The 461,373-nt window shown below is 64.7% G+C and carries 404 protein-coding genes, 3 tRNA genes and 4 pseudogenes (1 of these 411 only partly in view); 167 read left to right on the top strand and 244 right to left on the bottom strand.

From position 1 onward, the window contains the following. The 3 genes from HF684_RS02050 to HF684_RS02040 all read right to left on the bottom strand — a co-directional run. A protein-coding gene (locus tag HF684_RS02050) for a LacI family DNA-binding transcriptional regulator (RefSeq protein ID WP_211168048.1) crosses the window boundary here: on the bottom strand, positions 1-405 show its start. The gene continues 780 nt to the left of window position 1, outside the view; 405 of the gene's 1,185 nt are visible here — the first part of the coding sequence; it begins with the start codon at positions 403-405; the stop codon falls past the left edge of the window. Between the two features lie 118 nt (positions 406-523). Then, the gene (locus tag HF684_RS02045; protein ID WP_169251132.1) at positions 524-1,234 is read right to left on the bottom strand and encodes a sulfite exporter TauE/SafE family protein; all 711 of its coding nucleotides are present in this window, start codon (positions 1,232-1,234) and stop codon (positions 524-526) included. After that, the gene (locus HF684_RS02040; RefSeq protein ID WP_169251131.1) at positions 1,234-2,862 is read right to left on the bottom strand and encodes an amidohydrolase family protein; all 1,629 of its coding nucleotides are present in this window, start codon (positions 2,860-2,862) and stop codon (positions 1,234-1,236) included. The genes HF684_RS02045 and HF684_RS02040 overlap by 1 nt, the downstream gene beginning before the upstream one ends. 139 nt (positions 2,863-3,001) lie before the next feature. Here HF684_RS02040 and HF684_RS02035 point away from each other — a divergent pair, with 139 nt between their 5' ends. Both HF684_RS02035 and HF684_RS02030 read left to right on the top strand, forming a co-directional pair. Beyond that, on the top strand, positions 3,002-4,291 hold the full coding sequence (locus HF684_RS02035; protein ID WP_169251130.1) for a methyltransferase domain-containing protein: 1,290 nt from the start codon (positions 3,002-3,004) through the stop codon (positions 4,289-4,291). 407 nt (positions 4,292-4,698) lie between these two features. Further along, the gene (locus HF684_RS02030; protein WP_169251129.1) at positions 4,699-5,079 is read left to right on the top strand and encodes a VOC family protein; all 381 of its coding nucleotides are present in this window, start codon (positions 4,699-4,701) and stop codon (positions 5,077-5,079) included. Positions 5,080-5,185: 106 nt separating this feature from the next. Here the strand turns inward: HF684_RS02030 and HF684_RS02025 are convergent, their stop codons facing one another. From HF684_RS02025 to hutI, 5 genes are all read right to left on the bottom strand, one after another. Further along, complete coding sequence (locus HF684_RS02025) at positions 5,186-5,929, bottom strand: IclR family transcriptional regulator (protein ID WP_169251128.1); 744 nt, start codon at positions 5,927-5,929, stop codon at positions 5,186-5,188. A gap of 44 nt (positions 5,930-5,973) precedes the next feature. Continuing rightward, the gene (locus tag HF684_RS02020; protein ID WP_169251127.1) at positions 5,974-7,419 is read right to left on the bottom strand and encodes a formimidoylglutamate deiminase; all 1,446 of its coding nucleotides are present in this window, start codon (positions 7,417-7,419) and stop codon (positions 5,974-5,976) included. Then, on the bottom strand, positions 7,416-8,684 hold the full coding sequence (locus tag HF684_RS02015) for an allantoate amidohydrolase (protein ID WP_169251126.1): 1,269 nt from the start codon (positions 8,682-8,684) through the stop codon (positions 7,416-7,418). Before HF684_RS02015 ends, HF684_RS02020 begins: the two co-directional genes overlap by 4 nt. Before the next feature lie 153 nt (positions 8,685-8,837). After that, complete coding sequence (hutH, locus tag HF684_RS02010; protein WP_169251125.1) at positions 8,838-10,514, bottom strand: histidine ammonia-lyase; 1,677 nt, start codon at positions 10,512-10,514, stop codon at positions 8,838-8,840. Positions 10,515-10,566: 52 nt separating this feature from the next. Continuing rightward, the gene (gene hutI, locus HF684_RS02005) at positions 10,567-11,835 is read right to left on the bottom strand and encodes an imidazolonepropionase (RefSeq protein ID WP_169251124.1); all 1,269 of its coding nucleotides are present in this window, start codon (positions 11,833-11,835) and stop codon (positions 10,567-10,569) included. A 200-nt stretch (positions 11,836-12,035) separates the two neighbouring features. Between hutI and HF684_RS02000 the strand changes: the two genes are divergently transcribed. Beyond that, complete coding sequence (locus HF684_RS02000) at positions 12,036-12,926, top strand: NAD(P)-dependent oxidoreductase (RefSeq protein WP_169251123.1); 891 nt, start codon at positions 12,036-12,038, stop codon at positions 12,924-12,926. 148 nt (positions 12,927-13,074) lie between these two features. Here the strand turns inward: HF684_RS02000 and hutU are convergent, their stop codons facing one another. Next, entirely contained in the window at positions 13,075-14,796 is a 1,722-nt protein-coding gene (gene hutU / locus HF684_RS01995; protein ID WP_169251122.1) for a urocanate hydratase, read from the bottom strand. Positions 14,797-15,058: 262 nt separating this feature from the next. Between hutU and HF684_RS01990 the strand changes: the two genes are divergently transcribed. Further along, complete coding sequence (locus tag HF684_RS01990) at positions 15,059-15,508, top strand: prevent-host-death protein (RefSeq protein WP_169251121.1); 450 nt, start codon at positions 15,059-15,061, stop codon at positions 15,506-15,508. Positions 15,509-15,888: 380 nt separating this feature from the next. On the opposite strand, the gene HF684_RS01980 is transcribed toward HF684_RS01990, so the two are convergent. Continuing rightward, a complete protein-coding gene (locus HF684_RS01980; protein ID WP_169251120.1) occupies positions 15,889-17,055 on the bottom strand; it encodes a CoA transferase in 1,167 nt (388 codons plus the stop codon). Continuing rightward, complete coding sequence (locus HF684_RS01975) at positions 17,052-18,875, bottom strand: acyl-CoA dehydrogenase family protein (RefSeq protein ID WP_248279078.1); 1,824 nt, start codon at positions 18,873-18,875, stop codon at positions 17,052-17,054. The genes HF684_RS01980 and HF684_RS01975 overlap by 4 nt, the downstream gene beginning before the upstream one ends. 89 nt (positions 18,876-18,964) lie before the next feature. Between HF684_RS01975 and HF684_RS01970 the strand changes: the two genes are divergently transcribed. Continuing rightward, a complete protein-coding gene (locus tag HF684_RS01970) occupies positions 18,965-19,867 on the top strand; it encodes a LysR family transcriptional regulator (RefSeq protein WP_169251119.1) in 903 nt (300 codons plus the stop codon). A 316-nt stretch (positions 19,868-20,183) separates the two neighbouring features. Then, positions 20,184-21,701 (top strand): MFS transporter, encoded by a 1,518-nt coding sequence (locus HF684_RS01965; protein WP_169251118.1) that lies wholly within the window; start codon positions 20,184-20,186, stop codon positions 21,699-21,701. Between the two features lie 294 nt (positions 21,702-21,995). Here the strand turns inward: HF684_RS01965 and HF684_RS01960 are convergent, their stop codons facing one another. Together HF684_RS01960 and HF684_RS01955 are read right to left on the bottom strand one after the other, a co-directional pair. Next, on the bottom strand, positions 21,996-22,778 hold the full coding sequence (locus tag HF684_RS01960; protein WP_169251117.1) for a CoA-transferase: 783 nt from the start codon (positions 22,776-22,778) through the stop codon (positions 21,996-21,998). Then, positions 22,775-23,764, bottom strand: a complete 990-nt coding sequence (locus HF684_RS01955) for a CoA transferase subunit A (protein WP_169251116.1) — start codon at positions 23,762-23,764, stop codon at positions 22,775-22,777. The genes HF684_RS01960 and HF684_RS01955 overlap by 4 nt, the downstream gene beginning before the upstream one ends. A 110-nt stretch (positions 23,765-23,874) precedes the next feature. On the opposite strand from HF684_RS01955, the gene HF684_RS01950 reads away from it, so the two are divergent. Beyond that, entirely contained in the window at positions 23,875-24,768 is an 894-nt protein-coding gene (locus HF684_RS01950; RefSeq protein ID WP_169251115.1) for a LysR substrate-binding domain-containing protein, read from the top strand. Positions 24,769-25,033: 265 nt separating this feature from the next. After that, on the top strand, positions 25,034-26,257 hold the full coding sequence (locus tag HF684_RS01945) for an acetyl-CoA C-acetyltransferase (RefSeq protein WP_169251114.1): 1,224 nt from the start codon (positions 25,034-25,036) through the stop codon (positions 26,255-26,257). A 234-nt stretch (positions 26,258-26,491) separates the two neighbouring features. Here the strand turns inward: HF684_RS01945 and HF684_RS01940 are convergent, their stop codons facing one another. The 5 genes from HF684_RS01940 to HF684_RS01920 form a co-directional block, all read right to left on the bottom strand. Continuing rightward, a complete protein-coding gene (locus tag HF684_RS01940; RefSeq protein WP_169251113.1) occupies positions 26,492-26,869 on the bottom strand; it encodes a DUF2255 family protein in 378 nt (125 codons plus the stop codon). 11 nt (positions 26,870-26,880) lie between these two features. Continuing rightward, positions 26,881-27,222: a carboxymuconolactone decarboxylase family protein gene (locus HF684_RS01935; RefSeq protein ID WP_169251112.1), complete on the bottom strand. Its 342-nt coding sequence runs from the start codon at positions 27,220-27,222 to the stop codon at positions 26,881-26,883. A 53-nt stretch (positions 27,223-27,275) separates the two neighbouring features. Continuing rightward, entirely contained in the window at positions 27,276-28,133 is an 858-nt protein-coding gene (locus HF684_RS01930) for an aldo/keto reductase (RefSeq protein ID WP_169251111.1), read from the bottom strand. 8 nt (positions 28,134-28,141) lie between these two features. Next, positions 28,142-28,564: a cupin domain-containing protein gene (locus HF684_RS01925; RefSeq protein ID WP_169251110.1), complete on the bottom strand. Its 423-nt coding sequence runs from the start codon at positions 28,562-28,564 to the stop codon at positions 28,142-28,144. 78 nt (positions 28,565-28,642) lie between these two features. Next, positions 28,643-29,533 carry a helix-turn-helix transcriptional regulator gene (locus tag HF684_RS01920; RefSeq protein WP_169251109.1) on the bottom strand — a complete coding sequence of 297 codons (891 nt, stop codon included), beginning with the start codon at positions 29,531-29,533 and terminating at the stop codon, positions 28,643-28,645. Positions 29,534-29,668: 135 nt separating this feature from the next. Here HF684_RS01920 and HF684_RS01915 point away from each other — a divergent pair, with 135 nt between their 5' ends. From HF684_RS01915 to HF684_RS01895, 5 genes are all read left to right on the top strand, one after another. Then, complete coding sequence (locus tag HF684_RS01915; protein ID WP_211168047.1) at positions 29,669-30,811, top strand: CoA transferase; 1,143 nt, start codon at positions 29,669-29,671, stop codon at positions 30,809-30,811. Positions 30,812-30,994: 183 nt separating this feature from the next. After that, positions 30,995-32,134 (top strand): acyl-CoA dehydrogenase family protein, encoded by a 1,140-nt coding sequence (locus HF684_RS01910; RefSeq protein ID WP_169251107.1) that lies wholly within the window; start codon positions 30,995-30,997, stop codon positions 32,132-32,134. Positions 32,135-32,486: 352 nt separating this feature from the next. Next, positions 32,487-33,917, top strand: a complete 1,431-nt coding sequence (locus HF684_RS01905) for a cytosine permease (protein WP_169251106.1) — start codon at positions 32,487-32,489, stop codon at positions 33,915-33,917. Positions 33,918-34,234: 317 nt separating this feature from the next. Further along, on the top strand, positions 34,235-35,668 hold the full coding sequence (locus HF684_RS01900; RefSeq protein WP_169251105.1) for an Nramp family divalent metal transporter: 1,434 nt from the start codon (positions 34,235-34,237) through the stop codon (positions 35,666-35,668). Then, a complete protein-coding gene (locus HF684_RS01895; protein WP_169251104.1) occupies positions 35,668-36,612 on the top strand; it encodes a phosphoglycerate dehydrogenase in 945 nt (314 codons plus the stop codon). Before HF684_RS01900 ends, HF684_RS01895 begins: the two co-directional genes overlap by 1 nt. 70 nt (positions 36,613-36,682) lie before the next feature. On the opposite strand, the gene HF684_RS01890 is transcribed toward HF684_RS01895, so the two are convergent. The 3 genes from HF684_RS01890 to HF684_RS01880 all read right to left on the bottom strand — a co-directional run bounded on the left by HF684_RS01890 (position 36,683) and on the right by HF684_RS01880 (position 39,498). After that, positions 36,683-37,423: an ATP-binding protein gene (locus HF684_RS01890; protein ID WP_169251103.1), complete on the bottom strand. Its 741-nt coding sequence runs from the start codon at positions 37,421-37,423 to the stop codon at positions 36,683-36,685. Positions 37,424-37,580: 157 nt separating this feature from the next. Further along, positions 37,581-38,474 carry a dihydrodipicolinate synthase family protein gene (locus HF684_RS01885; protein ID WP_169251102.1) on the bottom strand — a complete coding sequence of 298 codons (894 nt, stop codon included), beginning with the start codon at positions 38,472-38,474 and terminating at the stop codon, positions 37,581-37,583. A 43-nt stretch (positions 38,475-38,517) separates the two neighbouring features. Continuing rightward, the gene (locus HF684_RS01880; RefSeq protein ID WP_248279077.1) at positions 38,518-39,498 is read right to left on the bottom strand and encodes an aldo/keto reductase; all 981 of its coding nucleotides are present in this window, start codon (positions 39,496-39,498) and stop codon (positions 38,518-38,520) included. A 139-nt stretch (positions 39,499-39,637) separates the two neighbouring features. On the opposite strand from HF684_RS01880, the gene pdxA reads away from it, so the two are divergent. Both pdxA and HF684_RS01870 read left to right on the top strand, forming a co-directional pair. Continuing rightward, positions 39,638-42,085, top strand: coding sequence for a 4-hydroxythreonine-4-phosphate dehydrogenase PdxA (pdxA, locus tag HF684_RS01875; RefSeq protein ID WP_169251101.1), 2,448 nt, complete (start codon positions 39,638-39,640; stop codon positions 42,083-42,085). Positions 42,086-42,211: 126 nt separating this feature from the next. Next, on the top strand, positions 42,212-42,997 hold the full coding sequence (locus HF684_RS01870) for a DeoR/GlpR family DNA-binding transcription regulator (protein WP_169251100.1): 786 nt from the start codon (positions 42,212-42,214) through the stop codon (positions 42,995-42,997). 13 nt (positions 42,998-43,010) lie between these two features. On the opposite strand, the gene HF684_RS01865 is transcribed toward HF684_RS01870, so the two are convergent. After that, on the bottom strand, positions 43,011-44,180 hold the full coding sequence (locus tag HF684_RS01865) for a sialidase family protein (RefSeq protein WP_169251099.1): 1,170 nt from the start codon (positions 44,178-44,180) through the stop codon (positions 43,011-43,013). A 166-nt stretch (positions 44,181-44,346) separates the two neighbouring features. Beyond that, positions 44,347-45,699 carry an Nramp family divalent metal transporter gene (locus HF684_RS01860; protein ID WP_169251098.1) on the bottom strand — a complete coding sequence of 451 codons (1,353 nt, stop codon included), beginning with the start codon at positions 45,697-45,699 and terminating at the stop codon, positions 44,347-44,349. Between the two features lie 259 nt (positions 45,700-45,958). Between HF684_RS01860 and HF684_RS01855 the strand changes: the two genes are divergently transcribed. Next, positions 45,959-46,687: a sulfite exporter TauE/SafE family protein gene (locus tag HF684_RS01855; protein ID WP_169251097.1), complete on the top strand. Its 729-nt coding sequence runs from the start codon at positions 45,959-45,961 to the stop codon at positions 46,685-46,687. A gap of 243 nt (positions 46,688-46,930) precedes the next feature. Further along, entirely contained in the window at positions 46,931-48,388 is a 1,458-nt protein-coding gene (locus HF684_RS01850; RefSeq protein ID WP_169251096.1) for a lipase family protein, read from the top strand. Positions 48,389-48,508: 120 nt separating this feature from the next. Here the strand turns inward: HF684_RS01850 and HF684_RS01845 are convergent, their stop codons facing one another. The 5 genes from HF684_RS01845 to HF684_RS01825 form a co-directional block, all read right to left on the bottom strand. Beyond that, the gene (locus HF684_RS01845) at positions 48,509-49,264 is read right to left on the bottom strand and encodes a DUF1345 domain-containing protein (RefSeq protein ID WP_248279076.1); all 756 of its coding nucleotides are present in this window, start codon (positions 49,262-49,264) and stop codon (positions 48,509-48,511) included. A 173-nt stretch (positions 49,265-49,437) separates the two neighbouring features. Further along, complete coding sequence (locus tag HF684_RS01840) at positions 49,438-51,045, bottom strand: amidase (RefSeq protein ID WP_169251095.1); 1,608 nt, start codon at positions 51,043-51,045, stop codon at positions 49,438-49,440. A 70-nt stretch (positions 51,046-51,115) separates the two neighbouring features. Further along, positions 51,116-52,423, bottom strand: coding sequence for a M20 family metallo-hydrolase (locus HF684_RS01835; protein WP_169251094.1), 1,308 nt, complete (start codon positions 52,421-52,423; stop codon positions 51,116-51,118). A 206-nt stretch (positions 52,424-52,629) separates the two neighbouring features. After that, the gene (locus HF684_RS01830; RefSeq protein ID WP_248279075.1) at positions 52,630-53,931 is read right to left on the bottom strand and encodes an MFS transporter; all 1,302 of its coding nucleotides are present in this window, start codon (positions 53,929-53,931) and stop codon (positions 52,630-52,632) included. A gap of 84 nt (positions 53,932-54,015) precedes the next feature. Then, entirely contained in the window at positions 54,016-54,948 is a 933-nt protein-coding gene (locus tag HF684_RS01825) for a LysR family transcriptional regulator (protein WP_169251093.1), read from the bottom strand. A gap of 33 nt (positions 54,949-54,981) precedes the next feature. Here HF684_RS01825 and HF684_RS01820 point away from each other — a divergent pair, with 33 nt between their 5' ends. The 3 genes from HF684_RS01820 to HF684_RS18980 all read left to right on the top strand — a co-directional run bounded on the left by HF684_RS01820 (position 54,982) and on the right by HF684_RS18980 (position 57,548). Continuing rightward, the gene (locus tag HF684_RS01820) at positions 54,982-55,179 is read left to right on the top strand and encodes a hypothetical protein (RefSeq protein ID WP_169251092.1); all 198 of its coding nucleotides are present in this window, start codon (positions 54,982-54,984) and stop codon (positions 55,177-55,179) included. Positions 55,180-55,583: 404 nt separating this feature from the next. Next, a complete protein-coding gene (locus HF684_RS01815; protein ID WP_169251091.1) occupies positions 55,584-57,209 on the top strand; it encodes a DUF222 domain-containing protein in 1,626 nt (541 codons plus the stop codon). Between the two features lie 69 nt (positions 57,210-57,278). Next, positions 57,279-57,548 carry an HNH endonuclease signature motif containing protein gene (locus HF684_RS18980; RefSeq protein ID WP_348981418.1) on the top strand — a complete coding sequence of 90 codons (270 nt, stop codon included), beginning with the start codon at positions 57,279-57,281 and terminating at the stop codon, positions 57,546-57,548. Positions 57,549-57,758: 210 nt separating this feature from the next. On the opposite strand, the gene HF684_RS01805 is transcribed toward HF684_RS18980, so the two are convergent. After that, a complete protein-coding gene (locus HF684_RS01805; protein ID WP_169251089.1) occupies positions 57,759-58,235 on the bottom strand; it encodes a MarR family transcriptional regulator in 477 nt (158 codons plus the stop codon). Between the two features lie 271 nt (positions 58,236-58,506). Between HF684_RS01805 and HF684_RS01800 the strand changes: the two genes are divergently transcribed. The 3 genes from HF684_RS01800 (at position 58,507) to lgt (ending at position 60,494) form a co-directional block, all read left to right on the top strand. Next, the gene (locus HF684_RS01800) at positions 58,507-59,172 is read left to right on the top strand and encodes a maleylpyruvate isomerase family mycothiol-dependent enzyme (RefSeq protein ID WP_169251088.1); all 666 of its coding nucleotides are present in this window, start codon (positions 58,507-58,509) and stop codon (positions 59,170-59,172) included. 5 nt (positions 59,173-59,177) lie between these two features. Then, positions 59,178-59,504 carry a hypothetical protein gene (locus tag HF684_RS01795; protein WP_169251087.1) on the top strand — a complete coding sequence of 109 codons (327 nt, stop codon included), beginning with the start codon at positions 59,178-59,180 and terminating at the stop codon, positions 59,502-59,504. A 63-nt stretch (positions 59,505-59,567) separates the two neighbouring features. Further along, entirely contained in the window at positions 59,568-60,494 is a 927-nt protein-coding gene (gene lgt, locus HF684_RS01790; protein WP_169251086.1) for a prolipoprotein diacylglyceryl transferase, read from the top strand. 103 nt (positions 60,495-60,597) lie between these two features. On the opposite strand, the gene HF684_RS01785 is transcribed toward lgt, so the two are convergent. Together HF684_RS01785 and HF684_RS01780 are read right to left on the bottom strand one after the other, a co-directional pair. Next, on the bottom strand, positions 60,598-61,413 hold the full coding sequence (locus HF684_RS01785) for a siderophore-interacting protein (RefSeq protein WP_248279073.1): 816 nt from the start codon (positions 61,411-61,413) through the stop codon (positions 60,598-60,600). Between the two features lie 74 nt (positions 61,414-61,487). Next, positions 61,488-62,417 carry an iron-siderophore ABC transporter substrate-binding protein gene (locus HF684_RS01780; protein WP_169251084.1) on the bottom strand — a complete coding sequence of 310 codons (930 nt, stop codon included), beginning with the start codon at positions 62,415-62,417 and terminating at the stop codon, positions 61,488-61,490. Positions 62,418-62,627: 210 nt separating this feature from the next. On the opposite strand from HF684_RS01780, the gene HF684_RS01775 reads away from it, so the two are divergent. Further along, the gene (locus HF684_RS01775; protein WP_169251083.1) at positions 62,628-63,170 is read left to right on the top strand and encodes an acyl-CoA thioesterase; all 543 of its coding nucleotides are present in this window, start codon (positions 62,628-62,630) and stop codon (positions 63,168-63,170) included. Positions 63,171-63,203: 33 nt separating this feature from the next. Here the strand turns inward: HF684_RS01775 and HF684_RS01770 are convergent, their stop codons facing one another. From HF684_RS01770 to HF684_RS01760, 3 genes are all read right to left on the bottom strand, one after another. Next, positions 63,204-64,397 carry an aminotransferase class I/II-fold pyridoxal phosphate-dependent enzyme gene (locus tag HF684_RS01770; RefSeq protein ID WP_169251082.1) on the bottom strand — a complete coding sequence of 398 codons (1,194 nt, stop codon included), beginning with the start codon at positions 64,395-64,397 and terminating at the stop codon, positions 63,204-63,206. 140 nt (positions 64,398-64,537) lie between these two features. After that, entirely contained in the window at positions 64,538-65,095 is a 558-nt protein-coding gene (locus tag HF684_RS01765; RefSeq protein WP_169251081.1) for a hypothetical protein, read from the bottom strand. 113 nt (positions 65,096-65,208) lie between these two features. Then, positions 65,209-65,631, bottom strand: a complete 423-nt coding sequence (locus HF684_RS01760) for a cupin domain-containing protein (protein ID WP_169251080.1) — start codon at positions 65,629-65,631, stop codon at positions 65,209-65,211. Between the two features lie 179 nt (positions 65,632-65,810). Between HF684_RS01760 and HF684_RS01755 the strand changes: the two genes are divergently transcribed. Then, the gene (locus HF684_RS01755; RefSeq protein ID WP_169251079.1) at positions 65,811-67,265 is read left to right on the top strand and encodes an FAD-binding oxidoreductase; all 1,455 of its coding nucleotides are present in this window, start codon (positions 65,811-65,813) and stop codon (positions 67,263-67,265) included. A 197-nt stretch (positions 67,266-67,462) separates the two neighbouring features. Beyond that, on the top strand, positions 67,463-68,644 hold the full coding sequence (locus HF684_RS01750; RefSeq protein ID WP_169251078.1) for a pyridoxal phosphate-dependent aminotransferase: 1,182 nt from the start codon (positions 67,463-67,465) through the stop codon (positions 68,642-68,644). A gap of 118 nt (positions 68,645-68,762) precedes the next feature. Here the strand turns inward: HF684_RS01750 and HF684_RS01745 are convergent, their stop codons facing one another. The 7 genes from HF684_RS01745 to HF684_RS01715 all read right to left on the bottom strand — a co-directional run bounded on the left by HF684_RS01745 (position 68,763) and on the right by HF684_RS01715 (position 74,653). Continuing rightward, complete coding sequence (locus HF684_RS01745; RefSeq protein WP_248279072.1) at positions 68,763-69,413, bottom strand: multidrug transporter; 651 nt, start codon at positions 69,411-69,413, stop codon at positions 68,763-68,765. 85 nt (positions 69,414-69,498) lie between these two features. Next, the gene (locus HF684_RS01740; protein ID WP_169251077.1) at positions 69,499-69,921 is read right to left on the bottom strand and encodes a hypothetical protein; all 423 of its coding nucleotides are present in this window, start codon (positions 69,919-69,921) and stop codon (positions 69,499-69,501) included. Positions 69,922-70,015: 94 nt separating this feature from the next. Next, positions 70,016-70,618 (bottom strand): small multidrug efflux protein, encoded by a 603-nt coding sequence (locus HF684_RS01735; RefSeq protein ID WP_169251076.1) that lies wholly within the window; start codon positions 70,616-70,618, stop codon positions 70,016-70,018. 125 nt (positions 70,619-70,743) lie between these two features. Then, the gene (locus HF684_RS01730; protein ID WP_169251075.1) at positions 70,744-71,532 is read right to left on the bottom strand and encodes a MerR family transcriptional regulator; all 789 of its coding nucleotides are present in this window, start codon (positions 71,530-71,532) and stop codon (positions 70,744-70,746) included. A gap of 142 nt (positions 71,533-71,674) precedes the next feature. Next, entirely contained in the window at positions 71,675-72,640 is a 966-nt protein-coding gene (locus HF684_RS01725; protein WP_169251074.1) for an ArsA family ATPase, read from the bottom strand. Beyond that, positions 72,631-72,921, bottom strand: coding sequence for a cory-CC-star protein (locus HF684_RS01720; protein ID WP_025777499.1), 291 nt, complete (start codon positions 72,919-72,921; stop codon positions 72,631-72,633). The genes HF684_RS01725 and HF684_RS01720 overlap by 10 nt, the downstream gene beginning before the upstream one ends. A gap of 4 nt (positions 72,922-72,925) precedes the next feature. Beyond that, a complete protein-coding gene (locus HF684_RS01715) occupies positions 72,926-74,653 on the bottom strand; it encodes a carbon starvation protein A (protein ID WP_169251073.1) in 1,728 nt (575 codons plus the stop codon). 254 nt (positions 74,654-74,907) lie between these two features. Here HF684_RS01715 and HF684_RS01710 point away from each other — a divergent pair, with 254 nt between their 5' ends. Then, a complete protein-coding gene (locus HF684_RS01710; RefSeq protein ID WP_101555809.1) occupies positions 74,908-75,372 on the top strand; it encodes an SRPBCC family protein in 465 nt (154 codons plus the stop codon). A gap of 67 nt (positions 75,373-75,439) precedes the next feature. On the opposite strand, the gene HF684_RS01705 is transcribed toward HF684_RS01710, so the two are convergent. The 5 genes and pseudogenes from HF684_RS01705 to HF684_RS01685 all read right to left on the bottom strand — a co-directional run bounded on the left by HF684_RS01705 (position 75,440) and on the right by HF684_RS01685 (position 78,490). Next, the gene (locus tag HF684_RS01705; RefSeq protein WP_169251072.1) at positions 75,440-75,739 is read right to left on the bottom strand and encodes a biopolymer transporter Tol; all 300 of its coding nucleotides are present in this window, start codon (positions 75,737-75,739) and stop codon (positions 75,440-75,442) included. Then, positions 75,736-75,885: pseudogene (locus HF684_RS01700) on the bottom strand (VOC family protein); the annotation flags it as partial. The gene HF684_RS01705 and the pseudogene HF684_RS01700, both read right to left, overlap by 4 nt. 29 nt (positions 75,886-75,914) lie before the next feature. Continuing rightward, the gene (locus tag HF684_RS01695; protein WP_211168046.1) at positions 75,915-76,283 is read right to left on the bottom strand and encodes a hypothetical protein; all 369 of its coding nucleotides are present in this window, start codon (positions 76,281-76,283) and stop codon (positions 75,915-75,917) included. Between the two features lie 124 nt (positions 76,284-76,407). After that, a complete protein-coding gene (locus tag HF684_RS01690) occupies positions 76,408-77,412 on the bottom strand; it encodes a helix-turn-helix domain-containing protein (protein ID WP_169251069.1) in 1,005 nt (334 codons plus the stop codon). A 106-nt stretch (positions 77,413-77,518) separates the two neighbouring features. Then, positions 77,519-78,490: an alpha/beta hydrolase gene (locus HF684_RS01685; protein ID WP_169251068.1), complete on the bottom strand. Its 972-nt coding sequence runs from the start codon at positions 78,488-78,490 to the stop codon at positions 77,519-77,521. A gap of 265 nt (positions 78,491-78,755) precedes the next feature. Between HF684_RS01685 and HF684_RS01680 the strand changes: the two genes are divergently transcribed. Then, a complete protein-coding gene (locus tag HF684_RS01680) occupies positions 78,756-79,421 on the top strand; it encodes a hypothetical protein (protein WP_211168045.1) in 666 nt (221 codons plus the stop codon). Positions 79,422-79,433: 12 nt separating this feature from the next. After that, the gene (locus HF684_RS01675) at positions 79,434-82,448 is read left to right on the top strand and encodes a DEAD/DEAH box helicase (protein ID WP_169251067.1); all 3,015 of its coding nucleotides are present in this window, start codon (positions 79,434-79,436) and stop codon (positions 82,446-82,448) included. 155 nt (positions 82,449-82,603) lie between these two features. Here the strand turns inward: HF684_RS01675 and HF684_RS01670 are convergent, their stop codons facing one another. Then, positions 82,604-82,861, bottom strand: coding sequence for a metal-sensitive transcriptional regulator (locus tag HF684_RS01670; RefSeq protein ID WP_169253720.1), 258 nt, complete (start codon positions 82,859-82,861; stop codon positions 82,604-82,606). 189 nt (positions 82,862-83,050) lie between these two features. Here HF684_RS01670 and HF684_RS01665 point away from each other — a divergent pair, with 189 nt between their 5' ends. Together HF684_RS01665 and HF684_RS01660 are read left to right on the top strand one after the other, a co-directional pair. Beyond that, positions 83,051-83,236, top strand: coding sequence for a hypothetical protein (locus HF684_RS01665; RefSeq protein ID WP_025777490.1), 186 nt, complete (start codon positions 83,051-83,053; stop codon positions 83,234-83,236). A 46-nt stretch (positions 83,237-83,282) separates the two neighbouring features. Further along, positions 83,283-84,677, top strand: coding sequence for an MBL fold metallo-hydrolase (locus HF684_RS01660; RefSeq protein ID WP_169251066.1), 1,395 nt, complete (start codon positions 83,283-83,285; stop codon positions 84,675-84,677). Between the two features lie 36 nt (positions 84,678-84,713). On the opposite strand, the gene HF684_RS01655 is transcribed toward HF684_RS01660, so the two are convergent. From HF684_RS01655 to HF684_RS01645, 3 genes are all read right to left on the bottom strand, one after another. Beyond that, positions 84,714-86,291, bottom strand: coding sequence for an aspartate ammonia-lyase (locus HF684_RS01655; RefSeq protein WP_169251065.1), 1,578 nt, complete (start codon positions 86,289-86,291; stop codon positions 84,714-84,716). Positions 86,292-86,336: 45 nt separating this feature from the next. Next, entirely contained in the window at positions 86,337-87,629 is a 1,293-nt protein-coding gene (locus HF684_RS01650; RefSeq protein WP_169251064.1) for an NAD(P)/FAD-dependent oxidoreductase, read from the bottom strand. Positions 87,630-87,867: 238 nt separating this feature from the next. Beyond that, the gene (locus HF684_RS01645) at positions 87,868-88,788 is read right to left on the bottom strand and encodes a LysR family transcriptional regulator (protein ID WP_169251063.1); all 921 of its coding nucleotides are present in this window, start codon (positions 88,786-88,788) and stop codon (positions 87,868-87,870) included. 131 nt (positions 88,789-88,919) lie between these two features. Here HF684_RS01645 and HF684_RS01640 point away from each other — a divergent pair, with 131 nt between their 5' ends. From HF684_RS01640 to HF684_RS01620, 5 genes are read left to right on the top strand one after another with little or no spacing between them, the layout of a single operon-like run. After that, the gene (locus HF684_RS01640; protein WP_169251062.1) at positions 88,920-89,372 is read left to right on the top strand and encodes a RidA family protein; all 453 of its coding nucleotides are present in this window, start codon (positions 88,920-88,922) and stop codon (positions 89,370-89,372) included. Continuing rightward, complete coding sequence (locus tag HF684_RS01635; protein ID WP_169251061.1) at positions 89,369-90,052, top strand: DUF1028 domain-containing protein; 684 nt, start codon at positions 89,369-89,371, stop codon at positions 90,050-90,052. The genes HF684_RS01640 and HF684_RS01635 overlap by 4 nt, the downstream gene beginning before the upstream one ends. Next, positions 90,049-91,188: a M20 family metallopeptidase gene (locus HF684_RS01630; RefSeq protein ID WP_169251060.1), complete on the top strand. Its 1,140-nt coding sequence runs from the start codon at positions 90,049-90,051 to the stop codon at positions 91,186-91,188. Before HF684_RS01635 ends, HF684_RS01630 begins: the two co-directional genes overlap by 4 nt. Before the next feature lie 59 nt (positions 91,189-91,247). Further along, positions 91,248-92,660, top strand: coding sequence for an MFS transporter (locus HF684_RS01625; protein WP_169251059.1), 1,413 nt, complete (start codon positions 91,248-91,250; stop codon positions 92,658-92,660). 50 nt (positions 92,661-92,710) lie between these two features. Further along, complete coding sequence (locus tag HF684_RS01620; protein WP_169251058.1) at positions 92,711-94,231, top strand: aldehyde dehydrogenase family protein; 1,521 nt, start codon at positions 92,711-92,713, stop codon at positions 94,229-94,231. A 90-nt stretch (positions 94,232-94,321) separates the two neighbouring features. Here the strand turns inward: HF684_RS01620 and HF684_RS01615 are convergent, their stop codons facing one another. Further along, positions 94,322-94,939 carry a TetR/AcrR family transcriptional regulator gene (locus HF684_RS01615; protein ID WP_169251057.1) on the bottom strand — a complete coding sequence of 206 codons (618 nt, stop codon included), beginning with the start codon at positions 94,937-94,939 and terminating at the stop codon, positions 94,322-94,324. A gap of 137 nt (positions 94,940-95,076) precedes the next feature. Here HF684_RS01615 and HF684_RS01610 point away from each other — a divergent pair, with 137 nt between their 5' ends. Genes HF684_RS01610 through HF684_RS01600 form a run of 3 tightly spaced genes read left to right on the top strand, consistent with a single transcriptional unit; the run spans position 95,077 to position 99,252 of the window. Continuing rightward, on the top strand, positions 95,077-96,633 hold the full coding sequence (locus HF684_RS01610; RefSeq protein ID WP_169251056.1) for an APC family permease: 1,557 nt from the start codon (positions 95,077-95,079) through the stop codon (positions 96,631-96,633). A 6-nt stretch (positions 96,634-96,639) separates the two neighbouring features. Further along, complete coding sequence (locus tag HF684_RS01605) at positions 96,640-98,592, top strand: primary-amine oxidase (RefSeq protein WP_169251055.1); 1,953 nt, start codon at positions 96,640-96,642, stop codon at positions 98,590-98,592. A gap of 12 nt (positions 98,593-98,604) precedes the next feature. Beyond that, a complete protein-coding gene (locus HF684_RS01600; protein WP_169251054.1) occupies positions 98,605-99,252 on the top strand; it encodes a hypothetical protein in 648 nt (215 codons plus the stop codon). A 25-nt stretch (positions 99,253-99,277) separates the two neighbouring features. On the opposite strand, the gene HF684_RS01595 is transcribed toward HF684_RS01600, so the two are convergent. From HF684_RS01595 to HF684_RS01585, 3 genes are all read right to left on the bottom strand, one after another. Next, positions 99,278-99,601, bottom strand: a complete 324-nt coding sequence (locus HF684_RS01595) for a CHY zinc finger protein (protein WP_169251053.1) — start codon at positions 99,599-99,601, stop codon at positions 99,278-99,280. A gap of 443 nt (positions 99,602-100,044) precedes the next feature. Further along, positions 100,045-101,592, bottom strand: a complete 1,548-nt coding sequence (gene hutH / locus HF684_RS01590; protein WP_169251052.1) for a histidine ammonia-lyase — start codon at positions 101,590-101,592, stop codon at positions 100,045-100,047. 52 nt (positions 101,593-101,644) lie between these two features. Further along, positions 101,645-103,228, bottom strand: a complete 1,584-nt coding sequence (locus tag HF684_RS01585; protein ID WP_169251051.1) for a BCCT family transporter — start codon at positions 103,226-103,228, stop codon at positions 101,645-101,647. A 509-nt stretch (positions 103,229-103,737) separates the two neighbouring features. Between HF684_RS01585 and HF684_RS01580 the strand changes: the two genes are divergently transcribed. The 5 genes and pseudogenes from HF684_RS01580 (at position 103,738) to HF684_RS18700 (ending at position 107,582) form a co-directional block, all read left to right on the top strand. Next, the gene (locus HF684_RS01580) at positions 103,738-104,805 is read left to right on the top strand and encodes a DUF2891 family protein (protein ID WP_169251049.1); all 1,068 of its coding nucleotides are present in this window, start codon (positions 103,738-103,740) and stop codon (positions 104,803-104,805) included. A 17-nt stretch (positions 104,806-104,822) separates the two neighbouring features. After that, a complete protein-coding gene (locus HF684_RS01575) occupies positions 104,823-105,284 on the top strand; it encodes a very short patch repair endonuclease (RefSeq protein ID WP_169251047.1) in 462 nt (153 codons plus the stop codon). Positions 105,285-105,676: 392 nt separating this feature from the next. Further along, positions 105,677-105,970: pseudogene (locus HF684_RS18705) on the top strand (transposase); the annotation flags it as partial. 223 nt (positions 105,971-106,193) lie between these two features. Continuing rightward, positions 106,194-106,967: an ATP-binding protein gene (locus tag HF684_RS01565; RefSeq protein WP_169251046.1), complete on the top strand. Its 774-nt coding sequence runs from the start codon at positions 106,194-106,196 to the stop codon at positions 106,965-106,967. A 225-nt stretch (positions 106,968-107,192) separates the two neighbouring features. Next, positions 107,193-107,582: a transposase gene (locus HF684_RS18700; RefSeq protein WP_248279071.1), complete on the top strand. Its 390-nt coding sequence runs from the start codon at positions 107,193-107,195 to the stop codon at positions 107,580-107,582. Between the two features lie 226 nt (positions 107,583-107,808). On the opposite strand, the gene dcm is transcribed toward HF684_RS18700, so the two are convergent. Together dcm and HF684_RS01550 are read right to left on the bottom strand one after the other, a co-directional pair. After that, positions 107,809-108,975 carry a DNA (cytosine-5-)-methyltransferase gene (gene dcm, locus HF684_RS01555; RefSeq protein ID WP_169251044.1) on the bottom strand — a complete coding sequence of 389 codons (1,167 nt, stop codon included), beginning with the start codon at positions 108,973-108,975 and terminating at the stop codon, positions 107,809-107,811. 62 nt (positions 108,976-109,037) lie between these two features. After that, complete coding sequence (locus HF684_RS01550; protein WP_169251042.1) at positions 109,038-110,174, bottom strand: HindVP family restriction endonuclease; 1,137 nt, start codon at positions 110,172-110,174, stop codon at positions 109,038-109,040. Between the two features lie 823 nt (positions 110,175-110,997). Between HF684_RS01550 and HF684_RS01545 the strand changes: the two genes are divergently transcribed. Beyond that, the gene (locus tag HF684_RS01545) at positions 110,998-111,456 is read left to right on the top strand and encodes a DUF4822 domain-containing protein (protein ID WP_211168043.1); all 459 of its coding nucleotides are present in this window, start codon (positions 110,998-111,000) and stop codon (positions 111,454-111,456) included. A 107-nt stretch (positions 111,457-111,563) separates the two neighbouring features. On the opposite strand, the gene HF684_RS01540 is transcribed toward HF684_RS01545, so the two are convergent. From HF684_RS01540 to HF684_RS01515, 6 genes are all read right to left on the bottom strand, one after another. After that, entirely contained in the window at positions 111,564-112,766 is a 1,203-nt protein-coding gene (locus tag HF684_RS01540; protein WP_169251041.1) for a CoA transferase, read from the bottom strand. Positions 112,767-112,777: 11 nt separating this feature from the next. Continuing rightward, on the bottom strand, positions 112,778-113,635 hold the full coding sequence (locus tag HF684_RS01535; protein WP_169251040.1) for a MaoC family dehydratase N-terminal domain-containing protein: 858 nt from the start codon (positions 113,633-113,635) through the stop codon (positions 112,778-112,780). Between the two features lie 113 nt (positions 113,636-113,748). Then, positions 113,749-114,924, bottom strand: a complete 1,176-nt coding sequence (locus tag HF684_RS01530) for an acyl-CoA dehydrogenase family protein (RefSeq protein ID WP_169251039.1) — start codon at positions 114,922-114,924, stop codon at positions 113,749-113,751. Positions 114,925-115,008: 84 nt separating this feature from the next. Further along, positions 115,009-116,157 (bottom strand): acyl-CoA dehydrogenase family protein, encoded by a 1,149-nt coding sequence (locus tag HF684_RS01525; RefSeq protein ID WP_169251038.1) that lies wholly within the window; start codon positions 116,155-116,157, stop codon positions 115,009-115,011. 36 nt (positions 116,158-116,193) lie between these two features. Next, positions 116,194-117,936 carry a FumA C-terminus/TtdB family hydratase beta subunit gene (locus HF684_RS01520; RefSeq protein WP_169251037.1) on the bottom strand — a complete coding sequence of 581 codons (1,743 nt, stop codon included), beginning with the start codon at positions 117,934-117,936 and terminating at the stop codon, positions 116,194-116,196. Positions 117,937-117,941: 5 nt separating this feature from the next. Then, positions 117,942-119,183, bottom strand: a complete 1,242-nt coding sequence (locus HF684_RS01515) for a CaiB/BaiF CoA-transferase family protein (RefSeq protein ID WP_169251036.1) — start codon at positions 119,181-119,183, stop codon at positions 117,942-117,944. Between the two features lie 163 nt (positions 119,184-119,346). Here HF684_RS01515 and HF684_RS01510 point away from each other — a divergent pair, with 163 nt between their 5' ends. From HF684_RS01510 to HF684_RS01485, 6 genes are all read left to right on the top strand, one after another. Continuing rightward, positions 119,347-120,027 (top strand): GntR family transcriptional regulator, encoded by a 681-nt coding sequence (locus HF684_RS01510; protein ID WP_169251034.1) that lies wholly within the window; start codon positions 119,347-119,349, stop codon positions 120,025-120,027. Positions 120,028-120,353: 326 nt separating this feature from the next. Further along, positions 120,354-121,388, top strand: coding sequence for a DctP family TRAP transporter solute-binding subunit (locus HF684_RS01505; RefSeq protein ID WP_169251033.1), 1,035 nt, complete (start codon positions 120,354-120,356; stop codon positions 121,386-121,388). 2 nt (positions 121,389-121,390) lie between these two features. Further along, positions 121,391-122,032, top strand: coding sequence for a TRAP transporter small permease (locus HF684_RS01500; protein WP_169251032.1), 642 nt, complete (start codon positions 121,391-121,393; stop codon positions 122,030-122,032). Further along, positions 122,032-123,318, top strand: a complete 1,287-nt coding sequence (locus HF684_RS01495; protein WP_169251031.1) for a TRAP transporter large permease — start codon at positions 122,032-122,034, stop codon at positions 123,316-123,318. The genes HF684_RS01500 and HF684_RS01495 overlap by 1 nt, the downstream gene beginning before the upstream one ends. A gap of 249 nt (positions 123,319-123,567) precedes the next feature. Further along, on the top strand, positions 123,568-124,596 hold the full coding sequence (locus tag HF684_RS01490; RefSeq protein ID WP_169251029.1) for an aldo/keto reductase: 1,029 nt from the start codon (positions 123,568-123,570) through the stop codon (positions 124,594-124,596). Between the two features lie 108 nt (positions 124,597-124,704). After that, positions 124,705-125,856, top strand: coding sequence for an acyl-CoA dehydrogenase family protein (locus HF684_RS01485; RefSeq protein ID WP_169251028.1), 1,152 nt, complete (start codon positions 124,705-124,707; stop codon positions 125,854-125,856). A gap of 4 nt (positions 125,857-125,860) precedes the next feature. Here HF684_RS01485 and HF684_RS01480 read toward each other — a convergent pair whose 3' ends face one another. Then, entirely contained in the window at positions 125,861-126,463 is a 603-nt protein-coding gene (locus tag HF684_RS01480; RefSeq protein ID WP_169251027.1) for a TetR/AcrR family transcriptional regulator, read from the bottom strand. Between the two features lie 284 nt (positions 126,464-126,747). On the opposite strand from HF684_RS01480, the gene fadD5 reads away from it, so the two are divergent. Then, positions 126,748-128,310, top strand: coding sequence for a fatty-acid--CoA ligase FadD5 (gene fadD5, locus HF684_RS01475; protein ID WP_169251026.1), 1,563 nt, complete (start codon positions 126,748-126,750; stop codon positions 128,308-128,310). 6 nt (positions 128,311-128,316) lie between these two features. Here the strand turns inward: fadD5 and HF684_RS01470 are convergent, their stop codons facing one another. After that, positions 128,317-129,624 (bottom strand): Nramp family divalent metal transporter, encoded by a 1,308-nt coding sequence (locus tag HF684_RS01470; RefSeq protein ID WP_169251025.1) that lies wholly within the window; start codon positions 129,622-129,624, stop codon positions 128,317-128,319. A 236-nt stretch (positions 129,625-129,860) separates the two neighbouring features. On the opposite strand from HF684_RS01470, the gene arr reads away from it, so the two are divergent. After that, entirely contained in the window at positions 129,861-130,274 is a 414-nt protein-coding gene (gene arr / locus HF684_RS01465; RefSeq protein WP_169251024.1) for an NAD(+)--rifampin ADP-ribosyltransferase, read from the top strand. Positions 130,275-130,344: 70 nt separating this feature from the next. On the opposite strand, the gene HF684_RS01460 is transcribed toward arr, so the two are convergent. The 8 genes from HF684_RS01460 to HF684_RS01425 form a co-directional block, all read right to left on the bottom strand. Next, positions 130,345-130,719 carry a GNAT family N-acetyltransferase gene (locus HF684_RS01460; protein WP_169251023.1) on the bottom strand — a complete coding sequence of 125 codons (375 nt, stop codon included), beginning with the start codon at positions 130,717-130,719 and terminating at the stop codon, positions 130,345-130,347. Between the two features lie 12 nt (positions 130,720-130,731). After that, on the bottom strand, positions 130,732-131,775 hold the full coding sequence (locus HF684_RS01455; protein ID WP_169251022.1) for a pirin family protein: 1,044 nt from the start codon (positions 131,773-131,775) through the stop codon (positions 130,732-130,734). Positions 131,776-131,824: 49 nt separating this feature from the next. Then, positions 131,825-132,259, bottom strand: coding sequence for a MarR family transcriptional regulator (locus HF684_RS01450; RefSeq protein ID WP_169251021.1), 435 nt, complete (start codon positions 132,257-132,259; stop codon positions 131,825-131,827). 343 nt (positions 132,260-132,602) lie between these two features. Beyond that, positions 132,603-134,564: a TRAP transporter permease gene (locus tag HF684_RS01445; protein ID WP_169251020.1), complete on the bottom strand. Its 1,962-nt coding sequence runs from the start codon at positions 134,562-134,564 to the stop codon at positions 132,603-132,605. 5 nt (positions 134,565-134,569) lie between these two features. Then, entirely contained in the window at positions 134,570-134,905 is a 336-nt protein-coding gene (locus HF684_RS01440) for a DUF1850 domain-containing protein (protein WP_169251019.1), read from the bottom strand. A gap of 147 nt (positions 134,906-135,052) precedes the next feature. Then, positions 135,053-136,042: a TAXI family TRAP transporter solute-binding subunit gene (locus HF684_RS01435; RefSeq protein WP_169251018.1), complete on the bottom strand. Its 990-nt coding sequence runs from the start codon at positions 136,040-136,042 to the stop codon at positions 135,053-135,055. Between the two features lie 156 nt (positions 136,043-136,198). After that, on the bottom strand, positions 136,199-138,511 hold the full coding sequence (locus tag HF684_RS01430; protein WP_169251017.1) for an MMPL family transporter: 2,313 nt from the start codon (positions 138,509-138,511) through the stop codon (positions 136,199-136,201). A gap of 9 nt (positions 138,512-138,520) precedes the next feature. Further along, positions 138,521-139,672: a PucR family transcriptional regulator gene (locus HF684_RS01425; protein ID WP_169251016.1), complete on the bottom strand. Its 1,152-nt coding sequence runs from the start codon at positions 139,670-139,672 to the stop codon at positions 138,521-138,523. Positions 139,673-139,848: 176 nt separating this feature from the next. Here HF684_RS01425 and HF684_RS01420 point away from each other — a divergent pair, with 176 nt between their 5' ends. The 3 genes from HF684_RS01420 (at position 139,849) to HF684_RS01410 (ending at position 144,969) form a co-directional block, all read left to right on the top strand. Further along, on the top strand, positions 139,849-141,933 hold the full coding sequence (locus tag HF684_RS01420) for a hydantoinase/oxoprolinase family protein (protein ID WP_211168042.1): 2,085 nt from the start codon (positions 139,849-139,851) through the stop codon (positions 141,931-141,933). 10 nt (positions 141,934-141,943) lie between these two features. After that, positions 141,944-143,917, top strand: a complete 1,974-nt coding sequence (locus HF684_RS01415) for a hydantoinase B/oxoprolinase family protein (protein ID WP_169251014.1) — start codon at positions 141,944-141,946, stop codon at positions 143,915-143,917. A gap of 131 nt (positions 143,918-144,048) precedes the next feature. Beyond that, positions 144,049-144,969 (top strand): carbon-nitrogen hydrolase family protein, encoded by a 921-nt coding sequence (locus tag HF684_RS01410; protein ID WP_169251013.1) that lies wholly within the window; start codon positions 144,049-144,051, stop codon positions 144,967-144,969. Positions 144,970-145,183: 214 nt separating this feature from the next. Here HF684_RS01410 and HF684_RS01405 read toward each other — a convergent pair whose 3' ends face one another. Together HF684_RS01405 and HF684_RS01400 are read right to left on the bottom strand one after the other, a co-directional pair. Continuing rightward, positions 145,184-146,734 (bottom strand): PepSY-associated TM helix domain-containing protein, encoded by a 1,551-nt coding sequence (locus tag HF684_RS01405; protein ID WP_169251012.1) that lies wholly within the window; start codon positions 146,732-146,734, stop codon positions 145,184-145,186. Between the two features lie 303 nt (positions 146,735-147,037). Continuing rightward, entirely contained in the window at positions 147,038-147,592 is a 555-nt protein-coding gene (locus tag HF684_RS01400) for a hypothetical protein (RefSeq protein ID WP_248279070.1), read from the bottom strand. Between the two features lie 157 nt (positions 147,593-147,749). Here HF684_RS01400 and HF684_RS01395 point away from each other — a divergent pair, with 157 nt between their 5' ends. Both HF684_RS01395 and HF684_RS01390 read left to right on the top strand, forming a co-directional pair. Beyond that, the gene (locus tag HF684_RS01395; protein ID WP_169251011.1) at positions 147,750-148,205 is read left to right on the top strand and encodes a hypothetical protein; all 456 of its coding nucleotides are present in this window, start codon (positions 147,750-147,752) and stop codon (positions 148,203-148,205) included. A 2-nt stretch (positions 148,206-148,207) separates the two neighbouring features. Next, positions 148,208-148,564, top strand: a complete 357-nt coding sequence (locus HF684_RS01390) for a PadR family transcriptional regulator (RefSeq protein ID WP_248279069.1) — start codon at positions 148,208-148,210, stop codon at positions 148,562-148,564. Here HF684_RS01390 and HF684_RS01385 read toward each other — a convergent pair. From HF684_RS01385 to HF684_RS01370, 4 genes are all read right to left on the bottom strand, one after another. Further along, positions 148,513-148,962, bottom strand: a complete 450-nt coding sequence (locus HF684_RS01385) for a GNAT family N-acetyltransferase (RefSeq protein WP_169251010.1) — start codon at positions 148,960-148,962, stop codon at positions 148,513-148,515. The two genes, HF684_RS01390 and HF684_RS01385, sit on opposite strands and share 52 nt — an antisense overlap. Positions 148,963-149,001: 39 nt before the next feature. Continuing rightward, positions 149,002-149,862: an aldo/keto reductase gene (locus HF684_RS01380; RefSeq protein ID WP_169251009.1), complete on the bottom strand. Its 861-nt coding sequence runs from the start codon at positions 149,860-149,862 to the stop codon at positions 149,002-149,004. A gap of 81 nt (positions 149,863-149,943) precedes the next feature. Continuing rightward, a complete protein-coding gene (locus HF684_RS01375) occupies positions 149,944-150,339 on the bottom strand; it encodes an MmcQ/YjbR family DNA-binding protein (RefSeq protein WP_169251008.1) in 396 nt (131 codons plus the stop codon). 50 nt (positions 150,340-150,389) lie between these two features. Continuing rightward, positions 150,390-151,922, bottom strand: coding sequence for a sodium:solute symporter family protein (locus HF684_RS01370; protein WP_169251007.1), 1,533 nt, complete (start codon positions 151,920-151,922; stop codon positions 150,390-150,392). Positions 151,923-152,159: 237 nt separating this feature from the next. Here HF684_RS01370 and HF684_RS18910 point away from each other — a divergent pair, with 237 nt between their 5' ends. Further along, a complete protein-coding gene (locus HF684_RS18910) occupies positions 152,160-153,281 on the top strand; it encodes a PDR/VanB family oxidoreductase (RefSeq protein WP_169251006.1) in 1,122 nt (373 codons plus the stop codon). 78 nt (positions 153,282-153,359) lie between these two features. Here HF684_RS18910 and HF684_RS01360 read toward each other — a convergent pair whose 3' ends face one another. The 6 genes from HF684_RS01360 to HF684_RS01335 form a co-directional block, all read right to left on the bottom strand. Then, entirely contained in the window at positions 153,360-155,051 is a 1,692-nt protein-coding gene (locus HF684_RS01360; protein ID WP_248279068.1) for an aromatic amino acid lyase, read from the bottom strand. Positions 155,052-155,156: 105 nt separating this feature from the next. Continuing rightward, positions 155,157-156,407, bottom strand: a complete 1,251-nt coding sequence (locus tag HF684_RS01355; protein WP_169251005.1) for a cytochrome P450 — start codon at positions 156,405-156,407, stop codon at positions 155,157-155,159. Between the two features lie 159 nt (positions 156,408-156,566). After that, positions 156,567-157,355: an IclR family transcriptional regulator gene (locus HF684_RS01350; RefSeq protein WP_169251004.1), complete on the bottom strand. Its 789-nt coding sequence runs from the start codon at positions 157,353-157,355 to the stop codon at positions 156,567-156,569. A gap of 75 nt (positions 157,356-157,430) precedes the next feature. Next, positions 157,431-158,309, bottom strand: a complete 879-nt coding sequence (locus HF684_RS01345) for an NAD(P)-dependent oxidoreductase (protein ID WP_248279241.1) — start codon at positions 158,307-158,309, stop codon at positions 157,431-157,433. Between the two features lie 85 nt (positions 158,310-158,394). Continuing rightward, a complete protein-coding gene (locus tag HF684_RS01340) occupies positions 158,395-159,840 on the bottom strand; it encodes an FAD-dependent oxidoreductase (RefSeq protein WP_169251003.1) in 1,446 nt (481 codons plus the stop codon). A gap of 218 nt (positions 159,841-160,058) precedes the next feature. Beyond that, positions 160,059-160,823 (bottom strand): GntR family transcriptional regulator, encoded by a 765-nt coding sequence (locus HF684_RS01335; RefSeq protein WP_062860559.1) that lies wholly within the window; start codon positions 160,821-160,823, stop codon positions 160,059-160,061. Positions 160,824-161,010: 187 nt separating this feature from the next. On the opposite strand from HF684_RS01335, the gene HF684_RS01330 reads away from it, so the two are divergent. The 9 genes from HF684_RS01330 (at position 161,011) to HF684_RS01290 (ending at position 172,230) form a co-directional block, all read left to right on the top strand. Beyond that, positions 161,011-162,126 carry a TIGR03364 family FAD-dependent oxidoreductase gene (locus HF684_RS01330; protein WP_169251002.1) on the top strand — a complete coding sequence of 372 codons (1,116 nt, stop codon included), beginning with the start codon at positions 161,011-161,013 and terminating at the stop codon, positions 162,124-162,126. A gap of 343 nt (positions 162,127-162,469) precedes the next feature. Continuing rightward, entirely contained in the window at positions 162,470-163,408 is a 939-nt protein-coding gene (locus tag HF684_RS01325; protein ID WP_169251001.1) for a phosphate/phosphite/phosphonate ABC transporter substrate-binding protein, read from the top strand. Between the two features lie 11 nt (positions 163,409-163,419). Continuing rightward, positions 163,420-164,325: a phosphonate ABC transporter ATP-binding protein gene (phnC, locus tag HF684_RS01320; RefSeq protein WP_211168041.1), complete on the top strand. Its 906-nt coding sequence runs from the start codon at positions 163,420-163,422 to the stop codon at positions 164,323-164,325. Then, positions 164,322-166,001 (top strand): phosphonate ABC transporter, permease protein PhnE, encoded by a 1,680-nt coding sequence (gene phnE, locus HF684_RS01315; protein WP_169250999.1) that lies wholly within the window; start codon positions 164,322-164,324, stop codon positions 165,999-166,001. The genes phnC and phnE overlap by 4 nt, the downstream gene beginning before the upstream one ends. Positions 166,002-166,112: 111 nt before the next feature. Next, positions 166,113-166,805 carry a phosphonatase-like hydrolase gene (locus tag HF684_RS01310; RefSeq protein WP_169250998.1) on the top strand — a complete coding sequence of 231 codons (693 nt, stop codon included), beginning with the start codon at positions 166,113-166,115 and terminating at the stop codon, positions 166,803-166,805. Next, on the top strand, positions 166,802-167,872 hold the full coding sequence (locus HF684_RS01305) for an alcohol dehydrogenase catalytic domain-containing protein (RefSeq protein ID WP_248279067.1): 1,071 nt from the start codon (positions 166,802-166,804) through the stop codon (positions 167,870-167,872). The genes HF684_RS01310 and HF684_RS01305 overlap by 4 nt, the downstream gene beginning before the upstream one ends. A 156-nt stretch (positions 167,873-168,028) precedes the next feature. Next, positions 168,029-168,907, top strand: coding sequence for a LysR family transcriptional regulator (locus HF684_RS01300; RefSeq protein ID WP_169250997.1), 879 nt, complete (start codon positions 168,029-168,031; stop codon positions 168,905-168,907). 106 nt (positions 168,908-169,013) lie between these two features. Beyond that, positions 169,014-169,961 carry a 5-dehydro-4-deoxyglucarate dehydratase gene (kdgD, locus tag HF684_RS01295; RefSeq protein WP_169250996.1) on the top strand — a complete coding sequence of 316 codons (948 nt, stop codon included), beginning with the start codon at positions 169,014-169,016 and terminating at the stop codon, positions 169,959-169,961. A gap of 109 nt (positions 169,962-170,070) precedes the next feature. Continuing rightward, the gene (locus tag HF684_RS01290; protein ID WP_169250995.1) at positions 170,071-172,230 is read left to right on the top strand and encodes an aldehyde dehydrogenase family protein; all 2,160 of its coding nucleotides are present in this window, start codon (positions 170,071-170,073) and stop codon (positions 172,228-172,230) included. A gap of 223 nt (positions 172,231-172,453) precedes the next feature. Here the strand turns inward: HF684_RS01290 and HF684_RS01285 are convergent, their stop codons facing one another. The 8 genes from HF684_RS01285 to HF684_RS01250 all read right to left on the bottom strand — a co-directional run bounded on the left by HF684_RS01285 (position 172,454) and on the right by HF684_RS01250 (position 181,101). Continuing rightward, on the bottom strand, positions 172,454-174,103 hold the full coding sequence (locus tag HF684_RS01285; protein ID WP_169250994.1) for a M24 family metallopeptidase: 1,650 nt from the start codon (positions 174,101-174,103) through the stop codon (positions 172,454-172,456). A gap of 119 nt (positions 174,104-174,222) precedes the next feature. Continuing rightward, positions 174,223-175,002, bottom strand: a complete 780-nt coding sequence (locus tag HF684_RS01280; protein ID WP_139467842.1) for an ABC transporter ATP-binding protein — start codon at positions 175,000-175,002, stop codon at positions 174,223-174,225. Positions 175,003-175,015: 13 nt separating this feature from the next. Further along, positions 175,016-176,044: an ABC transporter substrate-binding protein gene (locus HF684_RS01275; RefSeq protein ID WP_169250993.1), complete on the bottom strand. Its 1,029-nt coding sequence runs from the start codon at positions 176,042-176,044 to the stop codon at positions 175,016-175,018. 11 nt (positions 176,045-176,055) lie between these two features. After that, complete coding sequence (locus tag HF684_RS01270) at positions 176,056-176,904, bottom strand: ABC transporter permease (protein WP_169250992.1); 849 nt, start codon at positions 176,902-176,904, stop codon at positions 176,056-176,058. 340 nt (positions 176,905-177,244) lie between these two features. Beyond that, positions 177,245-178,003, bottom strand: a complete 759-nt coding sequence (locus HF684_RS01265; RefSeq protein WP_169250991.1) for an aldolase/citrate lyase family protein — start codon at positions 178,001-178,003, stop codon at positions 177,245-177,247. A 211-nt stretch (positions 178,004-178,214) separates the two neighbouring features. After that, positions 178,215-178,775 carry a dihydrofolate reductase family protein gene (locus tag HF684_RS01260; RefSeq protein ID WP_169250990.1) on the bottom strand — a complete coding sequence of 187 codons (561 nt, stop codon included), beginning with the start codon at positions 178,773-178,775 and terminating at the stop codon, positions 178,215-178,217. Between the two features lie 128 nt (positions 178,776-178,903). Then, on the bottom strand, positions 178,904-180,526 hold the full coding sequence (locus tag HF684_RS01255; protein WP_248279066.1) for a GMC family oxidoreductase: 1,623 nt from the start codon (positions 180,524-180,526) through the stop codon (positions 178,904-178,906). Beyond that, a complete protein-coding gene (locus HF684_RS01250; RefSeq protein WP_169250989.1) occupies positions 180,526-181,101 on the bottom strand; it encodes a hypothetical protein in 576 nt (191 codons plus the stop codon). Before HF684_RS01250 ends, HF684_RS01255 begins: the two co-directional genes overlap by 1 nt. Before the next feature lie 246 nt (positions 181,102-181,347). Between HF684_RS01250 and HF684_RS01245 the strand changes: the two genes are divergently transcribed. The 3 genes from HF684_RS01245 to HF684_RS01235 all read left to right on the top strand — a co-directional run bounded on the left by HF684_RS01245 (position 181,348) and on the right by HF684_RS01235 (position 183,425). After that, a complete protein-coding gene (locus tag HF684_RS01245; protein WP_169250988.1) occupies positions 181,348-182,130 on the top strand; it encodes an IclR family transcriptional regulator in 783 nt (260 codons plus the stop codon). 101 nt (positions 182,131-182,231) lie between these two features. After that, on the top strand, positions 182,232-183,017 hold the full coding sequence (locus tag HF684_RS01240; RefSeq protein ID WP_169250987.1) for an SDR family oxidoreductase: 786 nt from the start codon (positions 182,232-182,234) through the stop codon (positions 183,015-183,017). A 78-nt stretch (positions 183,018-183,095) separates the two neighbouring features. Beyond that, entirely contained in the window at positions 183,096-183,425 is a 330-nt protein-coding gene (locus HF684_RS01235) for a putative quinol monooxygenase (protein ID WP_169250986.1), read from the top strand. Between the two features lie 182 nt (positions 183,426-183,607). On the opposite strand, the gene HF684_RS01230 is transcribed toward HF684_RS01235, so the two are convergent. Further along, complete coding sequence (locus HF684_RS01230) at positions 183,608-184,108, bottom strand: NAD(P)H-dependent oxidoreductase (protein WP_169250985.1); 501 nt, start codon at positions 184,106-184,108, stop codon at positions 183,608-183,610. 253 nt (positions 184,109-184,361) lie between these two features. Between HF684_RS01230 and HF684_RS01225 the strand changes: the two genes are divergently transcribed. Next, a complete protein-coding gene (locus HF684_RS01225; RefSeq protein WP_169250984.1) occupies positions 184,362-185,036 on the top strand; it encodes an SRPBCC family protein in 675 nt (224 codons plus the stop codon). Between the two features lie 15 nt (positions 185,037-185,051). On the opposite strand, the gene HF684_RS01220 is transcribed toward HF684_RS01225, so the two are convergent. From HF684_RS01220 to HF684_RS01165, 12 genes are all read right to left on the bottom strand, one after another. Continuing rightward, a complete protein-coding gene (locus tag HF684_RS01220) occupies positions 185,052-185,750 on the bottom strand; it encodes a helix-turn-helix domain-containing protein (protein ID WP_248279065.1) in 699 nt (232 codons plus the stop codon). 9 nt (positions 185,751-185,759) lie between these two features. After that, a complete protein-coding gene (locus HF684_RS01215) occupies positions 185,760-187,274 on the bottom strand; it encodes a tripartite tricarboxylate transporter permease (protein ID WP_169250982.1) in 1,515 nt (504 codons plus the stop codon). 9 nt (positions 187,275-187,283) lie between these two features. Next, positions 187,284-187,916, bottom strand: coding sequence for a tripartite tricarboxylate transporter TctB family protein (locus HF684_RS01210; protein ID WP_169250981.1), 633 nt, complete (start codon positions 187,914-187,916; stop codon positions 187,284-187,286). Next, entirely contained in the window at positions 187,913-188,977 is a 1,065-nt protein-coding gene (locus HF684_RS01205) for a tripartite tricarboxylate transporter substrate-binding protein (protein ID WP_169250980.1), read from the bottom strand. Before HF684_RS01205 ends, HF684_RS01210 begins: the two co-directional genes overlap by 4 nt. A gap of 143 nt (positions 188,978-189,120) precedes the next feature. Continuing rightward, on the bottom strand, positions 189,121-190,347 hold the full coding sequence (locus HF684_RS01200) for a CaiB/BaiF CoA-transferase family protein (RefSeq protein WP_169250979.1): 1,227 nt from the start codon (positions 190,345-190,347) through the stop codon (positions 189,121-189,123). A 1-nt stretch (position 190,348) separates the two neighbouring features. Then, on the bottom strand, positions 190,349-191,296 hold the full coding sequence (locus tag HF684_RS01195; RefSeq protein WP_169250978.1) for a hydroxymethylglutaryl-CoA lyase: 948 nt from the start codon (positions 191,294-191,296) through the stop codon (positions 190,349-190,351). A gap of 156 nt (positions 191,297-191,452) precedes the next feature. Beyond that, positions 191,453-192,013 (bottom strand): dihydrofolate reductase family protein, encoded by a 561-nt coding sequence (locus tag HF684_RS01190; RefSeq protein WP_169250977.1) that lies wholly within the window; start codon positions 192,011-192,013, stop codon positions 191,453-191,455. Positions 192,014-192,400: 387 nt separating this feature from the next. Next, entirely contained in the window at positions 192,401-193,615 is a 1,215-nt protein-coding gene (lhgO, locus tag HF684_RS01185) for an L-2-hydroxyglutarate oxidase (RefSeq protein WP_169250976.1), read from the bottom strand. A gap of 85 nt (positions 193,616-193,700) precedes the next feature. Further along, entirely contained in the window at positions 193,701-194,471 is a 771-nt protein-coding gene (locus tag HF684_RS01180; protein WP_169250975.1) for an SDR family oxidoreductase, read from the bottom strand. A gap of 34 nt (positions 194,472-194,505) precedes the next feature. Then, positions 194,506-195,960 (bottom strand): aldehyde dehydrogenase family protein, encoded by a 1,455-nt coding sequence (locus tag HF684_RS01175; RefSeq protein WP_169250974.1) that lies wholly within the window; start codon positions 195,958-195,960, stop codon positions 194,506-194,508. Further along, positions 195,957-197,180 (bottom strand): iron-containing alcohol dehydrogenase, encoded by a 1,224-nt coding sequence (locus tag HF684_RS01170; RefSeq protein ID WP_169250973.1) that lies wholly within the window; start codon positions 197,178-197,180, stop codon positions 195,957-195,959. The genes HF684_RS01175 and HF684_RS01170 overlap by 4 nt, the downstream gene beginning before the upstream one ends. Before the next feature lie 27 nt (positions 197,181-197,207). After that, the gene (locus HF684_RS01165; protein WP_169250972.1) at positions 197,208-198,299 is read right to left on the bottom strand and encodes an alcohol dehydrogenase catalytic domain-containing protein; all 1,092 of its coding nucleotides are present in this window, start codon (positions 198,297-198,299) and stop codon (positions 197,208-197,210) included. Between the two features lie 941 nt (positions 198,300-199,240). Between HF684_RS01165 and HF684_RS01160 the strand changes: the two genes are divergently transcribed. Further along, a complete protein-coding gene (locus HF684_RS01160; RefSeq protein WP_248279064.1) occupies positions 199,241-200,569 on the top strand; it encodes an MFS transporter in 1,329 nt (442 codons plus the stop codon). Between the two features lie 3 nt (positions 200,570-200,572). Next, the gene (locus HF684_RS01155; RefSeq protein WP_169250970.1) at positions 200,573-201,541 is read left to right on the top strand and encodes a cyclase family protein; all 969 of its coding nucleotides are present in this window, start codon (positions 200,573-200,575) and stop codon (positions 201,539-201,541) included. A 374-nt stretch (positions 201,542-201,915) separates the two neighbouring features. Here the strand turns inward: HF684_RS01155 and HF684_RS01150 are convergent, their stop codons facing one another. The 3 genes from HF684_RS01150 to HF684_RS01140 all read right to left on the bottom strand — a co-directional run bounded on the left by HF684_RS01150 (position 201,916) and on the right by HF684_RS01140 (position 207,341). Next, positions 201,916-204,090 (bottom strand): arylsulfatase, encoded by a 2,175-nt coding sequence (locus HF684_RS01150; RefSeq protein WP_169250969.1) that lies wholly within the window; start codon positions 204,088-204,090, stop codon positions 201,916-201,918. Between the two features lie 531 nt (positions 204,091-204,621). After that, positions 204,622-205,647 (bottom strand): formylglycine-generating enzyme family protein, encoded by a 1,026-nt coding sequence (locus tag HF684_RS01145; RefSeq protein WP_169250968.1) that lies wholly within the window; start codon positions 205,645-205,647, stop codon positions 204,622-204,624. Positions 205,648-206,015: 368 nt separating this feature from the next. After that, on the bottom strand, positions 206,016-207,341 hold the full coding sequence (locus HF684_RS01140; protein ID WP_169250967.1) for an MFS transporter: 1,326 nt from the start codon (positions 207,339-207,341) through the stop codon (positions 206,016-206,018). Between the two features lie 360 nt (positions 207,342-207,701). On the opposite strand from HF684_RS01140, the gene HF684_RS01135 reads away from it, so the two are divergent. Continuing rightward, positions 207,702-208,490, top strand: a complete 789-nt coding sequence (locus tag HF684_RS01135; protein ID WP_169250966.1) for an IclR family transcriptional regulator — start codon at positions 207,702-207,704, stop codon at positions 208,488-208,490. Positions 208,491-208,585: 95 nt separating this feature from the next. Here the strand turns inward: HF684_RS01135 and HF684_RS01130 are convergent, their stop codons facing one another. The 12 genes from HF684_RS01130 to HF684_RS01080 form a co-directional block, all read right to left on the bottom strand. Then, positions 208,586-209,830 carry a CoA transferase gene (locus HF684_RS01130; protein ID WP_169250965.1) on the bottom strand — a complete coding sequence of 415 codons (1,245 nt, stop codon included), beginning with the start codon at positions 209,828-209,830 and terminating at the stop codon, positions 208,586-208,588. A gap of 320 nt (positions 209,831-210,150) precedes the next feature. Then, complete coding sequence (locus HF684_RS01125) at positions 210,151-210,660, bottom strand: hypothetical protein (protein ID WP_169250964.1); 510 nt, start codon at positions 210,658-210,660, stop codon at positions 210,151-210,153. A gap of 170 nt (positions 210,661-210,830) precedes the next feature. Beyond that, entirely contained in the window at positions 210,831-211,682 is an 852-nt protein-coding gene (locus tag HF684_RS01120; RefSeq protein WP_169250963.1) for a fumarylacetoacetate hydrolase family protein, read from the bottom strand. Between the two features lie 391 nt (positions 211,683-212,073). Continuing rightward, complete coding sequence (locus tag HF684_RS01115) at positions 212,074-213,003, bottom strand: 3-keto-5-aminohexanoate cleavage protein (RefSeq protein WP_025777450.1); 930 nt, start codon at positions 213,001-213,003, stop codon at positions 212,074-212,076. Positions 213,004-213,021: 18 nt separating this feature from the next. Next, on the bottom strand, positions 213,022-213,795 hold the full coding sequence (locus HF684_RS01110) for an SDR family oxidoreductase (protein WP_169250962.1): 774 nt from the start codon (positions 213,793-213,795) through the stop codon (positions 213,022-213,024). A 16-nt stretch (positions 213,796-213,811) separates the two neighbouring features. Further along, entirely contained in the window at positions 213,812-215,128 is a 1,317-nt protein-coding gene (locus tag HF684_RS01105; RefSeq protein WP_169250961.1) for an MFS transporter, read from the bottom strand. A gap of 54 nt (positions 215,129-215,182) precedes the next feature. Next, positions 215,183-216,259: a LacI family DNA-binding transcriptional regulator gene (locus HF684_RS01100; protein ID WP_169250960.1), complete on the bottom strand. Its 1,077-nt coding sequence runs from the start codon at positions 216,257-216,259 to the stop codon at positions 215,183-215,185. 169 nt (positions 216,260-216,428) lie between these two features. Then, the gene (locus tag HF684_RS18640) at positions 216,429-216,953 is read right to left on the bottom strand and encodes an MFS transporter (protein WP_211168039.1); all 525 of its coding nucleotides are present in this window, start codon (positions 216,951-216,953) and stop codon (positions 216,429-216,431) included. Continuing rightward, the gene (locus tag HF684_RS18635) at positions 216,954-217,733 is read right to left on the bottom strand and encodes an MFS transporter (RefSeq protein ID WP_211168038.1); all 780 of its coding nucleotides are present in this window, start codon (positions 217,731-217,733) and stop codon (positions 216,954-216,956) included. Between the two features lie 10 nt (positions 217,734-217,743). Beyond that, positions 217,744-218,628 (bottom strand): SMP-30/gluconolactonase/LRE family protein, encoded by an 885-nt coding sequence (locus HF684_RS01090; RefSeq protein ID WP_169250959.1) that lies wholly within the window; start codon positions 218,626-218,628, stop codon positions 217,744-217,746. 385 nt (positions 218,629-219,013) lie between these two features. Beyond that, positions 219,014-219,931: a universal stress protein gene (locus HF684_RS01085; protein WP_169250958.1), complete on the bottom strand. Its 918-nt coding sequence runs from the start codon at positions 219,929-219,931 to the stop codon at positions 219,014-219,016. After that, entirely contained in the window at positions 219,928-221,388 is a 1,461-nt protein-coding gene (locus HF684_RS01080; protein WP_169250957.1) for an amino acid permease, read from the bottom strand. Before HF684_RS01080 ends, HF684_RS01085 begins: the two co-directional genes overlap by 4 nt. Positions 221,389-221,749: 361 nt before the next feature. On the opposite strand from HF684_RS01080, the gene HF684_RS01075 reads away from it, so the two are divergent. Continuing rightward, entirely contained in the window at positions 221,750-222,169 is a 420-nt protein-coding gene (locus tag HF684_RS01075) for a metalloregulator ArsR/SmtB family transcription factor (protein ID WP_169250956.1), read from the top strand. A gap of 1 nt (position 222,170) precedes the next feature. After that, positions 222,171-222,662: an SRPBCC family protein gene (locus tag HF684_RS01070; RefSeq protein WP_169250955.1), complete on the top strand. Its 492-nt coding sequence runs from the start codon at positions 222,171-222,173 to the stop codon at positions 222,660-222,662. A 61-nt stretch (positions 222,663-222,723) separates the two neighbouring features. Here HF684_RS01070 and HF684_RS01065 read toward each other — a convergent pair whose 3' ends face one another. The 6 genes from HF684_RS01065 to HF684_RS01040 are packed head-to-tail and all read right to left on the bottom strand — an operon-like array spanning position 222,724 to position 230,369. Next, positions 222,724-223,425 (bottom strand): GntR family transcriptional regulator, encoded by a 702-nt coding sequence (locus HF684_RS01065; RefSeq protein ID WP_169250954.1) that lies wholly within the window; start codon positions 223,423-223,425, stop codon positions 222,724-222,726. Then, on the bottom strand, positions 223,418-225,037 hold the full coding sequence (locus HF684_RS01060) for an ABC transporter ATP-binding protein (protein ID WP_169250953.1): 1,620 nt from the start codon (positions 225,035-225,037) through the stop codon (positions 223,418-223,420). Before HF684_RS01060 ends, HF684_RS01065 begins: the two co-directional genes overlap by 8 nt. 5 nt (positions 225,038-225,042) lie before the next feature. Next, the gene (locus tag HF684_RS01055; protein WP_169250952.1) at positions 225,043-226,848 is read right to left on the bottom strand and encodes a gamma-glutamyltransferase; all 1,806 of its coding nucleotides are present in this window, start codon (positions 226,846-226,848) and stop codon (positions 225,043-225,045) included. 1 nt (position 226,849) lies between these two features. After that, the gene (locus tag HF684_RS01050) at positions 226,850-227,764 is read right to left on the bottom strand and encodes an ABC transporter permease (protein ID WP_169250951.1); all 915 of its coding nucleotides are present in this window, start codon (positions 227,762-227,764) and stop codon (positions 226,850-226,852) included. Continuing rightward, positions 227,761-228,717, bottom strand: coding sequence for an ABC transporter permease (locus HF684_RS01045; protein WP_169250950.1), 957 nt, complete (start codon positions 228,715-228,717; stop codon positions 227,761-227,763). Before HF684_RS01045 ends, HF684_RS01050 begins: the two co-directional genes overlap by 4 nt. Beyond that, positions 228,714-230,369 (bottom strand): ABC transporter substrate-binding protein, encoded by a 1,656-nt coding sequence (locus tag HF684_RS01040; protein WP_248279062.1) that lies wholly within the window; start codon positions 230,367-230,369, stop codon positions 228,714-228,716. The genes HF684_RS01045 and HF684_RS01040 overlap by 4 nt, the downstream gene beginning before the upstream one ends. 133 nt (positions 230,370-230,502) lie before the next feature. Here HF684_RS01040 and HF684_RS01035 point away from each other — a divergent pair, with 133 nt between their 5' ends. Beyond that, the gene (locus HF684_RS01035; RefSeq protein WP_169250949.1) at positions 230,503-231,204 is read left to right on the top strand and encodes a YoaK family protein; all 702 of its coding nucleotides are present in this window, start codon (positions 230,503-230,505) and stop codon (positions 231,202-231,204) included. Positions 231,205-231,283: 79 nt separating this feature from the next. Here the strand turns inward: HF684_RS01035 and HF684_RS01030 are convergent, their stop codons facing one another. Next, the gene (locus HF684_RS01030; RefSeq protein WP_169250948.1) at positions 231,284-232,579 is read right to left on the bottom strand and encodes an MFS transporter; all 1,296 of its coding nucleotides are present in this window, start codon (positions 232,577-232,579) and stop codon (positions 231,284-231,286) included. A 79-nt stretch (positions 232,580-232,658) separates the two neighbouring features. Next, positions 232,659-234,122, bottom strand: a complete 1,464-nt coding sequence (locus tag HF684_RS01025) for a M20/M25/M40 family metallo-hydrolase (protein WP_169250947.1) — start codon at positions 234,120-234,122, stop codon at positions 232,659-232,661. A gap of 139 nt (positions 234,123-234,261) precedes the next feature. On the opposite strand from HF684_RS01025, the gene HF684_RS01020 reads away from it, so the two are divergent. Next, a complete protein-coding gene (locus tag HF684_RS01020) occupies positions 234,262-235,161 on the top strand; it encodes a LysR family transcriptional regulator (RefSeq protein ID WP_169250946.1) in 900 nt (299 codons plus the stop codon). A gap of 82 nt (positions 235,162-235,243) precedes the next feature. Further along, a complete protein-coding gene (locus tag HF684_RS01015) occupies positions 235,244-236,200 on the top strand; it encodes a DUF296 domain-containing protein (RefSeq protein ID WP_169250945.1) in 957 nt (318 codons plus the stop codon). A 29-nt stretch (positions 236,201-236,229) separates the two neighbouring features. Here the strand turns inward: HF684_RS01015 and HF684_RS01010 are convergent, their stop codons facing one another. From HF684_RS01010 to HF684_RS00960, 11 genes are all read right to left on the bottom strand, one after another. Continuing rightward, positions 236,230-236,997 carry an SDR family NAD(P)-dependent oxidoreductase gene (locus tag HF684_RS01010; protein ID WP_169250944.1) on the bottom strand — a complete coding sequence of 256 codons (768 nt, stop codon included), beginning with the start codon at positions 236,995-236,997 and terminating at the stop codon, positions 236,230-236,232. A gap of 116 nt (positions 236,998-237,113) precedes the next feature. Next, positions 237,114-238,634, bottom strand: a complete 1,521-nt coding sequence (locus HF684_RS01005) for a TRAP transporter large permease (RefSeq protein WP_169250943.1) — start codon at positions 238,632-238,634, stop codon at positions 237,114-237,116. Continuing rightward, the gene (locus HF684_RS01000) at positions 238,631-239,185 is read right to left on the bottom strand and encodes a TRAP transporter small permease (protein ID WP_169250942.1); all 555 of its coding nucleotides are present in this window, start codon (positions 239,183-239,185) and stop codon (positions 238,631-238,633) included. The genes HF684_RS01005 and HF684_RS01000 overlap by 4 nt, the downstream gene beginning before the upstream one ends. 1 nt (position 239,186) lies before the next feature. Next, on the bottom strand, positions 239,187-240,227 hold the full coding sequence (locus tag HF684_RS00995; RefSeq protein ID WP_248279061.1) for a DctP family TRAP transporter solute-binding subunit: 1,041 nt from the start codon (positions 240,225-240,227) through the stop codon (positions 239,187-239,189). A gap of 118 nt (positions 240,228-240,345) precedes the next feature. Continuing rightward, positions 240,346-241,251, bottom strand: a complete 906-nt coding sequence (locus tag HF684_RS00990; protein WP_211168037.1) for an SDR family oxidoreductase — start codon at positions 241,249-241,251, stop codon at positions 240,346-240,348. After that, positions 241,248-242,948: an AMP-binding protein gene (locus HF684_RS00985; RefSeq protein ID WP_169250941.1), complete on the bottom strand. Its 1,701-nt coding sequence runs from the start codon at positions 242,946-242,948 to the stop codon at positions 241,248-241,250. The genes HF684_RS00990 and HF684_RS00985 overlap by 4 nt, the downstream gene beginning before the upstream one ends. Then, positions 242,948-244,111, bottom strand: coding sequence for a thiolase domain-containing protein (locus HF684_RS00980; protein ID WP_169250940.1), 1,164 nt, complete (start codon positions 244,109-244,111; stop codon positions 242,948-242,950). Before HF684_RS00980 ends, HF684_RS00985 begins: the two co-directional genes overlap by 1 nt. A 236-nt stretch (positions 244,112-244,347) precedes the next feature. Further along, positions 244,348-246,852, bottom strand: coding sequence for an FAD-dependent oxidoreductase (locus HF684_RS00975; RefSeq protein WP_169250939.1), 2,505 nt, complete (start codon positions 246,850-246,852; stop codon positions 244,348-244,350). A 62-nt stretch (positions 246,853-246,914) separates the two neighbouring features. Continuing rightward, positions 246,915-248,267 carry an MFS transporter gene (locus tag HF684_RS00970; RefSeq protein ID WP_169250938.1) on the bottom strand — a complete coding sequence of 451 codons (1,353 nt, stop codon included), beginning with the start codon at positions 248,265-248,267 and terminating at the stop codon, positions 246,915-246,917. A gap of 47 nt (positions 248,268-248,314) precedes the next feature. Continuing rightward, positions 248,315-249,829, bottom strand: a complete 1,515-nt coding sequence (locus HF684_RS00965; protein ID WP_169250937.1) for an iron-sulfur cluster-binding domain-containing protein — start codon at positions 249,827-249,829, stop codon at positions 248,315-248,317. Next, positions 249,826-251,046, bottom strand: a complete 1,221-nt coding sequence (locus HF684_RS00960) for an aromatic ring-hydroxylating dioxygenase subunit alpha (protein WP_248279238.1) — start codon at positions 251,044-251,046, stop codon at positions 249,826-249,828. The genes HF684_RS00965 and HF684_RS00960 overlap by 4 nt, the downstream gene beginning before the upstream one ends. 261 nt (positions 251,047-251,307) lie before the next feature. Here HF684_RS00960 and HF684_RS00955 point away from each other — a divergent pair, with 261 nt between their 5' ends. The 5 genes from HF684_RS00955 (at position 251,308) to HF684_RS00935 (ending at position 256,927) form a co-directional block, all read left to right on the top strand. Continuing rightward, positions 251,308-252,240, top strand: a complete 933-nt coding sequence (locus HF684_RS00955) for a LysR family transcriptional regulator (protein WP_169250935.1) — start codon at positions 251,308-251,310, stop codon at positions 252,238-252,240. A gap of 188 nt (positions 252,241-252,428) precedes the next feature. After that, positions 252,429-253,643, top strand: a complete 1,215-nt coding sequence (gene fdhA / locus HF684_RS00950) for a formaldehyde dehydrogenase, glutathione-independent (RefSeq protein WP_169250934.1) — start codon at positions 252,429-252,431, stop codon at positions 253,641-253,643. A 421-nt stretch (positions 253,644-254,064) separates the two neighbouring features. Beyond that, a complete protein-coding gene (locus HF684_RS00945; protein ID WP_169250933.1) occupies positions 254,065-254,745 on the top strand; it encodes a GntR family transcriptional regulator in 681 nt (226 codons plus the stop codon). A gap of 128 nt (positions 254,746-254,873) precedes the next feature. Next, positions 254,874-256,358 carry a cytosine permease gene (locus HF684_RS00940; RefSeq protein ID WP_169250932.1) on the top strand — a complete coding sequence of 495 codons (1,485 nt, stop codon included), beginning with the start codon at positions 254,874-254,876 and terminating at the stop codon, positions 256,356-256,358. Next, positions 256,355-256,927: a cysteine hydrolase gene (locus HF684_RS00935; RefSeq protein ID WP_282433913.1), complete on the top strand. Its 573-nt coding sequence runs from the start codon at positions 256,355-256,357 to the stop codon at positions 256,925-256,927. The genes HF684_RS00940 and HF684_RS00935 overlap by 4 nt, the downstream gene beginning before the upstream one ends. 377 nt (positions 256,928-257,304) lie before the next feature. On the opposite strand, the gene HF684_RS00930 is transcribed toward HF684_RS00935, so the two are convergent. From HF684_RS00930 to HF684_RS00905, 6 genes are all read right to left on the bottom strand, one after another. Continuing rightward, entirely contained in the window at positions 257,305-258,351 is a 1,047-nt protein-coding gene (locus HF684_RS00930; RefSeq protein ID WP_169250930.1) for an LLM class flavin-dependent oxidoreductase, read from the bottom strand. A 96-nt stretch (positions 258,352-258,447) separates the two neighbouring features. Beyond that, positions 258,448-258,669, bottom strand: a complete 222-nt coding sequence (locus HF684_RS00925; RefSeq protein ID WP_169250929.1) for a 2-hydroxymuconate tautomerase — start codon at positions 258,667-258,669, stop codon at positions 258,448-258,450. Between the two features lie 4 nt (positions 258,670-258,673). Continuing rightward, positions 258,674-260,155, bottom strand: coding sequence for an aldehyde dehydrogenase (locus HF684_RS00920; protein ID WP_169250928.1), 1,482 nt, complete (start codon positions 260,153-260,155; stop codon positions 258,674-258,676). Next, the gene (locus tag HF684_RS00915; RefSeq protein ID WP_169250927.1) at positions 260,155-260,898 is read right to left on the bottom strand and encodes an alpha/beta hydrolase; all 744 of its coding nucleotides are present in this window, start codon (positions 260,896-260,898) and stop codon (positions 260,155-260,157) included. The genes HF684_RS00920 and HF684_RS00915 overlap by 1 nt, the downstream gene beginning before the upstream one ends. A 15-nt stretch (positions 260,899-260,913) precedes the next feature. Next, positions 260,914-261,465 (bottom strand): amino acid synthesis family protein, encoded by a 552-nt coding sequence (locus HF684_RS00910; RefSeq protein ID WP_169250926.1) that lies wholly within the window; start codon positions 261,463-261,465, stop codon positions 260,914-260,916. Then, a complete protein-coding gene (locus HF684_RS00905) occupies positions 261,462-262,172 on the bottom strand; it encodes an amino acid synthesis family protein (protein WP_169250925.1) in 711 nt (236 codons plus the stop codon). Before HF684_RS00905 ends, HF684_RS00910 begins: the two co-directional genes overlap by 4 nt. A 142-nt stretch (positions 262,173-262,314) precedes the next feature. Between HF684_RS00905 and HF684_RS00900 the strand changes: the two genes are divergently transcribed. Together HF684_RS00900 and HF684_RS00895 are read left to right on the top strand one after the other, a co-directional pair. Then, a complete protein-coding gene (locus HF684_RS00900) occupies positions 262,315-263,274 on the top strand; it encodes a flavin reductase (protein ID WP_169250924.1) in 960 nt (319 codons plus the stop codon). A 162-nt stretch (positions 263,275-263,436) separates the two neighbouring features. After that, positions 263,437-265,041 carry a BCCT family transporter gene (locus tag HF684_RS00895; protein WP_248279060.1) on the top strand — a complete coding sequence of 535 codons (1,605 nt, stop codon included), beginning with the start codon at positions 263,437-263,439 and terminating at the stop codon, positions 265,039-265,041. Between the two features lie 129 nt (positions 265,042-265,170). On the opposite strand, the gene HF684_RS00890 is transcribed toward HF684_RS00895, so the two are convergent. Beyond that, positions 265,171-266,370: a M20 family metallopeptidase gene (locus tag HF684_RS00890; protein WP_169250923.1), complete on the bottom strand. Its 1,200-nt coding sequence runs from the start codon at positions 266,368-266,370 to the stop codon at positions 265,171-265,173. Positions 266,371-266,586: 216 nt separating this feature from the next. Here HF684_RS00890 and HF684_RS18680 point away from each other — a divergent pair. The 3 genes and pseudogenes from HF684_RS18680 to HF684_RS00880 form a co-directional block, all read left to right on the top strand. Beyond that, positions 266,587-266,676, top strand: a pseudogene (locus tag HF684_RS18680) (transcriptional regulator); the annotation flags it as partial. A gap of 130 nt (positions 266,677-266,806) precedes the next feature. Then, positions 266,807-266,867 (top strand): annotated as a pseudogene (locus HF684_RS18975) (hypothetical protein); the annotation flags it as partial. Next, complete coding sequence (locus HF684_RS00880; protein ID WP_169250922.1) at positions 266,864-267,217, top strand: cyclophilin-like fold protein; 354 nt, start codon at positions 266,864-266,866, stop codon at positions 267,215-267,217. The pseudogene HF684_RS18975 and the gene HF684_RS00880, both read left to right, overlap by 4 nt. 82 nt (positions 267,218-267,299) lie before the next feature. On the opposite strand, the gene HF684_RS00875 is transcribed toward HF684_RS00880, so the two are convergent. Continuing rightward, the gene (locus tag HF684_RS00875; RefSeq protein ID WP_169250921.1) at positions 267,300-268,541 is read right to left on the bottom strand and encodes an MFS transporter; all 1,242 of its coding nucleotides are present in this window, start codon (positions 268,539-268,541) and stop codon (positions 267,300-267,302) included. A 215-nt stretch (positions 268,542-268,756) separates the two neighbouring features. On the opposite strand from HF684_RS00875, the gene HF684_RS00870 reads away from it, so the two are divergent. The 4 genes from HF684_RS00870 to HF684_RS00855 all read left to right on the top strand — a co-directional run bounded on the left by HF684_RS00870 (position 268,757) and on the right by HF684_RS00855 (position 271,559). Then, positions 268,757-269,428 carry an SDR family NAD(P)-dependent oxidoreductase gene (locus HF684_RS00870; protein WP_169250920.1) on the top strand — a complete coding sequence of 224 codons (672 nt, stop codon included), beginning with the start codon at positions 268,757-268,759 and terminating at the stop codon, positions 269,426-269,428. Beyond that, complete coding sequence (locus HF684_RS00865; RefSeq protein ID WP_348981413.1) at positions 269,343-270,179, top strand: SDR family NAD(P)-dependent oxidoreductase; 837 nt, start codon at positions 269,343-269,345, stop codon at positions 270,177-270,179. The genes HF684_RS00870 and HF684_RS00865 overlap by 86 nt, the downstream gene beginning before the upstream one ends. Before the next feature lie 145 nt (positions 270,180-270,324). Next, entirely contained in the window at positions 270,325-270,873 is a 549-nt protein-coding gene (locus tag HF684_RS00860) for a cyclophilin-like fold protein (RefSeq protein ID WP_248279059.1), read from the top strand. A 128-nt stretch (positions 270,874-271,001) separates the two neighbouring features. After that, positions 271,002-271,559: a dihydrofolate reductase family protein gene (locus tag HF684_RS00855; RefSeq protein ID WP_169250919.1), complete on the top strand. Its 558-nt coding sequence runs from the start codon at positions 271,002-271,004 to the stop codon at positions 271,557-271,559. A 49-nt stretch (positions 271,560-271,608) separates the two neighbouring features. Here the strand turns inward: HF684_RS00855 and HF684_RS00850 are convergent, their stop codons facing one another. Then, a complete protein-coding gene (locus HF684_RS00850) occupies positions 271,609-271,944 on the bottom strand; it encodes a helix-turn-helix domain-containing protein (protein WP_211168034.1) in 336 nt (111 codons plus the stop codon). Positions 271,945-272,011: 67 nt separating this feature from the next. On the opposite strand from HF684_RS00850, the gene HF684_RS00845 reads away from it, so the two are divergent. Both HF684_RS00845 and HF684_RS00840 read left to right on the top strand, forming a co-directional pair. Then, on the top strand, positions 272,012-272,794 hold the full coding sequence (locus HF684_RS00845) for an NAD(P)H-dependent oxidoreductase (protein WP_169250918.1): 783 nt from the start codon (positions 272,012-272,014) through the stop codon (positions 272,792-272,794). 55 nt (positions 272,795-272,849) lie between these two features. Then, positions 272,850-274,061, top strand: coding sequence for an epoxide hydrolase (locus HF684_RS00840; RefSeq protein WP_169250917.1), 1,212 nt, complete (start codon positions 272,850-272,852; stop codon positions 274,059-274,061). Here the strand turns inward: HF684_RS00840 and HF684_RS00835 are convergent. Then, positions 274,042-274,398 carry a VOC family protein gene (locus HF684_RS00835; protein WP_169250916.1) on the bottom strand — a complete coding sequence of 119 codons (357 nt, stop codon included), beginning with the start codon at positions 274,396-274,398 and terminating at the stop codon, positions 274,042-274,044. The two genes, HF684_RS00840 and HF684_RS00835, sit on opposite strands and share 20 nt — an antisense overlap. A 172-nt stretch (positions 274,399-274,570) precedes the next feature. Between HF684_RS00835 and HF684_RS00830 the strand changes: the two genes are divergently transcribed. From HF684_RS00830 to HF684_RS00810, 5 genes are all read left to right on the top strand, one after another. Next, complete coding sequence (locus tag HF684_RS00830) at positions 274,571-275,362, top strand: SurA N-terminal domain-containing protein (RefSeq protein ID WP_248279058.1); 792 nt, start codon at positions 274,571-274,573, stop codon at positions 275,360-275,362. A 204-nt stretch (positions 275,363-275,566) separates the two neighbouring features. Then, the gene (locus HF684_RS00825) at positions 275,567-276,937 is read left to right on the top strand and encodes an OFA family MFS transporter (protein WP_169250915.1); all 1,371 of its coding nucleotides are present in this window, start codon (positions 275,567-275,569) and stop codon (positions 276,935-276,937) included. A gap of 16 nt (positions 276,938-276,953) precedes the next feature. Further along, positions 276,954-277,124, top strand: a complete 171-nt coding sequence (locus HF684_RS00820; RefSeq protein ID WP_155807369.1) for a hypothetical protein — start codon at positions 276,954-276,956, stop codon at positions 277,122-277,124. 163 nt (positions 277,125-277,287) lie between these two features. Beyond that, on the top strand, positions 277,288-278,688 hold the full coding sequence (locus HF684_RS00815) for a trypsin-like peptidase domain-containing protein (protein WP_169250914.1): 1,401 nt from the start codon (positions 277,288-277,290) through the stop codon (positions 278,686-278,688). A 45-nt stretch (positions 278,689-278,733) separates the two neighbouring features. Further along, positions 278,734-279,483: a TVP38/TMEM64 family protein gene (locus HF684_RS00810; RefSeq protein ID WP_169250913.1), complete on the top strand. Its 750-nt coding sequence runs from the start codon at positions 278,734-278,736 to the stop codon at positions 279,481-279,483. Here HF684_RS00810 and HF684_RS00805 read toward each other — a convergent pair. From HF684_RS00805 to paaA, 9 genes are all read right to left on the bottom strand, one after another. Next, positions 279,480-280,256 carry an enoyl-CoA hydratase/isomerase family protein gene (locus HF684_RS00805; protein ID WP_169250912.1) on the bottom strand — a complete coding sequence of 259 codons (777 nt, stop codon included), beginning with the start codon at positions 280,254-280,256 and terminating at the stop codon, positions 279,480-279,482. The genes HF684_RS00810 and HF684_RS00805 overlap by 4 nt on opposite strands. A gap of 34 nt (positions 280,257-280,290) precedes the next feature. Next, on the bottom strand, positions 280,291-281,160 hold the full coding sequence (locus HF684_RS00800) for a 3-hydroxyacyl-CoA dehydrogenase family protein (RefSeq protein ID WP_169250911.1): 870 nt from the start codon (positions 281,158-281,160) through the stop codon (positions 280,291-280,293). Continuing rightward, positions 281,157-281,906: an enoyl-CoA hydratase/isomerase family protein gene (locus HF684_RS00795; protein WP_169253707.1), complete on the bottom strand. Its 750-nt coding sequence runs from the start codon at positions 281,904-281,906 to the stop codon at positions 281,157-281,159. Before HF684_RS00795 ends, HF684_RS00800 begins: the two co-directional genes overlap by 4 nt. Positions 281,907-281,965: 59 nt before the next feature. Next, on the bottom strand, positions 281,966-283,129 hold the full coding sequence (locus tag HF684_RS00790; protein WP_169250910.1) for a thiolase family protein: 1,164 nt from the start codon (positions 283,127-283,129) through the stop codon (positions 281,966-281,968). A 91-nt stretch (positions 283,130-283,220) separates the two neighbouring features. Next, positions 283,221-284,339, bottom strand: a complete 1,119-nt coding sequence (paaE, locus tag HF684_RS00785) for a 1,2-phenylacetyl-CoA epoxidase subunit PaaE (RefSeq protein WP_169250909.1) — start codon at positions 284,337-284,339, stop codon at positions 283,221-283,223. Continuing rightward, positions 284,339-284,902 (bottom strand): 1,2-phenylacetyl-CoA epoxidase subunit PaaD, encoded by a 564-nt coding sequence (gene paaD / locus HF684_RS00780; RefSeq protein ID WP_248279057.1) that lies wholly within the window; start codon positions 284,900-284,902, stop codon positions 284,339-284,341. Before paaD ends, paaE begins: the two co-directional genes overlap by 1 nt. Continuing rightward, entirely contained in the window at positions 284,896-285,876 is a 981-nt protein-coding gene (gene paaC, locus HF684_RS00775) for a 1,2-phenylacetyl-CoA epoxidase subunit PaaC (protein WP_169250908.1), read from the bottom strand. Before paaC ends, paaD begins: the two co-directional genes overlap by 7 nt. A 13-nt stretch (positions 285,877-285,889) precedes the next feature. Beyond that, entirely contained in the window at positions 285,890-286,231 is a 342-nt protein-coding gene (gene paaB, locus HF684_RS00770; protein WP_169250907.1) for a 1,2-phenylacetyl-CoA epoxidase subunit PaaB, read from the bottom strand. After that, positions 286,228-287,247 (bottom strand): 1,2-phenylacetyl-CoA epoxidase subunit PaaA, encoded by a 1,020-nt coding sequence (gene paaA / locus HF684_RS00765; protein WP_101555887.1) that lies wholly within the window; start codon positions 287,245-287,247, stop codon positions 286,228-286,230. The genes paaB and paaA overlap by 4 nt, the downstream gene beginning before the upstream one ends. A gap of 548 nt (positions 287,248-287,795) precedes the next feature. Here paaA and paaI point away from each other — a divergent pair. From paaI to HF684_RS00745, 4 genes are all read left to right on the top strand, one after another. Further along, positions 287,796-288,299 carry a hydroxyphenylacetyl-CoA thioesterase PaaI gene (gene paaI / locus HF684_RS00760; RefSeq protein ID WP_169250906.1) on the top strand — a complete coding sequence of 168 codons (504 nt, stop codon included), beginning with the start codon at positions 287,796-287,798 and terminating at the stop codon, positions 288,297-288,299. A 159-nt stretch (positions 288,300-288,458) separates the two neighbouring features. Continuing rightward, a complete protein-coding gene (locus HF684_RS00755; protein ID WP_169250905.1) occupies positions 288,459-289,754 on the top strand; it encodes an AMP-binding protein in 1,296 nt (431 codons plus the stop codon). 86 nt (positions 289,755-289,840) lie between these two features. Beyond that, positions 289,841-290,497: a TetR/AcrR family transcriptional regulator gene (locus HF684_RS00750; RefSeq protein ID WP_169250904.1), complete on the top strand. Its 657-nt coding sequence runs from the start codon at positions 289,841-289,843 to the stop codon at positions 290,495-290,497. Between the two features lie 51 nt (positions 290,498-290,548). Next, positions 290,549-291,451, top strand: a complete 903-nt coding sequence (locus tag HF684_RS00745; RefSeq protein ID WP_169250903.1) for a diacylglycerol kinase family protein — start codon at positions 290,549-290,551, stop codon at positions 291,449-291,451. 144 nt (positions 291,452-291,595) lie between these two features. Here HF684_RS00745 and paaZ read toward each other — a convergent pair whose 3' ends face one another. Beyond that, entirely contained in the window at positions 291,596-293,632 is a 2,037-nt protein-coding gene (gene paaZ, locus HF684_RS00740) for a phenylacetic acid degradation bifunctional protein PaaZ (RefSeq protein WP_169250902.1), read from the bottom strand. A 236-nt stretch (positions 293,633-293,868) separates the two neighbouring features. Between paaZ and HF684_RS00735 the strand changes: the two genes are divergently transcribed. Then, positions 293,869-295,233 carry an MFS transporter gene (locus HF684_RS00735; protein WP_169250901.1) on the top strand — a complete coding sequence of 455 codons (1,365 nt, stop codon included), beginning with the start codon at positions 293,869-293,871 and terminating at the stop codon, positions 295,231-295,233. 36 nt (positions 295,234-295,269) lie between these two features. Here the strand turns inward: HF684_RS00735 and HF684_RS00730 are convergent, their stop codons facing one another. Together HF684_RS00730 and HF684_RS00725 are read right to left on the bottom strand one after the other, a co-directional pair. After that, on the bottom strand, positions 295,270-295,659 hold the full coding sequence (locus tag HF684_RS00730; RefSeq protein ID WP_169250900.1) for a type II toxin-antitoxin system VapC family toxin: 390 nt from the start codon (positions 295,657-295,659) through the stop codon (positions 295,270-295,272). Continuing rightward, positions 295,643-295,906 carry a type II toxin-antitoxin system prevent-host-death family antitoxin gene (locus HF684_RS00725; protein ID WP_248279056.1) on the bottom strand — a complete coding sequence of 88 codons (264 nt, stop codon included), beginning with the start codon at positions 295,904-295,906 and terminating at the stop codon, positions 295,643-295,645. Before HF684_RS00725 ends, HF684_RS00730 begins: the two co-directional genes overlap by 17 nt. Before the next feature lie 183 nt (positions 295,907-296,089). Here HF684_RS00725 and HF684_RS00720 point away from each other — a divergent pair, with 183 nt between their 5' ends. Beyond that, positions 296,090-297,055, top strand: coding sequence for a serine/threonine dehydratase (locus tag HF684_RS00720; RefSeq protein ID WP_169250899.1), 966 nt, complete (start codon positions 296,090-296,092; stop codon positions 297,053-297,055). A 30-nt stretch (positions 297,056-297,085) separates the two neighbouring features. On the opposite strand, the gene HF684_RS00715 is transcribed toward HF684_RS00720, so the two are convergent. Together HF684_RS00715 and HF684_RS00710 are read right to left on the bottom strand one after the other, a co-directional pair. Then, a complete protein-coding gene (locus HF684_RS00715) occupies positions 297,086-297,277 on the bottom strand; it encodes a hypothetical protein (protein ID WP_039211572.1) in 192 nt (63 codons plus the stop codon). A 63-nt stretch (positions 297,278-297,340) separates the two neighbouring features. Then, positions 297,341-298,153, bottom strand: coding sequence for an ATP-binding cassette domain-containing protein (locus tag HF684_RS00710; RefSeq protein WP_169250898.1), 813 nt, complete (start codon positions 298,151-298,153; stop codon positions 297,341-297,343). Positions 298,154-298,342: 189 nt separating this feature from the next. On the opposite strand from HF684_RS00710, the gene HF684_RS00705 reads away from it, so the two are divergent. Continuing rightward, complete coding sequence (locus HF684_RS00705) at positions 298,343-299,266, top strand: IclR family transcriptional regulator (RefSeq protein ID WP_169250897.1); 924 nt, start codon at positions 298,343-298,345, stop codon at positions 299,264-299,266. Between the two features lie 49 nt (positions 299,267-299,315). Then, complete coding sequence (locus HF684_RS00700; RefSeq protein WP_169250896.1) at positions 299,316-300,299, top strand: Ldh family oxidoreductase; 984 nt, start codon at positions 299,316-299,318, stop codon at positions 300,297-300,299. A gap of 134 nt (positions 300,300-300,433) precedes the next feature. Here the strand turns inward: HF684_RS00700 and dapA are convergent, their stop codons facing one another. The 5 genes from dapA to HF684_RS00675 all read right to left on the bottom strand — a co-directional run bounded on the left by dapA (position 300,434) and on the right by HF684_RS00675 (position 306,071). Continuing rightward, the gene (gene dapA / locus HF684_RS00695; RefSeq protein ID WP_169250895.1) at positions 300,434-301,318 is read right to left on the bottom strand and encodes a 4-hydroxy-tetrahydrodipicolinate synthase; all 885 of its coding nucleotides are present in this window, start codon (positions 301,316-301,318) and stop codon (positions 300,434-300,436) included. Further along, positions 301,315-302,784, bottom strand: coding sequence for an NAD(P)/FAD-dependent oxidoreductase (locus HF684_RS00690; protein WP_169250894.1), 1,470 nt, complete (start codon positions 302,782-302,784; stop codon positions 301,315-301,317). Before HF684_RS00690 ends, dapA begins: the two co-directional genes overlap by 4 nt. 143 nt (positions 302,785-302,927) lie before the next feature. Continuing rightward, positions 302,928-303,596, bottom strand: a complete 669-nt coding sequence (locus tag HF684_RS00685) for a GntR family transcriptional regulator (protein WP_169250893.1) — start codon at positions 303,594-303,596, stop codon at positions 302,928-302,930. Between the two features lie 46 nt (positions 303,597-303,642). Further along, entirely contained in the window at positions 303,643-304,539 is an 897-nt protein-coding gene (locus tag HF684_RS00680) for a universal stress protein (protein WP_169250892.1), read from the bottom strand. Continuing rightward, on the bottom strand, positions 304,536-306,071 hold the full coding sequence (locus HF684_RS00675) for an alanine/glycine:cation symporter family protein (protein WP_169250891.1): 1,536 nt from the start codon (positions 306,069-306,071) through the stop codon (positions 304,536-304,538). The genes HF684_RS00680 and HF684_RS00675 overlap by 4 nt, the downstream gene beginning before the upstream one ends. 182 nt (positions 306,072-306,253) lie before the next feature. Here HF684_RS00675 and HF684_RS00670 point away from each other — a divergent pair, with 182 nt between their 5' ends. Continuing rightward, positions 306,254-307,759 carry an aldehyde dehydrogenase family protein gene (locus HF684_RS00670; protein WP_211168033.1) on the top strand — a complete coding sequence of 502 codons (1,506 nt, stop codon included), beginning with the start codon at positions 306,254-306,256 and terminating at the stop codon, positions 307,757-307,759. A gap of 98 nt (positions 307,760-307,857) precedes the next feature. Here the strand turns inward: HF684_RS00670 and purU are convergent, their stop codons facing one another. From purU to glyA, 7 genes are all read right to left on the bottom strand, one after another. Next, positions 307,858-308,712, bottom strand: coding sequence for a formyltetrahydrofolate deformylase (gene purU / locus HF684_RS00665; RefSeq protein ID WP_169250890.1), 855 nt, complete (start codon positions 308,710-308,712; stop codon positions 307,858-307,860). A gap of 82 nt (positions 308,713-308,794) precedes the next feature. Beyond that, the gene (locus HF684_RS00660; RefSeq protein WP_169250889.1) at positions 308,795-310,255 is read right to left on the bottom strand and encodes an L-serine ammonia-lyase; all 1,461 of its coding nucleotides are present in this window, start codon (positions 310,253-310,255) and stop codon (positions 308,795-308,797) included. Then, a complete protein-coding gene (locus tag HF684_RS00655; protein WP_169250888.1) occupies positions 310,255-310,953 on the bottom strand; it encodes a sarcosine oxidase subunit gamma family protein in 699 nt (232 codons plus the stop codon). Before HF684_RS00655 ends, HF684_RS00660 begins: the two co-directional genes overlap by 1 nt. Beyond that, the gene (locus tag HF684_RS00650; protein WP_169250887.1) at positions 310,946-313,855 is read right to left on the bottom strand and encodes a 2Fe-2S iron-sulfur cluster-binding protein; all 2,910 of its coding nucleotides are present in this window, start codon (positions 313,853-313,855) and stop codon (positions 310,946-310,948) included. The genes HF684_RS00655 and HF684_RS00650 overlap by 8 nt, the downstream gene beginning before the upstream one ends. Then, on the bottom strand, positions 313,852-314,142 hold the full coding sequence (locus HF684_RS00645) for a sarcosine oxidase subunit delta (protein WP_025777259.1): 291 nt from the start codon (positions 314,140-314,142) through the stop codon (positions 313,852-313,854). Before HF684_RS00645 ends, HF684_RS00650 begins: the two co-directional genes overlap by 4 nt. A gap of 22 nt (positions 314,143-314,164) precedes the next feature. After that, the gene (locus HF684_RS00640; RefSeq protein WP_169250886.1) at positions 314,165-315,382 is read right to left on the bottom strand and encodes a sarcosine oxidase subunit beta family protein; all 1,218 of its coding nucleotides are present in this window, start codon (positions 315,380-315,382) and stop codon (positions 314,165-314,167) included. Next, positions 315,382-316,776: a serine hydroxymethyltransferase gene (glyA, locus tag HF684_RS00635; protein ID WP_169250885.1), complete on the bottom strand. Its 1,395-nt coding sequence runs from the start codon at positions 316,774-316,776 to the stop codon at positions 315,382-315,384. The genes HF684_RS00640 and glyA overlap by 1 nt, the downstream gene beginning before the upstream one ends. 136 nt (positions 316,777-316,912) lie before the next feature. Between glyA and HF684_RS00630 the strand changes: the two genes are divergently transcribed. From HF684_RS00630 to HF684_RS00615, 4 genes are all read left to right on the top strand, one after another. Continuing rightward, positions 316,913-317,575, top strand: a complete 663-nt coding sequence (locus HF684_RS00630) for a GntR family transcriptional regulator (protein WP_169250884.1) — start codon at positions 316,913-316,915, stop codon at positions 317,573-317,575. A 285-nt stretch (positions 317,576-317,860) separates the two neighbouring features. Next, entirely contained in the window at positions 317,861-319,108 is a 1,248-nt protein-coding gene (locus tag HF684_RS00625; RefSeq protein ID WP_169250883.1) for an ethanolamine utilization protein EutH, read from the top strand. Next, on the top strand, positions 319,105-319,872 hold the full coding sequence (locus tag HF684_RS00620) for an SDR family oxidoreductase (RefSeq protein ID WP_169250882.1): 768 nt from the start codon (positions 319,105-319,107) through the stop codon (positions 319,870-319,872). The genes HF684_RS00625 and HF684_RS00620 overlap by 4 nt, the downstream gene beginning before the upstream one ends. A gap of 45 nt (positions 319,873-319,917) precedes the next feature. Beyond that, positions 319,918-321,039, top strand: a complete 1,122-nt coding sequence (locus HF684_RS00615) for a hypothetical protein (protein WP_169250881.1) — start codon at positions 319,918-319,920, stop codon at positions 321,037-321,039. An 18-nt stretch (positions 321,040-321,057) separates the two neighbouring features. On the opposite strand, the gene HF684_RS00610 is transcribed toward HF684_RS00615, so the two are convergent. The 6 genes from HF684_RS00610 to HF684_RS00585 all read right to left on the bottom strand — a co-directional run bounded on the left by HF684_RS00610 (position 321,058) and on the right by HF684_RS00585 (position 328,906). Next, entirely contained in the window at positions 321,058-321,756 is a 699-nt protein-coding gene (locus HF684_RS00610) for an IclR family transcriptional regulator (RefSeq protein ID WP_169250880.1), read from the bottom strand. A 27-nt stretch (positions 321,757-321,783) separates the two neighbouring features. Then, complete coding sequence (locus HF684_RS00605; protein WP_169250879.1) at positions 321,784-323,037, bottom strand: aminopeptidase P family protein; 1,254 nt, start codon at positions 323,035-323,037, stop codon at positions 321,784-321,786. Between the two features lie 100 nt (positions 323,038-323,137). Continuing rightward, positions 323,138-324,487: an MFS transporter gene (locus tag HF684_RS00600; protein WP_169250878.1), complete on the bottom strand. Its 1,350-nt coding sequence runs from the start codon at positions 324,485-324,487 to the stop codon at positions 323,138-323,140. Between the two features lie 212 nt (positions 324,488-324,699). Beyond that, positions 324,700-327,138, bottom strand: coding sequence for a cytochrome b/b6 domain-containing protein (locus tag HF684_RS00595; protein WP_169250877.1), 2,439 nt, complete (start codon positions 327,136-327,138; stop codon positions 324,700-324,702). A gap of 1 nt (position 327,139) precedes the next feature. Next, entirely contained in the window at positions 327,140-328,117 is a 978-nt protein-coding gene (locus tag HF684_RS00590) for an electron transfer flavoprotein subunit alpha/FixB family protein (protein WP_169250876.1), read from the bottom strand. Positions 328,118-328,129: 12 nt separating this feature from the next. Beyond that, positions 328,130-328,906 (bottom strand): electron transfer flavoprotein subunit beta/FixA family protein, encoded by a 777-nt coding sequence (locus HF684_RS00585; protein WP_169250875.1) that lies wholly within the window; start codon positions 328,904-328,906, stop codon positions 328,130-328,132. 418 nt (positions 328,907-329,324) lie between these two features. On the opposite strand from HF684_RS00585, the gene HF684_RS00580 reads away from it, so the two are divergent. Continuing rightward, positions 329,325-329,780, top strand: coding sequence for an Lrp/AsnC family transcriptional regulator (locus tag HF684_RS00580; protein WP_082019056.1), 456 nt, complete (start codon positions 329,325-329,327; stop codon positions 329,778-329,780). Between the two features lie 292 nt (positions 329,781-330,072). Here HF684_RS00580 and HF684_RS00575 read toward each other — a convergent pair whose 3' ends face one another. Together HF684_RS00575 and HF684_RS00570 are read right to left on the bottom strand one after the other, a co-directional pair. After that, complete coding sequence (locus HF684_RS00575) at positions 330,073-332,022, bottom strand: hypothetical protein (protein WP_169250874.1); 1,950 nt, start codon at positions 332,020-332,022, stop codon at positions 330,073-330,075. A gap of 165 nt (positions 332,023-332,187) precedes the next feature. Further along, positions 332,188-332,802: a TetR/AcrR family transcriptional regulator gene (locus HF684_RS00570; RefSeq protein ID WP_248279055.1), complete on the bottom strand. Its 615-nt coding sequence runs from the start codon at positions 332,800-332,802 to the stop codon at positions 332,188-332,190. 106 nt (positions 332,803-332,908) lie between these two features. Here HF684_RS00570 and HF684_RS00565 point away from each other — a divergent pair, with 106 nt between their 5' ends. The 4 genes from HF684_RS00565 (at position 332,909) to HF684_RS00550 (ending at position 337,127) form a co-directional block, all read left to right on the top strand. Continuing rightward, entirely contained in the window at positions 332,909-333,427 is a 519-nt protein-coding gene (locus HF684_RS00565) for a hypothetical protein (RefSeq protein ID WP_248279054.1), read from the top strand. A gap of 132 nt (positions 333,428-333,559) precedes the next feature. Next, complete coding sequence (pdhA, locus tag HF684_RS00560) at positions 333,560-334,666, top strand: pyruvate dehydrogenase (acetyl-transferring) E1 component subunit alpha (protein ID WP_169250873.1); 1,107 nt, start codon at positions 333,560-333,562, stop codon at positions 334,664-334,666. Further along, the gene (locus tag HF684_RS00555; RefSeq protein ID WP_169250872.1) at positions 334,663-335,679 is read left to right on the top strand and encodes an alpha-ketoacid dehydrogenase subunit beta; all 1,017 of its coding nucleotides are present in this window, start codon (positions 334,663-334,665) and stop codon (positions 335,677-335,679) included. Before pdhA ends, HF684_RS00555 begins: the two co-directional genes overlap by 4 nt. After that, positions 335,679-337,127, top strand: coding sequence for a dihydrolipoamide acetyltransferase family protein (locus HF684_RS00550; protein WP_169250871.1), 1,449 nt, complete (start codon positions 335,679-335,681; stop codon positions 337,125-337,127). The genes HF684_RS00555 and HF684_RS00550 overlap by 1 nt, the downstream gene beginning before the upstream one ends. Here HF684_RS00550 and HF684_RS00545 read toward each other — a convergent pair. From HF684_RS00545 to HF684_RS00530, 4 genes are all read right to left on the bottom strand, one after another. After that, positions 337,052-337,840 carry an ATP-binding protein gene (locus HF684_RS00545; RefSeq protein ID WP_169250870.1) on the bottom strand — a complete coding sequence of 263 codons (789 nt, stop codon included), beginning with the start codon at positions 337,838-337,840 and terminating at the stop codon, positions 337,052-337,054. The genes HF684_RS00550 and HF684_RS00545 overlap by 76 nt on opposite strands. Positions 337,841-337,939: 99 nt before the next feature. Next, complete coding sequence (locus HF684_RS00540; RefSeq protein WP_169250869.1) at positions 337,940-339,100, bottom strand: acyl-CoA dehydrogenase family protein; 1,161 nt, start codon at positions 339,098-339,100, stop codon at positions 337,940-337,942. Next, positions 339,097-340,395 carry a beta-ketoacyl-[acyl-carrier-protein] synthase family protein gene (locus tag HF684_RS00535; RefSeq protein ID WP_169250868.1) on the bottom strand — a complete coding sequence of 433 codons (1,299 nt, stop codon included), beginning with the start codon at positions 340,393-340,395 and terminating at the stop codon, positions 339,097-339,099. Before HF684_RS00535 ends, HF684_RS00540 begins: the two co-directional genes overlap by 4 nt. A 35-nt stretch (positions 340,396-340,430) precedes the next feature. Continuing rightward, positions 340,431-342,005 carry a class I adenylate-forming enzyme family protein gene (locus HF684_RS00530; protein ID WP_169250867.1) on the bottom strand — a complete coding sequence of 525 codons (1,575 nt, stop codon included), beginning with the start codon at positions 342,003-342,005 and terminating at the stop codon, positions 340,431-340,433. A gap of 224 nt (positions 342,006-342,229) precedes the next feature. Here HF684_RS00530 and HF684_RS00525 point away from each other — a divergent pair, with 224 nt between their 5' ends. Together HF684_RS00525 and HF684_RS00520 are read left to right on the top strand one after the other, a co-directional pair. After that, on the top strand, positions 342,230-343,849 hold the full coding sequence (locus tag HF684_RS00525; protein ID WP_169250866.1) for an inorganic phosphate transporter: 1,620 nt from the start codon (positions 342,230-342,232) through the stop codon (positions 343,847-343,849). 59 nt (positions 343,850-343,908) lie between these two features. Further along, positions 343,909-344,601: a DUF402 domain-containing protein gene (locus tag HF684_RS00520; RefSeq protein WP_169250865.1), complete on the top strand. Its 693-nt coding sequence runs from the start codon at positions 343,909-343,911 to the stop codon at positions 344,599-344,601. A 112-nt stretch (positions 344,602-344,713) separates the two neighbouring features. Here the strand turns inward: HF684_RS00520 and HF684_RS00515 are convergent, their stop codons facing one another. The 3 genes from HF684_RS00515 to HF684_RS00505 all read right to left on the bottom strand — a co-directional run bounded on the left by HF684_RS00515 (position 344,714) and on the right by HF684_RS00505 (position 350,013). Next, positions 344,714-346,108, bottom strand: coding sequence for an NAD-dependent succinate-semialdehyde dehydrogenase (locus tag HF684_RS00515; RefSeq protein WP_169250864.1), 1,395 nt, complete (start codon positions 346,106-346,108; stop codon positions 344,714-344,716). A 353-nt stretch (positions 346,109-346,461) separates the two neighbouring features. Continuing rightward, positions 346,462-348,900, bottom strand: a complete 2,439-nt coding sequence (locus HF684_RS00510; protein ID WP_169250863.1) for a pyruvate dehydrogenase — start codon at positions 348,898-348,900, stop codon at positions 346,462-346,464. A gap of 96 nt (positions 348,901-348,996) precedes the next feature. Next, positions 348,997-350,013 (bottom strand): 1-aminocyclopropane-1-carboxylate deaminase, encoded by a 1,017-nt coding sequence (locus HF684_RS00505; RefSeq protein WP_169250862.1) that lies wholly within the window; start codon positions 350,011-350,013, stop codon positions 348,997-348,999. 330 nt (positions 350,014-350,343) lie between these two features. Here HF684_RS00505 and HF684_RS00500 point away from each other — a divergent pair, with 330 nt between their 5' ends. From HF684_RS00500 to HF684_RS00465, 8 genes are all read left to right on the top strand, one after another. Further along, a complete protein-coding gene (locus HF684_RS00500) occupies positions 350,344-351,003 on the top strand; it encodes a GntR family transcriptional regulator (RefSeq protein WP_169250861.1) in 660 nt (219 codons plus the stop codon). A gap of 117 nt (positions 351,004-351,120) precedes the next feature. After that, entirely contained in the window at positions 351,121-352,083 is a 963-nt protein-coding gene (locus HF684_RS00495) for a PHB depolymerase family esterase (protein WP_169250860.1), read from the top strand. Positions 352,084-352,195: 112 nt separating this feature from the next. Continuing rightward, entirely contained in the window at positions 352,196-352,909 is a 714-nt protein-coding gene (locus tag HF684_RS00490) for a GntR family transcriptional regulator (protein WP_025777234.1), read from the top strand. Continuing rightward, the gene (locus HF684_RS00485) at positions 352,906-353,727 is read left to right on the top strand and encodes a creatininase family protein (protein WP_169250859.1); all 822 of its coding nucleotides are present in this window, start codon (positions 352,906-352,908) and stop codon (positions 353,725-353,727) included. The genes HF684_RS00490 and HF684_RS00485 overlap by 4 nt, the downstream gene beginning before the upstream one ends. A gap of 127 nt (positions 353,728-353,854) precedes the next feature. After that, positions 353,855-355,399, top strand: coding sequence for an AbgT family transporter (locus HF684_RS00480; protein WP_169250858.1), 1,545 nt, complete (start codon positions 353,855-353,857; stop codon positions 355,397-355,399). 363 nt (positions 355,400-355,762) lie between these two features. Continuing rightward, entirely contained in the window at positions 355,763-356,377 is a 615-nt protein-coding gene (locus HF684_RS00475; protein ID WP_169250857.1) for a DUF6230 family protein, read from the top strand. Further along, positions 356,377-356,991: a DUF6114 domain-containing protein gene (locus HF684_RS00470; protein WP_169250856.1), complete on the top strand. Its 615-nt coding sequence runs from the start codon at positions 356,377-356,379 to the stop codon at positions 356,989-356,991. Before HF684_RS00475 ends, HF684_RS00470 begins: the two co-directional genes overlap by 1 nt. Next, complete coding sequence (locus HF684_RS00465; protein ID WP_169250855.1) at positions 356,988-357,827, top strand: hypothetical protein; 840 nt, start codon at positions 356,988-356,990, stop codon at positions 357,825-357,827. Before HF684_RS00470 ends, HF684_RS00465 begins: the two co-directional genes overlap by 4 nt. 75 nt (positions 357,828-357,902) lie before the next feature. Here the strand turns inward: HF684_RS00465 and HF684_RS00460 are convergent, their stop codons facing one another. From HF684_RS00460 to eat, 7 genes are all read right to left on the bottom strand, one after another. Further along, positions 357,903-359,573, bottom strand: coding sequence for an amino acid carrier protein (locus tag HF684_RS00460; protein WP_169250854.1), 1,671 nt, complete (start codon positions 359,571-359,573; stop codon positions 357,903-357,905). A 126-nt stretch (positions 359,574-359,699) separates the two neighbouring features. Next, positions 359,700-360,500, bottom strand: coding sequence for a type 1 glutamine amidotransferase (locus HF684_RS00455; RefSeq protein WP_169250853.1), 801 nt, complete (start codon positions 360,498-360,500; stop codon positions 359,700-359,702). Between the two features lie 65 nt (positions 360,501-360,565). Continuing rightward, positions 360,566-361,342 carry a 3-oxoacyl-ACP reductase gene (locus HF684_RS00450; protein WP_169250852.1) on the bottom strand — a complete coding sequence of 259 codons (777 nt, stop codon included), beginning with the start codon at positions 361,340-361,342 and terminating at the stop codon, positions 360,566-360,568. A 68-nt stretch (positions 361,343-361,410) separates the two neighbouring features. After that, positions 361,411-362,778, bottom strand: coding sequence for an aldehyde dehydrogenase family protein (locus tag HF684_RS00445; RefSeq protein ID WP_169250851.1), 1,368 nt, complete (start codon positions 362,776-362,778; stop codon positions 361,411-361,413). Next, on the bottom strand, positions 362,775-363,545 hold the full coding sequence (locus HF684_RS00440; RefSeq protein ID WP_248279053.1) for a gamma-glutamyl-gamma-aminobutyrate hydrolase family protein: 771 nt from the start codon (positions 363,543-363,545) through the stop codon (positions 362,775-362,777). The genes HF684_RS00445 and HF684_RS00440 overlap by 4 nt, the downstream gene beginning before the upstream one ends. Further along, on the bottom strand, positions 363,526-364,944 hold the full coding sequence (locus HF684_RS00435) for a glutamine synthetase family protein (RefSeq protein ID WP_169250849.1): 1,419 nt from the start codon (positions 364,942-364,944) through the stop codon (positions 363,526-363,528). Before HF684_RS00435 ends, HF684_RS00440 begins: the two co-directional genes overlap by 20 nt. Before the next feature lie 59 nt (positions 364,945-365,003). Further along, on the bottom strand, positions 365,004-366,440 hold the full coding sequence (gene eat / locus HF684_RS00430; protein ID WP_169250848.1) for an ethanolamine permease: 1,437 nt from the start codon (positions 366,438-366,440) through the stop codon (positions 365,004-365,006). 188 nt (positions 366,441-366,628) lie between these two features. Here eat and HF684_RS00425 point away from each other — a divergent pair, with 188 nt between their 5' ends. Together HF684_RS00425 and HF684_RS00420 are read left to right on the top strand one after the other, a co-directional pair. Continuing rightward, entirely contained in the window at positions 366,629-367,375 is a 747-nt protein-coding gene (locus tag HF684_RS00425) for an FCD domain-containing protein (RefSeq protein ID WP_248279052.1), read from the top strand. A gap of 75 nt (positions 367,376-367,450) precedes the next feature. Further along, entirely contained in the window at positions 367,451-368,101 is a 651-nt protein-coding gene (locus tag HF684_RS00420; protein WP_169250847.1) for a GyrI-like domain-containing protein, read from the top strand. A gap of 39 nt (positions 368,102-368,140) precedes the next feature. Here the strand turns inward: HF684_RS00420 and HF684_RS00415 are convergent, their stop codons facing one another. Beyond that, positions 368,141-368,608, bottom strand: a complete 468-nt coding sequence (locus tag HF684_RS00415; protein ID WP_169250846.1) for a DUF2871 domain-containing protein — start codon at positions 368,606-368,608, stop codon at positions 368,141-368,143. Between the two features lie 145 nt (positions 368,609-368,753). On the opposite strand from HF684_RS00415, the gene HF684_RS00410 reads away from it, so the two are divergent. Further along, positions 368,754-369,239: a hypothetical protein gene (locus HF684_RS00410; protein ID WP_169250845.1), complete on the top strand. Its 486-nt coding sequence runs from the start codon at positions 368,754-368,756 to the stop codon at positions 369,237-369,239. 46 nt (positions 369,240-369,285) lie between these two features. Here HF684_RS00410 and HF684_RS00405 read toward each other — a convergent pair whose 3' ends face one another. Next, entirely contained in the window at positions 369,286-370,779 is a 1,494-nt protein-coding gene (locus tag HF684_RS00405; RefSeq protein WP_169250844.1) for an 8-oxoguanine deaminase, read from the bottom strand. A 452-nt stretch (positions 370,780-371,231) separates the two neighbouring features. Here HF684_RS00405 and HF684_RS00400 point away from each other — a divergent pair, with 452 nt between their 5' ends. Then, positions 371,232-372,842, top strand: coding sequence for a nucleobase:cation symporter-2 family protein (locus HF684_RS00400; protein WP_169250843.1), 1,611 nt, complete (start codon positions 371,232-371,234; stop codon positions 372,840-372,842). A 64-nt stretch (positions 372,843-372,906) separates the two neighbouring features. On the opposite strand, the gene HF684_RS00395 is transcribed toward HF684_RS00400, so the two are convergent. From HF684_RS00395 to HF684_RS00350, 10 genes are all read right to left on the bottom strand, one after another. Continuing rightward, complete coding sequence (locus HF684_RS00395; RefSeq protein ID WP_169250842.1) at positions 372,907-375,198, bottom strand: HNH endonuclease signature motif containing protein; 2,292 nt, start codon at positions 375,196-375,198, stop codon at positions 372,907-372,909. 178 nt (positions 375,199-375,376) lie between these two features. Further along, entirely contained in the window at positions 375,377-376,054 is a 678-nt protein-coding gene (locus HF684_RS00390; RefSeq protein ID WP_169250841.1) for an HAD family phosphatase, read from the bottom strand. A gap of 33 nt (positions 376,055-376,087) precedes the next feature. Further along, positions 376,088-376,837 carry a M50 family metallopeptidase gene (locus HF684_RS00385; RefSeq protein ID WP_169250840.1) on the bottom strand — a complete coding sequence of 250 codons (750 nt, stop codon included), beginning with the start codon at positions 376,835-376,837 and terminating at the stop codon, positions 376,088-376,090. Between the two features lie 213 nt (positions 376,838-377,050). After that, positions 377,051-378,064, bottom strand: coding sequence for a sugar phosphate isomerase/epimerase (locus tag HF684_RS00380; RefSeq protein ID WP_169250839.1), 1,014 nt, complete (start codon positions 378,062-378,064; stop codon positions 377,051-377,053). After that, on the bottom strand, positions 378,061-379,020 hold the full coding sequence (locus tag HF684_RS00375; protein WP_169250838.1) for a sugar phosphate isomerase/epimerase family protein: 960 nt from the start codon (positions 379,018-379,020) through the stop codon (positions 378,061-378,063). The genes HF684_RS00380 and HF684_RS00375 overlap by 4 nt, the downstream gene beginning before the upstream one ends. 27 nt (positions 379,021-379,047) lie before the next feature. Next, a complete protein-coding gene (locus tag HF684_RS00370; RefSeq protein ID WP_211168032.1) occupies positions 379,048-380,265 on the bottom strand; it encodes a substrate-binding domain-containing protein in 1,218 nt (405 codons plus the stop codon). A gap of 16 nt (positions 380,266-380,281) precedes the next feature. Further along, on the bottom strand, positions 380,282-381,340 hold the full coding sequence (locus HF684_RS00365; RefSeq protein ID WP_248279236.1) for an ABC transporter permease: 1,059 nt from the start codon (positions 381,338-381,340) through the stop codon (positions 380,282-380,284). A gap of 86 nt (positions 381,341-381,426) precedes the next feature. Next, complete coding sequence (locus HF684_RS00360; RefSeq protein WP_169250837.1) at positions 381,427-382,512, bottom strand: ABC transporter permease; 1,086 nt, start codon at positions 382,510-382,512, stop codon at positions 381,427-381,429. Continuing rightward, positions 382,509-384,023: a sugar ABC transporter ATP-binding protein gene (locus tag HF684_RS00355; RefSeq protein ID WP_169250836.1), complete on the bottom strand. Its 1,515-nt coding sequence runs from the start codon at positions 384,021-384,023 to the stop codon at positions 382,509-382,511. Before HF684_RS00355 ends, HF684_RS00360 begins: the two co-directional genes overlap by 4 nt. 19 nt (positions 384,024-384,042) lie before the next feature. Further along, positions 384,043-385,143, bottom strand: coding sequence for a Gfo/Idh/MocA family oxidoreductase (locus HF684_RS00350; RefSeq protein WP_169250835.1), 1,101 nt, complete (start codon positions 385,141-385,143; stop codon positions 384,043-384,045). 95 nt (positions 385,144-385,238) lie between these two features. Between HF684_RS00350 and HF684_RS00345 the strand changes: the two genes are divergently transcribed. The 4 genes from HF684_RS00345 (at position 385,239) to HF684_RS00330 (ending at position 388,909) form a co-directional block, all read left to right on the top strand. After that, a complete protein-coding gene (locus HF684_RS00345; RefSeq protein WP_169250834.1) occupies positions 385,239-386,426 on the top strand; it encodes an ROK family protein in 1,188 nt (395 codons plus the stop codon). Positions 386,427-386,585: 159 nt separating this feature from the next. Beyond that, positions 386,586-387,464, top strand: coding sequence for a PhzF family phenazine biosynthesis protein (locus HF684_RS00340; protein ID WP_169250833.1), 879 nt, complete (start codon positions 386,586-386,588; stop codon positions 387,462-387,464). Then, positions 387,461-388,432, top strand: coding sequence for an isoprenylcysteine carboxylmethyltransferase family protein (locus tag HF684_RS00335; RefSeq protein ID WP_169250832.1), 972 nt, complete (start codon positions 387,461-387,463; stop codon positions 388,430-388,432). Before HF684_RS00340 ends, HF684_RS00335 begins: the two co-directional genes overlap by 4 nt. 45 nt (positions 388,433-388,477) lie before the next feature. Continuing rightward, a complete protein-coding gene (locus tag HF684_RS00330) occupies positions 388,478-388,909 on the top strand; it encodes a YdeI/OmpD-associated family protein (RefSeq protein ID WP_169250831.1) in 432 nt (143 codons plus the stop codon). Here HF684_RS00330 and HF684_RS00325 read toward each other — a convergent pair whose 3' ends face one another. Next, complete coding sequence (locus HF684_RS00325) at positions 388,910-389,308, bottom strand: VOC family protein (RefSeq protein ID WP_169250830.1); 399 nt, start codon at positions 389,306-389,308, stop codon at positions 388,910-388,912. Positions 389,309-389,409: 101 nt separating this feature from the next. On the opposite strand from HF684_RS00325, the gene HF684_RS00320 reads away from it, so the two are divergent. Next, entirely contained in the window at positions 389,410-389,892 is a 483-nt protein-coding gene (locus tag HF684_RS00320) for a MarR family transcriptional regulator (RefSeq protein WP_169250829.1), read from the top strand. A gap of 39 nt (positions 389,893-389,931) precedes the next feature. On the opposite strand, the gene HF684_RS00315 is transcribed toward HF684_RS00320, so the two are convergent. The 4 genes from HF684_RS00315 to HF684_RS00300 form a co-directional block, all read right to left on the bottom strand. Beyond that, positions 389,932-390,405: a VanZ family protein gene (locus HF684_RS00315; protein WP_169250828.1), complete on the bottom strand. Its 474-nt coding sequence runs from the start codon at positions 390,403-390,405 to the stop codon at positions 389,932-389,934. A gap of 80 nt (positions 390,406-390,485) precedes the next feature. After that, positions 390,486-390,953 (bottom strand): VanZ family protein, encoded by a 468-nt coding sequence (locus HF684_RS00310; protein ID WP_248279051.1) that lies wholly within the window; start codon positions 390,951-390,953, stop codon positions 390,486-390,488. Positions 390,954-391,098: 145 nt separating this feature from the next. Then, a complete protein-coding gene (locus HF684_RS00305; protein WP_169250827.1) occupies positions 391,099-392,178 on the bottom strand; it encodes an NAD(P)-dependent alcohol dehydrogenase in 1,080 nt (359 codons plus the stop codon). Positions 392,179-392,261: 83 nt separating this feature from the next. Further along, positions 392,262-394,082, bottom strand: coding sequence for a bifunctional 3'-5' exonuclease/DNA polymerase (locus HF684_RS00300; RefSeq protein ID WP_169250826.1), 1,821 nt, complete (start codon positions 394,080-394,082; stop codon positions 392,262-392,264). Positions 394,083-394,255: 173 nt separating this feature from the next. On the opposite strand from HF684_RS00300, the gene HF684_RS00295 reads away from it, so the two are divergent. After that, positions 394,256-395,629, top strand: coding sequence for an FAD-linked oxidase C-terminal domain-containing protein (locus HF684_RS00295; RefSeq protein WP_169250825.1), 1,374 nt, complete (start codon positions 394,256-394,258; stop codon positions 395,627-395,629). Here the strand turns inward: HF684_RS00295 and HF684_RS00290 are convergent. Continuing rightward, the gene (locus HF684_RS00290; RefSeq protein WP_169250824.1) at positions 395,611-396,900 is read right to left on the bottom strand and encodes an MFS transporter; all 1,290 of its coding nucleotides are present in this window, start codon (positions 396,898-396,900) and stop codon (positions 395,611-395,613) included. The genes HF684_RS00295 and HF684_RS00290 overlap by 19 nt on opposite strands. A gap of 191 nt (positions 396,901-397,091) precedes the next feature. Here HF684_RS00290 and HF684_RS00285 point away from each other — a divergent pair, with 191 nt between their 5' ends. The 9 genes from HF684_RS00285 (at position 397,092) to HF684_RS00245 (ending at position 406,151) form a co-directional block, all read left to right on the top strand. Beyond that, complete coding sequence (locus HF684_RS00285; protein ID WP_169250823.1) at positions 397,092-397,667, top strand: TetR family transcriptional regulator; 576 nt, start codon at positions 397,092-397,094, stop codon at positions 397,665-397,667. Between the two features lie 106 nt (positions 397,668-397,773). Then, on the top strand, positions 397,774-398,154 hold the full coding sequence (locus HF684_RS00280; RefSeq protein WP_169250822.1) for a YciI family protein: 381 nt from the start codon (positions 397,774-397,776) through the stop codon (positions 398,152-398,154). Positions 398,155-398,195: 41 nt separating this feature from the next. Next, a complete protein-coding gene (locus tag HF684_RS00275; RefSeq protein ID WP_169250821.1) occupies positions 398,196-399,443 on the top strand; it encodes a DUF6596 domain-containing protein in 1,248 nt (415 codons plus the stop codon). Between the two features lie 84 nt (positions 399,444-399,527). Continuing rightward, positions 399,528-400,490: a mevalonate kinase gene (gene mvk / locus HF684_RS00270; protein ID WP_169250820.1), complete on the top strand. Its 963-nt coding sequence runs from the start codon at positions 399,528-399,530 to the stop codon at positions 400,488-400,490. Next, positions 400,487-401,503 carry a diphosphomevalonate decarboxylase gene (gene mvaD, locus HF684_RS00265; protein WP_169250819.1) on the top strand — a complete coding sequence of 339 codons (1,017 nt, stop codon included), beginning with the start codon at positions 400,487-400,489 and terminating at the stop codon, positions 401,501-401,503. Before mvk ends, mvaD begins: the two co-directional genes overlap by 4 nt. Continuing rightward, positions 401,500-402,603, top strand: coding sequence for a phosphomevalonate kinase (locus HF684_RS00260; RefSeq protein ID WP_169250818.1), 1,104 nt, complete (start codon positions 401,500-401,502; stop codon positions 402,601-402,603). The genes mvaD and HF684_RS00260 overlap by 4 nt, the downstream gene beginning before the upstream one ends. Beyond that, positions 402,593-403,753 (top strand): type 2 isopentenyl-diphosphate Delta-isomerase, encoded by a 1,161-nt coding sequence (fni, locus tag HF684_RS00255; RefSeq protein ID WP_169250817.1) that lies wholly within the window; start codon positions 402,593-402,595, stop codon positions 403,751-403,753. Before HF684_RS00260 ends, fni begins: the two co-directional genes overlap by 11 nt. Beyond that, positions 403,750-404,853, top strand: coding sequence for a hydroxymethylglutaryl-CoA reductase (locus tag HF684_RS00250; protein WP_169250816.1), 1,104 nt, complete (start codon positions 403,750-403,752; stop codon positions 404,851-404,853). The genes fni and HF684_RS00250 overlap by 4 nt, the downstream gene beginning before the upstream one ends. After that, entirely contained in the window at positions 404,850-406,151 is a 1,302-nt protein-coding gene (locus HF684_RS00245; RefSeq protein WP_169250815.1) for a hydroxymethylglutaryl-CoA synthase, read from the top strand. The genes HF684_RS00250 and HF684_RS00245 overlap by 4 nt, the downstream gene beginning before the upstream one ends. A 274-nt stretch (positions 406,152-406,425) precedes the next feature. Here the strand turns inward: HF684_RS00245 and HF684_RS00240 are convergent. After that, positions 406,426-406,509, bottom strand: a tRNA-Leu gene (locus HF684_RS00240). Positions 406,510-406,963: 454 nt separating this feature from the next. On the opposite strand from HF684_RS00240, the gene HF684_RS00235 reads away from it, so the two are divergent. The 7 genes from HF684_RS00235 (at position 406,964) to pknB (ending at position 416,623) form a co-directional block, all read left to right on the top strand. Further along, positions 406,964-407,830, top strand: a complete 867-nt coding sequence (locus HF684_RS00235; protein ID WP_169250814.1) for a DUF3662 and FHA domain-containing protein — start codon at positions 406,964-406,966, stop codon at positions 407,828-407,830. Further along, positions 407,827-408,336 carry an FHA domain-containing protein gene (locus HF684_RS00230; protein ID WP_169250813.1) on the top strand — a complete coding sequence of 170 codons (510 nt, stop codon included), beginning with the start codon at positions 407,827-407,829 and terminating at the stop codon, positions 408,334-408,336. The genes HF684_RS00235 and HF684_RS00230 overlap by 4 nt, the downstream gene beginning before the upstream one ends. Positions 408,337-408,389: 53 nt before the next feature. Beyond that, the gene (locus tag HF684_RS00225; RefSeq protein ID WP_248279050.1) at positions 408,390-409,757 is read left to right on the top strand and encodes a protein phosphatase 2C domain-containing protein; all 1,368 of its coding nucleotides are present in this window, start codon (positions 408,390-408,392) and stop codon (positions 409,755-409,757) included. After that, positions 409,757-411,349 carry an FtsW/RodA/SpoVE family cell cycle protein gene (locus HF684_RS00220; RefSeq protein ID WP_169250811.1) on the top strand — a complete coding sequence of 531 codons (1,593 nt, stop codon included), beginning with the start codon at positions 409,757-409,759 and terminating at the stop codon, positions 411,347-411,349. Before HF684_RS00225 ends, HF684_RS00220 begins: the two co-directional genes overlap by 1 nt. After that, positions 411,346-412,815: a penicillin-binding transpeptidase domain-containing protein gene (locus HF684_RS00215; RefSeq protein ID WP_169250810.1), complete on the top strand. Its 1,470-nt coding sequence runs from the start codon at positions 411,346-411,348 to the stop codon at positions 412,813-412,815. The genes HF684_RS00220 and HF684_RS00215 overlap by 4 nt, the downstream gene beginning before the upstream one ends. Continuing rightward, positions 412,812-414,620, top strand: coding sequence for a protein kinase (locus HF684_RS00210; protein ID WP_169250809.1), 1,809 nt, complete (start codon positions 412,812-412,814; stop codon positions 414,618-414,620). The genes HF684_RS00215 and HF684_RS00210 overlap by 4 nt, the downstream gene beginning before the upstream one ends. A gap of 116 nt (positions 414,621-414,736) precedes the next feature. Further along, positions 414,737-416,623: a Stk1 family PASTA domain-containing Ser/Thr kinase gene (gene pknB / locus HF684_RS00205; protein ID WP_169250808.1), complete on the top strand. Its 1,887-nt coding sequence runs from the start codon at positions 414,737-414,739 to the stop codon at positions 416,621-416,623. Positions 416,624-416,717: 94 nt separating this feature from the next. Here pknB and HF684_RS00200 read toward each other — a convergent pair whose 3' ends face one another. The 4 genes from HF684_RS00200 to HF684_RS00185 all read right to left on the bottom strand — a co-directional run bounded on the left by HF684_RS00200 (position 416,718) and on the right by HF684_RS00185 (position 419,293). After that, on the bottom strand, positions 416,718-417,230 hold the full coding sequence (locus HF684_RS00200) for a GyrI-like domain-containing protein (protein WP_169250807.1): 513 nt from the start codon (positions 417,228-417,230) through the stop codon (positions 416,718-416,720). Between the two features lie 158 nt (positions 417,231-417,388). After that, positions 417,389-418,033 carry a gamma-glutamyl-gamma-aminobutyrate hydrolase family protein gene (locus tag HF684_RS00195; RefSeq protein ID WP_169250806.1) on the bottom strand — a complete coding sequence of 215 codons (645 nt, stop codon included), beginning with the start codon at positions 418,031-418,033 and terminating at the stop codon, positions 417,389-417,391. Continuing rightward, the gene (locus HF684_RS00190; RefSeq protein ID WP_025777182.1) at positions 418,030-418,200 is read right to left on the bottom strand and encodes a hypothetical protein; all 171 of its coding nucleotides are present in this window, start codon (positions 418,198-418,200) and stop codon (positions 418,030-418,032) included. The genes HF684_RS00195 and HF684_RS00190 overlap by 4 nt, the downstream gene beginning before the upstream one ends. 1 nt (position 418,201) lies before the next feature. Further along, positions 418,202-419,293 (bottom strand): class E sortase, encoded by a 1,092-nt coding sequence (locus tag HF684_RS00185; protein ID WP_169250805.1) that lies wholly within the window; start codon positions 419,291-419,293, stop codon positions 418,202-418,204. 308 nt (positions 419,294-419,601) lie between these two features. Between HF684_RS00185 and HF684_RS00180 the strand changes: the two genes are divergently transcribed. Continuing rightward, positions 419,602-420,327, top strand: coding sequence for a cell division protein CrgA (locus HF684_RS00180; RefSeq protein WP_169250804.1), 726 nt, complete (start codon positions 419,602-419,604; stop codon positions 420,325-420,327). Positions 420,328-420,721: 394 nt separating this feature from the next. Here the strand turns inward: HF684_RS00180 and HF684_RS00175 are convergent, their stop codons facing one another. Continuing rightward, a complete protein-coding gene (locus HF684_RS00175) occupies positions 420,722-421,417 on the bottom strand; it encodes a rhomboid family intramembrane serine protease (RefSeq protein ID WP_169250803.1) in 696 nt (231 codons plus the stop codon). Positions 421,418-421,455: 38 nt separating this feature from the next. Then, positions 421,456-421,998, bottom strand: coding sequence for a peptidylprolyl isomerase (locus HF684_RS00170; RefSeq protein ID WP_169250802.1), 543 nt, complete (start codon positions 421,996-421,998; stop codon positions 421,456-421,458). Positions 421,999-422,174: 176 nt separating this feature from the next. On the opposite strand from HF684_RS00170, the gene HF684_RS00165 reads away from it, so the two are divergent. Then, the gene (locus HF684_RS00165; protein ID WP_248279049.1) at positions 422,175-422,915 is read left to right on the top strand and encodes a hypothetical protein; all 741 of its coding nucleotides are present in this window, start codon (positions 422,175-422,177) and stop codon (positions 422,913-422,915) included. Positions 422,916-423,044: 129 nt separating this feature from the next. Here HF684_RS00165 and HF684_RS00160 read toward each other — a convergent pair whose 3' ends face one another. Both HF684_RS00160 and argS read right to left on the bottom strand, forming a co-directional pair. Next, entirely contained in the window at positions 423,045-424,331 is a 1,287-nt protein-coding gene (locus HF684_RS00160; RefSeq protein WP_348981411.1) for an MFS transporter, read from the bottom strand. Beyond that, a complete protein-coding gene (gene argS / locus HF684_RS00155) occupies positions 424,328-426,067 on the bottom strand; it encodes an arginine--tRNA ligase (RefSeq protein ID WP_169250801.1) in 1,740 nt (579 codons plus the stop codon). The genes HF684_RS00160 and argS overlap by 4 nt, the downstream gene beginning before the upstream one ends. 87 nt (positions 426,068-426,154) lie before the next feature. Between argS and HF684_RS00150 the strand changes: the two genes are divergently transcribed. Beyond that, positions 426,155-429,481 carry a S41 family peptidase gene (locus tag HF684_RS00150; protein ID WP_248279048.1) on the top strand — a complete coding sequence of 1,109 codons (3,327 nt, stop codon included), beginning with the start codon at positions 426,155-426,157 and terminating at the stop codon, positions 429,479-429,481. Between the two features lie 189 nt (positions 429,482-429,670). Here HF684_RS00150 and HF684_RS00145 read toward each other — a convergent pair whose 3' ends face one another. The 3 genes from HF684_RS00145 to HF684_RS00135 all read right to left on the bottom strand — a co-directional run bounded on the left by HF684_RS00145 (position 429,671) and on the right by HF684_RS00135 (position 432,752). Further along, entirely contained in the window at positions 429,671-430,276 is a 606-nt protein-coding gene (locus HF684_RS00145; protein ID WP_169250799.1) for a hypothetical protein, read from the bottom strand. A gap of 419 nt (positions 430,277-430,695) precedes the next feature. Next, complete coding sequence (locus HF684_RS00140) at positions 430,696-431,496, bottom strand: family 1 encapsulin nanocompartment shell protein (RefSeq protein WP_169250798.1); 801 nt, start codon at positions 431,494-431,496, stop codon at positions 430,696-430,698. Then, complete coding sequence (locus HF684_RS00135) at positions 431,493-432,752, bottom strand: Dyp-type peroxidase (protein ID WP_169250797.1); 1,260 nt, start codon at positions 432,750-432,752, stop codon at positions 431,493-431,495. Before HF684_RS00135 ends, HF684_RS00140 begins: the two co-directional genes overlap by 4 nt. Positions 432,753-432,953: 201 nt before the next feature. Between HF684_RS00135 and HF684_RS00130 the strand changes: the two genes are divergently transcribed. From HF684_RS00130 to HF684_RS00110, 5 genes are all read left to right on the top strand, one after another. Further along, positions 432,954-433,382, top strand: a complete 429-nt coding sequence (locus HF684_RS00130) for a DUF488 domain-containing protein (RefSeq protein WP_169250796.1) — start codon at positions 432,954-432,956, stop codon at positions 433,380-433,382. Continuing rightward, the gene (locus HF684_RS00125; protein WP_169250795.1) at positions 433,379-433,897 is read left to right on the top strand and encodes a DinB family protein; all 519 of its coding nucleotides are present in this window, start codon (positions 433,379-433,381) and stop codon (positions 433,895-433,897) included. The genes HF684_RS00130 and HF684_RS00125 overlap by 4 nt, the downstream gene beginning before the upstream one ends. A 35-nt stretch (positions 433,898-433,932) precedes the next feature. Beyond that, on the top strand, positions 433,933-434,280 hold the full coding sequence (locus HF684_RS00120; protein ID WP_169250794.1) for a VOC family protein: 348 nt from the start codon (positions 433,933-433,935) through the stop codon (positions 434,278-434,280). A 113-nt stretch (positions 434,281-434,393) separates the two neighbouring features. Next, complete coding sequence (locus tag HF684_RS00115) at positions 434,394-435,044, top strand: TetR/AcrR family transcriptional regulator (RefSeq protein WP_169250793.1); 651 nt, start codon at positions 434,394-434,396, stop codon at positions 435,042-435,044. Continuing rightward, positions 435,041-436,366, top strand: a complete 1,326-nt coding sequence (locus HF684_RS00110; protein ID WP_169250792.1) for an MFS transporter — start codon at positions 435,041-435,043, stop codon at positions 436,364-436,366. The genes HF684_RS00115 and HF684_RS00110 overlap by 4 nt, the downstream gene beginning before the upstream one ends. 49 nt (positions 436,367-436,415) lie before the next feature. Here HF684_RS00110 and HF684_RS00105 read toward each other — a convergent pair whose 3' ends face one another. Continuing rightward, a complete protein-coding gene (locus HF684_RS00105; protein WP_169250791.1) occupies positions 436,416-436,910 on the bottom strand; it encodes a helix-turn-helix domain-containing protein in 495 nt (164 codons plus the stop codon). Between the two features lie 76 nt (positions 436,911-436,986). Between HF684_RS00105 and HF684_RS00100 the strand changes: the two genes are divergently transcribed. Further along, positions 436,987-438,369, top strand: a complete 1,383-nt coding sequence (locus HF684_RS00100; protein WP_169250790.1) for an MFS transporter — start codon at positions 436,987-436,989, stop codon at positions 438,367-438,369. 18 nt (positions 438,370-438,387) lie between these two features. Here HF684_RS00100 and HF684_RS00095 read toward each other — a convergent pair whose 3' ends face one another. Next, positions 438,388-438,765 carry a VOC family protein gene (locus HF684_RS00095; RefSeq protein WP_169250789.1) on the bottom strand — a complete coding sequence of 126 codons (378 nt, stop codon included), beginning with the start codon at positions 438,763-438,765 and terminating at the stop codon, positions 438,388-438,390. A gap of 101 nt (positions 438,766-438,866) precedes the next feature. Between HF684_RS00095 and HF684_RS00090 the strand changes: the two genes are divergently transcribed. Beyond that, positions 438,867-440,240, top strand: a complete 1,374-nt coding sequence (locus HF684_RS00090; protein ID WP_169250788.1) for an NAD-dependent succinate-semialdehyde dehydrogenase — start codon at positions 438,867-438,869, stop codon at positions 440,238-440,240. A gap of 166 nt (positions 440,241-440,406) precedes the next feature. On the opposite strand, the gene HF684_RS00085 is transcribed toward HF684_RS00090, so the two are convergent. The 3 genes from HF684_RS00085 to HF684_RS00075 form a co-directional block, all read right to left on the bottom strand. Next, a complete protein-coding gene (locus HF684_RS00085; protein ID WP_169250787.1) occupies positions 440,407-441,081 on the bottom strand; it encodes a metal-dependent transcriptional regulator in 675 nt (224 codons plus the stop codon). Between the two features lie 10 nt (positions 441,082-441,091). Continuing rightward, positions 441,092-442,423: a sodium:proton exchanger gene (locus HF684_RS00080; RefSeq protein ID WP_169250786.1), complete on the bottom strand. Its 1,332-nt coding sequence runs from the start codon at positions 442,421-442,423 to the stop codon at positions 441,092-441,094. A 140-nt stretch (positions 442,424-442,563) separates the two neighbouring features. Beyond that, the gene (locus HF684_RS00075) at positions 442,564-442,977 is read right to left on the bottom strand and encodes a DUF6157 family protein (protein ID WP_169250785.1); all 414 of its coding nucleotides are present in this window, start codon (positions 442,975-442,977) and stop codon (positions 442,564-442,566) included. Positions 442,978-443,057: 80 nt separating this feature from the next. On the opposite strand from HF684_RS00075, the gene HF684_RS00070 reads away from it, so the two are divergent. Continuing rightward, positions 443,058-443,912, top strand: a complete 855-nt coding sequence (locus tag HF684_RS00070; RefSeq protein ID WP_169250784.1) for a helix-turn-helix domain-containing protein — start codon at positions 443,058-443,060, stop codon at positions 443,910-443,912. Positions 443,913-443,943: 31 nt separating this feature from the next. On the opposite strand, the gene HF684_RS00065 is transcribed toward HF684_RS00070, so the two are convergent. From HF684_RS00065 to HF684_RS00055, 3 genes are all read right to left on the bottom strand, one after another. Then, entirely contained in the window at positions 443,944-446,478 is a 2,535-nt protein-coding gene (locus HF684_RS00065; protein WP_248279047.1) for an excinuclease ABC subunit UvrA, read from the bottom strand. A gap of 8 nt (positions 446,479-446,486) precedes the next feature. Then, on the bottom strand, positions 446,487-447,935 hold the full coding sequence (locus tag HF684_RS00060; protein ID WP_169253696.1) for an MDR family MFS transporter: 1,449 nt from the start codon (positions 447,933-447,935) through the stop codon (positions 446,487-446,489). A 249-nt stretch (positions 447,936-448,184) separates the two neighbouring features. Next, positions 448,185-449,090 (bottom strand): endo alpha-1,4 polygalactosaminidase, encoded by a 906-nt coding sequence (locus tag HF684_RS00055; protein WP_248279046.1) that lies wholly within the window; start codon positions 449,088-449,090, stop codon positions 448,185-448,187. A gap of 188 nt (positions 449,091-449,278) precedes the next feature. Between HF684_RS00055 and HF684_RS00050 the strand changes: the two genes are divergently transcribed. Beyond that, positions 449,279-449,863, top strand: coding sequence for a CHAP domain-containing protein (locus HF684_RS00050; protein ID WP_169250782.1), 585 nt, complete (start codon positions 449,279-449,281; stop codon positions 449,861-449,863). A gap of 83 nt (positions 449,864-449,946) precedes the next feature. Here HF684_RS00050 and HF684_RS00045 read toward each other — a convergent pair. From HF684_RS00045 to dnaA, 9 genes are all read right to left on the bottom strand, one after another. Beyond that, positions 449,947-450,019 (bottom strand) — tRNA-Ala (locus HF684_RS00045). 171 nt (positions 450,020-450,190) lie between these two features. Beyond that, positions 450,191-450,264 (bottom strand) — tRNA-Ile (locus tag HF684_RS00040). 161 nt (positions 450,265-450,425) lie between these two features. Next, positions 450,426-451,286, bottom strand: coding sequence for a DUF3566 domain-containing protein (locus HF684_RS18675; RefSeq protein ID WP_248279045.1), 861 nt, complete (start codon positions 451,284-451,286; stop codon positions 450,426-450,428). After that, the gene (gyrA, locus tag HF684_RS00030; RefSeq protein ID WP_169250781.1) at positions 451,283-453,850 is read right to left on the bottom strand and encodes a DNA gyrase subunit A; all 2,568 of its coding nucleotides are present in this window, start codon (positions 453,848-453,850) and stop codon (positions 451,283-451,285) included. The genes HF684_RS18675 and gyrA overlap by 4 nt, the downstream gene beginning before the upstream one ends. A 140-nt stretch (positions 453,851-453,990) precedes the next feature. After that, complete coding sequence (gene gyrB, locus HF684_RS00025) at positions 453,991-455,988, bottom strand: DNA topoisomerase (ATP-hydrolyzing) subunit B (RefSeq protein ID WP_169250780.1); 1,998 nt, start codon at positions 455,986-455,988, stop codon at positions 453,991-453,993. Positions 455,989-456,229: 241 nt separating this feature from the next. Beyond that, the gene (locus HF684_RS00020; protein WP_169250779.1) at positions 456,230-456,742 is read right to left on the bottom strand and encodes a DciA family protein; all 513 of its coding nucleotides are present in this window, start codon (positions 456,740-456,742) and stop codon (positions 456,230-456,232) included. Beyond that, positions 456,739-457,875, bottom strand: coding sequence for a DNA replication/repair protein RecF (gene recF / locus HF684_RS00015; RefSeq protein ID WP_169250778.1), 1,137 nt, complete (start codon positions 457,873-457,875; stop codon positions 456,739-456,741). Before recF ends, HF684_RS00020 begins: the two co-directional genes overlap by 4 nt. Continuing rightward, positions 457,876-459,015 (bottom strand): DNA polymerase III subunit beta, encoded by a 1,140-nt coding sequence (dnaN, locus tag HF684_RS00010; RefSeq protein WP_172173149.1) that lies wholly within the window; start codon positions 459,013-459,015, stop codon positions 457,876-457,878. A gap of 557 nt (positions 459,016-459,572) precedes the next feature. Beyond that, the gene (gene dnaA / locus HF684_RS00005) at positions 459,573-461,273 is read right to left on the bottom strand and encodes a chromosomal replication initiator protein DnaA (RefSeq protein ID WP_169250777.1); all 1,701 of its coding nucleotides are present in this window, start codon (positions 461,271-461,273) and stop codon (positions 459,573-459,575) included. Positions 461,274-461,373: the final 100 nt, after the last annotated feature.

The following is a 461,373-nucleotide window of genomic DNA, read 5'->3' as shown; positions in this document are numbered from 1 at the left end:
GACGGTCGGCTCCAGGAGGATCGCCCCGTCGATGTCGAGCAGATCGACGGGGTTGGCCGCCTCGGTGGGTGGGGCGAGGACGAAGACGTAGCCTTCGAGCAGCGCCGTCCGCGCACATCCCATCGCCAGTTCGGTGAAGAACCCCAGCTGAGAGGGTCCGGCGGACACGGCCGCGGGCATCGAGGAGAGCAGGGCCAGTGTCTGCGACTTCCCCGAACGCAGGCTGCGGGCACGGGCGCTGGGCCGATAGTTCAGCCGCTCGGCGACTTCTTTGACCTTGGCCCGGGTGTCGGCATTGACCTTGCCCTGGCCGCTGAGCGCGTGCGAGACCGTCGTCCGCGACACCCCGGCCTCACGCGCCACGTCGGCGATCGTGACGCGGTGCGCGCGCGGGAAGTCAGACATGGAATCACCCTACTTCACACAGCGACGGGCGGCGGGTCCACGGAACCCAGGTCGCAATCGGACAATTCTGAGCCCTGAAAGCATCCGATGCTCACCTCTGTCTGCCGCGCCCCGCCCTTCAGGCCTGGACGATGACGATGATGCCGGAGACGATGGCGAAGCCGAGGACGATATAGCGCAGCACCGGCCCGTCGAGGCGGTGGTGGACATAGCGAGAGAGGAACGAGCCGACCACGAGAAACGGCAGCATCCACGCGGTCGCAATCATCGTGTCCGCCGAGACCTGCCCACTGAAGGCGAGCACGATGAGGGAGATGATCTCACCGACGAGGAAGCACACCGCCACCGTCGACCGCAGCTCCGGCCCGGGACTGTGCTGATAGGCCAGCGCATAGGGCGGCCCGCCGATGCCCGTCGAGGTCTCCGTGACTCCGGTGACGAGCCCGACCGTCGCGAGCACCGGCTTGTTCGGCGTGAATTTCGGCGCCAGCAGTGCGACGACCGCGGCGATGAGCGTCGACCAGCCGATGAGCAGCGCGAGCTGGTGGAGGTTGACGATGACGAGGATCCACAGACCCGCGAACGTGCCGGCGAACCGGCCGACGCTGATCCATTTCACGCCGGTCCAGTCGATATGCTCCCGCTCGCGCGCGGCGATGTAGAGGTTGAGCGGGATCATCAGCACGAGCAGCATCACCGGGATGAGGCTCGGATCGATGAACGTCACGACGGGCGCGAGGATCATCGCGAATCCCATCCCCGTCGACCCCTGCACGAATGCGGAGATGAGGACGACCGCGGCGATGATCGCAAAGGCGAGCATCGACATCAGAAGTCATCCCTCATCGAGGCGGCGCCCCAGATTCCGGATTCACGCACCGAGGCGGCGTTCCCTTTGACCGCCGAGGCTGTACTTGATTCCGGGTTCGCCGAGGCGGCCGCCCAGTTCGTGGTTGTGGCTGCCCTGTCCGTGGACGCGGCCGAGTGTTCTCCCATCCACCTCGCCCGATGCCCGGCCGCGCTCGGGTCGATGCGGGTGATCGGCGAGTTCTCCACGACCCGTCGGGAGACGTCTTTCGCACGCTCGAGGAATTCGCGGCCGTCCCAGTCGACGGGCCAGCCGTGTTCGAGGCGCAGCTTGCCGTCGACGATGACCGCGTCGATCTGGTCGCGGTTGGCCAGGCGGACGAGTTCCCACGGCACATCCCATGAGGGCACGAACTCCGGGGTGTCGATGTTGACGACGAGGAGGTCGGCACGGGCACCGGGTGAGATCTCGCCGATCTGCCCGGACAGCCCGACGGCGTCGGCGCCGCCGCGCAGACCCTGTTCGAGCCAGGTCCAACCACCTCCCGCAGAGGAGTCGATGACGTTCATTCCGCCGGTCAGTCGCTGAGCGGTCTCGGCGGCGTCGAGGAGGCGGAAGGCGTCCGAACGGGTGCCGTCGGTGCCGAGTCCGATGCGCATCCCGAGCTCGTGCATGAGCAGTGCGGGCGCCACGGCATTGCCCTTCCAGGAGCTGGCGACCGGGTTGTAGGCGATTGCGCCGCCGGATTCGCGGAGCAGTCGGATCTCCCGCGGGGTCAGGAGAGTGGCATGAGCGGCGAGCAGCTCGGGCCCTAGAGCGCCGAGGCGGGCGAGGCGTTCGAGCGGGCGTTCGCCACCGGCGATGAGGGAGCGTTCGACGGCGACGATGTGCTCATTGAGGTGAGTCTGGAAGGGGACCCCCGCGTTCCGGGCCATCTGTGTGATCTCCACGAGCGCCTCGTCGGAGGCGACCTCGGGAATGGACACGGCCAGGGACGGGTGGACGAGGGAGGCGTCGTTCCACCTGCCCAGGTGGGCATCGGCGGCGGCGACCACCTCGGCGACGGTCGAGGTGCGCACTCCCCCGCCGAGATCATTGCAGATGACGCCGAGCACGCAGCGCAGGCCGACGTCGGTGGTGACGTCGGAGATCGCGGAGACGTCGACGCTCGAACGGGTGCCGGCGTCGGTGACGGTGGTGAAGCCGCCGCGCAGGGATTCCCAGGCGGCCAGGCGGGTGGCGACGTCGATGGCTTCGGCGTCCATGTTCGACTCCATGGGCACCCAGACGCGTTGGAAGATCTCGGAGGGTTCGCCGAAGACGAGGGACTTGCCGAAGGTCTGGGTGAGATGGTGGTGGGCGTCGATGAAGCCGGGCATGAGCAGTCGTCCAGGCAGGTCGACGCGAACCGGCTCGGTGGCTGTTTCAGCGGTGCCAGCCGCGGAGTCGGCTGCTGGATTCGGGTCGGCGGCGTTCGCGTCGGTCCGCAGCGATTCGGCCTGGGCGGCCACCTCGGCGAGGGCACCGACGGCAATGATCCGACCTCCGTCGACGAGCACCGCATGGCCGGTCTGCGCGCCTTCGGGCAGGAGAACCTTCTCCGGGACGAGCAGTGTCGGGGCCTGGTGGAGGCTGCGCAGCTGAGTCATGGGGTCCTTCGCATCTCGAGGGTGTGGCCAAATCGATTTGGCTCCGTTTATTCTACGGGTGCCGACGATGCCCGGTCAACGCTTTCCGGGCCCTTTCCGCGGGCCGCAAGCCGTGCTGGGCGGCGACTAGAATAGGGGCATGACATCCCTGCCGCTCATCCCCGCCTCGGCGGTTTCCGGACGCCTGGAGTGCGGGTATTTCGAGCGTGGGGAATGCCGGTCCTGTGCGCTCATCAAGACCTCGTACGGGCAGCAGATCACGGACAAGGAGTCGTGGTGCCGGGAGATCCTCGCCGAGGCGGCTCCGCGAGTGTGGCTGCCGACCTTCGCCGGCGGGGTGCGAGATTTCAGGAATCGGGCGAAGCTCGCCGTCGGCGGGTCGGCCGGACACGTGACCTTGGGCATCCTCGATCAGGAGTTCGACGGCGTCGATCTGCGTGACTGCGGGATCCAGACTCCGGCGATCCGTGCGGTGATCCCGGTGCTCGCGGAATTTCTCGATGCCACCGGGCTCGAGCCCTATGACGTCTCTGCTCGCCGTGGGGAGTTGAAGTTCGTCCATGTCACGGCGGCGCCGTCGGGTGAGCTGATGATCCGGTTCGTCGTCCGCACTCAGCATGGGCTGGACGTGCTGCGGTCGCGGAAAGGTTCGCTTTTTGAGCGTCTTCCCGATGCCTCTGTGGTGTCGGTGAATCTGCTGCCCGAACATAAGGCCGTGCTCGAAGGCAGCCGCGAAGAGATGCTCCGCGGTGAGTCGCTGCGGATGAACCTCGGCCGGGTCGACCTGCATCTGCGGCCGCAGTCGTTTTTCCAGACGAATACCGCTGTCGCCATCGGGCTCTACAACCAAGTGGCCGAGTGGATGGACGCTGTTGAGGCTTCGAACCTGTGGGACCTCTACTGCGGTGTCGGCGGGTTCGCGCTCTGCTGCGCTTCTCCCGCGCGACGGGTCACCGGGGTCGAGGTGAGCGAGCAGGCGATCGAGTCGGCGAAGGTCAGCGCCGCAGAGCTCGGCATTGACGCGCGGTTCCTCGCCGGCGATGCCACGGAGTTCGCCGAGGCGAACCTGGCGGGAACGTCCGCGGCGACCGACTCAGTCGATGTGACTGGCTCAGTCGATGTGAGTGGCTCGGCCGCAGCGGCTGGGGCGGGCGACCCTGCCGGTGCAACGGAACCGGCCGACCCAGCCGGCGTCGAACGACCGGACTGCGTGATCGTCAATCCGCCTCGGCGAGGGATCGGCGCACGGCTGTCGGCAGCATTGGAGAACTCCGGTGTCGAGCACATCGTCTATTCGAGCTGCAATCCCGTGTCGCTGGCAAAGGATCTCGCGCGGATGCCCGCCTACGAGGTGGCCCAGGCGCGGATCTTCGACATGTTCCCGCACACGAAGCACCTCGAGGTCGCGGTCCTGCTCCAGCGGCGGTGAGCAACCCCCTGTCCGCGCCGACCGCTCGGGTTACCGCCGACCGCGCGCCGTGACTCAGCCTGCCCTCGCCCACCGCTCGACATACCGCCCAGCGCACGCCGCATAACTTGCTACAGCGACGGTAACTCGAGCGGTCGGCGAAGTCGGACGCTCGCGAAAACTGTTCCGCTTCGCTCCCTAGGGTTGTATGCTCGTTGGCGATGACCGGACAGGCTTACAGCCGCTCACGGATCGGTGACCCGGTCCGAACATGAGCCCCACGGACCCCGAGCTCCCAGCTCGCGGTCCACCTGACGAAGAACTCATTCTCACAAGCCTCGGTTCAGCCTGCCCGAATACATCCTGGGCGGCAAGTGTCCAGCGATCATCGCTTCGCAATCCCGCAACATGCGAAAAGGAGTTCTTCAATGTCAGCAACCTTCAACCACACCATCGTCGCCGCAGCCGATCCAGCCGCCTCGGCGCAGTTCTATGTCGATATCCTCGAGGCAGAACACACCCAGTCCTGGGGGCCGTTCGCCAACATCATGCTCTCCGACGGGGTCATGCTCCAGTTCGCCACTCCCCCGCCGGGATATGACATTGTTCCCGTGCACATGGCCTTCCTCTGCACGGACGACCACTTCGACCGAGCCGTTGACATGATCAAACAGCGCGGTCTCGATTTCTGGGCTGATCCGCAGCGCACTCGCCATCAGGAGACGAACACTGAGCACGGCGGCCGCGGAGTGTATTTCCTCGACCCGTCGGGAATGTATCTCGAGCTCATCACCCGCCCATACCTCTGATTGCTCCCGACGCTCACCGACCGCTCGAGTCAGCGTCCACCGCTCGCCGCATAACTCGGTACAGCGACGGCAACGTGAGCGGTCGGCGACAACGGGCAGAACACCCTCACCGCAGCTTGGCGGTCACCTCGGCGGCAGCAGCCTTGACCCGATCGACGATCGGATCGGTGTCCTCGGGCAGGGTCTCGGTGACGAATGAGAGGCCGATGGCCGCGATCGGACGACCCAGCACATCGAAGACCGGTGCCGCGAGCGTCGAGATTCCCGGCGTGACTTCGCCGTGTTCGATCGCGCTTCCGGTCCGTCGTTCCTGGGCGAGCACGGCATTGAGCGCCTTCACCGAGGTCGGTCCCTTGCCCGTGCGCGTGACGAACTCGGTCTCGGACTGCAGCATCGCCAGCACCTCGGATTTCGGCAACTGAGCGAGGATCGCCCGCCCGGTCGCCGTGAGATAGCTGGGCATGCGCACCCCGGTGGCAGTGATGACCGCGACGGATTTGAGTGACTGCTCCTTGAGCACGTACTCCGTCTCCCAGCCGCGGATGACGGCCAGCTGCGCGGTAGTGGCGGTATCCTCGGCGAGCTGACGGACGATCGGCTGCGCCAACCGCTGCAGGGGATTCGTCCGCAGGTAGGACGCCCCGAGCTCGTGTACACCGGCTCCGAGCACATATCCGGATTCGGTGCGCGCCACGAGGCCGAGCTCCTCGAGCACCGCGAGGATGTCATAGGCGCTCGACCGTGGAATCTCGAGCGACCTGACCAGGGCACCGGCCGTGATCGATCGGTTCGACGAGGCCATATGCCGCAGGATCGCGATCGCCCGCCGCAGCGCCGGAACTTCAGCCACGACTGCCTCCCTTCCCCGAACGCACGATGTCCTCAGCCACGGACTCAGCCCTCCATCTCCAAGACCGCGAATGCCTGCGCGTAGAGTTCGGCGATATCGCCGAGGTCGGTGTGCACTCCGTCGCGCACGCGCACACGGCCGCCGGTGACGGTCAGATGCACATCGCTCGCGCTGGCCGTGAGGATGATCTGTTCGTCCAGTGATCCCATGGTGCGCATGCTGTCGGTGCGCACGGCCACGAAGTCGCACGCCTTCCCGACCTCGAGCGCACCGACCGGAAGGTCGAGACTGCGTGCCCCGCCTTCGGTAAGTGCCGTGATGAGTTCGGTCGGAGAGAACCGTCCGCGTTGCCCTGACCGCAGCCGTTCCCCCGCTTCGAGCCCCTGGGTCTCCCGCAGGGCGTCGAGGACGACGTGCTGGTCGGAGCCGAGTGAGATCACGGCTCCGGCGTCGGCGAGTTCACGGGCCGGTCCGATGCCGTCGGCGAGGTCCGCCTCGGTGCACGGGCACATGACGATCGTCGAGCCCGATCCGCCGAGGATCGCGATGTCCTCCTCACTCAAGTGAGTGGCGTGGACGGCCGAGAGCCGGCCGTCGACGACGCCCGAGCGGGCGAGCACCTCGGTCGGGCTTGCCCCGTAGGCGGCCTGCGAGGCGTCGTTCTCAGCCGGCTGTTCGGACAGGTGCACGTGCACGGGGCCGGACAGTTCGGTGAAGCGAGGCAGATTCGCGGCTGGGACCGCGCGGATCGAATGGATCGCCGCACCCACGTGCACGAAGCTCTCACCTGGAGCGTTGACGGGGAATTCGTCGGCGAAGGTGTCGAGCAGGCCCGCGTGCCGGTCCATGTAGCCGTCGATCGTGCCGTCGCCGAAGCGGGCCTGTTCGGCCGAGAGTTCGGAGTCGATGGCACCGGTGAGGTAGCAGGTGTCGAGCAGTCGGATGCGGATCCCCGCCGAGGTGGCCGCCCGTGCCAGCGCCCGTTCCATCGCGTGGGCGCGCAGTTCGTCGTCGTTCGCGTCCCCGCGGGGACGTTCGGTGTGAACGTCCGCCTCGGCGACCGGATCCGCCGCGTCCCCGCGGGGACGGTTCGTGCCGTAGGGCGTTCCGTCCTGTGCGTGGTGGACGTAGTGGAACTCCCCCACCGAGGTGTACCCGCCGGCGAGCATCTCGGCGAACACGGCGCGGGCCACGGTCTCGTACGACTGGGGGTCGAGTTTCGCTGCGACGGAGTACATGACTTCGCGCCAGGTCCAGAAGGTGCCGCCGTCGCCGTGGGTGCGGCCGCGCAGCATCCGGTGGAAGGCGTGCGAGTGCGCGTTGACACCACCGGGCAGGACGAACCCGTGCACCGCCTCGGCGTCGGAGGGTGCGGTGTCGATCCCGGTTTCGACAGCGGTGAGCGTTCCGGTGTCGTCGGCGCTCAGCAGGACTCCGTGGGCGACGGCTCCGGCGACCCAGGCGGATTCGCACCAGTAGCGGGTGCTCATCGTGCACCTCCTGCCGTCGGACCGCCAGCATTGCTGTCGGCAAGGGCGTGTTCGATGCCGAGTTCGCGGGCGAGCACTTTGACGAGTGCGTCGACTCCGGCCCTCTGGTCGTCGACCTCGCAGGCCTCTTCGGGAGCGTGGGAGACTCCGGTCGGATTGCGGACGTAGAGCATCGCCGACGGCACATGGGGCGCGAGGATTCCGGCATCGTGTCCGGCACCCGAGGGCAGCAGCGGTGCGTCCGGCAGCACCGAGGTCAGGCGCGAGTTAAGGTCGGCGGTGAAGTGAGTCGTCGGCGAGTAGGACTCCTGCGAGATGGTCACCTCGACACCGGAATCGGCGCCGTGCTCCTGCGCGCGACGGCTGATCGCTTCGAGCACCTGCTTGACGACGGCATCGTCGGGGTGGCGGATGTCGAGCCAGAAGCTCATGGACGAGGCGATGACGTTCGTCCCGCCCGGGTGGATGAGGGTGCGGCCCACGGTCGCCACGGCGCTCGCGTCAGTGGCGGCCGCTAGGGTCGGGATATCCCCGATCACACGGGAAGCCGCGACCACCGGGTCGGCGCGATGGCTCATCGGAGTCGTACCGGCATGGTTGCCCTGACCGGAGAAGGCGAAGTGCCAGCGCCCGTGGCCGATGATCGAGGAGCCGATGGCGACGGCCTGATCGGTGTTGATCAGACCGATGCCCTGTTCGACATGGAGTTCGATGAAGGAACCGATTCCGGCCAGCCGAGACTGGTCACGCCCGACCCGTGCAGGGTCGAGGCCATAGCCACGGGCGACGTCGGCGAAGGTGTCACCGGCGGCGTCCTTGAGCCCGAGTGCCCGGTCTGCCTCGATGGCACCAGTAAGCAGCCGCGAGCCGAGACAGGCGACGCCGAAACGTGAACCCTCTTCCTCGGGGAACACGGCCAGGGCGAAAGGTCGGGTGGACTGGTCGAGCGCGCCAGAGGCCTTGAGCACATCGAAGGCCGCCAGCGCCGAGGCGACGCCGAGGGGGCCGTCGAACTCGCCGCCGCCGGGCACGGAGTCGAGATGGGAACCGGTGACGACGGCGTCCGCACCCTGCGGGGTGGCCCATGCCCACGTGATTCCGTTGGCGTCGATCTCCGTGTCGAGGCCGCGGCGGTCCGCCTCGGCGAGGAACCACTCGCGCAGCTCCCGTTCGGTGGCCGAGAATCCGGGCCGCTGGTAGCCGGGACCGCGGGTGTCGCGGCCGGTGTCCTCGATCTGGCTCAGCAGCGAGACGACATCGCTCATTAACAGTTCACTCCGTTCGAAATCGGTCGGGTCCGGTGATGTGTCGGTCCCATGGTCGGCCGGGGCCGGTGACGTGTCGGTCCCGTGGTCGGCCGGCTCTGGCATCAGAGGCCCGACGGTTGGGGCCGGTCGGCGACCGACCCCGCCCCTGTATCAGTCTTTGTGCGTCGTGGCTGCGTCCGTGCCCGAAGCCTCGGCGGCGGCTTCGAGGTTGCCCAGCGCCGTGAACTCGGGATCGTTGACGGCCGGTCCGCCGTCTGCCGGCTGCCATGTTCCGGCAGCGGCGGTGACGGTGTGGGTCAGCGGCGTGACCGACTCGGCGGCGGAGACGAGCGAGCCGTCCTTGACCTTCGCGATGGTCTCGGCGAGTTCGGGCGAGAGGAACCGGTCGGGGCCGGGTCCGGGGACGGTCTCGCGGATCGCCGCGATCACGGCTCCGGTCACCGGCGCCGGTGCGGCGTCACGCATATCGCAGGCGCGGGAGGCGGCGTAGAGTTCGATGCCGATGACGGAGGCGAGGTTGTCGACGACCTTGCGCAGCTTGCGTGCGGCCGACCAGCCCATGGACACATGGTCTTCCTGCATCGCCGAGGACGGGATCGAGTCGACCGAGGCCGGGGTCGCGCCTCGTTTGGCCTCGGAGACCATGGCCGCCTGCGTGTAGTGGGCGATCATCAGGCCGGAGTCGACGCCGGCGTCATCGGCGAGGAACGGGGTGAGGTTCTGGTTGCGGGCGACATCCATCATCCGGTCGGTGCGGCGTTCGGACATCGAGGCGACGTCGGCGGCGACGATGGCGAGGAAGTCCAAGGCATGGGCCAGCGGTGCGCCGTGGAAGTTGCCGTTTGACGACACCATCCCATTGGTGAGTACGACGGGGTTGTCGATGGCGGCGCGCAGTTCGCGTTCGGCGACCTGGGTGGCGAAGGCGACGGCGTCGCGGGCGGCGCCGTTGACCTGCGGGGCGCAGCGCATCGAGTACGCGTCCTGGACGAGGTGGGTGGAGTCGCGGTGGCTGGCCGTGATGCCGGAGTCGGCGAGCGCGGCGAGCATGTTCGCCGCCGAGGCGGCCTGACCGTCGTGCGGACGCAGCGCGTAATGGAGCTCGGGGGCGAAGACGGCGTCGGTGCCGAAGAGTCCTTCGATGCTCATGGCCGCGGACACATCGACGGCGGTGAGCAGGTTCTCCAGGTCGGTCAGCGCCATGATGAGCATGCCCAGCATGCCGTCGGTGCCGTTGACGAGGGCGAGGCCTTCCTTCTCGGCCAGGGTGACCGGGGTGATTCCGGCCTTCGCGAGGATCTCCTCGGCCGGTCCCGCCACACCGTCGGGTCCTTCGGCCACTCCTTCACCCATGACGACGAGGGCGCATGCCGACAGTGGTGCGAGGTCTCCGGAGCAGCCGAGTGATCCGTACTCGTGGACGACCGGGGTGATACCGGCGTTGAGCAGATCGACATAGGTCTGGAGGACTTCGGCGCGGACGCCGGCGCGCCCCGTGGCCAGGGTGCGGGCGCGCAGCAGCATGAGCGCCCGCACGACCTCGCGTTCGACGGGTTCGCCGACGCCGGCGGCGTGGGAGCGGATGAGGGATTTCTGCAGCTGGGTGCGCAGCTCGGCGGGGATGTGGCGCTGGGCGAGCGCCCCGAATCCGGTGGAGACTCCGTAGACGGGCTTCTCGGCCTGGGCGAGGGCGTCGATGGCTTCGCGGTACTTGTTCACCCGGGCCAGGGTGGCCTCGGACAGGGAGACCTTCACGTCGTGGCGGGCAACGTCGACCACCTCGGCGAAGGTGAGCGTGTCGGGGTCGAGATCGATGGATGTGGTCATGAAGAGCCTTTCTGTGAGTGCGTCAGTGTGAAGTCTGAGTCGTGGATGAAGTTCAGCCGCGGGGCCGGTTGTCGACGATGAGCTCACCGCCGGAATAGGCGCGTTCGACCAGCTGGACACCGGGCCGGTAGGCCAGGTGGCGATAGCTGGGGGCGTCGAGGATGGTCAGATCGGCGCGGGCTCCCACACCGAGGTGGCCGACGTCGGTGCGCTGCAGGGCGTTGGCTCCTCCGGCGGTCGCTGCCCACACCGCCTGTTCGACGGTGAAGTGCATGTCGCGGACGCCGATGGCGATGACGAAAGGCATGCTGTTGGAGAACCCGGAGCCAGGATTGCAGTCGGTGGCGATCGCCAGCGACACCCCGGCATCGACGTAGCGGCGAGCGTCGGGGTAGGGCTGGCGGGTGGAGAATTCGATGCTCGGCAGCAGGGTGACGACGGTGCCCGCCTCGGCGAGGACGGCGAGGTCCTCATCGGAGGCGAAGGTGGCGTGGTCGACGGACACGCAGCCGAGTTCCGCGCCGAGTTTGAGCGCCCCGCTCTCGGTGAGCTGGTTGGCGTGCAACCGTGGTTTCATGCCGGCGGACTTGCCGGCTTCGATGATCCGCCGCGTCTGATCCTCGGTGAAGGCACCGGTTTCGCAGAACACGTCGATCCACTTCGCCTTGCCGGTCGCCGCCGGGATGATCTCGTCGATGACGAGGTCGACGTAGCGTTCCGGCTCGTCCTTGAACTCCGGCGGGACGACGTGCGCGGCGATGAGGGTCGATTCCTCGGTGTGCCGGTTGATGATGTCGAGGGCCTGGATCTCGTCGGCCACGGTCAGTCCGTACCCGGATTTGATCTCGAACGTCGTCGTTCCCTGCCGCTTCGCCTGGTCGAGCAGGTGGACGAGGTTGGCTTCGAGTTCGGCTTCGCTGGCGGCGCGGGTGGCGGCCACGGTGGTGGCGATGCCCCCGGCCGAGTATTTCTGCCCGGCCATGCGAGCCGCGAATTCCTCTGACCGGTCACCGGCGAAGATGAGGTGGTTGTGGCTGTCGACGAAGCCGGGGATGACGGCTTTGCCGCCGAGGTCGATCGTCTCGAGTCCGCTGAGGTCATTCGCCGAGGTGACTTCCCCGTTGGCGATGTCATCGTCGTTGAGGCTGCGTCCCCCATCACCGAAGTGGCTCCCTGCTGCCGTGTCCGCCTCAGCGGACGATCCCGACCAGATGATCCGACCGTCATCGATGAGCAGCGCGGCATCGGTGATGACGCCCAGCTCGCCGAGCGTGGCGAGGTCGTTGACGACGAGTTCGCTGATGCCGGTGATGAGCTGCATGGCGAGTCGGGCCTTTCCGATCGAGAATGATTCCCTCTCAGTATGGACCGCACGATGGCGGGGCAGAACCTCTCCCGCAGATAATTGTCCGATATTTCGGACAGTCGGCAGAGACGGCAGTCTGGGCACGCGGGCGAGCGACGGGTAGCCTGGCGACCTATCCACCTCGATCATCGAACCACGGACAAAGGAGACGGACGATGAGCACTGCCAGCATCCTCGGCGAGGGAGAACCCGGACGTTCACTGGCCGGACGAACGATTCTCATGAGCGGCGGCAGCCGTGGAATCGGTCTGGCGATCGCGCTGCGTGCCGCCCGCGACGGGGCGAACGTCGCGCTGCTGGCGAAGACGGCGGAACCGCATCCGAAGCTCGAAGGCACGATCTATACGGCCGCCGAGCAGATCGAGGCGGCCGGCGGCAAGGCGCTGCCGATCATCGGTGATGTCCGCAGCGACGACTCCGTGGCGGACTCGGTCGCGAAGACCGTCGAGACATTCGGTGGGATCGACATCGTCGTCAACAACGCCAGCGCCATCGACCTGTCCCCGGTCGAGGACCTGCCGATGAAGAAGTTCGATCTCATGAACTCGATCAACTCACGCGGCTCCTATCTCTTGGCCACGACCGCATTGCCGCATCTGAAGGGCTCGGACACCGCGCACGTCCTCACGCTCTCGCCCCCGCTCAACCTCAACCCCGTGTGGGCGGGCAGGCACCTGGGCTACACGATGGCGAAGTACGGGATGTCGCTGGTCACGCTCGGACTGGCCGAAGAGCAGCGCGAAGCCGGAGTCGCGGCGAACAGCCTGTGGCCGAGGACGACGATCGCCACGGCCGCTGTGAACAACCTCCTCGGCGGCGAGCAGCTCATGGCACGCAGCCGCAAGCCCGAGATCATGGCCGAGGCGGCGTGGGCGATCCTCACCTCGGATCCGCGCAAGGTCACCGGCAATTTCTTCATCGACGACGAGGTGCTGCAAGCTCAGGGCGTCACGGACTTCTCCGTCTACGCGCATGATCCGTCGCGGCCGGGTTCGGTCGGCCACGGCCCCGACGACCTCGAACTCGACCTCTTCCTCGACGAATAGAGGCGCGGCTCTCAAGGCTCCAGCGGCGCAGCCGACTGCTCGCGTTCGGCGACTCCCCGCGATCGGTGAGTCGCCGCGGCACACAAAAAGTCGAGCAGCACAGTTTCAAAACTGTGCTGCTCGACTTTTTGTGTGCTATTCAGCGCCCTTACTGCGCGGCGGATTCCTCGTCGCGCTTGTCCAGTTCCGGAATCATCGGCACGCGCTGGCCGCGCTCTTCGGCCACTTCGGAGGCGCGGTCGTAGCCGGCGTCGACGTGGCGAATGACGCCCATGCCCGGGTCGTTCGTGAGCAAGCGTGCCAGTTTCTGAGCGGCCAGCTCGGTGCCGTCGGCCACGGAGACCTGTCCGGCGTGGATGGAGCGGCCGATGCCGACGCCGCCGCCATGGTGGATGGAGACCCAGGTGGCACCCGAGGAGGTGTTGACCAGGGCGTTGAGCAGCGGCCAGTCGGCCACGGCGTCCGTGCCATCACACATCGACTCGGTTTCGCGGTACGGGCTGGCGACGGAACCGGAATCGAGGTGGTCACGACCGATGACGATCGGAGCCGAGATCTTGCCTTCGGCGACGAGCTGGTTGAACAGCAGACCGGCCTGGTGGCGTTCCTTGTAGCCGAGCCAGCAGATGCGTGCCGGCAGGCCTTCGAACTCGACGTATTCGTTGGCCGCGTCGAGCCACGTGTGGAGGTGTTCGTTGTCGGGGAAGAGTTCCTTGAGCGCCTGGTCGGTGACTTCGATGTCCTTCGGGTCGCCGGACAGCGCGACCCAGCGGAAGGGTCCGAGGCCTTCGCAGAAGAGGGGACGGATGTAGGCGGGGACGAAGCCGGGGAATTCGAAGGCGCGGTCGTAGCCGGCCTTGCGGGCTTCGTCGCGGATCGAGTTGCCGTAGTCGAAGACCTCGGCGCCACGGTCCTGGAATTCGACCATGGCCTTCACGTGCTTGGCCATGGACTCCTCGGCGCGGATGGTGAACTTCTCCGCATCCTGCTCGGCCTCTTCGTGCCAGTCGTCGACGCTCACGCCCACCGGCAGGTAGGACAGCGGGTCGTGGGCCGAGGTCTGGTCGGTGACGATGTCGACCTCGGGAGCCTCGGGGCGGTCGAGGATGAGCGGGAGGATCTCCGCGGCGTTGCCGACGAGCCCGACCGACAGAGCCTGCTTGTTCTTCTTCGCTTCGATGACCTTGGCCAGTGCGGTGTCGAGGTCGGTTTCGACCTCGTCGAGGTAGCGCTTGCCCTTGCGGCGGTCGAGGCGGGTCTTGTCGACGTCGATGATGAGGCAGGCGCCGCCGTTGAGGGTCACGGACAGCGGCTGGGCTCCGCCCATGCCGCCGCAGCCGGCGGTGATGGTCAGGGTTCCGGCGAGGGTGCCGTCGAAGCGCTTGCGGGCGATGGCGCCGAAGGTCTCGTAGGTGCCCTGGAGGATGCCCTGGGTGGCGATGTAGATCCAGGAGCCGGCGGTCATCTGGCCGTACATCATCAGGCCTTCGGCCTCGAGTTCGCGGAAGTGCTCCCAGTTGGCCCAGTCGCCGACGAGGTTGGAGTTCGCGATGAGAACACGTGGGGCCCATTCGTGGGTGCGCATGACGCCGACGGGCTTGCCGGACTGGATGAGCAGGGTCTCGTCGTCCTCGAGGTCGTCGAGGGTGCGCACGATCGCATCGTAGGCTTCCCAGGAGCGGGCGGCGCGACCGGTGCCGCCGTAGACGACGAGGTCTTCGGGACGCTCGGCGACCTCGGGGTCGAGGTTGTTCATGAGCATGCGCTTGGGCGCTTCGGTCTGCCACGACTTCGCGGTGATCTCGGTTCCGCGGTCGGCGCGGATGACGCGGGACGGATCGTGCTGGGTGAACGACGGCTTGGTGGTCATGGGATTCTCCTTGTCGCTGTGTCCGACGAGGCGGATGCTTGGCTGCCGCTTCGCCGTCGCGCCGAGGTGTGGTCTCCCCTGCGCTGTCGGCTCTGACTACACCATCCATTCTGTCGGCTGAACCAGATTGCGGAAGTGGCCCGCATCAAGTTCCGTCCGACATTTCGGACGGAACCACGTGACGACACCCTCGTCATTACTCAAAGAGGGCGTTGCCGATCATCCATTGAATTCAGAATGTATTCTGAATTAGAATTGGACCATGACCACAGAGGCTCGCAATTCGTATAAGTCCTCGGAGCTCAGCCGCGGTTCCGCGGAAGTATTCGCGGCGGCGTCCGATCATCCAGTGGTTGTGACCCGTCGAGACGCGGAACCACTTGTGCTCATGTCTGAGCGAGAGAACCGCGCTCGAAATCAGCTGCTGGAAATCGCCGCTCAGCTCATCGGTGTGGCCACACGCAACGATGAAGTCCTCACTGACTTCATGACGGACCAATTCCCTTGGATGCTCGCATTATCAGAGGCAGACCGGCACGAATGCGCCAGTGAAGTTCTCGACGCCGCACGCGCCAGCTTTTCAGTCGGCCAAGCTCACCTTGCTGCCTCCACTCTCACTTCGTGGCGAGAAACAGCGGAAGCGCTTGCCGCAGGTCTCGGCTCGGAACCGGTCGACTGGCTCGACAACGGCGCAGCCGTTCCCCGCCCCTGAGTCGACATGGCGAAAGAGTCGAAGGTTGAACGCCCAACGAAGAAGAGTGAGTACGAACTGGGGTTCGCCACTCGCCAAGCCGGCAGAGCATGGCGCGATCTCTGTGCCACGATGCGTGGACCGATGGCCGATGCCTGGGACTTTCTCACCAGATCACCCCTCGAAACAACACCGACCAGTTACCCGCTGAAGGGCGAGCTGGCCAACATTGTCCGAGGAGGATCTTCCTTTGAGCGTTGGCAACTCAAAACCAACGCTCAAAGGAAGCGCTCGGATCTGGTACTACGTGGATGGACACACCGTCTACCTCGAGCAGGTATACACCGCGCATCCGAAGCAGACGGACAACTGAGATCTGCCCACGTTCGAACTGCACCCGCTCAAACCGATGCTGCTTGTTCCCGGACCGCCTGCGGCTCGACGTTCACGTTCTCGCCCGTCCCCGCCACCGGCTGCACCGGCGAGATCCGGTAGCTTGCCGGGGTCCGGGCGAGCTTGATCGGCGAGGCCACCCCGCGGTAGCCGTCGCTCATCTCCACGACCATCTCGCGGTGCGCGGTATGCGGGTGCTTGACCACCTCGGCGGCGTCGAGGATCGGACCGGCGGGCACGCCGATGCTCATGAGCTCCTCGGACAGCTTCTCCGCGGAGGCAGAAACCATCAGCGCTTCGAGCTCGGTCCGCAGCGCGTCACGGTTGCCCAGACGGGCCGCATTGTCGACGAACCGCGGGTCCTCGGCGAGCTCGGCAGCACCGAGGTGGTCGACGAGCCGGGCGAACTGTCCGTCGTTTCCGGCGGTGATGAATATCTGCCCGGCCCCGGTCGCGAACGCCGAATACGGGGCGATGTTCGGATGGTCGTTGCCCGACAGCTTCGGCACGGCTCCGCCGCCGAAGAAGTTCGGCAGATGCGGGTGCATGACGGAGATTCCGCAGTCGTACAGCGTCGTCTCGACCCGTTGACCGCGCCCGCTGGTCACTCGTTCCTGCAGCGCCATGAGCACGCCGATGGCCGCGTTGAGCCCGGTGACCATGTCGACGGCGGGCATGCCGATGCGCATCGGCCCGGTCGACGCATCGCCGTTGACCGACATCAGACCCGACATCGCCTGGATGATCGCGTCGTATCCGGGCCGTCCGCCCAGCGGACCGTCATCGCCGAAGCCGGTGATCGACGCGTGCACGAGATGCGGGTAACGATCGGGAATGTCCGACACAGGGTCGAGCCCCCACTTCGCCAGGGTCCCGGTCTTGAAGTTCTCGACGAGGACGTCGGCCCCGGCCAGCAGCCCGTGCAGCGCATCCTGTCCCGCCTCGGTGCGCAGATCGAGAGTGATCATCCGTTTGTTCCGGTTGATCCCGGCGAAGTAGCTCGACACCTCGGGCGCGACGAACGGCGGCCCCCAGGTGCGCGTGTCATCGCCGGCCGGCGGCTCGACCTTGATGACCTCGGCACCGTGATCGGCCAGGATCTGCGTGCAGTAGGGCCCACCGAGGATGCGCGAGAGATCGACGACCGTGATCCCGGCGAGTGCTCCCGCGCTCACTGTCCGCTTCCTCCGGAACGCGCAGTCCCATCCTCGTCGGACTGACCGGAGCCATCCTCGCCGAGGATGTCCTCGACGGCCGCGAACGCGTCGTCCCGGCCCATGCCGACACCGTCGATGAGGGCGTCGAGGACAGCGTCGTCTTCGACGACGGGGACGAGCGGGTTCTGCGGCATCAGTTTGTGGCGCAGCACCAGGGCGGCGATAACGATGCGCGACCAGTCGCCGCGGCGCTCACCGATCCGCGCACCTTCCGAGGCCATGATGGACGCGCACACGAGGTTGTACGTCGCGGTCGCGAGCTGCCGCACCCGCGCTTGCTCAACGCCTTCGGGCGTGTTTTCGAGCGCGTGCAGCAGCGTCGAGCTCAACGATTGGACCTGACGGCGGAACGCGGCTGGGAGGTCGGCCGCCTCGGCGATGAGCGTCTCCAAGTGCAGGAACAGCGGTTTGAGCGTTCCCGCCCGATGAGCTGCGCGGATGACGTCGAGGGCGACGATGTTCGAGGTGCCCTCCCAGATCGATCCGAGTTGGGAGTCGCGGAAGACGCGGGCGTCACCGTACTCCTCGATGTAGCCGACGCCGCCGCGGATCTCCATCGCGTCCGCGGTGACCTTGCGGGCGTCGCGCGTGGCACGGAACTTGATGAGCGGGGTGAGGATGCGCAGCACCGAGGCGGCTTCGGCATCCCCGGCATCGGCGCGGGCGAAGACGGCGGCCGTGTGCAGGGAGATCGACAGCGCCTGCTCCGTGGTCGTCATGATCTTCGCGAGCTGGCGTCGCTGCAGGGGCAGCTTGCTCAGGGTCGAGCCGAAGGCTTCGCGATTGCGGCAGATGAACTTCGACTCCCCGAAGGCCCGGCGCATGAGGCCGGCCGCGCGCACGGCGTTCGACAGGCGGGAGGAATTGACCATATCGGCCATCTGCACGAATCCGCGTCCGATGTCGCCGACGAGGTAGGCCGTCGCTCCCTGCAGGCTGATCTCGCCGCTGGGCATCGACTTGGTGCCCAGCTTGTCCTTGAGACGGACGATGCGCATCGAGTTCGGCGACCCGTCCTCGAGCGTGCGGGGCAGGAGGAAGAGTCCGATGCCCTTGATGCCCGGCTGGGCTCCTTCGGGTCGGGCGAGGACCATGGCGAGTTCGGCGTCGGCGTTCGAGCAGAACCACTTCTCTCCGGTCAGCGCCCAGGTGCCGTCGCCGTTGTCGACGGCCGTCGTCGTCGCCCGGCCGACGTCGGAGCCGGCGTCCTGTTCGGTCATGAACATCGCGCCCTGGGTGAGGGTGTCGACATCGGTGCTCGTCAATCCGCCGATGAACCGCTCGACGAGTTCGGGGGATCCGTACTTGCGCAGGGTGCGGGTGAGCGAGTCGGTCATGTTCACCGGGCACAGCAGTCCGAATTCCGCCTGCGTGAACAGGTAGACGAGGAGGTACTTGACGATCGGCGGCATCGGTTCGTCCCAGCCGAGGACACCGGGCCGGTGGCTCATCGCGGCCAGACCGAGTTCACCGAAGGCAACTTCCTGCAGGCGACGGTAGGCCGGGTGGATCTCGATCGACTGCTGATCGGCACCGCTGCGGGTGCGGTGCTTGAGAACCGGAGGATTGTTGTCGGCATCGTGGGCGAGGTCGTCGAGCTCTGCCCCGAGGCGGGGCCCGAGGTCCTCGAACACGGGGCGCAGGTGCGCGAGCAGCTTCTCGTCGAGGTAGAGCGGCAGCAGGTCCTTCAGCGACCGATCGTCGGCGAACCTGTCGATGCCGTGGCTGTCCGGAACGGGGGTCATCGTCGTCTCGGGCGACGGAACTGTCTCACGCAAGATAATCTCCTTTGATGCTTTCTTCGACGGTATGCCCGAGAATCTGCAATTGACAAAGACATTTCTCTTATCCCTGATAATCTTCGGTTATGGCTGAACCGAGTCTCAAGCGTCTCCAGTACTTCATCGCCCTGGCCGAGCACGGCAAGTTCCAGCTCGCCGCCGACGCGGTGAACATCTCCCAGCCGGCGTTGAGCGCCGAGCTCAAGAGGCTCGAGGACTTCGTCGGCAAACCGCTGTTCCATCGCAGTCCCGTGACGAAGCTGACCGCGGCGGGAGAGGCGCTGCTGCCCTATGCGAAGTCTGCCGTCGGGGCAGCCCATCGATTCAACGAGTACGCGGCGGCCGTGAACACCGGGGCACCGACGTCTATCTCGATCGGCACCGTGGCCACCTTCCTCCACCGTGGCCTGCCGCAGACGATCACGGACTTCTCCGCGACGCATCCGGACATCCTCGTCACCACCGAGGAAGCCACCTCGGCGGCGCAGTCGGACATGCTGCTCGGCCACGACATCGACATCGCCTGCGGCCACATGCCTCTCCAGCACCCCGGCGTCGTCTGCACTCCGGCGGCCCGGGAGTCGTTCTGGCTGTGCGCTCCGGCGGGATCGCCGATCACCACCATCGCCGAGGCGGTCGACTCCCCGTTCGTCATCTTCCGCAAGAGCGCATCCCCGATCTACCACGACACCGTCGTGGGCATCTGCCGCACACACGGCTTCGAACCGCAGATCCACCATCGGACGGCCAGCTGGTCGGCCGCCGTCGAGATGGTCGCTCACGGACTCGGCGTCTCCCTCGTCCCCTCACCGGTGGCCCGCAGCTACCACGGCGATGAGCGACTGACCTTCACCCGCGTCGGCACTCGTCCGAATGCTCCGCAGGCGTGGATCACCGTTCGCCGGGAGGATCAGTCCACACTCATCGGCGACCTCGCCCTCGCCCTCGTCATCGCCTCGGAATCACTCGCCGACCCGGTCGCCGACTGAGGAACCGAGTCCCGTCTCACGGGTGTCCACAGCCGCCTCGGCGAACCCGATTTCGCACTCTGATACCCATCTGGCAACAATGACTTCCTGCGTGTTCGGGACTGGTATCAGCAAAAATTCTCCCCTCCCGCTCTACGGGCCGGTAGGCCGCAGTAGATCAGGGAATTCAGCTCCAGCATCACTGCGGGTTATGAAGGTATAACCAAATAGTGTTTGCACGGCCCACACGGGCAACTTACGGTGAACGAGCACCTATACCACGTCAGCAACGCGTGGCATCGGTCGGCGCAATGACGCTCCACCTGAGAGGAATCGCATGTCTGACTCCGTCAACACCGCGAAACGTGCCCGCAAAGCCGGCATCGCATCGTTCATCGGAACCACCATCGAGTGGTACGACTTCTACATCTACGGCACCGCCTCGGCGTTGGTGTTCGGGCACGTCTTCTTCCCCGACACCCTGCCCGCCGGCGTCGGCACACTGCTCTCCTTCGTCACGATGTGGGCGGGCTTCCTCGCACGTCCGCTCGGCGGCATCATCTTCGGCCACTTCGGTGACAAGTACGGACGCAAGAAGACACTTGTCGTCACCCTTGTGATGATGGGTGCGGCGTCGTTCCTCGTCGGCCTGTTGCCCGGGTACGCGACCATCGGCATCGCCGCTCCGATCCTCCTCACCGGCCTGCGCATCCTCCAGGGCATCGCCGTCGGCGGCGAATGGGGCGGTTCCGTGCTCATCGCCAGCGAGAACGCCCCGAAGGGCAAGGGCGTCCTGTATTCGGCCTTCGCCCAGCAGGGATCGCCGGCAGGAAACCTCATCTCCTCGGGCATGTTCTTCGTCCTCGCACTCATGCCGACCCCGCAGTTCCTCCTCTTCGGCTGGAGGATCGCGTTCCTCGCCTCGATCTTCCTCATCGTCATCGGTCTCGTCATCCGCCTCAAGCTCGAAGAGCCGGAGAACATGAAGGTCGTCAAGCAGAAGGACGCTGTCGTCAAGGTCCCCGCACTCGAGGCGATCAAGAAGCACTGGGTGCTCATCCTCCTCGGCGCCGGTGCGCTGCCGCTCATCCAGGTCACCTACCTCAAGACGACATTCGCGACCGCGTGGGCGACGGACTCCACCCACTCGTGGGGCTACAGCTCGTCGACCTTCCTCGGCATCGTCACCATCGCGCTCGTCGTGCAGTTCATCGTCCAACCGTTCGGCGCGATCATCCTCGACCGCGTCAAGGACATGCGCAAGGCGATCTTCTGGATCATCGTGCCGGAGTTCGTCCTAATGCCGCTCATGTTCTTCGCGATCGAACTCGGTCATCCCGGCATCGCACTGGCTGCCATGGCCGCTGCGACCGTTCCGCACTCGCTGTTCTACGCCGGCATCGGCGGCATCATCGCCCGGGCGTTCCCCACGCGGGTCCGGTACACGGGAATCTCGCTGGCCTACCAGCTGTGCTCGATGACCGTGGGCGGCGGCACCGCCGCGGCCGCACAGTGGATGTACACGAGCTCGGGATCCATCGTTCCGGTGGCGATCCTCAGCGCCGGCTATGCGCTCGTCTCCCTCGTCTGCACGCTCATCCTGCTGAACAAGACCGGCTGGACGGCGAGCGAGAGTTCAAAGGCTGAAGCCGCCGACGAGGCGGAATTCGCCGCAGCCCGCGCCGCCGTGAAGGCCGAACGCGACGCCGACTCGAAGGGTGTGCCTGGCGCGACCGCCTCCGCTCCGGCCGCCGACTCCGCGGACGCGGTCGGCACCAGTGATTCCGTGTCGGCCGCCGACACCACAGGCGCGGGCTCCGAATCTGCACCGGCGCGCGCCCCCGTCACTCCCTGAGGCTTCAGCCTCGACGACGATGAGGCCCCGGCCTCGATAACGATGGCCTCAACAACGATGCGGCCCCTGCCTCGATAGCCATGCGGCCCCGAGTCCACCACGGACTCGGGGCCGCATCGCATTGCGCGGTCTGCTAGGTGTAAGAGGTCAGGAGGCTATCGACGGGGGCAATCAGCCGAAGAAGCTTACGGCACTGTTCACGACGAATAGCACATTTTTAAAACTGTGCTATTTGTCGTGAACAGTGCCGTGACGCTGGTGTCCTCGGGCAGGTGCCAGCGCCCCGTGCCAGCCTCAGCGCAGGTAGAGGCGGACCGTGTCGATCTCGTCGCGGAGCAGCCGGACCTCCTCGGCCGTCGGCGCCTGGGTCTGCTGGACATCCTCGGCGACGGCGAGGTCCCAGCCGGTCGCCTCCTGCACCTGCTCGACCGTGACTCCGGGATGGACCTCGGTGAGTTCGAGCTCGCCGAGGCGCTCACGCCGCCGCAGTATCCCCAGCGGGGTGATGACGGTGGAGACGCCGAATCCGCGCGGTTGGATGAAGTCCGGCTGCTCGGCCGCGCGCACCGGCGAGGCCGAGGTGACGAAGTCGAGTTCGGCGGGGAAAGCGGCCGGATCGTGGCGGCGGAGGACGACGAAGACCTCCCCGGCGCCCGCCATGATGTCCGCGGCCCCGCCCGACCCGGGCAGGCGCACTGTCGGAGAGTCCCAGTCGCCGATGACGGTGGTGTTGAGCGAACCGTACCGGTCAACCTGCGCCGCGCCGAGGAAGCCGACGTCGACGTTCCCACCTTGGAGTACGTAGCCGAAGAGGGCATGCATGTTGACGACCGCCTCGGCGCCGGAGACGACGACGGAGTCCGCGATGCCCTCGGCCATCGATTCGGGGTGCGCGCCGGCGACCCCGGATTCGTAGATGAGCTGGATGGCCGGATTGACCGTGCGGTGGGCGAGGTCGACGGCCAGCGTGGGCAGCCCGACGCCGGCGAAGACGGTGCGGCTGCGAGCGAGCATCTTCGCGGCCGCGCAGACGATGAGTTCGGTTTCGGTGAAGTCCTTCGCCGAGGCGGCGCTCATTTCACGGTCCCTTCGCCGAGTCGGGCACGGCCGAGTTGGGCAGCGCCTTGTTGGACAGTGCCTTGTTGGGCACGGCGTCCGTAATCGACCGCGCCCGAGGGGCGCGGATCCACGAGCAGACCGCGGAGGCGATCGTGACCGATCGAGTCGAGATAGTCGGCGTGGTCGCGGGTGCCGCGAACATGGGCATCGAGCCACTCCTGCAGCCTGGCGGGGTCCTTCGAGATCGCGGTCCATTCGCGGTAGAAGGCATTGTCGCGGTCGTAGGAGCCCTGCACATATGACGGGTGCGCCCCGGTCCGCACCTCGCACACCACGTCGACGGCGTGGGCGGGGATGAGGGTGCGATTCGGATCGGAGCGGACGACCTTGTCGTCGACGATCTCCTCGACCGTGACGATGACATGGTCAGCCGCATACACGGCTTCCTGCTGAGTGCCTGTGATGCCCCAGATCTGGACGTTGCCGTGCCGGTCGGCGCGCTGGGCATGGATGATCGTGACATCGGGGTTGAGCGGCGGCACGACGTACGTCTTCCTGCCCGAGTACGGGTCGACGACGGAGCGGATGTCCGGGTTGATGCCGGGGATGTCGGACCCGACGAAGGAGGCGATCGGGGCGAACGGCAGCCGAGCGGCTCCGGCGTGATAGCGCAGGGTCATCGCGTGATGTGAGTACTCGTCGACCGCGAGCGGCCGCGGGTCAGCCGATTCGATGCGACGACGCACCTCGTAGAGGCTGCCCGCCGAACCGGAGGCGAAGAACGAGCAGACGAGGCGATCGACGCAGTCGGCGGCGATCATCATGTCGCTGAGCAGATCGGGGGTGAGCCGAAAGAAGGTGAGTCCGGAGATTCCCTGCCGGATGATCTCGTGCCCGGCGGCGAACGGGATAAGGTGGGAGAACCCTTCGAGCGCCACCGTGGCTCCGTTCTCGACGAAGCGTCCGATGGCCTCGGGCAAACTGACGACTGTGTCACTGTCCATGGTTCGCAGGCTATAGCAATTACCGAAATCCGCAAAACAACTCTATGATTATTGTCAATTCATGCAATAATTAAGGCATTCGCCCGGACCGCCTGATACAGGAGACCATTGTGGAGCTGCAGCAGATCCGCGCCTTCGTCGCCGTCGCCGAGGAACTCCACTTCGGCCGCGCCGCCGAACGCCTCGGCATGGCTCAGCCTCCGCTGAGCCGCACCATCCGCTCCCTGGAGACCGAGCTCGGCTCCTCACTGTTCCAACGCACGACCCGCTCGGTCAGCCTCTCCCCCGCCGGTGAGGCGCTGCTCGAACCGGCCAAGCACATGCTCGCCACCCAGCAGGCCGCCATCGAATCCGTCCACCGCTCCTCCAGCGGTGAGGTCGGACGCGTTCGCTTCGGCTATTCACACCCCTCGTCCCGCGACCTCGCCGCCACCCTCGTGGCGGCCTCACACGATCGCAACCCCGGAATCACCTTCCACCTCGAGTCGACGGTCTATGCCGACGAAGGCCTCGAGAGGATCATGGACGGCACTCTCGACCTCGCCCTGGTTCGCTGGCGCCGGCGGCCCCCGCTCATCGCCGGCCGCCCCGTGGCCGTCGAGCGCCCATGCGTCGCCATGCCGAGCACCCACCGCCTGGCGGGTCGGAAGAAGATCACCGTCGCAGAGCTCGCCGACGAGCCCTTCGTGCTCCTGCCCGCGCGGCCGAATTCGAACCTGCGCGAAACCGCCATGCGCCTGTGTCTCGATGCCGGATTCAGCCCGCGCACAGTCCAGGAGGCCCCCGACTCGCAGTCGATCTCCGCGCTTGTAGCCGCCGGGATGGGCGTGACGATCACGTTCGACTCCGTCGCCGCCGGCTACGATTCGCGGGTCTCCGCAGTGCCGCTCGACCTCCCGAATGAGGCCACCCAGCTGCACCTCGCGTACCGCCTCGACCAGCAGGACGCAGCCCTGAACACGGTCCTCGATGTCGCCGAGGCGGTCCTGCCGACCGTCCGCTGAGCCAGGCACATCGTCGGCCGAGCCCTCAAATTCGCCGGCTGAGCCACGCTGAACCCGTCGTTCGCGCCGAAACGATCGCGCTCAAGGCACTCCGCGCCGCAGGCCCGGCCGACCATTCATTGAGACGCCCCTTGTCAGCCTCAATCCATTCGGATATGTTCATAAATCAGAACGTATTGATATCAGTATCGGCAGTGATGCCGATTGTGTCGGTGCCGCGGCTGCCGCAGTCGGACGGCTCGACAGCAACTCAAAGGGAGACTCTGTGTCCGAAGACATCGTCATCTGCGAACCTCTCCGCTCCCCTGTGGGCGGATTCGGCGGACAGTTCAAGAACGTTCCGCATGAGGAGCTCGGCCGACAGGTCCTGACAGCACTGCTGGAGAAGACCGACCTGCCGGGTGAGGCCATTGAGGATGTCGTCCTCGGCAACTGCTATCCGCACATGGAGACTCCGGCGATCGGCCGCGTCGTGGCCCTCAATGCGGGACTGCCGATCACCGTTCCCGGCCGCCAGGTCGACCGTCGCTGCGGCTCCGGCCTGCAGGCGATCGCCGATGCCCACGCGATGATCTCGGCCGGCTTCGCCGACCTCGTCGTCGCCGGCGGCGTCGAGTCGATGAGCCGTGCACCGTTCTTCAACGAGGAGATCCGCTGGGGTGTCAAGGGCGGCAACATCGAGCTCAAGGACGGTCTCGTCCGCGGCCGCCTCACCGCCGGCGGCGACGACTACCCTGTGCCCGGCGGAATGATCGAAACCGCAGAGAACCTGCGTCGGGAGTACAAGATCTCACGGGAGGACCAGGACGCCTACGCGGTGGAATCGCACCGTCGGGCCGCCTCGGCGACGGAAGAGGGGAAGTTCGCCGACGAGATCGTGCCGATCACGCTGCCGGCCACCCGGAAGACCCCCGAACAGGTCATCACGACCGATGAGCACATCCGTCCCGGATCGACGGTGGAGAAGCTCGCAAAGCTCAAGCCGATGCTCGGGAAGTCCGACTCTGAGGCCACGGTGACGGCCGGCAATGCCTCGGGTCAGAACGACGGCGCCGCGCTGTGCATCGTCACCACCGCCGCCAAGGCCGCCGAACTCGGTCTGCGGGTCTTCGCCCGCATGCGTAGCTGGGCCGTGGCCGGAGTGCCGCCGAAGACGATGGGCATCGGTCCGGTGCCCGCCACGGCCAAGGCACTGGAACGGGCTGGGCTCGAACTCGGCGATATCGACCTCATCGAACTCAACGAGGCATTCGCGGCTCAGGTGCTCGCCTGCACGACCGAGTGGAAACTCACGGAGTCCGACTTCGCCGAGCGTCTCAACGTCAACGGCTCGGGCATCTCACTGGGCCACCCGGTCGGCGCGACCGGTGGGCGCATCCTCGCCACCCTGCTGCGCGAGATGGATCGCCGCGAATCGCGCTACGGCCTCGAGACCATGTGCATCGGCGGAGGCCAGGGCATGGCCGCCGTCTTCGAACGCGTCGCCTGAGTTCTTCACCAGACGATCCGACCCGCCAGCCCCGAGTTCCGGACGATCCGTGCGGGAACAGACACCCATTTCCCGCACGGATCGTCCGGAACTCTCACTCTCCTGCGGCGGGCCACGATCAGCGGTCCGCCGCAATCACCATCCAGAAGCCGACACCTATCCGCGAGGTACCCTCTCGTCCACCTCGTCGAGGCAGGGGCGATCGCATCCCTCGTCCTCCCTCGAGGCGGGGCATCAATCGCGCGGAGCGACCTCGACCGTCGCCGCCTTCGGGCCGGCGGCCACCATCGGGGGAAGGTAGGGGCTGCCCGCGTACTTCGCCTCGTAGGCGGAGTCGATGCGGGCGCCCAGCTCGGCATCGTCGATCGGCTCGAATTCGACCTCGTACTCCTGTCCGGCCGCGCTGATTCTGCCGAACCGCTGCTCCAGCGCCGACCGGTACCACTTGCCGTCGGTGCCGTTGTAGGCACGGACGAAGACCCGGCCGTCGACGACGACCGACCAGATCCAGGTCAGGGTTCCGGTCGTGTGTCCGTCGGCGTGGTAGACGGCGATGTGGAAATCGTCGTTGTCTCCGATCGCCTCACTGATCTCTGTTGACCATTCGTTCATGGTTTTCCTCCTCAATCGTCGGTGAAGACCTGCTTCGCGACCGACATCGCTCCCATCCCGTTGGGCCAGCCGGCGTAGAAGGCCAACTGAGTGATCGCTTCCTTGAGCTCATCCTCGGTGCATCCGTTCTGCCGAGCGAAGTCGAGGTGGAAGGCCAGCTGCTCCATCTTCCCGGTCGCCACGAGGGCTGCGACGGTGATCATGCTGCGATCGCGTTTGCTCAGGCCTTCGCGTTCCCAGACTTCGTCGAAGAGGACTCGGTCCGTGTAGTGGACCAGGCCCGGGGCGAAGTCCCCGAATGCTCGCTGTCCTCCGGTCCACCCTGTTGCCGACTCTTCCGTGCTCTCGCTCATCCCGGATCCTCCGTTCTCTGAGTTCTCTGTCATGGTGTGCGCATCCTGTCCGGTCACTTGCCGCTGTAGACGGGGAAGGCGGCGAACTCGCCGTAGTCGCTCTGCTCGAGACCGCGCAGTGTGCTCATGTCGTCGTCGGAGATGACGAAGTCGACGTCTGCATTCGTTCGCATGTGATCGGGATTCGCAGTCTTCGGCAGAGAGACTGCCCCCAGCTGCAGGGTGTAGCGGATGCACAGCTGCGGAACGCTCACTCCGTATTTCTCGGCCACGGCGGCGACGTCGCGGTTCTCGAGCATCTTTCCGTGGGCGATCGGAGAATAGGCCTCGACGAGGATGCCCTTGCTCTGGCAATGGGCGATGAGGTCCGCAGGCGTGTTGCCGATGTGGGCAAGAACCTGATTGACGTGAGGAGTCACTGTGGCGCTCTCGGTGATTGCGGCCAGGTCGCCTTCGAGGAAGTTCGAGACGCCGATCGCCCGCAGCCTGCCCGACTGGTAGGCCTCTTCGAGTGCCTTCCAGGCCTGTCGGTTGCCCTCGCCATAGTCACCGCCGCGGAAATCGTCCCACGGCTGCGGGGCGTGGATGAGCATGAGATCGAGGTAGTCGAGGCCCATCGTGTTCAGCGACTCGTCGATCGCAGCGACCGCCGTGTCATAGTCCTTGATCTCTGCGGCGAGTTTCGTCGAGACGAACAGGTCCTCGCGAGGGACGCCGCTGGTGCGGACCCCTTCGCCGACACCGCGTTCGTTTCCGTACGCCTGAGCGGTGTCGATATTGCGGTAGCCGTTCTCGATCGCATCTCGCACGGCCTGAGCGGCTTTGTCGTCCTCGATGAACCAGGTGCCCAGCCCGAGCTGAGGGATGGTCACCTCGTTGGACAGTGTCAGTGTGTCAGTGAAGATCGTCATCCCTGATCTCACTTTCCGTTGATCGTGTTGTAGGTGTCGTCGTCGACCGGTTCGAGCCATTCGTTGCTGACGTCGTCACCGGGGGTGATGAACGCGAGGTGGCTGAACCAGGAGTCCGCTGCGGCTCCGTGCCAGGGCTTCGTCCCGGCGGGCACGCGGACAGTGGTGCCCGGCTCCATGCGCACCGGAGCTTCGCCTTCGGCCTGGTACCAGCCTGTTCCGGCGGTGCACATGAGGATCTGGTCGCCGCCGCCGTTCTTCCCATGGTGGATGTGCCAGTTGTTGCGGCAGGCCGGCTCGAAGGTCACATTGCTCACCGGAACGCTGCCGCCGGCGAGCGGGGCGAGGTAGCTCTGACCGATGAAGTACTGCGCGAAGGCGTCGTTGGCCTCTCCGGTGGGGAACATCTGGTCGAATTGCGGGTCGGTCATGATCTCTTCTCCTCGTACCTATGAGTTCTTTCGGAATCCATCCTCGTCTCCGTTGAGCTGAAGCACCAGAGGCAGAAATCATCCTGGGATGCCTTTATCCCCCTCAGCAGGGACGCCGGCGGACTCTTTCCGCTCGGTCGACCATGCGGCAAGGAAACGCAGAGCTTCTCCGGTGGGACTGTCCGCGGCAGCGGTCCAGACGACGAGCGACTGTTCGGAGTCATGGGCCTCGACGAGCGTGTCCCAGTCGAGGACGAGTTCGCCCGCGGTCGGATGACGAAGCGTCTTCGTACCCGTTGTCAGGCTCTTCACCGTGCGCCCGGCCCACCATTCGGCGAATAGGTGATCCTGAACGGAGAGCTCGCCGACAAGAGACGTCAGCTTCGGATCGTCAGGGTATTTCGCGGCCTCCATGCGCAGCTGCGCGACCGCGGTCTGAGCTGCCGTGTCCCAGTCGGCGTAGAGCGACCTCATCGTCGGGTGGGTGAAGAGAATCCGGACGTAGTTGCGCTGGGCCGCAGGGATCGCCCCGAAGTCGATCATCATCGCCGCGGCGAGGTCGTTCCACGCGAGGATGTCCATGCGCCTGCCCATGACGATCGCCGGAGTCGTTGTCAGGTCCTCGAGTACGCGCTGCAGCTGGGGCACGACCTTCTGAGCGCCTCGCCGAGGCGATCTGGTCGCGGGTTTGTCGGCGAGGCTGAAGAGGTAGCTCCGCTGGTCCTCATCCATCTTGAGCACGTCGGCCAATACGCCGAGGACGGGAGCTGAGGCTCTGATCCTTCCCTGCTCGATCCGCGTGTAGTAGTCGGTGCTGATCGAGGCGAGCTGGGCGACTTCCTCGCGTCGAAGCCCCGCGACGCGACGGTGTCCGACCCCTCCGGCCAATCCAGCCTCCCCCGGAGAGATCTCCCCGCGACAGGTCTTGAGGAAGTTTCCGAGTTCATTCATCTTCGCAGTGCCAGCCATACCCATCATCATGGCACTTCCCCCTGCCGATGAGAGGAGGAGGGAAAAATCCCTGGACGAATCCATCCGACACTTCGGACGAAATCCTCATCAGCCCCGTTGTCTTCGCCCTGGTCACCGCCGAGGATGAGAATCATGAACGCAACGAAGCAGCTGCTGACCGGTGTCCGGGTCGCCGATTTCTCCCGTGTCCTCGCCGGTCCCTACGCCACGGCGATGCTCGCCGATCAGGGCGCCGAAGTCATCAAGATCGAAATGCCCGGCCACGGCGATGATTCCCGACATCTCGGACCCTTCACCGAATCCGGGTCGACCTACTTCACCGGCCTCAACCGCGGAAAGCGCTCGATCGAGGCCGACCTCAAGGACCCCGACGACCATGCACGACTGCTCGAGCTCATCAAGACCTGCGACGTCGTCGTCGAGAACTTCCGCCCCGGAGTCGCCGCAAAGCTCGGCCTGTCCTACGAGGACCTCAGGGCCGTCAGGCCCGATCTCGTCTATGCCTCGATCTCCGGCTTCGGACAGCACGGTGCCCAAGCCAAACGCCCCGCCTATGACACGGTCATCCAGGCGCTGAGCGGACTCATGGCCTCGACCGGCTTCCCCGACGGCTCACCCACCCGAGTCGGCGAATCGATCGCCGACGTCTCCGCCGGAGTCTTCGCGGCCTTCGGCATCTCCTCGGCGCTCTTCCACCGCCAGACCACCGGCGAGGGAGCCCACATCGACATTCCGATGATCGATGTCATGCTCGCCATGCAGCCGACGAATGCTTCCCTCCACTCAGCCGGCTCCTCTCCGTCGCGGGTGGGCAACCGCCACCCCGTCTCCGCCCCCTTCGACACCTACCGCGCCGCCGACGGACTCGTCGTCATCGCCGTGGCCAACGACCGCCTCTTCGGCACTCTCGCCGCCACGCTCGGCAAGCCGGAGCTCGCCGCCGACCCGCGTTTCGCCACCGACGGCCATCGATCGGACAACGACGAGGCTCTGCGCATCGAGATCGAAGAGTTCACCAGCGGGCGCACCGTGACCGAGCTGTGTGAGATCTTCGATGCCGCAGGGGTCCCCAACTCCCCCGTCCTCGATTTCGCCGAGGCGGTCACCGGCCCCATCGCCAATGGTCGCGGACTCACTGCCGCCGATCCGCGCACCGGTCACGCCTATCTCGGCCATCCGCTCCTCGTCGACGGCACCCGCCCAGCGTCCACGCTTCCGGCACCGCACCTCGGCGAGCACAATGCCGACTTCGCCGCACCCATCGACGCACTCTGACCTCGCCGAGACGGAAACGGCGGACCTGACGGAACCGACCAACTGAGCCCCGGGCCGAGGGAATCGGCCCATCCCACGACCGGCCCTGCCTCGGCGAGCGCGTCCGCCTCACCCCACGACCGGCCCAGCCTCGGCGATCCCTTCAGCTTCAGACCACATCCACGACACCATTAAGGAGCCCTCATGGCCTTCGATATCTCCGCCGATGAACAGGAATTCGTCGACGCCGTCGCCCAGATCAGCACGGACGTCCTCGCCCCTCAGGCCGCGGCCGCCGACGCGAACGAGCGTGTCTCCGACGAAACCCTGAAGACCCTCGCCGAGGTGGGGGTCATGGGGCTCAATCTGCCCGAGGAGTTCGGCGGGCCCGGAGTCGGATCGGTGGCGATGAGCCAGATGGTCGCCGCCATCACCGAGGCGTGCGCCTCGACGGCGTCGATCGTCACCGCGCAGTTCCTCGCCACCGATTCGATCCTGCTCGGCGGCACCGACGCGCAGCGCGAAGCGTGGCTGCCGCGGGCCGCCGCCGGCGAGGTCATCGGTTCCTTCGGTCTCACCGAACCCGGCGCCGGGTCGAACCCGGCGGAGATGTCGACGAAGGCCACGCGCGTCGACGACGGCTGGCAGATCAAAGGTACGAAATGCTTCATCACGAACGCCGGTTTCGCGGACTTCATCATCGTCTACGCGAAGACCGACGTCGATGCCGGCCACAAGGGAATCAGCGCATTCATCGTCGACACCGCGGCCGCCTCGGCGGGGTTGGATTTCAATCCCCCGGAGAAGACGATGGGTCTGCGCGGCAGCCCGGTCTATGAGTTCGTCATCGACACCGTCGTCCCCGAGGACGCCCTCCTCGGGAACGCAGGCGAGGGCTTCACCACGGCCATGCGGGTGCTCGACCGTGGTCGCATCGAGGTCGCGGCGATGAGCCTGGGAATCGGCAGGGCCGCACTCGACGCCGCCGTGGAGTGGGCGGGCGAGCGGAAGATCAACGGCAAACCGCTGGGCCGCCTCCAGGGCATCGCGTTCAAGCTCGCGGACATGTACACGAAGTACCGCTCGGCGTGGCTGCTGACGATGGACGCCGCCGAACAGCGCGATGCCGGGGTCGACTTCACTCGGTCCTCGGCCACGGCGAAGCTCGCTGCCTCCGAGGCGGCCGCCTTCATCGCCGACGAGGCCCTGCAGATCCACGGCGGCTACGGCTTCACGCGGGACTTCCCCCTGGAGCGCTATGTTCGCGATGCCCGGATCTACCGGATCTACGAAGGCTCCTCGGAGATCCAACGCACGATCATCGCGCGCTCCCTGGCGAAGTAGCTGCCGGCACCCATGCGGTCTCAGTCCGACTAGGGGTCGGGCACGGAACGCAAGCGCCGGTGTCCGGGAGGCCGAGCGCGAAACAGTCCCGAAATTCGTCCAGGTCTACGATCGGCACGTCGCTTGAGTGCACGTCGCTCGAGTGCACATCGTCCGAGTTCCGGTCGTTCTGTGCGGAACTTGGAGGCGAAAACCCGCACGCATCGTCCGGAACTCGTCGATCCCACGGGAGGCGGGGGCCGCCTCGGCGAGATTTTCCGATATCTCGGACGAAACCTGTGACTCGGATCTCGTGTGATGCGAACCGGCGGTGCCACACTGAACCAGGTCCACCAGTTCAAAGGAGAGAAACATGGCGAGTACGACCAGTTCGGGGATCGAGAAGCGGTCCATCGAGATGGTGCCTGACGCCGAGCGTCACGGAACGCCGCGTTCCCAGTTCACACTGTGGTTCGGTGCCAACACTCAGATCACCGCCATCGTCGACGGAGCGCTGGCCGTCGTCTTCGGCGCCGATGCACTGTGGGCCATCATCGGCCTGCTCATCGGCAACATCATCGGCGGCATCGTCATGGCACTGCACTCGGCGCAGGGTCCGCAGCTGGGTCTGCCGCAGATGATCTCCTCGCGTGCGCAGTTCGGAATCATCGGCGCGATCATCCCGCTCGTGCTCGTCGTGCTCATGTACATCGGCTTCGCCTCGACCGGCGCGGTGCTGTCCGGCCAGGCCGTCAACCTCATCATCGGTGTTCAGACCCCATGGGTCGGCATCGTCATCTTCGGCGCACTCACGGCGCTGGTGGCCCTGCTGGGATACAAGTACATCCACGTGCTCGGTCGGATCTCCTCGGTGACGGGCCTGCTCGGCTTCCTCTTCATCACCTACTGCGTGCTCACACAGGTCGACGTCCCCGGACTGATCTCGGGTTCGTCGTTCGCCCTCCCCGCCTTCCTCTCCGCCATCGCCCTGTCCGTGGGCTGGCAGCTGACCTACGGACCGTACGTCGCCGACTATTCGCGGTACCTCCCGCGCTCGACCCCGTCGTCGAAGACCTTCTGGTTCACCTTCGGCGGATCGGTCATCGGTTCGCAGTGGTCGATGACCCTGGGCGCACTCATCGGTGCGGCCGCCATGACCGAGTCCGGCAACGAATTCGTCGAGAACCAGGTCGCCTATGTCGGCGACATCGTCGGCGGGGGCGTGTTCGCCCTGCTCATCTTCATCGTCATCCTGCTGGGCAAGCTCACGGTCAACACCCTCAACGCCTACGGCGCGTTCATGTGCACACTGACGATCCTCACCTCGTTCGGCAACAAGGCGACCATCCGCCGCTGGACCCGCGCGGTCTTCGTCGTCGGCATCGTCACCCTCACCGTGCTCGTGGCCCTGCTGGCCTCGGCGGACTTCCTCGCGAACTTCAAGAACTTCGTCCTCGCCCTGCTCATGGTCTTCACCCCGTGGAGCGTCATCAACCTCACCGACTACTACCTGATCTCGAAGGACCGCTTCGACATCCCCGCCTTCTACGACCGGCACGGTCGCTACGGCAACTGGAACTGGCGTGCATTGGTCGCCTACGGGATCGGTGTCGTCGTGCAGATCCCGTTCCTCGCCCAGTCCTTCTACACCGGACCGCTCGTCGCGAAGCTCGGCGGAGCGGACATCTCGTGGCTCGTGGGCATCATCGTCACCTTCGTCCTCTACTACGTGCTCATCCGCAACCGCGGAGTCGCTCCGACGGAGACGATCTACCCCAGCCTCGAGGAACTCGAGCGCAAGTGAGACCCACCCTCACCGAGGCGGCGCTGACCTAACCGGGCAGCTGACCTCGGCAGGGTGGCCCCGCTCCCCCAACGGCCGCCGGTCGGCAGCACGCTGTGCTGTCGACCGGCGGCCGTCGTCGTGTCACGCTCACAACGAGCATTAGACCGTCGTCAGACTCCTCGGATCTGCGCATTTCATGCACACATGTTGCACACATCACGCATTCGGTGACACACTTGCATGAGCCGCGCCAACGGGGCCGTCGCGCACCGATGTGCCCCCGAGCCGCCGGCACGATCACTGAACAGATCCACCTTCGTGCAAGGAAGCCGAGTATGACCGCGCAGAACATCGACCGGGACGACCGCACGGGCGCAGACGCCGCTGTCGACCCCTACCATCTCGACCCCAAGGACGTGCTCGAACCGCCCACGACCTTTGCGGGCAAACTCAAGTACCTCGGCCCCGGTCTCGTCATCTCGGCAGCGGTCATCGGCTCCGGAGAGCTCATCACGACGACTGCGCTCGGTGCCAAGGCCGGATTCGTCCTGCTCTGGCTCGTCATCATCTCCACCGCGGTCAAGGTCTGGGTCCAGCTCGAACTCGCCCAGTGGACGATCCTGGCCGGCAAGCCCGCGCTCGAAGGCTACGGCCACGTCGGCCCCCGCCTCATCGGCCGGGCCGGGTGGATCAACCTGCTGTGGATCCTCATGGACTTCGCGAAGGTCCTCCAGCGAGGCGGCATCATCGGCGGTGCCGTCGCGGCACTGAGCATCATGGTGCCCGTCTTCGGCGAACCGCTGTCCACCCCGTCGCTCGTGTTCTGGACGGTCGTGTCGCTCGCGGTCGTCATCGCCCTGCTCGTGACGAACCGCTACAGCATCGTCGAGAAGTTCTCCGTCGGCGCGGTCATCATCTTCACCGTCTCCACCGTCGGGCTGGCGATCTCGCTGCCCTTCACCGACTTCGCCTATACCTCGGCGGACGTCATGAGCGGCCTCACCTTCGCCGTTCCCGCCGGCACGCTCGGCTTCGCGGTGGCGATGTTCGGCATCACCGGAGTCGGCGCCGACGAGATGACGACCTACACCTACTGGTGCCTGGAGAAGGGCTACGCCCGCTACACCGGCCCGAACGACGGCACCGCGGAACGTGCCCGCCGCGCCCGCGGCTGGATCTCGGTCATGCGCACGGACGTGCTCGTGTCCTGGATCGTCTCGACCGTGTGCACGATGTCCTTCTACGTCATCGGCGCAGCCATCCTCCACCCGCAGAACCTCGTGCCCGAGGGCAACGACATGATCACCACGCTGTCGTCGATGTACTCCTCGACGATGGGCGAGGCCGGACACTGGATCTTCCTCATCGGCGCCTTCGCCGTCCTCTTCTCGACCTTCATCGCCTCGACCGCGAGCGTTCCCCGCCTGTGGACGAACACCGTGTCCATCCTCGGCGTCTTCGTCTGGGAGAACATGCGCACCCGAACTCGCATCATCCGTGTTCTCACCGTGGTCTTCCCGATCATCTGGGCGTTGAGCTACCTCATCATCCAGTCCCCGGTGATCATGGTCCAGATCGGCGGGGTGGCCAGCGGCGTCTTCCTCGTCGCCGTCGTCATCGCCGTCTGGTACCTTCGCTCCCGAGAGGTGCCGGCCGAGTTCAAGTCCAACCACTTCTTCACGGTGATGCTCGTCTTCGCTTCGCTGGCGATCGGCCTGCTGGGCATCTACACCGTGTTCAAGACCTTCGGAATCGAGATCGGAGCCTGATGCGCCTCACCGTCCTCACCCCGTCCTTCGGCAAGTATTCGAGCACCCCGCGCGCTCGCGCTGCTGAGTTCGGTCTCGACCTCGACTACCGAACCGAAAACCATCCCAAAAATGGCCAGGACCTCATCGAGGCGATCTCCGACGCCGAGGCGGTCCTCGTCGGTCTCGATCGGATCGACGCCGAGGTGCTCGCCGCCTGTCCCGGCCTCAAGGTCGTGGCCAAGCATGGTGCCGGAGTCGACAACATCGATCTGGTCGCCGCTGCTTCCGCTGGGGTTCGGGTCGTCAACACCCCCGGAGCGAATGCCGAATCCGTCGCCGACCTCACCCTCGGGCTCCTCCTCATGGGCGCCCGCCGGATCCGAGCGGCCGAGGATTCGCTGCGTGGCGGTGAGTGGGGCGTGTTCTTCGGTTCACAGCTGAGCGGCAAGCGTCTCGGCATCCTCGGCTTCGGTCGCATCGGTCGGGAGGTCGCCAAGCGCGCGTCAGGGTTCGGCCTGAACATCGCCGCGTACGACCCATTCATCCCCGACGAGGCCATCACCGCGGCAGGGGCCACGCCCCAGACCCTCGCCGAGGTGGTCGCCGGGTCCGATTTCCTCACCCTCCATCTCCCCGGTGGGGATGAGCCGCTTCTCGACGCCGAGCTTCTCGCCACGATGCCCGACGGTGCGGGGCTGATCAATGCCGCCCGCGGCGGCCTCGTCGACGAGGCAGCACTGGCCGCGGCGCTCGAATCGGGCCGCCTCTCCTTCGCCGCGCTCGACGCCTTCGCGACCGAGCCGCCGGCATCGGACGACCCGCTGCTCGCCGTGCCCAACCTCATCGCCACCCCGCACATCGGTGCCTATTCCGATGTCGCCAACGCGAACATGGGAACCTGGGCGGTCGAGGACGTCGTCCGCGTGCTGCAGGGCGAAGAGCCCCGCTTCCCTGTGTCCTGACCGACTCGTCGATCAGTTCAGTTCGCCTCCGCCGGATCGGCGCTCGGCTCCGGCGCGTCCAGGCGTTGATTCAGACCTCATCGGAGAGCAGGAACTCGGGGATCCTGCGGTGTTGGATTCCGTTCGCGTTTCCTCCGACAAGTGGGTCGAGTGTCAGAAGGTATTTCGGATGGTTGTCCGCAATCGCTTCGAGCGGCCGATGTTCTCGGTGGCGGGTCTCCTCGGTCGCAATTGTCGTGGCCACCTGGAGGTAGACGACCTCGTCGGCACGCTGAGCCACAAAATCGACCTCGGCTGTTCCGATCCGACCGATGGTGACCTCGTAGCCGCGTCGCCGCAGCTCCATCCACACGATGTTCTCCAGCACTCCCGAAAGACGCTGGTCCGAGTAGCCGAACAGGGCATTGACGATGCCGTGATCACCGACGAAATGCTTCTCATCTGTCGCGAGGATGGCCTTGCCGTGCAGATCGAACCGGGGCACTCGTGCGATCACGAAGGCTTCGGACAGTGCCGTCAGATAGTTGAGCACGGTCTCATGGCCGATCGACCGGCGCTGAGACTTCATGAAGTCAGCGACACGTCGAGCGGAGAACGGATTGCCGACATTGTCGATTGCGAACGCGGCGACGCGTTCGAACATATCGGCGTCTCGGATCCGATTCCGCGCCAACACATCCCGCACGAGTGTGGATCTGTAGATGTCCATGATCATCGAGCGGGCGTCGGCTTCGTCGAGGGGCAGCATGTGCACTCCGGGGAATCCGCCGAGGCGCAGATAGCGTGTGAACTCGGCGTCTGTGTCCGTCATGCTGGCGACCATAATCGCCACGCGGGCCGATCTGACCCATCGTGGCGATTATAATCGCCACAACTTGCCGAGTGAAGGATTCCGGCGATTGCAATCGCCACGGACCGGTCGGATCAGGTCAGACAGATCCGGCCAGATCGTCTCGGGCCAGATCGTCTCAGGCCAGGCCGCGCTCCACATCGGCGGCGACTGTCGCGGCGACCTGCTTCTTCGCCTCCTCCGAGAGCGCGCTGAAGGGCGCCCGGGCCGGGCCGAGTCCGAATCCGCGCTCGTTCGCGGCCGCTTTGACCACTGTGTTCGGGTTGCCGAGGGCCAGGCAGTTGCGGATCGGGCGGATGCTGTCCTGCGCGGTGCGCGCAGCCGCCGTGTCGCCGGCGGCGAACAGGTCATAGATCGACGCCATCGTCTGCGGGTAGATGTTCGCAATGCCGCTGATCCCTCCCGCCCCGCCGGCGAGCAGGGTCCACAGAATGAGCGAGTCATTGCCGGAGATGACGTCGAAGGACTCGCGATCGGTGCGCTCGAGGTACTGCAGGATCGTGTCGAAGTTCCCGCTCGAATCCTTCACTGCGGTGATGTTCTCCACCTCTGCGAGCTTCTCGAGCGTCGCCGGGGCCACGGCGTTGCCGGTTCGCGCGGGGATGTTGTAGACGATGACCGGGACGTCGACGGAATCGGCCACAGCCCGGAAGTGGTTCTCGATCTCGACCTGAGAGGCGGCAGCGAAGTACGGGGTGATGATCGACAGCGCATCGGCTCCGGCCGCAGCCGCATCCGATGCGATCGCGATGGTCTCCCTCGTCGTCGCGGCACCGGCACCGATGACGACGGGGACGGCACCGGACACCTCGTCGATGACGATGCGGGCCGCCTCGGCGCGTTCGGCTGCGGTCTGGGCGTAGAACTCACCGTTGGTGCCGAGTGCGAAGATGCCGTGGATGCCTGCGTCGAGCTGTCGGTTCACGTGTGCGCGCAGGGCCGCCTCGACGATGCGCTCCTCCTCGTCGAAGGGTGTGGCGATGGCGGCGAGGATGCCGTTGAGAGAGGTCATGGTGGTCCTTTCACAGGATTGGTCGAATCGAGACAGAGGCGGTTCAGCGGTTGTACTTCGGCTGGGAGCCGCGCACCGCGGCGGTGGCGTCGTCGACGGCGGTGAGCACATCGGCCGGCAGCGGACCCTTCGAGATGGCCGCGATATTCGCTTCGAGCTGCCCGACGCGGCTGGCCCCGAGCAGGAGGGCAGAGACGCCCGGCGCCTCGGCGACCCAGCGCAGCGCGAGCTCGGCCTGCGGGATCCCGGCGCCATCGGCCACGGCGGCAAAGGCCTCGACCGCAGTGAGGACGGAGTCGGAGAGGTAGCGCTGCGAGTACATTTCGGCGAGCACGGAGCCGGAGAATCGATCGCCGGTGCCTTCGGTCGAGGGACGGCGGGCGAGCAATCCGCCGGCCAACGGGTTGTACGCCATCGTCACGATGCCGTGAGCCTGTCCGCATTCGAGCCATTCATCTTCGATCCGACGAGCCAGCACGCTGTAGACGTTCTGCGCCACCATCGGTCGCGGGGCGCCGGCACGCTCGGCCGCGGCGATGACATCGACGGCCTGCCACGCGGAGAAGTTCGAGATGCCCAGGGCGGCGATCTTGCCTTCGGCACGCAGGGCGGCGACGGTCTCGAGCGTCTCGTCGAGGGCAGCCGCCCGGTCGGGCTGGTGGAGATAGAAGAGATCGATCGAGTCGACGTCGAGACGACGCAGCGAGCCTTCGACGCTCGCGCGCAGGCCCTTCGCCGACAGCGGCGAGTGCTCGCCGGCGTCGGCATGGGGCATTCCGGCCTTCGTCGCCAACACGATCCGATCACGGTGCTTCTTCACCAGCGGCGAGATGAGCCCCTCGGTCGTCGACTTCGCATAGCCGTTGGCGGTGTCGATGCCGGTGATACCCGCGGCGATGGCCGCCTCGAACACCTCGTGCGCGTCCGCTTCGGCCACCGTGTCGCCGAATGTCATCGTGCCCAGCACCAGCCGGGACAGGGGGACGGAGACTCCGTCGAGCGTGATTGTCGAGTCTGTGGTCACAAGGGTCTCCTCGTTGAGTGGGGCAGATCGTCGATACCCCGATCCTCCCACTTATGCGTGGATCGTGCAACAAGTTGCGCATTTCGCGCAGACATGTCACTGTAGAGATGTTCAGCCGGACCGGACGCAAAGGAGTGCCATGTCAGCAGGCGAATCCGGCGTCCTGGTCATCGCCGACGATCTCAGCGGCGCGGCCGAGGTCGCCGCCACACTCGATCCGGGTACGCCGATCGTGCTCACCTCGTCGAGTGCAGACTCCACGACCGGCTCAGATGACACCATCACCGAGGCGAACGCCGGCGCAGGTTCCGATCGATCCGTCACCGAGGCGGTCGTCACCGACCCCCGGGACCTCGTCGTCGATCTCGACTGCCGTTATCTGCCGGCCGAGTCGGCCGGCGCCTGCACTTCGGCTGCGCTTCGTGACTTCGGCTCGTCCCGCGCCGCACTCATCAAGGTCGATTCCCTGCTGCGCGGCAATATCCAGGCGGCTCTCTCCGCCGCACTCGATCACGCACTCGGACCCGTAATCTTCGCTCCGGCGCTTCCGCAGCAGAGCCGCACGGTCGTCGGCGCAGTGCCCTTCGACAACGGAATTCGGCTGAGCAGCACTCGCGCCTGGAGCCTCGAGGACGGCAGCACACCGGAGACGCTTTCGGATCTGTGCCCCGTCCCTGCCCGCCACATGGGCCTCGACGAACTGCGATCGCTGACTGGCACCGATGCTGCCGACCTCTTCAAGGATGCCACTGTCGGCTCGGAAACCAGTGTCGACGCCTCGCATGCCGGCTTCGGCGGCGAGCGCCTCATCACCGCCGATGCCGAGTCGATGGAGGATCTCACCCGTATCGTCGCTCTCGCCGAGACGACCTCAGCCATCCTCGTCGGCACGTCCGCACTCGCGCGCGCCCTGGCCGAGCGTCGACGAGGCGGACTCACCGCGCCGAGCGACGCACCTGCTCTGGCCGATGCTGGTGACGCAGAAGCTGAACGGCCCGACCCCTCATCACTTCCGCGCACGCCCACACGGGTCCTCACTCTCCTGGGCACCGCTGCGGAACGCATCGATGCCCAGATCGCTCACCTGTGTGACCACTCGGACGCTCGTGTGCTCGACTTCCCTGCCGCCGAGGTGGCCGCATGGGCAGACGATCCGCACCGTCTCGACGATTCCGCCGCACTCGTCCGCGCGGCCCTGACCGAGTCCCACCTCGTCGTCCGACTCACCGACGCGGGAGGCTCCGTCGACCCTCGGCCGCTGCCAGGATTCCTCGCCGAACTCACCGCCCGCGCTCTCACCGGATTCGGACCTGTCGCCCTCGCCGCCGCCGGCGGAGAGACCGCCAGGGCCGTCCTCGACCACCTCGGCGTGGACCGGATCGAAACGGTCCGAGAGATCCACCCGGGGGCCGTGCTGTCCACGGTCGGGGCCACCTCGGCGAGGTCGATCGACGAGATTGATCTCACCGCCGTCGTCACCCGGCCCGGCGGTCAGGGCGGACCCGATTCCCTCACTCTCATCCACGCGGCTCTGACCTCCGGCGAGCCCACCACGACCACCGCGGCCACCGCCGCGAACCACGAAGGAGAGCCAATGAACGCGCTTCCCACAGTCGCAGTGACCATGGGCGACGGGGCCGGGGTCGGCCCCGAGATCTGCATTGCCGCCTGCCTCGACTCTTCGGTCCTCGCCGTCGCCGCGCCCGTCGTCATCGGCGATGCCGCACGACTCGAGCAGGCCGCGCAGGTGCTCGGCGTCGAGGCCGAGATCCGCCGCGTCGACTCCCCGGCCCAGGCCGAGCAGCACGACGGGGTCATCAACGTCATCGACCTCGCCCTCCTTCCGGGCGATCTGCCCTGGGGCGAACTCTCCCCGGTCGCCGGCGATGCGGCGTTCCGCTACATCGAACGCGCCGCACAGCTGGCGATGTCCGGTGAGGTGCAGGCGATCTGCACGGCGCCGCTCAATAAGGAGGCCCTCCACTCCGCCGGTCACAAATATCCCGGGCACACCGAGATGCTCGCCTCGCTGACCGGGACCGAAGAGGTCTCGATGATGCTCTCCTCCCCCAAACTGCGCGTCATCCATGTGACCACACACATCGGTCTCATCGACGCCGTGGCGAAGATCGAACCCGGCCTCGTCGAACGCACCGTCCGCCGCGGCCACGACGCCCTCGTCCGAGCCGGGCTGGAACGACCGCACATCGGCGTCTGCGCGATCAATCCGCACGCCGGCGAGAACGGCCTCTTCGGCTACGGCGAAGAGGAGGAGAAGATCACTCCGGCGATCACGCAGCTGCAGGCCGACGGCATCGACGCGGTCGGACCGCTGTCAGCCGACACCGCATTCTTCCTCGCCGGCCGCGGAGACTACGACCTCATCGTCGCGATGTACCACGACCAGGGGCACGGGCCCATCAAGGTCCTCGGCATCGACGCCGGCGTCAACATCACGGTCGGACTGCCCGTCATCCGCACCTCGGTCGATCACGGCACCGCCTTCGACATCGCCGGCACCGGCAGAGTCGACACCGAGTCGATGAGTGAGGCGATGCGTCAGGCCGCGGCCCTCGCCGTCGTCTGAGTCTCTGCTCTGCGCGGTCTGCGCGGCCGACAGTCCGGGTTCGGCGCCCTCACCGAGGCGGCCCTGCGCAATCCGCGCGATGATCCGCGATACAGTGGCGACCAACGACAACCGATCAGGAGAGAGATGAACGCTGGCGAACGTCGCGAGGAGATCCTTCAGCTGGCCCGCACCCAGGGCGAGATGAGCGTCGATGCCCTCTCGGAGATGCTCGGGGTCACCGCGTCGACGATCCGTCGCGACCTCGCGAAGCTCACTGACTCGGGCGAGCTGGCCCGCACCTACGGCGGAGTCATCGCCGTCCCGACGGAGTCCGAGACCACGCTGGCCGAGCGCTCCCATGAAGCCCCCGAGGTCAAACGCGCCATCGGATCCTGGTGCGCCAAGCAGGTGCCGGCCGGTTCGCATGTGCTCCTCGACGCCGGGACGACCACGGCGCAGATCGCGCGCGCACTCCGCGACACGGCACCCTTGTCCGTGGTGTCCTCCGGACTGACCTCGCTGCAGCAGATGGCCGACCTCGAAGGCGTGGAGTTCACGCTCCTCGGCGGCCGCTATCGGCCTGTCAGCCAGGGATTCATCGGACCCATCACCGAGGCGGGACTGGAGAGGTTCACCTTCGACTTCGCCTTCCTCGGCGCCGATGCCGTCACCGCCGAGGACGGGGTGTGCGAGGCCCTGCCCGAACAGGTGCGACTCAAGGAGCTGATGAGCCGCCGAGCCACCCACGTCTTCGTCGTCGCCCATGCCGAGAAGCTCGGCCAGCGCCCCTTCCACGCGTGGGCCGACCTCGGCACCGGTTGGACGCTCGTCACCGACGATTCGGCCGATCCCGCGCAGATCAAACTGTTCGAAGACCGCGGCATCACCGTGGTTCGCGTCGACCAGATGGGCAGCGCCGTGCACAGCTGACGGTTCCGGCGGTTCAGCCCCAGAGCTTGCAGTCGGTGTGGACCTGGTCTTCGACGCCGGAGATCCAGTCCTCCGCGAAGACGACGTGACGGATGGCCCGTCGTGAGCTGTAGGCGTAGACGACGTGGATGAGTCCGTCGGCGTCGACGATGCCGTGCGGGTACTCCTGACGGCGGTTGCTGCGCAGATTCCCCTCGCCGGAGAACCCGTCACCGGGCTCGATGACTCGACGCACGGGCCACGTGCGGCCCTCGTCGTCCGAGACGGCGATGACGATCCGCATCCGCTCATACGGCCAGACCACTTCGCCGGGTTCCGTGGCCACCTGGTGCTCGTTCGAGACGAGTGCGAGCCTGCCCGAGGGCAGCCGGAAGGCACTGAGACCGGCATTGTTGTTCGGCACCTCGGTGGCCTCGGGCGCCGACCAGGTCTCGCCCCCGTCCTCGGAGCGGCTGAGGTAGACCCAGTCGGCGAAGCGAGAACGGAACAGGCTGACGAGGTGTCCCGGTTCGAGCTCGACGATGTTCGGGTGGACTCGACCGGCAGCCTCGGGGAACTCGACCTGACGCCAGGAGGCGCCTTGGTCCGCGGAGAGCTGAACGACCGGTTGGTCGGAGCCGTTCTTCGAATCGTCGTCGAAGCACAGCCACTGAGTGTGCGCCCACGTCCCATTGTGGAGGATCTGGATCGGCTGGCGGCAGAACGTCCCCTCATGGTCGAAGAGCGTCTCCGGTTCGCTCCAGCTCACTCCGTCGTCTGCCGAGCGGATCACCTTGACCACGGAGGTGTGCTGGAGGTTGAACGTCTCCGGCACTCCTGACTGGCGGGACAGCTGGGAGGTGTAGACGAGCCAGATCGTTCCATCCGGGGCGGCGAAGAGCCCCGGGTTCTGATCGGACCGGATCTCATCATGGGTGACGCTCGCCGAGGCGGTCCACTCCCCCGTGTCCGCGTCGAAGCGGGACACCAGGATGTCGATGTCCCCATTGCCCTCGTCGCTGCCGCCGAACCAGGCGGCCAGCAGGCTGCCGTCCCGAAGCGCAAGGATCGACGGAGCGTGGTTCGAACGACGGTCGGTGGGGATGACGGCCGCGGCACAGCCGTCGTCCTCGAAGAAGCGGAGTCGTCCGTCCGCCGGCGGCGCCGGCACGCGGTCGAGCGAGGGCTGGGACAGCAGATTCATGGGTTTCTCCTCCAAGTCTTGGCAACGATCATCGGACAACGCAGGGCCCGGCCGCAACGCAGGGCCCGGCCGCCTCGGCGAGGGAATCCTCCGCGGAACGGCCATGCTCGTCGGTCGGGTGGGCCGCCTCGGCGAGGGAGTCCTCGCCGGCGGCGATTCGACCCGATCATCCGAACGCGGTGGCGAACATCGCGGGGATCTGCATGGCGATCTGGACGCCGACGACGATGGCGATGATACCGAGGAGAAGCAGCAGTCCGGTCTGCCATTTCCGATTGACGGCGTAGGCATGCATGTGCTTCTTCCGCGAGGTCAGCAGCAGGATGCAGACGACGATGATCGGGAGGCTGAGTACGGTCGAGATCGCGGTGCCGACGATGTTGAGCGAGATGAGATCCGGGGCGCCGGGGATCGTCGAGGCCAGGGGCAGGATGATGAAGACGATCGCCTGGATCCACCGGAAGGCGGGATTCTCCTCGTCGCGGCCGAGGAACTTCCGCATCGACGGCACGGTGTGGTTGATGCCGTTGATGGCCAGCTGAGCGAAGCCGCGCGACTGCGGCGGGAAACTCGTCATCGCAGCGAAGAAGATGCACATCCACAGCAGATACGGACCGACCGGACCGACCGCAACCGAGAGCATATGGGAGAGGTCGAACTCGTCGCCGATGGAGAAGCCTGGGTTGGCGGCGCTGAACTCGGCCGCGACGATCCAGAACAGGAGGTTGATGATGAGCAGCGGGGCCATACCGGCGATGAGGTCGAACTGTTGGATCTTCCGATACTTCGGCCCGACCCAGCCCTTGTCACGCATGAACCCGGAGTAGAGGAGATTGGGCATGTTGCCGGCGATCGTGCCGATCGTGGCGGAGGCGATGACGATGGGGGCGAATGCCGAGGTGTTCTGCTCCTGCGGGATCTCGAAGGCCATTCCCTGCACGAAGCCGGCGATGTCGAAGGTGCCGATCTTGATGAGCGCATAGATGAAGGCGATGATCATCGCGACCGAGGCGAAACGTGCGAAGTACTCGAGGACGACGAACTGTTTGCGCAGCATGACCAGCGACAGAGTGAGCGCGACGATGAAGATCGCGCAGAAGAACCGGCCCCAGGCTCCACCCCACTGACCACCGGTGAGCTCGTGGAGTCCGACGGCCGCGGCCAGGAGGAAGGTGGCCTGGGTGATGAATCCGGCGATGAGCACGACGGCACCCATGATTCCGGGAAGGACCGGCGAGAGGCGGGCGAAGCCGTCCAGGATCTGCGTGTCGCCGTGCTTGTTCATCAGCGTGTACTTCGCGATGGACGAGATGATGAAGGTGCGGGCGATGAGAGAGAGGATGAGCGTCCACAGCAGCGCGTACCCGTAGGAGGCACCGGAGACGGAGGAGCTGACGAGGTCGCCGGTGCCCAGGAACGACATGGCCAGCACGAGACCGGGCCCGACCGAGGTGACGAGACCGAGGCCGCGCGGCAGCGGATTCTGCGCGGGCATCGAATTGACAGAGCTGCGTTTCACGCTATGGACATCGGCGGCCATGGCTGCACTCCCATGTGTAGATGGACATCTGAACGATTGACCGATGAATGATGCAAGGATTGGTCCGCGTCATCACCGTGCGCAATCTTCGTAAAGACTAGCCCATGTATGCGTATTGTGCGCAAGAGGTTCGACGAAAAAGATGCCAATCTGTGCGTTCTGCGCATAGAATGGCTGCTCAGAACGCGCAATCTGCGCCGCATGGTCCAATGGGCCGGGGTGGAGGAATGAGGAACCGATGGAGATCATCCAGTACCTGATCATCGGGATCGTGGTGCTGGGCTCAGCCTGCCTGCAGGGCTCCATCGGATTCGGCCTCGGCATGATCACCGCACCGGTGCTCGCGCTTCTGCGCCCCGACCTGCTGCCATCGGCGCTTCTGCTGCTGGCCACCCTCACCTCTTTCACCGCGTTTGCCCGTGAGCGTCAAGACGTGGATTGGAAGCTCGTCGGCTGGGGTGCCCTCGGACGGCTTCCCGGCATCGCGATCGGCACCGCAGCCGTGGTGCTGCTGCCGGATTCCGGACTGTCACTGATGCTCGCGGTCACCGTCCTCGCCGGTGCCGCCTTCAGCTTGGTCGGCTGGTCACCGGCGGCCTCGCATCGCAATATGTTCATCGCCTCGTCGATCTCGGGGATCTTCGGCACGGCCACGAGCATCGGCGGACCGCCGATCAGTGTCATCATGCGCTCGCTCGACCCGTCATCGATGCGCTCGACGATGAGCGCCTACTTCACTCTCGGCAGCGTCCTGTCCCTGACGGGGCTGACCATCGGCGGGGAAGTCGGCACCAGGCACCTCATCGCGGCGGCGGTTCTGCTGCCGTTCATGCTCATCGGTCTGTGGCTGTCGAACTTCGTCATCCGACGCGCCGACCGTCGACTCCTCTACCGCCTCGCAGTCGGCGCTTCGATCGTCGGCGCGCTCCTCGTCATCGTCGAAGTCGCCCGCTCGCACCTCGCCTGACCTGACCTCACCTGACCTGGCGACAGACCATATTCGTCACTTAACTACCGCTCAGTCCTACTATCAAGTAATGTGTGTGGTGCCCGTCACAATCAGGGCGTCCGACGGTGAACACCCTGGCCGACCGCACCCCGTCGCCACACTGCTCTCACCGTCACGATGCACACCATCGTGGTCTGCATCGACACCACTGTCCCGCACCTTCTCAATGCCGAGAGACCAGGCAGAACAGGACCACCGCCTATGAGCACGCCAACCACAGCACTGCCGACCACATCCTCCACACGACCGCATCGTCGCCTGCGGGCGCTGAGCGCCGCAGCGATCGTCGGCCTCGCACTCACCCTGTGCACGACGACCGCTCCGGCCCAGGCCGCCGAGCTCGTTCCGCAGACCGAAGACGAAGCCGAAGAGTTCCTCGACGACCGTGCCGCGGAGGATCCGAGCACGCTCGATCGCGACAGCGTCCCCGAGGACATCAGCGTCGAAGAGGCGCAGAAGGCCGTAGAGAAGACCGACGAACTCACTCCCGCCGATGTCGAATACGCCGCCGCGCAGGAGGACCTGCCGGCGTCAGGAGTCCCCGGGGACTTCTATCGGACCCCGGACTCGCTGCCGAGCGCGGACGGCACGGTGCTCAAGCAGGCCGACTCCGATTTCTACCTCGACCCGGTGAAGCTCATCAAGCATGACGCGAAGTCGACGGTCTTCATGTACAAGACCACCGATGAGAAAGGCCAGGCCCGAGCCGCGACCGCCACCCTGCTCACGCCGAACGGCGCGAGCGGTCACGCCGACGATGCTGTCGTCATCTCACCGGGGACTCAGGGCATCGCCGACAAGTGCGCTCCCAGCCGTCAGATGGGCATGGGTACCGAATACGAAGGCATCTCGGTCGCATCGGCGCTGGCCGCGAAGCATCCCGTTGTCGTCGTCGACTACATGGGCCTCGGCACCGAAGGCACCCACCACTTCGTCGACCGCGTCGAAGAGGGGCGTTCGGTCCTCGACGCGGCACGCGCCGTCCAGCAGGTCGACGGCAGCGAGATCGATGAGGACACCAAGCTCCAGCTGCGCGGCTACTCGCAGGGCGGTCACGCCACGACGGCGGCCCTGGAGCTCCAGAAGGAGTGGGCGCCCGAGCTCAACATCGCCTCCGCTTCGGCCGGCGCGGTGCCGGTCGATCTGCACACGACCGTGTCCGGGCTCTCGAGCGTCTACACGGCATTCGCGCTCTACGGTGTCGTCGGGTTCGCCGAGCAGGCCGGCATCGACACAAGCGAGTTCCTCAACGAGAAGGGACAGAAGATGGTGGCCGAAACAGCGGACAAGTGCACCGTCGAGGCCCTGCTCTCGACCGCCTTCACGGATGGGGAGTCGCTGACGAAGAACGGCGAGTCATTCACCGACATCATCGACGAGAATTTCACGGACATCGTCGACCGTCAGCGTTTGGGACAGGCCGAGGTGCCGAATGTACCGCTGCTGGTCAACCACAGCCGCCTCGACGACGTCATCTCGTTCGATCAGGGCAAGGAACTCGCCTCGACCTGGTGCAGAGCCGGTCACAAGGTAGCGTTCGAGGACAACCTCGCCCCCACTCACGTCGGCGGCTACATCGCCGCGCTGCCACGCATCGAGATCTTCACCACCCGCACCTTCGCGGGCAAGGCTCCGCTCGACAGCTGCTGGAGGCTGTGACCTCCCACCTTCACCGAGGCGGCCCACACCGTTGGGGAGCCCATGCACACGAGGCGGCCCTCCCGAAAGGGGAGGGCCGCCTCGGCGATATTCACACCGTTGGGCTGTGCCTGCGCACGGTCACATGACGTAGGAGAGGATCATCGACACGAGGGTCGCGACGACGACGGAGTTGAAGGCGAAGGCGACGATGACATTGGCGCGCACCGTCCGCCACGCCATTCGCGACACCGCCCGGCCGGGCAGCGCGGCGGTCATTGTCGATGACAGCACGGAGAAGGTGAGGTAGTCGCCGAACTCGCGCGGGGCGTCCATGTCGAATTCGAGCTGGCGCGCGTCGGGACTGCCGCCGCCGCTGAGGTCGAGGCGCATGAACTCGAGCGCGAACGAATATACGAGCACCGCCCATGAGGCGATGACATTCGCGAGACCGAGCACTGCGGAGATGACGGGACTGTCCTCGGCGCCCGAGGTGACGAGGAAGATGTTGAAGATGAACGCCACATAGGCCGCCATCGTCGCCCAGGAGACCGCCCCTCCCATCCCGAACCACCTCGACCACCAGCGGCGACGGTTGGCCAGTGTCCAGCGGGCATGGACGATGAGCTCGGTCTCGTCGAGGTCGTTCAGCCCCACATGCGTCCACATCAGGTAGGTGAGGGCGAACAGGGGCCAGAAGACGAGGAAGACCGTGATGAACTCGCCGGTCAGAGCCGGCGACACAGCCGCCGATCCCTTCGCCCAGGCGCCCGAGCCCAGCGGGGAGAAATCGAGGCCGAACACGACGACCAGGCTGACGACGAGCGCCGGCACCCCTGCGATGTTCGCACGCATATCGTCGGAGAGCGTGATCATCTGACTGTGCGTGGGTCTCATCGGCCCGACTCCGGTTCGTTCGACGCGTCTGCTGTTCGAATTCAGCCTAACCGAGCGGCGAAGGCGAGCAGCTCGCGATCACTGCCGGGGCGGCCGGCCAGGTCGATGACCCCCATGACCTCCCAGGGGGGCCCACCCTCGCCGAGGCACGCCCCACCTCGGCGAGGGTGTGCTCATCGATCGGATGAGCCCAGCTGCACCGTCGGCGCCAGCCCGGTCCACGGCCGCAGCTGCTCGATCGCGGCGGCGACGTCGAAGGCGCGGGTGTCGTCGTAGGGGTGAGCGATGACCTGGACTCCTGTGGGGATGCCGCAGTCGGCCATGCCGGAAGGCACATTGACGATCGGCACACGGTTGCAGATATTGAACGGCATCGTCATATGCGCCTGCCAGTAGTGGTCGAGACGCACGCCGTCGGTGTCTCCCCCGACTCCCGCACTGCGTGTTCCATCTGCCTGTCCGACTCCGCCTTCGCGACCGATGCCGCCACCTTCGCGACCGACGCCGTCGGCACCGACCCAGATCCCGTCGAGATAGCTCGCATCGGCATCCAGTCCCGCCACCGCCGAGGTGGGCGCCACGAGCACATCGAACCCGTCCATCGCAGAGGCCAGCTCCGCCTGGATCTGCGCTTCCATGGCGAGTCCGTCATAGAAGGAGCGGCGTGCGGCGACAGCTTCCGCATCGTCCATGAACCGCACCGTGTACTCAGCCAGGGTGTGTTCATGGCCGCGGGTGGCCTGGCGCATGGCGGGCGCGAGCAGGTTCCCGAAATGCGTGAACGCGGTCTCGAAGATCCGCTCGGCCGTCCACGGCAGTGCGATCTCCTCGACGTCCGCCCCTGCCGATTCCAGCGCCGAGGCGACCGCGCGGGTGTTCGCTTCGATGTCCTTCCCGACGGGGAAGTCCCCCAATCGCACGCACAGCGCGACCTTGCGTCCGCGGAGTCGGTCGGCCGCCTCGGCGGGGTCGAAGTCATCGAGGAACCCGGGCGAGGCGATCGTCGCGTGATCGCTCGGATCGACGCCGACCATGACCTTGGCGAGCAGGGCGGCGTCGGCGACGGTGCGCGCCATCGGCCCATCCCCGCGATACCAGTCGGCGGCCAGCGGCTGGGCGCCGGGGATCCGGCCGTACGGGGCTTTGTACCCGACGGTGCCGGTGAACGCGGCGGGCAGCCTCGTCGAACCGGCGATGTCGGAGGCGGTGGCCAGGGGCGCAAACCCGGCGGCGAGCGCGGCACCGGACCCGCCGGAGGACCCGCCGGGTGAGAGGTCGAGGTTCCACGGGTTGCGGGTCACGCCCCACATCGGCGAGTGCGTGATCGTCGCGCAGCTGAACTCCGGCGAGGTCGCACGGGCGTGGACGAATCCCCCGGCGGCGCGGATGCGGGCGATGATCGCGGCATCGTTGTCGGCGATGGTGTCGCGTTCGTGGAGCAGCCCTTGGGTGAGGCCGCGGCCGGCGATCGCGTGTTTCTCCTTGGCGATCACGGGAAGCCCGAGCAGCGGACGGGAGGCGGCCGCCTCGGCGAGGTCATCATCGGTGGCGTTCGCATAGAACGTCTCGGCCTCCCGCGCCGAGGTGACCGCCTCCTCGACGACTTCGGTGACCGCATTGATGCGCTCATCGTCAGAGGTGATCCGACCGATGAGCGAGCTCAGGTAGTCGACCGGGGACAGCTCCTTGGTCCGGAAAGCAGCGAGCGCCTCGGTGGCGGACAGAGTCCAGGGTTGAGTGGGGTCGGGCGCTGTGGCTGGACCGGTTGCATTGGCGGTCATGGGGTCACCTCGATGTGAGTTCGCAGGAGGTCGCTGCTCTCACCGTAGCGGATGCGCTGAATATCGGTGCTCATGCGCGCGCCTCGGCGACGGAGGAACCGACCCACACGGCACCGTCACGGACGTCGGCGAGTTCACCACGGACGAGTTCGCCGGCCACCGAGGTGAGGACGCGGACTCCGCGGAGCATGTCGTCGTCGGTGGTGAATTCGCGTTCGCAGTGGGAGACGCCGTCGACGCTGGGCACGAACATCATCACGGCGGGCACGCGGTGATTCATCGCCACGGAATCGTGACCGGCCATGGTTTCCAGCCGGCGGATGCTCAAGCCCTCGTTGGCGACGGCTTTCTCGGCGAGTTCGACGCCCTCGGTCGGGAATTGGCGTTTGTCGCGGATGTCGAAGTCGCGGACGTTGATCGTGATGTCGTGGGCGCGGGCGATCTTGGCGATCTGGGTCTTGAGCGAGTCGCGGGCGGCTTGGACGATGGCGGGAGCGGAGGAGCGGAGGTCGGCGACCATATGGACGCGGCGGGGAACGACGATCGGCGAGTTCGGTTCGACGACGTGCTGGCCGACCGAGGAAACGAGCGCTTCTTCCTCGAACTCATCGACCACCTCGGCGACCGCGAGGACGACCTTCGCGGCTGCGACGAGCGCATCGTGCCGGTCGGCCATCGCGGTTGCTCCCGTGTGCGACTGTTCGCCGAGGACGTCGATGTCGAGTTTCTGTGTGTACCAGCTGGCCTCGACGACGCCGATGTCCGTGGCTTCGCGTTCGAGGATGCGGCCCTGTTCGATGTGGATCTCGGCGTAGGTGATCGCCTCCGGCGGGGGGTCGGTGCCGGCATAGCCGATGGCGCCCAGCGCCTCGGCGACGGTGGTGCCTTTGAGATCGGTGACGGCGAGCATCTCGTCGAGGTCGAAGAGCCCGGCGTAGACGGAGCTGCCCATGATCGACGGGGCGAAGCGACCGCCCTCCTCGTTGAACCAGTTGACGACGGCGAGATTGAACGTGGGTTTCAGACCAGATTCGGCGAGCTCCTCTTTCACCCGCAGGGCCGCGAAGAGGGCGGCGATGACTCCGTAGGCTCCGTCGAAGCGCCCCCCGAGCGGCTGCGAGTCGAGGTGGGAGCCGATGAGGACGTACGGGGCTTCGGGGACGAAATCGAGGCACGCGAACATGTTCCCGATCGCGTCGACGCGCACGTCGAAGCCGTTGTCCGTCGCCCAGCCGCGCATCCAGTCACGCGTCTGCTTGTCCTCCGGCGTCAGCGCCTGCCGGTCGACGCCGTTGTTGTCGGTGGCACCGATGGTGGCGACGAAGTGGAAGTCGGCGAGGAAGGCTGCGTCGGAGGACGGGGCTGCCTGATGGTTCATTGCTGATCGCTTCTCTCATGAGGGTGGGTAGTGGTTTGCATGGGTCTGGGGCGCGGGTGGGGCTCTGGTGGGGCGCGGGTGGGGGGGGGTCGGTTGGGGCTCGCACATCGCTTTTCGTTCAGTTCATCGCTTTTCATCTCGATGATCTGTACAAAATGTGATGTGAAAGTGGACGAAACTCGATGTCAATGCAGGCTCACCAGTGCTCACCCCAGCCGTCCACGGGTCTCGGGCAGACGCGTGACGAAGATGAGGACGAGGCACAGGGCGGCGACTGCGGCCATGTAGTAGCCGGGAGCGGTGTTGACGCCGGTGATGTCGACGAGCCAGGTGCCGACGAACGGCGCGGTGCCGCCGAGCACTGCGTACGAGATGTTGTAGCTGATGGCCGCCGAGGTGAACCGCGTCTTCGTCGAGAATCGCTCGCAGAAGAAGGTGTAGCAGCCGCCGCCGTAGCAGCAGAGCGCGAGGACGAAGATGGTCTGCCCGAGGAAGGCCAGCCCCATGTGTCCGCTAGTCACAAGGCCGAACGCCGGCACCGAGGTGACCGCCAGCAGAATCGTGCCCGCGATGAGCATGGGGCGCCGACCGAACCGATCACCGAGGTGGCCCGCGATGGGCAGGAAGATCGTGTAGCTGGCCATGGCGATCGCATTGATCAGCAGCGACTGCTCACGGCTGAGGTCTCCCGTGGTCTGGATGTAGGTGACGAAGTAGGCCGAGAGCATGTAGAAGCCGAGTGCGGTGACGCCGAGGACGAAGAAGACCTGGAGCATGCCGACCCAGTTCTCGCGGAAGGATTCGCGGATCGGGCTGAACTCCTTGGGACGTTCCGCAGCAGTCTGCTTGAACAGCTCGGATTCGTCGGTCTTCGACCGGATCCACAGACCGACGGCCGACAGCGGCAGGGCCAGCAGGAACGGCACTCGCCAACCCCAGGAATCGAAGGACGCATCGCTCATCACCGTCGACAGCACCAGGATGAGACCGCCGGCGAACACCGAGGGCAGAGCAGTCGCGGCCAAAGTGATGTTGATCCACAGACCGCGCTTGGCCACCGGGGCGTGTTCGTAGACGAAGGAGGGTCCGCCCACGGATTCGCCGCCGGCGGAGAAGCCCTGTCCGAGTCGGGCGAGGATGAGCAGGATCGGGGCGAGCCATCCGATCGTGTCGAACCCGGGCAGGATGCCGATGAGCGCCGTGCAGGCTCCGACGAGGAAGATCGTGATGGTCAGCGTCTTCCGTCGGCCCACCTTGTCCCCGAGGGCTCCGAAGAACAGTCCGCCGAGGGGGCGCATGACGAAGGCGACGCCGAAGGTCGCGAAGATGACCAGCAGGCCGGTGATCCGGTCGCCGTCGGGAAAGAAGTATTCGGACAGAATGACTGCCGAGAGTCCGTACAACGTGAAGTCGTAGAACTCGACGAACTGGCCGATGCTGCCGCCGAGCAGCACTTTCCGCTGCATGCTCGTGGACGTGCGTCCCTGCTCAACTGTTGGGGTGGACATCGAGGTGCTCCTGGAGTCGCGTGATGGTTGGCACCATCTTTGCGGCACAGATCACATCAGTCCAACAGTTACTTTTTGGGTAGCTCATAGATCCGATTGATGACCCGACGCCGGGCCGAGGATCTCCTTCGTCAGTTCGCAGTAGGCCCGGCCCCGCCGATTGAGTCGGACGTCGTTGGGCCAGATGAATGCGAGGTCGATGCTCGGGAAGTCGTCGAGGAGCGGGATGTCGACGGTCTTCGAACCGATATAGGTCCCCGAGGAGACGCTCTGGCTGAGCAGGGAGTAGCCGAGCCCCATCGCCACGAACGAGCGCACGGTCTCGTATCCGGAGAACGAGTGGCGAATACGCGGGACGACCCCGGCGATCCGGAACAGCTCGTCGTAGTACTGGCGAGAATAGGGAAGATCGAGCTGGATGTAGTTCTCGTCCGCCAGCTCGCGCAGATGCACGGGGCGGGGACGCCCTCCGGCCCCGAGGCGGTGCTCGAGTGATACGAGGACGTGCGGCCTGACGACATCGATGAGATACGTGTCGAAGCGGTCGCTCAGCCCCAGCGTATAAGTCAGGGCGATGTCGCAGTCACCGGCAGTGACCGCTCGCTGCAGCTCTTCCAGGTCCGCCTCGAGGTAGTTGACCCGCACGTCCGGATAGCGCTTCTCGAACTCATCGTGGATGAGCGGCAGCCTCGTCGGCGCAATCGGCGAGAACACGCCGACGGTCAGCTGACCGCTCAGCGACCGAGAGAGCCCGAGCGCGGTCTCCCCGAGGTTGTCCGAGGACTCGAGGAACGGCGTGACCTCCGTGAGGAAGCGCTTTCCCGCCGGGGAGAGCACGACCGACCGGTTCTTCTGCCGGATGAAGAGGTCGAGGCCGATGGTCCGCTCGAGCTGCGCCATCGCCGTCGAGATCGCCGATTGGGTGACGTTGAGCTGCCTCGCCGCCTCGGTCATGTTCTCCCGCCGGGCGACCTCCTGGAAGTACCGCAGCTGCACGAGCGTGAAATCGAGTGCCATAATCCCTCATCATCCCACCCGCAGCGGCCATGCATGCAGATGCTGCCCCGCCGAGGCGGCCTCATCGTCTCCACCCAGTCGGCCCGCGGCCGCAGGAATGCCGTTTTCGCCGAGGCGGCCCGCCGCCACAGGAATGCCGTCCTCACCGAGGCGGCCCGCCGCCACAGGAATGCCGCCCTCACCGAAGCGGCCCACCGCGGAGCCTTTGATCGCCGCGGCATTCCGCGCTGATCTCGTGTCGGTCTCGTGTCGGTCTCGTGTCGGTCTTGCGTCGATCTCGTGTCGGTGCCGACAGATAGAATCACACCCAAACACGCCAATGACGCGTTCTCCATCATTTCAATAGTTCCTCTCAACTGGAACGATAATTCTAATCGAATATTTTTCGAAGTTTCTATTGTTTTCTCCATTATAACTGCCTATAATTTCAGTAAGAGACCTTCAACGGCGAACGGAACTCGACAGCGATGACATTCACCCCCGACCGCAAGCGACGCAAGTCAGAAAAGCGCGACCGCCGCGCTGTCACTGACTCGCGCGGCGGGGCGAGTCGACGGCCACCGAGCACATCGGGTCCCACAGATCCCACCAACGTCCCTTCTCGTGCCGCTCGTGACGCCGCGGACAACGCCCCCATGCACCCCGAAAGCGAGTCACCACGCCCTGAGTCTCTGGCTGAGCAGCTCAAGGCAGCCGGGCTCGACCTCAGCGGCCACCACTTCGCCGAGGTGTTCGAGGCCCTTGCCCCCGTAGCGACCAACTCCGTCTCCACCGACGGCGAAGAGCAGGACGAAGCTGGGTCGACTTCCGACGCCGAACAACCGAACGCAGCCGACGCTTCAGCATCGTCCACTGAGATCGAGCCGAACGCTCCGACAGACTCGATTTCACAGCCGAACCCGACCGCGCTGTTCGAAACAAGTGAGCAAAACCGCTCAACCACGCAGCCCGCATCCACTGATCCCGCCACCCCGGCCACCGCAAGCGCCCCCGCCGCAGCTCAGCCCGAGGCTGAAGAAGACTTTCACCGACCGACCTCACTCCACCCAGTCCTCACCGACTCCGCCTGGAACGACCTTGCCGCGAGCACTCCCGAGATCACCGACTCGATCGCCTCCCTGACCGGGCTGGTCGCAGGGCTTCGGGCATTCGACCGGCCGATGGGGCCCGGCGAAGCCCTGCAGGTCATCGACGGGGCCGAGGCGCTGCGTCGGCTGAGTGAATCCCTGTCCACCTTGGCACTTGCCGTCTACGAACGCGTCGGCACGCCTAAAGACAGTGGCGCCAAGTCGACCAAGGCGCTCATCCAGGAACGCCTCAACCTCTCGGGCCGAGAAGCGAACCGCCGAGCAAAGCTCGCAGAGAATCTCGGCGGACGAGTCGCGCTCGACGGCCAACCGCTTGAGCCCGAACACCCGCTCGTCGCCGAACAGCTCTACCTCGGCACCCTGCCCGCGGAGCATCTCACTGTCATCGAAGACTGCCTCAAGGCGCTGCCCCCGTGGGTGGACCATGAGACGAGATCCCGCGTGGAAACCGACCTCGTGAAGTACGCGAAGTCGGTGACTGTCAGCGAGCTTCGCGACATCTTCCGTCAGATGCTTGCACTCATCGACCCCGACGGCGCCGAGCCGCTCGACCCCAGCGACCGTTCTGCCTATTTCATCACTGCCCGGCCCAAGCGCAACGGAGACTGGAGGCTGGAGGGCGTCCTCGACCCTGTAGCGGGATCCGAACTGCACGGACTGCTGACCTCAAGGATCCAATCCGCGAAAGACAACACAGCGAGCACAGCTGAATCCTCCAGCGGCGAGGAAAAGTTCGAGCCTCTCGACGCCGTCCTCACCGGAGATCGCTTCGATGCTCCACCGTGGGCCGTTAGCGAGGCCACCGGTGGCCCCGAGGCTTCAGATGATCCCGCGACCGATTCCGAAGACTCCCCTGCCGCTCGGTCCTTTCCTGCCGGCCACGGAGTCCGCCCCGACGGCACGACCGTCAATCTCATCAGCGAGCAACCCAATGCGAAGGCCTGGATCTACGAGCGTTTCGCCACTCTCATCTCGCGCATCAGCATGAAAGAAGCCGCCAAGGGCTCGCCCTACGCTCTGGTCGTCACAGCAAAAGCGTCCGACATCGCCAACGGCACCGGCGAAGCCACCACAGGCTCCGGCGACCGTTTCCCTATGGACGACATCACTCGACGCGGCCTCAACGGCACTGTCTTCTTCCATCTGATGAATGAAAAGGCTCGCACGGTGTAAGTCTGCACAGATCAGCGCTTCGCCAACAAGAAGCAGACCGCGGTCATCACCGCCCGAGACCGCGGATGCGTGTTCCCCGGATGTGACGCGCCCCCTGGGTGGTGCGACGTAAACCATGTTGTGCCGCACGCCAGGGGCGGCAAGACCGACATCAACAACATGTGTTGTCTATGCTCCTTCCACCACCACCTCATGGACCGCTCCGACTGGGAAGTCTTCATGCTCACCGACGGGCGGCCAGCATGGCGACCGCCTGAAAGCATCGACCCCGCTCGCACTCCGATCCTCCACTCGAGGTTCATCACCGACGACATCATCGACGGCCTCTTCGGCACGTAGCCGGGCATGACGACTCGAGGGCACCGCTCTGTCTTCACTCCGGCGTGAGCACAAAAAGCACCACTGTGACTTCACCCCCGGCCCCGTCGGTGCGAGAGACGCCTCCCCGCCCGCGTCGGCGCGAGAGGCGCCCCCGGCCGCGTCGGTGCGAGAGCCGCGGCCGCGCCTCCATCCCAATGCGAGCGCGAAGGGCACCGGCACGTTCACCCCTCAGCGAAAAGGGTCCGTGACTTCGCGCAGTTCGACGAGCAGCCGCTGAAGCATGTCGAATGATTCGTCCCCGAGGTGGATCCTCCATTCGCCCTCAACCTCGGCCTCCGCCTGGCGGGCGATGGCGATGACTTCGAACCCGCGGTCGGTGATGGAGATGAGCTTGGCACGACCGTCCTTGGGATCCCTCGAACGCTCCAAATAGCCGGCCGTGATGAGTTCATCGACCAGGTAGGCCGCACTCTGCTTCGTCAGCTGCGCGGCATCGGCGAGCTCGGTCAGCCGGGAGCCCTCGGGACTGACCCGCTCGAACAGCCGCGCCTGCGACAGGGTGATCGTGTGCCCGGCGGCTCCGACTGCGTCCATCGATCGCATCTCCATCTGACGGTATGCGAGGAAGGCGAGCATCCCGAGGCTCGGCGCTGGGCTCGAATCCGGCTGCCCACTCGAACCCGCCGTCGTGTGCTGTTCGCCCATCAGCATTCCTCACTGGCTCGAACTGCTCTTGTGCCACCTCGCCAGGCACTCTATAATAGTCAGACTATCTGACTATTATCTGTTATTCCACCGCTCTCATTCACCGCAGAAGACGACTCCACCCTGAATCGGGTCACCCGCTGAAGACGGGCCCTCGCACAGGACGATCGCCGCCTCACCAAGGAATCCTCCCGCTCAAATAGACCATCCCTTCACCGAGGGAGGATTCCTCCCGCACAGACAGACCATCCCTTCACCGAGGAGAAGCATCATGGATGATGCACTGTGGTCCACCGTCAGTCGCGAACGCCTCAGCCTTGCCGACACGCTCGACACACTCACGCCCGAGCAATGGGCGGCCCCGTCCCTGTGCTCCGAGTGGAGCGTGCAGGATGTGGCAGCGCACTTGGCGATGACTCCGACCGCGCCCACATTGGGACAGATCGTCGTCGGCATCCTGCACTCCCGTGGCGACCTCTGGGCCTTCGGGCGCGATATCGCCCGTGAATACGCTCAACGACCGACCGACCAAATCATCACAGAGCTCCGCCGCACCGCCGATTCCAGGCACCTGCCTCCGCTGACCAACCCGGACAATGCCCTCCTCGACATCATCGTCCACGGACAGGACATCGCACGGCCGCTCGGGATCGATCGCATGATCCCCACCAGCGCGGGCCTCGCCGCCTTCGCGCATGCTTGGTCGATGGGCTGGCCGTTCCACGCGCAGCGACGACTGCGCGGCATTCGACTTTCCGCCACCGACGCGAAACTCTCCGCCTCCGACGCGAACTTCGCCGTCGGATCAGGCGAACTGATCGAGGGCCGCCTCGGCGATCTGCTCCTGCTTGTCACCGGTCGCACCGAGGCTGCGCTGCCGCACCTTTCCGGACCGGGAATCTCCCTGCTCACGCCACCGTCCATCTCAAGGGAATGATCACCATGATCGCCATCGTCACCGCGCTCGGAGCCTTTTGGCTCGGCTACCTCCTCCGCTCAAGACTCGCCGCCCACCTCAGCTATGCCGTCGCCTACTTGTGGGCATTCGTCTTCCAGACCCTGTATCTGCGTCTGGCCAGCTTCGATGACGTCAACGACCCAGTCTTCGCTCCGGGGTCGTTCCCCTTGGAGCACGGGCTGGTCACCCTCGGAATCCTCGTCATCGGCTTCGCCCTGGTCGAGGCCGGCCACCGGCTGCGGACCCGACTGCGCCACCGCCGGAGCATCCGCGAGGAGCGGGCGACCGACGGCGGGCTGGCCGCCGCATAAGGGATGCTCAGCGGGCCGGCAGCCGAATAACGCATTCTCAGCCACCACAAATAGACTGGGCTCATGCCTGCAGTTCCCACGAGCGCACTCCTCGCCGAGACCACACTTCCGCACGACATCTCGGCAGCGATCCCCAGCCCGTCCATCTCGAGCTTCCAACTCGGACCGCTGACGATCCACTTCTATGCGCTGTGCATCCTCGCGGGCATCATCATCGCCATCGTGCTGACCAACCGTCGCCTGACCAAGCGCGGCGTCGAGGACTGGCAGGTCCTCGACATCGCGACTCTGGCCGTCCCGATGGCCATCGTCTTCGCCCGCATCTACCACGTCATCACGCACTACACGGACTACTTCGGACCCGGCCGCAACCCGTGGAATCCGTTCGAACCCGGCTCGGTCTGGGCGATCTGGGAGGGCGGCATCGCCATCTTCGGCTCACTCATCGGCGGCACCTTGGGCGCGTGGATCATGTGCCGCAGGCTCGGCCTCAAACTCACCACCCTGCTCGATGCCCTGGCCCCGGGCCTCATCCTCGCCCAGGCTTGCGGACGCTTCGGCAACTGGTTCAACCAGGAGCTCTTCGGCCTGCCGACCACCCTGCCCTGGGGTCTCGAGATCGATCCCGGCAACCCGGCCATTCCGCTGGGCACTCCCCCCGGCACGCTCTTCCACCCGACGTTCCTCTACGAGGTCATCTGGAACAGCCTCGGCGCCCTTGCCCTGCTCTACCTGTCCCGCCACATCTTCTTCCAGTGGGGACGCCTCTTCGCCGTCTACCTCATGTGGTACGGCGCAGGCCGCATCGTCTGGGAATCCATCCGCCTCGACCCGAGCTTCATCATCCTCGGCCTGCGGACCAACGTGTGGGGCGCGATCGGCGCCGTCGCACTCGGCGTCATCATCATGCTCGCCCAGTGGAAACGCCACCCCGAACCCGAAGAATCACCGTTCATCCCCGGTCGCGAACCCCAGCCTGCAAAGGACTGACACACACCCTCGCCGAGGCGGCTCCCCCGCCCATGGGGATGTTTCCCCGACGAGCCGGCCGATCCCGGGCTATCTGATTCGGGGCCAGCCGCATCGGCCCGGCTCAGGCGACGAGCGGTCCGCCTTCCTTCCAGTAACCGAGAAAGGAAATACGGCCCTTCGGGATGCCCAGCTCCTTGGCAAGGTATCTCCTCGTCCTCGTCACCGCGCCCGCTTCCCCGGCGATCCATACGTACAAGTCGTCCGCCGGACAGGCAGGGTGCGGGTCCGCCGGACTCGGGTCTGCCCGCAGCTGTCGACGCCCCCACTCGCGGACCATCGGCTCGAAACCGGAGCCGGGCCCCGCGGTCGGAGCACCCAGCTGCACGCCCGGACCAGTCGGCAGCAACTCCCTGTCGAGCGGATCCGAGGCCTCGACGAGGATCTCGGCTTCGAAGCCGTCACCGAGGCTGCTGTGGATGTTCGCGATCGCGGGGAATGCCGTCTCATCTCCGATGAGCAGGAGCTTCGTGGCCGAGCCCGGTTCCCAGTGCAAACCATATCCGGTGAATCCGTTGCGCACGTCCGGTCCATTGATGACGAGTCGATCCCCCACCTGTGCGCTCTGTGCCCACAGGGAAACTGGTCCGGCAGGTTCGTGGATGAAGATGTCGACATCGACCTCTGCCGCTCCCGGCCGAATCCCCGACGGTGTGTATGTCCGGAGGACGTTGCGCTCGTCGACAGGAAGCCGCTTCCATCGCGCGTACCACTCCGACGGATGCGGGGTCGGGTCCTGCAGCAGGCCGAAATCGGTGATGGTCCCGTCATGCAGCGGCAAGACCAGCTTGATGCGCTGATCGAGCCCCCAAGGAGCGAAATGCTCGAGAGTATCACCGGCGAAGGTCACACGCAGGAAGTTCGGAGTGATCCTCTTCACTGTGGAGACGCTGACTTGAAACGCCGTATAGGCCCACGGCCGAGTCGACGATGTGTGCTCGATCGCGCCTCCGGTCATGCGTGGGCATCGAGGTACGCCTCGATGTCGTCAAGCACCTTGTGAGCGCCCTTCGGCCCCACTCCAGAGACCCAGTAACTGGTGTCGACGGGGGTCACATCGGGGAATGCGTCGGAGTTCCCGGCGACCACCTCGGGGATTCCGGAGTCGTCGCTGACGTCGTCGACGGTGACGAACACCGCGTCTGCCCGGGCGTCGACGGCGTTCTCCGGAGAGATGTCCGCCTGCAGACCATCGGCCCAGATCTGATCGGGAATCGTATAGCCCACGCATTCGAGCAGGCTGCCGGCAAAGGAAGACGGGCCGTAGAGACTCAGCGTCGCCTCGTCCCGGGGACGGATCATCTGCGCGGTCTCACCGTCGATGTCGTGTTCGTCCCTGATCGCCGCACAGCGATCATCGACCTCTTCGAGCAGTTCGGACGCCTCCGCCCTGCGGCCCAGGGCGTCCCCAACGAGAAGTGCGTTGTCCCTCCACGAATCGGCTTGGCTGGCGATGAATACTGTCGGGGCGATGTCCTCGAGCTTGTCGTAGAGCTTCGAATGCCGTGACTCCGTGCCGAGGATGAGTTCGGGTTCAAGCGCAGCAATGGCTTCGAGATTCGGCTCGGGCACCGTGCCGACAGACTCCACACCGTCAGCCTCGAGGTACTCGGGGATGCCCGTGACATTGCTCGCGACTGCCGCACCGAGTGGCGTGACCCCAAGGGCGACCGCGGTGTCGAGCTCGAGCGGCTCGAGAGTGACGACCTCATCGGTCTCAGCGATGACCTCGGAGACGCCACGCGCATGCTCGACCGAGTGAGTATCTTTGCCGCTCTCCGGCTTCTCTCGATCACCGCCGGCCTCGCATGCGGACAGCACCGCGAGAATGCTGAGCACGGCAGCACCTGCGGCAATCGGTCGGAATCGGACTGAGTTCGACATCATGCGGATCTTTCGTCAGGATGAATGGTCGCAGAGGCACCGCGACCCGGACATAGGTAAGGCTACCCTGACTCAGAAGCTTCGACCAGCCGGTCGGCCTGATCAACCGGTCGGCCTGATCAACCGGTCGGCCTGATCAACCAGCCATTCGGGCGCATTGCCGCATGGCTCTGATCCACAGGAAAATTACCATATAGTAACCTTGGTTCCATGCACTTCTTCCGCATGATTCTGCACCTGCTCAGGTCCCATCGACGCTCCGCGCGCGATATCTGGGACACGTATTCCCTGCCCATGCGCGTCCACCTGGGCGAGATCGACATCTTCATGCATCTCAACAACGGCAAGTACCTCTCGATCATGGACCTGGGTCGACTCGACATGATGGTGCGCAGCAGTGCATGGCAGGCGATGCGTGAGCGCGGCTGGACCGGTGTCGTCAGCGCCGAGACCGTCAGCTTCCGCAAGTCGCTGAAACTCTGGCAGCGCTACAGCCTCGAGACCAAGATCTGCGGCATCGATGAGCGCACCGTGTTCTTCGAACATCGCATGGTCGTCGCTGGAGAGATCTTTGCCCGCGCCTATGTCGCCACGCGCGTGATCTCGGACAGTGGCCCGCTCACCAGGGACGACCTCATCGAGGCGTTCGGAGTGCCGGAGAATGCACCTGAACTGCCCGACTGGCTCCACGAGTGGCGTCGTGAAAACGCGCTGCCGAGCACTCGGCGGCCTGCCTGGAGCAGCTGGAACTAGCCGAGCCCCACCGCACCGCCTGCCCCGACCGGTTCAGGATTCGATCCACTCCTTGAGGCGGCCCAGGCCGCGAGTGATCGCGGTTTCATCGATGCCCGAATAGGCCAGCCGGATATAGGACCGGTCCTCCCCGGGCTGCGGTGAGCCGAAGTGCTCGCGGGTGCAGAACGAGACACCCGTGGCATGCAGCGCCTCGGTGGAGAAGTCCGCCAGAGTCGCGATCCCCTTCGACTCCATCGCCTCGGTGACATCGGGGAAGACGTAGAACGTCGAGCCCGGTGTCGCCACACTCATGCCGGGGATCTCATTGATGAGTCGACAGGTGGCATCGCGCCGTTTGCGCAGCACCTCCAACATCTGCCCCACCGGCCCCTGCGGTCCGCGCAGGGCAGCGATCCCCGCCCACTGCACGTACTGGTTCGTGCACGATTCGTCGTTGGTGTTCATCAGCGAGATCGCCTCGGCGACTTCCTTCGGCGCCACCGCGCAGCCGAGCCGTGACCCGGTCATCGCGTACTTCTTCGAGAACGTGTAGAGGATGACGGTGCGCTCGCGCATACCCGGCAGCGCGGCGATCGACTGCGACTTCCCGCGATAGCGCATCTCGAAATACGCCTCATCGGAGAGCACCCACAGGTCGAATTCCTGCGCGATCGCAGCAATAGCCTCACGTTCGCCCGGAGTGGATTCTGCGGAGATCGGATTCTGCAGGTCGTTGTAGATGATGGCCGTGGTGTTCTCATCGATGGATGCCCGCAGGTGGTCGAGGTCGATGGCGAACCCGTCGGAGGTCGGGACGTACCGGTAGGGCAGCGCCGTACCGCCGAGGTATTCGATCTGGGACTCGTAGATGGGGAACCCGGGATTCGGGTAGAGCACACCCTCGCCGGGGTTCATCACCGCTTGGAGGAATTTCGTGATCACGGGCTTGCCTCCGGTGGTCACGACCACCTCGGCGGGGTCGATCGTCATTCCGCGCCGCGAGCCGATGTCATCGGCGAGCGCCCCCCGCAGTTCCGGGATTCCCGGTCCCGGGCAGTAGCCGGTCTTGCCGTCGGCGATCGCCTGGTCGAGGGCTTCGACGATGTGGCCGGCCAGCGGGAAATTGAGATCGCCGAGGTGGAACGGGAACACCTCATTGCCGCGAGCCTTCCATTCGGCGGCGGCTTGAGCCACGCGGAACGCGGTCTCGGTGCCGAGGTTGTCCAAGCGGCGAGCAGTCTTCATCGTCGGCTCCTTCTTCGGGGTCCATATTGAGGGGTCCAGGGGTGTTGCGGACTGTGGGGCGGAACCTGCCGGAAGCACGGCTCGCACCGGTTCACTCACGATAGAGCACCTGACCAGGGATTGTCAGCGGTGTCCGAGTTTCATCCGGCGCTGAGCGCGCTGCGACCAGCCAGCAGACACCACAGGCCGATGCCGAGGAAGACCGGAGCACCGAGGATGCCGCACCAGAAGCTCGGCGCGGCAGTCTCGCGCGGCAGGACGAATGCCACGACTGCGATGACCGTCAGCAGCAGACCTGCCAAGTGGAGGACGGGCTGCCCGAACACAACGGCGAGCGCGAAGAAGTGGACTCCGACGATCGCGAGGATGAGCGGGGCGACGTTCTCGGCCTGACCTACGCGAATGAGGAAGAAGCTCGCCACCGCCCCGATGATGACCTCCGCCCAGAAAACGATGAGGTAGAGCGTGAACGCGGACGTCCCGGCGGTGAAGGCACTGGGTTCCGACCAGTTGCCGATGGCGGTGAGAATGCTCGGTACGGCGAGGGCGAGTCCCGCGACTCCAAGCCCGGCGAGCACGAGTCGCCAGACCAGTGCTTTGGGCGGCGCTTCCTGTGCCCAGCCCGACCAGATGAACGCAGCAAGTCCGAAGATCGCGCCGATCATGACGAGGTCGCGCGGGTGGGCCAAGTCGATCATCGTCGATCCCTTTCGTCCGATCGGGCTGTCTTCGACAATACTCAACGAGGATGATCCGCGCCCATGACGTTTTCCCGACTCCCTCAGCCCTGCGCTCCCTGCTCACCAGAAGTTCACCCTTCGCTGGGCGCGATGAACAGCTTCCGCAGCGGAGCACCGTCGATGTACCAGCGCGTCTTCATCCCCTCGTCGAGGCGGACCAGCGAACCCGGCGCCAATTCGATGGGGTCACGGCAGGGTTCGTCGAATTCGATGCGGCCGGTCCCGGAGATGACGAGGAAGACTTCGTCGCCTTCGATATCCCGCATCGATCCCCCGCTCATCTCCCACAGCCCGAAGTCGGCGCCGCCGATGGTGCCGAGTTCGGCGAATCCCGTCGTCACCGGTTCCTTCGCCGAGGCGGCCGATCCTTCCGACTCGAGCGACTCGACCGTGTCGGCTTCTCCCGCCGAGGCGGCCGGAACATTCTGCCATTCCTCGATCGGTTCGTGGCTGAGTGGGACATCGTGAGTGTTGATCGGCTCCATTGCGCTCATGCGACCAGTGTAGGCAGACAGCCCGCCCACTCTCCTCCATGACGAAGAAATCAGTAGGGTGCCGAGATCGTTTCAGCATCCGATCTGAAGCGACGCAACTATTTACTTCCCGACAGGCGTGGGATAGAACTGTTTCCGTAGGCGACCATTCGGCCCGTCTCGAGCTCAGGAGTTGATCCGTGTCCTACTTCAACGGCGAAGCCTCACACTGGCTGGCGGCCTCCCCCGCCGAAGCCTTCGACCCCGCCCCACTACCGCGCGAGAAGCAGGATCTCGTCATCGTCGGCGGCGGACTGACCGGCCTGTGGTCGGCCTATTACGCCAGGCAGGCTCACCCCGAGTGGGCGATCACGATCATCGAGGCCCGCCACATCGGCTACGGTGCCTCCGGCCGCAACGGCGGATGGCTCTCAACCCTGCTGCCGGGCAACCGCACCAAGTTCGCCGAGGCGGTCGACCGTGCCCGGAAAGACGATCCCACCGGGCCGGTCGGCTCGGCCGGGCTCGACGGCGTGGCGAGCGTCCGGGCCTTCCAATCCGCGCTCTTCGACTCCATCGACGAAGTCCTCGACGTCTGCAAGACCGAAGGCATCGATGCCCACCAGGTGCGCGGCGGTCATATCGACATCGCTCAGTCGGAGGCCGGCCTGTCCCGGCTGCGCGACCTTGAGGCCGGCAATGAGCAGTTCGGATATGGGCCCGAGGACATGCAGTTCCTCGACGCCGAGGCGACGCGTGCCCGCATCAACGTCGACGGCGCGCTCGGCAGCCTCTACTTTCCCGGTACCGCCGCCATCGACCCAGCACTGCTCACTCGCGGACTCGGCCACGTCCTCAGGGAACAGGGCGTGACCATCTGCGAGGCCACCTCGGCGAGGCATATCCGAAAGAATTCGGTCGCCACGGACCGCGGGCCGGTGCACGCGGACACGATCTTCGTGTGCCTCGAGGGGTATTCGGACACGGTCGGCGGCGACCTGCCGGGGCTGGCCGGACGCCAGGTCATCCCGGTGTTCTCGTCGATGATCGCGACCGAACCGCTGCCGGACGAAGCGTGGGCATCGATCGGCTGGGAGGGCCGCGAATGCCTCGGCGACACGGCGCATACGTTCATCTATGCCCAGCGCACCGCCGGTGGTCGGATCGCGCTCGGCGGTCGAGGGGCGCCGTACGCGTTTCGGTCGGGTCTGCCCGGTGATGGCGAGGTCCCCGCCGAGGTGGTGAACCTCCTGGCCGGGCGCCTGTCCTCACTCTTCCCGGACCTCGAGTTCGAGGTTGCGCATGCCTGGCGGGGTGCGCTCGGGGTGACCAGGGATTGGTGCGCCGGCGTCTTCTTCGACCCGGCCCAGCGTATCGGGGTGGCCCGCGGCTATGCCGGGCACGGGGTGACGGCGACTCACCTGGCGGCGAAGACCCTGCTCGGTCGGGCCGCCGGGGCTTCGACGCCGTTGACCGCGCTGCCATGGAACGACCACGTCTCCGGACAGTGGGAGCCCGAGCCGATTCGGTGGTTGGGCATCCGGTCGATGTACAAGATCTTCGGCCTCGCCGACTCGTGGGAGTCGGTGACCGGGGCGAAGAAGACGAGCTTGCTCGCCCGCTTCGGCTCCCGCCTGGCCGGGTTGCATGAGTAGTGGGGCGGCCACGCGCCCTACGCCAGCGGCCCACTTCACCGACAGCTCACGTTGCCGTCGCTGTACCGCGCTATATCTCGAGCGCTCGACGCTGAGTCGAGCGGTCGGCAGATCGTGTCCGCGCACAGCCGACCACGACAGTCTCTCGATGTGACTTGGCCCTATTGTCGCCGCAGTTTCAGGGGCAGACTGAAGCCATGACGAACTCCCGCATCTCCCCCATGGCAGAGACCTATCCGGCCTCAGACATCCGCAAGATGTTCAATCTTGCGCTCGACTTCCCCGACGCCGTGAAGCTCACCGTCGGCGAGCCGGACTTCACCACCCCGGAGCACATCAAGGCCGCGGGCATCCGCGCGATCGAGCACGATAACACCCGCTACGTCGCGAACGCCGGCATCCCCGAACTGCGGGCCGCGATCGCGCGGAAGTACTCGACTCGGTGGAATCGCAGCATCGAGCCTGCGAACGTCATGGTCTCCTTCGGCGCGATGGAAGCACTCACCTTCGCCCTCGATGTCACCGTCTCCCCCGGTGACGAGGTCATCATCCCCGACCCCAGCTTCCCGAACTATCTGGGGCAGGTGCACCGCCTCGGCGGGGTTGCCGTGTCCGTTCCCGTCACCGAAGACAACGATTTCAAGCTCCGCGCCGAGGATGTCCGCTCAGCCATCACGGACAAGACCGCGGCGATCATCATCAACAGTCCCTCGAACCCCTTGGGTTCGGTGATGGATCGGGCCGACCTCGAGCAGATCGCCGCGCTGGCCGATGAGCACGGGTTCACCGTCATCTCCGATGAGGTCTATGACGAGATGGTCTTCGATGTGGAATACACCTCCATCGCCGAGGTGAAACCATCCACCGCCGAGGTGGGGGCTGAGTTCGATCGGTTCCTGGCCATCGGCAGCTTCTCGAAGACCTATGCCATGACCGGGTGGCGGTGCGGATTCGTCATCGGCGCGGAGGATCTCATCGCCCCGATGGCGCTGCTGCAGGAGGGTCTGACCTCGAGCCTGCCCGGATTCGTCCAGGAGGCGGCGGTCGCTGCGATCGAGGGTCCGCAGACCGCCGTCGAGGAGATGGTCGCCTCGTATGCCAGACGGCGGGAGCTCATGGTCGAGCGCATCAATGCCGTCGAGGGCTTGAGTCTGCTGCGTCCCGCGGCGACGTTCTACGCCTGGGTGAACGTGTCCGAGTGGGGCCTGTCATCATGGGAGCTCGCGACCCGCCTGCTCGAGGACCACAACCTCGCGACGATCCCTGGTTCTGCCTTCGGCCCGGCCGGCGAGGGCTACCTGCGGCTGACCTTCGCGGTCTCGGACGAGACCATCAACACCGCGTGCGACCGGTTGGAGGCCTTCGCCGCAGCTCTATGATGCCGCCAGACGGTTGTGCCGGCAGGCGATGAGCCGCCGAGCGCTCAAGTTACCGCCGACCGCGCAGTGTATAACGTGAGCGGTCGGCGGGACGATGCGCGGTCGCTGAGGAAAACCCTCACCCCACGGCGGCGAGCGCCGAATTCCAGCTTCCGTAGAACTTCCGGACGGCCGCGGCCGAGGGCACTTCGCCCTTGTGCTCGGCGGCGTATTCCGTGTAGGCCTTGTAGGTCGCGGCGGTCCCGCGCGATTCGCAGTCGGCGAGGAACTCGGCGATCGCCTTGGCATAGGCATCCGCGTCGAAGCGCAGCTGTCCCTTGGCCCGGCCGATCTTGTTCGTCGCCAGACCTGCTGCCTTGAGCGCTTCGTTCCACGAACCGAACCGCTGCACCGCGGTCTGGCTGGTCGGCGGCCAGATCGTCGCCCCCTGCGCCGAGGCGGCACCGAGGCTCTCGAGCACCGTCTTGCGCAGCTGGTCGTACCGGCTGGCGGTCAGACTCGGGACCTCCGCCCGGCCACGGACGTACGCAACCGCCGCAGCCACCTCGGCGAGGGTCGACGTCACGGACGTCCCTGAATCCTTCAGTTGGACGGTCAGCGCCGACTCCACCTCGGCGAGGGTCTCCCGGTCGGTGGGGCTGAGCTTCGCCGGGTCGGCACTTGCAGGAATCCCCGGCGCACCGGTGGAATCGAGGCCGCGAGCGGTGACGAACAACAGCGCACCGAGCACGGCCAGCGATGAGGTGTGGGTTCTCCCGGTATCAGACATTCACTCCATTGTACGTTTCAGATGGGACTCCGACCCGAAATCGCTCGGACTCGACGTCACACTGGCGAGAAGCACCTGAGCACGGTCACCTGGAGTGCTGGAGTCGCATCGGCCCCACCGCTCGAACATCAAGCATCGTGTTCAACGCGAAGAACAGACCGCTGATCACGACCGCGGTGATCGCGGCCAACGGAATCGAACCGGTGATGAGCAGGTAACCTCCGCCGAGCACGAGCACCGACGCACCTGCCGAGACAAGACGCCCGGTCAGTCTGCCTCCGATGTCGCTTCCGCTGAGGACGACGTCGATGGTCCGTGAGATGACGAACCAGGCGACGAGGATGCCCAAGGTCGCCAGCAGCGATTCGGTCAGACTCAATCGCATCTGCAGGTGCATCGTCTCGCCCAAGAGAGTCGCGGCGAACGGGACGATCAGGGGCAGTCCCAACGCGATGAGGATCGGTCCTGTGAGTGTGAGGACCAGCCGATGGCGATACAGCGAGCGCATGATTCGTCCTTTCTTCCTGCGGCGACGAGGCCCGTGGGCGATGGTCTGATCGGTGAAGTCAATGATGAGCGCGGCACCTGAGTGCTCTGCGCGCTCAGCCGGCCAGCAAGGCGAGCGAGCCGGTGGCGATGAGCGTGGTCAGGGTCGTCCAGGCGATGATCGCGATGCCCTGCCAGAGCAGGATCCACGAGGTCTTCACACCCGCACCGACGAGGATCGTCGATGTGATCTGGGTGGGAATCGCCAACGGCCCGAGCAAGCTCGCGCCGGGGACCCCGAAGCGGGTGAGGAACTTCTTGAACTTGACTCGTCCTTTGGACTCGGGCTTCTCACCCTCACCGAGGTGGCCCTCCGCGGCCGTGTCCTCCGCCGTAATGTCCGTCGGAGAGTCGCCCGAGGCGCTCTCCGTCGTCACCCCGGCCCCGACCGCTGCCAGCTCACGACTGGCACTGCGGCGGGTGACGACCGCGCGACGGGCCCGTGCCCCGAGGAGCACGATGACAGTGACGCAGACGAAGTTGCCGATGGCCCCGGCAATGCCGGCGAGCACGGGGTTCATCCCAGCCCAGACGCCGATGATCGAGGAGATCTCACCCTCGATGAAGGGAATGGCACCAGCGGCGGCGACGATGAACGGCTGGAGCAGGTCGGGAACCTGAGCGGCGAGACCTTGGAAGAATTCGATGATCGGATTCATGGTGTCCTCCTGAACGTGTTGGTCAGATCCCGGCCTGGAAAAGCCGGATCTGAAGGTTGATACGTTCAGTACAGACTGTGTTCTCGGAACAGGGTCAAGCCCTCATCGGCGAACCCTGCGAATCCTCAGCTCTCTTCCACTTGCGCGGCAACGTGCTTGATGAAGGCAATGAACCGCTCGCGATCTTCGTCCGGAATCTCGAGCGTCGGGAAGACGGCGATGAACGCCCGCTGGATGACGTCGATCTGCGCGTCGTTGTACAGCTCGCTGATCGTGCCGATGATCGCGGCCTGTCCCATCTTCACGTCCCCGGTCATCCGATCGGTCGGCGCGAGGAGCCAGGGTTTGGTCTCGAGATGGCGTTTCATGCTCGGAGCGATCTGCTCGGCCAGACGCGTCCGCGTGTCCTCATCGGCATCCTCGGCGAGTTCGTCGATCTCCCGATCGTAGGGTGTGGTCTCGGACATGATGGTTCTCATCTCCGCCAACGCGGAGTCTTCGTAGAGGCTCGAGTAGATGTTCATCAGGCTGCGATCCGCGCTCGACATCCGCACGGCGATGTCGATGAAACCCGCGGCCGTATCGATCGGCGCCCCGTGTTCGAGGAGTTGGACCACCTCGGCGCGGGCCTTTTCCAAAGCTGCGATCTGCTCATCGAGGTCGCCCTCGAGCTGTTTAAGCGCGATCTGCTGCTGCTCGTGGTCGTCGTCGACCGACCCGATGTCGGACAGCGGAATCCCGAGCTCGCGCATTCGCCGGATCTGATGGAGTCGGAGCAGGTGGGAGGCACCGTACTGCTTGTAGCCGTTGCTCATCCGTTCGGGCTCGGTCAGCAGCCCGAGCTTGTGATAATGCCGGACGGTGTTGACCGTGGCGCCGGCCAGACGCGCCAGTTCGCTCGTGCTCCAACCCACGGTCAGGTCCTTCCGCCGGTGCCGTGTCGATCGCGGATGCGCACCAGTCTAATTGGAACGGACGCACAGGTGGAGCCGGATCGGAACGGCCACGTTCGGTACACGGGCGAACGGCCACCGCCGCGTCCAGATCCCGCCGGGCTCAGCGCTCGGCGAGCAGAGCCGCGAGACCGGTGATCCCCCCGACCCCGGTCGGTTCGGTCGCGGTCAGCGGCAGCTGTGCCAGCGGAACCGTCGGCACCGCGGACCTCAGCCGTGACACGTGTTCGTCCTCCCGTTGTCGTCTGTCCGCGAGGAACTCTCCGGCATCGGCCGGCGAGCGTCGGTTGACGACGATCCCGGACAGTTCGATGCCGATTCCACCGAGGTCGGTGACGAGACCGAGCGTCTCGGCGACCGGCAGCTGTTCAGCGATGGTGACGATGAGGAACCCGGTCTGCCGCGAGTCGGAGATGGACCGTCTCAGCGCGGCGAAGCGATCGCGACGAGCCTGCAGCTTCTGCCGGAGTTCGGCATCCGGCGTCGGCGTCTCCTCCTTGGGGCTGACCAGGTGACGGGCCGCGGCGGCGAAACGCTCGGACCGGTCGCGGTTGGACAGCAGCGTCTCCGCCCAATCGGTCAGACGCTCCGGCAGCGCCAGCAGGTGCAGGGTGTGGCCGGTCGGCGCCGTGTCGACGACGACGAGGTCGTAGTCGGCCGCCTCGGCGAGGATCGTCGCGATCCGCTCGAGCACCGCCGACTCGTGGCTGCCGGGAGCCGACCTGGCCGAGGCCAGATGCGCCCGAGCCGCGCGGTGAGTGCTCTCGGGCAGCATCCGCGTCATCATCCGTTCGACGGAGGCGAAGTGCGCGTCGATCGTCGCTTCGGGGTCGACCTCGAGGGCATCGACGAATCCGCGCTCACCCGTATGGACCCGCCGAGGTTCGTCCGCGAGCTCCTGCCCCCAGATGTCGCCGAGGTTGTGCGCCGGATCCGTGGACACGAGCAGGACGCGTCCGCCGTCGTCGGCCCGGGCCATGGCCAGGCCCGAGGAGACGGTCGTCTTGCCCGTCCCGCCCTTGCCGCCGACGAACAGGCACCGGTGGTCGCGCGCGATGTCTAGCAGCATGCGATGTGGTCCAGGGGCGAACGGGGCAGACCCATGCGGCGATGCCAGGCATGGAAGTTCTCCCACAGGGCGGGCATGAGCTCGGCCGTGTAGTAGGCCGCCGGGTCGGGCACCCCGAGCGCCTCACCGAGGACGACGACGGTGAAGAAGTCGTCCTCGGCCTGCTGTTCGCGCTTGAGGGTCTGCCGGTAGGGGCCGACATAGAACTCGACGAGCCCGTCCCGGAACGACGACCACCACTGCCCGAGACCACCCGAGCTCCCGGAATGCGACTGAGACATCGGCTCAGACGTTCTCTCGGGTCGCGACGAGCTGCTCGTCGGCGTCCGGATCCTCGGGCGGTTCCGCCCATGCTCGCCGCATCGCCTGGATCGCTTCGATCGCCACCCAGATGCTGGCGATGATGATGACGACGTCGATGGCGAAGAGCAGCCAGTCCTGATTTCCCGGCGTGGTGAAGCTGACGAGCTGCTCGATGGCCGCCCAGAACGACATGACGAACACGAACACGAGCGGTACGAGGGCCGGTGCCGGGTTGCGCCGCTTGCGGATGAGGATGACGGCGATGATCGACAGCGACAGGGATGCCATGAGCTGGTTCGTCGTGCCGAACAGCGGCCAGATCCGCAGTCCGCCTTCTCCGCCGAGCCCCTGGGAGAACGTGAGGCCGAGGCCGATGACGACGACGAGGAGCGTGGCCGGGACGTTCGTGATCTTGATCTTCACGGCATCGCCGACCTCTTGGATGACGAAGCGCAGCAGACGCATGCCGGTGTCCATCGTCGTCGCGGCGAAGAGCACCGCCATGGTCGCGAGCACCGTCGCCGACAGCGATGCCGGCAGGCCGAGGCCGTGCTCCATGAGGGCGCCGCCGCCCTGGACGAAGGCTCCGACGCCGCCTTCGCCGAAGGCCGAGTAGATCTCATGCCACGCTGCGGTGGACTTGATGCCGCCGATGATGGCCAGCACGGTGCCGAGGGCGAGCAGTCCTTCGCCGACAGCCCCGAAGTAGCCGACGAAACGGGCGTCGGTCTCCTTGTCCAGCTGCTTCGAACTCGTCCCCGAGGCGACCATGCCGTGGAACCCCGAGATCGCACCGCAGGCGATCGTGACGAACAGCAGCGGCACCATGCTCGGGGTGCCCTCCGGCACGGCGGTGTTGATGGCGGGGGCGACGATCTCAGGCTTCGTCGCCGAGAACAGAGTCGCCGTGAGCACGGAGCCGAAGAGGAGGATGAGTCCGATGAACAGCTGCACGCCGTTGATGTAGTCGCGCGGCTGCAGCAGGACCCACACCGGAAGCAGCGAGGCGACCGCTCCGTAGACGAAGAGCACGACGATCCAGAAAGTCGCCGGTCCCACGCCGAGGAAGTCATCGGGCAGGGCGACCGGAACATAGTTGCCGAGCACAATGAGGCCGTAGAGCAGGATGACGCCGACGATGGTGACGGGGATGAGCGGCACCCGCAGACGGTAGACGCAGACACCGACGATGAGCGCCACGCCGATCGCACCCCAGGCCGGGATCACGGCGGACGGGGTGCTGATGAGCAGGTCCTTGATGACCACGGCGAAGGCCGCGATGACCATGAGCAGCAGCAGGAAGATGACGATGAGGAAGAGGTTCGCACCGCGCTTGCCGATATAGCGCGCCGACAGGGCTCCGATCGACCGTCCCTTATTGCGTTCGGAGGCCCAGAGCGTCCCGAAGTCGTGCATGCCTGCGAAGAAGACGGTGCCCAGTGTCACCCACAGCAGGGCGGGCAGCCAGCCCCAGATGACGGCGATCGCCGGGCCGACGATGGGCGCGGCTCCGGCCACCGAGGTGAAGTGGTGGCCCCACAGGATGTATTTGTTCGTGGGCACGTAGTCGACCCCGTCGTGGAGTTCGTGCGACGGAGTGGTGAAGGAGTCGTCGAGCTTGAAGATCTTGCGCCCGAGGAACTTCGAGTAGAGGAGATAGCCGGCGATGAGCATCGCCAGCCCGATGATCATGATCAACAGGGAGCCCATGAGGACCCTCCCTTCGGAGTCGAACGATGCTTCTGCGCATCGTCACTGCAGTTCTTCCCAGCATTTTATCAGCGCGCTCGAAGCTCTCCGTCAATACCGCCTCGGCGTCACCGGATTGAGACCTGCCGGCCGCGCATCCGTCACGGCCGACCCCTCTAGCCGCCGCACCGGAGAGGGTATAGCGTGGCGACCGGGCACCGGTCTCCCGTGCCGGAGCCCTGAGATCTGATGACCGTCAACGAAAGGCGAAGTCAATGACCGATACGAAAGTCAGCGCTTCGAGAACGATCGATGCGGCACCCGAGGACATCTTCGACGTCCTCAACAATCCGGAGCGTCACGCGCAGCTCGACGGTTCGGGCATGGTGGTCTCCGATGACACGAGCGATCGCATCACCAGGACCGGTCAGAAGTTCACCATGAACATGCAGTGGGATCAGATGGGCGGCGACTACAAGACCGACAACCACGTCATCGGCTATGAGGAGAACAAGCTGCTGGCCTGGAAGACCGCGCCGGCGGGCGAAGAACCTCCGGGCTGGGAGTGGGTCTGGGAACTCACGCCGCTGGGTCGGCACTCGACCGAGGTCTCTGTCACCTACGACTGGAGTGCGGTGACCGACAAGGAGCTGCTCAAGAAGATCAGCTTCCCCGTCGTCAGCGAACAGGACCTCGAGTCCTCTCTCGGCAATCTCGCCGCAGCGGTCTCGCAGGACTGAACGCTGCCGGGCATCCGCTGGACAAACCTGCGGAGCGCCCGCTCGCGTCCGGCGGCCCTGAGCAAACTCACCGCAGTTCACTCAGGGCCGCTTCCGCGCGCGCACGCCGATCCTCTATCGCCATCTCCCACCAGTAGTCGCCACGTTCGCCGAGCCCGATCTTCGCGGCGTTCACCCGCCGCCGGGCTTCGGCCAGGTCGTCCTCCGCACCCGCCTTCTTCGCTTTCCCGACAGCGTTTCGTGCCGCACCGAGGTGGCTCTTGAGCTCCTCGACCACGCGCGGTTCCAGGCCCGGATCGGTTCGTCGCCACCTCCGCCCTGTGACGATCAGCCACTTCTCGTCTTCGGAGTAGTCGTCCACGCTCATCCGACGAAGAGGCAGAACGGGTGGCCGGAGGGATCGGCGAATACGTACAGCGGCTCGTCGTCATCGTCGGTGCGGTCGAGCAGCAGTCGTGCACCCAAGTCCTCCGCCCGCTCACGCTGGCACTCGAGGGCATCCCGGTCCGACACCATCGTCCCCCTCGGCCGTCTCACAGGGTTCATCCGTACTCCAGCAGGGTGAGCACGGCGATCTTCCAGCCCTCGTCGGTCCGCACGAGCTGGTACATATTCCGCTCGTCGGGGGCACCTCCGTGGTAGGTCCAAGTGACGTCGGCCCAGATGCTGTGTGCGGTCGATGCAGCCACCTCGACAGCGGTGTCGACCTCAGTCACCCCGTCGTACTGCCCGACGGCTTGTGCGAAGAAGTCACGGGTCTGTCCCGCATCGGTGACCAGGATCCGCTGCCCAGGGAACTCGATGAGCGCCGGCACCGCGTAGTGCTCGGCGATCGCCGCCGCCTCCCGATCGATCAGGGCACGGGTGTAGGAGTCGAAGAACTGTGTGTGAACCTCATTGTTCTCATTCATATGCTCGAGGATAGCCATCGGGCCGGACATGGCGGAACTCGTCTGAAGAAGGAATGACCGAACAATCCGATCACTCAACGACAGTTCTCTGCTCGATCAGTCCGGGTGCTGGTGCTGCTCATCTTCAGAGACGCGCGTCGTGAAGTCGCTGCAATGTGCGCGCGAGAGTGAAACGAGTACGACCGAGAGCCGTTCTGACGTCATATCCCAATTCGCCGGACAGTGCGGAGAGCCTCGCCTGCACGGTTGAGTGATGTAGGCCGAGTGACACGGCCGCTCCACGCACACTTCCTCGGTCGACAACAGCATCGAGGGTCGGCAGTGCCTTGCGATCATGGGCCATCAGCGACAGACTGACCACATCCGGATGTGGCTCGGAACTCGCATCGGCAATTTCTGCAAGCAGCAGAAGAGGACCCAACTGATCAGCGAAAACGATCGGGTTCGCCTCGTCGCTGAGACGGAGCGCAGTCAGTGCAGATGACCATGACTGCGGGAGCTGGGCATGCTCGACAGCAAGACCCACGCCGGCCCGCTCCCCGAAGTCGGAGAAGGACGCGTCGACAAGAAGGACCTGAGCGAAACCGAACGGAGTCGACAGCAGACCACGCGTCGGGATGGTCGGCGCAGCAACGTCTCCCGGCAACGCGATCGCTCGCATGTGGCCGTGGAGATCCAGTCGAAGCCTCCTGACTGCGGCCGTTCGCTCTTCGGGCGGAATTGCCGCGTCGACCGCCAGCTCCAATGCGGAATCGTTCATGCCGCCGAATGCCACCCGCGCGTTTGTGATGGAAACGGCAAGCGCGAACCTCTCCAGGAGCATGGAATCATTCGCGTGCGGTTCGCCATCGCGTTCAATCCAGACTCTGCCGCCGCTGCCGATTTCGGCCGCGGGCCACTCTCCCGGCGCTGCGTCACTTGAATGTGACCCGTTCGGGGTTGCTCGGACCGTTCGAGCATCTTCTCCGAGAGTGAGGCCTGCCGGCACACCAGCGAGCACGGAGGCGCTGCGCGCGAGAGCCGTCATATTCGCTTGAGCACTGACGAGTTTGTCGAAGAATCCAATGACCTTCAACGATTCGCTGGCATCAGGATCCAGCGCCGACAGTTTCCCGACCAGTTCTTGCATCACGCCTCCGTGTGCCACGCTCGTGCCCACCGTTCACGTTAGCGCGAGAATCGCTGCAAAGCGACAGCTGAGCCCGAAGCCGAACGCCGTTCCCTGAACCCGAGTGTCAGACTCCGAGAATGCGTGCCAACCAGGCGGTCCTGGCGGCCACCATCGCCTGGGACAGTGCGGTATGCGGTGCCATCATGTCGAACCCGTGGAAGCCTCCGGGCCACACGTGCAGCTCTGCGACCCCGCCGTCGTTCCAGATCTGTGAGGCATAGGCGACGTCTTCGTCTCTGAACACTTCTGCTGTTCCGACGTCGATGTACGCCGGCGGGAGCCCGCTCAGGTCAGTGGCTCGCGCCGGGGCGGCATAGATGGAGACGTCGTCAGTCCCGCGGCGACTGCCGAGCAGAGCATCCCAGCCGGTGAAGTTGCTTGTACGATCCCACACACCCTCACCATCGATCTGATGCGAAGAGATCGTCTCGTTGCGATCATCGATCATCGGGTAGATGAGACATTGTGCGAACAGGTTCGGGCCCTGACGATCTCGCGCCAACAGTGCGACACCGGCAGCAAGCCCTCCTCCTGCACTCCCACCTGCAATCAGCAGCTGTTTGGGGTCGATGCCGAGTTCATCAGCGTGATCAGCTGTCCACACGAGACCGGCATAGCAGTCCTCGACCGGATAGGGATCAGGAAATTCGGGAGCGAGCCGATACTCCAATGACACGCACACGGCATCGAATCGTTCCACCCAGTCGAGCATCACCTCGATGCCGGTGAACCGATCACCGATGATCATGCCTCCCCCATGAGTGTGGAAGATCCCGGGCCCGGCGGTCGTGTGATCAGTTCGTGCGAAGACTGATGCCACCAAGTCACCGCCCTGATACCCCGGAAGAGTGAGTTCACGATGGGTGACACTGCGCCCGCTGAGGACTTCGTCGATCGGTGCCGTCACGTCCGCCTCTCTCATCACCGGGATCATTTCTGGCGTCAGTGTCGACGGAAGCTGCTCGCCTACTGCGTCGAGTACCGCCTCCAACTCGGGGTCGAAGGGTGGTCTGCGATGAACGCGGTCAGTTGTCATGACGATCTCCTTTGATCGATATGGTGCGACTGGTGCTTTCACTGCGACTCTACGATGTTCGAGAAATGATCGCTTCCGCCGGACGTTCCTGATCACACCGCAGTTGTCCGCCGAATGGCGGATACGTCCGCGCGCAGCTCACGGGACTCACTCGTCTGCGCGACCACCCGCTCCACATTCTCACACGACGATGCAGTACGGGTGGCGGGAGGGATCGGCGATCACCGCCCCTGACACCGACCGAGGCCCGTATCCTGGGAATGCCATGACTGATCATCCGACGCCTGCGTCCCGCGAAGACCGCTGGCGCAGCCGTTTGGCCATGCCTGTGCTCATCGCCGCACTCGTGTCGATACCCGCCGTGTTCCTCTCCTTCCTCTCGGAGCCGTGGAGCGCCGCCGGCCGCATCGTCAATCTCCTCTCCGGGCTCGTGCTCGTGGGCGAGACGCTCATCCTCTTCATCGTCTCCGAGGACCGCGTCGAGTGGCTGCGCCGCCACCTGTGGCTCATCGTCCTCACCGTCCTCATCATCCTCGGCGTGCTCTTCGCCCTCGGTCCCGTGCAGCTCTTCCGCCTCATCCGCCTCATCGGTGCCCTGCGGATTCTGCGCACCGGGCGGATCATCAAGGCGGGCCGGCTCCTGTCCCACCACGTCGACGGCTGGTGGAATCGCCTTGCGGCTCTCGGCGTCTCCGTCCTCGTCGCGATCTTCACCGCTGCGACGCTGGCGGATCCGACGTCGACGGTACGCGGCCTCCTCCACGAGGTGCTGCCCTTCCGCTTCGGACCGATCGCCGTCGTCGCCTCCGGACTCGTGCTCGCGATCGCGACCTTCATCGTCCTCTTCGACCGCAGCTCACGCGCGGACGCCCCAGACGAAGATGCCCAGGACGAGGACGACCGAACGACGACTGATGACGGTGAGCGGTGAGAGGATGTCTCCGTGCCCGAAAATCGACCGACCCCCACCGCCCTCCCCGCCGATTGGCGTGATGCCTTCGCCCCTCTCGCCGAGGCGGCTCCGCACTCGCACACGCCCGTGGCCCTGGGATTCGAGCTCGTTCAGGTCATCCCCCGCACATGGTTCGAAGCCCAGCACTCCGTCGTCCTCGACAAGGACGACGTCACCCCGGGCGCGAACCCGAGCCTCGCGATCCGCCCGCTCATGCTCAGCGAGTCCGGCAACTGGGTGAAGAAGTCGCTGTCCTGGCGCACGATCGACCGCATGGCCCGCCAGTTCGACATCGACCCGGCCCACCAGGAATGGTTCGCCCAACTCGCCGGGCTGCGCACCCGCGGGAAGACGGACTTCACACCCGACGGGGCGCCGTACCACCTCGGCGATTTCCGCACTCCGCTGCTGTGGGATCACTTCACGCAGGGGAAGAGACTCGGCATCGAATTCGTCGGCATCAATTCGGATATGACCATCCGCATCGGTCACAACGCGAAGGCTGCCATCGACATCCGCCGCAGCCAGAACCGCCTGCACGTGCAGACGCGGGCGACCATCGATGAACGCGAATATACCCCCGGGCTGATCAAACCCATCTGGACGCACGGTTTCTTCGGCATCGACGTCACCAGCGGTTTCACCGTCACCCTCGCTCCCGCGGAGACTCCGACGAAGGAATCCGCGCTGCCCGTGCTGCAGTCCCCCGGGCCGATCACGATCCCCGAGGCCGAGACGGAAGAGTTCTTCGCGGAGTACTACCCGCAACTGCGCACCAGCGCCGAGGTCATCAGCAGCGACGCCACCGTCGCCTTCCCGCAGTACGGCCGGCCCCGCCTCGTCGTCTTCGCCGCCTTCGGCGCCGGCGACAGACTCTCCTTACGCTGGTACTGGGAATATCAGGGCCCCCGCCGCACCTTCCCCGTCATCGATCGATTGAGGCTCAGCGCCGCCTCGGCGAGGGAATATTCCGAACAACGCGAACTCGATTTCGAAGATACCGTCGTCACCGAGGTCGACAGACTCCTCGCCGACACCCACGAAACCGGCTCGGCCCTGCCGACCATCAGGGACGTCGAACTCGACGACGCGGACACCGCGGACTTCGTCGTCAACGTCCTGCCCGGGCTCGAGGAGATCGAGCACGTCAAGGTCATCACACGTGGGAAGAAGCAGCCGTACCGGGAGCTCGGCGGGGAACCGAACGTGAAGATCACCTCGGTCGAGTCGGAGAAGAACGACTGGTTCGACCTCGGCTTCCAGATCAGCATCGACGGCCGCCCGGTCCCCTTCGTCAAGCTGTACAAGGCGCTGGCGGCGGGGACGAAGAAGATCAAACTCTCCGATGATTCCTTCCTGTCGCTGAACAAGCCGATCTTCGACAAGCTCAAGGCTCTCCTCGCCGAGGCGGACCTCATCCCCGAATGGGAACCCGGAGCACCGAAGATCTCCCGCATGCACGTGGGCCTGTGGTCGGATTTCGAGGACCTCGCCGACGAGTCCGAACCCGCCGTGACCTGGCGGGACTCGGTCCGCGCATTGGCCGACCTCGAACACCTGCCCGCCACCGAGGTGCCCGACCTGAACGGTGCGACCCTGCGCCCGTATCAGGTGCAGGGCTTCCGGTGGCTGGCGCTGCTGTACCGGTGCCGCCTCGGCGGGATCCTCGCCGACGACATGGGCTTGGGCAAGACCCTGCAGACGCTCGCACTCATCACGCATGCGAAGGCGGACACACCTTTCCTTGTCGTCGCACCGACATCGGTGGTCCCGAACTGGGTGAAGGAGGCGACCGCGTTCACCCCTGACCTCGATGTCCGTGTCGTCGCGGAATCGACGCGGGCGCGTGGGTCCGACCTCGCCGAGGTGGCCCGTGGTGCCGATGTCATCGTCATGTCGTATGCGATGTTGAGATTGGAGGAGACCCCGATCTCGCGGATGGAGTGGGCGGGGCTCATCCTCGACGAGGCGCAGTTCGTGAAGAACTCCTCGGCGCAGACGCACCTGGCGGCGAAGGAAGTGCGTGCACCGTTCCGGCTCGCGCTGACCGGGACTCCGTTGGAGAATTCGCTCAAGGACGTGTGGTCGCTGTTCTCGATCACGGCACCGGGACTGTTCCCGTCACCGCATCGGTTCGAGGAGGAATACGTCCGACCGATCGAGTCGGGTGAGAACCCGGGACGGATGCAGCGCCTGCAGCGGCGGATCCGGCCATTCATGATGCGGAGGACGAAGGATCTCGTCGCCGCTGACCTGCCGGAGAAGCAGGAGCAGGTCATCTCCGTCGAGCTCAGTCCCGCACACCGGAGACTCTACGATCGGATCCTGCAGAAGGAGCGGAAGAAGATCCTCGGCTTCATCGACAGCGAATACGACAAACAGCGATTCATCGTCTTCCGCTCACTGACCCTGCTGCGGATGCTCGCGCTCGACCCCTCGATCGTCGATGCCGAGCATGCCGAGGTTCCCTCGTCGAAGTTGGCTGCGCTCCTGGAGCGGCTCGATGACGTCATCGCCGAGGGGCATCGGTCGATCGTGTTCAGCCAGTTCACGTCGTTCCTGACCAATGTCGCCGCGGAGCTCGACGCGCGCGGGATTCCCTATGTCGTCCTCGACGGGTCGACGCGCAATCGCGGGGCGGTCGTCGATGCGTTCCGGTCGGGTGAGGCGCCGGTGTTCCTCATCAGTCTCAAGGCCGGTGGGTTCGGGCTCAACCTCACCGAGGCGGACTACGTCTTCCTCATGGATCCGTGGTGGAATCCCGCCTCGGAGAATCAGGCGATCGACCGGGCGCATAGGATCGGGCAGACGAAGAACGTCATGGTCTACCGCTATGTCGCCGAGGGCACGATCGAGGAGAAGGTGCTCGCCCTGCAGAAGCGCAAGGCCGAACTCTTCGACGACCTCATGTCCGATTCCGGCACCTATGAGGGCCGCGGACCCGGCGGTCAGGCCTTCAGCCAGACCGTGACGGCCGCGGACATCAAGGGGCTGTTCGAGGGGTAGGGGCCGATTCCGCATCTAAGCTCACAGTTTCAGCGAGAATATTTACTTTAGGGGGTCTAAAGTAAATATTCTCCTCCGCAGACTTCATCAAACTGCATCATCAGCACCCGAAATGAATCCGGCCCACCCCGTCAGGAATTGCGTCAGGCATTGGGTCACGCCATGGAGAGGAAGAGCTTCTCGAGCTCTTCGGTGCGCACATCGTCCTCGTCGTCCTCGAGGCATTCCCGCAGCGCCGTCGAGATGATGAGGAAACCGGCCCGGTCGAGTGCCTTCGACACCGCTGAGAGCTGATGGATGACGTCGCGGCAGTGACTTCCGTCCTCGACCGCGGTGATCACCGCACCGAGCTGCCCCTGCGCCCGACGCAGTCGGTTGAGGATCTTCTTCTGCGCAGCGGGGTCGGCGAGCATCCGCTCCCCCGGGTCTCCCTCTGCCCTTGTCGGTTCGGTCAGAGCTGTGTCGCGTTCGCTCATCGTCGTCCTTTCACGTTCTCGATGTTGACATCAACTATACCCCTAAGGGTATATTGAATGCATACCCCCGAGGGTATATGAAACCAACGATGAACTGGCCAGCGATGGCCGAAGAAGGAGACAGCTATGTGTCGAGCAGCGACGTGCCGAGTGTGCGGAAAGACCACGTGGGCAGGATGCGGACAGCACATCCAGTCGGTGAAGAGCACGGTTCCGGCCGGTCAGTGGTGCAACGGCAAGCACACCCAGGCCGAAGAGGATGCGGCCCGAGCGGCCAAGCCCGGCTTCTTCTCCCGCCTCTTCGGCCGCTGACCACACGGCAGACCAAACACCCCTCGACCACGGAAAGAAGACTCCCATGCTCCTCGAACGCATCTTCGACGCTGATCTCGCCCACGCCAGCTACGTCATCGCCTGCCAGGCCAGCGGGGAGGCGATCGTCGTCGATCCCCGCCGGGACATCGCGGTCTACCGCGAATTCGCCGACCGCCACGGACTGACGATCACCGCCGTCACCGAGACCCACATCCACGCCGACTACCTCTCCGGCACCCGCGAACTCGCCGCAGCCACCGGCGCGACGATGTACGTCTCCGACGAAGGCGGACCCGACTGGTCCTACGGGGCAGGCTTCGACGACGCGGTGCGCCTGCACGACGGTGACGAGATCGCCCTCGGCAACATCACCCTGCGCGCCTCGCACACCCCCGGCCACACTCCCGAGCACCTGTCGTTCCTCGTCACCGACGGTGCCCAGGCCGACGCACCGGGGTTCATGCTCACCGGCGACTTCGTCTTCGTCGGAGACATCGGACGCCCGGACCTCCTCGACGAGGCGGCCGGCGGCTCCGACACCCGCTTCGCCGGTGCCCGCGACCTCTTCGCCAGCCTCCGCGACCGCTTGCTCACCCTCCCCGACTACGTGCAGATCCTGCCCGCCCACGGCGCGGGAAGCGCCTGCGGCAAAGCCCTGGGGGCCATTCCGACGACCACCGTCGGCTACGAGCGCGCTTTCGCCTGGTGGTCGCCGCTCCTCGAGAGCGGCGATGAGCAGGGCTTCGTCGACGAACTGCTGTCCGGGCAGCCCGACGCCCACGCCTACTTCGCCAGGATGAAGACCGAGAACCGGGAGGGCCCGTCACTCCTCGGCGAGCTCGCCGAGCTCGAGGAATTCGACGCCGGTCGTCTGCAGGAGAGGGTCGAGGACGGCTCGGCGGCCTTCATCGACACCCGCCCGACCGCGGACGTCCATGCCGGCACCCCGGCCGGGGCCCTGCACATCCCGGGACCCGGCAAGGCCGCGAGCTTCGGAGCCTGGGTCTTCGACCCGGCCGCAGAGTCGACGCCGATCGTCGTCCTCGCCGACGACGCCGAGCAGGCGGCAGAGTTCCGCAATCATCTCATCAGGGTCGGCATCGACACGGTCACCGGCTACGTGACCTCGCTTGCCGGATTGGATCTGCAACCGGCCGACCTGGTCGACCCGGCGGATCTCGCAGCCGCAGCCGACATCCGCCTCGTCGATGTCCGCTCGAAGAACGAGCACGCCGGCGGCCACATCCCCGGTGCAACCCAGCTCAGCGGCGGCCGCGCCCTGTGGGAACTCGACCGCCTGCCCAGCGACGGCCGGATCGTCACCTACTGCCAGAGCGGCACTCGCAGCAGCATCACCGCCAGCGCCCTGCGCCGCGCCGGATACCGGGTCGCCGAGCTCGCCGGCTCCTACGACGCCTGGCGGTCGCTCGAGTCCTGATCCGGAACAGGGAGCTGCCGGCCCTGCGCGAGCCGCTCACCCCTCCGGGGCGGGGATGATCGGAAGCTCGGTGGTCACCTCATCCCGGGGAACCGCCTCGGTGCCGGTGGCGATGTTGTCCACGGAATCATCGGCGGGCATGCCGGTCAGCCGTTCGGGGCGAAGGATCTCGCCGAGCTCATTCCGCTCGAGCAGCCCGTGCTCGACCACGAGATCGGCGATCGGTTCGTTCTTCGCCAGTGCTTCCTTCGCGAGCTTCGCGGCGGCAACGTAGCCGATGACCGGAGCGAGCGCGGTGATGACGGTGACCGAGCGGTCGACGGTGTCTTCGATGTGCGCCTCGTTGGCGGTGATGCCGTTGACGCAGTTGATGCGGAAGGTCTGGGCGGCGCGTTCGAGCCACGTGATCGACTGGAACAGCGAGTGGGCGATGATCGGTTCGAAGGCGTTGAGCTGCAGCTGTCCCCCTTCGACGGCCATCGACACGGTGACGTCGGCACCGGCCACGGAGTAAGCGACCTGGGACACCGCCTCGGGGATGACGGGATTGACCTTGCCGGGCATGATCGACGACCCGGCCTGACGGGCCGGCAGGTTGATCTCACCGATGCCGGCCTGCGGTCCCGAGGACAGCAGCCGCAGGTCGTTGGCGATCTTCGACATCTTCAGCGCACTGCGCTTGAGCGCACCGGAGAAGGTGATGAAGACACCCGTATCGGAGGTCGATTCGACGAGGTCGCCGGCCGTTTTCAGGTCGAGTCCGGTGATCTGCCGCAGGTGCTTGATGACCGCTTCCTTGTACCCGACAGGGGCGTTGATCGAGGTGCCGATGGCGGTGGCACCCATGTTCACCTCGCCGAGGAGGGCGACGGCTTCCTCGAGGCGTTCGACGTCCTCGCGCAGGGTGGTGGCGAAGGCGTTGAACTCCTGGCCGAGGGTCATCGGCACGGCGTCCTGCAGCTGGGTGCGCCCGACCTTGACGATGTAGGCGAACTCGCGGCCCTTCGCGGCGAAGGCATCGGCGAGGAGCGTGAGTTCGCCGAGGAGGTTCTGCAGTGAGAACGCCAGCGCGATCTTGATCGCGGTCGGGTAGGTGTCGTTCGTCGACTGGCTGTGGTTCGTGTGGTCGTTGGGGTGGATGAACGCGTAGTCACCCTTGGAACGGCCGGCGATCTCGAGAGCCCGGTTGGTGATGACCTCATTGGCGTTCATGTTCGTCGATGTGCCGGCCCCGCCCTGGACGACGCCGACGGCGAACTGGTCGTGGAGTTTGCCTGACTTGATCTCCTCGCAGGCGGCGTCGATGAGGTTCGCGCGCTGGTCGTCGAGCGCCCCGATCTCCGCGTTCGCCCGGGCTGCGGCCTGTTTGACGCAGGCGAAGGCGCGGACGAAATCGGGGTAGACGGAGATGGGACGGCGGGCGATCGGGAAGTTCTCGTTCGCCCGGGCCGTGTGCACTCCCCAGTAGGCGGTATCGGGAATCTCGAGGCTGCCGATCGAGTCGGTCTCGGTGCGGGTGGGGAGGTTCTGGCCGGTGGGGATCTGGCTCGTCGTCGACGAGTTGAGGGGAAGAGAGGCGGTGTTGGGATCTGCGGAGGCATTCGACTCAGTCATAGTGGTTTCAGATTCTCACATTTTCGATGCAGACGACCATGACGGTCATGAAACTGCCGCCGCTGCGAGCGGAGCATCCACCGGGGCGTAGTCGCGGTACATCCGCTGGATGCCGATCTGATCAGCCAGGTACTTCGCGTCGTGCCAGACTCCCCAGATGAAGCTCGAACCCCGCCTCGACAGCCACGGCAGACCGAGGAAGTACATCCCGGGCACAGGGCTGACGCCGCGCTTCTGCACTGGGTATCCGCGCTCGTCGAGGACACCGTCGACATCGAGCCACGAGTAGTCGACGCCGAATCCGGTCGCCCAGATCACAGTGCGGATGCCCGCGGCGGCGAGGTCGAGCTCGCGGATCGGGTCGCTGACGCAGGCCGGATCCGGTCCGAGGATGTGGGCCTCGGGTTCGGCAGGCAGGTCGAGACCGTTGCGCTCGATGTACTCATCGGCCTCCCGCAGCAGCGACAGATAGTTCTCGTCGCCACGGGCGATGTTCTTCTGCAGGTCAGCGCCGATGAGCAGCTTCCCCTCGGAATAGGCGTTCGCCCGGCCGAGCAGGGTGATGCCCGAGTCCGCGAGGTCGCGGAAGTCCACCGTATGGCCGCCCTGGGCCCCGCTGACGGCGATCGTGACATGCTCGGCGCCGGCCGGCGGCGTGACCAGGTCCCACTTGCCCAGCACCCCGAGCCACCAGCAGAAGTCGCGGTTGCGGTAGGCGCGCGGAGGACGGTCGTGGGGACCGACGGCGAGGTGGACGGGTCGGCCGGAGCGCTGGATCTCGGCGGCGATCTGCACGCCCGAGGACCCTGCGCCGACGACGAGGACTCCCCCGTCGTCGAGCTGTTCGGGGTGCTTGTAGGAGTTCGAGTGGATCTGCGTCAGTCCCGCCTCGGCGGGGATGATGTCGGGAATCCGCGGGGTCTGGAACGGGCCCGTGGCGGCGACGACATAGTCGGCGTCGATGACGCCGGCATCGGTGGTCACGCGAAATCCGCGTGATCCCTCGTTCTCCGTCACCGAGGTGGCGCTGACCCCGGTGCGCACCGGCAGACCCTTGGCCTCGACGAGAGTTTCGAAGTAGTCGGCGACCTCTTCCTTCGTGGCGAAGCCGTCGGGATCGGTGTGCGCGAACTCCTGCGTGGGGAAGCGATCATGCCAGGCCGGCCCGTTGGCGACGAGGGAGTCCCAGCGACGGGAGCGCCAGGCCTCGGCGACTCGGTCCTTCTCGAGGACGATATGGGCCACTCCCCGATCGCTGAGATGCTCGCTCATCGCGATCCCGGCCTGGCCGCCGCCGATGACGACGACTTCGGTGGTTTCTGCGGCTGTGTTCGACATGGACACCCTTCCGTCGGTGCCGCGTGTTGCGGCATGTGCTTCGTTGCTGGCGGGCACAACGTCAACGTTGCCCCTGACGCTTTCCAGCAAACCGCAGGTGAGAGTGGCAATGCCAATAGTTCTTCACGGTCCACCGCATCTTCTGAATAGATGCAGTACCTAAATGTCGATCACTTCCAGGTATTGGTTGTTCGGTCGTCCGGTCGCTCAGGGCGGCACGACTTCGGCACGCTCAGCCCTACTCGGGCGCCACCTCGGCGAGGATCTCACGGACGACGTCGGCCACGGCCGCGACCTTCGCCGTCTGTCCGGAACGGGCCAGGGTCGACACGGCCACGTGCAGGGTGGGCACCGGATCGGAGATCTCGAGGATCGTCGTCCGCTCCCCCGTATAGGTCTGCCGGATCCGCGGACGCTGATTGAGGATCGAGAAGCCGAGGCCCATGGCGACCATCGAGCGCACGGTCTCGTAGCTCGAGCTGCGGTAGCGCACGTGCGGCGTGATCCCGGCCAGGCGGAGCATGTTGAGGAAGTACTCGCGACTGTCCGGCAGGTCGAGGACGACGAAGGCATCGTCGGCGAGCTCGGACAGCGAGATCTTCTTCCGACGGGCCAGTCGGTGATCGGTGCCGACGATGACGTGCGGCCGGGCCTCGCCGACGATGTCGGCGCGGATGCCGTCGGATTCGGTGAGGTCGTAGTTGAGCGCGAGTTCGACCCGCCCGCTGCGCAGCGCGTCGATGCTCTCCTCGTGGTCTCCTTCGACGACCTCGACGGTCAGCTCCGGGTGACGTTCACCGAGCCGCTGGAGCAGCTGCGGCAGAAGGAAGGGCGCGATCGTCTGGAAGCAGGCGATGACGATGGTTCCGCGCACCTCACGCTGTCCGGCCTGGATCGAGTCGACGGCGTCGGTGATCCGCCCGAAGATCTCCCGGGTCTCGTGCAGCAGACTCTCGCCCGCCGAGGTGAGCACGAGCCCCTTCGAATGCTGTCGCACGAACAGCGGAGCCCCGAGGGCCTTCTCCAGTTGGTTGATCGCCGTCGACACGGCCGACTGAGCGATGTGCAGCTCCTGGCTGGCCTCGGTCATATTGAGCGTCTTCGCGCATTCGGCGAAGTACGACAGTTGGGTCAGCGTGATCGAGAATCTCTGCACCATTGCGGCTCCCTGAGACGAAGAATCTGTTTTGTAGATGCTCTGACTAAATTATAACTATTTCACAGATGAATGGAATGTCTCGAGAATGGGTGGCGGACAACGACCGCTTCACTCGACGAGGAGACACCGCCATGGCAGAGCCGACGCACACACGACTGAGGATGTTCAACACGAAGGACACCTATCCGGAGCAGAACCTCGACAACGATCTCTGCCAGGCCGTCGTCGCCGGCGGTGTCGTCTACCTGCGCGGTCAGATCGGCCAGGACCTCGAGACCCGGGAGTCTGTGGGCATCGGCGATGTCACCGCACAGGCTGAGAAGGCGATGGCGAACATCGCGATGCTCCTCGAAGAAGCCGGCAGCAGCCTCGCCGACATCGTCAAGGTCACCGTCTACATCATCGACCCCCGCTACCGCGAGGACGTCTACCGGACCATGGGCAAGTGGCTGAAGGGCGTCTTCCCCGTCTCGACCGGCATCGTCGTCCAGGCCTTGGCCCGTCCCGAGTGGCTCGTCGAGATCGACGCCACCGCCGTCATCAGCAACACCGCCGAGGCGGGACGGACCGAGGTGACCCAGTGACCTTCTCGCTGCTCCTCCACGACCCCGAGACCGGGGAGTTCGGCTCCGCGATCTCCTCGTCCTCACCGGCCGTCGCCGCCCGCTGCATCAGCCTGGCCGACGGCATCGGCGGGGTGAATTCCCAGAACATCACCGACCCGCGGCTCGGTCCGGCCATCATCGACGAGATGCGCACCGGCAAAGACGCAAAGTCGGCGCTCGACACCGTCGTCGCCGCTGCCTATCCGACCGCGATCGACTTTCGGCAGCTGCTCGTCATCGACGCCGCCGGGAATACGGCCGCACACTCGGGCGCACAGGCACTCGGCATCTTCGGTGCCCGCACCGAAGCCCATGCCGTGGCCGGAGGCAATATGCTCGCGGATCTGACGGTCCTCGACGCCTTCGTCGAGACCGCGCTGTCTGCCACAGGTCGCCTCGAGGAACGCCTCTTCGCAGCTTTCGAAGCAGCGATGGCCGCCGGCGGCGAAGCCGGCCCCGTCCACTCCGCCGGTCTGTCCGTCGTCAACGGCTCCGGTTGGCGGGTGACCGATCTGCGCGTCGACTGGGCCGATGAGGATCCGATCGGACAGCTGGGCCGCCTCCTCGAGATCTGGATGCCTCAGCGCGATGACTACATCACGCGCGGCCTCGACCCGGCCGCTTCACCGTCCTACGGCGTACCCGGTGACGACCGATGAACAATCCAACCGCAGTCAAGGATCGAATCGGCGCCCGGATCACCGAGATCGCGCCGAGGCTCATCACGCTGTCGAACTCCCTCCACGACGACCCCGAGCTCGGCTGGCAGGAGTTCCGCTCCTCGGCCGCCGTCGCCGGAGTTCTGGCCGATCACGGCTTCACCGTCGAACGTCCCTACCTCGGGCTCGAGACCGCCTTCCGCGCCACGTCTGGGACGGGAGAGTTCACCATCGGCTTCCTCGCCGAATACGACGCCCTGCCCGGCCTCGGCCACGCTTGCGGCCACAACCTCATCGCCGCCATCAGCGTCGGCGGGGCGATCGGCCTCGCCGAGGCGGCCACGGAGCTCGGCATCACCGTCGAGGTCATCGGGACCCCGGCCGAAGAGGGCGGCGGGGGCAAGATCGAACTGCTCGACCGCGGCGCCTTCACCGAACTCGACTTCGCTCTCATGGCCCACCCGGCGCCGGTCGACGTCGCCGAAGCCGAACCGTTCGCCGTCACTCACTGGCACGTCGAATACACCGGTCGCGCCGCCCATGCCGCCGCATACCCCGAGCGCGGAATCAATGCCAACGACGCGTTCCTCATCGCCCAGGTGGCCCTCGGTCTGCTCCGTCAGCAGCTGCCGAAGACCGTGCGCGTCCACGGGGTGATGACGAACGGCGGAGAGGCGCCGAACGCGATTCCGGCCAAGACCGAGGGCCGCTGGTACGTGCGCGCCGAGACGACGGAGGAGCTGCTGGCCGTCGAGCAGAAGGTCATCAACTGCTTCGAGGCCGGGGCGCTGGCCACCGGCGCGCAGCTGTCCATCACCCCGGAGAGCCGCCGATACTCGGAGATGCGCACCGATGAGGCAGCACTTGAGGCCTACCGCGCCAACGCCGAGGCTCTGGGCCGGGATTTCGACGTCGACCCCGTCGCCGCGACGATGAACCGCGCGTCGACGGACATGGGCAACGTCTCTCAGATCGTCGACGCCATCCACCCCTACATCGGGGTCGGCGGCGAGGCGAGCAATCATCAGGCGGCGTTCGCCGAGTCCTGCGTCGGCGAACGGGCCGAACGCTCTCTCATCGACGGCGCCACCGCTCTGGCCTGGACAGCCGCGGACGTCAGCGTCCAGCGCGGCTGAGCGACAGCCGCACAGCCAGCACAGCGCTGGCAACCACGATTCCAAAGGAGGATTCGGACATGTCAGGTGACACACAGGCCGCCGCGGGGCTGGCCTATCAGAAGGGTCTGCGCAAGAGCGTGGTCGCCGGCTCCATCGGCGTTCTCGTCCACTGGTTCGACTGGGCCGTCTACGCCTATATGGCCACGACGATCGCGTCGATCTTCTTCCCCGAGGAGGACAGCACTGCAGGACTGCTCGCCACCTTCGCGGTCTTCGCCGTCTCGTTCCTCGTCCGCCCGATCGGAGCGGTCATCTTCGGCCGCCTCGGCGACAAGCTCGGCCGCAAGCACACACTGTCGCTGGTCATCCTCGCCATGGCCCTGTCGACGCTCGCGCTCGGAGTGCTTCCGACCTACGGAACCATCGGAGTGCTCGCCCCGATCCTCCTCATCGTCACCCGCATCGTGCAGGGGCTGGCCGCCGGCGGCGAGTTCGGCAGCGCCGCCGCGTTCCTCGGTGAGTTCTCTCCCCCGAAGCGCCGCGGCTTCGGCTGCAGCTGGCTCGAGGTGGGTTCGCTGGCCGGGTTCCTCTTGGCCTCATTCGTCGTCTTCCTCCTCAACCAGGCACTGACGCCCGATCAGGTAAGTGCGTGGGGCTGGAGAATCCCATTCCTCATCACGGTGCCTTTGGGCTTCATCGGCCTCTACATCCGCCGGAAGATCGAGGACACCCCGGAATTCGCGGCACTGCAGAAGATGGAGACCGTCGCCGAGGCGCCGCTGCGTGAGGTATTCAAACGCAATCCCAAGCAGTTCCTGCAGACCTGTGGCATGGAGACGTTCATGAACGTCACCTTCTATGTCGTCCTCGTCTACCTGCTCACGTATCAGGAGACGGCCGTCGACATCGAACCCGGTCGGGCCGCACTGCTGTCGACCCTGGCTTCGGCGCTCGGGCTCGTCATCGTCCCCCTAGCGGGCCTCGCCTCGGACAGGTTCGGACGCAAGCCTGTGCTCATGACCGCGGCGATCGCGCTCACTGTGCTCTCGGTTCCGCTGTTCGTCCTCATGGGGGCCGACTATCCGTGGGCGTCGTTCGTCTCCACCTTCGGCCTGGCGTTCATCCTTGCGATCATCCTCGGCACCCACGCCGCCACCGTCGTCGAGCTCTTCCCGACCCGCACGAGGCAGACCGGACTGTCCATCGCCTATGCCCTGACTGCCGCACTCTTCGCCGGCACTGCGCCGTACATCCTCACCTGGCTCATCGATTCCACCGGCAGCACGCTCAGCCCCGGCTGGTTCCTCGCCGCAGTCGGCGTCATCGGCATCGTCACCGTCGCCTCACTGCCGGAGACACGCGGCATCGACCTGCTGCGCTCCGATGACCTCGAGGAATCATCGGCACCCTCGGCTCCCGAGGTTGCCGAGGTTGCCGAGGCGATTGAGCGCCCCAGCCCCTCGCCTGTCGAGCCCTCCAGCGACCGCTGACCGCTGTCACTGCCCACTCGCTTCCGCATCACATTCGAAGGAGACCTTCCATGACCGCGACTCTGACCGACACCACGACCCGACCGACCACTGTGGCCGAGTGGCACGCCGCCGCGGCGGCACTGACCATCGACGGACGTCCCGTCATCGACGGACGACGTGTCGACGCCCGCTCGGGCCAGACCCATGCGAAGACGAACCCGGCCACCGGTGAGGTGATCTCGCAGCTCCACCTCGGCGACGTCTCCGATGTCGACACGGCGGTGGCGAGCGCTCGCACCGCTTTCGATGCCGGCGACTGGTCGCGCGCCTCGGCGACCCATCGGCGTGAGGTGCTGCTGCGCCTGGCCGAGCTCATCGAAGCACGCTCAGACGAATTCGCGCTCCTCGACACCCTCGACATGGGCAAGCCGATCGGTGAGTCCTCGACGATCGACGCCCCGGGCGCCGCCGCCCTCTTCCGCTTCTACGGTGAGGCCATCGAAAAGCTCAGCGACGAGATCCCGGTGACCCCGGCCGGGTCCACGGCGCTCGTCACCCGCGAACCCCTCGGCGTCGTCGGGGTCATCGTGCCGTGGAACTACCCGCTCGAGATCGCGACCTGGAAGATCGCCCCCGCACTGGCCGCCGGAAATGCCCTCGTCGTCAAGCCTCCGGTCGAAGCCTCGCATTCGGTCCTGCTGCTGGCCGAGATCGCCGCCGAGGCGGGGTTGCCCGCGGGCATCCTCAACGTCGTACCCGGTCGCGGCTCGGTCATCGGTGAGGCATTGGGCCGGCACATGGATGTCGACATGCTCGGCTTCACCGGGTCCACGGGAGTGGCCAAGGCCCTGCAGGTCTACGCCGGGGAGTCGAACTTGAAGCGCCTGGCGCTCGAGGCCGGCGGCAAGAGCGCGAATGTCATCTTCGCCGACACCGATGACCTCGCTGCCGCGGCTCGGAAGGCGGCGTTCGGCATCTTCTACAACCAGGGTGAGGTCTGCTCGGCCACCTCGCGGATCTTCGTCGAACGCCCCGTCTATGAGGAGTTCGTGCATCTGCTCGAAGAGGCGGCAGAGGACTTCCAGCCCGGGGATCCGCTCGATCCCGAGAGCGCGATCGGCTGCCTCGTGTCCGAGAAGCACGCCGATGAGGTGTGGGAGTGCATCGAGCAGGCCCGCAGGGACGGCACCATCGTCCAGGGCGGCAACCGTCCGGCGATCAACGGCCGCCGCACCTTCATCGATCCGACGATCGTCACCGACCTGCCTGCCGATCACCGTCTGCACAGCCACGAGATCTTCGGACCGGTCGCCCTCGTCACCCCCTTCGACACCGAGGAGGAGGCGATCGCGAAAGCCAACGAAACGCCCTACGGTCTGGCCGCGGCCCTGTGGACGGGAAGCATGGCCCGGGCCCATCGAGTCTCCGCACGGCTGGTCGCCGGCACCGTGTCGGTCAACACCGTCGACGCCCTGGGCTTCACCACGCCCTTCGGCGGGTTCAAGCAGTCCGGTTTCGGCCGTGACCTCTCCGTCCATGCCCTGGAGAACTACTCGGACTTCAAGACGACCTGGCTGCAGTGGGGGTGATGCATCCTCGCTGCTGCGCGGCACACCGGCACTGAGGTTCATTCTCGGCGCGGTGAATCGGCATCTGCCCCAGCGCGGGGCAGTACCGGTTCACTGCGCCATTGTCGTCTCCACCAGTCTGCACCCTGTCAGCACTTCGGCATTGGCAATGATCATTCGAAAGATGTCGTCGACGTCGAGTGGGGTTCCGCCCATGAAGTGCAGACCGTATGCGTCTTCCATCGCCACGAGGTTGCTCGCCGCTGTGTCCACGGGCAGTGCCAGTGTGAAGACTCCCGCGTCGACGCCCTCGTTGAGGACTGCGGCATAAAGCGAGACTTCAAGCCGATACATCTCCGCCATGAGCTCGGCATGGAAGGCGTCCCGATACGCGTGGGTATGAAACTCATTGAGAACCTGGAAGTCAATGTCATCACGTGAGAGCGGGATGCCACTGCGTATGATCCGAACCAGCTTAGCCGCAGGACTTTCACCTCTAGCGCCCTGCTCGCGACGGCTCCAATAGAACCGCGACACCGCGTCCTCATGCACTTCACGCACGAGGTCTCCGAGGTCGGGATAGTAGTACGCCACCGATCCGGCGCCCAGTTCTGAGTGCGCGGCCACGTCGATGGTTCGCAGCCCGTTGAGTCCCCGCTTCGCGATCGCCTGCTTCGCCGCCTGCACCAGCTGTGCTCGACGGCCCGCCTGATTCTTCGGTCTCGCCATGGGTCCATTATCTCTTGAAGTGATGTAGGCAAACGCGGATCGGTATGGCCGCACCTCTGTCAATCGACGCCTGTGCGTGCAATTCTTTACGGTGTACCTCAAAGAACTCTATCGGACGCCCACTCACAAGGAGGTGGATGGTGTCTTCCCTTGAACGCACGACCGCATACGCGGACGAACAGAAGCAGCATCTGAAGAAGACTCTCGGCCGGTTCGACATCGTGCTCATCGTCATGTCGGCGGTCTTGAGCATCGAAGTCCTCGCTGAGACCGCAGGATTCGGCGCGGAGACTTTCACGTGGACGCTTGTCCTCGCGATCTTCTTCCTCGTGCCCTACGCCCTCGTCTTCGCCGAGACCGGCAGCACCTTCGTCGGCGAGGGCGGAGCCTATATCTGGGTCCGCCAGGCCTTCGGACGTCCCGCAGGTGCGATCGCCTCGATACTCAGCTGGGTCACCCAGCCGGTATGGGTCGGCGGTTCGATGGCGTTCCTCGCCACCGGAACCTGGAACCAGTTCATCAGCCCGATCGAGACCGGATCGATCGGCGACTGGATCTTCAAGATCGTCTTCATCTGGATCACGGTGATCGCAGCGATCCTGTCGCTGGCGAAGGCGAAGTGGCTGCCCACGCTCGGCGGCGTGCTCAAGGTCATCTTCATCGCCTTCTTCCTCTTCACCACGATCATCTATGCCGTCCAGCACGGCGTTCAGCCCCTCCACCTCTCGGACTTCAGCCCCAGCCTCGGCGGCTTCCTCGGACTCGTCCCGCTGCTGCTCTTCTCCTACCTCGGGTTCGAGGCCTCGAACAGCGCCTCGGACGAAATGAAGAACCCGAAGAAGGACATCCCTGTCGCGATCGCACGGTCCGGTTTCATCTCCGCGCTCTGCTATCTCCTGCCGGTCCTCGCTATGCTGCTCGTGTTGCCGACCGAGACGATCACCGGCATCGGAGGGCTCCTCGACGCCGTGCAGACGGTGTTCACCGTCTACGGGCCTGCTGCCGAAATCATGGTCGTGCTCGCGGCGCTGATGTTCGTCATCATCCTCGCCTCACAAGGCGCGGCCTGGATGATCATGAGCGATCGGATGCAGGCGCTGACGGCGGCCGACGGCGCATTCTTCGGAGGCTTCTTCGGCAAGATCTCCCGCACACTGGGCACCCCGGTCAACGTCAATCTGCTCTCGGGCACCGTCGCCACGATCTTCCTCATCGCGGCCATGCAGCTCAACGGTGATGCCGGTGCACTGTTCGGCGTTGTCCTCTCGATCTCCATCTCGACGTTCCTGCTCAGCTACCTGCTCATCATCCCTGCGGCCATCAAGCTGCGCTGGAAGCATCCCGGCATCGAACGCCCCTTCCGGGTGCCGGTCGGCAATGTCGGGTTCACCATCCTCGGCGGCATCGCCTTCCTCTGGATCCTGCTCGGATCCTGGGTCGCGATCTTCCCCGGCACGCTCGATCGGCTCTTCGGGCGCGAATACAACTTCCTCGACGAATGGGGCGTCGATCAGGGACCGTTCACGGCTCTCACTCTCGGCACCCTCGGCGCACTCGCCGCGCTGGCTCTCATCGGATACGTCCGTGGACACCGGGTCCGTGTCTTCCGCCCCACCCCGACCGATCCTCAGGATCTGCTCGACGACCTCGACCCCGCTCTCGACAGCAAACTCGATACACAGAAAGGCATGTGAAGACTCATGACTGCACCGACAACGACTGCCACTGCAACACATCCGCTCGATCGCCTGACCGGCGAGGAGATCGAACTCAACCGGGCCATCATCGTCGACGCGGGCCACGTGAGCGAACAGACGCTCTTCGCCCTTGTCAGCCTCGTCGAACCGGATAAGCGCGACGTGATCTCCGGCGCGACCGACATCGACCGTCGCGTGCGCTCGCTCATCATCGACCGCGGCACCGGGGAGCAGACGGAACTCCTCGTGTCCCTGACCGCGCGCAGGGTGCTCTTCGCTCGAGTGCTCGATGTCGCGACCGAAGGCCAAGCCCCGATCACCATGACCGAATACGAAGAAGCCGAGCAGATGATCCGCAACGACACGACGTGGCGGGCAGCCGTCGCGGCGCGCGGCATCACCGACGTCGAAACCGTGCGCATCTGCGCGCTCTCTGCCGGATGCTTCGACATTCCGGGCGAAGCGGGCCGCCGCCTCGTGCGCGGTTCCTCCTTCATCCAGTCGGACCCGCAGGACAATGCGTGGGCACATCCGCTCGAAGGGCTCGTCGCCTACCTCGACCTCAACATCGGTGAGGTCGTCGAAGTCGTCGACACCGACATCGTGCCCGTGCCCCAGGAGCGCTTCGACTACCACCTCGACTCCTGGCTGCCCGAACCGCGGACGACGCAGAAGCCGATCGAGATCACCCAGCCCGAGGGAGCGAGCTTCACCCTCGACGGGGATGTCCTCGATTGGGAGAAGTGGCAGGTCCGACTCGGCTTCGATCCGGTCGAAGGGCTGGTGCTCCATCAGATCAGCTTCGATGACGAAGGCGAGCGCCGCCCCATCGTCTACCGCGCCTCGGTGGCGGAAATGGTCGTGCCCTACGGCGATCCCAGCCCGGTGCGCTTCTGGCAGAACTACTTCGACGCCGGCGAGTACTCGATGGGCAAGAACACGAACTCTCTCGAACTCGGGTGCGACTGCCTCGGCGAGATCCACTACTCGGATGCCGTGCTCGCCGATGATCAGGGGCATGCGCACACGATCACAAACGCCATCTGCATCCACGAGGAGGATGCGGGGATCCTGTTCAAGCACACCGATGAGTTCACCGGCGCCGTCGACGTGCGCCGCAACCGCCGCCTCGTCATCTCCTTTTTCATCACCGTCGGCAACTACGACTACGGCTTCTACTGGTACCTCTACCTCGACGGCACGATCGAGCTCGAATGCAAGGCCACCGGCATCGTCTACACCGCGGCCTACGGTGACGAGGCTCAGCGTCAGCGCTGGTCGTCACCGCTCGGGGACGAGGGACTGGGCATGCCCTTCCACCAGCACATGTTCTGTGCCCGTCTCGATATGCAGGTCGACGGCATCGCCAATGCCGTCGATGAGCAGGAAGCGGTCCGCGTTCCCTTCGGTGGGGACAATCCCTACGGCAACGCTTTCACCCGCCAGCTCACGCGGCTCACTGCCGAGGGCGGTCGGACGGCCGATGGGGAGGCCGGCCGGGTCTGGCACATCGTCAACCCGGAGAAGAACAACCGACACGGGTTCCCTGTCGGCTATGAGCTGCGGGTACCGGATGAGCCGACGATGATGGCGGCCGAGGGGTCGTCGATCTCGAAGCGAGCCGGTTTCGGGTCGAAGCACATGTGGCTGACGCACTTCGATGCGGACGAACGGTTCCCATCAGGTACGTATCCGAATCAGAACCCGGGTGCCGGCACCATCACGCAGTGGGTCGAGCAGCAGCGCCCGGTCGATGGCGACGACATCGTCGTCTGGGCGTCGTTCGCGATGACGCACTTCCCGCGTCCCGAGGACTGGCCGATCATGCCGGTCGACAAGCTCGGGTTCACAATGAAGCCATATGGCTTCTTCGACAGGAATCCCGCGCTCGACGTGCCGCGCCCGAAGTCGGGTCACTGCGGCACCGGCGCCGGTCACGCCTGCGAGTGCGACTGAGGGGTATCTACGATGAGCAGCGTGGCGTCGTTCCTCATGGTCGCCTCGGGGATCCTGTGCCTGACCGGCGCTGTCGCGTCGAAGGGACGACCGGCCATCGTCGCCGCGACTGTGATGGTCCTTGCCATGATCGACCTGGCCTATGCAGCCCTGGTCCCGCCGGTCGTCTGGTCGGGGGCGCTGCTCTTCGCCGGGCTCTGCTTGGCCGTGTTCCTGCGATCGTCGTCTAGGGTTCCCTCGCCGAGGCGGTCCCCCGCTCTCGTCACGGGTGGCGCAGGCGGCGTACCGGAGTCCGCGTACGAGGATGAGGTTCGGTCGTCGATCGCGTCTGACCGCTGCGTATCACGGGCGGATTCTCACTCGGGCCCGACGGCTGCGGTCCTGTCCGCCATCACCTATCCGGTGATGGCATGGCAGGTCCTCAACCATGGGGCACACATGAGCGGTTCGACGCACGCCGGTCGCCATGAAGCTGGCGGCCATGGGCATCATGCCGGTGACATGTCGCTCATCAGCACATTTCTGACGGTGGCCGTCGCCGTCCTCGCCGTGCTCTTGGTGATCTGCGCCGTTCACGACATCGTCCGAAGACGCCCTCTGGTCTCACTCGACTGTTGGGGAATGGCCGCGATGATCGTGGTGATGCAGTTCCTTCACTGAGCGGAATCGTCACCGCCGGGGTTCTTCACTGACCGGCAAAATAGAGATCCGAATGCGCCGCGCAGCGTGGGTTGAAGTTCGCGGCGCATTCCGGGCATTCATCGGTTGCTTTGTAGGCAGTGATCGTCAGTTCGGTCCAACAGTTCCCGCACAAAATCGCAGGACGATCCCACTGCTCGCGTGGCCACTGCTGTGCGGGATGGTCCGCCGTCTCCGAGTGGCACAGGTGGCACGGATAGTAGCGGTCACAGCAGGCGAAGCGGATCGCGATGATGTCGAGTTCGGTGGCGTAGTGAACGCACCTGGTGTGATCGTCGACGATCTTGCCATAGACTCGGACCTCGGACACCGCAGCTTCCCTTCTTCCCGCGCTCTATTCGCCGCACTTCCAGCCTAGCGGTCCTCGAGGTCCGTCCGAATAGATGGGACATCCACCTGTTGAAGATGATCCTTGACCTCCTCGAAGAATTCATTCGTTCATTCGCTGTGCAGGGCTTGGTCAACATCACGCGTGACTACCCGTTTGCGGCCCATCATGTGATCAAGAATTTCGCCGGCTTTGTACCACCCAGAGTTGCCTTTCCGGTCTGGGGGCTGTCGGCGCCAACATCAGTCACGAGATTGGCACCGCAGTTGCAGCACATCAGAGAGGATCACGACGGTGGTGATTTTGCCAACCAAACGAAGAGAGTGGTGACTCGAGTCGACGTCCTCATATCACCTGGAACGAATACCTCAGTGGGACATTCGCCCGGGAGACAGGGTAGCTCCGTGTCTCAGCCGCGATGTGAATCAGACCGTGCGCAAAGTGCTCCCGACCAGCTCCACAGCATCGACGATCTCTTCACTGACGATCATTGAATGTATCGCCTCGATATCGCTGTGAACCGGTCGATCGTTCTTGAGCCTCGGAACTATCGCGCGAATCGAGTCGTAAGCAGCAGCCACGCCTCGACCGATGGAGTCAGAAGAAATGAACTCCACTGCCTGGCAAGCGCACAGAAGCTCGATGGCGATCACCTGAGAAACGTTCTCGACCACTTCCAGACTCTTGAGCGCGGAAGAGGTGCCCATGCTCACGTGGTCCTCTTGACCTGCTGCCGACGGGATGGAATCCACTGAGGCAGGCTGTGCCAACCGCTTGTTATCAGAGACTAAGGCAGCAGCAGTGTACTGAGGAATCATGTACCCCGAATCAGTCCCCGGGTTCGGTGATAAGAATGGAGGAAGCCCACTGTGATGCGCAGATGTCAGCCTGAATGTTCGCCGCTCCGAAATACTGGACAGCTCTGTGAGAGCTATAGCGAGCAAGTCCAAAGCCATCGCCACTGACTCACCATGACAGTTCGACGACGACAGAGACATCTCGTCCTCAGTGAATACCAATGGGTTATCGGTCGCTGAGTTCATTTCGTCCTCGATCACAGACTTGACGAATCGAGTCATGTCCTTAGCAGCGCCGTGGACCTGCGGGATAGACCTCACGCTCAATGCGTCTTGCACCTTGTCCTGCGAATTCGCTTCGCCCAAGCTGCTTCCCGCTAACATTGTTCGCAAATTCGCGGCCGTAGCTCCGACGCCCTTGTGCTTCTTCACCGCGCCTATGCGAGCGTCGAACGCGGTGAGATTCCCGCGAAGCCCTTCGACAGAGACGGCGCTTGAGATGTCGGCCGATTTCAGAAGCGACAGGGCATCATGGACGGCAAGCCCTCCGAGCGCGACCATGTCGCAGGTGCCGTTCAGCAGGCTCAGCCCCTCTTTCGCTTGCAAGGCAATCGGTCTCAGCCCTCGCCGTTCGAGTGCCTCGGCGCCAGGGAGCTCTGCCCCGTCCACCCTGGCGACCCCTTCACCGATCAGAACAGACGCGATGTGAGCCTGGTACGACAGGTACCCGAGCGAGCCCTTTCGAGGGACTCGCGGTAATACATCCCCATTCAACATATTGAGAAGCAAGTCCACGACTTCTTCCCTGATCCCGGAGTACCCCAGCGATAGGTTCCTGACCATCATGGCCATTACGGCACGTGTTTCGTCGGCGGAGAGAGGCTCGCCCACTCCACTGGCGTGACTGCGGACAAGACTCAGCTGCAGCTGAGCAGATTCTTCGGGGCCGATTCGGATCTTACTGTTATCGCCGACACCGGTCGTAATTCCATAGACAATTGCGTTCTGGCGCAGCAGATCGTCGACGACTCGCCGGGACTCCCGAATCTCTCTGCGCGAATCGTCAGAAATGTACACATGGTGACGACGTCGAGCGATACGATGCAGGTCATCGACACCGAACCCATCTGGTCTGATGGTCACATATTCTTGCGAGTTGATTTCGTGCTCCTTCACTCAAAATGCCTTTACGACTGCTATGGGTATCACGACGAAAACGTGAACCGAATCAACTCTCCAGTTGAGATGTTTCGGACCTGTCATCTTCCTCGACAGCATCTATAACCTTCGCATCCGAGCGAAGGTATTTAGCGGCGCAGAACGAAATGAGGATGATCAGGAATAAGACCGGGAATCCTGCTAAGGTCGCAGTCTGTTTGACTGCGTCGATGCCCGAAATCTCTCCTCCGGTACCGGCCGTCACAGTGAGAACTGCCAAAAGGCCGATCAATCCACCCCAGAACATCTTCACCATGGCCGGGGGCTCCGGATTCTTGAGATCGTTGCCGGTTGTGGTCAATGACGACATGGTCGTGGTCAGCGAATCTGCCAGGGTGGTGAACGAAATGAAGATCGCAATCAACATGAGGGTGCCGAAGAGCAGTGACAGCGGAAGCTCGTCCAAGAATGCGAACAATGACAGCGGCACACCGCCCTCACCGTTGATGATGTCCCAAAGCTTGCCATCTCCCTTCCAATCGAAGTACATGGCCGCACCGCCGAACACCCAGAACCAGAAAGCTCCGAATGCGGCCGGCAGCAGAAGGTTGATCGTGACGAACTCACGGATCGTGCGACCATATGACACTCGAGCGATGAACATTCCGATTAAAGGGGCGTTGGCACCCCAGAGAGCCCATTCGAAGATCGGCCAATCCCGGGGCCATGATTCGCCGTCCATTGGGCTGAACCACAGATGCATCTCCGCGAAGTCAGAAAGGTACTTTCCGGTGCCTTGCGTACCAATGGTCATGATGTAGGCGGTCGGACCCACTACAAGCACGAAGACCAGAAGCAAGAGGAAAAGCCGGGTGTTCTGCTCCGCGAGGAACTTGATTCCTTTTTGGAGGCCGGTGTAGCTCGACAGAATGTAGGTAATGGTGATGAGAATGGCGATAGCCGCCCACAGAGTGGGGCCATTGACGATGTCCGTATAGTGCGAAACGCCGCTGCCGATCTGCAGCACCCCTTCCCCAAGGATCGCAGACATGGCACCCGCAATGGCGAACATGCAGACATTGTCGACGACGGTTCCGAGGCCCCCAAGTGCCCGCCTTCCGAAGATGGGGTACAGCGCAGAGCTGACTGCGTAGGGCATGCCCTTGTTGTAATGTGCGTATCCGATTGCGATTCCGCAGATGACATACAAGGCATATGGGGCGACCGTCCACTGCATCGTCACGGCCGCAATCGAAAAGGTTGCTGCCTGCTCCGATCCTGGCTCCAGCCCGAGCGCATTCGGCGGGTCCATGAAATGGGTCAGCGGTTCAGCCGTCCCCCAGAACAGGATTCCGGTGCCGATGCCGCTGGTCAGAGAGATCGCGAACCATTGCCATTTCGACAAAGTCGGTTTGGCCTCGTCGCCACCAATTCTTATCTTTCCGTACTTCGAAAAGCCCACATACAGACAGACGAAGATCAATACGAACACGGTCAAACTGAATAGCCAGCCGAAGTTTGTGAAGGCGAATCCCACCACTGCCGACTGTATGTTGTAGAACCATTGAGGGGCTGCGATACCCAGGACCGCGGTGGCGACCAGGAGGACCGCCATCGGGGCGAACACTCCCCACCGCAATTTCTTATTGTTCATCATTGACTCCGGTGGATTGTCCATCAATTGCGACCAATCGTCAGCACCGGGATGGCAGCAGTTCTGTACCGTCCTTGGTCACTCAGTTGCTGATGCGAACAGTGGTGCTGGAAAGGCCTCCGGCCATGCTGGCAGGTCACTATCTGGCTTACAATCCATCGACGCAGAATTATGTCCGACATGTCGGACAAGCTATAGCCGTTCTTAAAGTCCGCATAAGGTTTCGAGCCTAATACTCTCCACGCTCCTGCCGCCTTGGGTGCATGACGGAGGGACAGAAAGGCTGTTCGGTCATATTGCTGGCATAGTGCTGTTCGATCCGGAGAAAGCCACGGACAATGCCACATTCACACTCAACCAACGCTGGCTCCGCGCGGAATCGACGGCGTCCTCGGCAGCGGCGAACATGTGGTGGAGGACGGGCAGTCGACCGGACGCAGTGTAGGCAAGGGGATCACTGAGCCGCACTGATTGCGGGTAATGTGGAGACCCCGAGCCGATGAGGATCCATGTCGCAACCTGCAGATTTCGTGCACCCCTTCGCCGAGGTGGCGCTGAGCAACATCACCCGTGAGTATCCGTTCGCCTCCCATCATCTGGCGCGGAGTTTGGCCGACATCGTGCCCGCGGTGGAGAAGCATCCGGCATTCGGGAATTCCTATGACTGGCACTCGAGCGTGCACATGCACTACCTATTGGCGTCGCTGCTGGAGACCAAGGAGGCTCAAAGAGCCAGTTGGAGCGAACGTGCGGTTGAAGTTCTCTCTTCACACCTGAGCGAGGAGAATATGCTCGCCGAGGCGGCTTTCCTCCGTGAGAATCCTTCGTGGGAGCGGCCGTATGGCTGGGCGTGGGCGGTCGAACTCAATCGGGTCCTCAATGCCAGCAATATCGACGAGCTACGTGAACTAGGCGCGAACACTCAAGTGCTCGCGGATACGGTGTTCGATCTTGCATCGACGTGGCTGCCTAAGGTGGCCGCGCCGGTTCGCCATGGGGTGCACTCGAATACAGCCTTCGGGCTGCGCCGAATCCTCATCGGTGCTCGTGCTGCAGGCCGGCATGATGTTGTTGACGTCATCGCCGGAGCGGCTCGTCGGTTCTTCGCCGAGGACGCCGCCTGGAACTTCAGTCAGGAGCGCAGCGGTCACGACTTCCTCTCCCCCGGCTTGTGCGAGGCGGACCTCATGGCCGAAGTGCTCACCGAGGACGAGTTGGCAACATGGCTGCCTGAGTTCCTTTCGGATCTGTCTCCCGAATCACCAGCGCTCACACCCGTGAAGGTCCTCGACCCGACCGACGGTCAGCAGAGCCATCTTTACGGTTTGGGACTCTCGGTCGCGGCATCGGTGATGCGATTGGCCTCGAAGTTAGAGGCGAACGCGGAAAAGTCCGGTCATGACGAGCTTCTGACCCAGGCCAAGGGCATGCTCACCCGAGTCGATTCGTTGATGGCACCAGGACTCGGCGCCGCTGTCTCAGACGAGTACGTTTCGTCGCATTGGATCGCGACGTTTGCGTGGGAGACCCTAGCGCTTCCAACTTCCAAGTTCGAAAGTCACCGTTCCCTTGACTAGCAAGTCACAATTCAAAGATGAACTCGACACCTAGTTCCTGGGCAACAACAGAGCAAGCACGACTAGCCATGAAAGCAAATCGTTCGCGAGATACAAAGCCCGAAATCGCGGTAAGACGTGCTCTCCATCGCCGCGGCTGGCGCTTTCGGATTGAATTTCACGCCCTCCAAAATGACAAACGCCGTACGGTCGATATTGCCTTCACCCGCCACCGTCTGGCTATTCAAATTGACGGCTGCTTCTGGCACGGATGCAAAGACCATTTTGTCCTGCCAAAGGCAAACCGCCAATATTGGAAAGACAAGATCACAAGAAACCAAGCACGAGACTTAGAGACAAATCAATTGCTCAAGGAAGACGGCTGGATAGTCCTCCGATTCTGGGAACATGAGAGCATTGAGTCAATAGTCTCTATAATCGAGAATACGCTAAATAGCACAAGCACGGATAGACACAAGGGCCAACCGTCTCGAAATTGAACACCGTCCTCGAGGGCACAACAGCTCACGTCAAGATAATTGGTAGTAAGTAAAAATCACCCAGCACTGCAGTCCCGCAAATCGTGAAATTTACAAGCCGACTCTAACGCCCCCGTTACTTTTTAAGTAGCCCCGCCATCCGTCAGGATAGAAGGGGTCGCTGGCCTGAGGACCCCGGCATGATTGATGCCCCCAGTCACCATGATCCGGGAGGTGTAGTCACCGGGATCCGAGGGCACCAGGGAAATCGCTGATAGGGGCCAGAACCACTGGCAGAACACATGCCTTGAGCCCGACCGTAACGTGGATGCCGAACCCAGGAGCCACAGCACCACCGGCCAGCCGAACCACAACCAAATATCCGGTCACATGAGTCGAAGAAGATGAATGACATGATCACCAACCACGCTGACATCGACGTATTCATCGGCATCGATATCGGCAAACACAACCACCACGCCGTCGCACTCGACCGCGACGGCAAACAACTCCTGTCGAAGGCACTGCCGCAAAACGAAACGAAACTCCGGGCTTTGCTTGACCGGCTGCGCAAGCACGGAACACTGCTCGTCATCGTTGATCAGCCCGCCACAATCGGGGCCCTGTCGGTCGCGGTCGCCCAAGCCGAGTCCATCACGGTCGCTTACCTGCCGGGGTTGGCGATGCGCCGCATCGCCCACCTTCATCCACTATGCACTGATCAGCGCCGTTCGATCAGCTACACCGCGGTCAAGCATCAGCTCACTGCCATCCGCGCCCAAGCCAAACAGCGCCCGACGACAGTCCCACCTGCCCAGGCACCAGCGCCTGCAGTCTCACGGGATACCAGCAGAGCTCATCTGACTGGTGTTGATCAATTCCGCCTGACCACGCTGACCAACGACGAGGAAGCCTGAAAGGACCCCACCAATGTCTGACCACCACCTCACCACTGATGACATGGCTGTCTTCACCCAGCTGCGGATGACCGCGTTCGGGCAAGCCGTGATCGATATCGCCAACGATTCCGACTACGACGACTGGACGTTCTCAGCCAAGATCCACCATGCCCTCGATATCGAGCTCGCTGCCCGGGCAGAACGCCGCGTCCACAAACTCCTTAAGGCCTCTCATACCCCGAACCCCGCTGCATGTGTCGAAGACATCCGGTACCTGCCTGACCGGACGCTGACCCGCGACGTCGTCGATCGGCTCGCCTCCTGTGCCTGGATCGACAATGCCACGAACGTCGTCATCCTCGGCAAAACCAGTGTGGGCAAGTCCTATCTCGCCCAGGCGCTGGTCAACGCTGCATGCCGGAAGGACTACACCGTCGCCTACTGGCGGCTAGATGATCTGGGGAATCGGCTGGCGGTCTACCAGCCATCTGATCCGGGAGGATTACGGTTCCTCGATAGTCTGCGAGCCTGCGATGTCCTCGTCCTCGATGACTTCCTCACGACACCGATCACGATGGATACGACTGCCAAGATACTGAACATCCTTGCCAGCAGAGAAGGCAAGGGAGCCACGATCGTGACGTCTCAATTCGACCCCGTCGACTGGTACAAATCACTCCACGACGCAGTCATCGCTGAATCGATTCTCAGCCGGCTCGTTTCCGTCAGCGAGATCGTCCAACTCGATGGCCCGAATATGCGTAAGAAGACTCGACAGCAACCCGAGGAGAATAGTCCGGCGTGATCGTAAGCTTGGAGCGCGGGGCACCGGATTAGTGCTACCAGGTCCCCGCGCTCCTGCTACCGGTTCAGTCCACAGGTGCTATCGAATGCACCTTCCCTACACACTCCGAAAGGTGTGAAGCGACTCGATCCTGACCGGGTGAAGAAGCGACGCGAACCCGTGTGGTCGGCTGCGGAGCATCCGGATGCGTGGCGAGTGGTGTGGCAGTACCGGCGGAAACGGGCGATGCGTGATGAGCAGACGCTGAACCTGCAGCGCAACCGCGCACTGGCGATCATCGATGGTGACAAGCCAGCGAAGAAGGCGCGGTTTGTGAAGGTCACTGATGAGGAGAAAGCCTTCGATGAGAAGGCGTATGAGCGGGCGATGAAGCTGACGGGGTTCAAAGGCTACGTGACGAACATTCCCGTCGGGACCATGCCAGCGACCGAGGTCATCGGAAGCTATCACGACCTGTGGCACGTCGAGCAGTCTTTTCGGATGTCGAAGACCGACTTGAGAGCCCGGCCGATCTTTCACCGGACCAGGGACGCAATCGAGGCGCACTTGACGGTCGTGTTCACGGCGTTGGCCGTATCGAGGTTCATGCAAGACGCGACCGGGGCGCGTCGCTGAAGAAGATCATCACGAGTCTGCGGCCATTGCGGGAGTTCACCGGGCGAGTCGGTGGGCAGGACATCACGTTCATACCGGAAGCACCCAAGGCCGTCGAGGACATGCTCAAAGCACTGGAAAAATCGTAGATTCGGACCTCACCGGCGGGTAACTAAAGTTGTGCAACTCAGATCTAATGCCGCCAGCAAACAGACCAGACCGCCCGGCAATCTTCAGTAAAACGAAATTAATCTGAAACACCGGAGGTGTTGTATGCAAAGGATATGGAGTCTGCAACGAACTTCCCGAGCTTGACTGGGACCGCATTCCCGATCATCTGCTCAGTGTCGGTTCTGGACCCAGCGAAGGTAAAACCTCGCGGGAATGTTTGAATCTCGGCACGTTCGGCAGTCGTCAGGGGCCGAGCTTGAGATGCCGGCGCTGGATCGCCCTCATGCCCCGGGTACCCCGCTGGTATAGGTCGATTTACGCCTCGAATTGTAGGAGATGGCTCGTCCACCGAAAAGATGCCTCTACGAGCGTAGCTTCGCGGGTGCCTGTAGTAATACTCGGTTTCTAGGCGAGTACCAAACCAGTCGCGAACGGTCATTGCCTCTTCCGAGACTGCAGTCTCCCAGTAGTGCCGCACACGATCGACGTGGCCCGCACTCAGGGAACCGAATGCAATTAGCCGCTTGCGAGTCTGCGGCACACCACAATATGCAGAGTTGAGCACCTTCTTCACAATGGTGTAACCCGCATCTTCCATAACAGAGAGTGCACGGTGGTAGGCGGCTGCTCCAGCGGCCCTGGCTACATTCTCCATCACAAAGAATGGCGGTCGAAAGTGAGTGACAATTGAGGCGTATTTCTCTGTTAAATCGGCCCTTTCTCCTTCAACCCGCTTGCCAGCTGAGGAGAAATCTTGGCATGGGGGGCCTCCAATTATGGACGGAAAGGATCCATCAGGCTGCCGATGATGTTCGAGCTCGGCGATCGTAAGTTCGACATCTCCAAGATCGAGCGTTTTCGCCTCGTGTCCGAGCTTGTTCTGATTGTAAGTGTCCACCGCCGGTTTCCAATTGTCATAGCCCGCGAGGACCCGAAAACGAGCAAGCTGAAACCCAAGAGACATTCCGCCACAACCAGCGAAAAGGTCGATGACAGAAGGCAACATAGGGTCAGGAGAGACTCTCGAGTCATACCCATCATCTGGCTTCAGAAACGCAGCTACGATCTCGGACGCCCAAACAGCCCCACCATTTATGTCTTCAGAGGTCGGAACAGGAAGTCTGCCCCTAGAACGGAGCGTACGAACGGTAGCCGGCTTCACATCAAGCAACGCAGCGAGCCGTTTCACATCAAATAGTCCGGTAGCGGGATCAGCCGCGTCCGCAATCGGGAGATCGTCCATAGCCAAAACGCTACCACATGAGGGGTCGCGAATCGAAACGCCTGGGCGCCAAACAGAGACCCCTAACTTGTCCAATCGCCTCCTGCTTGCAGCTTATCGATTGTAAATCGCAATGAAAAAGAAGCATCTAGCCTTCGTTCGGGCAGAAGAAAGTCTCTTCCTCGTTCATTAAAAATTCGCTCAATCTCACTCGCCCCAACCCGTGGGTATACGAATTCCTCCGACATCATAATGTCTCGCGCACCGGTAGTGAAAGATCCAGCCTTATCCGTTTGATACCCATAAGTGGTATCGCTTTTAACTCGGGCAAAGTCCAGCGTGAATTGGGTTGTGTAATCCCACAGAGATCGAATCAGCCAAATCAGCGTCCGTGCGGGCCTGCTGATTTTCGCATTGGGCGCTGAAACGAGATTCGAGTCAGCATCCAAGTATGCCGCGCGAACAGCCTGGACAAACAACTGAACAAACGCCAGATCGGTCCAAACAAAGGTATCGAAAGCGTGCTTCTCGTCGAGCAGGGGCTTTTGCCCTTGCGATCGCCACAGAGCTACCATAATAAGAGGCCGCTGCAGTTTGATGCCAGCCTCAATCAGAGCTTCAGTCGCCTCAACAATCGCCGGAATCTTGTCGAGCATAAATCGAACATTGCGCCAGTCATACTCGTTCGGCAACCCCAGATGGTCTCTCAGCAGAGTTTGCATTTCATATCGACGAGTTGAGGTGTACCCGTAAGCGATCGAAAATGCCACCTGTTCTACCGTCGATGGCCTGAAAACTGTTTCGCACGCTTGTTTCTCGCGAGGGCGCCCCGCTGTTTCGGCATTGGGGGCCACAACAAGTTTGAGTTCGAGTGGATGCAGATACTCCTTGGTCGCGTTGTCACGAATCACGACATCACTGGGGCTGAGATCGCCGGCTGTGGCAAATTGTCGATACGGCTCAAATGGTGCCTCAAAATCAAAGAACGCGTTTCGCGGATCTGTGTGGATTATATCGGCCCATCTCGATTTCACGTGATTCGTAGTTGGACGACCGTCAATCCCAATTTCTGCGCGCACAACAGGTATGCCTAGCTCACGCTCCATTGATAGGTACTGAGTAAGCGCGAGCGGGAAAGCATTGGTAAAAGTGTTCTTACCAAAGCTCTTGGCGGTTGTGAAGTCTTTACTGGCATGGTCCAGCCCATATAGATACGACATATACCTGGATCGTACCCCATCTGTTCTCCCGTGAGACGGTCACTGATCTAGGATTTGTTTTCTACGAGGAAGCTTCGAACGAGCTCGCTCACTTGACCGAAGCCATGTAGCTAGCAATGTCCCGGGTTCTAAGGCTTCAATCTCTAAGTGTCCCGTCTATGGTCTTGACGGCCCATCTATAGTCTCCGTCACTACGACCCTTCAGCTTCGCACAGTGGATATTTTGCGTCCGCAGAATCTCGCAGTGAGCCGTCTTCATAGCAAACGGATATTCACCTTCTATCGTGTGCCCTACCTATGGTGCCTTGAGAATACGCCCCTGTGTCACCAATAATTTCGACTCTGCCAAAGGTCAGCTAGCGCTCCAACCGGCAGAAAGCACACTGACCACGTTTCACTCATTAAGGCCCACTTGTGGTCCGCCAATTGTGCTTCACGAGGCCAATCGAAATAGTCCGCGTTGCCATCAATAGCCAGGTCCATGGCTAGAACGCCGAAGTTCGACGTACAGTTGCGGCGAAACTTTCACCGACCGGCCCACGGAAGCACTCGCAGACGAGCCCGTGCCGGAAGACGTAACGCAGAGAACCGACGACCAAAAGCACAATGAGAACGACCAGCAACCAGACATCGAGGGGTCGTTCGCGGGCAAGCTTCGAAGTCATTGCTCTCAAGCATAGGCAATCGGGGCCAGATAGCCATGCGCTGTCGAGCCCGCGACTATCGTCGGCAGATGACATCGTCTTTAGCATCATCCGATCGGCCACTTTTCTCCGCCCCGATGACAGATTTGCTTTGTCGCTGCATCCGGAAGAATTAGGGCATGACAAATGACAGAATCACCACGAAGTCCAACCTGTTCCTCGCCTCGGCCGTTGCAGCGGTCGGGGCCCTGAGCGCTTGCACCCATACAGTCGAAGCTGAGGGAACTCCCTCTTCCGCCTCGGAAGAGATGCCCGCTGCTGATAGAGGCACTCAGCCGTCGGACGCCCTCGCCTCCACTCCATGGGAGACGACGAGCGCCACTGACACCGAAGGCAATGAGGTGGGTGTTGAAGACGTAGACGTCGAGAACTACGTCGGCTGGGCGTACTTCAAGACTGACAGAACATTCACGATGTACAACCTCGACGACTCACCGAAGATGCAAGGCGACTGGACCGTGTCCGACGACGGAAAGACACGAACTATCGTGTCGAAGGACGAATCCGGCAACGAGCAGTTCACTCGCGACTCAGAGATCATCACGCTCACCGATGACGATTTCACCTACCGGGTGTAGTACCCCGACGAGAATGACAAGTCCGTCTACTTCGACATCATCCACGCGCCCACCGCCCATGCACAGCCGACCAGCTGATCAGCTCGTTCAGTCGGCACCGATGACGGTCATTGCGCCGTATCATTGGGATTGAGCCCGGAGGTCTCTTCAGCAATCAGCCCCAGCACCGATCTCAGCACCTCGGCGGTATTCCCGCCGAGGTGCGGTGCCGTCTGCGCCGCGTTCACCGGTGTCCCTCCGAACTGCAGCGGTACCCTCGGAGCCAACACCCGACCGACACCAGGCTGGTCGATTTCGGTGAGCATCGGGTTCTCCGTCGAACACCGCGGGTCTGAGTTTACGAGTTCCTCAAACGTCTGGAATCCGCCGACGAGAACCCCGCCCTCGGCGAGAAGCCTTGTCGCGTCCTCGGCAGTGTGCGCAGCAAACCACTGACGCACCACCGCATCGATCGCCTCCCTCGCCTCGAACCGACCACCCTCAGTCGCCAAGTCGACATCGAGAAGTTGCCCGATCATCTCGAGCTTCTCCGACAGCCCCGTCGCCTTGCCCAGGCCTCGCCAGTGCTTGTTCGAGATGACGACAACCATCACCTGACGGCCGTCCGAACACTCGAACGACTGCCCATAGGCACCGTAGAGACCATTGCCCAGGGCCCCTCTGGTCTTCCCTGTCGCCTGCACCTCGGCGATATAGCCAAGATTGCCCACGGTCGCGAGCATGACATCGGACAGCGCCAGAGTGATCTCCTGTCCCTTGCCTGAGGTACGGCGATCCAGCTCCGCAGCCATGATCCCGTTGGAAATATAGAGCCCCGCAGCAATATCCCAAGCAGGCACAGCATTGTTGACCGGGCGCTCGTCATCACCGGTGATGACTGGGAACCCGCTGGCCGCATTCACCGTGTAATCGACCGCCGGGGAACCGTCGTGCCACCCGCCTAGGCGGAGCATGACGAGATCTGCGCGATGCCGCTTGAGATTCTCATAGCTCAACCATCCGCGGGCCGGCAGATTCGTGATGAGCGTGCCCGCCTCGGCGATAAGATCCGTGGCGATCTTCTGCCCCTCCTCAGACTTCAGGTCGAGGGTGACCGAGCGCTTCCCCTTATTCAGGGACGCCCAGTAGATCGATGTGCCGTCATCGCTGATCGGCCACCGGTTCGCATCGATATTCCCACCGATGGGGTCGATGCGGATGACATCGGCACCGAGCTGAGCCAAGGTCATTGCACCCAACGGGGCTGCAACGAAGGCAGAGATCTCAACGACTTTGAGGCCAGTCAAGGGTGCGGGGCGAGTGTCGGTCATGGTCGTTCTCCTCAGTTGTTCGTGCTCACGGTCGCGGCGATGGCCGTCTTCCCATCCGGGGCGACGGCCTGCAGGTCGTGGACCCCGGGCTCGGTCTCCCGACCGACGAGATGGATCTGCTCACCAGCAAACAACGGAGACTTCGCCGTGAAACGATACCCGGTCACAGCCGCTTCGGGGCGGGTGGATATGAACGCGTCCAACAGCAGCGTCGCGGTCAATGGTCCGTGGGTGACGAGCCCGGGGTAGCCTTCGACCTCGGTGACGTACGGGTGGTCGTAGTGGATGCGGTGGGAGTTGAACGTCAGCGCCGAGTAGCGGAAGAGCATGACCTCGTTCGGTCTGACCGAGCGCGTCCAGTCCCACCCATCCGGGACCGGCGAGTCCTCACGTGGGGGCTTCGCTGCCGATCCCTCGGGCACCTTGGTGGCTTCCCGGTAGACGATCGTGTGCCGATCCGTCGTGGCAGGCCTTCCGTCCGCGGTGAGCTCGTGACGGAGCACCACGAAGCACAACGGTCCGGTGCTGCCGGTCTTCTCCGTGATCGATTCGATCGTCGTCGTGCGTTCGATGCTCTGTCCGGGCAGGATCGGGGCGTGGAAAGTCAGGTCGCTGCCGGCCCACATCCGCCTGGGCAGAGGCACCGGCGGCATGAACCCACCAAGCGCGGCATGCCCATCAGTCCCGAGGTCACTCATCGGCACATCGTCTTCAGAAAAGTGCAGCCAGTGACCCAGCGGGAACAGCGGCGCAGCCTGGTCACCGTCGTGGCCGAGCAGGGTTGCCAGGCGTGCGGCCCGTTCGCCATCGGCCGTCTCGGTGGCGGTGGCACTGCGGCCGACCCAGCCTTGGAGGTTCGTCTCACTCATCGCAGTCAAGTTCCTTACGGTAGTTCGTCAATGCACTCACAACGGCCTAATTGCTACGTGACGGCGGCGCAGATACCTCGCGCCAGGTTGCTGGGCCGCCGTCAGGTAGCAATTCAGCGACCTAACAGTTCGTCGGAGATGATGCGCATCTGGATCTCCGACGACCCTTCGAAGATCTTCGTCAGGCGGGCATCCCTCCAGTGGCGTTCGACCGCGAAGTCCGTCGTGTACCCGGCACCACCATGGATCTGCACCGCCTCCGAGGTCACCTTCTCACTCATCTCCCCAGCCAAGTACTTCACCATCGCCGCTTCCTTGTCACAGCGGCGACCGGAATCGATCTGGGTGCACACGTGGTACATCAGCTGCCTCGAGGCTTCGATCTGCGCGGCCATGTCCGCGACCTTGAACCGCAAGTGCTGGAAATCAGCCAACGGATGCCCGAACTGCTCACGTTCCTTCAGATACTTCACCGAGTCCTCGAGAGCCGCCTGAGCCAAACCGATCGACCGGGCTGCCGTATGGGCGCGACCCACCTCAAGCCCGGACACGGCTTGGTAGAACCCACGCCCTTCCTCACCGAGCAGCGAGTCGGCGGGGAGGACGAAGTTGTCGAACGACAACTCCCACGTCTTCCACCCGTGATAGCCGATCTTCTTCGCCGGTGCCCCGGAGATCCCTTCGGGGAAGGTGCCGCGTTCCTTCTCGACGAGGAACACCGAGATCCCCCGATGCCGCTTCTCCTCCACAGAAGTGCGGGCGAAGAGGATGATGTAGTCGGCCTGATCGGCATACGTACACCACATCTTCGTGCCGTTGATGACCCAATCACCATCGGCATTGCGATCGGCCTTGCACCGCAGGTTCGCCACATCCGACCCGGCCTCCGCCTCGGAGAGGGCGAAGGCCCCGAGGTACTCACCACTGGCAACCTTCGGCAAAAGCCTCGCTTCCTGTTCGGGTGAGAACCCACCGCCCATCCCGTTGCCGCGCGCGAGCAGGCCGGCCACGGACATCCAGGCGCGGGAGAGTTCCTCGGCCACGAGGCAGTACTCGAACACACCGAGCCCCAGGCCGCCGTACTCTTCGGGGATGAGGATGCCGAAGAACCCCATCTCGGCCATCTGTTTGACCATCGAATCGGGGAACTGTCCCTCAACCGGGTCGAGTTCGTTGGCGATCGGCAGGACGACATCGCGAGCGAAATCGCGGGCCAGAGCTTGGATCTCGAGGCGCTCCTCGGTCATCATGTGCGGAGTGTCCGGACGCGGACGGGGTTTGTGGGTCATGTTCTTCCCTCGGGTGGAGTGCGTGGTCAGATGGCTAGAGGCGAATCGTTTGGGTACGACAGGTGTGGGTGCCGCCCATGACCCTCATGCCTTGTTCCGGCCGATGAGCTGCTTGGCGATGACGTTCATCTGGATCTCATTCGTGCCCTCACCGACTATCATCAGCGGAGCATCACGGTAGTACCGTTCGACGTCGTATTCGGTGGAGTATCCGTAACCGCCATGGACACGGATGGCGTCGAGGGCCACCTCGGCGGCCATCTCCGAGGCATAGAGCTTCGCCATTCCTGCCTCCATGTCCACACGCGCACCCGAATCATAGGTGCGGGCGGCATGGAGGACGAGCTGCCGGGCGGCCTCGAGCTTCGTCGCCATCGTGGCGAGCTTGTTGCCCACCGACTGGTGCTTCCAGATCGGCTTGCCCATCGACTCGCGCTCCTGCGAATACTTCACCGCATCATCGAGCGCCGCCTGCGCAACGCCGAGCGAGCGGGACGCGACCTGGATGCGGCCGATCTCGAGTCCCTTCATCATCTGCTTGAACCCGACACCCTCAACATTACCGAGCAGCTGTGACTGCGGCTGCCTCAGTCCGTCGAACGACAGTTCGCAGGTCTCGACGCCCTTGTACCCGAGCTTCGACAGATCCTGGGAGACGGTGAACCCCTCTCCCTTCTCCACGAGGATGATCGAGATGCCCTTGTGACGGGGCTCCGCTTGCGGGTCGGTCTTGCACAGCAGCGCGATCAGGTCGGACTTCCGGGCGTTCGTGATCCACGTCTTCGACCCGTTGATGACGTAGTCATCGCCGTCCTTCGTTGCAGTGGTGCGCATGGCCTGCAGGTCGGATCCGCCGCCGGGTTCGGTCAGCGCCATCGTCGCCCGCAGCTCACCGGTGGCCATCCGCGGCAGGTACGTGTCCTTCTGCTCGTCGGTGCCGTACTCCTGGAGAAGCTTCGCCACGACCGTGTGCCCGCCCATGGCACCCGCCAGGGACATCCACCCACGGGCGAGTTCCTGAGTGATGAGCGCATACGCCTCGGTCGAGACCTTGCCCATGCCCCACGGTTCGTCGATGGCGAGCCCGTAGATGCCCATATCCTTCATCGTCTGGATCCACGCTTCGGGATATTCGTTGGCGTGCTCGACCTTGTTGACGCTGGGTTTGACCTGCTCGTCGATGAATTCGGCGACCAGGTTGATCATCATCTGCTCTTCATTGCTCACTGCCATCGTGAAGTCCTCTGTTCGTTCGTCATTTCGGAAAGTTCAGTCCAATCGGGTGCCGTCGCGGACCGTGCGGGTTCGGCCGAGGCCGAGCGTCGGCGGACCGGTGCTGTCGAAGAAGTCATTGCCCTTGTCGTCGGTGATGATGAACGCGGGAAAGTCTTCGACGTGGATCCTCCACACCGCCTCCATCCCGAGCTCCTCCATATCGAGGACCTCGACCGAGGTGATGCAGTCCTGGGCCAACCGTGCTGCCGGTCCGCCGATCGATCCGAGGTAGAAGCCGCCGAATTCGGCACAGGAGTTCTTCACCTGCGCGGACCGATTGCCCTTGCCGAGCATGATCATCGACCCACCTGCCTCCTGGAACCGCCGCACATACGTGTCCATCCGCGACGAGGTGGTCGGACCGAACGACCCCGAAGGCATCCCCTCGGGCGTCTTCGCCGGCCCCGCATAGTAGATCGGATGGTCCTTGAAATAATCGGGAAGCTCCCCACCAGCGTCGAGGCGGTCCCGCAGCTCCGCATGCACGATGTCGCGGGCGACGACGACCGTCCCCGTCAGCGACACCCGATCACCGACGGACAGTTCGGACAGCTGTTCCTGCAGGCTCGGCATCGGTCGGTCGAGGTCAATGGCGGTGACATTGCCGGATTCGATCTCCTCGACGCGACCCATCGCGGGCAGGAACCTCGCCGGATCGTGTTCGAGCTCTTCGATGAATACACCGTCTGCGTTGATCCGGGCGATGATCTGCCGGTCGGCCGAGCAGCTCACGGCGATCGCGATCGGCAGTGACCCGTTGTGCCGGGGCAGCCGGACGACGCGAACATCGTGGCAGAAGTACTTGCCGCCGAACTGTGCACCGAACCCGAGGTTCTGAGTGAGTTCGAAGACCGTCTGCTCGAATTCCTTGTCCCGGAAACCGTGGCCCAATGCGGCGTCTCCGGTCTCCGGAAGATCATCGAGGTAGTGGGCACTGGCGAGCTTCGCAGTCTTGAGCGTGAACTCCGCCGAGGGTCCGCCGATGACGACGGCCAGATGGTAGGGAGGGCAGGCCGCGGTGCCGAGGGTGGAGATCTTCTCAGCGAGGAAGTCGAGCATCGCCGACTCGTTGAGCACGGCCTTCGTCTCCTGATAGAGGAAGGACTTGTTCGCACTGCCTCCGCCTTTGGCCATGAACAGGAGCTCATAGTCGTCGACGGGGCTCAACCCCACTTCGATCTGGGCGGGCAGGTTGGTGCCGGTGTTGGATTCGTCGAACAGGCTCGTCGGTGCCAGCTGCGAGTAGCGGAGGTTGAGTTCCTCGTAGGCGCGGCCGATTCCGCGCGACAGATGCCGCGCATCATCGCCGTCGGTGAGCACGTTCGGTCCGCGCTTGGCCGAGACGATCGCCGTGCCCGTGTCCTGGCACATCGGCAGGATCTCGCCGGCCGAGACCGCGGCGTTCTGCAGCAAGTCGAGGGCGACATAGACGTCGTTGTCGCTGGCCTCCGGATCGTCGATGATCGCGCGCAGGCTGGCCAGGTGGTCGGTGCGCAGATAGTGCGAGATCTCCTTGAAAGCCACCTCGGCGAGGTCGGACAGGGTCTCCGGTGCCACCGTGAGGAACGTGCGCGACGTCCCGGCCACCTCGGCGGTGGTCGTCTCCACTCCCCGGATGTCGAGCCTGCGCATCCGCGAGCCTTCGCCCTCGGTGGGCAGCAGAGGCGAGTAGGCGAAGTCGTCGGCCCTCGCCGAGGCGGCCCCGCCGTCGGTCGTGTGTGCGGGTTCGTCATTCATCGTCGTCAGATCACCCCGTTGTTGCGCAGTTCGCCGATCGTCTCGGCATTCATCCCCAGCTCGCCGAGGATGGACTCCGAATTCTGCCCCACCGCTGGGATCGGGTCCATGCGATTGCCCACCCCGGACATCTCGACCGGTGGTGCGAGCATGGAGATCGGCCCGGCGGGGGTCTCGACCTCGTGCCAGCGATGGCGTTCGGTCAGCTGCGGATGGTCGGCGATCTCGCTCATATCGCGCTGCCTCGAGTGGGCGACCGCTGCCTGTTCGAGCAGGGCGTCGCAGGCCTCGCCGGTGAGCGCAGAGAAGGCTCGTTCGATGATCTCTTGGAGTTCGTGTCGGTGCGCATAGCGGTGCGCGGCGCGGTCGAAGCGTTCGTCGGTGACCATATCGGGACGGTCTAGTACTTGGGTGGCGAAGCGTTCCCATTCGCGTTCATTCTGGATCGCGAGCATGATCTGAGTGCCGTCGCCGCAGGTGAACGCACCGTAGGGGGCAATGGCGGCATGGGAGGTGCCGGCGCGGGTGGGGCGGGTGCCGCCGTAGCGGGTGAAGTAGAGGGGGTAGCCCATCCATTCGACGAGGGAGTCGAAGAGGCTCGTCGACAGGGTGGCTCCTTCACCCGTGCGCTCGCGGTTGTACAGAGCGGTGAGGATACCGGAGTACGTGTACATTCCCGCGGCGATGTCTGCCGTCGAGATTCCCGTCTTCGCGGGGAACTCCTCTGTTCCGGTCACGGAGACCAGTCCTGCTTCGGCCTGCACGAGTGCATCGTAGGCTTTTGCGTCTTTGTACGGCCCGTCCGTTCCGTATCCGGAGATCGAGGCGTGGATCAGCCGAGGGTTGATCGAACGGAGCTCGTCGGCGCCAAGGCCGAGTCTCTCTGCCGCGCCGGGGGCGAAATTCTGGATGAAGACATCCGCCGAGGCGATGAGCTCATGGAGGATCTTGAGCCCGTCGGGGCTCTTGAGATCGAGCGCCAGGCTCTCCTTGTTGCGGTTGATCCACACGAAATGGCTCGAGAGTCCGTTGACCGTCGTGTCGTATCCGCGGGCGAAGTCACCGACCCCGGGGCGTTCGATCTTGATGACCCGGGCTCCGAGGTCCGCCAGCTGGCGTGAGGCGAACGGGGCAGCGACTGCCTGTTCGCAGCTTACGACAGTGATGCCGGTCAGCGGCAGGTGTGAGGCGGTTGCGTCGTCCTGGCCCACGGGGCTCGGTACGGACGTCGGTGCAGCAGTGGCCATCGGCCCTCCACGACGAGGTGTGAAACGTTGACATCCACATCATACATATCTTCACAGATAATGCATTCTTTGATCTCGGCTGATGCCTGAGCCTGTAGACTGGGGCCACCGAGACATGAAAGGATGCCCCGACAGCGGGTGACGTATGAACGAAAGGCATCGGGTGGATCAGGAGTCGGCATCGACCAAGCGGGACGTCATCGTCCTCGGCCTGCGACGCAAGATCCTCTCCCGCGAGCTCGATCGCGGCGAACGACTGCGACAGGATCAGGTCGCCGAATGGTTCAATGCCTCCATCACCCCTGTCCGCGAGGCTCTGCGAATCCTCGAAGCCGAGGGTCTCGTCACCTCCGAAGCTCACCGCGGGGTCCGCGTCGCCGGCGTCGACGTCGACCGCCTCAAGTCTCTCTTCGTCACCCGAAAGCTCACCGAGACCTTCGCCATCGCTCGTGCGACCACACGGATCTCTCGACACGAGCTGCGCCAGGCCGAGCGCCTGCTCGAGGCTCTTGACGAGGCGAGCGCCGACGGTGATTCTCTGGGACGCAACACTCGCAACGAGGAGTTCCACTTCTTCTTCTACGACCGCTGTGGAATGCCCGCGCTCCGCGACGACATCGCTGCACGCTGGCGAGCGTTCCCGTGGGACCTCACCCTCGACAGCCCCGAGCGACTTGACCAGGTGCACGCCGAACATCAGTCGATCGTCGACGCCGTGCGCGACGTCGATCCGGACGCGGCGGCGCGCCACCTCGGCGACCACATCACGAACGGCTTCCTTCGCCTGGCCGAGTCGACGACCGGTCAGGCAGTCTCCGACCCCTTCGACTTCGACACGGACTGACTGCTTCGGCACGGACCGGGCACGTCGACGCGAACTGAAGGCGCCTCCCCTCCGCGAGTTTCAGCTATTCGCGCCCACACCATCGCCTGCAAACTCGCCAACGACCCCGTCCGGGAACTCATCTGACGGCAAATAATGCATTCTTTTGCCAATCATATTGGAAATCAGCGAAAAGTCCTCTAGGCTCGTGAACGGTCGATCGAGAACCTGACTCGGCACGAACTCTCCACCCGGCAATGACCAGCCGTCGTTGAGGGCAGACTCGTCCGCACGCTCTCGATCGGCATCGCCCCTAGCCAACCTGACTGGAGCTGACGATGACGTCAATGAGACGACCGAGGTGGAAACCGCTCATCGCGGGCCTCTCGATAAGTCTCCTGCTGCTGAGCGGATGCAATCCTGCGCGCAGCGGAGATCAACAGAAGTTCGAACTGCGCTTCGCGCATGTCACCTCGGTGGGCACACCGAAGGGACTGGCCGCCGACTTCTTCGCCGAACAGGTCGAGGAGAAGTCCGGTGGCCGCATTGAGGTCGAGGTCTTCCCGAACTCGGAGCTCTACGGCGACAAGGACGAGATGCAGGCCATCCAGTCCAATGCCGTCCAGATGCTGGCCCCGGCGAGCGCGAAGTTCACGACGATCGCCCCGAGCCTGCAGGTCCTCGATCTGCCCTTCATCTTCGACGACCCGGACGAAATCCCCGAGGTCGCCAGTCCCGACACGGAGATCGGCAAAGCCATCTACGCAAATCCAGACCTCGAGGCCAACGGGCTCAAAGTCCTCGGTCTGTGGGACTCGGGGATGAAGCAGATCCACTCGAACAACAAGACGCTGGCGCCCGAGGATATGAAGGGCAAGAAATACCGTATCCAGCCCTCCGACGTACTGCGCACTCAATTCGAGACCTGGGGTGGGGTTCCGACTCCGCTCGCATTCGCCGAGGTCTACAGCGGACTGCAGCAGGGACTCATCGATGGCGGCGAGAACACCTACTCGAACATCGAGTCGCAGAACATGCACACCGTCCAGAAATACGTGACCGAACTCAACCACGGTTACATCGGCTACATCCTCACAGTGAACAAGCGCTGGTACGACGAACTGCCCGACGACCTGCAGGCCGCAGTCGACGAAGCCGCAAATGAGGCCAGCAAGTTCAACCGCAAAGAGGCACAGAAGGTCAACGCCGAGGCGAAGAAAGCCATCGAGGAATCCGGCGGCACAGAGATCGTCATCCCGAGCAAGGAAGAGCGCCAAGCCTTCAAGGACATGGTCGTGCCGTCCGAATACGAGAAGTACCGCGATGTCATCGGCCCTGAGGTCGTCGACGAACTCCTTGAACGCAACGAGAAGAAAGGCTGAGGATGAACATCATCGACAAGTACCTCAGCAAGGTCGAAAACGTCCTCGCCGGCGGCTGCCTCATCGCGGCCACCGCCTTGGCAGTCTTCGCCGTACTTCTGCGCAACATCACCGGTGACGTACTCTTCTGGTCCGAAGAGGCGGTCATCTACCTCATCATCTTCTCGACATTCTTCGGCGCGGTGGTCGCCCTGCGCCACAACGATCACGTAGCCGTCGACATCATGCCGACGCTGCTCAAGGGCAAAGCGAAGAAATTCTTCGTCGTCCTGGGCGGGTTGGCCACGCTGGTATACGCGGGCTTCATCGCCTACCTGTCGTGGGCACTCATCACTGAGCCGTTCTCACGGACGACGATCACCCCAGCGCTCAAGCTGCCGCTGTGGGTCGTCGAACTCTCGCTGGCCGTAGGCATGACTCTGTTCTTCATCCGAGCCGCCGAGATGACCGTCCGAGCTCTGCGCACTCCCGCGGCCGAGCTCGACAAGGATGTGCTGGCCGAGGAGGCCGCCGCGGTGGGTATCGCCGTCGAGGACATCGCGATCGTCGAGGACGGACGCGACCGCGCGAACCGAGCGGACGGTAACGACGGGGGCGACCGCCTCGGCGATGGCGAAACGGACGAGAAGGGAGACGATCGCTGATGTTCGAAGCCACCATCGTCCTCGTCGTCGTCCTCATCGCGCTGCTCGTCACCTCGGCACCGATCGCGGTCGCATTGGGTCTGACCAGCCTCGTCTATTTCTACTATTTCACTCTCATTCCGATGACCCAGGTCTCGGAACGCCTGTTCAACGCCCTGAACTCATTCCCGCTCATGGCGATCCCATTCTTCATCCTCGCGGCGAACATCATGTCTCGCGGTGGGATCTCCCGTCGACTGACTGATTTCGGTGCGGCCATGGTCGGGCACCTGCGCGGTGGCATGGCCATTACCACCGTTCTTGCCTGCGTATTCTTCGCTGCGGTCTCCGGATCCTCACCGGCCACAGTCGTCGCTGTCGGTGCGCTGATGATTCCGGCGATGGTGAAGAACGGGTACCCGAAGGAATTCTCCACTGGTCTCGTCGCCACCTCGGGGTCATTGGGCATCCTCATCCCTCCATCGATTCCGCTCATCGTCTTCGGCATCGCCACCGAGCAGAACATCGGCGACCTCTTCATCGCTGGGGTCCTGCCAGGCATCGTCGCCGGGGTGATGCTGCTGGGCATGGCCGTCTTCGTCGCCTGGAAGAAAGGCTACGGTCATGCCGGGGTCGGGTTCCGGATGTCGAACAAGGACAAGTGGAAGGCGTTCCGGGATGCGATCCTCGCGCTCGCTCTGCCGTTCCTCGTCCTCGGCGGCATCTACTCCGGCTGGTTCACTCCCACCGAGGCGGCCGCAGTCGCCGTCGCGTATTCGCTGGTCGTATCACTTCTCATCTACCGTGAGATCAAGTTCTCGCAGCTGTGGGAGGTCACACTTGCGTCGGTGAAGACGTCGGCGATGGTTATGTTCATCATCGCCAACGGCATCCTCTTCACCTTCGTTCTCGCCAGCGAGCGGATCCCGGGTCAGATCTCAACGACGATCACCGAATGGGACCTGCAGCCGTGGCAGTTCCTCATCCTCGTCAACATTCTGCTGCTTTTCGTGGGCTGCGTGATGGAGACGTCGTCGGCGATCCTCATCCTCGCCCCGATCCTGCTGCCGATCGCGATGGAGCTGGGCATCGACCCGATCCACTTCGGCATCATCGTGGTGATGAATCTCGAGATCGGCATGATCACACCGCCGCTCGGACTCAATCTCTTCGTCGCGTCAGGCATGTCCGGTATGAGCGTCGTCGGGGTGGCGAAGGCCGCATTGCCGAGTGCGCTGGTGCTGCTGGCGGCACTCGCGCTGGTCACCTTCGTGCCGTTCTTCTCTACGGCGTTCGTGGGAGGCTAGGCGCGAAGATCACAAGCCCGCATCGTCAGCGGGCCGCGATTAGAGTGGGCCCTCGCCTCGCTTGAACGGAATCGAGTAACGGTTCCGCGCAGGCAGGCGGGGGCCGACTCGTTTCCTTTGAGCCTCCGCAGTCCCTCTCACCTTCGATGAACGAGGATAAACCATTGACTTCGACTGCATTCGAGGTTCTAGCGTTGACGCTATAGCCGACGCCACCCGCGTCCCAACCTGACGGAAAGGACACCACTCATGACCAACACACCCAACCGCCTCGGCGACCTCGAGGTCTCACCCATCGGCTTCGGCTGCATGGCCCTGTCCCACGTCTACGGCGGCACCACCGACGGCGGGGCCCGCGCCACACTCGGCAAGGTCGTGGATGCCGGCATCACCCTGCTCGACACCGCCGACGTCTACGGCGAACCCCGCGACGGCACCACCGGCCCGGCCGGGACCAACGAGGAGATGCTTGCTCCGTTCCTCGCCAAGCGACGCGATGAGGTCCAGCTCGCCACGAAATTCGGCATCACCGCACTGCGAACGCTGACCGACGGATCGACGAAACGCACCGACGGACGGCCCGAATACGCACACGAAGCGTGCGATGCTTCGCTGCGCCGCCTCGGCGTGGATTCGATCGATCTCTACTATCTGCACCGGCCGGATCCCGACGTTCCCATCGAGGACACGGTCGGGGCGATGGCCGAGCTGGGCACGGCCGGCAAGGTCGCGCACATTGGCCTGTCCGAGGTCACCGCGGACGAGCTGCGCCGCGCACATGCGATCCACCCGATCACCGCCGTCCAGTCCGAATGGAGCCTGTGGTCGCGTGACGTCGAAGACCACGTGGTGCCTGCCTGCGCCGAACTCGGGATCGGGTTCGTCCCGTACAGCCCGCTGGGTCGCGGCTTCCTCACCGGCACCCTGACGAAGGACCAGGTGGCCGGCGATGTCCGCGGCGGGACCGCACGCATGGTTGAGGCGTGGGATGCCAACCAGCGGATCGTCTCCATCGTCGCCGAGGTGGCCGACCGCCACCATGCGACCAACGCTCAGGTCGCGCTGGCCTGGCTCCTCAATCGGGCGACAGAAATGGGAGTCAGTGCAGTGCCGATTCCCGGGTCGCGCAAGCCCGAACGCAGCATGGAGAACCTCGGCGCGCTCGACCTGCGGCTCGAACCCGAGGACATGCAGCGACTCGATGAGATCCGCACCCTCGTCGAGGGCGGACGCAACATCGTCGACAATCTGAGGTGGATCAGCTCCGGGCGGGAGTGAGCACAGCCGGGCGCTCTCCCCGATCGCGTCGACCCCCTCTGCCTCATCGGCATTTTCTAATGTAGAGTAGAAACTGGTTCGCAACGACGCGAAGAAAGGTCGTCTCCCATGGCACTCAAGCGCACCCTCTACGATGACACTCACGAGCAGTTCCGCAGCCTCGTCCGCGAATTCGTCGAACGCAACGTCGCTGACAACGCAGCGCGTTGGGACGACGAGGGACAGGTCGACCGCTCCCTATTCACCGCCGCGGCGGAGGCCGGCATCCTCGGCTTCGGCGTGCCCGAGGAGTTCGGGGGCGGAGGAAACGAGGACTTCCGCTTCAACGCAATCATGAGCGAAGAGCTCGCCCGCAACCCGGTCTCCAGCGGCATGGGGTGCATCGCGCTCTCCAACGACATCACCATCCCCTACTTCACCGACCTGACGAATGACGAACAGAAACAGCGGTGGCTGCCGGGAATCGCCTCGGGCGAGCTCATCACGGCCATCGCCATGACAGAGCCCGGAACCGGCAGCGATCTCGCTTCGATCCGCACCACCGCGCGGCGCGACGGAGACGACTACATCGTCAACGGCTCGAAGATCTTCATCTCCAACGGCCAGAACGCCGACCTGGTGGCCACAGCGGTGCGCACCTCGGAGGACCCGCACAAGGGCCTCAGCCTGCTCGTCGTCGAAGGCGACACCCCGGGATTCACCCGCGGCACGAACCTCGACAAGGTCGGCCTCTCAGCCCAGGACACGAGCGAGCTGGTCTTCGAGGACGTGCGCGTACCTGCGGCGAACCTCCTCGGCGCCGAAGGCTCGGGGTTCCTCGGACTCATGCAGAACCTGCCCCAGGAACGCCTGTCGATCGCCCTCGCCGCCGTCGCCTCGAGCGAAGGAGTCCTCGAGCGGACCCGCACCTATGTCACCGATCGACAGGCATTCGGTCGGCCCATCGGCACATTCCAGAACACCCGCTTCGAGCTAGCCGAGATGACGACAGCAACCGCCGCCAGCCGCGCCTACATCGACGCCGCGATCCTCGAACACTGCCAGGGCACGCTCGGTCCGGCCGATGCCGCGGCGGCAAAATTCTGGACGACCGAGCAGTACGTCCAAATCGTCGGACGCTGTCTCCAGCTGCACGGCGGCTACGGGTACATGAAGGAGTACCGCATCGCCCAGGACTATCTCGATTCGCGCATCACCACCATCTACGGCGGCACGACGGAGATCATGAAGGAGATCGTCGGCCGCGACCTCGGGCTCTGAGAACTCAGTCCGGTGCGAATGTCGAATGGCGGACGAGATCCTGCGTCGAGGAGATGAGGTCCTCGAGAGATCGAGTGCGCGGGTTCCACCATTCGACTGCCCAGTTCATCGACCCGAGCAGCAGCAGGCGGAAGACGTTGATGTCGAGGTCCTCCCTCAGCTCGCCGGCCTCCGCCGCGTCCCGGAACAGCGTCTGCCACAGTCGGCTGTAGGCACTCTCCTCCGCCGCCGGTCGCTCTCGCACCTTCTCGGGGACCTGTCCGGCATTGCGCACTGCGGCGATCGTGTAATCGGAGATGTCCAGTTCGCACCGCAGGTGCGCCTCCACCGCCGCCAGCAGGCGGTCCCGAGGCGGCGTGTGCTCCGGCAGCTCCGCGAGCACGGCCTCGAGATGAACCCGCACCCGATGCGCACCTTCCCACATCACCGCCTCGACGAGATCGTCGCGAGAGGGGAAGTGATAGTAGATCGCCGGGGCTTGGATTCCAGCCGCCTTCGCGACATCGGCCATGCGCATCCCCGCATAGCCCTTGCGGCTGAGGACACCCGCGGCAGCATCGAGGATCCGCCCCCGAGTGCGTGCGGACTTCGAGACCGATTCGACCATGCGACCAATCTAACAGCAATTCGAAAACCACCGAGGCGGCTCTCCGCCTCCCACCTGACCGACGTTTTGCCCCGCATCGACGTGCGGCAAGCAGAACCGGCTCCCATCACATTTATGAATACGTATTAGAAAAATCCGTGACTTCCGTCCGTGAGGGTGCGATACTCAAGACACACCGCTCCTTCCGATCCGACGGCATCCGGCTCGACGGCTCCCGTCGCCTCCGGACGGAGGACCGACCGCCCACGCAGGGCGGCAGACGACGAAGTTTGAAAGGTGTCACCATGGCCGATGCTGCTATTCCCTCGCAGACCCGCCGCAACCACTGGATGAACCAGATCGCCATCCATGCGCAGATGAAACCGGATGCCACCGCGATGAAGTTCCGCGGAGAGGTCACGACGTGGCGCGAGACCCGCGATCACATGGATGCCTTCGCCGCCGCGCTTCGCCGCCGCGGCGTCGGCTTCGGCGACCGAGTCCTGCTCCTCACCCTCAACCACCCTCAGGTGGTCGAAGCGGTGTTCGCGATCAACCGCCTCGGCGCGATGGCGGTTCCGGTCAACATCCGACTCACCCCGCCCGAACTCGGGTATATCGTCGATGACGCCGACGCGGACATCATCCTCGTCGACGAGCCGCTGCTGGCGCTGATCGATGCCGTCGGCCAGGTGACCGATCGGCTCAAGCGCGTCATTGTGTTCGGGCAGGCTACCGAAGACCGGGAGTCCTATGCCGACCTCATCGCCGAGAAGATCGGAGAGACTGACTTCCCGGACGTGCCCGAAGACACCACGGCACTGATCATGTACACCTCCGGCACGACGGGACGGCCGAAGGGAGCGATGCTCGACCACATCAATCTCTTCTCCCAAGCGGTCACCTGCCTGCAGGTGAACACCATCGTCAATGAGGACATCGCCTTTCTCACCGCGCCCCTGTTCCACATCGCCGGTCTCGGGTCCATCGCCGCGAACTTCGTCATCGGCATCCCCACGGTGGTGCACCCTCTGGGTTCCTTCGATCCCGTCGAACTCCTCGATGCCTGGGAACGTGAGCGCGCATCGATCGTCTTCAACGTGCCTCAGCAGTGGCAGCTCATCTGTGCCGAACCCAGCGCCCGCACCCGCGATCTCAATCTGCGCGTCATCAGCTGGGGTGCCGCACCCGCCTCCGACACGCTGCTGCGCACCATGTCGGAGACGTTTCCCGACGCGATGAATGTCGCCGTATTCGGCCAGACCGAGATGTCACCGATCACCTGCGCCCTGCGCGGTCGCGACTCCCGGCGCAAGCTCGGTTCGATCGGGCAGCCGATTCCCACGGTTCAAGCGCGCATCGTCGACGAGTCGATGAACGACGTCGAGGTCGGCGCGGTCGGCGAGATCGTCTACCGCGGACCGAACCTCATGTCCGGCTACTGGCGCAAACCCGCGGAGACGGCGACGGCGTTCGCCGGCGGCTGGTTTCACTCCGGTGACCTCGTCCGTCAGGACGAGGAGGGTTTCGTGTGGGTCGTCGATCGCAAGAAGGACATGATCATCTCGGGCGGGGAGAACATCTACTGCGCCGAGGTCGAGAACGTCATCGCCGCACACCCGAAGATCGCCGAGATCGCCGTCACGGGACGTCCCGACGAGCAATGGGGCGAGATTCCCGTGGCCACTGTCGCTCTCGCCGCCGACGATGACGCCCTCACGCTCGATGAGCTCCAGGCGTGGCCGGACGACAGACTCGCCCGGTTCAAGCAGCCCAAGCGCCTCGAGATCGTTCCGGCCCTGCCCCGCAATGCCTCGGGCAAGATCAACAAGGTGCAGCTGCGCCACCCCGAACCGGCAGGAGGCTGAGGTCGCTCACCCGATGAACCCCATCACCGACTCCCGCACCTGCAGGGCGGCGAGGAATCCGAACAGGGCGAGGCAGATGCCCAGCAGCAAGTTCGACCACTTCGTGTTGCGCAGCTGCGCCGGCACGGTCGACCGATTGAGGATGACGAGCAGGGCGAGCGCGAGCACCGGCAGGATGAACGCGCTGATCGCCGCGTAGACGAGGACGAGAGTGACCGGTTTGCCGAGGCTCATGATGACCAGCGTCGCGATCGAGAGGTAGACGAGGGCGCCGCGGAACTCGAAGGATTTGGCCGACATCTCGTGGGCCGGTTCGTCCTGGTGCGGGTACCGGCGCAGAACGCGCAGGCAGTCGGCGGTGACGTAGGCGATCCCGGAGAACCCGCCGAGCACACTCGTGTACACCACGGCGAGGAAGCTGATGAGGAACACGAGCCGCCCGGTCTCACCGATCCGCCCGATCAGGTCATCGGCGATGGCGAACAGAGCATCATTGTCCGCAATCGTGAAGCCCTGACCGTAGAGGATGAAGGCACCGACAGCACTCATCGCCACGGCGAAGACGAAGACGAGTCCGTAGCTGATGACCAGGTCGAGGCGCACCACAGGCTTCCAGTCGGGTGTCCGCCACGCCTTCTCGCGGATCCAGAACGAGTAGGCGAGGATGCCGGTCGCTCCCCCGACCCCACCGATGAGCGACATCACCGTGATGATCGAGGTGTTCGGGAACGTCGGTGCAATCGTTGCCGCGGCGACTTCCTGAGCATCCTGACCCTGGAACACGGAGATCGCCAGGGCGAGGATGCCGAAGAACATGAGGATGCCGAAGCCCATCATCGCCTTCTCCACGATTCCGTACCGGCCGATTCCGACGAGCACCGCGGCGGAGAGGAGCACGACGATCGCGGTCGGCCAGAACGGCAGGACCGGGAAGATCGCCTGCAGGATGCTCGTCGTCACCGCGATGACGCCGGCACCGAAGAACAGCCCGACGAGCAGCTCGGCGATGAGGAACAGGATCGGGAACGTCCGCCCGCCGAACCGGGTGAGGTGGGACAGCAGTGACCGGTCGCCGCTCATCTGCAGCCGCGACACCGCCTCGGAGAGGACGAACTTGAGGATGATGCCGACCGTGAACACCCAGATGAGCGCCAGACCATATTCGGCGCCGGAGTTCATCGTCGTGATCATGTCCGAAGCGCCGACGCTGGCCAGTGCCAACACGATCCCCGGACCGATGAGGCGGAGGCGTCCAGCCCATGATGTCGGCGCCGAGGCGGCGTTCTTCGTCTGCGATGTCGTTTCGGCGGACATTGGCGGGGTGGGCTCCTTCACGTGGGTTCGTCGACGCCACCGGAGACGTTCGCACGGGGCATCGTTCGCTCAGGAGAGTATGGCCGAGGTCGTCACATTCCGGAACGGAAGTCTCAACACCCGGGAAGCGCCGCAGTCTCAACCCATTCCGCAGGGCTGTTCACCACCCGCTCACGGCCCATTCTAGTCGCCGATCCTCAGGCCGATTCGCAGTCTGCGAGCGTATATTCGACGCCATGGCTGCAGCACTCGATGAAGGACCTTTCTTCCACGGCACCCGTGCCGAACTCGCCCCCGGAGACCTGCTGACCGCAGGGTACGCCTCGAACTACCGGCCTGAAGTGACGATGAACCATATCTACTTCACCTCGCTCGTCGACGGGGCAGGGCTCGCCGCCGAGGTGGCCGCACTCAACTCCGGATCTCCGCACGTCTACGAGGTCGAACCCCTCGGCGACTTCGTCGACGACCCGAACGTCACGGACAAGAAGTTCCCCGGCAACCCCACACGGTCCTTCCGCAGCAGCGAACCCCTGCGCATCGTTCGCGAGGTCACCGACTGGAAACGACTGAGCGAGCAGGACCTGCACATGTGGCGCGAGCGCCTCGCGGCCATCCGTGCAGACGACGACAAAGAGATCATCAACTGATTCCGCCGAGGCGGCTGACCGGTCACGACGACACCGTCGCGCCCGAGGTCGAGTCCACGCGTGCCCGAACTCAGCTGTGCCGCTCAACGATGTCGAAATCGGCGCCCGTCGCGTTGCGGAACTTCCCGCCCAGCGCAGCGTAGTCATCACCGGTCTCCTGCAGCTTCGTGACGAAGAGCGGGCAGACTGGCACGACGGTCACACCACGTTCGCGAGAGTCGTCGAGTGCCTCAGCAACGAGGATCTTCGACAGTCCGCGACCGCCGAACTGCTCGTCGACGACCGTGTGGTAGAAGATGCGTTCGGTCTCCGCGTCGGGTCCGGGCAGGAAGAATGCGCTCCCGGCGACGGTCCCATCGGCGACGGCGACTTCATACGCCTGGGTTGCATCGTTCAGCGAGACCGTGACCTGGGCGCCGGTCTTGTCCTCGAATGTCTTCGGCATGGTTGACGCTCCTTATCTCTGCACCTGCGGGGGCGGATTCTTCCGTGCTCTGATCGTGACGTCGGGCAGCCTCGGCGCGGGGAGCCTGCCCATCCCATCGGCGTTCTGCCCGGGCCCGCCCTTGCCGACGTAGCCGTCGACGACGCCGAAACGGTCGCCTTCGGCCTGCCATTCCTCGCGGTACCGGGCGATCTCCTCGTGGGTGCGGCCGACGAAATTCCACCACATGACGATCTCTTCGGTGAACGGCTCACCGCCGATGAGGATGAACCGACCGGGGTCGTCACTGCGATTGGCGATGCGCAGTTCATCGACGCCGATGCCCGTATAGCCGATCGATGCGACCGGCAGATCGACGTTCTCCAGGCTGATATCACCGGAATCGACGAGGAGGCCGTGCTCGAACCGCGGATCGACGGGCAGGTCGATGGCTGCGCCCGGATCGAGGCGGATCTCGGCGCCGACCAGCGGAGTGTGCGTGCGCACCGGTGAGGATCCCTCGCCGAGGCGGCCGAGGAAGACGAGCATCTCCCCGCCGTCAAGCAGCACGGGTTCGGGTTCGAAGTGCTCGAATTCGCGTTCGGGCTGGTGGCGGGTGGCATCGGGCAGAGCCAGCCACAGCTGAACGCCGTGCAGGGTCGTCGTATCGTCGGTCGAGACCTCGGAGTGGCAGATGCCTCGGCCCGCGGTCATGAGGTTGACCTCGCCGGGCAGGACGAGGCCTGCGTTGCCGCCGGAGTCGATGTGTTGGATGGCGCCTTCGAACAGCCAACTCACGGTCTGCAGTCCGGTGTGCGGGTGCGGTGCGACGTCCATTCCGCCGGTGACGGAGACATCGGCCGGACCGTAGTGGTCGACGAAGCACCAGGGACCGATCAGCGAGCGTTGGCGCTGAGGCAGGGTCCGCCGCACTGTCATCGCGCGGGGTCCACCCAGCGGCACCTCGCGGGCGGTGATGATCTCGACCGGCGAACGTCCCTGCTGGTCACAGTTGGGGCCGGGAAGACCTCCGGCCGTGCAGACGACCTGTTCGGGACGGGTCTCAACGTTGCTCATGGCCACATGCTACCGAGGTTCGAGGGCTGCGGGGAGGGTGCCCGCTCCCCTACCCGACCGGGCAGATCTTCGACACGAGCTGGAAGATCTCCTCCGCCTCGGCGTCGGTGACTCCGGCGAAGCCTGCGAAGATGACCTCGGCATTCGTCTCGGCCGCCTCGTCGCAGAGCCTCACCCCCGCCTCGGTGAGGGTGACGAGCACCCCGCGCTGATCATCCGGGTCGGGTTCCTGCCTGACCAGCCCCCGCTTCTCGAGCTTGCCGAGCAGCCGGCTGAGCGCACTGCGGCTGATGACGAGGCTGCGCAGCAGATCCCGCTGTCTGACCTGAGTTGCAGGTCGGGCATTGATGAGGACGTCGAACTCATTGGCGCTCAGTTCGTGGCGGGCCCGGAACTCCGCTTCGAACCGCGTCATGAAGTCCTGGTACTTCTCCATCATCAGCCGCCATGCGGCGATCTTGATCGGGCCGTTCTGCCTGATCATGCTGCTTACGGGAGTCGTCTTGTCCATCAGCCTGTCTATCCGTCTGCGAAGTGCCGTCCAGCGTGTCGCCAGGCACATTTGTTGCACCGTCAACAAAACCGTAGTTCAATGGTATACCCGGCCTCTTTTCAGAGGCCCGTCGACCACCCCTCGACGACAGTACCCGGCATATCCCCAACGTGCCCCCGGTTGGCAGAGGTCGAGCAGAGCCGCCCCACGGCTCCGATCTCACTCCGGGGGTATCGTATTGCCTCACGCCCCACACTTCCCACGCACCCCGCCTGGCCGGGGTCTGACTCGAGCCCCGGCCGAGCGGCGTCGTGATCACCCGAACGCCGGCCGCTCAGATCTCTCGCCAGTGCAGCCGCTCCTGCCGCTTGGCCATGAACATCGCCGCACCGAGTGCCGCGAGCGCCACGACCGCACCGACGAGGTCGAGCACATGGTTGGGCGTGACCAGACCGATCGCCCCGAGCGCCAGAACGATGCGCAGCCAGATCGGCAGCGGCACGAACATGTGTCCTTCGGCTGCGACCGCGAGCAGAGTGACCCCGATGAGCAGGATGACCGCGGCCCGGATCGTGTCCACCGCCGAGCCGTCGAGCATGAGCAGCTCGGGCTGATAGACGAAGACGAAGGGCACGATGAGCCCGCCGAGGGCCAGGCGCATCGCGAGGAATCCGGTGCGCATCGGAGACCCACCCGACAGACCGGCCGCGGCGAAGGCCGCCAGGGCCACGGGCGGGGTGATATTGGCGAAGAGCCCGAAGTAGAAGACGAAGAGATGAGCGGCCAGGGGTGCCACGTCGAGCTGGACGAGGGCGGGCGCGGCCATCGTGGCGACGATGATGTAGGCCGGGATCGACGGCAGCCCCATGCCCAGGATGATGCAGGCGACCGCGGTCATCAGCAGCGTCGGCAGGAGGAATCCGCCGCCGATGGTGACGATGGTCCCGGCCAGCTTGACGCCGAACCCGGTCTGCGTGGCGACGCCGACGATGATGCCCACACAGGCACAGGCCACCGCCACGGACACCGCGGTCAGCGCCCCGTCGCGCAGGGCGTGGACGATGTCGAGCAGCGACATCCGGGTGCTCTTGCGCACCATCGCCGCCGCGATCGTGACGAAGATCGTCGTCACTGCGGCGAAGAGGATGGTCGTCCCGGAGAAGAAGAGCATGTAGAGCAGGAACAGCAGCGGCAGCAGCAGGTGCCCGCGTTCCTTCATCACGTCCATGACCGCCGGCAGGTTCTCCCGGCTGATGCCGCGCAGACCCTGACTCGTCGCCCGCAGGTGGACCTGGATGAGGATGCCGAGGTAGTAGAGCACGGCCGGGATGATGGCGACGAGGACGATCTGCGTGTAGGGAACCCCGAGGGTCTCGGCCATGATGAAGGCCGCGGCGCCCATGATCGGCGGCATGATCTGACCCCCCACCGAGGCGGCCGATTCGACGGCACCGGCGAAGTTGCGCTGGTAGCCCACCCGCTTCATCATCGGGATCGTGAAGGCACCGGTGGTGACGACGTTGGCGATCGCCGAACCGTTGATCGACCCGAGGAATCCGGAGGCGAGCACGGCGACCTTCGCCGGACCGCCGCGCGCCTGTCCGGCCAGGGCCATGGCGATGTCATTGAAGAACTGCCCCATCCCCGACTTCTGCAGGATGGCGCCGAAGAGGATGAACAGGAAGATGTAGGTCGAGGACACGCCGATGGCCGTGGAGAAGATGCCCTCGGTGGACTCGTACATGAAGGTGACGATCCGGTCGAGGTCATAGCCGCGGTGCCGGAAGAGACCGGGCATCGACCGCCCGTAGTAGTCGTAGACGATGAAGAGCACGGCCAGTATCGGCAGCACGAGGCCGGTGACCCGCCGGGCCGCCTCGAGGACGAGGACGAGGCAGAGGACGGAGAAGACGACGTCGATGGTCTCGAACCGGCCGCCGCTGACGGTCAGCCGGTCGAAGACGACCGCGAGGTAGACGGCGATGGCCACGGAGCCGGCGATGGCCAGCCAGTCGAACCAGGGCGGGGTCGAGCGCGTCTCGCGGAGGCGGAAGCGCTGGACGGCGAAGCAGAGGACGAGGATCGCGCCGACGTGGATGCCGCGGTGGACCAGGGTCGGCGGTCCCCCGAAGAGGGCGTAGTAGATCTGGTAGAGGGAGAGTCCGACGGCGAAGACCGTCAGCGGCAGCGCCCATTTCGTCGACCAGATGTCGCGTGTGCGCGATTCGCGGTCGTATTTCTCGACTGTGTCGATCGACTCCGGCGGCGGAGCCTCGGCGGGCAGTGCGTTCGTCATGGTCTTCAGTCTCCGATCACGATCATCTCGGCGTGGACGTGGTGGCCGATGGCCCGGGTCGGCAGCAGGAGCTCGCCGTTGACATAGATCCGGTGGTGGACGCGGTGGGAGTGGATCCACCGCACGGCTTCAAAGTGCTCGTCGAGGCCGCAGAGCCTGACCATGTCACCGTCGAGTTCGGTCTGCGGGGCCTCGAACGGGGTGCCCGCTCCCATCAGCGACAGTTCCGTGCAGTCGAGGACGAGTTCGTCGCCGACGGCCCGGTAGTACTCCCACCAGGGGGTCTTGTCGACCGAGTGCATCCACGTCATCGCCACCTCGTCGTCGCCGTCGATGGGCATCGACCGATACACCCGGTCACCCGGTGCCTGCTGTCGGATGACCAGCCGCCTCGGCGCGGGACCGGACACCGCCGGCGGAACGGCGATGCCCAGCCCCACCGTGGTGGCGAGCGTGAGAGCCGCCCTGCGGGTCAGGCTCGTGATGGCTCAGCCCTGTTCGTCGAAGTACTGCTTCGCTCCGGGGGCGAGTTCGCTCACGGGCACGTCCTGCGCGTTGTCGACGGTGATGTCCTTGGCCGCGTTGTGCGAGCTCTGGATCTTGTCGATGCTGTCGAACAGGGTCTTCGTGATGTCGTAGACGGCGTCGTCGCTGAGCGAGGGGCTGACGACCAGCAGGTTGGGGATCGTCAGGGTCTCCGCCGCCTTGCTGTCGCCGTAGGTGCCGGCCGGGATCTCGCCTTCGCCGAAGTAGTCGTGTTCGGACAGCAGCTTCTCCCGTCCGTCCCCGGTGAACGGGACGACCTTGACGTCGTCGCTGGTCGCCAGGTCGGTGACCGCGGAGTTCGGCAGACCGCTGGTGACGAACGCGGCGTCGAGCTGACCGTTGCGCATCTGGTCGATCGCCTCGGCGTAGGGCAGGTAGTCGGCGCTGAAGTCTTCGTAGCTGAGCCCGTAGGCGTCGACGACGGTGCGGGCGTTGAGTTCGACGCCGGAGTTCTGATCGCCGACGGAGACCGATTTGCCCTTGATGTCCTCGATCGAGTCGATGCCCGAGCCTTCGATGGTCACAAGCTGGACGTACTGGTCGTAGAGGTTCGCGACGACGGGCAGGGAGTCGATCTGCTTGCCGTCGAAGGCGCCTTCGCCGGCCAGGGCCTGGTCGACCGCGTCGCCCTGGGTGAAGGCGAGTTCCGCTCCCCCGTCCTGGATGAGGGTGAGGTTCTCCACCGAGGCGCCCGTCGACTGCACGGAGGTGTCGGCGCCGAGTTCGTCGGCGAGGATCTCCGACATCGTGGCTCCGACCTGGTAGTACACGCCCGAGGAGCCGCCGGTGGCGATCGTGATGAAGTCGGCGCTCTGTTCGCCCTCCTCACCTCCTCCACCTCCGCCGCCTCCGCAGGCGGTGGCGAGCAGTGTCAGGGCCGCGATACCGGCGGCTGCGGCGAGGGTGCGGGGTCGGCGAAGAGTGCGCGTCATTGTGTTCTCCTTCGAAACCTGATGATCAGGTGAGTGTTGCGTGAGCAATACCTACGTACTGCACCCTAGAGGAACACCGTGACCATCGCCACAGCCGACCACTGCGCAGGACGGATTGTGATCATTCCGTTCTCCCCCGCAGAGGCGGTCCGACGCTCAGTCCCGCGGGATCCGTTTCCGCCACGGCCACCAGACGCTGCGTCCGATGTCGTGGACGAGGGCCGGGACGACGAGCGAACGGACGAGGATCGCGTCGAGGAGGACGCCGAAGGTGACGATGAAGGCAAGCTGGAAGAGGAACATCACCGGGATGACGGCGAGAGCGGCGAAGGTCGCCGCGAGCACGATCCCCGCCGAGGTGATCACCCCACCAGTGGCGACGAGTCCGGAGAGCACTCCCCGTCGGGTGCCCAGGTGCAGGGATTCCTCGCGCACCCGGGACATGAGGAAGATGTTGTAGTCGATGCCCAGCGCCACGAGGAAGACGAACGCGTACAGCGGCACCGAGGGGTCGGCGCCGTCAAAGCCGATGAGGTGGTTGAAGACCAACGCCGAGACCCCGAGCGCCGTGCCGAAGGACAGCACCGTCAGCGCCACGAGCAGGAGCGGTGCCAGCAGTGAGCGCAGCAGGAGGATGAGGATGACGGTGATGACGAGGAGGATGAGCGGGATCGCCAGTGCCCGGTCCGCCTCGGCGGTGGTGTTCGTGTCGAGGTCGACGGCGGTCTCGCCGCCGACGAGGGTCCCGGCGTCGATGTCGTGGACGGCCTCGCGGATGTCGGTCACGGTGGTCTCGGCGGCCAGGGAGTCGGCGGCGTCGGTGAGCGTGGCCTCGAGGAGGACGGCACCGTCGACCTCGGTGGGTACGGGGGTGGCCTGAGACCCGGCGGATGCCTGCGGCGGGCCGCCTCGGGGGGCTTCGGGTTCGCCGTCGGCGTTGATGGACAGGGTTCCGCTCGGGGAGTCTGCGGCGGTGACCGACAGGGATTCGACCCCGTCGAGGTCGACGATGGCCCGCGCGGCCTCTTCGAGGTCGTCGGCGGCGACGACGATCTGCGTCGGTGAGCCGGAGCCGCCGGGGAAGTGCTCGGCGAGCACGTCCTGACCGTCGCGGGCTTCGGACTGGCCGAGGACGAATTCGGATTGGGCGACTCCGGAGGCCTTGAACTGCGGGGCGGCGAGCAGCGGGAGCGCGAGGACGATGACGAGTCCGATCCAGATCGCGCGCGGACGCTTCGCGACCGCCTCGGCGATCCTCGCCCACAGCCCGCGCTTGGTCGGATTCGACGGACGCGGCGGGAAGGGCCAGAAGACGGCGCGGCCGATGGTCATGAGTGCGGCGGGCAGGAAGGTCAGTGCCGCGAGCATCGCCACGACGATGCCGATCGCCGCGACCGGGCCGAGTGCGCGCGTCGAGGCGAGGTCGGTGAGGAGGAGGACGAGGAGTCCGGCGATGACGGTTCCACCCGAGGCGGCGATCGGTTCGAGGACGCCTTTGAGGGCGCTCAGTCCCGCACGGACACGGTCGGTTTCGGTGCGCAGGGCGTCGCGGAAGCGGGCGACGACGAGGAGGGAGTAGTCGGTGGTGGCACCGACGACGAGGATGAAGAGGATCCCCTGGACCTGCCCGTTGATGAGGAGGATGCCGGCATCGGCGAGGTGCCAGATGACGAAGATCGAGGCGGAGAGTGCGGCCAGGGAGGTGAAGAGGACGATGATCGGCAGCAGCGGCGAGCGGTAGACGATGACGAGGATGACGAAGACGGCGATGAGCGCGACGAGCAGCAGGATCCCGTCGATGCCGGCGAAGGCTTCGGTGAGGTCGGCGGCGAACCCGGCCGGTCCGGTGACATAGACGTCCGCGACCGTGGTGGGGAGACTCCCGCTCTGATTCGGGGACGTGTCGGCGGCGGCCGCGATCGGGAAGGCTTCGCCGATGGCGTCCCTGATCCGCTCGACATCGTCGGCGGTGGTCTCCGCGGAGACCGGGAGGATGACCTCGAGGGCGTCGCCGTCATCGGAGGGGATGAGCGGTGAGGCGTCGGCGGCCAGCAGGTCGTCGTCGACAAGGGTCTGCGTCAGTTCGTCGAGTCGGGACCTGTCGTCGTCGGTGACTCCATCGCTGTTTTCGAGGACGACGATGGCCGGAACGTAGTCGAGGTCGCTGAACTTCTCGATCTGGTCCTGAGCGCGGGTCGATTCGGCGGATTCGGGGAGGAAGGACGAGCGGTCGTTCGTGGCGACCTCGGAGATTTTGCCGAAGTAGGGACCGCCGACACCCGAGATGCCGACCCAGGCGACGAGGAGGACCGCGAAGAGCGCGATGAGTGACTTGCGCCCGCGGATGGGGCCCATGGAGTGTCGCTGGGTCGCGGCAGCCGTGCCGTCGTCGTTTTCGTCACCACCCGTGGGGCCGCCTCGGCGGGAGTCGGGATTCGGCGGCGTCGAGGTCAGGAGGTGACGTGGCATGGTCTCAGGCTACGCCAGTTCGGAGGTATCGAGACATTGCAGTGCGAGTACGATTTCAGCCGCAGTTCGTGGGTCAGTGAGACGTGCGTCCAACACCTTTTCGATCTGCCCGATTCGGTAACGCACAGTGTTCTCGTGCACATGCAGCCGCGCAGCAACCTCAGCAATGCTACCGCCGCTTTCCACGTAAGTGCGCAGTGTGGTGGAAGCTTCGGGCTTGGTGACTATCGGATTGAGAAATGCAGCCACTAGCCGACGATCGAAACGCAGACTCATTCGTGCCGCGGCCCATTCGATCGGGCGCATTCGGTCGACGAAGGCGAACTTCGTCCCGCGCACTGAACCGAGTGCCACATTCGCAGTCTGCAGCATCTCAGGCACTTGGCTCAGTGCAGTGAAGAGGCCAGATACTCCGACGCCGAGAAGACCTGGAGCATCCAGGCGACTTTCGATATCGAAGTCTCCCGAGCACACCACGGTCTGTTCGATCGCCGATGCTCCATACTCAGACTCTCTGATGACGAGCCCGCCCCCAGGAGGCAGAGTTGGTCGTGCTGATACGGAATCTGCAATGTCGAGACGAACCCGTACTGCCCGGATCGGCTCGTAGGCGACGAATCCGAAACTTTCGAGGAGCCGCCAAATCGCAGGTTCGCGTCCCGGCGAGACTCCGGCTTCCAAATCTCGCAGGACTCGGACCGATTCCTCACGTCGATTGCTGATCGAGAAGGATTCGAATCCCTCGAAAGCACGCAAGAGCTTGGTCAAGACATCGAGGATAAGGCTAACAGCCGCATCGTCCTCCCGTTCCACAAAAGCATCGGCGTGCACGGCGACGACAATGACGTGGTTGCGACTACGCAGTCGAACTGTCTGAGCGTAGACGTGCCAACGTCCGATTGCCCCTGACTTCGGCTCATCCCACCGGGCACGGTCCGCGTCTGCGAAAATTTCATCCTGCACCCACTGAGAAATGAGATGAGTCGGCGCCGTACCGACAGATCGGATGACCTCTCCGAGCTCGTTGACGACAAGTCCCGCACCTCTGCAGATATTCGTGGCACGCAGAAGTGCCGACTCAAGAGGGTCTACTGAGTTCAGACCACTCATCAGCTCGTCGAAGATCTGCTCTCGCGTCAGTGATTTTCGGTTCGAACTCATCTGCGTCTCCCCTCACCGTCACGGGTGCCGACTGATCAGCGGGCCAGCCGTCAGCAAGAACGCCGACACTTTGTGATTTTCACAAATTCTACTGGTTCTTCCTTCGTCTGCTCCATTGACCTGCTCGAGTGCCGAGAGCCAGGCTATGGAGAACACCACAATCAAAGGAGATGACCGTGGCAGATCTACGCGTCGCAGTCGACGTCGGTGGAACGTTCACCGACATCTGTGTTTTCGACGAATCCACCCAGAAGATGAAGGTGACGAAAGTGCCTTCAACCCCGGACAACCCGATGGAGGCTGTTCTCAACGGGGTAAAGCGAGCGGACATCGACCTCAGTCAGGTTGAACTCTTCTCGCATGGAACGACCGTTGCAACAAATGCGCTCATCACTCGCAGATTCCCCAAATCAGCGATGGTGACTACCAAGGGATTCCGCGATGTCATCGAGATCCGTGATGGCACGAAGGACGATCTGTGGGACGCATACTCAGACGTCTCCGGTCCCTACATTCGTCGCCGTGACCGATTCGAGGTCACTGAACGAGTCGACTATGCCGGCAATATCGTCACCGAACTCGATGAAGTGGAGGCCCGAAAACTCGGGCGGCTACTGAAGAAGCGCGGCGCGACGACCATTGCCGTCTGCTTCGTCAACTCTTATGCGAACTCCGCGAATGAGTTACGGATGCGAGAAATCCTCGCCGAGGAGCTCCCAGAGGCCAGCATCTCAACCTCGGCAGAAGTGCTGCCGGAGATCTTTGAGCACAACCGATTCAACACGACAGTAGCCAATGCTGTACTCGGACCTCTGGTGTCCGGTTATGTCGAACAGCTCGACAGCAACCTGACCGAAGACGGCTACGCCGGCGAGCTGCTGCTGCTCCATTCGGGCGGCGGTTCGATGACGTCGGAGATGGTCAAGAAGTTCCCGGTCCGGCTGGCGGCTTCGGGCATCGCCGCCGGCGCGATCGCCGCCCAGCACGTCGCCGAGCAGTGTGGGTACGAAAACGCCGTCGGGCTCGATATGGGCGGCACCTCGACAGACATCTCACTCATCGCCGACGGTGAGCTGCGAGAGACGAACGAGTGGGAGGTCGAATACGGTCACCCCATCGTCTTCCCCAGCATCGAAGTCCTCACCATCGGCGCGGGCGGTGGATCACTGGCTCATATCGACATTGCCGGTTCGCTGCGAAACGGCCCTCAGTCAGCTGGGGCCGCCCCAGGCCCTGTCTGCTATCGACGAGGCGGGGAGGAACCGACGAACACGGATGCGAACCTCTGGCTCAATCGACTTGGCACCGATCTCGCTGACGGTGAGATGACCCTGGACCGCGATAGCTCGCGGTCAGCGATCAAGGAGAAGATCGCTGACCCGCTCGGACTCGACGTCGACACTGCGGCCGAGTCCATCGTCAAGGTCGCCAATGCCAACATGGCCGACGCAGTCCGACTCGTGTCCATCCGCCGCGGACTCGATCCACGAGATTTTGCGCTCATCGCATTCGGCGGTGCCGGTGCACTGCACGGGGCCGATGTGGCACGCGAACTCAACATCCCCACTGTCATCGTCCCGCCCAGCCCGGGAGTCACCTCGGCGCTGGGGTGCCTCCTCGTCGACATCCAACACGACCTGTCGCAGATGTTCACCGGCGTCGCGGACTCCGCAGACGCAGAAACGGTCGAACAGCACTTCCGCGAACTCGAACTCGAAGGTCGAGATCGACTGCGACATGAGAAAGTCGCCGAGGAAGACTCGGTCTTCGAACGTGGAATCTCGATGCGTTACCACGGCCAGTGGAGGTCGCTGCAGGTGAAGATGGGCTCCGGCCCGAATGCGCTGCGCGAGGCCGTCCAACTCTTTCACGAGGAACACGAGAAACAGTACGCGTTCCGGCAGGATGACACCCCGGTCGAGATCTACCAACTCCACCTCAAGGCGCTCGGGAAGACACCGAAGCCGACCTTCAAACCGACCCCTGTCAGCAGCAAAGATCCCGGTGAGCCGCTCGAGGTCCGCGACGTCTACTTCGACGGACAGTGGCATTCGACGCCGGTCTACCAGCGGGAGAACTTGCCCTCGGGAGCCGCGTTCATCGGACCGGCGATCCTCAATCAGATCGACTCGACCACCGTTATCCCGCCGAACTCGTCCGCCGTGATCGATGAGTGGTTCAACATCCGCATCGCGCTGACGGCAGAGACAGCAGAGCCTGCGCTTTCAGCTGCGAACAATTCAACACAGAACGGCCTGTGAGGAGAGACCCATGACCACATCAACGGAACAGTCGACGTCCACGCTCGACCCGGTGACTTTCGAAGTACTGAAGAATGCCTTCGCCACCAGCGTCGACCTCATGAGCGAACAGATCCTGCGGACCTGCTATTCGTTCGTCATCTACTCACGCGACTTCTCGTCGGCACTTTGTGACCGCTACGGAAACACCGTCATGCAGGGCAGCGCTGACATCGCCGTCCACGTCGGCACTCTGCACTTTCAGTGCAAGGCCGTCATGGAGGAGTTCGGTGATGACATCAATCCTGGCGACGTCTTCCTCATCAACGACCCTTACCGAGGCGGCACGCACTTCAATGATGTCAGCTTCATCCGTCCGATCTTCGCTGATGACGAGATCATCGGCTTCGCGCAGAACAAAGGCCACTGGGCCGATATCGGTGGGTCCGTCCCGGGCTCGTTCGATGTCTCTGCCAGTGAGCACTTCGGTGAGGGTCTGCGCATCACCCCGCTTCGGGTCTGGCACAAGGGCCGGTTCCTCCACGATGTAGCTCAGCTGCTCGTGTCGAATACGCGTGCTCCCGATCAGGCCCTCGGCGATCTCAACGCCCAAGCCGAGGCCACAGCTGTATGCGAACGCGAAGTGCTCCGCCTCGTCGACAAATATTCGAAGGACACGGTCCTCGATGCGATGCAAGAGACGCAGGACTATGTCTGCCGCACGGTTCTCGCCGGCCTCGGTGATCTGCCCACGGGCGAGTGGGAAACCGTCGATTTCCTCGACGGCGATCCGGCCAAAGGTGAGGGCCTGGCGCCGATCCGCGTGAAGCTCACCCTCGACGGGACTGGCATCCACTACGACCTCACCGGCTCGGCCGAGGCAGTCTCGACCTTCCTCAACTCTGGTTACGGGACGACGTTCTCGGCGATCTACGCCGGCACGAAGACCTTCTTCCCCGAGGTTCCACTCAACTCCGGGTTCTATCAAGCCGTGACGGCCGAAATCGGCGAGGAAGGAACCGTCGTCAATGCTGGTTGGCCACATGCCGTGACCGGATTCTGTTCGGGTCCGTACGAGAAGGTGATGAACGCGATCTTCGAATTGTGGTCCCACATCATGCCCGAACGCGCCATGGCGTGTGCATTCAACCTCGAGTATCTGCTCGTCGGTGGGCATGACGCCAGGACCGAGTCGAGCCCGTACTTCATGTGGTACGACTGGATGGCAGGCGGATGGGGCGGCCGATCGACGAAGGACGGCTCGTCGGCGACGTCGCCGGTGTTCGGCACCGGACTCGCCGTGCAGCCGGTCGAGGGACAGGAGCGTCTGACCCCGGTAGTCACGACTCAGCACTCGATCAACATCGACTCCGGCGGGCCGGGCAGGTTCCGCGGAGGTTGCGGCGTCAATAAGGGCGGCATCCTCACCGATGCGACTGGAGCAGTAATGAGCTACTGCTGCGATCGAGGCCGATCGACGACGTGGGGCATCAATGGCGGGCTGCCATCGATCCCACACGGAGTCTGGCTCAATCCTTCATCGGAGAACCCACGCTATTTGGGCGCCACGTTCTCGAACGTAGCCATCAGCCCCGGTGACACGTTCGAACGCCCCAGCGCCGGTGGAGGCGGGTTCGGGGACCCTCTCGAACGGAGGAGGGCCGAGGTGCTCGAGGACGTCATTGACGGCTACGTATCCATCGACCGCGCGGCCAAGGACTACGGTGTCATCATCCGTGAGATCGATGCCGAACTCGACGAATACGAGATCGACGAAACCGCGACAGCGAATGAACGGGAACGGATCCGCTCCGAACGCGCGTCCTGGCTGGACGCCGACCCCGCCGAGGTGGCCCGCCGTTACCGCGCTGACGAGATCACCGTCCACGACGTCGTCCGGCAGTACGGCGTCGTCCTCGACTGGGGCACCGGTGAACTGCTCGAGAAGTCAACGGGACAGTTCCGCGATAGCATGCGAATTCGGTCCGCTTCGCACTGGAGTTGACGATGGCAATTGGCCGAGGCGCTCGTCCTTTTCGGGACGGGCGCCTCGGCTGTCTCTGGCCGATTGACCTTTCCCGCCTCACATTCGACAGTAGGGACAGGAGTTTCCGTCGAGCAGAGAAGGTCGATCTCATGCACAAGGTGGCAGTCGTCCAGGCAGGTTCCGTTCCATTCGATGCCGAGGCGTCGGTGGACAAGGCGATCGCAAAGATGCGCGAGGCCGCGGGCAATGGGGCAGAGCTCATCGTGTTCCCCGAAGCCTTCATCGGCGGCTACCCGAAGGGCAGCACGTTCGGCGCTCCCGTGGGGATGCGGACTCCGAGGGGCCGGTCGGAGTTCGAGCGGTACTTCGACAGTGCGGTCACCGTTGACGGCCCCGAGGTCGCCAGGCTCGCCGAGGCAGCCCGCGAGGGCAGCGCCTTCGTCGTCATCGGCGTCATCGAACGGGCCGGCAACACTCTCTATTGCACGGCGTTGCTGATCGATCCGGACCGCGGCGTCGTCGGTGTGCATCGGAAGCTCATGCCCACCGGTACCGAGCGCGTCATCTGGGGCTTCGGGGACGGCTCGACACTCGACACGATGGACACCCCGTTCGGGCGGGTGGGCAGCGTCATCTGCTGGGAGAACTACATGCCGCTGTTGCGCCAGGCGATGTACGCCAAGGGAGTGTCCGTCTATTGCGCCCCGACCGTCGACGACCGGCCGACGTGGACGGCGACGATGACGCACATCGCGCTCGAGGGGCGGACGCATGTGCTCTCGGCCTGTCAGTACATCACGAAGAGCGAGTTCCCAGACGACCACCCCTTCGACGAGGAGCTGCCCTATGGCAAGACCGCCATCCGAGGCGGCAGCGTCATCGTCGCACCCACCGGCGAGGTGCTGGCCGGGCCGGTCTATGAGGAGGAGACGATCCTCTACGCCGATGTCGATCCCGGCGCCAAGACCCGCTCTCACCTCGACTTCGACCCGGTCGGCCACTATTCTCGCCCGGACGTCTTCGAGCTGCGCGTCGACACGCGAGCGAAGAGGTCCGTCACCTTTGAGTGAAGCGGCTGGACGAGCCGGCCGCTTGTCGGGCGAAGGTCCTGCCGAATGCTGGTTAGAAGTCCTGCTACTTGCTGGGTTCAGACTCGGCCGCTTGCTCGATACGGGTTCTCGTGCGGCCGTGCACGCCGCCTGCCACATGAGGTTCAGGTGAGTTGGGGCCGTTCATCGAAGATTCGACGATCGGCCCCAGCAGGCAAGCGGCACAGCCGCCTGCTCAGCCGAAGCTACTCGCCCGCCACACACTTGCCCCAAGGACCACGTCGAAGACAATGAAGACCACGAGGCTGATGCCCACCAATGGCAGGAACAGACCGATCGCAATGGCGCCGAGCGCGACCGCGGCCAGTCCCCACCACGGCGCCTCATTCAGCGCACCACGTGCCGGGGCACGCCCGACCCTCGCGGCTCCGAACCGTGTCACCGGTCCGCGCCTCGGCCGACGCTGCCACCACATCACATAGCCCCAGACCGTCATCGACGCGATGCCCAGGGCGAGTGCGACGAGCACGATCTGGTTGGCCAGCCCGAACATCGATCCCATGTGCACGTCGATGGCCCAGCGGGCGAGCTTCGCAGGCACGCTGTAGTCGACGAAGTCGACGCGATCGGTGACCTCCATCGTCGTCGGGTCGAAGGCCACAGCGTCGACCTTCGTGGGGAAGCTGCGCTGGATCTCCTGGACCACCCACGCCGAGTGGTCATCGGCAGGTGGCCGGATCTCGACGAGCCCGGTGTCGATGTTGACGTCGCGTCCCATCGACAGCATCATGTCGAAGTCGGCCGGGTCGATTGCGGCATGATCAGCGGCACTGCCGGCCGCCTCGGCGGACGCGTTGCCACCATGATGGGCGTGCTCGCCGGTCGCTGAGGCGCCGCCGAGTTCCGTCGACACCGCCGGGGTCTCCCAGCTCAGCGCGGCACGCAGCTTCGTCACGTTGTCCCCGCCCAGCTGCGACCAGGTGATCCCGGTGGCCGAGAGGAACAGCATCCCGATCGCCGCCCAGATACCCACCGAGGCGTGCCAGGAGAAGGTGCGCCTCAACCCCTTGTGCTTCCGGCTCGGTCGCAGCATAACCAGCGGTTTCCTCGTCCGCCGGGCGCGGAGGACCCAGAGCACAATCCCCGCGGCGGCGACGATTCCCATCCATGAGGCGGCGAGTTCGCTGTAGAACCGTCCGAGGTCGCCGAAGTGGAGGCTGCGGTGCATCTGATCGATCCACGTCCGCAGCGGCAGGGCACCCGAGGTGCCGTACACGGTGAGGTCACCGACCACCTCGGCGGTGGCGGGGTCGACGAAGATCGCCCGGGATTCGCTCTCGCCGAGGCTGGGCTCGGAATACATCACGCGAGTGGTGTCGCCCGGCTCGGGGGCCGGGCGGACGGCGGACAGTGTCGCGTCGGTGTCTCCGACGACGGCGTTCGCAGCCGTGACCTGGTCGGCCAAAGGAAGCGAATGGTCGGTCGCGGGGACGTTGAGCTCATCAGCGTAGATCGCCTTCTCCAGCGTCGGGCTGATGGCGTAAGCCGCGCCGGTGAGCGCGGCGATGAGGATGAACGGGCCGATGAGGATCCCCACGTAGAAGTGGAGGCGCCGCAGGAGCGGGCCGAGCCATGGGAGGCGGCGGTCGGGTCGATGCGGTTGGCTGGAAGGCCGTCGGCCGGGATGGCCGGTTCGGTGGTCCGGTTCTGGATTGTTCCTGGTGAGATTTCGGCCGGTGGAGTCCGGACCCGAGTTTTCGGGCACGGTTGATGACGGTGTGGTCATGGTGATGCTCTCTGTCGATAGTGCTGAGCCGGATCTGGTCGGCCTGATGCTTTCGACGGGCAGATGCGGTCGACGACCAGATGGGCTCAGCAGTGATCGCACCGGCTCACGGGAGCCGATGCGCGGATGTGTTGAGTGTCAGACTGCAGGCTGCGGCGGGCCCCGCCGCAGCACCGGTGAGCGGAGGACGCCGAGGCTGCGCGGCAGCTCGGGCTCGAATCCGATGAGTGCCCGCGGTTTCCCGATCGGCGGTCGCGAGACGGCGAGGCGAGGGATGACCGCGCGGATGATGAGGCGGGCGAATTAGCCGAGCATGACCGGTAGGCGTTCGCCCCAGTAGATCATCGCGATGGTGACGATCCCGGCAACGCAGTGGGCCAGCAGCATCGCCGGCGAGGAGTGCGCGTGCATCTCGGCGGCTGCACCGCCCGACCCGTCCATGGCAGGCATGACCGCAGAGTCATGGGTCATCTGCATCGCACCGCTGGGCATCGAGTTCATCGATGCATGGTGGGTCGTCTGCATCGACGCGTGCTGCGAATGCGAACCGAGGAGAGCGGCGAGCCCGCCGTCGGATCGTGTCGAAGCACCAGGCCCACCGGAAGCGGTCGGCGTGAAGAGGGAGAACAGGAGGTGGAAGAGCGTCTGGCTGATCCCGACGGAGACCGTCAGGCGCGGCAGCGACAGTCGGTGCCCGGCGAGCGCAACGCAGACGAGGATCGACAGCGCCAGCGGCACGATGAGGCCCATCGTGGTCGGAAAGGCTCCCCCGCCGAGGATGTGCGACGTCAGTGCGACGAACGTCGCCGCGCTCGCGGCGAGGGTGCCGCGCAGAGCGCGCCGGTGCCTGATCCTCATCCCCACGGGCCTATTTTCACACAAGCCCTGCGCACAGCGGTGCCGCGCGAGACAAGACGGTCCTGCCGCTCCGGGATATCCCTCGGCCGACGTTCCCCGGAGAGATGTCCAGAGGATACTCTTGCCACATTCAGTGAACCATAGGTACAGTACCAATATGTCCTCCACCTCGCAGACATCATCGCCCGCCAACGCCCGCACTCTGCTGCTGCCGTACACGCTCGTACTCATCGTCGCCATGGCCATCGTCCAGATCGTCATTGCGGCCACCGGCGGCGAGGTCACCATCCTCGCCGGCATCCTCACCGCCGTCGTAGCGCTGGGAATCGCGGTGTGGCTGTGGCGGAACCTGCGCGTGCTCAAGCGTGTCCGCTTCGGAGTCGTCATCGCCCATGTCATCGCGTTCGTCACCGTGACGATGTCGTACAACCTCCATGCGCTCGTCCGCCTCATAGACGCGGGCCGCACCATTGATACGTCGGCCGCGGAGAACCTCCATATGGCGCTCGGCGGCTCGTGGATCGGAGTCACCCTCGTCATGAGTGGACTGTGGGGACTCGGCCTGCTCATCCACCTCGTCGGTTCGGTCCTCGGCCGCGGCTGGGAGGACTGAGCGTGGCGGCCGAAACCCCGGAAGAGCGCGAATGGCTCGATCACCGCGTCGACTCCTGGGTCGAGACCTATAAGAAGTCGATGCTCACTCCGGTCACGCTCTCACTCGTCGCCGCGCATCAGCCGGCCGAGATCTCGACCATCGCCGAAGCGGTCACCGCCGCCACCGGCTGGCAGATCACCGAGCGCGGCCTCTATCGCACGATCAAGAGGCTGCAGGATTCCGGACTCCTGGTCAGCACGGCCGTCGATGCCCCGCGAACCGGAGCAAAGCGCAAACTGCTCTCCCTGACCGCGCTGGGAGCGAGCTACCTGACGGGAATCAGGGGCCACCTCGTCGAGGTTCCGGAACAAGAATGACAGGAGCGGGGCCCTGAACCGGCGATGGCGGCATCAGTGAAGCAGAGTTTGGTGAACTCCCGGATCATTCGTGTGCCGATGCCCTTGCCTGTCGCGGTGACCTCTCCGATGAAGTAGTCGATCGTCAGCGCATCCCTCGGGGCGTCGGCCAGAGCGATGAGTTCCCGCTGCTCGTCCGCATAATCCCAGATCGCACTGCGTTGGATGAACCCGACCGGTACCCCGGCGTCCTCGACGATGAAGTCGAATGACGGTTCGGAGCCGTCGATGCTGCCGCCGAAGTCCCGTTCGATCGCCTCCGACGTGGTCTCGTGGTTCCAGAATCGCGCAATACGGGGCGAACTGAGCCATCGCGCGAGCAGCGGAAAGTCGGCTCTGGTCGTCCGTCGGAATTCCACGTTGTCCCCGCAGTCGGCGTCAACAACTGCCGTGCTGCCTCACATCTCTTCGTGGGTGAGCGGATCCCGGCCCTTCATCCGACCGCGCTCGAGCGCGGAGATGGCCGCCACCTCGGAGGGGGTGAGTTCGAACTCGAAGACATCGGCATTGGAGCGTTGACGGTCGAAGTTCGTCGATTTCGGGATCGGGATGCTCCCGATCTCGATATGCCAGCGCAGAACCACCTGGGCCGGGGTCACGCCATGGGCGGCGGCCGCCTCGGCGATGGGGGCTTCGTCGAACAGCCCCTGGTCACGGTAGAGCGGGGACCAACTCTCGGTCTGCACGCCGATCGACTTGTGGAACGCCACGAGCTCGGTCTGCGGGAAGTACGGGTGCAGCTCGACCTGGTTGACGGCCGGGGCGACTCCGGTCTTCTCGGTCAGTTCGGTGAGCATTTCGGCAGTGAAGTTCGAGACGCCGATGGACTTCACGAGCCCGCGATCGCGCAGCTCGATGAGGCCCTCCCAGGTCTCGACGTACTTGCCGACGCTGGGGTTGGGCCAGTGGATGAGGTGGAGGTCGAGATAGTCGAGGCCGAGTCGGGCCAGCGATTCCTCGGTGCTGGCGATGGCTTCGTCGAAGCCGTGGTGGCGACCGGGGATCTTGCTCGTGACGAACAGTTCCTCGCGTGGGATGCCGTTGTTCACGATGGCCTGACCGACCTCGCGCTCGTTCTCGTAGTTCACCGCGGTATCGAGGAGGCGGTAGCCGTTGTCGATGCCCGCATCGATCGCGTCGATGCCCTCCTCGCCCTTCATCGCGTAGATGCCGAGCCCGAGGTGCGGAATCGCACGCCCGTCGTTGAGGTCGATGGTGGGGATGAAGGCTGGAGTGGTGTAGTCAGAGAAGTTGGCCATGGCCCAACCCTATGACCGCCGAGGCGGCGCTGGCCAGGGTGTTCACCGTGAGTTTGTGTGGGGGTGAGGGCGAACAATTGCTCACGCCTGAGCGTCGAGCGCCTTGATCAACCTCGCCGAGGCGGTGTTCCGGTACGAATCGACGAGCAGTTCTCGGATCTCCCCGTCATCGAGGTCGGCGATTTCCAGGCCGACCCACCCGGAGGGCCCCAGGTACATGGGAACGAAGCTGCCCGGCTGCTCGAGCACCGCCTCGGCGTCCATGGGATAGAGCAGGACGAGCAGTGCCTGCGGGTGCTGCACCATCTCCCCCGCGGCGTGCTTCTCGGTGCCGCCGTAATGAGCGAAGATCTTCTCCGTGAAGAAGGCCGGCCTGCCGTGGGAGATCTTCTCGGCCGCCTCGGGCAGGCCCAGCGCGATCGCGCGGACCCGCTCGAGCATCGGATCGTCGTCATCGAACATCTGCGGATGCGCCATGAGTCAACGGTACGCCGCGGCAGGCGGAATCAGAGACTGGTCAGACGAACCTATCGCGACAAATCCGTGTTCACAGTGTTCGGCTCATGGCCCTGGACCCCCTCTCCGGGTCCGTTGAGCCCTGGTGCGGCAGCCGATCCTGCGGAATTGCCACGGCTGCGGCCGACGAATTCGTCGGCCTTGGCGAATTCGGCAGAGGTCGACAGCGATACTGACACGTAGAGGACGAAGCTGATGCCAAGGCCGATGAGCACCCGCGTCACCGAGCCTTCTCCCCAGAACGACGGCAGGGCGATGCCGAGTTCGATAAGGAACCCGTAGAGGATGAAACCTCCGCCGCCGATGATCGAGGCGATGGCCCCGGCGGAGTTCGCGCGCCGCCAGAAGAAGCCGAGGACGAGTGGGAAGAAGACTCCCGCCGCCAGCATCTCGGAGGCCAGCGCGAGAAGCGTCAGTGCGCTCGGCAGCTGCACGGCGACGACGAAGCCGATGACCGCCGCCAGCAGCGTCGCGCCTCGTGCGATCCACACCTTCTGCTTCTCCGCGACGTCGCGGCGCAGAGCCTTCGTCGTCAGTTCGGTGAGGTAGAGCGAAGACAGGTTGAGAGTGGTGCAGATCGTCGACATGATCGCTGCCGCGATGCCGATGAATACGATGACGCCGAAAATCGGCAGGAAGTGGCTGGTGGCCAAGGTGGCTACGAGACCCTGCTCCGGCGGCTCGTTGAAAGCCGCGATCGATGCAATTCCGGCAAAGACGACGAGGAAGTACAGCGGCAGGAAGTAGATCATCGCATGCACCGTGACCTTCCGCGCCTCCTTTGGGGACCTCGTCGCCTGCAGGCGCTGCCAAGCGGCGGGATCGATGGTGAACGCCAAACCGAAGGCGATGACATAGCCGAGGTTCGGACCGAAGCCTTCCCACAGGTTGAGGAACGCTGCATCGCGTTTCGCCTCGATCGTCTGGATGATCGCATCCGGTCCGCCGGAGACGATGACGGCGCCGACGAAAGTGACGATGAGCCCGAGCAGGAAGAAGCCGAACTGCGCGGTCTCGGTGAGCACGACGGCTCGGAACCCGCCGATCATCGCATAGGCGAGTGAAAAGGCGATGGCCACAGCCACACCCCAGGCGAAGCTGATCTCGAAGAAGACCATGAAGAAGAGACCGAGCGCGACCATCTGGCTCGCTCCCCACACGATGAGATAGATCGCGGTGACGATGGAGAGCACGGTCCCGGCGGTCTTGTTATATCGCGAGGTCATGATCCCGTCCTGGGACAACATTCCCGCACGCCGGATGATCGGTCCCAGAGCGAACAGTGCGATCACGGCGATGACAGTGGGTCCGCCGAGAACCCACCATGAGCCCATACCCTGCGTATTCGCCTCGTCGACGGAGATGAGAGCTGAGTTTCCGCCGTACCACGTGGCGACGAACGCCATGGCCAGCATCCAGGCGGGCATCGTGTTGCCGCCCAGAAAATAGTCGGTTTCTGTGTCGGTGCGTCTCTTGTACAGGGACACACCGAGGAGGATGAGAAAGTAGGCGGCGAGCGCGCCTATGAGCCACAAGGGAGACACCGTTGTTTCCTTTCGCAGACGGTCCCATCACCGGGTGCAATTGCGTGGTCGCTCCTTTACGTCCTCGCACACACGCTGACGGTTGACGACCACTCTTCAGCGATTGCGCCGAGCGCGACAACTGCGATTCCCAGCGGCTGAGAATGCGGATCGCTGCCGGCTCCCCGCTCGTCCCACACTGGACACGTACACGCGGCCCGAGCGACGAAGCGTTGGGCCCTGACGTCTGGAGGACCAATGACGGCGACCACGCACGGCAGCCCGGCGATCGGTGATTTCGACGGTATCGACCTCGACATGCTCATCAGCCAGGGGTTTCGCCCCGTGCCCGTCAGCGGTGTCCGCACGCTCACTCCCGAGGTTCTCGGAATCGATCTCTCCCCCGCCGAGGCGTCTGCCGGTTCCGCTCCCGGCTCTCATCTCGAGGTGGCAGTCCCTCTGCCGAACGGGCTGGCGATCCGCCACTACTCGCTCCTGGCCGGTCCGGCCGACTCCCTGCATGTCGCAGTGCTGCGGGAGCGCCACGGTCGCGGCGGATCCGCCTGGCTGCACGAGAACATTGCCTCATGCACGTCCCTGCTCGTCCGCGGCCCTCGTGACACATTCGGCTACGAAGGGAGCGGCCCCGCGTACTTCGTCGCCGGTGGCATCGGCATCACCCCGCTGACTGCGATGATCGCCACGGCCGTCGCGGCTGGTCGAGACTGGCATCTGCTCTACGTCGGTCGTCGACAGGAATCGATGGCCTTCGCAGACTCTCTCGTCGACGAATATGGACCAGAAAGAGTGACGATCCACATCACCGAGGCGGCAGGACGACCCGATGTGGTATCTGCCGCAGAGGAGTGGGCGTCGCTCCGCGACGAGCCGACCACCGTGTACACCTGCGGCCCTGTTCCCCTGATGCGGGCACTCGAAATCGGCTTCGAGCACCGCCCGGGCATTTCAGTGGTCAGTGAGGACTTCGACGAAGACAGTGAGCAGACCGCACCGGCGCGGTCTGCTCCGCGAGCCGGCGGCACCACCTCGGCGAGTCAGACCGGCAACGATACGACGGCATCCGATGCAACCGAGGTCAAGGCCGAGGGAACCGACGACGACTTCGTCGTCGAGCTCGGGGACGGCTCCGAAATCGATGTGCCGGCCGGCTGCACGATCATCGACGCCCTCAACAAGGCGGGCGTGCGCACCTTGAGCTCGTGCCAGAAGGGCACGTGCGGCACCTGTGAAACCGTCATCCTCGACGGGCAGGCCGATCATCGGGATTCGGTGCTCTCTGCCGAGGAACATGCGGCGCAGGAGACGATGATGATCTGTGTCTCCCGCGCCTGCGGCAAACGGATCTCCCTCGACCTCTGAGACAGCGAATCGGTCCTCTGCGCACAGCAGTGCCCGGTGATGACTGCGACCTGCAGTCGTCACCGGGCACTGTATGTCTTAACTGTGGGCAGCCGTGAGAACCGCACGCTGCTTGACCAACGACGCGGCTGTGCGCACCTGCGGATAGAGAACGACGTCGCGGGTGAGGTGGGCAATCATCTTGCCCTGCTCGTCGGGCGTCGACCGCAGCATCGCCGACACCTTCTGCGCCGTCGTCGACAGGTCGGATTCCGAGACCGCAGTGCCGCCGGGTCGGCCGGCCTGCACTCTCAGTTCGAGTGCCTGCACCGACATGAGGAGTTCGACGCCGACGACGACTTCCACGTTGGCAACGATCTGCCGCAGATGCCGACCGGCGTTGTTCGCCATCGACACATGGTCCTCTTGATTCGCCGAAGTGGGGATCGAGTCAACAGAATCAGGGTGAGCCAGAGTCTTGCAGTCGGAGACAAGTGCGGCTGCGAGGTACTGCGGGAGCATGAATCCACAGTCGAGACCGACCTGGTCGGAGTCGACGAGCATGTCCGGCAGTCCCCGATTGAGCGTGCCGTCATCAAGGCGGAAGATCCGCCGTTCGGTGATATTGCCGATCTCGGTGGCCGCAATCGAGAGGAAGTCTGCCGCAAAGGCCACGTACTCGGCGTGGAAATTTCCTCCCGAGACCGCTTTGAGGTCGCGGTCGAGGTCGGGGAAGACCAATGGATTGTCCGTCGCCGCGTTGATCTCCCGCTCAATGATTCCGAAGGCGAAATCGAGGGTATCCGCGATCGGGCCGAACACCTGAGGCACGCATCGCAACGAATAGGCATCTTGAGGTGGTTGACGCTGCGGGTCGTTGTCCCGGTCACCGGTCGTCAGCTGCGAGTCACTGATGTACCCGCGCATCCGTTCGGCGACTTGGATCTGCCCCTTCTGTCCACGTGCTTCGTGCAGTTCGGCGATGAATGCGTCGCCGAATCCCAGCAGTGCTTCGATCGACAGGCAGGCGGTCACCTCGGCGGTGTGGAGAGCACCTTGCACATCCCAAGCGGCGAGCGCGGTCTGGGCGAGTGAGAATGAGGTCCCATTGAGGAGTGCTAGTCCGTCTTTGGCCCCAACAGGAATTCGTTTGAGGCCAGCGGCAGCCATTGCTTCGTGCCCGGACACGACACGGCCGTCAAGGATCGCTTCCCCTGAGTTCTCCGGTTCGTCACTGCCATCTGGAGCGGTGGTGAGCACGAGCGCGATATGGGCCAACGGGATGAGGTCTCCGGAAGCGCCCAGCGACCCGTATTCGGGAACGGCCGGCCACACATCGGCGTTGAGCATGGCAACCAGACCTTCCACGAGCGCCCATTGGATTGCCGAATAGCCCTGAGTGAGCGAGACGACGCGGATGAACATCGTCGCTCGCACGACCTCTTCGTCAACGATTCGGCCGAGACCGGAAGCATCGGCGAGGATAAGGCGCCGGGAGAGTTCGGCAGCATCATCGGCAGAGGGGAAAGCTTGGCGTCCGGCCAATGAACCGAATCCGGTGTTGACGGAGTAGATCGCTTCGACGGGCTCTCCCGCGCGCATGCGCGCAATGACGTCGTCGAGCCAAGCACGTGACTTGGCGCAATGGCCTTCGATCTCCGGTGCCAGGCGAATACGCCGGCGGAACCGCGCCACATCGATGAGCTGCTCCAGCGTGGCAGGTTCGAGGCCGAGGACGAGATCCTCTCCGGGGAACTCCTCCCGGGTGCAGGCTGCTGCGGTATCGATCACATCGAGTCCTCTCGTTCCGGTCGCACGGGTGTTCGTGCGGTGGTGTTGTGGTGAATCATCGGCGTCAGCTTTTCGGACTTCTGTCCTTCAGATGACGAATGAGTGTCAAGCCGCGTGAGCTTTCAGCGGCACTGTCGCATAGCTCTGCAGCGTCGTATGGACGAGCGGTTCGGTCGGACCCGTCGGCTCGAGTCGTGCGACGCGGGTGACGAAGGCGGACAGAAAGGCGTCCATCTCCATCCGAGATATCGGCTGGCCGACGCACTGGTGGATGCCCATTCCGAATGTCAGATGGCCGCTCGAGTCCCTGTCGAATCGGAAGGCATGAGCGTCATCCCCCCATTTGCTTTCGTCCCTGTTCGCGCTGCCGGGGAACACGAGCACCTTCGTCTCAGCGGGGATCTCGACACCGGAGAGGGCTGTGTCTCTCGACGTGGTCCGGTAGAAAGCGTAGAAGGGACTCTCGAGCCGAAAGGATTCGTCGATCGCGAACCGCACCGACCGCGGATCGGCGTGGATCTTCGCGTACTGTTCGGGATGGCGGGCCAAGGTGTTGAGTGTATTGGTGATGGCGAAGATCGTGGTGTCCAGCCCGGCCGACAGAAGTGCTCTGACCAGCAGCGTCGCCTCTTCCGGAGTAATCTCGCCGGAGTCCGCGAACTCCCACAGCTGCGCGCCCATACCCGAGGGGTCGAGGACTTCGCGAGCACAGTTCGCCAGCACCCAGTCGTACGTGCCAGCGGATTCGTCGATCCAGCGTTGGGCGATCTCGTTCTGCGGTCCGAACGTCGCGAAGTTCGCCGCTCCCTGAACCAGGAGATTCTCGGCGCGGCCTTCACGGGGAATGCCGACCGCATCGCCGAACACACGCAGCACGTAATGTTCGGACAGACGCGCGGCGTCGAATTCTCCGTCGTCGGTCGACAGAATCTCGTCGATGGCGGTCTTCGCATAGGTGGAGAAGTCCTTCCGCCGCGGCCGCAGGCGTCGCGGCGTGATGACACCGTCCATGGCTGATCGCATCCGCGTGTGCAACGGTGGATCGACTTCGAGGATCCCGGGCTTGCGCAGCGGCGGATTGTGGTGGATGTTGACGCTGCCCACGCCCGCTCCTGAGATGAAGGTGCGGTAGTCCTCGAGAATCTCGCGCACCTCGGCGTCACGGCCGAACGCCGGCACCCCGTACCGACTCAGCCAGGCGGCAGGGCCAGTAGCTCGCAGTCTGCTCATAAATGGGTATGGATTCGTGAGGTTGTCCAACGAATATGGATCTTCATCGAGGACGGGGATGTTGAGGATCCGAGCATCTGATGTAGCGGACCCCGCTGTGGCGGAATCCGTCGCTGCGTTCACCATGAATGACCTCCATTGCTCGTTCTGGGGCGAACCGCACCGCACCAGTTTCACTCTTCCACGGGCGGCATCGGCAGGTACGTGTGTCTTCCCTGCAGACTAAGAACTCCAGTACCATCCGGCGAATCGAATTCTCAGCCTGCGGGAATCGACCTCTTGGTATCAGCAGACTTCAAGCAACTCGGCCCGAAGAGCCTCGACTGCCTCGAGGAGGACGGGTTTAAGTGAGGCTGCTGTCGCATTTCCGAAACGTTCGGATCGTCCGGCCAACGTGAGAGAGCACAGAACCTCTCCGCGCACTGTGACCGGGTATGACAGTGCATTCGCGCCAGTGCCCAGCTCGGATTGGGAATAGGCGAACCCGTCGACGCGGATCCGGTGGAGGGACGCCAACAGAGCCTCTTCTGTAAGACGGGATTCGGCGATCACCTCGGCGATGATCTGGGCTGGAGCATGAGCCAGCAGAACCCTCTGCCCCGCGCCTTTGTCCAAGGGAAGAACCTCGTAGGTTCGGAAAGCAATCTCCGCATCCTCATCGGGGGCCACCTGGCGCAAGCACACGGCATTCCGTCCCTCTCGTACTGCAAGCACCGAAGTGCGGCCGCTGCGGGTGCTCAGATCTCGCAGGAACTTGTTGCCGACATCAAGCAGATGCGACCGAGTAGTCGCCGCGCCCGACCACGAACTCAGACGGGAACTGGGCAGATACCGCCCACCGAATTCTTCGACAAGGTCGAAGCTGCGCAGAGTTTTGAGGTAGCGATAAGTCGTCGACAGCGGCAGGCCCAGAGCGGCGGCCAGGTTCTTCGCATTAGTCTCCCCTGTTTCGGCGACTGCTGAGAGGATCCGCAGACCGCGCTCGAGCGACGTATCGCGTCCCCCGTCATCGTGCGCAGGATATGAGCTGTTTGCTGTATTCATCCTCTTGTCGGGGTCTGGCGACTCTGCCATCGGAACCTCATGTCTTCAGGGGCGTTCGGATTCTGCGCCCGCCGTTACAGTGATCATATCCACGTACTGGTCGGGTCAGACGATCAGCCCAGTTGGTGTCTTGCCGCCCAGGGCATCGATGACAGCTTGGGCTGCGGCGAGACCTGCGCATTCACGTGCCTCGACTGTCTGACCGGCCAGGTGGGAGGTGATCCAGACGTTGTCGAAGCTGCGCAGCGGGTCGTCTGCGGTCATCGGTTCAGCTTCGAGGACGTCGAGAGCGGCGCCGGCGATTTGTTCGTGGTAGAGGGCGTCGACGAGGGCCGCCTCGTCGATGAGTGATCCGCGAGCGGTGTTGATGAGGAACGCGGTGTCCTTCATCACAGCGAGCCGGTCGGCGCCGATGATCGGGGTTCCGGTCGCTCGGGCGTGGAGAGTGAGATAGTCGGCGGCCGAGACGACGGTGTCGACGTTGGCGAATTCGATGCTCGGGTCCGCCTTGGTATCGGGGTGGGAAGTGCCGACGATGACTTTCATGCCCAGAGCTGCACCGATTGCGGCGATTGCCTTGCCGCTGGGCCCGTATCCGATGACGCCGAGCGTCTTGCCGCGCAGTTCCGTGCCTGCCGTGCGTGGCCACTGACCGGCGTTGGTGCCGGCGATGACGTCAGTCAAGTGTTTGGCGCAGTTGAGCATAAGGGCGAGCGTGAGCTCAGCGACGGCGTGATGGTTGACGCCGGGGGTGTTGGCCACGTGGATGCCGAGTTCCTGGGCCGAGTCGGTGTCGACGGAGTCGTATCCGACTCCGCTACGAGCGAGGATTCGGAGGTCGGTTGCCTCGGCGAGCATGCCCCGGGTGATCGGTTCGCTCGCAACGATCGCACCTATCGCACCTTTGAGGAGTTCGCGCTGTTCATCCTCGGTTCGGGAACCGGCTGCCGGGGAGTAGACGGGGTCGAGTCCGTGTTCCCGCAGCAGCCGGTCAACGCTGTCTCCGGGGCCCAGTTAATCGGTGGTGATGACGATGCGACGGCTCATGATGGTGAGCCTATCGCGGCCATCACTTGAGGGCGCCGAGCACCTCGTTGAGCGCTTCGGTGGCCGAGGGGTGGGTGTAGATCGTGTCGCGCAGTTCGGTCGCGGTGACATCGTGGCGCATGGCGAGCGCCACGGTGTTGATGACCTCCTGCGAGTGCACATGCACGAGAGCCGCGCCGAGGATGTGGTCGGTCTTCGCGTCGACGACGAACTTGACGATTCCGCGGGGGTCGCCTTCGATCTTCGCCCGCGGAGCGGCGGCGATATCGGCCTGGAGCTTCGCACCGACCTTGATCTCATAGCCTTCGTCGCGGGCGGCCTTCTCAGTGAGGCCGACGCGGGCGACGGGCGGGGTGAGGAACATCGTGTACGGCACGGATCCGCGGTCCTTCGTCGACCGTTTGCCCTCGCCGAGGAGCTGATCGGCGAGGATCCGATTGTCGTCGAGCGAGATGTAGGTGAACATCGGTCCGCCGTTGACGTCGCCGAACGCGTACACACCCTCGGCGGAGGTGCGCAGGTACTCATCGGTGACGATGAACCCGCATTCGTCAGTCTCGATGCCGGCCTTCTCAAGTCCGAGGTCGGCGGTGGCGGGCTTGCGTCCGACGGCCAGGAGGACCGCCTCGGCGTCGATGGACTTCGTCTCACCGCCAAACTCATAGGTCACGGCCGCGGCCTCGGCGCCGTCGTTGACAGCGGTCACGGAGGCATCGTTGACGATGGTGACTCCGTCGTCGGCTAGGGCCTCGGCCACCACCTCGGCGACATCGTCGTCTTCATTCGCGAGCGGGCGGGGTCCGCGGTCGAGGACGGTGACCTCCGAGCCGAAGTGGGCGAACATCGAACCGAACTCGAGTCCGATGTAGCCGCCACCGACGATGACGAGGTGACGCGGGAACGGGTCGACGTGCTGCAGGGTTTCGGAATCGTGGATGCGGCCGCCGAGCTGTGCGCCGTCGATGGGTGGGATGTTGGCGACGGATCCGGTGTTGACGACGACGGTGTCAGCGGTGATCGTCATGGTGTCGGCACCGCCGGTGACGCGGACTTCGCGTTCGCCGGTGAATTCGGCACGGCCGGCCACCAGCAGCACAGAGTCGAGGTCGGCGAGCATCGAATGGTTCTTCTTCCGCATCGCCCCGGTCAGGGTGTCGCGGCGTTTGACGGCCTTCGCGAAGTAGTCGTCGGTGTCGTCGTCGGCGCGTTTGTTCTCGGCATCGTGGACGAGGATCTTCGTGGGGATGCAGGCGATGTTGATGCAGGAGCCGCCGATCATCATCTCCGACTGTTCGACGACGGCGACTTTCTTGCCGGCGCGAGCCATGGTCCCGGCCAGCGTCTTGCCGCCCTTGCCCCAGCCGATGACGAGGAGGTCGACGTGTTCGGTGTGGTCGGTGCCGGTGGGGGTGGAGGATGGGGTGGCTTCGGGCGAGGTGGCCTGCTGTGTCACTGTCTCTGTGGTCATGCTCAGTCCTCTCGAGGTCGGTGTCTGTCACTGTACTCCCGGGCGGGGCGTCCGCCGGCGGGGTTCGCGACTGCCTATACAGAGTTCAACGAATCGCCTCGCCGCATATTCCTAGCGCCGGACAGTTGGAGACCCGACTCACCCTTATTACTACCCGACGGCGGCACAGATACCTCGCGCGAGGTTGCTGGGCCGCCGTCGGGTAGCAATAAGGCCTTTTAGTCGCCGGAGATGAGGGACATGGAACTCGGGTTTCCGCGGGTGGAGTTCATGGTGAAGCTCGCCTTCCACGGCAGGTACCGATCATCGGAGGACTCGATGACATCACCGGCAGTCGTGAACGCCCGCCGGCGCACGCGCAGCAGCGGGGTTCCCACGGGAACTTCGAGGAGCCGGGCATCGTCATCGTTCGCTCCGACCGCGTCGATCGTGCGCGACGCCCGGTTGATGTCGACGCCCTGGTCGATGAGCTCTTGGTAGATCGACCCGGAATCCGTGTCGAAGGCCAACACGTGCCGACCGAACTCGAATGGGTAGTTCAGCCTCTCGACCATGGCCGGAGCTTCGTCCATGAGCCGCAGCCGGAACACCGAGACGATCGGATCGCCCTCTTCGATCCGCAAACTCGCGGCCAGTGATTTCTCCGCCGGTTCCCGCGCCACACGCTGCGTGACCTGGCCGGGCACGATGTCCGAGGCGTGGCACCACTGAGAGAAGGAGATGACGTCGTCGAAGGACTGGGTGAGGACATTGTCGAGCACGACCGTGCGCCTCCCCCGCCCCGAGGAGATCAGCCCCTCCCCGCGCAGAGCGGACATCGCCTGCCGCACGGGCCCACGGGAGCTCGCGAACTTCCTTGTCAGCTCCGCCTCGGAGGGCAGCTCATCGCCGGGCTGGAACGAACCTTCACGGATCGCCGTGCGCAGATAGTGCGCGATCTCGTCATGCTGCTGACGCGTGCGGTGCCTCGGGCCGGTGGTCATGACCTCACTTCTCCTTCAACGATGTCCCTGCGGCGGCTCAGAGAACAGCAGCCCATGGTCGCGGCGGTGCTGTCTCGGTGAACTCGCAATGGCTCAACGGAGTCCGAATGTCACATTCAGGTGAACAGACATCAAACTTGTACATACATATCTTCATCTTACGGCACATCCGCACGAATATGAGGGAATGCCGACAACAGATCTCATCATCACCGGCTCGGGCATCCTCGGCCTAGCCACCGCATTCCTCGCCCACCGACAGGGGCGCAGCGTCCACATCATCGACCGCTCCGACCGCCCCGTGGGCTCGTCCATCCAGAACTTCGGGCACGCCTGCTTCACCGGCCAGTCCGATTCCGCACAGCCGATCGCCGCGAAGGCCCGCGAGGGCTGGCTCGACGCCGCGGCCGCCACCGGGCTCTGGGCTGCCGAGACAGGAACCTTCATCCCCGCGATGACCGAGACCGAGCTCACCGTCCTCGAACAGTTCGCCGCTCATCGCGGCCCCGAGCAGGCACGGCTGCTCGACCCGAACACGATCGCCGAGGCGATCGGCAACCCCGGACTCGCGGCCGTCGGCGGGGCCCATCTGCCCCTGGACATGCGCGTCGACCCCCGACAGGCAGCCCCCACGATCGCCGCATGGCTGGCCCGCCAGGGTGTGGAGTTCACGTGGAACACGCAGGTCACCGCGGTGGCCGACGGCACCGTGTCGACGACGCGCGGGGACTTCCACGCCGAACAGGTCGTCGTCTGCCCGGGCTATCAGCTGACAAGCCTCTTCCCCGAGATCGCCGACGCCCACGAGATCCGCATCTGCTCGCTCGTGATGTCGCTCATCGAAGCCCCGCAGCACATTCCGACAGGCTTCGCGATGCTCACCGGCACGTCGCTGGCCCGCTACGACGGGTTCGCCGCCATGCCCGGCGCCGAGACGCTGCGCCACGACCTCGACGAACGGGAACCCGAGCTGCGCGGCTGCATCGCGAACCTCATGGTCACCGACATTCCGCAGGGCCTGCTCATCGGCGATTCGCACGCCTACGACCTCAGTCCGGAACCGTTCATCGATGAGAGGATCGGCGCCCTTCTGCTCGATCGAGCCGCCTCGATGCTCGGGATCGAACGCCCCACCGTGCTGCAGCGGTGGCTGGGCATGTACGCCGACAGCCCGACGACGAACCTCGTCCTCGAACGCCCGGACGAGCGCACGACCGTCGCCGTCGTCGCCTCGGGGATCGGCATGACCCTGTCGTTCGGCATCGCCGATCTCATCCTCTCCGGCGGCACTGCTGACATCTGAGGCAACTCCCCCTCCTCGCCCTGACACCATCAAGTCCATCCGGCCCCGAGGCGGTCGCGCCCATCCACGCGACCGCCTCGGGGCCGGTTCGACAACTGGGGCCGGCTCGACGACTGGGGCCGGCTCGATGCCCCCAGAGATGCGTCGCCCGGCTCGGACCCGCCCGACCGTTTCAGTGACCGTCGCCACGATACGTCGGGGTAACTCCGAACCGACCGTGAAGTTGTCATGTCCAGTCGGTGAACTGCCCAGACTTGTATAGACATTCGTTGATGGGCTCGACAGGATGAATGCGAACGATCACTCCCGTATCGCAACCTGCTCTTCGAAAGGCAACCCCACCATGACCTCCCTCCTCCGCTCCAAGGCGGTCCGCACGATCACCGCCGGCCTCCTCGCCCTGCCCCTGCTCGCCGCGTGCGGCAGCTCCGGAGGATCCGGCGACGACACGATCACCTTCGCCGCCGTCCCCGCCGAATCCTCCTCGACGCTCGAGTCTTCCTTCGAGAACGTCACGAAGCTGCTCGAGGAGGAGACCGGCCAGAAGGTCGAATTCCAGAACGCCTCGGACTACGCCGCCGTCATCGAAGGCATGCGCGCCGGCCAGATCGATGCCGCCTCCTTCGGCCCCTTCGCCTATGTCATCGCGAAGGACTCGGGCATCGACATCGAACCCGCCGCAGCACCGACGAACGACAAGGCCAAGGACCCGGCCTACACGTCGCTGGCCTATGTGAAGAAGGGATCGGACATCACAGGCCTCAAGGACCTCAAGGGCAAGAAGGTCTGCTTCGTCGACAAGGCCTCGACCTCCGGCTACCTCGTGCCGATGAAGGGTCTGCAGGATGAGGGCATCGACATGGACAAGGACCTCGAACCAGTGCTCTCCGGCGGCCACGACGCCTCACTGCTGTCTCTGAACTCCGGTGACTGCGATGCCGCATTCGCCCACGATGCCATGCTCACCACCCTCGAGAAGTCCGGCCAGGTCGAGAAGGGCAGCCTCGAACCCGTCTGGGAGTCCGACCCGATCACCGAGGACCCGATCGCGGTGAACAACGACTCCCTCGACGCCGATACGGCCGCGAAGATCACCAACATCCTGCGCGAGAAGGCCAACGTCCCGGCGATGGTCGAGGCCGGAACCTGCGACTCCGAGGACGACTGCGTCCTGCCCGAAGAGATCACCTACGGCTACAAGGAAGTCTCCGACGCAGACTTCGATGCGATCCGTGACATCTGCGACGCCACCCAGGCCGACGCCTGCAAGAACGTCGGTTGAGAAGGATGACCATGACACACCCTCACCCCACCTCCAACCCGACGACGCCTGAGCTCCAGACGGAGATCGACTCCATCTATTCCGTCCAGCTCGATCATGTCACGAAGGACTTCGGCGGCGGAGTGCTCGGCCTCGACGACGTCAACCTCGGGTTCCGCACCGGCGGGATCAGCGTCCTTCTCGGTCTCTCCGGCTCCGGCAAATCCACCCTCTTACGCCATATCAACGGACTGCACAGTCCCTCCTCGGGGAGGGTGCGGGTCCTCGGCCAGGATATGGACCGGCTGCGCCGCTCCGAGCTGAAGGCCGTGCGCCGCGACATCGGCGTCATCTTCCAGTCCTTCAACCTCGTCGGCCCGATGTCCGTGCTCGAGAACGTCTGCGCTGGCGCACTGGGATCGCTGCGCGGACCGCGCATCACCCTGATGATGTACCCGAAGGCCATCCGTCGCGAGGCCCTGGAGAAGCTCGACCGCGTCGGTCTCGCCGACCGTGCCTACCAGCGCGCCGACACGCTCTCCGGCGGTCAGCAGCAGCGGGTCGCGATCGCCCGCGCACTCATGCAGCACCCGACGGTGCTGCTCGCCGATGAGCCGGTCGCCTCCCTCGACCCGGTATCGGCCCGCGACGTCATCGACCTGCTGCGGCAGATCTCGGCCGAGGACGACCTGACCGTCATCGCCTCCCTGCACCAGGTGCAGCTGGCCATCGATTTCGCCGACCGGATCATCGGTCTGCGCACCGGCCGGGTCGTCCTCGACCGGAAGACCGCCGGGCTCAGCGCCGAGGAGGCCTCCCAGATCTACTCGAGCGTATCCGGAATGGACACCGCCGCCGAGGCGGGCGACAACACCGTCGGATCGCAGACCGCGAAGTCCCCCGCCGAGGCGACCGCCCGGGTGGGAGCCACCCGATGAGTCTCGTACTCGACCGTGAGGCTCCCGCCGTCGTCGAACCGCAGCGTCCCCGTCCGTCGGGGAACTCCACCGTGGCCGTCATCGTGCTCATCGGCCTCGCCGCTTCCGGTGCCTGGTCGGTGTGGTCACTGGGCATCGACATCGCCACGATCGCCTCGTCGTTCGACAATGCCGTGGGGTTCTTCTCCCGCATCGTCCCACTCGACTTCCCGGCCTTCGGTGAGACCGTCTCGCTTGTCGTCGAGACTCTGGCGATCGTGTTCTTGGCGACTCTGCTCTCCGTTGTTCTCTCGATCCCCGTCGCCCTCTTCGCCGCTCGCCCCACTCGGATGGATCGCGGTTCGCAATGGACGGCGCGGGCCCTCATCGTGCTGGCCAGGGCGATTCCCGATCTCGTGCTCGCCATCGTGTTCCTGCGGATGTTCGGACTCGGAGCCACGGCCGGCATCATCGCCATGGGCATCCATTCGGTGGGGATGATCGGCAAACTCTATGCCGATGCCATCGAAGAGCTCGACGATGGGCCCCGCGAATCGATCGAAGCTCTCGGCGGCAGCCGCTCCCAGCAGATCCTCACCGCGATCCCGCAGTCGCTCATGCCGCAGCTCATCGCCACTGCCCTGCACCGGTTCGACATCAACCTGCGCACCTCGGTGCTGCTCGGCTACGTCGGCGTCGGCGGAATCGGTCTGGCCATCGCGGACTCTCTGCGCACCCTGGACTACCAGCGCGGAATGGCGCTGGCGGTCATCGTGCTCATCCTGTGCATCGTCATCGAGCTCGTCTCCGGATCCATCCGGGCCGCGCTCATGGCCTCGACGGGGGCGACGATCACCGGCGGCACCTGGGTCGACCGGATGTTCAACCGGGGCCGGGTCACCGGGGTCGGGGACCTCGACCTCACCCCGCCGTGGAGCGTGGCACGGTTCCGTCGCTTCGCCTCGGCGGCGGTGCTCATCGTCCTCACGATCGCCGCCCTGTGGCGGGTGGACGTGTCATGGTCGGCACTGGCCGCGGGTCTGCTCGACCTGCCGCAGACCCTGGCCCTGTTCTTCCCACCGTCGACCGGCGGGACGCTTACCAACCTCGTCGAGCAGCTGCTCGTCACCATTCAGATCTCGCTGGCGGCGACGTTCATCGGGGCGCTCCTCGCGGTGCCCATCGGCATCCTCGCCGCCCGCAACGTCGTGGCGAACCGGGCCGTGCACAAGACGTTCCGCGTCCTCATCGTCGTCGTCCGCGGTATCCCCGAGCTCATCCTCGCGATCATCTTCGTCGTCATCTCCGGACTCGGCGAGGTGGCCGGAACCCTGGCCCTGTCCATCGGCGCGATCGGCCTGCTCTCGAAGCTCATCGCCGACTCCATCGAGGAGACGGACCTCCAGGTCCAGGAGGCGGTGCGGGCCACCGGAGCCGGCGAGGCGCAGGTGTTCTTCGCAGCCACCCTGCGGCAGGCGGCACCGGCGTTCGTCGCCCACATCATGTACCTGCTTGATACGAACATCCGCTCGGCCACGCTGCTCGGCGTCGTCGGCGCCGGAGGAATCGGATTCCTGCTGCTCAACGCCTCGCGGGTCAACCAGTTCGATGTCGTGACGATGGTGCTCATCCTCATGGTCGCCGTCGTCCTCGCAGTCGAAGCCCTGTCCATGTGGCTGCGCCGAGCCGTGCGCTGAGCCTGCGCAATCAAGTCCACCCGCCCGCCGAGATTTCCGTCCGCCGACCAAGCGGGCGAAGCAGAGCCCACGAACTCGCGTGGGCACCACCGCAAGAGAAAGAGAATCGACATGAGACAACTTGCCGTCTTCGACATGGCCGGAACCACCATCGACGAATGTGACGAGGTCTACCGCGTGCTGCGCGAGGCCACCAAACGCGAGGGCGCGGACTACTCCGATGAGGTCTTCCAGAAGTGGATGGGCACGGAGAAGCACTGGGCGATCGAGAATCTGCTCCGCCTCGGCGGGGCCGAGGTCACCGAGGAGGTCCACGAGCGGGCCTGGCAGTGGTTCCGTGCCGAGCTGCGCGAGACCTACACCAAGAATCCGCCACGGCCGCTGCCCGGAATCGAGGAGGCCCTGTCGACTCTGCGGGAGCGCGGGATCAAGGTGGGACTGACCACCGGATTCTCCCGCGAGATCGCCGATCTCATCTTCTCCACCATGGGGTGGGCACCGGGCCAGACTTTCGACGTCTCGGTCACCGGCGACGAGGTGCCCGCCGGACGTCCGGCACCGGACATGATCAACAAGGTCATGGAGGCCGTCGGGGTGACCGACCGCGCTGCCGTCGTCAGCGTGGGAGACACCTCGGCGGATGTGGAATCGGCGCTGGGCGCCGAGGTCACGGCCGTGGGCGTGCTCACCGGACACCTGAGCCGGGAGGATTTCGCTGCCGAGGGCGCGCACCTCGTCCTCGATTCCGTGGCGGATCTGCCCGCGGTCCTTGCCGAGCAGGAAACCGCGGTGGTCGCGAAGTGACGGTTCAGGCTCATTCGACGATGACCGGCACCGAGGCGGCCGATCGTGGCCGCGCGACCGTTCAGCCGTTTGCCCAGGTGTGGACCGGCGGTGCCGATTTCGAGCTCCGCAGGTTCGACCGGCCGCAGCTGGCACCAGGCGAGAGCCTCATTCGACTGACTGCGGCCACGGTGTGCGGGTCCGACCGGCACACCGTCAGCGGACGTCGTCCGGGGGCGTGCCCTTCGGTGCTCGGCCACGAAGGTGTCGGCATCGTCGAGGACACGTGCGGGGATGTGCCCGTCGGCACTCGCGTGGTCTTCTCGGTCACCTCGGTGTGCGGTCAGTGTCGGAACTGTCGACGCGGGCTGAGCGCGAAATGCACCTCGGTGCGCAAGGTCGGCCACGAATCGGCCGAGTCGGACTGGGCGCTGTCGGGCACCTACGCCAGCCATATCCATCTGCCCGCCGGAGTGGCCATGGTCCCGGTGCCGGAGTCCCTGCCCGACGGGGTGGCGGCGACCGCCGGATGTGCCGTGGCCACGGTCATGGCGATGTGTGAAGCCGCCGGTGACCTGCAGGGACGACGCGTGTTCGTCAACGGCATCGGGATGCTCGGACTCACCGCGGTCGGGGCTGCCCTGTCTCGCGGTGCCGCCGAGGTCATTGCCGCCGATCCGCATCCGGACCGCCGCTCTCTGGCCGACCGGGCGGGGGCTGCTCGGTCGGTTGAGCCGGGTGTGGAGCTCGCTGATGTCGACGTCGCGCTCGAGCTCTCGGGCGCCGAGGCGGGCGTGCGCTCGTGCATTTCGTCGTTGGGCGTCGGGGGCGTTGTGGTGCTCGCCGGCAGCGTGACGCCGGGGCCGCAGGTGTCGATCGATCCCGAGCAGATGGTGCGCGGATGGCGCACGATCACCGGGGTGCACAATTTCGAACCCCACCACTTGGCCGAAGCCGTGGAGTTCCTTGCAGCCGACGGTGCCGCTCTGCCGTGGAAGGACATCCTAGGCGGCCCGATCCCGTTGACGGACCTGCCGCAGGAGTTCGCGCGCCCGACAAGGGCCCTCCGCACAATAGTCTCTCTCTAATTGCTACGTGGCGGCGGCCCAGCAACCTCGCGCGAGGTTGCTGGGCCGCCGTCGGGTAGCACGGAAGGTGTTGCTGACAACTGAAATCGTGGTGCCCCACGCCCGATACACTGCTGAACAGCACAGGCCGTGGCCCCGGAAGAAAACGAGCGAGCGATGCAGTTCACCTTGGCACAGATCACCGGCTTCATCGCGGTGGCCGAAAACCTTCACTTCGGACGCGCCGCTGAAGAGCTGAATATGACCCAGCCACCGCTGAGCCGGCAGATCCAGAAGCTGGAGAAATCGATCGGTGTCCACCTCTTCGAACGCAACAATCGCACCGTCACACTGACGCCGGCAGGTGAGGCCTTCCTCGCTGAGGCATACGGTCTCCTCGCATCCGTCGAGCGTGCCCCTCGGCGAGCACAGAAGATCGCCGAGGGCTCCTGGGGTCAGATCACCATCGGGTGCACTGCGGTCTCGACGTTCGGCGTCCTTGGCGGTCTCGTCTCGACCCTGGCAGAACAGCTGCCGGGCATAAGCGTCGAGATCGCCGAGATGGTGACGGCAGAACAGATCAAGGCCTTGTCTGAGGGCAAGATCGACATCGGCCTGGGGCGAGTGGGCCGCATCCCCGAGACCATCGACGCGACCCTGGTCCTGTCTGAGCAGCTCGTACTGGCAGTTCCGTCGGACCATGCGTTCGCCGCACGTGACTCTGTGGGCACAAAGGAGATCTCCGGTCAGCGACTGCTCATGCACGATGCCACGAAGGCTCGATACTTCTACGATCTCACCGTTCGCTACATCGATGTCGAAGCCAATGAGGTGGCTCACTCGCTGAGCCAGATCCTAACCATCGTCAATCTCGTCGCTGCCGGTCGCGGCATTGCCGTCGTCTCGGAATCAGCTGCTCACCTCGGCGTCGACGGTGTCACCTATGTCCCGCTCCACGACGCTCCACGCGATGTCGTCGAACTTCATGCGATCTGGAACCCGGAGTCCCGCAACCCGGCGCTCAAGGAAGTCCTCACTTTGATTCGCAGAAAGTGAACACAATACCTTCCGAGCATCAATGCATATATAAATAATCTTGGACAGGAATTATTCCTCGTTCCTACAGTGGGATCACTATCCCGACTAACAAGGACGTCATTCCGTGGCCAATTACCAACCTCAAGAACTCGCCGACCACCTCAAGGACGGACTCCTCTCCTTCCCTGCGACAGCATTCAACGAAGACCTGTCCCTCGACGCCAACGCCTATTCCGACCACATCGCTTGGCAGTCGAGCTTCGACGTCGCCGGACTCTTCGCCGCTGGCGGAACCGGCGAGGGATTCAGCCTCACTCCCCCGGAAGCGAAACAGGTCGTGAGCTTGGCCGTTGCGAACTCACGAGCTGAGGTGCCGGTCCTTGCTTCGGCAGGGGGTGCGACTGCACACGCCGTTCAGAATGCGATCGACGCCGAGGAGGCCGGAGCAGAGGGTCTCCTCGTCCTTCCTCCCTACCTCACTGAATGCGGCCAAGACGGCCTCTTCGAGCACGTGTCCGCCATCTGCGAAGCTACGAAGATCGGCGTCATCGTCTACAACCGTGCAAATGCGGTCTACTCGCCCGAGACCGTTGAGCGCCTCGCCGACACCCATGAGAATTTCATCGGCTTCAAGGACGCGCTCGGCGACATCGAGCAGCTGACGAAGGTCTACGCTCGCACTGGCGACCGCCTCTTCTACCTCGGCGGACTTCCGACCGCAGAAGTCTATGCACTGCCGCTGCTGCAATTGGGAATGAGCACCTACTCATCCGCCATGTTCAACTTCGCACCCGAGTTCGCCCTCGACTTCTACGATTCAGTACGCAAACAGAACCGCGCCGCAGTGACAGAGAAGCTCAATTCCTTCGTCCTGCCCTACTCGAAGATCCGCGAACGAGTTGCCGGCTACGGCGTCTCTATCGTCAAGGGCGGCCTCAAAGTCATCGGCCGCGACTGCGGGCCGGTCCGGCCACCCTTGCAGAACCTCACCGAGGCAGACCTGCAGGATCTCGAACAAGTTATGTCCGCTGCGGGCATCCGCCTCGACCGAACCGCGTCCGCGGTCGCCTGAACGGTCAGGACGCCACGCATCCACGGCTGAGACAACCACACCCACAGATCGGCGCCGATCGGCTTGAGCCGGTCGGCGCCGAAATCGCTATCAGGAACAGAGGTCACTCATGACGACACAGCTCACTACCGCGACGACCGACGCGGACGTCCACACATCACTTTCCGGCACATCAATTGTCGCCGGCACCAAAACGCCGGGAAAGGGGGAAACCAGCCGCGCAATCAATCCTGCGACGGGCGAGACCTTGGCTCCCGAATACACGCTGCTCACCGAGGAGCAGGTATCCGCAGCCATCGCCGAAGCCCACGACGCCTTCCCTTCGTACCGCGGCACTTCGCCGGAGATCCGCGCAGCCTTTCTCGAGAGCATCGCAGCCAACATCGAGTCCGACGCGCAGCGCATCGTCGATCGGGCCGCCCTGGAGACCGGACTTCCTGCGGGGCGCCTGAATGGCGAGATCACCAGAACCTCCAACCAGCTGCGCCTGTTCGCATCGGTCGTCCGGCTCGGTGACGCCCACGGAGCGCGCATTGATCCCGCGCTCCCTGACCGAGCACCGTTGCCGCGCCCCGATATTCGTCAGCGCAAGGTTCCTCTGGGGCCCGTCGCTGTCTTCGGCGCGAGCAACTTTCCCCTCGCTTTCTCGACGGCAGGCGGTGACACCGCTTCGGCACTTGCTGCTGGATGCCCAGTCATCGTCAAGGCCCATAATGCCCATCCCGGGACCAACGAACTGGTCGGTGCCGCCATCACGCGTGCCGTTCGCGACAGCGGACTCCACCCGGGTGTCTTTTCACTCGTCTATGGGTCTGGCGCCGAGGTCGGGCAGCAGCTTGCCACGGACCGGCGAATCACGGCCGTAGGATTCACCGGTTCCAGGACGGCCGGAGTGGCGCTGTCGGCCGCCGCTGCGGCTCGCCCCACACCGATCCCCGTCTATGCCGAGATGAGTTCAATCAATCCCGTGTTCGTCCTGCCGGGGGCCATTGCCGGTGACGTCGCCGAGGTGGCCCAGGGCTTTTTCGGGGCAGTGACCGGTTCCTCCGGTCAGTTGTGCACCTCCCCTGGAATTCTCTTCGTTCCCAACGGCGACCGCGGAGACGCTCTGACGGCTCGCATCGCAGAGGAATTCAACTCGTCGAAGGGCCAAACGATGCTCACCCCCTCCATAGCCGCAGCCTGGCAGAGCGGAGTCGACCAGCTTTCAGCACAGCCGGGAGTCTCATCTCTGGCACAGGGGTCGGATGGAGAGACGTTCAATGCGCCCGGACCCCGTGTGTTCACGACCTCAATCTGGGACTTCGCATCGAATAAGGAGCTGCAGAACGAGGTCTTCGGGTCTGCAGCCATCGTCGTGCGCTACGACTCGACCAATGAGCTGGTGCCTGCCGTGGCAGAGCTCGAAGGACAGCTGACTGCGACACTGCAGATGGGTGAACAGGACACCGAAGTGGCAGACGCGCTAGTGCACGCGCTGGAACTCACCGTCGGCCGGATCATTGTCAACGGTTGGCCGACCGGAGTCGACGTCGGTCACGCGATGATCCACGGTGGACCATTTCCAGCGACGTCGGCTCCCCAGACCACCTCGGTGGGTGCAACCGCGATCGACCGCTTCCTCCGCCCGGTCGCCTACCAGAACGTCCCGCAGGCCATTCTTCATCCGGTTCTCCAAGAGGCCAATCCTTGGGCAGTGGCCCGGGTGCTCGATGGTCGATACTCTGCGGCAGAACGTGGCGGCGCCTCGGACGCAACCGACGCGGCCGCCTCGGCGAAATCCTTCGTTGCCAGCGTGCGCCACCGTCTCAAGAAACTCGGATTCGACCTTCCCTTAGCCAATCCTGCCAGCTACAGCTACAAGACGGTGACCGTCGCCGGCGAGTTGGCCTTCGTATCCGGGCAGATCGCCAAAAGCGACGGAGAAGTACCCGTCCAGGGAGTCATCGGTGAAGACCTAAGCATAGAGGACGGAATTGCGGCAGCTCAGCTGTGCGCGGTGAATCTCATTGCCCAGCTGGAGACGAACCTCGGTCTGGACAATGTCGAGAGCATCGCCAAACTCAACGTCTATGTGGCCAGTCCAGCAGACTTCAGCAAGCACCCCATCGTCGCTGAAGGAGCTTCCAAACTCCTTGTCGATGCTCTGGGAGACGCCGGTCGTCATGCACGCACTGCTCTCGGAGTCCCGCGCCTGCCTGCGAACTCACCGGTTGAGATCGAAGCAGTGATCAAGCTCAAGAGTCCAGGTGAACTCCGCCCCAACTGATCAGCTGGGAAGCTGACAGCGAAAACGCAGAGCGGTCCGGTCGATTCAACGACCGGACCGCTTTTCAATTCCCTGCTGGCCAGCAGACAGCTCCATCTCACGTTTCTGCTGCCCTAAAGCTACGCAACGGGGCGGACACTCCCTTGTGAGAATGTCCGCCCCGTTCAACTTGCAAGGAGTCGGGCGTACTGCGTGAGACGCATCGAAGTGGAGAGATCCTGTCTCAGCGCTTTGAGAGGATATAGGTCCGGTCCGCCCCGATGTACCAAAGGTCCTCGGTGCCGATCGCCACATTGCCGTACCGCCAAGGAATCTCCGCTGCGCCGAAGGACCCGACATCCAAGACATGCTTGTAGCCGGGACGCAGCTCGTTGGCGAATGACTCCTGCTTGCCCATGAGGTGCCCGACATTGCGCTTGCGGTATTCCGTGTTGAAATCCACTTCTTCACCAAGCATGCCGATCTCGATCATCCTACCGAGGTGGGGTGCCAAGTAGTCCAAAGTACCTGCGTGGACGTCTTCGCACACGACTCCGGGGCGCAGTTGGCCGATGATTCCCTCACGGACCACGTCGAAGAAGAACTCATACGCTTCTTTGGCGCCGTCGGTGCGCGGAAGCGACCGTGCCATGTCGGAGGTCGCCACAGTGATCCCGTCGAAGGTGATTCGCACACCAGCGTCGAGTTGGATGCACTTCGTGTCATCGTTGATCGGGAAGTCGACGGGAGGCCCGGGGAACAGCATCCTGTTCGAGGAGTGCAAGTTGGTGAAGTACGGTTCGACCGCAAAGGGAATCACGTTCTCCGTGCGAAATTCGACGATTTTATCCACGTAGCGCGCGTAGATGTCGAGCTCGGTGAACTCAAGCCCCGCCGCCAAGGATTCCTCTGCCCATTTCAGAGCCTCTTCGATGGCGAAGACGCTGCACCTGGCAGCGACGATCTGAAACCCGAGGTCTTCGTGGTCGCGAACGTCGCGCCAGTGACCGAGAGCGGTCGACAGCTCGTTGAGGACGGCGCCTTCGGCCTCGAGTTCGAGCGCCAGACCGGTTGCAATCCACTCCTCCTCAACGCCGATCTGGTTACCATGGGCCAGTGCCACAGCTGCCGCACCGAATCCTGCGAAGCGGCCGACCGGAGTGCCGGACACACCGTGCGCGGTCTCCGGAGCGAGAACATAGAGCTTCTCGTCCTGAGTGGACCAAACCGCCAGTTGACCTTCGCTCTGCTGAGTTCCGACGACCTCGCTGAAGTTCGGCGGAGCGGAGATGACGACGGCGTCGAGCCCTCGGTCCTTGGCCATCGACTGCAGAGCCGAATAGCGCGTATCGGTCTGCGACTGGATCTCCTTGCTCAGTCCGTCAAGGTGTTCGACATCAGCGATGAGCCGCGTCGCAGTCTCCGCTCCGAGCTCACGCCAGCGAGAGAAGCGCTCAAGAACCACTGCGGTGTCGATCTCATAGGCAACAACCGGAGTCGTCGGCTGCTTGTCGGCGACGACGTCGAGGCTCTTCGACAGCGTCGAGTAGTGCTTCATGACGACACCGGAGTCGAGACCGACCTGTTCCCCTTCTGCGAGCTCCTCAACCAATGTCGCCAGTGATGCTGAGGCCGGTGTATCGGCAATAATTCGGGGATCGATCGTCACCCACGGCGCATAGAATCTCATCCGCTCCTTCGGCACCCCGGCGGACAGGGCGTTGCCCTGCTCCTGCTGGCGAACAAGCAGCACTTCACCGTCGGTCGTGTCGGCGATGATCGGTGCAACCAGGGGGCTCGAATCTAGGCGAATCGCAGAGAACAGAAGGCTCTTCTGGGCATCTAGTCCGAACGAATCTGCCAGACGCGTCTTGTCGGTTGTCAGTTTGATCACTGCGTTTTCAACTCCATATCTTCCTTGAGACGTGTTCGCCTCTACCGGTGTGCCTTGGGCCGAAGGTGCCCTGCCGGCCATCCCAGTCTTGTGTTGGTCGGGCCGGACGATCGGACCGCTCAGCTGATCCCGGCGGTGACGCCGATGTGGGATTCGATCTCCGCCACGTAGCTGGCGAAGTTCTCTGAGAATTTGTGCTCTTTCGCGCGGGGACGTTCGATGTCCACTTTGACGTCGGCGACGATCCGGCCCGGACGATCGCCGACGACGACGACTCGATCTGCCAGCCATACAGCTTCGGAGATGCTGTGAGTGACGAAGAGGACACTGCAGCCCGTGCGACGCCAGATCCGCTGGATCTCGAAGTTCATCGAATCGCGTGTCATCGCGTCGAGCGCGCCGAATGGCTCATCCATGAGGAGGATTTCCGGACGTGAAACCAACGCGCGGCAGATGGCGACGCGCTGTTGCATTCCGCCGCTGAGTTCGTAGGAGTACCGAGTCGCCTTCTCGCCGAGTCCGACCATGTGCAGCAGCTCCATGGCGTGGTCCTTGGATTCCGATGTGACAGCGTCACGAAATTCCAAGGGCAGGAGGACATTGTCGAGATTATTCCGCCAGGGCAGGAGAACCGGGCTCTGGAACACCATTCCGATGTCCTTGAGAGCGGCGCTGATCTCGCGTCCGCGGATGAGGATTTCGCCTTCAGAGGCTTCCTGCAGACCCGAGATCGTGTTGAGCAGCGTGGTCTTTCCGCTGCCGGACTGGCCGACGATTGAGACGAACTCCCCCGGATTGACGTGGAAGTCGAGTCCCTTGAGGACGACGTTCTCCTGCCCGTCGCGAGAGGTGTAGGTCTTGCCGACGTTGTTCACTGAGATCGCATAGTCAGTGGTCATGGTCGTACTCCATTCACTTTGTAGGTGCCGCAACGTCTTCGTCATGGCGAATCGGGTCGATGTAGTCGTTCGTATAGATGTCGTCGACGGTGAGATCGGTCGAATTCTCGAGACCGAGGAAGTCGGTAGCCACGCTCAGCATCTGTCCAACTCCATCGTCGGTCATCACACCGAACTGGTCGTCTGACTCTCCGGTGGCCCAGTTCAATTCGCATTGCGACTTGAGCGCATAGGTCACGGTCTCCGGTTCATACCCTTGGACTTCCTTCGTGAAGTCGTCTGCAGTCTGATCCGGGTGGTCGCAGGCCCAGAGAAAGCCCTTCTGCATAGCGCGGTTGAACCGCTCAATACGCTCGGGATCGTTCTTCAGGGACTCATCCGAAACCACGATGCCGTTGCCGTAGAGGTCGATGCCCACGTCAGACCATTTCAGGATGTTCGCCTTCTCACCGAGTGCCATCAGAGCCGGCTCGTCGGAGACGTAGAGCGCGAGGTTCGCATCCCAACGATCGGCCAGCAGACCTGGAATCTTCGATTCGCCGGTGGCATGGACGACATTGACGTCATCCTGTTTGAGTCCACTGCGTTCGAGCGCGAGCGGCCACATCGCCGTCATGGCACCGGCGCCTTCAGTAGCCACCGTCTTGCCCTTCATATCATCCCAGGTTTCGATACCCGAACTCTCTAGTGCGATAGTCGCGTACGCTGATCGGGCCTGTAGCAGGTTCACTTGCTTAACGTGAGCTCCTTTGCCCTGGCTGAGGATGGTCGCGCCGAAATCGGCCCATCCGGCGTCGACTCTCCCGGTTTCGACGGAAGTCACGGTGTTCGTCGAACCGGAACCCGGCATCAGCGAGACGTCGAATCCCTCCTCTTCAAAGAACCCTTCAGCCTCAGCTGCGAAGAACGGTGCATGTTTCGGCAGATAGGCGACGTCGACCATGAGGTTGAAGTCATCAAGTCCGTCCTTTGGCGTGCATCCTGTCAGAGTGACGACAGACAGCAGGAGCGGCGCAACTAGCAGTTTCTTCAAGATGTGCATGGTTCCGCCTCTCACTTCGTGTAGTTCTTCCACGGCAGCAGCTTCTTCGAGATGAGGTCGATGATGAAGAAGAGAAGCAATGCGATCGCCGCAAGCACGATGAATGCTGCGAACATCGAGGGGAGGTCGACCTGAGAGTTCGCGAGAAGAATGACGTATCCGAGTCCCTTGGACCCGGCGATGAACTCACCGACCACGGCACCGCCGACAGCCAGCGAGATCGAGATCTTAGCTCCCGTGAAGATCGAAGGAAGCGCATAGATGAAATCGATCTTCATCATCTTCTTCAGCTTCGAGGCACGGTTGATGCGTGCAAGGTCCTGCAGCTCGTGCGGCACAGAGTTGAGCCCGTCGAATGTGTTGATGACGAGCGGGAAGAATGCGATGGCCATTGCCACGAAAGCCTTCGACTCGAAGCCGAAGCCGAACCAGACGATGAACAGCGGCGCCAGAGCGACCTTCGGAATCGTGTCGATGGCGATGAGCGCCGGATAGAGGAAGGGACGAAGGAAGGAAGCGTAATAGAGGAGTGCTCCACACAGAACGCCCAATGCTGTGCCGAGCGCAAAGCCTGCGAGACCTTCCTGCAGGGTAGTGAGAGCGTTGACCGCGAAGTATCCCGGGTTCGTGAACAATTCTTCGAACGCCGAAATCGGACCGACAAGCAGATACTTCGGGAAGTCGAAGATGAAGACTGCTAGCTCCCAGATCGCGAACAATCCGACGAGCCCGACAACAGCTTTGATTCCCGCTGTGAGTGACTCAGGTTTGAGCCTAGATGCAGTCGGCGGAGCTGCCGGCGCAGGGCCGGGCTCCACAGGTCGAACTGCATCGGTATCGATGCGTGGTGCTGTTGTCATTGGCGATCCCTCCATTGGGTTCTGGTCCATGAGCAGGTGTGGCATTGCATTTGTGACGTGGAACAACTGTGATGCGTTCCAGTATTCGCGACTCAACGATGCCTGTCCAAGATTGTTTTCGCATGTTTCGATACCCTGAAGGAATTGCATTAATGAGTTTGTGCAGGCAGGAAAAACTCGAGAGTTTAATTGAGAAACGCCAGGATACTCGGACTTCCCAAGAACATCCTGGCGCACCATGGCAACTTCGCGCGCAACGCTGACCCACCCACCGACTCGAACTACCTGACGGCGGCCCAGCTACCTCGTGCGAGGTTGCTGGGCCGCCGTCAGGTAGCAATTAGGAGCGGGCGGCTGCTAGGTCGTTGCGGAAGGTGCGGCCCGCTGCACCCAAGTCACCACATGACGTGATGAAGCGGAAGCCCTGCTCCTTGCGCAGACGCGCCTCCTCACCGTCGCCGCAGTGGATTCCCGGGATCACCCCGGCGGCATCGGCGGCCGTGCGGATCCGCACGAGCGCCTCGGCGTGAGCTTCATTCGGCTGCCCGGGCAGGGCCCCGACGGCGAACGCGAGATCGGACGGGCCGACGTACACCCCGTCGATTCCCGGCACGGCGCAGATGTCCCCGACCGCGGCCAGACCTTCCTCGTTCTCGATCATGACGAACAGCAAAGGCCGCTCGTCCCGCGTGTCCTGGACCGCACCGTGCATGATCTCGGCGGTCGGTCCCCACGAGCGATCCCCGCCCCGGGATGGATAGTCGAGCGCGGCCACCGCGGCCTGCGCCTCGTCGACCGAGGACACGAGCGGGACGATGATCGCCTCGACTCCCGCGTCGGCGAGCGCCCCGATCTCCGTGAATCGGTTCGCCGCGACCCGCGCCGTCACGAGCGCGTCCCCACTGGCGCGCACGGCATCGGTCAGCCGCAGCACATCGGTGGGGCGCACCAGCCCGTGCTGCAGATCGAGGCAGACATAGTCGAACCCGGCCGCCGACCCGGCCTTCGCCAGTTCCGGGCTCGTCGACATCATCCACAGTCCGTTGTAGGTCTCCCCCGCGCGCAGGCGGGCCCGATGATTCTCAATCGCAGCAGTCATGACTGCATCGAATCACGGAACCCGCCCGGCTACCAGAGGTGCCCGATATCCGGATGAACCTCACCGAGGCGGCCCACCCCTGCGTACGAATCATCGATCATCTCGCCGAGGCGGCCCTGCCCATCCATACGATGGATCCTCCCGCACGAAACGTCGTCCCGCCTCGGCGAGTGGACTATGCCGGCGAGTCCTCAGCCGTACTCGAGAAGCATCACTCAGCCGGGCTGTCCTCGAGGAGGGGCCCGATGACTCGGTGGCGGGCGATGACGAAGGGGGCACTGGACCCGACTTCGAGGAGTTCGAGGTCGAGGCGGCGCGGCAGCAGCGGCCGCCCCTTGCCGAGGACCACCGGCGCGGTCCACGTGATGATCTCGTCGAGGAGTCCCTCGTCGGCGAACTGCCCGGCGAGGTCGCCGCCGCCCATCACCCACAGGTCACGGTCGCCGGTGGCGGTGCACATTTCGAAATAGTGGTCAGAGACAGAGCCCTTCGCGAATCGGATGTCGGGACTCTTCCCGTCTTTCCCAGCTTCGGGCAGGCCGAGCTTCCGGTGAGTCATCACCCATGCGGGAACCTCGTAAGGCCACGGTCCGTCGAGGTTGCGCAGCACCCATTCGTACGTCGTCGCACCCATGACGATCGCTCCGACGCCGTCGATGAACCCGTCATCCGGCGGTTCTTCGGTCTGGCGCAGCAGCCATTCGAGCGAGTCGTTCGGGTCGGCGATGAACCCGTCGAGCGTGGTCGCGGTGTAGTAGACGGTGCGTGACACGGGCAGTCTCCTCCTAGTTGCGTCTGTCTTTCATCCTATTGCGACAAGGCTCTCTCACAGCAGATCGGCGTCGATTTGGTCAGAAGACAGAACCGACGCCGATCGATGCGACAACACCCCGCCGCCCCTCACACCTCCCCGGTCCGCAGCGCCTCGGCGATGTACTCGGCCTGCCGGATCGCCAGCGCCACGATCGTCAGGGTCGGGTTCGCCGCAGCACCGGTGGTGAACACCGATCCGTCGGAGATGAAGAGGTTCTTCACGTCGTGGGTCCGGCCCCACTTGTCGACGACCCCGTCTTCGGGACGTTCGCTCATCCGCGCCGTGCCGAGGTTGTGCGTCGACGGATAGGGCGGAGTGTGGTGGGACGTCTGCGCACCGACCGCCTCGTAGACCCTCTGACCTGCGGCGTAGGCGTGTTCGCGCATCGCCAGATCATTGGCGTGATCGTCGTAGTGAACGTTCGGCACGGGCAGACCGTTCGTGTCCTTGACCGTCGTATTCAGCGTCACTCGGTTGCTCTCCTGCGGCATGTCCTCACCGACGATCCACATTCCCGCCGTGTTGAGATACCGGTCGAGCAGCGCCGCAAAGTCCGGTCCCCACCCGCCGGGTTCGACGAAGGAGGCCATGAACGCCGGACCCAGCGAGATCGTCTCCATGTAATAGCCGCCGGAGAACCCGCGGTCGGGGTCATGGATCGACTCATCGGCGATGACTCCGGCCATCGTCTCCCCACGGTACATCCGCACGGGTTTGTCGAAGTGGCCCCACACGGTGCCGGTCAGGTGGCGCATATAGTTCCTGCCCACATGCCCGGACGAGTTCGCCAGCCCATCGGGGAAGGATGGTGTTCCGGACAGCAGGAGCAGCCTCGGCGTCTCGATCGAGTTGCCGGCCACGCACACGAGCTTCGCGGCCTGCCGGTGGAGGTTGCCGTCCTTGTCGAGGTAGAGCACGGCATCGGCGCGGCCGTTCGCATCGTGGGTGATCTGCACGGCCTGGGACTCCGGCCGCAGATCGAGCAGGCCCGTATCCGCTGCCCGCGGCAGCTCCCTGACCAGGGTCGACCATTTCGACTTGTTCTTATCGCCTTGGAAGTTGAAGCCGTCCTGGATGGAGGCGGGGCGGCCGTCGTATTCTTCGGCGTTCGTGGCGTACGGGCCGGTGGCGTAGAACTTGTAGCCGACTTCTTTCGCCCCTCCGGCGAAGACCTTGTAGTTGTTGTTCGCCGGCAGCGGCTTCCGGCCGTGGACGTGGGTCGAGCCCATCGCCTTCTCCGCCCGGTCGTAGTAGGGAGCCAGTTCGTCCAGGGCGATCGGCCAGTCGAGGAGGTTCGCTCCGTCGATGCGACCATAGACGCTGCGGGCTTTGAACTCATGGGCTTTGAACCGCGGCGTCGCCCCCGACCAGTGGGTCGTCGTCCCGCCCACAGCCTTGACGATCCAGGCCGGCAGGTTCGGGAAGTCGCGGGCGATCCGCCACGATCCCGTCGTCGTCCTGGGGTCGAGCCAGGCCATCTGGTTGAAGGCCTCCCATTCGTTGTTGACGTAGTCCTCGTTGTGCAGATACGGCCCGGCCTCGAGGACGACGACCGGAATGCCCTTCGCCGTGAGCTCGTACGCCAGCGTTCCCCCGCCGGCGCCGGAGCCGACGATGACGACGGCCTCCTCGTCCGGGTCGATGCTGTATCCGGTCACACTGCGTCCGGCCTCGGCGCCGGCACCGCGTCCTGTGTTCTCAGCGGTCATCACTTCTTCACCTCACCCATCTCGACGCTCTGCGGCGCGGGCTGATTGCTCGACTCGTCACCGACAGCACTGCCGCTGCGGACCCCCGTTGCCCCGACGCCGAGTTCGGGAATCGGCTCGTCCTCGGGGTAGACGATGCGCGGTTCGGGCAGCCAGTCGAGATCGTCGAAACCGCGGTTGATATAGCCGCCCTTGTCGAACGACGGTCCTTCGTAGCCGAGCGTCTCCCACACTTCCGTGTCGTCATAGAGGTTGAGCACGGCGGTGCGGCGAACGAAGCCGAAGAACTCGGTGGACTCGACCCGCCGCAGCACCTTGAGCGCGGAATCGTCGTCGAGCCCGCAGAAGTTCCCGTCGGAGAGCTGATCCAATGACAACAGCCCTTGGATGAGGGCCACCCGGAACCAGGTCTCCTCGTCGGCGGCGATGAGGATCTTCTCCGCGGTGCGCACATACGGCCCGTCGGGGAAGTCTGCGTGCGGGAACGCCACGCGCAGCACGCGGATGAGGGTCTGCTTCGCCTCGTCCGTCATCTCCATCGCATTCAGCGATGGGTATTTTGCAGGGAATGCCATCGGATGCTCCTTTGCTCCACTCGGCCGGCGGCATCGACGCACGCCCGCCACTGTCCTGACATGAGCAACCTATGTGACCGGCGACACCATGGACTATCCTCATTCTCACCACATGAAAAAGTCGATCGCCGAGGCGGCTCCGCCGTCCCGCACCCACGACCGTTCCCGTCCCGGCGGGGACGGACCTGGTCCGGCGGCCGGGGCCGGATGCCCACCGCCGAGGCGATCGCACAGTCAGGAGACCGCGTGTCCAACAGTGCCGTGATCCAACGAACCTTCGCCGTTCTCGAAGCAGTTGCCTCTTCGGGCAGCGCATCAGCGAAGACCGTGGCCACCCGCCTCGAGATCCCTCTGCCCACCGTCTACCGACTCCTCCACGAGCTCGCCGATTCCGGGTATCTCGTCTACCTCAAGGACACCAAGCGTTTCGAGCTCGGTCCGAAATGCTTCGAACTCGGACTGTCGTTCCAGCAGCGCCTCGTCGCTCCGCATCCGATCCGGCAGATCACCGATCAGCTCCACCGGTCACTGGGCACTGCCGCCTATTTCGCGATCTACCGCGGCTCCGACATCATCCTCACCTACTGCTCCGACTGCGAGAAACACCCGCGGCTGAGGCCCCTGCGCTTCGGCTTCCACGAGGCCGCGCACGCCACTGCTTTCGGCAAGATCCTGCTGGCCGGAATGCCCGAACCGCAGCGCACCGATTACCTCGAGGCGCGCGGAATGCAGGTGCTCACCCCGCAGACGATGATCAGCCGAGAGGCCCTCGACCCCCACCTCGCCGAGGTGGCCACCCGCGGAATCGCATGGGAGCACGAGGAGTTCCTGCCCCGTCAGACCTGCGCGGCCGTGCCGGTGCGCAACGGCACGGGAATGCAGGTCGGAGCGATGGCGATCAGCACTCCCTCGTCGAAGATGGCGGGGAGGGCGAAGCTGGTCGAGTCGACCCTGCGTGAGCATGCGGGCCTGGCATCGAGCTACCTGCGCGGCGGGTCGGTCACCGTCCCCGTCGCCGAGCACGCTTAACCCCCAGCTTTATCGCCACATGAGAAGAACCGTGTCCTCCAAGCGATGACTCTGCTGAGAATGATCGTGCTCGCTCACAGTTGAGAACTCAAGGAGGAGAAATGGGCACGACCAACAGCGTCGCAGTGGTGACGGGGTCCGCACGGGGAATCGGACAGGGCATTGCGCAGAGGCTCGGAGCCGATGGCCACCACGTCATCGTGGCCGACCTGCCGGGCATGCAGGACGGAGTGGCGGAGACCGTCACAACGATCGAAAGCGCAGGCGGGAAGGCCACCGGTGCCGAGGTGGACGTCACGGACGAGGATTCGCTGAGCCGCCTCGTCGAGGTGGCCGTGGACGCGGGAGGGAAACTCGACGTCTTCGTCGCGAACGCCGGAATCGCCCAGGTCGAACCCCTCATCGACTATTCGAAGGCGGATTTCGAGAAGATCGTCGACGTCAACCTCACCGGTGTCTTCCTGTCGTATCAGGCTGCGGCGAAGCAGATGATCGAGCAGGGCAACGGCGGCAAGATCATCGGCGCCGCCTCGATCGTCGCGTTCCGTCCCTTCGCGCTGCTCTCGCCGTATTCGGCGACGAAATGGGCGGTGCGCGGACTGACTCAGGGAGCCGCGATGGAGTGGGCCAAGCACGGCATCACCGTCAATGCCTACGGTCCCGGCATCGTCGGCACCGCGATGTGGGATCTCATCGATGAGAAACTTGCCGCCGAGGAAGGCCTGGCCAAGGGTGAGGCAATCAAGAAATATGCTGGTGACATCCTCATGGGCCGGGTGTCCGTGCCTGAGGACGTCGCCAGTCTCGTGTCGTTCCTCGCCAGCGAGGACTCCGATTACATCACCGGGCAGACCATGCTCGTCGACGGCGGAATGCAGTTCTCGTAACGTCGTCCCAGTGGGCGGTACAGACACCGCCACCCACATCTCCACATAAGAAGTCACCCGCAGAGAAAGGAAGAAGACATGATCTTCATCGTCGTGAAGTTCCCCGTCAAACCCGAAATGGCCGAGAAGTGGCCGGAGATCACCCGCGAATTCACCGAGGCGACCCGTGCCGAACCCGGCAACAAATGGTTCGACTGGTCGCGCAGCCTCGATGACCCGAACGAGTACGTCCTCGTCGAAGCCTTCGACGATGATGCCGCCGAAGCGCATGTGAAGTCCGATCACTTCCAGGCCGCGACCGCCGAGGGCGGGCCGATGCATTCCGCTCTGGCAGCCACCCCGAAGATCATCTCCCGTCAGATCGACGGCGACGGTTGGGACGCGATGGGCGAGCTCCAGATCGACTGATCCCTCACCGAGGATGTCCCCTACCGGGACGACCTCATTCGCCGAGGCGGCCGTGCGGGCCCGCTGATCCGTTCAGCGGGCCCGCACGCTGCGTTCCCGTCACCGCCCTGCCCACCAGCTTGGTGAACCTGCAATAGCTCGGCCCCTGCACTAAGCCGCTGCAGCTTCACCGAGCTGAAGGCTCACCCCTGCGGCAGGTACACTTTCTGGCTCTCGACCCAGTCATCGAGCATGGCCGCGCGGTCTTCGAACTTCGCGGTCGGGAACGCCAGTCCCTTCGTCGGCACACTGGCGCCGAGTTCGACGAGCAGCGGTCGCAGGGTCGTCTCCACCGCCAGGGTGTGCGCGGGGGAGCCGATCGTGAACACGGGGATCGCGATCAGCTCGTGCAGACCACCTGCGTCATACCGGTCGAGGAAAGCTTTGAGCAGCCCGGTGTAACTGGCCTTGTAGGTCGGGGTGGCGATGACGGCGAAGTCGGCAGTCGCCAGACGCTCGGTGAGTGTGTCGAGACGGTCGGACTTCCAGGAGAAGATCTCGTCGGTCACCTCGGCGAGTTCGATGGTTTCGTCGATCTCGGATCCGGTCACCTCGGCGATCTTGCCTGCGAGGTCCTCGGCCACCTGACGGGTGCGCGAGTTGGGGCTCGGGTTGCCGACGACGACGGCGATGCGTGTGGTCATATGGGGTCCTCCCGTAGTGCGGTGCGCGCTTGTTCGGTTCCGCGCTCGGCGGCTCCGTCTTCGCTCAACACTATGCGTCTGCTGATGAACCGGTCCTGGTGAATGACATATCCGTTCTCATCCCCGACAAGCATCGACGCTATTCCACCGCTGCGCATCCTTGGTTACCATGAAGTTCCGCCGATCCTTGGCGGACTTTCCGCAGTCCCTGCCGACCGCCGCCAAATCATCGACGACCTTTCGAGGAGCTCTCATGACCACCTCCGACTCCAGTCGACCCACCGAAGACCAGGTCCTCGCCGCACAGGCCGATGCCGTCGACCGCGGACTCAACATCACCGTCGAGGGCGACACCCAACACACGGTGCAGACGCTGAGCCAGACCTACCCGACCACCGTCGCCGACCTCTGGGAGGCCTGCACCGATCCGGTCCGGCTCGAGCGCTGGTTCGCCCCGGTCAGCGGTGACCTCGAACTCGGCGGTCGCTACCAGATCGAAGGCAATGCCTCGGGCACTATCGAAACGTGCGAACCGCCCGAGTCGTACTCGCTGACCTGGGAATTCGCGGAAGGAATCAGCCATGTCGCCGTCCGCATCGCCGAGGCAGACGACGGCGCACGTCTGACCCTGGAGCACTCGCACACGGGTGAGGCGAACGCCGATTTCTGGGTGCAGTTCGGACCCGGCGCCACCGGGGTCGGGTGGGACATCTCCCTCCTCGGTCTCGCCAACCATCTCGTGGCCGGCACGGGACGTCCCGCCGACGAGAACGAGTGGGTCACCTCTGTGCAGGCTCAGGAATTCGTTCGTGCTTCCAGCACCCGCTGGGGCGAGGCGTCGGCGGCCGCAGGCACGCCGGTCGATCAAGCGCGCGCCGCCGCCGAGAGGACAACCGGCTTCTACCTCGGCCAGTCTCCGACTGAGTGAAACGAGGCTGAACGCCTACTCCCCCGCCTGCTTCCGCGCGCCCAGCGCCAACCGGGCGATGTCGCGCAGCACTTCGAGCTCCTCACTGCCGTCGAGCAGCGCCCGCAGCTCAACGGCGGCCCGGCTGAGCAGGGTGCGATAAGCGCCGGCGACGTTGTCCGGTTCCCGGGTCAGCGGGTAGGACACGCAGAGGGCGAACACGATCGCACCGACGGTGAAGGCCACACTCGCCGAGGCGGTCCCGGCCACCCGTGCCTGCTTCGTCGCGTAGAACTCCCCCGGATTCCCCGGCCCGCACAGCGCCAGGGCCGCCGAGCCGCCGTCGACGAGCGGCAGCACCGCTCCGACGCCACGAGAGACACGCAGCTCGTGATCGGCTTCGACATTGCGCACGCACACCCGATCCTCACCGACGCGGACCCACAGCTGCACGGATTCCCCGGTCATCGTCCGCAGATGGTCGAGCACCGAGTTCGTCGTGGCGATATTGCGCCGACCCGGGAACGGCCCCAATCGCAGCAGCCCGGACGAATCACGGACGATGAAATTGTGCTCCCGCAAGTCGTTCAGCAGCCGGTACGTCGTCGACTTCGAATAGCCGAGGCGGCGGCACACCTGTGCGGCAGTCATCGGCGAATCCTGGAGGACGGCGAGGATGGCCGCACTGCGGTCGATGACACCGATCTCCGCCGGCGCCTGCTGAGAGCTCGTCATCCCCATTCCTCACGACACCGTCACATCGGCGAGCAGCTTCCTGCGGCTCACCCACCACCGGACGATGATGGGTCCGATGATGCCTGCCACCATGAGGATGATGATCGACAGCGACACCGGCCTGGTGACCAGGGGCGCGAACGATCCGCCGGAGATCTGCAGCATGCGTCGGAAGTTGTCCTCGAGCAGCGGCACGAGCACAAGTGCGAGGATCGCCGGAGCCAAGGGGATCCCGCCCTTCTCCATGAGGTAGCCGATGACTCCGAAGATGCCGAGCATCATCAGCCCGAACAGGCTGAATTCGATGGCGTAGGCACCGATGACCACGAGCACGAGGATTGCAGAGAAGAGGATCTCCTTCGGCATCTTCAGCAGTTTGACGAACACTCCGACCAGCGGCAGGTTGAGGATGATGAGCGCGATATTGCCGATGTACATGCTGGCGATGATCGTCCAGATCAGACCGGTGTCGTCCCGGAAGATCAGCGGCCCGGGCTGCAGACCGTACATCGTGAACACGAAGAGCAGCAGCGCCGTCGTCGCAGAACCCGGGATGCCGAGGCTGAACAGCGGAATCATCGCGCCACCCACACCGGCGTTGTTCGCCGCCTCGGGACCGGCCACGCCTTCGATGGCACCGTGACCGAATTCGTCCTTCCGCTTCGAGAGCCGCTTCTCCATGATGTAGGACATGAACGAGGCCAGCGAGGGACCGACGCCGGGCAGGATGCCGATGATGAAACCGAGCACCGAACCGCGGGCCCACGGCCCGGCCGACCGCTGCCAGTCCTGCTTCGTCATCCACTTGTCTTCGCCGAAGCCCTGGATCTCATCCTTGGCCCCGCGCCCGAGCGCGAGGTTGCGGATCGCCTCGGGGATGGCGAAGAGCGCCATTGCGAAGATCGTGAAGTCGATCCCGTCGGAGAGCAGATCGATGCCGAAGGTCTGCCGGGGCAGTCCGGTCTGGAAGTCCAGCCCGATGAGGCCGACGGCCAGACCGATGAAGATCGAGATGAGCGCCTTGGCCCGCGAACCCGCCGACATCGTCGACGCGAGCAGCAGGGCCGTGGCCATGAGCAGGAAGTATTCGGTGGCGCCGAAGACGTTCGCGAGTTTGACGAGCACGGGCGAGAGGAACGTCAGCCCGATGATGGCCAGGGTGCCGGCGAGGAACGACCCGATCGCCGCGGTCGCCAGCGCCGCCTTGCCGCGACCTCGGCGAGCCATTTCATAGCCTTCGATCGCGGTCACCGCACTGGCAACCTCACCAGGGGTTTTGATGAGAGTTGCGGTGATCGAGCCGCCGTACATCGACCCGTAGTAGATTCCGCACAGCAGAATGAGACCGTGGACCGGTTCCATGCCGAAGGAGACCGGAATGAGGATCGCGATCGCGGAGATCGGTCCGATTCCCGGCAGCACTCCGACGACGGTGCCCAGCAGCACGCCGAGGAGGGCGAAGGCGAGGCTGGCCGGCTCGACCGCCGAGGCGAAGCCGCCGCCCAGATCGATGAGAGTATCCATGTCCGCCCCCTAGCCCAGAATCCCGACAGGCAGGTACACGGCGAGTCCGAAGACGAACGCCGCGTAGACCAGGCCCGCGAAGACGACGGAGAAGATGAGATTGCGGATCCACTTCTCCGGCGCGTAGATGCTGGTCAGCCCCATGAGGAACGCCGCCGTCGACAGCAGGAAGCCGACGGGGATGAGGATCGCCAGATAGACGAAGAAGAGCGCGAACTGGAACACGACCTTGCGCACCTGCGGTTCCGGCGGAGCATCGAGGACGACCCCGCCGACCGCTTCGTCCGTACCTGCCGTCTCCAGTGACGATTCCCCCGCCGAGGCGGCGCTTCGGTCCGTGTCTCCGCTCACCGAGGCGGTCCCGCCGCCCGCGCCGGAGCCGGGCACGGACCCCGTGCCCGCCTCAGCGGACCCCGCGGACCCGGGCCCCGCCTCGGCGAGGGTGTCCTTCCGGTGCCGGACGACGGCCTGCCCCGCGAGGAAGAGGCCGAGCACGACGAGCCCGATGCCGACGATGGCGGGAAAGGTGCGCGGGGTGACGATGTTCGCGGTCTCCTGGATGGAGAACGTCGCGATGTAGTAGACCGCGCCGATGACGGCGATGGCGCCGCCGGTGACGAGGTCGGTGCGGTGAGCGGTCATTTGCTGTTGCCCAGGTCGGTTTCCTTCACGCCTTCTTCCACCGTCTTCGCAGCGTCGTCGACGTAGGCCTGAGCCTCCTCGCCGGTATGGAATTCGGTGGCCCATTGGTTGTTCTTCAGGGTCTCCTGCCAGGCATCGGACTTGCTCACATCTTCGAGCGCCTTGGCCCAGAAGTCGACGGCTTCTTGGGGCATCTCGGCGGGTCCGTAGACTCCGCGCCAGTTGCCCAACGTCACGTCGTAGCCGGAGTCCTTCGCGGTGGGCACCTCGTCGAAGGGGGCTGCGAGCGGCTTCTGCGCGAAGGTGACGAGCGGTTCGATGTCGCCGGATTCGATGACGGAACGGAATTCGCTCATTCCGGCGATCGCGACCTTCGCGTCTCCGTTGAGCATGGCCGTGGTCTGTTCGCCGCCGCCGTCGTAGTTGACGAAGTTGATGTCGGCCGGGTCGATGCCGGCTTCCTTCGCGAACAGCGCGAACGGCAGGGTGTCGTCTCCGGCGGCCGCGACGGTGACCTTCTGCGGGTCGTCCTTGAGGGCTTTGACCAGGGCGTCGAGGTCCTTGAAGTCCCCGTCCTTCGGGGTCACGACCATGAAGTCCTCGACGTAGAGGGTGGCGATGAGGGTGGCGTCCTCGGGGCCGAACTTGCACAGGTTGCGCGCCTTCATCGTCTGACTGGCCAGGGAGGTGATCGCGATCTGGTCGTCTTTGCCCTTCTCCTGCTGCATCATCGACGTCAGCCAGGAGCAGCCGGTGCCGCCGGGCTTGTTCTGCACGGGCAGCGGAGTGGAGACGATGTCTTCCTTCTGCAGCGCCTCGACGAGAGCGCGGGCCGTGGTGTCCCAGCCGGAACCGGGTTCGGCCGGAGCGGTGACCGAGACCGGCCCCTTCGGATAGTCCCCGCCTTCGCCCGGAGGCTGCGCCTTGTTCCCGCAGGCGGTGGCGACGAGGGCGACCGTGGCGAGCACGGCCCCGATCTTCGCCGCGCGCTTGCGCGTCTTCGCCCGTTCTGTCTTCGCCGAGGCGGCTGTCCGTGTCCGTGTGATCGTCGTTGATCGCATGAGCTGTTCCCCTTGTGTGTTCGGTTCTCGATATTTGGTGGTGTGCTGGTGGGTCTGATGCTGGTGGGTCTGATGCCTGCGGGATGGGTGCCGAGCTGTTCGGAACTCCTCCGCCCGGAGCCGGTGCTCCGCTGACTGAGCTGTCAGTCCAGACGGTGCTCGTCGGGCTGGGGTCCGTCGGCCGGTGGACCCGTCGGCACCGCCGGACCGTCCCGGTAGTGGCCGTTGTGACGACCGGGTTCGGGCACAGCGCTGCGCAGACCCAGCCGAGACCCGTCGAAGGTCAACGGCAGCAGCGGCACTTCGACGCTGGTCCCACTCGGCAGCCCGGTGTGGGCGAGCGCTCCGGAGGCCACGAGGTGCGGATCGGAGGTGAGGTCTGCGGGGGTGTTGACCGGGGCGACGGGCAGGCCGCGGCGCGTGCATTTCTCTTCGATCTCGGCCAGGCTCAGCTGGGACAGTGCGGCTTGGAGTTCTGCGTGGATGCGGTCGCGTTGGTCGACTCGGCCCTGGTTGGTCAGCATGTCCGGATCGGCGGCGAGTCCGGTCAGTCCGAATTCGTCGCAGAGGTCACGCCACTGCCCGTCGGAGACGGCGGCGACGAAGACCTGGTTGTCGTCCGAGTCACGGAAGATGTCGTAGACGGCCCAGGTGGCCTGCCGGGTCGGCATCGGCCGCGGTGGTTCGCCGCTGATCTGGGACTGCGCCATATGGGTGCCGACGAGGAAGGCGTTGTTCTCGAACAGTGCGGAGTTGATGAGTTTTCCGCGGCCCGTGGTCTCCCGCACCCGCAGTGCCGACTGGATGCCGATGACGCCGAACATTCCGCCCATGATGTCGTTGACGCTGGCGCCGGCGCGCAGCGGCTGCCCGGGCGGGCCGGTCATATAGGCCAGTCCGCCGAGCATCTGCACGACCTCGTCGAGGGCGGTCCGGTTTCCGTACGGACCGGACAGGAATCCCTTGAGCGAGCAGTAGATGAGTCCGGGATTGCGGGCCGACAGCTCCTCGTATCCGAAGCCGATCGATTCCATCTTTCCGACGCGGAAGTTCTCGAGCAGGACATCGGCGGAGTCGATGAGGTCGAGGACGCGGTCACGGTCGGCCGCCTCGGCGATATCGAGTTGGACGCTGTGTTTGTTGCGGTTGAACGCGGGGAACAGCCCGGATCCGGACCCGGGCAGGTAGCGGGTCTTGTCGCCGGCTCCGCGGGGTTCGACCTTGATGACCTCGGCGCCGAGGTCGGCCAGGATCATCCCGCAGCTCGGCCCCATGACCATGTGGGAGAACTCGATGACGCGGATGCCTTCGAGCGGCAGCGGTTCTGCGCTTGAGTCCGCAGGGTTCGCGGCGGGGGTGTCGTCGGTCATCTCACGCCCTCGCCGAGGCGGCCGCGAACCGGTCGTCGAAGACCGCGGGGGTCGCGGGGATGTCCGACAGGCTCGAGGTCAGGTCGTGGCCGACGGCGGCGATGAGGGGGTCGCGCACCTCGGTGAGCGCCTCGACGTCGACGCCGGTGGCCACACCTTCGCGGTGGAGGAGGTGGACGAGGTCGTCGGTGCCGATGTTGCCGGCAGCACCAGGGGCGAAGGGGCAGCCGCCGAGTCCGCCCATCGCGGCGTCGAAGTTCGAAATCCCCAGGTCGAGGGCGGCGGCGACGTTGGCCATGCCGAAGTTGTAGGTGTCGTGGAGGTGGAGGTTGACGGGTTTGCCCGGGAAAGCGGCGAGGACCGCCGAGGTGTTGCGGCGGACCAGCGATGGGCTGGCGTTGCCGATGGTGTCGGCCACCCCGATTCCGTGTGCTCCGGCGTCGACGAAGGGGCGGAGGACCTCGACGAGGTGGCCAGGCTCGGTGATGCCGTCGAAGGGGCAGATGAAGCTCACTGCGGTCGTGATGTCGAAGCGAAGCCCCTGGTCACGGGCGAAGTCGGCGGCGTCCATGAGGCGGTCGGACGCCTCGGCGATGGAGGCGTCGGAGTTCGCTTTCGAGTGTCCTTCGGAGGCCGAGAGGACAAGTTTGATGTTCTTCGCGCCTGCGTCGACGGCCCGCTGGGCGCCCTTGAGGTTGAAGACGAGGGTGTAGAACTCGACTCCGTTGTCTTGGTGCGGAGCCAGGCGGCGCAGCAGCTCGTCGGTGTCGGCCATCTGCGGGACCTTCTTCGGATTGACGAAGGAGCCGACCTCGATGTGGTTGAGGCCTGCGCCGATGAGCTTTTCGGCCAGGGCGACCTTGGCATCGGTGGGCACGATCGCCTTTTCGATCTGCAGCCCGTCGCGCAGAGTGGTGTCGAGGATGTCAACGGTTGTTGGCCGGACCATGGGACTCCTTCACGCATGTTCCCGAATAGCGGGAAACGAATCGTCGCCGCGCTCCAGTGTGCGGCGTCACATTCGTTATACATGGCTCTCTGCGCGCGAAACAGAGTTTGTTCGGCATGTGAGAGGGCAATGAGAATTGCCTGTGCCCAGTCCCGTTTATCGGGAAGCCTTGGTCTTCGGCCGGTATGTCTGGATCGCGTGACCTGCTTCGAGTTCACTGCGATCGACGAGTTCGAGGTTGACGATGTCGCTCAGTCCGGCGAAGAGGTAGGGACCGTGACCGGCGATGCAGGGATGGATGATGAATTCGAACTCGTCGATGAGGCCGAGTTCGGCGAGCGCGAGCGGCAGCGTCACTCCCCCGACCGCGAGTCCCGTCTCGGATTGCTCCTTGAGCTCGCGGACAGCGGTGGCGAGGTCGCCGCGAATGAGTTCGGAGTTCCAGTCGACGCGCTCCAAGGTGCTCGAGACGACAAATTTGCGGGCCGGGTCGATGGCCGCGACGAACGGGTCGAGTTCGGCTTCCGGGGTCGTGTCACCCTCGGGCCGACGCCAGGCGTCTTCCATCATCTGGTAGGTGATGCGACCGAAGATCAGGCCGTCGGCACGCTTGAGATTGTTGGCATGGTGGCGGTGGAAGTCGTCGCTGATGACCCCCACGCGATGATCGCAGCAGCCGTCGACGGTGACGTTGATCGAGTACCTCAGCTCGCCCATGGCTCAAGAGTAGACCTGGGACGTCTCCGACGGTAGTGGTTTCGGCGTTCAGTCCTCGCCGCTGTCGTGGTCTAAGTCCGGAGATGCATTCTGCTCCGGTGCCAGCCCCAGCCATGACAGCACTTCGTCGGTGTGCTCGCCGAGGTCCGGTCCGAGGTGATCGATGGGGATCGATTCGCCGCCGATGACGGGGGTGATGCCGGGGAAGGCGACCTCCCGTCATCGGCGTTGAGCACGGATTTCCTACCGGCACACAAGCAGCCGTTCGACGGCGGGAGGCCATCCGTCCGACCACCGGTGCAGGTGAGGATCTCACCGAACGCAGAGCGGCCGTGTACCTCGGGCATGACCTTGACCGACTTGCTCACCTGGTGAGGAGCGGCGAATTCACGCGCTCCTGGTCGCAGGCGATACATCCAGGAAGTTTTCGAGGACGTATTCGGCAATTGACATGGCAGATGTCGCAGCAGGTGATGGCGCGTTGCGCAATAGTGTGACCGGTCCGTTCTGGTCGACCGCAAAATCGTCGAGCAGGGATCCGTCCGCGCTCCAGGCTTGAGCACGAACTCCTGCGGCAGATTTCGAGTTCAGGTCCCGCGAGCGCAGCTCGGGAATGAAGCGTCGCGCCTGCGAGAAGTAGAGTGGTTTGATCAACGACGCAGAGATTTCCCGCACACCCATGAGCCAATGTTCTTTGGCCAGTGCGGGCGCTCCGGGCCAGCGAAGTGATTCCACCGTGTCTCGGACCGATACCTTGCCCCAACTGTATCCTTCGCGGGCGAGCGCCGGCACAGCGTTCGGACCGACATGAACATCGTCGTATACGCCGCGCGTGAAATGAACGCCGAGAAAAGGAAAGCGAGGGTCCGGGACCGGATAGATCATGCCGTGCACAAGATCGGTGCTTGAGGGAGCCATCGACCAATATTCACCGCGGAAAGGGAGAATCTTCGGTGAGGGAGATGCGCCGACCATTCGCGCAATGATGTCCGATTGCAGACCGGCACAGACGATCAGCTTGTCGAATCGGTGGGTGCCGGCGGTCGTCGAAACTGTGGCTGATCCGCCTGCAGTTGACACCGCCGTTACCTCTTGCCCGAGAAGAACCCTCCCGCCGAGCCTCCGGAGATCGTCAGCCATCGACTCGGTGATGGCCGCGTAGTCGACGACCGCTGTCTCGGGCGAGTGGACTGCTGCCACTCCGTTGACGTGCGGCTCGATTTCTCGCATCTCGTTTCCGCTGACCCGTCTGATGCCGGGTACCTTGTTGGTCCGGGCGCGATTCTCGATGTCGTCGAGCTTGACCAGCTCTGATTCGTCAACAGCGACGACAAGCTTGCCCAATTCGCGATACGGGAGCTTGCGATCCTGACAGTACTCCCGTGTCATCTGCCGACCACGTGCACATAGGGTGGCCTTCAGCGATCCCGGTTCGTAATAGAGCCCTGCATGCACTACGCCGGAATTATGTCCTGTCTGGTGCGCCGCGACCCGGGTTTCCTTCTCCAGGACTGTGACATCAAAGTCTCCAGTCATCATCAATGCGCGGCCGATGGCGATTCCCACAATGCCGCCACCGACAATACCTATCTGTTCGGTCACTGAAACTACTCTTTTCTCAATCGTTGTCTACCGATTTGGTCGTTTGCACATCAGTGCTTCGCCTGCTGCTTTGTACAGTTGCCGGTCACGTCGATGTCCATCCGCCGTCGACCATGAGCATCTGACCGGTGACATAACTGGATGCCGAGGATGCCAAGAAGATCGCTGCTCCAGCGAGTTCTTCGGGTTGGCCGAACCTCCCCATCGGAATCCGCTCGACCATGCGCCGACTGCGGTCAGCATCTGCGAACACCGCTTCGGTGAGCGCGGTGCGGAAGTATCCCGGGCCGATGCCGTTGACACGCACGCCCCTGCCGGACCATTCGGCGCTGAGGCTGCGGACCAGACCGAGGATTCCGCTTTTGCTGGCGGTATAGGCGCTGACGTCCGGCAGCGCCAGGACGCTCCCGATCGAGCCGATGAAGATATGGCTGCCTTCACCGCCCGAGCTGAGCTGGCGTCGTCCTATCTCCTGGCTGAGGCGAAAAGGCGCCGTCAGATTCACGCTGAGAACACGACTCCACTCATCATCCGAGAACTCTTCTGCAGCCGCTCTGTGCTGCACCCCGGCCGCATGGACGACGATATCGAGTTGCCCGTCGACGCCGGCCTCGACCTCGTCGACGATCGCGTGGGGAGTCTGTCGGGTCACGTCGAGCGCCAGCGGTACCGCACGTCCCCTATCTGAGCATGCGGCGTTCAGTTCCCACGCGGCGGATTCGACGTCCGTCGCGGTGCGGGAGGCGATCGCCGTGACTGCTCCCGCCGAGACCAGCCCCTGCGCTATCGCACGACCAAGACCGCGGCTTCCTCCGGTGACCAAGGCCCTGCGACCGGCCAGCGAAAAAGTATCCATATCTCATGAACCCCGTTTCTCCATGGCAGATGATTCAGTGTGTGCGCACTGCGGCAGTCTTGATCCGCGTATAGAAGTTGAGGGCATCACGGCCCTGCTCTTTGAAGGCGGATCCGGATTCTTTGAAGCCGCCGAACGGATGGTGGATGTCCCAGCCGGAGGTCGGCTGATTGACCGACACCTGACCGGTATCGACCTCCTCCACGAATCGAAAGGCCGAGTCGAGGCTCCGAGTGAATATCGCGCTCGAAAGGCCGAAGGTCGAATCGTTGACAGCGGCAATTGCCTCATCGAGATCGTCGACTTCAGTCATGCTCAATACGGGACCGAAGATCTCGTCGCGCCAGATATCGTGCGTCGTCGAAATGCGCAGGAAGGTCGGCGACACGAAGGCTCCCTCGTTTGCATCTGCTGTTCCCAGCCGGCCCGACGCCAAGACCTCGGCACCTTGCGAGATCGCATGTGAAATGCTTTCGTCGATGTCGCGTTGAGCCTGGTGATCAACCACCGGCCCCATATCGACTGCGTCGGAGTCTCCGGGAGCCACTTTCAGTTTGAGAATGGCCTCTGCGATCTTCTCCCGAGCTTCATCGGCGATAGCGGAATGCACGATAAGTCGACTGGTCGCTGTGCAGCGTTGCCCCGCCTGGGCGAAGGCTCCTGAAACGATCGCAGGGACAGCCAATGACAGGTCGGCGTCATCCATGATCACCGACGCATTCTTTCCGCCCATCTCGGTCTGGACTCGAATGCCGCTCCCTGCCAGATCGGCCTGCAGGCGCTTTCCAACCGATGTCGAGCCGGTGAACGACACAGCACGGAGATCCGGAGAATCGAAGAGTGCATCTCCCATCTCACCGATGCGTCCAGTCACTGTGCCCAACACACCGGAAGGAAGGCCCGCCTGGTCAAGGAGCTGCGCCAAACGCAGTGTGATGAGCGGGGTCAGTGTCGCAGGTTTGATGACCACTGAATTGCCGGCAATCAGGGCCGGGGCCATCTTCCGTGCCGGCGTCAGAAGCGGATCGTTCCATGGAGTGATCAGCAGAACGACGCCGATCGGTTCGTACAAACGTGCCGCGAAGGTGCTTTGGCGCGCATCGGGCAGAAACTCGCCGAAGCCGTCACGCCCCATGCCACCGTAGTATTCGAAGAACTCGGCGGTCTTTCCGACCTCGCCGAAAGCTTCTGACCGAGTCTTACCCATTTCGGCCACAATCAAAGTGGCGAGTTCTTCTTGGTTCGACCGGATCAAACCGGCTGCATCAAGCAGGACTTTTGCGCGAGCAAGGCGATCTGTGCGCTTCCAGGTCTTCGCTCCTTCGCGGGCCGCGGCGTAGACGTCAGCGACATCTTCTGGGGACATGGCCGGCACCTTGCCGACGACGTCGGCCCGGGTCGCAGGGTTGTAGACGGCGATCTCTTCCCCGCTGGACGATGCAGCGAATTGTCCGTTGACGAGGTTCTTCAGTGTTCCGATGTTCATCATGCATTTCCTTCCTGCATCAGTGCCATGGGCCGGGTGAGGTCGAACGCCTGATCGAGATCTGCGTTCTCCATACAGGCGAAGAGTTCGGCGATGAGCTCCTCGTCGAACGGCTCCGGATTCGTCGGACGCGGGTAATCGTGCACACACAAGCGAGCCATTTCGGGAACGGCGGTCGGCGATACTCGAACGTCTGAGAGAGTCTGAGGCAGTCCCATCCGTGCTGACAGGTCGAGAACCTCCTGTGCCGCATCGCGCAGGTTCGAACTCCGCGACCGAGACAGTGTGAGCGCCAGAGTCTCGGCTAGTTGAGGATCCAAGTTCTGGTTGTATGCGATGCAGTACGGCAATGCGATTGCACACGAGACTCCGTGCGGCATCGGCTGGGCATTCGCGAGGCTGTAGGCCAATGAATGCCCCAGAACCACTCCCGAGTTGAGTGATTGACCTGCGATGTGGGCTCCCCAGAGCATTGCGGCCAACGAGTCACTGTTTCCGTTGTATGCCGCCTCGAGATTGTCGACGATCATCTCGATTCCGCGTAGGGAGTGATGCGCAGAGAGTACCGATGCACCGGTCGACATCAGCGATTCTGTGGCGTGTGCGAGAGCGTCCATGCCTGTCGCGGCAATCACCGACGGCGGCAGAGAACCGACCAGCTTAGGGTCGATGACGGCGATCTGCGGAACAAACTTGGGGCAGGAGGAAACGCGTTTGTGCCCATCGACGGTGACCATCGCGATACGAGTGCTCTCGGACCCCGTCCCGCAGGTCGTCGGGATCAGGACCAGGGGTGCCACGCCCGGCTCGGGATTCACCGAACCTATCCAGTCGGCAGCGCCGCCTTCGTTTCGAAGCAGCAGAGCGATGATCTTGGACGAGTCAAGGACCGACCCTCCTCCGATTCCGATCACTGCTTGGACGTCTTCGGCACGTGCCTTGTCTGCGACTTGATCGACAACCTCAGCCGTAGGTTCGGCACCGAAACCGCCGTGCACGTGCACACGGTATCCGTCAGCCTGCAGTCCCTCGGCGATCGGCTGGATTAGACCAGCATCGAAGACCGCATCATCGACAGCCAGCAGCACGCTCCCGTCACGAAGTCCCAAATGCTCGACCAGTATCTCGCCAAGGCGGTCGGTGGCGCCTGTACCACCAACAACGACAGATGGAGAGAGGAATACGGAATCGGATGTGGCCGAGGGCCACCAACGCTGTGACATGATGCCACCTTTCTATTTTGGAGTGTGTCAGAAATCTGCGGGTAGGTCAGACAGTGCCGAGTCCGGTGTCTCAGAGAGCACCAGACCAGTCGTTTCAGGCGCAGGTGCAGAGGATTCGGGAATCAAGATCGCCTTGATGACCTCACCCCGGCTGACCCGACCGAGAACCTCGCTCGCATCGCTCAGGAGAAAGGGAGACACGAGCTGCTCCCAGAAGTGAGGATCGCTTCCGATATGTTCCGCAGCCTTCGCATAGTCGGAACGCGAGGCCCCATAGCTGCCGATCAGTCCGATCTCTCTGCGAGTGATGAGATTGACATCGACCTCTGGAATTCTTGCGAACAGCGCCGGAACTACGATGGTTCCACCGCTGTCGATGTTCTCTATCGCCGTGGCGAGAGCCTGGGAGGATCCGGAAGCCTCCAGCCACAGCGAAATTCCGGCGGGCAGACTATCTCCCAGGCTCGATCGCAACCCTAGGGATTCGGCTTTGCTCAAACGCACCGGGAGGTCGCTTTCGGTGCCGACAAGCGTGACCCTGTGTCCCTGCTGGTGCAGGATCAAAGCCGCCATCAAACCGATAGGGCCGGGTCCCGTTACGATGATCTCGCCGCTGGCTGATGGATCGGCAACGGACAACCGTGAAACTGCGTGAACAGCGATGGCAAGTGGTTCGACCAGCACCATCGCATGCGCGCTCACGTCGGGAGCCACCTCAACGAGGCGGTCGACGGCGATCACGCAGGCTTCCGCCGCAGCACCGTCGAAGGACAGCCCCAATACTGAACGCTGTGGGCAGATGTATCCTCGCCCTGACTGGCACACGGGGCATCGACCGCATCCGTCGATCGAGACCGGGACAACCCTTTTGCCCAACCATCCCGGATCCACGTCGTCTCCGATGTCAGCGACGATTCCTACTGCTTCATGTCCCAAAATCACGGGCACCTGCACCCATTCGTAGCCCGCGTCTTGCCGCCAGGCATGGACGTCGCTGCCACAGAGCCCCACTGCTTCAGTCCGGATCAGAACTTCGTGGGCACCCGGACTCGGCACCTGCGTCGACACAACTGCAGTGTCGGACTCAGCACTGCCGCGTTTGACTAGTGCTCGCGTCATCGGTACTCCTCAGCATTGATTGAGTTCGGTGTTTGCCATGGCGGACCGCGGCCACTGCAGCTGCGCCCGGTTTTCAGGGCGTTCGACACTGCGCATTCGGCAGGTCAGCTGATCGAGGTCGTCACCCGGTTCGCTTCTGAGCACAAGTGTCATTCGGCGAGCATTCGATACCGGAAAATTGTTCAGATTCTCCCACTCAGTGATAATTGCGTGACCTCCTGTTGGGAATCGCCAGTTCGCCCACCGCGATGCTTCTCGGAGCAGTCCTACATTGCGTATGCGAGCGGATCGCACATCAGTCGCCGTTATTGCGGATCAGTCGACAATGCCCCGTGCAGCAGAAAGCGGCGGACCTCCTGCAATGCCGATGGCGCTTCTGCGGGAGTGAAGCCATCATTGTCAATGGCGTGTTCTGCCGGAGTTGATCGGTGTCAGTCTGCGTGTGTGCTCTGGGGGTCAGGGAAGTCACTCAAGGAGAGACGTGCCGGCGCGACTGAAACCAATCGGCAAGCACCTCTGAGTTCCGAAAACGTAGATCTCGGCGTAAATCGGTTGCAACGGGGACGCTTGCCACCGCTACCTTCTCAGCGCAGTGATTCAATAAATTGATTCTCGCGATCCGGACGCATAGTTACCGCGAAATGGGAACTTTTCAGCACGCTGGTCTCGGCCACTGATTCTTCGCGCAAGACTGAGCAGTGCGGCAGTGATCGCGTCGCCTTCCCTCCGATTTCTGGAACGGACAGAGGGGGCGCTGTTCCACGGCTCTGTTCGAACATGTTCAGAGCAGTCCCGCCCAACACCTGCCACCTCGATGCCTGAGGTGGGAACACCCCAACGGCCGGCTCTGCCCAGATCATCCGATGCAGGAACGCAGGCTGGTGGAACTCCTCCAGTCCCACTGACTCCAATCATTCCTGCTTGATTCAATGAGGAAGCAAATGTCGAATACCACTGCCCAACGATCGGCTGTGAAACTGCCGCCCAATGCTCGAAAGGCGCTGATTTCTGCAACCGTAGGAACGCTCATCGAATGGTATGACTTCGCGCTGTATGGAGCGGCTGCGGGCATTGTCATCGGACCGCTGTTCTTTCCCGACCAGGAAGGGGCATACGGGACGTTGGCATCCTTGGCCACTTTCGCGGTCGGGTTCGTCGTCCGACCAATCGGCGGTCTGGTCATCGGCCACATAGGCGACCGCGCCGGCAGAAAAACCGCCATGATCCTCACCATCACTTTGATGGGAATCGGCACAGTCGGCATCGGACTGCTGCCGACCACGCACTCGGCCGGAATCGTCGCCGCGATCTTACTCATCCTGTTGCGCGCCCTGCAGGGCTTCGGCGCAGGAGCCGAGCTTTCAGGCGCTCTTACCGTGGTCTCGGAATTCACTTCGGAGCGGGTTCGAGGCCTCATGACCGGGCTGGTCAACGGCTCGGCGGGGTTGGGCACCATGATCGCAACTCTGATGTTCATCCTGATGTCGCAGATGCCCACCGAACGTTTCATGGAGTGGGGCTGGAGAATCCCCTTCCTCCTGTCGTTCGTCCTCTTCCTGCTCGCCCTGTACATGCGCAAACGACTGGAAGAGACTCCGGAATTCGTCACCGCGCTCGAGCGCCAGGACGAGAAGAACCAACACATTCCACTTCGTCGGCTCTGGCGCGGAGGGCGCTGGCACACGGTTCGAGCTATCCTCGCCTGGAGCGGACACGGCGCAATCTACTTCACGGTCAGCGTCTTCTCGCTGTCGTACATGACCACCTCCGTCGGCATGGATCGCGGTGAGGCTCTCACAGCACTGATGATCGGCGCCTTTGCTTTCTCAATCTGCACCCCGCTGATGGGCATGCTGGCAGACCGGGTCGGATACCGGCAGGTGTACCTCGGTGCAATGGTCGGGGTCATCCTCTTCTCCTACCCCTTCTTCGCCATGCTGCGTACCGGCAACTTCCTGATGTGCACCCTCGCCATCAGCATCGGTTACGGAATCATCACCGCGGCCAGCGGCGGGAGCAACGGCGCATACACAGCCAATCTCTTTCCCGCCGAGTATCGTTTCACTGGAGTGGCAGTAGCCAAGGAGGTCAATGCGGCTCTTGTCGCCGGCCCCGCACCATTCATCGCCACCTTCCTCATTGCAGTCCCCCGCATCGGTATCTGGCTCGTCGCCGGCTACATTTCGGCTATGGCACTGATCACGATAGGTGCGGTTCTCGCATCCGGCGGGAACGTCGGCAATCGTCCCCCATCGGAAATCGAGGACTGAATCATGTCTCACACTCGACAAGAGGCGAAAGCACGCATCCTGCCCGACTACGCCCAGCTTCCGCTGGAGGGTCCCGAGGGCGCTCGTACAGCGTGGGGGCTGTTCGGCAGTGACGACCAGATCGGGCTGCTCAACCTCATCGACTCGAGCACCACCAGAAATGCAGTGAAAAGTGCGTCGATCGGCACCAGCTTCGCACTGAGTATCGCCGGCGACGAGGTGTTGCCCATGTTTGATCGGGCTGCGCCAGAGCACACGGTGCTCACCAGGCAGAACGGATTAGGTTTAGACGACCGCTTCGACACTGTCTATCCGCAGAGCGCCAGCCACTGGGATTCACTCGCCCATGCTGCGGCTGGAGACGGGAAGTTCTACAACGGCACCACTCCCGCCGAGATCAATGACGATGGAGCGATCTGCATCCATCATTGGGGAGCACGCGGAATAGCCACACGCGGGATCGTCCTCGACGTCTCCGATGTTGTCGCTGCACAGGGAGGTCCCGGCTCTCAGGTGTCCATCACCGTCGACGACCTGGAGGCTGCCCGTCAGGCGACCGGTTTGGAATACGCCGCAGGAGACATTCTGCTCATTCGAACCGGATTCCTCGATTGGTACCGCAGCATAGGCCCGACGGAGCGGGAGAGTTTGGCTGATCGCTCGACGATCCGCAGCTGCGGCCTCGACCGCAGCGAGAATATGGTCGAATATCTCTGGAACGCCCATGTCGCAGGAATTGCAATGGACAATCCCACTGCCGAGGTGTGGCCGGGCCAGTCTTCCGGGCCATGTGCCTCGTTGCATCGAGTCCTCATCGGTCTTTTGGGAATGGCGATCGGCGAACTCTGGAATCTAGACGCACTGGCCGCTGCCTGTCAGACGGAGGACAAATACGATGTCCTTCTCGTCAGTGCGCCAACTACTATGGTCGGCGCAATCGGATCACCCGCGAACGCGGTGGCAATCCTCTGAATCACGCACTCTACCTATCAGCCGGCGTCCACAAATCGTCGTAGTGCCCGTTCAGGGCAATTTGCATATCCAACGTCTGCGAACGTTCATTGTTCGAAGTCGACCGCACCTGGACAACGTCATCCGATTCGTCCAAAGCCACAATGCCCAAGGCCCCCTACAGCGCACAATGCTGCCCCGACAGAAGGGCAGCAGCGACTGCGGCGGGGTCAGTGTCAGCACCCGGCGGGCACCGGCGGCGCTTTAAGGGCGAACACAATGCAATTGACCCTGAGCGATGCACCACGGGGCCTCGGGCCGCCAACATCGCTCAGGGTCTGCAGCTCTAACTGTCGAAATGGGACCTCCCGACAGTCACCGGAGCAGCTCTTTCATCACTCTTCCAGCAGAGCTCGTCCCATTTCCGTCGCATGGTCCACCTCGACGGCGCCGTCGATTCGCACGCTAACGTGTTTGAGGTTGCCTGTGAATCGATTAGGGCTCGCATACGATTCGCTCACCGGAGATCCTCCGTCTCTGCCGCAGTGAAGGCCGCCGGCCAGACCTGCGACCGGCCACGTTCGGTCAAGGATCGCCGAACCTACTTCCTCACCATCAATGCTCAGGGCCACCTCGCCGCCATCAGCCTCAGCCGTGAAGCTGACTGAGATCCGAACATCGCTCTGACCGTTCTCGATGACGCGAGACGAACGGACGAAGGTCCGATGGCGCCCGTCGTACGAATACTCGAATACGGGCCGCCCTTCCTCGACGTACAGCACAAGGCCTCCGAACCGAGACCCGATGGAAAGGAGAACACCCTGGCAATCGACTTCGCCGCCGGACTCCACGAGCGCTTCGATGCGGTATGACTTACGTGTGATGTCTGGTACCTGATACCGATCGAGTCGGGACATATCCGGATAGAACTCGTAATACGGCTTACCGTGCTTGGCCACAGCATTCTTGTAACGTTCAGCTTCCCTGTCGTCCAGAGGCAGAACATGATACTTCTCGGCATCTTCCCACCACAATGCAATCAAGTCTTCGAGGCGATCAGGATACGTCCGTGCCAAGTTATTGCATTCGGAGAAGTCTTCGTCCAGATGGTAGAGCTCCCATTCGTCGTTCTCGAATGGGGTGCCCTTCTCGTGCAACGCCACAGCTTTCCAACCGTCCGCCCACAGTCCCCTGTCGCCGGCGAGCTCAAAGTACTGCTGCCGCTTGCGGGTAGGAGCCGACGCTTCTGTCATCGTATAAGCGAAACTTGTCCCATGAACGGGCATCTGCTCGATGCCCTTCACCTGCGCTGGGAACTCGGCCCCCAGCAGCTCAAGAACTGTCGGAGCAACGTCGACAACGTGATGATACTGAGTCCGGATCGCGCCGCTGTCAGCGATCCCCTCAGGCCAATGGACGATCAGCGGGTCGCGGACTCCACCGCCATGGACATCCTTCTTGTACCACTTGAGCGGAGTATTGCTCACCTGGGCCCAGCCCATCGGGTAGTGATTGTTCGTCCGTTCGCTGCCCAAATCGTCAATCAGCGACAATTTGTCCTCGAGCGATTCCTCATCCCCGTAGTACAGCTTCTTTCTGATGTTCGCCGACCCGTCCGCACCGGCCTCAGGAGAAGCCCCGTTATCAGAGATCAGAACGATCAGAGTGTTATCCAACTCGCCGATCTCTGACAGGTAATCCATAAGACGACCCAGCTGAGCATCGGTATGTTCAATGAAACCGGCATAGACTTCCTGCATCCGGGCAAAGAGTCTCTGCCTGTCGGCATCGAGCTCTGCCCACGGAACGACCCCAGCATTCCTAGGGGCCAGCTGAGTATTATCAGGGACGATTCCAAGCGATTTCTGCTTTGCGAAACGCGAAGACCGGATCTCGTCCCAGCCCCCATCGTAGACGCCGCGATATCGCTCGATGAACTCGTCAGGGACATGGTGTGGCCAATGAGCAGCTCCGAGAGCCAAGTACATGAAGAACGGTGAGTCCGTGTTGCTGCCTTTGTAGTCCCGAAGCTGGTTGATACCCGAATCCACCAGGTCGTTGGTCAGGTGATAGTCATCGCCGGCTTCGAGATCGATGGCATGGTTGTCCTCATACAGCTCAGGGTGCCAGGAATCAGTCAGAGCACCATGGAATCCGTACCAGTGATCGAACCCTTTCTGCAGGGGCCAATCTGTGAAGGGTCCAGACGGATTGACCTCCGTCTGCGGCATCAGATGCCACTTCCCCACGGCCATCGTCGTGTAATCCTGTTCCTTCAGGATCTCGGCCACGTTCGCCGCAGCCGGATCGACTCGCCCTTGATACCCAGGCTCTTCGGTCATCCATTCGGCGATGATCCCCATACCTGCCGCATGATGGTTGCGACCGGTCAGGAGCGAGGCTCGAGTCGGGGAGCACATCGCTGTCGTGTGAAAATTGTTGTAGCGGAGACCGTTCGTTGCCAACCGATCGATGTTGGGCGTTGAAATCTCCGAACCATAACATCCGAGGTCCGAAAACCCGACATCATCGAGAACAACGAACATGACATTGGGGCGATTCTTACTCATCCCAAAACTTCCTTTCGTCAGAATTTTGCTGAAACCTTACTCACACTTGCGCGAACGGCAGTTTCGTCGACCGTTGGCGCACCTCCTTATCGCGGTGAACACATGAGCCGATGCGCCGAGACTTGAGGCGAATCCATATCAACCCGAAGTGACGCAGCGAGCGGCAGTTTGCGTGAGCAACCAAAATGCTCGAGCGCGCAAATCACGCAGGCGTCTTCGCACTGAACTGCCGAGTTGGATGCTGCTTGACTGTTGAACGCACTGTTCCACGTCTTCACCGACATAGCCAATAGCCTCTTACAGGATCCGCTAGCACTGCCACGAAGCACCGAAACTTTCTGCAGAGTGAGAAAACGCGGGATCCCCGACGAGACGATGCATGCCCTGTCGACAATGGCGGCATCGGCGAGGCTCCGTGCGGCTTTGTTGTCGACCGCCATTCCAGTGTTGTCCGGTTGCCGGTCGACTGGCCTGCCAGCGTGCGTCCGGGCAGAGACGCAGATCCGGCACCATGTCCCACACTCATCGGCATCAACTTCGAGTGTCCGCAACAGATCTGGCAACTCGGAAACCAATATTCGACGCAGACGAATCTCGGGTGTTCGAAGATCGAGCAGCAACTCGGTACCGATTGCAGTAGGAGTCATGGCAGAGGAATGATCCGCCCCTCAGCACTCTTCTGTCGCCAACAGTTGGACCCAACGGATCCTCGTATGGAGAGCGCGAGTAGTACTCCTCCGAGAAGTAGTCGGCACACCATTCCCATACGTTGCCGACCATGTTGTACATTCCGTAATCGTTCGGAGCATAGTGGCGTGCAGGCGCAGTCCCAGCAAAACCGTCCTCGGCACTGTTGTCGGTCGGGAAGATGCCCTGCCAAATATTGCAGTTCCAACTACCGTCCTGAAGAAGGTCGTTTCCCCAGGGGTAGCGACGCCCTCTGTATCCGCCTCGAGCGGCGAATTCCCATTCCGCCTCGCGGGGAAGTCGAGCGTCGGCCCAGACACAATACTGCTGCGCGTCATCCCAAGTGACATGCACGACGGGGTGATTCATACGATCCTCGATTCCAGATCCTGGTCCTTCCGGCGCCCACCAGCTTGCGCCTTCCACCTCCAGCCACCAAGGAATCGATGGGGCTCGTCCGACGACATGCCGCTCGGGTTCCTGCACCCCTGCCATGAGTTTCCAGAACACTGCGGATGTCCCCAATTCCTCCGCAGTGGTCTGGTATCCGGTCACAGCGACGAATTGCGCGAACTGAGCATTGGTCACAACGGTCGATGAGATTTCAAAATCCGACAGCCGCACACGATGCCGTGGACGCTCCCCGTCCGCCGGTTCCCCGTCTCCAAATGGGTCACCCATGTCAAAGACTCCTCCGAGCCTGACGAAATCTGAGGCTCGGCCTGTTGCCCTCCCGCTTCCGAGTGTCCGCGGCACTAGTTTCGAGGAACGACGCGCAGGGTGTTCTAAACGCTCCGACGCACCTCCCGAGTTGGGGGCACAGCAGCTGCGGACTTTGACAACGTCGACATCTCTGTCTGAGCTATTCATACCAAGAACTCCCACTGGTTCATGCAAACGTGCAGAGTGAATCATTCGCTTCAGTCATCGTCAGCCTCTCTCCTTCCGGTTCATGGATGGTCGAAGTGCCCTTGGGTCTGAGATCACTTCGCGGTGCAGACCTGTCCTCATATGGTTATGAAGTCTTCGCATTGTGTAGTTCACTTCAACGCTTCAACACCGGCGATCCGTCTGGAACGGCTTACCAGCACTTCGTCTGACTGCAGTTGCCGAGCCTCGGAACGAAGAGCTAAAAATCGAGAACTCTATTCGGTCGCGGCTTGGCCGAGTTCTTAGGGCTCGGTCGCTTGCCCGAAATCGATCACCGCCGAGGCAGCTGCCGCCGAGAAGGACAGCTGTCAGTCGATCATGCGCTGGGTGCCTTCTGGTGCCGCACGCAAGCAGGCGAACGAAATCAGGAACACAGCAATCCAGAGGACTGCAACAGGCCATACTGCGCCACCATCGATCAGGATGACTCCTGTGATCGCTGCCGGCCCGAACCCTGCACCGATGACAGACGCAGACTGGTAAGCCACCGATCCGCCGGTGTATCGGTTGCGAGCGGGGAACTGTTCCGAAATGAATGCTGCAATCGGACCCGTAAGAATGCCTTGGACGAGACCGTTGCCCAGAAACATCCCGGCCGCGAACCCGACAGCCGTCCCGCTCGTCAGCATCAGGACCACCGGATAGGCGAGGACCACCCCGAGCACCATGCCGATCGTCAGCATTCGACGACGTCCGATCCGGTCGGAAAGGCGAGCGGACGCGAAAACCACAAAGACGGAGATGAAGGCAGAAGTCGCTTTGAGGTTGAGCACGACATTGGTGTCCACCCCGGCTTCGACAGCCGACGCGACGCCCCAGACTGTGGTCACAGCACCACACATGAGGAATGCGACTGCGGTGCCGGTGCCGAGCAGCACCGCTTTCTTGCTGTAACGGAAAACATCGACGAGCGGGACTTTCCGTTGTTCGCCTTCCATCTCCAAGCGTTGGAACGATGGTGTCTCAGATACCTTGAGACGCACTACCAGTCCGACCAGGATGAGGACGGCTGAGAGCAGGAAGGGTACCCGCCAGCCCCACTCAAGGAACTGGTCGCCAGAGACGGCGGCGAAGAGAGAAAGGACAAGCGTGCCCAAGATTGCGCCTGCTGGACCACCGGCATTGGCGAAGCTTGCCGCGAATCCGCGTTTGGAAGCCGGAGCATGTTCGAGCGCCATCAAAGCTGCGCCGCCCCACTCGCCGCCCAACGCTACTCCTTGGATGATTCGCAATATGCCCAGCCCGATGGGAGCAGCAAGTCCGATCTGGGCGGTGGCGGGCAACAGTCCGATTCCGACAGTGGAGATACCCATGATCACCATCGAGATGACAAGCATCTTCTTACGACCGACGAGGTCACCGAAATGCCCGAAGATGATGCCGCCGAGCGGCCGAGCCAGATAGCCGACCGCCAGGGTGGTGAATGAGAGGAAGAGACCAAAGCCCGGAGGCAGGTCGGTGAAGAAGACTTTACTGAAGACGATTGATGCAGCCGCGGTGTAGAGAAGGAAATCGTAGTATTCGATGACGCTTCCGAGGAAGGAAGACGCAAGAATGCGGCGCATATCCTTTGTATTGAGTGAACCGCCAGCGTCGGTCGCTCTGTTGTCGGTCTGATCTTGAATATCGGTCATGGTGGTATTCCTTCAGGCAGGTCGAAGCTCGACGACGGTGTCAAGTGAAAGTTTGGACAAAGCCAAGGCGGACAGTTCATTCCTGCAGCGGTTCACGAACATTATTGCTGCTGGCTCTCGCATCTCGTACTGATGTTTCAAGGGCCCCTCCTCCTATACGGCCACGGTGCCGTGTATGCAGTTCAGTTGTCGCCAATGGCGTGAAGAACGCGACCGCCCATCGGCCGCTCTTCGGGACTGGATCAAGTGTTGCGTGCGACACAAGCGACTGGCTGCACGATGCCGAAAGTTCCCGTACATTGATAAAAGTCGAGCCACAGAGTAGAAATAGAGGATCCGAATCGACCGACTGGAGACCAAATGGCAGACGACCACGTTGCCGTCCTGACCAAAACGAGTCAGCTTCTTGAGGTGATGGCGTTTCGAGGGGCTCAGACAGTTGCGGAACTTTCGGATGCCACCAATATTCCGCGATCAACCATCTACCGGATGCTTGCGAGTCTGCGCAGCCTGGGCTGGGTCGAAGAGCCTTCCAAACGCGGTCACTATGCCGTTGGTTTGGGTCTGCTTCATCTGAGCAGATCGGCGATGGACCAGGAGGTCAACCGCAAGGTGGCCATGCCTGTCTTGCTGTCGTTGCGGGACAATACCGAGATGACCGTCTATCTTCACGTCGTCCGAGGATTTCGCTCGGTTTGCGTCGAGCGTTTCGATGGACGAAGAGTGGAGGGCCAAGGACTGAGAATAGGCGGGTCTTTGCCACTCCACGCCGGTGCAGGCGCGAGAGCGCTTCTAGCGTTCAGCGGCCCTGATTTCATTGAGCGTTGGAAGAAGTCGGAGTTGCACCTGGGGAAAGTCGAAAGGTTCACGGACAACACGCCCGTGACCGAAAAGGAGATCGATATCCTCATCAGCCGCATCCAAGCAAGCGGAATCTCGACCAGCTCGGAAGACAACACCTATGGTGTAGCGGCAGTAGGTGCTCCCATATTCGCCCGCTCAAACAAGTGTGTCGCAGCGGTTTCGGTGAGCTGCAGTCCTGCCTATCTGGCCGACCAACAGCGACGTTCACGTTTGGTGACAGCTGTTACTCGGGCTGCGGCAAGAATATCAGAACTGCAGGTCAATCCTTTGGCGCCGCAGTTGTGAACCACGCCCGACGGTGGGCCGACCAATTGCGGAAAGCTCGGACAGCCCATCTCCGATAACACAGACGGGAATTCAGTCCGAGCCGGACTCCCTCTTCAGTCCTCGCCACCGCCCAGCCCCAGCCATGACAGCACTTCGTCGGTGTGTTCGCCCAGATCCGGCCCGAGGTGATCGATGGGGATCGATTCTCCGCCGATGACAGGGGTGATGCCGGGGAAGGCGATGTCTTCGAGGACTTCTTCGCCGGTGGACACGTCATGGTTCTGGATCATTCCGCGGGCGTTGAGCTGCTCGTCAGCGACGAGGTCCTCGGCGGTGTAGATGGGCCCGGCCGGAACGCCCACGTCTTCGAGCGCCTCGACGACGTCCTCGACCGAACGCTGCGCGCACCATGCCCCGATCGCTTCGTCGAGTTCGTCGCGTCGCTGCCAACGGCCGGCGTTCGTCTGCAGGTCGGCATCCGCGGCGAGGTCGGGACGGTCGATGGCCGTCATCAGTCGGCCGAAGATTCCGTCCCCGTTGCCGGCGATGACCACGGATTTCCCACCGGCGCAGAGGTAGCCGTTCGAGGGTGCGATGCCCTCCATCCGACCGCCGGTGCGGGTGCGGACCTCGCCGAACGCGGAGTAGTCGGGGACGAGGGATTCCATCATGGAGAACATCGCCTCGTTGAGCGCGACGTCGACGGTCCGCTCCGACAGTGAGCCCTTGCCTTCGAAGCCGTGCGCGGATCCGACGACCGCCTCGGCGGCTCCGGCGATCTTCTGCCGCTGTCGGTCGAAGAGCATCATCACGGCACCGAACGCCGCCTGCATCCCGGCGATCGAATCCCCGATCGAGATGCCCACGCGCACCGGCGGGCGATCGGGGTCGCCGACGAGTTCGCGGAAGCCCGAGTATCCTTCGGCGACGGCTGCGAATCCGGGTCGCGACGACATCGGGCCGGTCTGGCCGAACGCGGAGATCCGCACGAACACGAGGTCGGGGTTGGCCTCTTCGAGGACGTCGGGGCCGAGTCCCCACTTCTCGAGGGTGCCCGGGCGGAAGTTCTCGAGCAGGATGTCGCTGCGGCGGACGAGTTCGAGCACGGCCTCGCGTCCCTCGTCGCTGCGCAGGTCGAGGACGACGGACTTCTTGTTGCGATTGATCGTGCGGTAGAGCATCGAGGTGGTCCCGGCCTTGAGTCGCCAGTTGCGCAGTTCGTCGCCGGTGCCGGGGCGTTCGACCTTGATCACCTCGGCGCCGAAGTCCGCGAGCATCCGCCCGGCGGTGGGTGCCGCGATGTAGTTGCCGAGTTCGAGGACTCGCACACCGGAAAGGGGAAGTCGGTGCGTGCTCATGACGATGCTCCTAGTTGTGCGTGGTTCGGTTCTCCCATGGTGCCAGGTACGGGGGCCACATTCCCGGATATCCGCATCTTCAGATGGTCCCGGGCCCACCTCGCCGAGGCGGCTCCGCGCCCGCGTACCAAGTGCTGAGCTGACCGTTAGGCCGGATTTCAATGCATCACACGAAACCTTGAGAATGGCGGGAATCCGCTTCGTCGTGTGAATGGCAGTTGTGGGGTGAGCGAACATCGTGCAACATCGTTCAACCCCCGTTGTCAGCCGGGCTCTGGGTGCCGAAGACTGGCAACCGAGTCGCAGACAGCGATGATTCGTCACCGAATGAGGAGTTCAAAATGGAATCGAACGATTTCGCAGGCAACAACGACAGCGGGCAGAACGACTTCGGCAATCAGCAGCAAGGCGGCCTCGAAGGCCAGCAGGGCGGTTTCGGCGATCAGGGCGGCCAGCAGGGTCAGCCGGGTCAGCAGGAACAGAACCAGCAACAGGGCGACTTCGGCGGTCAGGGTCAGGGTGGCCAGCCCGGCAGCCAGGAGCAGGGCGGCTTCAGTGGCAGCGATGATCGCGGCCAGGGCGGGCAGTCCGGCGCGCAGGAGCAGCGACAGCAGTCCGGTGGCTTCGACGGCGACGAACGCGAGCAGGACGGCCAGCCGAGCGGTCAGGAACAGGGTGGATTCGGCGGCCAGGGTCAGCAGGCTCAGGGCGGTCAGCCCGACAGTGGCTTCGGCGGCGGCGATGATCGCGGCCAGCAGGAGCAGGGCCAGCAGCCCGGTGGCTTCGACGAAGACAACGACCGCGAACAGGGCGGCCAGCCCGGCGGTCAAGATGAAGGCGACTTCGGCGGCCAGGAACAGGGTCAGGGTGGTTTCGGTGGCGAGCAGGGCGGCTTCGACGAAAACCGCTGATCTCAGCAGCTACCCGATCCGGCGTCACCATTGAGACGCTGATCCACACGCAAGCGGCGCACCATTCATCGGTGCGCCGCTTCGTGCATTCACTCCGTAACGGTCACGACCTGGCGGTGCCGGCCCAGCCCCTCGAGCTCGAGCTCGACGATGTCCCCGTCGGCCAGATACGGGTATTTGCCCGACAGCGCGACACCCTGCGGGGTGCCGGTGAGGATCACGTCTCCCGGCTCGAAGGCCATCGCCTGGCTGAGCTGGAAGATGATCTCGCCGACGGAGACGATGAGGTCACTCGTCGACGAATCCTGGCGAGCTTCGCCATTGACCCAACTGCGCAGCCGAAGGTCACCGGGGTCCACCTCGGCGGCGGGGCGGATCCACGGGCCGAGCGGTGTGAACCCGGGCAGGTTCTTCCCCTTCGACCACTGGCCTCCGGACTCCTCGATCTGCAGCCGACGTTCGGACAGGTCGTTGCCGAGCACGTACCCGGTGACGTGGTTGAGTCCTTCCCTCGCCGATGCGGCCCTGAAGGTCCGTGATCCGATGACCACTCCGAGTTCGACCTCCCAATCGGCTTTCGTCGCATCCGGCGGCAGTTCGATCGGGTCGGTGGGCCCTGCGATGGTCGAGGGCATCTTGAAGAAGATGACGGGGCGCTCGGGAGGTTCGGCTCCGGCCTCACGAGCATGCGCGGCATAGTTCATGCCCACGCACACGATGGCAGAAGGCCTGGTCAGCGGCGCACCGATGCGCATCTCATCGGCACCGTCGAGTGGCTTAAGCTCTCCAGCGGCGAGCGCCTTTCGGACGCGTTCGATGCCGTCGGCGGCAAAGAAGTTCGGGTCGATGTCATCGGTCAGCGGGCGGAGGTCGAAGCAGACTCCGTCGTGGCGGACTGCCGGAATCTCGTGTCCGATCGGTCCCAGTCGCAGCAGTTCCATACGGTTCCTCTCTACTAGCTCTAGGCCACGTCGTTGTGACCTGCAGCCAGGCTAGCGAGACAAACGGCGCTAATTTGGAACTGTTCAAGTATTGGACATCTGCGCTGAATGCCCGACCCACACGCTCACACGATTTCCTGCCATATCCGCGCCTCATTGGACGACCTGTAATCCCAATGCCCATAGCAGAGTCACCTCAAACGCCAGACTGGAGTCGGTCAATTGAGAGACGAACTTCCTGTAGGCCGACGCACAATCATCCCTGCTCGCCCATCGACGAGACTATACGCGCGATTCATTACTTGAACCGGCAAACGGCACCGAGGGTGCAAAGAGGGCCCAACACCGTCGAGCTGGGCCCTCAGTCGAATACTGCATTAATAGCCAGGTTTCAGAATGCCACCTGGTCAGCGCCCTTAAGACCGAGCATTGCTCGAGCTTCATCGGGAGTCGCAACTTCCATTCCCAATTCTTCGACAATGGAGCGCATCTTTGTCACCTGCGCCGCGTTCGACTTAGCAAGTTTGCCGGGACCAATCCACAGTGAGTCTTCAAGGCCCACACGGATATGTGACCCCATCGTCGCACCCATAGTTGCCAGCGGCTGCTGGTTCTTTCCTGCCCCAAGAATCGACCATTGATAGTCGTCAAGAAGACGATCAGCCGTACGGTACATATGCATAAGATCTTCCGGATGCCCCCCGATACCACCGAGCAACCCGAACACTGACTGCACGAAGAGCGGGCCCTTCGCCAAGCCTCTTCCCTGGAAGTGCGCAAGATTGTATAGATGCGAAATGTCATAGCACTCGAACTCGAAACGAGTTCCATTCGAGTTTCCGATTTCCAGAATCCGCTCAATGTCGGCAAACGTATTTTTGAACACCAGATCCCTCGAATTCTCGAGATGCTCGCGCTCCCAGTCGTTCTGGAACGATGGATACTTGTCCAACATCGGAAATAGCCCGAAGTTCATCGAACCCATGTTGAGGCTGGCAAGTTCCGGCTTGAACGTTGAGACTGGCTGCATTCTCTCTTCAACGCTCATATGCGGCGAGCCGCCGGTGGTGATGTTGACGACCGCATCGGTGTTGCTCGACACCTTCTGCAGAACTGGTTCGAAGTGCTCCGGCTCCTGCGATGGTCGCCCGTCCTTAGGGTCACGCGTATGCAAGTGCAGAATCGCGGCTCCAGCTTCAGCTGCTCCGATTGCCGCATCTGCGATCTCATCTTGAGAGATGGGAAGATGAGGCGACATCGTGGGCGTATGGATTGCCCCCGTAACCGCCGATGTGATGATGACTTTTCGCGCCTGTGCCATTTGTGTCTTCCTTAGGTCTCAGTACAGCTTCTCAGTATTTCCATCCACGGCCATGGCCTGACCGTTGACATGCGATGCCATGTCAGAAGCCAGGAATACAGCCATGTCTCCGATATCGCGGGCTTCCGCGAGTTTGTTCAATGAAGACTGGCCCGTGTACAGCCCAGTGACTTCGTCGACACTCTTGCCCAACATTTCCGCTTTGGACTCAATGACTGCTTCGATTCGTGGACCACCTACGGCGCCAGGGCAGATTGCATTGCACCGGATGTTCTCGCTGCCAAGCTCGATAGCCAAGGTCTTTGTTAGCCCGACCACCGCCCACTTTGATGCCGAATAAGGACTGCGTCCTGCCATTCCTAGCCTTCCGGCGGCAGAAGACAGGTTGACAATCGACGCTTTCTCGCTTGTTCTGAGTAACGGGAGGAAGTGCTTGACGCAGTAGAACTGGCTGTGGATGTTGACGTCAAATGTCGACAACCAGGCCTGCGAATCAAGGTTCTCTATAGCGCCGGTAGGTCCTGCAATTCCTGCATTATTGACCAGCACATCGAGAGTTTCCCATGATTCTTTGACTTCTACTGCCAGAGACATGACCTGGCTTTCATCGGCCGCGTTGGAGACGGTCGCTCGAAGTCCCTGCCTGCGTGCTGACTCCACTGCGGCCTCCGCGATGTCAGTCACCCAAACCTCAGCGCCGACGTCGACGAATCGTTGTGCGATCGCACGTCCGATTCCAGCCGCACCCGCCGTGATGAGGACACGTGTTCCTTCTAGCCCAAGCATGTTCATTCTTCTGTCTTTCCTTTCATTTTCCCGACGGCACGGGTTGCTGAATCGCGGATTCTTGCCCCTGTTTGAGGAACGGAATCAGGAATGCTCCGATTGCGCAGACGCCGACGATAAGCCACAGTCCTGAGACTCCGGAGCCTGTGAGATCTTCCATGAAGCCCATAATGTAAGGACCGAGGAATCCGCCGAAGAGGCCGACTGTATTGACGAGAGCGAGTCCCGCTGCCAGCCCAACTCCCGAGAGCCTTGTCGCCGGGTATGTGAAGAGAATGGGCTGGAGCGCGAAAAAGTTGAACGCTGCCAGGCAGAACCCAATGAGGCCAACCACCGGACCACCAAGCGCACCGATGATGAAGCCGACGATGATGTCGATCATGGAACCAAGTGCGATCTTCTTCGACATGCTCGCAGTCTTTGCCAAGCGAGGTAGGAGCAGTGCACCAATGGCTGAGAACACCCACGGGATCGCAGTCAGCAAACCGATCTCCACCGAGCCCATTTGACTCCAACTACCGATGATCGATGGCAGAAAGAAGTTGAGGGCATAGACGGCAAGCTGATGGCCGAAATAGACGCCGACTACGAGTAGGATCTGCGGGTCGCGCACAATGTCGACTAGTCGGTAGTTGGATGCCCCAGACGCACCGGCTTGTTCTTCCTCCTCGATAGTGGCTTCAAGCCATGCGGCCTCTTCGGTGCTGAGGAACTTAGCTTGCCGTGGACCATCGGGTAAGTACTTCCAAACGAGAATTGCCAAGAAGCACGCTGGAACTCCTTCGATGAGGAACATCCACTGCCAACCGTGCATGCCAAGGAAGCCATCCATCGTCAGCAATATGCCCCCAATGGGTGCTCCGATGATGTTTGCAATAGAGACGCCAAGGAGGAACATACCGTTGGCTTTTGCTCTATGCTTCACCGTGAACCACTTGGTCAGGTAGTACATGACGCCCGGAAACAGACCGGCTTCGGCGATCCCAAGCAGCATACGCAGAGTGTAGAACGACCACTCACCCTGCACGAACATCATTGCGGCAGAGATCAGACCCCAGCTGATCATGATGCGCATGATCCACCACCGAGCACCGACCTTATGCATGATCATGTTCGATGGAATCTCGCATAGCGCATAAGTGAGGAAGAACAGGCCCGCTCCAACACCGTACGCAGTGGCGGAGATCCCCAGATCGATCTCTAGCCGTTCCTTAGCCATCCCGATATTGCTTCGGTCCAGGAAAGCCAGAATGTAGGCTGCGATGAGCAGCGGCATCAACCGGGTGAAGATCACCCGATTGAGCACTTCAGGCGACCGCAGTGTCGCTGATTTTGACATAATCATCCTTACTCTCGAGGGCTGGGCGATTCGTCTGCAGTGCAGTCGACCGACTCATTCCCTGTGTGTACTCAGTGCGTTGAATGTTTCGGGATTGCATCCGCAGCTGGTCCCTATGTGGATGTGGTGTTGGCAGATAACCTCACGTACCCGAGACCCAGGGTCTCCAATGTGGTCCAGCAGAACTGCGAACGCTTGTTTTGCCATTTCCACTACCGGTTGAACAATCGTCGTCATCCCCATCAGCGGGGAACGAGAACGCGCAAGACCGTCGCTGCCGACTACAACCAGTTCCTCAGGAATGCTGATCCCGTTGACAACAGAATGTTCAATGATCCCCAACGCCACTTCGTCGGAACCGCAGACAATAGCTTCGGGCCGATTCTTCGAATCACCGAGGAGTTCCTCCGCAGCAATTCTTCCTCCGTTGCGGTGCAGACGCGTGCTCACTTTCCATGCACCCGGGATAGTGATGCCGTGCTCAGAAGCAGTTTCAATGAAAGCTCGCTCCCTATCTGCAGAAGCGGTCGAGAATCGAGGGCCGATCACAGTTGCAATCTTGGTGACGCCGTGACCGAGGACATGCGTCATCAGTTCTCTCGCCGCAAGTCCGTCATCGATGCCGATGAAGCTTGCGTCGGCATGTTCGACCCGGCGTGAGAGATTGACGACCGGTATGCGGGCGCTGTGCAATGTTCCGTATGAACGAGCGTCCAGTCGCATTCCTCCCGTCGAAATGACACCATCGACGTTCCGTGCGGACATAGTTGAAGCGACGTGTGCCAGCCGTTCCGGGTCATCTCCCGTAGTCGATACGAAGACGTCAAAGCCTTCCTCGTCGGCAGCTTCAATGATGGCCTGAGCCCAATGCATGTGCATGTAATTGACCATTGACGGGACAATCAATCCGATCACCCGGGTCAGAGATCGATTGTGCTTCGCGGAAGTCAGAGGCGACCGATAGCCGAGTTCATTGGCCGTGTCGATGACCTGTCGTCTTACTGCTGAGGAGACACCGGACTTCCCATTGAAGACGTAACTGACAGTTGCAGTCGATACACCGCAAGCACGCGCCACTTGAGCAGCGGAGACGCGAGAGCGAGACGCGGCATCTCGCGGCTCCTTTTGCATCGTTGACACCTTTACCCTCCACGCCCCTGTGCAGATCGAATACTGCAATTGGACGCCCGAGCCTCAATGTTAAGCAACGTTAAGTAATTCGAAGAATCCAGGTTGTGATCTAGGAAAAGCTACACAGCCGATTACCCTCTCGCCCGTATGCTACGGTGCGCAAGCCTGGTCAAACGCCCAACTTACTGGGCTGTTTCACAAAGGCCTGAACGAGTGCCCCCAACAGCGCAAACCCTGCCATCGTCAGGAAGCAATAGACGTACCCCGAGGATGCTTCCCAGCCGCCGCCCATCGTGACGAGTCGGCCGATAAGGACAGGGGCAATTCCTCCACCGATGAACATTGCAGTCGTAATGACACCGTTGGCTGTCGATGTACCCCCGTCTGGAGCAGAGTCTGACGCTGCCGCGTAATAGATGGGCCAGACAGCATTTGCAACCAATCCGAAGACCAGTTGGACGATCACTACCAGAAGAGACGTCGTTGCAAAATACAAGGCCGCAACGCTCACCGCCATCCAGACACCGCAGATGATGATGGTCGGCTTCCGACCAATTCTGTCGGACAGAGTTGGCCAGATGATTTGTCCGAAGATTCCAGTCAGAGCGAACACGACGCTGAGCCCAGCCGACTCAGCCAGAGAGAGTCCGACGATATTATAGAGGTAGGGAGGAAGCACGGTGTTCACCCCCATCTAGACGATCTGAGTAAGCAGAGTAGTGACTGCGGTAACTGTGATAGCTGGAGTCGTCACTGTCCTTTTCAAAAGGCCCTTGGCGTGGCCTTGCAGGTTTTCAATTGCGTCTGGCCTAGTCAGTCCCTTGGCATCGAAGTCTTTGTATAGCGTGACTATCTTGTCCCGCGTAGAGTACTTCGCCCAAAAGAGCATCACCGGGACAGCAACGATAATGGCAAGAAAGAATGCATACGACCAGCCTTCAGGCCCGAACCAGCTGAGCACCGCCGCCGCCATTATGCCTGACAACAACGACCCGATCGGGTACCCGGTGTGGTGTGCGCCAAGAGCAAATCCGCGTCTTTCCTTCGGCCACCACTCAGCGGTATTGCTTACCCCCACCGGTTCACCCCAACCTGCCCCGAGGTTGACGCCAAATCTAAGCGCAAAGAACAAGACAATATTGTGGCTGATGAATTTGAGCCCAGAGACGAAAGACAGGACTGCCATACCGATCACGAGTGGCACCTGGAATTTGGCGCGCTTCTCACCACCGCCATATTTATCGCTCATTGCAGAGCCTGGGATCGGCATAACTGCCAATGAGAGCATTATGAGTGCGGCGATGACTCCCCATGCATCGGGAGAGAGGTCAAAAGACTTCGAGATCGAGGGCCCAAGGCGCAAGATGATCTCTCGGTCGTAGGCATTGATGACCCAGATCAACCAGCAGACAAGGAGCGACACCCATGAGTACCGGTGAATGGAGCCGAGAGATTTGAGGATCGTTGAGTTCATTTGCTGACCCTCACTTCCCGTACCTGGGTTCGGGAATTCCATTGACTCCGAGGCCGGTCACAGCAAAGAGCGAACCTCTCATCTGACTGTCGTCAGGGAAACGTGGCAAGGGCGGTTTTGCCATCGATGTGACAAACAAGGTGTCCAAATCAGGACCGCCGAAATTGAGACTAGTCGCTTTGAGGACTGGCATCTCGAGAACCCGGTCCACCTGCCCATCCGGGGCATAGCGAACAATGCTCCCGCTGTAGACCAGCGCCTGCCAAAGGTACCCTTCAGAATCGACCGTGGCACCATCTGCGGCGCCACCGGCACTAGTATCAACCGTCGTAAAAGTCCTCCGCTCAGATACTTTTCCCGTCTGCACGTCATAGCTGTAGGCCCAGATCTCACCTGTCCACGTGTCTGAGAAATAGAGAGTTGAGCCATCCGGGCTGAAACATGGGCCGTTCGAACAGATGATTCCTGTGTCGAGGACAGAGATCTGACCATCGACGTCATACGAGTACAACTTACCGGAAGCCTCTTCTTCCAAAGTGTCCATCGAACCGAATACAAATCGCCCCTGGCGATCTACTTTGCCGTCGTTCAGGCGATTCCTTGGGCGGTCAGGCTCTGGATTGACTAATAGTTCTTTTGCTCCGCTTCGCATGTCGATGCGATAGAGCCCACTTTTCAACGCAGCAAGAAAATAGGTGTTGTCTGCACCTGCTGCTATGGATCCAACAGGCTCACCGACTTCCCAACACCGCAGTTCGCGGCCATCAACGGTGGAACGAAAAATTCTCCCATCGGCGCTGTCGATCCAATGTAGGCGCTGCGAGTCAGCATCCCAAAGTGGACCTTCACCCAACGTCGTCTTGATGTCCAAAAGCACTTCAATATTTGCTGCCATACTGGTTCGCTCCCTATGCTCATGTCCAGAACGCATGAAGCGTGACGCTCGTATCTGCTGTGATCGGCACATTGAAATTCGCTTCATTGCGGCGTGAGGCACTCCAATTAGAGAATGATCATCCAGCATTAAGCAACATTAAGCAGAGGGCACGAAATCCCTCGAATGCTACTAGCTCTGCACCGACACATTTGAAGCTTCAGCCAGCTTGGGCAAGTACGCCATTAGTTGCAACCAGCTCGGATCCTCCGCTCAGTCGACGCGACAGCCAGAACCCCGAGTCTCCTGGTTCAACCCACCCCGTAACCAGCGAACGATATGTTCTTTCGCACTCCGCTTTGCTCGCTCCATCGCACCTCGCACCAAGGGGCTTCACACCGCGTCTTCACACGGTCTGCTGGCGGATGTAATCGGCCTTCGCTCGACGGGGTACGACGACGATCGGCACCGGAGAGTTCTGCAGGATCCGCATCGCGTGGCTGCCGAGCGAGACTCGCTTGAGCGCACCCAGCCCGGAGGACCCGAGCATCATCACTTCCGGGTGCTTCCACTCGACAGCCCCGAGGGCCGCAGCCCAATCGGCGCCCGTTCCCACGACGACGTCCGTCTCACCAGGTTTGATGTGCAGCTGTTCGATCGAGCACAGGATCTTATCCGTGTCGCGCTGGACGGTCTTCGTCCACTCGTCGATGACGCGCGACTCCATATCGAAGGGCACGTTCGCCGAGGCGACCACGCGCGAACGCGGTGCGAACGAGGCGATGCGGAACGGCACGTCCGACTCCGCCGAGACCATCGCAGCACCGAGGATGAGATCCGCCGAGGTGGACGACCCCGAATACGCGGCCGTGATCCGCTCCAGCCGCGCCCCCTCCGAGGCCTGGAACCCGGCCGGAGCCAGGGCCACCGGCAGCCGTGCACTGTGCAGCAGACCGTTCGACACCGACCCGAGCGCGATCTTGCCAGGCTTCCCCTCTGCCGACGGCCCGACGACAAGTCGATAGGCATCGGTCTTCTCACACATCTCGAGCAGACCGCGACGTGACGACCGCGCAGAGTGGAGGACGCATTCGGACTCGATATCGCTGGGAATGAGCGCACGCGCTTCGTCGAGTGCCGCCTCGGCGACGGTGCGGAACCTCTTCTCATACTGGCTCTCGAAGTGCACGGGTGCCATCGGAAAGGCGGCGGAGTCGACAGCCGTCGCGACGATCCGGCGCCGATAGGTCCGGGCGAGGACGATCCCCAGTTCGACGGCAGCGCGGTTGTCCTGACCTGGGGCAAGACCGACGACAATGCTCATTTGGATCCTCCTGTGGAGTCCGTTCCGGCGGAATCGGGATTGGTGGGCCCCTCCTCGGCGAGCTGTTTGCCGAGGACCGAGGACTTACGGCCGAAGATGACGTACAAGCCCAGGATAAAGGCGGTCCAGATGACGAAGACGACGATCGTGATGACCTGCAGGCTCGAGATGATCCAGAAGCAGCCGATGATCGAGAGCACCGGCAGGACGGGATAGAACGGGACCTTGAAGCCGCGTTCGAGGTTCGGTTCGCGCACGCGGAGGATGATCACGGCCAGGGACACGACGACGAAGGCGACGAGGGTGCCGATCGAGGTCATCTCGGCGAGGAAGTTGAGCGGGATGAACCCCGCGAGTATCGCGATGACGACGGTGACGACGATCGTGCCCTTGACCGGGGTGAGCGTGCGGGGATTGACGTCGCGGAAGAGCTTGGGCATCATTCCGTCGCCGGCCATCGTGAACAGGATTCGGGACTGGCCGTAGATGGAGACCAGGGTGACGGAGAAGATCGAGATCACCGCACCGGCAGCGACGATCGTGCCGGGCCATTGGGAGCCGACGATGTTCTCGAGAATGGCCGACAGGCCGGCGGTCTGACCGTCGAATTCCTCCCACGGCTGGGCAGACAGGGCGGCGACGGCGACGAGGACGTAGACGGAGGTGACGATGATGAGGGCGGCGATGAGGGCTCTGGGCATCGTCTTCTTCGGGTTCTTCGTCTCATCGCCGGCGGTGGCGACGGCGTCCATGCCGACATAGCTGAAGAAGATCAGGCCCGATCCGGCGACGACTCCGGAGATGCCGAAGGGCGCGAAGTCAGCGAAGTTGTTCGAGTCCCAGCCGGTGACGCCGACGCAGATGAAGAAGATGAGGACGCCGACCTTGAGGCAGACCATGATCGCGTTGACGACGATGGACTCGCCGGTGCCGCGGACCAACAGGAAGCAGCACATCGCGAGCAGCAGGATCGCTGGGAGGTTGACGATGCCGCCTTCCTCGGGAGCGTAGGCCAGGGCGTGCGGGATCTCGAATCCGAAGAGGTTGAACAGCAGCTGGTTGACGTACTGCGACCAACCGACCGCGACGGCAGCTCCCGCGACGCCGTATTCGAGGAGGAGGCAGGCGGCCACACCCATCGCCGGCAGCTCCCCGAGGGTCGCGTACGCATATGAATAGGAGGAACCGGACACGGGGACGGAGCCGGCGAGTTCGGCGTAGCAGATGACCGCGAGGCCAGCGACGAGACCGGCGATGACGAATGACCAGATCACTGCCGGTCCCGCCACGGGCACGGATTCGGAGAGGATGAAGAAGATGCCGGTGCCGATCGTCGACCCGACGCCGACCATCGTCAGCGAGAACAGCCCGATGGTGCGCTTGAGGTCGGTCTCGACGTCTTCCTTCTGCCGCGGAACCGGTTTGATCCGGAACAGCTGCTGTCGCAGTGTGGGCATGGTCAACTCCTGACATCATTGTCGGTTCGGTATACCTCGTCGCTTCGACTGTACTTCAGGTTCGCGGCTCCGGCGGCGTCGGAATAGTGAAATCGTGGGTCGGTGCGCGGTTGGGCGCGCAGACCTGCGGTTTGTGCGGATCATGCGGGTCGCGACTCCCTCCCGCATTTGCTACCCGACGGCGGCTGAGCAACCTGGCGCGAGGTTGCTCAGCCGCCGTCGGGTAGTCCTGAAGCGAAGCGGACGAGGTATCCGAACTTTATTCAACCAAACAGTTGACTACCGTGCACAGCTAGGTCTACGCTTCTAATCAACCGCAAGGTTGAATATCAGTTTCGATCGCGCTGCACGGGAGGCTCATATGGCCGATCAATTGTCCAAGGTCTTCGCCGCCCTGGCCGACCCGACGAGACGGGACATGGTGGCCCGCCTCAGCGTCGCGGATTCGACGGTGAACGAACTCGCCGAACCCTACGACGTGAGCCTGCAGGCCGTATCGAAACATCTCAAGGTGCTCGAGGACTCCGGACTGGTCTCCCGCACCCGCGACGCCCAGCGCAGACCGGTCCACCTCGAAGACAATGTGTTCGATCTGATGACGAAATGGATCGAAAGATACAAGCAGCAGGCAGAGGAACGCTACCAGCGCCTCGACGCCGTCCTCGAAGCGATGAACGCGGACGAGGCAACGAACGATTCGGACTCGAGCGCCGCCTCGGCGAAGGGATCCGATGACTCAGCACCACACTCAACCGACAGAAAATCACGCAAAGGAGCATGACATGACCACCACAGACACTGCAGCCGACTATTCGACTCTCAAGCTCGACGTCCCCGAGGGCGTGCAGACCGTCTCGATCACACGCGACTTCGCCGCGACGCCGGACAAGGTGTTCCGGGCCCACATCGACCCCGAACTCTTCGTCAAGTGGTGCGGACCGGATTCGATCACGAACACGATCCGCGAATGGAATGCGACGACCGGCGGGAACTGGAGCTACGTCTCGAACGACGATCGCGGCGAATACGCGTTCTTCGGCTCGTTCCACGAGGTGCGGGAGAACGAACGAATCGTCCAGACCTTCACCTTCGAAGGGTTCCCGGACGCGGTCAATCTCGAGATTCTCAAGCTCACCGACCTCGGTGACGGACGGACCAGGCTGACGTCGACCTCGATCTTCGACTCGGTCGAGTCCCGCGACGGCATGGTCGCCTCGGGCATGGAGCACGGCATCGTCGAGGGCTACAACAAACTCGACCGCCTCCTCGCCTAATTACTACGTGACGGCGGCTGAGCAACCTGGCGCCAGGTTGCTCAGCCGCCGTCAGGTAGTTCTAGCGGGAAGGATCGGACATCATGGCGAAGTAGGAGTCGCGGCTGCGGCGCACGTGCCGGGCCATCACTTCGGCTGCCCGCTCGACTTGACCCGCGTCGATAGCCGCGATGATTTCACGATGCTCGGGCCACGCCTGCGGTCCTCGTCGAGTCACGTTAAGCGAATACAGCCATTCGATCTTGCCCGAGATCTGCCGCAGCAGACTGACAAACGACAGACTCCCACTGAGCTCAGCGATCGCGAAGTGGAATCGCATGTTCAGCACCGCGAGATCCTCGAACCGTTCCTGCTCGATAACAATGTCACCGGCCCCGAGAATGTCGTTGATCTCTTTGCGCTGCTCCCTCCACTTCAGGTCAGGAACATCGCTGGCATTGAGCGCCGCCGCCCGCCGGGCCGCGCGTTTGGCCGTCGCCGCCTCGAGCACGATGCGAATCTCGAACAGATCCTCAGCATCCTCGACCGGCGACGGAGCGACGACCGAGCCACTGTACTTCCGCGACTCGACCAGCCCCTCCGCTTCGAGCGAGCGCAGAGCCTCCCGAATCGGAATCCGAGACACCTCGTACTTCTCAGCCAGCGCAGCTTCACGCAGTTTGGCTCCCGGCTCGAGCCGCCCACCGATGATGTCGGCTCGGATCCGGGCGCCGACGCTGCCGCTGTCCGGTGAGAGCGAAAGTGTTGGAGCGGAATCAGACATTGAGCAGACCGAAACCAGGTACAGCGGCGAGTAGCCGCTGCGTATATTCGGCCTGAGGCCTCTCAATCACATCTTGTGTGGTGCCCGACTCGACGATCTCTCCGCTTTTCATCACAACAACATCGTCTGCCAAGTTCGCAACTACTGCAAGATCGTGAGTGATGAACAGGCAGCTGACGTCCAAGTCGTTCTGCAGATTCCGCAGCAGATCAAGGATCTGCTCCTGGACCAGCACGTCGAGCGCAGACACTGCTTCATCACAGATCAGGAGCTCAGGCTCACTGATCAGTGCGCGCGCAATGGCTATCCTCTGACGTTGACCGCCCGAGAGTTCGGACGGGCGCCGCTCAAGCATTGTCTTCGTTAGAGCCACCTGGTCAAGGACATCTGCAACCTTCTTCGACCGATCAGCACGATTGCCGATCTTGAACACATCAAGAGGCTCCCGAATGATTCGCTCGACGCTCCACATCGGGTTCAGGGAGGAGAAGGGATCCTGGAATACCGGTTGGCTGAATCGTCGCAGGATGCTGCGCTCAGAACGAGTGGTCGCGTCAACATTTCTGCCGCCAGCGAGTACCTCCCCACTCGTCGCTTTCTCCAGCCCCAATACGATCTTCGCGATCGTCGACTTTCCTGATCCGGATTCACCGATCACCGCGGTGGTCTTTCCACGCCGCGCTGACAGACTCACTCCACGCAGAGCATGAACTTCTCGGCCGCGCCCTCGAAGCTTGTAGACCTTGTGCAGATCATTGACTTCCAAAACCAAGTCCATGGCTTTCTCGTCACTGTCAGATTCGACAGCATCTGCCGTTTCAACGGCGCTCTCCACCACCAGACTCGGCGCGGCTTTGACAAGTGACTGAGTGTACTCATGTTGCGGGTTGCCCAAGACCTGCTCGGGGGCGCCGCGCTCCACGACGGACCCCTGATGCATGACGAGAATCGTGTCTGTCCGCTCCCCCGCCACCCCAAGGTCGTGAGTAACGAACAGGAGAGACAGTCCGCGTTCGGTCACCAACTCCTGCAGGTGATCAAGAATCTGCTTCTGCACTGTCACGTCGAGAGCCGAAGTCGGCTCGTCCGCGATGATCAGATCTGGGTCTCCGGCCAAGGCTATGGCGATGAGCACACGCTGCCTCATCCCGCCAGAGAATTCGTGCGGGTACGACCTCCGCCGATTCTCTGGGTCGGGGATCCCAGCGTCAGTCATGAGTTCGATGACGCGTTTTGTGACCTCCGACGAATTCGTCATCCCGTATGTACGGAGCGCATCGCCGATCTGATCTCCGACTCGCATGCTCGGGTTGAGGCTGGCCATCGGGTCCTGCGGAACAAGAGCAATCGATCGCCCCCGCAGCGCCTGCATTCGCTGACGGCTTGCGCCGACAAGTTCTTCTCCGCGGTACTTCACTGATCCGCTGCTGACCTTTCCGGCACCAGGCAGCAGCCCCAAGATGGCCCCGATGGATGTCGACTTACCCGATCCGGACTGGCCGACCAGCGCCAGACGTTCGCCGGGTTCCAGGGTGAAATTGACGTCGTGGAGCACCGGGGACTCGTAGGAGACTTCGAGTCCCGACACTTCAAGCACGAATTCTTCGACCATCCGTCTCACCTGCCCGCCGCGTAGCCCTGAGCACCGCGTGGGTTGGCTCCCGCCGTCAGTCGGCCCGTCCTCGGATCGCGAGTCACACATGACAGACGCCCAAGGTCCCAATCCCCGGCACGGGTCACTTCGTGTCCACGTGAGATGAGTCCGTTGATGACATCATCGCCGAGGCGGTCCTCAACGACCGCTCCTCCCGGCACCCACGTACGGGGCCAGAAGGAACCCGCCAACGCGGTCGTATGCAGAGCTGGGGCGTCAATTGCTTCCTGCGCCGCATAACCGCCGACGAGCATCCTCAGAATCAACAGCAGCTGCCACTGTTCCTGTTGATCACCTCCCGGAGATCCGAGGGCGACGATCGGCTCACCGTCCTTTGAGATCAAGGTTGGCGTCAGTGTCGTCCTGGGACGCTTGCCCGGATTCAGCGCCGACGGAGCCGATTCATCCAACCACATCATCTGCAGACGCGTGCCGAGACAGAACCCAAGTTCGGGGATTGTCGGGGAAGACTGAATCCAACCTCCGGACGGGGTAGCGGAGATAATATTTCCCCAACGGTCAACAACGTCGATATGGCAGGTGTCTCCGTTGTTCACACCGTTCTTCTGCACGGTCGGTTCGCCGATGCCCGCCTTGATCAAGGCTTCTCTATCCGCCCCTTCCAAGGTCAACGGAGGCAGGAACGTGGGTGCGACTCCTGCGCGGTCAGTGCCGGGACGGAAATCGTGCGATGCAGTCGAGCCGATGAGCTCGCGGCGCTGAGCCGCATACTCCTCGCTGAGGAGCCACTCAAGGTCCACATCGTTGTCGCCGTAGTAGGTGTCCCTGTCGGCCATCGCAAGTTTGAGCGCTTCGAGGATTGTGTGGGCACCCAGTTCGGTCGAGGGATCGAGACGGTCGTCGTCGAAGCTCTCGAGGATCTTCAGAGTCTGCAGCAGCACAGGGCCCTGGCCCCAGGCCGCGATTTTGGCTACCTGATACCCTCGGAAGTCGATTGTCACCGGCTCCTCAAAATGGGCATCGAAGGAAGCGATGTCTTCCAGGGTCATGACCCCTGCATGGTCAGTGCCGGTCGAATGCCGGTGCGGTGCTTTGATGAACTCGGTGATCGCTTCAGCCACGAACCCTGTCTTCCATTCACGTCGAGCTGCCTGAATCCTCTCCTCTCGAGTTTCAGCGTCATCCCCAGCAGAGATCAGGCGACGCAGGACATCGGCATACGCGTGGTTGAAGATCAGATCGCCAGCGTTCGGAACTTCACCGTCTGGCATCCACTGCGCAGCAGACGTCGGCCAATGCTCGATGAAGAGCTCCCTGACCTTTTCGATGGTCCCGACTGTTCGAGCAAGTACGGGATGACCGTTGTCTGCATAGTCGATCGCGAATTCGAGAACGTCGGCCAGGTCCCAGGTACCGTGGTGTTCGAGAAGGTTGAGCCACGAATCGACCGCCCCTGGGACAGCTGCGGCAAGTGCCCCCGCACCGGGGACCATGTCAAGACCTTCGCTCCGGAAGTGCTCGATGCTGGCTGCAGCCGGAGCTGGGCCCTGCCCCATCATGATCTTCGGAGCGGACGGCTCCTCTGCTGTTGCAAAGACACCGGTCATGTCGCCGGCGGGCCCGTTGAGATGCGGCTCGACAACATGCAGCAGAAAGGCTCCTGCCACTGCAGCGTCGAAAGCGTTGCCTCCTCTTTCAAGGACTGCCTGCGAAGCCGCGGTCGCCAACCAATGTGTTGACGCGGCCATGCCGAAATGACCTTCAAGAGTAGGTCTGGTCGTGAACTCGGGGGGTGTGGTGAATGACAAGTCAGTGTCCTTTCTTGGAATTGGGGTCGAGGGAGTCGCGCAGGGCATCGCCGAAGAGATTGAAGGCAAGACAGATGAAGAGAATTGCCAGACCCGGGAACATCGCGGTCGATGGTGCGCGGAAGATGTACTGCTGAGCATCCGACAGCATGATGCCGAGGCTGGGTGAAGGCGGCTGGATGCCGAGGCCGAGGAACGACAGGATCGACTCTCCGATGACTGCAGTGGGAAGAATGACTGTTGCCTGAACGATGATCGCAGAAGCGGCATTGGGCAGAATGTGCATACCCAGAATTCGAGTCTTTGAAGCATCGGTTGCGATCGCTGCTTTGACGAAGTCGGCTGACTTCAAGCGCATGGTCTCGCCTCTGACGACTCTGATCATCGTTGGCACCTGCGAGATGCCCAGCGCAATCGCAGCATTGGACAGGCTTGGTCCAGAGATGGCCGCCAGTCCGACGGCGATGATGAGGAAGGGGAACGCAAGCGTGACGTCTGTCAGACGCGAGATGACTGCGTCGAATCCGCGGAAATACCCTGCCAACAGGCCCAGAGGAGCGCCGACGACTACTGCCAATAGCACTGCCAGAAGCCCCACCTGGAGGGACGCTCGAACCCCGAATGCGAGTCGCGACAGAATGTCACGCCCCAGGTCGTCTGTGCCGAACACATAGCCAACTGTCCCAGGCACCTGGAACGGAACTTCGAAATTCGTCTGCGCGAATCCGTATGGGGCAATCAGTGGGGCGAAGACGCCGATCAGAACGACTATGGCGACCATGATCGCACCGACGAGCCCCGAGGGGGTCGAGATGATCGATCTGATCAACCAGAGTGCCCGGTTGGACGACGCGTGGAACTCGGGATCCAAACCTTGAGTCTGCTTGTTCGTGTTGGTGACAAGTGGTGTGCTCATGAGGCATCCTCACTTACGCGAATCTGTGGGTTGATGACCGAATAGAGGATGTCTACGGCCAAGTTGATGAGAATGTAGGACACGGTGATCACCAGAACGACTGCTTGGATCACGGGATAGTCGCGGGAGAACACAGCGTCAAGAGTTAGCTTGCCGAGTCCGGGAAGAGCGAATATCCGCTCAGTGACGACAGCTCCAGAGATCAGTCCGCCCAGCTGAAGTCCGACGATGGTGACCAGCACGATCAGCGAGTTGCGCAGACCGTAACGGAAGAGAACCCGCGGACGCGAGAGTCCTTTCGCTCGAGCCATTCGAACATAGTCGGTGCCCATGGTCTCGATCATCGAGGCTCGCGTCTGACGAGTGATGACAGCTGCAAGGCTGGTTCCCAGGATTACGGCTGGCAAGGTCAGATAGTAGATGCCCTTGATCGGCTCCGAGAAGATATCGACATACCCTGAGGCCGGGAACCAGCCGAGGCCCACTGCCAAACCGAGGATTGCCAACAGTCCCAGCCAGAAGTTGGGCACGGAGAGTCCGAGCAGGGCAATGAAGTTACTGCCGAATTCGGGCCAATGACCGCGGAACCGCTCCGCGATCATGCCGAGCGCAACGCCGACAACCACGGCTACGACGATCGCGTAGAGTGCGAGCCACAGCGTGACCGGCAAAGTCGTGGCGATCATGTTGGTAACCGGTAGCCCGGTTCTCGTCGAGTCGCCGAGGTCGCCGGTGACGGCAGATCCGATGAACTTGATGAATTGCATCAGCATCGGCTCATCGAGCCCAAGGTCGCTGCGGATGGCTTCGAGACGCTCCGGCGTCGCCTCTTCACCGGCCATGGCCAAGGCCGGGTCGCCAGGCAGCATTCTGACTCCGAAGAAGATAACGATCCCGGAGAGCACGAAGGTGATGATCGCATGAAAGATCTTGGTGAGGACAAAACGAGTCACTTCCGGCCTCCGTTCTTCAAGAAGCCAGCTTCCGAAAGGTGGACCACACCGTCTGAGAAGACCTGAATTCCCGCGACATCTTCGGTAAAGGCGGTGAGGTTCTTCTGCCGGTAGAGGTAGATGATCGAGTTTGTTTCTCTCATCCGCTCAGACGCCTTTCCGTACAGCTCTGCACGCTTCTTCTCGTCGGTTTCTTCGCTTGCCTTGGTCAGCAAATCATTGATCTGAACATCGTCGATTCCCGTGACGTTATTGGCGGCACCTGGGAAGTGGAATGAATACAGGTTTCCGTGCGGATCGACTCGTCCTGACCAACCCAACTGGAGCATCTCGTAGTCTCCGCGGTCTTGGGCGTCGAGCAGCGCGGTGTATTCCACCGGCTGTACCTTGATATTGAATCCGGCTTCCTTCGTCGCAGCCTGGATGGCCTGAGCGAAACGGAGGGTGTCCTGGGTATTCGAGACTTTCATATTCACTTCGAGTGGGAGTTCGACCCCGGCGTCCTTGAGGATCTTCTTAGCACCCTCCGGGTCGTAGTCGACGCAGCCATTGCTGGCCTCAGTCGCAAACGGACTGTCAGGGGCGATGCCAGAACAGGCAGGAGAGAACCAACCGTTGAAGACAGTGTTGACCAGAGCCTTCCGATCGATCGCCATCGACAGAGCTCTGCGCACTTCCGGTTTCTGACCGAGAGGACCGGAATAGTTCTCCTTCTCGTCTCCGAATCCCATGTTGACAGTCAGTCCCTGGTAACCCAGCGAGTTCGACTGCAGGAGGCCGATCCCAGATTCAGCGTCCAGCGCATCGACATCTTGTGGCGAGATCGTGTCGGCGACTTGCACGTCTCCCGAGCGGATATTCGCGGCACGGATATTCGCGTCGGTCATGATCTGGTAGGTAATCGAATCCAAGTGGATCGAGTCCGCGTCATAGTAATTGGGATCTTTGATGACCTTGATCGATGTCTGAGCGATCCTCTTCTCGAACTTGAACGGTCCGACGCAGACTGGGTGATCACCGAAGTCTTCGCCCTGTTTTTCCAGTGCTGTCGGCGACATGATCATGCCTGCCCTATCAGCCAAGGCGGCGGTGAAGGGTGCGAAAGGTTTGTCGAAGGTGACTTCAACCGTGTGATCATCGGCAGCTTCAATTGATGAAATCGGTCCGAGCTCGGCCGCACGTGAAGAAGCCTCGAGGTTAAGTCCGCGCTCGATCGTGGTCTTGACCGCGTCAGCGTCGAAATCGGTTCCGTCAGCGAACTTCACGCCTCGCTTGACTGGAATTCTGACGGTTTTGCCATCTTTGGAGATAGTGGGTAGTTCCGTCGCAAGCATCGGCACTATCTCGCCGTTTTCATCGATGTCATAAAGCTTCTGACACATGGTCTGCATTACATAGCGCGTGTACAGAGATGACGATGAAGTCGGGTCGAGCCGATCCGGCTCAGATGACAGGGCCATGACAAGATTGCCACCGTCTTCGAAGTCTGACGCATCAGCATGCACCGACTTCACATCAGTCCGATCCGGCGGGTCCTCTAGCGGCTGCACAGGAACGCATCCCGCCAACAGTACAGCGCCGACAAGCGCCGCGCTTATCCGAATTTTCACTCGCACTCCCTCGTGGTCTCGGATCTTGGTGATTTGTTGCATACAATCTATAGTGAAATTAACCTTTTGCATACAAAAAACGTGAAAGTTTCGAGATGTGGGAATCAACCGACGCACTTCTCTCTACACATTCAGCACTTGCTCCAGTCGAACCTCCCGCCCCGAAAGGACCCTCATGACTCGTCGCCTCGACCTGGCCATGCTGCTGTTGCTGACCTTCTCGACCGGCATGGTCGATGCCATCGGCTACCTCGGCTTCGACAAGGTCTTCACGGGCAACATGACCGGCAACGTCGTCATCCTCGGCATGGGTCTCGCCGGCGCCGACGGCGTCCCCGTCCTCCGTCCCGCCCTCGCGCTCGTGTTCTTCATGATCGGCGCGGCACTGTCCGGGCGCATCCTCGGCGACATCGGCGAGAATTGGCACCACCGGACGACCGTGATCTTCTCCAGCGTTGCCGTCGGCTGTGCCGCATTGTCCGTCTACGTCGCGGTCGTCCCCGACCCCGAGATCGGCCTGGCCGGCACGATCTTCACCTCAGCCCTGTCCGCGCTCATGGGTGCGCAGGCCGCGGCCGCACGGAAGATGAAGATCGCCGACGTCACCACCGTGGTCGTGACCTCGACGATCGTCGGCCTCGCCGCCGATTCGAGCCTGGCCGGCGGTGACAATGTCCGCTGGATCCGCCGGGCACTGGCCGTCGTCCTCATCCTCATCGGCGCTCTGGCCGGTGCCGCCACGCTCATGCTCAATCAGTGGATCGGCATCGCCCTCGTCGCCGTCATGATCGCCGCCGCAGCCGTGATCGGCCACCTCGCTGAGAAGAAGAGACGAACCCGCGCCGAGGCGGCCGCCGCCGTTGCCGCGAACGCCTGAGTTCCGTATTCGCCCGGTCGGGGCCGCGGTCGCAATCGACCACGGCCCCGATCTCACGTCGGCACCCATACCCTGAGCGTCAGCGCACGCCGAGCTTCTTCCACACCACGAGGATCGCCGTCACGCTCAGCGCTCCGGCGAGCAGCACCCAATAGGCCGGGGCCTTCGCGTCACCGGTGATGCCGATGAGCCAGGCCGCCACCAGCGGGGTCAGTCCTCCGAAGATTGCCACGCCGACGTTGTAGCCCAAGGACAATCCCGTCCCCCGCACCTCGGTGGGGAAGATGTCACCCATGACGCTGGCCAGCGGCCCGTAATAGGCGGCCTTGAGGATCGAGAAGATGATGACGACGATGATGAGCACCGACAGCGCATTGGCCGCGACGACCCAGGTGAACAACACCCAGGTGAGGACCATGACGGCGAGCGCCGCGGGAATCATGAAGGTCAGCCGTCCGAGCCTGTCGCAGAAGTAGCCGGCGACCGGAGTGCAGAAGAACAGCACGAGCCCGGACACCAGGGTCGCCCAGAACCCTGCGGAGCTGTTCATCCCGAGGTTGTCGACTGCATAGGTCGGCACATACGTAATGAAGTAGTTCAGACAGGTCGAGACAGCGATCGCGCCGATCGCCAAAACCACGGCCAATTTGTGATGTCGCAGCACACCTCCGATGGCCGCTGCTTCCTTGGGCTTCTCGGCTCGGGCAGCGGCGAAGGCAGGAGATTCGGGCACATGCCGACGAATGTAGAGCCCGACCGGACCGACGAGGAGCCCGACGATGAAGGGCAGACGGAACCCCCAGGTCTCAAGCTGCTCTTGAGACAGCGTCGTCGTCACGGCCACACCGATGATGGAGGCGAGGATCGTCGACATCGCCTGCGAGGTGAACTGCCAACTGGCCGCGAAGCCGCGGCGGTCAGGCAGGTGTTCGACCATGAGTGAGGTCGCCGACCCGAATTCGCCTCCTGCGGCGAATCCCTGAATGAGCCGGGCGAGCAGAATGAGAAGCGGCGCGGCCAGTCCGATGACATGTGCCGGCGGCATGAGCACGATCATCAGGGTGCCTGCGAACATCAGCCAGATCGTCAGCGTCAGTGCCGGTTTGCGCCCCTTCCGGTCGGCAAAGCTGCCGAGCACGATTGCCCCGACCGGGCGGATGAAGAAGGACAGCGCGAATGTGCCCAGGGCAAGCATCACCGAGACGGCATGGCTCTCGGAGGGGAAGAACGCCACAGAGATGTAGACGGAGAAGTACGCATACACCGAGATGTCGTACCACTCGAGGGCATTGCCGATCGAGGCCGCGGTGATGACCTTCCACGATCTCACCGGCTTGTTCTCAGCGGTATTCTGCGTCGACAGCGCTTCTGTCATGATTGGGCTCCTTTGCCTGCAGTGTGGTGGTGGGACGGGCTGGTTGGCGGCGACACGGGGCCTCCGACAGCAGGTGGGGTCATTTCGAGGAGAACCAGTCGTCCGGACGCATATGCATGTCCCAGAACATTCCCGTCATGATCTCCGCCCCCTGCTCGAGGATCGACACCAGGGCATGTTCATCGGGTGCGTGCTGATTGCAGCCCGGGTAGGAATGCGGCACCCAGACGGTCGGCAGTCCGAGCACCTCGGCGAAGACATCGTTCGGAATCGTTCCCCCGAGGTTCGGCTCGACGGCGGCCTCAAGTCCGGTCGTCTTACGGATCGATTCCGCCGCCGCCGTGACGACTCGTGCTCCCGGGTCCAGACGTGTGGCCGGCATGCAGTGTTCGAACTCGACCGCGACCCCGTGGATCCCTTGTTCTTCGAGGAAGATTCGGACCCGGTTCTCGAAGTCGCTGACATCCGTGCCGACGACGTAGCGCAGCTGCATGCTCGCCGAGGCGGTGCCGGGGATCGCGTTGACGACCTGAGCCGGATCCCCGGCATCGAGAGCGAGGACCTCGAGGACATTGAAGGCGAAGACCCGTTCGGCGGGACTCAGACCGGGCTCGCCCCAGCTCGGATCGGTCTCCGGCGCCCCCTCCTCGACGATGTCGGGAAGCTTCGCCACCGCGTCGATCACCGAGGCGGGAGGAGCGTCGGGGCGCAGAGCCGGGATCCGGATGACGCCGTGGCCATCGACCAGCGCATTGATTGCGGCGGCGATGACCGTGGCCGGGTTCCGCAGACGACCGCCCCAGTTTCCCGAGTGATGGTCGCCGTCGCGTTCGTGGGCGATGAGCCGGAAGTTCAGGGCGCCGCGGGAGCCGAGGAAGAGCGTGGGCACCTCGGCGGCGATCCGCGGACCGTCGGAGGCGAGGAAGAGCTCGGCCGAGAGGTCAGCGGCATGTGCGGCCGCAAACGAGCGCAGGCCCATGGATCCTGCCTCTTCGGCGGTCTCGAGGAGGACCGTGACGTTGTAGCCGAGCGTCGCCTCGGCGACTGAGCCCGTCCCGCCGAGACCGGCGAGCACGGTCCGCAGTGCCGCCGTGTTCACGCTGTGCTGTCCCTTGTTGTCGGCGGTGCCGCGACCGTACAGGCGATCACCGTCACGGGTGAGCACCCAGGGGTCGAGCCCTTCGGCCCACTGCGAATCGTGGGCGAACTGCACATCGGCGTGGCCGTAGAGCAGCACCGTCGGCAGCCGCTCGTCCTCGACGCGGGTGGCGATGAGCAGCGGATGCTCATCCGATTCCGGGTTGTCGTGGATGGTCGAGGAGAAACCGAGTTCAGCGAGTTCCGGGACGATCTCCTCGCTGAGGTAGGCCATCGCTGCCGGCCCGCCCCCGGGAGCCTGGCTTTCGGTGCGGCGCGCGACCCGGCGGGAGAGACGGTCGATGAAGTCCGTGCTGCGGACGAATGCACCGGCACGTCGGGCCAGGTCGGTTCGGGTCTCGGCGGATTGTGCCGCAGCCTCGCGGCCGGTGTTCTCTGTGTTCATGACTGCCAGCCTCGCCGAGGAGCAGGCTCGGCGACAGCCGGATCCGTCCACACCCGGGTGCGATTCCCGCACCGAGGTGGTGCGTTTGCTGCACCACCGACGTACGCTGGTCTCGCACCCGGCCCGAAGGACGACCACGATGACCGATCTCCGCAGTCTCACCACTCTGCTCGCCGTCGTCGAATACGGGTCGATCCACCTGGCCGCGAGGTCGATCTTCATCTCCCACTCGACCGCCAGCCGTCAGATCAGGAATCTGGAAGAGCATTACGGCACACAGCTGTTCGAGAGGACGAGCTCCGGCGTCATTCCCACCGCTCAATGCCTGGCCGTCGCCGATTTCGCTCGCCGGACCATCGCCGAGTCGGAACTGCTCGCCGACTCATTCGGCGAGTACTCCGGCGCCGTCGAAACGGTCTCGATCGTGACGAGCACCGGGTTGGGGCAGACCGTGGTGGCCGATGCCATCAACCGGCTCATGCGGACAACGGACCGAGTTCAGGTCAGCATCATCGACCGAGGCTCGGTCGAGGCTCTGCAGGTGCTGCGGAATCGACAGGCCGATCTGTGCGTGAACTTCTCGGTCTCGAGCCAGGAGTTCGGGACTCTGCCCGGAGTACGCAGAGTCGCCGAGGTCGAAGCGGCGAACTTCGCAATCCTCGACGAGGACCACCCGCTGGCCGACCGTTCCAGCCTCTTCATCAGAGACATGATCGACTATCCCGTCGGCACCCTGCCCGCAGGGAACACGGCGAGGATGCGCATCGAGCAGGCCGTGCGAGCGCAGGGGCAGGTCTTCTCCCCGTCACTTGAGGCCACGTGCCCGGTGCTCATGCTGCGCTCGCTCGTGGGAACGTCGATGATCGCCATGATGGCGGGACGGACCATTCCGACGAATCTCGATGCGGTCGGCTGCACAGCTGTCCCGATCATCGACCCGGATATCGAATCACGCTACATCCAGGTCCTCGAAGCTGATCCGCGCCGCGAGTCCCACGGCCTCGACCTTGTCGTGGAGGCCCTGCAGAACAGCCTCTGATTCCTCAAGGGCTGTGGAACCTCACGTTCCACCACATGGATTCTCGGCGACATCGACGCTGGCCGCCGACGATAATCGAGCCATGAGCAATGGAGCCGAGACGACAGCACTTCAACAGCCGACCTTCCCACTCAAAGCGCCGGGAACGGCGGTCGTCCACGCGGGCCCGCGACAGAGCCCCCGCATCGTCCCCGTCCCGACCCGCTGCACCGAGCACGTCCTCGAACTCCCCGAGGGCACCGACCTCTTTGCCGCCCTCGAGCAGTCACTGACCGACTTCTCCGTTCCCGGCATTATGGCCGAGTTCGTCGCAGGGGAACTCGGGCACATCGACTACGTCCACCCCGCCCATGGTCCCGACGCCGAGCACCCGATGTCCTTCACCGAGGCGTTCACCATCGATGTCCCCACCCGACTGCGTCATGCATCGGCCACGATCGGTTGGCGCGACGACTCCCCCTTCTGTCACGTCCATGCATCGTGGACCAATGTGGACGGCGAAACCAAGGGCGGCCACCTGCTACCAGGCACGACCGCGGGCCCCAACGGGCTGACCATCCGACTCTTCGCCCTCGACGACGCGCGACTGATCAGCGACGTCGATCCCGAGACCGGGTTCTCCGCATTCGCGCCGCACCCGGTCACACCGGCACACGCCACCGCGTCAGCATCAACCGCGCCCGATCTCGCCGAGGCGGCCCGGCCCGCCGATGCCGTCGTCTCCCGCATCCGTCCCAGTGAGATCCTCGACGAGGCGGTCCTCGCCGTCTGCCGGACCGCCGGCTTCGACTCCGCCGAGGTGACAGCGAGCCTCGGCAGCACGACCGGAGCCGTGTTCACAGGCGACAGTGCCCCATGGCCGGCCGTCGAGTTCACCCACCTGAGCGGAACCGTCACCGATGCCGCGAGCGAGACCCCGCAGGTCACCCTCTTCGGCGAGGTCGTCGACGTCGCCGGAGAAGTCAGCTTCGGCACCCTCGAATCCGGAGCCAACCCGGTGGCGGTGACCTTCGAACTCTTCGTCCGCCGCACCGACTGACTGCTCCAGCGACCGACAACGTCAGCGACTCACGACATCACGGCCCCGCCGTCGACGCGCAGGATCTGTCCCGTCGTGAACGCGGCACCGTCTGTGGCGAGGTAGGCGACCGCCTGGGCGATCTCATCCGGCTGACCCATGCGGTCGAGCGCCTGACCCGAGGTGTCATAGGTCTGCCCGACGGTGAGCGCGGACTCGACCGGGCCGGGAGCCACCGAATTGCAGCGGATGCCCCGGCGTCCGTACTCCTTGGCCACCCATTTCGTCAGGGCGATGATCCCGCCCTTGCTCGCCGCATACGCCGGCCCCGAGCGGGCACCGGCCTCCCCGTCGGAGACCGCTCCCCCGTTGATGCCCGAGATCGACGAGATGTTGATGATCGACCCGCTCCCGGCCTCCCACATGTGCGGGTGGACGGCGGCCTTGATGAAGTTGAACGTCCCACCGAGGTTGGTCTCGATATCGCGCTGCCACTGTTCAGCGGTGATCTCATCGATGCCGATGCGTGCGGCCGTGCCCGCATTGTTGACGAGGATGTCGAGACCCCCGAAGGTCGACACGAACGACCCCACCGCGGCAGTCACCTCGTCGGCGTCGCGGACATCGAGGGAGAACGCCGCGAATCGCTGATCCGGGTACTCCGAAGCCAGCCCGGCCGCGGCCTCCTCCGCGCCTTTGAGGTCGACGATCCCGACCGAGGCACCCCGCCTGGCCAGCGCGCTGGCGATGGCCAGGCCGATGCCCTGCGCGGCACCGGTGACCAAGGCCGTCTTGTTCGTGAGCAGATACGGTTCCATGATTCTCCTTCGACAGAGGTGAGTGAGACGTGAGATTCCCGGCCCGACCGAATGGCCCGGCCCGCCGGCCGAGGCCGACGCCCGCAGGCGCCGACCCCGACAGCAGGCAGCCCGAACTATCCGACCCCGAGCAGGTCGGGCAGCCAGTTCGAGATCGCCGGGATGTAGGTGATGAGCAGCAGAGCGATGATCGCGCAGATGAGGAACGGCATGATTCCGCGCGCGACCTCCTCGAGCTTGATCTTCCCGATGCCCGCGCCCACATACAGGTTGAGCCCGACCGGCGGGGTGAACAGGCCGATGGCGAGGTTGACGGTCATGAACACACCGATCGTCGTCATGTCCACGCCCACGCCGATGAGGATCGGCACGAGGATCGGGATGAACAGGTAGAACGCGCTGATCGCGTCGACGAAGGCCCCGACGATGAGCAGGATGATCGTGATCGCCGCGAGGATGAGGTACTTGTTGTCCGTCACTCCCAGCACCGCCGTCGAGATCCGGTCGGCCACCCCCTCGACGGTGATGACATAGGAGAAGAGGCTGGCCACGCCGACGATGAACATGATGACCGCGGTCGAGACCCCGGACTCGAGGAATACCTTCGGCATGTCCTTCCAGGTCAGCTCCCGGTAGACGAACACCCCGACGACGAGCGCGTACACGGATGCGACGGCTCCCGCCTCGGTGGGCGTGAAGATTCCCCCGTAGATCCCGCCGAGGATGATCACCGGGATGAGCAGCCCGGGAATCGCCTTGATCAGCGCGGACATGAACTCGCCGAACCCGCCGTCGTGATGGGCCGTGACAGTCGGATCGACGGTTCCGACGCCCGATCCGGACGAACCGGAACTCGCCGAGGCGGCCTTCCCGTTCGTCGTCAGCAGCTGAGTCTTCCCCACTGCCGCAGAATCGCCTGCCGCACCGTCACCCGAACCGCCGCTGCCGGCGGAATCAGAACCCCCCGCGGACGACGTCGACCCGGCCCCCGCCTCGGCGCCGGTCTTGGCCCTCACCGGCAGACCGGCGAGCTCACGCACCCGCGGGACGAACAGGGCCGCGATGAAGAACGCGAGCGCCATGATGATGCCGGGCACGATGCCGGCGATGAACAGCCGGGAGATCGAGATCGACCCGAACTCGGCGGCGACGACGGCGAAGATGATGAACGCGATCGACGGGGGCACGACGATGCCCATCGACCCGGAGGCCGCGACGAGGGAGACCGCATGCTTCTTCTGGTACCCGTTGCGCACGAGCGCGGGGATGAGGATCGCACCGATCGCGGCCACGGTGGCCGGCCCCGATCCGGAGATCGCGGAGAAGAAGAACGCGGAGATGATCGTCACCGCGGCCAGGCCGTGGCGCAGGCGTCCGAAGATGAGGAACGCGAGGTCGACGAGCCGCTGCGAGATGCCCGTGTACTGCATGACGATGCCGGCGAGGATGAAGAACGGGATCGCCAGCAGCGTGCCCGAACTCATCGACGGGAACATCACCGAAGGCACGACGTCGAGGACCTGGAAACCGTCGGTGGTCACGAGGGTGACGACGGCGGACAGGCCGAGGGCGAAGGCGACGGGGATCCCGAGGCCGAGGAAGAGGAAGAAGCTGCCGAAGAGCAGAAGCGCGATCATTTCCGGCCTCCCTTGACATCGGCTGAGAATTCGGACGAATCGACGGTCGGGGTCGCCTCACCGGCAAGCCTGTCGACGACCGCCTCGGCGGAGGTGTCCTCGCCCAGAGCTGTCCGCAGGGCCTGGATGCTGCGGATGATTCCGAGCAGACCGGCCAAGGGGATGGACAGGGTGAACAGCCACTGCGGGATGCCCAGCGATGGGGTCGCCCGGCCGCGCACCCCCTGCGCGATCGTCATCTCCCCGCCCCAGATGAGGAGGACGGCGAGGAAGACGACGATGAGTCCGGTGCCGGTGAAGAGCAGGGCGCGGCGGGTCCCTGCCTTCGTATTCTCGACGAGGTAGGTGAACCCGAGATGCGCGCCGAGGCGGATCCCGACGACGGCTCCCATCATCGTGAGCACGACGAGGAGGTTGATGGTGATCTCCTCCGAGAAGGCCAGCGAGGCCTTGAAGATGTAGCGGGAGAGGACGTTGACGAAGGTGACGATCACGATCACCATGAACGCGGCGATGACGACCCAGTCCTCGAAGAATCTGATGACTCTCATCTCACAGTCCTTTCGGGATGAACGCCTGGGCCATGTCCGGTCCCCAGACCTTGCGGTATTCGCTGTAGATCGGACCCAGCTTCGCGCGGAAGGCGTCTTTCTCCTCGTCGCTGAGTTCGTTGACCTCCATACCGGATTCCTTGAGTTTGTCGATGAGCTCGGACTCACCGTCCCGGTTCTTCTTGATCTGGAACGCGTTCGCATCACCGGCCAGCCGGGTCACAAGCTTCTGATCCTCGGGCGTCAGGGAGTCGAAGAGATCCTTGTTGACGCCGAGGATGAGCGGGTCGTACGAGTAGTTCCACAGCGTCAGGTACGGCTGGACCTCCTGCAGGTTCGCCGAGTAGATGACGTCGATCGGGTTCTCCTGCCCATCGATGGCACCCTGCTGCAGCGCGGTGAAGACCTCGCTGAAGGGCATCGTCGTCGGATTCGCGCCGATCTGCCGGTAGAGGTCGGTGTACATGCCGAAGCCGGGGATGCGGAACTTCATACCCCGCATGTCCTCGGGGGCGTGGATGGGCCGGTGCGAGTTCGTCAGCTGCCGCATCCCGGATTCGCCGAAGCCGAGCAGGTGCACGCCCCGTTCGGCGAGGTAGTCCTTGTACACCTGCCCGCCGGCACCGGCGAGTGCCTCCTGTCCGTCCTCGACGGAGTCGAAGACGAAGGGCGCGGTGACGGCGCCGAAGCGCGGGTCGACGCCGGCGTAGATGATCGGCGAGTTGTACGAGAAGTCCTTCGCACCGTCCATGAGCTGTTCGACCCCGGCGGTGGGTTCGCCGGCGGAGAGTCGTTCGCTCGTGAAGATCTTCATCGTGATCCGACCGTCGGTCTCGTCCTCGAGGTCCTTCGCCAGCTTCTCCGCCGCGAGGTACCACGTGCTCGTCGAGCCCGTCGTCACCGTCATCTTCCAGCGGTAGCGCTGCTTGCCGTCGTCGGTGGTGCCGAAGTTCGTTCCGCACCCCGCCAGCAGCAGGGCGCACACCATCAGTACGGCGGACCAGACGAGCATCGTCCTCGTCGTCCGTGTTCTCGGCACCATTGCCTCCTTTGTTTCCGTTATCTCACTGTCGTTGAGTTCAGCGGGGCCGGGCCCCGACCGCGGTGACGGTGGATTCCCTCGCCGAGGCGGTCGCCGCCGTCCGTACGCACCGTCCGCGTCATCGTTTCGGCATCCCCGCGTAATGGGTCAGTCCCCCGTCGACGGGGATGAGCGTGGAGTTGATGTAAGCCGATTCGCGTGATGCGAGGAACACCGCGAGGTCGGCGACGTCGTCGGGCCGGCCCATCTTCCCGGTCGGTGACTGCGCGTGCCGGGCGGCGAGCATCTCCTCGACCGAGTCGTAGTGACCCGAGATCGAACGATGGATGAGCGGGGTCTCGATGAGCCCCGGAGCGATCGAGTTCGCGCGGATGCCTTCGGAGGCGTACTGCGCGCCGACGACCTTCGTCAGTTCGATGAGCCCGGCCTTCGACGCCGCATACGCCGGGTAGTCATAGCCCATATAGCGCATCCCGCCGACCGAGGACACCGTGATGATCGACCCGTGCCCGGCCGCGCGCATATGCGGCAGGGCATGCTTGATCGCGGAGAACGCCCCGGTGAGGTTGATGTCGAGGGCTCGGCGGAAGCCATCGGTGGCGAGGTCGTCGACTCCTCCGTTGACGACGATGCCGACGTTGTAATGGAGCACGGTCGGCCCGCCGAGGCGGTCGGCGCAATGCGCGAACGCCGCCGCCAGCGAGTCCTCGTCGCCGACATCGGCGACGACCGTGGTCAGTTGAGCGTCGAGATCAACCCCACCGAGGTGGCACCGCCCGGTGAGATCCGCCCCGTTCGAGTCGGCCCGGGCGGCCGCCTCGGCGAGGGCCCGTGTCGCTTCGTCAAGCGCACCTGGGTCACGGTCGACGATGCAGACCTTCGCCCCCTCGCGAAGGAATCCGATGGCCGCAGCGAAGCCGTTGTTCACCTCCCCGTCCGGAGTGCCGCAACCGATGGCCATGATCGTCGTGCCGACTAACCTACCTGCCGGCCCTGACACGACTGCCGTGCCTGTTGTGCTCATCGTGCGCTGCCCCGTCCCTGTGAGTATTCGGCTTTGAGTTCCTTGCGCGCGAGTTTGCCGTAGGCCGTCACCGGCATCGTCTCGACGACGTGGATCTCCTTGGGCACCTTGTACGCGGCGAGCCCCGACTTGCACAGCGCGGTCAGCCGCTCGGCCAAGTCGGCGATGCTGCTCGTATTCGCGGCATCGGCCCGGTCGCCGCCGCCGGGACCAGCATCGGCACCGGCCGGCGCCTTCGCGCGTTCGATGACGGCCACGCCGATCTCGCCCCACTGCGGGTCGGGCACGCCGACGACGACGGCCTGGGCCACCTCGGCGTCGGTGAGGAGGAGCTCCTCGATCTCGCGGGGGTAGACGTTCGATCCGCCGGAGATGTACATATCGGATTTGCGGCCGGTGAGGAACAGGTACCCGCGGTCGTCGAGGTAGCCGACGTCGCCGGTGTGGAAGAGTCCGCCGGCGAAGGATTCGGCATTGGCATCGGGGCGACCGAGGTAGCCTGCGCACACGGTCGGTCCGGCCACGCAGACTTCGCCCTGAACACCGGTGGGCAGATGCGTGCCGGTCTCGTCGACGATGACGATCTCGACTCCGGTGCGGGCACGGCCGCAGGTGCCGATGCCGGCGTCGTCGACGGGGATGACTCCGTGATCCTCGGGACGGAGGATCGTGATCGCTCCGGTCACCTCTGCGAGTCCGAAGTACTGGACGAGGCAGGGTCCGAGCCGCTCGAGCGCCCGGGCCTGGTCGGTCGCGAGCATCGGGGCACCTGCGTAGATGACCCGCTCGAGGGTGTGGTCCTCGGGTCCGCGTCCGTCGGGAAAGCCGGCGACGATGCGGTTGAGGATGGTCGGCACGGTGAAGGCGTTCGTGATCCCGTAGGCGTCGATGGCCGGCCACAGGGACTCCACGCTGGGCTTGCCGCCGGGGTGGATGACCGACGGGGTGCCGCCGAAGACCTGCCCGAGCATATGGATGCCCGCCCCGTGCGACAGCGGCGCGAGCACGAGCGAGGCTCCCGTCTCGTCCTCATTGGGAAAGAGGTCGCAGCGGTGATTCATGAGCACCGCGCCGAGGTGGCGGTGCGTGAACGTCGCGGCCTTGGGTCGGCCGGTCGACCCGGAGGTGAAGAAGTACCAGCAGGGGTCGTCCTCATCGACGGTCGAGTCGACGGCCTCGGCCGGTGCGGCTCCTTCGGCCGGTGCGGTCCCCGTGGTTCCGGCCGCCTCGGCGCCGGTGGGCAGGTCCCCGATCCAGAAGACGGGGCCGGTGAAGCCCGTGCCTTCGAGGGCCGTGACGAAGTCGGAGTGGGCGCGGTCGGCGATGACGGCCGCGGGGGCCACCTCGGCGCTGATGCCGAGCAGCTCCTCGGTCGACAGGGCCGCGTTCGGTGGGGCGATGACCCCGCCGGAGCGCAGAATCCCCCAGAACGACTGGATCACCTCGGCGTGGTTGGCCGAGACGAGGAGGACGGTGTCGCGACGATCCACGCCACCGGCTTGGAGGGCGGCGGCGAGCGCCTCGGCGCGGGCGTCGAGTTCGGCCCAGGTCCACCGCAGCCCGTGATCGTCGTCGACGACGGCGAGGCGGTCGGGCAGACGTCGGGCGGTCTGGGTGAGGAAGTGGGAGACGTTGACCCCGCGCCGAGGTGTGGGCGTGAAGTCCTTGGCCGGGGAGGTCTGGGAGACGGCGCGCATCAGCGGACGCGCTCGAGGACGGAGGCGAAGTTCGACACGGCGGCACCGCCCATGTTGAAGACTCCGGCGAGTTCCGGGGACTCGATCTGGATGCCGGGTGACCGACCGGTCAGCTGAGCGGCGGCCAGGGCGTGCATGGATACACCGGTCGCGCCGATGGGGTGGCCCTTGGACTTGAGTCCGCCGGAGGGGTTGACGGGCAGACGACCGCCGATCTCGGTGGTGCCGTCGTCGAGCAGGGTGCGTCCCTGACCGGGGGCGGCGAGGCCGAAGGCTTCGTATTCGAGGAGTTCGGCGATGGTGAAGCAGTCGTGGGTCTCGAGGAAGTCGAGGTCGTCGATGCCGATGCCGGCGGCCGTGAGCGCCTGGTTCATGGCCGCGCGGGCTCCCGCCATCTCGAGCGGGTCGCGCTGGGACAGCGGCAGGACGTCGTTGGCGTTGCCCATGCCCCTCCACGTCACGGCCTGCGGCGCGGAGGCGGCGACATCCTCGGCGGCCAGGACCAGCGCCGCGGCTCCGTCGGAGACCATCGAGCAGTCGGTGCGGCGCAGGGGTTCGGCGACGTACGGGTTCTTCTCGCTCACGGTGTTGCAGAAGTCGAAGCCGAGGTCCTTCTGCATATGCGCCAGAGGATTCTGCGATCCGTTCGCGTGGTTCTTCGCGGCGATCTTCGCCAGTGCCTCCGAGTGGTCGCCGTAGCGGGCGAAGTACTGGCGGGCGATCTCGCCGAAGACTCCGGCGAAAGATTTGAAGTGCTCTTCCTCTTCCCGGAAGCTGGCGCTGAGCAGCACCTCATTGACGTCGTGACCGGAGGCCTGAGTCATGCGTTCGGCACCGATGACCAGGGCCGTCTTGTGGCGGCCGGCGGCGATGGAGTCGTGGGCGGCGAAGATCGCGGCAGATCCCGTGGCGCAGGCGTTCTCGTGCCGGTGGGCGGGCGTGCGGGCGAGTTCGGGGAACACGGTGCCCGGCAGGGCGGCTTCGAATCCTTGGCGAGAGAGTCCGTTGTTGAAGACGCCGACGTGGATGACGTCGATGTCGGCCGGTTCCAGTCCCGCCTCGGCGATGGCATCGCGGGCGACGTCGGCCATCATCTGGGGCAGCGGTGATTCGGACCGGCCGAACTTGCCGTGGGACCAGCCGATGATCGCAGGTGAGGACATGGACACTCCTTCGGGTACCGGGCTCTGCGGAACGAGCACTGTCCTCACATACTTTCCCGGTCCCATCAGCCGGTCAAAGAAAATCCACCATATGGAACATTGGTGTCGGCCTTCTGCACACCACCACCGGCCCAGCCGCCGAAAAACGGGCGGAGCGTCGAGAAACGGGCGCGCACCCCGTTTCTCGACGCTCCATGCGTTTTTCGATGAGCGTCGGCGGCGACTGCCGCCGCGGCTCACCCCTTGAGGCGAGTCATCTCGGGGTCGAAGAGCGGCTCGGCGGTGACTGTGGCCGGCAGGCGACGGCCGAGGTATTCGATCTCCACGGCGTCACCGACCGACAGGGTGTTCGGCAGCCAGGCGTAGGCGATCGACTTCCCGATCGTGTAGCCGTACGCCGCCGAGGTGACGTACCCATCCGCGACACCCGAGCCGCCGACCACGTACACCGGCTCGTTGCCGAGCACAACGTCCGAGGGCACGTCGAGGGTGAGGCAGGTCAGCTTCGTCGTCGCCTCCGCCGCCCTGGACTCGAGCGCGGCCTTGCCGATGAAATCGTCGGTCTTCGAGGCCTTCACGGCGAATCCGAGTCCGGCCTGAACCGGTTCGTGTTCGCTGGTCATGTCGGTGCCGAAGGACCGGAAGCCCTTCTCCAAGCGCATCGAGTTGAACGCCTCGCGGCCTCCGGCGATGATGCCGAATTCCTCACCGGCCTCCCACAGCACATCCCACAGTCGCGAACCCAGATCCGCCGAGGTGTAGATCTCCCAGCCGAGTTCGCCGACGTAGGACAGGCGCATCGCCGTGACCGGCACTCCCCCGAGCACTGCGGGCTTCGTCCGGAAGTACTTGAGGCCGGCGTCGCTGAAGTCCTCATCGGTGACCTTGGCGATGACGTCCCGGGCCAGGGGTCCCCACAGCCCGATGCAGCAGGTGCCCGGAGTCGTCTCGCGCACGGTCACCCACTTCGACGGGTCGGCGGCGGACTGGTGCTTGGCCGCCCGTGAGATGGCGGCGAAATCGATGTTCGAGTTCGCTCCCACCTGGTAGGTCTCTTCGTCGAGGATCGCAACCGTGATGTCGCTCGTGATGCCTCCGGCCTCATCGAGCAGCAGCGTATAGCTGACCGCTCCGGGCTTGCGCAGCATCGACGAGGTGGTCATCCCGTGCAGCAGTTCGCCGGCACCGGGCCCCGTGACTTCGAAGCGTTTGAGCTGGGTCATGTCGAACATCGCCACCGAGGTGCGCGTCTTCCACGCTTCGGCCGCCGCGATGGGCGAGTGGAACTGATCCGCCCAGGCGTCGCGTTCCGGTGCCGCCCACTCGGACGGCATCTCCTCGAGCAGAGCAGCGTTCGCGTCGAACCAGTGCGGACGCTCCCAGCCGGAGGTTTCGAGGAAGAACGCACCGAGCTCCTCCTGCTGCCGCCGGAACGGGCTCGACCGCAGGTCACGCGGGGAGACCCGCGGCTGCAGCGGGTGGATGATGTCGTAGATCTCGACGAAGTTCTGCTGCGAGGTCTCGCTGACGTAGTCCGGAGTCGTCTGCACGTCCTCGAACCGGTTGAGATCGATGCCGGACAGGTCGGTCTTCGACCGGCCTTCGGCGATGAGCTCAGCCACGGCGCGGGCGATACCGGCGCCATGGGTCACCCACACCGCCTCGGCGACGAAGAATCCGTCGACCTGACGGGACTGTCCGACCAGCGAACCGCCGTCCGGGGTGAACGAGAAGATTCCGTTGAACCCGCGCTGGATCTGCGTCTGTGCGAGTTCGGGCAGCAGAGTCTTCGTCGCCTCCCATTCGGGGGCGAAGTCGTCCGGAGTGAACTCGAGGCTCGAGGGCATCCGTTCGGATGTGATCTCGTCCGGCGAGTAGGTCTGCAGGGTGTCGAGGTCAACGGGCATCGGACGGTGGGCGTAGGAGCCGATGCCGATCCGCTCACCCCATTCGCGGTAGTACAGGTCCTTGTCCTGGTAGCGCAGGATCGGCGCCTGTGCCCCGGCGGGCACCTCGTTCTTGCCGATGAGCGAGGGCACCTCGGTGGTCCAGGCGAATTGGTGGCCCAGCGGCAGCAGCGGAATCGGGGTGCCGACCATCTCACCGATCTTCGGTCCCCAGAATCCGGCGCAGGAGACGACGATATCGGCGGGGATCCGATCCTCACCGGCGATGACGGCGCTGACCCGCCCGCCAGTCGTCTCGATGTCGGTCACCGTGGTCCGGTCGCGGAATTCGACTCCCGCAGCACGGGCACGTTCGATGACGAGCTGAGTTCCCTTCGCCGCCAATGCAAGCCCGTCACCCGGAGTGAGCAGTCCGCCATGGACCATGTCCCGGTTGAGCATGGGGAAGAGCTTCGCGCACTCGTCGGCGTCGATGACGTCGGCGTCGACCCCATAGGACCGGTTCCATCCGGCCCTGCGGTGCAGATCCTGCAGACGATCCTCGGTGGTGGCGATCTCGAGTCCGCCGACGGGCAGGAACGAGCCGCGGCCGTCGGCGTCCTTGAGCGAGGTGAGTTTCTCGATCGTGTACTGCGCGAACTCGGTCATCGACTTCGACCCGTTCGACGAGAAGACGAGTCCCGGGGCGTGGGAGGTCGAGCCGCCCGGGATGGTCAGCGGGCCCTGTTCGATGACGAGGGTGTTGGTCCAGCCCAGCTGCGCGAGTTCGTCGGCGAGGTTGGCGCCGACGATGCCGGCTCCGATGATGACGACTCGTGGTGATGTCTTCGGCACTGAGTACTCCTTGTTGTTGACGGTGGTAGAGGCTGTTGTCGCAGCAGACGCCGGAGCGGGGCTCAGACGTCCAATGCGGAGTATTTGGTTTCCGGTGCCCAGAAGATCGAGGCGACGAACCCGACCAGGGGGAAGATCGCCGCGATGAGCAGGGTGCTCGAAACTCCCAGGTGGTCGAGCGTGACCGGGAACAGATAGGTGGCTCCGGCAGCACCGACCCGGCTGAATGCCGCGGCGTAGCCGACGCCGGTGCTGCGGAACCGGGTGGTGAACATCTCCGGGGGATAGACATACTGGATGCTGTTCGATGCGGTGATGATGAGGACGAAAGCGCCGAAGACGATGAGCACGACAAGCGACGGCAGATCAGTCCACCCGCCGAGGACGACGAGCAGGACCACCATGAGCGCGAAGGTCCAGTTGACGAAGGTGCGTCTCGGCAGCAGCCACAGCAGCCACAGCCCCACTCCGGCGCCGAGGAGCTGGAGCGCGTTCATGAGCAGATCGGTGGAGAACCCGTTGTTGAGATCGAGGTCGTCGAGCACCGGCACGATGAACGTGAAGATCGCGAACAGCGGTCCCACTTGGCAGAACCAGAACAGCCCGGAGTAGATGATCGTGCGGGTGTCGTTCTCCCGGAAGAAGTCCCGCAGCCGGGTCTTGACCACCTCGGCCGGGGCCGGAGGCAGTCCGTACTGCGGGCCGTAGTGCGCGGTGATGATCGCCTGCGCCTCGTCCGTGCGGCCCTGCGCCTGCAGCCACCTCGGCGACTCGGGCAGCGCCATCCGCAGGATGAGGACGACGAGTGCCGGCACCGCGCTGCTGGCCAGGAGCATCCGCCAGGAGTCCGCGTCCCAGACGTGGGCGACGACGAAGGCGGAGATGAACCCGATGAACCAGAAGGCCGCGATCGATCCGAGCAGGACGCTGCGGTGGCGGCGCGGAGTGAACTCTGCGAGCAGGGCCGTGCCGACCGCGTACTCGACGCCGATGAGCAGCCCCAACAGCAGCCGCATGGCCACGAGATCCCAGGTGCCGACGACGAAGAGCTGGGCCAGGGAGACGACGACGAAGCCGACGAGGTTCCAGAAGAACACCCGCTTGCGCCCATAGCGGTCGGCGATCCGTCCGAAGAACAGGCCGGAGACGAAGATGCCGATGAGCGCACTCGCCGCGATGAGTCCCTGCCCCAGCGCCGACAGTCCCAGTTCCGCAGCTGCCGGAGAGACCGCCCCGCCGATGACCCCGAGGATGTAGCCGTCGATGAATATTCCACCGAAGGCCGCCACCGCGACGAGGAGCACGAGCCGATTGAGCGGGGCCTCATCGACCGAGATCCGCCCGGCACCGATCGGCTGCGCGACAGCACCACGACGGACCGGCTCGATGCCGTCGATGTCCTTCTGCTGTGTCATGTGGTCTCCTTCGACTCACTCAACGAATGTTGTGGTCAGGGCCCTGTTCAGGCGTCGATGACGAGGTCGGTCTTCGCCGTCGAGCAGCACGGCAGGAACTTGCCCGCGTCGATCTCCCTGGCGCGGATTCCGCCCAGATGATTCATCTCGACGTCCCCGTCGAGCTTGACGATCTTGCAGGATCCGCACATGCCCTCCTGGCAGTTCGCGGGGATCTTCACCCCCGCCTTCCGCGCGGCCTGGAGGACCGTTTCGTCCTCCCCGACGCAGACGTTGAGGCCGGTGCGCACGAACGACATCGTGTGCTCGCCCTCACCCACAGTAGGCAGTGCGGCGGGGTCGACGACCTCCGTTTCGTCATCGTCGGAAGATCCCGTCGCCGAGGCGGCCGTCCGGCTCCCCGCCGAACCCGTCGACCCAGCGTTCGACGCGGACCCCGGACCCGCCTCGGCGAGGTTCTCGTCGGTGACCCCGACGACCTCGATCTCGACCTCGTCTTCGACGGGTACGACCGCCTCGGCGTCGACGGCTTCGGTCGGCGCCCCGACGGCCTCGATGGGTCCGTCGGCGTCGTACTCGGGTTCGTACAGATCCAGCGCGGCGGGCTGGGACTCGAAGTACTCCTCGGTCGTCGCCGCGATCTCCTCGGCGATCTCACCGGCGATGGCGACTTCCTCGGCGTATTCGGCACGGATCTCGCGGTCGCCGGAGAAGAACTCCATGAACACCGAGGTGTCGTCGACGCCGACGCTGCGCAGCAGCTCGGTCGCGGAATTGAGGTAGCCCTCCGGACCGCAGGCGAAGACCTGCCGGCCGTTGGCATCGGGGACGAGCTCCTCGAGCAGCTCCTGCGACAGACGACCCGTCCGCCCCGTCCACTCCTCACCGCACTCGCGATCGCCGAGGCAGTAGATGACCTTGATCCTGAAGTCTGCCTTGGCGAGGAAGTCGAGCTCCTCGGAGAAGGCGAAGGAGTCGGGGGCCGAACCGTGGTAGAGGAGGACGACGTCGGCCTGCCCGGGCAGGGCATGGACGGTCCGGATCATCGACATCAGCGGGGTGATCCCGGCCCCGGCCGCGAGCAGCAGGAAACGAGCCCGCCGGTCATAGTCGGCCAAGTGGAAGGCCCCGACAGGGCCGAGCATGTCCAGGGTCGTTCCGGGTCGGATGTTCTCGTGTGCCCACGGAGACACCCGCCCCTTCTCGTCGCATTTGATCGTGATCGAGAACGTCCACGGTTCGGTCGGAGCCGACGAGATCGAATAGCTGCGGGAGGCCGGTTCGGCATTCGGTCCGTCGATGGGGAAGTCGATGTTGATGTACTGCCCGGAGCGGAACGCCAGGGGCGCACCGTCCATGCGACGGAAGACGAAGACCATCATGCCACCCGCCTCGGGGATGGTCTCCACACATTCGGCGGTGAACTCCTGCGGGTGCCAGGGGCCGAGCGCGGTGGCGGCCCCGGCCGGTCCCGCGGTGCTCGACAGCACCCGGTTCCACGGCATCTCCAGGCCCCGAACCCGCTGGGCGAGCGGTGTCGCCGGCGCAGCGGAGGACCTCATCCGATGTGCTCCCGCATCCGAGTCACGTACCAGTTGATGAAGGCCTCGACCTGGTATTCGCTCTTCATGTACGGGCCCTGCTCGTAGAACGGGCTCGCCGCTCCCTGCTGGCAGAGTTCGACGAAGGCTTTGTCCTGAAGATTCGTCTGCTTCCACGTGTGGGTGAGCGTCTCGAGGTCGTAGTCGACGCCTTCGACGGCATCATCGGCAACGAGCCAGGTGGTGCGCACCAGCGTCTGGTGTGCGTTGATGGGGTACGCGCCGAAGGTGATGACATGATCGCCGAGGAGGTGGAACCAAGAGTTCGGCTGCAGGTGCATCGAACACCGTCCGAGCCGGAAGTCGGGCAGGTCGCCGAGCAGCTTCTTCGACAGCCGACGCCCGTCTGCGGAGAAGGACTCCCCCGCCCCGTCGAGTGATTCGCGGGAGATGCGGATCCCACCGACGCGGGTGTCGAGCTCTTCGACGACCTCATAAGGCAGGCCGTAGCGGCGGCAGCGGTATTCGAGGGAGGCCTGCGCCTGCTGGTTGCGCTCCCATACATCCTCGAGATGGGGAGGGATCGTCTCGTCGGTCAGGCCCCAGGTCGGGAACAGCGAGCAGGCGAGCTCCGGATGGCCGTCGCAGTGGTAGCACTCGCGGTTGTTCTCCATCACGAGTTTCCAGTTGCCCTCCTCGACGATGTTCTGCTGGTACGCGACCTTCGTCTTCCCCAGCTCGTGCGGGCCGATATAGGGTTCGAAGATCTTCGCGGTCTCGTGGAAGTCCGTCGGCGGCTCCTCGGCCAGGCAGATGAACACGAGCCCGGCGGCGATCTTGCCGTGCGCGCGCTTGAGCGCGTAGCAGGACTTGTCGAAGGTCATCTCGCCCGGCGCCGAGGCGTGGATGAGGTCGCCCTCGGGCGAGTAGGTCCACGAGTGGTAGCCGCAGACGAGGTTGCCCGTCGTGCCCTGCGGGTCAGTGAGGACTCGTGCCCCGCGGTGGCGGCACACATTGTGGAGGACATTGACTCCGCCGTCGTCATTGTGCAGAACGATGAGTGAGTACGGACCGTAGTCGAGCGTGACGTAGTCACCGGGCTCGGGGATCTCGGCGACGCTGCAGGCGAAGACCCAATGCTGGCCGAAGATGGCCTGCATGTCGAGGTTGAACAGATTCGGGTCGGTGTAGAACGGCGCCTCGAGCGAGAAGCCGGCTCGACGGGTGTCGAGTCTGATACGGGTCTCGTCGAGTTTCTCCTCGGTGAAGCCGGCAGGGAAGCCCTTCTTCGTCGGTGCCAGGTTGGTAGCGGTCAATTCTCATCTCCCTTGATGTCAGCCATTCACGGCCGGTTGACGAGGCGGCGAACCCCTCGACCGAGGCCGTGGAGACCGAGCCGTGCGGCTGAGATCTCGTGAGCAAGAATAATCAGCAATAACCTCCGGTAAAAGCGCGAGATTTCGTTACATACTGTGCGGAATACCTGCATAATGTTGCTCATGATCGATCCGCGTCTGACGACCCTGCGCACCTTCGCCGCCTGCGGGACCATCGGTGCCACCGCCGAGCTCACCGGCTACTCGCCTTCAGCGGTCTCCGGCCAGCTCAGAGACCTGCAGCAGTCCTTGGGTATGACCCTTCTCGTCAAGGACGGCCGGGGACTGCGACTGACCTCGGCGGGGCGCTATCTCGTCCGCCGCTCCGACGAATTGACCGCCGCGTGGGAGGACATCCGCGCCGGTGCACTCGGGGCCGGCGACCAGGCTCCGACGCATTTCGGCATCGGCGGCTTCTCGACCGCTTCGTCGAACCTTCTGGCACCCTTGGCCGCCGAACTGCGCACGACCCGCCCCGGGATCAGCGTCCACGTCATCGAAGCGAGCCCAGCTCGCTGTTTCGAGCTCCTCGTCGCCGAGCGCATCGACCTCGCCGTCATCGTCTCGATGCAGGGCAATGTCCAGGTCGAGGAGGATGATCGGTTCGAAAGCATCGACCTGCTCGACGACCCACTCGACGTCATGGTGCCCGCCGATCATCCGATCGCCGACCGCGAATCGGTGACCTTGGGCGAGCTGGCCGGCGAGGAGTGGATCACCGCAGGACCGGGCTCGCCCTACCACGCCCTCTTCGTCGCCGCGTTCACCGCGGCCGGGGTCACGCCGACCGTGGCCCATGAGTCCGTCGAATGGGAGACTTCGGCAGCGCTCGTCGGAGCCGGGGTCGGAGTCAGCCTGCTGCCCAGGCTGGCCAGCCTCGCCGGGGAGGCCAACGTCCGCCGCGTCCGACTGACGGGAACCGGCCGCCTGAGCCGGAAGATCATCGCCGCAGTGCGGGCCGGAAGCCGCAGGTCTCCCCTGGTGAGAGAGTCGATGCAGCATCTGCGCACGATGTCGCAGCTCATCCTCTCGACTCGCCTGCGCGAGGACTCCTGACGAGTGTTTCGCTGAGCTGCGGCGACGAATGCATAGCGCTTGATATTTCTTCCAGCGGGGGCTTGACAGAGTCCGACGTGGGCGGCGAGACTGCAGTCACGTCTGATGAAAGACTGATATGTCAGCGCAGTCTCTCGACTCGCTCACATACCCAACTCCCCCGCACGCGCATTCATGGAGGCTCGACGATGAGCAATAAGGCAATCAGCTATGCAGGTCCCGGGAAGGTCGAGGTCATCGACACCGAGTACCCGGACTTCGTCCTCAAGGACGGGCCTGGAGTCAATCCCGCCAATATCGGCCGCAAGGTCGATCACGGCGTCATCCTCAAGACGGTGGCGACGAACATCTGCGGCTCCGACCAGCACATGGTCCGGGGCCGCACGACTGCCCCGGAGGGCCTCGTGCTCGGTCACGAGATCACCGGTGAGGTCGTCGAGGTCGGCCGGGACGTCGAGTTCGTGCGTGTCGGCGACCTCGTGTCGGTGCCGTTCAACATCTCGTGCGGTCGCTGCCGCAACTGCAAGGAAGGCAAGACCGGCATCTGCCTCAACGTCAATCCGGACCGCCCGGGTTCGGCGTACGGCTATGTCGACATGGGCGGCTGGGTCGGCGGGCAGGCCGAGTACGTGCTCGTGCCCTATGCCGACTGGAACGTCCTGAAGTTCCCGGACAGGGATCAGGCGATGGAGAAGATCCTCGACCTCACGATGCTCTCGGACATCTTCCCCACCGGTTTCCACGGTGCCGTCAGCGCCGGTGTCGGGGTGGGCTCGACGGTCTACGTCGCCGGTGCGGGCCCCGTCGGAATCGCAGCGGCCACCTCGGCGCTGCTGCTCGGTGCGGCCTGTGTCATCGTCGGCGATCTCAACGAGGACCGCCTGGCTCAGGCCCGCGGATTCGGGTGCGAGACGGTCGACGTCTCAAAGGGCGACCCGAAGGATCAGATCGCGCAGATCCTCGGCGAACCCGAGGTCGACTGCGGCATCGACGCCGTCGGCTTCGAGGCTCGCGGACACGGCAAGGACGCCGGTCATGAGGCACCGGCGACGGTGCTCAACTCGCTCATGGACATCACCCGGGCCGGAGGCAGCCTCGGCATCCCCGGTCTCTACGTCACCGGCGATCCGGGGGCTCCCGACGAGGCGGCCAAGGAAGGGTCGCTGTCGATGCGCTTCGGCCTCGGCTTCGCGAAGTCGCATGTGTTCGTCACCGGCCAGTGCCCGGTGATGAAGTACAACCGAGGACTCATGCAGGCGATCCTCCACGACAAGGTCTCGATCGCGAAGAACGTCAATGCGACACCGATCCGCCTCGAGGACGCCCCGCAGGGCTACGCCGACTTCGACTCGGGTGTGGCGAAGAAGTTCGTCCTCGACCCCCACGGCCTCATCTCTGCCTGAGGCACGTTTCGCGGACCGCGCCCGGCTCCTTCCTGGCGCGACCTTTCGCGCCAATGAGTGGTCGCAATCGGATACTCTCAGGCTAGCTGAGTATCCGGTAGCGACCACTCTTTGCGTCCGCCGCCGGACCGATTCCGAATCAGACCACAGCCTCCTCAGCGGAGTTCGGGCAGGTCCAGCAGGTCGCGGCCTGCAGAAACAGTGCCGGAGGCATTTTAGGCAGTCTCACCCTGCGTCCACGAACACCACCCCGATTCCCGCAAATACGCTACCGGTGTTGCATGGCAGAGCGGACTCCCCTCAGCATCGTAGGAATCTGCTGAACAGCAAAAGTGACTTCTCAACTGCGAATATAATGGGCATTCGAGGAAATTCACCGCGAGCCTTGACCTCTGTGATGCATGCAACATACGATCTAGGTATGCACACCAACCCTGGGCCGTCGCCGCTTACGCTCCTCGAACGTGTTCGGTCGAAGATCACGAGTGGCGAGCTCGAGCCGGGAAATCCACTCTCCGAGGTCTCTCTCGCTCAGGAGTTCGACGTCAGCCGAACACCGATCAGAGAGGTCCTCAAACAACTGCAACTCGAGGGCCTTATCGAGATCCGCCCCAAAGTCGGCACCTTCATCCGGGAACCGAGCCGGAGAGAGATAGTCGAACTCTTCCAGCTCAAAGAAGTTCTCGAGGGCCTCGCGGCAGCACTCATGGCACGACGCGGACCATGCCCCGAGCTCGATCAGCTTGAGGACATCGTCGCCGCATCCGAGGTGTCCTCGAACGCAGGGGACACGGATACCTATGCGGCTCAAGTGCAGGACTTTCATCAGACCATGGTCGCCGGAGCCGACAACACCAAACTCGTCGAGCAGTACGAACGACTGATGAATCAGCTCGCCTATTTCCGTCTCGTGCGCAGGACTCTCCAACACCCCGGCAGAGCCGTTAATTCGAGCAGAGAGCATCGCCAGATCCTCACGATGATCCAGGACAAGGATCCATTCGGAGCCGAGACGACGATGCGATCGCATGTATTCGCTTCGACCCAGGAGCTTCTCATTCCTCAGACTCGGACCACACTTTCACTCGAACGCGAAGAATGAGCCCGACCTATTCGACTGCCGTTGGCCGCTGACCAGGCGTATCCCACCTCTCAGTCTTCTTCGTACTCATCTTCTTCTGACTCGCACACGCCCTGACCTGCAAAGACGCAAACAAAGGAACAGACATCATGTCGACGCCGCCCAGCAGCCCTAGCCCTTCTTATGGCAATTCCCTGACAAAGGCCGAACCTTTCGGGACCGAGGAGATCCCTGAGAGTGAACGGCATGGACACCCTCGACAGCAATTCACGTTGTGGTTCGCAGCCAATATGGTCCTCGCCGTGATGGTTTCGGGATTCTTCTCAGCTTCATTCAACCTCAGCGTCGTCGAAGGCCTTAGCGCTGTGGCCGTCGGTTCACTGCTCGGAGCTGTGGTCATGGGAGTGCTTGCCGGGATCGGAGCGAAACTCGGTGTGCCACAGCAGGTTCAGGGACGCGGCCCTATGGGCTATTACGCGAATTACGTTCCCATTGCCCTGCTCACGATCGTGTCGGCAATGGGGTGGACGGCCGTCAACACAGTCTTCGCAGTTCTCGCCCTTCAAACCCTCGTCGACATCCCCTTTTGGACAGGCGCCATAGCCATTTATCTGGTGCAGGCAGTATTCGCGGTCTGGGGGCACAATCTCATCCATGTGATCAACAAATATGCGAGCATCGTTCTCGCAGTCCTCTTCGCAGTCATCACCGTTCTTTCCGTGCAGAAGGTCGATGTCGGTCTGGAACTCAACGCGAATGCCGCCATCCTCCAGGGAGACTGGGCCAGCTGGATCACCTTTGCCGGCTTCTTCTTCGCGTACGTGATGACGTGGACCCCATTTGCCTCTGACTTCTCCCGCTACCTCCCGCGAACCGAATCTCATACTAAGGTGGCCCTTTTCACCACTGGCGGAAGCTTCATCTCTCTTATGTGGCTCGGCGGTATCGGGGTGCTCGTCTCGAGCTTTGCCGGTGAGCTCGGTGCCATCGAAGCGCTGAGCGAACTCACCGGCTCCTGGGCGCCAGTCGCAATGCTCACGGTTGTACTCTCAACATTGCCGGTCAGTGCAATGAATCTCTACGGCGGTTCGATCTCCCTGCTGACGATCGGAATTCCGGTGAGCAGAGCTCTCGGAGTTGCAGTCACAGCTGCCCTCAGTCTCGGCATCGCTCTGTGGATGCAGGGCGACCCGTATGGCAGCTTCTACGACTTCCTCCTTCTGCTCGCCTACCTTGTCGTTCCCTTCAGCACCGTCCTGCTTCTCGACTACTTCACGCGATCGATCCGCTACGGCGCCGCGGCCACTGCGGAGCTGTTCGACAGAAAGCGACGCGTCGAATGGGGGTTCCTCGCCTGGATCATCGGCTGCGCAGTCTCCTCGTTGTTCTGGAACACCACACTGTGGGTCGGACCCCTGGCTGACGCGACTGCGTCCTGGGGAGATGTCGCGTATATCGCGGGTGCGATCGGCAGTGCCATCGCCTTCGGATTGCTTAGATATCTGCCTCCGCTTTCATCTCATCGGTCGACCGTCAGCGCAGCAGATTCGATCCCCGCTGAACCCGAACAGGCCAGGCGGTCTGCCGACTCTGCGCCGGCGGGACACACCTCAGAAGAGGCGGTGCTGGATTGACGGCGAATAGGACTCCTCAGACAGCTCGTGTCCCTGGCTCTGCCCTTGTCATCATTGACATGCAGGTCGCGTTCCGTGACGACGGCAGTCCTTGGCAGGTGGCCGGGTACGACGCAACTGCTGACAAAGTCTCCGCATTGGCTGCTGAACTTCCGGAACGGATCATCTGGACACGCTTTGTTCGAGATCCTGCGGAACAGGGGAGCTGGTCAGGCTACTACGACCGATGGAACAGCTTTCGCGTCGATGAGGATGACCCAGCCTGGGACATCACCCTGCCGGTATCTGAAGCGGATAACATCGTCACACTCCCGACTTTCGGAAAATGGGGCGACGAACTGGAATCGCTGACCGCGGATGCACAACACCTTATAGCCTGCGGGGTCGCCACAGAATGCTGTGTTCTCTCTACCGTTCTGGCAGCGGCCGACGCCGGCAAGACAATCACACTCGTCACCGATGCTTGTGCCGGCGCTACCGAGGAGCTCCATGTGCAGACCCTCGACATCCTTGACGCGCTCAGTCCGATGGTCACTCTGACCACAACCGCCGAGCTCATAGACTCCTGATACGTCGAATCCCTACTGTCCCGGCAACCCAGCGCTGACCCAGCTGAGGGACTATGGAGAAGACGCCGTGATCACGTCATCGATCACGGCGTCTTCTCTACCCCGAAACGCGAATGTAGAGATCGACGGCGGCTGGTTGGGGCCACCAGCGGATCGAAACCTATGGTGAAGGGTCCAATTCTTTTCACATTCCTCGCCGCCCACGGACAGCGATCGGCAGCGACCTGCGCAGCCGCCTGCACGTCTAAGCACCCTCGAACATGACGAAAGGCGGTCTCAGACCTTGCAAGTCTGGGACCACCTTTTACGTCACCGCGGCAATTGGACCGTCCCGGCCCGGCGGATCACCACTCCACCGGGTCGTCGACCCTCAGTTCTCACCGGAAGTTCGGAACCACCTCATCGATGAAGAGCTGCAGTGACGCTTTCTTCTCATCATGGCTGAGCGCATTGTCCGACCAGAAGCTGTACTCGTCGTAACCGAGATCCTCGTAGTGGCGGATGCGTTCGGTCACCTCCGCGGGGGTGCCGATCATCGCCGACTTATGCAGTGACTCGAGCTCGAATTCGGGGCGGTCGGCGAAGTTCTCCTCCGGAGTCGGGTCGAGGAACCCGTCGACGGGGTCCTTCTTCCCGAAGGCCCACGACGAGAACGTCCGGTAGTACTTGTTCACCCCTGCGGCCCCCACTTTCCAGCCTTCCGGCTCATCGGGGGAATGGACGTAGGTGTGGCGCAGCACCATGATCTCCGGGCGCTTCTCGACCTCGGGATGGGCGGCGACCGCGGTGTTGAACTTGTTCATCAAATCTTCGACCTCACGGTCGTCCTTCATCAGCGGCGTGACCTGGACGTTGCAGCCGTTAGCGACGGCGAAGTCGTGAGTCTCGGGGCTGCGGGCGGCCAGCCAGATCGGAGGAGTCGGGGTCTGCACCGGCTTCGGCACGGCCGTGGAGACGGGGAACTGCCAATGCTTGCCCTCATGGGCGTAGTCACCTTGGAGCAGTTCCTTCATCGCCGGAACGAGTTCACGCAGATATTCGCCGCCGTCGGCTGCGGGCATGCCGCCGGCCATGCGGTTGAACTCGAACTGGTAGGCACCGCGGGCGATGCCGACTTCGGCCCGGCCGCCGCTGAGAACATCGAGCAGCGCAACTTCGCCCGCCGCACGCAGCGGATGCCAGAACGGGGCGATGATCGTGCCCGATCCCAGTCGGATCGTCGACGTCTCGGCAGCCAGGTAGGCCAGCTGCGGCATCGGGCTCGGCGAGGAGACGTACTCCATCGAGTGGTGCTCACCGATCCAGACAGTGCCGAAACCTCCGGCTTCGGCGATCTTGACGAGCTCGACGAGGTTCTTCCAATGCTCTTGAGGGCTGATCGAGTCGTCCCAGCGTTCCATGTGCAGGAAGAGTGAAAAGCGCATGATGGTTCCTTTCCCAGCGGAGGCCTCTGTGCCTCCGACATGTTCTTCAGTGATGTGTGATCGTTCTTCAGTAATGTGTGATCGCCGAGGCGGTACTCAGCCGGTGCTGACCTGTGTACCGGACGCGGTGCTCTCGCGTTCGGTGATCGTCGTGTTCGTCCGCGACCAGAGGTCCTTCTCGACTTCGCGAACGATGACGGTGATGTTCTCGTCGGCGGCTCCCGTCGTCTCCGCGGCGACTTCATGGACCCCAGCGATGAGGGCGCGCAGCTGTTCGGGAGTGCGTCCCTTCGCGATTGAGATATCGATGAGCGGCATCGTCTCACCTGCCCAGCACGAAAGGATCTGCGACCGGACCTTCGTCGGTGTTGATCCATACGCTCTTGAGCCTGGTGTACTCGTGCATCGACTCGAGGCCGTGCTCGACGCCGACACCGGAGTTCTTGAATCCCTGGCGAGGGGACATCGGCGACATCGCTCGATACATGTTGATCCACACAGTTCCCGCGTCGAGTCGCTGCGACATCCGCATTCCGCGGGCGAGGTTCTGCGTCCACACCCCGGCGGCCAGTCCGTATTCGGTGTCGTTGGCGAGCCCGAGGACCTCATCCTCAGTGTCGAAGGGCATGATCGCAGCGACCGGCCCGAAGATCTCCTCCTGGCAGATGCGCATATCGTTCGTCGTCTCCGTGAGCACGGTCGGTTCGAAGAAGTACCCGGGCAGACCGACTTCGGGACGATTGCCGCCGTAGGCGATCTGTCCGCCTTCTCCCTCGCCGAGGCGGACGTACTCTTCGACCTTGTCACGCTGAGCCGCGAAGGCGAGCGGTCCGAGCTCGGTGTCATCGGCCATGGGATCGCCGATGACGATCGATGCCGCCCGAGCGGTGACCTTTTCGAGCAGTTCGTCGTAAACCCCGCGCTGGACGAAGACTCGAGACCCGGCGATACAGGTCTGTCCGGCTGCGGCGAAGATGCCGGCGATGACGCCCATCGCCGCATTGGACACATTTGCATCGTCGAAGACGATGTTCGGAGACTTTCCACCTAGTTCGAGCGTCGATCCGATGAAGCGGCCAGCTGCGGACTTGGCGATGGCCGAACCCGTCCGGGTCGAGCCGGTGAATGAGATCTTCGCCAGCTGCGGTGCGTCGACGAGGGCCTGTCCCGCCTCGGCGCCGAGGCCGGTGACGACGTTGACGGCACCGGCGGGGAATCCGGCCTCGTCCGCGAGTTCGGCCAGGCGCAGAATCGTTCGCGAGGTGTATTCGCTCGGCTTGATGACCGTGGTATTGCCCGCCGCCAGTGCCGGTGCAAGCTTCGAGATCGTCAAAGTCATCGGCGAATTCCACGGCGTGATGAGTCCGACGACGCCGAGCGCTTCCCGCTGAGTGAAATTGATGACTTCGGGCGAATTCGTCGGGATCTGCGATCCCTGCACCTTATCGGCCAGTCCCGCATAGTAGTAGAGGTATTCGGGCAGACCCTGCAGCTGCCCCTTCATCTCGCGCAGGAGCTTGCCGTTGTCCTGACTCTCAAAACGGGCGAGCTCCTCGGCGTTCTGCCCGATGAGGTCGCCGAATCGACGCAGCAGGTGCCCTCGCTGCGTCGGCGTGGTCCGCTGCCAAGCGGTCGAGTCGAAGGCTCGCTGAGCGGCCTCAACTGCCTGTGCGATATCGGCGCCTGTGCCGCGAGCGAAGCTGTAGAGCGTCTCAAGGGTCGCAGGATTCGTGCTCTCGAGGTATTCCCCGTCGGCGGGTGCGCGATGCTCCCCTCCGATGAAATGGTCGAGTCGCGTAGTCATCATCGACTCCCTTCTGTGTGGTTGATCAGGGCGCGGAGGTGATCGGTGAGCACCTCGGGGTGAGTGACGGGCAGCATGTGCCGGGCGCCGGAGACGATGGCGACCTGTGTGTCCGGAATCCGGTTCGCGATCCTCTCGCTCATCTCCGGAGTCGAGCCCGGGTCGAGTTCGCCGGTGATCGCCAGGGTCGGTGCGGTGATCGCACTCAGCTTCGATTCGAGCTCCCGGTCGCCCGTGGCGAAGACGGCATAGGCGTGGCGGTAGGATTCGGGGTCGTTGGCCAGAAGCACAGAATGCGTCTCGTCCCGCAGCGCCTCGGTACCTTCCTCTTCTTCCGGGAACCACCGGTCGAGTGCTCGTTCCATGCTGCCGCGGAAGTCCGACTCCGCTCCGTCGAGTCGCCCCTGCACCGCAGCAGATTCCTCCTGCGTGCGAGCGCACACGGAGCTCACGCAGGTGAGGCTGCGCACGCGCACCGGCTCCTCGATCGCAATCTGCTGGGCGACGAGCGATCCGAGGGAGAATCCCACGAGGTGCACCTGACCGGCCGGTATCCGTGCGAGCACATCGGATGCCATCGCCGCCAGGTCCGTGGGTGCGGTTAGTGGCGGCTGCGCACCGTGTCCGGGCAGGTCGATCGCTGAGGCGTTCCTGGGCAGCAGTGCTTCGACCCGTGACCATACCGTGCGGTCGAGACCGACCCCGTGGAGCAATACGACCGGGACGTCATCGTCTGTCGGCATCGTCCGTCTCGTTTCCTACTGCTCGGTCGAGAGCGAAGCGAGCCGCTGCTGCGGGCGCCCACCGGTGGAACCCGCGAGTGCGATGAGGATCTCGCCGGGGTGCGGAGCATCAGCGACCCGCCATTCGAAGGTCTGGTGGTGGGAGCGGATCGTCGCGTCGGTGAAGTGCTTGAGGGGGATGTCGAAAACGACCCCGGCCTCCCCACGCTTCTCCACAGCCGGCAGGAGAGTCGAGGCCTGCGCGGCGTCGCGGAAGTGGTTGCCGAATTTGAGGGTGTGGATGAGGGCCGAGCCATGCTCGATCTCTCCCGAGAGTCCGACGATCGCGGCCTTGCCGTAGGCCTCGAGCGTGCCGCCCAGAGCTTCCATGACCCGTGGCGCGAGGAGAGCGCCGAGCTTGCTCGCCGTCGCGTCGATTCCCGGGCCGAGGTCGTCAACGAAGCCCTGCCCATGCCAAGGGTTCTCGATGACTGCCGCCACGGCAGCCACAGTGATGACGGGGTCGGTTCGCCGTCCGCCTTCGGCCAGGATCTCTTCGGTCACCGTCGTGATCTTGCGAATATTCATTTCGTCAGTCCTTTCAGAATTTCGGTGGTCACAGCACCGTCGGTGCGACGGTCGCCGATGCGGGCGAAGGGCCTTGGCCCTGTTGATGCCGCCGCGATCACACAGAGTTCGTCCGCCTTCGGAGCATCTGTGAGTCGCAGGTCGATGGTCTGATAGTGGTCTCGCGAAGTGGCGTGGGTCTTGTGCCACATCGGCACCCTGATCGACGCCGAGGGGCCCGATCGACCATCGGCGAAGCAGAGAACAGAAGTGCCTTCAAGCATCTCTCGCATGATATTGCCGAAATACGGAGTATGGATAAGAGCCCCGGCGTGCTCAAGTTCTCCATCGACACCGACGACGGCACCCTTGCCGAAGGCCTCGATCGCAGAGGCCGCCCCGAGCGTGTCGAGCAGCCTGTCGGTGAGCACTTTTGCGAGCACCGGTGCGACCTGTTCGGCAGCCGGCGCCAGATCGGTCTGCGTACCCGTGCCCACCCAGGGATTGGCGAGCACAGCGATGGCGGCTGCCTGCGTCAATGGGGCATCCGGCGCGGCTCCGCCGTCGGCGATGATCTCTTCACGCTGCACGGTGATCGATCGGACACCGAGACGCCAGGCGAGCTCATCGAAATCAGCCGGCAGCTCATCGAAATCAGCCGATCGAGCGAGGCCGGGCTTCTGTGCTCCGAGGCCCGGCTCCTGTAGCCGTGTCGGGGTGGTTGTCATGCGTCCTTCTCTCGAGTTTGTTGCATACAAGAAATTTACTTGCATGCATCGAAGCATGTCAACAACTCACTTAGATTGCGTGTTTTACGAGTTTTTCTCGGCCTATTGACGAATGCATCACAGTCTACCTACGCTATCTAGCATGCAACAGATCACGATTGAACAGCTCAAGACAGAAATCCGCGCAGTATGGCACGAGGCCTGGGACAATGGGCGCACCGAAGCGCTCGCTTCGCTCTTCACCGACGACTACCAGCGAGTGTCAGCCAACTCTGGTCGGACCATGACCGCCGAAGAGACCAAAGCCGAGATCAACGAGATCCGCTCCGCCTTCCCCGACCTCACGACGACGATCGACCACATTCTCATCGAAGGCGACCAGGGCGCGATCTACTGGCACTCGAAGGGCACGTTCACGCAGCCGCTCAACGACGTTCCGCCCACAGGGCAGCCGGTGACGACACACGGTTCTAATCTGATCCGCCTCGAAGCGGGCCGGATCGCTCGCGAAGAGGTCACCTGGGATGCCCACGAGCTCCTGGCTGATCTGGGCCTGAAGTCCCTGTCCTCGGCATTCGAGGCTCAACCCGAAGTCGTCACCGATGACCTCTCCGGAGAGCCCTCGGCCGATGCCCTCAAGGCCTTCAACCGTCAGTTCGTCACCGGTGTCACCGTCGTCACCACGACTGATGAAGACGGTAAGCCACGGGGCCTCGCGGTCAACTCCTACAACTCAGTGTCCCTCGACCCACCGCTCGTGCTTGTCTGCGTGCAGAAGACTTCATCGACTTACCCCGCACTGTTCCGCTCAACCCATATGGGAATCAACATCATGAGCCGGAATCAGCGAGACACCATCGGCACCTTCGCTGCTAAAGGCGCGGACAAGTTCGCCGAACTCGACTGGCACAAGGGTGTCGGCGGCTCTCCGCTCATCGACGGCTCCGCCGCATCGATCGAAGTCGAGATCAAGGAACGCTTCCAGGCATTGACTCACACAATCTTCATCGGCCGCGTCCGCAGCGCCGAAGCAACCGAGGACGAACCGATGATCTACAAGGCGGGTCGATTCTTCGACAGTGAAGACCTCACCGCCCTCTAACCAGCTGGCTCGTCGAGCATCCTTGTTCGCAGAGCCTCGTTCTCTGTCATTTCCATCGATTTCGACCACATACCCACCTTCGGCCGAATAAGAATTTCTGCCCGCAGTTCCCTGTCTGCTGCCTCAAGGGGCGCCCACCCACATTTGGAGACAATGATGTCAATGTTAGAAGACCAAGAGATGCAACCAGACGATTCGTCGCACCTCAAGGGCGACACTGCACAGAACAACGGCGGCCGCCCGACTCGTTCGATTGGAAGAGTCTTCCTGTGGTCGGTTGGGTTTGTGATTGCGTTCGTCCTGTGGGCCGCATTTTCGCCTGAGTCCCTCGGCGCCACCATGTCCTCTGCAATGAACTCTGTCTCTTCGGGAATCGGTTGGATCTATTTGGTCGTTCCGTTTGCAGCAATCATCATGCTCATCTGGTTCGCGGCAAGTCGGTTCGGTCGCATTCGGCTGGGTTCTGAAGACTCTCGGCCCGAATACAGCACGACCTCGTGGCTGGCCATGATCCTCGCGGCTGTCATGGGAATCGGCCTCGTCAGCTATGGCGTCGCCGAGCCGATGTCGCACTTCCTGATTCCGCCTCACAGTTTGGCAGAGCCTGAAACGATGAATGCAGCGATCCGAGCAATGCAGTTCTCTTATCTTGACTGGGGGTTCCAAGCCTGGGCTATCTTCGGTGTATTCGGCCTGGCCATCGGCTACTCGACTCATCGCAAGGGCCGGCCAGCCCTTGTCTCCACTATGCTGCGCCCAGTCCTCGGTCGTTTCGTCGATGGTTGGGTGGGAAATTTCATCGACATCCTCACGATCATCGCAACTCTGTTCGGCACAACGACATCACTCGGACTTGGCGCGTCGCAAATCGGAGAAGGACTCCACGCTGTTTTCGGCGTCGACTCCACAGTCGTGTTGCAGATCATTGTGATCGCAGTGCTGACGCTGCTCTTCACCGGGTCAGCACTGACGGGTGTAAGCCGGGGAATCAAATACATCTCTCAGATCACATTAACTATGGCAACGGTACTAGGGCTGTTTGTCTTCATCGCTGGTCCAAGCGGCTTCGTGTCCAATCTGTTCGTTCGGTCGGTCGGTTCATTTGCGGGTGATTTTCTGCAACTCAGTTTCATGACCCCGTCCAGTGCTGAAGACAGCGAGTGGATGCTCGGCTGGACATACTTCATGATGGCTTGGTGGTTATCATGGAGCGCCTTCGTCGGCATCTTCCTGGCCAAGATCTCAAAAGGCCGCACAATCCGCCAGTTCGTTGCCGGTGTCCTCCTTGTTCCGAGCGCGGTATTTTTCCTTTGGTTCACCATCATGGGGGGCTCGGCGATCAAACTCGACATGGACGGAGCTGCAATCGGAAAAGCGACTCAGGACAATCTGGATACCGCTTTCTTCAGCCTTCTCGATCAGCTGCCGATTCCGCTGTTGTCTTCGATATTCACAATTCTGATGGTCATTTTGTTCTTCGTCTCCTCTGCCGACTCGAATACGTTCGTCCTAAGTTCACTCTCATCTCGAGGATCGTTCGAGCCTCGTCGACCAGTAGTCGCTACTTGGGGAATTCTCACCGGGGCTTGCGCCATCGTGCTGCTTCTGCTCGGCGGCCTTCAAGCGCTGCAACAAGCAGCGATGCTTTCAGCAGTGCCGTTCACAGTCATCGTCATCGTTCTCGGAATTGCATTGATCAAAGAACTACGCAATGACCCTCAGATAGTTGAAGAGATCGCCCGAGAGCGTCGAGTCCTCGGGCTCTGAATTGCTGGCCGGGACTTAGCGTCACAACGTCGCGATGGCCCCGCGACATCGAGAAATGGTCGTAACCGGATGCTCAGGAGGCCATGAAAGTATCCGGTTACGACCTATTTTTGCGTCCACAGCCGGCCTTCAGCCCCGTTCCTCATCTTCCAGCCGCGCAAACGCCAGGTGGGCGAGCGCCGCGGCCTGATCGCCGAGCAGACCGTCGTCGAAGACCACCCTGGGCGAATGGTTCGTCTCGGCGTCCGGGTCGATGCCTTCGGGTGTCGCACCGAGGAAGACGAATGTGCCCGGCACCTTCTGGAGCACAAAGGAGAAGTCCTCCGACCCCATCCTGGGATTGTCCATCTCGACGACCCGCTCGGCCCCGAAGACCGAGCCCAACTGCTCGAGCACGATCGCCGACTCGTCCGGGTTGTTCACGGTCACGGGGAATCCCACCTGGAAGTCGACCTCGGCGGTGCAGCGATGCGCCCGGGCGATGTTCTCACCGATCTCCGTCACCCGCTCCTGCAGCAGTGCCAGAGACTCGGCGGAGAGGAACCGGATGGAGGCGGTGAGCTTCGCCGAGTCCGGGATGACGTTGCTGGCCTGCGCGGCTTCGAGCTGGGTGACCGAGACGACGACGGGGTCGAAGATGTCGAATGACCTGCCGGTCATCGTATTCAGGGCCAGCACCACCTCGGCGAGCGCCGGCACGGGGTCGCGGGTCGCCTGCGGTTGGCTGCTGTGTCCGCCGGCCCCGTGGATGGTCAGGGTGAGATCGGCGAACCCGGCCATGAGCGGCCCGCCCTTCGTCGTGAAGCGGCCCCGCACATCGGCTTCGACGTGGATGCCATAGGCCGCGACGACCGGGACTCCGGCGGCCTCGAGCACGCCTTCGGCGATCATCGGCTCGGCCCCGCCCTCGACCTCCTCAGCCGGCTGGAACATGAAGATGATCGATCCGGGGATCTCCTCGCGGTGAGCGGCGAGCAGGCGGGCGGCGCCGACGAGGCCGGCCGTGTGCAGATCGTGACCGCACGCATGCATGTTCCCGTTTGTCGATGCGAAGTCGAGGCCGGTGTCCTCGACGACCGGCAGCGCGTCCATATCCCCGCGCAGCAGCACCGCGGGCCCGGGTTTGCCGCCCTTGAGGACGGCCACCACCGAGGTGAGCGACCGGCCCGTAGCGATCTCGAGCCCCAGTCCGGCGAGCTCATCGAGCACCGTGCGCTGCGTGAAGGGGAGGTCGAACCCGAGTTCGGGATTCGCGTGCAGCTTCCGTCGCAGGGAAATGAGATCGCCGAGGTGGCCCTGAGCTTCGGTGCGGAAATCTGGGCTGGTCATGGGGCTCCTTCTGCTCGCCGTCACCCGCGTGCCACGAGTTCTCGTCTGTCTCCAATCTACGCCTTGTGAGATTTCCCCATTCATTGCAGGGCCCTGTAGCGAAACGAGAATGCTTCGTCGGGAATTCTGCCCGGACCGGCAGCGGCTGGGCTCGACGTCAAGGGGGTACTGCGGAGGTCTCGCTCGTCGGGGCTGTCTCGGCCTGTCGTGGGCTACATGGACCACAGGGCGGAAGTGCGCGAATTCCTGACCTCTCGACGGGCGAAGGTCAGCCCGAAAGATGTCGGCCTGCCTGCGGGCAAGAACTGACGGGTGCACGAGCTGCGCCGCACCGAGGTCGCGGCCAACGCACTCGGCCGGGCTTTCTACAAGGATGCTTATGACATGCCCGGCCAACCAGAGAGCTTTCCACCCGCAGCGAGGACTTCCGCCAGCTCTGGAGTGCCCACGACGTGCGCCACCACGGCTCCGGTTTCAAGGAGCCCCCGGAATCATGAAGATCACCCTGAACATCGGCGACGACCAGGTCTCCGACGAGCTGTACGACAACCCGGTCGCCGACCAGATCGCCGAGCTGCTTCCAATGGAGGCGGACTTCGACGACTTCCATGACCACGAGACGTTGTCTCGGCTGCCGCGCCCCCTGGACGTTTCCGCAGTGCCGCGTTCCGACGAACCGAAACCGGGCGAGATCGGCTGCTACGCACCGGAATCATCATTGGTCCTCTACTACGCCAGTCCCGGCCGCTGGCCCGGGCTGGTACGGATCGGCCGCATAGATCTGCCGGTCGAACAGCTCCGTGCGCTGCCCGACGGAACCCGGATTGCGTTCGCCGCGGCCGGGTGAGCCCTCGCAGCTTGGCAGAATAAGACGACGCCCGGACCCCCGCTGAGACGGCCTGGGCGTCCCTATGTTCCGGCTGTGTCCCTCAGCCGTCCACCGACGCGGGCTCGGTTCTCAACCGCGCGACTGTGCCGACTTCCTGCTCGGTGCGGCGGTCCTTGACGACCAGGATGCTGAGCGGCAGGAAGTAGAGGGCTGCGATGACTGCCCCCACGGCGACCGGTCCGGTCGCACCGAGCGCAGATTCGAAGGCGAACCCGGCGATCCAGGAACCGACGGCGGTGCCGACGTTGAACGATGAGGTGGCCAGCGCCGAGGCCAGGGTTGGTGCCTGGTCGGCATAGCCGACGGCCTTGCCGATGAGGATCGGGTTGGTCGACATGCCGAACAGGCCGAGCAGGAAGATCAGCGCCACGGTCGTGATCGGTGAGTGGGAGAACAGCGCCAGGCCCACCAGCACCAGAAAGGTAGCCGCAGCAGCAGTGAACAGTACGCCGTAGGGTCGGTGGGTGCCGAGGCGTCCGCCGAGGTTGGAGCCGATCAGAGCGCCGAGCCCGTAGGCGAGCAGCACCAGCGGCACTGCGGAGGCGACCATGCCGGTGTTCACGGTGAGCAGCGGGGAGATGAAGCTGTAGGCGGCCAGCGAGGAGCCGCAGACAATAGCCGCGCTGCCAAGGACGAGCCAGATCCGTACGTCGGCCAGTCCGGCGATCTCCCGCCGCACCGACGGTGTCGAAGCGTGGTCGGACTCAAGTGGCACCTGTTTGAGGATCGGCACAACGGCAATCAGCGCGAGGACGGCCAACGCCCAGAAAGGTCCACGCCAGCCGATGGCCTGGCCGGCGAATGCACCGAGCGGAACGCCGACGACGTTAGCGAGCATTCCACCGCCGAGCACGATGCCGAGCGCGCGGGAGCTCTGCCGCGGTCCGACTGTTTGAGCAGCGACGACGGCGGCGACGGCCCAGAATGCGCCGGTGGCCAGCGCAGTGACGAACCGCATGCCGAGGATGAGCGGGAAGGCGTCGCTCAGCGCGACGACGGCGTGGCCGATCGCGAAAACCACCAGGGAGACGGAGAGCGCAAGACGACGCTGCATCTTCAGCGTCGCGATCGCCATCAGAGGGGTACCGACGATCATCCCGATGGCGAACACGGTGATCATCAGTCCGGTGTCTGCGACGGGAACGCCGATGCTTACGGCGATTTCAGGGAGGATGCCGGCGACAATGAACTCGGTGGTGCCCATGAGGAACACCCCTGCGGCGAGGACGTAGATCAGCAGTGGCAGCCGGGCTGCTGCGGACGGACTTGATATTTCTGGCATAGCTGGGTGTGGATCTTTCGGACCGAAGACAGATGCTGAGACCCAGGGAACGCAGAATGCGGTTGGGCCACGATCCATATCAACACCTTTTCCACGGGTGAGGGAGTCCCTGACAAGGGGGGTACTGAGAGAGACTCCCTAACTAGATGTCGACTGCATACCGTTGAACTGCGGACAACATCGGGCTGAAGACCCGTCGACGGAAGGACCCTCTCATGACCACAATCGCAATCATCGGAGCCGGACCCGGACTCGGACGGGCCACGGCCCGCCGATTCGGTCGCGAGGGATTCTCCGTCGCCCTTGTCTCCCGAACTCAGGACAACGTCGATCGGCTCGCCGACGAGCTGTCCGAAGAGGGGATCACGGCACGGGGGTACGCGGCCAACGTCCGAGGCCCGCAGGCGCTGCGAGCCGCACTCGACTCGGCTGCCGCCGACCTGGGTCCGATCGAGGTCCTCCAGTACAGTCCGGTCCCGGCGAAAGAATTCATGAAACCGGTGCTGGACACGACAGCTGAGGACCTCGTCGGTCCGCTCGAGCAGTCCGTGTACGGGCCGGTCACCGCCGTGCAGCACGTCCTGCCGGGCCTGCGCGAGCTTGGCCGCGGCACTGTCCTGTTCATCAATGGATCCAGCGCGGTCACCCCGAACGGGAACGTGACCGGCACCTCGATCGCCTTCGCCGGAGAATCAGCCTACGGGCAGATGCTCCACGACGCCCTCGCCCCGGAGGGCATCCACGTCGCGCAGCTGATCATCCCTCGCGGCATCGGGGGCGGCGAGCCCGATCACGAGCCTGATGCGCTGGCCGAGCGCATCTTCTCTCTGCACCGCGACCGAGGCGCGTTCCGATCGTTCGTCGGCGACGCCAGCGCCTTCGCCTGACCACGGCAGAGAGGAGACACCTATCGCTCGCGTCCTGATAACTGGCTCGACCGACGGCGTCGGACGAGCCACCGCTGCGGCACTGCTGGAGGACGGACACCACGTCGTCGTTCACGCTCGCAACCTGCAGCGGCTTTCCACCGCGGACGATCTCATCACCCGTGGAGCGACCGGTGTGGTCGGCAACCTCGCCGACCACGCCCAGGTGCTCGGCCTCGCGGAGCAGGTGCACCGAATCGGCAGATTCGACGCTGTCATCCACAACGCAGGGGTCCTTGCCGGCCCGGAACTGGTGCCGGTCAACGTATTCGCCCCATACGTGCTCACTGCGCGAATCCCCACCGCCCGTTTGATCTACCTCTCCAGCAGCATGCACCGCGGAGGTCGTACCGATCTCTCCCACCTCGGCGATACCGGTGCCGGTTTCTCGTACTCCGACAGCAAGTTAGCTGTCACGGCGTTCATGGCTGCCGTTGCGCGGCGCTGGCCCGATGTGCTCGCGCACGCGGTCGATCCGGGCTGGGTGCCCACGAAGATGGGCGGCCCATCTGCAAGCGACGACCTGTCCCTCGCTCATGTCACCCAGACCTGGCTCGCGACCTCTCAAGAGGCAGACGCGCTTGTCTCCGGGCGCTACTGGCATCACCAGCGGATCGAGCAGCCGCATCCGGCCGTGGACGACGAACCGTTCCAGGACCGGCTGCTGGCGGCTTTCGCCAAGCGCACCCGCATCGAACTGCCGTACATCTGACTCGCGTGACAATCTGCGCACCGCAAGATTACCGAAGGAGTACCACCATGGCTGAACTGACCTATGATTTCACCGGCAGAACCGCGTTTGTCACCGGAGCGCCTCTGCCCGTCGACGCCGGCCACACCGCCCAATGACCGCGCTCGTGAAGTGGACATCCAATACGTCGCGTAGAACGCTTCTCTCGACGATCTCGATACTTATTGCGACCGGGCTGCTTGCCGGTTGCACGGACGGGCCTGAAGAAGGCGGGGCCACAGTTACGCCGTCGACGTCGACGAGTCACAGCGCCGGAGAGACCGGCGATGCCGGATCATCAGTGCAGGCCGTCGAGGGTACCGTCGTTCGGTTCACCGCCGGGAGCGCTTCGGTCGACGTCACGATCGGCCAGGACAGTCCTGCGACGCGCGACTTCGTCGCTATGCTGCCGATGACGCTGGAACTGGAAGAGTTCAACGGGCGGGAGAAAATTGCCGATCTTCCCCGCGAACTCGACTACGAGGGAAGCCCGGGTTCGGATCCCGAGGACGGCGACCTCATCTTCTTCGTCCCTTGGGGCAACATCGGCTTCTACTACAACACCGACGGGATCGGATACTCCGACGACACCCTGCATTTGGGTACCTTCAAAGCGAGCGATGAAGAGCTCTCGCGATTCGAAGGACAGTCAACAACCGTCGAGATCATCGAATGAGACTATAAAGCTCACCTCGCGATACTTCAATCGCACTCGCCCTCTGAGTGCCGCCTTCGCACCCTTGTTGCCGGTCGACACGGGCAAGTAATGTTGACTACCCACGTCACTCAACGAGGAGACCGACCGTGCGCATCATCATCACTCAGAACATCACTCTCGACGGTCGTGTCGAGATGCTCGACGACTGGTTCGACCCACAAGCCCAGGACGAGGAGCTCTCGGCCGAACTCATGCGACAGTCCGCGAACGAGGACGTGCTGCTGCTCGGTCGGCAGACCTTCGAGGACTTCCGCGGCTATTGGCCTCACGCCACCGACGACACCACCGGGGTTGCCGACCACCTCAATCAGGTCGACAAACGCGTCGTGTCCTCGACGCTGACCGAACCGGGATGGCAGAACACGCAGATCATCAGCTCCGACCCCATGCGCGCGGTCACCGATCTGCGGGAAGCACCAGGACGTGACGTCATCGTCACCGGCAGCATCACGCTGGCCCACGAACTCATCGCGAAGGGTCTCGTCGATGAGTATCGGATGTTCACCTACCCGGTGTGGCAGGGTCGCGGACGCGGATACTTCCACGATGGAGCGCACTCGGCCAGACCGCCCCGCCTCAAACTCATCGACTCGAAGGCCTTCCCGAGCGGCATCACCTACTCGGCCTACGAGCCGAGCACCTGAGGCACGCCCCACTCAGAGGCAGACCGGCAATCACCGGATCCGGCGACCGTCAGCCCGCGTGAATGCGTTCGAATTCCTTGCCCCACTCATTCATCGCCAGCACGATCGGCTCGAGGCTGCGTCCCAGTTCGGTCAGTGAATATTCGACCCGCGGCGGCACTTCCGGATAGACGGTGCGCAGCACTAAGCCATCCTCTTCGAGTTCGCGCAGCTGCCTGGTGAGCGTCTTGGTGTTCGCCAGCGGCATCAGCCGGCCGAGCTCATTGAACCGACGGGTCCCCTCGAGCAGATGCTTGATGACAGTGAGCTTCCAGGTGCCGCCGACCGCCGAGACCGCAACCTCGACCGGGCACACCTCCATCGCACGTCGGACCGGCAGACGCATATGCACCTCCATAGGGACAGAAATGTCCGTACTAGACGCTTGTACTCTAGACATCCACGATGGAGGCATGCAAAACAACGCCACCGAGTCCACCGTCCTCTGGCTGAGTGCCCATCCCGAACCTCGTTCTCTCAACGGCAGCCTGCGCACGATCGGAATCGCGCATCTGCGCACGCTCGGCCACACCGTCCTCGAATCCGACCTCTACGCAATGAATTGGGACCCCGTGGTGCGCCCGCACGATGCCGGCACCCACTCATCGGAGCGGTTCCGCATCAGCGCCGCCACCCGCGCCGCGCACCTCGCCGGCACCCAACCTGACACGATCGTCCGTGAGCAGGAGAAGCTGCGCCGGGCCGACGCACTCGTCGTTCAGTTCCCCCTGTGGTGGTACGGCATGCCGGCGATCCTCAAGGGCTGGTTCGATCGCGTCTTCGTCAGCGGATTCGCCTTCGGCACCGACGAGGCCACGGGGCGACGGCTCCGCTTCGAGCAGGGCCCCTTCACCGGCAAGCGAGCCCTCGTCATCACCACCCTCGGCGACCGCCCACTGGCCATCGGTCCGCGCGGCAAGTCCGGTGAGCTCAACGAGCTTCTCTTCGGCCTCCTCCACGGGACGTTCGCCTACACGGGCATGAGCGTCCTCGAACCGTTCGCCGTTCCCAGTGCTGACCATATCGGCGACATCACGCCGCTCCGCACCTGTTTCACCGACCGCCTCGACGAGCTCTTCACTGCACCGACCATCCCGTTTCGCCCGCAGTTCACCGGCGACTACACGCCCGACTGGGAACTCGCACCCCACCTCTGCCCCAGCGAGCACGGAGTGCGCATTCACACCGCCAACTGACCGAGCACGCCCACACTCACCCCACAACTCTGACCGATCACGGGGAGGAACCCTGATGCCCGAGCCCACCCGCACCACTGACCCGACCGGCGATGCTCCTTCGCCGAACTCCGTACAGCGATTCGACGCACACATCGCGGAGTCCGAAATCGAGGATCTCCGCGCCAGACTGGTCTCCGCCCGCCTCCCGGAAACCGAGACCGTCTTCCGCCCGTCCCCCCATCCCCGGCGTTGGGATCAGTGCGTTCCGCTCACCGATCTCGTCGACCTCGTGGACTATTGGCGAACCGACTATTCGTGGCGAAACTTCGAGACTCGGCTCAACGAGATCGGCCAGTTCCGCACCGTCATCGACGGCCTGGGAATCCACTACCTCCACCGACCCTCTCCACGCGCGGACGCAACCCCGTTGATCCTCACTCACGGCTGGCCGGGAAGCATCGCCGAATACGTCGACATCGTCGACGAATTGGCTGAGCCGACCAGCCCTGACGCACCGGTGTTCCACTGTGTCGTGCCCTCGCTTCCCGGTTTCGGCTTCAGCGACCGACCGCGCACCACCGGCTGGTCGACGGAACGAATCGCCGAGGCGTGGGTGACGCTCATGCGCAGACTCGGCTACGATCGCTTCGCGGCCTTCGGCGGCGACTGGGGAGGGGTGATCACCACGATCCTCGGCGGGCGTTTCCCCGACCACCTCATCGGCATCCACACCACCTACGCCCCCGGCATCCCCGGCGCATCACTCAACGAGCTGACAGCAGGTGAGCGCGCATGGGCTCTCGACGCTGAGGACTTCTGGACTCATCGTGCCGCCTATGCGCACCAGCAGGCCACGCGGCCGCAGACCATCGGCTATTCCCTCGTCGACTCGCCCGTCGGTCAGTTGGCGTGGATCCTCGACAAGTTCGCCGAATGGACGGATACTCGCGACAGTCCGTTCGAGACGATCGACCGCGACCGCCTGCTCGACAACGTCTCGCTCTATTGGCTGACGCGCACCGGTGCCTCCTCGGCGCGGATCTATTTCGAAAGCCACGACTCTCTCGATCCCGATCTGCGCGTCGACGTTCCCACGGCGATCACGATGTACCCGTGCGACATCGAGAAGTATCCTCGAGTGCTGTCGCAGGAACGCTACCGGCGCATCGTCCGCTGGCAGGCGGCCCGGAAAGGGGGCCATTTCCCATCCCTCGAAGCACCGGATGACTTCGTCACCGACCTCAGGGCCGGGCTGACAGCAATCCTCACGCGGTGCCGAACATGACCTTCCGGCCGTCGGGGTCCTCGACCGTGACGACGACATCGTCGACGGCCACAAGCGGAGTGCCCGCGTGTCTGATCCGCGTCAGGAACTCCGCCTGATCCGGGATCCGAAAGTACAGGTGCGTGAGATTCGACTCGGCCACCGGCGGGAACGCATAGTCGGCGAAGGCCTCGGCCGAATGCAGAGCCAGCTGCACTCCCCCGGCTTCGACGACGAAGTACGCGTACTCCTCATCGCCTGCGGTCGTCAGCGGCAGCCCCGCGATCTCCCGATAGAAGGCGGCGGTCGCCTCGGCGTCGGTGCAGGTGAGGAACACCCCGCGAAACGTCGATTCCATGGCCGACTCCCTTCGCTGCGGATGGCACGGGCCACCCTCCGTGCAATTGCGGTAGCCGCAGTGTACCCGAATCCACCTACCGCAATATCCCTTGCCAAGTGACGCACATACTCCACACATTCTTCGGGGAGTCGCCCCTGTTAGCCTGACAGGCTGAAACCGATGAGCAGGAGTGAATGTGCGAACGAACCGGTGGCTGCTGGGCCTGGCCATGTCCGTCTCCGTGGTGGCGCTGGCCGCCTGCGGAAGTCAGGATGACGAAGCAAAGCCGAAGGAGTCCTCGGCCGCAGCCGAACAGTCCCCCGGCGCCGACTCCGCCCAAGACCAACAGGGCCAGCAGGGCAAACCCAACACGAAGGACATCCCCGAAGTGGTCGCCGAGGTCAACGGCAAGAAGATCACGAAGGACGAGTTCGTCCCCCTCTTCGAAACCCAGTACCAGCAGATGCAGATGCAGGCCCAGCAGTCCGGCCAGCCGGTCGATGAGAAGGGCCTGAAGAAGCAGACCGCTGAGAACCTCGTGAGCACCGAAGTGCTCGTCCAGGAAGCCGACAAGCGCAAGATCGACGTGACGGACAAGGACATCGACAAGGGGCTCAAGGAGTCCGCGAAATCGGGGCAGATGAGCGAGAAGGACTTCCTCAAGGCCATGAAGGACCAGGGAATGGATGAGAAGAAGGTCCGCTCGGAGCTGAAGAACCAGCTGAAGATCGAAGGACTCATCGAGGACGAATACGGGGAGTTCGAGGTCACCGGCGAAGAGATCGGACAAGCCTATGAACAGGCGAAGTCCCAGCAGGAGCAGATGGCTGCGCAGGGCGGCCAGGGCCAGCAAGAGATGCCTCCGATCGACGAGATGCGCCCCCAGCTCAAGGAACAGGTGAAGAACCAGAAGTCCACCGAGGCGACTCAGAAGTACGCGAAGAAGCTGCGCAAGCAGGCCGACGTCACGATCCACCTCTGAGGCCCGAGCGCCACGGATTCCATCCCATTTGGCAAGAAACTGCCGCCTTTTCTCAAGAAACAGCTGAGTGTTCCTCGCATTTTCCGTGTGTGGAACTTACCCTGAGGTGGACTCTCCGGTCGGTCAACCGACCGCCGGCCGCACGTGCCGTCCGCTGACCGCTGTCGACGGTGACACGAGTTTCTCTGCAGAAAAGGACTTCCCGTGGCTTCCATTCTCACGCGCTCGGCGATCGTCGCGCCGAAGAACTTCAACCGGTGGCTGATCCCACCGGCCGCTCTGGCCATCCACCTGTGCATCGGCCAGGTCTACGCATTCAGCGTCTTCAAGATCCCGTTCATGTCCCACTTCGACACCGGCGAGGTCTCGATCGGCTGGATCTTCTCGATCGCGATCCTCATGCTCGGCATCTCCTCGGCCGTCTTCGGCCCCTGGGTGGAGAAGAACGGCCCGCGCGCCTCGATGGTCGCCGCCGGTACCTGCTGGGTCGTCGGCTTCTTCGTCGCCTCGCTCGGCATCATGACCGGTCAGCTGTGGCTGGTCTACCTCGGCTACGGCGTCATCGGCGGAATCGGTCTGGGCATCGGCTACATCTCCCCGGTCTCGACCCTGATGAAATGGTTCCCGGACCGCCCCGGACTGGCCACGGGACTGGCCATCATGGGCTTCGGCGGCGGAGCGCTCATCGCCAGCCCGATGTCGAACCAGCTCATGGCCCTCTACGGCGGCGGCGCCGATCCCGAACACCTCGTCGCGGGCCTGACCCCGACCTTCGTCACCCTCGGCATCGTCTACGCCGTAGTCATCGCCGCCGGCGCCTTCGTCATCCGCGTCCCCCACCCCGAGTGGACCCCGAAGGGCTTCGACCCGTCACAGGTCAAGGCGAAGCCGATGCAGACGAAGGGCAACGTCTCCGTCCGCAACGCCATCCGCACACCGCAGTTCTGGCTGCTGTGGGCCGTCCTCTTCCTCAACGTCACCGCGGGCATCGGCATCCTCGAGAACGCCGCCCCGATGATCCAGTCCTACTTCGGCATCACCGCCGCCGCGGCCGCCGGCTTCGTCGGCCTGCTCTCCATCGGCAACATGGGCGGACGATTCATCTGGTCGACGACGTCGGACTACCTCGGCCGGAAGAACAACTACATGCTCTACCTCGGCGTCGGAGCGATCCTCTACCTCCTCGTCGCGCTCTTCGGCGGCGATTCGCTCATCCTCTTCGTGCTGGCCACACTGGTCATCATCTCCTTCTACGGCGGCGGATTCGCCACCGTGCCCGCCTACCTCAAGGACCTCTTCGGCGTCTACCAGGTCGGAGCCATCCACGGCGCCCTGCTCACCGCCTGGTCGGCAGCCGGTGTCGCCGGTCCGCTCATCGTCAACTCCGTCGTCGAGGCGGGAGAAGCAGCAGGGAAGGAAGGCCCCGCGCTCTACACTCCGGGAATGTTCATCATGGTCGGCGCGCTGGTCATCGGCTTCATCGCCAATGCCCTCATCCGCCCGGTCAGCGAGAAGCACTTCGAACGCGAAGAGGACGTCAAGGCCAAGCAGGCCGCCGCCCTCGAAGAGAACTGAAGGAAGGATCACGATCATGAATGATTCGACTCCCGTCGCCCATGTTCCCGACTCCGGCTCACCGCAGTCGCCGGTCGGCGGTGCCTACAAGTCCGTCGGCTCCGTCCTCACCGTCGTCGTGGTCGGAGGTCTCCTCTGGGGCCTGTCCCTGACCGTGATCAAGGCCGTCGCGATCTTCACAGGCTGAATCCCTCGCCGAGGCGGCCCTGACGCAGCCGCGAACCCGCCGTTCTCAGCACTCGACCCACAGAATCGAAGCCTCGCCTCAGCCGCGCCACAGCCCAGCCACAGCGTGCGGGTGCTGAATAGGAGTCATCAGGAACTCCTCCTCAGCAGAGAAAGGCACGACCATGAACGAGTCGAGGCGCACGAAGTCAGCACACACGGCGGCCGGCGCTGGGCACAACGGTGAGAACGCATTCGACACCGGGACGGCTGCGACAGCCGCCACCCGATCCCGCCCCCGCAGGCGTCGACTCGCCCTGGCCGTCATCGGAGCGGCAGCGGCGCTGGCGCTGAGCATCGGAACGGCCGCGGGTCAGCCGGCTGCCGCTGCGGCACACACTCACACGGTCGCGGCCGGGACCACCCAGTCGGCCATCCCCTTCACCGGGCAGCCGAGCAACCCCGGCCGGGGAGGCAGCGGCGGCCAGGGAGGCAGCCAGGGCGGATACTCCGAAGGCACCGCTCCCGGCGGCGGCTCGCAGTCGCCTGACACCGGGCAGGGCAGCGACGGTTCGTCCCAGCAGGAGGCCAGCCCGGCCAGTGCGAAGGAGTCGACCGGCGTCGTCCTCATCGATACCCAGCTCGGCTATGAGAACGCCGAGGCGGCCGGCACCGGCATGGTGCTGAGCAAGGACGGTCTGGTGCTGACGAACAACCACGTCATCGCCGATTCGACGAAGATCTCCGTCACTGTCGCCACGACCGGCAAGACCTACGAGGCTTCCGTCGTCGGTTCGGATTCGACGAAGGACGTGGCCGTGCTCAAGCTCAAGGACGCCTCGGACCTGCAGACGGCGACGATCGACGACGACTCCGTCTCGGTCGGCGACGACGTCACCGCCGTCGGCAACTCCGAGGGCGGCGGAGTGCTGCAGGCCGCCGACGGCTCCGTCACCGACCTCGGCGCTTCGGTCACCACCACCGCGCAGGGCACCGAGGATTCGGAGACGCTCGATGACATGATCCAGGTCCAGGCCGATATCGTCTCCGGGGATTCCGGCGGTGCGCTGCTCGATGACGAAGGCGAGGTCGTCGGCATGAACACCGCGGCCTCCTCCGGCAGTGCTGTGGTCACCGGCTACGCCATTCCCATCGAGTCGGCGCTGACGACCGCCGAATCGATCATCGACGGACAGCAGACGGCCACGAACACGCTCGGATATCCGGCGTTCCTCGGCATCGGGGTCCAGCAGGATTCGCAGAGCGGACAGTCGGGCCAGTCAGGTCAGGGCAGCCAGTCCATCCAGCCGGGAGACGGCAGTTCGAACGGCCAGTCGGGCGCATCGTCGCAGACCGCGGGTGCCGCCGTCGCGGGAGTCTACGAGGACACTCCGGCCGCCGAGGCGGGACTGACCGCCGGCGACACGATCACGAAGATCGGCTCGACCCAGGTCACCGACGGCAACTCGTTGTCCGAGGCCATCGCCGAGCACAAGCCCGGAGACACCGTGTCCGTGACGTGGACGGACGCCGACGGTCAGACCCACACCGCCGAGGTGACCCTGACCGAGGGTCCCGCGGCCTGACGAGGAGATTGCCCGACCGCCGCGGGCGAGACGTAAGATCGGGCCATGCCCGGACACGAAGACGCCTCGCCCGCAGAGCGGTCGCCCCGCCCCCGGCTGGGCCGGGGGCGCCTCGACTGGCCGACGATCCTGCGCAATATCGCCCTCGCTCTCGCCCTGCTGGCAGGAGTGTGGGCGGTCTTCAACGTCCGCCTGCCGTCGGTCGATGTGCTGCAGGACGATATCGCAGCCGCCGGATTCTGGGGCTTCGCCGTCTTCGTCCTCATCTATATGGGCGTCGCAGCCACCCCGATCCCCGTGACGATCATGGCCACAGCGGGAGGCCTCATCTACGGCCTGCCGTTCGGCACCATCCTGTCGATGGTCGGAGTCGTCGGGGGCTGCTGGATCGGCTACTGGATCGCCCGGGCACTGGGCCGGGACACCGTGCTGCGGCTGCTCGGCTCACACGCAGAATCGGTCGAATCCCGGCTCACCGGCGGTGGGTTCTACGCGGTGTGCACCCTGCGCCTCATGCCCGGATTCCCCTATTGGCCGGTCAACTACGGCAGCGGAGCACTCGGCATCGACAACCGCACCTTCCTCTCCGCCACCGTCATCTCGTCCCTGCCGGGCCAGCTCTCACTCGTCGCCGTCGGGGCGTTCATCGGGAACCCGAGCATCCTCAACGGCATCGCCGTGGGCATCTCCTGGGCACTGGTCATCACGCTGACGATCATCACGATGCGCCGCTGGAAGCGCACGCGCGATGCTGAGCAGGCGCAGGCAGAGCCGCCTGAACGTCCTGAGACCTAGCCGAAGTTCGGCTTCCGCCTCTCCTGGAAGGCCCTGAACCCTTCGGCATAGTCCGGGGTCTGCCGCGCCGATTCCTGCAGGGCCGCCTCTTGGGCCAGCACCTCGGCGAGGTTCGGGCGTTCGTCGGCGAGCTTCTGGACGAAGCCCTTCTCCATGGCGAAGGCCTCGGCCGGTCCGGTGACGATCTTCTCCAGCTTCGATTCGACGAAGTCGGTCAGTTCCGCTGCTGGGACCGCACGGGAGACGATCCCGGTGGCGGCCGCCTCGGCGCCGGTCATGAAGTCTCCGGTGATGATGAGGTCCATGGTCCGGTGGTAACCGACCCGGTCGAGGAACACATGGTGGGCACCGGAGTCGAGCATCGCACCGATCGCGGCGAACGGGGATCCGAACTTCGCGTCCTCGGCGGCGACGATGATGTCGGCGGCCGCGGCCACTCCGTACCCGAGCCCGAGTGCCGCCCCCTGGACCTGCGCGATCACGGGGATCGGCAGCGCCCGGATCGCCTGGAAGACGGGGGCGAAGATCTCGGCGAGGAAGGCGTGGGCGTCGTCGGTCTCGACGTCGACGTTCGCGATGTCACGGCCGGAGCAGAAGACCTTGCCCTCCCCGCGGATGACGAGCACGCGCACGTTCGGGACCGCCTCGGCGACCTTGGCCACGGCGGCGGCGATATCGCGGAGGTTGTCCGCGTCGAGGGCGTTGCGGGACTCGGGTCCGTCGAGGACGATCTCGGCGATCGGGCCGCGGTTCTTCAGCTGGATCTCGGTCATGGATGCTCCTTTGCGTGTCCGTGTTGCGGGGATGTCACCAGGTGTAGAAACCCTGCCCGGACTTGCGGCCGAGTTCACCGGCGGCAACTTTGTCCTTCAGTATCTGCGGGGGTGTGAAACGCTCGCCGATCTCTTCGGCGAGGTGCTCGGCGATGCCGAGGCGCACATCGAGCCCGACGATGTCCGTCGTCCTCAGCGGCCCGGCCGGATGCCGGTAGCCCAGAGTCATGGCCCGGTCGATGTCTTCGGCACTGGCGACGCCGTCTTCGACCATCCGCATCGCCTCCAGAGCGAGAGCCACGCCGAGGCGGGAGGAGGCGAATCCGGGCGAGTCCTTCACCGTGATCGCCGTCTTCCCCAGTCCCGTCACCCATTCCTTGGCGACGTCGACGAGCTTCGGATCGGTGTGGGTGCCGACGACGACCTCGACGAGTTCGGACACGGGCACCGGGTTGAAGAAGTGCAGGCCGATGAGCGCCTGCGGCCGCGGCAGGGCTGCGGCGAGCACGTCGATCGACAGCGCCGAGGTGTTCGTGCCGATGCTCGCAGCGGGAGCGTGCTTCGCGATGGTCGCGAGCACCTCCTGTTTGAGTTCGACGAACTCGGGCACGGCTTCGACGACGAGGAGAGCCTCGTCGAGCAGAGTGGGATCACGGTCGACGACGACGGTTCCGGGCACCTCGATGCCCTTGGACCGTGACTTACTCGTCGACGCGTCGATGCGTTCCCGGGCGGCGGCCACGGTGTCGTCGGTGTTCTCGATGACGATGACTCGGGCACCGGCGGTGGCGAAGGCATGCGCGATTCCCGCACCCATCCGTCCGCCGCCGAAGACGCCGACGACGTCGGGGACGCGGGCGGTGGTACCGGCTGCCTCGGTGGGGGTGTCTGTGGTGTCGCTCATGTGTTGTCGCCTTCCTTCGCCGCCTGTTCGGCGGCCTTCTTCGCCTTCTTGGCCTCGCGTTTGGACAGGAACACGTCCATGCGGGCGAACTTCTCGTCTGTTTCGAACAGGACCGCCTGGGCCACATTGTCGATGAGCGGATGCGCCTCTCTCGGGGCGTGGAACGCCGACTTGCTCAGGCGCACGGCCAGGGGTGCGAAGCTCGCGATCCGATCGGCCAGCGCCTGACCGGCGAGTTCGAGGTCCTCGGGGTCGACGACGTCATTGAGCAGACCGATGGCCTTGGCTTCATCGGCCTGCAGGGTCCGTCCGGCCAGGAGGATCTCCTTGGCGCGGGGTTCGCCGACGAGTTCGCGCAGGCGCCACGCGGCTCCGGCTGCGGCGAGGATGCCCAGACCGGTCTCCGGGTTGCCGATCTTCGTCGACGGGGTGCCGATGCGGAAGTCCGCGGCGAAGGCGAGCTCGGCACCGCCGCCCAGCGCGAATCCCTCGATCAGGGCGATGACCGGCATCGGCAGTTCCTGGATGCGGGAGAAGATCTTCGAGTTGATCCCGGCCAGGGCATCATCGCGACGCCGATTGCGCAGCTGCGAGATGTCGGCCCCGGCGGCGAAGACTCCGGAGGTGCCGGTGAGGATCGCAACCTTCGGTTCGGCCTCGAGTTCGGCGCACACGGCGTGGAGAGCATCGACCATCGACTGGTCGATGGCGTTGCGGACCTCGGGCCGGTTGAGTCGGATGATCATCCGGTCGGAATGGCGTTCGATGAGCAGCGGGGAGGCGGAATCGCTCACGCCGCCGGCGCTCACACGCGCTCCAGCAGCAGCGCCGAACCCTGGCCGACGCCCACGCACATGGTCGCCAGGCCCTTCGTCGCCCCGGCCTGTTCCAGACGGTTGAGCAGGGTCAGGGTGATGCGGGTCCCGGAGCAGCCCAGCGGGTGGCCGAGAGCGATCGCTCCGCCGAATCCGTTGACGGTCTCCGGGTCGAGCCCGAGGTCGCCCATGCACGCCAGCGACTGGGAGGCGAAGGCCTCATTGAGTTCGACGGCCTCGAGGTCATCAACGCTCCAGCCGGTGCGTTCGAGCACCTTGCGGGTCGCCGGGACGGGTCCGATGCCCATGATCTCCGGGGACACACCGGCATTGGCACCGGCGACGACCCGGGCGCGCGGGCTCAGACCGTGCTTGTTCGCATAGTCCTCGGACACGAGCACGACGACGGCGGCGCCGTCGTTGAGCGACGAGGAGTTTCCGGCGGTGATGACGCCGCCCGGTCCGTGGATGGGACGCAGCTTGCCGAGCTTCTCCAGCGTCGAATCGCGCGGACCCTCATCGGCGGTGACCTCGCCGACGGGCAGGATCTCACGCTCGAAGCTGCCGGCCTCCTGCGCGGCCAGCGCCTTCTGATGCGACTGGAAGGCGAATTCGTCGAGAGCCTCACGGGTGAGCTGCCACTTCTCGGCGACGCGTTCGGCCGTCTGCGGCATCGACAGGGTCACGTCCTCACCGAAGGCGGGGTTCGTGAACCGCCAGCCGATGGAGGTGTCCCAGGTCCGACCCGGCTTCGACCACGCACGCGAGGGCTTCTCGCTCACCCACGGGGCGCGGGTCATCGATTCGACACCGCCGGCCACGACCACATCGGCGTCTCCGGCGGCGATCATCGCCCGGGCCGTCGTGATCGCGGTCATTCCCGAGGCGCACAGACGGTTGACGGTGAACCCGGGCACGGATTCGGGCAGTCCGGCCAGGAGCACGGCCATGCGGGCGATGTTCCGGTTGTCCTCACCGGCCTGGTTCGCCGAGCCGAGGATGACCTCGTCGATATCGGTCGGGTCGATGCCCGCGCGCTCGACGACGGTCTTCATCGTGGCAGCCACGAGGTCGTCGGGCCGCTGGTCGGCCAGTGCACCCCCGTAGCGTCCGATGGGGGTGCGCAGTCCGTCCAGAATGAATGCCTCGGGCATGGGTCTCCTCGCTGACGAGTTCGGGTAGGTGACATGGTACGGGCTTGCACCCGTTGGTGTGCGGGCTGGCGCCCGGTTGGATTCGGGCCGCTTACGAGTCGAAGTCGACGGTGACTTCGTCGCTGACGGGGAACGTCTGGCAGGTGAGGACGAAGTTCGCCTCGACCTCGGCGTCCTCGAGAGCGTAGTTGCGGACCATGTTGACCTCACCGCCGCAGATCTTCGCGCGGCAGGTTCCGCACACCCCGCCCTTGCAGGCGAACGGCAGATCCGACCGGGATTCCTGTGCGGAGTCGAGGATGGTCTTGCCCTGCGACATCGCCAAGGTGGACCGTTTGCCGTCGAGGATGACCGTGACGTCGCTGGTGGCACCCTCGACGACCTTGTCCGCGTGGACGACCTCCGGCGGCGGTTCGTCGACGTAGAAGAGTTCGAAGTGGATCCTCTCCTTCGGCACGTCGAATTCGGCGAGCACCTTGCGGGCGTCTTCGAGCATGCCGAAGGGTCCGCACAGCCACACATGGTCCATGCTGCCGATCGGGACGATGGCGGTGAGCAGGTCCCGCAGCTTCTCCTCGTCGAGGCGGCCGGAGAAGAGTTCGACATCGCGGGGTTCGCGGGAGAGCACGTGGACGAGGTCGAGCTGCTGGTTGCGGGCGTCCTTGAGGTCGGCGAGCTCCTCGGCGAACATCACGGTGTTCGTGTGCCGGTTGCCGTAGAGCAGAGTCACCGAGGCGTCGGGGTTCGACAGGACGGTCGAGGCGATGGAGAGCATCGGGGTGATTCCCGAGCCTGCGGCGATGCACAGGTGCCGGCCGCCGACGGAGGCATCGGCGCGGAAGCTGCCCGAGGGAGGCTGCACCTCGATGACGTCGCCGGGACGGACCTCGCCCACCAGCCACAGAGAGAAGAGTCCTTCGGGGACTTCGCGCACACCGATGCGCGGGGCGGTTCCGGCCGGGGCGCAGATCGAGTAGGTGCGGCGGTGTTCGGCGCCGTCGATGATGCGGCGCAGGGTCAGTGACTGTCCGGCAGCGAAGTCGAAGAGTTCGCTGTATTCGGCCGGCACATCGAAGGTCACGGCGGCCGAATCCTCGGTGAGGTGGTCGACGGACTTCACGGTCAGCGGGTAGAAAGCCGACCGGGAGAATCCGTCGGCAGGCTCGGTGGCGGGGGCCGCCTCGGCGGTCTGATCGATCGTCTGAGTCATCAGATCTCCTTCACATGGTCGAACGGTTCGAGGCAGTCGTTGCACTGGTACATCGCCTTGCACGCGGTTGCGCCGAACTCGGAGGACAGGCGGACGTTGTCCGATCCGCACAGCACGCAGGTCACGGCGCGGCGGGTGGGCATGAGGGTCAGCGCCACGGGGCCCGTGCGGACGGGGGCGGTTCCGGGTGGGGAGATTCCGGCGTCCTTGAGTGCCTGTCTGCCGCGTTCGGTGATCCAGTCGCTCGTCCAGGCGGGTGTCAGGGACACGCGCACCTCGGCGTCGGGGAATCCGGCCTCGAGGAGTTCGCGCTGCAGGTCATCGCGCATCGTCGCCATCGCCGGGCAGCCCGAATAGGTGGGGGTGATGGTGGTGACGACGTGGCCGTTCTCGATCGTGACGTCGCGCAGCACGCCGAGGTCGAGGAGGGTGAGCATCGGCATCTCGGGGTCGGTCACGCGTTCGGCTGCGGCCCAGGCACGGTCGATCGCCTCGGCGTCGGTGATGCCTTCCGGGCGGGTGCCGGTGTCGGTCGGGTAGGTCTCGAGCATGGCGGTCACCACTGCCCCTCCGGGTGCTCGCGGGCGACGACCTGCATCTCGGCGAGCAGCTTCGACAGGGCCTCGGTGTGGAGTCCGTCGCGGCCCTTGCCACCGTGGACGCCGACTCCGGCCAGACCGCCGCGTTCGGGCCGGTCGATTCCGGCCGCGGCGAACACCTGGTCGAGGATGACGGATGCCTCGTCGGCCACCGTCGCGGGGTCGACGCCGATTCCGGCTTCGGCCACGGCAGTCTCGACCGGGTGGGTCTCGAAGAGTTCGGACCACAGCGGCCACAGGCCGTTCAGTGCGGCGACCAGGCGGGATCGCGATTCCTCAGTCCCGCGGGCCAGGGTCACGACCCAGCGTCCGGCGAAGTCGCGGTGGTAGGACATCTCCTTCACACCCTTGGCCGCGATGGCTGAGAGCACGGTGTCGCGGCTGCTCGAGAGGCGTTCGAAGATCGACAGGCGCCAGGTGGAGTAGATGAGGATCTTCGCGACCGCCTCGGCGAAGTCGCCGTTGGGAACCTCGGCCAGGCGGACATTGCGGAAGCCCAGGTCGTTGCGGAAGTACGCGAGCCGGTCCTCATCGGGCACCGGGGAGCCGGCGGGCAGTTCGGGCACGAGCTGCGGATCGGCGGCTGCGGCGCGGGCGAGCAGGAGACGCGCCTGACCGAGGAGGTCGAGGGCGATGTTCGCCAGCGCGATGTCCTCTTCGAGGTCCGGGGCGTTCGAGCACCATTCGGAGATCCGCTGGCTGAAGACGAGCGCGTCATCGCCGAGCATGAGGCAGTACGCGCCGAGGTCCTCGGGATCGACGCCGTCGGGCACGGTCGTGTCGACGCCGGCCAGGGGGTCTTCGAAGTCGGTGCCGAAGGCCCAGTTCGCGTCGTTGACGAGCAGTCCGGAGTACGCGTTGTCGTGGTCGCCGTGGTCGACGTTCGTGCCGGCTTCGTCGTGTTCGACGTGGATGGTGGGTTCGTTGTTCGCAGTCATCTCTCGCCCCTTCTCACATATGGGGGACATCGGCGGGGATGTCGTAGAAGGTCGGGTGGCGGTAGACCTTGTCGCCGCTGGGGGCGAACATCGGGTCCTTCTCGTCCGGGCTTGAGGCCGTGATGTCGGAGGCGCGGACGACCCAGATGCTCACGCCTTCGTTGCGTCGGGTGTAGACGTCGCGGGCGTGATGGACGGCCATCTGGTCGTCGGCGGCGTGCAGGGATCCGACGTGGACGTGGTTGAGTCCGCGCTTGCCGCGCACGAAGACCTCGTACAGCGGCCATTCTCCGCGGGTCGAGCCCGCAGTCGAATTGTCCTTCGCCGAGGTGGGGCCGGGGTTGGTCTCGGTCATTTCGCTGCCTCCTCAGGCGTGGTGGTGTCGACGCCGGCGGCGGGAGTCTCGTCGGCCGCCGCCTCGGCGGTCTGGTTCTCGGCGAAGGCGAGCGCGGCTTCGCGTACCCACGCCCCTTCGTCCCAGGCGCGCTTGCGGTGGGTCAGGCGCTGTTCGTTGCAGGGTCCGTCGCCCTTGACGACGGCCCAGAACTCGTCCCAATTCGGGGTGGAGAAGTCGTAGTGTCCGCGTTCTTCGTTCCACTTGAGGAACTCATCGGGGAACGTCACGCCGAGGGCTTCGGCCTGCGGGACGGACATATCGACGAACTTCTGGCGCAGCTCGTCGTTCGTGTGGGTCTTGATGCCCCAGATCATCGACTGTTCGGTGTTCGGGGAGTTGTCGTCGGGCGGGCCGAACATCATCAGTGCCGGCCACCAGAAGCGGTTGACGGATTCCTGGACCATCTCGCGCTGGGCGTCGGTGCCGCGCATCATCGTCATGAGCAGTTCGTAGCCCTGGCGTTGGTGGAAGGACTCTTCTTTGCAGATGCGGATCATCGCGCGGCCGTAGGGGCCGAAGGAGGTCCGGCACAGCGGCACCTGGTTGCAGATGGCCGCCCCGTCGACGAGCCAGCCGATCGTGCCGACATCGGTGTAGGACAGGGTCGGGTAGTTGAAGATCGAGGAGTACTTCTGTTTGCCGGCGACGAGCTTCTCGGTGAGCTCGTTGCGCGTGGCGCCCAGGGTTTCGGCGGCCGAGTAGAGGTAGAGGCCGTGTCCGGCTTCGTCCTGGACCTTCGCCAGCAGGATCGCCTTGCGCCGCAGGGAGGGCGCGCGGGAGATCCAGTTGCCTTCGGGCTGCATGCCGATGATCTCCGAGTGCGCGTGCTGCGCGACCTGGCGGATGAGCGTCTTACGGTAGGCCTCGGGCATCCAGTCCCGGGGTTCGATCCGATCCTTGGCCTCGATCGTGGCGTCGAACTGCTCCTGCAGCTGCGCCTCGTCGAACCGGTTGTCGTTCACTTGAGTTGTCATGACCACTCCGCCCTTGGATGTGCCCTTGTCAGGACCTGCCTCGGTCAGCGGCTGCCGACCTCGAATCGGTCCGACCATCGTCAGACCTCTGGCCCAGGGCATCCATTTACTGACCATTTGTTCTGTATTGTTGCCACCAGTGTCGCACACCCCTCGCCGGGGCGCAATGCCACCCGCAACGGAGCCGCTCAGCCCCGCCGCGTCGCCGAGTCGCCCCTCTGCTCAGCGGCGCCCGCCGAATTCAGGTCAGCGTCGGATACTTTCGGCGCCGGAAAATGTCCGCTAGCGACCTATATTTCTCGGCAGCCATCCGATGGCGACCTATTCCCGCCCGGGCTTGACTATGCGTGCGCAATTCGCAGGCCGAACCACCCCGGGACTTGACACCGAAGACGATCGGCACGATATTTATTGACCAGATGGTCGTTTATTCTCCGACGGGCTGACCGTCCGGGATCACGGGGAACTCTCACCGTCGTCCACACACAGCGGCGCAGGCGCTCCTCGTGCACCGGCGCCCGAACCCGCGACTCGAGGAGGAGCCGAGCATGGGACAGCCCGCCCACGATACGACAACCGCGGAGTCGGAGACACCGAACGGCTTCTCCACCACCGAGGCGGCCACCCCGGTCCCAGAGACCACGACGTCCTCACCCGAGCTCACCGGTGCGGCCGCGATGTTCGCCAATGACCGAGCTTCCCAGCACTTGGGCATCACCGTCGATGACCACGGACCCGGGTGGGCGCAGTGCTCGATGACGGTCACCGAGATCATGACCAACGGCCACGCCATCACCCACGGCGGCTACATCTTCCTCTTCGCCGACACGACCTTCGCGATGGCCTGCAACTATCCCGGATCGATCACGGTCGCCTCCGGCGGCGACATCGACTTCCTCAAACCCACGTACCTCGGTGACGAGCTCGTCGCTCGCGGCCATGAGGTCATCAAGCAGGGCCGCTCGGGCATCTACGACGTCACGGTCACCCGCGGCGACGACATCATCGCCACCTACCGCGGCCGCTCCCGCACGCTGCCCGCCCGCAAGTAGACCCGGCCAACCGCACGACTTCCCGACCCGCGTCCGGCTCCCCGCCGAGCCGGACGACCCCCACCGAACCACCCGTCGACGACCGGACACCGAAGAACGGTGGACCACCTCGGCGGTCTTTGGATCTGACACACAGAAGAGATTCGCAAGGAGACGATGATGACTGAGACCGACCTCGACGCCGGCGAACTGATGAGCCTGGACGAGCTGCGCGCCGACCAGCTGACAAACCTCAAGACCACGGTGACCTCGGTGTACGAACGGGTGCCGTTCTACCGGAAGGCCTTCGACGAACTCGGCGTGACTCCCGCCGACATCACGAGCCTCGATGACATTGCGAAGCTGCCGTTCACGACCAAGCAGGACCTGCGCGACAACTACCCGTTCGGGCTCTTCGCCGTCCCACAGGAGCAGGTCGCGCGCATCCACGCCTCCTCGGGAACGACGGGCCTGCCGACGGTCGTCGGGTACACGATGGGCGATCTCGATCGGTGGGGCAGCCTCATCGCGCGGTCCATCCTCGGTGCCGGCGGCAAGCGCGGACAGATGATGCACAACGCCTACGGCTACGGCCTGTTCACCGGCGGTCTCGGCGTCCACGGGGCCGAGCGCCACGGCTTCACGGTCGTCCCGATCTCCGGCGGTCAGACCCCGCGCCAGGTGCAGCTCATCCAGGACTTCAAGCCGGACATCATCACGGCCACCCCGACCTATCTGCTCACGATCCTCGACGAATTCCACAAGCAGGGCATCGACCCGACCTCGACGAGCCTGAAGACTGCGATCTGCGGTGCCGAGCCGTGGACGGACGAGATGCGCAAGGAGATCGAGAGTTCGTTCAACATCAACGCCGTCGACATCTACGGCCTCTCCGAGGTCATGGGACCGGGTGTGGCCTGCGAGTCCGCGGTGACCAAGGACGGCCCGACGATCTGGGAGGACCACTTCTACCCGGAGATCGTCGACCCCTTCACCGGTGAGGTGCTGCCCGACGGCCAGGAGGGCGAACTCGTCTTCACCTCGCTGACGAAGGAAGCGCTGCCGATCATCCGCTACCGTACGCATGATCTCGCGACCCTGCTGCCGGGCACCGCTCGCCCGAACTTCCGCCGCATCTCGCGCATCACCGGCCGTTCCGATGACCTCATGATCATCCGCGGCGTCAACGTCTACCCCGCGAACGTCGAGACCGTGCTCTTCGAGTTCGCGCCGCTGAGCCCGCACTTCCAGCTCGTCCTCACCCGCCCGGGTCGGATGGACGAGATGACCGTCGAGGTCGAAGCCCGCGACGGCGTCGGCGCCGTCGAGCTCGAGGGTCTCGACAAGCTCGTGGCCGCCCGCATCAAGGAGCGCCTCGGCGTCTCCTGCACCATCGACATCAAGCTGCCCGGCGACCTGCCGCGTTCGGTCGGCAAGATGAAGCGCATCATCGACCGCCGCGAAGGCGTGCGCTGAGATGAGCGCCCCGGATTCGCAGCATGCGCACCGACCTGTGACCGGTATCGCGGCGTGCCGCCCGGCACCTCGTTAGACTGGTGCGCATGCCTGAATCCCCCTCACCTGCGCAGACTTCGCCGGAAGCAGCGGTGACTGCGAACCCGGCCGCCCCCAAACGCTCCCGCCGCGGCCGTCCCGGATACGACCGGGAGACGCTCATCAACAGGGCCACGGAAGTCTTCGTCTCCCGCGGCTACGACGGCACGTCGATGGATACGGTCGCCCGTGAGCTCGGCATCACGAAGTCGGCGATCTATCATCACGTGACGTCGAAGGAAGAGCTGCTGCATCTGGCGATCAGCCGCGGCATCCGCGCGCTCGATTCCGCCGTGGAGACCGAGAGTCTGCGTGAGAACGTCTCCGCACTCGAACGTCTGCGCTTGGCCGTGCGCGCCAGCGTGGTCATCCTCATCGAGTACCACCATTCGGTGACTCTGCTGCTGCGCGTGCGCGGAAACTCAGCCTTGGAACGCGAAGCCCTCGAGGCGCGCCGCAAGATCGATGCGAAGGTCCGAGCCCTCGTCGAGGCGGCCATCGCCGAGGGCGGCCTGCGTTCGGATTTCACTCCCGGGCTCATCACCCGCCTGCTCTTCGGCATGGTCAACTCGATCACCGAGTGGTACCGGCCCAGCTATCCCGTCGACCCCGACACCATCGCCGAGGCGGTCACAACGATGGCCTTCCAGGGGCTGGAGGCCTGAGGGCCTTCACGCCGCCGATCTCTTGGACAGCGACGTCCCGGGAGGAATGCAATGAATGCTGCCGCCGCGACGGTTCCGATCATCCTCAATCCGAGTGCGCGCAGAGGCGCCGTGCTCAGGCGGATCGACCCCCTGACAAAGGCATTCGCCGCGCACGGACTCGAGGCAACGTTCATCAGGAGCACGAGCGCGGACCACGCCGGGCAGCTCGCAGCCGACTTCGCTGCGCAGGGCTCGGACCTCGTCGTCGCGCTCGGCGGTGACGGGATGGCGCGTGCGGTCGCGGCCGGGCTCGTCGGCACGGAGACCGCGCTGGGCGTCATCGCCGGTGGACGCGGCAATGACCTCATCGGCAAACTCGGCATCCCGAACGACATCGAGGCCGCCGCGGCCATCGTGGCTGCCGGTCGTGACCGGACCATCGACGTGCTCGACCTCGACGGGAAGATAAGCCTCGGCAATGTCTGTCTCGGCCTCGACTCGACCGTGCAGCACCACGCGAATACCGCGAGAGTCATCCGCGGACGCTGGGTCTACCTCTATGGCGTCGTGCGCGCACTGCTTCCGCCCAAGCGCATCGAGCTGGAGCTGACGATCGACGGCCAGCACCTCGCCTTTCGCGGACTCACCGCGGGATTCGCGAATTCCGGTCGCTATGGCGGCGGGCTCCGGCTGTCGCCCGAGGCGGCCCTCGACGACGGTCTCATCGACGTGGTCCTGCTCCGGGAGGGGTTCCTGCCCAAGCTCGCCGTCGAAGTCGTGGAATACAGCCTCGGTCGACACCACAGGCACCCGCATATCCACTTCGCCCACGCGCGGGAGGTGAAGATCGATGCCCCTGAGGGCGCTGCCCCGGTCGAGATCATCGTCGACGGGGATGCGATCGCGCAGACTCCGGCGACCGTGACGATTCGCCCGTCATCGCTCAAGGTCCGCGTTCCCCACGACCGGTGATTCGGGTCACCCAAGGTTCCGGCGGCAGTCATCCGCCGCGAGAACACTCAGCACAGCGAGAAGGCCCAGTCCCGGACGTTCCGTGCGGTCGAACTGCTCGAAATCCCGCACAGGACGTCCGGAACTCGACATCCTTTTGCGCCCTCAGTACTCCTTGGCCACCAACGTGAGCACGTCGTAGTTCGCGACGGGCTCCTCGTTCTGGTTGACGACCTGCGCATCCCAGCGGACCTCGCCGTACTCGTCGGTCTCACGCGGGGTGATGCGCTTGGCGGTGAGCGTCACCTTGAGCTTGTCACCTGGGGAGACGGGCGTGATGAAGTTGAGTCCTTCGAGTCCGTAGTTCGCGAGCACCGGGCCCGGATCCGGCTGGACGAAGAGCCCGGCCGCGAAGGACACGATGAGGTAGCCGTGCGCCACCCGTCCCGGGAAGAACGGGTTCGCGGCGGCCGCCTCCTCGTTCATGTGGGCGTAGAACGTGTCCCCGGTGAAGTTCGCGAAGTGCTCGATATCGTCGAGCGTGACTTCCCGCCATTCCGAGTCGAGGGTGTCGCCGATGCGCAGGTCCGCCAGCGACTTCGTGAACGGATGCTCGCCGAGGCGGCGCTCCGATCCGTTGACCCATTCCCCGCCGATGGCGGTGAGCATGTCCGGGGAGGCCTGGATCGCGGTGCGCTGCATGAAGTGTGTGATACCGCGCAGTCCGCCCATCTCCTCACCGCCGCCGGCCCGTCCGGGGCCGCCGTGGATGAGGTTCGGCAGCGGCGAACCGTGGCCGGTCGACTCTTCGGCATCGTCACGGTCGAGGACGAGCACGCGGCCGTGCCACGGGGCGATCCTGCGGACGAATTCGGTGGCGAACTCACGGTCGTGAGTGACGACGGAGCCGACCAGGGAGCCACGGCCGCGGGCGGCCAGACGGACGGCATCCTCGGTGTCGGAATAGGTGATGATCGAGGTCACGGGCCCGAAAGCCTCGATATCGTGGACGGCATCGGACCAGGCGTCATCGGCCTGGAGCACGGTCGCGGCGACATAGGCTCCACCGTGCTCGGCGGCCAGACGGTCGGATTCCTCACGTCCGCCGGTCAGCAGGTGGGCTCCCCCGGCGATGATCCGGTCGACCGCGTCGAGGACGTCGGTGCGCTGTTTGTCTGAGACGACGGGACCCAGGCGGGTGGACTTCTCGCGCGGATCGCCGACGCCCTGGGTGGCGAGCTTCGCGATGATCGCTTCGCCGACCGCCTCGGCGTGGGCCTCGGGGACGAACGTGCGGCGGATCGCGGTGCACTTCTGTCCGGCCTTGACGGTCATCTCGGCGACGACGCCGGAGACGAAGAGGTCGAACTCCTGCGTGCCGGGTGCGGCGTCGGGACCGAGCAGGGAGAAGTTGAGCGAGTCCGCCTCGGCGAAGAAGCGGGTGCCGCGCTGGGTCACACAGTCGAGCGCGGACAGCGTGCGGGCGGTGTTCGCAGAGCCGGTGAAGGCGATCGCGTCCTGTTCGGCGAGGTGGTCGAAGAGCGGGGTGACGTCACCGCTGACCAGCTGGATCGCGCCGTCGGGGAGCAGCCCGGACTCGATCATGTCGGCAACGACGGCGCGGGTCAGGTGGGCGGTGTCGGTGGCGGGCTTGACGACGACGGGGACGCCGGCGACGAACATCGGGCCGAACTTCTCGAGCATGCCCCAGACGGGGAAGTTGAAGGCGTTGATCTGCAGGGCCAGGCCCTGCCGGGAGGTGAGGATGTGGCGGCCGACGAAGGTGCCGTTCTTCGACAGACGCTCGACTCCGCCGTCGAGGTGGACGGTCGAGTTCGGCATCTGGCGGCGGGCGACGCCGGAGTAGGTGAAGAGGGTGCCGATTCCGCCTTCGATGTCGACGAAGGCGTCGCGCTTCGTGGTGCCGGTGGTGAACGAGATCTCGTGGTAGTTCTTCGTGCGCTCCATGAGGTAGGTCGCGAGCTTCTTCAGGATCACACCGCGCTGGTGGAAGGTGAGTGCCTGCAGCGCCTCGATGCCGGTGGTCCGGGCATGATCGGCGATGGCGGCGAAGTCGATTCCCGCCGAGCTCACCGAGTGCAGGAGCTCTCCGGTGCCGGCGTCGCGGACGGGTCGGGCGGACTCGGACGCTCCGGGTGTGTGCCAGCCTCCGGCCACATAGGAACTGAGGATTTCGGTCATGCTTTGCTCTCCCTCGCGGAACGACGTCTCCCGGTTCACGGTGGCCGATGTCGGCACCGCTGCCGATTCATAGAAATATACTAACCAATTGGTCGGTAATTGTCATCGGCCGATGAGCGAACGAGCGACATGTGACACCGTTCACTCTCTGCTCTATGATCGGAAGCAATTACTGACCAAACAGTCACCTGAGTCAGTGAAGCACCGGCAATGTCGCCCGCAACGAAAGTTCCCGCATGTCCTCCACAGCACCCGGCCCTGCCGCAGCGCAGCCGCCCGCACCTCATACGATCTCCCGCGAGGAGCGCAAGGTCCTCGCCGGCACCCTCGTCGGCACCACCATCGAGTGGTACGACTTCTTCATCTACGCTCAGGCCGCCGGCCTTGTCCTCTCGGCTCAGTACTTCGGCCCGCTGGCCTCGGACAATCCGGCGCTCGGCCAGATCATGGCCTGGGCATCCTTGGGCATTTCGTTCCTCTTCCGACCGTTGGGCGCGATCATCGCCGGCCACCTCGGTGATCGGATCGGGCGCAAGAAGATGCTCGTCCTCACGCTCATCCTCATGGGGGCCGCGACCTCGCTCATCGGACTGCTGCCGAACTACGCGATGATCGGCGTCGGCGCACCGATCCTGCTCACCCTGCTGCGGATCCTCCAGGGCTTCTCCGCCGGCGGCGAATGGGGCGGGGCGGCACTGCTGTCTGTCGAGCATGCCCCGGTCTCCAAGCGCGGGATCTTCGGCGCCTACCCGCAGATCGGCGTGCCCGTGGGCATGATTCTCGCCACCGGCGTCATCTGGATCCTGACCACCGTGCTCACCCCCGAACAGTTCGCGAGCTTCGGCTGGAGGATTCCGTTCCTCTTCTCCGTCGTCCTCGTGCTCGTCGGCTATTACATCCGCCGCCAGGTCGAGGAGTCACCGGTCTTCGCCGAACTCGCCGAACGCAAGGCCGAGTCCTCGGCCCCGCTGGGCACGCTGTTCAAGAAGAACACGAAGGAAGTCGTCCTCTCTGCGCTCATCTTCATCGGCAACAACGCCGTGGGCTACATGATCATCGCGTTCTTCGCCGCCTACGCCTCTCGTCCTCTCGCCGAGGGCGGTTCCGTCGGCCTCGACCGGGCGCCCGTGCTGCTGGCGACGACCCTGGCGAGCTTCGGTTGGCTGGTGTTCACGATGTGGGGCGGTGCGCTGTCGGACAAGCTCGGTCGCGTGCGCACCTTCCAGATCGGCTACGTCCTGCTCATCGTGTGGCTCATCCCGACGTTCCTCATGATCGACATGGCGAACATCTGGATGTACGGCATCGGCATCTTCGTCCTCACCGTCGGCATGGGCCTGTCCTACGGCCCGATGTCGGCGATGTATGCGGAGATGTTCCCCGTCGAGGTCCGCTACTCAGGTGTGTCGATCGGCTATGCGCTCGGCGCGATCCTCGGTGGCGCCTTCGCCCCGACCATCGCCGAGACGCTGCTGGCCGAGACGGGTTCGTCGATCTCGATCGCGATCTACATGATCATCGTGTGCGTCATCTCGCTCGTCGGCGTCAGCCTCGTCAAGGAGACGAAGGGCAACGACCTCGGCCTGACCAAGCTCCACTGATCACGCGGCACTGAGGCGGCACTGTCCAAGCGGCGCTCAGCCGACCCCGGTGACCGGCTCACCGTAGGCGATGACCTCGGCGTCGACTGTCAGCAGCTCCAGCCCCTCGGTACGAGCCTGAGCGATGAGGATTCGGTCGAACGGATCCTGGTGGATCGGCGGAAGATCACCGACCGCGATCGCATGCGCCGAGGTGATCGGCAGCTCCCGATATCCGTTCTCCATCAATCCTCGCCGCAAGATTCGGGGATTGATGGAGAAGTCACCCTTCGCAAGTGACGATTTGATCGACACTTCCCATATGCTCGCCGCACTGAACAGCAGGTCGTTGGACTCATCACCGATCCGGTCACGCGCTTCCGCGCTCAGCTTCTCAGGTTCGTAGGCCGCCCAGAGGAGAAGGTGAGTATCAAGCAGAAGCAGCATCGCCGTCCCCGAAAAGAGCAGCGATCCGGCCTGCTTCGAGATCGTCGAAGTCGTCGGGGACCGATCCGTGACCGGCGAGGAATCCCAAACGCTGCTCTCGCCCCTCTTCGTCATATCGAACGAGGCGAGCAATCGGCTTCCCCGCGCGGGCAATCGTCACTGATTCTCCCGCCGCAACAGCTTCGAGCAGGCGGGAGAACTGCGTCTTGGCCTCGTGGATATTGACCATCGTCATCGGCTTCTCCATCTGCAGATCAGACTTAGTCCAGTTGGCTTAGTCTATCATCGGGTCGATTGCGCCGGGCTGAGCGACCACACGACCGCGCCCGTGCGCCCTGCGGGCGGATCCACCCCCGAAATCCCCGGAAGAATCACGGCGGATCCACCCACAGGAGACACCTGCCCGGCAGCACTCGCATAGGCTGATGAGATGACTGAGCTGACGTACTCCGACATCGAAGCCTCCGCTGCACGGATCGCCGGCCGTGTGCGCCCGGTGACCGTGGCCCCGGCCGACGAGGAAGGACACGTCTTCGCCCTCGAGTTCATGCAGCACACCGGCACGTTCAAGGCCCGCGGTGCACAGAACTTCATCCAGGCTCACCTTGCCGAAGGCACCTTCCCCGAGGCGGGAGTGACGATCGCCTCGGGCGGGAACGCCGGACTCGCCTGCGCATGGGCCGCCCGTGCCGCCGGTGTACCGGCGACCGTCTTCCTGCCGACTACCGCGCCGAGCGTGAAGGTCGAACGACTGCGTTCGTATGGCGCGCGAGTGGAGTTGGTCGGTTCCGAATTCGCCGAGGCGGCCGCCGCCTGCCAGGATTTCGTCGTCTCATCGGGGGCGCTGGCCTCGCACGCCTACGACCACCCGCTCATCGCGGCCGGTGCAGGCACGCTGATGACCGAGATCCTGGCGCAAGTGCCCGATCTCGACACGGTCGTCGTCTCCGTCGGAGGCGGCGGCCTGTTCGCCGGCGTCGCGACTGCGGCGACTCATCACGGAGTGCGCACTGTCGCGGTTGAGCCGGAGAACTGCCGAGCGCTGAATGCAGCGATTGAGGCGGACGAGCCGGTCGACGTCACGGTCGATTCGGTGGCCGCGGATTCGCTCGGTGCCCGTCGCGCCACACCGCTGGCACTGGAGGCGGCACGGTCGGATCTGGTCACCTCGGTGCCGGTCAGCGACAACGCGATCGTCGAAGCACGGCAGCGACTGTGGGACGAACACCGGCTAGCGGTCGAGCATGCCGCGGCGACGGCATTGGCGGGAGTCCGCGGTGGCGGCGGAGGGAAGACGGCCGGCGACGGCAAGTCGGTCAGCGGCTATGTGCCGGCCGAGGGCGAGAAAGTCTGCGTCGTCCTCTGCGGGGCGAATACGAGCCTCGGCGATCTCTGAGGCGCAGTCAGCGCGGTCGAAGGCAGGAAGTCAGCGCGTTCGGTCGCGGTCCTTGGACTTCAGCGAGGCCTTGATGAGGCCGAAGATCGCGAGCGCCACGACGACGGTGATGATGGCCTTGACGAGGAACCACGCAATGGAGAACGCGACGTTGACCACCCACCATGCGATGATGATGGCGATGATCGCGCCGATGATGCTCCACACGGTACTCATCTTCATGCCTCAAGCCTAGGCCCGAGTGCACGGCGGTGCAATGCGCGCGGTGATCGTCCCAGCCGATCCTCAGCCGACGGACGCGACAGACGCACCGGACCGGACCGCGCGGGCCGACCACCGGCGGCCGGCGAAGCCCACCTCGATCGGATGGTCGAAAGCGGCGGAGACCTGCTCGGAGGTGAGCACCTCGGCGATGGGACCGGCGGCGGTCAGTCGCCCGTCGGAGATGAGCGCCGCGTGCGTGGTGGTCTCCGGAATCTCCTCGAGATGGTGGGTGACCAGCAGCGTCGCCAGCTCCGGCGAGCGCAGCGACAGGGCGTCGATGGTTTCGAGCAGCTGTTCGCGGGCGGCGACGTCGAGGCCCGTGGTCGGTTCGTCGAAGAGCAGCAGCTGCGGGTCGGCGATGAGCGCACGTGCCACGAGCGCACGGCCCCGCTCCCCCTGCGACAGCACTTTCCACCCGGCATCGGCACGGGAGCCCAGCCCCACCTCGGCGATCTGGGCATCGGCCTTCACGACATCCTCGGGTGAGGGTTCCCACCGCATGGGTCGTTCGACGGTGCCGGTCAGCCCGGTGAGGACGACCTCGCGGACGGTGAGGTTCGAGCGCAGCGGATGGCGCGGGTTGACGTGACCGATGAGGCGGCGCAGGGCTGCGAGATCGACCCGACCCATGCGCGATCCGAGGATGTCGACGGTGCCCGAGCTCGGGAACACCTGCGCCGAGGCGAAGCTCAGCAGGGTCGACTTCCCCGCCCCGTTCGGCCCGATGAGCACCCAGTGTTCGCCGGCACCGATGCGCAGATCGATGCCGTGGAGGATGCGCGTCTGCCCCCGCCGGAACGTCACATCGGCGATATCGAGGACAGTCTCCGCCACGTCTCACTCACCTCTCAAGAACGACGGCCCCACCGGCCGGTTGGGCCCATTCGATTCTAGGACCCACCTCGCCGAGGCGGCTCCCGCCCTGAGATTCCGACGTTTCGCATCGTGGATCAGGAGTTCGACCCACTGTCGCGGTCTCGTCGGTGCGGTCTCGTCAGTGCAGCGTCGGGCCATAATGGAGGCATGCACAATGGCACCGACCCGAATGAGGACCTCCGCGAGGAATATCGCATCAAGATGCGCGGTCGGCTCCTGCGCCGGTCCGCTTCGTTCAATGTCGCCCACGCCGTCGACAGCCTCGAGCCGGGTACCGGCGCTCAGAGCATCCAACGCGCGCTGACGCTGCTCAACCTCGTCGGGCTCATCGCCGGGGAGCGGCGCGAAGGCGCGAGCCTGTCCGAGCTCGCTTCGATCAGCGGCCGCCCGAAAGCCAGCGTCCACCGCATGCTCCAAGCGCTCATCGCCATTGGCTACGTCGAACGCCTCGAAGAGGGCGGGTACCGCCTCGGCGTGCAGTCGCAGATCCTCGGCCAACTGGCCCAGAAATCGGTCGATCCCCTGGTCACGGAGTCCGAGTCGAGTCTGCTGCGCCTGGCCGAACTCAGCCAGGACACCGTGTTCCTCACTCTGCGCACGGGCAGCTATTCGATCTGCGCCCGCCGTGAGGAGGGCTTCGGTGAGATCTTCAACAACGCCCTGTCCGTGGGCGACCGACACCCGCTGGGCATCGGCGCCGGATCGCTGGCGATCCTCTCCGAGCTCTCCCCTGCCGAGGTGGACGCCCAGTTCGAGGCCAACGCCGAGATCCTCGCCGAGAGGTATCCGAAGGTCTCCGTCCCGCACCTGCGCGACATCATCGATCAGGCCCGCATCGACGGCTTCGTCCATAATCCGGGGCTCTTCGCCAAGGGGTCGTGGGCGGTGGCGGTGCCGCTGCGCATCCGCGGTTCCCGCCCACGTGCGGCCCTGTCGATCGCCTCGATCGCCGACCGTGTCACCGGGTCCCGAGTCGAACGCCTCGTCGCTCTGCTCCGCCGGGAGGCGAAGGCCATCGCCGAGGCGCTGAGTTCCCAGACCGACCCCGTCCCGGACTCCGGCGACCTCTGACCGACACCGCGCCTCGGTGCCGTGCGTGACCTCAGGTAGCGTGAAGGTCATGCCGGAGACTCCTCACGCCACGACCGTGTCCCTGACGATCACCGAACTGCGTGATTTGTCCATCGCAGCGATCACCGCGGCCGGCGGCTCACCCGTACTGTCGCAGTCACTGGCGGAGGCGACCGTGGCCGCCGAGCGACGGGGTAAGACCGCAGTCGGCACGGCTCACCTCTTCGACTACCTCGACGGTCTCGAGGCCGGACGCATCAACGGGCAGGCGCAGCCGCGAGTGACGAATCGCCTGCCCGCCGCACACCACGTCGACGCCGACCGCGGCACCGCGCAGCTCGCCTTCGACGCAGCCTTCGACGACTTCGCCGAGGCGGCCGCGACGCTCGGCATCTCCGTGCTCAACATCGCCAACGCCTTCACCGCCGGCGAACTCGGCTATTACACGACCCGATTAGCGGAGCGGGGTCTGCTGGCGTTTGCCGGCGCCAACTCGCCGGCGCTGATGTCGCTGTTCGGCTCACCGGGTGCGGCAACCGGAACGAACCCCTTCTCATTCGCCGTCCCGCACCCCGATGGCCCGCGCATGTTCGACCAGGCGACCAGTGCGACAGCCTGGGTCAACGTCCGCGACGCTGCCGATCGAGGAGAAACGATCCCCGAGGGGTGGGCACAGGACCCGAGCGGGGCGGCCACGGTCGATGCCGAGGCCGCCCTCGCCGGTTCCCTGCTGCCGTTCGGCGGGGTCAAGGGCAGCAATGTGGCTCTCATGATCGAGCTCCTCGCCATCCACGGCGGGGGCCGCTTCTCCGTCGACGCACCCGCCTTCGACTCGGGGCAGGAGAACCCGGGCACGGGACTGTTCATCATCGCGATCGCGGCAGACGCCTTCGACCCCGACTATTCGCAGCGGGTCACCGACCACCTTGACCGCCTGCACGCCAGCTTCGGCGTCGACTTCGGTCGCAAACGCAGCCTCGAGGTCATCGAAATGCCCCGCGACCTCCATTCAGCACTCCTCAGCCGCGTCTGAGCCGCCGACCGCTCGAATTACCGTCGACCGCACACCACATAACTCGGTACAGCGACGGTAACGTGAGCGGTCGGCATCAGCGGCTGGAGCCGGAGTGAGCGCTCGATGCCGAGTTGAGCGGTCGGCGTCCGTGCTCAGCTGCCGAGGGTGGCCAGAGCTACCTTGATCCGCTCCCTGGCGTCGGGATCGGTGTCAGCCAGGGGCCGCCTCGGCGAACCGACGGGAACGCCCCGCAGTTCGAGGCCGGTCTTCACAGCCTGGATGAACGGTTCGGAGATCATCGCGTCGATGACCGGGTAGAGCCGCTGCCACTCCTCACGCGCACCGTGGAGGTCGCCGTCGGCGATCTTGGTCGACACCGACACGATCTCCGACGGCAGGACATTCGCGGCTCCCGCGACCATTCCGGCCGCGCCTTCGACGAGGCCTGAGTAGATGTAACTGTCCCAGCCGATGAAGGTGGAGATGACGTCGCTGTGATGGTGGATGAGCTGAAGCGCCTGCTCCCAGTTCGCGCTCGAGTCCTTGATGAAGCGGATGTTGGCGACATCCTCGGCGAGCTGCCTCACTGTGCCGGGGTCGAGGTTGACGCCGGTGGCCGCGGGGATGTTGTAGAGCATGACATCGATGTCCACAGCCGAGGCGACAGCCTTGATGTAATCGACCGTCTCGGCCTGCGTCAGGGGCTCGTAATACGGTGTGACGATCATGAGGACATCAGCTCCGGCAGCCTGCGCCGCCTGGGAGTGGCGGATGGCTTCCCGTGTCGAGGTGGCTCCGGTCTGCGCGACGATCGGCACCCGGCCGGCCGTGCGTTCGATGACGAATTCGAGCATGGACTGCCGCTCTTCGCCGGTCATCGTGGCGAATTCCGCGGTCGAGCCGCCGACGACGAGCCCGTCGACTCCGCCGTCGATGGACCGGTCGACGATGCGACCCAACGCCTCGAAGTCGATGTTCTCCTCGGCGTCGAAGGGAGTGGTGAGTGCGGTGAGGACTCCGCGCAGCTGAGTGGTCATGATGTCTCCGTAAGGGTCTGAGGTGCAGTGGTTGCCTGAGAGGCAGTGGTCTGGGTGTTCGCCTCGTGTCGAGGCGGCTCGTTCTCGTTGGGATGCTGGACGGGGTGGTGCCGACGGGTCTGGCGTGCCGTGACGAGGATGTTCGCGGCCTCTTGCGCGGCCGTGAAGCCGGAGCTGATGGCGGTCTCCGTGTAGAGGGTGCCCATGTAGTCTCCGGCGAGGAACACTCGGCCGGACAGCGCGTTGAGTGTCGGCTGGAGCCTCCCGCGCCCCGGGAAGCAGTAGGGTGCGCCGGTGCGCCACCGCTGCACCTGGGCTTCTTCGACGATCCCGGCGAACCCGGGCAGGACTTCGTCGAGGTCGCTGATGTAGGTGTCGAGGATGTCCTTGTCGTCCAGGTCAAGAAGCTTCCTGGCCAGGCTCGCCGGGGAGAAGGTCATGATGCTTCCTCCTGGCTGGCGCTCCGATTCGGTGCCGCGGACGATGTTGCCCTGGTTCATCACCACGTTGAAGGAGCGCTTCGGCGTGGCGATGCCGTAAGCCCGGTCCCAGGGCTGGGGTTCGGTCTCGTTGGTGAGGAAGGCCGCGGACACATAGGGTCCGTAGACGATCTTCGACAGCGCCTCCCGCTTGTCCTCCTGCAGGTCGACGGCGATCTTGTGGGCCACGGTTGCCGGGGTCGCGAGGACGACGGACAGCGCTTCGATCTCGTGGTCGATGTCGTCCTGCCGGTAGCGGACGACGACGTGGTCCTTCTTGTGGACGATCTCGTAGACCTTCGCGTCGAGCTGGATGCTCTCCTGCAGCGGGGCGGCGATCGACTCGACGAGGTTGGACGGTCCCCCGCCGATGCTGCGATTGAGCCCCTGCCCGATGTTCCACACGAGGCTGAAGTAGCCGATGCCGGCACCGGCGGCGAGCTCATCGGGGTCGGCGGCCGAGCGGGTGATCGTCGGACGGAACATCGCCTCGGCGTCCTCGGACAGTTCTCCGATGTAGTCGGCGAAGGACCGGTCGTTCTCGAAGTCGTAGATCCTCTGCTGTCGCATCTCCGAGCTCTCGTTCGGGCGCAGACGCACGGCATTGGCATAGCGGAGGACGTCGGCGGAGACCTTGACCCCGGCCTTGATCATCGAGGCCCGGTCCTTCAGCGACATGGGGATCCGAAACGGATACGACTGGACGGGCCCGTCGATGAGCAGCTTGCCGTTCATCGACACCGCCGACAGCGATCCGGGGATCTCCGTCGAACGGGTCTGCGTCTCGGTGATAAGGGCATTCGTCGCTGTCTTGCCTCCGGCGAACATGTGTCCGCCCCAGTTGAGGAAATAGCGTCCGCGGTTCTCCGAACGGATCCGACCGCCGACTCGGGAACCCGATTCCAGCAGCGTCACATCCCAATTGCGCAGTCGCCATGCTGCTGACAGTCCGGCGAGTCCGCCGCCGACGATGACGGCATCTTTCATGGGGAGCACCCCCTCTCTGCTCTGAGCGTCCGCGCACCTTCACGCGGATCGTCTGCACACAGAATAGGATGTGATCACATTTATTCGCAAGTAATTGATCACATCTGATTTCAGGGTGTTCTTCAGGCCCGCATCTGCCGGCCTCAGGCGCCCAGACCGGCACGGATGCGGCGGACGGCGTCGTCGAAGGATTCCTCGGTCACCTCGGCGGCGACGGCGGGATCTCCGGCATCGACGGCATCCATGAGTCGGCGCTGGTGCTTGAGCAGCGGAGCCTTGGCATCGGCCGCGATCTCCCGCCTGGCGCCGACGAGTTTATAGGCCCGGCAGCGCAGCCACAGGGTCCGGATCGTCTCGACGAGGACGGGATTGCCCGAGGCGGAGTAGATCGTCGCGAGCAGCTCCTCGTCGTGGTCGAGGTACTCCGAGGCATCGCCGGAGTCGAGCGCCGACTCCATCGCCGCGAACTCCTCGTCCAGCCGCGCCCGGCCCGCCTCGTCGAGCTTCTGCGCGCCCTGGACCGTCGCTTCGACCTCGAGGATGCGGCGCACGGAATAGATCTGCAGCAGCTCCTCGGCGGTGAATTCCTTGACCACCGCCCCACGATGCGGACTGGTCTCGACGAGCCCGACCTCCTCGAGCCTGGCCAGCGACTCACGCACGGGCATGACGCTCGTGCCCAGGGTCGCCGCGAGCTGGCGGATCCGCAATCGGTCTCCGCTGCGATACTCGCCGGAGAGGATGCTCGCCTGCAGCGCCTCGAACACCTGGTCGCCGATACGCGGTCCGATCTCGGTCTGGGTCTCGCTCATAGTCGACAGTCTATCCACGCCGAGGCGGCTTTCCCCGTCTGCCCGATCACTTCAGCCAGGGCATGACGACGACCGGGACCGGTGCGTGCCGGATGATCCTCGCCGCATTCGTACCGAGGAAGACCCGGGAGCGCCGCCCCTCCGACGAGGACCCGACGACGAGGAGTTCGCCGGACTCCCACTCGATCGCAGCCAGGGCCGCTTTCCAGTCCTTGCCGATTCCGACCGCCTCGGCGATGGGCTCTCCTGCCGCAGCCTCCCCGTGGTCGGCCCCGTCGAGGCTGTCGATCGCTTCGACCTGCGCGGCCCGCAGCTCGGCGACGAGCGCCTGGCGCGCCGATTCCTCGTCGACGGACTCCGGCGGAACGGTACGGCCGCTGACGCCGAAAGTCGCGATGCGCAGACGCCCGCAGGTGGCGTGAGCGAACTCGGCGGTCGCCGCGAGCACCGCCCGGGCCTCCACATCGGGGCGGAACGAGCAGGTCACCCGAGTGAGCCGCTCCGGAGCGACGAATCCCTTGGGCGCGAGCGCCACCGGCACCGGGGAGGAATGCAGCAGCCGGTCGGAGGTCGCGCTCACGCGGATCCGTCCGCGGGTTCCCTCGGTGCCGGATCCGAGGACGATCATCGTGGCCCGGTGGGCGGCCGCCTCGGCGAGGAGGCCCTTCGCCCGAGATCGGTTCTCCACGGCCACCGCCACGGTGGTCAGATCGGGGCAGATCTGCGCCGCCGCAGCCTCGGCCTCGCGCACCGCCTGCCGGGAGCGTTTCTTCGCCCACGCCGCGAACTGCAGGTCGCTGCCCGAAGGGATCGACCCTCGCCCGGCCTCGGGGACGACGCTGACGATGCGCAGGTCCTCATCGTAGGAGCGGGCGATGAACGCGGCCAGGTGGAGTGCGGAACGGTCTCTCTTCCCATGCGGGAATGCGGCGATGATCGTCATGGTGTGCCATCCTTCGGATCGGTGTCGGACAGGGTTGTGGTCCCGGACGAGTCAGAGGTCCGAGACGGGTCGGACGCACGGGAGGTCACGGCCGCCTCAGCGTGGGCCTCCTCCCAGAAGTTCGCGTGCTTGATCCCGAGCTTCACGGGGTCGAAGACGGGGTTGAGTCCCTGCTTGCGCTGGGCGTCGAAGTCCTTGAGTGTCTTCAGCGCGATCCCGGACAGCGCGATGAGGGCGAGGAAGTTGATGACGCCCAGGGTCGCGTACCCCATGTCGCCGACGGCCCAGACCGCTCCGGCGTCGACGACGCAGCTGATGAAGCACACGGCCAGCAGGGCGCATTCGAGGATGCGGATATAGACTCGATCGCCTTCGCCGACGATGAAGGACAGGTTCGTGTCGGCGATGAAGTAGAAGGCGACGATGGTCGTGATCGCGAACATCGCCACCGAGATCGCGATGAACGGTGAGCCGAATCCGGTGGCCACGGTGTCGACGGCAGCCTGGGTGAAGTTCGTGCCCGGCTCGATGCCCGGGAGGTTGACGAGCAGTTCGCGGCCATCCTCGGTGATGACGTTGTACTGTCCGGTGACGACCATCATCAGTCCCGTGAGCATGCAGACGGTCAGAGTGTCGATGTAGATCGAGAAGGTCTGGACGAGCCCCTGTTTGGCCGGGTGGCTGACCTCGGCGGCGCCGGCGGCATAGGTGCCTTCGCCGACACCTGCGACATTGGAGAACAGGGCGCGGCGCACGCCCCAGGAGATTGCGGCTCCGACGATGCCGCCGAAGACCTGGTCGGCGCCGAAGGCCGAGGAGATGATGAGTCCGATGGCGGCAGGCAGTTCGGTGACATTGACGAGCAGGACGATGATCGCCCCGCCGATGTAACCCACGGCCATGATCGGGACGATGATGTTGACGACGCGCACGATGCGTTCGCGCCCGCCCCAGATGATGATGCCCAGCACTGCGGTGACGACGAGGCCGGTGACCCAGCCGGGGATGCCGAAGGCGTATTCGACGCTCACGGCGATGCTGTTGGACTGGATACCGGGCGCCAGGAGGGTGTAGAGGATGAGAGCGATGACCGCGGCGATCATTCCCAGCCACCGCTTCTGGAACACCTTGTACAGGTAGTAGGGCACGCCGCCCTTGAGTTCGCTGTCGATGCGCTCCTTGAAGATCTGGGCGAGCGTCGATTCGATGAACGCGGTCGCGCCTCCGCAGAAGGCCATCACACCCATCCAGAACAGGGCGCCGGGTCCGCCCCAGCCGACGGCGGTGGCGACGCCGGCGATGTTGCCGACGCCGACGCGATTGCCGATCGTCAGGGCGAGCGCCTGGAAGGGAGTGAGTCCGCCGGGTGCGGTGCTGCCGTCGCCCTTGAGCTCGCGCAGCATCTGCGGGAAGAGGCGGATCTGGAGAACTTTCGTGCGGATCGTGAAGTAGAGGCCCATGACGATGGCGAGACCGATGACCGGCATCCACATCGCATTGGCGATCTCCTGCAATCGAGTGGTGAAGTCCATGAGCACAGCTCCGTGTTCGTGGTCGTTGGATGGGCGCTGACGCCGGCGGCGCGCGACGACGACGGCTCGAATCCCCGTCGATGTGATTGCATGTTACACGAATCACGTAATAATGTGATCACATCCACCGATGTGTATCGCGTGGAGCTCCCAGCAGCCGAACCGCAGAAGCAGAGGCCCTCATGCCCATCCCATCGACCGAATCCATCGTCCGCAGCACGACACAGGCGCCCCTCGTCGCCGAGTCCGAGCTGCCCCCGCTCACCCACTTCATCGACGGAGCGTTCACCGAGGCCGGTGCGGAATCCGCGACGACGGCCCTGGTCAACCCTGCCGATGAGACGATCATCGCCGAGGTGGCCGAAGGGTCGGCCGCCGATGTCGACTCCGCGGTGGCTGCCGCCCGTCGGGCCCTGGAGGGGTGGAAGGCACTGACCCCGAAGTCCCGCGCCGACGTCCTGCTGGCCATCGCCGACCGCATCGAGGACAACGCCGATGTGCTCATCCGCCTCGAGTCTCTCAATGCCGGCAAACCGCACGCGGTCTCCGACGATGACGTCTCGATGGCCGCAGACACGTTCCGCTTCGCCGCGGGCGCCTCCCGAGCCTTCACCGAACTCGGCTCGGGCGACTACGTCGAGGACCACACCTCGATCATCCTGCGCGAACCGGTCGGTGTCGTCGGGGTCGTCGTGCCCTGGAACTATCCGCTGCTCATGGCCGCATGGAAGATCGGTCCGGTGCTCGCCGCCGGGAACACAATGGTGCTCAAACCCTCCGAGCAGACTCCGCTGACGGCGCTCAAGCTCCTCGAGCTCATCGCCGATCTCCTGCCCGCCGGTGTTCTCAATATCGTCCTCGGTCTCGGACCCAGCGTCGGAGCGCGTCTGTCGAGTCACCCCGATATCGACCTCGTGGCGCTGACCGGCAGCGTCGGCAGCGGGAAGGCCGTGGCCACGAGCGCCGGCGAGAGCCTCAAGCGGGTGCATCTCGAGCTCGGCGGCAAGGCCCCGGTCGTCGTCTTCGCCGATGCGGACCTGGCAGCCGCGGCCGAAGGTGTACGCACCGCAGGGTTCTGGAATTCGGGGCAGGAGTGCGGTGCCGGCACGCGGGTGCTCGTCGAGTCCTCGGTCGCCGAGGAGTTCACGCGACTCCTCGCCGAGGAGGTCTCGACGTATGTCGTCGGCGATCCCCGGGGAGGTGCCGAGGTCGAGCTCGGGCCGCTGGTCTCGCAGGCGCACTTCGAGCGGGTGACCGGCTTCCTCGACCGTGCGATTGCCGATGGTGCCCGGCCCGTCGTCGGCGGTGGGCCGATCGAGGGCCCGGGGTTCTTCGTCGCTCCGACCGTGCTCGCCGATGTGGCGGCCGGCTCGGAAGCCTCACAGGAGGAGATCTTCGGACCGGTCGTGACGATCGAGACCTTCGAGTCCGAGGACGAGGCGATCACGCGAGCCAACGAAGTCCCCTACGGCCTGGCCGCCTCGGTGTGGACGCGGGATGCCGCGCGCAGCCTCGATGTGCCGCGCCGCCTCGACTTCGGCACTGTGTGGGTGAACTCGCATCTGGCGCTGGCCGCCGAAGTCCCGTGGGGCGGGTTCAAGGGCTCGGGCTACGGGCGCGACCTGTCGATCTACGCGCTCAACGACTTCTCCCGAACCAAGCACGTGCAGATCAATCACGCCCGGTGACACTGCCTCAATACGCCGACCGCTCAGGTTGCCGTCGACCGCTCGCCGCATAACGCGGTACAGCGACGGCAACCTGAGCGGTCGGTGAGGAAGAAGGCTCAGCGCAGGACGATGGTCCTCTTGCCCGAGAGGAACACACGGCCGTCGCAGTGCCACTTCACGGCGTTGGACAGCGCCTTGCACTCGGCATCGCGGCCGGCGGCGACGAGGTCCTCGGGGGTGAAGGCATGGTCGACCTCGACGAGCTGCTGGGCGATGATCGGGCCCTCGTCGAGTTCGGAGTTGACGAAGTGCGCGGTCGCCCCGACGGTCTTGACCCCGCGCTCCCATGCCTGATGGTAGGGCTTGGCACCCTTGAACGACGGCAGGAATGAGTGGTGGATGTTGATGGCGCGTCCGGTGAGTTCGCGGGCGAGGTCGTCGGAGAGGATCTGCATATAACGGGCGAGCACCACGAGGTCGACCTCGAAGCGGTCGACGAGTTCGAGCAGCTTCGCCTCGGCCTCGGGCTTCGTCTCCTTCGTCACCGGGATCCGGAAGAAGGGGATGTGGTGCCATTCGACGAGCTCCCGATGGTCGGGGTGGTTCGACACGACCGCGGCGATCTCGATCGGCAGCTCGCCGACCCGGGCCCGGAAGAGCAGATCGTTGAGGCAGTGTTCGAACTTCGAGACCATGATGAGCACCCGCCGCTTCTGACCCTGCGGCCACAGCTGCCAGGTCGCCCCGAACTCCTCGCCGAGCGCCTCGAAGTCGCTGCGCAGTGCTTCGATCCCGTTGCCGGGCTCGGCGGAGATGCTGAAGTCGATGCGCAGGAACAGCTGCTGCGTCGACTGGTCGTCGAACTGTTTGAGTTCCTTGATATCCCCTCCGTGGGTGAGCAGGGCGCCGGTCACCGAGTGGAGGATGCCGGGGCGCTCTGCGCATTCGAGGGTGAAGATGTAGTCCTGCATGTCTGAATCTTTCTGTTCAGTAGTGCCGAGTCTGGGGTGGTGCAAAATCTGCAGGCGGCCCGAAAACCGGGAATCGTGCCGCTCAGCATTCGATGACATTGACGGCGAGTCCGCCGCGCGATGTCTCCTTGTACTTCGATTTCATATCGGCTCCAGTCTGCCGCATGGTCTCGATCGCCTGGTCGAGACTCACCCGGTGGGAGCCGTCGCCGTGCATGGCCAGCCGGGCCGCATTGATCGCCTTCACCGAGGCGATGGCATTGCGTTCGATGCACGGCACCTGCACAAGGCCGCCGACCGGATCGCAGGTGAGCCCGAGGTTGTGCTCGAGCCCGATCTCGGCGGCGTTCTCCACCTGCTCCGGTGTTCCGCCGAGCACGGCGCACAGTCCTGCGGCAGCCATCGCGCAGGCCGATCCGACCTCCCCCTGGCAGCCCACCTCGGCGCCGGAGATCGAGGCATTGCGCTTGAACAGGATTCCGATGGCCCCGGCAGTGAGCAGGAATTGCACGACGGCATCGTCCGACACGCTCGCATCGCCCTCGCCGTCGCTGTCGCCGGTGACGAACCGGTCCATATAGTGCAGCACCGCGGGGATGATGCCCGCGGCCCCGTTCGTCGGGGCGGTGACGATCCGCCCGCCCGAGGCGTTCTCCTCGTTGACGGCCAGCGCGTAGAGGTTGACCCATTCGAGGGCGTCGAGGGAGCCCGATGCCCGATAGTCCGCGGCTTCGAGCTTTGCCTTCAGTTCCGGGGCGCGGCGGCGCACCTTGAGTCCGCCGGGCAGCGTCGTCTCGGTGCGGGTGCAGCCGTTGTGCACGCATTCGCGCATCACCGCCCAGATCTCGAGCAGCCGGGCCCGCAGGGTCTCATCAGTCTGGCGGGCTCGTTCGTTGACCGCCATGAGATCGGCGATGGACAGCCCGTGCGCCCGGCACCGTGCGAGCAGTTCATCGGCGGTGGAGAATTCGATGACGTCACCGTCCCGACCTGATCCCCGCGCACTGTCCTCGCCGGATCCGGGACCGCTCGCGGCCGCGTCGATCGCCTCGGCGGCGTCCTTCTCCGCGGCGAGCTCCTCGGCGGTGACGACGAATCCCCCGCCCACCGAGTAGTACTCGCGCTCGATGAGCTCACCGGCCGCCTCGGCGCTGATGCGCATCCCGTTGGGATGGCCGGGCAGGGATTCCCGCAGGTGCAGCGTGAGGTCCGATCGAACATCGAAGGGGACATCCCTTCGCCCGCCGAGGTTGAGCGTCCCTTCCTCGCGGACCCTGGCGACCAGCGGGCCCACGGAATCCGGGTCGAGCGTCTCCGGTTCCTTCCCGCTCAGTCCGGCGAGCACGGCGGAGTCCGAGCCGTGCCCGATTCCCGTCGCCCCCAGCGACCCGAAGAGGCCGACCCGGATCGCGTCGACGCGATCGAGCAGACCCTCTGCGGCGAGTTCGTCGACGAAGCGCACCGCTGCACGCATCGGCCCCACCGTGTGCGAGGAGGAGGGCCCGATGCCGATCGAGAACAGATCGAGGACCCCGAGTGCCATCAGCCGGCGCCCCCTTCAGAACCCGCCGACGAGCCGTCCGCACCGGTCGCCGCCGCATCCTCATCGAGGAATTCGGCCATTCCGTCGAGCAGCCAGCGGACCGTGAAGTCTGCGAAGCTCGCTCGCGGGTAGACACGGTATTCGAGCACCGAGGAGTGATGGAGGATGACCGGCACCGGGCCGAGCGAGGTCACGATCGCCGTGCCGACGCCGAAGGCCCGCGGGTGGAGGTCGGCGCGGCAGCTCTTCTCGAGCACCTCGCGAGCCTTGGACCCGCTCAGCTGCAGGATGGTGCGGTTGGCCGAGAGGTCGAGGGCCTGCCCGGGCAGTCCTGCGAGTCCCGCCTCGGCGACGAGGGTCTCTCCCGGCTGCTGCTGGCGGGAGACGTCGACGGCGAGGAACTCGTCGGGGCTCAGCCACAGGACGTGCAGACCTGCCTGGTCCCCGGTGACCTCGCCGACGCGGCGCGGCAGGGGCAGACCGAAGGTGTTCTCGAGGGACTTCCACGAGGCGGAGTCCGGTTCGGCGCGCAGCCCGAGCTGCACGGAGAACGGCAGTTCGCGCAGGGCCACTGCCGTGCCGCCGGCCTGGCTGGCCGCGGCCATCTCACGGCTGAGGTGGGCGGCCGGGGAGACACGCAGATCGTCGAGACCCGCGGTCGACTTCGCAGGTGAAGTGGTGTAGGTGGTGTCAGCCATCGCGGCGGTTTCCTTCCGGATCGTAGAAGACGGGCGAGGTGATCTCGACATCGATCAAGGTGTCTCCCAGCGGGGACTGAACGATCTCACCTTCACGGTTGCGGCCGTTCTCGACCATCGCCAGACCGAACGGACGGTCGAGGCTCGGCGAGATATAGGACGAGGTGACGTGCCCGATCATCGGCACCGGACCGGCCTCCGGTGTGACCGGGGTGCCCGAGGTGATGAGCTGGGCGCCTTCGGCCAGGCGGGTCGTGCCGTCGACGGGCAGGACTCCGACGAGGTGCTTGCGGTCCTCACGGGCCGTGTCGACTCTGGAGTAGGAGCGTTTGCCGATGAAGTCCTTGACCTTCGACACGATCCACTCCATGCCCGCGTCGGCAGGCGTCACGGTGCCGTCGGTGTCCTGACCGACGATGATGAAGCCCTTCTCCGCACGCAGCACGTGCATGACCTCGGTGCCGTAGGGGGTGATGTCGAACTCGGCTCCCGCCTCGGCGACGGCCTCCCAGACGGCGAGTCCGTAGAACGTGTCGACGTTGATCTCGAAGGCGAGCTCACCGGAGAACGAGATCCGGCAGATCCGGGCCGGGATGCCGTTCGCCAGCGTGGTCTCGCGGAAGCCCATGAACTCGAAGGCGTCGTTGGAGACGTCGAGGTTCGGGGCGACCTTCGCGATGACGTCGCGCGACCGGGGGCCGGCCACGGCGACGGTCGACCACTGTTCGGTCACCGAGGTGAAGACGACGTCGAGGTCCGGCCATTCGGTCTGATGCCATTCCTCGAGCCATTCGAGGACGGTCGCCGCTCCGCCGGTGGTCGTCGTCATGTAGTAGCGGTCCTCGGCCACGCGCAGGGTCACCCCGTCGTCGAAGATCATGCCGTCGGGCTTGCACATCAGCCCGTACCGGCCCTTGCCGACCTTGAGCTTCTTGAAGCCGTTCGTGTAGATCTGGCCGAGGAACTCTCCGGCGTCGGCCCCGCGGATCTCGATCTTGCCGAGCGTTGAGGCATCCTGGAAGCCGACGGATTCGCGCACGGCCTTGCCCTCGCGCAGCACCGCCGCCTCCATGTCCTCACCCGGCTTCGGGTAGTACCAGGGCCGCTTCCACTGACCGACGTCTTCGAACTCGGCGCCGTGGGCGACGTGCCAGGGGTGGATCGAGGTGACGCGGGCGGGATCGAAGAGTTCGCCCTTGCGCCGTCCGGCCAGTGCCGCGAAGGGCACCGGGGCGAAGGGGGCGCGGAAGGTCGTGTGCCCGACCTGACCGAGGTCGTCGGCCTCCCCCAGCACCGAGGCGATCGCGCCGATCGCGTTGACCGCGGAGGTCTTGCCCTGATCGTTCGCCGTCGAGATCGAGGTGTAGCGCTTGATGTGCTCGACCGAACGCATACCTGCGCCCATCGCCCGCTGCACATCGGCGACGGTCTGGTCGCGCTGGAAGTCGATGAAGTGCGTGCTCAGGTTCGTGTGATCGTCCTGCGCGGAGGTGACCAGCCACAGCGGACGTGCCGGGGCATACGCCATCGGCGAGGCGGCGGGGACGGCGAGGGCAGCCGGGAAACCGGTGCGGTTGGCCGCCTGGCTGCCTGCCTCGGCGCCCTGCCGCAGTGCCGCCTCGAGGGAATAGTCCCCGGTGACGGCGCCGACGGTGAACTGGTCACGCACGGGCGTCGTCGGCACGAAGGCCGCGATGTCGACGTTCCAGTGGATTGCGCCCTTGCGCTGACCGTGCAGGTGGATGACCGGCGAATGTCCGCCGGAGACCGCGAGCAGGTCGACGGCGATCTCCTCGCCCTGGCTCGCAGCGACGGCGTCGTCATCGAGTTCGGCGACAGTGATCGCGCTGATTCGTCCGGCAGGACCTTCACCGGCGGTGCCGGTGACCGCTGAGCCGAGGATCAGCCGTGTGCCCGTGGCTGCGGTGACGGATTCGGCCACCGCCGAGGCGGTCGGGCGGGAGTCGATGACCGCAGGGACGGTGATGCCTGCTGCGTGGAGGTCGGTGACGAGATCATAGGCGGAGTCGTTCGTCGTCGCCACGGCCACGTTCTGCCCTGCGGCGACCCCGTAGCGGCCGAGGTAGGTGCGCACGGCCGAGGCGAGCATGATGCCGGGGCGGTCGTTGTCGGCGAAGACGATCGGACGGTCGTGGGCGCCGGTGGCGAGCACGACCTGACCGGCGCGGATGTGCCAGACCTTCTGGCGCACTCCGTGACCGCCGGCGGCGGCAACCGCGTCGGTGCGGTCTTCGAGGGCGACGAAGTAGTTCGAGTCGTAGCTGCCGAAGACCGTGGTGTTCGGGACATAGGTGAGTTCTTCGTGCTCGGCGAATCCGGCGACGGTGGACTCGACCCACTCCAGGGCGTCGACGCCGTCGATGGTCTCGGCCGTGGCCGGTCCCGCCGCCAGCAGCGAGCCGCCGGGCAGCGACTGGTCGTCGAGGAGCAGGGTGCGGGCACCGGACTTGCCGGCCTCGCGTGCGGCGGCGAGTCCGGCGGGGCCGGCGCCGACGATGAGGATGTCGGTGTGCACATGCTTGTGCTCGTAGGTCAGTTCGTCCTGGCCGGGGTCGAGGATGCCGAGCCCGGCGAGGTAGTCGGCCTCGAGCCCTTCGGCGATGGCGACGCGGGTGGCGGGCAGCATCGACTCGGAGACGTCTCCGGAGAACCGGGAGTGCACGCGCACGAGCGCATTGGACTCCTCGACGCCGGCGCCGAGGATGCCGCGGGCGCGTCCGAGGTAGGTCGAGTTGCCGCAGTCGATGCGGCCGGCGGCGATCAGCGCGCTGGCGATCGTGTCACCGGCGAAGCCCGAGTAGGCCTGTCCGTCGACGGTGAAGTCGATCGGGCGGGTGGTGTCGATGCCGGTGGCACCGGGCAGACGGGTGGTGTTCGTCATCGAACCTCTCCTTGTGTGTCGGGACGGGGCGAGCCGATCGGGTAGATCGCGGTGAAGTCGTAGGTGGCCGTGTCGCGGACGGCGTTGAACCACTTCCGGCAGCCGGCGCTGTGGCTCCACATCTCGGCGAAGGCACCGCGGCTGTTCTCACGGTAGAAGAGGTACTCGGCCCATTCCCTGTCGGTCAGGGCGTACGGGTCTTCGGGGTAGGCAACGTGGGCCTGTCCGCCGTAGTGGAATTCGGTTTCGTCGCGTGGCCCGCAGTTCGGGCAGTGGATGAGCAGCATGTCGGTGTCTCTTTCCTTCCGCTCAGTGGGCCACGGCTGCGGCGCCGTGTTCGTCGATGAGGTGGCCGGTTTCGAAGCGGTCGAGGGCGAATGGGGCGTTGAGCGGGTGGGGTTCGTCGTTCGCGATGGTGTGGGCGTAGGTGAAGCCGGCCGCCGGTGTTCCCTTGAAGCCGCCGGTGCCCCAGCCGCAGTTGGCGTAGAGTCCGTCGACCTCGGTCTTCGACACGATCGGTGAGGCGTCGAGGGTGACGTCGACGTTGCCGCCCCAGGTGCGCAGCACATGGGCGCGGGCGAAGATCGGGAAGAGCTCGACCGCGGCGGCCAGCTGTTCCTCGATGACGTGGAAGCCGCCTCGTTGACCGTATCCGTTGTAGGAGTCGACGCCGGCGCCCATGACGAGTTCGCCCTTGTGCGCCTGGGAGACGTAGACGTGGACGTGGTTGGACATGACCACGGTCGGGTGCACGGGCTCGAAGAGTTCGGAGACCAGTGCCTGCAGCGGATGGGTCTGGATCGGCAGGCGGATCCCGGCCATGTCGGCGAGCACCGAGGAGTCCCCGGCCACGGCCAACGCAACTTTCTCGGTGGCGATCGGTCCGCGGTTCGTCTGCACGCCGACGACCTGATCGCCGATGCGTTCGATGCCGGTGACCTCGCAGTTCTGGATGATGTCGACACCCATTTCGTCGGCCTTGCGGGCGAAGGCCCAGGCGACGTGATCGTGCTTGGCGATGCCGGCGCGCGGCTGATAGGTGCCGCCCATCACGGGGTAGCGGAGGTCGTCGCCGATGTTGATGATCGGGCAGACTTCCTTGACCTGCTTGGGGTCGAGCCATTCGGCGTCGACGCCGTTGAGCGTGTTCGCATTCACCCGTCGCTGGGATTCGCGCACGTCCTGGAGGGTGTGGGCGAGGTTGAGCACGCCGCGCTGGGAGAAGAGGAAGTCGTAGTCGAGCTCTTCGGGCAGCTGCTCCCAGAGCTTGAGGGACTTCTCGTAGATCGCGGCGGATTCGTCCCACAGATAGTTCGAGCGGATGATCGTCGTGTTGCGGGCCATGTTGCCCCCGGCGAGCCAGCCGCGTTCGAGAATGGCGATGTTCGTCATTCCGTGGTTCTTCGCCAGGTAGTAGGCGGTGGCGAGGCCGTGTCCGCCGCCGCCGACGATGACGGCTTCGTAGGACTTCTTCGGCTCCGGATTGCGCCACAGGAAGTCGGGGTGTTCGGGAAGCTGGTCAGCCATCAGCGTGCTCCGATCTCGGTGAGGGTGGGGTACAGGGGGTGGTCGTTCGCGAGTCGGGTGACGCGTGCGCTCAGTTCGGCGATGATCTCCGGGCTCGCGCCGTTCTCGTCGGTGCCGGCCTTGAGCACTTGCGCGATGATGTCGGCGACCTCGACGAAGGCTGCGGAACCGAAGCCGCGGCTGGCCAGCGCCGGGGTGCCGATCCGCAGTCCGGAGGTGACCATCGGCGGTCGGGGGTCATCGGGCACGGCGTTGCGGTTGACGGTGATGCCGATCTGGGCGAGCAGATCTTCGGCCTGGGCTCCGTCGAGGGTCGAGTTGCGCAGATCGACGAGGACGAGGTGGACGTCGGTGCCGCCGGTGAGGACGGAGATCCCGCGCTCGGCGACATCGCTTTCGGTCAGGCGGCGGGCGAGTTCAGAAGCCCCGGCCAGGGTCCGCTTCTGCTTGTCGACGAAGGTGTCGGTGGCGGCCAGGCCGAAGGCCACGGCCTTGCCGGCGATCACGTGTTCGAGGGGTCCGCCCTGCTGACCGGGGAAGACGGCGGAGTTGATCTTCTTTGCGATGTCCGCGTCATTGGTGAGGATGATGCCGCCTCGGGGGCCGCCGAGTGTCTTGTGCGTCGTCGAGGACACGACGTGGGCGTGCGGGACCGGTGAGGGGTGGAGGCCCGCGGCGACGAGTCCGGCGAAGTGGGCCATGTCGACCATGAGGTAGGCACCGACGGAGTCGGCGATGCGGCGGAACTCGGCGAAGTCGAGCTGCCTGGTGTAGGCCGACCAGCCGGCGACGATGAGCTTCGGCTGGTGTTCCTGGGCGAGGCGTTCGACTTCGGCCATGTCGACGCGTCCGGTGTCGTCGAGGCCGTAGGGGACGATCGAGTAGAGGCGGCCGGAGAAGTTGATCTTCATTCCGTGGGTGAGGTGGCCGCCGTGGGCGAGGTTGAGGCCGAGGACGGTGTCGCCGGGACGGATGAGGGCGTGCATGACCGAGGCGTTGGCCTGAGCACCGGAGTGCGGCTGGACGTTGGCGTATGCGGCGCCGAAGAGGGCCTTGACGCGGTCGATGGCGATGCGTTCGATCTCATCGACGTGTTCGCAGCCACCGTAGTAGCGGCGGCCCGGGTAGCCCTCGGCGTACTTGTTCGTGAGCACCGATCCTTGAGCTTCCATGACTGCCGCGGCGGTGTGGTTCTCCGAGGCGATCATCTCCAGGCCCTCGCGCTGCCGGGCCAGTTCGGCGTCGATGAAGCCGGCGATGGAGGGATCGAGTTCGGCGATCGAAGTGCTCAGTTCGACGGGTTCACGGCTGTGGAAGGTCTCGGCGGAAGCGCCCGCCGAGGCATCGGGCGTGGCGGTGTCATCGACGGCAGGGGCCGCGAGCTGCTCTGTCATGGATCTCCTTCGATCGGTGCTGATCAGCCGACCCCGGCTGATCAGCAACTAATATATCAGATGCGTTCCTGTAGTGTAGGCAGAGAAATCCAGCCGACGCAATACGTTGTCCGCAAAGAGTTTGAGGAGTCTTCTCATGAGCACATCCGCCGATGCGACGTCACCGACGACGTCCTTGGCGAATCACGCCTATGAGATCCTGCGGCACCGGCTCATCATGCTCGACATCGCTCCCGGCGATCCGATCAACGAGGCGGCCCTGAGCTCCGAGCTCGACGTCGGGCGAACCCCCATCCGAGAGGCCCTCAAACGCCTCGAGCGCGATCACCTCGTCGTGTCGTATCCGCGACGCGGGACCTTCGCCACGAATGTCGACCTCACCGATCTGTCGACGATCTCGGAGATGCGCGAGGCTCTCGAACCGATCGCCGCCAGGCGCGCGGCACGCAACCTCACCCCGGAGCGGCGCATGGACTTCACGGCCGCCATCGCCGACCTCAGGGCACTCGAGGCGACCGACGAGCAGCGCACTCTCATGGAGCGCGACCTCGACGTCCATCGCCTCATCTACAGCTCTGTGGACAACCCGCACCTGTCGGAGACCCTCATCCGCCTCGACGATCTGGCCACCCGCATCTGGTGTCTGGTCATCCCGGGGATCCCGGATCTCGTCACCCATATCCGCGAGCACATCGATCTGCTCGAGGCGATCCTCGACGGCAACGAGGAGGCCGTCGCCGGCCGCGCCGCCGAGCACGTCCGCGAGTTCGACAAGACCGTCCGCTCCACCTTGCGCTGACCCTCACCGCGCACTGGGCGCCGCCCCCGCCCCACACTGGGCCAGACTCCATCTGGAACTGAGCTTCCGCCTCAAGCCCTCGACTCACATGCCCGCAGTCACCTAGTCGTCAGGCGCCGAACACACAACGCGCCCTGACTCAAAGGCGCGAGTCTTCCACGGCCTCCAGACGAGACGTCTTTCCCCGGTGTTGATTTGATCACATTTTGCGGATAACGTAATCGCCTGACTGATGTATCAGTTGTGTATCTGCGTGCGAAAGCACGCGTGACCGAGGAGAAATCAATGGAGATTATCGGCCAGGCAGTCATCGCGATCATGATGATCTTCCTGATCATCGGAGCCATCGCATCGATATTCGATGACGACAGGGGCTTCGGGAGAGAGTTCAAAGAAGGCATCCATTCCATCGGACCGATCTTCCTACCCGTGGCAGGGATCATGGCATTGATCCCGATCCTCAGCACCATCATCACCACGGTTGTCGGCCCGCTCTACGCATGGATGCATTCTGATCCGTCAATCGCGGCTGGTCTGGTCATCGCCCCCGACCTGGGTCCTTACCATCTGGCGGCCGAGACCGCCGGTAGCCATGCAGGATGGATCTTCGCGTTCGTCGTCAGTTTCATCACAGGATCGACAATCATCTTCGTCATACCGGTCGGTCTGGCAATGCTCGGCAAGCGCGACCACAAGTACATGGCTCTCGGAATCATGGCCGGACTCCTCGCAGTGCCGGTCTCGATTCTCATCATCGTCCTCGTACTCCAATACACCCAGGTGCCTCTTCGTACCGAGATCTCAACCTCGGCGGCTTCGACAAAGCCTTTCGACATGCCTATGACCGACATCCTGCTCAACATGATTCCAATCATCATCTTCGTCGGACTGCTGGCACTCGGCCTTCGTTTCGTCACCGATTTCATGGTTCGGGCATTCATCACGTTCGGCAGAGTCCTCGACATCATCATCCGCCTGGCCCTCGCCGCTTCGGTGGTCCAGTACTTCACCGGAGTCTTCGACGTATTCGGGCAGTGGCCGCTCGCGCCCATCATTGCCGATCAGCAAGACCAGTATCGTGCCCTGGAAGTTGCAGGCGCCGTGGGCATCATGCTCGCCGGGGCCTTCCCAATGGTCTACGCCATCCGCACTTGGCTGACGAAGCCATTGACCGCCGTCGGCAATCGACTCGGTTTCAGCGAAGAAGGTGCGGCGGGCATTTTGGCCGGAGCGGCGAATGTGCTGGCACTGTTCCGGATCATTCCCCTCATGCCCGCTCGCGACAAGGTCGTCGCCATCGCGTTCGCTGTATGCGCCGCCTTCACGTTCGGCGACCACCTGGCCTTCTCCGCGAACTTTCAGCCGAACATGGTCGCTGCGATCATCGTCGGCAAGCTGATCGGCGGAGTCGTCGGAATCGGCTTCGCCATCTGGATCGCCGTCCCGCACGCCAAGAAGCTCGAGGCCCAGGATGCCGCACTCGAGGCCACCATCGACAACCGAGAACCCACATTAGAAGGAGACCCACGATGACCGATCGACTCGCAGGAAAGACTGCAATCATCAGCGGCGGAGCCGGTGGCTGCGGACTCGCCGCTACCCAGCGATTTGCTCGAGAAGGGGCCGCGGTCGGCATCATCGACCTGCCTGGCAGTCGAGGTGCAGAAGTTGCCGAAGAGCTGAGCGACGAGGGATTCAGCGCATTCTTCGCCCCGGCAGATGTGTCCGATGAGCAGCAGGTGCAGACCGCGGTCTCGAACGTGGCCGAATCGCTGGGCAGCATCGATGTGCTCTTCAACCACGCAGGCACGATCGTCATCAGCCCCTTCCTCGAGACCTCTGTCAACGATTGGGATCGTCTGATGGGGATCAATGTGCGAAGCATGTTCCTCATGTCTCGCGCCGTCATTCCCCATATGCTCGATGCCGGCGGCGGCTCCATCGTGTGCACATCGTCCATCTCTGCCGTGGCCGCGACTCCCAACGAGGTCCTGTACAACACGACCAAGGGAGCAGTCCACATGTTCGCCCGGTCGCTGGCCGTCGAATTCCGCGATCGCGGAATTCGCTGCAACGCCGTCTGCCCCGGATTCATCGAGACTCCACACGGCCAGCGCGAGGTCGAGGAACTCACCCGCTTCGGTGTCGACGTCTCCGATGAAGCATTGGCTGAGCAGCAGGGTCGGATGTGCACTCCCGAAGAGGTCGCGAACGCCGCACTCTTCCTCGCCAGCGACGAGGCTTCGTTCGTGAATGGCACACACCTCTTTGTCGACAACGCCTATACGGCTGTCTGACCAGCAGCAACTCTGACCTCACCCCCTCAACGACGAAGGACTTCCATGACTGACACCTCCACTGCCGCCCATCTGGCCTCGACCGAGAAGACCAGCATCCTGCGAGTCATCACCTATGCCGGGGCGATCATCGCGTTCCTCATCGGATCGGGATTCGCCACCGGCCAAGAGATCCTCCAGTACTACGCGTCCTACGGCTTCTGGGGCGTTTTCGGCACCGGCCTTCTGGTGCTCGTGCTCATCTCCTATGTCGCCGTCGAACTCTTCCTCGCGGGCAGGAGGGAGCAGTTCGAGAAGCCCTCACGCGTGTTCCACTACTACGGCGGGAGATACCTCGGCACGTTCTTCGACTACTTCTCGATCCTCTTCGTCTTCCTGTCCTTCACCGTGATGATCTCCGGCGCCGGAGCGGTCTTCGAAGAGCACTACGGACTGTCGAAGTTCATCGGCGGGGTCGCCCTGGCCGTCGCTGTCTGCGCCACCGTGTGGTTCGGGCTGACCAGCCTCGTCGACGTCATCGGCAAGATCGGCCCGGTCATCGTCGTCGTCGCGATCGCCCTCGGCGTCTACGGAATCATGCGCGACCCCGAAGGCATCTCCACCGGAGTCGAGATCCTGCCGAGCCTCGACGTCACCCAGGCATCGTCGAACTGGTTCCTCTCCGGGCTGTCCTATGTCGGGTTCTGCATGCTCTGGCTCGCAGCATTCCTCGCCGCCCTCGGCCAGACCGTGAAGAACCGGCGTGAAGCCACGGCCGGCGGCCTTGTCGGCGGCGTCGCCTTCTCTCTGGCTTGCATGGTCGTCGGACTCGGGCTGCTCGCGAACATCGGCGAGGTCTTCGACGCCGAGATCCCGATGCTCGTCCTCGCCAGCAGCCTCGGGCCGTGGATCGGGACCCTCATCTCCGTGATGATCCTCGCGGGGATCTACACGACGGCCATTCCGCTGCTGTGGACGGTCTCCTCGCGCTTCTTCGACGACAAGACGAAGAAGTTCAAGTACGTCACGATCGCCCTTGCAGTCCTCGGAACGATCATCGGCCTCATCCTGCCGTTCTCGCAGATGGTCAACATCGTCTACGTCATCAACGGCTACGTCGGCATCGTCCTGCTGGTGCTGATGATCATCCGCACGATCCGCCACGTGGCCACGCGCCCGGCTGGCTGAGCTCCCACCGGAGCGTCGTTACCGCTCTGAGCCACCAAGCCGCAACGAGACCCGCTCCGCCGCTTGCACACACTGATTGCCGAGCTGGGCGATGCGGGTGGCATCGGTACGGAACTTCGGTGCGGCGATGAGGACGGCCGCGACCACCTCGCCGCGATGGTCGTACACGGGCGCGGCGATGCCGACCTCGTTCGGCGAGGTCTCGGCATCGTTGAGGGCATAAGGGGTGCCGGTGGCGCGATCCGGGCCGTCGCCGGCGTCGCGGAATACCTTCACCGAGGCACTGCCTTCTGTCCGATACCGTGACCCCAGGCTGGACGTGTGCTTGACCGGCTCTGGACTGGGCACCTGTTCGACGGTGACCGCCTCGGCGCCGTCCCATACCATCAGCGCACTCGTCTCAGACGTGGCCCGCGTGAGTGCCTGCAGAATCGGATACGCTGCTCGGCGTACATCGAGGTCGGCCAGCAGCGGTCCCGCGATCGCAATGATCCCCAGCCCCAGTCGATACCGTTTGGACGGAGCCTGTTCGACGATCCCCTCCTGCTCGAGTGAGGCGAGAATGCGCGACACAGAGCTTTTGTGCAACCCCACGCGCGGTGCGATCTCGGTGACACCGAGCTCTTGTCGGTCCGGCGCGAAACAGCGCAGGATTGCGACGGTGTTTTCGATGACCGAGGCACCGCGGCGTGGGTTGTCAGGCGATTGTCGGGACATGGTGTGAGTATATTCGGCGGCGCGGCCTCAGGCCCGAATGATGTTGTGCTCGGGGCCGAAGGGGAACTTCGTGATGTCCTCGGATCCGTCCTCCCCGACGACGACGATGTCGTGTTCGCGGTATCCGCCGGCGCCCGGCTGCCCCTCGGGAATGGTGATCATCGGTTCCATGGAGATGACCATGCCCGGCTCGATGACGGTGTCGATGTCCTCGCGCAGTTCGAGCCCGGCCTCGCGCCCGTAGTAGTGGCTGAGCACGCCGAAGGAATGCCCGTAGCCGAAAGTGCGGTTGGCGAAGAGCCCGTGCTCGAGATAGATCTCGTTGAGCTCGGCAGCGATGTCCTTGCACACGGCGCCCGGCTTGATGAGTTCGATGCCGCGCTTATGCACCTCGACGTTGACATTCCACAGCTCGAGCGAACGCTCATCGGGCTGACCGTAGAAGAGTGTGCGCTCCAGTGCCGTGTAGTAGCCGGTCGGCATCGGGAAGCAGTTGAGGCTGAGGATGTCACCCTTGCGGACCTTGCGTGTGGTCGCCCAGTTGTGGGCGCCGTCGGTGTTGATCCCCGACTGGAACCACACCCACGTGTCTCGAACCTCCTGGTCGGGGAAGGTCTTCGCGATCTCGTGGACCATCGCCTCGGTGCCGATGAGAGCGACCTCGTATTCACTGATCCCTTCGGTGATCGCCTCTCTGATCGCCTCGCCGCCGAGGTCGCCGATTCTAGCGCTGTGCTTGATTACCTCGATCTCCTCGGCCGACTTGATCATCCGCTGGCGCATGGCCTCGTGGGAGACGTCGACGAGCGTTGCGTCCGGGAATGCACCCTGGATCCGGTTGCGGTTCTCCAGCGGCAGATTGTCGTCCTCGACGCCGAGGCGGCGGGGATTGCCGATTCCGCGCTGACGCAATCCCTCCTGGATTGCGAAGCAGTAGTTGTCCCGACGCCAATCGGTGTAGACGATGTTCTCGCCGTAGCTGGTCCGCCAGGGCATGCCGGCGTCGATGTTCGCGGTGATGGTGACCGTGTCGTCGGGTGTGACGACCATGGCATAGGACCTGCCGAAGTAGGTGAAGAGGAAGTCAGAGTAGTACTTGATGTTGTGGTACGAGGTGAGGATCACGGCGTCGAGCTCCTTCTCGGCCATGATCGAGCGCAGTCCGGTCAGCCTGCGCTCCATCTCCGCGTCGGAGAACGTCAGTGGTGTCTTCGACCCGTTGTGCAGGACCTTGATTCGCTCCAGGTCGGCGACGGAGGCGTTGTCGGCGAAGGTGGTCATCGTTTTCTCCTATTCGTTCGGCACGGCTGCGCGTCGGGCACAGCCGCGTGTGATTGACAGCTGCGCGTCGGGCGAGCTGTGATAGTGGCGGCTGCGCTCGTCAGACTTCGCGCAGGGGTTTGTGGAAGGTCTCCTTGGCGCAGATGACGGCGCCCAAGCAGACGGCCGCGGCGGCCATGAGGTACCAGCCGGGAGCCAGGTTCGAGTTAGTCACCCCGATGAGCAGAGTGGCCATGAACGGTGCCGTACCGCCGAACAGCGCGTTCGAGACGTTGAAGCTCACGGCAAATCCGGTGTAGCGGATCCTGGTCGGGAACATCTCCGCGAGGAAGCTCGGCAGGGTGCCGTCGTTGAGCGTGAGCATGGCCCCGAGGGCGATCTCAATGAGGACGACGACGGCGAAGCTTCCGGTATCGAGGAGCATGAAGGCAGGCACCGTGAGGACGATGAAGCAGATGGAGGCGATGGTGAGCATCCGTTTGCGCCCGAACCGGTCGGAGGCCAGACCGGTGAGCAGGATGAAGCCGATGTAGGTCACAAGAGCAATGGTCGTGGCGATGAATGATTCCGTCGCCCCGTAGCCGAGTTCCGTGGTGAGATACGTGGGCATGTAGGTGAGGACGACGTAGAAGCCGACAGCATTGAGCAGGACCGCGCACATCGCGATGAGCAGCGGACGCCAGTGATCACGGAACATCGCGAACACCGGGGCCTTGATGACCTCGTCCTGCTGCGCGAGCTCACGGAAGGCCGGGGTGTCCTCGAGCCGGGTGCGGATGTAGCGGCCGATGAGTCCCATGGGCGCGGCGAGGAAGAACGGGAGCCTCCAACCCCAGGTTTCCAGCTGAACGTCGGTGAGGGCAGAGGACAGCACCGCGGCCAGCACGGAGCCCAGCAGCAGGCCGGTCGCCGTGCTGGCGGGAACCACTGCCGCGTACAGTCCGCGTCGCCGCGGTGGTGCGTATTCGACGAGGAACGCCGAAGCGCCCGCATATTCGCCTGCCGCGGAGAATCCTTGGACGAGGCGGACGACGAGCAGCAGCACCGGAGCGAGGAAGCCGGCGACCGCGAAGCTCGGCAGCAGACCGATCGCAAAGGTCGAGACCGACATGATGAGGATCGACACGGACAGTGCGGAGCGACGTCCGATCTTGTCCCCGATGTGCCCCCAGATGAAGCCGCCGATGGGACGGACGACGAAGGACACGGCAAAGACCGCGAAGGTCGACAGGAGAGCGAGATTGCCTTCGGATCTGGGAAAGAAGACGAGCGAGATCGTGGTGGCGAAATAGCCGTATACCCCGTAGTCGAACCATTCGACGAAGTTGCCGACGAAGCTGGCCGAGACGACACGTCGCAGCGTCCGCTTCTGTTCGAGTGTGGGGTGCTCGGACGATGACGGCCTCGTCTTCGCTGCGTCATTGTCCTCTGGAGCCAGGTCCGACTTCATTGTCTTCTCCGATGTGGTGGGCGGCTGAGATTCCCAAAGTTGCATTTATTGCAACCCAGTTGCATTCAACACTAAGGTCATCGCAATCCCCGGTCAAGAGATTTCTGTCGGGAATGCGAAAGGACAGCGATCAGGCCCTGCCGGATTCAATATCCGACAGGGCCTGATCGCCGTCCATCTCGGCCTGACCGGCCGAGTGATGAGTGTCTGTCCTACCTGCTCGAGACGCGTCCGAAGAGGTTCGCGATCGGAGCCAGCAGCAACGGCCTGGCCGCGAACCACCCGGCCACGACCACGACCATCGCGACGAGGAACCAGATGAGCCCGGCCCAACCGAGCACATTCGTACCCGCGAACATGTACCCGAGATTCTGCCGCAGCCCGGTCGTGAACACGAGGAACACGTGGACGAGGATGAAGAACACGAAGAACAGCATCGTCGGGAAATGGATCGCCCGAGCCAACGGCGCCGGGTAGAACTTATTCAGCCTCGCAGCATCCTTCGGCCACCACTCGCTCATCCGCACACCCGTGATCGCCGCCAACGGAGCCGCGATGAACACGACGATGAAGTACATCAGCTGCTGGAGAGCGTTGTAGTTGACCCACGCCTCTTCCATCGGCCATTCCATCGTCGCGTACTGCAGCATCGCCGAGACCGCGTTCGGGAACACTTCCCAACTGGTCGGCACGATCCGCGCCCAATGCCCGGACACGAACAGCAGCACGACGAAGACGACACCATTGGCCAGCCACAGCAGGTCGAGGCCCGTGTGCAGCCAGAGGTTGATGCTGACCTTCTTCCCACCCTTCTTCGGAGTGTAGAACGCCGGCGGCTTCTGCTGGTGACGCACCTGCAGACCCGACCGGATGATGAGCACCATGAAGAAGAGGTTGAGGAAGTGCGTCCACCGCACCCACCCCGGGAACCCGGGATCGACGAAGTCCGGAATGTGATACTCGCCCGGGTAGCGCTCGAGGAACTCCGGCACGCCCGGCAGGGTCGTGACACCGCGGGCGGCAAGGATGAGGATCCCGGCCGCGACGATGAGTCCGCCGAGTCCCAGTCCGACGAGCTTGGACCACTGTCCCAGCGACTTCGAACCGATCATGACCGGTTCCTTCTTCGCTGCAGGCTTCGCCGAGGCGGTGCTGCCCGAACCCGACGATGTGGCCTTCGCAGTCGGCGCCGTCTTCGCGGCCGGCTTGTCCGCAGTGCGTGCCGCAGCCTTGTCGTCCGCCTTCGCGGCGGGCTTGGCCATCGGTTTGCGCTGGGCAGGCTTGTCCGTGGTCTTCGCCGCGGGCTTGGCCATCGGCTTGCGCTGAGCGGGCTTCTTCTCGGCTCCGTCGGAGGACGTGTCCGACGCCGAGGCGGCTCCCGCTGCCACAGCACCTGCACCGGCGGCGGCTCCCGCACCTGCGGCTGCCGCACCGGCACCGACATCACCGATTCCGGTGCGTCGACCCTGGGGCTTCTTCTCACCGGATCCGTCGGCGGCAGCCGGCGTTGCATCCTGCTTCGCCTCAGTCGTCGACTGTGCATCCTCGGCAGGCTTGCCGGCCTCGGCAGATGCAGCATCGGTCGACGTGGCCTCAGCGGCCTTCTCTTCAGCCGGAGCCGAAGCGGCGGCCGAGCCTGCGGCCGGCTTGGCAGCGCGTGCGGGTGCGAAGCCTTCCGGCGGCCAGGGGTCTCCCCCGGCGGTGCGGGGAAGTCCGCGGCGCAGCGGAACATCGGAGAGTTCTCCAGAGCCCGAGCCGCCAGCAGCAGCTGCGGCCACACCGGCACCGGCAGCACCGGCGCCGACCGCGGCGGCTGCTGCAGGAGCAGCGGACGAGGACTCCGAGGTGGAATCGGCCGAAGTGTCAGCCGGAGCGGCTTCGGCGGAATCGGTCTGAGCAGCGGATTCCTCCGCGGCGGTCTCGGCGGGCGCGGATACAGCCACTGCCGGAGCAGCAGCGCCGGCAGCCGAACCGCCTGCGGCCTTGACTCCGGCGGGCGCGAAACCTTCCGGCGGCCAAGGATCTCCACCGGCGACACGCGGCAGACCACGGCGCAGCGGAACCTCGGCGGAGGGAGCAGATTCAGAGGCGGCAACGGCAGCGCCAGCCGCAGCTCCGGCACCGGCCGTTGCAGCTGCGGCAGCCGGGGCAGCCGAGGACTCTTCATCCGACTCGACGGACACCGATTCCTCTGTCGAATCCTCGACAGAAGCGTCGTCTTCGACCGCAGGCTCGGCGGGAGCAGGCGCTTCGGCCGACGCGGCGGGCGCGGCAGACGCACCGGTGGCCTTCACCCCAGCAGGAGCGAGACCTTCCGGGGGCCAGGGTTCTCCACCTTCGACGCGCGGCAGTCCGCGGCGCAGCGGAACTTCGGCCGCAGTAACTGCCTCAACGGGCTCCTCGACCAAATCCTCAACGGGCTCTTCGGCTTCGGCGGAAGCCACGGTCCCCGTCGAATCCTCGGCGTCGGTCACATCGGACTCGACCGCCTCGACGGAGGAACCTTCATCCAGTTCCTCCGTCTCGGCAGTCTCCGGCAGCCACGACGCACCCTCTTCCAAGGGTTCGCCGATGGTGCCCTCCGGGGGCCAGGGGTCTCCGCCTTCGACCCGGGGCAGACCCGAGCGCAGCGAACTGGAATAGGTGGCCATATCAGGACTTGTTCTCGTTCAGTGATTCGATGGCCTGGGGAACGACCTTGAACAGGTCGCCGACAACACCGAAATCGGCGATGTCGAAGATCGGGGCTTCAGCGTCCTTGTTGACCGCGACGATGGTCTTCGAGGTCTGCATACCGGCCTTGTGCTGAATCGCACCGGAGATGCCGAGAGCCACATAGAGCTGCGGGGACACCGACACACCGGTCTGGCCGACCTGGTGGGACTGGGCGATGTAACCGGCGTCAACGGCCGCGCGGGAGGCACCGACGGCAGCACCGAGGGTATCGGCGAACTCGCCGACGAGCTCGAAGGACTCCTCCGAACCGACGCCGCGACCACCGGAGACGACCTTCTGCGCACCGCGCAGCTCGGGACGCGAGGAGGTTTCGACAACAGCTTCGAACGAATCGATCGCAGCCGAGCGCTTACCGGAATCGGCAACCTCGAGGGCCTGCGTGTTCGCGGACTGCGCCTCGGCACGGGCCTCGATCGAGCCCAGACGCACGGTGACGATGGGGGCACCGAAGGTCGGGGCCGACGAGGCGGTGTAGCCGCCGCCGTAGACGGAGTGGTCGGCCACGATGCCCTCGGAGTCGCGTTCGAGTCCGATGGCGTCGACGGACACGGCCGACCCGCTGCGCACGGCATAGCGGCCGGCGATGTCACGACCGTCGAGGGTATTGGGTACGAGTACGGCGTCGGGCGCGGTGAGCTCCGCGGCTGCGGCCACGGCATCGACGGCCGCGGTGCCGAGGTTGCCCTCGACGGCTGCGGCGGTCAGGGTCGCCACGGCACCGAGTTCGGCGGCCTTCTCGGCAGCGGCGTCGGCACTGCCGGCGGCGAGCACGAGGGCGACGGGCGAGCCGATCTCAGCGGCACCGCCGAGCAGTTCGGCGGCCGGCTTCTCCAGCTGGCCTTCGGCATCGGCGGTGAGGACGACGAGAATGGAATCCTGCGGGAATTCTGACATGTGCGATTCTCCTTAGGCCAGACGGTTCTTAGTGAGGTATTCGGCGAGTTCGACTCCGCCATTGCCTTCGTCGACGACCTTCTCGCCGGCCTCGCGCGGCGGCTTCTCGGCGACGGTGACCATGATCGAACGGGCGGTCGCCTGGTCCTCGGCATCGATGTCGAGATCGGCCAGGCTGATGACCTCGAAGGGCTTCTTCTTCGCTGCCATGATGCCCTTGAAGTTCGGGAATCGGGCCTCGGGAAGCGCCTCGGTGATGGAGATGACAGCGGGCAGCTCGGCCGAGACCTGCTGCTTGCCGCCTTCGATGGCACGGCTGCCGGAGACCTTGCCGCCTTCCAGTTCGACGGTCGTCAGGCCGGTCACGTGCGGGTAGTCGAGGTGCTCGGCGAGCATCGCCGGCATCATGCCGCCGTTGCCGTCGGTGGAGACGTTGCCGGTGACGACGAGGTCGTACTCACCGCGGCGCAGAGCAGCGGCGAGCACCTCGGCGGTCAGCCCGAGATCGGCACCGCCCAGCGACTCATCGGCCACGTGCACGGCGTTGTCGGCACCCATGGCCAGACCCTTGCGGATCGTGGCGGTCGCGGTATCGGGCGCCATCGAGATGACGGTCACCTCGGTGTCGCCGTCGGAGTCCTTCTGCGTCAGTGCGACCTCGAGGGCACGCTCACCGATCTCATCGAGGACGGCTTCCGAGGCGCCGCGATCGGCAAGCCCGGTTTCCAAGTTCAACTTGCGGTCGCCGTAGGTATCCGGGACCTCTTTGACCAACACCGCGATCTTCAAGGATGACTCCTTAGGTTCGTGAAGCAGTTCCAGCTGCGTGAGACTTTCGTCTCATAATCTACAGGTGGCTGATTTCCGTCCGTTGACCGGGTCCAGGTAAGAACCGGCCATGTCCATCACCCATGGTACGTGGTAGGCACCACAGATATCTCCGTTACTGTACGAACGATCGACAGAATTTGTCCAGTACGTCGGACTCCTCGACAACGCCGGATTCCCTCGCCGAGGCGGTTCCCCCATCGTCGACGACAGGGCCTCGATGCGCGGCCGCCACCCGCCGAGGCGGGGCCCTAGAATGGGACGCAGACCGACTGATCCTCCCGGTGCGCATCGCCGCCTCTGCGCGCGAGTGCATCCGGGCAGGCTGAACGCAGAGGTCGCAGGCAAGACGCAGACATCAACGGTGAAGGAGCGCCCCGTGGCATTCGACCTCGACGACATCGACCGCAGCATCATCGCCGCCCTCGTCGAGGACTCGCGCCTGAGCGTGCGTCAGCTGGCCGAACGCGTCCACATCTCCCGTTCCGCCGCGCATAAGCGCTTCACCACCCTCATCGAATCGGGGGCGATCAGGAAATTCACCGCCGAGGTGGACCGCGAGGCTCTCGGCATGACAGTCACCGCGGTCGTCGTCGTCAAGATCGGCGAGCGCCCCTGGCCACAGGTCCGCGAGGACTTGGCCGCTCTGCCCTTCGTCGAGAAGGTCCAAGCCGTCAGCGGAGACATCGACGCCCTGGTCACCGTGAACGCCCCGGACAACACAGCCCTGTCCCAGGTGATACTGCGCCGGATCCACGAGGTCCCGGGCGTCGTGTCCTCCCGTTCGCTGCTCATCCTCGACGAGGCGGAGGGACATCGCCCCGGCGCGGGGTGAGGGCCGCGATTGTCCCGCCCGACAGGGCACTCACTTCTGACAGCGCGAAGCCCCCGGCGCCGGAATTTGCGCCGAGGGCTTCATGACGTGAAACAGAGAGAACCGCCGACGTCCGATCCACCACTTCAAGCCAGCGTGTCAACTACCTTAGGAAAGACCAGCGTTGCGTAATTCTCATAGGCTAGCCTAACCCGGGGATCGGGAGTGCACAACAGTCTGGTGCCGACATTTCCGCAGTTGCACGGAATCGGCGCAGGTGCCGTCGCAGCGGAATCGGGGCGTTTGCCTCGTTCTATTCCCTCGGCCCGGCGAGCAGCATGAGCGCGGCACTGGCGACGATGCGCCGGTACATCGGCTCCACGGAAATCGCGCCATCGGTCTTCGTGAGGAGCCCGAGCTCGATGAGCTCCTGCAGCTCGTCTGCCAGCAATATGGAGATCCGATCAGCGCGCACCTCGTCGATGTCGAGTTCGGGGCGTTCGGGCGCGGCGTCGGGAGTGATGATCTCGATGAGGCGCTGAGCGATCGTGATCGCCGGGGCGCCGTAGTCGTTTCCGGGAACGAGGTTGATCACGTCGAACAGGCGCTCGTAGATGAACGCGCCGATGACGGGCAGCGCCGCATCCGCGCTGACCTCGCCTGAGCGCCACTGGTCGGCAGCACCGGCGGGCCGGACCTTCGTCCCGGTGATCTCGATGATCTCCGCACTCTGCATCACGGCCCACATCGCTTCGAGGACGGGCACCTCATCGGCGCTGCGCGCATAGTTCACGCCGTCTTCGTACCGGGCGTTCGAGGCCACACCGACGGCGTCGATGCCGAACTGTCCGGCCGCCTCGGCGATATCAGCGCGCTTCACCCGCCCCGTTCCGGTCACCTGACGGGAGTCGCCGATCCATTCGAGGATGCCGGCCACACCAGAAACGAGGCGGTTGTCCGACAACGGCTGCGCGAGCTGCTCCTCGCTCAGAGCGTTGGCTTCGACTGCGGCCATCAGGGCCGAGGGCAGCGGGTCTGTGCGCATGCTCGCGGCCTCGGCTCGGGCACGGGCGGAGTTCCAGCGTTCGGGAGCATCGTCTGTGTCCATGCGGAAGCGGAGATAGTTGTCGAGAGCTTCGAGGCTGTCGAGGAAGATCACAGTCGAAGGCGATTCGCCATCGGTCTTCTCGGATTCCTCCTGTCCGTCGACAGCGAAGCTTTCAAGGACGTCGAGGAGGTCGTCGATTCCCTCCGGTTCGTCGATATCTGCGCGGGAGGACACGGCGATGCAGAAGAGGAGGTGGGCGATGTCGAAGACCTCTGAGTCCTCGTCGACATCATCGTAGGTCTCGGCCAGCCAGTCGCGGAAGCGCTGGTAGAGCGGCATCTCGTAGACGGTCTTCTCGACCGCGTCCATTCGTTCGTCGACGCCCTGCCGGTCGGCGTGGGGATTCGCCTGTGCGCTCGCCTCGGCGCTCGATCCGCCGAGCCACTCCGGCAGGTCCTGTTCTGCGGCAGGGCCGTCCTGGGCGTCCTGGACTTCGTGGGTCACGCGGTCGGCGGGGCTGTAAGCGCCGGCGACCGGCTCGGGATAGCCGTCGAGAGGCATGAGATCGTCGACGACCTCTTCCGCTGAGACATTGTCCCGCTTGGCCAGTCGTACGACCGCCGCGGCCGCGGCGAGCATGGACCCTTCGAGGACGGGACGTCCGCTGTTGATGGTGATGAGGCGGTCGAGACTGTCGACGACGCGTCCCTTCTGCGCCAGGGCCAGGATGTCGCGGGCTGCGTTGCGGGACTTCTTCGCCGGCCACTTCGGCGCCATCACTCCGCCGAGCTTCGGTCCGTGGGTGTCATCGGTGAACCATTCGTCGACCAGACCCATCGCCGCCCCGGTCACCTGGGCGACGCTCGGGTTGAAGTCCTCGGGGTCGGAGGGCAGGGAGGCCACAACAGCCTCGGCGCGCTTGATGTCGCCGTCGGCGAAGGCAAGGGCGAAGGACCGCAGCTTCCCCAGCGCCAGCCCGCGATGGGCACCGACCGGAGTGAAGAGGCGACGGTTGTATTCCCCCTGCGCCTTCTCCATGGCTGCATGGAACTCAGCCTCGGTGAAGTCCGCATTCGGATCGTCGATGTCGACGCCTTCGGCCTTGAGGAACGGCGCCAGCTCCCGCATCATCCGATCGTCCATGCCGGGGTTGTGGCTGATTTTGCCGCCCGCTGCCATACCGTGGAATTCGGGACTGTCGAAGAAAGTAGACACGCACTGCTCCTGCCGAGGATGAACTGAAGCAATAACGGTAACAAGTCCGACCTCGTCCGCCCCAGAACCGACCCGGCATGGCTCCGCGGCTTTACCGAGATCACATTTCGGGAATCGGCGGTACCGCAGGCAGCGCCGCGGACCCGGTCGGCGTTCACGCCCTGGTCAGCGCTCAGCCCCTGACGAGGCGAGGGTCTTCCGCACCGCCCTGATGGTCAGCTCGAGAGACTGGGCGCGCGCGGTCGGATCGTCGACGCCGACGCTCACGCTGTAGAGGTGTCCGGAGCCGATGGTGAGGTAGACGAACGCTGCCGCCCATCCGATCGGCACTCCTTCATCGATGGACCCGTCCGCCTGCCCTCTCGCGATGACGGCTTCGAGGGGATCATCTTCATCGCCCGCAGATTCAGCGCTCGTGCTGGACTCGGCGGCCGCCTCGGCGAAGGTCTCATCGGTGATGATCGGGTTGTCGGCGAAGAGCAGGGTGAGCACATCGGGCAGAGTGAACAGCTCCGCACAGATCCGTTCGAGCGCAGTCAGCCCGGCCCCTTCGCCGGGACGGGCCTTCATGACCGCCTCACCGAATCGCCGGGCGCCGAGCCTCGCCGCCGCGCCGACGAGAGCCTCCCGATCACTGAAATGTCGGTAAAGAGTGGTGCGACCGACGCCGATCGACTGTGAGAGCTCGATCATCGACGCTTGCGGGTTCGCGGCCAGGTGGGTCAGTGCCTCGCTGACCAGTGCCTCTCGGCCCAATCGACGCATTCCCTGCACCGGCACAACCCCTCCCTGACTCTGCGAACGATACAGAGCAGTCTACTTGTGGAACACATGTGTTCCACCTTGGTATCATGGAGTACCGAAAACGCCTTCGAGGATTGAGCACATGATGGATCAGCCCCAACAGAAGAACGACTCCTCCACCCAGCAGCCCCACGCCGCTGAGACCTTCGCGCTCAGTCGGACCGACGTCGTCGTCATCGGCCTCGTCTGCATCGGCATCGGCGTGGCTCTCGGCTTCTTCCTTCCGGCCCTCGGATCGCTTGCCGCAACATTTCCCATTCCTTTCGGGGACGTCATCGAGAAGCTCAGCCGCTTCGACCAGGCGTGGGTCGTCATCGCCCGACCGATCATCGGCGGAGCACTCGGACTCATCGCCGCCTTCTTCATCGCCGCCTCGACGACTCCCCTGATCGTCGACGAACACGGAATCACCATCGGCCGAGACGACGACCACCCGCTGCGCATCTCCCGCGCCTCGTTCTCGACCGCGTACTTCGCCGACGGCAAGCTCGTCGTCGTCACCGAAGGCGGGCATCAGGCCTTCAAAGGAGACATCGAGGGCAAGAAGGCTGCGATCGCGGAGGCCTTCACCTCTCGCGGATATCGCTGGGGCGAGATCTGACCATCCAGCCAAACGTCCACTCGGCCGGCCGGAACCGGTCCCTTCGTCCCGAGTTCGCGACACGTTTGGCCGCCCGTCCGCACCTGCCCTGAAGCCGTGGAATCGTGACCCCGCTCACGCCACCATGGGGTCATGACCATTGACGTTCCCACCACAGGCCGCTCACTGCCCCAGCTGCAGCCGATCAGCTTCATCGGCGCAGATGGCCGGCTCACCGACACTCCGACCGAGGGGCTGCGCATCCCCAGCGATGCCACCCTCACCGGTCTCTACCGGCAGATGGTCCTCGTCCGCCGGTTCGAAGCACAGGTCACGCACCTGACCCGGCAGGGTCGACTCGCGACCTACCCCTCTGCGGCAGGTCAGGAAGCCGCCGAGGTGGGGGCCACCACCGCGCTGGCCCCGAACGATTGGCTGTTCCCCACCTACCGCGACTCGGCAGCGCTGCTGACACGCGGAGTGCCCGTCGCCGAGATCCTCGCCGCCTTCCGCGGGGACTGGCACTGCGGTTTCGATCCGCAGGAATATCACGCCTCACCTTCGGCGACACCGCTGGCGACGCAGACTCTGCACGCCACGGGATTCGCGATGGCCGCGAAGCTCAAGGGCGAGGACGCCGCGACTCTGACCTTCCTCGGCGACGGCGCCAGCAGTGAAGGCGATACCCACGAGGCCTTCAACTTCGCCTCCGTGTGGCAGACCCCGACGGTGTTCGTCCTGCAGAACAACCAGTACGCGATCTCCACTCCCCTGCGGGAGCAGACGAACGCGACGATGCTCGCCGACCGGGCCGCCGGCTACGGAATGCCCGGCCTGCGCGTCGACGGCAATGACGTCGCCGCCGTGTTCGCCGCCGTCTCCGCGGCGCTGGCGCGCGGTCGGAACGGAGACGGTCCGACCCTCATCGAGTGCCTCACCTACCGGATGGAATCGCACACGAACTCCGACGATCCGACGAAGTACCGCGACTCCGAAGAGGTCGAGCACTGGAAGCAGTTCGATCCCATCGACCGTCTCGAGAAGTATCTGCGCCAGTCCGAGGCCCTTGACGATGCGAAGGTCGCCGAGGTCGCCGAGGCGGCTGAGACCCTGGCCGCGTCCGTCCGCGAGGCCATGAACCAAGAGGCCGAGATCGACCCGCGCGAACTCTTCGCCCACGTCTATGCGACCCCGCGCACGGCCCTTGCCGAACAGCAGCAGGTCGTCGAAGCCGAACTCGCAGCGGCAGGCCGCGCATGAGCGTCACGGCACCCGAGGCGACATCCGCCCCCGCCCCGTCCTCGGTGACGATGACGAAGGCACTCAACCAGGCGCTGCGCGATTCCCTGGCCGACGACGACACCGTGCTCGTCTTCGGTGAGGATGTCGGCCGCCTCGGCGGGGTCTTCCGTGTCACCGAAGGTCTGCGGGCCGAATTCGGGTCGAACCGCGTCTGGGATTCCCCGCTTGCGGAGTCCGGCATCATCGGCACCGCAATCGGCATGGCGATGAACGGGATGCGACCTGTCGTCGAGATGCAGTTCGACGCCTACGCCTACCCTGCTTTCGAACAGATCGTCTCCCACGTGGCGAAGATGCGGAACCGGACGAAGGGCCGGGTCAGCCTGCCGATCACGATCCGGATCCCCTATGCCGGCGACATCGGCGGAGTCGAGCATCACTCGGATTCTTCGGAAGTCTATTGGACGTCGACGCCGGGGCTGACCGTCGTCACGCCGTCGAATCCGGCCGATGCGTATTCGCTGCTGCGCGAGTCGATCGCCTCTGACGACCCGGTCGTATTCATGGAGCCGAAGTCGCGGTATTGGATGAAGGAGATGCTGTCCCTGCCTGTGACGACGGCGCCGATGAATCGGGCGCAGGTCATCCGCGAGGGCACCGACGCCACTCTGCTCGCTTATGGTCCGACCGTGCGGACGGCACTGGATTCTGCTGAGGCCGGAGCCGAGCACGGACTGTCCATCGAGGTCATCGACCTGCGCACGCTCTCGCCGTTCGACGATGAGACGGTGTCCGCATCGGTGCGCAAGACCTCGCGCGCGGCGATCATCCATGAGGCCGCGCAGTTCGGCGGCTACGGCGCCGAGGTGGCCGCCCGCCTCACCGAACGCAACTTCACCCATCTGTCGGCCCCGATCCTGCGGGTCGCCGGATTCGATGTGCCCTATCCGTCGCCGAAGCTCGAGGAGTTCTACTTGCCGACCGTCGAACGCGTACTCGATGCGCTCGAGTCCTGGGATTGGGAGCTGTGATGAGTGCTGACGTGAATACGGGTACGCGAGAGTTCATCCTCCCCGACCTCGGCGAAGGGCTCACCGAGGCGGAGCTGATCTCCTGGAAGGTCGAGATCGGGGACGAGGTCCACGTCGATCAGATGGTCGTCGAGGTCGAGTCCGCGAAGTCCGTCGTCGAGCTCCCCTGCCCGTACGCCGGGCGGGTCGTCAGCCTTCACGCGAACGCCGGGGACACCGTCAGCGCAGGTCAGGCCCTGCTCACCGTCGCCGAGGCGGGGGCCGAGATGGGTGCGGGTGACGAGGGTGACGGCGGGACGCCTGCGAGCGTGAGCCAATCCGGCTCGTCGACGGAGAACTCCAGCGGCGCGAACCTCATCGGCTACGGCACTTCGGAGCCGAAGACCCGGCCGGCGAAGAAGCGCTCATTCGGCGGCAAGCACGCGGCCACACCGGCTGCGACATCTACCGCCGCACCGACTGCGGCGCCCGCTGTTCCGACCGTCATTCCAGATGCTCCTCCGCAGCCGCCGGCAGAAGCCCCATCGGCGGCTGCTAGCGACCACGTCTCCCCTGTGTCGTCTCCCCTCGTGCGCAAGCTCGCGAAGGATCACGGCATCAGTGCCAAGAGCCTGCCCGGCACGGGCCCCGGCGGGGTCGTGACCAGGGCTGATGTCACGGCCGCGATCGAGTCCGGGGCAGGTGCCGCTGCCCACGTCCCCGCGGGGACGTCACCGGCGAAGGCACCTTCGACTGCTGCGAGCTCCGACCAGAGCGACCGCGATACCCGCACCCCGATCACGGGGCTGCGGAAGGTCGTGTCCGAACGCCTCACGAAGTCGCGGCAGGAAATCCCCGAAGCGACTATCTGGCTCGACGTCGACGCCACCGAGCTGCTGGCGACGAAGAAGGCGCTCGAGGCCCGCACGGGTGAGAAGTATTCGCTGCTCTCGCTCGTCGCCCGCTTCGTCGTGGCCGGTCTGAAGAAGTACCCGATCATCAACTCGTCGATCGATACGGCCGCCGGTGAGATCGTCACCCACGGCGACATCAACCTCGGCCTGGCCGCGCAGACCCCGCGCGGGCTCATGGTCCCCGTCGTCCACGGGGCCGGCGAGATGAGCCTGCGGCAGCTGCGCGACTCCGTGTCCGAGACCGTCGGGAAGGCCGCCTCGGGGAGGTTCGATCCGTCTGAGCTGACCGGCGGCACGTTCACCTTGAACAACTACGGGATCTTCGGCGTCGACGGTTCGGCCCCGATCATCAACCTCCCCGAGGTGGCCATGCTCGGTCTCGGCAGGATCAAGGACCGCCCGTGGGTCGTCGACGGTGAGCTGACGGTGCGCAAGGTGATGTACCTGTCCTTCGTCTTCGACCACCGGGCGTGCGACGGTCAGGAGCCGAGCGAGTTCCTCACCTTCGTCGCCGACTGCATCGAGAACCCGGTCTCACTGCTGCCCGAGCTCTGAGGGCTGCCCTCGGGCAGGGCAGCACGAACGTCTTCCTCCGAGATCTCCGCACGGTCTCCGCTGTGCTTCCACGCCAGGTCGGCGATGGCCAGAAGACGACGGGGGTTGCCGTCCGCCGCTTCGAGAAGGCGGCGGACGGCACCCTCGGTGATCGACTTTCCGCTATCCGCGAGCGCTGTCGACACGAAGAGTCGCATACCGTCGTCGCTCAACCGTTCCAGATCGACTCGCGCCGACCGCGCCAAGTAGGGAATCGCGTCCGCCGCGAACAGCGCATTCGTTGCGTCGGCGGGACCGGTGAACGCGAGCGCGAGAGGAATGCCCTCGGCAAACGCGTCCGCCACCGTACCGGCCACCTGTTCCAGGTCCGGCAACGGTGCCCGATCGATATCGTCCACCGTGATGAGGACTCCGTGCCCCTCGTCGTCGAGCAATCGAGGAATCTGTGCTTCGGCCAATCGCTCGACCAGCCCGGCTCCACCTGGGAGATGCACGGTGGCCCAGCTGCGCGACGTCGCCACTTCCTCGAACACCGTGAGCATGGTGCTCTTCCCCATACCCGATTCACCGGTGACGAGCGTGGATCGCCCCATTGCGCCGTGACCGCTGTCAAGCGCATAGGCAAAATCGTTGATGAAGGACTGCCGTTCGACGAGCACAGGCGGGACCGTTCCCGGCTGTAGGGCGAAGGGAGAGCGTCGTTGTTCGGTCATCTCTGCCAGCATAGCCTTCCGGTTCCACACCCCGGTTCGCTGACGTTCGGGCCGATCGATTCCGAGGGCGCGCTTCGAGGCGAAGGTCGAGCGCCTCAGTCACTCATCCAGCAGAGCGGCCGCGTACATCGGACGGGCGGCATCGGCGCTCGGCGGGTGGAAGAGCCCGGCCGTGGCATCTCGGAAGAGGCGGGAGAGTTCGTGCTTGTTGCCGAATCCACTGCCGCTCGTGCACATCAGTGCGGTTTCAGCGTTTCGGCGGGCCGCCTCGGCGGACTTGATCCTCGCCCCCACCAGGCGCAACGGCCAACCGGCACCGTGGTCGATGAGGTCATCGAAGTCCCGAGCGTAGGTGTCGATCATCGCCGTCACGGGCATGAAGTCGAGATGCGCATCGGCCAGGCGCGTCCGGGCCTCGGGCACCTCGGCGAAGGTGACGCCGGCCTTCGCGGACTTCCGCTTGTGCAGTCCGGCGGCGCCCAGCTCGAGCGCTCGCGCCGCGACTCCGGCATAGACGGCGGCGATGAGCAGCTGGAAGTTGCTCGTGATCGCGAAGGTGAGCAGGTCGGGGTGCTTGCCGGCGGGGATGACGCGTGAGACCCGCTCAGGCTTCATCGGCACGCGGTCGAGGATCGTCGCCCGCGACTGCGAGGCCCGCATTCCCAGCACATCCCAGTCATCGGAGACCGTGATCCCGGGCGCATCCCGTTCGATGAACCCGTAGACGAGCTCGTCTGAGCCCACGGCACCGTGGACGATGAGCCTCGTCCATACGGGCGAGAGCGAGGTGAAGATCTTCACCCCGGTCAGCTCAAATCCGCCGTCGGCCGTCGGCACCGCCTCCGTGGTCGAACCCTGCAGGACCCAGTCGTTCGACGGTTCCGAGATGCCGAAGGCGAAGATCTCACCGGCCATGGCCTCGTCGAACACCCAGTTCAGCGCCTCGTCGCCGCGATCGGCCAGTGCCTTGACCACTCCGGTGGTCATGAGGTGCATGTTGATCGCCAGCGCCGTCGCCGGGGCCGCCGCTGCCAGCCGCTGCTGCAGTCGGCTGACCTCGAACAGGCTCAGCCCCGGCCCGCCATGCGACTGCGGGACGAACAGCTGAAGATAGCCGAGTTCCCCCAGTTCGGCGAGATCCTCGTCGAAGAATCGATTCTCCCGATCATAGACGTCGGCTCGTTCGCGGAATCTCTCCAGCACATCGTCGGGTAAGTACCGCGCAGAGAGTTCGCTCACGCGGGTCTCACGGTCGGTCATCGTCTCTCCTTCGTCGAGGGGTCGTGTGGTCGGCGCAGAATGATCGCCCCGTTGTGCCCGCCGAATCCGAACGACGTCGACAGCACGGTGTCCACGACCGCCTCGGCGAGGTCCTGCCCACCACTCATGTCACGGGCGTGACCTGCGACGATATCCCATTCGGGGAACTCGTTGTCGTCGAGGTTGAGCGTCGGGGGCAGCGTCTGATCCCGCAGCGTCAGGGTTGCGATGATCGCCTCGACGACCCCCGATGCGCCGAGGAGGTGCCCCGTCGTCGATTTCGTGGCCGAGATCGGGATCGTCCGTCCGGCCTCCCCCAGGGCTGCGTCGAAGGCGGCGAGTTCGGCTCGGTCGCCGGCCGGTGTGCCCGTCGCGTGGGCGTTGATGTGGTCGATATCGCCGGGTTCCAGCCCCGCATCGCTCACAGCCTGGACCACCGCCGAGGCGGCGCCCCGTCCGCCCGGATGCGGATTCGTCGGGTGGTGGGCATCGCTGGCGGCACCGAATCCGGCAAGCTCGGCCAGCGGCGTCGCCCCACGTGAGGCCGCCGAGTCGGCGGATTCGAGGAGGATCGCGGCCGCACCTTGGCTCATGACGAAGCCGTTGCGGCCCCGGTCGAAGGGACGGCTGGCGGCGGTCGGATCGTCTTCGTATCCGGCGGCGAGCGCGCGCATGTTCGCATTCGAGGCAAGATTGACCGGGCCGAGGCAGTCTTCCATGCCGACGACGAGCACGGCGTCGGCGTAGCCGTGGCGGATGCGACGCATCGCCTCGCCGAGGCCGATCGCCCCGGAGGCGCAGGTCGCCGAGACTCCCTGCCCGGGCCCGCGCAGATCGAAGCGTTGGCTGATCAGCGCCGCCGCGGAATCCGGTGCACCGTGGATGGACAGGGTCAGCGGCACCGACCTGGGGCCGTCGGCGTCGAGGCGGCGCGTCGCCGCCTGCATGGCGTCGACGGGTCCGGAGCCGGTGGCCGCGATCACGGCCGTGCGGTCACGATCCCAGGGCAGGTCCTCGGCCTCTGATTCGATGCCGCCTGCGCGCAGCGCCTGGTCGGCCGCGGCGATCGCCCAGTGCTGGACGGGGCTGAGCCGACGGGCGAGCGCCCGGGGCAGAACCTCCTCGGCGTCGAAGTCCGTGATCTGCCCGCCGATCCGCACCGCCAGGTCATCGAACCGCTCACCTGCGAGGACGTCGATGGCGCTGGTGCCGGTGCGCACGGATTCCCAGAGGGTCTCTGGGTCCTGACCGCTCGGGGTGATGGCGCCGAGTCCGGTGATGATGACGTCGCGCACGCCGTCCGTCCGGTGCCGATTGCTCCGGGAGGCGTTCACAGCCGCTGTGCCTTTCCGCTCATGACCAGGTCAACGGCTTCATGGCGTCGAATCTTCCCGCCGACGGTCCGCGGCAGCCGGTCGAGTACGTAGAACCGCCTCGGCACGAACTGCGGGGCCAGCTTTGCCCGGGCATGGTCGAGCAGTGTTGCTTTGTCGGGCGTGCCCGAGGTGCCGACTCCACCTCCGGGGACAGAGGCCGGTTCGATGACGAGGGCGACGATGCTGCCGAGACCGTCGTCGGGCAGCGCGATCGCGCAGACCTCGCCGAGGCGGCCCTGCCCCGAGTGCCGATCACCGCGGTCGAATCCCTCGAAGGCGCGTTCGATCTCGGGCAGGGACACCTTGTGCCCTCCGGTGATCGCGATGTCACCGGCCCGTCCGGCGAGTTGGAGGAGTCCGTTTTCGATCCGCCCCTGGTCACCGACCGTGGCCCAACCGTCGGGGCGTCGCAGCTGAGCGCCGGTGGTGCCGGTGACGTAGCCGTCCGAGCAGGCGGCGGCCTTGATCCAGACCGTGCCGATCTCTCCGTCGGGCAGGCGGGCGTCGGAATCGTCGCGGACCTCGACGCCGATGGTGTCGTAGATCGAGATCCAGGTGCCGTCGCCATCACGACTGTCGCCGATGAATCCGATCTCGGCGGCACCGTAGTAGCTGATCAAACGCGTGTCGGGGAGGACGTCGGCGAGTGCCGAGCGGATGGAGGCGGGCAGGTTCGCTCCTCCGGTGACGACGAGGTCGAGACCGTGGAAGTTCTCAGGTGTTCGGCGGGCCGCCTCGGCGAGGGCCTTGACCACGGCGGGCACGGCGACGACACGGGTGATGGTTTCGTCGGCGATGCGCGAGCCCATGGTGAAGGGGTCGAAGTCGTCGGCGACGTGGACGCTGCCGCCGGTGGCGAGGGATTCGATGACGGCGTAGAGGGTGAGGCTGTAGGACACCGGACCAGGCGCCAGGGTGGCCACTCCGGGGAAGGGTTCGAGGTGGGCCGAGGACACAACCACGTTGTCGCGGTACTGCTGTCGGGTCTTGATGAAGGCTTTCGGGTTGCTCGTCGTGCCGGAGGAGAAGAGCATGAGGAACGGCTCGGACGCCTCGCGGATGCTCGGCGGTGCGGTGTCGGCGGGATCGATGGCGGCTTCGCGGGCACGGAAGTCGGCGGCGGTGATGACGGTCCCGGTCCAGCCGGCGGCGGCGAGCGCCTCGGCGAGGTGGGTCGAGTCGCTGATGACAAGCCCGATGCCGGTGGTCGTGATGACTCCGACCTGGTGGCTCAACGGCCAGCGGGGATCGATCGTGGCCGAGACTGCGCGGAAGCCGGCGAGGCCGGCGATGATGCGGGAGGTCTCGAACGCCGAGGTGAGGCTGACGGCCGTGATCGGGATGCCGTGGGTCTCGGGAGCAGGACTCGGTGGGTCGGTCTGGGCACTGTGGAGGGCGTCGACGGCGGCGAACATCGTCCGCGAGCCCTCGGCGAGCTGCGAGTAGGTCAGCTGTCCGTCCCCACCGACGATCGCAAGCCGATCGGGGTCGACGCCGGCGACCTCGAGGATCGTCGCGGTGATCGGCATGCTTCCCTCCACAGTCTCGCTCCACGGCCGTCCGACCGAGCCGCCTGGCACCAGTATAGGAGCCGGTCGACTCCGCCAACTGAGCGACTGTACGCGTCCGCGTCGACCGTGCTTCATCACCCGGTCATCTGCAGCGCCGAAGATGACTGCTGGCGGACTCCGTCCGACTTCTCCTGGGACGGACCCGCGCATACCCCTCCCGCACCCGCACACAGGAACACACGATGACGAACGACACCCTCGCAGATTCCTCCCCTCGATTGACGCCCCGACCACGCTTCCTCGGCCCCGACCGCTGGTGGCACATCTGTTTCGGCCTCATGCTGGCGGCGACCCTGGTCTCGTTCACGCTGTGGTCGTTCGACTTCGTCGGAGCCGGGTCCAACCGGCTCGTCCTCATCACGACGATCGTCTTCGGCACGTTCATGGCCTTCAACATCGGTGGCAATGACGTGGCGAACTCCTTCGGCACCTCGGTGGGCGCCGGAACGTTGAGCATGAAGCAGGCGCTCATGGTCGCAGCGGTCTTCGAGGTCAGCGGTGCCGTCCTCGCCGGCGGTGAGGTCACCGACACCGTCCGCAGCGGCATCGTCGACCTCGGCGCGATCGACGTCGATCCCCTCGATTTCGTCTTCATCATGATGTCAGCTCTCCTCGGCGCCGCGATCTGGCTGCTCATCGCCACGAAGATGGGGTGGCCGGTCTCGACCACCCATTCGATCATCGGAGGGATCGTCGGTGCCGCCCTCACCTTGGGATTCGTCACCGGCACCGGCGGATTGGGGATGGTCCAGTGGGGCGGGATCGGCACGATCGCGATCTCCTGGGTGCTCTCCCCGGCGCTGGGCGGCGTGGTCGCCTTCGTGCTCTTCGGCGCGATCAGACGACACATCCTCGTCTACAACGATGAAGCCGATGCGAAGCTGCGCGAGATCAAGACCGCGAAGGCGGAGCTGCGGCAGGAGCACAAGAAGGCCCTCGAACGCCTCGACGAGATCCAGCAGATCTCCTACACCAATGCGATGACCAGGGACGCCGTCCTCATCAACGAACCCGACTATGACCCCGACGAACTCGAATCGGACTACTTCCGCCGCATGGCGGCCATCGAGACCGAGCGCTCGGGGCTGAACTCCCACCGCGCGCTCGAGACCTGGGTGCCGCTGCTGGCGGCCTTCGGCTCAATCGTCATCTCATCGATGCTGCTGTTCAAGGGACTGAAGAACCTCGAACTCGGCATCAGCTCCGTCGGCAACTTCCTCATCATGGCGATGATCGGTGCGGGCGTGTGGATGGCGGTCTTCATCTTCACGAAGACGCTGAAGAAGCAGACTCTGTCACGATCGACCTTCCTCCTCTTCTCATGGATGCAGGTCTTCACGGCATCGGCGTTCGCGTTCAGCCATGGCAGCAATGACATCGCCAATGCGATCGGCCCGTTCGCGGCGATCCTCGACGTGCTGCGGACGAACGAGATCAACGCCGAGGCGGGGGTGCCCGCCGCAGCCATGATCACCTGCGGCATCGCCCTCGTCGCGGGCCTGTGGTTCATCGGCCGCAATGTCATCAGGACGGTCGGCACGGGGCTGACGAAGATCCATCCTGCCTCGGGCTTCGCCGCCGAACTCTCCGCCGCGGGTGTCGTCATGGCCGCCTCGGTGCTCGGACTTCCGGTGTCGAGCACGCACATCCTCATCGGCGCCATCCTCGGTGTCGGGCTCGTCAACCGCGCCGCGAACTGGAATCTCATGAAGCCGATCGCCCTCGCCTGGGTGATCACGTTGCCCGCCGCCGCAGCCATCGGGGCGATCGGACTCGTGTCCCTGCGCGCGATCTTCGGCTGACCGGTCGCCGTCGGTCGGCACTCGGGTCGCTCTCACCTCGGTTCGGGACAATGCTGTCCATGAGTGACGCACACGGTCCGCCCGCATCCCAGCCGCTGTCCTCGACCGCGGCCCCACGCTGGAGTCGCGGCGACCAGATCCTGTGGACCTACACCAACCCGGCGCACCCAGGCCTGTACGACCAGCGCCCCGTCACGGTCATCGCCGACGACGAGAACCACCTGGCCGTCTGGCTGGAGTCGGGGACGAGGATGCTCCATCATGTGCTCGCCGACGGCTCGGGAATCCGCACCGCTGACGGACCCGCCCGCTTCGGTGCCCCACGGGCACAGGGCCTCAAACGGTGGCAGGGGCCGGGCGTCGTCGCTGTCTTCCAGCCGGGAGCCGACTATTCGGTGTGGTTCTTCGAGAACCCGGGCTCTCCCCGTCGCGATTCCTTCTACGTCAACCTCGAGGAGCCCTTCACCCGCTTCGACTGCGGCATCCTCACCTCCGACCACGTCCTCGACATCGTCGTCGACTCAGATGGCACCTACCGGCTCAAGGATGAGGACGAACTCGAATTCGCACGCTCAGCCGGGATGTTCTCCGACGAGAAGGTCGAGCGCATACGGGCGGCCGCGGACTCGGCCATCGAGGATGTCCGCACCTGGCGCTTCCCCTTCGACTCCGCCTACCCGGACTTCCAACCGGAACCCGACTGGCCGATGCCCGACCTCCCCGCCGAGGCGAGCTGGGACTTCGAGAGCTGAACCGCCCCCGCACCATTGCGCGAAAAACGGGCTGGGTGTCGAGAAACGCATGCGCACACACGTTTCTCGACACCCAGCCCGTTTCTCGACGACCGCGGAGGGCGAACCCCTCTCAGTCAGCCACGTAGTACATGCGTTTGTTGACGAATTCGTCCATGCCGTAGGGGCCGAGCTCGCGGCCGAAGCCCGAGCGCTTGGTGCCGCCGAACGGGATCTCCGCGCCCTCACCGGCCGGGGTGTTGACGTTCGACATGCCGACGTCGAGGCGCTGAGCGAGCTTCGCGGCACGCTCGGAATCCTTGGCGAACACGGCGCCGCCGAGGCCGAAGCGCGAGTCATTGGCCAGTGCCAGTGCCTCGTCATCGCTGGTGACCTTGTACACGGTGGCCACGGGTCCGAAGAGCTCTTCGCGGTAGGCGTCCATCTCCGAGGTGACTCCGGTGAGCACGGCCGGTGAGACATAGGCCGAACCGTCGCTGGCGAGCTCGCCGCCGACGAGGGTCGCACCCTGCTCGACGGCGCGGTCGAGCTGCTTGCGCAGGTTCTCGGCGGCCGAACGCGAGGACAGGGGCGAGTATTTGCCGTCGCCCGCCTCGGCGGGGGTGCCCTTCTCCCAGGACTGGGCACGTTCGGTCAGACCGGACACGAAGTCGTCGTAGATGTCGTCCATGACGATCATCCGCTTGTTCGCGTTGCAGACCTGGCCGGTGTTGTACAGGCGGGTGCCCCACGCGGTGTCGACGGCCTCGTTCATGTCATCGGTGTCGAGGATGATGTAGGGGTCGGAGCCGCCGAGCTCGAGCACGGCCTTCTTCAGGTACTTGCCGGCGGTGGCGGCCACGGCGGACCCGGCGCGCTCGGAGCCGGTCAGGGACACACCTTCGACGCGGTCGTCGGCGATGATCGTCTCGATCTGCTCATGGGTGGCGTAGATGTTGGAGTACACGCCTTCGGGGATGCCGGCTTCCTTCATGATCTCGGCGATCTTCGCCGAGGAGCGGGGGCAGATCTCCGCGTGCTTGAGGATGATCGTATTGCCGAGCACGAGGTTCGGGGCCGCGAAGCGGGCGACCTGGTAGTACGGGAAGTTCCAGGGCATGATGCCCAGCAGCGCACCGACGGGACGGCGCTGGATGAAGGCTTTGCCTCCGGACATCGATTCGATCGGCTCATCGGCGGCGAACTTCGGTCCGTTGTCCGCGTAGTAGTTGAAGATCGCCTCACAGAACTCGGCCTCTTCCTCACCTTCGGCGGTGGGCTTGCCCATCTCCTCCGCGATGATCTCGGCGAGTTCGGCCTTGCGCTCGCCGAAGAGAGCGGCGACCTTGTTGACGATCGCGGCGCGTTCCTCGATCGTCTTCTCGCGCCAGCTCAGGTAGCCCTTGTGTGCGGATTCGAGGACCTGCTGGACCTCGTCATCGGTGGCATTGTCGAATGTCTCGACGACCTCACCGGTGGCCGGGTTCTCGACGCGGTAGCCGCCTGCGGCACTGCCTACATTGCTCATTCCAGACTCCTTCGACTTCGGGCGCCTGTTGGCGCCGTTTAAGCAATCGCATACCTGTTCGCCGTCGGAATCGACGGATTGCGTATGCCTGTCTCACACGCTATCAACACGTGACCCGCGCAACAAGTGCCGGAACCTGGGGGAATCATCAGTGCCGGATCGTGCCCGACGTGTTCGCCGAGGAGGTGCGGATTCCGAATCAACCACGACGAAATCCGAACCGCCCTCAACGTGGATCGAACAGCCGCCGCGGCACGCTCACGAATCAGCCGCCGCGGTGTGGGGATCGGCTCCGGCACGAGGTACCGGACCCGTTCGCCCACCCGCAGCAGACCTCACCGGCGCAGCAGACCTCACCGCCCCACGAGGTCGAGCGCCGCAGAGACGATCGAGTCCGTGTCGATTCCGTGGAGCGCATGTGCCTGACTCACCGAGGAGGCCTGACCGAATTCCGTGACGCCGAGGTTGCGGGTGCGATCCCCGCGCACTCCGGCGAGGAAGGCCAGCGTGTGCGGGTGTCCGTCGAGGACGGTCACCAGGGGCGCGGGATGCGCGGCCGGGAACAGTTCGTCGGCGATGGCCGATCGGCGGCTCTGCCCCACCCGTCCGCGCTCCTGCACGGAGCGGAAGACCTTCGACGCCGAGCTCAGGCAGACGATTCCGGCCCGCACGCCCAAGGATTCCAGTCGGGCCGCAGCCGCGATGACCTCGGTCATGATCGCACCGGCGCCGACGAGCGTGACCTCATCCTCGGCCGCCGGACGGGCCGAGAGCCGGTAGCCTCCGGCGATGACCTGTTCGCGGCGGCGTTCGCGCAGCAGCGGATCCTCGGGCACTGCGGCGAGCTCCTGGGCCACGGGCCTGGTGGTCAGGCGGAAGTACGCCGAATCCCCGTGCGGGTCGGCGAGTTCGCGCAGCGCCTCGAGCAGGGTCCATTCGAGGTCCTGGGCGAAGGCCGGCTCCCAGCTCGTCAAGCCCGGGATCTCCAGAGTCACCGAGGGCGTGTTGAATGACTGGTGTGCCCCGCCCTCGGGTGCGAGCGTGACTCCGGACGGCGTGCCGACCATGATCGAGCGCCCACCGGCGTAGAGGCTGAACGTCCACGGTTCGAGGGCGCGGTTGATGAACGGATCGTAGATCGTCGCGATCGGCAGCAGCGGCTGTCCCCACCGGCTCCCGGTCGTCCCGAGCTCACCGGCCAGGGAGACGAGGTTGACCTCGGCGATGCCCATCTCGATGTGCTGACCGCGCGAGCCTTCCTGCCATTTGAGGACTCGTTCCCGGTCATCGGAGAACCAGTCCTCCCGCCCGGCCGGGGACCAGATCCCGGTCTTGTTGATCCACCCGCCGAGGTTGGTCGACGTGGCCACGTCCGGTGAGACGGTGACGACGCGGCGGGCCACCTCGGGGGCGACGTGCTTGAGGTCGGAGAGGAACCGACCCAGCGTGGCCTGGGTGGAGATCGTCGGCCGCGGGGAGAATCCCAGCTCAGCGGGCACCTCGGCGACGGTGTGGGTCTCATGGTCCTCGCGGCGCAGGCGCTCTGCGGTCTGGGCGCAGAGCCTCCCGGCCGGGGTGTCGGGGTCGAAGCGGACCCACGGATCGTCGAGGTCCATCCCCGAGGCGGCCGCGAGGTCGCGCATCTGCGCCTCGGTGAGCTGGGCGGCGTGGTTGCCCGGGTGGCCCTCGGTGGCGAGCCCCTTGCCCTTGATCGTGTAGGCGAAGACGACGGTGGGTCGGTCGTCGTCGATGGCCTCGAAGGCCTCGACGAGCTGCCCGAGGTCGTGTCCGCCGAGGTCGCGGATGAGGGAGGCGATCTCATCGGGTGAGAACGGGTCGATGACCGCGCGCAGCGCCGTGGCCGCGGACTCGTCGAGGCCGGCGAGGAGACGGTCGTGGACCTCGGTGGGGTGAGCGCGCAGGAGCCGCTGGTATTCGGGGTTGGGCATCGAGACGAGCCGATCTTTGAGCGCCTGCCCGCCCGGGGCGGCGAAGACGGCCTCGAGGCGGCGCCCCCACGGGCAAGTGAGGACCTGCCAGCCGGCGGCGGCGAACATGCCCTGGAGGCGTTTGATCTGCACGTCGGGGATGACCCGGTCGAGGGACTGCCGGTTGAGGTCGACGATCCACACGATCTCGCCGAGGGTGCGCACCTCGGGGTCGATGATGGCCTCCCATACCGCGCCTTCGTCCATCTCGGCATCCCCGAGCAGCGAATAGAAGCGCCCGGCCCGTGGGGTGTCGGGGAACCGGTCGGAGACGTAGCGGTGGGACAGTGCGGCCCAGATCGGGGCGGTCGCGCCGATGCCCACCGACCCCGTGGAGAAGTCGACGGTGTCGGGGTCCTTCGTCCGGGAGGGGTAGGGCTGGAGTCCTCCGCGGCTGCGCAGCGTGTCCAGATGGTGTTCAGCGAGATCGCCGAGGAGGTAGTTGATCGCGTGGAGGACCGGTGAGGCGTGGGGCTTGGCCGAGACCCTGTCGATCGAGCGCAGGCGGGCGAACCACAGGGCGGTCATGATGCCCGCCATCGAGGCCGAGGACGACTGGTGGCCGCCGACCTTGACCCCATCGGGGTTCTCCCGCCCCCGATTGGCCCGGTCGATGATCGACGTGGCCAGCCAGAGCACGCGCTGGGCGATCTCGTCGAGGACCCGGTCCTCCCCCGAGGCCGAGGCCCGCAGCGGTCTGTCGTTCGTGCCGGGCGGGCTGACCTGGATCGAGGTCTCGAACTGGTGGCGATCCTGCTCGTGGTCGCCGTCCTGCGGGGGCTGAGATCCGTGTGCGGTCGTCATCTCATCGATCCTTCCTCAAGGGGGTGGCTGTGTCGTGGGATGGGCGTCGTCCCGCCTCAAGGGGGTGGTTGCGTCGTGGGATGGGCGTCGTCCCGATCAGAAGATCGAGGAGTAGGCGTTGAGGGCCAGCTGCCCACCGAGGTGGGCATAGAGGACGGTCGAATCCTTGCCGATCGTGCCATCAGCAACGAGGTCGAGGAGCCCGGCCATCGACTTGCCTTCGTAGACGGGGTCGAGGATGACGCCTTCGAGCTGGGCGGTGGTGCGGATCGCCTCGACGGTCGAATCGTCGGGGATGCCGTAGGCGGGTCCTTCCCAACCCGAGCGGATGTCGACTTCGTCGGCGGTGATCTCGCGGCCGAGCCCGATGAGGTCGGCCGTGGTGTTCGCGATCCGCTGCACCTGGTCGCGGGTCTTGGCGATCGTGGCCGAGGCATCGATGCCGATGACCTTGCGGGGGCGGCCGCCTGCGGCTTCGAGGGCGGCGAAGCCGGCGATCATGCCGGCATGCGTCGACCCGGTCACGGTGCACACGACGATCGTGTCGAAGAAGACGCCGAGCTCCTTCTCCTGTGCGGCGACCTCATACGCCCAGTTCGCGAACCCGAGCCCGCCGAACTTGTGCTCCGAGGCCCCGGCCGGGATCGGATAGGGCCTGCCGCCGGACTCTTCGACCTCGTGCAGTGCGTTCTCCCAGCTCGAGCGGATGCCGATGTCGAATCCGGCGGAGTCGAGGCGGACGTCGGCGCCCATGATGCGGGAGAGCTCGATATTGCCGACTTTGTCATTGCCCGGATCCTCCCAGTCGACCCAGCGTTCCTGCACGAGGCGGGCCTTCAGCCCCAGGTGAGCGGCGACGGCCGCGACCTGCCGGGTGTGGTTGGACTGGTATCCGCCGATCGAGACGAGAGTGTCCGCCCCCGAGGCGAGGATGTCGGGGACGATGTACTCGAGTTTGCGGGTCTTGTTGCCCCCGAAGGCGAGTCCCGAGTTGACGTCCTCGCGTTTGGCCCAGACCCTGGCCCCGCCGAGGTGGTCGCTCAGTCGCGGGAGTTCGTGCACGGGGCTGGGGCCGAAGGTCAGTGGGTAGCGTTCGAAATCGGTGATGGCCATGGTGTCCTCTGTTCTCTGGGCGGTGGGGGCTCTCCGGGCGACGGTGCTCGACAGCTCCCCGACGGTGCCGGTGCGAACCGCGGCCGCGGTGGCGGCCGACTGACTCCGAGCGGACAGGGTGTGTCCGGTGACGAGGCGTGCCGGATGAGGCGTGCCCCCTGCGTCGGTGTGTCCTGGATCGCAACGTGCAATATGCAATATATTGCATTCTGGCCGTGCATACAATGAGCACAGACCATTCGCGTCGCCCAGCTCAGCCGATGGCACCGATCAGAGGCCTCCACCGACGAGCTGCGACGAGAGCGAACTCCGAGAATGAAAGGGCCGAGCGTGCCGATCCCCACGGACTCACCGGTGGCGCACCGCACTCTGCTGCGCGATGACGTCTACCGCTCGATCCGCGATGCCATCGTCCGCGGTCAGCTCGCCCCGGGCGAGCAGCTGCGCGACCAGGAGCTCGGCGCCTGGCTGCAGGTCTCCCGGACCCCCGTGCGGGAGGCGCTGCAGCGCCTGGCCCAGGCCGGGCTCGTCGTCGCCGAGCCCGGGCGGATGACTCGGGTGGCCCCCGAGGACCCGGAGCTCATCCTGGCGGCCAGGCAGATCGCCGCCGAACTCCACGCCCTGGCGTTCGACCTCGCATTCCCCAGCCTCGACGAGGCCGCGCTGCACCTGATGGAGCGGGCCAACGACCGCCTGCACGCGGCCCTTGCCGACGGCGATGCCGAAGCGGCGATCGCCGCCGACGACGACTTCCACGAGGTGGCCCTCAACCGATCCGGCAACCCCCTCATCCCCGATCACCTCGAGGTCGTCACCGCCACCCTCCGCCGCGCGGAGTACCTCCACTTCGAATCGGTGAAGGGATCAGCCTCGCCGGAACAGCACACCGAGATCATCACCGCCGTTCGCGCCGGTGAGCATGCGCAGGCCGTCGCCCTGACGCGGGCGAACTGGTCGACCATCGAAGGGGATTCGCCCCACGGGGCCTGAGTCGAACGCCTCCCCGCTGCGGGTTCCGGAGCGATGACCGCACCGCTGACTCTTCTAGTCATCTGATGACTTGTGCTAGAGTCCTCACCACGATCACCGACGATCAGAGGACTGAGGATGTCATCGACGACGAAACGCATCACGACCGCCCTGCTCGCGACCGCCGCGAGCCTTACCCTGCTGACAGGCACAGCTGCGGCCCCGGGAATGGCAGGAACCGCACCGGCCGTCCCTTCGGCCGGCTGCGGCACCGAACAGAAGCCCGGCAATGACGAGAGGACGATCTCCACGGCAGACGGCGAGCGCAGCTATCGGATCAACATTCCGCGCGGCTACGAGACCGCGACTCCCCTGCCGCTCGTCCTCGGATTCCACGGCAACGGTTCCGACGGCGCCGAATTCCAGAACTACACGGGCCTGCCGACCCTGCCCGCAATCACCGTCTTCCCCGACGGTGACCTCAATGACGGCAAGCGCTCCTGGCAGGGAGCCCCGTACGCCAGCGGAGCCGACGACGTCGCGTTCGTCGCCGATCTGCTCGACTCGGTCGAATCCGAGCACTGCATCGACCTCAATCGGGTCTATGCCACCGGCAAGTCGAACGGCGGCGGATTCGTCTCCGTTCTCGCCTGTCACCTGCGCGATCGCTTCTCCGCGTTCGCTCCCGTCGCCGGTGCCTACTATCCGCAGTCGACAGAGGGCTGCGATTATTCGACGCCGACGCCGATGCTCGCCATCCACGGCACGGGGGACGCGACGATGCACTACGAGGGCGGTCACCGCCAAGGCGAGGACTATCCGGGAGTGCGCGAATGGATCCAGCCCTGGGCGGAGGCATCGGGCTGCGCGACGACGACCGAACGTCAGGTCGGACGCAAGGGCGAAGACGTGGTGCGCACCCAATGGACGCAATGCGATGCCCAAGTCGAGCTCTACTCCGTCGCCGACGGCGGCCACGTCTGGCCGGGTGAGGTCGTCTACAGCGGCGGCGGATACGTCACGAAGGACTTCTCGGCCACCGCGACCGTCTGGGAGTTCTTCCGCAGCCATCCGGGCGCAACGCAGGGGCCGACCTCGTAGAGACCAACCAGCCCCGACCCAGAACTGACCGACCAGGGCCACCCCAAAGGTGACCGTTGACACATCCTAACCTAAAGTGATTAGATGACTTAAACACTTGAAGGAGAGCACCATGACGTCCACCGTCGGACTCGTCGAACGCCTCACTCGCGACATTGTCGACACCATCCGCACCGAGAACCTCCAGCCCGGGCAGACCCTGCCCTCGGCCAAGGTCCTCGCCGCACGCTTCGAGGTCACCGTACCCACCGTCCGAGAGGCCCTGCGCCGACTCGAAGCCACGGGCTCGGTCGAACTCAAGCACGGCTCGGGCACCTACGTCCGCGAAGCGATCAACCGCCGCATCCTCGACAACCCGCACTATGTGCCCGTCGACCTCGCAGCGGCCATCGAACTCCTCGATGCCCGCATCGCCATCGAACCCGGCATCGCCGAGCTCGCAGCGACGGTCCAGGCTGCGGATGCCGTGGCTTCCATGGAGTCCGCGCTCGACAATGCCCTCCAGGTCGAGACCGCGGTCCCGGCCGGCCACTTCCACGTCGAACTCGCTCGCGCTTCGGGCAACCGCGCTCTGCACGAGATGCTCGTGTCCCTGCTGGCCATCCATTCGCGGACCCAGCAGGCGGCACGCACGAGCTACGACCGCCTGCGCGACCACGACGAACACGCGGACATCCTCGATGCGATCCGTCGCGGCGACGGCTTCGAAGCCTCTCACCGCACCCGCAAGCACCTCGAGGCGATCAAGACCGCCGTCCTCGCCGACTGGACCGACGACACCATCAAGGACGGCAGTGCCGACACCATCGCAGGACCCCAGCGATGAGCCGCCCGGTGATCTCCGAGATCCGCCCGCATATCCGCGACTACGCCGAACTCACCTCGTTGGAGGTCGAACTCGCGAAGGATCGAAACAGCCTGCTCGTCCTTCCCGTCGGCGCCTGCGAACAGCACGGTGACGGACTGCCCCTGGGCACCGACACCATCCGCGCCGCTCACGTCGCCCGCGCCGTCGTCGACCGGCTCCGCGACAGCGCCGACGGCGATCAGGTTCGGGCGGGCAGCGCCTTCGTCCTGCCGAGCATCGACTACGGCGTCTCCCCGCACCACCGGTTCCTGCCCGGCACGATCAACATCGGCCCGCAGCTGTTCGTCGACCTCGTCTCCTCGATCGTGCGCCAGCTCGCCGATGCCGGCTTCGACAGACTCCTCGTCATCACCGGTCACGGCGGCAACCTCGCCGCGCTCGGAGTGGTCCAGCAGTCCCTGCTCGCCACTCATCCGGACTTCGTCTTCGCCTATGCCCCGGTCTCCGCCCTGGCCACCGAGGCGACCGCCGCCCTTCCCCGCACCGAGGTCAGCGGCCACTGCGGAGAGTCCGAGACCTCGCAGATGCTCGCCATCGACGAATCCCTCGTCGACTCGGGCCACCTCAACCCCGGCGCCACCCGGCTCGACGATCTCGACCCGCGCGCCCGACTCTCCCGAACGAAGTCACCGTCAACCGCGGTGACATTCGACCGCTACGCCGACAACGGCGTCCTCGGCGATCCACGCACCGCCACGGCCGCGGCCGGGGAGGACATCCTCGGCGAGGTCATCGACCGACTCGTCGCCTACTGTCAGGAGCTGCAGAGACTGTGACAATCGCTTCTCACTGACCGGCCGCCCGGCCGACACCCCACCACAGATCACCCGATTCCAGCGCCGCAATCACCGTGCCCTGGTGGACCCTGCCCGAAAATCCCGCCTGAACTCTCAGGAGCTCACGATGAAACCGACTCAGACCACCGATACCCCGCAGACCGACCAGCAGGAGAAGCTGCCGCTGGTCATCCGCGCCCTCAACGTCATCGAAGTCGTCGGCAACAAGCTGCCAAACCCCTTCTGGCTGTTCTGGATCCTCGCGGCGATCCTCGCCGTACTCAGCCTCGTCCTCTCCCTCGCCGGCGCAGGAGTCGAGGATCCCGGCACCGGGGAATGGACCCCGGTGAACAATCTGCTCAGCGGCAGCGGCATCGCCATGGCCGTGAGCACCGCACTCGACGCCTATCGGACCTTCCCGCCGCTCATCACGATCATGGTCGTCATCATGGGTGTGGCCCTGGCCGAGCGCACCGGCCTGCTCTCGACGGCGATGAAGGTCTCGATCGCCCGCGTCCCGGCCGGACTCATCGTCTTCACGGTCGCGTTCATGGGCACGGTCTCCCACGTCGCCTCGGCGGCGGCCTACGTCATCCTCGTCCCGCTCGGCGGCATGGTGTTCAAGGCCGTGGGACGCTCCCCCGTCCTCGGCGTCATCGTCGCCTACACCTCGATCGCCTCCGGCTACGATGCCAGCCCGATCCCGACTCCCAACGACGCGATCTTCGCGGGCATCACGACTGCCGCGGCGAACATCATCGACCCCGACTACATCGTCACCCCGATCGGCAACTGGTACTTCAACATCGCCAGCTCCATCCTCCTGGCCGTCGTCATCACGATCGTCACCGAGCTCGTGCTCATGAAGCGCGACAACCTCGACGCCGACGAGGATGCCGAGCACGAAGACCTCGTCATCACCGACAAAGAGCGCAGGGCTCTGCGCTGGTCGATGTTCGCCGTCATCGCCGCAGTCATCGCCATCGTCGTCCTCGTCGTCCCCGAGGGAGCGCCTCTGCGCGGCGACGGACCCTTCGGCGAGTCCCCGTTCCTCACCGGAATCGCGTTCCTCATCGCTCTGCTCTTCGGCATCGGCGGCATCGTCTACGGCTTCCGCGAGGGCACGATCGAGACCTGGTCCGACGTGCCGAAGCTCATGGGGCAGGGCATCGCATCGATCGCCGGGGTCCTCGTCCTCTTCTTCGCCATCGCCCAGTTCCTCGAGTACTTCGAGTGGACGAACATCGGCATGCTCGTCTCGGTGTCCGTGTCCGAACTCTTCACCGGCCTCGGCCTGCCGACCTGGGTGGTGTTCATCCTCGTCCTGCTCGTGCTCTCCGTCGTCAACGTGCTCATCACCTCCGGCTCGGCGATGTGGGCGATCATGGCTCCGGTCATCGTGCCGCTGCTCATGCTGCTCGAGGTGCCGCCGGAGACCTCGCAGGCGATCTTCCGCATCGCCGACTCGGGGTCGACGGCCATCACCCCGATGAGTCCGTACTTCATCCTCGCGCTCGGCTTCATGCAGAAGTATCAGAAGAACGCCGGCATCGGCACGCTCGCCTCGCACACGCTGCCGTTGGCCGTGTGCATGACGATCAGCTGGAGCCTGCTGTTCTTCCTGTGGTGGGGTCTGGGCATTCCGCTCGGCCCCGATGCCCCGGTGCGCTGAGCGCGCCGACTCCGGTATCCGCCGCTGAGCCCTGAAAGCTGAGTTTTGAAAGTTTTGTTCACGACCTGCCCCGAGGCGGTTCCCGTCATCCAGGTTTGAATTCCGGGGCCATCGAAGACGGCTTCGTCCGTCGCCTCGAAAGCTCCGAACACATCATCTGATCTGGGATGATGTCGCACAATCGGAGCTGACAGGTAGGCTTTGCCCACCGGCGCACGGCCACCCGAACGCTGCCCCGCGAGTATGCCGTCGACAAAAGATGTTGACGCTCAAACTTCACCCGCGATACTGTCGGGTAACACCCCGTAGTAACTTACATCACACGCTGATGCCGGCCGTGCTGTCGGTGGTCAAGGAGGATCAATGAAGTTCCGCAATCCCAGCCTCATCCGCAGGCTCGTCTCATCTCACGCCGGTCGCATCGCCATGGTCGCGATTCCCACAGGCGTCGTCTCAGCGATGCTCATGGGCGGGGTGGCCCAGGGTGCAGTCCCGGTCTCGTTCGCCATCTCCGGCACACAGTTCAAGATCTCCTCGTCGCAGCTCGAGGGAACCGGGTTCTCCCAGTACAGCGGAGTCGCCAAGGACGCCGAGGGCGGCAAGCACCCCGTCGTCACCGCGAACATCAAGGATGCGACCCTGGAGAACCTCTGCCAGTCGGCCGTCCAGGAGACTCCTCTGGGCAAGGTCGGCGTCCTCATCAAGGCGGGCGGAAAGGGCACCCCCGCCTCGGCGAAGGATCTGCAGATCGGCATGACCGGTCTCAAGGGAGACGCGGAGTTCGAGAACATCCGCATCGGCGTCGATGCCTCCGACGTCAACACGAAAGCCAAGGGAAGCAAGGGCGACTTCGCCCAGGACTCCGACACCATCTCCATCAAGGACCTCAAGCAGGACTCCTGGTCGACCACGGCCTCGGTCTTCACGCTCAAGGACATGTCGCTGAAGCTCACCGACGGATCTGAGCAGTGCGACTGATGAGGGACTCAGCAGCCAACGGGCAGCCGACCGATGAACGGGAGGCCGCCGAACAGGAGGCAACCGTGCAGAAGACGAGCCTGCTTGCGCTGTCCCGTCGGAGCCGACGCGCCGAAGAGCAGAGCGGCTCCTCCGAATCCGGCGTCGAGACGGCGGAATTCGCCGCCCCGACGCCGGAGGCGGGGGAGGCCGACCCCAGCGAGGGAGCCGAGATGACCGAAGACGCCGAGAAGCGTCAGGGATTCAAGCACTGGCGTCGGCAGCGCCCCTTCATCGGAGGTGTGATGGCCGTCCTCGGGGGAATCGAACTGTTCTTCTCCGGCCAGCTGGACCTCGGCAACATGCAGATCCAATTCGGCATCGAGGGACTGCAGGCGACGGTCGTTCCGATCGCCATCGTCGTCCTCGCTCTGCTGTCGATCTTCCGGCCGACGCACCATGTGTTCTACGGGATCATCGGCCTCGTCCTCGCAGTCTATTCACTCATCGGAGTGAACCTCGGCGGGTTCATCATCGGCATGCTGCTGTCCACCATCGGGGCGATCCTCGTGGTCGCATGGATGGGACCGCGCGGGCCGAAGGAGTCCGAAGCCGCTGAGGGGGAGACTGCATGAGGGTACCCAGCCGCCGCACGGCCTCAATCCTGGCGGCAGCTGTCCTGATCCTCCCGACGACTCTCGGGGCGGGTTCGGTTGCAGCCGCCCACTCGTCACCGCTGTGCTCACTCGTGGGCACCTGCGATGACGATGATTCCGCCAAGTCAGAGGACCAGGACCCCGCACCCGCGGGTAGCCTGTCGCCCGGAATGCCGGTGAAGCCCAGCGATCCGCCGACGTCGGACCCGTCGCTGCCCGCGCCGGGTCCCACGGATGAGCCGAGCGATGAGCCGACCGAGGAACCCTCCGATGAGCCCACGGACCCGGGTGGTCTGGGACTCGATGAGCCCAGCGACGACCCGACCGAGGATGAAGATTCGGAAGAGGGCAACGGCGAGTTCCCGTCCGATGCACAGATGGACACGAAGGCGCCGATCTTCACGAAGACTCCGGCCGCTATGGGCTCTGAGGGCCTGTCGTTCAAGGGTCTCAAGGGAATCTCGTTCGTCTCGGTGCCCACCGCTGACGGCGGGTCCATCGTCGTGCTGAAGATCCAAGCCGATGAGATCAAGATCACCGGCTTCTCACTCACCGTGAAACCACCGGACGAGGAATACGGGCTGGTGACGAAGGCCGACACGATGACGCTCAGTGGCGATGTCACTGTCTACATCGGGTCGATCACCGCCACGACGAAGGACGGAAAGTCGCTGACCCTCGGGCCGGAGACGCCTCCGCCCATGGACGACGTCGAACCCGGTCTGCTGCGTGTGACGATGGGGCTCGTCGGATCCACCGCCGATTCGATCAGGTACACGAACACCGATCAGAAACTCAAGAAGGCCGAAGACTGACCTCAGTGGCAAGGAAGTGACCCCTCACCGAGGCGGTGCCGTCGCCTGAGACGGAAAGGCCCGAAGGCCGCGGACTCAGTCCGCGGCCTTCTTGCGTTCCAGCTTCTTCCGACGCAGGGTGTCACGGACGTCGCGCAGCTTGTCGCGTTTGCGCCTGCGTCCCGCCTCGGCTGCCCTGATCTGCTCCGGCGTGGGTTCGTGATCGCCCATTCCGACTTGGAGCTCGACAGGAGTGATCTCCTTCATCACACCGGCGTCGATCTTCTTACGCAGCCGCAGGATCTCGAGGCGGAGGATCCGGGCAAGGAAGTAGATGCCCAGCAGGTTCGGGAAGGCCATGAGGAAGAAGATCGCGTCGGAGAAGGCGATGACCGAGTCCAGCGACATCGAAGCACCGACGATGACGGCGAGGATCCAGAAGATCTGGTAGGCCTTGTCAGCGGCCTTCGAGTTCTTCGTCAGGTACCCCAGCGCCTGCTGCCCGTAATAGCCGTAGGCGAGGATCGTCGAGAAGGCGAAGAGCACGACGGCGATCGTGAGCAGGTAGGGGAACCAGCTCGACACCGCGCCGAAGGCCTGCGCGGTCAGGCCGATTCCGTCCTCGGTGCTTTCGGTGTAGAGACCGGTGGTGATGATGGCCAGCGAGGTCAGGGTGCAGATGATGACGGAGTCGATGAGCGGCTCCCACATCGCCACGAACCCTTCGGTGGCCGGCTTCGTCGTCTTCGAGGCGGCATGGGCCATACCTGCCGAGCCGATTCCGGCGGCGTTGGAGAACAGCGCACGCTGGATGCCGACGATCGCCACACCCACGGCGCCACCGGCGACTCCGCTGGAGCTGAAGGCTCCGGTGAACATGAGCGCGAAGGCGTGTGGGATCTGCCCGGCGTTGAGGGTGAGGATGACGATGATCGAGACGAAGTAGAGGATCGCCATGAGCGGAGTCAGCTTCGACGTCCACTGTCCGATCTTCTTGATCCCGCCGAGGATGACCAGAGCGGTGAGGGCAGCGATGATCGCGCCGATGAGCCAGAGTTTGTCGGCGAAGAAGCTGTCGTCGCTGCCGGTGGCCTGAACGATGATCGCGGCCGCCTGGTTCGCCTGGAACAGATTGCCGGCGCCGATGACGCCGAGCACGGCAGTGAGTGCATAGAACCCGGCGAGGAACTTCCCGAGCTTGGGCCGACCGATCTCGGCCAGCCCGGACCGCAGGTAGTACATGGGACCGCCGGAGACGGTGCCGTCTTCGTTGATCTGCCGGTATTTCACTCCGAGGGTCGCCTCGGCCATCTTCACGGTCATGGCGAAGAAGCCGAAGATGATGATCCACAGTGCGGCACCGGGGCCGCCGATGGTGATCGCTACGGCCACGCCTGCGATATTGCCCAACCCGACGGTGCCCGAGAGCTCGGTGGCGAGCGCTTGGAAGCTCGAGACCTGGCCCGGGTCGGTCTTGCGCGTGAAGCGACCGCGGATGATGCCGACGGAGTAGCGGAGTCCGGTGAGCGGCTGGAAGCGGAGGTAGACGGTGAGGACGACGGCGGCGGCCATCAGCCAGACGACGATGAGCGGGATGCCGATCGAGCCGATCTGGAGCTCGAAGAAGACGATGCTGCTGAAGGCCTGTGCCGCGGGACCGAGGAAGGATTCGATGGCCTCGTCGACTCCGGCGGCGGCGAGGTCGGCCTGGGCTGCGAGGTCGGCCCCGGTGGCGGCTTGGACGAGATGTTCGGGTAGTGAAGTCATATCTGCGGGCGCGAAGTCGCGTTTCGTCCGGAGGGTTGGTCCGGGACCGGCTCCCGTGATCAACGTAACAACCGCCAGGCTGATTTTCAGCTTTCGCTCAGATAAAGCCTCTTGTTCACATGCTTCTCACATATTTAAGGGCGCATCCGGTCTGGACGCCTCGGCCTCACGTCGGCCTTCGAGAAATGCGACGAATGACCGAGCCAGCCGCCTCCCGTTGTCGACGAGAGCGGCATCGTGGGCTTCGACCTCGGCGATGATCGAGTCTTCGGTCTTGCCGGCTGGCAGGGCCAGGTCGTTGCCGTCCAGCCACCGAGAGATCTGCGTGGCATCGGTTTCCGGATGGAACTGAGTGCCCCACGCGAATTCGCCGAGGCGGAAGGCCTGGACCGGGGCGTCGGAACCGGTGATGAGGAGTTCGGCTCCGGTCGGCAGCGCCATCTCCTCCTGATGGAAGAGCACGGACGGCAGCGACTCTCCTTCAGTTGACCCAGCACCGGTTGACCCTCCGCCGGCCAGTGGGCCGAACACAGGGTCGGATTCCCCCGCCGAGGTGGCACCCAGTTCGTAGATCCCGATCTGCGGGTGCGCCCGCCGGATGATCGGAGCATCGCCTGTCACGGCAAGCATCTCCCCGCCGAGGCAGATGTTGAGGCTCGGGAACTCCCCGCCGATCGATCGGCGAAGCAGGTCACGGACCTCGGGGAACCAGTGGTTCTCCGCGTCCTCGGTGGGTCCTGCGGACCCGCCGAGGACGATGAGGGCGTCGAACGCACCGAGCTCCGGGATCACCTCGCCGAGGTACGGCCGAGTCACCACCACCTCGGCGCCGGCTTCTTCCAGCCACTTCCCGAACCGCTCGGGCCCGGTACCGCGTTCGTGCTCGATGGCGAGGATGCGCACTCGGCCCTGGGAATCACTGCTCATGGCACCATTGTCACCCGGCGGGTGGGTCACCGACATCGGGCCCGAGCCCCGCCTCGGCGGTGAGCTCACTCCGCGGTGACGTAGGCCGATGAGATTCCTCCGTCGACGGTGAAGGACGAGGCGTTGACGAAAGTGGAGTCATCGCTGGCGAGGAAGGCCACGGCGGCGGCGATCTCCTCGGGTTCGGCGAACCGTCCTCCGGGGCAGTGGACAAGCCTGCGCTGCGCCTGCACCGGGTCCGAGGCGAAGAGCTCACGCAGCAGCGGTGTGTTCACCGGCCCTGGGCACAGGGCGTTGACCCGGATGCCGTCCTTCGCGAACTGGACTCCGAGCTCACGGCTCATCGACAGCACCCCGCCCTTCGACGCCGAGTACGAGATCTGCGAGGTCGCCGCGCCCATCAGTGCGACGAAGGAGGCCGTATTGATGACCGACCCCGAGCCCTGCTTGACCATGTGCTCGAGAGCGTACTTGCTGCACAGGTACACGGACGTGAGATTCACCGTCTGCACCTTCGACCAGGCGGCGATGTCAGTGGTGAGGATCGAGTTGTCATCGGTCGGATTGATGCCGGCGTTGTTGAATGCGACGTCGACCCGACCGTAGTGCTCGACGGTGCGCGCGAAGAGGTTCTTCACATCCTCCTCGTCGGCGACGTTGACGCGGACGAAGAGCCCGCCGAGCTCATCGGCGACCTCCGGTCCACGCACCTCGTCGAGATCGCCGATGACGACCTTCGCACCTTCTTCGGTCAACCGGCGGGCGCTGGCCAGTCCGATGCCTGAGGCTCCGCCGGTGATGACGCAGATCTTGTCTGTCAGTCGTGTTGCTGCAGTGGTCATGATTCTCCTGATGTCGTGATGGGTGTGTTGAGAGGGATGAAGTCAGCGCGCCGATGCCGCCGGTGAGGTCAACCCGCCGGCCTGGTCGCGAAGAAGACGTTCTTGACCTCGGTGAACGCGGACACCGCGTCGGGACCGAGTTCGCGGCCGAGTCCCGACTGCTTGAACCCGCCGAAGGGGGTCGAATAGCGGACCGATGAGTGCGAATTCACCGACAGATTGCCGGCCTCGACGCCGCGGGAGACCCGCATCGCCCGGTCGAGGTCGTTCGTCCAGATCGAACCCGAGAGTCCGTAATCGGTGTCGTTGGCCATGCGCAGGGCATCCGCTTCGGTGTCGAAGGGGACGACCGAGAGCACGGGGCCGAAGATCTCCTCCCGAAAGTCCGCGGCTGCTGTGTCCGGCGGGGTGAGCACCGTCGGCGGGAACCAGAAGCCCGGGCCGGCGGGCGCAGAGCCGGTGAAGGCCACCTCGGCGGCAGCCACATAGCCGGCGACCTTATCCCGGTGCGCTGCGGTCACCAGCGGACCCATGTCCGTGTCCTCGCGGCTCGGGTCCGCACAGGCGAAGGACCCGACGGAGGATTTGAGTGCGGCCATGAACTCGTCGTAGATCCCGCGCTGGACGAGCAGCCTGGATCGGGAGCAGCAGTCCTGGCCGGAGTTGTCGAAGACACCGCCCGGGGCGGCGGCTGCGGCACCGGCGACATCGGCGTCGTCGAAGACGATGTTCGCGTTCTTCCCGCCGAGTTCGAGAGTGAGGTTCTTCACCTGCGCTGCACAGCCGGCCATGATCCGCTTGCCCACCTCGGTGGATCCGGTGAACACGACCTTGCGCACGGCCTGGTGGGTGACGAAGCGCTCCCCGACGATCGATCCCTTGCCGGGGATGATCTGCAGAACGCCCTCGGGCAGGCCTGCTTCGAGGGCGAGCTCGCCGATGCGGATCGCGGTCAGCGGCGTGATCTCGGCGGGTTTGAGGACCACGGTGTTCCCGGCTGCCAGGGCAGGAGCGAAGCCCCACCCGGCGATCGGCATCGGAAAGTTCCAGGGGACGATGACGCCGACGACGCCGAGCGGTTCGGCGAAGGTGATGTTCACTCCCCCATCGACAGGGATCTGCCGCCCGAAGAGCCTCTCCGGCACCGCCGCATAGTATTCGAGGACATCGCGGACGTTGCCGGCCTCCCATCGGGCGTTCCCGATCGTGTGTCCGGCGTTGGCGACCTCGAGCCGCGCGAGCTCTTCGTTTGCCGCGTCGACCTTGTCGGCAAAGCGCCGCAGGAGCCTCGCGCGATCGGCGGGAGCGACGGCACGCCAGGTCTCAAAGGCTCGCGCCGCCTTCTCGATCGCCCGGTCCGTCTGTTCGATGTCGGCGAGTTCGATCTCGGCGATCGGCTCTTCCGTCGCCGGGTTGATGACCGTGTAAGTGCTCAATTCGGTGCTCTCCTTGTTCCTCTGCCTGTCACGTGTCGTCGTGCTGATTGAACGAGGGCACGGACGACTCGGTCGTCATCGGGGTCGTGTTCTGGATGCCATTGGACGGCGAAGAGCCATCCCCCGTCAGTCGGATCTCCTGTCTGATTCACAGCCGGGTCCGGTTCGATGGTCTCGACGAGTCCCTCGGGACTGCGTCCGGTCGCCCGCAGACCTGCGCCGAGGCGGTCGATCCCCTGATGGTGATAGCAGGGTGCGATGGTCGCCTCGCCGAGGATCTCCCTGGCCAGTGACCCGGCTTCCGTAGTCACCGTGACCTCGCCGTAGACGCCGGGTGCCGGCTGATAGTCGGTATGTCCGAGCGACTCCGGCAGATGCTGGATCAGGGTTCCTCCGTCGGCGACGTTGATGACCTGCATCCCACGGCAGATGCCGAGCACAGGCAGGCTGCGCTGCCGCGCGGCCGCCAGGAGCATCATCTCGCTCGAGTCGCGGAACGGATGGGACACGGTCGCCTCGTGCGGATCCTGACCGTACTCCTCCGCGCCGACATCGGCGCCCCCGGCGAGCAGGAGGCCATCAACGCGGTCGAGGATGGCCGGGGTCATGCCGTGGGGCGGCAGGAGCACGGGGATCCCGCCGCTCGCGGCGACCATGCGCACATAGTCGCCCGGGATGAGCGCCGCCTCGGTGTCCCAGACGCCCCACTGGGCTCGCTGCATATAGCAGCTGATGGCGATGACGGGGTCAGAGTCGTTCGAAGCCACGGAGCCTCTCCCAGTCGGTGACAGTCGCGTTGTAGGCCTCGAGTTCGATGTCGGCCGCATGGACGTAGTGGCGGACGACATAGTCGCCGAACGCGTCCTCGGCGATCTGCGAGCCCTCCAACCGGTCGCGGGCACCCTGGAGTGTGGTGGGCAGTCGGGAGGCACCCGCGGTGTAGGCGTTGCCTTCCGTGATCGCGGGCAGTTCGAGGCCTTTCTCGATCCCGTGGAGTCCCGCCGCGATGAGAGCCGCGGTGGCGAGGTACGGATTGAGATCGGCCCCGCCGACCCGGCATTCCACGCGCAGGGAGGGCCCCGAGCCGACGACGCGGAAGGCGCAGGTGCGGTTGTCGAAGCCCCAGGCGACCGCGGTCGGGGCGAACGAACCTTCGACGAAGCGCTTGTAGGAGTTGATATTCGGTGCGAAGAAGTACGTGAAGTCCTCGATGCAGGCGAGCTGCCCGGCGATGAACCGCTCCATGAGAGTGGAGAACCCGTGCTCGCGGTCTCCGGCCATGACCATGTCGCCGTCAGTCGAACGGAAACTCAGGTGGATGTGGCACGAGGAGCCTTCCTTCTGGTCGTACTTGGCCATGAAAGTGATCGACTTCCCGTGCTGGGCCGCGATCTCCTTCGCTCCGTTCTTGTACACCGCATGGTCGTCGCAGGCCTTGAGCGCGGGCTGGTAGCGGAACGTGATCTCGTGCTGGCCGAAGTTGCATTCGCCCTTCGCCCCTTCGACGAAGAGCCCTGCGCCGGCCATCGAATTGCGGATATCGCGCAGCAGCGGTTCGACCCGGGCGGTGCCGAGGAGGGAGTAGTCGACGTTGTACTGGTTCGAGGGCGTGACCTCGGTGTAGTTCGAGGCGAAGGCCTCCTCATAGCTCGAATCGAAGGTGATGAACTCGAGTTCGGTGCCGACATGGGCACTCAGCCCATGGTCGGCAAGGCGGGCGAGCTGGCGCTTGAGGATCTGACGTGGGGAGGGCGCCACCTCGGCGCCGGTCGTCGTCAGGAGGTCGCAGTTGACCATCGCGCTGCCCGGTTGCCAGGGCAGGAGGCGCAGGGTCGCGAGGTCGGGCTTCATCACCATGTCGCCGTAGCCGGTCTCCCAGGAAGAGACCTCGTAGCCGTCGACGGTGTCCATGTCGACGTCGACGGCGAGCAGGTAGTTGCAGCATTCGGAGCCGTGGTCCATGACGTCTTCGAGGAAGAACTGCACGCCGAGCCTCTTGCCCTGCAGGCGACCCATGTGATCGGTGATGGCCACGACCACGGTGTCGATCGTGCCCGCGACGGCGAGCCGGCGGAGCTCGTCGACGGTGAGCGGTTCGGCCTGGATCGACCCGTGGGAGGTTCTCTGCGGTGAGGTGGGCGAGGTGGGTACCGGAATCTCGGTCATGCGTCGGTCCTTTGCTGTACGGGGTGGAATGGTGGGCGGTGCACGGTGGGTCTCACGGACTATTTGAGGTCCTTCTCGGCGGCTTCGATCTGTGCGAACTCCTCTTCCGGGGCGCTCGCGACCAGGTGGTGGCGGGAGTAGAACCAGAAGTAGGCGAGCGCGATGAGGAAGACTCCGGCGGCGATTCCGGCCGCGAGGATGTCGACGAAGAAGGTGGCGACGACAGCCACAGAGGCGAGCACGAGGGCGATCGAGGTGGTCACGACGCCGCCGGGGGTGCGGTACCCGCGGGGCAGGTCGGGTTCCTTGAAGCGCAGGCGGATGTGGGAGAGGTTGAGCAGGACGTAGGAGACCGTCGCCCCGAATACTGCGACGTTGAGGAGGACTCCCCCGTTGCCGTCGACGGCGATCGCCAGGATGAAGCCGATCGTGCCGGGGACGATGAGGGCGAGGACCGGGGTCTTGCGCTTGCCCGTCAGGGACAGCCACTTGGGCAGGTAGCCGGCGCGTGAGAGCGCGAAGAGCTGACGTGAGTAGGCGAAGATGATCGAAAAGAAGCTCGCGATGAGTCCGGCCAGACCCGCCCAGTTGACGAAAGTCGCCATCACCGAATTCTCACCGTAGATCGTGCGCAGCGCCTCGGGCAGCGGATTGTCCGAGGCCCCCATCGCCGAGGCGCCTGCGATGCCGGGGACGAGGAGGAGCATGAGTGCGCCGAAGACGACGAGGACGACCATGGCGGTGATGATTCCGCGCGGCATGTCCTTCTTCGGGTTCGCCGATTCCTCGGCGGCCAGCGGTACCCCTTCGACGGCGAGGAAGAACCAGATTCCGAAGACGAGGGAGGCGAGTAGGCCGGAGATGCCCATCGGCATGAATGCCGATGCCCCGAGGGCGCCGGTGGGCTCGATGTCGAAGAGGTTGCTCGCATCGAAGTGGCCGACGGCGGTGACGACGAAGACGACGAGAGCGATGACTGCGACGGCGGTGATGACGAACATCAGCCTCAGCGCCTCGCCGACGCCCCACAGGTGAATCCCGATGAAGATCGCGTAAGCGGCTAGGTAGATCGTCCAGATCGGCACCGATTCGGGCAGAATGCCCAGCGCCTGGACGTAGCCGGCGATGAAAGTCGAGATCGCGGCCGGAGCCATCGTGTACTCGATGAGGATCGCCATGCCGGTGGCGAATCCGCCCAGCGGTCCGAGCGCTCGTCTGGCAAAGCCGTAGCCGGCACCAGCGGTCGGCAGAGTGGAGGAGAGTTCGGCGAGGCCGAAGACCATGCACACATACATGAGTCCCATGAGGAGGAAGGCGATGAGCAGGCCGCCCCAGCCGCCTTCGGCCAACCCGAGGTTCCAGCCGGAGAAGTCTCCGGAGATGACGTAGGCGACGCCGAGTCCCGCGAGGAGGATCCAGCCGGCCGCGCCCTTCTTCAGCTGTCGTTTCTCGAGGTAGTGCTCATCGACATTGCCGTATTCGATGTTCTTGCTCATGGCTGCCCCTTGGGGTTCTCGTGAGTGTCGAGCTCGTCGTGGTCGAACGGACGTCCAATGGATCAGTACCAGACCATTAAACTGTGACGAATGTAATCTGTCTCACAGAGATCTGTCAAGGATTTTCCGCGAGGGTGGCAGAATCGACGAAGATGAGTTGAGTTGCGAGACCAGGAGAGGAGGCAGACTTGGACGAAGCAGAAGAGTCGGGCAGCCCAGGGACCGCGGGCAGCCAACCCCGCCCGGGAGGCCAGCATGTGCGCGGCGGAAATGTGTTCGAACATACGATTGCGGAGCTTCTGCGAGCGATCCGTCTCGGCAAGTACCTCGTCGGCGACAAACTGCCGGCCGAGCGCGAACTCGCCGCCCAGGTCCGGGTCTCGCGGGCGACCTTGCGGCAGGCGCTCATCGAGCTTCAGACTGCGGGCATCGTCACGTCCCGTCGCGGTCGCTACGGCGGCACCTTTGTGACCCGACTGCCGTCCGCCGACACCGATGAGCGGATCGACCCCGGCGAGCTCGATGATGCCGTCCGGTTTCGCTTGATTCTCGAGACAGCTGCGGCCCGCATCGTCGCCGAGCGAGACCTCTCCCCGAACGAGGTCGCTGCCTTGACGGCAGCGGAGACGGATTGCCGTACGGTGTTCGCCTCCGCCGAACAGTTCCGCGTGCTCGATGCCAGATTCCACCTCATGATCGCCGAACTCACGCACATGCCATCACTCATCTCCGCCTCGGCGAGCACTCGCGATCGGGTCAACGCCCTGCTCGACCGGATCCCTTTCATCCATACGAACGTCGAACACTCCTGCGATCAGCACCGAGAGATCGTCGACGCAATACTCGCCTCTGACCCTGATCGTGCCGCCGATCTCGCCGCACAGCATGCGGAAGGCACTGAGAAGCTGCTGCGCGGATTCCTCGAACAGAGGTGAGACCAGCGGCGAATGCTCTTGAACCTGACACCGTGACAGGTGGTGGACTGTCGATGACGACAACGAGGAGAGCACATGAGGATCGGTGAATTCGCGCAGCTGGGGCAGGTATCGGTGCGCATGCTCCGCCACTATGAGTCGATGGATCTGTTGGCTCCTGATTCGGTCGACCCGTTCACCGGACACCGCAGCTATACGGTGGCGCAGCTGCCGCGCCTCAACAGAATCATGGCGCTCATTGAAGGGACTGACATGAACCACCCGGACTGCATCATCAAAGAACTGCCTGCCGAGAGAGTCCTCGGACAGACGGTCGTTCTCGGCGAGCCCCCATTCGACACTTCCGAGATCGGACCGCTGTTCGGCAGTGTTGCCGACCGCCTCGCCGAGGCGGGGATTCGACACGCAGCCGGCGTCGGCATCTACTCCGACGCCGGGCACGGAACCGAGGTCACCTGCGGCTATCGCACGGAATCAGCTCAGGAAATTGAGAGTCTGCAGGTCACAGAGCTGAAGTCGTGCACTGCGGCGACTCTCATCCACGAGGGGTCGATGAGCCGCATCGGCGCCAGCTGGCAGCACCTCTCCGAGTGGTGCATCAGTCAGGGATATTCCCTGACCGGCCCGTGCCGCGAGGTCTACCTCGAGACCGGTGACGACAACACCGCTGACAACTCCGACCAAGCTGGATGGATCGTCGAGCTCCAGCAGCCGATCATCGTGTGACGGCGACGCTGCGGAACCGCCTCGGCGACGGTGTGCCGGTCAGCGCGACAGCGACGTCGCCTCCGCACCTGCGGACACGGCCTCATCGGCCGCACCCTTGTCGGCCACGACCTTCGTCCGCAGGGCGAGGAAGAACAGGACGAGGCTGACGGTCAGGGCGATGTGGCCGAGGCCGGCGATTCCGGCGATCATGGCATTCGACTCTTCACCGAGGACGGTGAGCGAGCCGTGCCAGACCATCATCGACGCAGTGAGGACCACGCCGATGTTGTAGAGCCAGAAGAACCACGAGAACAGCTTCGAGCCGGAGAGCCCGAACACCTTGTCGAGGGCGAGGATGATGAGGAGGACGATGAAGCCGAGCGTGAGCAAGTGCGTGTGGACGAGGCCGAGCTGCGTGAACTCACCGGAGGGGAAGTCGTTGGCCTTGGTGAACTCGCGGTAGAACAGTCCCGAGAGGACACCGAGGATCATGTACGTGAACGCTGCGTTGAATATCTTCTTCATGCTTCCACTTCATCAGCGCGCGGGCGCCGTTTCCTGACCCACAGGATTGAACTCCATCCCCAACTTTCGATTGATGTTCCCGCACACAGGGTCCTGGGGCCCCGAAAATCGGCTCCGGAGCCGACAATCCCGCTAGCCTGGTGGCATGGCCCTGGAGAACCTGCTTGCGAAGATCGACCGCCTCGCCGGCGGCAGGAAGGCCGGCATCGTCGTGCCCTCGGACGGTCTCGAGCAGCCGAAGACGAAACGCGCCTTCGCGTGGATCACCTGGCTGCTCGTGTTCGAACTCATGCTCGGCTTCGGAGCCGTGATCTACGCAGTGCTCATCGCCAGGGCCGGCGAACCGGTGCCGTTCGCCGTGTGGATGCGCACCCTCGTCGTCCTCGGCATGACCGTGACCCTCTTCTACTTCTTCTGGCGCGCAACCAAGGGCTTCTACTGGGGGTACCAGCGCCTGCGCCTGTTCACCCAGATCTTCCCCGTCATCACCCTCGTCATGGCCGCGATCCCCGGCCTCTATCCGGTCTGGATGATCACCGAGCAGATCGTGTTCAGCCTGGTCATGATCGGCGTCGGCGACTTCCTCACCGGCGACCACCTGCGCGAGGTGTTCCGCAGACCTCAGGACTGAGGGACCGCCGAGGAGGCCGCCGACTTCCACTCAGCCGCCGCGGACCTCACCCCGCGACAAGGCGGCGCGCCTCCTCCTGATGCGCGGCGATGAGGGCCTCCTTGTCGAGGGCATGTCCGTCTGCGCCGATCGCGTGGCCGTCGACGACCCGCCACTGACCGCCGACCATCACACGGTCGGCCTTCTCCGCGCCGCAGAGGACGAGCGCGGGGATCGGGTCATGCGAACCGGAGAATGCGAGACCGTCGAGGCGGAACATCGCGAGGTCGGCCTGCTTGCCGACGGCGATGGTGCCGAGGTCGTCGCGGCCCAGAGCCGCAGCCGACCCCTTCGTCGCCCAGTCGAGGACACGGTCGCAGGTGACAGCCTCGGCGCCGTAGCGCAGGCGTTGGATGCAGAGAGCCTGCCGGACCTCACGGATGAGGTTCGAGGCGTCGTTCGATGCGGATCCGTCGACGCCGAGTCCGACGTTGACTCCGGCGTCCTCGAGTTCGACGGCGCGGGCGATGCCCGAGGCCAGCCGCATGTTCGAGGTCGGGCAGTGGGCGACGGAAACGCCGGCGGAGCCGAGGCGGCCGATCTCCGAATCGTCGAAGTGCACACCGTGCGCCAACCAGGTCCGCTCCCCCAGCCAGCCGACGGATTCGAGGTAGTCGACGGTGCGCAGGCCGAAGGTCTCGCGGCAGAAGTCCTCTTCGTCGATGGTCTCGGCCAGGTGGGTGTGAAGGCGGACATCGAGTTCCGCAGCGAGTGCGGCGGACTCGCGCATGAGCTCGGTGGTCACGGAGAACGGGGAGCAGGGAGCGAAGCCGATCTGGATCTGTGCGCCGGGTCCACGTTGGTGGTAGATCTCGACGAGTCGGCGGGAATCGTCGAGGATGACTTCCGAATCCTGGACGGTCTGCTGCGGGGGCAGTCCGCCGTCCTCCTCGCCCAGGGACATCGATCCGCGGGTGAGCATGGCACGCATGCCGAGTCTCCGGACGACGTCGACCTGGATGTCGATGGCTTCGCCCATGCCGGTGGGGAACAGGTAGTGGTGGTCGGCCGCGGTCGTGCAGCCGGATTCGAGGAGTTCGGCCATCGCCACGGTCGTGGCGAGTTCGAGCGCACGCGGGGTCAGCCTGGCCCACACCGGGTAGAGGTTCTGCAGCCACCCGAACAGCGGCAGGTCTGCGACAGGCGCCCACGCCCGGGTCAGCGTCTGATAGAAGTGGTGATGAGTATTGATCAGACCTGGTGTGATGACGTGCGCTGAGGCGTCGACGATGTCGAGGGCAGCCGCGTCACCAGCGGTCCCGCCGGCCCCGGGGGTCCGTTCGGCCCCGGGGGTCCGCTCGGCTCCGTATGCCGTGGGTTCGCCCCCAGCGGGGACGAGTTCCACGATAGTTCCCGTGGCCCGATCGACGACGATTCCCCGCGCCGCCCGGTTCGGATCGACACCGGCGCCGAGGTGGACGGCCAGCGGATCACGGAGCCACAGTCGGTCTGTCGAAGGGTTCTCGCCGGACGGTGTGCCGGTTCCATTGCTGTCGGTCATCGTGTCGCCTTTCACTCTTGAACCGTGCGCGTCGAGCGCGCACCATCGGTCAGTGGCGACAGAACTGGGGCCGACGCCACCAGCTCAGGTTTTCCGGCGTCTGCTGCTCCGCCGGTCGGTATCCCATCGGGAATCTTCGGCTGTACCCACTGGTCGGTGAAGCGGTACGATGGCTCAAGACCATCGAGCTGAGCGAACGATCAGTAGATTGTCGAGGGATGAGTACACGACTGCCGTGAACTCTAGCATGTGCCACGGGTCACTAAAATGGCTTGCGGGCCAAATGGTATTCCTTTAAAGTTTTACGATAAGGAAATTTCCTTTCGCATAACGGAATTATGCAACCGATCCCTCGGTCGAATCGATGCCCGCTCGCACGCTACACCGGCCACTGAGGTCGGTCAGTCACAGTGAGGTCTTCGCCCCCGAGGACGTACTCAATGGAGAGATAAATGTCGGTATCCCATCAATCACCCAGCGGCGACCGCAAGACCGCGGTCAAGGGCAAGCAGGCCCGCCCGGAGGACGAACGACTTTCCGTCGGCAGCTCCTTCGCCTACGGGCTGCAGCACGTGCTCACCATGTACGGCGGAATCATCGCGGTCCCCCTCATCATCGGCAATGCGGCCGGCCTCGACGGCAACGGCATCAGCCTCCTCATCGCCTCCTGTCTGTTCATGGGCGGTCTGGCAACGATCCTGCAGTCGGTCGGTGTGCCGTTCTTCGGCTCGCAGCTCCCGCTGGTCCAGGGCGTGTCGTTCGCCGGCGTGGCGACGATGACATCGATTCTGGCCGGTGGCGATGGCCTGCCTGCGGTCTTCGGTTCGGTGCTGGTCGCCTCGGTGATCGGATTGATCGTGGCCCCGGCCTTTGCGCTCATCGTGAAGTTCTTCCCGCCGGTGGTCACCGGCACGGTCATCACGACGATCGGTCTGTCACTCATGCCGGTCGCCGCGGGTTGGGCCATGGGTGGGGACGCCGAGGCCGCTGACTACGGCAGCATGCGCAATATCCTCATCGCCGTGGCCACGCTGGCCATCGTGCTCATCCTCAGCAGAATTCCCGTCGCCGTGATCTCCCGTCTGTCGATTCTGCTGGCCATCGTCGTCGGCACGATCGGCTGCCTCATCTTCGGCTGGGCAGATTTCTCCCATGTGCTCGATCGCGGCGTCTTCGCATTCCCTGAGCCGTTCGCCTTCGGTATGCCGACTTTCTCGGCCGCAGCAATCATTTCGATGTTCATCGTCATCATCGTCACCTTCGCCGAGACCACTGCGGACATCATCGCCGTCGGAGAGATCGTCGACACGAAGGTCGATTCCAAGCGCATCGCTTCGGGTCTGCGCGCCGACATGCTGTCATCGGCAGTGTCGCCGGTCTTCAACTCCTTCACTCAGTCGGCATTCGCACAGAACGTCGGACTGGTCGCCATCACGGGCGTGAAGTCACGCTTCGTCGTCACAGCCGGTGGCGCGATCCTCGTCGTCCTCGGCCTGCTGCCCGTGATGGGCGGAGTCGTTGCCGCCGTGCCGACTCCGGTACTCGGCGGAGCGGGAATCGTCCTGTTCGGCACGGTCGCCGCGTCGGGCATCCGCACGCTGTCGAAGGTCGAGTACGAGGGCAACCTCAATATGATCATCGTGGCGGTCTCGCTGGCCTTCGGCATCATCCCGGTCGTCGAACCCGACTTCTACAACGCCTTCCCGAATTGGGTCGGCATCATCCTCCACTCGGGAATCTCCTCGGCCACCCTCATGGCAGTGCTGCTCAACCTCGTCTTCAACCACATCGGCGTGAAGACGAAGGATCGTTCGGACCGGTCGGTCTTCGTGGCCGGCACGGGGCGAGTCATCCGCAAGGAAGAGCTGCAGCGCCTCATCGACAACGAGGCGATCCTCACGGAGGGCGACACCGTCAAGGACGGCAAGATCATCGACTGCAACGGAGAAGAGGTTCCTGTCGTCACCGAACAGCAGCACGAGAAGGTCATCGACGCCGCGCAGAAAGGTGAGGTCCGCAGCCAGGACGACGTCCGCCGCCTCATCGCCGAGGACGGGAACTGAGGTCGGACCCCGGTCGCCGTCTGCGAAGGCGCGCGGCCGGGGCCTCTTGCACAACTGGCTGTCGTCAGAACGGTGGCGGATCCCCGGAGTCCCAGTAGTTGTTCCACTCCACTCCTCGGCCGGGCTTCGATTTCTGCGACCGGCGAGGCGCCTCGCCTGCGTCAGCGATCGACACACGCTCGACTCCGGCAGTCGGGGCACACTCGTCCCCTCGTCCGGAGTCCCCTGACTCGGAGTGACGGGATGGACCCGAGTTCTCGAGCCGTGCCGCTGGACTCGGATGGCCGTTGTCACGAAGCTGTTCCGCGGTGCCGGGATTCCGGTCGTCAAGCAGATTCGGCAGGTGGGCATGGTTCTCCACCTGACGGGCATGCTCGGCGTTGATCGGGTTGTCCGGCGGATACATTCGTGCGACGACACCACGAGTGAAGGAATACTCCACCGCCCCGTCCTCGGTCATTCGGACCGAGAACCGGCGGTCGGTCTTCGCCTGGTGGTCGGGTTTGCACAGCGGGTGGAGGTTCTCGAACGTCGTCTGACCGCCCCGGGCCGGATCGGCATGGTCGAAGGGGATGATGTGGTCGACTTCTGAAGTCTCTGCCCTGCGAGTGCAGCCCGGAGCAGAACAGGACTGCCATTTGCCGACCAAGGGCGCGCGCACGTCCGCAGGGATGTGGTAACTGCGTGAGCGAGCATCGATCGGCGTCCCGGTAGCCGGATCGGTGAGGAGCCGGTGCCAAATGGGGCTCTCACCCGCGAGTGCCCGTGCCGCGTCGGGTGGCACCGGTGTGCCGTCCGAGAATGTTCCCGGCAGCTCCGACTTTCCCACCGCGGTGAGATACGGAACCGTCACCATCATCTTGGCCTGCTCTCGGACCCACTGTCCGTGGGTGGGCATGACGAGCTTGATGGTGGTCTTCACGTCGGCGCCGGTGCCCGCCGCCTCTTCGGCTTCACGCTGCGCTGCCTGCGCGGTGCGGTCGACCGCGGCTGCAGTGATCGGAGCTGCGGGGTCCGCGTCGGCGGCGGTCTCGAGTGCGACTTCCTTGGTGGTGGTCTCACCGGTCGTGGTGTCGTGGGTCGTCACGGCGATGGTCATCTGCGGGGTTGCCCGAGTGGCGATATCGAACATGAGAGCGGCGATGCTGTCCTGATCGGCGACTTCGAGGCCGGCGATGTTCTCATCGGTGAGTGCCGAGATGTTGCCGTTGCGGATCGCTCGGGCGAATGCCTCGATGCGCAGGTAGAAGGCATTGAGTTCCACAGCGGGTCCGGACAGAGTCACCGAGGCGGTGCCGTCGGGGTAGGTCATAATGTCGACTCGGCGGCGCTTCTCGGCCAGTTCGGTTCTGTCGTCGACCGGCACGATCGCCGCGATCTTGAGATTCAGCGACTTCCTGAAGGTCTCCAGGGTGATATCGGCACGGCGGTCACCCAGGTAGGCATCAAGGCGCGGCAGATACTCGAATGCGACATCTTTGATGGCACGGGTCGCCGCAAGCACGTGCTCGATCGTGAACTCACCGGCCAGGCAGCGCTGCAGGAACTTCGGCAGTCCGAATGCCAGTGTGACGGCGTTCGTGATCTCGTTGTAGGCACCGTCGCTCGACGAGCCGAGGACCGTGGTCAGCTCGGCGATCTCCTCGCGGGTGGCGAGGTCGTGGACCCAGCTGTTGAAGGACTTGTGCAACCCGAACTTGGGGAAGTTCGGAAGCGAACTCGCCGACGGAGGCTGCGACTGATCGACGATGCTCTCCTCGGTTGTGGAAGCATCATCGGAGCTTCCATCGGTGCTTCCATCGGTGCCCGTTTCAGCGGCATCGTGCGATTCATCGACCTCGTCGGCAGCGACGTCGGCACCACCGTCTGAAGCATCGTCCGCTTCGGCCCCATCGTCGGCGGCAGCACCTGCGGAGGCGGCGTCACCATCAGACTCGTCGAGAGGGCGACCTTCGAGAACGAAACCGGTGGACCTCCAGGGGTCCACGAAGTCGTCCTCTTCGGGCAGCAGCCCATCACGTGCTGTGATGAAGCGGCCGACTGTCTCGGTGAATGTCGCGTGGTAGTAGATCTCGTCGCCGAAGGCATAGCGGAGCTTCTCGAGCGCATCGGACAGGAACAGCCCGGCAACGGCTTGGAGCTCAGCGAGACGAACGCCCGTACTCAATTGAGTCAGGCTGACGACCACAGCCATCGGCGAATCAGGGTCGACGTCGAGACGACGGGGTGAGTCGGGGCCGACCAGAGGAACCTGAGGCGACGAAGCAGGGTCCGCCGAAGTCGCGGGCGAACCGGAGACTGATTCATTCGAGGCATGCTCGAGGCCGCTGTCGCCCGGATCCTGAGGATCCTTCATCGGTCTCGCCGCCTTTCACGTCGATGTGAATGCCTTGTTTCCATTCTACCTCCAAAGGGAAGGAATGAATGTCACAGTTCTATTACAAAAAGATTCTTTCTAATATTCACTACTGTTTGCTGTTCTTTGATGATGCACTCTTGTCTCCGGCCAAGAGCCACCCGCACGAGCCGGGCACCTACTCCGCCAATAGACCGGGCAGCTGCCCCATCGCGCTGAATGTCTCGGCAGCACCCGCAGCCAACAGCGTGTCCGCACTCTGATGAACCGGGGAATCCGGGCAGAACCCGAGCACATGGGATCCGGCCGCAGCGCCGGCGATCACCCCGGTGGGGGAATCTTCGATCACGGCCGCCTCGGCGGGGTCGATGCCCAGGGAAGCAGCCGCCGCGAGATAGACGTCGGGGGCGGGCTTCGAATTCGGCTGCTCCATGCCGGAGAAGATCCGGCCCTCGAAGGCATCGAAGAGGCCGATCTTGCGCAGCTGCAGCTCGATCTTCGGACGATCCGCTCCCGACGCGCAGGCGATCCTGCCCTGGTAGATCTCGGCAACGCGCTCAACGGCATCGACGACTCCCGGAATCGCCTGGAGAGAGGCCTCGAGCTGGGCATTGCGCCGCCGCCGGAACTCGGTCATCCACTCCTCGTCGATGCGGAATCCGGTGTGCTCTTCGATGACATCAGCCTCGTCGCGGAGCATCTTGCCGACGAAGCGCGCAATGCATTCGTCGGCGCTCAGCTGCCAACCGAGCTCCTGCAGCATCTGATGGAGGACACCGTTCGTGATGGTTTCGGAGTCGACGAGGACTCCATCACAGTCGAAGAGGATCGCGGAGTATTTCGGAAGTGGGGCCATACTCCGATTCTGCCACCCGGCACTGACGCACAATCACACTGCGCCGACCGACACCGCCGTGTACAGCACCCGCGCGGTGGCGAGCGCGCAGACGATGATGACGAGCGCAAACAGCGTCAGCCAGGCACCGGCGGGCAGAGCCGAGCCCTGCGCGAGGATATAGGCATCGGACTGCTGCACATGGCGCCTGCGAGTGTGGACGCGGATGACCTTGACGAGATCCTTGAGGGACCCGATCGTCAGCGCCGTGCCGAGTGCGGCGACGAAGACCGAGATCCATTCCAGAGGCAGGAACACGACGACGAGCTGCGCCGCGATCGCCGTGATCACGGCGATGACGGCGCCCGCGAAGTTCCGGATGAAGATGAGCGCGACCAACAGGATCAGCGCGCCCATCGACAGGGCCAAGGGGGCCCAACCGAAGACCGCCGAGGTGGCCAGGACGAGTCCGAGCACGCCCGGGGCCGGATATCCCCAGAACCCCGCCCATGTGGCGGAGAAGCCGACCCGGCCGAAGGAGTTCATCTGCCCCGAGTGATCGAAGTTCAGCGAGATCCCTTTGACCACGCGTCCCGTCATGAGGGCGGCGAATGCATGACCGAGTTCGTGGACGAAGGTCACGAACAGTCCGAAGAACCTCCAGATCCCCGGAGCCAGGGTCACGACCAGGGGCACTCCGATGACGAGCACGAGCCCGAGGACGTCGAGTTCGAGCCCGTCCTGCCGCCCGAAGCCCGAGGTGATGGCGTCCCACCACGTCGCCGTTGCCTGCTTGAAGTCCATAGCGGCCCAGTGTACGAACCGCTCCTGAGCAGGACCCTCAGGACCTCCTCAGCGATTCGGGAGGTCGCGGCGCCCATGGTTCCGGAGGTCGCGGCGCCCATGGTTCGGAAAGTCGGTGCGCCCATGGTTCCGGAGGTTGCGGCGTCCATCGTTCGGGAGGTCGGGCGCTTCGAAGCCTTGAAAAGCATCACCTGGTCGATTGCTCAAGGGACCTCATTGATTCGAGAACGCTGCATCGAACGAGGTCTCCGGTCGCTTCCACAGCAATTCGCGGATCCAGTCGACCGCTTCGGCGGCGCCGTGGAGACGGTCCATCCCAGCGTCCTCCCATTCGATGGAGATCGGTCCGTCGTATCCGATCGAGGCGAGCGCCCGGAACGCGTCCTCCCAGTGCATATCGCCATGGCCGGTCGAGACGAAATCCCACCCCCGCCGAGGATCGCCCCAGGACAGATGAGAACCGAGGATTCCGCTTCTGCCGGTCGACGGCCGCAGCCGAGTGTCCTTGCAATCGACGTGATAGATGCGATCGGCGAAATCCGTGATGAAGCCGACGGTGTCGATTCCCTGCCACAGCAGATGGCTGGGATCCCAATTGAGTCCGAACGCCTCGCGATGGTCGATCGCCTCCAACGACCGGACTGTTGTCCAATAGTCATAGGCGATCTCCGAGGGATGGACCTCGTGGGCGAACCTGACCCCTTCACCGTCGAAGACGTCGAGGATCGGATTCCACCGATTCGCGAAGTCTTCATACCCCTCGTCGATGACCCACGCAGGCACAGGCGGGAACATCGCAACATAGGGCCAGATCTTCGAACCGGTGAATCCGACGACCGTGTCGACTCCAAGACGCCGCGCCACACGGGCAGCGCGCTTCATGTCCTCGGCCGCCCTCTGCCGCACTCCCTCCGCCACACCGTCTCCCCACACATAGTCCCTGACGATCGCCTGATGCCGGAAGTCGATCGGATCATCGCAGACGGCTTGACCAGCGAGATGGTTCGAAATCGCCCACGCCTTGAGCCCGTACCGATCGAGGACCTCGAGCCTCGACTTCAGATACGCGGGGTCCTCATCGGCCCGAACCAAGTCGAGATGGTCGCCGGAACAAGCGATCTCCAAGCCGTCATAGCCCCAGGAGGCAGCTAGGCGCGCTACCTCCTCGAACGGAAGATCGGCCCATTGTCCAGTGAAGAGAGTGACGGGATGAGAGCTGTCGGTCATGGCTGCTCCTCTGCAGTTCCTGATGATCGATCGTGACCAGCTGGATGGTCGTGATCGGATGAGTTGTCGTGACCAGGTAAGTGGTCCTCGTGGTGTGCTCGTGCCCGCGCCCGCTGCAGCGCGGTGAGAAACTCGGCGCTCGAACGCGCCAGTGCGTCCTGACTCTCTGCCAACGGCCGCCAGATCGAAGCAGCCACGGCGATCGTGTCATTGTCGCCGGTGAAGCTCTCCACCGTGAGCGGTCCGAGGTAGTCGATGTCGTCGAGTGCATCGAAGAACGCCGCCCAATCCGTGTGATCGCCGCCCACCGGCCCCCGGTCGTTGCCGCAGACCTGTACGACTCGACAGTGCTCCCCGGCGGCTCGAATCGCAGCGGCCGGAGATCGTTCCTCGATATTGAGGTGGTAGCTGTCCAGTGCCAAACCGACGCCTTCACCCAACAGCGGGTCCAATGCGTCCAGCCCCTGCTCGACGGTGTTGATGATGCTCGTCTCGTAGCGATTGAGAGGCTCCACAGCGATCGTCACGTCCCTTTCAGCCGCGAACGCGGCCACAGGGAGCAGAGCCTCCCGAAGCGTCCGAACCACAGCGGTCCGTTCCCCGGCATCCATCCGCCACACCCTGCCGGTCGCTGCTGTGAACGGTCCGGCCACAGTCGGCGAACCGACTTGGACTGCCACCTCAACGCAGTGCCGCAGGTAGTCCTGCGTATCCGGTCGGAACCTCGGGTCGATGAGGTCCCGACCGGGCCCCATCGCCCCGACGACCCGCGCACCCAGACCGAATTCGGCCACCACCTCGGCGGCGGCGCCGGGGTCCCAGTCCCCCGGCGCCTCCACAGGAAGTTCGAGCAGGTCGAATCCGAAATCGCGGGCACGGCCGGCGAACTCACCGAGGCGGTCGGTCGTCAACGGTGACACCCACACCCAGGTGTTGACCCCGATCTCACGTGTCATGATCCGGCTCGACTCGTCTCTCACTGATCAGGGAATGACCCTGTCCTGCCACACCTCAGGGAATCCGGACAGGTCCTCGCCGCCGAACTTCGCATAGTGCCCATCGGGCATTCCCTTGTTGCGATCAAGGTATTCGTCAAGGTCCTCGGCCGTGACCGGGCTCTGCGGCAGCACCCATTCGGTCGGCACCTCGTCACCCTTGAAGATCATCTCGGCGGCGAGCAGAGGTGTCCGCCACTGGAAGTTCGAGTACACGGGAGCCAGTGCCGTCATGTCCGTGTCCTTCCATTTGCGCAGGAAGCTGAGCTCGTCCTCTCCGGTCATGACGGGGTAGTCCTGTCCAGCGTCCTCGAAGGCTTCGACGGCGGAGACGGCGCCGTCACCGGCGTCCATCCACACACCTTGGACGTCGCCCTTGGCGAGCTCATCGGAGACGACTTTCTTGATCTCGGCCGGGTCTCCCTCGGTGAAGTAGTCGACGACCTCGATATCGGCTTCGCCGAAGAGCTTCTCGGCTGCCGCCCACCGCTGTTCGAGCACATCGACGCCGGGCAGAATCCTCAGTGCGACGACTTTGTCACCCTTCTCCAGGTTGTCGATGAGGAACTGTGAAGTGTCGATGCCCCATGCGAAGCCGCCGATCGGATGGATGAATGTCACCGCGCAATCGGTTTCCACACCTCGGTCGAAGACGATGACGGGTTTGTCGGTCTTGCAGGCGCGTTCAACGGCAGGGGTGATCGCCGAGGTCGAGTTCGGCGAGATGATGAAGCCGTCGCAGTCGCCTTCCGAGATGAAGTAGTCGATGTCGGCGATCTGGGTGTCGTCGTTGTCCTGTGCGTCGCGGGTCTCCATCTCGGTGATGACACCGTTCTTCTTGAGATCCTTCAGCTGTTCGTTCATAGTGATCCAACCGGTCTGCCGCCAGGGGTTCGAGATCGAGGCATTGGCGAAGCACATCTTCTTCCCGCCCTCGGATTTGAATTCCGAGGTGTCGCCCATCTCAGGGTTGATCATCTGCAGGTACGGCTTGTCCTCCGGTCCTTCGGGGACGACGTCGCGTTCTTCGAATTGGCGATCATAGAGCTTCTGATCGAACCACTCCTCAGAGGAGTCCTCTCCGCCGCCCTCGCCTCCGCCGGGTTCCACCGTGGGGTCGGTTGTGCACCCGGCCAAAGCGATGAGCGCGGAGGCACCGACCAGCGCGACCGCCGTCCTCAGCACTGGTTTCAGTCCTGTTCTCATGATGGGTTCTCCTCTGTCATTGCCGTACGGCACCATCGCCGCCGGCCGGTGGGGTCGACGGAGTTGTCTCCGCCGAGGTGGTCAATGAGTTCGTCGAGGCCGGGGCCCGGCCGCGTCTGCGCCGTCGGGCGAAGACCACTCCCGAATAGGCGACTGCGGCGATGATGATCGCGCCTTGGATCGCATCGCGCATGGTTGCCGGAACCGTGGTGAAGTTCAGCAGAGTGAAGAGGGCTTCTAAGGTGAACGCACCTGTGAGAGCGCCGAGGACGGTGCCTCGGCCTCCGCCGAGGACCACTCCGCCGAGGACGACGGCAGTGATCGCTGTGAATTCGTAGCCCTGCCCGACCGAGGGATGCACTCCGGCGAAACCGACCAGCAGGACGCCGGCGACAGTGGCCGACAACGACGAGATCACGAAAGCCGAGGTCTTGGTCCACCATACCCGGGTGCCTGCGAAGGTCGCTGCTGCCGAATTGTCTCCGATCGCGACCAGAGTACGGCCGAAGGGACGAAGCGAAAGCCACACTGCCAGAAGAGTCACTGCCGCCAGGATAAGTACCGCATAGGGAATGAAATCGATGAGCGGAATGTCCTCGAACCCGCCTCGGCCGATCTGTCGGAAATTCTCGGCGGGATTGCTCGTCGCCACGCCTCCGGTCCACCACATGATTGCCCCGTGGATGATGAGCATGGTGCCCAAGGTGACGATGAAGGAGGGCACGCGCAGCAGAGTCGTAGCCAATCCGTTGACCAGTCCGACGAGGATGGCCATCCCGATGAGAACGACGAACACCGGACCGGTCTTCGACTCATCGACTCCGACGAGATGGCCGACGGTCATCACCTGAGCAGTGACGACGGCTCCCATCGACAGGTCGAATTCTCCGCTGACGATGACGAAATACTGTCCGATCGCCACGATTGCGATGGGTGCGACCCGTTGGATGAACCGCATCAGCGAACCGGGCTCGGCGAAGCTCGGGTTGAGCACGACGATGGCGAGGAGAATGACGATGAGGAGGACCACGACGATCCCCTTCGGATCGAGTGCTCGCCGTCCCAGTTCGGCAATCCGTTCCCCGACACCGAGGTGATCCCGCCCCGACCGTGAAAGCGCGGATTGTGCTTGCGCAGACTGCGGGTGCGCAGTTGAGGAGATCACGCCTTGCTCCCCTCTCCGGTGACGGCCGCCCTCTCGACGAGGTTGTCAGTTCGTGGAGTCTCGATTCCGGCGCGGTTCCTGGTGGCGATGTTCGGACCCTGCGGTGCGTGGGCGAACCTGATGCGGCGGGCGATGATTCTGCGCCGCGCGTAGAGTGCGACGGCGACGATGATGACGAGACCGCGGATGACATCTTTGAGGAAGGGATTGAACTGCATGACGCTCATGAGGTTGTCGAGGACTGCGAAGATCGCGACTCCGCCGATGGTTCCCCAGATCGATCCTCGCCCACCCATGAGGACTGTGCCGCCGAGCACGACCGCGGCGATGGACAGCAGATCGTAGGTGCCTTGTGAGCCGACGGTCGGACTGCCGACGCCCAGCCGACTGGCCAACAGCAGCCCCGCGAATCCTGCACAGACCGAACTGCCGATGTGCGCCCCGATGATCGGCAGGCGTTCGCGGACTCCCGAGAGCCGAGCGACCTCGGCGTTGCCTCCTGAGGCAAAGAGGTGGTGGCCGAACGTCGTGCGTACGAGGATGAACGCAACGAGAGCAGCCAAGGCCAGCATGACGATCGTCGAAATCGGGACCGGACCGATACCCGAGGCGCCGAAGAGCTGGAACGACCAGGGGACTTCACCCTCGGTGCCCTGATAGTTCGTGTCCAAGTAACCCTTGAGCATCAACCCGACTCCAAGGGTGGCGACGAAGCCGTGGATCTTCAGCACCGAAACGAAGAGCCCGTTGGCCAGCCCGATGAGTGCCGTGATGGCCACGGTGAGCAGCACTGCGGGAATCACCATCCCATCTCTGCCGTCCATGGTCTGGGCAGCGACCAGGCTCGCCAGGCTCATGACGTAGGGGACTGACAGGTCGAGGGAAGCACCGAGGATGACGAGAGTCTGTCCGATCGCCACGAAACCGAGCACGCTCATCCCGGTGAGGATGTCGCGGATGTTTCCGGGACTGAAGAGATTGCGACCGGTTGTGGAGACGAGGATCGCAGCGACGATGAGCACGATGACCAAGGCGATATAGACCAGAGCGGTGGTGTCGAGACGACGCAGTCGAGTTCTCACTGTCCTGTCACCACCTGGGCTTCGGTTCCGGTCGCCATCGACAGAACCTCCTCTTCACTCGAACCGGGAGGCAACTCCCCGGCGATCCGCCCATCGGCCATCACCAGGATCCTGTCGGCCAAACCCAAGACCTCCGGAAGCTCACTCGACACGAGGATGACGCCCACTCCGCGGCGCGCCAGGCTTCGGACCAGTCGGTAGACGGCGACTTTGGCTCCGACGTCGATCCCGCGGGTCGGTTCGTCGAGGAGCACGATCCGGGGTGAGGTCGCCAGCCATTTCGCAAGGACGACCTTCTGCTGGTTGCCTCCGGACAGTGCCCGCGCTTCCTGGCCGAGTCCCCGGCTGATGATCTCGAGCGATTCGAGTATCGTCGGCACTTCCGACTTCACCTGGGCAGTTCTCGACGGAAACACCGCACGAATGGCCAACAGCACGTTGTCTGCGATCGATTGAGACAGCGCCAGACCTGTGCCCTTGCGATCTTCGGTGACCAGAGCCAGACCCTGACGGACACCCTGCCGCGCGGAATTGATCCGCCCGGTCTTTCCGGACAGGCGAACCGTGCCCCGTGTGAATGGCCGTGTTCCGAAGAGCGCTTCGAGCAGTTCGGTCCGACCCGAGCCTTGGAGACCGGAGACACCGAGGATCTCCCCCTCACGCAGCTCGAGCTCGATGCTCTCAAGCTGTTCGTTTCCCCCGCCGTTGACCTCCAGCAACGGTTCTCCGATCGTCGTCCCCGCTTCGGGATCCGGGAAGAAGGCACTGATGGGTCGACCGACCATGGCCCGCACTAAGCTCGCATGATCGAACTCGTGTCGTGGTCTGCCGGCCACCAGGGACCCGTCCTTCAACACGGTGATCTCATCGCAGAGGTCGAAGATCTCCTGCAGCCTGTGCGACACGTAGATGATCGCGACACCTTTGGCTTTGAGAGTGTCGATGACGCGATAGAGAACAGCCACCTCGTTGTCCGACAGCGCCGCGGTGGGTTCATCCATCGAGATGACCTTCGCATCAACAGACAGTGCTTTGATGATCTCGACGATCTGCTGCTCGGCCACCGTCAGCCAGCCGACTTTCGCTTCGGGCGTGATTCCGGTGACGTCGAGCTCGTCGAGGAGCTCTTGGGTCCGCCGCTTCATCGCAGCGACATCGACGATTCCCCACTTATGCGGTTCGCGTCCGAGGAAGACATTCTGGGCGACCGTGCGATCCGGCAGCAGGTTGAACTCCTGGAACACGGTGGCGACTCCGGCTCGTTCGGCCTCGACCGGATGGGAGAAGTCGACCAGTTCGCCGTTGATCCGCAGCTCTCCGGAATCCCGCTGGTAGACGCCGGCGATGATCTTCATCAGAGTGGACTTTCCTGCTCCGTTCTCACCGACGAGACCGTGGACAGTTCCGGAGTGCACCTCAAGCGATACGCCGTGCAGGACCTCGACTCCGAAGAAGCCTTTCGTGATCCCGGCAGCCGAGAGCACCGGCCGGACCGGCCCTGCAGCGCTCATGTCTGTGCTCCCATGATGATCACAACGACTCGACCTCGACCCACGAGCGCTGTTCGGCAGACTTCAGAACAGCTTCGGTGATGAGCAGGGCGCGCAGACCATCGGACAGCATCGGCACTCCCTCTCTCTGATCACCGACAAAGAGCGCATAGGAGTCGGCGACGAAGGCGTTGAATGCATCCTGGTATCCCTGCGGGTGGCCGGCCGGGACCATGCACAGGCGAGCGGCATCGGCGGACAGAGAGTCGGGGTCGCGCACGAGAAGCCGGCTGTCGGCGCGCTTGCCGAACCACAGCTGCTCGGGCCGCTCCTGCTCGAAGCGCATGCTCGCCTCGGTGCCGGCGATCTCCACGGTCAACCCGTTCTTGCGTCCGGGAGCCAGCTGGGACACCAACAGGGAACCGACGGCGCCGCCGGAGAACTCGACGGTCACGGCTACGGTGTCCTCCGTGGTCACTGCGGTGCCGCCTCGGCGGGGGTGAACGGTTCTCGTCGTCGCCACCAGGGATGATATCCGGTCGTCGACGATGAACTCGATGAGGTCGACGAGGTGGGAGCCGATATCGGCGAAGGCCCGCGATGGGCCGCCGCGTGCGGAGTCGACGCGCCAGTTCTCGTCGCCGGAGCCGAGCAGCCAGTCCTGCAGATATCCGGCGTCAACGGTCAGCAGAGTCCCGGCCTGACCCTCGCGGAATCGGGCGCGGGCTTCACGCACCATCGGGTGGTAGCGGTAGACGAATGGAACGGTCCCAAGCAGTCCCACCTCGTCGGCGCGGGCCAACACGGCACGCGCGGCTGTCGAATCAGTGGCCAAGGGCTTCTCACAGATGATGTTCGATCCCGCGTCAAGCGCCTGCAGGGACTGCGTGGCGTGGACGTCATTGGGAGTGCAGATGTGGATCGCGTCGAGCGATCGCTCAAACAGCTCGGAGGCCGGTGCCGGGCGGCAGTATCCCAATTCGGCGGCGACCTCGGCGCTTCTCGATGAGCTGGAGGCCGCGACGCTGTCGAGTACGGCTCCGGCTGATCGAGCGGCTCGACTGTGGACGCGGCCCATGAACCCGCCGCCGAGGAGACCTATTCGAGGGGCCTGCGAAACCGCATGAGCAAGATTGACCATGCACCATTATGTTGTCTGCATCACGCCTTTTGTCAATGCTTTTTCAAAAGTATTCATAGGACAGCTCAGAAGTCGCAATGTGGTTTACTGAACGGATGACGTTGTCGACCGATTCGCACACTTTCGACCTGTCCCATGCGGGTGGGCTATTTCAGCTGCTTCGTGACAGTCAACCGCGGACTCGTGCGGAACTGGTTCGCTCGACAGGCCTGTCTCGCCCGACAGTGGCGCACCGGATCGAACAGCTGCTTGGTCTGGGGCTCATCGCTCCCGTCGATGATGCAGTCTCCACCGGTGGTCGGCCGAGCTCGCAGTTCGCTTTCAATCCGCGGGCCCGCGTCGTCGTCGCCGCTGATTTCGGGGCCTCACATGCGCGGATCGCGGTGACGAACCTCGCCGGTGAGCTGCTCGCCGATCATCGCGCGAAACGAGCCATCTCCACCGGCCCTGAGGACGCCGTCGACTGGATGACCACCACTGCCCTCCAACTGCTCGAGCAGACCGGGCGCACCATCGGCGAGGTCGTCGGCATCGGAATCGGTCTGCCCGGTCCCGTCGAGTACTCAACGGGCAGGCCGATCAATCCTCCGATCATGCCCGGCTGGGATCGCTTCGATCTCCCCGGAGCGCTGAAGAAGACCTTCTCGGCTCCTGTCCTCGTCGACAATGATGTCAACATCATGGCACTGGGCGAGCAGACTGCGGCCTGGCCCGAAGCATCCGACCTGATCTTCGTCAAGGTCGCCACGGGCATCGGGGCCGGAGTCATCTCCGGCGGCTCCCTGCGCCGTGGCTCGCACGGTGCGGCAGGCGATATCGGCCATGTCGCACTCTCCCGTGCCGCGGAGATCCCCTGCGCGTGCGGCAACCGCGGGTGCCTGGAAGCAGTCGCCTCCGGTCGAGCGATCGCGCGGGACCTGACGAAGTCCGGGGTTCCCGCTGCTACGCCCGGCGATGTCGTCCGCCTCGCCAAGGACGGGGACCTGCAGGCCATTCAGGCCGTCCGCCAGGCCGGGCGCGACCTCGGTGAGGTGCTCACCACGTGTGTGAGCCTGATGAATCCCGCACTCATCCTCATCGGCGGAACCATGGCGCAGGCCGCCGAACATCTGGTCGCGGGGGTCCGCGAGGTCGTCTACGCACGGTCGATCCCGCTGTCGACCGAGCACCTCACGATCGCACCGTCGCGTGCGGCCGGAGATGCCGCAATCCTCGGCGCGGCTCACCTGGCCATCGATGCTGCACTGTCGCCTGAGCGGATCTCCGCCGCCCTCCGCAGCTGACACCCCGCTCTCCGCAGCTGACACCCCCGCGCCGCAGATGACATCCCCGCGCCGCCGGGGGCCAATCCACGAACGCTCCGGCCTGGGCCTTTACACTGTGAGAAGCGCCCGCGCAATCCCCCGCTCGCCGCGTGGTCCGCATCTTGCGAAGGAGTGTCATTGTCACAGCACCGCCGATTCGCCCAGGTCGATGTCTTCTCTGCCGTGCCCTTCCAGGGCAACCCCGTCGCGGTCATCGTCGATGCCGATGGCCTCGATGAGTCGCAGATGGCTCGCATCGCGAACTGGACGAACCTGTCCGAGACCACCTTCGTCCTCCCGCCCGACGACCCCGCGGCCGACTACCGCCTGCGCATCTTCACCCCGCACCGGGAGCTGCCCTTCGCCGGCCACCCCACCCTCGGTTCGGCCGCGGCCTGGCTCGACGCCGGAGGCGCCCCGAAGCACGAGGACCGCATCGTCCAGGAATGCGGTGCCGGGCTCGTCGACATCCGCAGAACCCCTCGCCGAGGCGGCCCGACCGACCCCGCCGCTGAACCCTCCGAGGCCCTCGCCTTCGCCGCCCCCGATCGCCTGCGCTCGGGTCCGCTCGACGACGCGTACGTCGATCAGATCGCGGTCGCCCTCGGCGTCGACCGCTCCGAGATCCTCGGCCACCAGTGGGCCGACAACGGCCCCGGCTGGGCGGCCGTGCGGCTGGCCAACGCCGAGAAGGTGCTCGCGCTGACCCCCGACTTCTCGGCGATTCCCGATGCGAAGCTCGGCGTCCTCGGCGCCCACCCGGAAGGGTCGGAGCACGAGTACGAGATCCGCGCCTTCGTGCCCGGAGTCGGCGTCGCCGAGGATCCGGTGACCGGCAGCCTCAACGCCTCCGTCGCCCAATGGCTCATCGGTGAGAACCTGGCCCCGAACAGCTACACCGCCACCCAGGGAACCGCCCTCGGTCGTTCCGGAGTCGTCTCCATCACGGCCGAGGACGACGAGATCTGGGTCGGCGGAGCCACGTCCGTCTGCATCCGCGGGACGGTGCACACATGAATCGACATCTCACCGAAGTGAACAAACCGAAGAAACGACTGCGCATCTTCCACGGCCGCATGTACTTCGCCCTCCAGGCCCTCGCCGGAGCGGCGTGGTGGCTGGGCACCGCGATGATTCCCGGGGTGGCGACAGCGACGCTCGGCGGCATCAATCCGCTGCTGATCGCGATCGTCGACATCCCGCTCTTCGTCATCGCCTCCGCCCTGGCCGCGCTCAACGTCCGCTGGGCGGTGTGGATCGCCACCGGCTGGACCGTGCTCGTGGCGCTGGCCATGGTCATCTATGCCACCGCCACCACCGAGGCGGGACTCGGTGCCGTGCTCATGATCCTCGCCGCGCTCGGCAGCCTCCTCGCCGGGGTGCTCATGATCGTCGGCCGCATTCCCTCCGAGAAGCTCCTCATCGGGCCTTTTGCGTTCCACAGCTCCCACACGCGGGTGCGTTCCCGCCTGCTTGTGCACACCACGGTTCAGATCGTCGTCTTCTGGGGCGTCTTCCTCATCATCATCCCGGTCATCATCAATGCCTTCGAAGACCGGTGGAACCTCGCCTACAAGTTCCCGATCCTCCTGGTCGTCGTCGGCTTCGCCCTGCTCGCCGTCTCCAGCGTCATCGGCGTGTGGTCGGCGCGGGCGATCGCGAACTTCGGCTCCGGCACTCCGCTGCCCTCGCAGATGGCCCATCACCTCGTCGCCCGCGGACCCTACGCCTTCGTCCGCAACCCGATGGCCATCGCGGGAATCGTCCAGGGTGTGGCGATGGGTCTGCTCATCGGTTCGTGGCTCGTCGTCGTGTACGCGCTCATCGGCTCACTGCTGTGGAACTGGCTCATCCGCCCGCACGAGGAGACCGACCTGCTGGAGCGCTTCGGTGACGAATACCGCGACTACGCGAAGCGGGTGCGCTGCTGGTGGCCGACCTTCTCGACCGCCGAATCCGATCCCGACCTTGTCGACGAGGACTGATCGGCCTACGCTCAGGCGTGAACGACCGCTCACCGAGGAGGCCCCATGGTCACGTTCACCACTGAACTCCTGACACTCGGCAACAATGTCGGCATCGAGGTTCCCGAGGACATCGTGCTCGGCTTCGGCGTGGGCAAGCGGGTTCCGGTCATCGTCACGATCGCAGGCTATTCCTATCCGTCGACGACCGCGGTGATGGGTGGGAAGTATCTGCTCCCGCTGGCCAAGGAGCACCGGGAGAAGATCGGCGTCGCCGGCGGTGAGACCCACGAGGTGACGCTCACGCACGACACCTCGAACCGGGAGACCCCGGTTCCCGATTCCCTCGCCGAAGCTCTCGCCGCCGCCGATGTCCGCGCGGCTTTCGATGCGCTCGCTCCGTCGAAGCGCAAGGAGCATGTGCGACAGGTGACCTCGGCGAAGGCCGAGGAGACCCGTGATCGCCGGATCGCGAAGATCGTCGATTCGCTGCGCTGATCACCCCGCGTCGTGGAACGTCACCGCATAACCGTCGGGATCGGCGATCGCGAAGGTCAGCCCGAAGGGGCTGGGAGCGGGCGCCCGGAGGATCTCCACCCCCGCCTCGGCGAGGGAATCGTGCAGTGCCTGCGCATCATCGCACCTCAGCCACAGCGCCACCCCGTTTCCCGGACGGTCACCGGAGTCGAGGTCGACGCCGGGCAGCGGCTCGCGCACGGCGAAGGGGATCGGTGAGGTCGTGAACACGACCGCTCCGGGCGGGGCGGCCGGAGCACGGGTGAGTCCGAGCCTGGTTTCGTAGAACTGCGCGGACGCTTCCACGTCGCGGACCTGCAAGGCGATGAAGTCCGGACCACTGACTGAGTCGACCTGCGGTGCGGTGCCTGAGGCATCCATGTTGCTCTCCTTCTCTTCCGGGACCCCGCCACCCGACGTGAATCCCCTCATCATTCAATGTCAGTATTCTGACATAGACGAATGTATGTCAGAATACTTACATGAGTCAAGGGTCGAAGGATCACACTGCGGGAACCGGGGATGGGCCGGTGGAACTCGAGTCGCTGCTGGGCTATCAGCTCAAGCATCTGCAGACGGCGCTGCGGTCGACGATGGACGAGACGCTGCGGCCGCTGGAGCTGACCACCCCTCAGTACAACTGCCTCGAACAGCTGCGCAGGCGGCCGGGAGCGTCGAATTCCGAGCTCGCGCGCGGCGCCTTCGTCACCCGGCAGACGATGAATACGCTGCTGCGCGGACTGCAGGAACGGGGACTGATCACGAGGCCGGCCACGGCCGACTCCGGTCGCGTCCTGCCCACACGTCTCACCTCGGCCGGCGTTGAGGTGCTCGATCAGGCCGTCTCCCGCGTCGAAGTGGTCACGGCCCGCATGGTCTCACCGCTCGACGATGAGACTCGGACGATGGTCACCGAGGCGCTCGGCCGGTGCATCGCGGCCCTCGAAGAGCCTGAGCACCGCTGAGGGCTGGGAGATCGGCGCCCGGGACTGTCGTAATCGGACCTACACCAGCGCGAGCTCGTTTTCGGAGTCTCTCCTCCTCGACCGTTTCGGCCATACAGCCAGGCAGCACAGGCCGAGGAGCGCGCCGATGCCGGCGCCGAGAGTGTTCGTGACGAGGTCGCTGAGCGTGGCGAAGCGAGTCTGTGTGAGCACGGTGCCTTGGAAGATCTCGATGCCGGCGCTGAAACCCGCGCCGACGAGAAATCCGAGCCACCACCGTCGGCGCCCGAAGTGCAGAGCCGCGAGGAAGCCGAAGGGAATGAACATCGCCACATTGCCGAGCTTCTCGACCCGTTCATAGGTCAGCCAGGCGGTCTCCCGGTGAGCGGCGAAGAGGTCGAGTGCGTGCCCGATGAGAGTGTCCGGGCCGGTGCCCATCTGCTGCGGGGTCAGCGTGATGGCGGCGATGAAGAGGGTGTAGAGGACGAGAAGGGCCAGCGGCGCACCGACTGTGCGCTGATCACGATCGGTCATCACCGCCAAATCTACGGCCGAATCCTGGGCACATCCTCAGATGCGGATATGGCCCGGCTCTCACCGAACCCCAGGATCTCTCACCGGACTTCGTGATCGACGGGAATCCGGTCCATCCTCGGCGGCCAGATCGTCATCACGATGAGTCCGGCCACCGCTCCGATGCCGGCGCCGAGGCTGTTCGTCACGAGGTCGCTGATCGTGGCGTAACGCGTGGGTGAGAGCAGGGTCGCCTGCGTGCCCTCGATGAGGCAGGTGAATGCGATGCCCGCGACCCAGCCGACCCACCAGCGGTGAGGTCCGCACTGGAGGGCCACAAGCAGGCCGAAGGGGATGAACATGCCGACATTCGCGAGCTTCTCGAGGATGACGTAGTCGATCCACGCGGTCGCTCGGTGGGAGGCGAGGAACTCGAGCAGTCCGGCGATGAATGAGCCGGGACCGGTGTCCAACTGGTTGGGTGTGAGCGTGACGAGGCCGATGAAGATCGTGTAGAGGATGAGCAGCGCCAAGGGCACCGTCCGCAGCTGTCGCCTCGCACCCGTCATCGTTCCCCTGTCCCTCGGCCCGGTCTCATTGTGCCCGTCTGCGGCACGATGGTCGAGGGATTCCCGCATCGATTGCGGGAATCACCCCGACCATTGCGGTCTCACGCCCGGCCCCTCACAGCCGAAGCATGTCAGCGGAGACGAATCAGGCGATGGCCTCGACGTCGTCGAAGGTGGCGGTGTCGATGACGACGCGGAAGCGCACGTCTCCGGCCACGACCCGATCGTAGGCGGCGTCCGCCTCGGTGACGGGGATCGTCTCGATCTGCGCGGCGATGCCGTGTTCGGCGCAGAAGTCGAGCATCTCCTGGGTCTCGGCGATGCCGCCGATGTTCGATCCGGCGATCGCCTTCGCCCCGCCGATGACGGCGCCGAACGAGAATTCCTGCTTCTCGGGCGGGAGGCCGACGACGGCCATGACCCCGCGCGGCTTGAGCAGCCGCAGGTACCGGTTGACGGGGATGTCGGCGCTGATCGTGTTGAGGATGAGGTCGAACTCGCCGGCGTGGTCGGTAAAGAAGTCCTCCTCGGTGGTCGCGAGCATCCGCGTCGCACCCAGGGCGAGCGCATCGTCTTCCTTGCGCAGAGTGCGCGAGAGCACGGTCACTTGCGCGCCCATGGCCGCGGCGATCTGGACACCCATGTGGCCGAGTCCGCCGAGTCCGAGCACGGCGACCTGTTTGGGAGCGCCGTTCTTCGTCTCACCGGCACCCCAGCGGGCAAGCGGTGCATAGGTGGTGATGCCCGCGCACAGCAGCGGAGCGGCGACGTCGAAGTCGAGGGCGTCGGGGATCCGGCAGACGAAGCGTTCGTTGACGACGACCTTCTGCGAATACCCGCCCTGGGTGATCGTGCCGTCGACGTCTCCGACGTTATAGGTGCCGACGCTGCCGTTCAGGCAGTTCTGCTCCTGACCGGCCCGGCATTCCTCGCACTCGCCGCACGAATTGACCATGCAGCCCACGCCCACGCGGTCGCCGACCTTCCACGCGGTGACGTCGGCACCGACGGCCTCGACGACGCCGGCGATCTCGTGGCCGACGGTGAGCGGGAAGTGCGCCTCGCCCCATTCGTTGCGGATGGTGTGGATGTCGCTGTGGCAGATGCCTGCGGCCTTGATGTCGATGACGACGTCATCGGGTCGGGGATCCCGGCGGTCGATCGTGGCCACGCGGAACGGCTGGTCCGGTCCCGTCTTCTGCAGTGCCTTGACGCTGATGCTCATGTGATCTCCTTGGACTTGCGTATCCGTAGCTGGGCCACATCGTCCAGCGCTTGCGGCCGGCAGTCTATTCCATGCATATGGACTTATTCTTTGAGCGCCCGCTCACCGATGCTCAGGTCGAGAGGGAAATCGACGGGGGCATCCCCGAACAGCAGTCGCCCCGCCGAGGCGGCCGCCGCCCTGATCGCCTCCGCCGCCTGATCGGTCTGCTCGGCCGGGGCATGGACGATGACCTCGTCGTGGAGGAAGAAGACGAGGTGGGCTCGCCGGGAGAAGACCGGCCCCGAGGCGGCCGCCTCTGATGCCGCATCGATCTCCGGCAGCCGCGCCAGGCGCAGCCGCAGATCGGCCAGCCAGGCCAGCGCCCATTCGGCCGCTGTGCCCTGGACGACGAAGTTGCGGGTGAATCGTCCCTGGTCGCCGGCGGCCCGCCGGGCCCGTTGCTCGTCGGCGCCGGTGGCGTCGAAGCGGTTCGCCGCTCTCTGCAGTCTCTGCCACCCCTCGCCGGGCGGCGGGGAGGTCCGGCCCAACCAGGTGGACACGACTCCTCCCTCTCGTCCCGCCTCGGCGGCGGAATCGACGAGGTGCATGGCGGCGGGGAAATTCTGCCGCAGACGCGGCACCAAGGCCCCGGCCTCCCCGGTCGTCGATCCGTACATCGCCCCGAGCACCGCGATCTTCGCCTCCTGCCGGGTCGCGACGATCCCGGCGTCGACGAGCCCGGAGTAGAGGTCACGTCTACGACCGGCCTCCGCCATCGCCCGGTCTCCGGACATGGCGGCGAGCGCACGGGGTTCGAGCTGGGCGACATCGGCGGAGACGAGCCGCCACCCATCGTCGGCGCGCAGGGCCGGACGCAGCTGCCGTGGGATCTGCAGGGCCCCTCCCCCGCTGGCCGCCCAGCGCCCGGTGACGACTCCGCCGGGCACATAGACGGGCCTGTACCGACCTTCATCGACCCATTCATCGAGCCAATGCCAGCCGTTGGCACTCAGCAGCCGCGCCATCTTCTTGTACTCGAGCAGGGGCGCGATCGCCGGATGGTCGCTCGTCTGCAGCTCCCATTTCGAGGTCGAGGCGACGTTGATGCCGGCATTGCGCAGGGACGCGAGCAGCCGGTTCGGCGAATCGAGGTTGACCCGCGGATCGTCGAGTGCGGCTCGGACTTCCTCGGCCTTGGCCAGCATCTTCTGGGGCTTCCCGTCGCGGATCGGTCGGGGACCGAGCAGTTCGGTCAGGATCCGATCATGTTCGGCCTCGTCCCACGGCACACCTGCCGCGCGCATCTCTGCGGCGACGAGCCCTCCGGCCGATTCCGCGGCCAGCAGCAGCCGCAGCCGCCCCGGATCGCTCGCGGAGTCCACGGCCGCCGTCTGCCGGACGTATTCGGCCAGGGCCGCCTCGAGGTCGTGCGGAACCTGTGGGATGAATCCGCGTCCGGCATCGACGTCGAAGAGAGCGGCCGCCCGTTCGGGTGCGGCGGCGTCGGCGGGCGCGGCATCCCAGTCGACGGCGGCGCGCACCGCCTCCGGTGCGGTGACGAGTTCGGAGCGGGCGAGGATCGCATGGGCCAAGCGCAGATCGTGGCAGCGCTCAAGACTCGCCCCGGCGTCCAACAGCGACGGATACCACTTCGGGGTGTCGCTGAAGACCCAGCGGGTCGGGGGTGCAGCCGCCCCGCTCGAACTTTCCCCGCTCGAACTTTCCCCGCCCGGACCTCCCCCGGCCGCGTCCTCACGGTCACGGACGAACTCGGGCAGGGCCGCCTCGGCGAGGTCGAACCGGCCGATCTCCGCTCCTCTCGCGTCGAGATCGACGATGCCGATCCGAGTCCCCTCGAATCCGTCGCCGGGCAGCGTCCCGAGCACGCAGGCCGCGGGGAGCCGATCGGGGTTGAGGGTCATGGGTTCAGCCTACGCCGCGACGACCTGCGGCTCGGTCCGCCGCGACGCTGTGCGGCACCGGGCGAGCGCGCCCTGTCCGCGCCCCGAGCCGACCGCCGCGGGCGACCGTGATCCTGGTAACGTCGAGAGCGGAATCCGGGTGCCGAACTCCGCTCGAAAGGCCGATACGCAACATGGACGTTGTCTCCGCTCTCACCTCCGCCCTGCCGGCCACGGCCGTCATCACCGATCCCGATTCGATGGACGCCTACCGTTGGGACCGCGCGAACGACCCCGACGCCGGGGTGCCGGTCGCGGTCGTCCGAGCCACCTCCACCGAGGATGTGCAGACGGTCGTGCGCATCGCCGCCGAGGCGAAGGTCCCGATCGTGCCCCGCGGCGCCGGATCCGGCCTGTCCGGCGGCAGCTCCGCGATCGCCGGCGGAATCGTGCTGTCCCTGGACACGATGCGCGAGATCAGCATCGATCCCGTCACCCGCATGGCCACGGTCCAACCCGGTGCCTTCAACGCCGAGGTCAAGGCCGCCGCGGCCGAACACGGCCTGTGGTACCCGCCGGACCCCTCGTCCTTCGAGTTCTGCTCGATCGGCGGCAATATCGCCACGAACGCCGGCGGCCTGTGCTGCGTGAAGTACGGTGTGACCACGGACTACGTCCTCGGGATGACCGTCGTCCTCGCCGACGGTCGGGCGGTCAAACTCGGCGGCCCGAGGCTCAAGGACGTCGCGGGTCTGCCGCTGACGAAGCTCTTCGTCGGTTCCGAGGGGACCTTGGGCGTGATCACCGAGGTGACCCTGCGGCTCATTCCCGCCCAGCTGCCCCCGACGACCGTCGTCGCGATGTTCCCGAAGCTCGCCGATGCCACGAACGCCGTGCTCGAGATCGCGAAGGCCATGCGACCCTCGATGCTCGAGTTCATGGACAAGCCCTCGATCAACGCCGTCGAGGACGAGCTGAAGATGGGGCTCGACCGTGAGGCCGAGGGCATGCTCGTCATCCAGTCCGACGAACCCGGCGAGCACTGCACTGTGCAGGCGAAGATCATCGAGGAGATCTGCAACAGCAACTCGGCCTCAGAGTGCTATCTCACTGCCGACCCCGACGAGGGCGAAGCCTTCGTCACGGCCCGCCGGATCGCGATCCCGGCCGTGGAGAAGAAGGGTGCTCTGCTGCTCGAGGACGTCGGCGTTCCGCTGCCGAAGCTCGGCGACCTGGTCCTCGGGATTGAGAAGATCGCGGCCGAACGCAAGGTGACGATCGCCGTCATCGCGCACGCCGGCGACGGCAACACGCATCCGCTGCTCGTCCTCGATCCCAAGGATGAGGACCAGCAGAAGCGCGCGCAGATCGCCTACGGCGAGGTCATGGACCTGGCCACGGGGCTGGGCGGGACGATCACCGGTGAGCACGGTGTCGGCCGACTCAAGGCACCGTGGCTCGCGCCCTATCTCGGCGAGGACGTCATGGAGCTCAACCACCGGATCAAGCAGGCCCTCGACCCGGACAACATCTTCAACCCGGGATCGGTCTACACCGGGCTCGTCTGAGGTTCCGGCCGGGGTTCGCGGCGCAGCAGCGGCGCGAGGGCGAGCACGATCAGCAGCACGCCCATGGGGATGAGCAGAGCCGTCCGCAGCCCCCAGTGGTCCCCGACCAGACCGAGCGCGGGCGGTCCGACGAGGAACGCAAGGTAGCCGATCGTCGAGACAGCGGCCACCCGATTGGCCGGCTGCGCGCCCGAGGCGCCTGCCTCCGACAGTGCCACCGGAAAGCCGAGCGAGGTCCCGAGCCCCCAGAGGAGCACTGCGGCAGCGGCGACGATCTGACTGTCGACGAGGGAGGCCGAGCCGATGCCGACGAAGCCGAAGGCGGCGCTGACGAAGAGCACGTTCGCACGACCGAAACGCTGGACGATGCCGCCGCCGAGGAATCGGCCGATCGTCATCGCCGCCGCGAAGATCGCGTAGATGCTCGAACCGAGCGCAGGGTCGAAGCCGTGCCCGTCGACCATGACCAGCGGCAGCCAGTCGTTCGCGGTGCCCTCCGCGAGCGCCATCCCGAGCACGATCGCACCGATGACGATCAGCCGCGGGTCCCTCCACACCGAGGCGGTACGAGCCGGCCGAGGACTCGACTCGGGACCTGAACCGGGGGCCGCCTCGGCGAGGGATCCTTCCGCGGAGGCGTTCCGACCCGTCCCCGCGGGGACGTGGCGCATCGCCGGCACCATGACGACGACGCCGAGGATGCCGATGAGGAGGAGGTGGACGAGAACGGGGAAGTCGGCGGCGGTGGCGAGGATCCCGATGACCGCGCCGATGACGGTGCCGAGGCTGAAGAAGCCGTGGAGGCCGGGCAGGAAGGGGCGATCGAGGTGCTTCTCGAGTTCCGCCCCCTCGACATTCATCGCGACCTCTCCAGTGCCCATGCCGAGTCCGAAGACGACGAGACCTGCGGCGACGATGAACGACTGCGACCAGGCGGCGCCGAGGCCGATGATGGGCATACTCGCGATGACTCCGAGCGTGCCGATGCCGACGATCGGTCGCGCCCCGAAACAGCCGACGAGCGGCCCGGAGGCGAGGATTCCGAGCATCGACCCGATGGAGAGTCCGAAGAGGACGAGGCCCATCTGTGCCGTGCTCGCGTCGAGGGCGTCACGGATCGACGGGGTGCGGGTCACCCACGAGGCGATGGTGATCCCGGGGAGGAAGAAGAGGGCGAGCAGGGACAGACGGCGAGCGCGCAGGGACGAGGCGCGATCCGTCGCCGGGGTCGGCTTCGTGCTCGACTTCCTGAACGCCTGCTGTTCGGTCATCGGATCATCTCCTTCTCGGTGTGCACGGTGCTGAGGCGGACAGCCCTCGAATCGGTGTACGGATGTACACACATCGATCGGTGTACAAATGTACACTCTCTGTTGTCCGTCTGTCACAGCTGACAGTTCTGTCTCGGGAACCGAGAACCGCCCGCACGGACTGAGCACGGGGATTCGACGAAGGAGGCCGAATGAGCGCACGCAGCGGGGCGCCGAACGACCCCGGCCGCCGGGAACGGATCATCGCGGCCGCCCTCGAGCTCATCCTCGACGACGGCGTCGCCCGGGTCTCCCACCGCGCCGTCGCAGCACGTGCGGACGTCCCCCTGGGGTCGATGACCTACCACTTCGCCAGCATCGACGAGGTGATCACCGAGGCGTTCCGTCGGCTCGTCGACCGACTCTCCGGCCGCTACCGCGCAGGTCTGCACGAGGCGGCGACCACCGCCGAGGCGCGCGAGGCCGTCGTCGAGATCATCTGCGGTGACACCTTCGCCTCCCCTCGGGAGATGGCGGGAATCTTCGAGCTCTACTCCTATGGCCGCAGCTCCCCCGACTCCGCCGAGCTCGCCGCCTCGTGGATGGGCATCAGCGCGGCCGCGCTGACCGAACACTTCACCCCCGACGCGGCCCACGCCGTCGATGCGCTCATCGAGGGATGGACGATCCACCATCATCTCGACGGCAAGGCACCCGAACGCGAACTCGTGCGCGCGGCAGTGACGGCGCTGACCTCCTCCGCGCTGGCCTCCTCGACACCGTCGTGATCGCTTCGGGGATATTCTGAGGACAGCTGTCGAATCGACGTCGATTCGATCGTCTTGTCTGTAAGCGGCCGAAATCCGGCCGCCGCACACAGAACGGAGCAGAACAATGCGCTATGCACTCGTCTTCCACGCCCCGGAACTCACCCCCGACGGGCCTCAACCCAGCGAAGAAGCCATCCAGGAGATGATGCGGCTCATGGACGACTACGCGGCAGCGCTCAACTCCGCGGGCGTCTTCGTCGCCTGGGAGATGCTCGAGCCGCAGACCGAGGCCGTGACCGTCACCCGCAGGACCGGCGAGGTCGTCATCGAGGACGGCCCGTTCGCAGCCGCCAAGGAGGCTTTCGCGGGAGTCGTCGTCATCGACGTCCCCGATCGCGAAGCGGCACTGTCCTGGGCGGAGAAGTTCCCCGGAACGGCCTACGGCACGATCGAAGTTCGCCGATCCGCGACGTCCTGCATCGCGGGCGAGTGGACACGAGCGTGAACCGGCCGCCGCGATGAATGGGCAACGTCGATGACCCGCCGATGACCGAATCCGCAGAGCCTGCCGATCGCGCGATGATCCTGTCCCAGGACGGCTGGGGCAGGATCATCGCGCTCATCGCGGCTGCCGACGGCGACATCTCCGGCGCCGAGGATGCGCTGTCGGCCGCGCTCGAACGTGCCGTCACCGCGTGGCGGGCACAAGGTCCGCCGGCCAATCCCGAAGGCTGGCTCTACCGGGTGGCGCTCAACGCCCGCCGGGACGTGTGGAAATCGGCGGCGGCACGAACCGCGACCGCCCTCGACGAGGAGACGATCGACAGCATCGACGGCAGCAGCGGGTCCGGCACCGATCCCGCCGACCACGATCCCGATGCCCTGCCCGACCGCAGGCTCGAACTCCTCGCCGCCTGCGCGCATCCGGACATCGATCCTCCCGCCCGGTCGCTGCTCATGCTCTCGGCGGTGATGGGGATGACGGCAAAACAGATCGCGGCGGCCATGGCTCTGCCCGCTGCCACCGTCTCTGCCCGTCTGACCAGGGCGAAGAAGCGGGTCGCCGGTCTCGGCGTCGCCTTCGGCAGTCCCGACCGCCTCGACCTCGAGTCCCGCCTGCCCGATGTGCACGAGACGATCTACGGGGCCTTCGCGATCGAATGGGCTCAGGCGGCCGCGCAGCCGCGCGAGGGCATGATCGGCGAAGCCCTGTACCTGTCGCGCCTCGTGGCGCAGCTGTGCCCCGGCGACGGCGAATCCCACGGACTGGCCGCCCTCATCCACCTCTCAGCCGCCCGGTTCCCCGCTCGTCGCAGCGGCGACGGACGATTCGTCCCCCTGTCCGACCAAGACCCGAACCGCTGGGACGGACCCCTCACCGAGGCGGGCGAGCGCCACCTCGTCGAGGTCCACCGCTGCGGACACGTCGGCCGATTCGGGCTCGAGGCGGCCATCCAACTCCTCCATATGGCCGGAATCCGCACCGGATCCACGGATTGGCCGATGCTGCTGCGCCTCCACGACGACCTCGGGCAGATCGCACCAAGTCTCGGCGGGTCGGTCTCGCGGGCGGCCGTCCTCGCCGAAGTCGAGGGACCCGAGGCGGGGCTGGCGGCGCTCGACGCGCTCGATGACGTCTCATCACGCCTCGAAGCCTTCCAACCTGCCTGGGTGCTGCGAGCTCATCTGCTCACTCGCCTCGGCCGCACAGACGAGGCGGCCACCGCACGTCGGCGGGCTCTCGACCTGACCACCGACCCGGCCGAACGCGCCTACCTCGCCGGACTCACCTGAGACGGACGTCACCTCGTCTTCGGGATGGGCGGGGGTACGGCATATGATGGTGAAATCAATCCACAGACTCCGAAACCATCCTGCATGCACAATTCCTCTCAGACCGAACCCGCCCAGGGCACGTCCCAGGGCTTCGCCCACGCAAAGGCGATCCTGTTCGGCGAACACGCGGTTGTCTACGGCTCTCCGGCCGTCGCAGTGCCATTGCACGGACTCGGAGTCCAGACCGATATCCGCCGGTCCCCGCATCAGGAGACCCGGATCGAGAGCCAGCTGTTCTCCGGAAATGCGCAGACCGCTCCGGAGCCGATGGGCCCCGTCGTCGCCGGTCTCAACGCCGCACTGAAAGCCGTGGGGAACCCCGACGCCGAGGTGGAGCTGCTCATCCGTTCGGCGATCCCCCACAGCCGCGGCCTGGGTTCGAGTGCAGCCGTGGCCACCTCCGTGGCCCGCGCGGTCGCGAACCTGCATGCGACGGTCTTCGACGAGAACACCCTCCACGAGATCGTGCAGGCGGCCGAAACCGTCGCCCATGGCCGACCCAGCGGAATCGACGCCTGGGCCGTGGCCAAACCCGCCCCCATCCGCTTCCAGACCGGGTGCGCCCAGACCATCGACGTCGGTCAGCGCCTCGTCTTCGTCCTCGCGGACTCCGGTCATCACGGGTCCACCGCCGAGGCGGTCGGAGGGGTCCGTGCTCGCCGTGACGCCGATCCTGTGCGCATCGGAGGGATGATCGACCGTCTTGCCGAAATCACCGATTCCGCCGTCGACACCATCCGCTCCGGTGATCGTGAGACGATCGGCACGCTGATGAACGAAGCCCATGGACTGCTCGGCAGCCTCGGTGTGTCGACCCCGACCCTCGATTCCCTCGTCGCTGCCGCCACCGCGGCCGGAGCCCGGGGCGCCAAACTCACCGGCGGCGGACTCGGCGGCTGCGTGCTGGCCCTGGCCGATGACGATGATTCGGCCGAAGAGCTCGCCGAGGCCCTGCGCAAGGCGGGAGCACCCCGCACCTGGACGACGGAGGTCAGACCGACATGAGAACGACGACGGCGCGGGCCTACCCGAACATCGCCCTGGTCAAGTACTGGGGCAAGGCCGATGAGGAGCTCATCCTGCCCGCTGCGGGCAGTCTGTCCCTGACGCTGGACCACTTCGAGACCACGACCACCGTGGTGCCCGCCCCGGACGCCGAGACCGATGTCCTCGAACTCGACGGCGCACTCGCCGATCCCGGCCAGACCGACCGCATCTCGACTTTCCTCGACCATGTCCGCGCCCTGGCCGGACGGGATGACCGGGTCCTCGTCCGGTCCCGCAACTCCGTGCCCACGGGTGCCGGTCTGGCCTCCTCGGCGTCGGGCTTCGCCGCTCTGGGAACGGCCGCCGCCGCAGCCTTCGACCTCGATCTCGCACCGCGCGATCTCAGCCGGCTGGCCCGCCGCGGTTCGGGGTCGGCCTGCCGCTCGATTCCCGACGGCATCGCCGTCTGGCACGCCGGCGACGACGCCTCCTCCTTCGCCGAGACCGTGCCCGCCCCGGATATGCGGATGATCATCGTCACCGTCAACCGGGCTAGGAAAGCCGTGTCCTCCCGCGAGGCGATGCGCCTGACCGCCGCCACCTCACCCTTCTACTCCGGCTGGGTGTCCTCGACCGAGGACTACCTCGAGCAGATGGTCGCCGCCTGTGCGGCCGGGGACTTCACCCGCATCGGCGAAATCACCGAATCCCACGCCCTGCGCATGCACGGACTCATCCAGTCCACCGTGCCGCCGATCCGGTTCCTCAATCCGACCAGCCACGCGATCTTCGACGCCGTGGCCGACGCCCGCGAGTCGGGAATCGAAGCCTATTCGACCGCCGATGCCGGCCCGAACGTCGCCGTCATCGTCCGCCCCGCAGACGCAGAGGCACTGGCCGAGAAGCTCTCCGGCTTCGGCGACGTTCGCGTCGTCGGACCGGGCCCGGGAGCCCACCTGCTCACCGCCGCTGACGCAGTCCCGCCCGCAGACGCAGTGAACCCGGCTGCGGGTGAGGGCAGCCGGGCATGATCGAGACCCGGGCACCCGGCAAGCTGTTCATCGCCGGCGAATACGCCGTCGTCGAACCCGGACAGCCGGCCGTGCTCATCGCCGTCGACCGGTGCATCACCGTCCGGCTGACCGAGAGCGAAGGCGCCGGCCGCATCCATTCGAGCGAATACGGTCAGGCTCCCGTCGTGTGGCGGCGCGAAGACGATGGTGAGCACATCATCGTCGACGAGCGTCCCTTCGACTACGTGCTCTCGGCGATCTCCACCGTCGAAGAGCTGCGCTCCGGCCGGGGTGCCAGCCCCCGCTACTTCGATCTCGAGATCTCCAGCGAACTCAATGACTCAGACGGCCGGAAGTTCGGACTCGGCTCCTCGGCGGCGGTGACGGTGGCGACGATCGCCGCTCTCGATGAGTTCTATCGACTCGGGCTGACCCTGACCGAACGCTTCAAACTCGCGGTACTTTCGACCATCGCGATCTCCACGAAGGCCTCCGGCGGTGATCTCGCCGCCAGCACCTTCGGCGGCTGGATCCGCTACTCCTCCCCCGACCGTGCCGCCCTGCACGATCACCGCGAGGCCCACGGGGTCGTCTCCGCCATGAGCTGCTCGGAATGGGCCGGCTGCTCGGCCCGACGGGTCACCCCACCGAGCTCGCTCGACCTCCTCGTCGGCTGGACCGGATCACCGGCGTCGACCGAACATCTCGTCACACGCGTCCACACGCCGGCGCCGGAGAGGCACCGCCCGCTGAAGTCCTTCGCCGCCGAGTCGCACACCCTCGTCGACGATCTCGTGGCGGCCTTCGACGCCGACGATGCCGAGGCGAGCCTGACCACGATCCGCTCCGTACGTGCCCTGCTGCGGCGACTGAGCGACTCCACGGGCAGCCTCATCGAAACCGAGGCCCTGCACGACCTGTGCGAGATCGCCGAAACCCACGGGGCCGCAGCGAAGCCCTCGGGCGCCGGCGGCGGCGACTGCGGAATCGCTCTCGCTCAAACACGGACCGAAGCACACACCGAAGCACAGACCATTCTCAGCGGCTGGGAAGCCGCCGGAATCCGACCCCTGGACCTCGGTGCCCACCGAGAGGAAGGCGAGATCGATGAGTTCTGAGACCCCGGCATCGGTCGAGACCCCGGAGACCAAGGCCTCACGAGCCTCCCGCAAGGACGACCATGTTCGCCTCGCCTCGGCGCAGCAGACGGAAGGGCCGCGGCGGACCGACTTCGACGACCTCGAATTCGTCCACCACGCCCTGTCGGGAACGAACCCCGACCGCGTCGACCTCACGGTGAACTTAGGCGAGTGGACCTGGCCGACGCCCTTCTACGTCAACGGCATGACCGGCGGCACGGAGACCACGGCGAAGATCAACCGGGACCTGGCCATCGCCGCCGCCGAGACCGGTCTGCCCATGGCCTGCGGATCGATGAGCGTGGCCCTCGACGACGCCGAGGCAGCGAAGGGCTTCACCGTCATCCGCGAGGAGAACCCGGACGGCTTCGTCATGGGCAACCTCGGTGCCGGTCGCAGCGCCGATGATGCCCGACGGGCCGTCGAGCTGCTGAACGCCGATGCCCTCCAGCTGCACATCAACCCGGTGCAGGAGACCGCGATGCCCGAAGGCACCCGCGACTTCTCCACCTGGCTGTCCGGACTCGAGGACATCGTCGCCGCCTGCCCCGTGCCCGTCGTCGTCAAGGAGGTCGGATTCGGACTCAGCCGCCGGACTCTGAGACTGCTCGCCGATATCGGGGTCCAGTACGCCGATGTCTCCGGAGCCGGAGGCACCGACTTCCTGCGCATCGAGAACGATCGCGCACCGGCCGAGGACTTCTCCATGCTCACCGGCTTCGGCCAGTCGGCCCTGGCCTGCCTGCTCGACGCCCCGGCCGAGTGGACGACCGAGACGACGATGGGCGACGGCGTCTCGAACCGCGTGCTCCTGGCCTCCGGCGGCGTGCGCAACCCCTATGATGTCGTGAAAGCACTGGCCTGCGGTGCTCGCGCCGTCGGCGTCGCCGGCACGTTCCTGCAGACCGTGCTCGACCACGGTCCGGACGGGCTCGTCGATCTCGTGCACACCTGGCAGACTCAGACCTCGGCTCTGTTCGCCCTGCTCGGGGCGCAGCGATCCACGGACCTCACGGCCACGGACCTGCTCACGCGGGGCCGCCTCGGCGAGTTCGCCCGCCTGCGCGGAATCGACGTCACCGCGCTCTCGCACCGATCCGACGTCCTTTCGAGGAGGAATCAGCTGTGAATCAGCAGACCACGATCACCGGGATCCCCACCACATGGGTCGGTCCCCTGCGGGTCAGCGGCGAAGCGCTGGCTCCCGAAGGCACCCACACCGAGGTGGCCGTGCCCCTGGCAACCTACGAGACCCCGCTGTGGCCCTCCGTCGGCCGCGGGGCGTCGATCTCCCGTGAGATCGAGGGCGGGATCCGCACCGTCATCGTCGATGAGCGGATGACCCGGTCCGTGCTGTTCGTCGCCGAATCCGCGATCGGCGCCGAGGCGGCCGCGCAGGCCATCCGTCACCGCACCCGCGAACTCGAATCCGTCGTCGAAGCCGGATCCGGCCACTGCCGGCTCATCGAGATCCATCCGGAGATCGTCGGGAACCTGCTCTTCGTCCGCTTCGCCTTCCGCACGAACGACGCCTCGGGCCACAATATGGTCACCCAGGCCTCGGATTCGCTCATGGACACCATCCTGTCCTGGCAGCTGGGCCTCGACTACGGCTCGGTGTCCGGCAACTACTGCTCGGACAAGAAGGCCACCGCGGTCAACGGAATCCTCGGGCGCGGACGCAATGTCGTCGCCGAGATCGTCCTGCCCCACGAAGTCGTCGAGCGTCGCCTGCGCACGAGCGCGGACAAGATCGTCGAACTCGTCGTGCGCAAGAACCTCGTCGGGTCGACGATCGCCGGAGCCCTGCGCTCGGCGAACGCCCACTATGCGAACATGCTGCTCGCCTTCTACCTGGCCACCGGTCAGGATGCGGCGAACATCGTCGAAGGTTCGCAGGGCATCACCTATGCGGAGAACCGCCCCGAAGGCCTGTACTTCTCGACGACGCTGCCGCACCTCATCGTCGGCACCGTCGGCAACGGCAAGGATCTGCCGCACGTCGATGAGGCGCTCGAGCGTCTCGGCTGCCGTGAGGATCGTGAGCCGGGAGCGAATTCGCGTCGCCTGGCCGCGCTCATGGCCGCGACCGTGCTGTGCGGTGAGCTCTCTCTGCTCGCAGCGCAGACGAACCCGGGTGAGCTGATGGACACTCACCGTCAGATGGAACGCAAGGCTGAGGCAGAGCGGGATTCCGCCGCTCAGCGAGAGGACGGCGAGGCCGCATGACATCACACACTGCTGCGGGCACTGCACCGATCGGCATCGATGACATCGAACTGGCCACGAGCCATCATGTCGTCAGTCTCGATGACTTCGCCGCGGCGAACGGAACCGATCCGAACAAGTTCCGCCTCGGCCTCGGCCAGGACGAGTTCAGCTTCCCGGCTCCCGATGAGGATGTCGTGACGATGGCGGCCGCGGCCGCCGCGCCGATCATCCGGCGCAGCGGTTCCGAGGGCATCCGCACCCTGCTGTTCGCCACCGAATCGGGGATCGACCAGTCGAAGGCCGCCGGTATGGCCGTGCACTCGCTGCTCGACCTGCCGTCGCAGATGCGCGTCGTCGAGGTCAAGGAAGCGTGCTATTCGGCGACGGCCGCGCTGCAGGCCGCCGTCGGCATCGTCACCCGCTCTCCCGGCCAGCGGGTGCTCGTCATCGCCTCGGATGTCGCCCGCTACGAACTCGACACACCCGGTGAGCCCACTCAGGGCGCCGGTGCCGTGGCGATGCTCGTCTCCGCGGATCCGAAGCTGCTCGAGATCGAACCGGTCTCGGGTCTGAACTCGGCCGATGTCGACGACTTCTGGCGTCCGAACGATTCGTCGACCGCGATCGTCGACGGGGCACTGTCGGTCACCGCATACCTCGACTCGCTCACCGGAGCGTGGACCGATCTGGCCGCGCAGGGCGGACCGGCCATGGCCGAGATCGACCGCGTGCTCTACCACCAGCCGTTCACGAAGATGGCGAAGAAGGCGCAGGTCCACCTCGCCGGGCTCACCGGTGAGGATCTCGAGACGGACATCGTCGCGGGTGCCGGCGCGGGCGCTGCCGGTTCTGGCACAGCTGCCGCCAACTCGGACGCTGCCTCGGGGCCGGCCGCTGCCGCCGGTGCCGATAACTCCGTTGCCACTGGTCCGCGCGATACCGGGCTGGCCACGAGCACCCTGTACAACCGTCGCCTCGGCAACTCCTATACCGCTTCGCTCTATGCAGGACTGTGTTCGCTGCTCAACCACGATGAGGATCTCGCGGGGAGGCGCATCGGATTCTTCAGCTACGGATCGGGCAGCGTCGGTGAGTTCTTCACCACCCGCGTCGTCCCCGGCTACGAGCAGCATTCGCGCCGACAGGCCGTCACCGAGGCGCTCGACGCCCGAGTGCCGCTGTCCATCGACGCCTATCGCGCGCTCCATGCGACCGAACTCTCCAGCGCCGAGGACGTCACGACCCCGAAGGTGACCGCGGGACCGTTCCGCTTCGCCGGGATCAAGGGCGGTGCCCGCATCTACGAGCGCGCCTAGCTCCCGACCTCACCGACGCCCCACGCATTGCGTAAGGCCCAGTTTGAGTTGAACAGCCCATGTTTGAAACAGGGCTGCTCAACTCAAACTGGGCCTTTCGCAAGTTTTGGTACAGGTTCCTTCGAAGGGCTCGCTTTGTTCCCTGAGCCGTTCGAAGAAACCTGTACCATTTCGCGTTCGACGGCCGCCGAACCCCTCTTCAACCGACCGCAGGCACGACGAAGCCCCTCACCCTGACCCTGTCGGGACTCGGTGAGGGGCTTGTCATTCGCTGTGCGCGAGGGGGGACTTGAACCCCCACGACCTTGCGGCCACTGGCACCTGAAGCCAGCGCGTCTACCAATTCCGCCACTCGCGCGAACAAGGTAAAACTCTAGCATCGGAGACGGCGAAACCGAAAACCGAGGAAGCCGAAACCGCCCAAACGTGTCCACCTTCACATTTTCGCCCCGTGCGACCTTACGCCCTCGCCCCTCGCAGTCCCACGTCCTCAGCCTTCCCAGCGCCCGCCCTCGCCACACACGGCCGCACCCGCTCGGCCCGTGCTCACCCCACGCGGCCGCCCACCCTCGCCCCGCACACGGGCCCACCTGCACCGCGTGCACTCCCTCGATCTTCCCTGGACGCGCGCAGGGAATCCCGGCACAGCTTCGCCCTGCGAACACGCGTGACGTGAGTTGAGAGCCTCACCGCGTTAGGATTGGGTGTTGATGTGCCCAGAGTGCACGTGATCAGGACCACCTGGTCAGAGCACTCGGAGACGCTTGGCGAAGAGTTCGTCCGGCAACGGCAACACCTGATGAGGAGGTGCCATGGGGTTACTCGATCGCTTCGAGAAGGGGCTGGAGAACGTCGTCAACGGCGCCTTCGCGAAGGCTTTCCGATCCCAGGTCGAACCCGTCGAGCTCGCCGGAGCCCTGCGCCGTGAGGCCGACAACAAGGCCGCTGTGGTCTCCCGCGGTCGCACCCTGACCGCCAACCACTACGTCATCGAGCTCTCGCAGACCGACCACGACCGGCTCTCCGGCCTCGAGTCCGAGCTGCGCTCCGATCTGCGCCAGGTCGTCGGCGATCACGCCGTCGAACAGGCCTACAGCTTCGTCGGTCCCGTCTCCGTCGAATTCGCTCTCGCCGACGACCTCGACACGGGAATGTACCGCGTCGTGTCCTCGACCCAGCGTCCCGACGGCTCTCCTGCCGCTCAGCCGGCCAACCGCGGCGGCTACGACCCGATCTCGCGGGCGAATCCGATCGTCGGCGAGTCCCCGAACTCCGGGTCTCGGCCCGTGACCCCGCGCCGCTCCCCGGAACCCGCCCGTTCGACCCCGGCCGCGGCACCCCGGCAGAACTCTGGCGCCCGTCCCGCACCGGCACCGGCCCCCGCTCGCAGCATCGAAGCCAGCGTGACCATCGACGGTCGCACGCAGATGCTGCGCCAGGGCACGAACACCTTCGGCCGTTCCTCGTCGAGCTCGGACTTCGTCATCGACGATCCCGGCGTCTCGCGCCGTCACTTCGAGATCGTCGTCGAGGGTGACCGTGCCGTGGCCAACGACCTCGGTTCGACGAACGGCACACTGCTGCACGGACGCAAACTGACATCGGCGACCCTGTCCGACGGCGATGTCCTCCTCGCCGGCGAGGCCGAGGTCCACTACAACGAGCGGGACGCCCAGTGAGCGAATTCACCGTCACCGTCTTCCGGTTGGCATTCTTCATCATCCTCTGGCTCTTCGTCCTCGGAGTCGCCGGAGTCCTCCGTCGCGACATCTTCGGCCCGCGGAAGGCCCGCGCCGGACGGAAATCTCGCCGAGGCGGCTCCAAGTCCGCCCCGCCGCCACCGTCCCGTCCGGCTCCCGCACCTCGTCCGGCGGCCGCTCCGGTCGCCCACGCCCATCCGGGCACCATCCGCATCACCGACGGCCCCTTGGCCGGGCAGACGCTGATGCTCTCGGGGGCGCCTGTGACCTTCGGGCGGGCTCCCGACAACACGATCATCATCAATGACGACTTCGCTTCCAGCCATCATGCGCGGATCTCGGCGAAGAACGGGGCCTGGATGCTCGAAGACCTCGGATCGACGAACGGCACCATCGTCGACGGCTCACGCATGACCGGACCCATCCAGCTGGCCATCGGCACCCGGATCACCATCGGACATACGACCCTGGAGACCCAATCGTGACGACCGGCGGTACCATCACTCTCCGTTCGGCAGCCCGGTCTCACACCGGGCTGGTGCGTAAGAACAACCAGGACTCCGGCTACGCAGGACCCAATTTCCTGCTCATCGCCGACGGAATGGGCGGTCACGCCGGCGGAGATGTCGCCTCGGCGATCACCGTCTCCCGTCTGGCCGAACTCGATCACGAGCCCGGCGGCGAGGACGCCCTCGAACTCCTGCGCACCTCGATCCTCGAAGCCAACGACCGCATCTGCCGCGGCGTCGGCGAGCAGCCCGAACTCGCCGGAATGGGCACCACCGTCACCGCCGTTCTGCGTGCCCCCGGCAACCGCTTCGCTCTCGCTCATATCGGGGACTCTCGCGGCTATGTGCTGCGCGACGACAAGCTCCAGCCGATCACCCACGACCACACGTTCGTGCAGATGCTCGTCGACGAGGGCCGGATCACCGCCGAGGAGGCCGAGACCCACCCGCAGCGTTCGGTCGTGATGAAGGTCCTCGGCGACGTCGGGGCCTCCCCCGATCTCGACCTGTCCCTGCGCGAGGCCCAGGTCGGCGACCGCTGGATGCTGTGCTCGGACGGTCTGACCGGCTTCGCCGACATCGACGACATCACTCGCGTGCTCAAAGAGGTCTCCGACCCCGACGAGGCCTGCCGACAGCTCATCGACCTGGCCCTGGCCGGTGGCGGAGCCGACAACGTCACCGTCGTCGTCGGCGATGTCCTCGAGGGCGAGGTCGAGACCACCGCAGGCGTGTCCGTCGGCTCCGTCCACCTCAACCCCCGCTACGCCGCGATCGGTGCGAACCCCGACGCCGAGGCGGCCGTGGACACCGAAGCCCATGAGACCTTCGCCGACGACGACGTGTCCGCCGACACCGCACCGATCCAGACCGTGGACGGCGAGGACGTCGAAGCTCGCGACGGCACTACTCAGCAGCTGCGGACGAACACCGCTGCAGACGAGGAGGCCGACCTCGACGATGAGGTCGAGAAAAGGTCCTACCTCGGATGGATCATCACCGCCATCGTGATCGTCGCGCTGGCCGTCGGCGGATTCTTCGCGTACAACTACGTCAGCCACCAGTACTATGTCGCCGATGACGACGGCAAGGTCTCCCTCTACCGCGGCCTCGACACGACGCTCGGGCCCATCGAGCTCAGTCGCCTCGTCGACACCACGGACATCGAGGTCGGCAGCCTCAACAGCTACTCCCAGGACCGTCTGCGCGGATCGATTCCCGCCGGTTCACGCGATGAGGCCGATCGCATCATCGACAATCTGCGCAAGGAATCCGATCGCTCCTCCGGCATGTCCGGCGATGTCGAGGACTCGACGAGTCCGAGCGACCCGGCCCCCTCACCTCCGGATTCGAAGTCCGCTGATCCCAGTGACGCCATCACCCGGGAGTCGCAGTGATGAACCAGGCTCCCTCGCAGACCGCGCGCCCCAGAACCTACCGGCTGGCCGAGCTCGGTCTCCTGATCCTGGCAATCGCCGTCGCCACCAGTGCCTACGCTCTCGTCGGCCTCGGTGTCGAAGACACCATCCCGGCCAATGTCTACGGCTATGCCGCATGGCTGGCCGCACTCGGCGTCATCCTCCACATCATCGTGTGGATCAAGGCGAAATACGCCGATCCCGTGCTCGTGCCGATCGCGGTGCTGCTCAACGGCCTCGGCCTGGCCATGATCTACCGCGTCGACCTCGGCCGCGACGAATACCTCGGTTCGGCGATGACCCAGCTGGTGTGGATGACACTCGGCGTGGGCCTGGCCATCGCCGTGATCTTCGTCGTCCGCGACCACCGCTGGCTGCGCCGCTACACCTATGTCTCGGGCTTCGCCGCCCTGGTCTTCCTCGTGCTTCCGCTCATCCCGGGCATCGGCAAGACCATCAACGGCGCCCGCATCTGGATCGGCGTCGGCCCCCTGTCCTTCCAGCCCGGTGAGATCGCGAAGATCCTGCTGGCCATCTTCTTCGCCGGCTACCTCGTCACCTACAAGGACCAACTCGTCGCCGCGGGACCGAAGATCCTCGGCATCCGCTTCCCCCGTCTGCGCGACTTCGGACCCATCGTCGTCGCCTGGGTCGCCAGCGTCGGCGTGCTCGTCTTCGAACGCGACCTCGGCACCTCGCTGCTCTTCTTCGGCCTCTTCGTCGCCATGCTCTATGTGGCCACCTCGAAGGTCTCGTGGATCATCCTCGGCCTCGGATTCTTCTCCGCCGGTGCGGTAGCGGCGACGTTCCTCTTCTCCCATGTGGACCAGCGTGTGTCCGGGTGGCTCAATGCGCTGACTCCCGAGGAGTACAACAAGACTCCCGGTGGTTCCTACCAGCTCGTGCAGGGTCTGTTCGGCATGTCCAACGGCGGACTCATCGGCACCGGCTTCGGTGAGGGCCGACCGAATATGGTCCCCTACGCCGAATCCGACTTCATCTACGCCAGCTTCGGTGAGGAGATCGGCCTGGCCGGCCTCTTCGTCATTCTGCTGTGCTACCTCTTCATCTTCCAGCGCGGAATCCGCACTGCTCAGCAGCTGCGCGACGGCTTCGGCACTCTGCTGGCCACGGGCCTGTCGTTCACGATCGCCCTGCAGGTCTTCGTCGTCGTCGGCGGCGTCACACGTCTCATTCCGCTGACGGGTCTGACCACGCCGTTCCTCGCTCAGGGCGGTTCCTCGCTCATCGCGAACTGGATGATCATCGCCCTGCTGCTGCGGATCTCGGACAATGCCCGGCGCCCCGTGGAGGAATTCCACACCGGAGTGCTCACCATCACCGAGGATCCGCAGCCCGTTCCCGCGGGCGCCCCTGCCGAGGACTCGGCCGCCTCGGCGCGCACCGTCGACGAGGATGCCCCCACGACGAACCTGCCGCCGGCAGATGACCGTGCGTTCGACGGCGAAGCTCCGACGACGAACCTGCCGTCCGCGGGCGCACAGCCCCGCGGTGAGGCACCCACCGACTCCGATGCCACCGACCAACGACCCACCGGAGGTGAACGATGAAGAAGCCATTGACGCATATCGCCGTCGTCGGATTCGTCATGTTCGCGCTCCTGTTCGGGTCGACGAGCTGGGTGCAGTACGTGACCGCGGATTCGCTGAACAACAATCCGCTGAACAACCGGCGGATCCTCGACCAGCTGGCCCGTGATCGCGGTCCGATCCTCGTCGACGGCACACCGATCGCCTATTCGGAGCCCGTCGACGACAAGTACAAGTACCAGCGCAAATACGGCTCGGACAACCTCGATCCGCGCGCCTACGCCTCGCTGACCGGCTACTACTCCGTCGTGTCCGGGGCCTCGGGGATGGAACGCGCCGCCGGTGACTACCTCTCCGGCGATTCCGACGCCCTGTTCTACGACAAAGTCGGCAGCTTCTTCACCGGTGAGCAGCCTCGCGGCGCCGCCGTCGAGCTGACGATCGACCCGAAGGTGCAGCAGGCGGCATGGGACGGACTGGGCAACCAGAACGGCGCCGCCGTGGCACTCGACCCGAAGACCGGGAAGATCCTGGCCATGGCCTCGACCCCGGGCTGGGACCCCAACGCCCTGGCCAGCCATGACTCGACCGAAGCCAGCCAGGCCTTCAAGAACCTCGAAGCCGCCGACGGCAAGCCCGCCTACAACCGTGCGATCGGCGGCAACCTGTACCCGCCCGGATCGACGTTCAAGGTCCTCGTCGCGGCGGCCGCCCTGGAATCCGGCGACTACGAGCCCGATTCGCAGCTCAACGGGCCTGCCACGCTCGATCTGCCGCAGACGACGGCGACGATCGGCAACTCGCATCCCGGTGCCTGCCGCAACGGGGGGAAGCCGACCCTGGCCGATTCGCTCGCCGAATCGTGCAACACCTCCTTCGCCTCCCTGGGCATGGACCTCGGGGAGGACGCGATCGCGGAGCAGGCCGAGAAGTTCGGCTTCGGCGAAGACCTCGAGATCCCCCTGGGCGTCACCCCGTCCTCCTTCCCGTCCGACCTCAATCCGCCGCAGCTGGCTCAGTCCTCGCTCGGCCAGTACGAGGTCAGGTCGACTCCGATGCAGATGGCGATGATGACCGCGGGAATCGCCAACGGCGGAAAGATGATGAAGCCTCAGCTCGTCGACCGGGTGCTCAATGCGAACACCCTCGAGCCGATCTCCGAGACCCGCCCGAGCCAGATGTCGCGTCCCGTATCCGGAGATACCGCCGACAAGCTCACCGACATGATGACCGGTGTGGTCGAGAACGGCACCGCTTCGGTGGCGAAGATGGGCGATACGAAGGTCGCAGCGAAGACCGGCACCGCCCAGCACGCCAAGGGCGCGGCACCCCATGCCTGGTTCATCTCCTTCGCCCCGGCCGACGACCCTCAGGTCGCGGTCGCGGTCGTGGTCGAGAACGGCGGAAACGCGGGCAATGAAGCTTATGGTGCGACGGTCGCAGGGCCGATCGCGAAGAACATGATGGAAGCGGTGGTCGAGAAATGAGACCCGTCGAAGGCACCCTGTTGGGCAACCGTTACAAACTCACCTCCCGCATCGCCGTCGGCGGCATGGGCGAGGTCTGGAAGGGTGTGGACTCCGTGCTCGGCCGTGAGGTCGCGGCGAAGATCCTCAAGGACGAGTACCTCTCCGAATCGACCTTCCTCGCCCGGTTCCGGGCCGAGGCCCAGAACATGGGTCGGGTCTCCGACCCGGGAATCGCCGGCGTCTACGACTACGGCGACGAGCAGGGTTCGCCCTATCTCGTCATGGAATACGTGCCCGGTGAGGCTCTGTCGGCCATCATCGAACGCAGCGCGCCCCTGTCCGAGACCGATACGCTCTCCATCGTCACCCAGGCCGCTGCCGCCCTCGGTGCCGCACACAAGGTGGGTGTCATCCACCGTGACATCAAGCCCGGCAACATCCTCATGACTCCGGACTTCCGGGTCAAGATCACGGACTTCGGCATCGCCCGGGTCACCGATCAGGCACCGCTGACGAAGACCGGGCAGGTCATGGGAACCGCCCAGTACCTCGCTCCCGAACAGGCCACCGGCAAGGGGTCGGGGCCCGGTTCCGACCTCTATGCACTCGGCATCATCGCCTATGAGGCCCTGGCCGGTCAGCGTCCCTTCACCGGAGACTCGCAGGTGGCCATCGCCATCGCCCAGGTCAATCAGCAGCACCCGCCGCTGCCGGACACGGTCTCCGAACCGCTGCGCCGCTTCGTCGACTGCCTGCTGGAGAAGAAGCCCGAACGTCGACCCTCCGATGCCTTCAAGGTCGCCAAGGCCGCCGAGGCGCTTTCGGCCGGGGACATCGCCGGAGCCGAGGAGCTCGTCCCGCAGATGCGGCACGGGGCCGCAGCGTCCGAAGCCCTGACCCAGGTCTTCAACAACCCGGAGCCGGCAGCCACGACGAAGACCCTGCCCGTCACCTCCTCGAACGATGCGACCCAGGTGTACCCGAACGGGGCCGCCGCCGGGATCGTCGGCGCTGGAGCCGCCGGTGCCGGAGCCGCTGCGGCGAATACGGGACAGATCGATCCCAACGATCCGCAGAATCAGGATCTGGAGAAGGACAAGCCCTCGAACAAGGGCCGCGTCCTCATCTGGATCCTTGCGATCATCGCCCTCATCGCCGTCGGCTCCCTGCTGTGGTTCTTCCTCGGCGGAGGCAATGCCGAACCCGAACCGGAACCGTCCACCTCGGCACCGACGTCGGAGGCGGCGAAGACGATCGAGATCGATCCGAACGATTACATCGGACTCACGGAATCCTCGGCGACGCAGAACCTCGAGAACCAAGGCCTCGAGGTCGAGACGACCGACATCAACTCGGAGCGCACCGCCGGAACGGTCGCCGATGTCGGCGAGGGCGACAACGGATACACCTTCGAAGAAGGCGACACCGTGACCCTCTACATCTCCGCCGGTCCCGCCGAAGAGCCGCAGGAGCCGGCCTCGGATTCCGGTTCCGATCCGGGTCTGGGCAATGGCTCCGAGACGAACTCGGACTCCGATTCCTCGAGCAGCAGTGAATCGGACTCCGGCAGCGATTCCGAGGGAAGCCAGTCGAATTCGGACTCGGGCTCTTCCTCGGACTCCGAGACCTCGACCGACTCGGGCTCCGAAGGTTCCTCGGAGACGTCGGGCGAGTCGGACTCATCGAGTTCCGGGGATTCCGCCGACACCTCGGGAAGTGAGTCCTCGTCCGGCACTGGGTCCGGAAGCGATTCGACGTCGTCGGGCAACGCGAACAGCTCGGACGCCAGTGGCAACTCAGGCGGGAACAATGGCAATGAGTAGACATTGAACGATACCGAGCAGCGAGTACGAGAAACGAAGAGTTTGAGATACTGAAACTCGACCCGGTTCGGGTGAGAACGAACCCACCGAACGGGTGAGACTAGCGGAGGACATACATGAGTGAACCCAAGGTGCTGTCGGGGCGTTACGAAGTTCGTGCGCTCCTCGGCCGTGGGGGCATGGCGGAAGTGCATGAGGGCGTCGACAACCGTCTCGGACGTCGCGTGGCCATCAAACTTCTGCGCTCCGATCTCGCCCGCGATCCGTCGTTCCATACTCGGCTCAAGCGCGAGGCCCAGTCCGCGGCCGGTCTCAACCATCCCGGAATCGTCTCCGTCTACGATTCGGGTGAAGAGGAATTCGTCGAATCCGGCGGCTCGTCGGTGTCCGTGCCGTTCATCGTCATGGAATACGTCGAGGGTCAGACCCTGCGCGAAGTCCTCAACGAGCACGGCACACTCACCGTCGACGAGGCGCTGAACGTCATCGCCGGAGTCCTCGCCCCGCTCGAGTACTCCCACCGCAACGGCATCGTCCACCGCGACATCAAACCCGCGAACGTCATGCTCACCCCCGAGGGTGACATCAAGGTCATGGACTTCGGCATCGCCCGAGCGCTCAAGGACAATTCGGGGCTGACGCAGACCCAGTCGGTCGTCGGCACCGCCCAGTACCTCTCCCCCGAGCAGGCCCGCGGCGAAGTCGTCGACGCCCGCTCCGACCTGTACTCGACCGCCTGCCTGCTCTACGAGCTGCTGGCCGGTCGTCCCCCGTTCGTCGGAGATTCCCAGCTGGCCGTGGCCTACCAACACGTGGGAGAGACTCCGCAGCCGCCGAGCTTCTACAACTCGAACATCCCACCGGCCGTCGACCGGCTCCTCCTCCACGCTCTGCTCAAGGACCGCGACGCCCGCTACCAGGATGCCTACACCTTCCGTGAGGACGTGCTCGCCGCCCGCGACGGCCGTCCCATGAGCTTCGAAGACGATGTCGAAGCCACTCAGGCGTATCCGATGATGGCCCCGCCCATGACCGCCCCGATGGCCCATGCCAACGAGGCCGATGCCGCTCCCGAGACCGGACCGGTGTCGACGATCATGACCAACCAGGAGGAACGGCCGCCGCAGAAGCGTTCGCGCGCGTGGGTCTGGATCGGCAGCATCTTCGTCCTCCTCGCCCTGGCCGCCGTGGCCCTGTGGGTGTACGAAATCAACAAACCCGAACCGATCGTTCAGGTCGAAGTCACGGATGTGGCCAATATGGACGCAGACGAGGCCGAGGCGGCCCTCATCCACCAGGGTCTGCGCGTGGACACGGACGAGAAGTACAGCTCGGAAGTCGACAAGGGCAAGGCCATCGAAACCGATCCTCCGGGCGGTCAGAGGGTCGACAAGGACAGCGTGGTCAAACTGATCATCTCCTCCGGCCCCGAGTCCGTGACGATCCCCGACGTCTCCGGAAAGACCGAAGAGCAGGCGCGGAAGATCATCAATGACGCGGGTCTGCAGGCCGGCACCCATATCTCTCAGAATTCCCCGGATGTGGAGAAGGGCGTGGTCATCGAGACCAAGCCCGGTGACGGTCAGGAGGTCGATGTCGATTCGAATGTCGATCTCGTCGTGTCTTCGGGCATGGTCGAGGTCCCCGATGTCACCGGCCAGACCGCCGAGGAGGCCTGCAAGACCCTCGAAGGCGATGAGTACCAGCTCACGTGCAAGACCGAAGAGGTCGAGACCGACGAACACGATGAGAAGAAGGTCTTCGAACAGTCCGCGACCGGCGGCAGCGAGGTCAAGCAGGGCTCGGAGATCACCGTGAAGGTGGCCAAGAAGCCGCCGGAGCCGTCGCCCTCGATTCCCTCGGTCCCCGGAGGCATCCCGACCGCACCCGGCGACGACGGAGACAACGGAGACGACGACAAGGACAATAAGGACGATAAGGACAAGGACTCGATGGGCGGAGGGCTCTTCGACAACTGGTCCGAAGGCATCATCGGCAACTGAGCCGCATACCCTTCGAACGCCGGGCGGCCGGGTCAGTCATCGACTGGCCCGTCCGCTGTCGTCTCCGGTGAGTGTCGGTGACGCGGTTCCTTCTTCAATCCACGGTGAGGAACAGGTCCGTGCGCATATCGGCGGGATCCGCCTCGGGGCTGGGTTCGGTGACATAGAGTTCGATGAACGGCAATCCCGGACGATGCCCGGCCGCCACCGCGTCCTTGAGCAGCTGTGCCCAGGATTCCCCGAGCCCGTCATATCCGCCGAGGTGGCTGCGCACGGCCATGGATCCGCCGGGCAGCTCCGCAGGGATGACGATATGCCCACCGGCGATCGGCTCCGCGCTCTTCAGCCCCGCCGAGGTGGGGATCCCCACCTGCAGATCCACCGTTTCGCTCGGCTGCCGGGTGTAGAGGGCGAAGGCCGGTCCTGCGGGTTCGAGGCCCGCCTCGGAGAGCACGGGGAAGAGCCCGGAGAACGTGGCGTCGAAGAGCTCAGGCAGGTCGGACATGTGGACTTCGCGGGCCTCGACGACTGCTGCCGGAGTCGCCGGGACCTCGATGACGGTGAGTTCGGTGAACGGTTCCTCGCGCAGATAGGTCGGTTCTGACATCGTCGCTGCTCCTGTTCGTCTCTCGTGCACGGCACTCACGGTCGTGCACGGACCCCGGCGCGAATTCGGATCGTCTGCGCACAGGGATCACTGTGCTCACGATCATAACGATCGGCCGCCTCGGCGAGAACCCTGAGACCAGGGATCGGCGGGAATTCTCAGGCGATCGCGGTCGCCAACGGGGACATGCCCGCCGCCGCCTGGGCGGCACCGTCGAGACCGCACACCTCGAGCCAGTTGCCGAGCATGAGGTACCCGCATTCGGTGAGCACGGATTCGGGGTGGAACTGGACGCCGAACAGGGGTTTCTCCCGGTGTTCGATGGCCATGACGATGCCGTCGTCGGTGCGGGCGGTGACGGCGAACTTCTCGAGGTCGAGGGTCTCGTCGACGATCGCCAGCGAATGGTAGCGGGTGACGGTCAGCGGGCTCGGGCAGCCGAAGAAGATGCCTTCGCCGTCGTGGGTGATGACCGAGGTCTTGCCGTGCATGAGCACGGGTGAGTGGGTCACCTCGGCGCCGAACACCTCGCCGAGGGCCTGATGGCCCAGGCAGACGCCGAACACGGGCATGCCTGTCGTCTCCGCCCAGGACAGCAGGGGCGGGCAGACTCCGGATTCGGCGGGCACGCCGGGACCCGGGGACAGGAGCACGCCGTCATAGGCGGCCACGGTGGCGGCCACCTCGGCGGCGGGGATGTCGTCGTTGCGGACGACGTCGACGTCGGCGCCGAGCTCGCGCAGATAGGACACGAGCGTGTAGACGAAGCTGTCGTAGTTGTCGATGACGAGGATTGAGGTCATTGTTGTCCGGTCTCGGTCACTGTGGCGTTGTTGAAGGGCATATACGGGGCGATCACGGGGAAGACGTACTGCATGAGCAGGAGGACGACCGCCGCGATGAGGATGAGGGCGAGGATGAGTTTGACGACCCAGTTGCCCGGAAGGATCCGCCAGATGAATGCGTACATATCAGGCACCGCCGTTCTTGCTGACCTTGTCGTAGGCCTTCGAGTCCTTGATGCTGTCGGGCGCTCCGTTGCCGGCCGGCGTCCAGTCCGTGAGTTCGGCGTAGGCGACGTAGCGTTCCCGGGCGGAGAACATCGGGTTGCAGGCCGTCATCGTCAGGATCCGGTCCTTGCCCTTGAAGTCGGGTGCGTCGGGCACGGGCGAGAGCACTTCGACGGCATCGGGGAGGATGATGTCGAAGTTGCGGAAGGTGTAGGTGTAGAAGCCGTCCTTCGTCTGGACGATGATCTCGTCGCCCGGGCGCAGATTCGCGATCTGGTTGAACGGCTTGCCGTAGGTCACGCGGTGACCGGCGACGGAGAAGTTCCCGACCTCGCCGGGCATCGCCGAGTTCGGGTAGCGGCCCACACCCATCCGGTTGAGCACGGGTTCGAGGTCGACGCCCTCGGCGACGGTGCGGTAGTAGTCGTCTCCGAAGCGCGGGATGTAGAAGATGCCGAAGGCTTCGTTCTTGCCCACAGGTTCGGCGACCACGGGTTCGTCCGGATCGTCGGGCAGTTCGTTCGGGTCCTGATTCGCCCAGTCCTGGGTGAGTTCGTCGGCGAGCACTTCGTTGTCGCGGTTGGCCTGGATGTCCGTCCACCACAGCTGCCAGACGACGAAGAGGATGAGGACGAGTCCGGCCGTGATGCACAGTTCGCCGAAGGTGCGCACGGTCCCGCGGATCGGGCCGAGCGGTTCCTTCTCCGCCGGCTGACGTCGGCGCCGGCGTCGAGTTACGGGACGATTCTGGGGCTGATCCTCGCCGAGGCGGCCCTGCGTGGATTGTCCGCCGTGACCCTGCGGGACCGCGGGCATGGCTTGAGTGGTCTGGGCGTGCGTGGGCTGGGCGTGGGTGGGCTGAGGCTGTTCGTAGACGGGCGGGGCGTCTGAGTAGACGGCGGTCGGTTCGCCCTGGGCTGCGGCGGCTTCGGCTTCCCTGCGCCGCAGCTCGCGTCGGCTGGGCAGCGGCTGGTCGCCGGCGGCAGCGGAGTCGTCCGCGGACCGACCGGCAGAGTGCCCGACCTGCTGATCGGCAGAGTGGGAGGTGGACATCCGTCTCTGAGCAGGACGGATAGTGGGTCGCGAGGGCGGATTCACGCCCGGCTCGTTACCCGAGGAGGAACTATTCACCACTTCTGCTCCGTGACTGTCACTGCATTGTCGGGGGCCGTCGAAGAAGACAGGCGGGGACACCCCTATGCACTTTATCCTATGGGAATCATCGTTCGGGGCGCGCTCGGGGCGCTTTCAGGGTAGTCGGAGTTTTTCACTGTGACCCCCGCCCCGAGTAGACTGGTCTGCGATCGTCCCCAACCATTCATTCGGCGACCCAACGACGGTCGACCGACAAAGGAGTACTTGTGGCCAAGTCCAAAGGACGCCCCCAGCGCACTTCTCGCACTTCGTCGGCGGCCAAGGCGAAGCAGGCCGAGTCCGCTGAAGCGGTCGAGGCTGCCGAGGTCGAGGAACTCGAGACCGAATCGCTCGACACCGATGTCGCCGAGGCTGCTGACGAAGAATCGGATGCGACCGAATCCGCTGCGGACGATCTGACGGACGATTCCGCGGACGAGGACGCGGAGAGCAAGGACTCCGACAAGGCTTCTGCGAAGGGCTCCGAGAAGGACTCCGAGACCGCGGCCGTCGGGAAGAAGGACAAGGCGGCCAAGGACGAGAAGTCGGCCGAGAAGTCCGACTCGAGCAAGGATGCGAAGTCGGGCAAGGGTGTGAAGACGTCGAAGACCTCGGACTCGAAGGCCTCTGATTCCAAATCATCGGGCTCCAAGACAACCGGCTCGAAAGGTGCGGCTGCCAAGCGGACGTCCCGTTCGGGCAATCCGGCCAAGCGGCCGCAGGGACGCAAGACCGCGAGCTACACCTCGACCTCGGGCCAGCAGACGATCAAGCCGAATCCGAGCTGGTTCCTGCCGGTGCTCATCGGCCTGCTGCTCGTCGGCCTGATCTGGCTCGTCACCTTCTACATCACCCAGGGCGCTTTCCCCGTCGAGGCCTGGGGCAACTGGAACATCCTCATCGGCTTCGCCTTCTTCGTGGCGGGTCTGATCATGTCCACACGTTGGCGTTAGCCGGTCCCGGCCGCACGCGCGTCGATTGTCTGGTCCATCCGCGGTGATTCCGAGCTCGGAATCACCGCGGATGGACCAGACAATCTGCATTCACCGGGTCCCTACGCGTTTCGGCACTCGCAGTCCCGCGTCAACAATCCACAAGCATCGAGTTATACCCAAGCCGGGTGCGTCGCTTGTGGAAAACTTATTTCAGGGCTCTGACCTGGCTAAACACACGCATGTAAGTTATCCACCTTGTGGATAGAGCTTGTGGACAAAGAATTTTCCACTGCAGAGTGCACACAGATCGGCTTTTGTCTGGTAAAAGCCTGGCAGTGCCGAGGAAGCTCTCCGCAGCTGCCGATCGTCTCGAACTCAGAGACCGAGACAGGGACCGGAGCCCGGTCCGCGCTCACAGCCCGAGGCCGGCCATCTTCCACGCCCCACCGAGCGCCATGAGCACCACCAGACCGACCGAGCTCGCCGTGAACACCAGCGTCCGCGATCGCTGTGGTCCCAGCAGCCCCGCACAGCCGAGGACGAATCCGGTGATCAGCCCGCCGAGGTGGGACTCCCAGGACACCCCCGGGACGAGGAACCCATAGCCGAAGTTGAGCGCGACGAACACGAGAACCCCGGCGATGTTCCGGTCGAGTCGACGGGTCGGAGCCAAGAGGACGCCGACGATCGCGAACACCGCGCCCGACGCACCTATGTGGTTCGTCACCCAGTCGACGCTGAAGGGGTCGGCCAGCAGGAGCACCATGGCCGAACCGCCGGCGGTGCCGATGATGTAGACGGTCAGGAACGTCCAATGTCCCAGGGCTCGTTCGACGAAGGATCCGAAGAAGAACAGGCCGATCATGTTCGCCAGCAGGTGGAACGGTGAGGGCTCCTCGTGGACGAGTGCGACCGAGAGGACCCGCCACGGCTGGTCGAGCGTGAGCGCGGGAACGAAGCTCAGCCGCCGCAGCAGGTCGAGGCCGGGTATGAGCTCCGCGAGAAAGGCCACGATGGTGACGATGAGGAGCGTGCGGGTGATCAGCGGCGGGGATGCAGAGAGGGCCCGGCCGGTTTCCCGTGCCGAGCCCTCCTCAGGTGTGTCCATCACACCATGGTACTCAGTGGTCCTCTGCGGACCGTGACTCACTTCGCGGTGATGTCGACCTTCTCGATGACGACCGGCTCGACCGGCTTGTCCATCGCAGCGGTGCGCACACCTTCGATCTCGTCGACGACCTTCTGACCGGCTTCATCGGCGACCTCACCGAAGATGGTGTGCTTGCCGTTGAGCCAGGGGGTCTCGGCGGTGGTGATGAAGAACTGCGAGCCGTTGGTGCCGCGTCCCATCTGCTTGCCGGCGTTGGCCATGGCCAGCAGGTACTTGCGGTCGAACTGCAGTTCCGGGTGGATCTCGTCATCGAAGGTGTAGCCGGGTCCGCCGGTGCCGGTGCCCAGTGGGCAGCCGCCTTGGATCATGAAGTTCGAGATGATGCGGTGGAAGCCGAGCCCGTCGAAGAAGGGGCGCTTGGTCGGCTCGCCGGTCGACGGATCGGTGAACTCACGCTCACCCTGGGCCAGTTCGACGAAGTTGGCCACGGTCTTCGGGGCATGGTTGCCGAAGAGGTTGAGGGTGATGTCCCCGTGGTTGGTGTGCAGGACTGCGGTATGCGTTGAGGCTGTAGTCATGACTTCATTCTTCCACGCCGAGGCGGTGAATGCAGTTTCGCACCAGGTCCGTTGCCCAACCTGTCAGGCGATCCGCAGACAATTCGATGACATCCGCTGTCCCCAGGTTTGCCCCGAGGCCGTAGACTGGTCGGTGATCACCTTGACCACCGACATCTAAGGATTGGGAACAGTTTATGTCGAAGAAGCCCACTCGAGATCAGCTCACTTCGAAGCTCGATTCCGCGAAGCAGACGTCACTCCGAGTCCTGGCAGATGCCAGCGAGACCGCAGCCCCGAAGCTGCGTGAGGCCGCCGACAAGGCCCGCCCCCAGGTCGAGGCACTGGCAGGCAAGGCCGAAGAGTTCGCCGAGAAGGCACGTCCGCAGGTCGAAGCTCTGGCCGACAAGGCCAATGATCAGGTCCACAACTGGGCCGACAAGCTCGAGTCCTACCGTCCCGAAGCGACCGAACGCGCCGGCAAGTTCGCGTCGAATGCCGCGACTTCGCTGTCCGCTGCCGAGACCCCGAAGCTCATCGATGACCTGGCTGTCCGCCTCACCGGGGACAAGAAGGCCATGAAGAAGGCTCGCAAGGCCCTCGCCAACGCCGGCAAGCGCATCGAGAAGGACACCGCTCGCAAGTCCGGCGGCGGAAAGGCCGCACTCGTGTGGACACTCGTCATCGGTTCGGCCGCCGGAATCGGCTACTACGTGTGGAAGAAGGCCCAGCCGGTCGAAGATCCCTGGTCGACCCCGCTGCCGAACAACCGTCCCGCCGATGCCCGTCCGGTCGGTTCGACCCCGGCTTCGCGTCAGGCCGCCGCCACCGAGGTCTCGCAGACCGCCGTGCCGTCGACCAAGGCCGAGGCCGCGGACGAGGTTCCCGCTCCGAAGCCGGCTTCGGAGTCCGCTGAAGGCTCCGACGCCAAGCACTGAGTCACCGAGGCGGCCCACCAAAAGGTGGGCCGCCTCGTCGTTTCTATCGGCATTGAATCCTTATTGCTACCTGACGGCGGCTGAGCAACCTGGCGCGAGGTTGCTGAGCCGCCGTCAGGTAGCAATAGACTATTCGGGGTCGAGGACCTCGCGTCCGCTGCGGGGGAAGCCGCCGGCCCGGCGGGCTGCCACGAGCCCTGTGATCGTGAACGCGAGGGTGGCGGCGAGGATGAGCAGCAGCGGTGCCGTCCATCCGCCGGTCGCGGTGTTGAGCCAGCCGGCGAACGGCGGGGCCAGGGTCGCTGCGAGGTAGCCGCCGAACTGCACGCGCGCCGAGGCGGACGCGGTCTGGGCGTCGCTGCCGGCGGTGCGGGCGATGATCGAGAAGATCGCGGTGAACCCGCCGCCTTGGGCGATGCCGCCGGTGGTCGCCCACAGCCAGTAGGCGCCGGGTGCCGCCAGCAGCCCCACGGGCAGGGACAGCCAGAGGACCGCGACGATCGCCACGGGCACCCACGGCTTCGACTTCACGGCCAGCAGCGGCACTCCGAAGGCACCGAGGATCGCCGCGATCTGGAACAGGGACGCGGTGCCTCCGGCGGCAGTGGGAGCGAGCCCGATGGTGTCGCCGAGGTAGCTCGGCAGCCACGTCGTCGTCGTGTAGTAGGCGGTCGACTGGCCGGAGAATGTGATGATGAGCAGGGCGATGATCAACCGGAAAGAGGCCGGAGCCTCGGCCCACGACTGCTTCGCGGCGGGGGCCGCCTCGGTGATGGACGCGTCGTCAGCGGAATCGACGGCCTCCGCGGCAGCGCGGGCGGCTTCCCCTTCTCGGCGCACGCGCACGCGGATGAGGACCATCCAGAAACCGAGGCCTGCGAAGGCGAGAACGCCCCATCCGGCCAGAGCCCAGCGCCAGCCGAAGGCCGCGGCCAGCGGGCCGGTGCCGATGAGAGTGGCCATCGACCCGACGTTCATCATCGCCGAGTACAGGCCGGTGACCAAGGACACCTGTTCCCACGGGACCTCGCGGCGGATGATCACGGGCACGACGATATTGCCCAGAGTGATCGCCACACCGATGATGCCGGTGCCCACGAGCATGAGCCAAGGTGGGCCGAGCGACCGCAGAACCGTGCCCAGCAGGACGCCGGACAGGCATGCGAGAACCGTGGCTTCGGCCCCGAGGCGGGTGATGAACTTCCCCGCCAACGGCGTGGCCAGAGCAAACAGCAGAACCGGCAGGCCGGTGAGGAGACCGAGCCCGGCCGCGCTGAATCCCGTGCCCTCCTGGATGGCGGGCAGGATCGCCGTCGGCGCGATGATCGGGGTGCGCAGGTTGAGGGCGAGGATGACGATGCCCAGAACGATCCAGGGCAGCATCCTCTTCGCGGAGGGCCGGTGAGGCGAACTCACATCCGCTCGGGAACGCGGATGCCGAGCACCCCGAGACCGGCCTGGAGGACCTCGAGCACGATCGCCGAGAGCCGCAGACGGGAGGCGCGCAGCTCTTCGGTCTCGGCGATGAGCACCGGGCACTGCTCGTAGAACGAGGTGAATGCCTGGGCGAGATCGAACAGGTAGGTGCACAGGCGATGGGGCGTCGACCCGGCGGCTACCTCGGTGACCACATCGGCGAAGCCGAGGATCGACAGGGCCAACTCACGTTCGGCCGTCTCGCCGAGGCTGATCGCGGCGTTCGCGACCTGGGAGGCGTCGACGCCTTCGGCTTCGGCCTTACGGCCGATGGAGCGGATGCGGGCACCGGCGTACTGAAGGTACGGGGCGGTGTTGCCGATGGGGGCGAGCATCCGGTCGAGGTCGAAGGTGTACGAAGTGTCGTGGGCGACGGAGAGGTCGGCGTACTTGACCGCACCGATGCCGACGATGCGCGCGACCTCGTCGGCCTCCTCGGGGGTGAAGTCAACGTGCGATTCTGCCAGGGTCGTCTTCGCCCGGGTCACGGCCTCCTCGAGGAGTTCGGCCAGGCGCAGCGGCGCACCGGAGCGGGTGCGCAGGATCTTGCCGTCGGACCCGAGCACATTGCCGATCTTCACATGTTCGGGGCTGAAGCTCTCCGGCAGCCAGCCGGCTGCGCGGGCGACGGTGAAGACCATCTCGAAGTGCATGGCCTGCGGGGTGCCGACGACGTAGAGAGCTCGGTTCACGCCCAGGTTGATCGCCCGGTTGCGCACGGCGGCGAGGTCGGTCGTTGCGTAGCCGTAGCCGCCGTCGGACTTGCGGATGATGAGCGGCAGGGGTTCGCCTTCCCGGCCGGTGAAACCCTCGGGGAACACGCACAGTGCGCCGTCGGAGATCGTCGCCAGGCCCTTGGCCTCGAGCTCGTCGCAGACCTCGGCGAGCACGTCGTTGTAGGTGGACTCTCCGGCGAGGTCGGCATCACGTAGCGTGACGTCGAGCAGCGAGTAGATGCGGTTGAAGTAGTCGCGGGAGTAGCCGACCAGCGTCGTCCACAGGCCCAGGGTCTCCTCGTCGCCGCCCTGGAGCTTGACGACGCGGGCGCGGGAACGGGTGGCGAAGGCCTCGTCGGAATCGAACTTCACCCTGGCCGCCTGGTAGAAGGCGTTCGGGTTCTCGGACACTTCGGAAGCCTCGTCGGAGTCGACTCCGACATCGAGGAGGTGCTCGATGAGCATGCCGAACGGTGTGCCCCAGTCGCCGATGTGGTTCTGGCGGATGACCGTGTTGCCGAGGAATTCGTGGGTGCGGGCCAGGGCGTCGCCGACGACGGTGGTGCGCAGGTGCCCGACGTGCATCTCCTTGGCCACGTTCGGGGCCGAATAGTCGATGGCGACGGCCTGCGGGGCGTCGTTGACCGGTGCCGCCGCGGCATCCCCGGTTTCGAGGGTCGAGGCGAGGAAGTCGGGGGTGAAGGTGAGGTTGATGAACCCGGGTCCGGAGATCTCCGGGGTCTCACACACGCCCTGAAGGTCAAGGTTTTCGACGATCTGTGCGGCGATGTCGCGCGGCTTCGACTTCAGCTCCTTGGCCAACGGCAGGGCCACATTGGCCTGGAAATCTGCGAACTGGCTGCTGCGGATGACGGGGTCACGTCCGGCGAAGTCCTCACCGAAGGCCTGGGTGAGGGCGGCGGCGAAACGGTCCGTGAGCACAGAAGTCAGAGATGGCATGTGCCCATTCTATTGCCGGGTGCAAGTTGCCTGGGCATCGGTTCCGGCCCGCGGTCGCCGCACAGTCGAGCTTGTAATGTGGGTCACGTGACTTATCTTCGCTATCCCCATATCCAGTCCGATCTCATCACCTTCACCGCCGACGACGATGTCTGGCTGGTTCCGTCCGCCGGCGGCCGCGCCTGGCGGCTGACCTCCGATCATGCGCCGGTCCGGTCGCCGAGGATCTCGCCCGACGCAGCGCACGTCGCGTACGTGTCCTTCCGCACGGGCCAGCCGGAGCTCATGGTCGCCGAGGTGGCCACCGGGTCCCTGCGTCGGCTCACCTGGTTGGGGTCGAGCACGATGACGATGCTCGGGTGGGCCGATGCCGCCCATGTCCTCGTCGGCGCGAATGCCGGGGAGTTCGAGGTCCGCAACCATGTCGTGAAGTCCGTGAGCCTCGACGGTGAGATCGATCGGCTGTCGTTCGGTCGTGCCTCGGGTCTGGCCAGGCACCACACGGGAGTGACCGCTCTGTCGACGCCGTTCTCCCGTCCGCCCGCGCACTGGAAGCGCTACCGGGGTGGGACCGCGCCGAGGCTGTGGCTCGACCGGGTCGGCAACGCGAACGCTGCCGGCATCGGAGATGGGTCCGGCGCCCGGTGGCAGCGTCTGCTGCGCGACGATGATGCCTCGCTGACGGATCCGCTGTGGGTCGGCGATTCGCTCGTGTTCACCTCGGACCGGACCGCGACCTTCCCCCACCATGCCGACGAGCAGGCGAACCTGTGGATCGTCGACGGACTGGCCACCTCGGCGAGTTCCGGTGATCTCTCGGTCGAACCACGCCAGCTCACGCACCAGTCCGAGGCCACCGGCTATGTCCGTGACGCCACGACCGACGGCACCCGCATCGTCTGGCACTCCCGTGGGGAGATCAAGATCCTCGACAGCCTCGATGCGGCCGTCCGCACCCTGGAAGTGACTCTGCCGGGGACTCAGGTGCAGCCGCTCACCCTGGACCCGAAGACCGGGCTCAACCACATCAGCCCCGACAGAGAAGGCAATGCCTCGGTGGTGGAATGGCGGGGCAAGACCTTCTGGCTCGCCCACCGCGAAGGCCCGGCCCGGGCACTGTGCGCGGATTCGTCGATCCGCACCCGCGAACCTCTCATCCTCGGGGACACCGGGTTTGCCGCGTACGTCACGGATGTCGAAGAGGAGGACGCGATCGAGGTCGCGTCCGTGACCGGGGACAAGCCGCCTCGGCGAATCGGGGCCGGGGCCCTGGGACGGGTCCTGCACCTGCAGGCGGATCCGGCGGGGAAGATGCTCGCCACGATCTCCCACGACGGGTCGATTCGAACCGTCGAGGTGGGCAACGGACGGACGCGTCTGGTCGGGCATTCGGGACACGGCGAGGCGCGCGATCCACGGTTCTCACCCGATGGGAAGTACCTCGTGTGGTCGCAGCCGACGCAGGGTGAGGAGCTGCTCGCACAGCTGATGATCGCCGAGGTGAAGTCGGATCGCGAGGCGCAGCCGCTGACGACGGGCAAGTTCAATGATTTCTCGCCGACGTTCACCCGTGATGGGAAGTTCGTCGCGTTCCTCTCCGATCGCACCTTCGATCCTTCGTACAACCAGCATTCCTTCGATCTGTCGTTCAACGGCGTCACCCGACCGTGGCTGCTGCCCTTGGCTGCCGATGAGCCCGCACCGTTCGGACCGAGCGCCGGCGGATGGGCGATCAGCGAGGTCACCGAGGAGGCGAAGTCCGAGCGCGGTCGCGGGGACAAACCGACCGCCACCGTCGAGGTCGAACTCGAGGGAGCCGAGGAGCGCATCGTGCCGTTCCCGGTCGCCTCGGGGGTCTTCCGGGATCTCGAAGCCGCCGAGGGAGGTCTCGTCTGGCTGCGCACCGGCGACGTCGAAGCCGGTGAACTCGGCACCGCACGGGCCGGAGATGCCGGTGACAAACCCGCCGAGGTCATCCAGTACTTCGACTTCGCCAAGCGGAAGGTCACCACCGTCGTCGACAAGGCCGACGAGTATGCGATCTCCGGAGACGGCAGACTGCTCGTCGTGCGCAGCGACGATGCGATCAGCGTGGTCCCGGCGAACCGGAAGGTCGAGGCCGACGATGATGACAACATCTCCGTCGACGTCTCGCGTCTGCGGTTCGAGCTCGACCGTCGGGCCGAATGGCTGCAGATGTTCGAAGAGAACTCCCGGATCATGCGCGACCACTATTGGCGCGAGGACATGAACGGCGTCGATTGGGAGTCGGTCACCCTGCGCTGGCGTGCTGTGGCCGCGAAGGCGCTGACTCATGACGACCTCGTCGACGTGCTGTGGGAGACCGTGGGCGAGCTCAACACCTCGCACGCCTATGTCAGCCCGCCGTCTGGGCTCGGAGATGCGTCGAAGAAGCTCGGATTCCTCGGTGCGGATCTTGTGCGGAGCGCTGAGGGTTGGACGATCTCTCGCATCCTTCCCGGTGAGAGCAGTGAACCGGAGGCAAGGTCACCGCTGCGCCAGGCCGGTGTGGGAGCCCAGCCCGGCGATGTCATCGTGGCTGTCAATGGTCAGCCCGTCGACGAGGTGGCCGGTCCCGCCGCTCATCTGCAGGGGGCCGCGGACACGATCGTCGAGCTGACTCTGCGCCGCGGTCGCAAGGACCGCACGGTTGCCGTGATCCCGCTGCCCACCGAGGAGAAGCTGCGTTATCAGGATTGGGTGCGCTCCCGCCGGGAGTATGTGGCCGAGAAGTCATCCGGCCGCATCGGCTACGTCCATGTGCCGGACATGACCTCGTACGGCTGGGCACAGCTGCACCGGGATCTGCGACAGGCCATGGCCTGCGAGGGCGTCATCGCCGATGTGCGGTTCAACCGAGGCGGACACACGAGTGCTCTGGTGGCCGAACGCTTCGCCGACCAGGTGGTCGCGTGGGGTGCGGCGCGCAGCTATGACCAGATGGACCGGGACCCCGAGGATGCTCCGCGCGGGCCCGTGGTCTTCGTGGCCAATGAGTTCTCCGGCTCCGACGGCGACATCATCAACGCTCGCGTGCAGGCCAAGGGCATCGGCCCGGTGATCGGCGTGCGCACGTGGGGCGGAGTCGTCGGCATCGACGGTCGCTACGATCTCGTCGACGGCACCGGAGTGACGCAGCCGCGCTATGCCTTCTGGATCGAGGGCAAGGGCTGGAGTGTGGAGAACTATGGCGTCGAGCCTGATATCGAGGTCGAGCACGATCCCGGTCAGCTCTTCGCCGCCAACGATCCGCAGCTCGATCGTGCCATCACCGAGGTGTTCGCCGGGTTGGAGGCCCGTCCCGCCGCCCAGGCTCCGGAGTTCCCACCGCCGCGCGTGCAGCCGCTGAAGAAGGACGGTGCCGGGGCGCCCGACGCTCCTGCCGAGGGCTGATCCGGCGCCACCACCACCTGCCGGGCGCCCGCCGAGCGGCCACGAGCGCACGCGAAGCGACGTGAGGGTCCGCCCGGCCCAGCCACAACGTGGGGAGTCATCGACTTTTGATCCAGTCATCGAGAGAAAACTCGATGACTGGATCAGAACCCGATGACGAACCGAACAAAACTCGATGCGTGCCGGGCTCTACCGCTCAGTCGGGGTCAGGGCCCACACGCCGAAGGCGAGCAGTACGAAGCCCGAGATCACGCCGCTGATGACCGGGATGAACGCCGGAGCCGCCGCGAAGAAGGCGATGAACCCGCCGATTCCGCAGAGGGTCACGGCGGTGGCGAGCACATGAAAGCGATCGAGCCCGAACACCCAGCCGAGCGCGAAGAAATGGGTGCCGACGACCACCGCCACCCACGCCACTCCGAGTTCCGAGTGGCCGAGGCTCGCCAGCAGCCGGGTTCCGGCGAACAGCAGGCCCGCCTCGATGAGCACGATGATCCAGTAGGCGCGACCGAACGGCGGTCCCCGACGACCGCGTTCCCCTGATGCGCCGAGACGGCCGCCCCCACCACGTTTCCGCAGCAGTCCGCGGACCGCGAGGACCGCGATGCCGGCGAAGACGATGACGCCGACCGTGATGACGAGTGTGCGCCCCAGGGTCGAGAACTGGACGGTGTTGAGGACGAGGAACAGCAGTCCGAAGCCGGCACCGATGAGCGCCCCGATCCCAGCACCGGCAGCTGTCCGCCTGGCGCTGAGTCCTGTCGTGTGGTCCGGGTCGGGTGCTTCTGCGGTCATCATTGTCCGTTCGTCTGTGCGCTCTATCTGCCCCCGGGAGAGTACCGAGGGCCCGGCAAAGCCATTTTCCACCACGAGGTCTGCGACAACATCCCTTACAGCAGTCTTCCCAGCGAACTCACGTGTTTCCGCCCGAGCAACGTGGAGAGTCCATCGAGTCCGCCGTTTCCACTCCCTCCAAATGAGTCATCGGGTTCTGATCCAGTCATCGAGAGAAAACTCGATGACTGGATCAGAACTCGATGACGAAGTGGACGAAACCCGATGCAGGAGGCAGATGAACCCGTCTTCAGTCACGTGGACGCTGTCGAACTCCGCGCCGTAGTGGGGGCAGAAGCCTGCACGCCAGCGGCTCGTCGGTCATTCCGACAGACTCACCACGAGTGAAGGCGACCTGACCACGAGTGAAGGCGGCCTCATCACGGGTGCAGGGGCACGCTCGATTCGTCGGTGAGCGCGAGGAAGCCGAAGGTCTCCTGCAGGTACAGGTCGACGGTCTCACTGTCGTGGCCGCTGTAGCCGATCGACAGGTCCTGGCCGAGGTGGAGTTCGTAGTCGCCGCCGCGGGTGGACACGAGCAGGGCGCCCTCGAGAGCCGGCGCCCAGACGATCTCCCCGGCACCGAGCTGGCGTGAGAGGTGATCGCGGATCGGGAAACCGTGGTCGGTCGACTCGGAGACCTTCGTGTATTCGGCCTCGGACAGCAGCAGGCTGTAGGGCCCGTCGACACCGGCCGTGCGCAGACCGGACAGCGCCTGCGCCACCGCGTCCGCATAGTCCTCGACCGCATCGGGCAGGGTTACGGCCGCGTTCGACGAGTTCGGGACGATGCCGCCGATGCCTGCGGAGTCGAGTCCGTGGAGGATGGCCCGGTCCTCGGCCAGGGCGATCGTCGTCGCCGCGTCCTTGACCGGCTGCCAGTCCGAATCGCCGGAGCCGCGCGCTACATCGTCGATGGCCTCACGTGTGACCGTGAAGGGGGCGCGCAGTTCGACGAATTCCTGCACGATGCGCTGTCGAATGTGCAGACCCGACGAATAGGACTGCACATCCTTGATATGCCCCGTGGTCACCGAGGAGGTCTCGAAGCCGGTCGGCCCTTCGACGTCGACGATGCGCCGACCGGCGATATTGCGCTTGAAGGTGCGCCGAGCCTCTTCCTCGATCTCCGCCCAGGCCGGGCCGGTGATGGGGGCGAGTTCGCGATAGAGATTGTTCACTGTCGTCTCCTGTTCAGGCTGCCGATTCCCAGGCTGCCGTCCGTGGGTGCTGAGGGGTCTGCGTCTGTCGGGTCATCGCTGTGGGTCGGGTCGTCAGCGACCGAGTCATCGTCCGATCCGCCGTCGCTGTCCGGTCCGTCGATCTTCGCCGAGGCGGCTCCACCGATCCCGAGTCCCGCCTGGATAAGTTCCCCGTCGGGATCGTCGAGGAAATCCTGGGAGGGGACGAAGAACAGCCCGCCGGTCACCGCGTTCGAGAAGTCGAGGATCCGGTCGTAGGTGCCCACCGGATCTCCGATGAACATGTTCTCAAGCATCCGCTCGGTCGTAGTCACGTCCGCGGCATAGGCGATGAAATAGGTGCCGTATTCCCCTGATCCGACGGATCCGAAGACCATATTGTCGCGCACGATCTCCCGGTCGTTGCCGTCCTCGTCCTCGATCGAGTTGAGCACGAGGTGCGAGTTCGGGGCCTTGTCCTCCTCGGCGAACTCGACGTCGGAGAGTTTGTGCCGCCCGAAGGCCGCTTCCTGCTCCTCGACGCTGAGCTCGCCCCAGGCGGACATGTCATGCGTGTATTTCTGAACGATCACATAGGTGCTTCCCGGATATCCCGGGGCGCCATCGCCGGGAACGGCTCCCACCTCGGCTCCTGCCCCGGCGGCGGCTGCGACATCGGGTCCCACCTCGGCGGAATCCGAGACGGACTCCAGTGCGGAATCCTCGGCGAGGTCATCGGGGTGGAGGAACACGGCATCGACGGCACCCTGATCCTCGGGGTTCTCGGTGCCGTCGACGAAGCCGAGGATGTCGCGTTCGTCGAAATACCGGAAGCCGTGGACTTCGTCGGCGACGTCGACGGCGCCCTGCAGCGCGTCGCCGATGAGGCGGGCGAGTTCGAAGCACAGGTCCGGGCGGCGAGCGCGGATGTGGAACAGCAGGTCACCGGGAGTGGACGGTGCCGTGTGGACGTCTCCGCGCTGTTCGATGAAGGGGTGGAGACCCCACGGTCGGGGCGCGGTGAACATCCGGTCCCAGAGGTCGGCGCCGATGCCTGTGACGCAGCTGAGGTCGTCTTCGCGGGAGCGGAAGCCGACCGTTCGGGTGAGCCCTGCGATCTCGGACAGGAAGTCCTTGACTGTGCTCTCGAATCCGGGGCGGACGGTGAGGACGAGGAAGATCGCAGACGGCGACGGCGGAACCAGCACCCGTTGCGGACTCTTCCCATTGGGGAATGCCTGCTGCCAGACGGTCACTGCATCATCTCCTCCGCTCGCGGATTCGGCGCGGTGCACCTCGGGACACCAAGGTGACCTACGTCTCGGAGTCTACGCCTCACCAGGCGCGATTGGCCACGATGTGTGCGTCGGTCGAAAGGCACCCCTGAGATCGACAGGCACGGAGGCCATGACCCCGTCGTACACTCGAAGGGAAGCGAGCGAAAGGAGCATCTGCCGATGTCCGAGAAGAAGAGCTCCGCCAAGAGCCGCGCACACGAGGTCCGGGTCCGCCGCATCTACGACGACGTGCAGAAGTCCGATGGGACCCGGATCCTCGTCGATCGCGTCTGGCCGCGCGGGGTGAGCAAAGACAAGGCCCAGCTCGACGAATGGGTCAAGGACGTCGCGCCCTCGACCGAGCTGCGCAAATGGTATTCCCACGACCCGGAGAAGTTCGACGAGTTCGCCCGCCGCTTCCGCGAGGAACTGAAGAACGATGATGCCGCGCAGGCCCTCGATGAGCTGCGCGAGCTCGCACGGACGGGGACTCTGACCCTGCTCACCGCGGCCAAGCGCGATGACATCAGCCAGGCCACGGTGCTCGCCGAGATCCTCAACGACAAGAAGTCGAGCGGCGCAAAGACGAGCGGCAAGGACAGCGAATGAGCGAGATCAGCCCAGACACCCGCGACTGGACCGATGTCCTCGCCGGGGGCTGCTCCGAGTGCGGCTTCACCGGCACCGAGGACCCGACCGGAGTTCCCTCCACCCTCGCCGAGGCGGCCGCCACCTGGCAGACGGTCCTGACCAGGGATGACGCCACCGAACGGCGCAGCCCCGACCGGTGGTCCGATGTCGAGTACGCCGCCCATATGCGTGATGTTCTCAACGAATTCCGCCGCCGCACCGAGCGCATGCTGGCCGAGACCGACCCGACCCTGGATAACTTCGACGGCGATGCGGTCGCCGTCGATTCCGACTATGCCCATCAGATTCCCGCCGAGGTGGCCCCCGCCCTGCGTGCGGCCGCTGAGTCCTATGCCGGCCTCCTGTCCCAGGTCAGCGGGGAGGAATGGGACCGGCGCGGCTTCCGCTCCGACGGTCATGCCTTCACCGTCGCCTCACTCACGCTCTACGGACTCCACGAAGTCCGGCACCACCTCGGCGACGTCGGGGCCTGACAACACGACCGAGACAACCGGCGAAAGGTGAGGCCATGTCATTGGAATGGGAACAGATCGTCATCGATTCGCCCGACCCGTTCACGCTCGGGCGCTGGTGGGCTCGGGCGCTCGACTGGGTGATCGTCGACGAGAACGACACGGAGATCGAGATCCGGCAGACCCCCGATCGCCTGCCGGGAATCATCGTTGGCATCGACCGCGAAGAGAAGGTCGTGAAGAACCGACTCCACCTCGATTTCCGGCCCGATGATCGGGACGCCGAGGTGGCCCGCCTCCTCGATCTCGGAGCACGCCGTGTCGATGTGGGTCAGACCGGAGACGAACCCTGGGTCGTCCTCGCCGACCCCGAGGGCAACGAGTTCTGCATCCTCGGCTCCTGATTGGGCCGCGATCGGCCGGAACGCCGGCCGCAGCCGGACCGGAGTCACTGACGTCGAGACCGTCGATCCGATATTATTGGACACAGTTGTCCAAAATACTTTAGGCTCGTCATATGGGCAGGAAGAAGAGCTTCGACGAGCAGTCGGTCATCGATGCCGCCATCGCCGTGTTCAGCGAGCACGGCTATGCGGGAACCGATGTGGGACTGGTCTGCGAGCGCGCTAACATCGGCCGCTCGAGCTTCTACAACACCTTCGACAGCCTCGACGCCGTCTTCCTTCGCGCCCTGCGTGACTACACGGCCACGGGCATCCCGCTCAGGGAGGAACTCGACCACAGCCTCGAGCCCGCGCCCATCCTGCTCATGCACCGCCTCGGGGGCGCACTGGAGCAGCAGTGCAACGACGAGAACCGGACCGGGTGTCTGTCGGCGAACACGGCCGCCGAACTCGGTCGCGACGTCGACGCCGTGTGCTCGATCCTCGATGCGGACCGCGACGCGTGGCTCGACACCTACTCGGGCATCCTCGAACGAGGTCAGACCGCAGGCCACATCCTCGACGACATCGACCCTCGAATCCATGCCCCACTCATCCACAGCGTGCTCGCCGGCCTGCGGATCGCCGCTCGGGTCATGGCCACAGAGGACGTCCTCGCCCAGTCCCGAGCCTTCGTCGCAGGACTGTGCACTCCGGCCGGCAAGGCCACTCTCGAGCCCGGAGGTGCACCGGGCACCTCGACGAAAGGCAGCCGAACCCGATGAACGCCTCAGCACCGCCTTCCCTCAGACCCCGCGTCCCCGCCCCGGTCTACCTCCTGGCCGCCGTGATCTTCTGCCTCGGCACCAGCGAGTTCATGATCGCCGGAATCCTCGAACCCCTGAGCGCTGACTTGAGCGTGACGATCCCGCAGGCGGGCCTGCTCATCACGGGTTTCGCCGTCGGCATGATCGTCGGGGCGCCGGCCATGACGCTGCTGACGCTGACCCTGCCCAGGCGGGCGACGATGATCGTCATGATCATCGGCTTCTCCGCCCTCCACATCCTTGCAGCGCTGTCACCGAGCTACGGACTGCTCATGGTCTCAAGGGTGCTGTCGGCCTTCGCCTGCGGCGGGTTCTGGGCCGTCGCGGCCGTCCACACCTCGGCCATCTCTCCCGCCGCCGTGCAGGGCCGAGCCCTCGCCAGCCTCGTCGGCGGACTCACCGTGGCCAACCTCGTCGGAGTGCCGATGGGAACGTGGATCGGCACCCAGTTCGGATGGCGTTCGACATTCTGGGCGGTCGCCGTCGTCACCGCGCTGGCCGCCGTCCTCATCGCCGTGGCCACCCGGTCGAGCGCGCAGTCCGCCGACCCAGCGAAGTCCACCGACCCAGCGAAGTCCACCGACCCAGCGAAGTCCACCGACCCAGACGAAGCAGAGTCGCCCGCTCCCGCCGAGGCGGCCCCCAGCCTGCGAGCTCTACTGCGTGCCGAGATCGCGGCGTTCAGGGGACCCCGAATCTGGTTGGCCCTGGGCACGACGGCGCTGTTCCAGGCTTCGGTGTTTGCGTCCTTCTCCTACTTCTCCCCGCTGCTCACTCAGGTGGCCGGCCTGCCCGCGGACCTCGTTCCCGCAGTCCTCGCGGCCTTCGGCGTCGGTGCCTTCGTCGGTGTCGTCGTCGGCGGGCGCTTGGCCGACAGGAACATCTTCGGCAATATCGTCGGCAGCCTCACGGCTCTGGCGCTCAGCCTCGGCGCCCTATGGCTGGTCGCGGACAATGCGATCCTTGCCGTCATCATGATCGTCCTCGTCGGCGCCAGCGGTTTCTCCATCGCCGGGGCGCTCAATGCCCGCGTCTTCCAGATCGCGACTCAGGCGCCGACCCTGGCCGCCAGCGTCAACACTTCGGCCTTCAATGTCGGCAACGCGGTGGGACCTGCCGTCGGTGCCTGGGTCATCGCCGCCGGGTTCGGCTTCCCCTCCACGGTCATCGCCGCCATCGTCCTCGCGCTCGCTGCACTCGTCGTGGTGGCCGTGGCAATCGGCGTCGAACGGAAATGGGCACGGCGATCAGAGCCCATCCTCGCCGAGGCGGCCTGCTGATCCCAGCCCACCGACCATTGACTCCGGACCGGATGAACCCAGTCAGGGCTCAGCTCAGGGTCCCGGCCGGCTGCAACCGCTCGCGAGTGTCTTTCCAGGGCTTGACCCAGGTCATCTGTTCGGGAACCAGAGTCTCACCGCACGCGCTGCACACCTCACCCTGAGTCGTCTCCTGCCCGCAGGCTTCGTGGATGAGTCCCATATGGCCCCCGCCGGCAGGCAGGTCGGTGTGCTTCTCTGCCCACAGCGACAGCTGCTGGAGGATCGGCAGCAGATCGGCGGCGGCCTCGGTGGCCGCATAGCCCTGCCGGGTCCGCGCCCCATCGGCGTAGTCGACCTTCGTCAGCAGTCCGGCCTCGATCATCCCGGACAATCGACGGCTGAGGACGGCTTCGGAGATTCCGAGATTCTCCCGCAGCTGATCGAATCGCCCCCGACCGTGGAGGACGTCGCGGACGATGAGCAGCACCCACGGATCGCCGAGCACGTCGAGGGACCGCTTCACCGGACAGAACTCCTGCGACCAATCCGAACGCAAAGCCATCTCGACTACCTTTCTTCGAAGAAGTCTGCTTATACTTCCCCCAGTATAACTTCTTTGAAGAAAGTTCGAGGGATCGATGTCGACCATTCCACCCGCGCAGCGGAGGCACCGCCGCATCCACCCCGCCTGGTGGGTCGCTGCCGTCGCCTTCATCGCCCTGCTCGCCGCCGCCGGATTCCGGGCTGCTCCCGGAGCACTCATGGTTCCGCTCCACGCGGACTTCGGGTGGTCGATGAGCAGCATGTCCCTGGCGGTGAGCGTGAATCTGCTGCTCTACGGACTCACGGCCCCCTTTGCCGCGGCACTCATGGATCGCTTCGGCATCCGCCAGGTCGTGGCCGCGGCTCTGGCTCTCGTTGCCCTCGGCGCCGGAGGCAGCGTGCTCATGACCGCGTCGTGGCAGCTGCTCATATTCTGGGGAGTGCTCATCGGGCTGGGCACTGGTTCGATGGCCCTCGTCTTCGCTGCCACCATCGCCGATCGCTGGTTCATCGCCCGCCGCGGGCTGGTCATGGGCATCCTCACGGCCGGATCGGCCACCGGTCAGCTGATCTTCCTGCCGCCGGTCGCGACGATCGCCGAGTCCACGGGGTGGAAGCCGGCATCCCTGCTCATCGGCATCGCGGCGATGGCCGCCGTGCCGCTGGTCTGGTTCGTCCTCCGCGATCATCCCACTGACCTGGGCGTCCTGCCCTACGGTGCGGCTAATGCGAGCACGGATCTCGCGACCAACTTCAACGACGAGACCGAGCTTGAGGGCGACACCCCGACCACGGCGGAGTCCGCCCCGACCACGCCCGCCGAGCGCCGCGGCACCGACGCCACCCGACGCGCCTTCGCAGGCCTCTTCTTCGCCGCCCGTCATCGCTCGTTCTGGGCTCTGGCCATCGCCTTCGCGATCTGCGGCGCGACGACGAACGGACTCATCGGCATCCATTTCATCCCCTCGGCCCACGACCATGGGATGCCCGCGTCGACGGCGGCCGGCCTGCTCGCGGTCGTCGGGATCTTCGACATCGTGGGCACCGTGTTCTCCGGGTGGCTGACCGACAAATTCGATCCCCGGATACTCCTCGTCGCGTACTACACGTTCCGCGGGGTCGGCCTGCTGCTCCTGCCCTGGCTGCTCTCGGACACGGTCCATCCGAGCATGATCCTCTTCATCGTCGTCTACGGCCTCGACTGGGTCGCGACCGTCCCGCCGACAGCCGCCCTGTGCCGGGAGATCTTCGGTGAGAACGGGACGATCGTCTTCGGATGGGTCTTCGCCGCCCATCAGATCGGCGCCGCGGTCGCGGCCTTCGGCGCCGGTGTCGTCCGCGACGCCTTCGGTGAGTACACCTACGCCTGGTGGGGTGGTGCGGCCATGTGCGCCATCGCCGCGGTCCTGTCGTTCGCAGTCAAGCGCCGTCTGATCGATGATCGCAGTCAACCCGCCGTCGCCGAGGCGGCCCGGTAGTCCCAGCTCAACCGAGGTTCAGCCCTGATCCTTCGGTTCCCACAGCTCGATCCGATTCCCTTCGGGATCGGTGACCCAGCCGAACCGGCCGATCCCGTCCATATCCTCGGTCTCAGGAGCCACCTCGGCGCCGGCATTGCGCAGCTGCACCACCATCGCGTCGAGGTCGGCGACACGGAAATTCAGCATCGTCTGCTGCCGGTCCCGGCCGTCGGGTCGAGTCCCGAAGTAGTCGGTGTCGGCCTCGAAGAGTCCGATCACGGTCGGTCCCGCCGGCTGCTGCCACAGCCCGTGATCCCCGAAGTCGACCCCGAGGACATCCCGGTACCAGGCCGTCATCGCCTCGGGGTCGGCCGCCCGCAGGAAGTATCCGCCGATTCCAGTCACTCTCTCCATGGATGAATGGTAATCCCAGGGATGGACTCAAGTGTCGCGGAATGGCGCGAGACTGTAGTTTGTTACAGGGCACAGATCGTCAACCCGTGAAAGGACGTTCCATGAGCAAGTTCGCGCTCACCAATGCCAACACCGGCGAAGTCGAGGAGGAGTTCGCCTCCGTACCCGTCGATGAGATTCCCGCGTACATCGATCGTGCCCATGAGGCACATCTGGCGTGGAAGGAGACGCCGCTGTATGAGCGCGCGGCGATTCTGCGGAAGTTCGCCGATCTCGTCGATGAGAACGCCGATGAGATGACCGACATCATCGGTCGTGAGATGGGCAAGATCAAGAAGCAGGGACTCGGTGAGGTCGACAAGGTCGCCCGCACCGCCCGCTGGATGGCCGACAACGCCGCCACCCACCTGTCCACGACTCACCTGGCCGCCGCCGGCGCCGCCAGCAGCTATGTCGAGCACCAGCCGCTGGGCGTGCTGCTGGGCATCATGCCGTGGAACTTCCCCTACAACCAGATCGCCCGCTTCGTGCTGCCCAACCTCATGGTCGGCAACACGATCATGATGAAGCAGGCGTCGATCTGCCCGAAGTCCTCCCAGTACTTCGAGGACCTCCTCACCGAGGCGGGGCTGCCGAAGGGCGTGTACCAGAACATCTACCTCGACTCCTCCCACGCCGAGGAGGTCCTCAAGGACTTCCGCGTCAAGGGCTTCTCGCTCACCGGTTCCGAGGGTGCAGGTGCGTCCGTGGCTGCGATCGCCGCGAAGTACTACAAGCGCGCAGTCCTCGAACTCGGCGGAAACGACCCGGCCGTCGTCCTCGACTCGAAGGACGTGCCGTCGGTGGCGCAGAAGCTCGTCGGGCTGCGCCTGGCGAATGCCGGCCAGGTCTGCACCTCGCCGAAGCGCATGATCGTCGTCGATGAACTCTACGACGAATTCGTCGCCGAAGCCGTCAAGGCCGTCGAAGCCATGAAGATCTCCGACTTCGACGACCCCGAGGTCGGCATGGGACCGGTGTCCTCCGAAGGCGCTCGCGACGAGATCGTCGAGATGATCGAGAAGGCCGTGGCCGATGGTGCGACACTGCGCACCGGCGGCAAGAAGCTCGACCGTCCCGGCTGGTTCATGTCCCCGGCCGTGCTCACCGACATCGACCCGCGTTCGGACCTCGGCTGCAACGAGCTCTTCGGCCCGGCCGTGATGATCTACCGCGCCAAGGACGAAGAGGATGCTCTGCGTCTGGCCAATGACACCGAATACGGCCTCATGTCCTCGGTGTGGACCGATGACCTGGAGAAGGGTCAGGAGTTCGGCAAGAAGATCAACGCCGGCATGACCCTGATCAACGCCCACATGGAGTCGGGCCCCGAATACCCGTTCGGCGGCATCAACCGCTCCGGCTACGGCCGCGAGAACGCTCAGTGGGCGTTCCAGGCGTTCACCAACGAACACCTCATCCGCGTCCACGCCTGATCCCGTGCGCGCCCCGGTCTGAGTCCGGAGCAATAGACGACGCCCGGTCGGCTGCGAGTCATTCGCAGCCGACCGGGCGTTGTCGTTTGAGGTACGCGTGGTGGAAGCTGAGAGACTCGAGCCCCATGCACGCGGCGATGCCGGTGTCGGACCGGTCGCCTGGTCCTCAGCCGAGACCGGGCCCGACGCGGATCGCGTCGGCCGCGTCGAGGGCGAGTTCGATGCTCTCATCCCCGATGCTCACCGCGATCGACGAGGCGGCCGAACTGATCGATCTCACCTGCAGCTTCGTGCCGATGACGATTCCCCGATCGGTGAGATAGCGCAGCAGCTCGGGTGAACGGTCGGAGACCCGGACGACCTCGACCTCGACACCCGGTGCTGTCTCCTGCAGACGCCGGCTCGGGAATTCGGCGGTGCGTCCGTCGGCGTCGGGGATCGGATCCCCGTGCGGATCGCGCTGCGGACTTCCCATCGCTGCGTTCATCCGTTCGAGGACGAGATCGGACACGGCATGTTCGAGCCGATCCGCCTCGTCATGGACCTGATCCCAGGTCAGGCCCAGGGCCTCGACGAGGTAGGACTCGACGATCCGGTGACGCCTGACGATCTCCACGGCGATCTGCCGGCCCGCGTCGGTGAGCACGATCTGCCCGTAGGGTTCGTAGTCGATGTAGCCGTCGCGGGCGAGCTTCTTGAGGTTCGCCGATACCGTCGAGGCGGTCACTCCCAGCTGCTCGGCCATCTCCGTCGTGGCGGGACGACCGCCCGGCCATTCGTAGGCCTTCCAGATGAGGGTGACGTAATCCTCGACCATGCGAGTGACAGCGGGGCGCGGCATGATGGTCATTCTACGCGCGGGTACCGGCCGATTTCGGGTCGGGCGCGGTTCCGACGATCGATTCGCGTTTCGGTTCGTCCGCCTCGGCGGGGGTGTGCATCTGACTGTCATCGACGGTCTCATCTGCACTCTCTCGCGGGGGACGGCGGAACGGAGCGGCGAGCGTGGGCAGGATGTCACCACGGTGGAGGATGAGGAACACGATCGCCAGCACCGCCTGGATCGCGGAGAGGATGTAGCGCCCGGACGTATCGGTGACGAAGAACTGCAGTCCGAAGAGCGCGGCGAGTCCCAGCGCGGGTGCCCAGTGGAAGCGCAGAGCCAGGATGATCGCGACGCCGAGGATGGTCTGCGTGGCCGTGAGCGTGAACTCCTCGATCTGCCGCCCGTCCAGGGGCAGCCCGAGGCCGCCGCCACCGGCGAAGTGCGCGATCGGCAGGGAGCCGACGAGCAGGCTCCACTGGTTGACCTTCGAGGCGATGAGCGTGCCGATGGCGGCCCCGCCCATGCCGCGGACGGCGAACATCGCGGCGATGATGAACTCGGGTGCTTCCGAGGCCAGCGGGGCCAGCCACTGGACGAGGAAGTAGCTGTCGATGCCGAGGCGCTCACCCGAGGCCACGAGTGCCTCGGCGAACGGTTCGGCCGAGAGCAGGATGATCGCGGCTGAGACGACGAACATGGTGACCACTGTGATCCGGCGGGCCTTCTGCGGCATGGCGACGATGAGGGCCGCGGCGCCGACGAACTCCTCGTCGTCATCTCCCGCGGCCTGTCCGGCCCGCCACAGATAGGCGGCGAAGATGAGGACGAGCCCGATGCCGAACCACATGGGGATGCTGCCGAGCAGCGGGATGGCGAAGGCGATCACGCCGAGGATGACGAGGAAGCCGATATCCATCCGGCTGCCCGAGTCGAGACGCAGGGAATGTTGGACGGGTGACTTCGTCCGTTTGGCCATGCGGCGCGCGACGAGCAGGGCGATGATGACGACGAGCGGCCAGCCGAAGCCGAGGAGCAGACGGTTCGATCCGGTCATGTTCGCCGCCGCGAAGTGCAGGTAGTCCGGATCCGATCCGGATCGGAACGCGTAGTAGAGGTCCACGGCGTATTCGGGGAGGACCGCGATGAGGGCGAGCAGGGCGATCGCGAGGGCTCCCGAGATGTCCTTCTGCGCCGCCTCGGCGGCCCAGGCCAGCAGGAAGGCGGCCGCGACGATGGCGGCGCCGAAGGCGAGGAGTTCGAGGACCGGGGCGAGCTCGATGCCGCTGATCCGCAGCACCACGGCGGGTGCGGCGAAGAGCAGGCAGATCGCGATACGGCGAAGGATTGCTGTGGGCATGCTTCAAGACTTCCCGCCGCGAATCGGGTGTGTCTACGCACAACTGAGACTTAGACGCCTCCAACAATTGCGGAAGGTCCCGGGATCCGCTTGTTTCTGGGGATCTCACGGCCTGGCGGGATGAGGTCGTGTGCCCGAGGTCACCGAGCGCGTTTGGAGCGCATGGCCTTGAGCTGCTTCACCGTCGGATCGGCGGCGAGGGACCGGTACACGTCAGAACCGAGTGGCACTAGAGCGACACGGCCATCTGCATCATGGTGAATTCCCCACCCGTAGCGTTTGCCCAGTGGGGAAGATCGCAGGCACGGCTGGTCCTTGGCGAAGAACGCCTGACGCGCTTCCGCTCGTTCCTCGGTTGGGATTCCCTGGCGGGTGGCGTACACCTCGAACACCACATCATCGCTGGTGAACTGGTACGGGTGCTCGGTGATGAGTGCGTACTGGAGAGCTGCAGCAGTCGGAGCCTTAACCCCGACCGGGGGCTGCTCCGCTGCACCTGTCGGGCAGTCGTCTGCGACCTGGATGAACGTGCCGGTGTAATTCGTGCTTCCCATGCTTCAAGTCTCACCGGCCAACAGCGAGTCCGATAGGAGAAAAGCGACAGTCCACTGGTGCAGCCTGGAAGAATGGAATCATGACCCGGTCCAGTGACGCGAGGAAGCGCCCAATCGCCACCTCCGAGCGATCTGGCGTGCTCTACCCCGAGCGGCTGGCTCGCTACCAGGCGGGCTGGATCGACCCCAGCCCCGCCGCCTCGGCGATGATCGATCAATACTGGCATGTCTCTTGGGCGCTGGAGGACGGCGAACGACTGGATCAGCCGATCATCGACCTGCCCGCAGTCACCGTCAGCATCGAAGAAGGCGAGGTGCCCGCGCCGCTTGTGGTCACCGGGGTGCAGTGCGGGGCCTGGAGACGCACCATCGGCGGTCTCGGCCGAGTATTCGCAATCCGGCTTCGCCCCGCGGGACTGGCAGTGCTCAGCGACCTCACTCCTGCTCAGGTCGCCGACGCCACTGTGCCCCTCACCGCAGAACTCGGCCCCCGTCTGCATGCGTTCATGCAGCGCATCACCGCCTACACCGACCCCGCTGAGCGGGCGCAGGCGGCGAACGAGGCAGTCCAGCGGGCCATCGCGGAACGTGCCCTGACCTCGACGGGCCTCTTGGCGAACGATGTTTTGGACGAACTGCGCGAGCGAATCCACCACCGAACCGGCACGACGCTCACGGAACGGTTGGCACGGAGCGAGCGAACCATTCAGCGCGCTTGCCTGGACACGCTGGGCCACGGTCCGAAATGGCTCAGTCGCCGCATCCGCCTCCAAGAAGTCGCCCTCGCCCTCGTGACCCGCCCCACCGAGGAACTGGCCGTCATCGCTGCCGATCTCGGATACACCGACCAATCCCACCTTACGAACGACTTCCGCACGGCCACCGGCATCACCCCAAACGCCTACCGCCGCACCACGAGTAATCTGACCGCCTGATCCGAGTCCTCAGATCACCGGAGTCCTCAAGTCACCGTGGTCCGGAGAGTGCCGCGGCGAGGTATTTCGCAGACGGCCCCTGCCCGGCGTCGACGATGTCGGCGGGGGTGCCGGTCGCCACGACCCGGCCGCCGTCGTCGCCGGCGCCGGGGCCGAGTTCGACGACGTGGTCGGCGACGGCCACGACGCGCATATCGAGTTCGACCATGATGACCGTGTTGCCGGCGTCGACGAGGGTCTGCAGGTGTGCGACGAGCCGGTCGGCATCCGCACAATGCAGTCCGGAGGTGGGTTCGTCGAGGACGTAGAGGGTGTCACCGCGCTGCGAGCGCTGGAGTTCGCTGGCGAGTTTGACCCGCTGCGCCTCACCGCCGGAGAGCTCGGTGGCGGGTTGGCCGAGGCGCAGATAGCCGAGGCCGACGTCGATGAGTGCGGTCAGGGAGCGCATGATGTCGAATTCGCCGCTGAAGAAGTCGTGGGCCTCCTCGACGCTCATGTCGAGGATCTCTGAGACATTGCGTCCGCGCCACTGGATCTCCAGGGTGCTCGACTGGAAGCGGGTGCCGTGGCAGTCGGGGCACTCGGTGTAGACCGAGGGCAGGAACAGCAGCTCGACCATGACCGATCCTTCGCCTTCACAGGTCGGGCATCGTCCACCGGCGACGTTGAAGGAGAACCGGCCGGGCTTATATCCGCGTTCCCGGGCCTCCGGGGTATCGGCGAAGCGTCGGCGCACATGGTCGAACAGACCCGTATAGGTGGCGACGTTGGACCGGGGCGTGCGACCGATGGGTTTCTGGTCGATGCTCACCACCCGTCGGATCCCGGTGAGTTCCCCGGTGACGGTGCCCTCAAGCTCCTCGGGTTCGTCGGTGAGCAGGAGTTCGTCATCATCGGACGCCGGTTCGTCAGCAGTGGTGGAGGTGCCCAGTCGGTCGCCGATGATGGCAGGGAGCACCTGGCTGACGAGGCTGGACTTGCCCGACCCCGATACTCCGGTGACGGCAGTCAGTGAGCCCAGCGGCAGGTCGAGGCTGATGTCGTGGAGATTGTTGCGGCGGATGTTCGCAAGCTTCATCCAACCTCGCGGTTGCCGGTGTTCGTGGGGTTCGAGTCCGCGTCCGCCGAAGACATAACCCCTGGTCACGGATTCTTCGATGTCGGCAAGACCTGCCGTAGGTCCGCTGTAGAGGACGTCTCCGCCGCGTTCGCCGGCGCCGGGTCCGATGTCGACGAGCCAGTCGGCATGGCGCATGATGTCCACGGAGTGTTCGACGACGAAGAGGCTGTTCCCGCGGTCCTTCAACCCGTCGAGGATGCCCAGCAGGGCGTCGACGTCCTGCGGGTGGAGGCCGGCAGAAGGTTCGTCGAGCACGTAGACGACGCCGAAGAGGTCCGAGGTCAGCTGGGTGGCCAACCGCAGCCTCTGCAGCTCACCTCCGGACAGCGTCGGTGTGGTCCGATCAAGTGAGAGGTACCCGAGCCCGAGGTCGACGATCGGCCGGAGCCGATCGATGAGCCCCTCGCCGAGGCGGACGAACGCAGCGAGCTTGTCCGTCGCCGGGTGATCGTCGGCCTCCGTAGCCGCCTTCGCCGAGGCGACCTCATCGCGAAGGACGGACATGAGTTCATGCAGCGGCAGCGCGGAGAATTCGGCGATGTCGAGACCGGCGATCGTCACCGACAGAGCGTCAGGCCTGAGTTTCTTTCCGTGGCACACGGGGCAGGGACCGGCACTGAGGAATTCGGCGACGCGCCGCTTCATCGCGGTACTCTTCGTGTTCGCGAACGTGTCGAGCACGTATTTGCGGGCACCGACGAAGGTGCCCGAATAAGTTGGTTCGGCACCTGCTGCGATCGCTTCGCGCGCTTCGTCCAGCGTCAGCCGGGAGTGGACGGGAAGGTGCGGAGTCTCCTCGGTGTAGAGGATCCAATCACGGTGTTCGCGCGGCAGGTCCTGCCAGGGGACGTCGACGTCGTAGCCGAGGGCGACGAGCACATCGCGCAGCTGGTGACCGTGCCAGGCTTTCGGCCAGGAGGCGATGGCGCGCTCCCGGATCGTCAGCGTCGGATCGGGGACCATCTTGTCCTCGGGCACCTCGTAGACCCGCCCGATTCCGTGGCATTCCGGGCAGGCACCTTCGACGGTGTTCGTCGAGAAATCCTCGGCCAAAAGCATCGACTGCCCCTCCGGGTACCGTCCCGCCCGTGAGTAGAGCATGCGCACGAGGCTGGACACCGTGGTGATGCTGCCGACGCTCGAGCGGGCGCTGCGTCCGCCGCGCTGCTGCTGCAGGGCCACGGCCGGCGGCATTCCGGTGATCGAATCGACATCGGGGACCCCTGCTTGATCGATGAGCCTGCGAGCGTATGGGGCGACGGATTCGAGGTAGCGGCGTTGCGACTCGGCAAAGAGGGTGCCGAAAGCCAGGGAGGACTTGCCCGACCCGGACACCCCGGTGAATACGACGAGCGCATCCCGGGGCACGGTGAGATCGACGTTGCGCAGATTGTGTTCCCTGGCCCCGCGGACCCGCACGTCCGGCTGGATCTCGGTCGAGGACATCGGGTCCGTCATTCGGCGGGGCTGGCCTCGGTCGGTTCGACCACCTCGGCGGGATAGTCCTCCTGATCCTCGGGCTTGCGGATGAAGAACGCGAGGACGACGGGGACGATCGCGATGACCGTCGCCAGCAGGAACGCGGCGTGGCCGCCGGGGGCTCCCGCCTCGGGGACGGACTTGCCGTCGGCCTGGCCGGCGTGCAATGCAGCGGAGTAGATCGAGATGAGCAGCGCGGTACCGGCGGCTCCCGCAACCTGCTGCAGGGTGTTGAGCGCGGCCGAACCGTGCGAGTACAGGTGACGGTCCAACGACCCCAGCGACGCAGAGAAGAGCGGAGTGAACGAACCCGCCAAGCCCAGGGACATGACGATCTGGATGATGATGAGCAGCCAGATCGGCGTGCCCACTCCGGCCGTCGAGTACGCGAACATCGAGGACGCGATCATGATCGTGCCGGGAACGAGCAGCGTCTTGGGTCCGCGGGCGTCATAGATCCGACCCATCACAGGGCCGAGCAGGCCCATGAGCACGGACCCAGGCAGGAGCACGAGACCCGACTGGGTGGCGCCGAGGCCGACGACGCTCTGCAAGTACAGCGGCAGCAGGGAGAAGGTACCGAACATCGACAATGCGACGACGGCCATGATGATGACCGAGAAGACGTAGTTGCGCGAATTGAACACGCGCAGGTCGAGCAGGGCGCGATCGCCCTTCTGCAGAACGAGCTGGCGCCACACGAAGAGGGCGAGGAAGACGATGCCGGCGCCGATCGTCGCCCACGCCAGGGTGCTCGTCGATCCGCCGCCTGCCTCACCGCCGTGGCCTCCGCCGAACCGGCTGAGGCCATAGACGATGCCGCCGAAGGCGAACACGGACAGAACGATTGAGATGACATCGATCGGGGCGTGCGTCGACTCGCCGAGGTTGGTCATCCACTTCGCGCCGAGTGCCAGTGCGATGAGCGCGATGGGCAGGATGATGCCGAAGAGCCAGCGCCAGCCCAGCGAATCGAGGACGATGCCCGACATCGTCGGTCCGATGGCCGGGGCCAGCGAGATGACAAGGCCGACTCGACCCATCATCCGACCGCGCGAATGCGCCGGGACCACGTTCATCATCGTGGTCATCAGCAGGGGCATCATGATGCCGGTTCCTGCGGCTTGGACGATCCGTCCGATGAGGAGCAGCAGGAAGCCCTGCGAGACGAGGCAGATGAGCGTACCGGTGGAGAACAGGATCATCGCGGCCAAGAAGATCTGACGCGTGGTGAAGCGCTGGAGGAGGAAACCGGTCGTCGGGATGACGACGGCCATGGTGAGCATGAACGCGCTGGTCAGCCACTGTCCGAGCTCCGGCGGAATGTCGAGGGCCTTGTTGAGTTCGGGGATGGCGATGGCCATCGTCGTCTCGTTGAGGATGGCCACGAAGGCGGCCACGAGCAGCAGCCAGATGACTCGCATGCCGGCCGGGTCGATGGTCTCGTGCTGGGATGTCTGCGCCTGTGCGGGTGAGCTGTCGCTGGACAAAACGGTGCTCCGTTCGGATGTGTCTGAGGGGCCCGGGATGTGGGCGGAGGTCGCACGCAGATGCCGAATCGACGCGCAGACGAAGGTGTCAACAGCATCTCAGACTAACGTATTCCCGTTTCGCGCCGACAGTGGGGAGAACCCGAAACTACGGCGATCTTCGTCACTGCTCGCTCGGTCTTCTCAGCAGGTGTCGTATCGGTACCCATGATCGCCTGCTGCGACGAGGTCGCGGTCGCGCAGGATCATCAGCGGTGGGCGATCAGGGACGGTGCAGGCGTCCGCGAAATCCAGCCCCGCCTCGGCGAGGGTGTCGGGATATTCGATGGCGAGGACACGATCGCCGTAGGTCTCGGTGTACGCAGCGCATTCGTCGAAGGCGGCGCATTCTTCGGCCACGGCGAAGTCGAAGCCGAGCTGCGTATGAGCGGCGTCGGCGAGTTCGGCGGCGTTCTTCTGCGCGATCGACAAGCCCTTGGTGTGGGCGCGGTCGACGTACGCGGCCGCGAGTTCCAGGGCACCGGTTCGGTCGATGTCGGGGAATCGGTCGGCCGTGTCGAGATTGTCGATCTCCACGGCGTCGAATCCGGATTGGGCACAGCTGTCGATGACGGGGCCGATGATGTCGAGGATCTGGGATCGTCGGTCTGCGGTCGAGGGGTCGAGGATGTGTTCGTCCGGCCAATCGGGGTCGAGGATGTGTTCGTCCGGCCAATCGGGGTCGACGATCAGGTCACCGGCGGCATCGTGGAGCAGCAGATCCGTGTAGTCTCGCCAATCCGCAGCCTCGTCGGGTTGGGTCTGGAAGCCGTTGACGTAGCAGACGGAGTAGGCCCCGGTCAGGGGTGCGGCACCGGCGTCGCGGACGACGATATCGATCCGACCCTGCTGATCCGGCAGCGAGTCATAGGTTCCGCCGAGCTGATAGTCGAAGGTTCCTGACGTCGGCAGCGACGGTGCTCCCGACGCCTGTGTCGACGGCGGCGATGCGTTCGCCGAGCAGCCTCCCATTGCACCGGCGATGCCTAGGCCGATGGCGACCGCGGCCGCCATCCACCGCGGTGGGATCGGGATCGGCGGAGGTCTCATGGACTCACTGTAGACGGAGGCGGCCGGCGTCGATGTCGCAGTGGAGTTCATTCTCTCTTCGATTCGACGTAGCGGATGTTCACCTCGGCGCTGTTAGCGTCGGCAGAGGAGTCGACCCGTCACCGAGGCGGCTCGTCTCCTGGCAAGTCAGTACCAGTCACACAGTCAAGCGGAACGAACGGAAGAGAATGACTCTGAAGAACGTCACCACGAAGACCATGACAGCTGCGATGATCACCTCCGCGGTCGTGCTCGGCACCGGTACGATCGCCTCAGCCGCCCAGCCGGCGGCACCGCCCGCCGCCTCCGCAGGGACCGAGAACTCGGCTTCGGCGGCGGACTCCGGCACCGCCTCGGCGAATCCGGAGGCGGAGAAGAAGTTCTCGAACATCGGCGACTTCCTCCAGCACTACAAGGGCCGGTCGCTGGCGAACTCACAGGGCGGTTATCAGGGAGAATGCGTCAGCCTCATCTCCCGGGCACTCGAAGAAGTCCACGGCGTCGACCACGGAGCGTGGGGCAATGCCGTGGACTATCAGGCAGGCGGCTCCGGTGGGAACAAGATGAAGGCGAACGGCTTCACCTGGCACACCGATCAGAAATTCGAGAACGGCGACATCCTCGTCTGGGGCGACGGCGACAACACCACCGCCTACGGCCATATCGGCATCTACTACGAAGGTCAGGTGTGGCACCAGAACTTCAACGGCGACCGCAGCCTGCATACCTACGACGGCCTCATCGACGGCTACCTCGGGTACTGGCGCGCCTGATAGGTTTTCGCGACGACGAAGGCTCCGAACCGCAATCGGTTCGGAGCCTTCGTTCTACGAGTGCTGTCTCAAAACTACTCGAGTGGAGGTAAGGGGACTCGAACCCCTAACCCTCTGCTTGCAAAGCAGATGCGCTACCAATTGCGCCATACCCCCGAAATGGGTTCACACCCTCACACCGAGTCGGTGTGTTCGGACCATTCGGCCTGGGCACCCTGGTTACGGTGCCGCCACCCGAAGAACACTCCCAGTCCCACCAAAGTGAGACCGCTGAGAATCCATCTTCTCATGATCCTCCTCGAAAGGAAATCCTGTTGTGACAGGACGTGGGCCTACCTGGACTTGAACCAGGGACCTCTTCGTTATCAGCGAAGCGCTCTAACCGCCTGAGCTATAGGCCCTTATCGGGTGAACCCGAAGTAAAACAATACCCATCGACCGCAGCTAAACACAAATCGACGCCCAGTGACCCCTCTCACACCCTCCAATTGCTACCTGACGGCGGCCCAGCAACCTTGCGCGAGGTTGCTGGGCCGCCGTCAGGTAGCAATAAGGGGAGGGGTCAGTCGTCGGTGAGGGTGAGGCTGAATCCGCCGGCGATGAGGGAGCCGATGTTGTAGATGAACGCGGCCAGGGTCGACAGCGCCGTCATCAGCACGATGTTGATGACCGCGATGATGAAGCCGGCTGCGACGACTCGGCCGAAGCCGAAGATCCCGATGATCCGCTCGGCCGATTCGGCGCCGGCAAGCTCGCTCATCGTCGATTCGAGGCCGCTCATCACACCGGTCGCCTGCAGCACGACCCACAGCACGATGAAGGCGACGATGGTGGCGATCCCGATCGCCACGGACATGAGGAACGACATCTTCATGACCGACCACGGGTCGACGGCGGAGACGGTGAGACGAACGGTGCGGGGGCCCTTTTTCTTCTTGCCCTTCCCGTTGTCGACCATGTTCTTCACGCCCATCTTCACGCCGCCGGAGCTGGCGCGGACGGTGTTCGCAGCATTTCCCATCACCGAGGTGGCGCTGCGGTTGCCGCCGCCCGATCCCTGGGAACCCGATCCCTGAGATCCGGCAGCGGGAGCGCCCGATCCCTGAGACCCGGTCTGGGTACCCGATCCCTGGGATCCGGTGTGTGCCGACGGCGTCGACCCGGCAGAGGGAGCGCGGTTGGGCTTCGGCGAAGCCTTCGGTGCGGGAGGTGCGACGACGGTCGCGTTCTGGCTGTCGGGTCCCGAAGAGCCGCGAGCGGAGTCGGATCCCTGTTTCGCGCCGGTTCCCGACCCGGAGTTCGAGCCTGAACCGCTTGCCGCGGCCGACTTCTCGTCCGACTTCGACGAGCCGGCCGTCAGACGGGTCGAGCCGCTCGACGTGCGTATGATCTTGCCTGAGCCTGGCTGTTTGCTATCGCTCACTCTTCCACATCCTCGTTGCCGGTCTGAGGCTCTGCGACCTCACCTTCCGGGACTTCGGCATCGTCTTCGCTTTCGATCTCGTCTTCGACCTCGGCCTCGGGCCCACGGGTCACTGCGATAATACGATCTTTCTTGCCCGGTTTCGCGAACACCACACCCATGGTGTTGCGTCCCTTCGCCGGAACCTCATCGATGCTCGACCGAACGATCTTACCGCGCTCCATGACCACGAGGACCTCCTCACCGTCTTCGACGATGAGCCCGCCTACCAAGTCTCCGCGCTGTTCGGTGATCTTCGCAACCCGGATTCCCAGGCCGCCACGGCCCTGCAGGCGGTACTCGTCGACCGGTGTGCGTTTGGCGAACCCTGCTTCCGTGACGACGAAGACATAGGTGTCGGGCCGGACGACGTCCATCGTCAGCAGCTCGTCGTCCTCCTTGAACTTCATGCCGGTGACGCCTCCGGTGACCCTGCCCAGGGGACGGATCGACTCGTCATCGGCGGCGAAGCGGATCGACATGCCCTTGCGCGAGATCAGCAGCAGATGGTCATCGGCGCCGACAATGCGGGCCGAGACCAGTTCATCGGGCTGACCCTTGTATTCGCGCAGGTTGATGGCGATGACACCGCCGGTGCGGTTCGAGTCGTACTCGCTCAGGCGGGTCTTCTTCACCACGCCGGAACGGGTGGCGAGGATGAGGAAGTCGGCTTCCTCGTAGTCCCGGATCGACAGCACCTGGGCGATCGACTCGCCCGGCTGGAGGGCGAGCAGGTTCGCCACGTGCTGGCCCTTGGCGTCCCGTGAGCCCTCGGGCAGCTCATAGGCCTTGGCGCGATACACGCGGCCGGTGTTCGTGAAGAACAGCAGCCAGTTGTGGGTGGAGGTGACGAAGAACTGTTCGACGACGTCATCACCGCGCAGTGCGGCGCCCTTGATGCCCTTGCCGCCTCGGTGCTGGGCACGGTAGAGGTGCGTCTGGGTCCGCTTCGCGTAACCGCCGCGAGTGATCGTGACGACGACCTCCTCCTCGGGGATGAGGTCCTCCATGGACACGTCACCGTCGAACCCGGCGAGGATCTTCGTGCGGCGATCGTCTCCGTAGCGTTCGACGATCTCGTCGAGTTCCTCGGACACGATCTCACGCTGGCGAGACGGGGTGGCCAGGATGTGGTTGTACTCGGCGATCAGCTGCTCGATCTTCTCGGCCTCTTCCTGGATCTTCAGACGCTCCAGGGCGGCCAGTCGGCGCAGCTGCAGGTCGAGGATCGCATTGGCCTGGGTCTCATCGACCTCGAGCAGCTCCATCAGACCGGCCCGCGCCTCGTCCGAGGACGGGGAGCGGCGGATCAGGGCGATGACCTCGTCGAGGGCGTCGAGGGCCTTGAGGTAGCCGCGCAGGATATGAGCGCGTTCCTCGGCCTTGCGCAGACGGAACTGCGTGCGACGGACGATGACTTCGATCTGGTGTTTGACCCACAGACGCAGGAAGGAGTCGATGCTCAGCGTGCGCGGCACGCTGTCGACGAGGGCCAGCATGTTCGCGGAGAAGTTCTCCTGCAGCGACGTGTGCTTGTACAGGTTGTTGAGCACGACCTTGGCCACGGCATCGCGCTTGAGCACGATGACCAGTCGCTGACCGGTGCGGCCCGAGGACTCATCTCGCAGATCGGCGATGCCGGCGACCTTGCCGTCCTTGACGTAGGAGGCGATCTTCGCGGCCAGGGTGTCCGGGTTGACCATGTAGGGCAGCTGGGTGACGACGAGGCAGGTGCGGCCCTGGATCTCTTCGACTTCGACGACTGCTCGCTGGGTGATCGAGCCGCGACCGGTGCGATAGGTGTCCTCGATGCCCTTGCGGCCGAGGACCGTCGCGCCCATCGGGAAGTCGGGTCCCTTGATGATGCCGAGGAGGGCTTCGAGAGCCTCTTCCTTGCTCGCCTCCGGGTGGGACAGCAGCCACTGCGCACCCTGGGTGACCTCACGCAGGTTGTGCGGAGGAATGTTCGTGGCCATACCCACAGCAATGCCGGCCGAGCCGTTGACCAGCAGGTTCGGGAACCTGGAGGGCAGAACCATGGGTTCCTGGTTGCGGCCGTCGTAGTTGTCCTGGAAGTCGACGGTGCCTTCTTCGATGTCCCGGACCATCTCCATGGCCAGGGGCGCCATCTTGCACTCGGTATAACGCGGTGCCGCCGCTCCGTCGTCGCCCGGGGAACCGAAGTTGCCCTGACCGGCCACGAGCGGGTAGCGCATCGTCCACGGCTGCACGAGGCGGACCATGGCGTCGTAGATCGCCGTGTCGCCGTGCGGGTGGTACTGACCCATCACGTCGCCGACGACGCGCGAGCACTTGGAGAAGTTGCGGTCGGGGCGGTAGCCGCCGTCGAACATCGCGTAGAGCACGCGGCGATGGACGGGCTTGAGCCCGTCGCGGACGTCGGGCAGGGCACGGCCGACGATCACGCTCATCGCGTAATCGAGGTACGACCTCTGCATCTCGAGGTTGAGATCAACCTGTTCGATCCGGTTGATTTCTGTTCCGATATCGTTCTCGTCGGCCAATGTGGGCTCTTCCCTTGTGTTCGTACCGTGTCCGGCTGGGTCTCAGCCGTGTGCGGCGGCGATTGGTGCGTGCAAAGAATGGGTGCGGTGCATCCGATCTCCCACCCTCACCGAGGCGGCTGCCCGGTGAGGACGGATGATCAGATATCGAGGAAGCGGACGTCCTTCGCGTTCTCCTGAATGAAGCGGCGACGCGAATCCACGTCATCGCCCATGAGGACGGTGAAGATCTCGTCGGCGACGATCGCGTCGTCCAGCGACACCTGCTTGAGCAGCCGGTGGTCGGGATCCATCGTCGTCTCCCACAGCTCCTCGTAGTTCATCTCACCCAGACCCTTGTAGCGCTGGATCGCGAGGTCCTTGGGCAGTCGCTTGCCTGCGGCCCGCCCGGTCTCGAGCAGTCCGTCGCGCTCCTTGTCGGTGTAGGCGAACTGGTGCGGGGCGTTCGACCACTTGATGCGGTAGAGCGGCGGGGTGGCGAGGTAGACGTAGCCGTGTTCGATGAGCGGCTTCATGTACCGGAAGATCAGCGTCAGCAGCAGTGTCGTGATGTGCTGACCGTCGACATCGGCGTCGGCCATGAGGACGATCTTGTGGTAGCGCAGCTTCTCGAGGTCGAACTCCTCACCGATGCCGGTGCCGAAGGCCGTGATCATCGCCTGGACTTCGTTGTTGCCCAGGGCGCGATCGAGTCGAGCCTTTTCGACGTTGAGGATCTTTCCGCGCAGCGGCAGGATCGCCTGGGTGTTCGGGTTGCGGCCCTGAGTCGCCGAGCCGCCGGCCGAGTCACCCTCGACGATGAAGACTTCGGATACGAAGGGGTCCTTCGACTGGCAGTCCTTGAGCTTGCCGGGCATGCCCGAGGACTCGAGCAGTCCCTTGCGGCGAGTGGCCTCACGCGCCTTACGGGCGGCCAACCGTGCCTGAGAAGCCTGCAGCGCCTTGCGCACGACGTCCTTGGCCTGGGCCGGGTTCGACTCGAACCAGTGTCCGAGTTCGTCACGGACCACGCGCTGGACGAAGCCCTTGACCTCGGAGTTGCCGAGCTTCGTCTTCGTCTGACCCTCGAACTGGGGATCGCCGAGCTTGACGGAGATGACGGCGGTGAGACCCTCGCGGATGTCATCGCCGGTGAGGTTGGGATCCTTGTCGCGCAGCAGCTTCTGTTCCTTCGCATACGCGTTGACCAGCGAAGTCAGTGCGGTGCGGAAGCCCTCTTCGTGAGTGCCGCCCTCGTGGGTGTTGATGACGTTGGCGTAGGTGTGGACGGATTCGTTGTACGACGTCGTCCACTGCATCGCGATCTCGAGTGCAAGAGTCTGTTCGCCCTCCTCGGCTTCGAAGACGATGACATCGGGGTGGACGAGATCGGCCTTCTTCGTCGAGTTGAGGTATTCGACATAGTCGAGCAGGCCGTTCGCGTATTCGTAGGTCACGGTGCGCGGCTTCCACTCGGTCGCTTCGTCCTCGTCGATCTGGACGTCGTCGTCATCGACCTCGTTGTGGCGCTCATCGGTGAGGCTGATCTTCAGACCCTTGTTGAGGAAGGCCATCTGCTGGAAGCGCGCACGGAGGTATTCGTAGGAGAAGTCCGTGGTCTCGAAGATCGAGCCGTCGGGCCAGAAGGTCACGGTCGTGCCGGTCTCGTCGGTGGCGTCTCCGCGCTGCAGCTCGCCGGTGGGCACGCCCTGGACGAAGTCCATCGTCCACGTGTACCCGTCACGTCTGACCTCGACAGCGAGTCGTTCGGACAGTGCGTTGACGACGGTCGAACCCACACCGTGAAGACCGCCGGCCACGGCGTATCCGCCGCCACCGAACTTGCCGCCGGCGTGGAGGATCGTGAGGATCACCTCGACGGTCGGCTTGCCCTCGGTGGGGTGCATGGCCACGGGCATGCCACGGCCGTCATCGGCGACGCGGACGCCACCGTCGGCGAGGATGGTGACCTCGATATGATCGCAATAGCCGGCCATCGCCTCGTCGACGGAGTTGTCGACGATCTCCTGAACGAGGTGGTGGAGACCGCGTTCCGAGGTCGAACCGATGTACATGCCGGGTCGTTTCCGGACTGCCTCGAGACCCTCGAGTACAGTGATGTCGCCGGCATCATAATGAGGCTGATCCTCGGTCGTCATATGACTCCTTGTTCGGATGGTCGCTATCAGCTCCCCATTCTACCGCGCCGCACGCTGAAATGCCCGTAAGCGGCCTGTGAAGGCGTATTTCCCGAATTTTCGTGCCGCAGATGTACCCCCGGACAGGTCAGGGAGCGCCTATGGCCGTTTGAGGCCTTCTGTGTTCTTCTCAGAAATGCACGGGGTTCTTCTCAGAAATGCAGGGTCGCTTCCCGGAATCTCGCCGAGGCGGCTGTCCGCTTCACCCGAATGTGTCCCTGGGGCCGCGGCCGGCCACCGATCGTCGGCCGCGTTTGAAACTGCGCCCCTGGGGTCCCTTGATCTCGATCTCGGTGATCGTCGCCGAGCCCAGTCCCTCCTCGAGCTTGCGCAGGATCGTCGGTCTGAGCACCCGCAGCTGGGTCGCCCAGGTCGTCGAATCCGCGGCGATGACGAGCAGCGGAGGAGAGAAGTCGATGGGAGTCGCGTGCTGGGCCACTTGGGGTCCGACGAGGTCGGGCCATCGGCCGAGCACCTTCCCGATGTCGAGTGAGGACGACCAGCCGCGATCGGAGATGAGCGAACCGAGCACCGATGACACCGTCTTCGGGTCACGGCCGTCCCTGCCCGATCCGGAGTAGACGACTTCGCCGCGCAGGCGGGAGCGGCGACGGCTGCGGACGAATTTCGCTTCGGTGACCTCCATCCGCCGGACCCGGTCGAGGGCTTCGAGTGCGGCGACGGGAGTGGAGTAGTCCCGGTCGATGCCGCTCATGATGTGCTGCTCTGCAGGAGTCGGGACTGGTCGATCCGGATTCCCTCGAGGCCATCGGGCAGATCGGAGTCGACGGCTGCGGTGATGAAGACCTGTTCGGCCGACGTCACTCTCGAGGCCAGACGCTGACGTCGGCCGGTGTCGAGTTCGGCGAAGACGTCGTCGAGGACGAGGATCGGCTGTTCGGAGGCGCTTCCGGCATCGGCGGAGAGCAGATCCCATCCGGCCAGCTGCATGGCCAGCGCCAGCGACCAGGTCTCTCCATGAGAGGCGTAGCCCTTCGCCGGATGGGTTCCGATCATCAGCGACAGGTCATCGCGACCGGGTCCGTGCAGGGTCAGACCGCGCTCGATCTCCGTCGTCCGGCGGCGGTCGAGGGCCGCGAGAAGCAGTTCTCTGCAGTCGGCAGCGGAATCGGCCTGCGAGTAGTCGATGCGCGAGTCATAGGCGATATGAGCACCTTGCCGCTCAAGTCGGGCGTCGGCGGCGATATAGGCGAAGTTCGTCTGCAGCGGCTCGACGATATCGGCGAGGATCCGCTGCCTGCCGAAGACGAGCTCGGCCGCGGAGTCCGCATAGGCCATGTTCCAGATGTCGAGTGTCGCCTCGAGGCCGGGATCGCGGTCCTCACGGAGTCGTTTGAGCAGAGCATTGCGCTGTTTGAGTGCCCGTTCGAAGTCCGTGATGATCGAGGCGAAACGCGGATTTCGCGCCACGACGAGGGTGTCGATCCAGGACCGACGTTCGGCCGGTTCCCCGCGCACCAGGCTGAGGTCCTCGGGAGCGAAGACGACACAGGAGACGAGGCCGAGGATGTCTTTGAGCTTGACCGCATTGCGGTTGACCCGGGCCCGGTTGGCGCCTTTGGCCTGGATGGTCACTTCGACGGTGGCGTGCCGCTGATCCCGGTTGACCAGTGCGGACACGGTCGCAGCCGGTCTGTCCTCGTGGACGAGCGGAGCGTCGAAGGCCACCCGATGGGAGCGCTGATGAGCGAGGTACCCGATCGCCTCGACGATATTGGTCTTCCCGGTCCCGTTGTCGGCCACGAATGTGGTGACTCCGGGTGAGAACTCGAGGTCGAGCTCGGGATACGACCGATAGTCACGCAGGGAGAGTCGGGATATCCACATTCAGATGCGCGTGGGCATGAGCAGATAGCGGTAGGACTCGTCGGCGGGTCCGTCGAGTTCCTTCTGCCCGGAGATGATGACCGGTTTCATCGGCTGTGTGAAGGAGAAGTTCACATAGGGACTTTCGACAGCGGCGAGGCCCTCGGCGATGTAGTGCGGGTTGAATCCGACGGTGATCTCGTCGCCCTGCAGGGTGGCTTCGACGGCTTCGGAGGCCTGAGCGTCGTCACCGGTGCCGGCATGCAGGGTGAGCATGCCGTCGGTGACCTCGAAGCGCAGCGGGGTGTTGCGTTCGGCCACGAGCGAGACGCGGCGAACGGCTTCACGCAGCACAGCGGTCTCCACGATGGCATGGATCGGAACCGAATCAGGGAACAGCGACCGGACCTTCGGGTATTCGCCCTCGATGAGCAGCGAGGTGGTGACTCGGCCCGCCGAGGTGAAGGAGATGAGGTCCTTGCCGGCATCGGTGCTCAGACCGATCGTGACATCGCCGCCGAGGGACTTCGAGACATCGGAGAGTGTGCGCCCACGCAGCAGGGCCACGGCCGAGACGTCGGGGCGGCCCGGGTTCCAGGTGAATTCGCGAACGGCCAGACGGTAGCGGTCGGTGGCGAGCATCGTGACCTTCTCGCCCTCGATCTCGACGCGCACGCTGGTGAGGATCGGCAGGGTGTCGTCCTTCGAGGTCGCGATCGTGACCTGTGAGACGGCGTTCTGGAACTCACCGGCAGAGACGGTGCCCGAGTCGTCGGGGATCTGCGGCAGTGCCGGGTACTCAGCCACAGGCATCGTCATCAGCGAGAAGCGAGAGGAGCCGCAGGTGACGTCGACCTTCGCATCAATCTGCTCGAGCGTGACCTCCTGGTTCGGCAGCGCCTTGGAGATGTCAGCGAGCAGACGACCGGAGACCAGCACAGTTCCCGCGGAGGCGACATCGGCGACGATCTCGACGCGGGAGGAGACTTCGTAGTCGAAGACAGCCAGGCGCACTGTGCCGCCTGCTTCGGCGGTGATGAGGATGCCGGTGAGGACCGGAGCGGAAGGACGGTTGGGCAGAGTCTTGGTCGCCCAGGCAACAGCGTCAGCGAGAACGTCGCGATTGACTTTGAACTTCAAGGGGGATGCTTCCGCGTTCACTTTACTCCTTCGGGGTGGCCACCCGACCTGCACTGGGCATCTGGCACAAGATTCCGGGTTGCGAGTCACAGGCTCGATACTGCTCGGAAAACTTTACACAGCCTATCCGATTTGTGCCCACCTCAGGAGTGCCGGCCGAAAAGGGCTGCCAAGGGCTGCCAGCAGAGTGAATCTCGCATTCGAGAATCACTTGAGATCCTGTGTTCGAATATTCGGCAGCTCTGCACCTGTGTCGAACTCGAGACCCCGAGCTCGAAGCTCATCCACCGCAGCAGTCGGTGGCGGTCGCCCTCTTGAGAGTTGAATTCACTTGGTAGAAGTATCAGCACTTGTGGAGACTGTGGATAAGTGCCGCTTACCCCAGAGTAATCAAGGGTTCTGACCGACTATAGGCTTGTGGATGCCATGTGCACCGCGACGGAGGCGTCGGTGGGCGCTTGGGTAAACACAAGCATGTAGTTCACATCTTTCCACCCGCGCAGCAGTTCTGTCCACCGGTCTGTCCCCAGCTGTGAGCAATTGTCCCCAGAGTTATCCACAGATGTGTATGACGTCTTCTATAGGCGGTGCTGTTGTTTAATGCGGTTTGTGAGTTCGGTGACCTGCGTGTAGACGGCCCGTCTTTCAGCCATCTGAGTTCGAATCTTCTTGTTCGCGTGCATCACGGTCGTGTGATCGCGTCCACCGAAGGCCTGTCCGATCTTCGGCAGAGACAGGTCGGTGAGTTCACGGCACAGATACATGGCGATCTGTCTGGCCGTGGTCAGCGTTCGGGACCGGGAGGTTCCGCACAGGTCGTCGAGAGTGAGGCTGAAGTAGGCAGCGGTCTGGCCCATGATGTCCGCGGCCGAGACGGCAGGGGTGTCATCCGGGGTGATGAAGTCCTTGAGGACGGTCTCTGCCAAGGAGACGTCGATCTGCTGATCGTTGAGGTTGGCGAAGGCCGTCACGCGAATGAGAGCGCCTTCGAGCTCGCGGATGTTCGACGACACCCGGGAGGCGATGTATTCGAGGACATCATCGGGGACGTCGAGCTGTTCGGCTGCGGCCTTGCGGCGCAGAATCGCGAACCGGGTCTCCATATCCGGCGGCTGCACGTCCGTGAGCAGACCCCATTCGAATCGGGAACGCAGCCGCTCCTCGAAGCCCTTGAGCATCTTCGGCGGCTGATCGGAGGTGATGACGACCTGTTTGGCCTCATTGTGCAGAGCATTGAAGGTATGGAAGAACTCTTCGACGGTCGCATCCTTGCCCTGCAGGAACTGGATGTCGTCGATCATGAGGATGTCGACCTCACGGTAGCGGCGCTGGAAAGCCGGGCGCAGAGCGTTCGAGGTCTTCGACGAGCCGATCGTGTTGATGAAGTCGTTGACGAACTCTTCGCTGGAGACGTACTTCACCCGGATCTCGGGGAACAGCTGAGTCGCGTAGTAGCCGATCGCATGGAGCAGGTGGGTCTTGCCCAGCCCCGAGTCCCCATAGATGAACAGGGGGTTGTAGGCCTTGGCCGGTGCTTCGGCGACGGCGAATGCCGCAGCGTGGGCGAACCTGTTGGACGCGCCGATGACGAAGGTGTCGAAGGTGTACTTCGGGTTGAGCTGGGCGACGCCGGGAGCATCGACGGGCGGGCTCATCGGGGCGGCGGTCGCCTCGGCGATCTTCATCTCACGGTCGGTCATCTCCGATTCGGCCGGAGCCTGCGGCTGCTCGGTGGGCATCTGCGTCGCCGGCGGCGCAGATGTCTGCGCTTGCGGCATCTGAGTATTCGGAGGCTGCGCGGCGGGCTGGCTCTGACCTGGTTGGCCCTGGTTCGGCTGGGCGGATTCCGGAGTCGAATGATCGGCCGGGGTCGGTCGCACCGGTTCGGCCGCCTCGGCGGGGGTGGGTTCCGGTGTTCCCGTCACCGAGGTGGAGGTGACCGGATCGATGGGGACCTGGGGTCCCGGGGTCGGCTCTCCGATGAGATCTTCGAAGCGGATCGGCACGTCGAGTTCCGGATCGACGACGAAGCCGAAGGTCACCTCGAATTCCAGGACTTTGGAGAACTCCCTTGTCAGAGGGCCGAGCAGCCGGGTCTCAATGGTGCGACGGGTGTGTTCGTCGCGCACGGCGAGGAGGACGAGGGCATTGTCGACGAGGGCTTTGGGCACGGCGAGGGAGAGGAATCCCTTCTGGTGCGACGTGAGGTCCGGGTCCTTTTCCAGGTTTGAGACCACCGTGCGCCAACGGCTGATGAGCTCATTTTTGGAATTCGACACCGTCACATTTCCTCAGCTTTCAAAAATTCGTTCTGGCGTGATCCACACCTGTGCATGACTTCCACATAGTTTTCCACAGAATGTGGACTCTTGCCGACTC

It is taken from the genome of Brevibacterium sp. 'Marine' (assembly GCF_012844365.1).
Lineage (GTDB): Bacteria > Actinomycetota > Actinomycetes > Actinomycetales > Brevibacteriaceae > Brevibacterium.
The sequence above is the reverse complement of the archived record's forward strand: the minus strand, read 5'-3'. Positions and strand labels throughout refer to the sequence as shown.

Bases quoted from the DNA above. Each gene is read 5' to 3' on its own strand.
- HF684_RS02045 (WP_169251132.1), bottom strand. From the start codon at position 1,234: ATGTCGATGCTCGCCTTTGCGATCATCGCCGCGGTCGTCCTCATCTCC.
- HF684_RS02040 (WP_169251131.1), bottom strand. From the start codon at position 2,862: ATGACTCAGCTGCGCAGCCTCCACCAGGCCCCGACACTGCTCGTCCCG.
- HF684_RS02035 (WP_169251130.1), top strand. From the start codon at position 3,002: ATGACATCCCTGCCGCTCATCCCCGCCTCGGCGGTTTCCGGACGCCTG.
- HF684_RS02030 (WP_169251129.1), top strand. From the start codon at position 4,699: ATGTCAGCAACCTTCAACCACACCATCGTCGCCGCAGCCGATCCAGCC.
- HF684_RS02020 (WP_169251127.1), bottom strand. From the start codon at position 7,419: ATGAGCACCCGCTACTGGTGCGAATCCGCCTGGGTCGCCGGAGCCGTC.
- HF684_RS02015 (WP_169251126.1), bottom strand. From the start codon at position 8,684: ATGAGCGATGTCGTCTCGCTGCTGAGCCAGATCGAGGACACCGGCCGC.
- hutH (WP_169251125.1), bottom strand. From the start codon at position 10,514: ATGACCACATCCATCGATCTCGACCCCGACACGCTCACCTTCGCCGAG.
- hutI (WP_169251124.1), bottom strand. From the start codon at position 11,835: ATGCAGCTCATCACCGGCATCAGCGAACTCGTCGTCAACGACCTCGCC.
- HF684_RS02000 (WP_169251123.1), top strand. From the start codon at position 12,036: ATGAGCACTGCCAGCATCCTCGGCGAGGGAGAACCCGGACGTTCACTG.
- hutU (WP_169251122.1), bottom strand. From the start codon at position 14,796: ATGACCACCAAGCCGTCGTTCACCCAGCACGATCCGTCCCGCGTCATC.
- HF684_RS01990 (WP_169251121.1), top strand. From the start codon at position 15,059: ATGACCACAGAGGCTCGCAATTCGTATAAGTCCTCGGAGCTCAGCCGC.
- HF684_RS01970 (WP_169251119.1), top strand. From the start codon at position 18,965: ATGGCTGAACCGAGTCTCAAGCGTCTCCAGTACTTCATCGCCCTGGCC.
- HF684_RS01965 (WP_169251118.1), top strand. From the start codon at position 20,184: ATGTCTGACTCCGTCAACACCGCGAAACGTGCCCGCAAAGCCGGCATC.
- HF684_RS01960 (WP_169251117.1), bottom strand. From the start codon at position 22,778: ATGAGCGCCGCCTCGGCGAAGGACTTCACCGAAACCGAACTCATCGTC.
- HF684_RS01955 (WP_169251116.1), bottom strand. From the start codon at position 23,764: ATGGACAGTGACACAGTCGTCAGTTTGCCCGAGGCCATCGGACGCTTC.
- HF684_RS01940 (WP_169251113.1), bottom strand. From the start codon at position 26,869: ATGAACGAATGGTCAACAGAGATCAGTGAGGCGATCGGAGACAACGAC.
- HF684_RS01935 (WP_169251112.1), bottom strand. From the start codon at position 27,222: ATGAGCGAGAGCACGGAAGAGTCGGCAACAGGGTGGACCGGAGGACAG.
- HF684_RS01930 (WP_169251111.1), bottom strand. From the start codon at position 28,133: ATGACGATCTTCACTGACACACTGACACTGTCCAACGAGGTGACCATC.
- HF684_RS01925 (WP_169251110.1), bottom strand. From the start codon at position 28,564: ATGACCGACCCGCAATTCGACCAGATGTTCCCCACCGGAGAGGCCAAC.
- HF684_RS01920 (WP_169251109.1), bottom strand. From the start codon at position 29,533: ATGGCTGGCACTGCGAAGATGAATGAACTCGGAAACTTCCTCAAGACC.
- HF684_RS01915 (WP_211168047.1), top strand. From the start codon at position 29,669: ATGAACGCAACGAAGCAGCTGCTGACCGGTGTCCGGGTCGCCGATTTC.
- HF684_RS01910 (WP_169251107.1), top strand. From the start codon at position 30,995: ATGGCCTTCGATATCTCCGCCGATGAACAGGAATTCGTCGACGCCGTC.
- HF684_RS01905 (WP_169251106.1), top strand. From the start codon at position 32,487: ATGGCGAGTACGACCAGTTCGGGGATCGAGAAGCGGTCCATCGAGATG.
- HF684_RS01900 (WP_169251105.1), top strand. From the start codon at position 34,235: ATGACCGCGCAGAACATCGACCGGGACGACCGCACGGGCGCAGACGCC.
- HF684_RS01895 (WP_169251104.1), top strand. From the start codon at position 35,668: ATGCGCCTCACCGTCCTCACCCCGTCCTTCGGCAAGTATTCGAGCACC.
- HF684_RS01890 (WP_169251103.1), bottom strand. From the start codon at position 37,423: ATGACGGACACAGACGCCGAGTTCACACGCTATCTGCGCCTCGGCGGA.
- HF684_RS01885 (WP_169251102.1), bottom strand. From the start codon at position 38,474: ATGACCTCTCTCAACGGCATCCTCGCCGCCATCGCCACACCCTTCGAC.
- pdxA (WP_169251101.1), top strand. From the start codon at position 39,638: ATGTCAGCAGGCGAATCCGGCGTCCTGGTCATCGCCGACGATCTCAGC.
- HF684_RS01870 (WP_169251100.1), top strand. From the start codon at position 42,212: ATGAACGCTGGCGAACGTCGCGAGGAGATCCTTCAGCTGGCCCGCACC.
- HF684_RS01865 (WP_169251099.1), bottom strand. From the start codon at position 44,180: ATGAATCTGCTGTCCCAGCCCTCGCTCGACCGCGTGCCGGCGCCGCCG.
- HF684_RS01855 (WP_169251097.1), top strand. From the start codon at position 45,959: ATGGAGATCATCCAGTACCTGATCATCGGGATCGTGGTGCTGGGCTCA.
- HF684_RS01850 (WP_169251096.1), top strand. From the start codon at position 46,931: ATGAGCACGCCAACCACAGCACTGCCGACCACATCCTCCACACGACCG.
- HF684_RS01845 (WP_248279076.1), bottom strand. From the start codon at position 49,264: ATGAGACCCACGCACAGTCAGATGATCACGCTCTCCGACGATATGCGT.
- HF684_RS01840 (WP_169251095.1), bottom strand. From the start codon at position 51,045: ATGACCGCCAATGCAACCGGTCCAGCCACAGCGCCCGACCCCACTCAA.
- HF684_RS01835 (WP_169251094.1), bottom strand. From the start codon at position 52,423: ATGAACCATCAGGCAGCCCCGTCCTCCGACGCAGCCTTCCTCGCCGAC.
- HF684_RS01830 (WP_248279075.1), bottom strand. From the start codon at position 53,931: ATGTCCACCCCAACAGTTGAGCAGGGACGCACGTCCACGAGCATGCAG.
- HF684_RS01825 (WP_169251093.1), bottom strand. From the start codon at position 54,948: ATGGCACTCGATTTCACGCTCGTGCAGCTGCGGTACTTCCAGGAGGTC.
- HF684_RS01820 (WP_169251092.1), top strand. From the start codon at position 54,982: ATGCAGATGCTGCCCCGCCGAGGCGGCCTCATCGTCTCCACCCAGTCG.
- HF684_RS01815 (WP_169251091.1), top strand. From the start codon at position 55,584: ATGCACCCCGAAAGCGAGTCACCACGCCCTGAGTCTCTGGCTGAGCAG.
- HF684_RS01805 (WP_169251089.1), bottom strand. From the start codon at position 58,235: ATGGGCGAACAGCACACGACGGCGGGTTCGAGTGGGCAGCCGGATTCG.
- HF684_RS01800 (WP_169251088.1), top strand. From the start codon at position 58,507: ATGGATGATGCACTGTGGTCCACCGTCAGTCGCGAACGCCTCAGCCTT.
- HF684_RS01795 (WP_169251087.1), top strand. From the start codon at position 59,178: ATGATCGCCATCGTCACCGCGCTCGGAGCCTTTTGGCTCGGCTACCTC.
- lgt (WP_169251086.1), top strand. From the start codon at position 59,568: ATGCCTGCAGTTCCCACGAGCGCACTCCTCGCCGAGACCACACTTCCG.
- HF684_RS01780 (WP_169251084.1), bottom strand. From the start codon at position 62,417: ATGTCGAACTCAGTCCGATTCCGACCGATTGCCGCAGGTGCTGCCGTG.
- HF684_RS01775 (WP_169251083.1), top strand. From the start codon at position 62,628: ATGCACTTCTTCCGCATGATTCTGCACCTGCTCAGGTCCCATCGACGC.
- HF684_RS01770 (WP_169251082.1), bottom strand. From the start codon at position 64,397: ATGAAGACTGCTCGCCGCTTGGACAACCTCGGCACCGAGACCGCGTTC.
- HF684_RS01765 (WP_169251081.1), bottom strand. From the start codon at position 65,095: ATGATCGACTTGGCCCACCCGCGCGACCTCGTCATGATCGGCGCGATC.
- HF684_RS01760 (WP_169251080.1), bottom strand. From the start codon at position 65,631: ATGAGCGCAATGGAGCCGATCAACACTCACGATGTCCCACTCAGCCAC.
- HF684_RS01750 (WP_169251078.1), top strand. From the start codon at position 67,463: ATGACGAACTCCCGCATCTCCCCCATGGCAGAGACCTATCCGGCCTCA.
- HF684_RS01745 (WP_248279072.1), bottom strand. From the start codon at position 69,413: ATGTCTGATACCGGGAGAACCCACACCTCATCGCTGGCCGTGCTCGGT.
- HF684_RS01740 (WP_169251077.1), bottom strand. From the start codon at position 69,921: ATGCGCTCGCTGTATCGCCATCGGCTGGTCCTCACACTCACAGGACCG.
- HF684_RS01735 (WP_169251076.1), bottom strand. From the start codon at position 70,618: ATGAATCCGATCATCGAATTCTTCCAAGGTCTCGCCGCTCAGGTTCCC.
- HF684_RS01725 (WP_169251074.1), bottom strand. From the start codon at position 72,640: ATGCTGCTAGACATCGCGCGCGACCACCGGTGCCTGTTCGTCGGCGGC.
- HF684_RS01720 (WP_025777499.1), bottom strand. From the start codon at position 72,921: ATGTCTCAGTCGCATTCCGGGAGCTCGGGTGGTCTCGGGCAGTGGTGG.
- HF684_RS01715 (WP_169251073.1), bottom strand. From the start codon at position 74,653: ATGGGCTCCCTGTTGATCATGATCATCGGGCTGGCGATGCTCATCGCC.
- HF684_RS01710 (WP_101555809.1), top strand. From the start codon at position 74,908: ATGACCGATACGAAAGTCAGCGCTTCGAGAACGATCGATGCGGCACCC.
- HF684_RS01705 (WP_169251072.1), bottom strand. From the start codon at position 75,739: ATGAGCGTGGACGACTACTCCGAAGACGAGAAGTGGCTGATCGTCACA.
- HF684_RS01695 (WP_211168046.1), bottom strand. From the start codon at position 76,283: ATGAATGAGAACAATGAGGTTCACACACAGTTCTTCGACTCCTACACC.
- HF684_RS01690 (WP_169251069.1), bottom strand. From the start codon at position 77,412: ATGCAAGAACTGGTCGGGAAACTGTCGGCGCTGGATCCTGATGCCAGC.
- HF684_RS01685 (WP_169251068.1), bottom strand. From the start codon at position 78,490: ATGACAACTGACCGCGTTCATCGCAGACCACCCTTCGACCCCGAGTTG.
- HF684_RS01680 (WP_211168045.1), top strand. From the start codon at position 78,756: ATGACTGATCATCCGACGCCTGCGTCCCGCGAAGACCGCTGGCGCAGC.
- HF684_RS01670 (WP_169253720.1), bottom strand. From the start codon at position 82,861: ATGCTCGCCGACCCCGCTGCGCAGAAGAAGATCCTCAACCGACTGCGT.
- HF684_RS01665 (WP_025777490.1), top strand. From the start codon at position 83,051: ATGTGTCGAGCAGCGACGTGCCGAGTGTGCGGAAAGACCACGTGGGCA.
- HF684_RS01660 (WP_169251066.1), top strand. From the start codon at position 83,283: ATGCTCCTCGAACGCATCTTCGACGCTGATCTCGCCCACGCCAGCTAC.
- HF684_RS01655 (WP_169251065.1), bottom strand. From the start codon at position 86,291: ATGACTGAGTCGAATGCCTCCGCAGATCCCAACACCGCCTCTCTTCCC.
- HF684_RS01650 (WP_169251064.1), bottom strand. From the start codon at position 87,629: ATGTCGAACACAGCCGCAGAAACCACCGAAGTCGTCGTCATCGGCGGC.
- HF684_RS01645 (WP_169251063.1), bottom strand. From the start codon at position 88,788: ATGGTGCAGAGATTCTCGATCACGCTGACCCAACTGTCGTACTTCGCC.
- HF684_RS01640 (WP_169251062.1), top strand. From the start codon at position 88,920: ATGGCAGAGCCGACGCACACACGACTGAGGATGTTCAACACGAAGGAC.
- HF684_RS01630 (WP_169251060.1), top strand. From the start codon at position 90,049: ATGAACAATCCAACCGCAGTCAAGGATCGAATCGGCGCCCGGATCACC.
- HF684_RS01625 (WP_169251059.1), top strand. From the start codon at position 91,248: ATGTCAGGTGACACACAGGCCGCCGCGGGGCTGGCCTATCAGAAGGGT.
- HF684_RS01620 (WP_169251058.1), top strand. From the start codon at position 92,711: ATGACCGCGACTCTGACCGACACCACGACCCGACCGACCACTGTGGCC.
- HF684_RS01615 (WP_169251057.1), bottom strand. From the start codon at position 94,939: ATGGCGAGACCGAAGAATCAGGCGGGCCGTCGAGCACAGCTGGTGCAG.
- HF684_RS01610 (WP_169251056.1), top strand. From the start codon at position 95,077: ATGGTGTCTTCCCTTGAACGCACGACCGCATACGCGGACGAACAGAAG.
- HF684_RS01605 (WP_169251055.1), top strand. From the start codon at position 96,640: ATGACTGCACCGACAACGACTGCCACTGCAACACATCCGCTCGATCGC.
- HF684_RS01600 (WP_169251054.1), top strand. From the start codon at position 98,605: ATGAGCAGCGTGGCGTCGTTCCTCATGGTCGCCTCGGGGATCCTGTGC.
- HF684_RS01585 (WP_169251051.1), bottom strand. From the start codon at position 103,228: ATGAACAATAAGAAATTGCGGTGGGGAGTGTTCGCCCCGATGGCGGTC.
- HF684_RS01580 (WP_169251049.1), top strand. From the start codon at position 103,738: ATGTCGCAACCTGCAGATTTCGTGCACCCCTTCGCCGAGGTGGCGCTG.
- HF684_RS01575 (WP_169251047.1), top strand. From the start codon at position 104,823: ATGAACTCGACACCTAGTTCCTGGGCAACAACAGAGCAAGCACGACTA.
- HF684_RS01565 (WP_169251046.1), top strand. From the start codon at position 106,194: ATGTCTGACCACCACCTCACCACTGATGACATGGCTGTCTTCACCCAG.
- HF684_RS18700 (WP_248279071.1), top strand. From the start codon at position 107,193: ATGCGTGATGAGCAGACGCTGAACCTGCAGCGCAACCGCGCACTGGCG.
- dcm (WP_169251044.1), bottom strand. From the start codon at position 108,975: ATGGACGATCTCCCGATTGCGGACGCGGCTGATCCCGCTACCGGACTA.
- HF684_RS01550 (WP_169251042.1), bottom strand. From the start codon at position 110,174: ATGTCGTATCTATATGGGCTGGACCATGCCAGTAAAGACTTCACAACC.
- HF684_RS01545 (WP_211168043.1), top strand. From the start codon at position 110,998: ATGACAAATGACAGAATCACCACGAAGTCCAACCTGTTCCTCGCCTCG.
- HF684_RS01540 (WP_169251041.1), bottom strand. From the start codon at position 112,766: ATGACCGACACTCGCCCCGCACCCTTGACTGGCCTCAAAGTCGTTGAG.
- HF684_RS01535 (WP_169251040.1), bottom strand. From the start codon at position 113,635: ATGAGTGAGACGAACCTCCAAGGCTGGGTCGGCCGCAGTGCCACCGCC.
- HF684_RS01530 (WP_169251039.1), bottom strand. From the start codon at position 114,924: ATGACCCACAAACCCCGTCCGCGTCCGGACACTCCGCACATGATGACC.
- HF684_RS01525 (WP_169251038.1), bottom strand. From the start codon at position 116,157: ATGGCAGTGAGCAATGAAGAGCAGATGATGATCAACCTGGTCGCCGAA.
- HF684_RS01520 (WP_169251037.1), bottom strand. From the start codon at position 117,936: ATGAATGACGAACCCGCACACACGACCGACGGCGGGGCCGCCTCGGCG.
- HF684_RS01515 (WP_169251036.1), bottom strand. From the start codon at position 119,183: ATGGCCACTGCTGCACCGACGTCCGTACCGAGCCCCGTGGGCCAGGAC.
- HF684_RS01505 (WP_169251033.1), top strand. From the start codon at position 120,354: ATGAGACGACCGAGGTGGAAACCGCTCATCGCGGGCCTCTCGATAAGT.
- HF684_RS01500 (WP_169251032.1), top strand. From the start codon at position 121,391: ATGAACATCATCGACAAGTACCTCAGCAAGGTCGAAAACGTCCTCGCC.
- HF684_RS01495 (WP_169251031.1), top strand. From the start codon at position 122,032: ATGTTCGAAGCCACCATCGTCCTCGTCGTCGTCCTCATCGCGCTGCTC.
- HF684_RS01490 (WP_169251029.1), top strand. From the start codon at position 123,568: ATGACCAACACACCCAACCGCCTCGGCGACCTCGAGGTCTCACCCATC.
- HF684_RS01485 (WP_169251028.1), top strand. From the start codon at position 124,705: ATGGCACTCAAGCGCACCCTCTACGATGACACTCACGAGCAGTTCCGC.
- HF684_RS01480 (WP_169251027.1), bottom strand. From the start codon at position 126,463: ATGGTCGAATCGGTCTCGAAGTCCGCACGCACTCGGGGGCGGATCCTC.
- fadD5 (WP_169251026.1), top strand. From the start codon at position 126,748: ATGGCCGATGCTGCTATTCCCTCGCAGACCCGCCGCAACCACTGGATG.
- HF684_RS01470 (WP_169251025.1), bottom strand. From the start codon at position 129,624: ATGTCCGCCGAAACGACATCGCAGACGAAGAACGCCGCCTCGGCGCCG.
- arr (WP_169251024.1), top strand. From the start codon at position 129,861: ATGGCTGCAGCACTCGATGAAGGACCTTTCTTCCACGGCACCCGTGCC.
- HF684_RS01460 (WP_169251023.1), bottom strand. From the start codon at position 130,719: ATGCCGAAGACATTCGAGGACAAGACCGGCGCCCAGGTCACGGTCTCG.
- HF684_RS01455 (WP_169251022.1), bottom strand. From the start codon at position 131,775: ATGAGCAACGTTGAGACCCGTCCCGAACAGGTCGTCTGCACGGCCGGA.
- HF684_RS01450 (WP_169251021.1), bottom strand. From the start codon at position 132,259: ATGATCAGGCAGAACGGCCCGATCAAGATCGCCGCATGGCGGCTGATG.
- HF684_RS01445 (WP_169251020.1), bottom strand. From the start codon at position 134,564: ATGACGAACGCACTGCCCGCCGAGGCTCCGCCGCCGGAGTCGATCGAC.
- HF684_RS01440 (WP_169251019.1), bottom strand. From the start codon at position 134,905: ATGCCCATCGACGGCGACGACGAGGTGGCGATGACGTGGATGCACTCG.
- HF684_RS01435 (WP_169251018.1), bottom strand. From the start codon at position 136,042: ATGACGCGCACTCTTCGCCGACCCCGCACCCTCGCCGCAGCCGCCGGT.
- HF684_RS01430 (WP_169251017.1), bottom strand. From the start codon at position 138,511: ATGCCACGTCACCTCCTGACCTCGACGCCGCCGAATCCCGACTCCCGC.
- HF684_RS01425 (WP_169251016.1), bottom strand. From the start codon at position 139,672: ATGAGTTCGAACCGAAAATCACTGACGCGAGAGCAGATCTTCGACGAG.
- HF684_RS01415 (WP_169251014.1), top strand. From the start codon at position 141,944: ATGACCACATCAACGGAACAGTCGACGTCCACGCTCGACCCGGTGACT.
- HF684_RS01410 (WP_169251013.1), top strand. From the start codon at position 144,049: ATGCACAAGGTGGCAGTCGTCCAGGCAGGTTCCGTTCCATTCGATGCC.
- HF684_RS01405 (WP_169251012.1), bottom strand. From the start codon at position 146,734: ATGACCACACCGTCATCAACCGTGCCCGAAAACTCGGGTCCGGACTCC.
- HF684_RS01400 (WP_248279070.1), bottom strand. From the start codon at position 147,592: ATGAGGATCAGGCACCGGCGCGCTCTGCGCGGCACCCTCGCCGCGAGC.
- HF684_RS01395 (WP_169251011.1), top strand. From the start codon at position 147,750: ATGTCCTCCACCTCGCAGACATCATCGCCCGCCAACGCCCGCACTCTG.
- HF684_RS01380 (WP_169251009.1), bottom strand. From the start codon at position 149,862: ATGGCCAACTTCTCTGACTACACCACTCCAGCCTTCATCCCCACCATC.
- HF684_RS01375 (WP_169251008.1), bottom strand. From the start codon at position 150,339: ATGGCGCATCCGCAGATGTTCGATGACGACGATCCGATGCTCGAGCGG.
- HF684_RS18910 (WP_169251006.1), top strand. From the start codon at position 152,160: ATGACGGCGACCACGCACGGCAGCCCGGCGATCGGTGATTTCGACGGT.
- HF684_RS01355 (WP_169251005.1), bottom strand. From the start codon at position 156,407: ATGGTGAACGCAGCGACGGATTCCGCCACAGCGGGGTCCGCTACATCA.
- HF684_RS01350 (WP_169251004.1), bottom strand. From the start codon at position 157,355: ATGGCAGAGTCGCCAGACCCCGACAAGAGGATGAATACAGCAAACAGC.
- HF684_RS01340 (WP_169251003.1), bottom strand. From the start codon at position 159,840: ATGACCACAGAGACAGTGACACAGCAGGCCACCTCGCCCGAAGCCACC.
- HF684_RS01335 (WP_062860559.1), bottom strand. From the start codon at position 160,823: ATGACCACCGGCCCGAGGCACCGCACGCGTCAGCAGCATGACGAGATC.
- HF684_RS01330 (WP_169251002.1), top strand. From the start codon at position 161,011: ATGCCGACAACAGATCTCATCATCACCGGCTCGGGCATCCTCGGCCTA.
- HF684_RS01325 (WP_169251001.1), top strand. From the start codon at position 162,470: ATGACCTCCCTCCTCCGCTCCAAGGCGGTCCGCACGATCACCGCCGGC.
- phnC (WP_211168041.1), top strand. From the start codon at position 163,420: ATGACACACCCTCACCCCACCTCCAACCCGACGACGCCTGAGCTCCAG.
- phnE (WP_169250999.1), top strand. From the start codon at position 164,322: ATGAGTCTCGTACTCGACCGTGAGGCTCCCGCCGTCGTCGAACCGCAG.
- HF684_RS01310 (WP_169250998.1), top strand. From the start codon at position 166,113: ATGAGACAACTTGCCGTCTTCGACATGGCCGGAACCACCATCGACGAA.
- HF684_RS01300 (WP_169250997.1), top strand. From the start codon at position 168,029: ATGCAGTTCACCTTGGCACAGATCACCGGCTTCATCGCGGTGGCCGAA.
- HF684_RS01290 (WP_169250995.1), top strand. From the start codon at position 170,071: ATGACGACACAGCTCACTACCGCGACGACCGACGCGGACGTCCACACA.
- HF684_RS01280 (WP_139467842.1), bottom strand. From the start codon at position 175,002: ATGACCACTGACTATGCGATCTCAGTGAACAACGTCGGCAAGACCTAC.
- HF684_RS01275 (WP_169250993.1), bottom strand. From the start codon at position 176,044: ATGCACATCTTGAAGAAACTGCTAGTTGCGCCGCTCCTGCTGTCTGTC.
- HF684_RS01270 (WP_169250992.1), bottom strand. From the start codon at position 176,904: ATGACAACAGCACCACGCATCGATACCGATGCAGTTCGACCTGTGGAG.
- HF684_RS01265 (WP_169250991.1), bottom strand. From the start codon at position 178,003: ATGACTGCTGCGATTGAGAATCATCGGGCCCGCCTGCGCGCGGGGGAG.
- HF684_RS01255 (WP_248279066.1), bottom strand. From the start codon at position 180,526: ATGACCGCTGAGAACACAGGACGCGGTGCCGGCGCCGAGGCCGGACGC.
- HF684_RS01250 (WP_169250989.1), bottom strand. From the start codon at position 181,101: ATGGCATTCCCTGCAAAATACCCATCGCTGAATGCGATGGAGATGACG.
- HF684_RS01240 (WP_169250987.1), top strand. From the start codon at position 182,232: ATGGGCACGACCAACAGCGTCGCAGTGGTGACGGGGTCCGCACGGGGA.
- HF684_RS01235 (WP_169250986.1), top strand. From the start codon at position 183,096: ATGATCTTCATCGTCGTGAAGTTCCCCGTCAAACCCGAAATGGCCGAG.
- HF684_RS01230 (WP_169250985.1), bottom strand. From the start codon at position 184,108: ATGACCACACGCATCGCCGTCGTCGTCGGCAACCCGAGCCCCAACTCG.
- HF684_RS01225 (WP_169250984.1), top strand. From the start codon at position 184,362: ATGACCACCTCCGACTCCAGTCGACCCACCGAAGACCAGGTCCTCGCC.
- HF684_RS01220 (WP_248279065.1), bottom strand. From the start codon at position 185,750: ATGACGAGCTCTCAGCAGGCGCCGGCGGAGATCGGTGTCATCGACCGC.
- HF684_RS01215 (WP_169250982.1), bottom strand. From the start codon at position 187,274: ATGGATACTCTCATCGATCTGGGCGGCGGCTTCGCCTCGGCGGTCGAG.
- HF684_RS01210 (WP_169250981.1), bottom strand. From the start codon at position 187,916: ATGACCGCTCACCGCACCGACCTCGTCACCGGCGGCGCCATCGCCGTC.
- HF684_RS01205 (WP_169250980.1), bottom strand. From the start codon at position 188,977: ATGCGATCAACGACGATCACACGGACACGGACAGCCGCCTCGGCGAAG.
- HF684_RS01200 (WP_169250979.1), bottom strand. From the start codon at position 190,347: ATGACCGACGACACCCCCGCCGCGAACCCTGCGGACTCAAGCGCAGAA.
- HF684_RS01195 (WP_169250978.1), bottom strand. From the start codon at position 191,296: ATGGTCCGGCCAACAACCGTTGACATCCTCGACACCACTCTGCGCGAC.
- HF684_RS01190 (WP_169250977.1), bottom strand. From the start codon at position 192,013: ATGGGCGAGCTGAGGTACTCGATCAACGTCACCGTCGACGGCTGCTGC.
- HF684_RS01180 (WP_169250975.1), bottom strand. From the start codon at position 194,471: ATGGATACTTTTTCGCTGGCCGGTCGCAGGGCCTTGGTCACCGGAGGA.
- HF684_RS01175 (WP_169250974.1), bottom strand. From the start codon at position 195,960: ATGATGAACATCGGAACACTGAAGAACCTCGTCAACGGACAATTCGCT.
- HF684_RS01170 (WP_169250973.1), bottom strand. From the start codon at position 197,180: ATGTCACAGCGTTGGTGGCCCTCGGCCACATCCGATTCCGTATTCCTC.
- HF684_RS01165 (WP_169250972.1), bottom strand. From the start codon at position 198,299: ATGACGCGAGCACTAGTCAAACGCGGCAGTGCTGAGTCCGACACTGCA.
- HF684_RS01160 (WP_248279064.1), top strand. From the start codon at position 199,241: ATGTCGAATACCACTGCCCAACGATCGGCTGTGAAACTGCCGCCCAAT.
- HF684_RS01155 (WP_169250970.1), top strand. From the start codon at position 200,573: ATGTCTCACACTCGACAAGAGGCGAAAGCACGCATCCTGCCCGACTAC.
- HF684_RS01150 (WP_169250969.1), bottom strand. From the start codon at position 204,090: ATGAGTAAGAATCGCCCCAATGTCATGTTCGTTGTTCTCGATGATGTC.
- HF684_RS01145 (WP_169250968.1), bottom strand. From the start codon at position 205,647: ATGAATAGCTCAGACAGAGATGTCGACGTTGTCAAAGTCCGCAGCTGC.
- HF684_RS01140 (WP_169250967.1), bottom strand. From the start codon at position 207,341: ATGACCGATATTCAAGATCAGACCGACAACAGAGCGACCGACGCTGGC.
- HF684_RS01135 (WP_169250966.1), top strand. From the start codon at position 207,702: ATGGCAGACGACCACGTTGCCGTCCTGACCAAAACGAGTCAGCTTCTT.
- HF684_RS01130 (WP_169250965.1), bottom strand. From the start codon at position 209,830: ATGAGCACGCACCGACTTCCCCTTTCCGGTGTGCGAGTCCTCGAACTC.
- HF684_RS01120 (WP_169250963.1), bottom strand. From the start codon at position 211,682: ATGGAACTGCTGCGACTGGGACCGATCGGACACGAGATTCCGGCAGTC.
- HF684_RS01115 (WP_025777450.1), bottom strand. From the start codon at position 213,003: ATGGCACAGGCGCGAAAAGTCATCATCACATCGGCGGTTACGGGGGCA.
- HF684_RS01110 (WP_169250962.1), bottom strand. From the start codon at position 213,795: ATGAACATGCTTGGGCTAGAAGGAACACGTGTCCTCATCACGGCGGGT.
- HF684_RS01105 (WP_169250961.1), bottom strand. From the start codon at position 215,128: ATGTCAAAATCAGCGACACTGCGGTCGCCTGAAGTGCTCAATCGGGTG.
- HF684_RS01100 (WP_169250960.1), bottom strand. From the start codon at position 216,259: ATGCAAAAGGAGCCGCGAGATGCCGCGTCTCGCTCTCGCGTCTCCGCT.
- HF684_RS18640 (WP_211168039.1), bottom strand. From the start codon at position 216,953: ATGGGGGTGAACACCGTGCTTCCTCCCTACCTCTATAATATCGTCGGA.
- HF684_RS18635 (WP_211168038.1), bottom strand. From the start codon at position 217,733: ATGAACTCAACGATCCTCAAATCTCTCGGCTCCATTCACCGGTACTCA.
- HF684_RS01090 (WP_169250959.1), bottom strand. From the start codon at position 218,628: ATGGCAGCAAATATTGAAGTGCTTTTGGACATCAAGACGACGTTGGGT.
- HF684_RS01085 (WP_169250958.1), bottom strand. From the start codon at position 219,931: ATGAGCATTGTCGTCGGTCTTGCCCCAGGTCAGGACAACCGCGCTGCC.
- HF684_RS01080 (WP_169250957.1), bottom strand. From the start codon at position 221,388: ATGCCCACACTGCGACAGCAGCTGTTCCGGATCAAACCGGTTCCGCGG.
- HF684_RS01075 (WP_169250956.1), top strand. From the start codon at position 221,750: ATGGCCGATCAATTGTCCAAGGTCTTCGCCGCCCTGGCCGACCCGACG.
- HF684_RS01070 (WP_169250955.1), top strand. From the start codon at position 222,171: ATGACCACCACAGACACTGCAGCCGACTATTCGACTCTCAAGCTCGAC.
- HF684_RS01065 (WP_169250954.1), bottom strand. From the start codon at position 223,425: ATGTCTGATTCCGCTCCAACACTTTCGCTCTCACCGGACAGCGGCAGC.
- HF684_RS01060 (WP_169250953.1), bottom strand. From the start codon at position 225,037: ATGGTCGAAGAATTCGTGCTTGAAGTGTCGGGACTCGAAGTCTCCTAC.
- HF684_RS01050 (WP_169250951.1), bottom strand. From the start codon at position 227,764: ATGAGCACACCACTTGTCACCAACACGAACAAGCAGACTCAAGGTTTG.
- HF684_RS01040 (WP_248279062.1), bottom strand. From the start codon at position 230,369: ATGCAACAAATCACCAAGATCCGAGACCACGAGGGAGTGCGAGTGAAA.
- HF684_RS01035 (WP_169250949.1), top strand. From the start codon at position 230,503: ATGACTCGTCGCCTCGACCTGGCCATGCTGCTGTTGCTGACCTTCTCG.
- HF684_RS01030 (WP_169250948.1), bottom strand. From the start codon at position 232,579: ATGACAGAAGCGCTGTCGACGCAGAATACCGCTGAGAACAAGCCGGTG.
- HF684_RS01025 (WP_169250947.1), bottom strand. From the start codon at position 234,122: ATGAACACAGAGAACACCGGCCGCGAGGCTGCGGCACAATCCGCCGAG.
- HF684_RS01020 (WP_169250946.1), top strand. From the start codon at position 234,262: ATGACCGATCTCCGCAGTCTCACCACTCTGCTCGCCGTCGTCGAATAC.
- HF684_RS01015 (WP_169250945.1), top strand. From the start codon at position 235,244: ATGAGCAATGGAGCCGAGACGACAGCACTTCAACAGCCGACCTTCCCA.
- HF684_RS01010 (WP_169250944.1), bottom strand. From the start codon at position 236,997: ATGGAACCGTATCTGCTCACGAACAAGACGGCCTTGGTCACCGGTGCC.
- HF684_RS01005 (WP_169250943.1), bottom strand. From the start codon at position 238,634: ATGATCGCGCTTCTGCTCTTCGGCAGCTTCTTCCTCTTCCTCGGCCTC.
- HF684_RS01000 (WP_169250942.1), bottom strand. From the start codon at position 239,185: ATGAGAGTCATCAGATTCTTCGAGGACTGGGTCGTCATCGCCGCGTTC.
- HF684_RS00995 (WP_248279061.1), bottom strand. From the start codon at position 240,227: ATGGTGCCGAGAACACGGACGACGAGGACGATGCTCGTCTGGTCCGCC.
- HF684_RS00990 (WP_211168037.1), bottom strand. From the start codon at position 241,251: ATGAGCACAACAGGCACGGCAGTCGTGTCAGGGCCGGCAGGTAGGTTA.
- HF684_RS00985 (WP_169250941.1), bottom strand. From the start codon at position 242,948: ATGCGCGCCGTCTCCCAGACCTCCCCGGCCAAGGACTTCACGCCCACA.
- HF684_RS00980 (WP_169250940.1), bottom strand. From the start codon at position 244,111: ATGTCCTCACCTGCGATCATCGGCTGGTCCCACGGCAAGTTCGGCCGG.
- HF684_RS00970 (WP_169250938.1), bottom strand. From the start codon at position 248,267: ATGACACAGCAGAAGGACATCGACGGCATCGAGCCGGTCCGTCGTGGT.
- HF684_RS00965 (WP_169250937.1), bottom strand. From the start codon at position 249,829: ATGAGGTCCTCCGCTGCGCCGGCGACACCGCTCGCCCAGCGGGTTCGG.
- HF684_RS00955 (WP_169250935.1), top strand. From the start codon at position 251,308: ATGATCGATCCGCGTCTGACGACCCTGCGCACCTTCGCCGCCTGCGGG.
- fdhA (WP_169250934.1), top strand. From the start codon at position 252,429: ATGAGCAATAAGGCAATCAGCTATGCAGGTCCCGGGAAGGTCGAGGTC.
- HF684_RS00945 (WP_169250933.1), top strand. From the start codon at position 254,065: ATGCACACCAACCCTGGGCCGTCGCCGCTTACGCTCCTCGAACGTGTT.
- HF684_RS00940 (WP_169250932.1), top strand. From the start codon at position 254,874: ATGTCGACGCCGCCCAGCAGCCCTAGCCCTTCTTATGGCAATTCCCTG.
- HF684_RS00930 (WP_169250930.1), bottom strand. From the start codon at position 258,351: ATGCGCTTTTCACTCTTCCTGCACATGGAACGCTGGGACGACTCGATC.
- HF684_RS00925 (WP_169250929.1), bottom strand. From the start codon at position 258,669: ATGCCGCTCATCGATATCTCAATCGCGAAGGGACGCACTCCCGAACAG.
- HF684_RS00920 (WP_169250928.1), bottom strand. From the start codon at position 260,155: ATGACTACGCGACTCGACCATTTCATCGGAGGGGAGCATCGCGCACCC.
- HF684_RS00915 (WP_169250927.1), bottom strand. From the start codon at position 260,898: ATGCCGACAGACGATGACGTCCCGGTCGTATTGCTCCACGGGGTCGGT.
- HF684_RS00910 (WP_169250926.1), bottom strand. From the start codon at position 261,465: ATGAATATTCGCAAGATCACGACGGTGACCGAAGAGATCCTGGCCGAA.
- HF684_RS00905 (WP_169250925.1), bottom strand. From the start codon at position 262,172: ATGACAACCACCCCGACACGGCTACAGGAGCCGGGCCTCGGAGCACAG.
- HF684_RS00900 (WP_169250924.1), top strand. From the start codon at position 262,315: ATGCAACAGATCACGATTGAACAGCTCAAGACAGAAATCCGCGCAGTA.
- HF684_RS00895 (WP_248279060.1), top strand. From the start codon at position 263,437: ATGTTAGAAGACCAAGAGATGCAACCAGACGATTCGTCGCACCTCAAG.
- HF684_RS00890 (WP_169250923.1), bottom strand. From the start codon at position 266,370: ATGACCAGCCCAGATTTCCGCACCGAAGCTCAGGGCCACCTCGGCGAT.
- HF684_RS00880 (WP_169250922.1), top strand. From the start codon at position 266,864: ATGAAGATCACCCTGAACATCGGCGACGACCAGGTCTCCGACGAGCTG.
- HF684_RS00875 (WP_169250921.1), bottom strand. From the start codon at position 268,541: ATGCCAGAAATATCAAGTCCGTCCGCAGCAGCCCGGCTGCCACTGCTG.
- HF684_RS00870 (WP_169250920.1), top strand. From the start codon at position 268,757: ATGACCACAATCGCAATCATCGGAGCCGGACCCGGACTCGGACGGGCC.
- HF684_RS00865 (WP_348981413.1), top strand. From the start codon at position 269,343: ATGCGCTGGCCGAGCGCATCTTCTCTCTGCACCGCGACCGAGGCGCGT.
- HF684_RS00850 (WP_211168034.1), bottom strand. From the start codon at position 271,944: ATGCGTCTGCCGGTCCGACGTGCGATGGAGGTGTGCCCGGTCGAGGTT.
- HF684_RS00845 (WP_169250918.1), top strand. From the start codon at position 272,012: ATGCAAAACAACGCCACCGAGTCCACCGTCCTCTGGCTGAGTGCCCAT.
- HF684_RS00840 (WP_169250917.1), top strand. From the start codon at position 272,850: ATGCCCGAGCCCACCCGCACCACTGACCCGACCGGCGATGCTCCTTCG.
- HF684_RS00835 (WP_169250916.1), bottom strand. From the start codon at position 274,398: ATGGAATCGACGTTTCGCGGGGTGTTCCTCACCTGCACCGACGCCGAG.
- HF684_RS00820 (WP_155807369.1), top strand. From the start codon at position 276,954: ATGAATGATTCGACTCCCGTCGCCCATGTTCCCGACTCCGGCTCACCG.
- HF684_RS00815 (WP_169250914.1), top strand. From the start codon at position 277,288: ATGAACGAGTCGAGGCGCACGAAGTCAGCACACACGGCGGCCGGCGCT.
- HF684_RS00810 (WP_169250913.1), top strand. From the start codon at position 278,734: ATGCCCGGACACGAAGACGCCTCGCCCGCAGAGCGGTCGCCCCGCCCC.
- HF684_RS00805 (WP_169250912.1), bottom strand. From the start codon at position 280,256: ATGACCGAGATCCAGCTGAAGAACCGCGGCCCGATCGCCGAGATCGTC.
- HF684_RS00800 (WP_169250911.1), bottom strand. From the start codon at position 281,160: ATGAGCGACACCACAGACACCCCCACCGAGGCAGCCGGTACCACCGCC.
- HF684_RS00795 (WP_169253707.1), bottom strand. From the start codon at position 281,906: ATGATCATCCGACTCAACCGGCCCGAGGTCCGCAACGCCATCGACCAG.
- HF684_RS00790 (WP_169250910.1), bottom strand. From the start codon at position 283,129: ATGCCCGAGGCATTCATTCTGGACGGACTGCGCACCCCCATCGGACGC.
- paaE (WP_169250909.1), bottom strand. From the start codon at position 284,339: ATGACTCAGACGATCGATCAGACCGCCGAGGCGGCCCCCGCCACCGAG.
- paaC (WP_169250908.1), bottom strand. From the start codon at position 285,876: ATGACTGCGAACAACGAACCCACCATCCACGTCGAACACGACGAAGCC.
- paaB (WP_169250907.1), bottom strand. From the start codon at position 286,231: ATGACCGAGACCAACCCCGGCCCCACCTCGGCGAAGGACAATTCGACT.
- paaA (WP_101555887.1), bottom strand. From the start codon at position 287,247: ATGACAACTCAAGTGAACGACAACCGGTTCGACGAGGCGCAGCTGCAG.
- paaI (WP_169250906.1), top strand. From the start codon at position 287,796: ATGGGACAGCCCGCCCACGATACGACAACCGCGGAGTCGGAGACACCG.
- HF684_RS00755 (WP_169250905.1), top strand. From the start codon at position 288,459: ATGACTGAGACCGACCTCGACGCCGGCGAACTGATGAGCCTGGACGAG.
- HF684_RS00750 (WP_169250904.1), top strand. From the start codon at position 289,841: ATGCCTGAATCCCCCTCACCTGCGCAGACTTCGCCGGAAGCAGCGGTG.
- HF684_RS00745 (WP_169250903.1), top strand. From the start codon at position 290,549: ATGAATGCTGCCGCCGCGACGGTTCCGATCATCCTCAATCCGAGTGCG.
- paaZ (WP_169250902.1), bottom strand. From the start codon at position 293,632: ATGACCGAAATCCTCAGTTCCTATGTGGCCGGAGGCTGGCACACACCC.
- HF684_RS00735 (WP_169250901.1), top strand. From the start codon at position 293,869: ATGTCCTCCACAGCACCCGGCCCTGCCGCAGCGCAGCCGCCCGCACCT.
- HF684_RS00730 (WP_169250900.1), bottom strand. From the start codon at position 295,659: ATGCTGCTTCTGCTTGATACTCACCTTCTCCTCTGGGCGGCCTACGAA.
- HF684_RS00725 (WP_248279056.1), bottom strand. From the start codon at position 295,906: ATGGAGAAGCCGATGACGATGGTCAATATCCACGAGGCCAAGACGCAG.
- HF684_RS00720 (WP_169250899.1), top strand. From the start codon at position 296,090: ATGACTGAGCTGACGTACTCCGACATCGAAGCCTCCGCTGCACGGATC.
- HF684_RS00715 (WP_039211572.1), bottom strand. From the start codon at position 297,277: ATGAAGATGAGTACCGTGTGGAGCATCATCGGCGCGATCATCGCCATC.
- HF684_RS00705 (WP_169250897.1), top strand. From the start codon at position 298,343: ATGCACAATGGCACCGACCCGAATGAGGACCTCCGCGAGGAATATCGC.
- HF684_RS00700 (WP_169250896.1), top strand. From the start codon at position 299,316: ATGCCGGAGACTCCTCACGCCACGACCGTGTCCCTGACGATCACCGAA.
- dapA (WP_169250895.1), bottom strand. From the start codon at position 301,318: ATGACCACTCAGCTGCGCGGAGTCCTCACCGCACTCACCACTCCCTTC.
- HF684_RS00690 (WP_169250894.1), bottom strand. From the start codon at position 302,784: ATGAAAGATGCCGTCATCGTCGGCGGCGGACTCGCCGGACTGTCAGCA.
- HF684_RS00685 (WP_169250893.1), bottom strand. From the start codon at position 303,596: ATGAGCGAGACCCAGACCGAGATCGGACCGCGTATCGGCGACCAGGTG.
- HF684_RS00680 (WP_169250892.1), bottom strand. From the start codon at position 304,539: ATGACGATCATCGCCGCATTCCCGCATGGGAAGAGAGACCGTTCCGCA.
- HF684_RS00675 (WP_169250891.1), bottom strand. From the start codon at position 306,071: ATGGACTTCACCACTCGATTGCAGGAGATCGCCAATGCGATGTGGATG.
- HF684_RS00670 (WP_211168033.1), top strand. From the start codon at position 306,254: ATGCCCATCCCATCGACCGAATCCATCGTCCGCAGCACGACACAGGCG.
- purU (WP_169250890.1), bottom strand. From the start codon at position 308,712: ATGCAGGACTACATCTTCACCCTCGAATGCGCAGAGCGCCCCGGCATC.
- HF684_RS00660 (WP_169250889.1), bottom strand. From the start codon at position 310,255: ATGGCACTCGGGGTCCTCGATCTGTTCTCGATCGGCATCGGGCCCTCC.
- HF684_RS00655 (WP_169250888.1), bottom strand. From the start codon at position 310,953: ATGGCTGACACCACCTACACCACTTCACCTGCGAAGTCGACCGCGGGT.
- HF684_RS00650 (WP_169250887.1), bottom strand. From the start codon at position 313,855: ATGACGAACACCACCCGTCTGCCCGGTGCCACCGGCATCGACACCACC.
- HF684_RS00645 (WP_025777259.1), bottom strand. From the start codon at position 314,142: ATGCTGCTCATCCACTGCCCGAACTGCGGGCCACGCGACGAAACCGAA.
- HF684_RS00640 (WP_169250886.1), bottom strand. From the start codon at position 315,382: ATGGCTGACCAGCTTCCCGAACACCCCGACTTCCTGTGGCGCAATCCG.
- glyA (WP_169250885.1), bottom strand. From the start codon at position 316,776: ATGACAGAGCAGCTCGCGGCCCCTGCCGTCGATGACACCGCCACGCCC.
- HF684_RS00630 (WP_169250884.1), top strand. From the start codon at position 316,913: ATGAGCACATCCGCCGATGCGACGTCACCGACGACGTCCTTGGCGAAT.
- HF684_RS00625 (WP_169250883.1), top strand. From the start codon at position 317,861: ATGGAGATTATCGGCCAGGCAGTCATCGCGATCATGATGATCTTCCTG.
- HF684_RS00620 (WP_169250882.1), top strand. From the start codon at position 319,105: ATGACCGATCGACTCGCAGGAAAGACTGCAATCATCAGCGGCGGAGCC.
- HF684_RS00615 (WP_169250881.1), top strand. From the start codon at position 319,918: ATGACTGACACCTCCACTGCCGCCCATCTGGCCTCGACCGAGAAGACC.
- HF684_RS00610 (WP_169250880.1), bottom strand. From the start codon at position 321,756: ATGTCCCGACAATCGCCTGACAACCCACGCCGCGGTGCCTCGGTCATC.
- HF684_RS00605 (WP_169250879.1), bottom strand. From the start codon at position 323,037: ATGACCACCTTCGCCGACAACGCCTCCGTCGCCGACCTGGAGCGAATC.
- HF684_RS00600 (WP_169250878.1), bottom strand. From the start codon at position 324,487: ATGAAGTCGGACCTGGCTCCAGAGGACAATGACGCAGCGAAGACGAGG.
- HF684_RS00595 (WP_169250877.1), bottom strand. From the start codon at position 327,138: ATGGCCACCTATTCCAGTTCGCTGCGCTCGGGTCTGCCCCGGGTCGAA.
- HF684_RS00590 (WP_169250876.1), bottom strand. From the start codon at position 328,117: ATGTCAGAATTCCCGCAGGATTCCATTCTCGTCGTCCTCACCGCCGAT.
- HF684_RS00565 (WP_248279054.1), top strand. From the start codon at position 332,909: ATGATGGATCAGCCCCAACAGAAGAACGACTCCTCCACCCAGCAGCCC.
- pdhA (WP_169250873.1), top strand. From the start codon at position 333,560: ATGACCATTGACGTTCCCACCACAGGCCGCTCACTGCCCCAGCTGCAG.
- HF684_RS00555 (WP_169250872.1), top strand. From the start codon at position 334,663: ATGAGCGTCACGGCACCCGAGGCGACATCCGCCCCCGCCCCGTCCTCG.
- HF684_RS00550 (WP_169250871.1), top strand. From the start codon at position 335,679: ATGAGTGCTGACGTGAATACGGGTACGCGAGAGTTCATCCTCCCCGAC.
- HF684_RS00545 (WP_169250870.1), bottom strand. From the start codon at position 337,840: ATGACCGAACAACGACGCTCTCCCTTCGCCCTACAGCCGGGAACGGTC.
- HF684_RS00540 (WP_169250869.1), bottom strand. From the start codon at position 339,100: ATGACCGACCGTGAGACCCGCGTGAGCGAACTCTCTGCGCGGTACTTA.
- HF684_RS00530 (WP_169250867.1), bottom strand. From the start codon at position 342,005: ATGCCGATCACCGCGACGATCCTCGAGGTCGCCGGCGTCGACCCCGAT.
- HF684_RS00525 (WP_169250866.1), top strand. From the start codon at position 342,230: ATGACGAACGACACCCTCGCAGATTCCTCCCCTCGATTGACGCCCCGA.
- HF684_RS00520 (WP_169250865.1), top strand. From the start codon at position 343,909: ATGAGTGACGCACACGGTCCGCCCGCATCCCAGCCGCTGTCCTCGACC.
- HF684_RS00515 (WP_169250864.1), bottom strand. From the start codon at position 346,108: ATGAGCAATGTAGGCAGTGCCGCAGGCGGCTACCGCGTCGAGAACCCG.
- HF684_RS00510 (WP_169250863.1), bottom strand. From the start codon at position 348,900: ATGACGACCGCACACGGATCTCAGCCCCCGCAGGACGGCGACCACGAG.
- HF684_RS00505 (WP_169250862.1), bottom strand. From the start codon at position 350,013: ATGGCCATCACCGATTTCGAACGCTACCCACTGACCTTCGGCCCCAGC.
- HF684_RS00495 (WP_169250860.1), top strand. From the start codon at position 351,121: ATGTCATCGACGACGAAACGCATCACGACCGCCCTGCTCGCGACCGCC.
- HF684_RS00490 (WP_025777234.1), top strand. From the start codon at position 352,196: ATGACGTCCACCGTCGGACTCGTCGAACGCCTCACTCGCGACATTGTC.
- HF684_RS00485 (WP_169250859.1), top strand. From the start codon at position 352,906: ATGAGCCGCCCGGTGATCTCCGAGATCCGCCCGCATATCCGCGACTAC.
- HF684_RS00480 (WP_169250858.1), top strand. From the start codon at position 353,855: ATGAAACCGACTCAGACCACCGATACCCCGCAGACCGACCAGCAGGAG.
- HF684_RS00475 (WP_169250857.1), top strand. From the start codon at position 355,763: ATGAAGTTCCGCAATCCCAGCCTCATCCGCAGGCTCGTCTCATCTCAC.
- HF684_RS00470 (WP_169250856.1), top strand. From the start codon at position 356,377: ATGAGGGACTCAGCAGCCAACGGGCAGCCGACCGATGAACGGGAGGCC.
- HF684_RS00465 (WP_169250855.1), top strand. From the start codon at position 356,988: ATGAGGGTACCCAGCCGCCGCACGGCCTCAATCCTGGCGGCAGCTGTC.
- HF684_RS00460 (WP_169250854.1), bottom strand. From the start codon at position 359,573: ATGACTTCACTACCCGAACATCTCGTCCAAGCCGCCACCGGGGCCGAC.
- HF684_RS00455 (WP_169250853.1), bottom strand. From the start codon at position 360,500: ATGAGCAGTGATTCCCAGGGCCGAGTGCGCATCCTCGCCATCGAGCAC.
- HF684_RS00450 (WP_169250852.1), bottom strand. From the start codon at position 361,342: ATGACCACTGCAGCAACACGACTGACAGACAAGATCTGCGTCATCACC.
- HF684_RS00435 (WP_169250849.1), bottom strand. From the start codon at position 364,944: ATGACCGAGATTCCGGTACCCACCTCGCCCACCTCACCGCAGAGAACC.
- eat (WP_169250848.1), bottom strand. From the start codon at position 366,440: ATGAGCAAGAACATCGAATACGGCAATGTCGATGAGCACTACCTCGAG.
- HF684_RS00420 (WP_169250847.1), top strand. From the start codon at position 367,451: ATGAGGATCGGTGAATTCGCGCAGCTGGGGCAGGTATCGGTGCGCATG.
- HF684_RS00415 (WP_169250846.1), bottom strand. From the start codon at position 368,608: ATGAAGAAGATATTCAACGCAGCGTTCACGTACATGATCCTCGGTGTC.
- HF684_RS00410 (WP_169250845.1), top strand. From the start codon at position 368,754: ATGGCCCTGGAGAACCTGCTTGCGAAGATCGACCGCCTCGCCGGCGGC.
- HF684_RS00405 (WP_169250844.1), bottom strand. From the start codon at position 370,779: ATGACCGACAGCAATGGAACCGGCACACCGTCCGGCGAGAACCCTTCG.
- HF684_RS00400 (WP_169250843.1), top strand. From the start codon at position 371,232: ATGTCGGTATCCCATCAATCACCCAGCGGCGACCGCAAGACCGCGGTC.
- HF684_RS00395 (WP_169250842.1), bottom strand. From the start codon at position 375,198: ATGAAGGATCCTCAGGATCCGGGCGACAGCGGCCTCGAGCATGCCTCG.
- HF684_RS00390 (WP_169250841.1), bottom strand. From the start codon at position 376,054: ATGGCCCCACTTCCGAAATACTCCGCGATCCTCTTCGACTGTGATGGA.
- HF684_RS00385 (WP_169250840.1), bottom strand. From the start codon at position 376,837: ATGGACTTCAAGCAGGCAACGGCGACGTGGTGGGACGCCATCACCTCG.
- HF684_RS00380 (WP_169250839.1), bottom strand. From the start codon at position 378,064: ATGACCGACAGCTCTCATCCCGTCACTCTCTTCACTGGACAATGGGCC.
- HF684_RS00375 (WP_169250838.1), bottom strand. From the start codon at position 379,020: ATGACACGTGAGATCGGGGTCAACACCTGGGTGTGGGTGTCACCGTTG.
- HF684_RS00370 (WP_211168032.1), bottom strand. From the start codon at position 380,265: ATGAGAACAGGACTGAAACCAGTGCTGAGGACGGCGGTCGCGCTGGTC.
- HF684_RS00355 (WP_169250836.1), bottom strand. From the start codon at position 384,023: ATGAGCGCTGCAGGGCCGGTCCGGCCGGTGCTCTCGGCTGCCGGGATC.
- HF684_RS00350 (WP_169250835.1), bottom strand. From the start codon at position 385,143: ATGGTCAATCTTGCTCATGCGGTTTCGCAGGCCCCTCGAATAGGTCTC.
- HF684_RS00345 (WP_169250834.1), top strand. From the start codon at position 385,239: ATGACGTTGTCGACCGATTCGCACACTTTCGACCTGTCCCATGCGGGT.
- HF684_RS00335 (WP_169250832.1), top strand. From the start codon at position 387,461: ATGAATCGACATCTCACCGAAGTGAACAAACCGAAGAAACGACTGCGC.
- HF684_RS00330 (WP_169250831.1), top strand. From the start codon at position 388,478: ATGGTCACGTTCACCACTGAACTCCTGACACTCGGCAACAATGTCGGC.
- HF684_RS00325 (WP_169250830.1), bottom strand. From the start codon at position 389,308: ATGGATGCCTCAGGCACCGCACCGCAGGTCGACTCAGTCAGTGGTCCG.
- HF684_RS00320 (WP_169250829.1), top strand. From the start codon at position 389,410: ATGAGTCAAGGGTCGAAGGATCACACTGCGGGAACCGGGGATGGGCCG.
- HF684_RS00315 (WP_169250828.1), bottom strand. From the start codon at position 390,405: ATGACCGATCGTGATCAGCGCACAGTCGGTGCGCCGCTGGCCCTTCTC.
- HF684_RS00310 (WP_248279051.1), bottom strand. From the start codon at position 390,953: ATGACGGGTGCGAGGCGACAGCTGCGGACGGTGCCCTTGGCGCTGCTC.
- HF684_RS00305 (WP_169250827.1), bottom strand. From the start codon at position 392,178: ATGAGCATCAGCGTCAAGGCACTGCAGAAGACGGGACCGGACCAGCCG.
- HF684_RS00300 (WP_169250826.1), bottom strand. From the start codon at position 394,082: ATGACCCTCAACCCCGATCGGCTCCCCGCGGCCTGCGTGCTCGGGACG.
- HF684_RS00295 (WP_169250825.1), top strand. From the start codon at position 394,256: ATGGACGTTGTCTCCGCTCTCACCTCCGCCCTGCCGGCCACGGCCGTC.
- HF684_RS00290 (WP_169250824.1), bottom strand. From the start codon at position 396,900: ATGACCGAACAGCAGGCGTTCAGGAAGTCGAGCACGAAGCCGACCCCG.
- HF684_RS00285 (WP_169250823.1), top strand. From the start codon at position 397,092: ATGAGCGCACGCAGCGGGGCGCCGAACGACCCCGGCCGCCGGGAACGG.
- HF684_RS00280 (WP_169250822.1), top strand. From the start codon at position 397,774: ATGCGCTATGCACTCGTCTTCCACGCCCCGGAACTCACCCCCGACGGG.
- HF684_RS00275 (WP_169250821.1), top strand. From the start codon at position 398,196: ATGACCGAATCCGCAGAGCCTGCCGATCGCGCGATGATCCTGTCCCAG.
- mvk (WP_169250820.1), top strand. From the start codon at position 399,528: ATGCACAATTCCTCTCAGACCGAACCCGCCCAGGGCACGTCCCAGGGC.
- mvaD (WP_169250819.1), top strand. From the start codon at position 400,487: ATGAGAACGACGACGGCGCGGGCCTACCCGAACATCGCCCTGGTCAAG.
- HF684_RS00260 (WP_169250818.1), top strand. From the start codon at position 401,500: ATGATCGAGACCCGGGCACCCGGCAAGCTGTTCATCGCCGGCGAATAC.
- fni (WP_169250817.1), top strand. From the start codon at position 402,593: ATGAGTTCTGAGACCCCGGCATCGGTCGAGACCCCGGAGACCAAGGCC.
- HF684_RS00245 (WP_169250815.1), top strand. From the start codon at position 404,850: ATGACATCACACACTGCTGCGGGCACTGCACCGATCGGCATCGATGAC.
- HF684_RS00235 (WP_169250814.1), top strand. From the start codon at position 406,964: ATGGGGTTACTCGATCGCTTCGAGAAGGGGCTGGAGAACGTCGTCAAC.
- HF684_RS00220 (WP_169250811.1), top strand. From the start codon at position 409,757: ATGAACCAGGCTCCCTCGCAGACCGCGCGCCCCAGAACCTACCGGCTG.
- HF684_RS00215 (WP_169250810.1), top strand. From the start codon at position 411,346: ATGAAGAAGCCATTGACGCATATCGCCGTCGTCGGATTCGTCATGTTC.
- HF684_RS00210 (WP_169250809.1), top strand. From the start codon at position 412,812: ATGAGACCCGTCGAAGGCACCCTGTTGGGCAACCGTTACAAACTCACC.
- pknB (WP_169250808.1), top strand. From the start codon at position 414,737: ATGAGTGAACCCAAGGTGCTGTCGGGGCGTTACGAAGTTCGTGCGCTC.
- HF684_RS00200 (WP_169250807.1), bottom strand. From the start codon at position 417,230: ATGTCAGAACCGACCTATCTGCGCGAGGAACCGTTCACCGAACTCACC.
- HF684_RS00195 (WP_169250806.1), bottom strand. From the start codon at position 418,033: ATGACCTCAATCCTCGTCATCGACAACTACGACAGCTTCGTCTACACG.
- HF684_RS00190 (WP_025777182.1), bottom strand. From the start codon at position 418,200: ATGTACGCATTCATCTGGCGGATCCTTCCGGGCAACTGGGTCGTCAAA.
- HF684_RS00185 (WP_169250805.1), bottom strand. From the start codon at position 419,293: ATGTCCACCTCCCACTCTGCCGATCAGCAGGTCGGGCACTCTGCCGGT.
- HF684_RS00175 (WP_169250803.1), bottom strand. From the start codon at position 421,417: ATGGACACACCTGAGGAGGGCTCGGCACGGGAAACCGGCCGGGCCCTC.
- HF684_RS00170 (WP_169250802.1), bottom strand. From the start codon at position 421,998: ATGACTACAGCCTCAACGCATACCGCAGTCCTGCACACCAACCACGGG.
- HF684_RS00165 (WP_248279049.1), top strand. From the start codon at position 422,175: ATGTCGAAGAAGCCCACTCGAGATCAGCTCACTTCGAAGCTCGATTCC.
- argS (WP_169250801.1), bottom strand. From the start codon at position 426,067: ATGCCATCTCTGACTTCTGTGCTCACGGACCGTTTCGCCGCCGCCCTC.
- HF684_RS00145 (WP_169250799.1), bottom strand. From the start codon at position 430,276: ATGACCGCAGAAGCACCCGACCCGGACCACACGACAGGACTCAGCGCC.
- HF684_RS00130 (WP_169250796.1), top strand. From the start codon at position 432,954: ATGTCCGAGAAGAAGAGCTCCGCCAAGAGCCGCGCACACGAGGTCCGG.
- HF684_RS00125 (WP_169250795.1), top strand. From the start codon at position 433,379: ATGAGCGAGATCAGCCCAGACACCCGCGACTGGACCGATGTCCTCGCC.
- HF684_RS00120 (WP_169250794.1), top strand. From the start codon at position 433,933: ATGTCATTGGAATGGGAACAGATCGTCATCGATTCGCCCGACCCGTTC.
- HF684_RS00115 (WP_169250793.1), top strand. From the start codon at position 434,394: ATGGGCAGGAAGAAGAGCTTCGACGAGCAGTCGGTCATCGATGCCGCC.
- HF684_RS00110 (WP_169250792.1), top strand. From the start codon at position 435,041: ATGAACGCCTCAGCACCGCCTTCCCTCAGACCCCGCGTCCCCGCCCCG.
- HF684_RS00105 (WP_169250791.1), bottom strand. From the start codon at position 436,910: ATGGCTTTGCGTTCGGATTGGTCGCAGGAGTTCTGTCCGGTGAAGCGG.
- HF684_RS00100 (WP_169250790.1), top strand. From the start codon at position 436,987: ATGTCGACCATTCCACCCGCGCAGCGGAGGCACCGCCGCATCCACCCC.
- HF684_RS00095 (WP_169250789.1), bottom strand. From the start codon at position 438,765: ATGGAGAGAGTGACTGGAATCGGCGGATACTTCCTGCGGGCGGCCGAC.
- HF684_RS00090 (WP_169250788.1), top strand. From the start codon at position 438,867: ATGAGCAAGTTCGCGCTCACCAATGCCAACACCGGCGAAGTCGAGGAG.
- HF684_RS00085 (WP_169250787.1), bottom strand. From the start codon at position 441,081: ATGCCGCGCCCCGCTGTCACTCGCATGGTCGAGGATTACGTCACCCTC.
- HF684_RS00080 (WP_169250786.1), bottom strand. From the start codon at position 442,423: ATGCCCACAGCAATCCTTCGCCGTATCGCGATCTGCCTGCTCTTCGCC.
- HF684_RS00075 (WP_169250785.1), bottom strand. From the start codon at position 442,977: ATGGGAAGCACGAATTACACCGGCACGTTCATCCAGGTCGCAGACGAC.
- HF684_RS00070 (WP_169250784.1), top strand. From the start codon at position 443,058: ATGACCCGGTCCAGTGACGCGAGGAAGCGCCCAATCGCCACCTCCGAG.
- HF684_RS00065 (WP_248279047.1), bottom strand. From the start codon at position 446,478: ATGTCCTCGACCGAGATCCAGCCGGACGTGCGGGTCCGCGGGGCCAGG.
- HF684_RS00060 (WP_169253696.1), bottom strand. From the start codon at position 447,935: ATGCGAGTCATCTGGCTGCTGCTCGTGGCCGCCTTCGTGGCCATCCTC.
- HF684_RS00055 (WP_248279046.1), bottom strand. From the start codon at position 449,090: ATGAGACCTCCGCCGATCCCGATCCCACCGCGGTGGATGGCGGCCGCG.
- HF684_RS00050 (WP_169250782.1), top strand. From the start codon at position 449,279: ATGACTCTGAAGAACGTCACCACGAAGACCATGACAGCTGCGATGATC.
- gyrB (WP_169250780.1), bottom strand. From the start codon at position 455,988: ATGACGACCGAGGATCAGCCTCATTATGATGCCGGCGACATCACTGTA.
- HF684_RS00020 (WP_169250779.1), bottom strand. From the start codon at position 456,742: ATGAGCGGCATCGACCGGGACTACTCCACTCCCGTCGCCGCACTCGAA.
- recF (WP_169250778.1), bottom strand. From the start codon at position 457,875: ATGTGGATATCCCGACTCTCCCTGCGTGACTATCGGTCGTATCCCGAG.